Consider the following 409,117-nt stretch of genomic DNA (forward strand, 5'->3'; position numbering starts at 1 on the left):
CGAATCGTCTGCACGGAGATCTGCGGCCATCAAACATCTCATTCGACAAGCGTCGGAGACTTTGGGCTCTCATGGACTGGGGTAGCAGCGTCCCAGCTGAATGGGTGAGGGCAGACGAGCGTGAACTAGTCGTGACTGATGAAGATCCGAGTTTCGCGGCGGACGTTTATGCCTTTGGAAAGCTTGCTCAGCGAATGCTCGGGACTTATCGGTGGGACAACCGCGATTTGCCCGCGAAGTACCCGAGGCTTCGCAGTGAACAGTTTGAGTGGATTCTCGACTTTTGCACGACGGTCAAACCTCACGACCGGCCAAGTGTGGACGTCCTCGTCGACGTTCTGTTTGGAGACGCACACGCCACGGCGCTAGAGGCCGCTCGGCGAGCGAGCCAGGCGGCTGACTGGACGATTGGATTTCTAGCTCAACACACAGGCTTGCCTCGTCGGGCGGCTGCAGTAGTGGTCGAATCGGCAAGCACGAGACTGAATCAACTAACTGAGCGGTTCCCAGAAACGCAGATTGCATTGCTGCCCGAGTTTCGCGCGGAGAGGCTGCTGTTCCATCTTTGTCTTGACATTCTGGACGAGGATGATCATAATACGCAACACAAATCAAAACTAAACAGGCCTGATGTTGTCAAAGTGGATAAGGAGCTGTTGCTTAGGAAGAAGATTGATGCGGTTTGGCGAGATCGCCTACACCGGCTTCATTTTTCGAAGGCGCTTGATCCGCTGCACGAGGAGCGGATGGCTCAATTAGAGGCCCAAGGGGACCCGCTTCCTGGGCGCGCTTCATATCTTGCGCATATAGAAGCTTCCAATATCGCGCGTCGCGGTCTAATCACGGCGAACTCGTTTTTGTACACCGCTGAAGTGGCAGAATTGCTGAGCACGGACACCAGGCCGGTTTCTGAAGCGGATGTCACGGTGCTTAGGCGCTGGGGTCAGATCCTGGCCGTTCCGGATCACGGACGATGGTTACATCCAACCTTCCAGTTCGATCTCGAGCGGCACCGTCCAAGCCCTCTGATTCTTGAGGTGAGCGATTACTTTAACGACGCTGACGACAAGTGGGGTGAACTCGCGTGGTGGGGCGTTGGACGCACTTATCTTGGCGGTCGAGCCCTCTCCGCTGTTCTTATGACCAAAAGCGCGAGCCGTGCAGTGGTGCGCGCGCTTGACGTTCTGAACGATTGACGCACCAAGGCTCGAATCAAACTAAATCTATGCCTCTCATTACACCTGACTTTCACAACGGCCCTGCCGATGCTCGCTGGTCTGACGTCAAGGTTGGTTCCCGTTTGGTTAGAATCGGGAAATCGATTTTTCCGGGTAACGGATATAATCCAAAACCGGTCGTGCCGAATTCCGCTACGAGCCGCGGACGCTTCAGTAGTACAGCACGAGATACCTTCGGAGCTCTCTATGTGGCAGAGCATGTCGCCGACGAGAGAGTGGCTATTCTCGAAATGCTTGAGCATAGGACTCTTGATCACAATCCGAACGGCGGTCTATTTTACTGCAAGCCTGAGCTGGTCGAAGATCTTTCCTTCTTTTATCTGAAGGTCAAGCTGCATATGCGCCTCGTCACCCTGACGGCCGCGCCGGATGCGCTGGGCCTGGGTGCGAATGAGGAAACCATCTACTCCGACAACTATCGTGTCACGAGGGAGTGGGCACGCTACATCAGGAAGAAAGTGCCCGACGCGAAAGGCATAGAGTACAGCCCGAAGCGATACAGAGACACGCGAGCCGGCGTTGCCATGGCTCTGTTTGAGGATCGGCTCCCGAAGGACTCCCTCGAGCTGGTCGGTGCACCGATCCCGCTTGTTTCGGATGCAGGACGAGAGATCTTTCTCGCGTGTCGTCCGTTCACCCGAGTGCTACCTGCTTGGTAGATCCACCGTGCTGAATGGGTGATTCAGCTTGATGATAATCCTGATCGTCGGGGTGCCCGCGAGGGCTGGGCGCCGGATGTTCGGAACGGGCGCGCTTGACGACCAGCGATGGCGTCTTGAGCCGCTTCTCGTCGAAGCGCAGGTCTGTGGACAACCGTGCCACACCTGTGTGCCGTTCAGTACGCTCCACGGCCATGGACGATCTCCTCGCAGCCGCGGGCCAGCCGTGGTGCCCGGAGTGCAGCACGGTGCTGCGGGCGCGGGCGTATGGGTTCCACTGCGGTGGCGCGACGTCGACGTACTCGATGTGGGCACGGGGGAGTCGATTACGCTCTCCGCTCTCGCCGCTGAACTGGGGCATAACGAGCACCGACTCGGGATGAGGATCTACCACTACGTTCGCCAGCGGTATCCGGAGCACCGCCCCGGCGACCCGTGGCTCCTGACCCCCGAACAGGCGGACGACGTCCGTCGCAACGTCCGTTGACACCCTGTGGATAATCCAGCGAGCGTGTCCATGCGCAGTCGTAGCCTCGAATCATGATCGTTCGGGCCGACTTCGATGCGCTGGTTGCTGAGACAGCGCGGCTCGACTCGGGCGTGGGAGACCTTGACGGACGCATCTCTTCGGTGCGGTCACGTGTCGCCGATCTGCTGGAACAGGGGTGGACGGGGGAGGCCGCCACTCAGTTCCGGCCGCTCTTCGAGGCATGGCAGGGCGCTGCCACATCCAGCGTGCAGCGCCTCGATGCGCTCATCGAGGGGCTCCGCGCGGCGACTCGTGATCTGGTCGCAGTAGAGCGATCGCACGAAGACGCCGCACGCGCACTGGAAGGGGCGACGCCGAGCATCGAGATGCAGCAGCTTATGGGGGGAAACCATGGCGTACAGGGCACATATCGCGCAGCTCACTGACGTTGTCGAGGAACTCGAACGGATCGCGAACGAGATCGCCGAGGTCCATGCCAACGCGGACGCCGCCTCACGACGACTCCATTCGACCTGGGAAGGCGAAGCGTCGCAGGCTCACACCACGGCGCACTCTGCCTGGAGCGCTGACGCCCGCGAGATGAATCAAGCGCTCGTGGCCATGCGGCAATTGCTGGCGGGTGCGCAGGCGAACTATGCCGCCGCAGTCGAAGCCAACACGCGGATGTGGGGCTGAGCGATGCTTATCGCCGTCGACCCCAATGCCTATTACGAGGCAGCAACCTGCTTCGGCAACGGTGTCGCCTCCGTTGTGGCGGACGCTGAGCGCGCGCTCGGGTCCGCGCTGGCAGGCTCGGAGCGTATCGCCGGAAGCGACGCGGCCGGCGGCGAATGGGCAGCTCAGTACGACCAGGTCGCGCAGCTCACTGCGCAGACGATCAATGACCTCGAGGCGGCGGCCCTGACGGTTGCTGAGCTGCTGAAGCAGTCGGGCGTGAACCACGCGGCCGCCGATGCCGATTCGAACCCACTGGGTGCGATCCTCCAATCGCCCGCGGCGAGTTGGTCATCGGAAGTCGGCGTATGCGTGAGCGTCCCGAGCGTGGCGGGTGGTTCCATCCCCACTCCCGATGGCTGGGAACAGCTCATCAGCCTGGTCGCGATTACGTGGCCAGACGGCGATGCCGGCAAGCTACGTGCCGTGGCGTCCGCGTGGCGCACCGTCGCCTCAACACTTGAGTCCGCATGGCCCGCCGTGACGGACGCACTTACCTCCCTTGATCAGATCCAGTCGCCTGAGATCGACGCTGCGCGCGGCGTCTGCATCACTGTGGGTGATGCGATTACGGACACCGCAACCCAAGCTCGAACACTCGCGGACGCAGCGGATGAGTATGCCGGCCACGTCGACGAAGTGCAGGCGGCGATGCGCGAGCAGATCAGCATCCTGCTCGCCGAGACTGTTCTCATCGAGGCGGTCGCCGTGGCCGCGGGTGCCGCAACCTACGGTGCTGGCTTCGTCGCTGGAACAGGACTCGCGGCGCTCAACGCCACGAAGTACGGCACCCGCCTGACCGCGATCGCGCTGCGCTTCATGGAAGGCTCGCGGGCGGTCCTTGCGAGCATGGCCTGGCACAGTCTCGACGCAACCAGCGCTTCACTCCGAGTCGTCATCGCCAAGACACCAGCGACTGCCGCGACCGCGAGCGTCACAGGAGCCGCAGCGTCGCTCACTGCGCTCGCGGACAAGCTCGCGAAGTCCCCGTGGATACTCGGACCATCGCCGCGCGGGTTCACGATCGAAGCGCGCCTTGGCGGCAACCTGCCATACGGGTTCCGCACGATCGACCGCTGGGACCAAGCAGCAGGGGTCGCGACGAGCATCAAGAGCGTCAACCTCGCGTCCAAGACGTATCAAAGTCCCGCACGCCTTCAGAGGCTCCTCACCGGGTACATCGACAAGATGGCTGCATACCGCGGCGGCACGCTGAGCAACGTCACGGTCGACGAATTCGATATCGTGACTCGACAGCTCCAACTCGCCATTCCCACGAAGGGCTCGAGCGAGCAACAAGCTGTCATCGCGGCGATGGCCGAGTATGCCCAGCAGCGAGGAGTGCAACTGATTGTCGAGGTGATCCGATGACGAGAGCGATCGTGGACGTCCACCTGCAACCCGATGGACGTGTGTTCGTCTTCACCTACTCCCGAGACACAGGCGGGTTCTGGGTCAGCGATGGCCTTCCTGCCGTACTCGAAGATGCGACCGATCTGGACGCGCTCGGGACCGCAGCACTGACAGCATTGGAGGCCAGCACCGAGGGCGTTGTGCCCGCGCGCGACCTTCGTGCTAATCCGCCTGACCAACAGCTGCTCGCGTGGGTGGGCGTCCAGACCTACGCCCAATATGCAAAGGGAGTGAGGTCGGCGAAGGTGCACGCGTTCTACGGTGACGACGGCACCCTGAACCGACTGCTCGTCACGCCTGAGACCAATCACGGACGCGAAGGCTTCACTCCTGACGTCGAACGACGTCAAGAGCTCGCGGCCTTCGGTGCAGAATCCATTGGAAGCGCACTCACGCAGGCCCTGCACATCGCCCGCGACTGACCGATGTGTACGTCCCTGTGGCGAACACTGAGGCCTTGCCCTGTCCCGAAGTTCAGGACTGGTGGAAACCAGCCTCCGGGGAACCGCGCCAGCGACGTGTGGCATGAACGTGCGGTGACCCCCGCGTGGCGTGCGCTCAGCCTCAGGAGACCTAAGGACAATTTCGTTCATTGGCGCATCGATAGCCGCAGCTAACAGGCCGGGATGCCAGCTCTGCAGGCTGCGGGGCAGACTGCAGAGCATGGGCGTCGGCGGCATCCCTGCACCAGAGGCGGTGGGGGACGATGAACTTAGGTCCTTCGAACGGCTAGTGTGGGCGACGGCTTCACGTGCCAAATGTCGCTCAGCGACGCAAGTAGCGAGGTCAACGCCGCGCACGCCGGGGCATCGGTTGGACGAGGCTAGATTCCGTACAGCTTGAGTGCCACGTGGTTCACTATTAGCCGACGTCCATGGTTATCGAGAGCGAAGTGGATCCGCCCAACCTCATTGGGCTTTACGCCGTCACGAACCTTTACATGCGGCACCTGTTCTCGACGTTCCCCTTCGAAAACGAAGTAGCGGAGCGACTTGTTCTTCTCGATCGTGTCATCAGCGGTCGAAACGTTCAGTCCGAAGTTCTGCTTGAACCAGTCATCGAGGTGTCCCGCTACTCCTGGATCGTCGCCGTACAGTTTCTGCGCCGCGCGCGCCAGAGTTGTGAGCGCTTGAGTCATATCCAGAGGGTCGGGATAGGAGATCTTCTTCCATGAGCGTCCCGCCGCTTCGGTGAAGACGATGCAGGAGCCGCTCGCGTCGGTGAGCGCGAGGAAGGTACCGGTGGGATCAGACGACTTCCTGAGCGGAGGAATCGTTTCCCACGGGTCAGTCGCGGCTTCCTCAACGGGCTCGAATTGACTGAGGTATAAGCCCCTCCAGTACTCCACCTGAGCGGTCAAGTCTTCGGCCGCGTCGGCGCGCGCCTTGAACGCCTCGACATCGTGAGCGTATGAGTCCGCCAGCGCCTGCGCTTCGGCGACCTCGCCATCGAGAATCGCTACCTGCGCGAGCAGCGCGTCACGCTCAGCACCGATGTCCGCAGCTTCTTGCGCGAGACGAACCCGCGCATCGGCATCGCTACGTGCCGCGCGCTGAACAGCATGACGAGCGCGCCGCCATCCCTCGTCGACGCCGCGTGTGAGTGCAGCCAGCGGAGCCAAGCGAGGCATCAGCCGGATACGGAGCACCTCACGGTCAGCAGCGGCTTCGACTTCCGCCGCCGTCACGTCTACGCCAGGTGCGTCGATGTTGGACCAGACCAGTCGAGCGCCACCGAACGGGATCTTCAGCCCTGGGATGGCTGCCTGGAGAGCTTCCCGCGTCGCATAGTTGAGCGTTACAACCCGCGCCAACCCAATAAGCTTGCTTGCTGCGACCCACGCGGCATCCCGAATCTCGGCCGACCGAGAGTGCACAAGCAGTATCGGAAGACGTGACGGAGACTTCAGCGCTTCCACCAGAGCGACGGTTTCATGCACGTCTCGTACCATCTGAAAACGTTCGTCAACGTGCTGCCCACCAATACGGAGCCGCATAGCTTCGTCCCGTGCGACTGCTCCCACAATGCCAGGCTGATACACGTCAGTGCTCCGTACCGGCGTGAGCGCTCCGCCGAGGTACTCCCGGCTGATGCCGACACGAAAGCTCACCCTCCCGGAGACCTCGCTAACGGTGACTCGAGTGGTTAGCTCAATCCCGGAGTCAAGAGTCTGCCGCACCGATACCCTCAGAGCGCGATCCATGCCAGCGGCGATTGACTCCCAAATGGCAACGCGGTCGGAAACAATCAGATCCCCCAGTTCGATCGGGGGCAGCGTCGCGTTCCCTGATTCAAGCAGCTCGGCCGAGCACACGATAACGTCGGATCCTCGGCTCAGCCATTGTGCGACATGCTCAAGCAATGACTCGAAGGCGGAGTCTCCCTCGCGCACGGACTCGACATCGAAATCGACCACGTAGAGAAGATGCACCAGCGCAACCTTTCGCCTGTCAGAGAGCGTCCCCCAGCCTTGGCACCCGGCGGTAGTCCGCTACTTCGTCTGACCCTATCGATTCCCTCATCGTGGGCCTACTGCTAAAGCCGATCGATCCAGGTGTCCTCTTCGCGGTCCGCCCATGCGTTGCCCGTGTTGACATGCCCAGACTGCGCCGCGCGAGCGCGAAGCATCTGGATCAGCACATTCGCCGGTCTGACCTCAAGCTCTGCCACGGAGACGATGCGGATGCCAGTCAGCTCAGCAACCACGTCAAACTGCGCGCGAGCACCAACGACGCCGATCTGAGCGAATAGCTCGCGAATCGTCTGCCGCTGCAGTGCGGTCATCGGAGTCGCCGCGTCACTCGCGGCGGGAAGCGTGTCATCAAGGTCGAATAGTGCACTCTCCATGGCGTCTATCCTGCCGGATGGATGAGATCGCCAAACCCGACCCTGGTTGCAACGGAAGCCCACCGGCGACCACAACTGGCGATAGTCGTGCGCAGGCGGCGAGTGCGGCCGGATAACGTTGAAAAATGCCCCTCGACGTTTCGCTCGCGGACCTCGGTGATCAGCCGCGACTATCAGAGGGCATACATGCACGCAGAGCCCGGTTTCACCAATCGTGGTATCGCGCTGCTCAGCTGGGCGTGAAGTCTTGGGGTAGCGCGCCGTCTGGCCGTCCATTCGGCAGCATCCTTCCTCCCGCAGCCGCCGAGGCCGGGCTGAACTTCGCCGCGTCAGAGTCGAGGCAGCTATTCCTGTCGCGACGACAGCAGGGCTGGGGGGCCGACCCGGTGCGAATGACTCGGCACATGACATCGAGCCAGACACTTCTGGTCAATCTGCTCGGCCCGCTCGGCTCAGACCCTACGTGGCTTCTTGAGGTACTCCGTTTGCTTCTTCAACGCTCCGACATCGCCGAGGTGATCCGCTGGGACATCGAGTTCGCGCCTCCGAGGCGGAGCCAGTACCTCGGCGACATGACGAGGCTCGACGCCTTCTTCCGTGTTCGTACTGATTTCGGCGTCGAAGGACTCGTGCTCGAGCTGAAGTACACTGATCGATTCAGCAGCCGCAGGATCGATGTCGCAGGCAGTCAAAGGTACGCAGAATTGGCGTCGAGCCGCGATCTGTGGCACGACCCCCAGGCGGCGTTCATCGATCCGACAATCGGACAGCTTCTGCGATGCCACGCGCTCGGCGAGCGGATCCTCCAAGTCGACGAACCAAGCGCCGGGGGCACGACGTTACTACTGGTAAGTCATCCGAACGATACGACAGCGCTCCTTGTGATGGACCGGTACCGCGCAGCTCTCACGAACAAATCGCGGGCCGTTGATCTGGCACTTGATCGGGTACTAGCTGTCGCACTGGCCACGGCTCCGAGCGCCAGCGCTGCCGCAGTCGTACGCGGCCTACAGCTCCGCTACCTCGACCATTGGGAGAGCGAACACCTATGGCAGGAGCACACAACGGATGTCGCACGACTGACTGGTCGCTCTCGCGGCCGCTTCACGATCCAATGATTCACGACGAGTTCGGCGACGTCGACTGGAGTGCGTCGTAAGTTCTCGCGAACAGCGTCTCGGCACCGATCACAAGGCGGTACACCTGCTGCCAACTTGTACGCGAGAGCACCTCACGGTGCGCTGCCGGAACTCGGTACGTCGAGTTGAGTCGATGCCAGCTTGATTCGAGGCTTGCCACGACGTCGAGATCGAGACCGAGTAGCTCCATCCTCGCCCGGATACTCTTCGATATCGTGCTGCCTTTGCCGCGCGCCGCGAGACCGACCGCATCGACAGCGGCGCCGAAGGTGCGCGTTTGTCGTGCCCAGTCTGTGTTTCCTGCCACGACGGATTGGATGAGCTGAGTGTAGATGAGGTGCTCGATAGCCGCGCACATCCCTATCACCGGCCCCGAGAAATCCGCTGTTGGGTCGAGCTGGTGGCCGACAAGGTCGGCGGTGGCCATCATGACCTGGACATCGCTCGCGAGCGCAGCCCATCGCTTCTCACCAACTAGCGCTTCTATGCGCTCACGACTCGGTCGAATCTCACCGAGGTGAGCGTTTCCCCACGAAGCGAGCAGCGTTCGTGTCGACTCGACCGTGTCCTCAGCTAGTTCCTGCGCGCTGCCCAGAGCGTCCGAGGCAGCCGTCGATGTCGGTGGAACGAGATCGATTTGTGACAGCAACGTAGTCACGACGTCGCGTAGAGCATCCTTTACGACATCCGGGGAAGCAGACGGGTTTAATGAGGCCGAGATCAGGGTCCCTCCAGCGTCATCATGAAACACATCGGCCGGTCTAGGCTCAGCTTCCGTCGTGTAGATCAGCACTCCGCCGACTGCGGGCTCGATGCCGAAGTTCTGGAGGTAGCCCAAGATTTTGTACAGCTCCTCGGCCGGGAGGCGGTCACGCTGACGAAGTTTAGGGTCAAGCACTGCGAGGCGTTCAGTCCCGCCCAGCGGTCGCGCCCGTACGACGATATCCGGGATCCCGCCTAGAGGACGCCCATCTTCCTTCACCCACCGCGCCGCGCTCAACTTCGTCACAGAAGGAATGCTCCGCTGGAAGTAGACGTCGATGCGCCCGGAGAAGTTCTCAAACGAATAAGCTGCGGCTTCGCGACGCCAAGCCCTGTTGATGATGGGCTCCGGCACATTCATTGCGTGGGCCAACTCGCGACCCAAGGTGCCCAGGCACCAGAGTTCAAAGAGCTTGTTGTCAAACTGATGACCGTACAGGGCGAGATCCACATCCCCGGGATCGACAGCAGGCAGACCGCTTAAGCAGGCCGACATCCACTCCACGAGCTCGCTGTACGGTCGCGCACTCGGAATCTCGCGCCGTTGCAGGCGCCGCTGCACCTGGGCCATCAGTCGATCAAGCGCCGGTCGCGTGCGGATTTCAGTTGCGCGTGGAGCGCTGCCCGCCAGAAGCGGCAGCTGGGCAAGCCTGCCCAGTCGCTCACGTTGCTGACGGACGGCACGGTACTCCACGGAACCGGAGGTTGCGATGCTCACAGCGAGGCTTCTCCGCAATTCTTCTCGGATCCAGGCCAATGCGTAGCTCGCTAGAACATTCTCAGGCGTCCGCGCGCCACGACGCACCTCAAGCACGGGATAGGTCAGTTCCTGGTCACCTCCGTGCGACCTGGTGACCCATCGATTGATGTCAAGCGCACCGCTCAGTGCGCCGACTTGCTCGGTACTGCGAAGCTCGTATCGGAATGTTGGTCGCGCGACCACGTCGCTCAAAATCTTGAGTAGGCGATTGCTGGCTGCAAGTGCCACACGCACACGCAAGCCCGCCAGAATTACGTCGAGCTCGTCAGGTTGCTCAGCCCGACTCCCGGATGCCCGATCGACCAGTTGCTGGTCGCCGGCAGCGAAGTAGACGCCGAGGAGCCCCAGGGAAGCCTCGATCGCCGCCTGACGTCCGCGGCTACTCAGGGCGCCACCGGGAGCGTGCTCAAGGAGGGCGGTATCAGCGCTGCTGGCTTCGCCCAGCCATTCGCCGTCGTGGTCAGTCATGCGCCATGGGGCTCAACAAGATGTTGTAGCGCAGCCCTCGATGCCGTGAGATTAGCCTGCTCGAACAGTTCCCGGGCGCGGTCCAACTGCGCGTCATCGATCTGGCCCATCTGCGGTACTAGGCGATCCGCGATGCCCCAGTCCAGGGCCTGCGCGGCCGGCAGGCCCCCGGCAAGCTGCAGCAGAACGATGCGAAGCACGTCCGCGACCTGGGCAGTGCCGACCGGCCAACCCGCTGCCAGATCCGACGATGTGCGCAGGCCGAGGATGAGTCTCTGCAGGGTCCCCAGTTCTGCCTCGATGGATGTCCGAATGACTTCGAGCGGCTGCACATCGATGACTCCACCGTAGGTCGCGGAGAGCCAGGCATAGGCCGCGTCTAGCGCATTTGCAGTTTCGGGGCTTAGGGCAGACGGGTCACCTTCGTATCCGGGTGCGTTGATGGTGATGAACTGGAATCGACGGGTCAGCCCCTGCGAGATCGGATTGACGAAGCTCGTGTCGAAGTCGTTCATTGCTGCGATGATTCGGAATCGCGCAGGCACCCAGAGCTGCTGACGGCCCTCCCCTTCGAACCACAGATCGATCGGACTTCGGAGCAGATGCTCCGGGTCGCTCGAAGACAACACCGTGTATAGCGATCCGATGGCCTTATCGATGTCGGCGCGGTTGAACTCGTCGATGAGGAGCCAGGTGCCCTGAATTCGCGGAAGTGCGTCGCTGCCCTCCGCTTCGACGTTGACCTCAGCGCGCACTTGAACGGCGCACTTGAGCGCGGCGTCCGCGACCTTGCCGTATGAGGGTTGGAGGCTGCCATCGGCAGCGGGGCGTAGCCCACCGACGACGTGGAACGGTGACCACTCACTTGTGGCTGTCGACTCGAGCAAGCGGACGCCGAAAGCGTCCGCGAGGATACGCGCCAGCGTGGTTTTGCCGGTGCCGGGCGGGCCCTGGAGCACGAGGTGCCCGACCAGAAGCGCGGTGACACAGCGACGCACCAACGCCTCGGCGTCCGGCAGAACCATCCGGGATGCCGCCAGCCTGTCGAGCACTGTCCGCGTCAGCCGCGCGACGTCAGCGTCACGCAGCGGATACCCCGAGAACTCGCGAGTCCACCGCAGGTCTTCCGGCTTGTCTAGGTGGCCGGATTCGATTTCAGCCTGGACCGCCTTCTGCGGGACGGTCGACGGCACCTCGAGCAGCACCTCGTCGTCAGATTGCGGACGCACGCGCTCCAAGATGTCCTCGCTCGAAGGCTCATCTGTCCACAATGCACCGTCCATTGGCTGGCGGGGTATCAGATAGTCCGGGACGTCACGGACATAGAAATCCTCGAGGTCGGTGCCGTCGAGTGGGAACTCGGCATCGAACCAATCGAGGAAGGCCTCTGGATTCTCGAGATCCTCATGCCGCCCCAGCCAGAGTGCCAGACTCATGCGCGAGACAGGTTTGATGCCACGTCGCTCAAGCGCCGCCCCCGCGGACGGTCGAAGCGCAGTTCCAAGCCGCTTCGTATGTTCTGGATTCCACTCGATCTCGAACAGCTCGCGCCCGAGTTCGTCCTGTGTGCGCTGGCGCTGCAACGTCGATCCCGGATAGTCCGAGTTGATGAACACTGGCGGCTCCTGCCACACCGCGAGATAGGGCTTGTTGCCGTCACGCAGCCGGAAAGATTCCAGCACTGGCTTCTCCTGGCGACTACCAAAGTTGGGGATCACTGGCAGGCGCGGGCCCGCAACTAACACGCTGCCATTCGGCTTGCTAGCCGCCAGCAACGCCGGAATCGTGACGATCGTCAGAGCATGACAATCTGCAAGATCAACTGCGGCGGCGGCGAGCGTCTCAGGCGAAGGGTAAGGCACGAGCCAAACGTATCGGCTCCGTCCGACACCGAACAGAACCTAGGCGACGCCGCTTGCCTGATCGTTCTCCAAGGCGCCTGCGATGTATGCACAGAACGTCGGGTTCAGCTCGATCCCGATCGCACTTCTGTTCATCTCCAGCGCGACCGACATCGTTGTGCCACCACCGACGAATGGGTCGAGCACTGTGCCGCCTTCAGGGCAGCCGATTGCGATGCATCGCCGGACGAGCTCACGTGGGTACGGTGCGTAGTGAGTGCCCCGCGCGAGCGAGTTACGTTCTGGCTCAATCAGCCAGACGTCCTCTTCTCCGTCGAGACCCTCGCGGTCGAAGTAGTAGCGCGGGGACTTCGTGAACATGAAGACGTGCTCAAACTTTCGCCACGGGCGATCCTTCGCGGTGGGCTCGGGAATGCTCGTGTTCCGCATCCAGATGATGTCGCTGCGCAATGTCCAACCTGCCTGCTGCATTGCGAGCGCAACACGCCAGGGAATGCCAATCAGTGACTTGCGCGGAAGGCCGAGGCCGGGACCATCGACCGCCCTGAGCCTGTCCATGCGGCGGCTCTTGTGCTTCGGGTCTTCGCCATGTGGCCGCCCCTTGGCGTTGTAGTAGGTGTCGCCCAGGTTTAGGAAGAGGGTTCCACTGGGTTTGAGGGCGTCCTTCAGCGCTCCCATCGACGCCACGATGTTGTCGACGAAGCCGTCGATGCTCGCTTCCATGCCGATCTGGCCATCCACGTTGTAGTCGCGCTGCCAGTAGTAGGGCGGGCTTGTCACCACACAATCGACGGAATCGGGCTCAATCCGGGCAGATTGCTCTCGGCAGTCCCCTTCCAGGAGCGTCCAGGCGCTCTCGCCCCGTGATCCCGTCGCAAAGACGTTGGGGGACCCATCCGCTGGGGTTGCCGAGCTCATTCTGGGTATGTCCTCTCGTGGTACTCAATGCACCATACCTCACTGTAAGAGTTCTCCGTCGGAACTGCCGCGCGGCGCGCCGCGAAGCATCGAGGCCACATGCCATCTACCGTGGCCTGGTGGACGACGCCCGATTCCTGGCAGGACCGAAGGAAGTCGGAGTCGTGCTCGGTGTTGAACCAAACACTGTAAACGTGTGGCAGCGTCGCCAGGAATCGACGACGCCGTTTCCGTCTCCGGTCGTCCGGCTCGCAGGCATGGCGGTGTGGGATATCCGCGAGGTGATCGCGTGGGCCGACGAGACGGGACGAACTGTTCGGCAGCGCGACTACTCGGCGCCTGGCTGGAACGCGATCGCCTCGATCGGATAGTGGACTGTCCATAGGGCAGGAGGCTACAGAGGGCCGCTGACAAAGTCCGGCCCTGGCCTGAAACGCCCGATTCGGTGGCGCCTACGTGGGCCGCCTCTCCGCCGAGGAGCGAACCAAGCGGGTTGCGCAAACTGCCGCGCGGGCGACGAACCGTTCCGCTCGCAAGTAGCGAGGTGGACTCGACCAACCATTCTCGGTCGTACGAGTACTACCGCGACGGGAAGGTCGCAGTGACGCGTATTGACGGCGAACCGATACGAGTCGAGCGGAGGTTGTGGGGTCAACGTCTCTGCTGGTGCGTCGTCGAACAGAACGCGCCTTGTGGATAGCTTTGTTCGGCCGAACGGTCAAGCAACACATAACCACCATTCAGTACTGCTCCGACTGGGCCGACCGCCTCACAAGTACCTCAGTAACCAACCCGCTCGGCGGAGCGAACAGCGTGAACGACGGGGTCAGTAGCGGTGCGCTTACTTATGGCCCGCGAGGAAACGTGATGAAGCTCGGCGACATGCTGTTCGAGTATGACGCGACGAACCTGCACTCAAGAACTACATACGGCGACGGCGTGATGGTGAAGGTCGAACGCGACGCGTTGGGTCGCATCGCGACTCAACAGGTCGTGGCGGCAGGAACGCCGACCCAGACGACGTCCTTCCGACCTCCGGATCGGTGGATCTAGAGGTCCTTCGCGGCCGCCGGGAAGCTGGCGTCTGCGCGCGCAAAGTAGGACTCGGCGACGGACGGTTGCACGTCGTAGGCGTACCGGATCAGGCCATAGAGGAAATTCCCGAACCCGAGGACATCGTCGAAGCCCGCGTGTCGGCTATGGGCGGCAAACCCAAAGCGCTCGATCCCTCGCAGGTGAAACTCAATTCGATCGCGCACTCGCCGCGGAAGGCGGCTCCGATCGCCGTCGACTCGAACCCCGAGTACTACCAACGGACGGCCGGGCGTCACGATTTTGGTTTTTCTTCGGTTAGGCGTGAGCAGATTGCGGTCGAGAATGGCCGTCGCCTCGTGAAGGATCTTCTCCGCGCGGTCGCGGTTGAACGGTTCGCTCGATGAGAGCGTGATGTCGTCCGCATAGCGCGTGTATGTCATTTCTCGCGACACGGCGAGCGCCGACAAATCGGCGTCGAGGTGTCGCGACAGAAGGTTAGATATCGCCCCGCTGGACGGAGAGCCTTGGGGAAGGTACCCAAGGCGGATTCCCTGCGGATGAGCGAGATACTCAGGGGTCTCGCCATCCGGGCTGAACAAGACAGACATCAGGTCTGTGTCGGGGACAGGGCGACGATGACTAACTGATGCGTACTTCTTGGGTAGCCAGGTCTGAGGTGTCGATACGTGGCGCGTTACGATCCTCGAGATCTCCAGACTCACCAGCGGCGTGTACTCCACGGATCGCAGGAGCGCGAAGACCTGTGCTTCGTCGAACTCGTGGAAAAAGTCCTTCACGTCGAGCTTGAGAAGCCAGCTCGCTCCCACGTGCTGCCGAGCACATTGGGGAGCGGAGCGGCCAGCGACGTACGCGAACGCGTGCGCGCTCACCGGAATGCGTCCGAAGACGTTGTCGAGCAACCAACGTTGAACTTGGCGAAGCTCTGCTGTTGGCGCAGCGATCATGCGTTTTGACACTCGATCTCTCTTGCGGATCTCGTGCAAGTGATACGGATCAGAAGCGCGGGCAGCGACGCGTTCGAGAAGGCCCAATGACACATCCGCCTGAACAGCCAGATGGTTCAGAGTAAGCACGGGAGCGACGCCAGCCGCTTCCTGCGCCTGGCTGAGTTGGATGGCCCGCTCGACCACTGCGCGGTCAAGGCCTGCAGGAGCGTTCTTTCGATAGAGGTGAGGAGACTTCACTGGCGACTACCTTGGGTCAGAGCCCCGGAGGGGCGGGCGACCCTCGCGTCCAAGTCTTGCCGCAGGGGCAAAGCGAGGGTCGTCCTCCTTTCGGAACCGTCAGATTGTTCTCACCCGTGCGAACTGCACGGATGCGCCGAGATCGGCGTTCTCTGGCTGCTTCATGAACATAGTCAGAAGTCTTGCAGAGACGGCCGCCGCGTAACACGGCGGCGCTTATCTAGTCCCGCGAAGCCCCCTCACCTCAACTGTTGAGGATAGTACGGGGCCGGCGGTTTTGCTGGCGAGGGAGGCGGGGATGTGGCGTCGACCGCGCGAATTGACAGGTGACCTGGCTCCTCGGCGGCAGGAACTGCAGGTCTGGGTTTGGGAGTTCGAACCCGCGCGCGTCGGCGAAGCACCTCTCTGCCGCGATCCGTGAGGCTTAGCTTCACCTCGTCGAGCGGTGAGGCTGACCTAGGATCGCCGCTATGAGAGTCGGAGTGGAACGCCGACGCGAAGTCGGCATACCCTTCTATGAGCTTGAGGTCATAGGACGCGCGTGCCACCGAGTGGAGGCGGGTCAACGACATTGCACCTGCCTTCATTAGGTCGACAGGACGGCGGTGTCCAGCGTCGATCGCGCTGAGTAGGGCGAGGATGCCAGGGCCGTATTTGCCGGCTAACGATCGATTACGAGCCTGCGCATCGACTCGCGCTGACCGGAGCACTCTGATGGGGTTGGTCCGGCCAAGCCTGCGAAGCGCCGCCAGCAGGCTGTGCGGCGCCCGATATCCCTGCAGCGCGGCCATCTCGGTGCTCTCCAGGGCATAATCGCGACCGTGGGGGAGCAGTGGCGACCATGTTGTGCCTTGTCGTCCGGTCGTCTGCCTCATGATCGCAGGCGTTCCGTTGCCGAACGTGTGACCAAACACTTGTAGCGACTCGGCATTCTTCCTGCCGAGCGTTTCGCGCTTTATCGAACCGTACTTCCTGCACAGCGCGCGGACCTCTTCAAGCTGTTGGTCGCTCCAGTCGGTTGTTTCGAACGTCCGGCTGAGTTGCTCGAAGTGAACCACTGCTTTGCGGCGAAGCGAAGCGAGTGCGGACTCAGTGATGGAGTGTGTAACAATCTCGAACCGTAGCCAGCCGAACGACTTCCAGCTTCGCAACCGCGGATTCGCTTGCATGAATGCCAGGAAGGTGCTGATTTCCTGCCCAGACGCGATGTTGTCTGTCACGAGAAGGACTCGATGAACGCGAGACGCATGCATCTGTTCGACGGTCGCATCGACCAACACATTCAGCGCGGTAGCGGATTTCAGGAGGATGTTCTGCACGATCAGCTCGCTGCCGGTATGCACAGTCGATGGGCATCGCAGCGAAGTTATCGGCGCATGCGGACCGGTGCAATCGAAGTAGTGCGGTGCGAAATTTTTCGGCAGATTGTGTACTGCGTAGGCGGCGACAGGCGGGGCCGACTGCTCTCCACAAGCGCGCTTGAGGAGGGTCTTCATTTCTCTTCGGAACTGGTCGTTGGAGACCATCTCTAAGCCGTCCAGGAGTCGACGCGCGGCGGGCTGGTCCTCATCCTGGAAATTCGAGAGCCACGCCCGACCCGATCTGGTAACTGTGAGACTGGGCATCGATTTCGTCCTCATCCGTGGCTAGTGCGTTCGTGATCAATCACTATCCCACTCGGGGCAGGCGTCATGGCTCCGAGCTGACTCGTCACAAGATAGTTGGTCGCGATCATCTCAGCTCAGCGGGCGGAAGCGCAGCCGCACCCGAACTCAGGCATCTTCGTACAGCGCGGCTATCTGATCGTTCTCACTGACGGTCAGGTGCGAGGGACCGGGAGCACTGAGTTCTCGCTTTCGGCATCTTCCGCCCGTTCGATGGAGTGTTCGGAGCGACGCCGCGGAGAACTGGGAACCGTCCAAGAAGCATCGCGCCGTGATCATGCCGCTCGTCAACCCAGACATCGACTACGACAAGCTTGCTCGCGCCCTACTGGACCAGGCCAGGCGTGAGACACGTGGGGAGTTCCGCGATGCTGCCTAACCCGCGCCACCGCGGCGTGGGGGAGTGAGCCCTGCGGCAACGAGGGTGGCCCGCACGGTCTTCGGATCTCGTCCCACACGTCGGCCGACTTCGTTCATCGAGAGTCCCTCCTCGAACAGCGCGACCATCTGCTTCCGCTCGCTCGAGAGCACTTCAGTGCGGAGCACGACACCTGCTGCAGCTAGACGAGCAGAGACGGTCGTGTCATGAAGACCAAACTGGCGACCGACCTGCTCGACCGTTGCCCCGGCTTGATAGGCGGCCACGAGTTGTGCCGCCTCGTCGGCCGTCACACGGCGAGCTCGTCCCGGTTCCCGTGTTTCCGGGCGAACGGCCCGCGTGAGCGTCCTCGCAACTTCGCCGCTCTGCCATGCCCGGAGCAGGGCGCTTACCGGGGGTGAATTAAGTGCAAGCACCTCAGTTAGGGGCACTGCCGTTAGCCCCACCCATGCCAGATTCATCAACCTCAGGCGTGGGTGGGGCAACGCTTCTCCGCCCTCCACCAGCAAGAGACCAGGTGACGGAGTTTCGCGGCGCCGCAGTCGCAGAGAGCATCGCTGAGGTCCGTGCATGGGCCGTCTTGCACCTACACGATCAAGTCGACAGCGATGGCCAGCTGTACCCGTCGCTGTTGGTCTGGCGCACCGGATTCGGCCACGTCGGCCAACATCTCCCGATCCTTATCAGTCGGTGGAGCGGCTACCAGAGCATGGCTGAACTCGTTGCCGTCAACACGTCGGCGTGTAGCGGCAAAGACGGACGTGACGTCATCACCGTCACCGCGGAGGGCGGGCGGGCGGCCGTGCTCGGCATACCACCGGCGGGATGACCTTCGGACGGCTGTGAGCGGCACGTACTTGCCATTGCAAATGGCGGCCGACTTGCTAGACCGTGGCGCCGGCTCGATACGCCAGTACTAGATGCGCCACCTCATCCGCCGTCGCGCGACGAGCTCGCCCTGGTTCCCGTGCCTCCGGGCGAACAGCCCGTGCGAGCGTGCTCGTAACCTCACCGCTTTGCCATGGGCACTGCTGAAGGTTTGGGTGACTCCTGATCTGTGGTGATTCGTCACCGCTGGAAGGATGTCCTCATGCCTAAGCCGTTCCCCAAGGAGTTCCGGGACGATGTCGTTGCGATCGCGTTGAAGCGGGAGTCCTCGTTCGCGCAGATCGTGAAGGACTTCGGGATCTCTGAGTCGTGCGTGCCGCGATGGGTGAGGATCGCCGAGGCCGACGGCGGTCGCCGGCCCGGTGTCAGCTCGAGCGATGTGGCCGAGAACCGTGAGTTACGTAAGCGGGTGAAGCTGCTTGAGCAGGAGGTGGAGATCCTGCGGCGGACGGCGGCGTATCTGTCGCAGGCGAACCTGTCCGGCCCAAAGGGCTCTACCCGCGCGTAAGTGAACTCGCCGTCGACGGGATCCCCGTCGGGGTGACGTGTCGGGTGTTGAAGTTCGCGAAACAGCCGTACTACCGGTGGTTGCAGGATCCTGTCTCGCGGCGCGACTGGGACGATGCGCACCTGATCAACGCGGCGATCGATGTGCATGCCGACGATCCCGCGTTCGGATACCGGTTCATCGCCGACGAGCGCGCCGAGGCTGGGTTCACCGCATCGTAGAGGCGGGTCTGGCGGGTGTGTTCGGAGAACGAGATCTTCAGTGCATTCGTCCGCAAACGCCGCGGCAAGGGGCGCCTTGTCGGTCCTCCGCTGCGAGATGATCTCGTCCGGCGCGAGTTCACCGCGGCTGGCCCTCACCGGCTCTGGCTCACCGAAATCTCCGAGCATCCGACCGGCGAGGGCAAGGTCTATCTCTGCGCGGTGAGGGACGTTTGGCGCTCCCAGCGACAACGCGGCCATGGAATCGTTCTTCGTGCTCCTCCAGAAGAACGTCCTCAACTGCCGCCGCTGGACCACCCGCGACGACCTCCGCCTCGCGATCGTGACCTGGATCGAACGGACCTCCCACCGCCGTCGCCGACAACGCGTCCTCGGCGAATTGACGCCCGTCGAGTTCGAAGCCATCATCACCACACATGCCGCATCAGCGGCCTAACAAGAAGAGTCACCAAGACCTTCAGCAGTCCCCGTTGCGCATCCGCAGGCGTGTGGCGGCCTGGCTTTCGCCGCCGCCGCCTGCTATCTCGTATCGCTCGGTTGGCGCTGATCCCGACCCGGGGTCGCAGTACCCTGTCAGCATGGACTACTCCCTCTCCGTCCCCTCCGCGACTGAGTTCAAAGCGCTCTATGACGAGACTGGTTGGGGAGACTGGACCCTGGAGCGGTTCGAGCAAGCCCTGTCCGGGAGCTGGATCGTCTGCACTGTCCGGGACGACGTGGGCCGCTTGGTCGGGATGGGCAGGCTCATCAGCGACGGGGCGCTCCACGCCTTCGTGACCGAGATGATCGTCACGGAACACGCTCGGGGCGCGGGTATCGGAGGGCAGATCCTCGCGCGTCTGGTAGATGAGGCACGTCGCCGTGGTGTCGACGACGTCCAGCTCTTTGCGGCCCGGGGACGAGTCGAGTTCTACGAACGCCACGGCTTCGAGCGCCGCCCCGAGAATGGTCCCGGCATGGACGTGGCCAGCCTTCGGTAAGGCATCCGCAGAAGAGACTATGAGCCGCCGGCTCGATCAGTCGGGGGAATGCGGCGTTCTACGTGTACGGCGGACCGGGTGGAGGGCACATAGACCGCTCCTGCTTTCGAGCTACGACGCGCTGAGCGGTTTACCGTTCCGGGGTGAATCGCGGCGATAGATGTCGCGCTTGTCGCATCGTTGAGTGTCCGATGAGCAGAGCTACTTGAGCATCCTTCGAAGAGCCCAGCAAGGGCGTTAGTTGGATACTGCGCAGCCATTAGCCGTCAGAGGGACGGGGCGTGCTCCGGGAAGATGATCGTCGCCATGGTGCCGTTGCCATCCGCGCGCCCGTCGAGTCGGACCGTCCCTCCGTTGGCTTCAATGAGCTTGCGTGCGAAGGTGAGTCCGAGCCCCACGCCCGGAATGGCGTGCTTCAGCGCGTAGGAGGCCCGGAAGAACAGATCGAACGCTTGATCGCGTTCCTGTTCTGTCATCGTGGCACCCCGATCGCTGACCTCGATCACGACATGTCCGTCGTCTCGCCGGACCGCAATCTCGACAGGGGAAGCGGGCGGCCCATAGATGACGGCGTTGGCAACGATGGCAGTCACTGCCTTGTCGAGATCGTCTGGATCGGCATGGATGCGAAGCTCTCCACCAGTGACGCGCGCGGGGATGATGCGCGCCGTCGGATATCGACTGGCGACCGACCGCAGTACCGACAGCACGTCGACGCGACGAGAGTGACGAGGGATGTGGGTGCGGTTCGCGCTCATGATCTGGTCGATGACGGCCAGCTGGCGCTCGCCAGCCTTCACGATGGTCATGACTGCGGCGAACAGATCCGGGGCCTGCTCCTCCAGGGCGTCGGCGAGCAGGTCGGCATATCCGAGCATGACCGTCAGCGGGGTCCTCAACTCGTGTCCGACGGTGTTGAGGAACTCGTCGCGTGCAGTGATTGCGCTGGTCAGCGCGGTCACATCATGGGCGATGATCAGGGCTCCGATCCGTTCCCCCTCGAGCGTGAAGATGTCTCGCGCCGAGAACTGAAGGGTCAGCTGTTCGGATGGTTCACCAACGTTGAGCGGGACTCCGTCCGCGTAGATCCCGGCATGAAGGGCATCGAGGAAGCTCCGATCGACGGGGAAGGGGCGCCCGTCGGTGAACCGTATCGCAGGCGCGGAACTCCGCGTCCAGCCTCGGACGCCGGCAAGCTGCATCAGTCGGTCGGCGCCGGCATTGCTGAGGGTGGCGACGTCGTCACGGTCGATGAGCATGATCGCATCGGAGGTCGCATCGGCGATTGCCTGAAGGATTGCACGACCGGCTACGTTTTCTCCGAAGAGCGTGTTGATGCGCGCCCGCGATTCGGCGAGGGCGGCTTCCTTCCGTCGTGTCCACGCCGCCGCGGTCGCACAAAAAGCGCATACCACGAGCGCCAGGACACAGAACGCCCCGACCTGCCAGTGAGCCTGGGCGGCACCCACATCGCCGGCGCGTCCGGCGAGCTGAGGGAGCAGTCCCATGAAGACAAACACGACGGCAACGGGCACGAACCACCAAAGCGGGAAGGCGAAGGCGATCCACATGAGCGGGAAGAAGACCGTGATGCCCGCAACAGGTAGGGAGGGAAGTAGGTCCATGCGCGCGTATCCCCAGAGCGCCAGATCCGCCAGAGGGAAGAAGACCCACCACTGACTGGTCGCCTTCAGCGCCTGGGTGAGTCGACAGGCGATAGCCGCCGCTGTTACGACGATGACCCCGACGACAGCGACACCCGCCCCGCCAGGCGTCACATAGTGGGGCGTGGCAGCGGCGACGACGGCAGTTAGCGCGAGCATCGTGCCGGCGAAGACGTATTGCGGGGTGAGGTTTCCTCGCACTCGGTCGACAATGCTGGATTTCATCGCAGAGGTCCGGCCGACGGGGTGATCATACGGGAATAGTAGGGCGGATGGGTTTCCGGATGGTGGATCGCGGATCTTGCGGAGGCTCGGGCCGAGTGGGGCTGGCTGCTTCGCGAGCTCGGCTTCGAGCGCGAGCGCGTGTGGCCCGAGGGGGAGTCGTGGGCCGCTGGTGGCGCGTATCTGACGCTCACGACCTCACCGAATCTGTCCGCGGTTGCGCACGATCGGAGGGCGCCAGGCGTGAACCACCTTGCATTCAGAGCGGGCGTGCCCGACCGGGTTGACGCGATCATGGCTCAGGCGGAGCAGCACGGGTGGCGGCCGTTGTATCAGGACCGGTATCCGCACGCGGGAGGCCCGGATCACTATGCCGGCTGGCTGCAGAACTCTGCCGGCTTCAAAGCGGAGGTCGTCGCCGACGAGTCGTGACGATCCTCACGTGGTGGCCCTGAGTCAGAGCGTGATCGCGCGGAGGACGACGACGTTGCGCCCCTTGTCGGCGTCGTGATCGTAGCCGATGGGGAGGCCGCCACGGGCACCGCGACGTACGCGGTGACTCTGCTCGTCGGCAGGCTCGCTCGTAGATTGTTCATCAGGGCGGGGAACATCGGGGAGTCGCCTGCTTATCCAGGACCGACCATGATCACCAGCGGCAGTCCGCGCCCGTCCACGAGCGGATAGATCTTCGTGCTCAACCCGCCCCGCGATCGACCTATGGCGGGATCAGCTGGCTCCTCACGCATTCGTCTCAGAACGAGCGACCCTGCCGACCAGCGGAAGAGGGCAACAATGGGCGGATCCGCTCCCACTGTTGCTGGCCACGAGATTGTTGACGCTGACTGATACGGCTCGCGAGCTTGCGAGGAACGATAGGAGGGTCGGCGGATACCCGCCGACCCTCCTATCGTGTCGGATCAGGGTTGGGCTCAGTGTTCGTCGTAGTGCTCACCGTGGGCGGCGTGCTTGTGTCCGTCGTGGACGTAGTCGATGTGGTCGTCGTGCACCACGGTCTCGTGGCCGCACTCGTTTCCGTGAGCATGCTCGGCGACGGTGTGCTCCGCGACGCTCTCGTGTTCGTCGTAGTGGTCGCCGTGGGCGGCGTGGTGGTGGGTTCCATGCACGTAATCGACGTGATCGTCGTGCGGAACGGCCTCGTGGCCGCAGCCGGCGTCGTGCTCGTGCTCGGCGATGGTGTGCTCGGCGTGGATCTCAGTCGTGCTCATCAATCTCTCCTTTGTCCAGGGTCTTCTCTTCGAGAACGTGGGTGACTGCGTCGTCGATGACGTGCGCGATGTGGTGGTCCGCGAGGTGGTACAGAGCCTCGCGTCCCGTCCGTACGACCGTCACGATGCCCGACTGTCGCAGCGTCCGAAGATGCTGTGACACAAGGGGCTGGGACATCTCGCTTCGCTCGACGAGCGCGCCGACCCCGCAGGGTTCGGATGCTAGTAAGTGCAGAAGAAGCAGGCGTGAGGATGACCCGAGGATCTTGAAGAGATCCGCTGCGGCATCCAATCCCTCTTCTCCTCGACTGGCAGAGGAACTCCGCGCGGAAGGAGTGACCATGGTGCGAGTGAGCAACAGTTGGGTCAACGCGGCCCTGCGAGCGTTGCGAGCGCAGCGGCCCCGACCGTACGCGGGACGAGATATATCGCTCCGGCGCTATCTCGAGAACGTGAATCAGCTCGGATTTCAAGAAGATATCGTTCGACGCAGCTCGGTTTGAAAGCTAATTCCGAGCCGCGGACTTCAAGCGGACCGGAGAGTTCTCGGCAATTGGATTGATATTTGTTCTTAGTACGTCAAGCTGAGCGGGCGGCCGATATAGGAGTTCATGGATCTGATCCACTTGGGCCCTCGCTCTTGCACCGAGTGGCGGCGATCTCGGCGTTATCGCTCGCTGACATCGACGGTGGTACTCGTCTGCGAGCCAGTACTGGTGTGATCCTCGCTCGCCTTCAGATTGGCGCTCACGAAGAAGCGCTTGAACTCGCCGAACGCATCGCGTGGATAATGCCTGCCTCGGCCGGCGCACTCCTCTCCTCAACAGAGTGCAGTGCTATGTGGGCCGCTGTCGCCGAGGCTTACGTGACACAGGGACATGCGCGGGAAGGCGCAACATTCGCGTACCGTGCAGTGCATGCCGCCGCGGCGGCAGAGAGCGAGGCGGCTCTTTTCCGCGCCCATTCGCTGATTTGCGTCTGCTCAGCGTTGTTCGGAGATTACGACGCGGCGATAAAGTCCGCCGGAGCGGCTAGATCGATCGCGCATCGATTCGGGTCGACCCCGGATCTGAGCGGCTTTCCTCTGATTCTGGGCGAGATTCTGATCTACTCCGCTGACCTTAATGTAGGAGCTCTCGGTGATCTAGCCAGTACCCTGCGGACGTTCTCGTCGAATCCGCGGTACTCCGTCACTGCCGCTGCTGTTGATGCAATGGTGGCACTTGCCAACGGTGACACCGGCGCGGCGGTGACTATCGCAACACGCATAGTAGCGAGCGCGACCGATGAGAGAGCGCTCCCCATGGTTCGCGGCTTCGCGACCGGCATATTGGCGGACGCCCTCTTGACTCGCGGCGAGCCGGACCGGGTGCTCATCCTGCTGGAGCACGTCCCGTCGACTCCCGGACACTCCCTCTGCTTCGACATGCAACGGGCATCGGCTCATCTCATGCGCGAAGACTACGCAGCAGTCCTTCGCGTCACCAGTGGGTGCGTGGCACTGGGAGCGGAACATAGCCTGCGAACTCTCGCGCCCATCCTGTTGCGCCGCGCGCTGGCACACCGCGCGCTTGGGGACTGCGGCATCGCGGACATCGAGGTGGAGGACGCGCTCAGAATGATGGGGGAGTCAGGATCGGCCACGCCTCTGCTGACACTCTCGACCCCCCCAGCTGCAGACGCTCCTCACGAAGTTCGCTGCAAGTAACGAGGCACTGGCGTCTCTTGTGAGCGTGCTGTCAGATCGCTTGAAGAAGCTTCCCAAGTTGTCGGGTTTACGCGTTCGAACTCTGCCGCTACTCACGCCGCGCGAGACGGAGCTGGCATGGCAACTGAGAGATCAACTGACGCTCGATCAGATCGCTCGCGACCGTTTCGTATCTAGGAACACAGTTAAGACGCACGTGCGATCGCTCTACATCAAGCTCGGAGTGTCCTCACGTCAAGAAGCGGTTCAACTCCTTGAGCGAGGTGGCTTCTATGAGCGTCGATCACCTCGTCCGACCTAACCTACGGCTGGGCCCCGACCCGCTCTGAAATGGAAGGCTGCGCGGCGCGGCGCATCGAGTTCTGGCGTATTGCGGTGAGGGGACTACGCTCTTACCTGCTGGGGAAACCCCGCGAAGGCTCACCCGGCAACTGCGGCCCCGCGCATTAAGTGCGGGGCCGCAGTTGCCAGACGCCTCCGCAAGCGAATGTGCCCCACCTCCGTCGTGGTCTTCGTGGCCGCGGATGGTGCGCTCGCGTTCCGTGTGGTCCGGGGCAGCGTCGATCATCCCGATGAGCTGGCGCTCGCCCATCGCGCGTTGTGATGTCAATCACCTGCCCAGTGAAGGCGATCGCTGCGCGACGCGCCTGGACGTAGTCATTAACCATGGCGTCAACATGCCTCTGTGCTCCGAAGCTCGTGGTGCACGTCTTACCCCGAACGCACGCAGGAGCTCACGTCCGAGTCCGCCCTCCACTCGCTCTTGCGCCCCGACGTCCGGAGCGACCCGGCACAAACCGTGCCGGGCTTGGCGCTGGCAGAATCGTAGTCATGCCTGAAGCTCCACTCCCCGAAGCCGCTTTCACTTTCCTCCGCCAGCCGAATCCTGCAGTGATGGCGACGGTCACGTCGAAGGGCAAACCAGTATCGGTGCCCACTTGGTACCTGATCGAGGACGACGGCCGCATCATGCTATGCATGAACTCCGACCGTGCACGGCTGAAGCATCTGCGGAGCAACGGGTACGTTTCCTTGACTGTGCTGGATCCAACGAACTGGGGCACTCATCTGTCCGTTCAAGGGCATGTGGTGTCAATCGAGCCCGACGAAGGATTCGTCAACATCGATCGGCTTTCGCAGCACTTCCATGGCAAGGAGTACCCCGCGAAGGACAGCCCGCTCGTGACTGTCCACCTGGAGATTGACCGCTGGTTGGGTTGGGCCGGGGGACGCGCATCCCAGTTCTGAATCGGTGCGGCCCTGCTGTGCCGGCAGGACGCCCCCTCCCAGCCGAAGCCAGGAGGGGTGTTTCATTGAATCGGCCTGACTTCCGTTCCGTTCTTCAAGCAAGGATGGAAGACGATGAACAGGAACTAATCACCGGAGATGCGTGAGCGGGCGCTCAGGATGCTCGCGGAGACGCGGCCGTCGCACCCGACGATGATGAGCGCTGCTCGGCATGTCGCGGAGCTGTGGGGAATACGTCTTAGCAGTCAGAGGGTCGGCGCTGTGCTTGCCCGCTGCTGTCGCTCCCAGACGGACCGGATCGGATGCGTGTCGTAGATGATGTGCAGGTGCCGGATCCGCCCATCAGGGTCGAGCTCAGCAACATCGACGACGGAGAACGGGGCAGGGGTGCCGTCCGCGAGCGTCCAATTGAAGTCAAACCAGAACGCGATGGTCGCTGTCGCTGTCGCTGTCGCTGTCGCTGTCGCTGTCGGTGTCGATGTACTGACCAGCGTTTGGCGAAGCGTTAGCGCGGACGCAGCTGTGTCAGCGAATAAAATCGGGTAAAAATCTCGCGCCGACCGCTGGCCATATAGCGGGGAACTCACGACGCCATCCGTCGCGAACAAGTTGAGCACCGCGTCCACGTCAGCTAAGGAGAGCGCGTCTAGGTACGCCTCGACGAGGTTCGAGTGAGACAAAGGGAGCATTATGGTGGCTCACTTTCTGATCGCGACTTGAGTAACCCAAACCAGGCCTCATCTTTGGATCTTGCCCCAACGTGAGGCGCCGCGGGTCTGATGTAGACTCGCGCTGTTTGATACCGACCAGCAGATCGCGGTCGTTGGGGACAGCATAGAAGTCGCTCTCGAACTCAGCGGGTGGGACGTCGCCGAGGTAACCGTGGAGGCGCTGGGTGTTGTGCCAGTGCCCCCCAGCCGAGCGTCGCGAGCTCGAGGTCCTCGATGCTCTTCCATGGCCCGGATCGAGCGGGTCGGCGGAGGAGTTCTGCCTTGTAGTGGTGATAGATGACCGCGGGCGACACCTCGAGGGCAGTCGCGAGATCGCGGATCGACCAGGTCAGCACGTGCGACGCGCGGGTGAGTGCGGCGGCCTCATCGATCACCCGGGCAGGGCTGAGGCCGACATGGAAAGCGCGTCCGGTGGTCGTGGGAGACATCGTCGCCTTTCGATACTGCGCGTGGATGGCACATGAGTTAGGTAACGCTTACTCGCTCTACTCTGGTCATAACGGACCGATTAGAACGCTGTTCACTTTACGCGATAATCGTTCTCGATAAGAGGCCGGCGCTCGGTCCATGCCACAAGGAGGCTCACGGATATGACTACCGATACGACGGTGGCGAGGACTCCCGCTGATCCCCCTGCGGCCGTGACCGTCGCAGTCAAGGGCGTCGACCCACGGATTGGGCTTCCGGGGGCGAGGCCACGGCTCCACCGCGGGGTCGTGGTCGGCTGATGCTCGTTTGAGGAACTCGTCGATGTTCCGCTGAACCTCAGCTTTGTCTCGTCCGGAGAGGCTCCCCTGATAGACGTTGATTGGCTGCTGAGGTCTCTTCCACTCCACCTTCGCCAGTTCGCCGTTCTGGAGGCGGAGCAGTTCGAGTAGTGGACGCGGCTCACGGACGATGGCCAAGCGTGGCTGGTCGAGCAGGGGCGGCTGCCGCCGCGGACCTCGCTGCACCGCGTCACTGAGCTCGCCACGTAGGTCACGTTGGAACCCCTGTCAGTTGCAAAGCTGATGGGGGTTCTTTCGTCGCTATCCCTGATGAATCGTGCTCGGGGTTGGTGCGAGCCCGCCGACCGACCTCCACGACCGCTGCCACGGCCGCCGGGAGGGCGGTTCCTGCCTGGCAGATGGCGAGGGAGGGTCAATACGCCCCAAGCTGATATCAGCCGGTCGTTCCCGTTCCGAAGGCGCTCACGTACGCCCTGCGGAGCTGGTCCGTCGCCGGCCCGGTCAGGCAGTCCGATGCGAAACCACCGGTCGAGGCGACGAGGTAGGCGTGGCCGACGGTGAACAGGTCGCCGCCCGTCGATGGGTCGGTCATCTGAGGGATCTCGGCGCTTGTGCCGGGGTCGCCCGCGTATGTCGTCGTCACCGTGAGGGTCACCACACCGTCGTTGACTCTCGTCACGGTGGCCTCGTAGGCGGTGTCGTTGGCGCGCAGGGCGGCGTCCGTGGGCGCGTCGCACGTGATGGCCCCGCCGGTGGGCTCGGGGGTCTGGACGGCCGGGTGTCGCGACGAGACCGGCGATGAGGACTGCGGCGGCAGCTGTCGCGCCTGTGCCGAGAGAGGCTCCGGCGACGAGGAAGCGTGAGCGTCGGCGTCGTGCACGTGTGGCGTCGTCGCGCTCGGCCGCGGCGACGACGCGTCGGATGTGTGCGTCATCGAGCGGGGGGGAAGCAGCGCTCGGATCAGCGCGGCGCATGAGCGCTTTCAGGTCATCATCTTCGGTCATCGTGCTCCTCCCTCCAGGGGCGCAGCGAGAACGGGCGGGCAGACCGCCTCCATCTGCTGCCGGAGCTTCTTCTTCGCGCGGTGCAGACGAATGGTGGCGGCGTTCACCGACGCCCCGATGATGATCGCGATTTCTTGGGGGCCGAGCTCTTCCCACGCCCACAGCCGGAGTACTTCAGCGTCTGTCTTCGAGAGGCGGGCGAGAGCAGCGCGGAGGCAGTTCTCGCGGGGGTCGGCGGTGGCGTCGGGGGCTGTTTCCGAGGGCGGATCCAGCGTGATGATCCGGGCGACAACGCGCTGCTGCCGTCGCGCAGAACGCTCTGCGTTCCGCAAGCAGTTGCGTGCGGTGACGTAGAGCCAGGGCAGTGCGTCTTCGGGTACCTCATCGAACCGGCGCCACACCACGAGCATCGTTTCGGAGAAGACGTCGTCCGCGGTCTGCGGGTCGGCGCGGCGGCGAAGAAATCGCAAGACGGCGTCGCCGTGCGCGCGGACGAAGGCCTCGTAGTCCCGAGACCGTTCGGCGGAGTAACGCTGCACATGACGATCATGTCCGATGGACCGCACTTCTTTCGTCCCAGCGGTCGAGAAGGAATCCACAGTTGTGGTGAAAGGAGGGGCTCGGTGCCGGCCATGAAACAAAAAGGTGCTGCGTTCACGGGCACCCGAGCCCGGAAGGATCTCCATGCGTCTACGCAGCATCACAGTCGTGGCCGGTGCCCTCATCGGCCTCGGTATCGCCGATGGGCGACGGTCACATCCGCCATCGCGCCGACGACGCGAGCGCACGCCACGTTCATCGTCAGCCCGTCGGGGATGCCGGTGACACGATAGCGTCCTCTCGCCCTCTTCAGCAGCCCGATCAGCGCACCTACCTGCCGCCGTCTCTCCTGAAAGTGATCCATGAAGAATCCCGTCACCCTGCCCGCGTTCGCCGCGTTCGCCCTGCTGAGTACCGTCCTTCTCTCGGGGTGCGCTGGACCGGCCGCGCCTGTCGATGTTTCCACCGCGTGCGCCTCGGTGTCGACCACGACGAGCCCGCCGACGTGCGAACGCTCGTACGACACGGGGGTAGCTGTTCGTCTTCCCGAGACGGCGACGGGGGTGGTCGGCGCCGTCGCGCGCGGGGGCGAGGAGTTCGTGACGAGCACGGGTGCCCGCCTCAAGATGAGCGACAGTGTGCGCGACCGCGTGCTCGAGGGCAACGCCTACGCGAGCAGCATCTACCAGGCGCAGGTCTCGGACGGCACGGTGACGTCGGTGACGCCGGTTCTGACCGTACCCTCCGGCGTCGCTCTGACACGCGTCCTCGGCGGAGCGGTGCTCGTGGGAGAGATCACCCCTTACGCGGGCGGTGATGTCTACGACACCGCAGGTTCCCTGCCGGTGGTCGTGACGCTGGATGCGGCAGCCACCGGTGACCTGTTGCACGGCACGATCGCCAATGCGACATCGGCTGTCGCGCTGAGCGATGGCACGTGCGTGCCCGCGCTGGCGGCCGCCGGATCCCGAAACCCTCTCCAAGGCACCTTCACGTCCTCGCTGCAGCTCTCCCGCGATCCCTCGATGCACACCGCTTTCGACGACGAACTCGTCCTGCACTGGGCCGACTCCTCCAGCGGGATGGGTGCGGGGTTCTTCCTGTCAGTGGCGACCATGATGGATGCCGACCCCCTGGCCTCCACGTGGGAGGTCGGCCAACACGGTAACCCCGTCTCCGGGCCGGGCCTTGTGCTTCAGAGATCATCGGCCATGGTGGACACGGGGCGAGCCTGCTCCTGAGCCCGTCGAATGTGCACCCCGCAGAGTGCACATTCCGGTGGTCGAGCACCGTTTCAGAGAAGGGTGCTTTCGATGCACGTTCCCGCCTGGGTCACCAGCGGTCAGTATGTCCGGTTGGCATCGATGATCCTTGCCGCCGTCATCCTGGGCGTGAGCATCGTGGGGATGCACCTCGATGAATTCCGAGGTGAGGGGATCTACGACCTCCGCGCGTTGGCGTTGACGCTGGTCCGCGTGGACGACCCGGCGCTGGTAGCCGTCGTGATCATCGCCGCTCTGCTGGTGTGCGGCTGGGCCGAAAGGGTGATGGGCAGTGTACGGATGCTGTTCGCCTTCGTAGGTGGCGGACTGATCACCTCGGTCATCGGTCTGCTGGTCGCGGAGCTCGAGAACACCTTCCTCATTGCATTGCCGCTCAACCTTGAACCGACCGGCGGGGCGAGCCCCATCGCGGCGCTGCTCGTCGTTGCCATGGCCGCCAGCTGCTTCACAGGCCCGCTGTGGCGTCGTCGGATCCGCCTGCTCGGGGTTCTGCTCGCCGTCACCTTGTTTCTCTACTCGGCCTCCTCGGGCGACCTCTACGCACTCGTCGCCCTCCCCGTGGGTATCGCCGTGGGCATGCTCACCGGAGGAGCGAGGAGCACATCGGGCGTGCAGCGAAGCTCGCACCACGAGACGCGAGTCCTGCTTGCAGCTGTCACGACAGTGGTCGCGGTGGGACCGGTGATCGCCACCGTTTGGGGCAGTGGTGCCGGATTGCTCTCCGCCTACGGATGGCTGTCGTATGACCCGCTGGTGCTCACCGACGGGACGGTGTGCGTCCCCGGTTCGATCGCCGTTCCCTGCCCGGACGGTGCCGCGTATGACGGGCTGCAACCGAACGCGGCGTGGGTTGCCGCCGTTCCGCTCGCGGTCCTGCTCGTCGCCGCCTGGGGCATCCTGCAGGGAAGGCGAAGCGGCCTGTGGATCGCCATCGGGATGAACATCCTCATGTCTGCCGGCCTGGCGTACGTCTTCATCGCCTCAGAACCCGACACGCTCGCCTTCTTGGCCCAGGCGCAAGGCATGGACTCCGCTTTCGTCTGGCAGACGCTCATCGGTCTCGTGGTGGGGGCCGTGGTTCCCCTCGGGGTTGCACTCACCCTCTTCGCGTGTCGCCGCGCGGTGACGGTGCCGTCATCCCGCAAGTCCGCACTCGTCTTCGTCTGCACGGTGGTCGTGGCTGCCGCAGCGGCCTCCCTCGCCGCGCTCGCGGGTACCCTCGCGCTCTCGGGAGGCTTCACGCCTCGACCCAGCGTCGGACAGATCGTTGCCGATCTTCCGCTGCGGTTGCTTCCCCCCTCACTGATACCCGCCGGCGCAGTCACATACGTCCCCACATCGGCAGCTGCGCAAGCCCTGTGGTACCTCCCGTCGTTGCTCTTTTGGGCAGCATGCGTGTGGGCCGCTTTCCGGTTGGTAGTGACGCCTCATGCTGTTCGCGGAGCCGAGGACAGAGCCCGCGCCTACGAGTTGGTGCGCCGAGGGTGCAGCTCTCTGGGATTCATGGCAACGTGGCCAAGCAACCTCTACTGGTTCGCCACAGACGCTGACGCGGGTATCGCGTATCGGGTACACGGGCGAGTTACCGTGACGCTCGGCGGGGCGTTCGGAGCCGACCGCAAACGTCCCGACGTCGGACGCGCCTTCATCGAGTTCTGCGGCCGGAACGGATGGACCCCCGTCTTTTACAGCGTCGACCAGAGTTTCGCTGAAGCTCTCACCCCTCTCCAATGGCAGCGCGTTCGCGTCGCCGACGAGGCGACCATAGACCCCCAAACCTGGACTCCGGCGGGCAAGAAACGTCAGGACGTGCGAACGGCGACCAACCGCGCCCAACGAGAGGGCATGCACGCGCAATGGATCACGTGGAACGAGCTGAGCCTCGTCGACCGGCTGCAGATCCGCGAGATCTCCGAAGCTTGGGTTGCCGACAAGACCATTCCGGAGATGGGGTTCACCCTCGGCAGCGTCGATGAGGCTGCCGACCCGGCGACCCGCTTCATGGTCGCGCGCGATGCGACGGGTCACATCATCGCCGTCACCACATGGATCCCCATCTTCGACGCCGAGGTGATATCCGGATATGCGCTCGACGTCATGAGACGGCGGCACGACGCGATGAACGGTGTGATGGAGTTTCTCATCGGCGCCGCCGTCGACATCACCCGTGAAGAGGGCTACACGATCCTGAGCTTGTCCGGCTCCCCCTGGCCCCACACCGCGATCAGCAGACCGCAGCTCCCTCGGCCCTGGATCGCCTCCTGGAGATGCTCAGCGGACTGCTCGAGCCCGCGTACGGGTTCCGGTCGCTCACAAACTTCAAGAAGAAGTTTCAGCCGGACTTCACCCCGCTGTGGATGGTCTATCCCGATGCCGTCTACCTCCCGGGCATCGGTCTGGCGCTCCTGCGCTGTTACGTCCCGGGGCTCAGACTGACGCAGGCAGCGCGCCTCGCTGCGCGAGCCCGCAGGTCGCAGGACTGACCCGTGCCCGTTCCCGGCGGCCGATGGGGGTGCCGCCGCTCTCAGGAGATCGAGAGGAAGAGTCGTCGACCTGACGAAATATCACTCGAGGTCGCGGTCATAAACCACACGTACGCCGCGATGCTCACTCGTTCATACGGAACGGGGCGCGGTACCGTGAAAGGTGCATTCCATGCGCAAGCGAATCTTCGCCACCGTGACCGCCTCGATCCTCACCGTCAGCCTGCTGACGGGCGGCGCAGCAGCCCTCGCCGCCACTCACGGCGACACCAGCGGCGGCGAGGATGCCCCCTTCATCCACGGCGTCCCCACCCCGCTCATCGTCACCCCGGCAGAGCTCGCGAGAGGACCCCTCAGCCTCGAGGTCGGACAGGCCCTGATCATCGTTCCGGATGCTGACCACGACGGTGTCTGGAGCGGCGGGGGCGGATCCGACGACGACACCGTCCTCCACTTCGAAGCCGCCGTCATTGGTGCAACAGATGACGACGCATCTTCCAACGCCGGTTTCTCCGCACAGAAGGCCGGCGCAACGAAGGGATGGATCGCCGGCGCCGACGGCCAGCGCACCACATTCGACGTCGCCATCACCGCGCACTGATAACGCGCCCCGGGGGTGACCGAACATTCCGTCGCCCCCGGGCGCTTATGCACCGTAAGCGACATCGACCACGAACGAGCCTGCCGCAAAGTCGCCAACCTGCGGGCCAGTCACCGCTGGGTCTGTGCCACAACCCTCGGCGGCGTTCTCACGGTCGAGACTCACGACCGTCGTCGTAGCGGAGTATCCGCCACAGCCTCCGCCAATACCTCTGCCCCTCCAAACCGGGTTTTCCCACCCGAACTGCAGGGGACACCAAGAACAACGAGACCACGGCGGCAAGACCGAAGACGGGACCCGAGCCCGGAGCATCCGGGCCCGAGTCGTGAAATGTTGCCTCGTGCGTCGTAGATGATGTCGGCTGCGGCGAGCCCGCAACTCTCGCGCTGTTCCACTCGCCGCCGCCGGAGGGTGTGGGGGAAGCGTCGGACGGAGAGCGAGTGTGAACGAGTCGATCTCGTGACGGGCCCGACAAAAAAGTAGGTGCCCCGGGTCGTTGCCTGCCACAAGGCGGCCGCGTCGAGCCGCGACGGTCTGATGCGGGCCGAGCGTCAAATGTGGAGCGTGATCCCGGCTCAGCCGTCGATCGTTTCTGTGGATGAGGCGGGCGCGGTTGGGTCTGGCTCATGAACCAGATAGAGACCTCGCGTTGAGTTCGCCATCGAAATCGGGGCTTCCAGCCAGAGGCGGTTGAGGGAGGGCGGTCGGCTACCGATGTAACAAACTCAAGATCAGCACCTGGGTGGACCCACACCGTCTGCCGTCCGCTGCCGACACTGGAGTCTTCCTTTCAAGTAAAACGAATGGCTCCCCGCGCCGGAGCTTGTTGCTGATCTACGGTGACTGAGAGGTTGCTCTCGCACTAGATCCTGGGGCCAATTCCGACAGGCTTCCGATCTGCGAGGTTCTGGGACTGAGCGTTGTACCGTCGCTGACATCGAGCAGGCTACCCGTGGTGCGCGCAGCGAGGTCCGAAACGAGAAAGCTCACAGCGTGCGCGACGTCGGCCGGCGAACCAACGTCACCGAGTGGGGCGGCGGAGGCCATGTATTTCAGGCTACTTGGATCGCTGAATGCCGCGTGGCCGTTGTTTGTATAGCCTGGAACGACTGCGTTCACGCGAATGCCGTGAATGGCGAGTGCTGCAGCGAAATTCTTCGTCATCGATTCGAGGGCTGCCTTACTCGTGGCGTAAGTAATGTTCGCGGGACTCGAAATGTGAGTGGACGCGGATGAGATGTTGACGATGCTTCCCCCGCGCGGCATCGACTGCGCCAGCTCCCGAATGAGGAAGAAGGGCGCGCGCGTGTTCACAGCCAGGAAACGGTCGTAATCCTCGATTGTGATTGATTCCCAGCTCGGACGCACCATTACGCCCGCGTTATTTACAATGGCTTTGAGCGCGGATGCGGGGTGGCGGTCTAGGAACCGACGCACCTCTTTTGTCAATGAGGCCAATCCGCTTGGCTGGCTCAGGTCGGCGTGGATCGAGCGGTGAACCCCACCACTCGCCTTCAGCTGCGTACTCAGTTGGGCTGCCCCGTTCGCGTCGCGGTTGTAGTGGACCAAGATCACGTAGCCTTCATCGATGAGGCGCATGGCGATCGCTCGCCCGACTGCGCAGCCCACGCGGAGCAAGAGTCGGACTTCGGAACGTCCGACCCCATCTCCTCCGCATGGAGGAGACTGGAGTCAACAACAACTGCGTAGCCCGCACCAAGCGGCGAAAAGAGCCCGGCCTTCACGCCGAAGAGCCATTCGCCCGCTGAAGGTGCGGGCTCTTTTCGTTCCTCGGTTCAGCTGCCACTGCGACGTGGGGGAGTGATCCCTGCAGCCACGAGTGTGGCCCGCACGGTCTTCGGATCTCGTCCCACGCGCCGGCCCACTTCGTTCATCGAGAGTCCCTCGCCGAAGAGTTCCAGCATCTGCTCCCGCTCGCTCGAGAGCACTTCAGTGCGAAGCACGACACCCACCTCGGCAAGGCGAGCGGAAACCGTCGTGTCGTGAAGACCAAACTGCTGGGCGACTTGCTCGACCGTTGCCCCGGCTCGATATGCAGCCACGAGCTGCGCCACCTCATCCGCCGTCGCACGGCGAGCTCGTCCCGGTTCCCGTGTTTCTGGGCGAACGGCCCGCGTGAGCGTCCTCGCAACCTCGCCGCTCTGCCACGCACGAAGGAGGGCGCTCACCGGGGGTGAATTAAGTGCAAGCACCTCGGTTAGGGGCACCATCGCGCTCTGCTTGTCGGTTCTCACCCCTTCTTCGGGGCGTAGTAGGCACTGAGCCAGAAATCGCTTGCGTCCGGCACGTCGATTCGTAGGGTTGTCGCCGCCGACGGGTCATCGAGCGGAACGGCCGCAATCGATGTGCCCACCGTTCCGCAGGCGGCACCCACCGTGTTCGGGTTGGTCTGTTCGACGGTCACCGAGTAGTCGCCATCGCCCGTGCAGGTGAGCAGGAGAACGACCTCGACCGGCGCGGCCAGCTGCGCTGCGGGCAGGGTGACCGTCTCGTCCTGGCTCCCCGAGAAGTCACCGGCCGGGGCTGCGCTCGGGTACCGGGCCAGGACCATGTCTCCCTGCGTAGCGAACCGCTCCTGGTCAGAAGGGGCGTCCGATGCACTGGCCGATGTCGTGGGAAGGGGTGTGTGCGATGGAGCCGGAGCCGCTGGTGCGCACGCCGTCAGCGTCGCCACCAGAACCGCGGCTCCTCCCGCGTTCAGTTCTCGCCTCTTCATATCGCTCCTCCGTCTCGTCTCGTAGTGCAGAAGCCTGTCAGAGCGGCGGCGTAACGGCGAGGGTCCTGACGCGTCTCCTCGGTGAGGAGTAAGGCGGTGTCGGAGACACGCCGCGTGTACTCGCCGGTGCACGGGATCGTCACGATCACCGAAAGGCCGAGGCGCCAGGCCGCTGCCAGTTCTGTCACCGCGCGTCTCTCCGGACTCTCCTTCAGCGGCACGGCGCCGGCGTCGCGGATGCCCGTGAACAATTCCCGCCGCCATCACGCACTTCCTCTCGCTTGCCTCACCGTGCGCCATTCAACCCGCATCCGTCATCGTGAGACTGCATCTTCGCGACGAGATCACGGGGTTTACCCGTGATCTCGTGCTCGAAATGCAGTCTCGCGGGACGAGACAGCGCCGTAGCGCCCGCGCCCTCGGCCGTCTACCGTGTGGGGATGGACCTGCGCATCCGCAAGGCCGTCGACATCGACCTCGTTCCGGTCGCTGAGCTGCGGTGGTCGTCGATCGTCGACGAGAAGAACGCGGTGCCGGCGACGGAGCGCGACGCCTTCGTCGAGGCTTTCGTCGAGTGGGCGCGCACCGCGCCGCACGAGTGCTACGTCGCCGAGATCGCGGGCAGCATCCGAGGCGCGGCATGGGTGGTGCTCACCGAGAGGGTGCCGAGCCCTCGGGCTCTGGCGCGCGTCACGGCCGACCTGCAGGGCGTCTACGTCGATCCGGACTGTCGCGGACAGGGGATCGGTCAGCGCTTGATCGCCCATGTCGTGGATGAGGCGACCGCTCGCGGAGCGGAGCGGGTCGTCGTGCACAGCTCGGACGGCGCGGTGCCGCTGTACGAACGCGTGGGCTTCACCTCCTCCCGCACGCTGCTGCACCTCTGACGCTCCGGTCAGTCGGACCTCGCCTCGCTAGGAGCGAGCTACGCGCACGGCGTCGGCAGCGGTGAGGCTGAGGTCGACGGGCGTCGCATCGATCTCGACGCGAACCACGCCGGCATCGCGATTCACGTGCCGCACCGTCAGGGTGCGGTTCACGCGGATGCCGACGTCCTCGAGATGGCGAAGCACCTCGGGGGAGCGGTCGCGCACGCGGCTCACCTGTACGCGGATGCCCGACGGCACATCGGGGAGCGCTTGGTCATCGATCGCCGGAACGGTTCCGTCGGCCTTCGGGATCGGGTCCCCGTGCGGATCGTGTTCCGGGTGACCCAGCGCGATATCCATGCGGTCGAGGACGAGTTCGGACACCGCGTGCTCCAGGCGGTCCGCCTCCTCATGGACCTCATCCCACCCGAGCCCCAACCGCTTCACGAGATAGGTCTCGATCAGGCGGTGACGCCGCACGATCGGCACGGCGAGCTCCGATCCGGCCGGCGTCAGACGTATCCGGCCATACGGCTGGTACTCGATCAGACCCTGTCTGCTGAGCTTCTTGAGATTGGCCGACACCGTGGATGCGGTCACGCCGAGTTGACGCGCCAAGTCGGTCGTGGAGGGCTCGGCGGATGGCCACTCCTGCGCTTTCCAGATCAGGGTGAGGTAGTCCTCGACGAGACGCGAGGGGTGCGGGTCGGACATCCCGCTCATCCTCGCAGGTCGTTCTCGAGGACTCGTTCTTCGGCGCTCGGGAGGGGGCGTTTCTCGCGTCGGAACGGCGCCGCGAGGGTCGGGGCGATATCGCGGCGGTGCACCCAGAGGAAGGGGACCGCGGCGAGCAGATGCACGGCGCTGAGCACGTATCGTCCTGTCGTGTCCGTCACGAAGAACTGCACGGCGAACAGCGCGGCCAGCGCGATGGCTGCGGATCGGTGGAAGCGCAGGCCGATGATGATCGCGACGCCGAGCACGGTCTGCGTCGCGGTCAGGGTGAACTCCTCGATCTGCCGAGCGTCCAGCGGCAACCCGCCGGTGCTGCCGCCGCCCAGCACATGGGCGACGGGCAGCGAGCCGACGAGCAGACTCCACTGATTGACCTTGGAGGCGATCAGCGTTCCGATCGCGAAGGCGCCCTTGCCGCGCAGTGCGAACATGACCGCGATGATGAACTCGGGCGCCTCGGAGGCGAGCGGGGCGAGCCACTGGACGAGGAAGAAGCTGTCGACGCCCAGTGAGGATCCCGCGCCCACGAGCGACTCGGCGAACGGTTCCGCCGACATCAGGATGATCGCGGCGGCGACGACGAAGAGCACGGCGACCGTCCACCGGCGGCCGGTACGCGGCAGCGCCGCGATCCTGCCGGCCATGCCCACGAGTTCCTCCTCCTCGTCGTCGTGCACTTGGCTCGCGCGCCAGAGGTAGAAGCCGAAAGCGGCGATGAGGACGGCGCCGTACCAGACGGGGATGGAGCCCATGACGGGAATGGCGAAGGCGATGATCGCTAGAACCGCGAGGAACCCGATGTCGAGGCGCATCGACGGGTCGAGGACGAGTGAGCGTGCCCTGTCGGCCGCGCCTCCCGCACCGCGCCGAGCCCGGCGCGCGACCCAGAGCGCGACGATGACCACGAGGGCCCAGCCGAAGCCGAGGAGCAAGCGGTTCGAGCCCGTCATGTTCGCTGCCGCGAACTGTTCGTAGGCGGGCTCGGAACCGGAGCGGAAGGCGTAGTAGAGATCGACGGCGTACTCCGGAAGCACGGCGATCAGGGCCAGGAGCGCGATCGCCAGCGCACCCGAGATGTCTTTCTGCGCGGCTTCGGCTCCCCACGCCAGGAGGAACGACGCCGCAACCACCGCAGCCCCGAAGACGAACATGTCGACCACCGGGTTGGGCATGAAGCCAGTGGCACGAAAGACGACGGCAGGCAGGGCGATCGCCAGGCAGAGGACGATCTTCAGCCACGCGGTGCGGGTCACGGGGTTCCTTCTCTCACGCGCGACCCGCGCCCGGGAGCGCTTCGGCCACGACGAATCAGCCGAAGGTCTCGTTCGCCTCGAACCGAGGTGCGTTGCCGGGCCGGTCTCCGTGACCGCCAGTGTGTCGACGTCGCTCGTCCGCATGACGGACGGAACTACTCCCCTTCGCTTCCTACCCTCGTCGTCGGCGGTGCGGTGTGTCTACGCACAACCCTGAGTGTGGGTCGTCACACATCGCACCGCGTCGCACTGTCAACCAGCGCCTAAGTTCGGCTCCTAACCTGGGCGGCGTGTATCGCCGTCTCGCCGTCCTGCCCCTGCTCGCCCTGCTGGCGCTGGCCGGATGCGCCTCCGCCTCCGCGCGCACCAGCGCAGAGGCCTGCCTCAACGTCATGAACTCGTGGCAGGAGTACGCGAGCTTCGCCGAGACTCCCGGGCGCGCGGACGGTGCCGTGGCCGAGGGGCGCGCGGCGGTGCGGGATGCGGTGAGCCGCGCCTCGGCCGGTGCGCCGGAATGGATGCTGGCGAAGATGAAGGACGCCGACAAGGCGCTCGATGCGGTGACCGCCGCGCCCTCGAATCCTGACGGCAAGGCGGCGTTCCAAGCCGCATCCGACGCGTTCGAGACGATCCGGGATCAGTGCAAGGCGGATCGGAACCTCTAGCGGCGATCTGTCCGCCCGCAGGACTAGCCTGTGCCGGGTGAGCGATGCACTCGACGACGGACCCTTCTTCCACGGCACCAGGGCGCACCTGTCGCCCGGCGACCTGCTGGTGGCGGGACACCGCTCGAACTATCGTCCCGAGGTCGTGATGAACCACATCTACTTCACGGCCCTGGCGGACGGCGCGGGGCTTGCGGCAGAGATCGCGGCGCGAGGCGACGATGAGATCCCTCACGTCTACGAGGTGCAGCCGACGGGTCCGTTCGAGAACGATCCGAACGTGACGGACAAGAAGTTCCCCGGCAATCCCACGCGCTCTTACCGCAGCGCTGCGCCGCTGCGGATCGTTCGGGAGGTGATCGACTGGACCCGCCTGACGCCCGAAGCGCTGCAGTCCTGGCGGGAACGCATCGATGCGCTGAATGAGAACCCGGACGCGCAGATCATCAACTGACCGGGCCAGCGATCACAGCAGGACGGACAAACGCCTCTTCTTGCGGTTCTCCGCGATAATCCACGCCACGTCGGCATCAGTCGCGTCGAGCGCCAGGAAGGCGGCCAGGCCCGATGCGGGATCGGCGGCGACCGCCACGCTCCAGCCGTACCCGAGAGCCTGCCGCAACGTCCGCACCTCCGCGTCTCGGCGCTCGGCGAGGGGCCGCTGTGCCAGCGACTCGGTCGCGCGGCGACAGACCCCGACGGCGACGGCGGCGGATGCGGGGGAGTGCAGCAGACGCGGCTCGCAGATCGCCGCCACCGCGGCGCGCTGCACGAGCGGGTCGTCCGACTCGGCCCACGCGGTCACGATCTCGGTGAGCCGCGCGAAGTCGCGATCGCCCAAGAGCTGCAGCCCGATCGCCACGCCTTCGCGTACGCGCCATCGCCCATCGGATGCGGCGTGCAGAGCGGCGGCGGCGTACTCCGCCTCGTCGGCGCGAGCGCCGTAGGCCGTTGCGACGCACATCGCGGTGAACTCGTCGTCGCGGGTGCCGAGCACGAGGAGAGCGGACTCGTCAGCGACCACGGCGAATGCCGCGGCCAGCGCGGTGTTCGCGCGGGGGCCGGGCAGGTCGGAGTTCGCGTCGAGCAGCATCGCCCACTCCTCGACGGGCAGCTGGCGCAACCGCGTCTGCCAATCGGTCATACCGCTGACCGTATCCCCGGGCGCGGTGACGGGGGACGTCAGGGGCCGGGATAATCCGCGGATGCGGCGTCGGCATCCATGCGTCGCAGCCAGTCGCGGATCAGCGCGGTCGTGATCTGCGGCTGCTCCAGGTGCACGTTGTGCCCCGCGAGGTCCAGGACCGCGTAGGTGCCGCGCGGATAGTGGTCGCGAAAGCGCCATCCGTCCTCGTAACCCACCACATCGTCCTGCCGTCCGAAAAGGTGCAGTGCTGGCAGGGTGAACGGCTCGGGGTGCGCCAGCTCGGGAACCGCGGGCAGCGTGTAGCTGGCCGCGATGCGGTCGATGACGGCCGGGTCGGAGCCGCGCAGGCCAGGAAGGACGTACTCGGTGAACGCGGCGAACGACGCCGTATCCTGCACGACGCTCACTTGCGCGAAGTCGCCGCGAGCATCACCCGCAGCGTCGAGTACTGCCTCGTCGACACGCAGCACCTGACGCGGCGGCACGATGCGCGCATCATGGCGGGGCTCGAAGACACCGGCGAGCGTGGCCAGCCCCAGCAGCTGTTCGCGCATCTCGTGCGCGACGTAGCGGGCGATCATCGCGCCGAAAGAGTTGCCGATGATCGCGAACGGCGCCTTACCGAGCGCCGAGCATACATCGTCGATGACCGATGAGGCGACGTCGAGAGCGCTCGCAGCATCAGACGGCGGTGCGCCCTCCGCCCATGGCAGATCGAGGTAGTTGCGTTGCCAGGGCAGGTCGCCGATCGCTTCCTCCAGGGGAAGCATGATGCGGTGATCGACGCCGAAGCCGTGGATGATGACGATCGGGCGGCCGGATCCGGAGGTGTGTGCGATCACTGCTCGAGCGTATGTCGTGTCCGCGACATCGTGGCCGTTCGGTTCAAGACGTGGCAGCCACGCACACCTAGCGTGGAACCCATGGCACTGAGACTCGGATTCATCGGCATCGTCACGCAGGACATGGCCGCTTCGCTCGCGTTCTACCGCTCGCTGGGCGTCGACATCCCGGAAGGACAGGACAATGCTCCGCATGTCGATGCGCGACTGGAAGACGGGGTCGCCCTCGCGTGGGACACAGTCGACACCATCCGCAGCTTCGACCCTGCGTACGAGCCCGCATCCGGAGGTCACCGGATCGCACTCGCGTTCGACCAGGGCGCGCCGGATCGGGTGGATGCGGTATTCGCCGGACTCGTGGACGCGGGCTACGCCGGACACGTCCCACCGTGGGATGCGCCGTGGGGTCAGCGGTACGCGACCCTCCTCGACCCCGACGGCAACTCGATCGATCTCTACGCGGCGCTCGACGCGAACTGAGCGGGGCTCGCGCCCACCAGTCGCCGGAACTCCCGCGTGAGGTGCGACTGGTCCGCGTAACCCGCCGCCGCGGCCACGTCGGCAAGCGTGCGGTCGCCCTGCAGGAGCTGCCGCGCGCGACGCGCTCGCTCGATGCGCACCAGGGTCGCGTACCCGTAGCCGAAGCGCTCACGCATCCGGCGCCGGAAGGTGCGCTCGGTCTCGTTCATCTCCGCGGCGACACGGGTCGCGGAGACCGCGCGCCGGGCGCCGAGCTGGACCGCTCGTGACCACGCGTTCTCGATGCCGGCGCGGGAGGCGAGCTCGATCAGACCCGCGATGGGATGCGGCCCGTCGCCGAAGCGGACCATCCGCTCGCGCAGGCGACGCGCCTCGTCTGCTGCCACGGTCTCGGTGAGGGGAACGAGCCGATCCGTCAGGTGGGGGAGAGCGGCGGCGAGGAGACCGTGCGCGCGGCCCGGCGACAGACGCAGCCCGAACGAGCCGTTCGCGGGGTCGGCGACGGCGGCGATCCACCGCGTCGATGGCCCGGCGACATAGACGTGATCGGCGAGCAGGATGAGATCGACGCATCCGTCGGCGGGTACTGCGCCGCCCGAGCCGCCGGTCGAGCGCCAGAGCGCCGATCCATCGGGCAGTGCGCGTTCGGTGTACACGCTGCCATTGTGCCTGCAGGCTGCGACAGGCGTGCGGTCAGACTCCCGCTGCCCGCACCAGAACGTCGTTGCGCTGCCGGATGAGCCGCCGCAGATACGGGACCAGCACGAGTCGTTCGGCCAGCCGACCGAAGAGGGGAGACGCGATCGTGAGGACGTCGGTCATGACCGTCTGCCCATCGCGCGTCTCGAATCGATGCTCGTGACGGAAGAGGCGAAACGGCCCCCGCACCTGCTCGTCGACGAAGCGGCGAGGACGATCGAGCGCGGTGATCTCGGACGTCATCCGGAAGCGCCAACCGAAGTGCCGCGCGCTCCATGTGACGCTCTCTCCCAGGCCGATGAGGCCGCTCGTGACTCCACCGACGGCGCGCTCACCGGAACGTGCCATCGACTCGAGGTGCGCGTCGATGCTCAGCGACTGATCGAACAGTCGCTCGACGGGCACCGGAGCGCGGGTGATGACCGTGAAACTCGAGACCATGCTGTGACTCCTCGTGTGCGATGGCGTATGGGTGGCTGATGGTCAGATCGCATCCTCGAGATGCGGCCGTTGAAAGGTGTACCCGGCGGCCTCGAGCACGCCCGGAACGACCCATCGGCTCTTGAGCACGAGTTCCGGTTCGGTGCGCAGCACCCACATCGCGGGCTCCAGCATCCATCGCCACGCGGGCAGTCCGATCGGCATGCCGGTCTTCTGGCGCAGCGCGCGCATGAGGGTGCGGTTGTCGGTCGGCTCCGGGCTCGCGAGGTTCACGGCGCCCGCGATCTCCTCGTGCTCGACGAGGAACTCGACGGCCCCGATCACGTCGTCGATGTGCACCCAGCTGAACTTCTGCCGCCCACGTGTCCGGTGCCAGCCGGAGCGGGGGGATCCGCTCGGACGCGGCCCGATGCCGCGGTAGCGGCGATGGGGGAACCACGGCGAATCGATCTGCGGTCCACCCAGTCCCCAACGGGCGAGCCGGCGCAGCATGTCGGGCGCAGGGCCATCGCCGAACACGATGGCCATTCGCAGCGCCACGCGGCGCGTGCGCGGCAGCTCGCCGGCGAAGAACTCGCGTTCCCACTCCCGCGCGACATCCACGGAGAACCCCTCGCCGAGAACGCCCGAGGCTTCGTCGTTGGCGCGCTGCTCCTCGTGCCGGTAGATCGTCGCCGTCGATGCGTTCACCCACAGCGGGGGCGGGTTGGGGGCCGCAGCCACGGCGTGGCGGAGAGCCCGCGTGGTCTCGACGCGTGAACGCAGGATCTCATTCCGGTTGACGTCGTTGTACCGGCAGTTCACCGACTTGCCGGCGAGATTGATGAGAAGGTCGGCGCCGTCGACCGCGTCGACGATCGCACGCGGATCGCCCCAGCCCACGTGCTCGGCGCGACCGATGCGTCGTATCCGGTATCCGTCGGCTCGCAACGCCTCGACGATCTCGCTCCCCACGAACCCGCTCGCTCCCGCGACGACCGCCTCCCGCTTGTCCGCCATGCACTCCACCCTCTGTCGGCAGCCCGTGCTCCGACCGTACCGTCGCCTCGCGGCTCGGCCCCACGGCGCCCGCGATAATGGAGCGGATGGAGCCGTGGGAACTGCGCGAGTGGCATGCCGAGTACCTCGACGCCTGCAACCGTCACGACCTGGATGCCGTGCGCGGCCTCGTCGCTCCGGACGTTCGTCGTGCGCATCTGCCCGGCGGGCGGGATGCGTGGATCGACGATCTCGCGGATCTGTTCCACGCCTTCCCGGATTGGCAGTGGCGACGCATCCAACTCGTGATCGAGGACGACCGGATCGCGGCGCACCTGCGCGGCAGCGGAACTCACGCCGGCGTCTACCGCGGGGTCGCGGCCACACGGCGACACGTCAACGTCGCGGAGTTCGCGATGTACCGGGTGGTCGGCGGCCGCATCGTCGAGTTCACGGGAACCGGAGACGCTGAGCTGCGGCAGCAGATCGGCGTGTGACGGGCGTCAGTGCGCGGCGTCGTATGCGTCGATGACGGATGCGGCGACGCGCCCGCGCTCCGACACCTGGTGACCGTTGGCCTTCGCCCACTCCCGGATCGCGGTGAGGTCGCGCGACGAAGATGCCGATCGAGCACGCGGCTTGATGCTCGCGCTCGAGCGCCCCGAGGAGATGCGGCGGGCCGCCGACACATACGGAGCCATCGCATCGCGCAGCGCTGCCGCGTTCGCATCCGAGAGGTCGATCTCGTAGGCGATGCCGTCGAGGGAGAAGAGCACGGTCTCGCCCTCGCCCACCTCCAGAACGGAGTCGTCGAGGTCGTCTACGAGCTGGTGGACGATTCTGCGCGCCATGACGTCACCATACAGATCCGCGGCTGCTCAGGGCAGCAGCCGGGCCCGGCGCGCCTTCGCCACGGCCGCGTGCCGCGTCGTGGCTTCCAGCTTCGACATCGCCGCCGCGAGGTACGACTTGACGGTCGTCTCCTTCAACGCCAGCTCCTGAGCGATCTGCGCATTGGTCGACCCGAGCGCGGCGCACGCGAGAACGTCCAGTTCCCGCGGGGAGAGCTGCACCGGCGCCGACGGTGCAGGTTGGTCGCCGGCGGCGACCTCGGCGAGGCGGCGTTCGACGGCGGCCAGACGCTCGCGCAGCGCGGCGTCGCTGACCGTCGCGGAGATCGCACGCAGTTCCGCGAAACTCTCCCGCACCTGCTCGCGCGCCGCCGCATCCCACGCGCTCTCCGGGGCCGCATCCTGGGCGCGCTCCACGCGACGGGCGACCTCGTCCCGGATGCGGAGCTCCGATGCGAGGGCGTCGGCGATCTTCAACGCCGGCGCCGCCGTCAGCTCATCCACGGCCGTCTGACCCCAGGAACCGCAGTACAGCACGCCGCGGGTCCGGCCGGCTGCGACGACGGGGACCGCGAAGAGCGTCGCGATGCCTTCGCCGAGGATCGGACCGTCGTAGTCGTGGGTGATCCCGCGTGCGCTCCGGTAGTCCAGGGCGAGGCGCGGGCGCTTCTCCGTGAGCGCCCTTCCTCCGAGCCCCCGCTGTTCGCGCACGACAAGGCCTTCGATGGTCCGCCCGCGCGCTCCGACGATGGAGCTCACGTGCACGGAGTGCTCGCGAACCAGCCCGCCGAAGGCGACGGGGAAGCGCGTGCGAGCGACCAGATCGTGGACGGCACGCGTCATCAACTGCAGATCGCTGGTGGTTCCGGGGGACATAGGTGCTACCTACTTCCGGGGGTGTCGGCCTCGTTGCCGATTTTCGTAGCGTCGACCCTACCATCGCCGCGAAGAGGCGACGACGGCTCGGATGGACACCCCGCATCCGCGGCATGAGGCAAGGAGGCCACATGACTGAATCGCACGACCGCGCCGCAGACGGCGCGGGAATCGACTACATCGAGGTGGAGGAATCACCCCCGTTCCAACGCCTGAAACGAGCGCAGCGCGCGTTCGTCTTCCCCCTCGCGATCGCGTTCCTGCTCTGGTATTTCGTCTACGTGCTGCTCTCATCGTTCGCGGCCGACTTCATGGCCACGCGCGTCTCGGGTGACATCACCGTGGGGCTGCTGCTCGGGCTCGGCCAGTTCGTCTCGACGTTCGTGATCACGATGGCCTACGTCGCCTACGCCAACCGGCGCCTCGACCCGCAGTCGCGCGCGATCCGGGAGGACCTGGAGCGGCGAGAGGCGGGTGCGCGATGAACGAGGTCTTCGGAGCCATCCACGCAGCTGTCCAGACGGTCGAGAACGATCCCGTCCTGAACATCTCGATCTTCGCCGCGTTCGTCGCGGTGACGCTGTTCATCGTCATCCGCGCGTCGCGCAACAACAAGACCGCCGCCGACTACTACGCGGCCGGTCGCTCGTTCACCGGGCCGCAGAACGGCTTCGCGATCGCCGGCGACTACCTCTCGGCGGCATCCTTCCTCGGCATCTGCGGAGCCATCGCGATCAACGGCTACGACGGGTTCCTCTACTCGATCGGGTTCCTGGTGGCGTGGCTGGTCGCGCTGCTGCTCGTGGCAGAGCTGATGCGCAACACCGGGCGCTTCACGATGGCCGATGTCCTGTCGTTCCGTCTCAAGGAGCGACCGGTGCGGATGGCGGCGGCCATCACGACGCTCGCGGTGTGCTTCTTCTACCTGCTCGCGCAGATGGCCGGCGCCGGCGGGCTGGTCTCGCTGCTGCTGGGCATCGGCGACCAGATCGGGCAGTCCATCGTCGTCGCGGTGGTCGGGGTACTGATGATCGTCTACGTGCTGATCGGCGGGATGAAGGGCACGACCTGGGTGCAGATCGTGAAGGCGTTCCTGCTCATCGGCGGCGCGCTGGTCATGACCGTGTGGGTGCTGGCGATCAACGGGTTCAACCTGAACACGTTGCTCGAGAGCGCCGTCGCCGCCTCGCCGAAGGGTGATGCCGTGCTCGCCCCCGGCCTCCAATACGGCAAGAACCCGTGGGACTTCATCTCGCTCGCGCTGGCGCTCGTGCTCGGCACCGCGGGTCTGCCGCACGTGCTGATGCGCTTCTACACGGTGCCCACTGCGAAGGAGGCGCGGCGTTCGGTCGTCTGGGCGATCTGGTTGATCGGTCTCTTCTATCTGCTCACCCTCGTGCTCGGCTACGGTGCGGGTGCGATGGTCGGTCCCGAGACGATCGCGGCCGCGCCCGGCGGCGTCAACTCCGCCGCCCCGCTTCTCGCCCTCTACCTGGGCGGTCCCGTGCTGCTCGGCTTCATCTCCGCGGTGGCGTTCGCGACGATCCTCGCGGTCGTCGCCGGCCTCACGATCACGGCGGCGGCCTCGTTCGCGCACGACATCTATGCGAGCGTCGTGAAGAAGGGCAACGTGCCCCCGGACGGCGAAGTCAAGGTCGCGCGACGTACCGTCATCGTGATCGGCGTGCTGGCCATCATCGGCGGCATCGGCGTGCAGGGACAGAACGTGGCGTTCCTGGTCGCGCTGGCCTTCGCCGTCGCCGCATCGGCGAACCTGCCCACCATCCTGTTCTCGCTGTTCTGGCGCAAGTTCACCACGCGCGGAGCGGTGTGGAGCATGTACGGCGGACTCGGAGCGGCGATCGTGCTGATCGTGCTGTCGCCGGTGTTCTGGGGCACGCCCACGAGCGTGTTCAAGGACGTCGGTGTCGCGATCTGGCCGCTCAACAACCCGGGCATCATCTCGATCCCCTTGGGCTTCTTCCTCGGATGGTTGGGGTCGGTGACCTCGCGCCGTGCCGAGGACCGGAAGAAGGCCGCAGAGATGGAGGTGCGCTCGCTCACCGGGTTCGGCGCTGAGAAGGCGGTCGACCACTAGCGACATCGTCCGGCGGGCGGCCTACACGCCCGCCGGACGATGCGCGGCCTCGAGATCGAGCAGGTAGCGCTTGTGCTCGGGGCGTCCGCCGTACTCGCCGATCGAACCGTCGGAACGGATGACGCGGTGCGCGGGGACCACGAGCGAGACCGGCGTGTGGGCGCAGGCCGATCCGACCGCGCGGTGCGCGCGCGGCGAGCCGGCCTCGATCGCGATCTCGCCGTAGCTGGCCGTCTGGCCGTACGGGATGCGGGAGATCGCCTCGAGCGCGTCGCGCGCGAACCCGCTGACCAGACGCAGGTCCAGCTCGACCTCGAACGTCGTGCGCGTCCCCTCGAAGTACTCGTCCACCTGCCCGAGCAGCGTGTCCGCATCGTCGTCGATCGGTACCGGCTCCCGGCCCAGACGCTGCGTCCACGCAGCGAGGGCGGAGCCGAGCGGCGCGGCGAGGAACTCGAAACCGATCAGGCCGGAATCGCTCGTCAGAAGGAGGGCGTCGCCGAGGGGCGTGGGATGGATGCGGAAGCCTGTCGGGGTCATGTGCTCATCCTTCTCGTGCGCTCATTCCCTCCGCGGGGAGCGCGTCCGCCCGGCGGACAACGCGCGGGCCGGGTGATCGTGGGGAGGAACGGCCGGTCCCTCCGGCGTGTCGCGAATCCGGCGAAACTCGGTCGTGGTTGAGCCCTGCTCGCCCATCTCACGCCTATGGTGACACGTGTGTGGCGTGGAGAAGGCACCATGATCTCTGGTGCAGACGAGGCGACGAATCCGGTGCGCCCGAGTGATCTCGGCGTTGCAGAGCCCGGTGTCGTCGTCGCGCACGTGGCCGACCCCGAGCGCGCGCGGCTGCGCGCACAGGCCGCCCTCCTCGGCGGCCGCTCGACACTCCTCTTCTATGAGGACTCGCCCGAGCGCGGTATCGACATCAACAAGGCGCACCCGGGGAGTCTGCCGCAGTTCCTGACCGGCCGGTCGACGCTGCTGTCCAACCTCTACCGCGACGAGGTCGCCCTGCGCACGGCGCGGATGGCGGCGGAGCGGATCACCGCCAAGAACGTCGAACTGCGCACCGCGCGTGGACTGGAGACCGTCTCTCTCGCCGTGGGCATGGCCTCGTGGCGCATCGGCGGGATCATGTGCACGGCCCCGGTGCTGCTGCGACCGCTCGCGATCCGGCGTCACCACACCGACTTCGAGCTCAAGCTCCACGGCTCCTTCGTCGTCAACCCGGAGCTCGTGCGCGCGCTGGGGACCCACTTCGGCATCCATCTGGACTCGGCGGCCCTCGCCGGCCTCGCGCACGACGGCGCGGTGTTCCGCCCGCAGCCCGTGATCGACCATCTGCGGGCGCTCACGACCCACATCCCCACCTTCACCGTCGTCCCGCGTCTGGTCGTCTCCAACTTCGTCGACGTCGGCTCGGGGATGGCTCGCGACACCGCCGACCTCGACCACCCGGTGCTGAACGCGCTCGCGGGGCATCCCGACGAGCGGGCGCGCCTCTCGGTGCGTCCCGCGCTTCCCCGCGTCACGAGCCCGGACGAGCGGACCCCCGCTGCCGACACACTCCTGCTGGATGCGGATGAAGAGCAGGAAGCCGTGCTCGCCCGCATCGCGGCCGGTCACTCGCTCGCGGTGCACACCCTGCCGGGCACCGGTGGCACGCAGACGGTCATCAACGCGATCGGCGCCCTCGTGCAGAGCGGTCGTCGCGTGCTCGTGGTCAGCGCTCGCCGCTCGACCCTCGACGGTGTCCGCCACCGCCTCGCCGGCATCGGCCTGGATGCGCTCGCCGTCACCCCCCGACACCTGCACCGGGATCTGATCCGCGCGATCGGGCGCAATGAGAAGGCCCAGCCGCCGAAGGTCGCGGAGATCGACGACGCTCTGCTGCGACTGCGCACGGTGCTGCGCGACTACCGGGGCGCGCTGACCGCCTCGCATCCCAGCCTCGGCACCTCGGCCCTGCAGGTCGTGCGGCGGCTGACCGAGCTGAGCGCGCTGTCGCCGGCTCCGTCGACCACCGCCCGTTTCGACATCGCCACCCTCGAAGCACTGCGCGACGCGCGACCGCAGGCGGCGGCGAAGCTCGTGGCCGCCGCGAAGCTGGGGGAGTTCCGTTTCGGTCCCGACGACTCGCCCTGGTACGGCGTGAGCTTCGACACCACCGAATCGGCACGCGCGGCGCACGCGCTCGCCGGAAAGCTGAGCGGCCACGAGGTGCCGAGCCTGCTCGAGCGCGGCTACGAGCTGATCGCGCAGACGCGGATGCGACCCTTCCGCACGATCGATGAGCTCGGCGACTATCTGCGTCTGCTGCAGGGCATCCGCGAGACTCTCGACAAGTTCAGCCCGAGCGTCTTCGAGCGTCCGCTCGTCGAGCTCATCCAGGCGCACGCGCCCAAGCGGGATTCCGCCGACATGTCGAGCGCCAACCGTCGTCGGCTCAAGCGCCTGTCGCGCGAGTACGTGCGCCCCGGCGTGCACGTCGGCGACATGTACGAGGCGCTCGTGCGCATCCAGCAGCAGCGCGCGGATTGGCAGCGCCTGGTCGACGCGGGCGTCGTGCCCGAGGTGCCGGTCGGACTCGCCGACGTGCACGTCGCCTGGCAGCGCGTGCACGCGCAGCTCGGCGAGCTCGACCAGATCCTGCGGCGTCGCGAGTCGAGCCGACTGGCCTCGCTCCCGGTGGCGCAGCTGATGCGTGTGCTGGCCGGCCTCGCCGCCGAGTCGGCGTACTTCGAGAACCTCGTCGAGCGCGCCACGCTGCGCACCGAACTCGATCGCATGGGACTCGCCCCGCTGCTCACCGAGCTGTCGGTTCGCCACGCGCCCGAGGACCAGGTCGCGGCCGAGCTCGAGTTCGCGTGGTGGCAGTCCGCCCTCGAGCATCTGCTGCGCACCGATCGCGCGCTCCTCGGAGCGAACACCGCGGTGCTGGACCGTCTCGAACGCGATTTCCGGCTCGTGGACGAAGCGCACGCCGCCGCATCCGGGCCCGTGCTCGCTGCGCAGCTCGCGACGCAGTGGAAGATCGGCCTGGTCGACCACGCCGACGAGGCCGCCGCTCTCAAGCAAGCGCTGAAGGGCGGCGTCTCCGCCCCTGATCAGCTCGTGCGCGCAGCCCCGACGCTCATGCGCACGCTCGCGCCGGTGTGGCTGGCCTCGCCGTACGAGGTGCCCGAGATCCCCGACCATCCGCCGTTCGACGTCGTGATCATCGCGGATGCGGCCGCTCTCTGCCTCGCCGAGGCGGCACCGGCGCTGCGCCGCGCCCGCCAGGTGGTGCTCTTCGGCGACCCCGTCACCCAGAAGCCGACCCCCTTCGCGGTCGGCGCGGGCGAGCGCGCGGTCGCGGACGAGTTCGACGAGCCGTTCGACGAGGTCTCGGTGTTCGAGCGGATGGCGGAGCTGCTCGACGTCGCCACCCTCACCCGCAGCTACCGCGCCGGCGGTGAGGACCTCGCGCAGCTCGTGAACGACGCGTTCTACGGCGGCGAGCTCGTCTCTCTGCCCTGGGCCGGTGCCTACCTCGGCCGGGGCAGCCTCAGCGTCGACTACGTCGAGGGCGGAACGGGAACGCCGGACCCGATCTCGGGTGCCGTCGAGAGCCCGGACGCCGAGGTCGCCCGCGTCGTCACGCTCGTGACCGAGCACGCGGTCAACCGTTCCGGCGAGAGCCTCATGGTCGTCACGGCCAGCAGACGGCATGCCGAGCGCATCCGTGCGGCCGTGGATGTGGCCTTCGCGGGCCGCGCCGACGTGGCCGACTTCGTTTCGCGCGAGACGGCCGAGCCGTTCGCTGTGCTGACCCTCGAGGAGTCGGTCGCCGAGAGCCGGGACCGGGTCGTCTTCTCGCTCGGATTCGGGCTGACGAAGCACGGGCGCGTGCTCAGCGACTTCGGCGACCTGTCCACGGCGGACGGCGAGCGACTGCTCACCGTCGGAATGACCCGTGCGCGTCGCTCGATGGTGATCGTCTCATCCATCCGTCCCAGCGCTTTCGAGGACGGCAGGCTCGAGCACGGGGCCGCGACGCTCATGAGCATCCTGGGCGGCGTGGCGGCGCGGGCACGCGAGACGCGCCTCGAGGACCTCGCCGACCCGCTGACCCGCGCTCTCGCCCGTGAGCTGCGCGCCAAGGGCATCAAGGTCGATCTCGACTATCGCGGGCTGCTGCCCCTGGTCGCAGGCCATGACGGCAAGGCCGTCGTCGTCGAGAGCGACCCGGAGACGCGCCCCGAGTCCCTGCGCGAGTCGCTGCGTCTGCGTCCGCAGATCCTGCGGCGGCTCGGGTGGCACTACCTGCGCGTGCACGCCTTCGACCTCTACAGCGACCCCGCGGCGGTCGCGGCGCGCGTGTCGACGCTGTTGGGCGTCGAGGCGGGTGCATCGCCGCAGGCGAGCACGCAGCCCATCGATGTCGCCGAGTGAGCGTCAGCGCGTCGTCCGCGTGACAGGAGCGCGGCGCGCTCGGCTCACGCCGGCGCCCGGCGCGGTCGATGAGCCCGAGAGCACACGCGACGACGCCGCATCCGCAGCATCCGAGGCCGGCCCGAACGACGAGCGGATGCGGCGAGAGGTGCCGCCGCACTACTGAGGCGTCAGGGCCGGGTCTTGTTCTGCTGCTCGAGCAGGTCGCGGATCTGCACCAGCAGCTCCTGCTCGGTGGGAGCCGGAGCCGCTTCGGGCTCGCGGACACCGGCGCGCGCCGCCTGGCGTGCCTTCCAGAGGTTCATCGGCATGACGAACGCGAAGTAGACGACGATCGCGACGGCGAGGAAGCTCACGATCGCGGTGATGAGCCCGCCGATGGGGAACGTGACCGTGCCGCCGTAGATGTCGGGCACGGGAATGCCGGGAACACCGTTCTCATCGGCCTTCCAGAAGATCTCGATGAGCGGCGTGATGATCGACGCGACGATCGCGTTGACCACAGCGGTGAACGCCGCACCGATGACGACTGCGACCGCGAGGTCGATCACATTGCCGCGGAGGATGAACTCCTTGAAACCCTTGATCATCGAATCTCTCCTCATGTCGTCGGCGCCCGGCCGGTCAGGATGCCGCGGGGGCGGCGGGAGCGGTGGCTCCCGTGCTCGATGATGCCCCGGACGAGCCGGAGTCTCCACCCGACGTGCCGGTCGCGCTCGAGCCTGACGTGCCGGCGCGCGAGTCCGTGCGGTAGAAGCCGGAGCCGTTGAAGGTCACGCCGATCGAGCCGTACTCCTTGCGCAGCACGCCGCCGCACGAGGGGCACTCGGTCAGCGCGGGGTCGGAGAAGGACTGGACGGTGTCGAAGCGGTGTCCGCAGGACTTGCAGGCATAGGCGTAGGTGGGCATGGTGCCTCCGGGGTCAGGCGCTCAGCGGGTGCGCAGCGTCAGGGTGCGGGTGGGGGTGACGACGCCGTCGACGGGCTGGTCGTGCACGTCCGTCGGGACGTCGTCGAGGATCTCGGAGTCGTAGACGACCGCGTACACCGGCGGGCACTTCTGCATCGATCCGATGGTCTTGTCGAAGTAGCCGCGCCCCCAGCCCAGCCGCATCCCACGGCGGTCGACGGCAGCGGCGGGCACGATCATCAGGTCGACGTCGTTGACGGCGATGGGGCCGAGCAGCTCTCCCACGGGTTCGGGCAGACCGAACAGGCCTTCCGCGATCTCGCCGTCCTCCGTGGCGACGGCCCAGTCGAGCAGGCCGTCCACCCGGGTGACGGGAAGGAGCACCCGGATGCCGCGACGCACGGCCTCGCGCACGAACTCCCGCGTGTCGGGCTCGGCGTTGGTGGACAGGAAGCAGGAGAGCGATCTCACCTGGTGCGCCGCGGTCAGGACGTCGAGCTGCTGGTGGACGCCCGCACCCGCGCTCTCCCGAGCGGCGGCCGACAGCGTCTGCCGCCGCTCCCGCAGGTCGGCGCGGAGTGCGCGCTTGACGTCGTCCACTGCATTGCGATCGTCACCGTCTGACATGCACATGATTCTAAGGACCGCAACCGGCTCGGGCGTGCCGATAGGATCGCGGCATGAGTCACAAGCCCTTCAAGGCCGTCATTCCCGCTGCGGGTCTGGGAACACGATTCCTGCCCGCCACGAAGGCGATGCCGAAGGAGATGCTGCCCGTCGTCGACAAGCCCGCCATTCAGTACGTGGTAGAAGAGGCGGTCGAAGCGGGCATCCAGGACGTGCTGATCATCATCGGTCGCAACAAGAACAACATCGCGAATCACTTCGACGCGATGCCCGAGCTCGAGCAGAAGCTGCGGGAGAAGGGCGACACCGGAAAGCTCGCGAAGGTGGAGCACTCCTCCGACCTCGCCGACGTGCACATGGTGCGTCAGGGGGAGCCGAAGGGGCTCGGGCACGCGGTGCTGCGCGCGCAGGCCCACGTCGGAGATCACCCGTTCGCCGTGCTGCTGGGAGACGACCTGATCGACGAGCGCGACCCGCTGCTGTCGAAGATGCTCTCCGAGTACGACAAGCGCGGTGCCGCGGTGATCGCCCTCATGGAGGTCGACCCGGAGAACATCCACCTCTACGGTGTGGCGGCGGTCGAGGAGACCGACGAGGACGGCGTCGTGAAGGTGACGGGCCTGGTCGAGAAGCCCAAGAAGGAGGATGCGCCCTCCAACCTCGCCATCATCGGCCGCTACGTGCTCGGTCCCGAGGTCTTCGAGGTGCTCGAGCACACCGAACCGGGCAAGGGTGGCGAGATCCAGCTCACCGACGCGCTGGAGGAGCTGGCCACGGATCCGGAGCGCGGCGTGTACGGCGTGGTCTTCCGCGGCCGGCGTTACGACACGGGTGACAAACTCGACTACATCAAGGCGATCGTCCAGCTCGCCAGCGATCGCGACGATCTCGGCCCGGACCTGCGGCCGTGGCTGAAGGACTTCGTCGCCGGACTCTGAACCGGGGAGGCTCGAGGTGGACCTTTCGGCACCGCGCGAGCACGGGCGGGTCGGCATCCGTCTGATCCGTGCGCGCGATGCGCGCGTGCTGCAGGATCATCTGATGTCGAACCGCACCTGGCTGCGACCGTGGGAGGCGACGAGCCCCGACGGCGCCGTTCTGCTCGACATGAAGATCGGCATCCGCCGGCTTCTCCAGCAATACCGCGACGGCGCGGGCGTCCCGCTGGTCATGGAGTACGACGGCCGGGTCGCGGGCCAGCTGAACGTATGGGGGATCGCGCGAGGGTCGCTCGCATCGGCGACGATCGGCTACTGGGTGGCTCGTGAGTTCGCCGGTCGCGACATCACGCCGACGTCGGTGGCTCTCGCGACCGATCTCTGCTTCACGGAGTTGCGTCTGCATCGGATGGAGATCTGCATCCGACCGGAGAACGATGCGAGCCTGCGGGTCGTGCAGAAGCTCGGTTTCCGCTACGAGGGTCTGCGCCGTCGGTACATCCACATCGACGGCGACTGGCGCGATCACTACGCGTTCGCCCTCACGCGCGAAGAGGTGCCCGAGGGGGTGCTGGCCCGATGGGTGGGCGGTCGCGCGCCCGCCGATGCGGCGACCGTGCCGGAGCGCGACCGCATCGCTCCCTCCGACTGACGCCGACACGCCGACGCTTGCCGTGCTCGCCGCGGTGCGTCGCCTACCGTTGACGGCATGGGTGGACAGGTGCTGGGCGGAGGAGTGATCTTCCTCGTCGCCGTGACGCTGTGGCTGCTCTACCTCCTTCCCTCCTGGCACAGCCGGCACCAGTACAACGCCGCCGAGCGCAACGCGGTCCGCCTCAATCAGGCACTCCGGGTTCTCGCCGAGACCAGCGAGACGCCCGAGGAGGTGCGGCTGGAGCTGACGGCGCGCACCGCATCCGCGCAGCAGAAGCTCGCACGTCAGACGCTCGCAGAGCGCGAGCGAGCGCAGCTCGAAGTCGCGCGCCAGGAGCTCGCGGACGCCAAGCAGGAGGCCCGCGCAGTGCGCGACCGTCCCGAGGCGCGCATGGCTCGGGCTCGCAGGCGCGCGCGGCTGACGGCCACCGTCCTGGCGCTCCTCTCGCTCGGAGGGGCGGGACTGGGCGTCTGGGTGCAGCTGACCTCAGCCAGCGCGACGCTGCTGTGGGCGTCGGGTGCGGTCTTCCTCGTCTCGGTGCTGATGCTGCAGCAGATGTCGCGTGTCGCGCGTCGAGCAGCTCGCCGGGTCGCTGCCGCGCCGCAGATCGTGGCCGAGGCCCGTCAGGCTCACGTGCAGGACGTCGCGCTGCCGACCCGCTCCGCTCCCGCCACGTGGGAGCCGCGCTCGCTTCCTCGTCCGTTGGCGGCCACCTCCGGGTCCCGGGCATCTCTCGTGCAGGATGCGGCGGATGCGCGCGCGGCGCTTCGCCGTGCCGCCGTCGAGGAGGCCAAGCGCGAGCGCGCCGAGCAGGCCGCGCCGCCGGCGATCGACACCGCACGGGTCGCGAAGGCCTCCGAGGAGTCGCCCTTCGCGCGGATGGGATACGTCGACGATGCGGAGATCGAGGACCACGTTCGGCGCCTGCTCTCGACGCGTCGAGCGGCGGGTTGACGCGGTTCGTCCGCCTCTTCGGGCCGTGATAGGCTCGTTGAGTTCCGGGCCTGTGGCGCAGTTGGTAGCGCGCTTCGTTCGCAATGAAGAGGTCAGGGGTTCGAATCCCCTCAGGTCCACCGGAAAGGCCCCCGCTCAGCGGGGGCCTTCGTCGTTTCCGGCGGCCTCGCTGCACCGAGACCGCATCCTCGGCACGAGATCACCGTCTTCCCCCGTGATCTCGTGCGCTGGATGCACTCTCACGGATGGGAAGCGGTCTCGCGGGGTGGGGACGGTCTCGCGGGTGGGGACAGAGTCCTCCTCGACTGAGTGGTGTCACGCCGCTCGCGGATGCGGTGAGCATCGCACCGGTTGCGAACCCGGGGAGCGGGTGTGCAGTCGAAGCGGAGCGAACCCGGAGCAGGGGCGGCCCTTCATTGTGTGAGGTGCCGTGCCGCCGACCGTGCCGGCATGATCCGGCACCGGAGTGACCTCCGCCCGTGGGCGGGAACGGACGAGCGCGCGCGTCCCCCGCGTGGAAGCCGGGCGCGGCGGCCGGTCAGGAGCGTGAGCGATCCGGCCGCCACGCTCGCGAGACTGCATCTCCCGCACGAGATCACCGTCATTACCCGTGATCTCGTGACGCGCATGCAGTCTCGCGGAGAGAGGGAGCGTCATCGGCCGGAAACATGCGCGACACGCCCGGGGGTTGCGCTCGAGTTGGCAGATGGCAGGAACCCACGTAACTTATTACTTGTTCGCCCCACAGGGAAGAACGGAGAGGCTGAAGCCCCGTTCCCCTCAAGCGGAGAACACACTCCCACACAAGCGAGAAGATCTCAGATCTGTTGTGCGTGTGGGGTGCCGATCGTTCCGTCGATCGCCGCCTCGGCGGTGATAATGATCCGCTCCGGCGGATTTGACACGGCGAGCGAAACGGCTAAGATGGAGAAGTTGCCCTGCGGGCGAGGCTGAGAGGCCGAGCGGCAGGAGCATCCGTTCCTTGAGAACTCAACAGCGTGCACTTGTCAAATGCCAAATAACCTCGTTCCAGCTTCGGCTGGGTGAGATTCCTTTGGATCAAGTCCAACCCTTTGGGGTTGGCGTTATGGATTGTCAGTAATGGCATCCTTTTGGTCAGTTCAAACTCGCTGCGCACTTCTTTTTCCGTTGTGTGTATGCATTTTTCTTTTACGGAGAGTTTGATCCTGGCTCAGGATGAACGCTGGCGGCGTGCTTAACACATGCAAGTCGAACGGTGAAGCAGAGCTTGCTCTGTGGATCAGTGGCGAACGGGTGAGTAACACGTGAGCAACCTGCCCTGGACTCTGGGATAAGCGCTGGAAACGGCGTCTAATACTGGATACGAGACGTGGCCGCATGGTCAACGTTTGGAAAGATTTTTTGGTTCAGGATGGGCTCGCGGCCTATCAGCTTGTTGGTGAGGTAATGGCTCACCAAGGCGTCGACGGGTAGCCGGCCTGAGAGGGTGACCGGCCACACTGGGACTGAGACACGGCCCAGACTCCTACGGGAGGCAGCAGTGGGGAATATTGCACAATGGGCGAAAGCCTGATGCAGCAACGCCGCGTGAGGGATGACGGCCTTCGGGTTGTAAACCTCTTTTAGCAAGGAAGAAGCGAAAGTGACGGTACTTGCAGAAAAAGCGCCGGCTAACTACGTGCCAGCAGCCGCGGTAATACGTAGGGCGCAAGCGTTATCCGGAATTATTGGGCGTAAAGAGCTCGTAGGCGGTTTGTCGCGTCTGCTGTGAAAACTGGAGGCTCAACCTCCAGCCTGCAGTGGGTACGGGCAGACTAGAGTGCGGTAGGGGAGATTGGAATTCCTGGTGTAGCGGTGGAATGCGCAGATATCAGGAGGAACACCGATGGCGAAGGCAGATCTCTGGGCCGTAACTGACGCTGAGGAGCGAAAGGGTGGGGAGCAAACAGGCTTAGATACCCTGGTAGTCCACCCCGTAAACGTTGGGAACTAGTTGTGGGGACCATTCCACGGTTTCCGTGACGCAGCTAACGCATTAAGTTCCCCGCCTGGGGAGTACGGCCGCAAGGCTAAAACTCAAAGGAATTGACGGGGACCCGCACAAGCGGCGGAGCATGCGGATTAATTCGATGCAACGCGAAGAACCTTACCAAGGCTTGACATATACGAGAACGCTGCAGAAATGTAGAACTCTTTGGACACTCGTATACAGGTGGTGCATGGTTGTCGTCAGCTCGTGTCGTGAGATGTTGGGTTAAGTCCCGCAACGAGCGCAACCCTCGTTCTATGTTGCCAGCACGTAATGGTGGGAACTCATGGGATACTGCCGGGGTCAACTCGGAGGAAGGTGGGGATGACGTCAAATCATCATGCCCCTTATGTCTTGGGCTTCACGCATGCTACAATGGCCGGTACAAAGGGCTGCAATACCGTGAGGTGGAGCGAATCCCAAAAAGCCGGTCCCAGTTCGGATTGAGGTCTGCAACTCGACCTCATGAAGTCGGAGTCGCTAGTAATCGCAGATCAGCAACGCTGCGGTGAATACGTTCCCGGGTCTTGTACACACCGCCCGTCAAGTCATGAAAGTCGGTAACACCTGAAGCCGGTGGCCTAACCCTTGTGGAGGGAGCCGTCGAAGGTGGGATCGGTAATTAGGACTAAGTCGTAACAAGGTAGCCGTACCGGAAGGTGCGGCTGGATCACCTCCTTTCTAAGGAGCATCTGAAGTCTTCGGACTTCCAGAACCCAGTTCGAAGGCATACGTTCTTCGCTGGGAGCTCATGGGTGGAACATTTGACGAGGCTCTCATGTGAGTGTCTGGTTTCTAGTACGACCTTCGGGTTTGGAACGGAGCTGGGTTCTTGGGTGAGGGCATGCACGCTGTTGGGTCCTGAGGGACCGGGTGTGACTCCTTTGGGGGTTGCGGCTGTACCTCTGGGCCTTCTTCTGCTGCTTGTGCAGTGGGGGTTGGTACCGCCCGTACTTTGAGAACTACACAGTGGACGCGAGCATCTTAGAGATGAATCTTCGGATTCATTTCACAGGTGATCTTTTTTAGATCATTTAGTCAATTTTCGAGTTGACGATTCAAACTCATGTGATTTCAAGTCTTTAAGAGCAAACGGTGGATGCCTTGGCATCTGGAGCCGAAGAAGGACGTAGCAATCTGCGATAAGCCTCGGGGAGTGGATAAGCACACTTTGATCCGAGGGTGTCCGAATGGGGAAACCCCGCTGGGCGGCGTGCCGACCTAGTGACTCCCGCCTGAATATATAGGGCGGGTAGAGGGAACGTGGGGAAGTGAAACATCTCAGTACCCACAGGAAGAGAAAACAACCGTGATTCCGTGAGTAGTGGCGAGCGAAATCGGAAGAGGCTAAACCTAGCGTGTGTGATAGCCGGCAGGCGTTGCACGTTGGGGGTTGTGGGACTTTCTTGATCATCCTGCCGGGTGATCGACGTGACAGAAGCGTATAGACGAATGGTCTTGAAAGGCCAGCCATAGTGGGTGCCAGCCCCGTAGTCGAAATGCGTGTTCTGGCGTGGAGAGTATCCCAAGTAGCACGGGGCCCGAGAAATCCCGTGTGAATCTGTCAGGACCACCTGATAAGCCTAAATACTCCCAGATGACCGATAGCGGACAAGTACCGTGAGGGAAAGGTGAAAAGTACCCCGGGAGGGGAGTGAAATAGTACCTGAAACCGTTTGCTTACAAACCGTTGGAGCCTCCTTAGTAGGGGTGACAGCGTGCCTTTTGAAGAATGAGCCTGCGAGTTAGCGATACGTGGCGAGGTTAACCCGTGTGGGGTAGCCGTAGCGAAAGCGAGTCTGAATAGGGCGATTCAGTCGCGTGTCCTAGACCCGAAGCGAAGTGATCTATCCATGGCCAGGTTGAAGCGACGGTAAGACGTCGTGGAGGACCGAACCCACTTAGGTTGAAAACTGAGGGGATGAGCTGTGGATAGGGGTGAAAGGCCAATCAAACTTCGTGATAGCTGGTTCTCTCCGAAATGCATTTAGGTGCAGCGTTGCGTGTTTCTTGCCGGAGGTAGAGCTACTGGATGGCCGATGGGCCCTACAAGGTTACTGACGTCAGCCAAACTCCGAATGCCGGTAAGTGAGAGCGCAGCAGTGAGACTGTGGGGGATAAGCTTCATAGTCGAGAGGGAAACAACCCAGACCACCAACTAAGGTCCCTAAGCGCGTGCTAAGTGGGAAAGGATGTGGAGTTGCTGTGACAACCAGGAGGTTGGCTTAGAAGCAGCCACCCTTGAAAGAGTGCGTAATAGCTCACTGGTCAAGTGATTCCGCGCCGACAATGTAACGGGGCTCAAGCACGCCACCGAAGTTGTGGCATTGACATTATTGGTAGGCCTTCGTGGTCCAGCCGTGTTGATGGGTAGGAGAGCGTCGTGTGGCCAGCGAAGCGGCGGTGTGAACCAGCCGTGGAGGCTACACGAGTGAGAATGCAGGCATGAGTAGCGAAAGACGTGTGAGAAACACGTCCTCCGAAAGACCAAGGGTTCCAGGGTCAAGCTAATCTTCCCTGGGTAAGTCGGGACCTAAGGCGAGGCCGACAGGCGTAGTCGATGGACAACGGGTTGATATTCCCGTACCGGCGAAGAACCGCCCAAGCTAATCCAGTGGTGCTAAGAGTCCTAGCCAGGAATGTGTGGATCCCTTCGGGGTGATGCCGTCTTGGTGAACGCTCGACCCCATGCTGGTGCGGTTAGCGTATTAACAGGTGTGACGCAGGAAGGTAGCCCAACCCGGGCGATGGTTGTCCCGGGGCAAGTGCGTAGGCTGAGTCGTAGGCAAATCCGCGACTCGTTCGGCTGAGACACGATGCGGATAAAAAGTGGGTGATCCTATGCTGCCGAGAAAAGCATCGACGCGAGGTTCTAGCTGCCCGTACCCCAAACCGACTCAGGTGGTCAGGTAGAGAATACCAAGGAGATCGAGAGAATCGTGGTTAAGGAACTCGGCAAAATGCCCCCGTAACTTCGGGAGAAGGGGGGCCATCCACTTATACGGACTTGCTCCGAAAAGGGTGTGGTGGCCGCAGAGACTAGTGGGTAGCGACTGTTTACTAAAAACACAGGTCCGTGCCAAGTCGCAAGACGATGTATACGGACTGACGCCTGCCCGGTGCTGGAAGGTTAAGAGGAGCGGTTAGCGTAAGCGAAGCTGCGAATTTAAGCCCCAGTAAACGGCGGTGGTAACTATAACCATCCTAAGGTAGCGAAATTCCTTGTCGGGTAAGTTCCGACCTGCACGAATGGCGTAACGACTTCCCAACTGTCTCAACCGCGAACTCGGCGAAATTGCATTACGAGTAAAGATGCTCGTTACGCGCAGCAGGACGGAAAGACCCCGTGACCTTTACTACAGCTTGGTATTGGTGTTCGGTGTGGCTTGTGTAGGATAGGTGGGAGACTGTGAAGCAGACACGCCAGTGTTTGTGGAGTCATTGTTGAAATACCACTCTGGTCACTCTGGATATCTAACTTCGAACCGTAATCCGGTTCAGGGACAGTGCCTGGTGGGTAGTTTAACTGGGGCGGTTGCCTCCCAAAAAGTAACGGAGGCGCCCAAAGGTTCCCTCAACCTGGTTGGCAATCAGGTGGCGAGTGTAAGTGCACAAGGGAGCTTGACTGTGAGACTGACAGGTCGAGCAGGGACGAAAGTCGGGACTAGTGATCCGGCAGTGGCTTGTGGAAGCGCTGTCGCTCAACGGATAAAAGGTACCTCGGGGATAACAGGCTGATCTTGCCCAAGAGTCCATATCGACGGCATGGTTTGGCACCTCGATGTCGGCTCGTCGCATCCTGGGGCTGGAGTAGGTCCCAAGGGTTGGGCTGTTCGCCCATTAAAGCGGTACGCGAGCTGGGTTTAGAACGTCGTGAGACAGTTCGGTCCCTATCCGCTGCGCGCGTAGGAAGTTTGAGAGGATCTGACCCTAGTACGAGAGGACCGGGTTGGACGAACCTCTGGTGTGTCAGTTGTTCCGCCAGGAGCACCGCTGATTAGCTACGTTCGGGATGGATAACCGCTGAAAGCATCTAAGCGGGAAGCCGGCCTCAAGATGAGACTTCCATACCTTCGGGTGAGAGGCTCCCAGCCAGACTACTGGGTTGATAGGCCAGATGTGGAAGCGCAGTAATGCGTGTAGCTGACTGGTACTAATAAGCCGATGACTTGATAACACTTCGTTTGAACTGAAGCTGTTCGCGTCCACTGAGTGGTTCTCGATGTACGGTCGAGAACCGCAGACAACATTCTTTTGTTGTGTGCATGACTTGAAACATCAATAGTGTTTCGGCGGCCATAGCGAGAGGGAAACGCCCGGTCCCATTCCGAACCCGGAAGCTAAGCCTCTCAGCGCCGATGGTACTGCAGGGGGGACCCTGTGGGAGAGTAGGACACCGCCGGACTCCTTTTAGAAAGGGCCACCCAACGCTGGGTGGCCCTTTCGCGTTTCTGCAGGCTTTCCTGCCAGGTCTCATACGCTTGTCGCTATGACGTCAGGTCTTCACCCTCGCAGTCGGCTCGTGCACGATGCTCTACGTTCGGCCGGCATCCAGGGTGAGATCGTGGTGCTGCCCGATGCGGCCTCGACGGCCGCACTTGCCGCATCCGCACTGGGGGTCGATGTCGGCGCGATCGCCAACAGCCTGGTGTTCTGGTCTGACGGAGAGCCTCTGCTGGTCATGACCAGCGGTGCTCATCGTGTCGACACGATCGCTCTCGCGGCGCGACTGGGTCGGTCGTCGATCGTCCGCGCCACGGTGGAGCAGGTCCGCTCTGCGACGGGGCAGGCGATCGGGGGAGTGGCGCCGACCGGCCACCCTGCACCGGTGGTCACCGTCGTCGACGAGGACCTCGCTCAGTACGACCGGATCTGGGCGGCCGGCGGTACGCCGCACACGGTGTTCCCGCTGACCTTCGCTGAGCTGGTGGCTCTCACTCGGGGGACCGTCGTGAAGGTCGACGCCGCCTAACGAGGCGCGTGCAGGCTCCATTCGTCGACGACGGGCGGTGTCGAAGGCCACTGATCGCCAGGGATGGGAAACGTGGCCACGGCGCATGTCGTCATGTCCACATCGCGCCCCGCCAGTTCGGACGCAAGCTCGCTCAGGCCGGGATCGTGGGCGACGATGAGCACGCTGCGTCCTCCTGTCGCGGCCGCCGCATCCCAGAGCTCCCGCACGCTCGCTCCGTACAGCTCGGACATGGTCTCGAGCGGGACGTCGAGAGCCGTTGCGAACGACTCCGCTGTCGTGCGGGCGCGCAGGGCCGTGCTGCTGAGCAGGCGATCAGGGCGGAAGCCCGTTCTCGCCAGGGCTGCGGCCATCAGGGGAGCATCGCGTTGACCGCGGTCGTTCAGCGGGCGTTCGTGGTCGCTGAGGCCGGCCGTGCCCCAGTCGGACTTGGCGTGGCGCACCAGGACGAGAGCGAGCATGTTTCCGCCTCCTATCCCACGTACGCCCAGGCATCGCGTCCGCTCTGGAGCACGACGGCCACCCGCGTGTACAACGAGACCTCGTACTCGTCGGCGGCGTCGAGCTCGTCGAGGGTCAGCGCCAGCACGCGTCCGGTGACCTTGTCGCTCGTGTTCCCGGTGCGGCGCAGGACAGGGTGCGTGGCGAGGCCAGAGAGCGCCACGACACGCGTGTCATCGATTTCTGTGTACTGCACGTGGTACCCGGCGAGCACGTCCTTCGTCGAATCGATCCGCCGGCCGAAGACGTCGAGCTGCACCTGGGGGAGAAGGAGCGTGCCGTACGAGAAGAGTCGCTCGGACGTCGCGGTGGTGCTCATCCTGCCCCCCTAGGCTCCGAAGACCGCGTGCGCGATCGCATAGATCGTCAGACCCGCGAGAGAGCCCACGATCGTGCCGTTGAGGCGAATGTACTGCAGATCACGGCCGACCATGAGCTCGATCTTCTCGGTGGTCTCTTCGGGATCCCAGCGCTCCACGGTGTCGGTGATGACGGAGGCGATGTCGTGCCGGTACCGCTCGATGACGAACACCGCCGCATCCGTCACCCAGCCGTCGACGCGGGCGCGCAGGGTCTCATCCCCCTCGAGACGACGACCGACGTCCGTCAGCGTTTCGACCAAGCGCCTGCGCAGTCCGCTCTCCGGGTCGCGGAGACCGCGCGTGAGGCCGTTCTTGGCCGTGCGCCACGCTTCACCGGCGAGTTCACGGACGCGCGGTGAGTCGAACACGGTCGTCTTGGCGTCTTCGAATCGTCCGATCGTCGCGGGATCGTGCTGCAGGTTGTCCGCGAGGCGCGCGAGGTATCCGTCCACCGCGTGCCGCGCGGGATGGTCCGGATCGGCGCGGACGGCGGCGACGAACTTGACCGCCTCGTGGTACGCGGCTTCGTCGATGAGCGTGTGCACCATCGACGGGACCCACGAGGGAAGACGACGGGAGATGAGGCCCGTGAAGGCCGCACGGTTGGCTCGCAGCCACGTGGCCATGCTGTCAGCCGCGAGATCCACCGCGCCGTGGTGCGCGCCCGAGTCGACCATGCGCTCGAGCCAGCCGCCGAGCGGCGGGCCCCACTCGGGCACGACCAGATGCTCGCGGGCGAGGTCGCCCAGCAACTGCTGGACGTCGTCGTCACTGAGCGCCTCGATGACGTTCGTGGCGATCGTCGCCCCCTCGGAGGCGACCCGCTCGGCATGTGCCGGCTGCGACAGCCAGGCGCCGAGACGGGCTGAGAGCGAGAAGGACTCGAGCTTGCCGCGGATGACGGGAGCGGCGAGGAAGTTCGTCTCGACGAATTCGCCGAGCGTGCGTCCGATCTCGTCCTTGCGGGTCGGGATGATCGCGGTGTGCGGGATGGGAAGCCCGAGCGGCCGCCGGAACAGCGCGGTCACCGCGAACCAGTCCGCGAGCGCTCCGACCATTCCGCCCTCCGCCGCCGCACGCACGTACGAGAGCCACGGATACCGGCTCTGCAGAGCGAAGGCGATCACGAAGACGACAGCGAGCACGATGAGGGCGCCGAGCGCGATCCCCTTCATCAACCGCAGCCCGCGCAACCGCTCTCGATCGGCGTCGCTCAGCAGTGCTGTCGGTGTGCGGGGCATTTCGTCATCCTTCCACGGCGTACTCTGTCAGCGTGATCGACGACATCAAGAAGCGCGCCCTGCACCGCACGAGCATCCTGGAAGGGCAGCTGCGCGGGGTGACCAAGATGATCGAGTCCGAGGAGTACTGCATGGACATCATCACGCAATCGCGGGCGATCCAGCGCTCATTGGAGTCGTTGAACCGTCTTCTGCTGGAGAACCACCTGCGCACCCACGTCGCCCACATGTTCGAGGAGGGCGGCGAGGACCGGGAGCGCGCCGTCGCGGAGTTGCTGCGCGCGTTCGACTTCGCCGGAAAGTGATCGGGTCGATCAGCTGGCCAGATCCCCGCGCTGACTCGTCCACTCGACATCGAAACTGCGATTGCCGCTGATCGCCGCCGCAAACGGCTCCACGGCCGACATGGTCTCCGCGTCGAGGATGAGCCCGGATGCGGGGAGCCACTCGTCCACGTGCCCCGCGAAGCGGGAGCCGGGGATGGGCGCTGCGGTCACTCCGAACTGCGCCGCACGCGTGAACAGCCAGCCGAGCGCGAGCTGCGCACCCGTCAGGCCCCGCCGGTGCGCGAGGGAGAGGTAATCGGCTCGGAGTCCCGCATTGGCGGCGAGGTTCTCGGACGAGAACCTCGGGAACCGCGGTCGGCCGTCACCGGATCCGATGGCGGCGGGGGAGAAGCCATCCGTCAACCAGGCGCGGCTGAGCGGCGAGTACGGCACGAAGCCGATCCCGAGTTCGGCCGCCGTCGGCACCACGGACTTCTCCACGTCGCGGCTGACGACACTCCACTCGGTCTGCACGGCGGCGACCGGATGCACGGCGTGAGCGCGGCGGATCTCGTCCGCGGTCGCCTCCGACAGCCCGATGTGGAGAACCTTGCCCGCGGTCACGAGCTCCGACATCGCGCCGACCGTCTCCTCGATGGGAACGTGCGGATCGACGCGGTGCTGGTAGTAGAGGTCGACGTGATCGGTGCCGAGCCGGGAGAGGCTCTGATCGATCTGCTCGCGCACATAGGCGGCGTCGCCACGGATGCCGCGCGAGCCGATCGCGCCGCCCGAGATGCCGAACTTGGTCGCCAGGGTGATCTCGTCGCGCCGCGTGGCGAGCAGCCGTGCGATCGTGCGCTCACTGCGGCCCGCGCCGTAGATGTTGGCGGTGTCGACGAACGTGAGTCCCGCATCCACCGCGTGCGTCAGCGTCGCGAGCGCTGTCGCGTCGTCGACCGGCCCGTACACGTCGCTGAGGCTCATCCCGCCGTAGCCGAGTGCACTGACCTCCAGGCCGTCGCCGAGAAGGACACGACCCACGGCGCTCATTCGGACTCTCCCTGCTGGAGCGGTCCGAGCCACGCGGCAGCGACGGTCGCGTGCGCGGACTCCGGGTCGGAAGGATGGAACTGACCGGCGAGGACGTCGCGGTACAGGCGGCCCAGCTCGCTGGAGGAGAAGTAGGACGAGCCGCCGGCGACGAGAATCGCCTCGTCGACGATCCGCTTCGCGCCCAGTGCTGCCCGGTGCTTGAGCCCGGACAGCAGCGAGAACCATCGGGGCCCGTGATCCACGCCGGTATCCACGTCGTGAGCGAGCGCGGCGATCTGGGGGACGAGTGCGTCGTACGTCAGCGCCATCTCCGCCACCCGCCACCGGATGTCGGGGTCCTGGCTGTACGCCAGCCCCGTCTTGCGCGAGCGCCGCCGCGCGGCCGTCTCGACGGCGACATCCAGCGCGCGTCGACCGATGCCGGTGTAGACGGAGGCGAGCAGGATCTCGAAGACGCTGAAGATGCCGAACACGATCGGATCGGGCTGGGGGCCGGGCGCCACGCGCCGCACGATGCGCTCGGCGGGGGCGACGGCGCCGTGGAGCTCCGTGGTGCGGGACTGTGTTCCCCGCATCCCCACCGTGTCCCAGTCGTCTCGGGTGCGCACCGCATCCGAGCGCGGCACGAAGCCGTAGACCAGCTTGGGCGCGTCGGGGGACGTGGTGTCCAGGCCGTGCACGCCGAGGTGCGTCCACACCGGGGCGAGCGAGGTGAAGATCTTCGTGCCGGTGAACGTGTACCCGCCGTCCGGGAGGGGGACCGCCTCGGTCGCGCTGTCGAAGAGCACGAGGTCGTTGCCCGCCTCGCTGATACCGAAGGCGAACACGTCGCCTGCCGCAGCGCCGGTCTGAACGAACGCGAGATCGTCGATTCCCCGCTCGCGCAGCACCTTGGCCACCCCTGTCCATACGAGGTGCATGTTGACGGCCAGAGCGGTCGCGGGCGCAGCCGTCGCCAGCCGCTGCTGCAGGATCGATGCCTCGGCAAGCGTCAGCCCCGCGCCCCCTCGATCGGCGGGCACGAGGATGCCGAGATAGCCGGCCGCTCGCAGCTCGGCGAGATCCTGCTCCGGGAAGACGTTCTCGCGATCGGTGTCCGCTGCGCGCCCGCGGATGCGTTCGATCAGGTCATCGGGAAGGTAGGCGTTCGGATCGAAGGTCATGCCAGCGCCTCCTGCAGCACAGCCACGGTGGCCTCCGGGCGATCGCGATGGGGCGAGTGGCCGGCCCCGGCCACGATCGAGCGCGTGATGCGGGCGTTTCCGGCGAGCACCGCGTCGGCGCGTGGTCCCGTGAACAGGCTGTAGACGGCGGGGTCGGACGCGATCACGTGGGTGGGCACCGTGAGGCGCGCGGCCGCATCCGTCACATCCCAGTCGGGGTTCTGCTCCAGCGTCTGCTCCACCGCCCAGGGGCTCGCGAGCTGGGCCGCCTGTGCCTTCAGCTCGACGTCCTGCGGATGCCAATGGGGGTGAGCTGCGCGCACCTCTTCGATCGTGGGCGAGTCGAATGCATCCTGCTGGCTGCGCTCGACGACCGCGCGGTCGGTCGGTAGGAGGTACAGCGCGGGATCGACGAGGACGAGCCGCTTCGTCCACTCGGGATGCTCCGCCGAAGCGAGGGTGGCGGACGCGCCGCCCAGCGAGTGACCGATGACGAGGTCCCAGGCGCCGCCGGATGCGGGAACGGTCCGGCTCACGTCGGCGGCGTAGGCGGCGATCGTGTAGTCGAGGGCTCGCGGTGCCAGGCCGTGACCGCGCAGGTCGACGGCGACGGCATGCCAGCCCGCCTCGGCCAGGGCTGTTCCGAAGCGCCACATCAGAGCGCCGGACGATCCCAGCCCGTGCACGAGGAGGGCGTGGTGAGCGGATGCGGGGGAGCCCCACGCGAGTGTGGGAAGCGCGACGGATGCGGGCATGTCTACGAGCGTAGAACGCCTTCCGCCCCGTTCGCCCGTCTGCGTCGTCCTATGGCGGTGCGCGGAGCCGAACGGCGCTCAGGTGATGATCGGCGTGGGTTCCGTATCGGGGATGGGGCTCGGGTCGCGGTGCCGCAGATCCGGGAAGGCGCCCACGCACACGATGGCGACGATCGCGCCGGCGGCGGCGAAGCCCGCGGCCGCGATGAAGGCGCCCGGGGCCTCGACCGCGTCGATGAGGAAGCCAGCGACGGCCGAGCCCGCCGCGGCGCCGATCAGCTGACCGGTGCCGATCCACCCGTAAGCCTCGGCGGTGTCGGAGAACTTGACGCTGACGGAGGTGATCGCGAACAGCACCGCGAGGGCGGGGGCGATGCCGATCCCGGCGAGGAACAGGGTGCCCGAGAGCCACCAGATGTCGAGCGAGAACATGGTCAGCACGAGGCCGACGGCGACGATTCCCATGCGTCGCGCCATCGCCCAGGGTCCCATGGGGACGTGTCCGAACGAGAGGCCGCCGGCGAGGCTGCCGATCGAGAACACGGCGAGCACGATGCCCGCCTCGAGTCCGCCGTGGTCGAAGGTCGCGACGACGCCCGCCTCGACGGCGGAACAGGCGCCGATGAGGAGGAACCCGATGACGGTGGCCAGCAGCACGGTGGGACGAGTGAGCACCTTGCCGAAGCGGCGCTTGCTGCGGGGGATGCGCACCCGGCCGACCTCGGGGGAGAGGATGAACCACGTTCCGCCGCCGACGAGGATGACGGCGATCAGCACGAGCGCCTCCCACGTGCCGATCTGCGTCGCGATGAAGGTGATGACCACCGGTGCGATGATCCAGATGATCTCCTGCAGCGACGCGTCCAGCGAGTAGAGCGGAGTGAGCTGACGGGAGTTGACCATCTTGGGATAGATGGTGCGCACGGCGGACTGCACCGGCGGGGTGGAGAGCCCCGCGATGAGCCCGAACGCCATGAAGCCGGCGACGGGGAGATCGAGCAGTCCGATGGCGAGGATCGCCAGCGCGCAGACGATCATCGTCAGACTCAGCACGCGCCGCATCCCCCAACGGCCCATCCATCGGCTGGTGACGGGGCCGGAGACCGCCTGCCCCACGGATGAGGCCGCGAGAACGAGGCCCGCGTAGCCGTAGGAACCCGTCACGTGCTCGACGTGCAGCAGGATCGCCAGGCTCGTCATCCCGTTCGGGAAGCGCGCCGTGAGCTGTGCGGCGATGATGCGCGCCACCCCCGGGGTGCGCAGCAATTCCTGGTATCCGGCCATCCCTTCAGGATATCCCGGCGGGCGCTTCGGCTGCCGGGCGGATGAGGGGCGCGACACGCCGCGACACGCCGCACGCGGTTATCCACCGCGGGGGATCCGGGTCGCGGGTCACCGGTGTGGATGGTTTCGCCGTTCATCCGGGATTCGCCCGCGATTCAGGGTTTTTTCAGGTCGCGCGACGCGCCGCGGCTGTGGATGAAACGGTGGACAACCTGTGTTGTATCTGGGGAGAGCGTCGCGAAAATCACACGGATGTAACTACTACCCCTTGTGGTGCTATCCGATGTCCGTACCCATATGTAGTATTGAGGTCCCGGCGACGAGAAGTGCTGGGAACAGGTCCGTCCGAGGGGAGAAAGAGGTCGAAATGGCGATCACCGTCTACACCAAGCCGGCGTGCGTGCAGTGCAATGCCACCTACCGTGCACTGGATTCGAAGGGCATCGAGTACGAGGTCCTCGACGTCTCGCAGGACCCTGCGGCTCTCGAGCAGGTCAAGGCCCTCGGCTACCTGCAGGCTCCCGTCGTGATCACCGACGAGGACCACTGGTCGGGCTTCCGTCCCGACAAGATCGACGAGCTGGCCGCGCGCCTGGCCTGACCGATGGCAACCGCTGTCGCAGACCAGGTCGGCGCGGTTGCCCACCCCCTCCGTGAGCCCGCCCCGTCGGCTCCGCTCCTCGTCTACTTCTCGAGCGTCTCGGGTAACACCGCGCGTTTCATCGAGAAGCTCGGGATGCGGGCCGTGCGGATCCCCTTGCGGCCCACGGATCCGACCCCTCTCATCGACGAACCCTTCGTCCTGATCACGCCCACCTACGGGGGCGGTCAGGGAAGGGGCGAGGAGCGGGGCGCGGTTCCCAAGCAGGTGATCCGGTTCCTCAACGACGAGGCCAACCGGTCCCTGCTTCGCGGCGTGATCGCCGCGGGCAACACCAACTTCGGCGAGCACTACGGGCTCGCCGGAGAGATCATCAGCCGAAAGTGTCGTGTGCCGCACTTGGATCGGTTCGAATTGTTCGGCACGCCAGAGGACGTCGAGCGCATCGGCGAAGGATTGGAACGATGGTGGAAGCAGCACTGAAGGACTTGAGCTTCAAGACCGAGGCGCGTTTCGAGGGACTGGACTATCACGCCCTGAACGCGATGCTCAATCTGTACGACGCGAACGGGCAGATCCAGTTCGACGCCGACAAGCGTGCCGCGCGGGAGTACTTCCTGCAGCACGTGAACCAGAACACGGTGTTCTTCCACTCGCTCAAGGAGCGTCTCGACTACCTGGTCGAGAAGGAGTACTACGAGCCCGGTGTGCTCGCGAAGTACCCCCACGAGTTCATCCAGGAGCTCAACGACCGTGCCTACGGCAAGAAGTTCCGCTTCGAGACCTTCCTCGGCGCCTTCAAGTACTACACGAGCTACACGCTCAAGACGTTCGACGGCAAGCGTTACCTCGAGCGCTTCGAGGACCGCGTCGTCATGACCGCCCTCGCGCTCGCCGACGGCGACCAGAAGCTCGCCGTGCAGCTTGTCGACGAGATCATCTCCGGTCGCTTCCAGCCGGCCACGCCCACCTTCCTCAACGCGGGCAAGGCGCAGCGCGGTGAGCTCGTCTCGTGCTTCCTGCTGCGCATCGAAGACAACATGGAGTCGATCGCCCGCGGCATCAACTCCGCGCTGCAGCTTTCCAAGCGCGGCGGCGGCGTGGCGCTGCTGCTGTCCAACATCCGCGAGTCGGGTGCACCGATCAAGCAGATCGAGAACCAGTCCAGCGGAATCATCCCCGTCATGAAGCTGCTCGAAGACAGCTTCAGCTACGCCAACCAGCTCGGTGCGCGTCAGGGTGCCGGTGCCGTCTACCTCTCGGCGCACCACCCCGACATCATGCGCTTCCTCGACACGAAGCGTGAGAACGCCGACGAGAAGATCCGCATCAAGACGCTCTCGCTCGGTGTCGTCGTTCCCGACATCACCTTCGAGCTCGCCAAGAACGGCGAGGACATGTACCTGTTCTCGCCGTACGACGTGGAGAAGGTCTACGGCGTGCCCTTCGGCGACATCTCGGTCACCGAGAAGTACCGCGAGATGGTCGACGACCCGCGCATCAAGAAGACGAAGATCAACGCGCGCGACTTCTTCCAGACGCTCGCAGAGATCCAGTTCGAGTCCGGCTACCCGTACATCATGTTCGAGGACACGGTGAACCGGGCGAACCCGATCAAGGGTCGCATCAACATGTCCAACCTCTGCAGCGAGATCCTGCAGGTGAACACGCCGACGACGTTCAACGAGGATCTCTCGTACGACCAGATCGGCAAGGACATCTCGTGCAACCTGGGCTCCATGAACATCGCCCTGGCGATGGACGGCGGGGACCTCGGTGAGACGGTCGAGGCAGCGATCCGTGCCCTGAGCGCGGTCAGCGACCAGAGCCACATCCGCTCGGTGCGCTCGATCGAGGACGGCAACGACCGGTCCCACGCGATCGGCCTGGGCCAGATGAACCTGCACGGGTACCTGGCGCGCGAGCACGTGCACTACGGCTCCGAAGAGGGCCTGGACTTCACGAACATCTACTTCTACACGGTGCTGTTCCACGCGCTGCGCGCCTCCAACGCGCTCGCGATCGAGCGCGGTCACGCGTTCGACGGCTTCGAGGACTCCACGTACGCATCGGGTGCGTTCTTCGACAAGTACCTCGAGCAGGAGTGGGTGCCGCAGACGGAGAAGGTCAAGGAGCTGTTCGCCGGACACCACATCCCCACCCAGGGCGACTGGGCGGAGCTGAAGGCGTCGATCCAGAAGCACGGCATCTACAACCAGAACCTGCAGGCGGTTCCGCCGACCGGCTCGATCTCGTACATCAACAACTCGACCTCGTCGATCCACCCGATCGCGTCGAAGATCGAGATCCGCAAGGAAGGCAAGCTCGGACGCGTCTACTACCCGGCGCCGTTCATGACGAACGACAACCTGGAGTACTACCAGGACGCGTACGAGATCGGCTACGAGAAGGTCATCGACACGTACGCCGCCGCGACCCAGCACGTCGACCAGGGCCTGTCGCTCACGCTGTTCTTCAAGGACACCGCCACCACACGCGACATCAACAAGGCGCAGATCTACGCCTGGCGCAAGGGCATCAAGACGATCTACTACATCCGCCTGCGGCAGATGGCGCTCGAGGGCACCGACATGTCCGAGTGCGTCAGCTGCATGCTCTGACGCGCACCGCGTCTCGACTCGCTCCGCTCGCTCAACGACCGATCTCTGCAAGGACACCGACATGACCCCCGAGAAGCTGAAGCTGATCGACCACGTCCAGGCGATCAACTGGAACCGCATCCAGGACGACAAGGACCTCGAGGTGTGGAACCGCCTCGTGAACAACTTCTGGCTGCCCGAGAAGGTGCCGCTGTCCAACGACATCCAGTCGTGGAACACGCTGACGCCCGACGAGCAGACGCTCACGATGCGCGTGTTCACCGGCCTCACCCTGCTCGACACGATCCAGGGCACGGTCGGTGCGGTCTCGCTCATCCCGGATGCGCTGACCCCGCACGAGGAGGCGGTGTACACCAACATCGCGTTCATGGAGTCGGTGCACGCCAAGAGCTACTCGTCGATCTTCTCGACCCTCGCGTCGACGCCCGAGATCGACGACGCGTTCCGGTGGTCGGTCGAGAACGAGAACCTTCAGAAGAAGGCGCACATCGTCATGGACTACTACCGTGGCGACGAGCCCCTCAAGCGCAAGGTCGCCTCGACCCTGCTCGAGTCGTTCCTTTTCTACTCGGGCTTCTACCTGCCGCTGCACTGGTCGGCCAAAGCGAAGCTCACGAACACGGCCGACATCATCCGCCTCATCATCCGCGACGAGGCGGTGCACGGCTACTACATCGGCTACAAGTTCCAGAAGGGCATGGAGCTGATCACGCAGGCCGAGCGCGACGAGATCAAGGACTACACGTTCTCGCTGCTCTACGAGCTCTATGACAACGAGGTGCAGTACACGCAGGATCTCTACGACGCCGTCGGCCTCACCGAGGACGTCAAGAAGTTCCTGCACTACAACGCGAACAAGGCACTCATGAACCTCGGGTTCGAGGCCATGTTCCCCTCGACGGTCACGAACGTGAACCCGGCGATCCTGTCGGCGCTCTCGCCCAACGCGGACGAGAACCACGACTTCTTCTCGGGGTCGGGCTCCTCCTACGTCATCGGCAAGGCGGAGGCCACCGAGGATGAGGACTGGGACTTCTGAGCCCCGTCTGATTCCGCGGCCGTGCCGCACCGAGAAGGCCCCCGCGGGGCGCTCCCACGAGCGCTCAGGCGGGGGTCCTCTCGTTGGTGCGACGATTCTCCGCCCTCACCCGTCTGCGCAAAAAAGTCCCGGCCAGCGTTAATTTGACTTCCCTCGGAAGCGGGCTATGGTCGAAGGTCATCCGCCAGCCATTCAGGGGAAGCGAGTCCACATGTCCAAGAAGACGCCGAACACGCGGGGTGCCAAGAAGGCCCCGCAGTTGTCGATCAAGGAGAAGCGAGCAGCGAAGCGCGAGAAGCGCGAGCCTGAGCTGTTCCTCAAGCCGCGCAAGGATGCCGGCCGCTGATCGACAGGCCTGGAAGGGGTGGACGCTCATCGTCCGCCCCTTCTGCGTTCCCGGTGTGTCGTGTGCGGCTCAGACGGAGTCCTCCGACGCGCGGATGGGGCGAAGCACCCGCGCGGGGTTGCCGGCGGCGAGGACGTTCGCGGGGATGTCGCGGGTGACGACGGAGCCCGCCCCGATGATGCTGTTGTCGCCGATCGTCACGCCGGGCGTGAGCGTCACCGATCCGCCCAGCCAGACGTTGGAGCCGATGCTCACAGGCTGGGGAAGCTCCCATCCGGCGAGCCGGCGTTCGATGTCCTCGGCGTGATTCGGGGTGTAGATGCTGCACCGCGGGCCGATGAGGCAGTCGGCCCCGATCGTGACCGCCCCGCCGCCGATCACCATGAAGTCCGCGTTGATGAACGTGCGATCGCCGATCGTCAGTCGGGCGCCGTAGTCGATCATGACCGGAGGGCGCACGTCGATGCCCGCGCCCGCGCCGGGCACGAGTTCGGCGAACAGCGCTCGAGCCTCGTCGGGTGCGGTGTCATAGAGCAGGTTGAAGCGCGCGCACGTCGCGTGCGCATCCCGCGTCAGTTTCTGCAGTGCCGGCGAGGTCCGGTACCGAAGCCAGTCGTGCGCCAGAAGCGCGCGCAGATCGGCGTCGTCCTCCGCGAGCCGGGCCAGGTCATCGAGAGCATCCTGCAGTGCCGGCGTCATGCCGTCTCCTCATATGTTGTGTATGACAACATATCCGTCGGGTTCCGCTCCGTCAACGTGCCCCGGTCGCGTGTGAGCGGACGATGTTTCCGCGAACACATCGAGCTAGCTTTGATTCCGATGGATGAATCGTCCCGGCCTGACCTCGCCCTGCGCACGACGCTGGGCGGATTCCTCCGAGCGCGACGGGAGGAGCGCCAGCCCGAGCAGGTGGGGCTGGAACGTCAGATCGGACGGCGTGTGCCGGGGCTGCGTCGCGATGAGGTCGCGGCCCTCGCGGGCGTCAGCAGCGAGTACTACCTGCGACTCGAGCAGGGCCGTGGGAGCGCTCCGTCGATGCAGGTGCTGGCCGGGCTCGCGCGGGCGTTGCGGCTCGGCGCCGCGGAGTCCGACTACCTGCACCGTCTCGCGGGACATGCCGCGCCGCGTCGGGTCGCCTCTTTCGAGCGCCCGCGCGCGGAGATCGAGGCGATCCTGCGGTGGTGGCCGGGTATCCCGGCTTACATCTCCGACGCGAACCTCGACGTCGTGGTCGCGAACGACCTCATGATCGCGATCACCGACGGCCGGTTCGGGCCCGGTGCGAACGTCCTCGAGGAGACCTTCAACGCATCGGGGAGGGAGCGGCTGGAGACCTGGGAATCGCAGGCCCGAGACGCCGTCGCGCTCTTCCGCTACTCCGGTGACGAGACGTCCGCACGCTATGGCGCCATCCTGCGCAGGTTGAGTGCGGATGCGGATTTCCTCCGCTTCTGGAATCTGCAGGAGGTCACCCTGCCGCGTCCCTCGGAGATCACCGCCGCGATCGAGGGGATCGGACAGCTCTCGATCTCGGTGCGGGATTTCTTCGTTCCCGAGCTTCAGGGGCACATGGTCACGGTCTTCGATGCCGCACCGGGCTCCACCGCGGATGTCTTCTTCCGCCGGGTCGCCGATGCCCTTCGTGCACCCGGCGATGCGCAGGACGGCCGAGCGCATGCATCCGAAGACGAGCTCACGGACCGGACGTGAGCGGGCAGGCGTTCACTCGTCCAGGATGATCGACTCCCAGTTCGCCGGTACGCGGCCGGAGGGTCCGGGAACGCTCTGCGACGCGGGATGGCTCGTCGGCTCAGGGAGCTGCTCGCCGTCGACTTCCCGCTCCTCGAGGTAGTCCCACCACCAGCTCTCGTGCGGCTCGAAGCTCTGCACGAATCGGTGTCCGGTGAGTTCGAAGTGACGCTCGGCATGATGGTTCGGCGACACCTCGCAGCATCCGATATGGCCGCAGGTGATGCAGCGGCGCAGATGTAGCCACCAGGATCCGGATGCGAGGCACTCCGCGCATCCGGTCCCGCTCGGGGGTGGCGCCAGACGCGCGGCGGTCTGCGGCGCGTCCGTCATGCCGAGCTCCGATCCGTGGGGGCTGATCCCTCGCCACGCTACGCCGTGTGCCATCCGCCGACTCGGACGCCTGACGAGGATCCGTTCGTCTGCCGTTCTGGACGGCCGGCTCGCGGTCTCACGGGGTTCGCCAGCAGCCGTCTCGACGAGTCCCGCATCCCCGCCCGGCATCGGGTGCTCGCGTCAAGCCCTGACCTCTCGCGTACTGCGCTTCGTACAGTGCCCGTATGGGAATGAGCGACGAAGAGAAGCGGCACGACCAGCTGACGAGCGCGCCGAACGCCACGGAAGAGGACGCGAAGCCCCGCATCGTTGTCTCGGAGCACGACGGCGTGACCCGCATCGACATCGCCGAGGATGCGCCGGTGCGACCGAGCGATCCTCGCGACTGACGGGGGACACGCGGGGGTGTCAACCCCGTCGGCCTGGCGAACCGACACGCGTGTACTGGGACGTATGAGCAACCACACGCAGAACCATCCCGGTCCGGACCACGAGGACGATCGAGCCGACGTCTCGCCCGTCGAGCAGGATGCGGGCGAAGACATCACGACCGACGACGACGGGGCGCCCGTCGACAACCCCTCCGGAGGCTGACGATGTCGAAACCTGATGGACGCCCCGGCGTCACCCCCGGTCCCGAGCCGGACACGACCACCGCGGCCGAGCCCGACGATCCACAGTCGGACGGTGCCGAGTCCGTCATCGACGGCAGCGGCCAAGACTCCTGAGGTCGGCTACTTCGCGAGTTCGGCCTTGGCGTAGGCGACGATCGCATTGGCGTGGCCGTGCCCCATCGCGTAGGCACTCTTGAGTTCCGACACGACGGCCATGTGGGTCTCGCCCGCTCCCAGTCGCGCCACGACGATGTCCAGCCACTCCTGCATCGGACGGCCGTAGGTCTTCTCGATGCTGGGGAAGTAGGACGCCGGGCCCTTCGGTGTGCTGCCCGGCACCAGCGGCGGGGCGACGACGCGCTTCGCAGTCATGCGCTCAGCGTAGGCCCGCTGGATCGCGTCACGAAGCGTCACCCGAATTTGCCGGTCACGAGGTGCGCGGGATGCTGGGATCTCCACCGACCCGGAAGACGTATGAGCACGCCCACTCCCGCATCCGCACACGACGACACCATCCGCAGCCTGCTCGAGGAGCGCCGCACCTTCGCGCCGCCGGTCGACTTCGCGGAGCGCGCGAACGTGACCGAGGAGTGGATCCGTCGCGAGTGGATCGAGCGCGCGGATCGGGATCCCGAGACCTTCTGGGCGCACCGGTCCGAGATCCTCGACTGGGCAGAGCCCTGGCAGACCGCTCACCGCTGGGAACCCACGGACGGCGAGAGCATCCCCACCGCGGAGTGGTTCGTCGGCGGCCGCCTGAACGCCTCGGTCAACGCGGTGGACCGGCACGTGGCCGCCGGGCACGGCGACCGGGTCGCCTTCCACTTCGAGGGCGAGCCCGGTGACCGGCGCACGATCACGTACGCCCGACTGCAGCGTGAGGTGGCGAAGGCGGCGAACGCGCTGACCGCGATGGGCGTCGGCAAGGGCGACCGGGTCGTGGTCTATCTCCCCGTGCTGGTGGAGACGGTGATCATCCAGCTCGCCGTGGCGCGCATCGGCGCCATCCACTCGCTCGTGTTCGGCGGCTTCTCCGCGGAAGCCGTGCGCTTCCGGATCGAAGACACCGGCGCGAAGCTGCTCGTCACGACCGACGGCCAGTTCCGCCGCGGAGCGGCCGTGCCCGTCAAGCACCAGGCGGATGCGGCGGTCGCCGGTGTCGCCTCGATCGAGCACGTGCTCGTCATCCGCCGCACGGGCGATGACGTCGCCTGGACCGAGGGACGCGACCTCTGGTGGCACGAGACGGTCGACATCGCTCCGGACACGCATGAGCCGGAGTACTTCGACGCCGAGACCCCGCTGTTCATCATCTACACGAGCGGAACCACCGGAAAGCCCAAGGGGCTCGTGCACACGACCGGCGGCTGGCTGACGCATGTGGCCTGGACGTACTGGGCGGTGTTCGATGCGAAGCCCGAGACCGACGTGTACTGGTGCACCGCAGACCTCGCCTGGGTGACGGCGCACAGCTACGAGACGTACGGACCCCTGCTCAACGGTGTCACGAGCGTCCTCTACGAGGGCACGCCCGACACCCCGGACTGGGAGAGGCACTTCCAGATCCTGGAACGTTATGCGGTGACGACGTACTACACGGCGCCCACCCTCATCCGATCGCTCATGAGCAGGTTCCCCGATGGTCCGCCGGCCCGCTACGAACTGTCCTCGCTGCGGCTGCTGGGCACCGTGGGTGAGGCGATCAACCCCGAGGCGTGGATCTGGTTCCACCGCCACCTCGGTCGCGGCGAGACGCCGATCGTCGATACGTGGTGGCAGTCCGAGACCGGCGGCGCGATCGCGGCTCCGCTGCCGGGCGTCTCCACCCTCAAGCCCGGGTCGGCGCTCACGGCACTCCCGGGGCTGCGCGTGCGGGTCGTCGATGCCGACGGCGCCGATGTGGGCCCCGGCGGTGGCGGATTGCTCGTCGTCGACGGCACCTGGCCGGGGATGTCGCGCACGGTCTGGGGCAACCCCGAGCGGTACCGGGACTCGTACTGGAAGCGCTTCGCCGCGCACGGCTACTTCCTCGCGGGCGACGGTGCGAAGCTCGACGCAGACGGCGACCTCTGGGTGCTGGGCCGCGTGGACGACGTGATCAACGTCTCGGGTCACCGGCTGTCGACGATCGAGATCGAGTCCGCACTCGTCGCGCATCCCGCGGTGGGGGAGGCCGCGGTCGTGGGCGTCGCCGATGACGTCACCGGGCAGGCCATCGCCGCGTTCGTCACGAATGCGGAGGATCCGGCGGCGCTCCGTCGGCACGTGCGAACCGCGATCGGCCCGGTGGCGCAGCCGACGTACGTCTTCACGGTGCCTGATCTCCCGAAGACGCGCAGCGGCAAGATCATGCGCCGCCTGCTCGTGGACCTCGTCGACGGACGGCCGCTGGGCGACACGACGTCGCTGCAGGACGAGACCGTGCCGCCGCGGATCGCGGAGATCGTCCGCGAGTCCCTTGGCCGCTGACCGGCTTCCGGTCGCGGTCCTCCGCACGGCGCCGCCTTCGGACCGTGATCTGAGCGCGCCCAGACCCGGTTCGCCTGTCACAGATCCACGCCGCGGGCTCGATCTGTGACAGGCGAGCCGGGGCGGCAGCCGTTCGCCTGCCGCAGATCGACGCCGGGGGCTCGATCTGTGACAGGGGAACGTGGGCCGGGGCCCCGGGAGGCGGACGTCAGGGGCGGGTGGAGACCGTGACGGTGAACTTCGCGTTGCGGGCGACCTGCCGCGTCGGGCCGACGAGACGCTCGAGGGCCGGGCGGTAGCGCAGGGCCGAGTTCCACACCGTCCACAGCTCGCCGCCCGGGCGCAGCGTCCGCGTCGCATCCTGGAACAGGCCGGCGGCGAGATCCGTCGTGACCGCGGCGCCGGAGTGGAACGGCGGGTTGAGGGCGATGAAGGGAACGCTGGCGTCCGGGAGAGCGCTGAGGCGGTCGTCCCGCACGACGCGGATGCGGTCGGCCACCCCGTTCGCCTCGGCCGTGGCCCGCGCCGATGCGACCGCCGCGGCGGAGCGATCGGAGGCGTAGACCGCGCGATCGGGATGCCGCAGCGCGAGGAATGCGGCGACGACGCCCGTCCCGCACGCGAGATCGACGAGGGGGCCGCCCTCGGGAAGGCGCACCGGAAGGTGCGTCAGCAGGAACCGGGTGCCGATGTCGATCGCCGTGCCCGCGAACGCGCCTCCGAACGCGCACACGGTGATGCCGTCGTGGACCGCGCGCCGCGGCTCGGGATCGTGTCCGTGCAGAGGATCCCGCGCGATCAGGACGCGCGACTTCTGCCGTGCGTGCGTGACATCGAGCGTCCCGAAGAAACGGCGGAGAACCTCGTTCATCGCCGTGGACATGTGCTTGATGCGTCCGCCGGCGAACACGACGACATCCGGTGCCGCGTGCGCGGCGATCAGGGCGGCGGCATCCGCCAACGCATCGAGCGAGCGGGGGAGCCGGAGAAGGACCAGCCGTGCGCCCGCCACGAGTGCCCCCGTCAGCTCCATCGGCCGGTAGCGGTCCGTGAGGCCCAGTCGTGCCGCGTTGGCGGCGAGGGCCTGCTCGCCGGTGAGTGCGTCCTGATGCACCCGCACGACGCCGGAGGATGCGGCCGCCGTGCCCAGTGCGAGCGCGCCGTACTCGTCGCCGATGACCGCGATGTCATCCGCGCTCATCGCGGTCCGCCAGGCGGAGGACTCGTCGAGCAGGAGCCGGTCGGCGGCATCGACCGCGACGAGATCGGGGGATTCGACGTCGGGCCAGCGTCGCAGCGCGTCGAACCGGAACTCCATCCCTTCACGGTACCGGCCGCGGTGGAGTGTCGACGGATACGATGGTCAGATGGCCGACAAGACGCACGGGGCGCCGCAGCCCACCGGGCAGCGCCCGCCGTTCAGTCCGGTCATCGCGCTCCTGACGGTGTCGGCCGTCTGGGATGCGCGTTTGAACACGGCACTGAAGGACCTCGGGCTCACGACCCGCAAGTACGGTCTTCTCGCCCACGTGCAGGCGACGCCCGGCATCTCGTTCTCCGAACTCGCCCGCCGCTCCCAGATCACGGTGCAGACGGCGCACACCGCGGTCAAGACGCTCGCCGGCGAAGGGTTGGTCGAGGACGCCACCGCGCACGCGGGCGCCGCATCCGATCTGCGTGTGACGACGAAGGGCGCGGCGGCTCTCGCCGAGGCGGACGCGCGACTCGCCGCACTCGACGAGGTGTTCGGTGCGGGTGTTCCCGCTCTCTCCTCCGCGCTGCAGGGACTGCACGAGCAGCCGTTCGGAGAGATCCTTCAGCAAGACTGAAGATTTTCGGTCTAGGCTGCGGAGAGCGCCGACCCGAGCGCGTCGATCAAATCCCGGAGTCTCCCGTGTTCCGCACGCCCTACGCCCTGTTCCGCACCCTTGCCATCGCCGAGATGATCTCGTGGACGCTGCTCATCGGAGGGCTGATCGTGCGGGCAGTGACGGGTTTCGCGCCCGCCGTGACCATCGGCGGCGGCATTCACGGGTTCGTCTTCCTGTCGTACGGGGCGACGGTGATCCTGGTCGCCAAGAACCAGCGGTGGCGCGGCGGGGTGACCGCGCTGGCGCTCGTCAGTGCGGTCGTGCCCTACGCGACGCTGCCCGTCGAGCTCTGGCTCTCGCGCACCGCTCGGCTGCGAGGCGAATGGCGTCTGCAAGCCGGGTCCGACCCGCGGGATGCGGCATGGCACGACCGTGTGCTGCGCTCCGTGCTGCGTCGGCCGGTTCTTTCGGCGATCGTGATCGCCGCCGCTGTCGCGGTGGCCTTCACCGTGCTGATCGTGATCGGCCCTCCCGGTGGACGGGCCTGAGCGGACTCACTTCGCGCGGGCCCGCACGTGGATGGGCAGCGCCATGGCGGCAGAGATGAGCAGGATGCCGGCGACGAAGATGACGGCCTGGAAGCCGGGCACCGAGAACGAGATGCCGAACGCGAACATCCCGAGCAGGAACAGCAGCAGGGACACGATGTACATGGCACTCCTTCGGAAGACTCCCTCCAGAGTACCGGGTCGCCTGCGTTCAGACCGACCGCATCCGCATCCCTGAGCGGGTCTACTCCTCGGTCGGCGACACGCTCGCCGCGAGGCGGGTCGCGCCCACCACGGCCGCGGGCATCGTGAACACCGCTCCGAGCGGGATGAGGAAGCACAGCTGCGTCATGATGCCGAAGCCGAGCGCCCGGCCGCGGGCCGCTCGCAGCAGGCGGCGCCGAGCGCGGCGATCGATTCCGCGCGCCGTCAGCGCCCGCCCCGAGAGCTCGTCCGCGAGGATCCACCCCGACAGCAGGACGCCGGTCACCGTGCCGACCACGCCGCCGATCAGCGGGATGAACCCGAGCACGAAAGCGAGCGCGGCCGCGAGCGCGCCGCGCACGATGAGGCCGGTCGCGTCGGCGAAGGCCGCCCGCCAGCCCGGATCCTGTTCGGGGACGACGCCCGAATCGGCGATCTCGACGCTGCGCCAGATCCGGTCGTAGAACGGTTCGCCGACGATCAGGGTCAGTGCGGTGAACGTGGTGGCCGCCAGCAGGAGTGCGCCGGCGAAGACCGCGACGCCGAGCGCGACGCGCAATGCGATGGTCCACACCGCAGGCCAATCGTCGGCGAACGGGGTGACGGCATCCGTGAGCGGGGCCAGGGCCGTTGCGAGTGCTACGAGCGCCACCGAGAGGCCGGCGCTCACGATGAGCGCGGGCAGGAGGCCGAGGAACATCAGGCCCGGGCGTCGCGTGAACCAGCCGAATCCGCTGAGCAGCAGACGTGCGCCGTGAAGCACCTCGTTCACTCCATCTCCTCACCGCCGCGCTGGGACGAGCGTAGTGGGAATAACGTCATCCTCCAGGTGTTGAACTTGATGTGTCGTCGCTCAACTCCGTTTTGCAGAGCGACACCCCGAACCCGATCAGGAGAACAGATGCCTGAAGATTTCACCCCCGACGAGGGCCGCGACGCCTTCGACGACTTCCTCTCCCGCTACCTCGCGGGTGAGCGCGGACGCGCGGCGCGGTCGATCGATCTGTCGCGCTATCTCAGCGCACGGACGCAGGAGACCCTGCAGGATGCCGGGCGGTTCGCCCTTGCGCGCGGTCAGCACGAGCTCGACGCGTTGCATGTGCTGCGCGAGATCGTGCGTGTCGACCAGGTGCGTGATGCGATCGCCCGACTGGGCGTCGACCCCGAGAGCATCGTGCGCGAGTCCGAGCAGCGTCTGCCGGCCAGCGCAGATGTCGCCGACGTCGACAGTGCGGTCGTCACGACGTCCGTGCAGCGCGCTCTCTTCCACGCGTTCCAGGTCGCGCGTTCCTCCGGCTCGACCTACATCGACCCCGAGCACCTCTTCTTCGCGCTCGTCCTCGCTCAGGACACGCCCGCGGGCCAGATCCTCGCGCGCGCCGGAGTGACGGCGGAGGCGCTGACGCAGAGCGTGCGCGAGACCGTCACAGGTGGTGAGCGCGCACCGGAGCAGGCGAGTGCATCCGAGCCCGCGACCATGCTGGAGCGCTACGGGCGCGACCTCACCTCCCTCGCCGAGGCGGGGGAGCTGGACCCGGTGATCGGCCGGGCGGACGAGATCGAGCAGACCATCGAGATCCTGAGCCGTCGTACCAAGAACAACCCCGTGCTCATCGGAGAGGCCGGCGTCGGAAAGACCGCGATCGTCGAGGGACTCGCCCAGGCGATCGTCTCGGGCGAGGTGCCCGAGCAGCTGCGCGGCAGCCGCGTCGTCTCGTTGGATCTTCCGGCGATGCTCGCGGGCGCCCGTTACCGCGGCGACTTCGAGGAGCGCCTGACGGCGACGATGGGTGAGATCGCCCAGCGCAAGGGCGAACTGATCGTCTTCATCGACGAGGTGCACACGGTGGTCGGCGCGGGGGCCGGCAGCGACGGCGCCATGGACGCCGGCAACATCCTCAAGCCCCGCCTCGCCCGAGGCGATCTGCACCTGGTGGGTGCGACCACCCTCGCCGAGTACCGCACCATCGAGAAGGATCCCGCGCTGGAGCGCCGGTTCCAGCCGGTGAAGGTCGGCGAGCCTTCCGTCGAGGATGCGGTGCGGATCCTGCACGGCCTCCGCCCCGCCTACGAACAGCACCACGCCATCACCTACACCGACGACGCGCTGCGTGCCGCCGTCGAGCTCAGCGACCGCTACCTGAGCGATCGCGTCCTGCCGGACAAGGCGATCGACCTCATCGACCAGGCCGGAGCGCGGCTCCGGCTGCGCCTGGGAGTCGCGGTCGACGTGTCCGAGCTGATGGCGCAGCTGGCCACCCTCGAGGCGGACAAGAACGCGGCGGTGGCAGCCGAGCGCTACGAGGACGCGATGCGCCTGCGTGACGAGATCGCCGATGTGCAGCGCCGCATCGACGAGGCGACCCGTCGCGACGCGGTGCGCGGGGAGCAGGTCGTGGACGCCGAGCACATCGCCGCCGTCATCAGCCGCAGCACGGGCATCCCGGTGTCGCGCCTGACGGAGAGCGAGCGCGGACGCCTGGCGGGGCTCGAGTCCGAGCTTCACGCCCGGGTGATCGGTCAGGATGCGGCGGTCACCGCGGTCGCGACGGCCGTCCGGCGCAACCGGACCGGTATGGGCGACAGTCGTCGGCCGGTGGGATCGTTCCTCTTCCTCGGACCCACGGGCGTGGGCAAGACGGAGCTGGCGAAGTCTCTCGCCGCCTCTCTCTTCGAGGACGAGAACGCCGTCATCCGCTTCGACATGAGCGAGTTCGGCGAGCGTCACACGGTCTCCCGTCTCGTAGGCGCCCCTCCCGGCTACGTGGGATACGACGAGGCCGGGCAGCTGACCGAGCGGGTGCGGCGCGCACCGTACTCGGTGGTGTTGTTCGACGAGATCGAGAAGGCGCACCCCGATGTGTTCAACCTGCTGCTCCAGGTGCTCGACGACGGCCGGCTGACCGACGGACAGGGACGCACGGTCGACTTCCGCAACACCGTCGTCATCATGACCTCGAACATCGGCAGCGAGTTTCTCGCATCGCGCTCCGGCGCGATCGGGTTCATCGCCGACGGTGGCGGGGCCACGGGCTTCGGTGATGAGGGGGAGCTGCGCGCCCGCGTCATGGGAAAGCTCCGCGAAGCGATGCGCCCCGAGTTCTTGAACCGCATCGACGAGATCGTGCTGTTCCGCAAGCTCGAGAAGGCGCAGCTTCGCAGCATCGTGTCCCTCCTGCTGGAGCAGAGCGCATCCCGGCTGGCGCGGCGCGAGATCTCGTTCGAGGCGACCGAGGCCGTCGTGGACTGGCTGGCCGAGCACGGCTACGAGCCCGAGTACGGAGCGCGCCCGCTGCGCCGCCTCATCCAGCGGGAGATCGACGACCGCATCGCCGACCTGCTCGTCTCCGGCGAACTGAGCGACCAGGGCGCCGTGCGCGTCGACGTCGTCGAGGGTCGGCCGGTCGCTGCGGCCGTGACCCGCAGCGCCGTCGCCGTCTGATCCGAACCGACCGCCACCCCGTGCCGCGCGCAAGGGGTGGCGGTCGTCGTATGCGCCGGGCAGTCTGGAGGGATGGTGCTTCGTGCTCGGCTCTCCCTCGGACTGGCGGGGGCCCTCGGTCCCGATCTCATCGCCGCGCTCGCCCCCGCCGCGGAGGAGGCCGGCTTCGCCACGCTCTGGGTGAACGACACTCCGACCGGCGACGCGGTGGCGGCGCTCGCCGCCGCGGCGAAGCGCACCCATCGGATCGGGCTGGCGACGGGGGTCGTGCCGCTGGACCGGCGCGAGCCGGACTCGCTCGTCTCCGCGCTGCAGGCGGCGGAGGTTCCGACCGACAGGCTCACCGTGGGCATCGGCTCGGGCTCCGCGCGTACGCATCAGCTGGCGCTCGTGGAACGGGGGATCGAGGCGCTGCGCGCGGGCGTACCCGGAGCACAGGTCGTGGTGGGCGCCCTCGGCCCGCGGATGCGGCGGCTCGCGACATCGGTCGCCGACGGCCAGCTGCTGAACTGGTTGACCCCCGACGCCGCGGCCGCGCAGCGCGAGCCGGACAGCCGCACCATCCTCTACGTGAGAACGGCATTCGATGCGGCGGCGCTGCCGCGACTGCTCGCCGAGGCGGACACGTATGCCGGATACCCCGCATACGCCGCGAACTTCGCCCGCCTCGGCTTCAGCGCTCGCGACACGGTGATCACCTCCCTCCACGACACGGCGCGCGTGAGCGCGTACCGCGCAGCCGTCGACGAGGTCGTTCTCCGAGTGATCGTCGAACGTGACGACCGGGGGCACTATCTCGATGTCATCCGGAGTGCGGCGACGCTGATCGACGCGGACGCATCATGAGCGCGGTGCGCCATCACGAAGCCGTGCCGACCGGCGGGGGCTCGACAGGCGCCTCGAAGCGAGGTGGAATCAGAGCATGAGGACTTTCGCTCGCTGGGCGCTGGGCGCCGCCATGGTGTTCGCCGGTATCAGCCACCTGTTCTGGGCGCGTAAGGAGTTCCGCGCGCAGGTGCCCGACTGGGTCGTGGAGGCCACGCCCCTCGACGAGGATGCGGTCGTGCTCGCATCGGGCGCCGTGGAGATCGCCCTCGGTACCGCGCTGGTGGCGCTGCCGTCACAGCGTCGGCGGACGGGCGCCCTGCTGGCGGCGTTCTTCGTCGCGGTGCTTCCGGGAAACTGGGCCCAGTTCACGCATCGCCGCGACGGGTTCGGTCTCGACACCGACGTCAAGCGACTGGCCCGGCTCTTCTTCCAGCCGGCGCTCGTCGCCTGGGCGCTGTGGAGCACGCGCTCCCCGCGCGACTGAGTGCGAGCCGGATGCGGCCGGTCAGCGCTTGGCTTCGACCAGCCGCATCCGCACGATGTTGTCGGTCTCGTCCATCTCGGCGATGTTGGGGTGAGCTGCGACGAACTCGGTGAAGCTACGGTGTCCCAGTGCCTTCTCGCTGAACGAGGAGTCGAGGCGGGTGATCAGGCTCTTCACGGCGGACGCGTGCTGCCACTGCGAGGGATCCTTGTCGTTCTCCAGGCGCAGCGCGCGCTCGAGCAGATCGGCCGCGGGATCCACGGATCGCTTGCGCGAGCGCGGCGCGTTCGCGGCAGCATCCTTCTTCGAGGGTTCGGGTACCTGCACACCCGGCAGCGAGTCGTAGGCGTCGAAGCGGTCGCACGCGGCCGCGAGCGACTTGGCGGTGGAGCCGGCCACGCCGACGCCCACGACGAAACGCCCGAGACGCTTGCACCGCTGCGCGAGGGGGACGTAGTCGGAGTCGCCCGCGACGATCACGACGTGCGTCAGATCCGGCAGCCGGAACATGTCCTCCACGGTGTCGACCGCCAGGCGGATGTCGGCGCCGTTCTTGGCATAGGCGGCGGCGGGGAAGAGCTGCACGAGATCGACCGCCCGTGCCACCAGCTGCGACCGGTACTCGGCGTTGACCGGCGACGACCAGTCGGCGTAGGCGCGCGTCAGCACGAGCGTGCCGAAGGATGCCGCGTAGTCGATGATCGCGCCCACGTCCACCGTCGCGCGCGCCAGCTTCTCGGTGATCTCCGGGTCGTGCGGCTGCTCGGCGATGCGTGACCGGTCGCGCGAATAGGCGTTGCGCCCGTGCACGCGGTCGTACCAGCTCATGACGATGTTGTCGAAGTCCAGGTAGACGGCCACGCGGCTCGTCGACAGATCCGCCATCTCAGCGCTCACTCGGGTAGCGCACGCCGATCTGCGCACGGATGTCGTCGAGCTGTCGCATGATCGCGACCGTCTCCGCGAGGGGGAGGCGATCGCTGTCCCTGCGGCCCTCCGCGATGATCCGCTCGGCCGCGAGCGCCTGATACTGCATGCCGCGACCGGCATCGGGGCACCGGAAGGTCTCGAGCACGTCGCGCGCGCCGTTCGTCAGGGTGAAACCGGTCGCGTTGTACCAGGTGGGATCGATCTCGATCCGCGCATCGCTGCCGATGATGGCCGCTCGGTTGGGTCCGACCCCGCGGGAGGAGGACACCGTCGTGGCCAGCGCACCGCTCGCGTACGTGGCGAGGGTCGCGACATCGATGTCGGCGCCCGTCTCGCCGAGCCGCCCGCTCGCGGTGAGCGAGACCGGTGCGCCCAGAACGTCCCAGGCGAACGACAGCGGGTAGATGCCGAGATCGAGCAGCGCGCCCCCGCCCAGCTCGAGCGCGTTGAGCCGATGCGACGGATCAGCCGACAACGACTGGACGTGATCCGCGGTCACGGCGCGCACCTCTCCCAGCGCGCCGTCGGCGAGGATCTCCTGGATGCGCAGCATATGCGGCAGGTATCGGGTCCACATCGCCTCCATGGCCAGAAGTCCCGCCTTCTCCGCGGCGAGTCGCACGCGCTCGGCCTCGTCGCCGGTGAGTGTGAACGGCTTCTCGACGAGCACGTGCTTGCCGGCGGCGAGGGCTTCGAGCGCGTTCTCGGCGTGGGCCGGATGCGGGGTCGCGATGTAGACGATGTCGACGTCGTCGTCGGCGAGCAGCGACGCGTAGTCGCCGTGCGCGCGCGGGATGTCGAACTGCGCCGCGAAGCGTTGCGCGTTCTCGAGCGAACGCGAACCGACTGCGCGCACGTCGAGGCCCGCGGTGCGCAGGTCGCTCGTGAAAGTGTGGGCGATGTTGCCCGTTGCAAGGATGCCCCAGCGCAGGCCAGAACTCGAGACAGTGGTCATGCGACCACCGTACCCAAGGGGTGCCGCACTAGGCTCGGGACGTGGCGACGGCACTGGACAGACTGCGCGAGCTCCTCAGGATCGCAACGGTCTCGTACGCGGACGAGTCGCGCGTGGATGCGGCGGCGTTCGATGAGTTCCACGCCGCACTCGAGCGCCTGTATCCCCTCGTGCACGCCCGGCTGGAGCGGGAGCTCGTCGTCGGTCACGCGCTCCTCTACCGATGGCCGGGACGCACGTCCGAGCGACCGCTCGTGCTCATGGCGCACCAGGATGTCGTCCCCGTGGTCGAGGAGGACTGGGATCGCGATCCGTTCGGCGCCGAGCTCATCGGGGAGGGCGCCGAGCAGGCCGTCTATGCGCGGGGAGCGATCGACGACAAGGGCGCGCTCGTTGCCATCCTGGAGGCCGTCGAAGAACTGCTGGCGCGCGACGTCGTGCCCGAGAACGACGTGTACCTCGCCTTCGGACACAACGAGGAGACGGCCGGCGACGGTGCGCGCGCGATCGCGGAGACGCTGCGCGCTCGCGGTGTGCGGCCTGCTCTCGTGGTCGATGAGGGCGGCGCCGTCGTCGACGGGGTGCTTCCGGGCATCGCGCGTCCGACGGCGATGATCGGCGTCGCCGAGCGCGGCACGATGACGGTGTGGCTCACGGCGCGCGAGCAGGGCGGCCACGCATCCACGCCGCCGGCGCGTCCGGCGACGGCGCGGCTGGCCCGTGCCGTCGACCGGTTGGCCCGCCATCCGTTCCCGGTGCGGCTCGTCCCGCCGGTGCGCGCGATGCTCCGCACGCTCGCACCGCACGCGCCGAAGCCGCTGGGTGCAGCCCTGCGTTCCCTCGCATTCACGGGGCCGCTGGTCGCGGGTGTGCTGGCCCGGTTGGGCCCCGAGACGAACGCGCTGGTGCGCACGACCGCCGTGGCGACCGAACTCGAGGGTGCACCGGGGGAGAACGTGCTGGCTGCGACAGCGCGGGCGGCGATCAACGTGCGCCTGCTCACCGGAGACACGACCGTCTCCGCCGTCGCGCGGATCCGCCGCGTCGTCGCCGACGAGACGATCAAGATCGAGGTGCGCGCGGCGAGCGATCCCTCGCCCATCTCACCGTGGCGCGGAGAGCCGTGGCGTCGCATCGCACGCGCGATCGGCTCGTCGCTGGGCGGCGAGATCGTGGCGACGCCCTACATCCAGCTCGGCGCGAGCGACAGCCGCTGGTTCACGGGCATCTGTGACAACGTCTACCGCTTCACGCCTTTCCATCTCACCCGCGCCGAGCGCGAGGCGCTGCACGCGCACAACGAACGCATCCGCGTCGAGGTGTGGCTGCGAGGGATCGGTTTCTACCGGGACCTCATCACCGGGAGCTGAGAGGGCGCGGCGCCGTGTCGTCCAGCGCCAGCACGAACCGCAGGATGGCGCGCCCGGTGTCCGTGATCACGGGGCCGCGCCCGAACTCCCACTCCTCGTCGCTCGCGCGCACGGTGTGGCCGCGCAGCGCGGCGCGTCGATCGAACGGGGCGGTCGTCGCGGCGTACAGCGCGACGGCACCCGACACCCCGGCATCGACACGCGGGGTGACGGCGAGCGCATCGCCGAGCACCAGAAGCGCCCGGACCACGCGTGTCAGCATGCGGATGCTGCGCTTGCGCCCCTGGCGGACGGCGGCCGCGAGAGCCCGGAGCTCGTCGGGGTTTCCCCCCGCCGCCCCTGTGCCCAGGCCGGCTTCCTCGAGGAACCGGCGCGCCCGGGCGCAGTGCTCCGCATCGTCGGACGCGGCTTCGGCGATCAGACGTGCCGCCTCATCCAGTGCATCGCCGATGGCCGCGCGTCGGTCGCCCGTCACGGCGGACTCGTCTCGGCGCTCCCTGTTGCTCAGGGGGAGACGTCCGAGGAAATCCGCCATGCATCCACAGTAGACCGTGCGCCTCGGCCCGCGCCGGTGAGTTGTCGGATGCGGCCGATGTGACTGTCACACGGCCGGAGGAAGGAGGTGGCGACGGGCGTGGCGTGCATAATGGCAACGGGCGTGTGACCGTGCGCACGGCCCGGGAGATCCAATGAGCGACGATGCGACGGGGCGACGGCCCAGTATCCGCGATGTGGCGCGCTTGGCGGAGGTCTCACATCAGACCGTCTCCCGGGTGATCAACAACCATCCGAGCATCCGGCCGGAGACGCGTGAGCGGGTGCTCGCCGTCATGGCGCAGGTGCAGTACCGTCCGAATCGCGCCGCGCGCGCACTGGTGACCAGCCGTTCGCAGACCATCGGGATCCTGTCGGCCTCCAGCACGCAGTACGGGCCTGCCTCCAGCATCGCGGCCATCGAATCCGCCGCCCGCGAGCGCGGCTACTGGGTGAGCACCGCGAACATCTCGCCCCATGACCCCGATTCGATCCCCGACGGCATCGCGCACCTGATGGCGCAGTCCGTCGAAGGGCTGGTCGTCATCGCGCCGCAGGTCCGCGTCTTCCGCGCGCTCGCCGAGCAGCAGCTCGACGTGCCGTACGTCACGCTGCAGTCCACCGAGCTCGACCCGCAGCATGCGCTGTCCGTCGACCAGATCGCGGGCGCCCGCCTCGCCACGCGCCATCTGATCCAGCTCGGCCATCGCTGGATCTATCATCTCGCCGGCCCGCAGGACTGGATCGAGGCGGAGGCGCGAATGCGGGGCTTCCTCGAGGAGATGAGCGCGAACGACGTGCCCACCACCGCCCCCATCCTGGGGGACTGGACGGCGGAGTTCGGCTACTACGCGGGCCGGGAGCTGCTGCGCGTGCGCGACTTCACCGCGGTGTTCGCCTCCAACGACCAGATGGCCCTGGGGCTGCTGCACGCGATCCGGGATGAGGGTCTCGACGTCCCGAGGGACATCAGCGTGGTGGGCTTCGACGACATCCCAGAATCCGCGCACTTCTGGCCGCCGCTGACCACCGTCCGCCAGGACTTCGCCGACCTCGGCCGGCGCTGCGTCGACATCCTGCTCGGCCCGGCGGACGGCTCGGATGCGGTCGTCGCCCCCATCGTTCCGGAGCTCATCGTCCGGGGGTCCTCGGGGCCGGTCAGCCCGATCTGACGGGCGTTATCAACCCGAGATCTCTCAGCGGGTTGACAGGAAGCCGATCCGTGGCGTTACACTTGCGCAGCAATGTGAACGGTCACATCGATCGTCACAACGGGGTTTCGAAAGACGAAGGAGTCGACGCGTGTCCGCAATCGATGCCGCTCGAGGCGAGGGTTACGCCACGGGGGTGAAGACCGAAGTCGTGATCGCTCGCGTGCGCGCCGAGGTCGCAGCCCTTCACGGCGAGCTCGTGCGCTACGGGTTGGTCGTGTGGACCGGCGGCAACATCTCGGAGCGCGTGCCGGGTGCGGATCTGTTCGTGATCAAGCCGTCGGGGGTCTCCTACGACGACCTGGCGCCCGAGAACATGATCCTCTGCGACCTCGACGGCAGGGTGGTCGAGGACACCCCCGGCAGCGACCGCCAGCCTTCCAGCGACACGGCGGCGCACGCATACGTCTATCGGAACATGCCCGCCGTCGGCGGCATCGTGCACACGCACTCCGACTATGCGACGGCCTGGGCCGCGCGCGGCGAAGAGATCCCCTGCGTCATCACCGCGATGGCCGACGAGTTCGGCGGCCCGATCCCGGTCGGGCCGTTCGCGATCATCGGCGACGACTCGATCGGTCGGGGCATCGTCGACACGCTCACCGATCACCGCTCGCCGGCGGTGCTGATGGCCGGGCACGGCCCGTTCACGATCGGCGCCACGGCGCGCGACGCGGTCAAGGCCGCAGTCATGCTCGAGGACGTCGCGCGCACTGTGCACATCGCCGCCCAGCGCGGTTCGCTCACGCCGCTGCCGGAACAGGTGATCGATCGCCTCTACGAGCGCTACCAGCACGTGTACGGACAGCACGGCGACCCGCATCCGACTCCTCGTTCGGCTGCCTGAAGACTTCCCCCTACGTACAACTGAACACAGCAGACAGAGACGTCTTACGAAAGGACACACTGTGAAGAGCACCAAGTTCCTGTTCGCCGCGGCAACCGTTGCCGCCGGCGCGCTCATGCTCTCGGGCTGCGGCAGCAGCGCGGGCGGCAGCGGCGGGGACAGCGGCGGAGACGGCGGACTCATCGGGGTCGCCATGCCCACCAAGAGCTCCGAGCGCTGGATTCAGGACGGCAACGCCGTCAAGAAGCAGCTCGAGGACCAGGGCTACACGGTCGACCTGCAGTACGCAGAGGACGACATCCCCACGCAGGTCTCGCAGATCGAGAACATGATCACCAAGGGCGCCAAGGCCCTGATCATCGCCTCGATCGACGGCACGACGCTCACCAGCGTCCTGCAGGAGGCCGCCGACGGCGACATCCCCGTCATCGCCTACGACCGCCTCATCCGCGACAGCGAGAACGTCAACTACTACGCGTCGTTCGACAACTACAAGGTCGGCGTGCAGCAGGCCAACTCGCTGCTCAACGGTCTGGGTCTCACCGACCTCGACGGCAAGGCCGCGGCGTCGGCTCCGGCGGGCCCGTTCAACATCGAGCTGTTCGCCGGTTCGCCCGACGACAACAACGCCACGTTCTTCTGGAACGGTGCGATCGACACGCTTCAGCCCTACATCGACAAGAAGGTCCTGGTCGTCAAGAGCGGTCAGACCGACTTCCAGCAGGCGGCGACGCTGCGCTGGGACGGCGAGACGGCGCAGAAGCGCATGGAGAACATCCTCACCTCGACGTACTCCGACGGCTCGAAGGTCAACGCGGTGCTGTCGCCCTACGACGGCATCTCGCGCGGCATCATCTCGGCTCTCACCGACGCCGGCTACTCGGTCGGTGCCGAGTGGCCGATCATCTCGGGTCAGGACGCCGAGATCGACTCCGTGAAGGCCATCGTCGCCGGTGAGCAGTACGCGACCATCTTCAAGGACACCCGCAAGCTCGCCGAGGTCGCCGTCAAGATGGCCTCCGCTCTGCTCAAGGGCGAGGAGCCCGAGGTGAACAACACCGAGGACTACGACAACGGCAAGAAGGTCGTCCCGTCCTACCTGCTCGAATCGCAGATCGTGGTCAAGGACAACATCAAGGAGGTCCTGGTCGACAGCGGCTACTGGACCGAAGACGAGATCAACGGCTGATAACCGAGGATCCGTGCCGGGCGGCCCCGTGCCGCCCGGCACACTCCCGTCGGCGACAGGAAAGAGGAGCAACGATGTCCCAGAACATCCTCGAGATGCGTGGGATCACCAAGACATTCCCGGGAGTCAAGGCGCTCTCGAACGTGAATCTCGCCGTCCAGCGCGGCGAGGTGCACGCCATCTGCGGTGAGAACGGCGCCGGTAAGTCGACGCTCATGAAGGTGCTGTCGGGTGTGTACCCCCACGGCACGTACGACGGACAGATCGTCTACAACGGCGAGGAGGTCGCGTTCCGCAACCTCCGCGACAGCGAGGCCAAGGGCATCGTGATCATCCACCAGGAGCTGGCGCTCAGCCCGTACCTGTCGATCGCCGAGAACATCTTCCTCAACAACGAGCAGCGCGGCCCGCTCGGTCTCATCGACTGGAACGCGACGAACTTCGAGGCGGGCAAGCTCCTCGCCCGGGTCGGCCTGCGGGAGAACCCGACGACGAAGATCAACCAGATCGGCGTCGGGAAGCAGCAGCTCGTCGAGATCGCCAAGGCGCTCTCGAAGGAGGTCAAGCTGCTGATTCTCGACGAGCCGACCGCCGCGCTCAACGACGAGGATTCGGCCCACCTCCTGGATCTGATCCTGCACCTGAAGGGTCAGGGGATCACCTCGATCATCATCAGCCACAAGCTCAACGAGATCAAGAAGGTCGCCGACACGGTCACCGTCATCCGCGACGGCAAGACGATCGAGACGATCGCCAAGAACGACGTCACCGAGGACCGCATCATCAAGGACATGGTGGGTCGCGACCTCGAACACCGTTACCCGGACCACGAGCCCCACATCGGCGAAGAGCTGCTGCGGGTCGAGAACTGGACGGCCCACCATCCCGTCGACACCTCGCGCGTCGTCGTCGACGACGTGTCGATCACGGTGCGGGCGGGGGAGATCGTCGGGATCGCCGGCCTCATGGGCGCCGGTCGCACCGAGTTCGCGATGAGCCTGTTCGGCCACAGCTATGGGACGAGGATCTCCGGCCGGGTGTTCATGCGCGGCAAGGAGATCAAGACGCGCACCGTCTCGGAGGCCATCGACAACGGACTCGCCTACGCGACCGAGGACCGCAAGACGTACGGGCTGAACCTCATCGAGGACATCAAGCGCAACGTCTCCATGGCTTCTCTCAAGAAGCTCGAGAAGGCGGGCCTGGTCAACGACAACGAGGAGTACCGCGTCGCGAACGAGTACCGCCGCGACATGAACATCAAGGCGCCCAGCGTGCTGGTCAAGACCGGGAAGCTCTCCGGCGGCAACCAGCAGAAGGTCGTGCTCTCGAAGTGGATCTACTCGGATCCCGACGTCCTGATCCTCGACGAGCCGACCCGCGGCATCGACGTGGGTGCGAAGTACGAGATCTACACGATCATCAACAAGCTCGCCGCATCCGGCAAGGGCATCATCGTCATCTCGTCCGAGCTGCCCGAACTGCTCGGCATCTCCGACCGCGTCTACGCGCTGTCCGAGGGTCGCATCACGGGAGAGCTGCCGATCGCAGAGGCGAGCCCCGAATCCGTTCTCAAGCTCATGACCATGGAGAAGCCCCGCTGACGGGGCTCGCAGGAGACAACGACATGTCGAACAACGACACCGCTGCCGGGGCGACGATCAACCCGGTCGACAACAAGGCCACCCGCTGGATCACGCACGTGCTCACCGACCTGGGCAAGAACGGCATCTTCATCGCGCTGCTCGCGGTCGTGGTGCTGTTCGCCGTCCTGACCGACGGCATCCTGCTGCGTCCGCAGAACATCTCGAACCTGGTCGTGCAGAACGGCTACATCCTCGTGCTCGCGATCGGCATGGTGATGGTCATCATCGCCGGACACATCGACCTGTCGGTCGGATCCGTGGCGGCCTTCATCGGCGCGGTCTCGGGCGTCTTCGCGGTGCAGTGGGGATTGCCCTGGTGGCTCGCGATCATCCTCTCGCTCGCCATCGGCGCGCTGGTGGGTGCGTGGCAGGGCTTCTGGGTGGCCTTCGTGGGCATCCCCGCCTTCATCGTGACCCTGGCGGGCATGCTCATCTTCCGCGGGCTCGCGCTCGTGGTTCTCGGCAACGCGAACATCGGCTCCTTCCCCGACGAGTACCGCGCGCTCGGCAACGGCTTCCTCGACGGCATCTTCGGCGGCGACCCGGATGTGTTCACGCTGCTGATCGGTGCGGTCGGCATCATCGCCCTCGTCGTGCAGCAGTGGCGCACCCGCGCCGGACGCCGCAAGTACGGGCAGGACGTCGAGCCGATCGTCTGGTTCGTCGCCAAGCTCGTGCTGATCGCCGCAGCGATCGCGTTCTTCACGTACTCGCTCGCGGCGTACAAGGGCATCCCGGTCACGCTCATCGTGCTGGCCGTTCTCGTGCTCGTCTACGGCGTCGTCATGAACCGCTCGGTCTTCGGTCGCCACATCTACGCGATCGGCGGCAACCGCCACGCGGCGGAGCTGTCGGGCATCAAGACGCGTCGGGTCGATTTCTGGCTGTTCGTCAACATGGGGCTGCTGGCGGCGCTGGCCGGCCTCATCTTCACCGCTCGCCTGAACCTGGCCGGCCCCAAGGCCGGTGACGGCTTCGAGCTCGAGGCCATCTCGGCGGCCTTCATCGGCGGCGCGGCGGTGCAGGGCGGCGTCGGAACCATCGGCGGTGCGATCATCGGTGGTCTGATCATCGGCGTGCTGAACAACGGCATGTCGATCATGGGCATCGGCATCGAGTGGCAGCAGGCGGTGAAGGGTCTCGTGCTCCTTCTCGCCGTCGCCTTCGACGTGTACAACAAGCGGCGCTCCGGCAACTGAGCGGCGCAGCCGACGAAGGGCCCCGCCGACCGGCGGGGCCCTTCGTCATGCGTTGTCAGAGGACGGCGAGCCGATCGGCGATGCGTGAGGGCAGCGTTCCGTCCGCCGCGCTCGCGCCGTCGGCGAAGGCTCCGCGGTAGCGCGCCGCCGGATGCGTGTCGGCGACCCGCGCGTGGCCGGCGCCGTAGAGCGACTCGCGCAGCGTCGAGCCCGCGTACTCGGTCTGCGCCCGTCCGCGGCGCTGGAGTTCGGGCACGATGAACTCCACCAGATCCTCGAAGGAGCCTGGCGTGATCGCGTAGGCGAAGTTGAAGCCGTCGATCTCGCCCTCATCGACCCATCGCTCCAGCTCGTCGGCGACGGTTTCGGGGCCGCCCACGATGACCGGCCCCATCCCGCCGATGGAGCGCTGCGCGACGATGTCGGCGGGGGTCCACCGGCGTTCGGGGTCGATCTTCGCGAGAGAGGAGAGCACGGAGCGCAGGCTGTCGTTCTCGACCTCTTCGAGCGGCTGGTCGGGATCCCACTGTCCGAAGTCGATACCGGTCCAGCCGCCGTAGAACGCGAGCATCCCCTCGCCAGAGGCGTAGGACAGATAGTCCTCGTACTTGGCGCGAGCCGCCGCATCCGACTCGGCAGTGATGACGGTGACCAGCGCGAACGTCTTCACGTCGTCGGGGTCGCGCCCCTCCGCCGCAGCGCGGGAGCGGATGTCGCGGACGATCTCGCGCGCCTGCGCGGGGTTCGCGGGGCTGATGAAGACACCTTCGCCGTGACGGGCGGCGAAGGCGCGTCCGCGTGGGGAGGCGCCGGCCTGGAAGATCACCGGGGTGCGCTGCGGAGACGGCTCGCTCAGGTGGATGCCCGGCACGGAGTAGTAGGTGCCCTGGTGACCGATCGGATGCACCTTCGTGGCGTCGGTGTACACGCCCCGTTCGCGGTCGGCGACGACCGCGTCCTCGTCCCACGAGCCCTCCCAGAGCTTGTAGGTGACGTCGACGAACTCCTCCGCGATCTCGTACCGGTCGTCGTGGGCGATCTGCTTGCTCAGGCCGAGGTTGATCGCGGCGCTGTTCAGGTAGCTCGTCACGACGTTCCAGGCGACGCGCCCCTTGGTCAGGTGGTCGAGCGTCGAGAACTTGCGCGCGAGCGCATACGGCTGCTCGTAGGTCAGCGCCGCTGTGACGCCGAACCCGAGGTGCTCGGTGACGAGCGCCATCGCCGGGACCTGCAGGAACGGATCGTTCACCGGTACCTGGTCGGCATCGCCGAGGGCCGTGGCCGCGGAGCCCCGGTACACGTCGTAGGTGCCCAGCACGTCCGCGATGAACAGCGAGTCGAAGCGGCCGCGTTCGAGCAGCTTCGCGAGCTCGGTCCAGTACTCGAGGTCCTTGTAGGTCGTGGCCCGGCTGTCGGGGTGGCGCCAGGTGCCGGCGGACTGGTGACTGACGCACGTCATGTCGAAGGCGTTCAGGATGATGCGCTTTGCCATGCGGCGAGTCTCACACCGGCGCACGCCAGAGGCCATCGCGCCGAAACGCGGCGTCATGGACGCGAGGACGTCAGGGCACCAGCGTGATCTTGCCGGGGGAGTGCGCCTCGATGAGCCGGTGCGCCTGCGGCGCGTCTGCGAGCGGAAGCTGCTCGCCGAGCTCGACCGAGAAGCGTCCCGTCGACAGCAGCGCCAGCACGACCGGAACCGCCTCGGCCCGCCACGCGAGCTGCTGGTCGGTGAGCGGTTCGGGGGAGCCGCCCGAGAACGCACGGATGCCGAATCCCGCCGCATCCGCCCCGCGCACGATCGTTGCGATGCGCGAACGATCCTCGACGAGGGCGAGTGAGGCGGCGATGGCCTCGTCCGTTCCGGCCGCGTCGAAGGCCGCGGTGTAGCCCTGCGGCGCCGCCTCGCGCAGGCGCTGCTCGAGTCCTTCGCCGTAGGCGACCGGGATCGCGCCGAGCTCGCGGAGCCGGTCGAAACGGGACGGGGACGAGGTGGCGACGACCGTCGCGCCCCAGAGCACGGCGAACTGCACGGCGGCCTGGCCGACGGCGCCGGAACCCGCGTGGACGACGAGGGTGTCGCCGTCGCGCACGTCGAGCGAGCGCAGCGACTGGTAGGCGGTGCCGACCGGGATGCCGAGGGCGGCGCCCGTCGCGGCGTCCACCTGAGGCGGTCGCGGCTGGATCGAGCCGACCTTGACGATCGCCCGTTCGGAGTAGAGGCCGCCGGCGGAGAAGATCACGACGGGGTCGCCGACGCGGAACCCCTCGACGCCGGCGCCGACGGCCGTCACCACGCCGGCGCCGTCACTGCCGATGCGGCGGGGATGCGTCATCGGGACGGGGCCGCGCAGGCCCGCTCGCAGCTTCGCGTCGATCGGATTGACGCCCGCCGCTTCGATGCGCACGGCCACCTGGCCCGCCTCCGGGGAGGGTATCTCGATGTCGGTGAGGGTGAGGACGTCGGGGCCGCCGTGCTCGGAGTAGACGATCGCGTGTGTCATGGTGTTCGCCACTCTGCCCTGTGTCGGGGCCCGATGCAATGCGCCCCGTGGCGGGCCGGCGATCGACTCGCCGGCCCGCCACGGGGCGTGATGGGAGAACTCAGCCGCAGGCGAGAGACGCGTACGGTGCGGTGAGGTTCGCGGTCGCACCCGCCTGGGTCACGGAGACCGTGGTTGTTCCCGCGGGCATCGCGCCGAGCCGCGTCGTGAAGGCGGTCGACGCGCTCTTGCCGGCCGCCACCGTGACGGTCTTCGCGCCGTACACCGTGGTGATGGTGGCCGCCGCGGAGCTGTCACCGGTGTTGCTGAGGACGACCGAGAGCACGGCCTTGCCCGCCAGGCACCGGGCGCTGGTCGTGGCCTGCACGGACACCGCGGGGGTGACGGTGACGGTGGCCTCCACCGGCATGCGCGAGTCGTCCTGTGCAACGCCGGCGACCGTGAACTCTCCCGCGGTGGCGTAGGCGGCGGGAGGGACGGCATCCCAGGTGACGTCGACGCTCTGTTGGGAGCCGTCCGCCTTCGTCAGGTGCGCCTGCGGCAGGGCCGGGGCGACGCCCACGCGCGTCGTCACCGCCATCTCGTCGACCGAGGCGACCGCGATGTCGGTCGCGTAGGCCTCGAGCACGCGCTGGTACTCGGAGCGCGTGATCGGGATGACCGTGCCGTGGCGCGGCTTGCCGCCGTCGGCGTTCTGCGGGAGCGACTGGCGCAGTTTCGCGCCGAGCGGCTGCCAGGCGTTCCCGTCCTCCAGGTTGGTCGTCCCGAACGGCACATAGTGGTTGGGCCCGCCGTGGTAGTTGGGCTGGTCGATGAACAGGAACCAGTCCAGGCCGTTCACATCGCCCGGGTTGGCGGGGAAGATGTTGGCGCCTTCGCCGCTGGTGAACGTTCCCCCGGGCTCGCCGTTGGGCAGACCGCTGGCGACCCGCTCCTTCACCAGCGTCCACTCGTCCGCCGGCCCGGTCGCACCCGGCAGGGTGCCCGTGATCGTCGCCAGCAGATCGGTCGACTTCTCGTGGCGGATCGTCATGCTCGCCTCGTCCTTGGTGAAGCGGTGGTAGACGCCGTCGACCTTCGCGACGGTGGAGTCGATGAGGCCGAGCCCCGCACCCCGACGCACGTCGCTCCAGATCTGCGGCTCGGAGAAGGTGACGAAGTCATCGGTCGTCGCGTACATCATCCGGTTATAGGTGACGGCGGTGCGATCGGCGGCGTTCGTGGTCGGGTAGAGGTTCGACGCCCAGAAGACGACGAACGTGTCCAGCTCCTCGTCCCAGTAGGCCTCGGGCGCCCAGGTGTTCCCGGCGTAGTCGCTCGACACCTTGACGTGACGCTGCTCCGACCAGTTCACCAGGTCGTCGGACTCCCAGACCTCGATGTAGCGAGAGCCGGAGATCTGCGCGGTCGTGAATCCGCCCGCGAGGCCGTCGATCTTCAGGTCCGTCGCGATCATGTAGAACTTGTCGCCTTCGGGAGCGCGGATGATGAAAGGATCGCGCAGCCCCTCGGTGCCGACCGTGGAGGTGAACACGGGCTGGCCGTCGTTGAGGGTGTTCCAGCTGAGCGCGTCGTTGCCCTTGGACGCGGCGATGCTCACACGCTCGGCGCCCTGACCCTCACCCGTGAAGAACGTCCAGAAGTACGCCTCGGTCTCCTCGTCGCCCGCCGGCAGCGGCCGGATGCGGGCGGAGAAGGTGCGGCTCGCGGTCGCCTGGCCGTGGGTGGCCACCGCGGTCAGCCCGACCACGATCTCGGGGGAGCCGGCAGCGGGCCGTGTCACCTCGACTGTGCGCGAGTCCTCGCGCACGCCCGCCCGCAGCGCAGCGGAGGCCGCGTGTGCCGCATCCACCGTCCACGTGATCGTGGATCCCTGTGCGCCGATGGCCGGCACGGAGAAGTTGGTGCGGATGTCCTCGAGGTTCGCGATCTGGATCGACGCCAGGTCGGCTGCCACGCGTTCGGCGTCGGAGAGCAGCTGCGGCACCCTCACGGGATAGGCCTGGATGCGGGTCGCTCCGCCGACGGTGAAGGTGGCGGTCAGAGTGACGTCGGCGTCGCCCGAGCCCGCGGCGGGGCGGGTGACGGTCGCGGTGCCTGCGTTGACCGCGATGGCCGGGTTGTCCGATCCCCAGCTCACGGCGACGCCCGCGGTCGAGGTGGGGACGGCGAAGTCCGCGTCCGCGGTCGCAGGGACCGAGACGGCCGCGACGGCGCGGTCGAGGGCCTCGGCGTTGTAGAGAGCCAGCACGTCGGCGTCGCTGAGCGCCTGTCCGTAGATCGCGAAGTCATCGACGAGGCCGCTCCAGCTCGCGTCGTTGTAGGTCGAACGGCCGAGCGCCGCGACGAGGTTCGAGCCGAAGGCGGCGACGTCGCGGGCGATCGCGTTCTGTGAGATGCGCGCGCCGTTCACGTAGACGCGCAACTGACCCGTCGTGCCGTCGATGACCGTCGTGTACAGGCTGAGGCCGGCGGGGGTGCGGATGCCAGAGGTCGCCGCATTGGTGGCCCCGGGGCCGACCTCGGTGGTCCACGGCGAGCCGGGGGAGACCGCGTTCGTGACGACCGACTTGACGTAGCCGTTCGGGTTGGCGGGGTTGAGCAGCCAGTAGCCCGACGAGAAGGAGTTGCCGGAAGCGACCGGGGCGCCGATGAAGGCGGCCGCGGTGTTGCCGGCACCCGTGCGCGGGGAGAGCCAGGTCGAGATCGTCAGGTCCTTCTTGCCGACGAGACCCGTGGTGGGGATGTCGAGGTAGGCGGCCGTGCCGCGGGATCCTCCGGGCAGCGACAGGCTCCCGTCGGCGACGGCGCCCCCGCTCTGCTGCAGGGTGGCGTCGAACCCGTTGCCGCTCGCGTCCGGGATCGTCGTACCCGCGGCGCTGTCGAAGGTGTAGTGCAGCAGCGGCGCGGGAGTCGCGGCCTGGGCGGCGGTCGGGACGACCGCGCCGGCGACGGCGAGCGCGAGGGCGGTCCAGACAGCTCCGCCCCTGGTCAGCATTCGGGATCTGTGGCGCGTACTCACGCGGAGGCTCCTCGCTCTCGTCGGAAGGCGGGACGCAGCGGAGCGTGCGCGGGGACGTCACGGTCCCCGCGGCGATCGGTTGAGCGTCGTCGCGCAATCGTGTGCCGCGGATGCGGCGGGCAGTGATTGTTACCGAGAACATTCTCGGCTGGGATCACCGTATTGGCTGCGCGGAGACGTTGTCAACGTCGTCCCGCCCGCCGGGAGCATCGCGCCGGCGGGAGAGCGCGCGACCCGAGATCAGCCGCGCAGGGTCTTGAGGATGCGCTGGGCGGAGACCGGTTCCGCCGTTCCCAGACGCTGCGCGAACAGACTCACCCGGTACTCCTCGAGCAGCCATCGGGCATGTACGAGGGATGCGGGCGCTGCGTCGGCGGGCGGGATCGTGCCGCCGGCATCCGCGTACGCGGCGGCGGAGCGCTCGTACTCGGTGAGGCGTTGCCGATCGCGCCCGGGCTGGTCGGCCAACTGTGCCAGTCGTTCGGCGACCGCCGCGAGGTAGCGCGGCAGGTGGGCCAGTCGCGCCGTCCCGGTCCGGGAGACGAAACCGGGGTGGATCAGGCCGTCCAGCTGGGCGCGGATGTCGCCGAGGGCGCCGAGCAGGGTCAGCGAGTTCTGCCGCTTCATGGCGCGCTCGATCTCGCGCAGGGAGAGCAGGATGCGGGCGACGAGGCTCGTCGCCGCGAACAGCTCGTCCGTGACCGCGGCGCTGAACGCGTCCCTGAGGGCCTCGAAGCCGGCGCGGTCGCGCACGATGCCGTCCGGCGCCGTGCGAGCGATGACCGCATCCGCGACCGCCACGCGCGCGTCCTCGACGAGGGCCTTCGCCGAGGGGTAGGGAGAGGCGGCGAGAGCGAGCTTCTCGTTGGCGGTGAGGTGGTCGAGCACGTAGGAGACGGGGGAGGGCACAGCCTGGAGCACGAGGCGGCGGATGCCCGCGCGCGTCGCCCGCGCTGCCGCCTCCGGTGTCGCCTCGATGCGCAGCGACACCCCCGTGCCGTCGTCGACGATCGCGGGGTAGCCGCGCACCACGCCGCCGGCCACGCGCGTGTCGACCTGCTCGGGGAGCGCGCCGAAGTCCCAGTCGGTCACTCCCGTGCGCTCGGCGAAGCCGTCGGTGTTCGCGGCGATGCGCGCACCGGGGGTGCCAGGTGCGGCGGCGGGGCCCGCGGCGGCCGGCCCCCGGCGCAGCGAGCGGGCGACAGAGGAACGGGCGCGATCGGCGAAACGTTCCTGCAGGGCGACCAGGTCGCGGCCGGAACCTGTCGCGCGGCCGCGCTCGTCGACCGCGCGGAACGAGATCAGCAGGTGATCGGGCACGCGTTCCATCTCGAAGTCGGACGCGCTCACGGGTTGGTTGGCGACGCGTTGGATGCGGGAGGCGAGCGCGTCGCGCAAGGACAGCGGCGGCAGACCCGAGTGATCCTCGGGGCCGGCGCCGATCAGCTCCTCGGCGAAGCGCGTCGCCCAGTCCGCCGCCGGCACGACATGGCGGCGGATCGTCTTGGGCAGCGCTCGCAGGAGCGCCGTGATGAGTTCGTCGCGCATGCCCGGCACCTGCCAGTCGAAGCCGCGCGGCGACAGCTGTGCCAGCAGCGCGAGCGGGACCACCGCGGTCACGCCGTCGTCGGCGGCCCCGGGCTCGAACCGGTACGCGAGCGAGAGCACCTGATCACCCTGTGTCCAACGGGTGGGGAAGGCGCGTTCGTCGGCGCGCTCCGATCCCTCCAGCAGGTCCGCCTCGCTCAGATCGAGCAGGCGCGGCGTGCGCCCGATGGCGTCCTTCCACCAGGACTCGAACGAGCGGGCATCGAACACGTCGGCCGGGATGCGGGCGTCGTAGAAGGCGTAGACCGCCTCGTCGCCGGCCAGGATGTCGCGGCGGCGCTCGCGCTCCTCCACCTTCTCCAGGCGTCGGCGCAGCTCGAGGTTGCGGCGGGCGAAGGCGGTCAGAGGCTTCCCCAGGCGGGAGGGATCCCACTCCTCGTCGACGAGCGCGTGACGGATGAACATCTCCCGCGCGAGCGGGCGGTCGAAGCGCGCGAGCTGCACGCGCCGACGCGGGATGATCTCGACGCCGAACAGGGTGACTTTCTCGTAGGCCGTCGCGGCGCCGGCATCCTTCGACCAGTGCGGCTCGCTGAGCTGACGCTTGGCGAGATCGCCCGCGAGGGGCTCGGCCCAGGCCGGATCGATCGCCGCGACCGTGCGGGCGAAGAGGCGGCTCGTCTCGACCAGCTCCGCGGCCATGACGGCGCTCGGCCGCTTCTTGCGCAGACCGGAACCGGGAAACAGCGAGAAGCGCGTGCCGCGTGCCCCGCGATACTCCGCGCGCGTCCCCTTGCCCTCTCGGCCCTTCTCACGCTCGTCGAGGATGCCGATGTGCGAGAGCAGCCCGGACAGGAGAGCCCGATGCACCGCGGCGGGGTCCGCCGCGCCGTTCCTGCGCTCGGCGTCGCGACGCAGACCCAACAGCTGCGAGAGCTGCCGGTGCACGTCGAACCACTCCCGTACGCGCACGTAGTTGAGCATCTCCGCCCGGCAGAGGCGCCGGAACGCGCTCGAACCGAGCTCGTCCTGCTGCTCGCGCAGGTGGTTCCAGAGGTTCAGGAGGGTCAGGAAGTCGCTCGTGGGGTCGACGAAGCGCGCGTGCAGTCGGTCTGCTTCCTCGCGCCGCTCCTCGGGACGCTCGCGCACGTCCTGGATCGACATGCCGGCCACGATCGCGAGCACGTCGGGCAGCACGTCGGTGCGTCGCGCCTCGACGAGCATGCGCGCGAAGCGCGGGTCGATCGGCAGCCGGGAGATCTCCCGCCCGAGCTGCGTGAGCGAGGACCCCTGCCGATTCTGACGCACGGCCTGCAGCTCGACGAGCAGGTCGAACGCCGACTGGACGCCCCGCGAATCGGGAGGGGTGAGGAACGGGAAGGCGGAGATGTCGCCGAATCCGAGCGCGAGCATCTGCAGGATGACGGCCGCGAGGGAGGTTCGGAGGATCTCCGGCTCGGTGAAGACGGGTCGCCGCTCGAAGTCGCCCTCCCCGTACAGGCGGATCGCGATGCCCGGCGCTGTTCGCCCGGCACGACCGGACCGCTGCTGCGCGGAGGCCTGCGAGATGGCCTCGATCGGCAGCCGTTGCACCTTGGAGCGGTTGCTGTAGCGGGAGATGCGGGCGGTTCCGGTGTCGATCACGTAGCGGATGCCGGGAACCGTCAGGCTCGTCTCTGCGACGTTGGTCGCGAGGATCACCCGGCGCCGCACTCCCGCGACGCGGGAGGGCTCGAACACCCGATGCTGCTCGGCCGCGGAGAGTCGGCCGTAGAGGGGGAGCACCTCGGTGGGCGCCGCGGTCGAGGAGTAGGCGGCGCGCACCGCATCCGTCGCATCGCGGATCTCCGCCTCGCCGGGAAGGAAGACGAGGACGTCGCCCGGTGCCTCGGCGTCGAGTTCGCGCAGCGCCTGGACGATGGCGCTCACCTCGTCCTCGGTCTCGGGGGTGGCAACGGCAGGCCCGTCGGTGTCGTCGTCGGTCTCCGGTACGAGCGGCCGGTAGCGGATCTCGACGGGATAGGTGCGCCCCGACACCTCGATCACCGGAGCGGGGATGCCGTCGGCGTCGGCGAAGTGGCGCGCGAAGCTCTCGGGATCGATCGTGGCGGAGGTCACGATGACCTTCAGATCCGGGCGCTCGGGCAGGATGCGGCGGAGGTACCCCAGCAGGAAGTCGATGTTCAGGGAGCGTTCGTGGGCTTCGTCGATGATGATCGTGTCGTAGCGGCGCAGGAGTCGGTCACGATGGATCTCATTGAGCAGGATGCCGTCGGTGACCAGGGCGACGCGCGTGTCGGCGGAGACCTTGTCGGTGAATCGCACCTTGTAGCCGACCGTGGAGCCGAGCGGGACCTGCAGCTCTTCTGCGATGCGCTCGGCGATCGTCCGCGCGGCGATGCGGCGCGGCTGCGTGTGCGCGATACGGGTGCGCCCCAGCTCCAGGCAGATCTTCGGCAGCTGCGTCGTCTTGCCGGATCCGGTCGCGCCGGCGACGATCACGACCTGGTGGTCTTCGATGGCGCGCGCGATCTCCTCCCGTGCCGCGCTGACGGGCAGCTCGGGCGGGAAGGAGAGGACGGGTTCCGGCGTTGACACAGCCTTCGATGCTAACCCGAGCCGGGACTCAGATGCTCAGCAGTGTCGCGAGGCCGACGATCGAGCCCACGAACACGACCGCCGAAACGCTCGCGAGCACCGTCAGACGGGTGCGGGTGGCGCGACGCCGGGCGATCCGGGCCGCGAGCCCGCCGTCGCCGATGTCGACGACCGGGGAAGCGGGGGCGGTCGAGGGTGCAGCCGTGATGGTGGGCGTACGGATCGCGTACCGTTCGCGCGCGGGCGTACGGTCGGTCTCGGCATCGGGCGCGAACGATGCGGTCTGCCTCGCGGCACCCCGGCGCACGCGCGTGAGACGCGGTGACGCATCCGCCTTCGTCCCGCGCGGCGAGAGGCTCGTCGCATCGTCGGACACCGCGTCGCGCGGACGCAGCACGGTGTCATCCGCATCCGCATCCGCATCCGCATCCGCCGGGCGGTCACGGCGGCGCAGCAGCGTCGCGTCCTGCGGCTCGTCGCGGGGGCGCAGCACCGTGTCGTCGGTGTCGATCGCATCGACGGCCGCAGGCGGGCGCGGGGTGAGGACGGTGTGTTCGTCGTCCTCGTCGTCCGCGGCGGGGACGGCCAGCGAACGGGAGACGACCACGGTCGTGTCCGCCGTCGGAGCAGGCCTGCGCACCAGCAGTGTGCCGTCCTCCGGTTCGTCGGACGGCGGCGCCTTCTCGGGCGCCGGAGCCTGCGCCTCGGCCGGACGCCGTACCAGCGCGGTGCGGTCGTCCACGTCCTCCGGCGCGACGGTCGGTGCGGCGGGCGTGCGGTCCACGATCACGGTCTCGTCGGCGTGCGGGGCCGGTCTCTCGCGGGACACGATGACCGTCGCGTCGCTCGCCTCTGCGGCCGCGGAGGCGTTGCGTCGGTCGCGCCGGCTCACGAGCTGGGTGCTGTCCTCGGCCTGCTCGGCCGGACCGGGCTCGCGACGCGAGAGGCGGGTGCTGTCATCCGGGTCGGTCATGCGTCCCCCACGAAGCGGATGCGGGCACCGCCGGCGAGCTCCGCGCTCGCACCCTCGCGCACCTCCACGGCGCGGTCCGGCACGAGCAACCGTGCGACCCCGTCCGCGTCGATGACGGCCGTCCCGCCCGGCGTCGCGAGGTCCTCGATCTGCACGCGGGTCCCGTCGGTCCAGATCTTCACGTGCGCGCGGGAGACGTCGCGGGAGACGTCGCCGAGCGCCACCAGGGTCGGCAGGTCGTCGCCTTCCACGCGTGAGCTGCGCGGTCCGCGCCCGACCAGCAGCGTGCCGTGGATCGGCACGATGTGCCCCCCGGGCAGTTCGATGGCGCGCGGGGCGCGCGGTGTACGCGGCGCGGGTTTCGGAGCGAGCGCGCTGGAACTGGTCACGACGGTCTCGTCGTCGGCCGGCTCGGATGCGGCGGGGCGCGGCCCAGGGGGCGCGGCGGCTGGAGGCGGGGCGGCGGGAGGAATGAGGGGTCGCGCGACGGCGGGACGTCCGCGCAGCATGATGCCGGCAGCCGTCGTCGGCCCGACGCGCACGGGGCGCTCCGGTGTCGGACCCAGGTCGAACAGCTTCGGCTCCGCATCGGGCGCGCCGGCCCAGGCGCGCACCACCGATGCCGCCTCCACCTCGCGCCACGTGTGGGCACCGACGCCGTCGACGCGCCACACCCGGCGGGAACGGTCTTCGAAGCGGAGCACGAACTCGCCGCGCACGAAGGCGGTGAGGCGGTCGTCGTCCAACGCGACCACGGCGAACGCCGGCACCGCGGCGATACCGTCGGCGAGCAGGGCGTCCAGGATCTCGGGCGTTCCGGGCATGGTGCCCGTCGACAGCACGCGTCGCGCCGCGGCCACCGCGGCATCGCCCCCGACGATCACGGCGAGCGTGTCGGTGGCGATCGCGGGCAGGGGCCCTTCGAACCAGGTGCGCTCAGCCACGGATGGGTCGCTCTCGTCGCGAGGTGATGGTGTCCACCTCGATGGGCTGCACCGCTGCCTGCTCGCTCGTCGCGAAGCCGCCCGTCACCTCGTCGGCGCGGGGAGCGAGCCCTCCGGAGCGCACATCCACCACGACGGCGCTGATGTTGTCGCGTCCGCCGCGGGCGAGCGCCTGATCCACCAGCGCGTACGCGGTCTGCTCGGCGGAGCCGCCGAGGCTGAGACCCGCCAGCACCGCCTCGTCGCTCAGATCGTTCGACAGACCGTCCGAGCACAGCAGCATGCGCTCGCCGGTCACGATGGGGGACAGCCAGTAGTCGGCGGGGCTCTGGCTGTCGCCGACGGCGCGGGTGATGACGTTGCGACCCGGATAGGTGGACATCTCGGAGCGGCTGATCTTTCCCGCATCCACGAGTTCCTGCACGACCGAGTGGTCGACCGTGAGCTGTTCGAGCGAGCTGCCGACGAGCCGGTACACGCGGGAGTCCCCGATGTTCACGACGAGCCACGCGTGCGACCCGTTCTGCACCACGGCGACCAGGGCGGCGAGGGTGGAGCCGGCGCCGCGTGCGTGACGCCCCGCGACCTGCGACACCGCGGCGTGGGCGGATTCGACGGCGGTCACCACTTCCTCCGGTTGCACGTCGTCGCGACCGACGAGGTGGCGGAAGGCGTCCACGACCGCGGCGCTGGCCAGATCACCCGCTTCGTGGCCCCCCATGCCGTCGGCGACGAGGAAGACGGGGTACTGCGCGAGCACCGCATCCTCGTTCAGCTTGCGGACGCGGCCGACGTCGGAGCGCGCTCCGGCCATGACGACGATCCCGGTCATGGTCGTCCCCTTCCATCTCGCGACGCAGCCTCGCGCAATCCGCGTGCGAATGAGCGTAGCGACAGCCGAGCCTTCCAGCGCGTCCACAAGCCGCCTGTGGACGCGAATCGCTGCCGTTCCTGGTCGATGAGCTCCCAGAACCGGGCGGATTCCTCTTCGGTGGTGGTTCCCGGGGCGAACACCGCTCGATCGGCGAGGGCCGCCAGCGTCGCGGGGTCCGCGGTCTCCGCGTCGGAGACGGCGGCCGCTGTCTCCGACCGGGTCGCGGCGGGCGGGATGCGGTGGCCGTGATCGACGGCGGTGTCGAGGTACTCCTCCCAGCCGCCGACGACCCTGTCGACCGGGTCCGCCGACGAACGCCGGGCTCGCCGGCGCATGATCTTCGCCACGAGCACCGCGATGGCGGGCATCAGCAGGATCAGCAGCGCGAAGATCGCGATGCCGGAGATGCGCAGCGTGGCCCACAGCCATGCGAGATCCACCGGATCCGTCGGCTCGTCGCTCTGCGGCGGCGACGCGTCGGCGGGATCCGCCTCCGGAGGCAGGACGGTGTCGGCCTGCTCCGGCTCGACCGGGGTCATGTTCTGGGGGTCGCGACGCTGCTGGACGTCGGGCGAGAGGGGGACGCGGTGCTGCGGGGTCGTGTCGATCGCCGTCCAGGAGCCGTCCGCGTCGCGCACCTCGATCCACGCCGCCAGGTCGCCGCTCGTGCACGTGCCGTCCTCGCACACCGGCAGATCCGCGTCGTCGCTGCTCAGGCGGGTGCCGAGCACGACCCGCGCGGGAAAGCCCAGATGATCCGCGATGAGAGCTGCCGCCACAGCGAACTGCTCGTCGTCTCCCGCCGCTGCGACGAGCAGGGAGTCATCGTCTCCGCCGGTCTCGTTCTGCTTCTTCAGCAACTCCGTGAACAGGTCCCCGATGCGGTCGGTGGAGTGACCGCTGCGGCTGGGCTCGAACGTGTAGTCGCCGAGCTTCTGCGCCCACACCGGGACGGCGTCGGGATCGAGCGTCAACGCGTGCGAGAGGAGTCCGCGCGCCCGGAGGCGCGAGATCAGCTCGACCAGGCCGGCGCCGCCCGAGGGCGCATCCTGTGCGCTCACCCACTCTTCGAGGGATTCGGGGACGAAGGCCGGGTCGAACGTGCCGGAACGGGACGGCGTCAACGTCCCGGGGTCGCGCGGGGCGTCGGTGATCACCCCGGTCTGGGTGTAGCTGACGCCGGCGGCGAGTCCCGGGTCCGACAGCTCGACGCCGGTGGCGGAGTCCGGGTTGTAGAAGAAGCCGTCCGACAGTGCGGCCCGCGTCGATCCCGAGAAGTCGATCGAGGTGAGATCTCCCACGGCGGGCACCCAGATGCCCGTGTAGTCGCCCACCGTGAACGTGGCTGAGGCGTGGTTGCCCGTGTCGGCGGGCAGGGACGCGGGAACCCGCCGGAACTCCGTGCTGTCGGAGCGGTTGCCCGTCTGCGGGTCGGTGGCCCGCATGACCCGGCCGTCGTAGTAGCTGAGGGTCGCCAGACGCACGCGATCCACTCCGGGGTCGGCGGCGACCGTGAACAGGACATCGTCGAACCGCTCGTCCGAGAAGCCGGCGCGGTAGTCGGCGAGCGGGCTCAGCGTCTGACGCACCTTGAGCACCGGATCGATCGCGGTGCGCAGCACATCGCGGGAGGAGCCCGACACTGCCCAGGGTGCGAGCGCGAGGCCCAGGGTGAGGGCGATCACGAGCATTCCGGCGGCGAGGGCGATGCGGCTGCCGAGGGTGCGCGCGACGCGCACGGACGAGCGCACGCCGCTTGCCGAGCGCGCGACGCGCAGGGCGACCCGACGCGTGTGGACGTTGCGCCACACGTACCACGCGAAGCCCGTCAGCAGCGCGCCGAGTCCGACCGTCGCCTCCCATACCCCGTCGAGTTCCCAGAGTCCGATGCGCCAGGAGCCGTCCACCGCGCTCGAACCGAACACGACGCCGAACGCCGTGATCACCAGTGCGAGCGGCGCCGCGAGCACCCAGAGCCTGACCGCGCGCAGCGCCAGCAGGAGAGCCACTGTGCCGAGCGCGAGCATCAGGAAGAAGGGGAGTGCGAGGGTCGCTTGGTACACGCCGAGCGGCAGCTCGAGCGTCAGCAGGTTCTTCCACCCCGTGACGGGCGCGCTCACGACGCCCCAGACGCCCGGCAGGATCGTCGCGGGGTCGGTGATCATCGTGGGCGCGGCGACCGGAACGCCCACGACGACATACGCGCCCGCGGTGATGAGCGCGAGCTGCCACCAGCGCAGCGGGCGCCAGACGGCGAGCAGGGCGATGCCGGTCGCGATGAGGATCGCCACCGCGGCGACGAGCACGAACCAGCCGCTGCGGTAGATCGTCCACACGGATGCGGCGCCGATCGCGAGCAGGGCGTCGATGAAGGCGATGTTGCCGACGAGGAACGCGATGTCGCGTTCGGTGCGTCGGGGCCGGCGCGCCCGGGCGCGTGCGTCGGGCGCGCTCATGACTGTGCGCTCCGAGCGAGGATGTGGCGGAGGTCCTCGAGCAGACCCATCGTCACGATCGAGGCGCCGCCGATGGTGCGGAAGCCGGGCTCGGCCGCAGGATCGCAGACGATGGCGGCGACGCCCGTGTCGGCGGGGAAGGCGAGGGCGGCGTGCTGCAGCATCCGCAGTGTGGGGGTGGACCCGCAGATGAGGAATCCGATGGACACGTCACGGTGCGCCTCCACCGCCAGGCTCGCGACGTCGCGGAGACCCGTGATGCGTTCGCCCTTCTCGACGCCGGCGAGCTCGTCGAGCAGGGTGCGCGCGGTGATGGTGACGAGGTCCCGGGAGGTGCGGACGGCCCGGCGGGCGAACTCGGGCACCTCGCCGCCGACGACCACGGAGACGTCGCGGCCGTCGCGGATGCCGCGCACCCCGAGGGACGCGGCGGCGCTGACGGCGAGCTCGAACTCCTCGTCGTCGGCGTAGTCCTCCTCGCCCGTGGCCAGCACGATCACCATCCGGGATCGGCGGGACTCCTCGTACTGGCGAACCATGAGGGTCCCGGTCTTCGCCGTGGACTTCCAGTGGATCTGGCGCTGCGAGTCGCCGGAAGCGTACTCGCGGATCGCGTGGAACGAGATGTCGGCGTCCACGACGAGGGAGGAGGGGTTGCCCTCGAGGTCTTTGATGAACCCCGTGGCAGTGCTCGGGATCGCGGTCGTCACGGGGTGCACGTAGAGCGTGTGGAGGTCCTCCCACACGACTTCACGGCGCAGGATGCCGAGCGGGTCGCCGCGGACGGCCCGGGCGGGTCCGATGTCGAGCACGCCGCGACGCAGTCCCGGGATCGTCAGCTCTTCGTCGTGCGCGGCCTCGTGGCGCAGCAGCGGGATCGCGACGTCGACGAGACCTTCGCCGACGGGCACGTCGACGCGGCCGGGGAGGGCGACGCCCTTGCCGACGTTGACGACGCGCAGCGACAGTGCGACCTCGCTGCCGGCGACGACACGGTCGTGGGCGAGGCCGAGGCTGACGCGGTAGGCGCGCGCACCGAAGAGGAACGGCGCCGCGCACAGGACGAGGACGGCGGCGACGGCGCCGGCCAGGACGAACTCGATCCACCCGAACACGATGCCCAGGCTCAGCCCGATCGCGGCCGCGCCGATGAGCAGCCATCCTCCCGCGGTGACCGTGTCGCCGACGGCGCGGGCGCCGCGGGCCACGGCTCGTCGCACCCGCCGCCAGAAACGGATGCCGCCCACGACGATGACCGTCGTGGAACGCGACGTGTCATAGCGCGTGCGGGTGCTCCCGGCGGTCGACGTCGAGGTGGACGTCGAGCCGATCCGGGTGACGCGGGAAGAGGAATCCGTCACGCGGACTCGCGCTGCGTCGGGGGAGCGACGTCGAGCATGACCTGGCCGATCACCGCGCCGGCGGTCACACCGTCGAACTCCGCCTCGGGATCGAGGATCAGGCGGTGGGCGAGCACGGGCTCGGCCAGCGCCTTGACGTCGTCGGGCGTCACGTACCCGCGGCCGTGCGCCAGAGCCCACGTGCGAGCGGCGCGGGTGAGCGCGAGCGCGCCGCGCACGCTGACGCCCAGGCGCACCTGGGCCGCCTGGCGAGTGGCCTCGACGACGCGCGCGATGTAGTCCAGCACGAGCGGGTTCAGGTAGGCGTCCTGCGCGATCTGGCTGAGCGTCTGCACGGCCTCGGGCGTGATGACCGCGCCCACCTCGCGCTTGCCTGCGGCGCTGCCCTCGAGGATCCGCACGGTGGCGGCGTGGTCGGGGTAGCCCAGCGACGTCTTCATCAGGAACCGGTCGAGCTGCGCCTCGGGGAGGCGGTACGTGCCGGCCTGTTCGACGGGGTTCTGGGTGGCGACCACGAGGAACGGGCTTCCCACGCGCCGCGAGACGCCGTCGACCGTGACCTGGCCCTCCTCCATGACCTCCAGCAGTGCCGACTGGGTCTTGGGGCTCGCGCGGTTGATCTCGTCCGCCAGGACGATGTTCGCGAAGATCGGGCCCGAGTGGAACTCGAACTCGCCGCGCTTCTGGTCGTACACCGTGATGCCGGTGACATCACCCGGGAGCAGGTCGGGCGTGAACTGGATGCGGGAGCTCGTGCCCTGCACGCTCTCGCCCATCGCGCGCGCGAGCGAGGTCTTTCCCGTCCCGGGGAAGTCCTCCAGCAGCAGGTGCCCCTGCGAGACGAGCGCGGTGAAGGCGAGCTCGATGACGTGACGCTTGCCGAGCACCACCTGCTCGACGTTCTCCACGAGGGCGGAGAACGTCTCCTGGAACCAGGCGGTCTGTTCTGGGGTGACGGTCATCGATTCAGCCTCCGTTGCTGGGGGGAGTGTTGGGGTCGGAGGGCGGGGGCGTCTGGGTGCCAGCGCAGCCTCCCCGACCCGTGTCGAGGTTGAGGGAGATGTCCCCGTAGCCGGCGGCCGGGTCGGTGAAGGTGAACGTCGCCTTCGCCGTCGCTCTCGTGGTGCCGTTCGGAACGATCATCCTGTCGTCTCCCGGCGGGATCTCCTGCGGGAACAGACCGCCGAACGCGCCGTCGCTGTAGTACTTCGGGGTCGTCGGGTCGATCACGAGCTTTCCGACCGAGCCCGGCTGCTGGTCGATCGTCGCCTTCAGCTCGCTGCCCACGACGCACTGGGTGATCCGGGCGTTGCCCACATCCACCTGCTTGGCGCGTGCCGGGTCCGCGGGCTTGATGGTCGCGGGCTGGCCGCAGCGCGACAGGTCGGAGCCCCGCACGCAGTACTTGACCTGCATCGAGCCCTCCTGGCCCATGGCGGGCTGCTGCCACTGCGTCGACTCGCCCTGGTGGCCGAGGTAGACGGTGTCGAAACCGTTCGCGTTGGCAACGTCCACGCTGCGCACGAGATACGTGCCATCGCCGTTGCCCCAGCCGTTGGGGATGCTGTAGGTCGGGTTCTGCGGAACCGGAGCGCCCGCCTGATCCCAGGCCCATCCGTCGGCGGTGGCGCTCTTCGCGGCTCCGAAGCCGTTGCTGACGCAGGCGCCGACGGTGTACTTCTGGTTCTCTTGGAGACCGTCGATCGTGGCGGAGGTGGAGGTCTGGCCGTTGACTCTGGCCTGCAGATTCTGGCCGTTGCTGTCCACGTCGCACGAGAAGTCGCCGAAGCCGGCCCGGTAGGCGACGTAGATGATCTCGCGGCCGCGGTTGCTCCCGTTCATGTCGACGTTCGGCCCGGTCACGACCAGTGCGTTCTTCCTCTCGGCGGCGATGGCCACTCCGTCGGTGCGCGGCAGACCGGCGACCTGGACGCCCACGTTCTTCGTCTGTCCGACCGACCCGCTGCCGTCCGGGGCCGAGTTCGCGCTGTTGGCGGTGACGGTGATGGTCGCCTGCCCCACCGGCAGCGTGATGGTCACCTCGGTCGTGTCGCCGCCCGAGCGCGGCACATCGCCGTTGGCCCCCGTGACGGAGTAGGTGCGGACTTCGGGATCGACGTTCTGGATGCGGATCTTCACCGCGCCCGCGTCGCCCGTCGTGCGCTGCCGGTCGTAGATCGGATCCGCGGTCACGTTGCCGACCGCCGGCTGCCGGTACGCCCAGGCCTGCACCGTGACACCCGTCCGCGACTCGCCGACCGTGTTGAACGCGCGGGCCTCGTACGTGCGGCGATCGCCGTTGCTGGCGACCTGGAAGGGCTCGCACACGCCGGCCGCGGAGCAGGTGGTGACCTGCTGGCCGCCCTGCAGGATGTGGAAGCCCTGCAGTGCGGGGTACGCGTTGCCCGCGGCCCCCGGCTCGACCCGCAGGGTGATCGTGCGGTCGCCGAAGCCGATCTGGGTGACGTTGTTGGGAGCCTTCGGGTACCCCTGGAGATCCAGCGTGACCTGGCCGTTGCGGTCGCCCGCCGACTGGCGCCCCTGGGCGTCCTCGACGGTGAAGCCGACCGTGCAGCGCGTGCCGTCGGCATCCGGCGACCAGTTCGCCTGGATCGCGGTGGAGCTGGCCACGCCGAAGGAGACGCCGGTGCAGCTGCCGCCGGAGGCGCCGCCGACGGCGACGAGCTTGAGGGGCGTGCCGGGGAGCGGGTTGATCTCGCCGCCCTGACCGATCACGTTGATCGTGCACCCGTTGCCCGACGACTGCGAGCACGACTGGGTGAGCGTCGCGCCCTTCGGCAGCGTCGAGGGGGCCGGACCCACCTGGAGCGCCAGGGTGGCGGGTCGCACATCGCGATGGCTGGGCAGGGTGACGGTGACCGGCTCCTGACGGCCCGGGCGTGCCGCATCCCGCGCGGTCACGGTCACCTGCGACCCGGTGGTCTGCACCGTGAACTGATCGCCCGCGTACGAGGTGGCGTACTGCAGGGCGCCCCAGTCCTCCGTGCCCGCCCACGAGGTCATGTCGCGCAGCTCGAACGTCGCGGAGGAGCCCGGGCTGACCGTGAGGGACGCCGCGCGCAGCTCGGGCTGCGGGTCTTCGGCGATGACGTCGACGCGGATCGTCAGGTAGGTGTAGGTGTCTTGGCCGACCAGCCGCACCGGAACCGTGCAGCTGTCGGTCCAGGGCGCCCCCGCCCCCGCGGAGTAGCGGACGGTCGTCCCGGAGGTCAGCGCGCAGGTGGCCTCTGCACGGCCACCGCCCGCGGCGACGCGCGAGGCGTCGATCTCGATGTCGGCGTTCGGGGGCAGCGCCACCGCGCGCGCGAGGTCCACATCCACCGTGCCGCGCTCATCGACCTGCACCGAGGCGGCCGATGCGCGCAGGGTCAGCTGCAGGTCGTTCGTCCCCGGCACCTTGAGGAAGCCGTAGGAGGTCACTTCGCTGCCGTCGAAGGCGGTGCCGGTCACCTGGAACGGGATGAGCTCGGTCTTGTCGGGCAGGCGCCCCGAGATCTTGCGGCCGTCGACGGAGATCCCGGCCGGTTCCCCCCACAGCGACAGCTTCAGCGACGAGACGTCGCCGGCGTTCCAGGAGACCTTGCCGGTGAGGACGTCGACGCCGTCCGGGAAGTCCTCCCGCGTCTCGACGGTGAGCGTGGTGTCGCGTACGGCGGGATAGTCGGGCACGGGGTCGCGCACGACCTTCAGGACGATGAGGCCGATCGCGGTGTCGCCCTGGGCGTTTCGCACCGTGTACGCGAACGAGTAGGTCCCCAGCTGCGTGCCGGCCTTGAGGCGCACCTCGTTGTCCTCGACGCCCTGCATCATGGCATCCATCGCGCGGTACTCCTCGGAGCCCACATCCGCGTTGGGTCGCACATCGATCACCTCGAGCGTCGTGCCGGAGGGGTCGAGGTCGTTGTCCGCGGGTCGGACGACGGCCTCGGAGTCTGCACCCGCCTGCACCTGGACGTAGTCGCTGTAGGTCACCGGTGCGGGGCTCGACTCGGCGTCCAGCACGCCGACGCGCACCTCGCCGACCCCGACCGCGCCCAGGGTGTCGCGCACCTGGTACGTGAAGGACACCTGGCCCTTGTCCCCGGGGGAGCTCGTGTAGATGATCGCGTCGCCCTCGGCGGAGATCGTCGCCGAGCCGCGGCCGGGCTGCGCCGTGATGCGATCCAGCGTCACGGCATCCCCGTCGGGATCGACGCCGAAGCGGTCGAACGGGATCGACACGGTGGCGCCGCTCAGGACGCGACCGACGAGCGTCCGGGGCACCGGAGCGGAGTTGGAGTCCTCGGGCAGGACGGTGACGGTCACCTTGGCGGTGTCGGTCATGTCCGGGAAGCCCATGCGGTAGATCGTGTAGCCGAGCGTGTAGGTGCCCGGTTCGCTGGGCGCGAGATAGCGCAAGAGACGGCCGGTGGCGAAGGCGAGTCCGGTGTTCGACTCGTTCGTGATGGTCGAGGGGTCGATCGCGAACTGCGCGCCGGCCGGGGCCGTGTCGTTGTCGAGCACGGGGATGTCGATCTGGGCGCCGGCGCGCACGGTGGCCGCGTCGTCCACGGCGATCGGCGGCTCCGCCGTCGGCGCGGGCAGCAGCACGACCGTGGTCTCACCGGTCGTGGTCGTGTAGCCGTTGCCGGTACCGTCCGACACCGTGTAGGTGACCACGCCGAGCGTTCCCGGCTGCGCGTTGTCGGTGGAGCCCGCGACACGCAGCATGCTCTGGCCGACGAGGTCCACGCTCAGCGACGCGCTCGGGTCGGGGGTGACGACGACGTCGCTGGCCAGGAGCACGAGACCCGCGGGGTTCGACACCGGCGAGATCACGTCGATGGTCGAGTCCTCACCGGGGCGCACGAAGGCCGTGAGGGGAGGCGTGGAGATCTGCGTGGCAGCGGGATCGACGATGGTCACCCTGACGGTCCCGGTCGCCTCGGCGAGCGAGTCGGCGACCGTGTACTGCACCAGATACGAGCCGGGGTTGGCGGCGGCGAAGACGAAGGTGCCGGCGACGCTGTTGACGGTGATCTGGGCCGCGGCGTCCGTGATCGAGTTGGCGCTGCGCATGGTGATGGCGCCGTTCACGCCTGTCACGTGCGGGCGCACATCGATCGTGGTGGGAGCTGCGATCGTGCCCACGGCGGCGAACGAGGCCGCCGTCAGCTGGGGGCTCGGGGTGATCGCGATCTCGAGAGGCTTCTCCGTCGACAGCCCCCTCGCGTCGGTGACCGTCACGAGGATCGTGACCGACTGGGCGTCGGCCTGGTTGGGGTTGGGGTGCTGGAAGGTGATCGTGCCCTGCGGGTCGAGGGCGACGGAACCGATGCCGCTCTGGTTCACCGCCGAAGAGATGTAGAGCGGATCGCCGTCCGGGTCGACCCAGCCCTCGAGCACGTTCACCGACACGGTGCCGCCGGGCACGACCTGCGGCGAAGGCCAGGTCGCGAGGCACGCCTCGACGCCGCACCACGCCGGCGCGCTGTTCGCCCCGGGCGGCGACACGGTCAGCGTCACGGTCGCCGGTTGCGAGGTGAGCCCGTCGGTCGTCGTGCCGTCCGTGATCCGGTACCGGAAGGTCGCCGATCCACTCGCCTCCGGGGACACGCGCACGACGAGCTCCTGCTGCTCGTTCGAGACCGAGACGGTTCCGAACGCGGGATCGAGGCCCTCGACGGATGCGGCCACGATACTCAGCACGTCCTCGTTCGGATCGTGGTCGTTGAGCAGGACGGGCAGGACGGCGCTGCGGCCGGCGCGCACCCCGAACGCATCGTCGACGGCGACGGGCGGCTTCGGATCGATCACGCGCTCGGCCTGGATGTCCTCCTGCTGCTGGGTGGGCACATCCTGGTCGGAATCCCACTGCTGCGAGGACGGCACGAGAGCGCCGTTCGGAAGCGTCCAGACCCAGCCGGAACGCGTCTCGTTCAGGATCATGCGCGAGCCGTTGCTCAGGAACTCCGGCGCGACCTCGTCGCCGAGCGAGCCCCCGGCGTAGTCCAGGTCGCTCTGTCCCGCATCCGAGGACCACAGCGTTCCCTGCGCCTGGCTGTTGGGCAGCCACGCCGCGTACATCACGCCCTTCGCCTCGGCCGGCGCCGCGGGGGTTCCCTGCGCGGCGTCGACGACGCGCTCGGGACCCGAGCCGTCGATGGGCACGGAGACGAGTCCTGTCGTGTCCGCGACATAGACCTGGTCGCGCGACGAGCCCGACTTCTGCAGCACCCCGCCGATCGTCCCGGTCTCCAGGGGCTGATCGCGCCCGCGCAGCCAGAGCAGGCCCGAGTCGGGCTCCAGGAGTGCCCAGGTGGTGCCCACCGCGCTGAGAGTCGCGGATGCGGGGGCGTCGGACACCGTGTCCGAGCCCTCGATCTTGCCCGTGCGGGCGTCGGCGCGCACCACGCGCTCCTCGGCGGAGGAGTAGGCGTAGACGATTCCGTCGACGCCGACCGCGATGCTGTCGGCAACGAAGACGGGGCGTTCCTCTCCTTCCGCGACCTCCGTCTGGGCGTACGGGTCGACGGGCACGGTGCTGCTCGGCGAGGCGAGCGAGCCCGCGAAGACGGCGCCGTTGTCCGTGCGGTAGGCGATCGTGTCGCCGGTGGAGACGACATCGACCGTGCCGGGCGGAGTGTTCTGGAACGCATCCTCCGCGTCGGCGTTCAGATCGGCGGGCATCGCCATGTCGACGTCCGCGAAGCGGGTGTCGCCCTCCGCGTACACCAGCAGTCGGTCTGCGTTCTGCACGAGCGCGCTGGGGTTCTCCACCTGCTTGACCGTGTCGATCTCACCGACGGTCGTGTTCACGCGGGCATAGCGCCGGCCCTCGCCGGACTGCATCGCCCAGATCGTGCCGTCGTCGGGCGGAGTCTGCTGGGCGTCGAAACCGGGCCACACCACGGCGAGCGTCGTGACGATGGCCAGCACGGCGGCGACGGAGCCGCCGATGATCCAGCCGCGGCGATCGGCGAGCGGGGTGCGGGGGGCCTCGGCCATCTCAGGCTCCTCCGAGGACGAGGACGGTCACGAGCACCGCTGCCGCCGCGACGACGACGGCGCCGCCCACGAGCAGGGCGATCATGCCGCCGGACAGGCGGCGTCCGCGCGGCGCCGCCCCGGCGAGGACCGTGCCCTCGTCGGGGCGGCGACCGCCGCGGTCGCGGGAGCGCACCGGCCGGCGCGATTCGTACTGGACGTTGGGGCGCACGGGGCCGCGAGCGCGATCATCGGCGAAGTTCACCGGGGTTCCGGCGGAGGCCCACTCGTCCACGGCGACTTCCATCGGAGTGTGCGGCAGGCCGAGCTCGTGCTGGATGAGCTGCAGCTCGTAGGCGAACTGGGCGGCCGAGGGGTGGCGGCCGGCGGGGTCGCGATTCATCGAGCGCGACAGCACGGCTTCGAGGCTCGCGGGGACGTCGGCCCGGCCGATGGGGGTGTAGGCGGCGCGGCGGATGCGGGCCTTGAGCTGGTCGCGGCCGTTCTGGCCGCTCCCGGGGCGCTCGAAGGGACTGCGTCCCGCCAGCAGGGAGTACACGGTGGCCCCCAGCGCCCAGACCTCGGCGGGGACGGAGCCCGCGATCCTCTCGTCGATGATCTCGGGCGCGCTCCACGGCACGGACATGGCGAACACTTCGTCGTCGCCGCGTCCGCCGACGGCGGTGGCGATGCCGAAATCGGCGAGGACGGGAGCGCCGAAGGCCGTCACCAGCAGGTTCGAGGGCTTGATGTCGCGGTGCAGCAGACCCGAGCGGTGCGCCGTCTCCAGTGCGGAGCCGATCCGGATGCCGGCCTGGAGCACCTCCGCCAGCGGGATCTCCTCGCGTCGATAGCGGGAGCCGAGAGATCCGGGGCAGTACTCCATGACGAGATAGGGGCGTCCGTCGGACGAGATGCTCGCCTGGTAGATGGTGAGGATCGACGGATGCGCGCTCAAGCGCGCCATCACATCGGCCTCCGCGTTGAACATGCGCAGCAGGCCGTCGTCGACGATGTCCTCGAGGAGCACTTTGACGGCGACCGGGCGGCGCGGCATGTCCTGCTCGAACAGGAAGACGTCGGCGAAACCACCGGTGCCGAGAGGGCGGACGTAGGTGAAGCCGGGAAGGACGGGCGGTGCCGCGGGCAGTCTCTGCGCCACCGGCGTCCCCCTTTCCGCGTACGACGTGCACACCCGACGTACGCGCGGGACTCTGCCGAACCTTCCTATCACAGCGTCGTGGCCGCATCCGATTCGGAAACCTACGCTTGACACATGTCCTCCGAACTGTCCCGAGCGGCGAGCCCGTACCTCCGTCAGCACGCGGAGCAGCCGGTGGCGTGGCACGCGTGGGGCGAGGCCGCTTTCGCCGAGGCGCGACGGCGCGACGTGCCGGTCATGGTGTCGATCGGCTACGCCACGTGCCACTGGTGCCACGTCATGGCGGCGGAGTCCTTCTCCGACCCCGGCATCGCGGCGCGCCTGAACCGGACCATGGTCTCGGTCAAGGTGGACCGTGAGGAGCATCCCGAGGTCGATGCGGTGTTCCTCGCCGCCGCCGCGGCGTTCACCCCGCATCTCGGCTGGCCGCTGACGGTCTTCACGACCCCCGAGGGCCAGCCCTTCTTCGCCGGGACCTACTGGCCTCCGACGGCGCGGGGCCGGCTTCCCGGGTTCGCCGACGTCATCGACGCCGTCGATCACGCGTGGCGCGAACGCCGGGAGGCGGTGGCCGAGACCTCCGGTGCGCTCCAGCGCGCGCTCGACGCGGCGGCGCGCGAGAGAGGTGACGAGGCGCTCGATCCCGCATGGCCCACCGCCGAGGTCCGCGGGCAGCTCGCTGCGCGCATCGCGGCGCGCGAGGATCCCGAGTTCGGCGGCTTCGCTCCAGCGGGAGCGGATGCGGCCACCCCCAAGTTCCCGGTGTGGCCGGTGCTGCGTTTCCTGCAGACCGAACCCGACGAGGCGTCGCGGTCGCTCGCGGAGCGCACCCTCGACCGCATGGCCCGCTCGCCGCTGCGCGACGCGGACGGCGGATTCTTCCGATACGCCACACGCCGCGACTGGAGCGTGCCCCACTACGAGCGCATGCTCACCGACAACGCCGGTCTCATCCAGGTCGCCCTCGCCGCTGGGCGCGCCGACATCGCCTCCGCCGCGGCGGGATTCCTCGTCGACACGCTCCAGCTCCCCTCCGGCGGATTCGCCGCCGCGCAGGACTCCGAATCCTTGATCGACGGCGAGCGCAGCGAGGGCGGGTTCTATCAGCGCGCTCTCGACGAACGGAGCGCGCTGGAGCCGCCGCGCATCGATGACAAGCTCGTCACCGGATGGAATGGCCTCGCCGTCGGGGCGCTCGCCGCGACGGGTGCACGCCTCGCACGCGCAGACCTCATGGACGCAGCCGTGCGCGCCGCCCTCGCCGTCGAGGAGTCGAACCTCGCCGACGACGGGACCCTGCGTCGGGCCTCCCTGGACGAGATCCTCTCCGGTGCGCCGGCGACGCTCGAGGACTACGGCGCTCTCGCCCAGGGTCTCGCCGTGCTCGCGATGGCCTCGGGATGTGTCGCCTATGCCGTCCAGGCGCGCCGGCTCGTCGACCTGTGCTGGCCGACCGAGGAGGCGGCGGTCGTACCCGGCGGGCGCGACAGTGTGCTGGCGGCTCTGGGGGCGCCCGAGGTCGACGACGCCGACACCGACCGTCCCTCGGGTGCGGCCTCGCTCGCCGAAGCCTCTCTCACCCTGTGGCGTCTGGGGGCGGGGGAGCGGTACCGGCGGCGAGCCCGCACGATCGTGGCGGCGCGCGCGACACGCGCCGTCGAGGACCCGTTCTCGCACGCCGCCGTGCTGCGCGTTGCGGCGTTGCTGGAGGGCTCCGGGCGCCAGATCGTGGTGGTGGCCGACAGCGACGACGATCCGCTCGCCCGAGCCGCCCACGCGACGGGAGCCGACGTCGTCGTGCGGGTGAGCGAGCCGGATGCGGTCGCGTGGACCGAGGCCGGGTTCTCGCTGTTCGCCGGCCGCACCGCAGCCGACGGACGGCCCACGGCGTACGACTGCCGGGAGTTCGTGTGCCGACTGCCCATCCACGACGCGGGCGGTTTCTCCGAGCCGGAGGCCTGAACTCGCCCTATCATCGAGAGCATGCCCGAGCTGGAGGCGCCGCACAGCGGCTACTGGTACGCCGATGATGAAGAGTCGCGCCGGCGCCGTGCCGTCGATCTGCTCCAGGCGTTCCGGGTGTATCGCGCGGCAGAGGTCGCGATGCGACGCCGCACGCGCGAGGCCATGTCGATGGGTGAGAACGATCTCCTCGTGCTGCGGTATCTGCTGCGCGCCCAGCAGCGCGACGAGCGCGTCTCGCCGGGTGAGCTCGCCCGCTACCTCGGTGTGTCCACCGCCTCGATGACGGCGATGGTGGACCGGCTGGAGAAGTCGGGGCACGTGCGGCGCGAGCGGCACGAGACCGATCGGCGCAGCATCTGGGTCGTTCCCACGGTCGACAGCGACGAAGAAGTGCGCCGTACCCTCGGCGACATGCACGAGCGGATGATGGATGCCGTCATCGACATGTCCCCGGAGGACACGCGCGTCGTCATGGAATGCCTGGTTCGTCTGCAGGCCGCCGTCGACCAGGTCGACGCCCACACCGCCGTCGGCTGAGCGACGGATATGGCTCGCCGCGGGTCTTGCTCGTCTGACTAGCTACCCGCGCCGACGGCCCGGAAGCGGTGACGCGGTGACACCATGGGCAGCATGACCCTTTCGCCCGACACCGTCGGTGAGCACGACGCGACCCACATGGTCGACGGTTGGCTGCTCACGTCGTACGCCGGTGTCGTCGCGCGCCTGCAGGCCCGCCATCCGCTGCTGCGTCTGTCGGAGATCGAGGCGATCGTCGCGAGGGAGTACGACGCGTTCACGGGAGGGCGGCCGATCGCGGTCCCCGTCGACGTGGAGTCCGGGGCCGAGGAGATCCTGCAGATGCACGCCGACGGACAGGGCGCCTGAACTAGACCCAGGTCGGCAGCCAGTTGTGCAGCCGCCAGAACTCGTAGGGCACCGGAATCGCGGTCCACACCGGGTACCAGAACGCGGACAGCACGAGACAGGCGACCAGGAACACGGTGACCACCCGCTGGCCCGCCATGCGCCGATCGGCGTCCGCGGAGCCCGCGATGCGCCGGGCCGCGAGGGCGATGGCGATCACGAGGAACGGCAGCATCACGACCGTGTAGAACTGGAAGATCGTGCGCTCGGGGTACAGCAGCCAGGGCACGTAGGTCGCGGCGAGCGCCACGAGCACGAAGGCCGACTGCGCATCGCGGGTGCGGATGAACCGGTACAGCAGATAGAGCGCTGCGGCGATCCCGGCCCACCAGATCAGCGGGTTCGGGATGCTCGAGACCGCCTGGACCGTGTCATCGCTCTGATGCCAGTACATCGACGTCGGACGCACCAGCAGCGGCCACTGCCAGGCGGGGCTCTGGTAACCGTGGGGCGTCGTGAGACCCACGTGGAACGCGTAGATGGCCTCGTGGTAGCGCCAGAGACTGGACAGCGCCCCGCCGAGACCCTCGGATGCGGCGGCCCGCCCGTACCCGCCCGTGCTGACCAGCCAGCCGGTCCACGACGCGACGTACACGATGGCCGAGACCGGCACCAGCAGCACGAACGCCGCAGCGCCCTGGCGCACCGCATCCACCGGCCACTGCACGACGCCGAGCCGGCGCCGGGCGAGGGCGTCGGTGACGACGATGTACAGGCCGAGAGCGGCGAGCACGTACAGCCCCGACCACTTCACGGCCGTCGCGGCGCCGACGGCCGCTCCGGCGGCGACGAGCCATGGCCGGCTCCAGAACACCGGGCCCCACACGGGCCGGTCCGCCTCCTCGTCGCGTGGGGCGAGTGCCCGGCGCAGACGTTCCAGGTGGGTGCGGCGATCGAGAAGGACGAACCAGAACCCGAGCGCAACGAACAGCGCGAGGATGCCGTCCAGGAGCGCGATGCGGCTGAGCACGATGGCGAGGCCGTCGATGGCCATCAAGCCGCCGGCGATGGCGGCCACGGCCGTCGAGCCGGTCAGGGTGCGGGCGATGAGATACACCACGAGGACGGTCAGGGTGCCGGCGGTGGCCACCGCCACCCGCCACCCCACCGAGTCGCCGGAGCCGAACAGCCACATCCCCAATCCGATGAGCCACTTGCCCAATGGCGGGTGCACGGAGAAGCTTCCCGTGATCAGCGGGGCGGGGACCTGGCCCTCGGCGAACAGGGCGTCGGCTCCGTCGGGCCAGTTGGCCGTGTAGCCCAGCAGCCACTGCGACCACGCGTCCTTCACGTAGTACGTCTCGTCGAAGACCAGCGACGACGGCGTACCGAGGTTCGCGAAGCGCAGGATTCCGGCGAACAGCGTCAGCAGGACGGGGGTCCACACCTGCAGGCGTCGGTCGAGGATGCGGGAGCCGCGGACGCGGTCGGAGAATGCGTCGAACGCCGAGCGGCGCAGCGGGGGCGCGGTCGGCGGGGCGCTCGAGGTCACGCCCTCCACCTTATGCTGGGGCCGTGATCATCCTTGCGGCGACTCCGATCGGAAACCTCGGGGATGCCACCCGCCGGCTCGTCGAGGCGCTGGAAGAAGCGACCGTGATCGCCGCGGAGGACACCCGCACGACGCAGCGGCTGCTCGCGGGGCTCGGTGTCTCGAACCGCCCGCAGCTGATCGCCCTGCACGACCACAACGAGAAGCAGCGCGCCGCCGAGCTGGCGCGCCGCGCGGCCACCGAGGACATCCTCGTGCTCAGCGATGCCGGCATGCCCACGGTCAGCGACCCGGGGTACGGCCTCGTGGCGGAGGCGGTCGCACAGGGCGTCGAGGTCATCGCGCTGCCCGGGCCTTCTGCCGTGCTGACGGCCCTCGCGGTTTCGGGTCTTCCCACCGACCGGTTCGCCTTCGAGGGCTTCGTGCCGCGCAAGCAGGGGGAGCGGAGGGCGATGTTCGCCCGGTTGGCGGCCGAGGAGCGCACCCTGGTGTTCTTCGAAGCGCCGACCCGTCTCGCGGACACCCTCGCGGACCTCGCGGACGCGTTCGGCGCGGATCGACCCGCATCCGTCTCGCGGGAGCTCACCAAGCTGTACGAGCAGACCGTGCGCGGCCCGCTCTCGGAGCTCGTGGCCTGGGCCGCCGAGGGCGTGCGCGGCGAGCTCGTCATCGTCGTCGGCGGGGCGGAGCGCGCCCGCGTCGCCTTTCCCGACGCCGTGACGCAGGTGCTGGAGATCGTGCGCACCGGAGTCCGTCTCAAGGATGCGGCCGGCGAGGTCGCCGAGGCGACCGGTCATTCCTCACGCGAGCTCTACCAGGCGGCGCTCGCCGTTCGCGGCTGACGCACCCGCCGGCCGGATGCCGGCTCCTCACCGAGGGTGGGAGCCGGCATCCGCCGTCACCGCCTCCGCGCGCGCCGGTGCGCTGTGAGCAGCGCGAGGCCGAACGCGAACGCCATCGTCGCCGCGACGAACAGCGCGACCGGTGCCTCGCGGCCGGTGCGGGCGAGCGCGGCGGGCGCGGATGCGGTGTCTCGCTGCGGCTCGGCGGTGACCGGACCGGCGGTGACCGGGTCGGCGGAGCCGGGGGAGGGATCGGTCCCCGGCGTCTCGAGCGGCGTCAGGGCGTCGAGCGCCTCGGAGAGCAGGGCCGCCGCGGCGTCCACGCGCTCCTGGGCGGGGGACTGCGCACCGCCGAGGAACCGTGCGATCTCCACCGCGTCGTCGACCGCGGCGAGGGACACCGGTGTGTACAGGGACCGCTCGATCGCCTCGGCGCGCGCGATCAGCGTCGCGAGCGGCGTGAGGTCCGCCGCCGCGTCGAGCACGCGCTCCAACTGGAGGTCGTCGATGGTTCCCCAGGACCCCGGAGCGAGGTCTCCGGCGACGTGCACGGTGATGCTCTCTCCGTCGGCGACCGTGATGGTGTCCGTGGAAGGAGTCGACCAGTTGCGCCACCCACCGAGGACGAAGTCCACCGATGCCTCCTGCGTCCCCGAGGACACCGCGAGACGCACCGTGTCGCTGAGCTGGCCGCCGCCCTGGAGGGCGCCGGTGGCGCGATAGGTCCCGGCGGGGACGGGTCCCACGGACTGCTCGAGGGTGAAGGAGAAGCGATTCGCCGAGTAGAAGTGCGCGGAACGCGATCCGGTCCGCGGGTCGTCCCACGCGCCCACCGTCAGGGCGGTGCCCGCCGCGCGCCACATCGACGTGTCGTCGTCCTCGAAGCCGGGGTTCACGAGCAGGTTCGCCGAGGTCACCGTGACCGTCGCCCGAGTCGACAGCCCGGCCGAGGTCGTGCCGCGGAACACGTAGGTGCCCGGGCCCGACACCCACTGGGCGCCGGGAGTCCAGGTGACCGACTGCTCCTCGGTCGTCACGTCGTTGTACGAGACCGTCACGGTGGCGGGCAGCGGGATCTCCGTGCCGTCGGGCACCGTGAGCTCGGGAGACGAGACGGCGGTGACCGCGCGAGGGGCGACGGCGCCGGTACGCGCGTAGGAGAACACGTTCAGCGACTCCAGCGGCGTCCCGTCGTGGGCGAAAAGGGCCTGGTTGTCCCAGGCGGAGCCGCCGAAGTGGACGCCTGCGTCGTTCGGGTCGTACTCGCCGGCGTAGCTCGCCGCCCAGCCGGAGCCGTCCCGTTCCCAGAGGGCGGCGTTCTGCGCCGCCGCCTCCGGCGGACCCACCGGCAGCCAAGCGGGCTCCCAGTAGTACACGCCGAGGCCCGCCGCGCCGACATCCGAGACGGCCTGGATGACATCGCGCACCGCGAGCGCCTGGCCCTGCACGCTCACGGGGTAGTTCGTCGCCTCGCCGGGAAGGTCGATCACGTTCGAGTGTCCGTCGCCGTCCTCCAGCGTGTACGCCCAGCTGGTCTCCGCGACGATCACGTCCTTGTCGTAGGTGTCCGCGACCTGCGTCAGCACACTCGTCAGGTTCTCCAGCGTGCCGTGCCAGAACGGGTAGTACGACGAGGCGAAGACGTCGTAGTCGACGGCGCGGTCGTCGAGCTGCTTCGCGATGTTCGCATAGCTGCCGGGCCGCTCCGGATTGGTGAAGTGCAGCGCGACCAAGGCGTCCGGAAGGACCTCGCGAACGGCGGCGGAGCCGGCGGAGAAGATCTGTGCCATGTCGTCCCAGCCGCTGACACCGGCGACCCCGCTCGTGGTCTCATTGCCGATCTGCACCATCCGCACATCCACCCCGGCCGCCTCGAAGGCCGTGAGCGCCTCGGCGGTGAACGCGCGGGTCGCCGCCGCCTTCTCGGCGACGCTCAACGCCGCCCATGCCTTCGGGGCCTTCTGCTTCGCGGGGTCCGCCCAGAAGTCGGAGTAGTGGAAGTCCACGAGAACCCGCAGCCCCGCATCCGTCGCGCGTTCACCGATCTCGATCGCCCGCGCGACGTCGACGGTGCCCCCGCCGTAGCCGTTGCCGGCGGCGTCGAACGGGTCGTTCCACACGCGCACCCGCACGTCGGTGACCCCGGCGTCGGCGAGCACTCCGAACAGGTCGGCGGGGTGACCCGCCGTGTCGCGGAACACGACACCCGAGTCCTCCAGGGCGATGACGGAGGACACGTCGACGCCGTTGATGAAGTCGGGTGCGAGGTCGTCGACTCTCGGCACCGTGATGCCGGCCGTGACCGGCTCGTCCACCGCGACGGCGGGCGCCGCGGCGAGCACGCCCGCCACGGCGACGCCGAGTGCGGTCGCCGCGGCGGCGGATCGGAGCAGGGAACGACGGATGCGGCGCTGCATGAGTGTCCTTTCTTTCGGGCGGGTCAGCCCTTGACGGAGCCCTGGGTCAGCCCGCCCACGATGAACCGCTGCAGGGACAGGAACAGGGCGAGCACGGGGACGGCGGCGATGACGGCGCCGGCGGCGAACAGGCCCCACCGGGAGGCCAGCTGGTTCGAGACCCACTGGTACATGCCGACGGCGAGCGTCCAGTTGTCTTCGCTGGTGAGCACGATCTTGGCGAGGATGTAGTCGCCGAACGCCGTGATGAACGCGAGGAGCGCGACGACAGCCAGGATCGGGGTGACCAGCGGGATGATGAGGCGCCAGAAGATCTGGGCGTGGGTTGCGCCGTCGATCTTCGCCGACTCGTCGATCTCGATGGGGATCGTGTTGAAGAAGCCGTACATGAGGAACGTGTTCGCGCCCAGTGCGCCGCCGAGGTAGACGCAGATGAGCGCGAGCTTCGAGTTCAGCCCGAGCGCGGGCACGATCTCGCCGATCGCGAGGAGCATCAGGAAGATCGCGACGAACGCGAGCGCCTGCGGGAACATCTGCACGATCAGCAGCGACGTGAGGCTCACGCGCCGGCCGCGGAAGCGGAACCGCGAGAACGCGTAAGCGGCCGATGCCCCCATGATCACGGCACCCACGGCCGACACTCCGCCCACGAGGAGCGTGTTGCCGACCCACGTCCAGTAGCTGGTCGCCCCCAGAGCCGCGAAGTTCGACAGGTCGAAGGCGCTGAACAGGTTGTTGGAGCCGGAGAGCGTGCCGCGCGGGTTCAGTGCCGCCGACAGCACATAGACCAGGGGGAAGACGGCGTAGAAGACGACGATCGCGGCGAAGAAGTACTTCCAGCCGACCTCGAGCCACCAGCGGCGGCGGCGGATGCGGGTGCGTGCCGTGGACATCACTGGAACTCCTCGAGCTTGCGGGTCTGGCGGAAGGCGATGGCCGAGATGATGCCGACGACGATGAACACGATGATCGAGAGGGCGCTGGCCAGGCCGTAGTCGGCGGCTCCGCCGGCGACGCCGGAGACGCGATAGATCGCCGAGATGAGGATGTCGGTCGATCCGAGCGTGTACGGCGCACCGGGTATCGCGGGTCCGCCCGCGTTGAACATGTAGATGACGGTGAAGTTGTTGAAGCTGAACGCGAAGGAGGAGATCGCGAGCGGCGCGGTCGACACGAGCAGCAGCGGCAGCACGATCGAGCGGAACTGGCGCCACCGGCCGGCGCCGTCGATCGAGGCGGCCTCCAGGGTGTCGGAGGGCAGCGCCTGGAGCGCGCCGGTGCACACGAGGAACCAGTACGGGAAGCTGAGCCACACGTTCACCCACAGCACGGCGGCTTTGGCCAGCCACGGATCTCCGAGCCAGTTGATCTGGCTGCCGAAGAAGAACAGGTCGTTGATGACGCCGAACTCGGCGTTGAACATGCCGCGGAACAACAGCGCGGACATGAAGGCGGGGAAGGCGTAGGGAAGGATGATGAGCGTGCGCAGGTACTTCCGGGCACGCACGCGCGGGTCGTTGAAGACGAGGGCGAAGACCAGCCCGAGGGCGAAGCTGATGACGACCGAGCCGGCCGCGAAGGCGAACGTCCACCCCGTCACCGAGAGCAGGGGGCCGGCGAGCGCGGGGTCGGTGAACACCCGCAGGAAGTTGTCGAAGCCCACGTTGACGTACCAGCCCGCGGGAAGTCGCGTGCCGTCGTCGGCGATGAAGCTCCCGATCGCGTCGTCGGCCGTGTAGACCGTGCCGTTCACCGTGTCGGTGATGGTGCCCGCCTCCGCGTCCCACACCATCGTGGGCGTGTACAGCACTCCGGTCGAGCCGTCGCGGGTGCGGATCGAGCCGTCGTTGGGATCGTCGGAGAAGGGGACGCGCAGCGCCTCGATCGCGCTCTGAAGCTCCTGGTCGGTGATCACCTGCGTACGGGGGATCACCGTCCACCCGTCGACGGATGCCGGTGCCTGGCCCGTGGGAGCCGTGCCGGCATCCGCCAGCGGGGACTCGGCGCTGCCGACACGGACGTCGCCGTCGTCGTTGATCGCGAGGCCGTACTCGCCGAAGCGCTCGACGACGGACAGCGGATAGGTCTCTGAACCCTCGATGCGCCGCTCGCCCTGGATCAGGGCGGCGTCCACGGCCTGCGCCTGGGACCCTGCGTGACCGGTGCCGTAGTTGGTGAAGGCGATGTAGGCCGTGTAGCCGAAGACGAACACCTGGAAGACGAGCAGGAAGACGAGTCCCGGCATGAGGTACTTCAGCGGCAGGGCGCGCTTGGTGAAGTACACGACATCGGCGGCGATCACGAGTGCCGCCGTGACGCCGAGCAGGATCCACGACTGAGCCGAGAAGGCCGAGAGGATCGCCATGATCCCGAGGGCGTTGATCAGGCCCATCACGATGAGCTTGACGATGAACCCCCACCCGATGCCTCGCCACGAGCGGGCATGGGACTCCCGCGGGGACCTCGAGGGCGGGGTGAGAACCTGCGGCTGCGCCATGTGTGTCGTCTCCTGTTCGACGGCCACGAGCGGGGCGGGCCACAGGGCCCGCCCCGTCGCGGTCAACCCGCGAGGGTGCCCTGAAGGTCGGTGATCATCTTGTTCCAGGTGCCGGACGGGTCGGCGCCGCTGATGATCTGCGACTCGGCTGCGTTCCAGAAGTCCCAGACGGAGCCCATCTCGGGGATCGAGGGCATCGGCACGCCGTTCTGCGACGAGGCGAGGAAGCCCGCGATGATCGGATCGCTCGCGACCTCTTCGGCCAGGCTGCTCCACGCCGGGATGCGGGGGTCGGCCTCGTACAGCGCGCGCTGCGCATCCTCGGTGCCGAGGTAGTTCACGAGGAACTCCTGGGCGAGCAGCGCGTTCTTGCTCTGCGAGCTCAGGTAGAAGCCCTGGACGCCCACGAACGGCGCGGCGGGCTGGCCGCCCGCGGAAGGGATCGGGTTCACGGCGACGTTGACGTCGGGGAAGGAGCTGATCGCCCACGGGCCCTGCACCGTGTACGGCGCCTTGCCGGAGGCGAACAGCTCGTTGTTGATGTCGTAGTCGATCGTGGTCGACAGGTAGCCGGTGCCGGCGGAGCCGTTGGCGTGCAGCCACTGGGCGAACGCCTCGCCGGCCGCTCCGCCCATGCCGACCTCGTTCGTGTACGAGCCGCTGGAGTCCTGCACGAACACGGGCGCGCCGAAGGAGGTCTGGAACCCGTACATCGTGTAGCCGTCGCCCGTCTCGCCCGCCGTGTTGATGACGAAGGGGCGCTCGGTGCCCGCGGCCAGGCCCTTTTGGATCATCTCGTCCCAGGTGGCGGGGGCATCGGCGCCGACGAGGTCCACGTTCTGCACGAGCGCGACCGTCTCGAGCGAGTAGGGCAGCGCGTAGAGCTGACCGTCGTAGGTCATCGCCTCGATCGCGACCGACTCGAACTCGGACGCCTTGTCGCCCAGGTCGATCGTGTCGACGACACCCGCCGCCACGAGGGCGCCGAGCCAGTCGTGCGAGCCGACGGTGATGTCGGGGCCCTCGCCGGTGGGCACCTGCGAGATGAAGTCGTTGCGGAGGTCCTCGAAGTTCTTCTGCACGAGGGTGACCTTCGCGCCCGTCTCCTCCTCGAACGCCTTCGCGGCCGCGGTGATGGCGGCCTCGCGCTCCTGGTCGGTCCAGATGACGAGCTCTGCGGACGAGTCGGCGGTCTGCTCGGCGCCGCCGCCGCCGGAGCAGCCGGCCAGCAGGAGCGCGGATGCGGCGGCAGCGACGCCAATTCCGATGATCTTGCGCATGTGACGTGTTCCTTTCAGAACGGTGGTCGAGGATGCGCGCCTTCGTCGACGTCGCATCGTCACGACCGGATGGGGAAGCGTCCGTCCGTTGACGGACGCCGAGGTTCGGGGGAGTCGCCGGTCAGCGACCACCCCCGCGGGTCGGAGGGGTGCGCACGACGGCGACGCCGCCGGCGGCGACGACCGTCTCGTCGTGCGAGGCGTGGCCGGTGAGCAGGTCCGTGCCGGCGACCGGGGCGGCGAGGGCGGTGTCGGAGTGATTGACGAGCACGACGTAGTCCGCGTCGTCGCCGTGACGGGTCACGGTCTCCAGGCCCGCCGGGAGCGCCGCGGGGGCGAGCCCGGCATCGGCGTACACGCGCGTGAGGATCGCGGCGAGGCCCGCCGCATCCGGCCTCGTGCTGACGTACCAGCCGACGCCCGCGCCGTGCGTGTTCCGCGTGACGGCGGGGGCGCCGTCGGCGGGCCCGCCGACATAGCGCGCTCGCACCTCGGCGCCGTCGACACGGAGGTCTTCGCTCCACTGATCGATCGTCAGGCGATCGCCGTCGAGCTCGATCTCTGCGGTGTCGCCCTCGCGCAGGGGAAGGAACTCCTCGACCCGCACGCCGAGCGCCTCGGCCAGCGGCGCGAGATATCCGCCCTCGTGGACCGCGTCGTTCTCGTCGACGACCGCGGAGAAGTAGGAGACGACGAGCGTCCCGCCGGCGGCGACGTACGCCGAGAGATTCGCCGCATCCGTCGTCGTGAGCAGATACTGCGCGGGCGCGAGGACGAGGGAGTACGCGGAGAGATCCTGTCCGGGCAGGGCGAAGTCCACGGTGATGCCGTCGCGCCAGAGCTGCGTGTAGTACGCGCGCACCCGCTCGTCGTGGTCGAGGAGATCCGACGGGCGCCATTCGAGGTCTTGCGCCCAGAACGACTCGAAGTCCCAGAGGATGGCGACGTCGGCATCCACGCGGGAGCCGCGCACCTCGGCGAGGGCGGCGAGGTCGGCGCCGAGGGCGGTGACCTCGCGGAACACCCGGGAGTCCACGCCGGCGTGCGGGAGCATCGCGGAGTGGAACTTCTCGGCGCCGGAGCGCGAGGCGCGCCACTGGAAGAAGAGGATCGCGTCGGCACCGCGTCCGAGGTGCGTGAGGGAGTTGCGGGCCATCTCGCCCGGGCGCTTCGCGACGTTCTGCGGCTGCCAGTTGACGGCGGACGTCGAGTGCTCCATGAGGATCCAGGGCTTGCCGCCGCCGACCGAGCGGCTGAGGTCCGCTGCGATCGCGAGTCCGATCTCGCCCTCGCGATCGGGCGCCCAGAGATAGTGGTCGTCCGACACGATGTCGACTTCGCGCCCCCACGCCCACAGGTCCGTCGTCTGGCTCTGGTTCGCCATGAAGTTCGTGGTGATCGGCTGGTCCGCGTATCGGCGGATGGCGTCGCGCTCGGCGATGAAGCAGGCGCGCAGCTGGTGGTCGGTGAAGCGCGCGAAGTCCAGGCGCTGGGCCGGGTTGACGACCGAGGGGGCTGCGGCGGGAGCCCCCACGTGCTCCCACTCGCCGTAGTGCTGACCCCAGAAGGCGGTACCCCATGCGGTGTTCAGCGCGTCGAGGCTGCCGTAGCGTTCGCGCAGCCACAGCCGCCAGGCGGCGATCGCGTGGTCCGAGTAGTCCTCGCCGACGGGCACGCCGTACTCGTTGTGGACGTGCCACAGGACGACGGCGGGATGCGAGGCGTACCGCCGGGCGAGCTCGGTCGCGATGCGCACCGAGGCCTCGCGGTAGGCCGGAGCGGAGTGCGAGGCCATCCCTCGGGAGCCGAAGCCCATCGTGGTGCCGTCACGGGTCACGACGCGCGCGTCCGGGTGGTTCGCGAAGAACCATGCGGGCGGGGAGGCGGTGGGAGTGCCGAGGTCGACGTGGATCCCGTTCGCGTGAAGGAGGTCGAGGAGCTCGTCCATCCAGGAGAAGTCGAAGACGCCCTCCGCGGTCTCGATCAGACCCCACGAGAAGATGCCGACGCTGACGAGATTGACCCCCGCCTCGCGCATGAGCGCGACGTCCTCGTGCCAGGTCTCGACGGGCCATTGCTCCGGGTTGTAATCGCCGCCGTACGCGATTCCGTCCAGCTGCGGCCAGGGTGAGCTCTGGGTCATGACGCTCCGTCGGGTCGAGGGTGATCGGTCTTCGTCAGATGCGACTGGGACCGGTCACAGTCTGCGCAGCGAGGATCGGAGCGATCAAGCTCGTGACTCGTTCGTTATCAAACTGTGACCGGTCACAGTTTGTCCGGCACGTCGCATCCCCGCCGTGCGGAGCAGGCGATAGAGTCCTCGCGTGGAAGACACGACCATCGCACGGCGCCGCCCCACCATCCGGGACGTCGCCGCCGCCGCCGGAGTCTCGCGCGGCACGGTCTCCCGCGTGATCAACGGCGGGCACTGGGTGTCGCCAGATGCCCGCACGGCGGTCGAGGAGGCGATCCGGCGCACCGGGTACACGGCCAACCACGCCGCTCGCTCGCTCGCGACCGGACGCGCCGGCTCCCTGGCGTTCCTGCTGACCGAGCCGCAGCATCTGCTGTTCGCCGACCCCAACTTCTCCCTGCTGCTGCGTGGCGCCGCGGAGGCCCTCTCGCAGCGGTCGATGACTCTCGTGCTGCTGGTCGCCGGCACCCCGGAGGAGCGCGCCAACGTGGCGCACTTCGTCAGCGCCGGGCACGTCGACGGCGTGCTGCTCATCTCGTCTCATGAGGCCGACCCGCTGCTCGACTCCCTCCTGGAAGCGGGGGTCCCGACCGTTTCCTGCGGGCTCCCGCTCGGCCACCAGGGCGACCTCGCCGCGGTGGCGGTCGACGAGGAGGGCTCAGCCCGCGTCATGACACGTCATCTCCTGGATCGAGGACACCGGCGCATCGCGATGATCGCCGGACCCGACGACACCCCGGGCGGACGCTACCGACTCGTGGGCTTCCGGGAGGAGCTGGGTGAGGCGTTCGACCCCGACCTCGTCGAGCACGGCGACTACAGCCGCGAATCGGGCGCGCTCGCGATGTCACGGCTGCTCGAGCGCACCCGTGACATCGACGCCGTGTTCGCCGCATCCGACATGATGGCCGCCGGCGCCGTCGTCGCCCTCGGTCGCGCCGGCCTCCGCGTGCCCGAGGACGTCGCGGTGGCGGGCTTCGACGACTCCGGACTCGCCGCCGCTCACGAGCCGCCGCTGACCACCATGCGCCAGCCCTGGGACCGCATCAGCGCCGAGATGGTGACGCTGCTGCTCGAGGTGATCGAGGGCGCGCCGCGGCGCAGCATCACCCTGCCGACAGAGCTGGTCGTGCGCGACAGCGCCTGAGCCGCCCCGTCACGGGGCCGCGGCCCCCTCAGGCGCCGCCTAGAATCTACGGGTGAGCAACGGCCGTTCCTTCTACATCACGACGCCGATCTACTACCCGAGCGATGTCCCGCACATCGGTCACGGGTACACGACGGTCGCCGTCGACACGCTCGCGCGCTGGCACCGCCAGTCGGGGGACGACACCTGGATGCTGACGGGCACCGACGAGCACGGTCAGAAGATGCTGCGCGCGGCCGCCGCGAACGGGGTCACGCCGCAGGAGTGGGTGGACAAGCTCGTCAGCGAGGCCTGGTTCCCGCTGCTGGAGAGCCTCGACGTCGCCAACGACGACTTCATCCGCACCACGCAGGAGCGCCACGAAGAGGGTGTCAAGCGGTTCGTGCAGGCCATCTATGACCGCGGTTACATCTACGCGGGCGAGTACGAGGCGCTGTACTGCGTGGGCTGCGAGGAGTTCAAGCCGGAGTCCGAGATCCTCGACGGCACGGGGGCGTTCGAGGGGCTCAAGGTCTGCGCGATCCACTCGAAGCCGCTCGAGCTGCTGCAGGAGAAGAACTACTTCTTCAAGCTGAGCGAGTTCGCCGAGCCCCTGCTGAAGCTGTACAAGGACGATCCCGACTTCATCCGGCCCGAGTCGGCGCGCAACGAGGTCGTCTCCTTCGTGCGCTCGGGCCTCAAGGACCTCTCGATCTCGCGGTCGGCGTTCGACTGGGGCATCCAGGTGCCGTGGGATCCGCAGCACGTGATCTACGTCTGGGTCGACGCGCTGCTCAACTACGCGACGGCGATCGGGTACGGCGTCGACGAGGAGAACTTCGAGCGCCGGTGGCCCGCGTACCACGTGGTCGGCAAGGACATCCTGCGCTTCCACGCCGTCATCTGGCCGGCCATGCTGATGGCTGCGGGGCTGGAGGTGCCGCGTGGTGTCTTCGCCCACGGCTGGCTGCTCGTCGGTGGCGAGAAGATGTCGAAGTCGAAGCTCACCGGCATCGCGCCCACGGAGATCACCGACGTGTTCGGCTCGGACGCCTACCGCTTCTACTTCCTCTCCGCGATCGCCTTCGGGCAGGACGGCTCGTTCTCGTGGGAGGACCTGTCGGCGCGCTACCAGGCCGAGCTCGCGAACGGCTTCGGCAACCTCGCCTCGCGCACGGTCGCGATGATCGAGCGGTACTTCGAGGCGATCGTTCCGCCGGCCGCGACCTACACCGACGCGGATCTGGCCATTCAGCAGACCGTGGCGGATGCGGCCGCATCCGCCGACGCGGCGATGGAGCGCTTCCGCATCGATGAGGCGATCGCATCCATCTGGACCATCGTCGACGCGCTCAACGGCTACATCACCGAGAACGAGCCGTGGGCGCTCGCGAAGGACCCGGAGCAGGCGGGGCGCCTCGGCACCGTGCTGTACACGGCGGCCGAAGGACTGCGCGCGCTCGCCGTGCTGCTGTCGCCGGTCATGCCCGTCGCGACCGAGAAGCTGTGGATCGCGCTCGGGGCGGCCGAGTCGCTCGGGCGACTGCAGGACCAGCCGCTGCGCGAGGCGGGCGTCTGGGGTGCACTGCGACCCGGCACGAGCGTCAACGGACTCTCGCCGCTGTTCCCGCGCGTCGAGCAGTGACCCGATGAGCGATCCCAGCCAGTACGTGCGCCAGCGCGAGAAGGGCGGCCGCGACGTCAGCTATCCGCCTTCGCCGGAGCCGCTGGGCGTCTGGCTCTACGACAACCACTGCCACCTGGAGATCCAGGACGGCGACGAGTCGATGTCGCTGGACGCGCAGCTCGAGCGCGCCGCATCCGTCGGCATCGTCGGGGTCGTGCAGGCCGGCGGCGACATCGAGTCGAGCCGCTGGTCGGCGTGGGCGGCGGCCTCGCACCCCCGCGTGCTCGCCGCCGTCGCGATCCACCCGAACGAGGCGCCCGCCTACGCGGCTGCGGGGCGGCTCGACGCGGCCATCGCCGCGATCGACGAGCTCGCGGCACAGCCGCGCGTGCGCGCGATCGGGGAGACGGGGCTGGACTTTTTCCGCACCGAGCCCGAGGGGCTGGGAGCGCAGCGCGAGAGCTTCGAGGCGCACATCGCGCTCGCGAAGAAGCACGACATCGCGATGCAGATCCACGACCGCGACGCGCACGAGGCGGTGCTCGAGACGCTCGAGCGGGTGGGTGCCCCCGCGCGCACGGTGTTCCATTGCTTCTCGGGCGACGCCGACATGGCGCGGATCGCCGCGGAGCGTGGCTACTACCTGTCCTTCGCAGGCAACATCACCTTCAAGAACGCGCAGAACCTGCGCGATGCGCTCGCCGTGACGCCGCGGGAGCGCATCCTCGTCGAGACCGACGCGCCGTTTCTCACCCCCACCCCCTACCGGGGTCGTCCGAACGCGCCCTATCTCGTGCCCGTGACGGTGCGGTTCATGGCCGCCGAGCTGGGCATGGACCCCGACGAGCTGGCTGCGCAGGTGGCCGCCAACACGCTCGCCGTCTACGGCTCGTTCGACTGACGCGCCCGCATCCCGCATCCCGCATCCCGCATCCCAACGTCGGAGATGACGACGAAGGTCGGAGGATCTGACGGCGATCCTCCGACCTTCGTGCGTTTCTCCGACGGGAGCGACGCGGACGCGGCTCAGCGGTCCTCGTCGTCGAGGCGCTTCTCCTCCTGCGCCTCGAGGCGGTCCTTCTCCTTCTGCGCCTTCTCCTGCTCTTCGCGGATCTCCTCGTGGGACTTGGAGTTGTTGGTCATGCCGGCTCCTCTCACTTGTTCTGACGGGGTTTCTTGACGAACAGCGTCTCGGTCTGTTCGAGCTCCATGCCCTTGGTCTCGGGGATCTTCCAGAGCACGAACACGAACGACAGAGCCGCGAAGATCGCGTACATGAGGTAGGTCAGCGGCAGCGACCACGACGAGAGCTCCGGGAAGGTCCACGACACGAGGAAGTTCGCGATCCACTGCGCACCGGCGGCCACGCCGAGGGCCTTGCCGCGGATGCGGCTGGGGAAGATCTCGCCGAGCAGCACCCACACGAGGGGGCCCCACGAGGCGCCGAAGCCGACGACGAACAGGTTCGCCGCGACGAGGGCCACCGGTCCCCAGGCACCCGGCAGAGAAATGTCGGTGCCCTCGCCGGTGGCGAACGAGAACGACAGTGCCATGGCGCCCAGCGACAGCGCCATCAGCACGGAACCCGTGAGCAGGATGGGCTTACGTCCCACCCGGTCGACGAGGAAGATCGCGATGAGGGTCACGAGCACGTTGGTGACGCTCGTGATGACGCTCACCAGCAGCGCATTGCTCTCGTCGAAACCGACCGCCTGCCAGAGCGTCGTCGAGTAGTAGAAGATCACGTTGATGCCGACGAACTGCTGGAACACCGACAGGATGATGCCGATCCAGACGATGGGATTCAGCCCGAGCGCGGGGCCGGCGAGGCTGGCTTTCGCATTCTTGCGGTCCGTCTCGATGGCGGTCGTCAGCTCGTTGACGGTCTTGTCGAGGTCGGCGGCGGGAACGAGCCGGGCGAAGATCTCCTTCGCCTCCTGGGTGCGGCCTCGCGCGAGCAGATAGCGGGGGGACTCGGGCATCGTGAACGAGAGGATGCCGTAGACGGCGGCGGGGATGACGCCGATGAGGAACATCCAGCGCCAGGCGTCGAGGCCCCACCACAGGGTGTTGTCGGCGCTGCCGCCGGCGGCCCCGGCCAGCACGGCGTTGCTCAGCAGCGCGGCGAAGATGCCGAGCGTGATCGCCAGCTGCTGCAGCGACGCGAGCGACCCGCGGATCTGCCGCGGGGCGACTTCGGCGATGTAGGCGGGCGCCACCACCGAGGCGATACCGATTCCGAGACCGCCCAGCACGCGCCACACGATCAGGTCGGGGACGCTGAAGGTCAACGCGGAGCCGACCGAGCTGACCAGGAAGAGCACCGAGCCCAGCAGCATGACGCGCAGGCGCCCGAAGCGGTCGGAGAGGGCGCCGGCGAGGATGGCGCCGACGGCGCAGCCGAGCAGGGCGACCGCCACGACGAAGCCCGTGAGGATCGGCTCCTTCGTGTAGTCGGCCTCGATGGACTTCACGGCGCCGTTGATGACGGAGGAGTCGAACCCGAAGAGGAACCCGCCCACGGCCGCGGCGACGGAGAGTCCGATCGCCCGGCGTCCGAACGGACTGCGCATCGAGAACGTCCCCGTGGGGAGTGCTTCGGTGGTCATTTCGTCACCCTAACCCTGTCAGCGTTCTCTCAGGGTCGGACTTGGCTCGACGGTTGTCTAGGGTTATACACATGACCGTGCACCTGCTCGGCGCGGCCGAGATCCGCGCGTTGGCCGCCGAGCTCGATGTCACTCCGACGAAGAAACTGGGGCAGAACTTCGTCGTCGACGCCAACACGGTGCGAAAGATCGTGCAGGTCGCCGGCGTCGCGGCCGGTGAGCACGTCGTGGAGGTCGGTCCGGGGCTCGGTTCCCTCACCCTCGCGATCCTCGAGACCGGCGCAAGTGTGGTGGCGGTGGAGATCGATCACCGGCTCGCCGCGCGCCTGCCGGCCACCGCGCGTGCCCACGGGGTGCGCGACGGGATGCTGCGGGTCGTGGATGCGGACGCGCTCACCATCCGTGACCTGCCGGGAGAGCCCACGGTGCTCGTGGCCAACCTGCCCTACAACGTCTCGGTCCCCGTGCTCCTGCACTTCCTCGAGCACTTCGGCCACCTCCAGCGCGGCGTCGTCATGGTGCAGGCCGAGGTCGGGGAGCGTCTCGCGGCCCCTCCCGGATCCAAGGTCTACGGCGCCCCGAGCGTCAAGGCCGCCTGGTACGGCGCCTGGCGACTGGCGGGGACCGTGTCGCGCCAGGTCTTCTGGCCGGTTCCGAACGTCGACAGCGTGCTGGTCGGGTTCCGCCGCGACGCCGAGGCGCGCGGCGACGAGGCCGAGCGCGTCGCGACGTTCCGCGTCGTGGACGCCGCCTTCCAGCAGCGCCGCAAGATGCTGCGCCAGGCGCTGTCGGGGCTGTTCGGCGGCTCGGCCGCCTCCGCGAGCGCCGTGCTCGAGCAGGCCGGTGTGGATCCGACCCTCCGCGGCGAGCAGCTGACGATCGACGACTTCCAGCGGATCGCCCGGGTCCGGACATGAGCGTGCCCGTCGTCCTCTTCGTGTGCGTGCACAACGCCGGCCGGTCGCAGATGGCCGCCGGTTTCGCCCGTGCGCTGGGCGGCGACGGGGTCGAGGTGCGCTCCGGCGGGTCGGAGCCCGCATCCGCGATCAACCCCGTCGCGGTCGAGGTCATGGCCGAACGCGGCATCGACATCACCCGCAACGTCCCGCAGCTGCTGGCGACCGAGGACGTCCGCCAGGCGGATGCGGTGATCACGATGGGATGCGGGGACGCCTGCCCGATCTTCCCGGGCAAGCGCTACGAGGACTGGGAGCTGCGCGACCCCGCGGGGCAGGGTCCGGATCTGGTCCGCGAGGTGCGCGACGACATCGAGGCGCGCGTGCGCCGACTCCTGGTCGAACTCGGCGTCCTCTCCGGCTGAGCGCTCCCGCCCCGGAACTTCACCGGCTCCAACTGAGGGATTCACCGTGTGTTCAGCCGCCGGTACGAAACATGCCGGTAACATTCGCGGGAACGACGGCCGCGCCCGAGCGGCCCGTGAAAGGGACGGACCCATGCGTGCTGGGGAGTATCCGGCGGCCGAACGCGTACTGCTGCACCTGAGCGACACCCACCTGCGAGCCCCGGGGCCGAAGCTGTTCGACCGCGTCGACGGGCTCCGCCTGCTCGAGCGGGCGCTCGAGCGTATCGAGGCGAGCGGCATCCGCCCGGACGGCATCGTCTTCACGGGCGACCTCGTCGACCTGGGCGAGGCGGATGCGTACACCGCACTGCGCGGCCTCGTCGAGCCCTTCGCCCGGCAGCTGGAGTCGCCGGTGTTCTGGGTGATGGGCAATCACGACGAGCGCGGTGCCTTCCGCACGCGCCTGTTGGACGCGGCCCCCGCCACGACCCCCTTCGACCGCGTCGACGAGATCGACGGACTCCGCCTGATCACGCTCGACACGAGCGTCCCCGGGGCGCACCACGGCGAGCTGCGCCCCGCCCAGCTCGCCTGGCTCCGGGAGCAGCTGGTTCAGCCCGCGCCGCTCGGCACGATCCTGGCCATGCACCATCCGCCCGTGCCGAGTGTGCTTCCGCTCGCCGCGAGCGTGGAGTTGCGCGATCAGCGTGCGCTCGCCGACGTGCTGCGCGGCAGCGACGTACGGGCGATCATCGCCGGCCACCTGCACTATTCGACCTTCGCGACCTTCGCCGGCATCCCGGTCTCGGTCGCATCCTCGACCTGCTATGCCCAGGACCTCACGGTCCCCGTCGGCGGCACGCGCCCGCAGGACGGCGCGCAGTCGTACAACCTCGTGCACGTGTTCGCCGAGACCGTCGTGCACTCCGTCGTCACGGTCGACGCGCCGCATCCGCTCGAGTACATCGACCCGGTCGAGGCGCAGCGACGCCTGCACTCGGCGGGCATCGCCCAGGACGTCAGCGCAGGGCGGACGCCTCCGACCGCTCCCATCCCGATCCTGCGCTGACCGCGGGAAGCTCCCACGGCGCGCGCACCGGGAACATGCGCTCCAGAAGCTCGGTGACCACACGCACCCTCACCTCTTCGGGAACCTCGGCCGAGCCGCCGTCGTTGAGGCAGAACATGTCGACATCGCGGCGCTCGGTCAGCCGGCTCATGCGCCGCAGCGACTCCGCCATGGTCGTCTGGTAGTAGCGGGTGCGCGGCGCGGTCGTGGCCACCGCGCGACCGGTGAAGGCGGCGTAGTAGTGGTACAGGCTGTTCGTCACCGAGATGTCGGTGGCCGAGCGGAACCGGGAAGCGGCCGTGCGTGCGAAGTCCTCGGCGAAGGCCTGCTCCAGCTCCGCCATCACGCTGCGCCGAAGCGGCGTGGCGCAGTGCTCGAGATCGTGCGTGATGGTGCGCCCGAAGCGCTCGCGCAGCAGCTCCCGGTTCACCCGCAGCGCGTTGTCGTGGCCGCTGCGGTGCGGGGCGTTCGGCCCCGTGCCGATCCGCACGTCGCACTCCACGAACTGAGAGATTCCGGCGGGGGAGAAGAACAGCTCCGGCGCGACGCTCCGGCCGAAGAACATGTCGTCGTTCGAGTAGAGGAAGTGCTCGGCGAGCCCGTCGATGCGGTGCAGTTGCGCCTCGACGGCATGCGAGTTGTGGATCGGCAGCACCGAGGTGTCGGCGAAGAACTCCTCGCTGCGCACCACCGTCACCCGCGGGTGGTCGGCGAGCCAGGCAGGCGTCGGCGAATCGGTGGCGATGAAGATGCGACGCACCCACGGCGCGTACATGTAGACGCTGCGCAGCGCGTAGCGCAGCTCGTCGACGTGCCGGTACCGGGCCGGGCCGTCGTCGCCCTCGCCCACCACGTAGCCGGCCATCTGGGCCGCGCGCTGACGCTGGAACTCGCTCGATGAGCCGTCGACCCACGAGAAGACCATGTCGATGTCGTCGATCATCTCGTTCGGATGCGGGTCGAACATGCCCCGCAGGCTCTGCCAGGTGCGGCCGTGACGCCGGATGCTGACGCGCTCGATGTCGGCGGCGGCGATGACGCGTCGGGTCAGCGTATTCGCGTGCGGGGCCTCGACCGTCTCCGCGCCGAAGCGCCAGAACTCCAGGCGCACGCCGTGCGATGCGCCGTATCGCAGCGATCCGGCCAGCCGCGGGCGGAAGACGCGCAGGGCGCTCGGTGCGCCGCGGCGCGGGGTGTGATCGGGGGCGGGCACCGCACTCAGGCCTTTGGGCTTGACGTACACGGGTTCGCCGATGCACAGCCGCGTCACGGCCTCCCAGGCACGGTCCTGATCGGCCACATCGACGACGATCGCCTCGTCGCGGAGCCCGTGGCGGATCAGGAGCGGCTCGATGCCGGCATCCGTCAGCGCATCCGCGATCATCGCGAGATCCGCGAGGTGCGCGTCGAGCGGGGAGAGATCGTCGTGACGGAGGTGGAGCATGCCCGATTCGAGCACGATGTCCTCACGCGTCAGAAGCGCCGCCCAGGGGTGGGGGTCGGCGGGAAGAGCAGACAGAGAGACCATCTCGTCAGCGTAGACCGCGCGCATTTCGGGCGAGTTTCGCAAGAGCCCGCGCTCGGAGGTCGCCGTGGATAGGCTGCAGGGGTGACTGCGCCGCGTTTCCGTCCGAACGTCCCCGAGATCCACCGTCCCTACACCGCCGCCGACGAGCGCTACGGTGCGATGGACTACCGCCAGGTCGGCCGATCGGGTCTGTACCTGCCGCCGATCTCGCTCGGACTGTGGTGGAACTTCGGTGACAACGTCGCGTTCGACAAGCAGCGCGAGATCCTCCGCCACTCCTTCGACAGCGGCATCACGCACTTCGATCTCGCCGACAACTACGGCCCGCCCTACGGCTCCGCGGAGACGAACTTCGGGCGCATGATGCGCGAGGACTTCGCTCGCTATCGTGATGAGCTCATCATCTCGTCCAAGGCGGGTTGGGACATGTGGCCCGGGCCGTACGGCGACTACGCCTCGCGCAAGCACATCCTCGCGGGCGCCGAGCAGTCCTTGAAGCGGATGAACCTCGACTACGTCGACATCTTCTACTCGCACCGGGTCGATCCCGTGACGCCGATCGAGGAGACCATCGGCGCCCTCGACACCCTCGTGCGCCAGGGCAAGGCGCTCTACGTCGGCATCTCGTCGTACAGCGCCGAACGCACCGCCGTCGCCTCGGCGGTGGCGCGCAGCCTCGGAACGCCGCTCGTGATCCACCAGCCCGCATACTCGATCCTCAACCGCTGGGTGGAGGACGGTCTGACCGGCGTGCTGCGCCAGGAGGAGATGTCGGCCATCGCCTTCACGCCGCTGGCGCAGGGCCTGCTGACCGGCAAGTATCTCGGGGACGGCCGCGGTCAACGCTCGCAGACCCGCAACTCGCTGCCCGACAAGCCGCTCTCGCACGCCACGATCGCGGCGCTGCGCGGACTCAACGTGGTAGCGAAGGAGCGGGGTCAGACCCTCGCCCAGATGGCGATCCAGTGGGTGCTGCGCGAGCCGACGGTCGCATCGGCGCTCATCGGCGCGTCGAGCGTCGAGCAGATCGACGAGAACATCGCGGCTCTCGCCGGGCCCGCGTTCGACACCGAGGAGCTGGAGCGCATCGACGCACTTGCGGAGGGCATCGACGTCGACCTGTGGGCGGTGTCCTCGAAGCTGTGAGCGTCTCGCGAGTGTCGTCGCGCGTCCATGTGCGTGCCCCGGGGAAGATCAACGTCTTCCTCGAGGTCGGTCAGGTGCAGGACGACGGCTACCACGACGTCGCGAGCGCGTACCAGGCCGTGTCGGCGTTCGAGGATGTCTGGGCCACGCCGGCCGACACGATCGGCGTCGAGGTGACCGGCTCCGTCGATGTGGCGGGGGTGCCGCTCGACGACCGCAATCTCGCCGTCCGCGCGGCACGGCTCCTCGCGGCCGAGACCGGCTACCGGGGCGGCGTGCATCTCGAGATCCACAAGGGCGTGCCTGTCGCGGGCGGCATGGGAGGCGGATCCGCGGATGCGGCGGCGACTCTTCTCGCCTGCGACGCCCTCTGGGACACCCGGCTCGGGACGCCGCATCTGCACGCGCTCGCCGCGCGGCTGGGAGCGGACGTGCCTTTCGCGCTCATGGGCGGTACCGCGGTCGGCGTGGGCCGCGGTGACGAACTGAGTCCCGCGCTCGCCCGCGGCCGGTTCGACTGGGTGATCGTCACGAGCCAGGACGGCCTGTCCACGCCCGAGGTGTACCGCGCGCTGGACGAGCATCGCGCCCGGCACGCGCTCGACATCTCGCCCGCCTCTCGTCGACCCCGCGTCGACAACGACGTCCTGCACGCGCTTCGCGCGGGGGATGCGGCCATGCTCGCCTCGTCGGCCCGCAACGATCTCCAGGTCGCGGCGCTGAGCCTTCGCCCGCGGCTCGGCGACGTCCTGGAGGCGGGGGAGCGTGAGGGTGCGTTGGTCGGCCTGGTCTCAGGATCCGGGCCCACGCTCGCGTTCCTCGCCGCCGATGCCGAAGCCGCGATCGAGCTCCAGATCGTGCTCAGCGCGAGCGGGCACGTCGCCCACCACGTGCACGGGCCCGTGCCCGGCGCCCGAATCATCGACTGAGCGCGCCGCTCGTCAGGAGGATACCCATGTCTGCCCACGACCTCATCGCCCGTCAGCACGAGGGTCCGGTCGACGCCGCATCCGCTGCGCGTCTGGCGAGCGACGGCCTGCGGCTCGTCCGTCTCGCCGACGACGACGATCGGGCGTTCGACGGCTGGCAGGCCGCGGTCACCCGTGGCTTCCTGGGCGACGAGCCCACCGATGCCCAGCGCGAGACCGGTCGCGGCTTCCGCGGCCATCGCCGGATGATCGCCGTGCTCGACGAGTCCGTTCCCCAGCCCGAGGTCCCCGTCGGGACCCTCGCCTCGTGGGTGGGGGAGCTCACTGTGCCCGGCGGCGTCGTCGACTCCTGCGCGATCAGCTCCGTCACCGTCGCGCCCACGCATCGCCGGCGCGGCATCTGGCGCGCGATGATGGAGGGCGAGCTGCGCACGGCCGCGGCGCTCGGACTGCCGGTCGCGAGCCTGACGGTGAGCGAGTCGACGCTGTACGGACGATTCGGTTTCGCGCAGGCGGTGGCGGCCGCGAGCGTCGAGATCGACGTCAAGCGCGCTGCGTGGGCGGGCCCCGTCCCGTCGGGTCGCGTGGACTTCATCGCCCGGGAGCGCTGGCGCGAGCTCGCCCCCGACCTGTTCGACCGCGTCCGCTCGGGCTCGCCCGGCGAGGTCGAGATGCCGCGCGGTCACTGGGACCGTTTCGCGGGTACGCGCGCCGACGCGGAGAAGCCCGGGCACACCCGCGCGGTGCAGTACACGGCCGCATCGGGCGAGATCACCGGCCTCGCCCTCTACTCGGTCGATGAGAACCACGACGACTTCACGCGATCGAGCGTCACGATCGCCTATCTCGCCGCCGCGGATGCGGACGCCTACGCGGGGCTGTGGCGCTTCTTCATCGAGATGGACCTGATCGGCACGGTGCGTGCGAGCGAGCTGGCCGTCGACGAGCCGCTGCTGTGGATGATCTCCGACCGGCGGGCCGCGACGCTCACCCTCCGCGACCACCACTACCTGCGCGTGCTCGATACCCCGGCGCTTCTGAGCGGTCGTCGGTACGAGGGTGCGGGGTCGGTCGTGCTCGACGTGGACGATCCGCTGGATCTCGCGGGCGGCCGATTCCGCCTCACGGTCGACGAGGAGGGTGCAGCCTCCGTGACCGAGACCGGCGATCCCGCCGACGCGCGCCTCGGCGTCGCGGACCTCGCCGCGATCTTCCTCGGTCAGGTCTCGCCGGTGACGCTGGCCGCGGCGGGTCGCATCGACACCGAGGATCCGGTCGCGCTCGCCCGCCTGTTCGGATGGCACCTGCCCGTGCGTCTGAGCTACTGGTACTGACGCGACGGCAGCACATGACGCCGCGTGACGCAACCGTCGGAGCCGGTGTCGTCGGGGGTCGGTAACGTGGATGCTCCTCCGCTGTCCTGCGGGGATCTGGCCCGGCTGGGAGGCGGCGATGAAGGCTCTTTTGGGTGACACGGTGCTCGCGGAGGCTCCGAAGGACGATCTGATCCGCATCGAGGGCAACTGGTACTTCCCGCCGGCGAGCATCGCCGAGGGCGTGCTCGTCGACAGCCCGACCCCCTACACCTGCCCGTGGAAGGGGGCGGCGCACTACTTCACGGTCACCGCGGACGGCCGCGAGCTCCCCGACCGCGCGTGGTCGTATCCCGAGCCCTACCCGGGTGCGATCGAGAAGGTCGGTGCGGACTTCTCGGGATACGTGGCCTTCTGGAAAGAAGTCGAGGTCACCGAGTGACCGCGGCGCGGGACCGGGCATGATCGAGTTCCGCGGCGTCGACAAGCAGTTCCCCGACGGCACGCGCGCGGTCACGGACTTCTCCCTGGTCATCCCGTCGCGCCAGACGACCGTGTTCGTCGGCTCCTCGGGATGCGGCAAGACGACGCTGCTGCGCATGATCAACCGCATGGTGGAGCCCACCGCCGGCGTCATCGAGATCGACGGCGAGGACGTCTCCACGGGGTCGCCCGTGGCGCTGCGCCGGCGGATCGGCTACGTCATGCAGAACTCCGGTCTGCTCCCGCATTTCACCGTCGCCGACAACATCGCCACCGTGCCGGTGCTGGGCGGCACCTCGCGCCGCGATTCGCGGCGCCGGGCGCTCGAGCTCATGGAGACCGTCGGTCTCGACGCGGCTCTCGCGGATCGCTATCCGAGTCAGCTCTCGGGCGGCCAGCAGCAGAGGGTGGGCGTGGCGCGCGGTCTCGCCGCCGACCCGAACATCCTCCTGATGGACGAGCCGTTCGGCGCCGTCGACCCGATCGTGCGCGCGGAACTCCAGCAGGAGCTGATCCGCCTGCAGCGCGACCTCGGCAAGACCGTCGTGTTCGTCACGCACGACATCGATGAGGCGTTCCTGCTGGGCGACCAGGTCGTCATCCTCGCGAAGGGGGCGCAGAAGCTCCAGGTCGGCAGCCCGAGCGAGATCATGCAGGCCCCCGCCGACGACTTCGTCGCCGCCTTCATCGGTGCCGACAAGGGCAAGCGCGCGCTCCGGCTGAAGGACGTGGGCGGGCGCACGGTCGTCGTCGACGCCGAGGGCCGAACGCAGGGCGCCCTCGTCGAGGACGGCGGGTGAGATGACCTGGGTCCTCGCGAACCTCGGGATGATCGCGGAGCTGGCTCTCGACCACCTGCGCCAGAGCCTCATCGCCATCGTCGTCGGGTTCGTCCTGTCGATCCCGCTGGGGTGGGTGGCGTGGCGGTACCGCTTGCTGCGCGGCTGGGTGATCACGGTCACCGGGCTGCTCTACACGATCCCGTCCCTCGCGCTGCTGATCCTGCTGCCGACGGCACTCGGCTACCGCATCCCCACCGAGTTCAACCTCATCGTCGGACTCACGATCTACGCGATCGCGATTCTCACGCGCGCCGTGACGGATGGCCTGGACTCCGTGGATGCGGGTATCCGCCAGGCGGCCACGGCCATGGGCTACGGCGGCTTCCGGCGGTTCTTCGCCGTCGATCTCCCGCTGGCGGGACCGGTGATCCTCGCGGGCCTGCGCGTCGCCGCGGTCTCGACCATCTCGCTGGCCACGGTCGGCATCCTCGTGGGCGTCACCAACCTCGGCTATCTCTTCACCAACGGCCTGCAGCGCCGCATCCTCGAGGAGGTGTTCGCGGGCGTCGTCGCCGTCGTGGTCCTGGCGCTGGTCGTCGACCTGCTGCTCGTGCTCCTCGGACGCCTGTCGATGCCCTGGAGCCGCAAGGCCCGCCCGGCCCGTCGGCGAGCGGCCGTGCAAACGGAGGCCGCGGCATGAACGTCTTCTGGGATGCGATCGTCTGGCTCTTCTCGCCCGAGCAGTACAGCGGTCCGAGCGCGCTGCCGGTGCTGCTGCTCCAGCAGCTCGGCTACACGGCGGTCGCCGTGGCGATCGCGGGTGTGATCGCGATTCCCGCGGGCCTGGCCATCGGTCACACCGGCCGCGGCCGTGAGATCGCGGTGGCCATCTCGGGCGCCGCCCGTGCCGTGCCCTCGTTCGGTCTGTTGGTGCTGCTGGTGCTGATCATGGGCGTGCTGCACAAGCCGGAGGCGGCGGTGGTGACCTTCGTCGTTCTCGCCATCCCCGCCCTGCTCGCCGGCGCCTACACCGGCCTCGAGGCGATCGACCGCCGCGTCATCGACGCCGCCCGAGCGATGGGCATGACCGAGTGGCAGATCCTGTGGCGCGTCGAGATCCCGCTGGGCCTGCCGCTTCTGGTCGGCGGCATCCGCTCGGCCGTCCTGCAGGTCGTCGCGACCGTGACGATCGCCGCCTACGTCGGACTCGGCGGACTGGGCTTGCCGATCATCCAGGGCATTCCCCTGCGGCGGATCGATCAGGTGCTCGGCGGGGCGATCGTCGTCGCCCTCCTCGCGCTGGTGCTCGACGCGCTGCTCGCCCTCGCCCAGCGCGCCGCCGTGCCCGCCGGCATCCGCGCACAGGCGCCCTCGCGCACACCGAGGCGGCTGCGCTCCCGACCCGTGCAGGCCGCCTGAGCCTGCCGTACACGTCCCGAATCCACCAGGAAGGAACACCATGTCCACAGCATTCCGCCGCCGCGTCGCCCTCGTCGGCGCCGTCGCACTCACCTCAGCACTGGCCCTCGCCGGCTGCGCGTCGTCGTCCGACCCGCTCTCCGACGGCGACCAGACCCAAGCTCCGTCCGACACGATCGTCGTCGGCTCTCAGGACTACTACTCGAACGAGATCATCGCGGAGATCTACGCCCAGGCGCTCGAGGGCGCCGGCTTCACCGTGCAGCGCGACTTCACGATCGGCCAGCGCGACGCGTACCTGCCCGAGCTCGAGAGCGGCGCCATCACGCTGTTCCCGGAGTACACCGGCAACCTGCTCCAGTTCTTCGAGCCGGACACCGAGGCGCGCTCGTCCGACGACGTCTACGCCGCGCTCAAGGAGGCACTGCCGGAGAACCTCACGGTGCTCGACCAGTCGACCGCGAGCGACCAGGACTCCTACACGGTCACCGAGGCATTCGCCGAGCAGTGGGGCCTCGAGACGATCGCCGACCTCTCGAAGGTCACCGAGCCGCTGACCCTGGGCGGCCCGCCCGAGCTCGCCGACCGTCCGTACGGACCCACCGGTCTCAAGAGCACGTACGGCATCGACGTGACCTTCCAGGCGACCGGCGCGACCACGGTGGAGGACCTCGTGGCCGGCACCGTGAACGTCGCCAACGTGTTCACGGCCGACCCGCAGATCCAGACCCAGAAGCTGAAGGTCCTGGAGGACCCGAAGTCGCTGTTCCTCGCGTCGAACGTCGTTCCGCTCGTGAACAAGGACGTCGCCGGCGACATCGCCGACGTCATCAACAAGGTGAGCGCCGCGCTGACGCCCGAGGGACTCGTCGCGCTGAACGTCGAGAGCACGGTCGACAAGTCGTCGTCCGCCGACATCGCCAAGAAGTGGCTGGCGGACAACGGCCTGAGCTGACCGCATCCGCCATCGAAGGGCCCTCGGCGTGCACCGCGCCGGGGGCCCTTCGCCGTCGTGGGACCTTCGCCCCTGCTGCGTCGAGACCTGCGCGCCTAGCGTCGAAGACACAGGGCGCCGAGGGGATCGGCGCGGAAGGGCTCATCATGCAACGCGCACTCGTCGTCGGCGGCACCGGCCTCCTCGGCTACCACACCACGCAGGAGCTCCTGCGTCGCGGCTATCGCGTCGCGACCCTCGCGCTTCCGGCGACCGACGCTCCGGAGCTTCCGGTCGAGGTCGACGCCCACTGGGGCGATCTGAACCTGATGACCGACGGCGAGCTCGCCGACCTGCTCGCGGGCACGGATGCGGTGTTCTTCGCGATGGGCGCCGATGAGCGCACGCTGCCGCCCGCGCCCGCATCCCGCTTCTACTACGAGGCGAACGTCGTTCCGACGCAGCGCCTCGCCCGCCTCGCGCGCGCGGCCGGCGTCGGGCGCTTCATCGTCTTCGGCTCCGACACCGCCGAGTGGGGGGAGCGCTGGCCCGAGCTGGGGTTCCGCACCCGCAACGCCTACCCGCGCTCCCGCTACGCGCAGGAAGAGGTCGCCGTGCTCGAGGGCGACGGCGCGATGGATGTCATGGTGCTGCGCCTGCCCTACATCTTCGGCGTCGTGGCAGGGCAGCGTCCGCGCTGGCAGGCGGTGCTGGATGCGGTCGCCGCCAGCGCCGGTCCGATCCCGGTGCTGGGCGGTTCCACATCCGCCGTCACGGTCCGCCAGGTCGCGCAGGCCGCCGTCGGAGCGATGGAACGGGGCACGCACGGCAGCCGGTACACCCTGAGCGCCTACGAGCTCAGCCACTCCCAGTTCCTCGAGCTGTGCTGCGAGGCGGTCGGGCGCGACCCGCACGACGTCGCCGTGGTGCCGCTCGGCGAGCTGCTTCCCACCTCCGAGGCTCGCGAAGCCGAGGTGCAGGCGGTCGGTCGTGAGTTCGGTCTGCACCCCGCGGACACGGCGCTGCTGGGTGAGAAGCGCGCCGTGGGCGATGTGGCGGACACGATCGCGCTCGACGTCGAACCCGACGACGTGCTGGGCGAGATCCGCGCCTGCCTCGCCTGGTGCGTCGAGCACCCGCGCGAGTCCGTACCCGCCTGACGAGCCTTCGGCGGGGCGCTCAGTCGTCGAGCGCCTCGCCGAGTTCCAGCCAGCGCTCCTCGAGGGTCGCGACCTCGGTGACATACGCGTCACGGGTGCGCTGCAGCTCGAGGAGCCGGTCGTAGTCGTCGTGGGCGTCGGCGAACCGCGCGTCCAGCGCGGCGATCTCGGTCTGCAGCTTCGCGAGGCGCCGGTCGATCGCCGACAGCTCCTTCTCGGCCGCGCGACGCTCCGCGCCCGCGAGGGCGGGGGATGCGGCCGCCGGCGTTTCGTCTCGTCGCTGCGCTCCTCGCTCAACGGCCGGAGCCGCGGCGCGCAGCTTGAGGTACTCCTCGACGCCGCCGGGCAGATGCCGGAAGCGCCCGTCGAGGATCGCATACTGCTGGTCGGTGACGCGCTCGAGGAAGTACCGGTCGTGCGAGACGACGACGAGGGTGCCCGGCCACGAGTCGAGCAGGTCCTCCATCGCGGCGAGCATGTCGGTGTCGAGGTCGTTGGTCGGCTCGTCGAGGATCAGCACGTTGGGCTGCGAGAGCAGGACGAGAAGCAGTTGGAGGCGCCGCTTCTGTCCTCCCGAGAGGTCCTTCACCGGCGTGGAGAGCTGGGCGCTGGAGAATCCGAGGCGTTCGAGCAGCTGACCGGGGGTGAGCTCCTGCGCCTTCGACCCGGCCCCGAAGGAGTACGTCGTGCGTAGGCCCGCGAGAACGACGCGAACGGGGGAGTCGAGGTGCTCGTCGAGCTCGTCCATGCGCTGGGAGAGCGTCGCGACCTGCACGGTCTTGCCGCGCTTCACGCGCCCGGTGGTCGGCACGATCTCGCCCGACACGAGTCCCAGCAGAGTGGACTTGCCGGCGCCGTTCACGCCGAGGATGCCGGTGCGCTCGCCCGGGGCGATGCGCCACTCGACCTCGTGCAGCACCTCGCGATCGTCGTACGAGACGGAGGCGTCGAGCAGATCCACCACGTCTTTGCCGAGTCGGGCGACGGCGAGGGAGCGCAGCGAGACGCTGTCCCGGATCTCGGGCACGTCGGCGATGAGTTCGTTCGCCGCATCGATGCGGAACTTCGGCTTCGACGTGCGGGCCGGTGCGCCGCGACGCAGCCACGCGAGCTCCTTGCGGGCCAGGTTCTGCCGCTTCGACTCGATCGCCGCCGCCTGCCGGTCGCGCTCGACGCGCTGCAGGATGTACGCGGCGTAGCCGCCTTCGAAGGGCTCGACGATGCGGTCGTGCACCTCCCAGGTTGCGGTGCACACCTCGTCGAGGAACCACCGATCGTGGGTCACGACGAGCAGTCCGCCGGCGGTCGCGGGCCACCGCTTCTTCAGATGTGCAGCCAGCCAGCTGATCGCCTCCACGTCGAGGTGGTTCGTGGGCTCGTCGAGGGCGATGACGTCCCAGTCGCCGGCGAGGAGAGCCGCGAGTGCCACGCGTCGCCGCTGTCCGCCGGAGAGGGTCGCGACATCCGCATCCCAGTCGAGGTCGCCCAGCAGCCCCGCGATGACGTCGCGGGCGCGCGCATCGCCCGCCCACTCGTGCTCGGGGCGGTCGCCGACGACGCTCTCGCCGATCGAGCGACCGTCGACGAGGGTGTCGGCCTGATCCAGCACGCCGATCCGCACGCCGCCGCGCACCGTCACTCGTCCGCTGTCGGGTTCGGTGCGTCCGGCGAGCATGCCGAGAAGGGTGGATTTGCCGTCGCCGTTTCGGCCGACGATGCCGATGCGGTCGCCCTCGTTGACGCCGAGCGAGATGGAGTCGAAGACGACCTTCGTCGGGTATTCGAGATGGAGGGCTTCGCCGCCGAGTAGATGAGCCATGTTGCTTCCAGGCTAGATGACCGCCCCGCGCGCCAGGCGCGGTTGGTATCCTCGCAGCATGCAATGCCGGTGACCCGCCTTCTTCTCCCGTCAACGCGCGCTCGCGCGCCTCGGAAAGGGTTCACCCATGTATGCAGAGCTTCCCCTGAGCGGCCGCGTCGCTCTCGTCACCGGCGTCTCCCGCCGTCGCGGCATCGGCTACGCCGTCGCCCGCGTACTCGCCGCCCGCGGCGCCCACCTCGTCATCCAGCACCACCGTCCGCACGATGCCGACCAGCCGTGGGGCGCCGATGATCTCGATGAGGTGCGCGCCGGCATCCGGACCGAGCTCACGCCCGGAGCGACGCTGACCGACATCGGCGCGGATCTCGCCGACGAGGCCGCGATCGGCCGGGTGATGGATGCGGCCGCCGCCGCGACCGGCGCCGTCGACATCCTCGTCTGCAATCACGCCAAGAGCGGCGACGACGGCAGCATCCTCGATATGACACCCGGGCGCCTGGACGCGTTCTGGCAGGTGAACGCGCGCTCGACCCTGCTGCTGACCGCGGAGTTCGCCCGTCGCAAGGCGCCGGTCCAGGGCGAGCAGCGGCGTCCGGGGGAGCGCGTGAGCGGGACGAAGCCGTTCGCCGAGCCGCAGGGCCACGTCATCTGGATGACCTCCGGGCAGATCCACGGGCCCATGCGGGGAGAGATCGCCTACGCCACGAGCAAAGCCGCGCTCGCCGGCATCACCGCATCCGTCGCGGCCGAGCTTCTGGAGCTCGGCATCGTGCTCAACACGGTGAACCCGGGCCCCGTGAACACCGGCTACCTGGACGCCACGACCGCGGACCGGCCCCTCGGCGAGATCGAGGAGTATCTGCGGGCGACCCCGTTCGGACGCTTCGGTCGGCCCGAGGACGCGGCCGAACTCATCGCCTGGCTGACCAGCACCGCGGGCAGCTGGGTGGTGGGTCAGGTGCTCACCGGCGACGGCGGGTTCTCTCTGGGATGAGCAGCGTCGGTCAGTGCAGGAGGAACTCCAGCAGCACGACCAGCAGGCCCAGCAGGGCCGTGCCGAGGGCGCCGAGCAGACGCACCCAGAGCTTCGCGCCGGTGCGGGCGTAGGCGGAGAAACCGAGGACGGCGAGCATCGCGAGCGCCGTCCAGATCGCCGCGTCCTGCACGTCGCCCGCATCCGTCGTGAAGAAGGCCGTGATGATCATGGCGATCGTGGACGGGGCGCACGCGTAGATCATGCCGAGCGAATGGATGAAGGCGAGTCGTGTCGCCGCGCCGAGACCGTGGCGGCCGTGGTCCGACAGCGTGTGCGCGAACACGTGAGCGAGGTAGAAGACCACGAGGCTGCTGATGGCGACCGCGAGCATCTCGCTGACGGGGCCCTCCTCGTCGGCGATCAGCACCACCGTCGTGTAGACGATGAGGCCGTAGATGGCGACCGGGGTGCGGAACCGATTGTCGAACCAGCGCTGCAGCTTGCTGTGCTCAGCGGCATCCGGTGTGCGCGTGATGGCGGTGTCGTCGCTCATGTGTCGAATCCCAGGGAGAGTTTGCGCAGCAGCGCAGCGAGGCGGTCCCGGTCGCTGCGCGAGAGCCGCTGCAGCAGCAGGGCCTCCGCGTCGACCAGGCGGGTGATGGCCGCGTCGACGCGGGTGCGTCCCTCGTCGGTGAGGATGACGTGGACGCTCCGGCCGTCGGCGGGATCCGCCTCGCGGCGCACGAGCCGACGTCCTACGAGGCGGTCGATGCGGTTGGTCATGGTGCCGCTGGAGACGAGCGTCTGCTGCAGCAGCTGCTTGGGGCTGAGCTGGTAAGGCTCGCCGGAGCGCCGCAGCGCCGAGAGCACATCCCACTCCCATGGCTCCAGATCGCTGCGGCGGAACGCTTCCCGCCGGGCGCGATCGAGATGACGCGAGAGGCGGTCGACGCGCGAGAGCACCTCGAGCGGCGAGAAATCGAGGTCCGGGCGCTGGGTCGTCCACGACCCGACGATGCGGTCGACCTCGTCGCTCTCTGTGGCCATGAGGCCATTATGGCGATCGGCGCTCGCTCGCGCGCACCCGCATCCGTCCGCCCCTTCCCGCCCACATCTCCCCCGCGAGACTGCATTTCGAGCACGAGATCACCGTCATTACCCGTGATCTCGTGCAGAAGATGCAGTCTCGCGGGAAGTGGGCTGTGCGGACGGCGGCGGATGCGGATGCGGTGGGATGCGGACGCGGTGAGGTCGGGAGCGGGAGCGGATGCGGGCGCGTCGGGCGGCAGGTGGCAGACTGGGGGAGCCCGCCCGAGAGCGGGCGGTCCGCCGTGGTGTAATGGCAGCACGACAGCCTTTGGAGCTGTGAGGTCTAGGTTCGAGTCCTGGCGGCGGAGCATGTCGGAATCGCCCACGGCACCGCTCGCCGTCATCGTCCTCGCCGCCGGTCAGGGAACGCGCATGCGCTCTCGCCTCCCCAAGGTGCTGCATCCGCTCGCCGGGCAACCGCTCGTCGGCCACGTGCTGCGCACGGCCCGCATCCTCGAACCCGTGCGCGTGGCGGTCGTGGTGCGCCACGAGCGCACCCTCGTCGCCGACGCGGTCGCCGCTCTCGCGCCCGACGCGGTCGTCGTCGACCAGGACGAGATCCCCGGCACCGGACGCGCCGTCGAGCTCGGGCTCGCCGGTCTCGACACCTTCGACGGCGACGTGCTCGTGCTCAGCGGCGACGTGCCGCTGCTCGAGGCAGAGACGCTGCGGGCGCTCGTCGAGACGCATCGGGCGCGCGAAGCGGCCGTGACGCTGCTCAGCGCGGTCCTGGCCGACCCCACCGGTTACGGCCGTGTGCTGCGCGATGCGTCCGGCGACGTGGAGCGCATCGTCGAGCAGAAGGATGCGACCGATCACGAGGCCGAGGTCGCCGAGATCAACGCGGGGGTCTACGTCTTCCGCGCCGAGGCGCTGCGCCGCCACCTCCCCGAGGTCGGCCAGGCGAATGCGCAGGGCGAGAAGTACCTCACGGACGTCGTGGCACTGGCCCGCCGCGCCGGCGAGCGTATCGCCGTCGGGCAGTCGCCCGACCCGGCCGCTGCCCTCGGCGTCAACGACCGTGTCCAGCTCGCCGAGGCCGCCCGCATCCTCAACGCCCGCACGGTGCGCCGCTGGCAGATGGCCGGCGCCAGCATCATGGATCCCGCGACGACCTGGATCGATGTCGACGCGACCCTCGCCGAAGACGTGACCGTGCTGCCGGGCACGTATCTGCTCGGCGCGACGACGGTCGCCGCCGGCGCGACGATCGGCCCCGACACGAGCCTCACCGACTGCGAGGTCGGGGAGGATGCGGTCGTGCGCCGCACGGATGCGACCCTGGCGGTCATCGGACCGCGCGCGAATGTCGGACCGTTCGCCTACCTCCGCCCCGGCACGACGCTTGCGGCCGACGGCAAGATCGGAACCTTCGTCGAGACGAAGAACTCGCAGATCGGCGAGGGCAGCAAGGTTCCGCACCTCTCCTACATCGGCGACACGACGATCGGCCGCGGCGTCAACCTCGGCGCCGGCGCGATCACCGCGAACTACGACGACATCGCCAAGCACCGCACCGAGATCGGCGACGAGGTGCACAGCGGCTCGCACAATGTGTTCGTGGCGCCCGTTAAGATCGGAGACGGCGCGAAAACCGGTGCCGGAGCTGTCATCCGCAAGGATGTTCCGGCCGGTGCCCTGGCTCTCAGCGTCGCCCCTCAGCGCAACGTCGAGGGATGGGTCGAGAACAACAGGCCGGGCACGTCCGCAGCGGATGCGGCGAAGCGCGCACGGACGGCACAGGAAGCTGGCGATGGCACGCAAAGATAAGACGGTCGATCTGGATCGCGAGCGCGGAATCGCTCCGGGACTGGTCGCCAAGACCAAGAAGCGTCTCGTCGTGGCGACCGGCCGCTCCCACCCGGAGCTTGCCGATCAGGTGGCCGCGCAGCTCGGCACCGAGCTCGTTCCCACGGAGTACCGCACCTTCGCGTCGGGCGAGATCCTGACCCGCTTCGAGGTGTCGATCCGCGGCTGCGACTTCTTCCTGCTGCAGAGCTTCGGCCCGCCGGTGAACGAGTGGCTCATGGAGACGCTCATCATGCTGGATGCGGCCAAGCGCGCCTCCGCCAAGCGCATCACGGTCGTGGCGCCGTACTTCCCGTACTCCCGCCAGGACAAGAAGGGCCGCGGTCGCGAGCCGATCAGCGCCCGCCTGGTCGCCGACCTGCTGAAGACCGCGGGCGCCGATCGCGTCATGAGCGTCGACCTGCACGCCGCCCAGATCCAGGGCTTCTTCGACGGCCCCGTGGACCACCTGTTCGCGAAGCCCGTGCTCCTGGAGTACTTCCAGCGCACGCTGACCCCCGAAGACCGAGCCAAGCTCACAGTCGTCTCGCCGGACACCGGCCGCGTGCGGGTGGCCGATACCTGGTCCGACAGCCTCGGCGCACCGCTGGCGATCATCCACAAGCGCCGCGACCCGAACGTCGCCAATCAGGTGACGGTCAACGAGATCGTCGGTTCGGTCGCGGGCCGGGTGTGCCTGCTGGTCGACGACATGATCGACACCGGCGGCACCATCGTGAAGGCGGCGCAGGCTCTGAAGGCCAGCGGCGCGGAGCGGGTCATCGTCGCGGCCACGCACGCCGTGTTCAGCGACCCCGCGGTCGAGCGCCTGCAGGACGCGGCGATCGACGAGGTCGTGGTGACCGACACCATCCCCCTGCCCGAAGAGAAGCGCTTCCCCGCGCTCACGGTGCTCCCGATCGCGCCGCTCCTGGGCCGCGCGATCCGCGAGGTCTTCGAGGACGGCTCGGTCACGAGCATGTTCGACGGCGCGGCCTGACGGATTCTTATCCACATTCCCCGGGATTCATAGCGGCCGCAAAAGTCGGCTGCGCAGGATGGTCTATGCCGCCGCATACAGCGGACGGCTACGACAGCGCGAGGGACGTGCACGGCGAACGCCGAGCTCGTCTGTCGAGGCACCGCATCCAGGAGGACCGTCAATGATCCGCACGAACGCCGTACCCCGCCCCGTCCGCACTGCCGCCGCCGTGATCGGCGTCGCTGGAGCTTTCGCCCTCGCCGGCTGCGCCTCGCAGACCGGGACCGCCGACGCCGGTACGAGCGATGCTCCCGCCACGTCGAGCAGCCCGCAGAGCACCGGATCCTCGGATTCGGGCACGAGCTCGAGCTCGGGTACCTACAAGGACGGCACCTACACCGCCGAGGGCTCGTACCAGACGCCCGAGACCGTCGAGAAGATCACGGTCGAGGTGACGCTCGCCGATGACACCATCACGGCCGTCGACGTGACCGGCGACCCGCAGGCGCGCGAGTCGCAGCAGTACCAGAGCCAGTTCATCGGCGGCATCTCGGACGAGGTCGTCGGTAAGAAGATCGACGACATCAAGGTCAGCCGTGTGGCCGGCTCGTCGCTCACGAGCGGCGGCTTCAACCAGGCCATCGAGGAGATCAAGACCGAAGCCAAGGGCTGATGTCCGAGCTGTGGCGGTTCGACGCGATCGGCACCCGCTGGGAGATCGAGACCGCTGAGCCGGTGCCGGATGCGGTCCGTACGCTCATCGCTGCCGTCATCGACGGCTTCGACGAGGAGTGGTCGCGGTTCCGTCCGGACTCGCTCGTGAGCCGCCTCGCCGTCCATGGTGGCGAGGCGGCCGCGCCGGCCGATGCGGCGGCGATGCTCGATGTGTACCGCGAGCTCGACGCGGCGACGGCGGGGGCCGTGAACCCGCTGGTGGGCGAGAGCCTCGCCCGTCGCGGATACGACGCCGCCTACTCGTTCGTCGACCGAGGAGCCGCTCCCGCGCCCGCGTGGCAACGAGTGCTCGAGTGGGATGCGCAGACGCTGCGCCTCGGCCGGCCGGCGCTGCTGGACGTGGGCGCGCTGGGCAAGGGTCGCCTCGTCGACCTCGTCGCCGAGATCCTCGCGGGCTCCGTCACCGGCGGCTTCGTCGTGGACGCGAGCGGAGACATGGCCGTACGCGGCGGGCCCGTCCGGGTCGGCCTCGAGCATCCCTTCGATCCGTCCCGCGCGATCGGCGTGTTCGAGGTCGAGGATGCGGCGCTGTGCGCCTCCGCGGTCAACCGCCGCGCGTGGGGCGAGGGCCTCCACCATGTGCTCGACGCCCGTACCGGGGTCCCGGTGCGCACGATCGCCGCGACGTGGGCGCTGGCATCCGATGCGATGCACGCCGACGCGGCGGCGACCGCACTCTTCTTCGACGGCGGCCCGGAGCTGGCCGCCGACTGGGGGGTGTCGTGGGTGAGAATGACCACCGACGGCACCGTCGAATGGTCAGCAGACCAGAAAGCCGAGTTGTTCCTGTGATCGCCTCCTTCACCGCCGGCGCGAACCGGGTCACCGCCCTGTTCGGGCGCCTGTCGATGTACCGGCTCGTCCAGCTCGCGCTGGGCCTTCTCGCCGCCATCGCGTTCGTCCTCTCGCTCTTCGGCCTCGTGGTGCCGACCCCGTGGGAGCTGCTGGCGACCGCTGTCGTGCTGGCGGTCGTCGGGGCCCTCGCCGACACGACCGCGCAGCGATTGCTCCGCCTGCCGCTGCGCACCGAGTCCACGCTCATCACGTCCGTGATCCTGTTGTTCGTGCTGCGTCCGACCGTCGAGCCGATGGGGCTCGTCGGCATCGCGATCGCGGCGCTGGCCGCATCCGTCTCCAAGTACCTGCTCGCGTGGCGCGGCCGCCACATCTTCAACCCCGCCGCCGTCGGAGCGACGGTCGTCACGATCGTGTCCGCGCTCCTGCCGCTGGATTCGGGCATCGGCGGTTCCGCCTGGTGGGTGGGAACGCCCGTGCTCTTCGGCCCCGTGCTGCTGCTCGGGCTCGTCGTTCTCTGGCGCACCGAGAAGATCCGCGTCGTCGGACTCTTCTTCGTGGTCGCCGTCGTCGTCAACCTCATCCGCGTCTTCGTGCAGTACCAGCAGTCCGGTCTCGCGATCGATGCGGGCACGGTGATCGCTCAGGTGCTGACCGCATCCCCGTTCCTGTTCCTCGGCGCCTTCATGCTCTCCGAGCCGCTCACCCTTCCGCCGCGGCGCTGGCAGCAATACACGGTGGCCGCGGCCGTCGGCGTGCTGGCCGGCTGGCCGATCCCCGTCGGATACATGACGCTGGGGCAGGAGCGGGCGCTGCTGATCGGAAACCTGATCGCGTTCCTGTTCTGCCTGCGCCAGGCCGTGCGTCTGACCCTCGTCGAGCGGCGTTCGCCCAGCGCGACGGTGCGCGAACTCGTGTTCCGGGCCGAGCGCGGTCTCGACTTCCGGGCGGGACAGTACCTCGAGCTCGATGTGCCGCATCGTCGCGCCGACGCGCGGGGGACCCGTCGCGAGTTCAGCATCGTCTCCGCGCCAGAGGACCTGCCCACCGTCCGCGTCGCGTACCGGGACGGCCTGGGGCCGCAGAGCTCGTACAAGAAGGCGCTCGGCGAGGTTCCGCCGGGCAAGAAGCTGTCCGTCACCGGCATCTGGGGCGACTTCGTTCTGCCGAAGGACACCTCACGTCCCGTTCTGCTGGTCGCCGCCGGTATCGGCGTGACGCCTTTCGTGTCGCAGTTGCGCCATCTCGCGGCGAGCGGAATGCGCCGTGACATCGTGCTCGTGTTCGTCGCGTCGGACGCGAGTCAGCTCGTGTTCCGCGACGACCTCGCCGCATCCGGGGTCCCGGTCGTCGTGTTCACGCCCGACGATCCGGGAGCACTGCCGGCGAACTGGACGTGGGCGGGTCCCGACCGGATCGATGCCGTACACCTCGCCCGCGTCGTGCCGGACATCGGCCAGCGCCACGCGTATGTGTCGGGTCCGCCGCGGCTGATCGCCGACCTCGCCCCCGCGCTCGAGAAGGCCCGCGGCATCACGACCGACGCCTTCAGCGGCTACTGACCCGCCGGCTGCTCCCGGCATCCCTGTACCCCCCCCCGAGTTGCGTCGCAGTTGCGCAACCGCCACAGTTCTGCGCACCCGCGCCAGATGATCGCTGGCGCGGGTGCGCATTTCTGTAGCTCCAGACGGCGGAGGGGCGGATGCGGGCGCGCGAGCGGCATCCGTCGGGCGCACCGAACGACTCGCCGCCGATGGCGCGTCGTCAGCGGACGCGCACGCGGATGCGGATGCGGACAGCGGATGCGGATGCGCCACACTTCTGCGCACCCGCGCCAGACGATCACTGGTGCACCTGCGCAAAAGTGGCGCATCTGCGCATATGCGACGCAACTCGGGCACAGGGGACGCGGGGACGACCGCGGGCGGCGGGGCGGCCCGAACAGCAACGCCGCGACGCCGCACCCGGAAGACGGATGCGGCGCCGCGGCGTGCCCGGAGTGTCAGTGCGTGCGGTGGGCGCGGTAGTAGTCCAGCAGCGAGCGGGTCGACGCATCCTGCGCCGCCGTGGCGTCCGCATCGCCTTCGATCGCGGGCGCGATCTGCAGGGCGAGCTGCTTGCCGAGCTCGACGCCCCACTGATCGAACGAGTTGATGCCCCAGATCGCGCCCTGCGTGAACGTGATGTGCTCGTACAGCGCGATGAGCTGGCCGAGCACCGCCGGGGTCAGGGCGGGCGCGAAGATCGACGTCGTCGGACGGTTGCCGGCGAACGTGCGCGCGGCGACGAGCGCGCCGGTGGTGCCCTCTGCCTCGACCTCCGCGGCGGTCTTGCCGAACGCGAGCGCCTTGGTCTGCGCGAGGAAGTTCGCCAGGAACAGCCCGTGCACGTCGCGGTCGCCGTCACGCAGCGGATAGGCGGGGTTCACGAACGCGATGAAGTCGGCGGGGATCAGGCGCGTGCCCTGGTGGATGAGCTGGTAGAAGGCGTGCTGGCCGTTCGTACCCGGCTCGCCCCAGAAGATCTCACCGGTGTCGGTCGTGACGGGGGTGCCGTCCCAGCGCACCGACTTGCCGTTGGATTCCATCGTCAGCTGCTGCAGGTACGCCGGAAAGCGGCTGAGCTGCTGTGCGTAGGGGAGGACGGCGTGTGACTGCGCACCGAGGAAGTTGTTGTACCAGACGTTCAGCAGTCCCATGAGCACGGGCACGTTGCGCTCCAGTGGCGTGGTGCGCACGTGTTCGTCGACCGCGTGGAAGCCGGCGAGCAGCTCGCGGAACACGTCGGGGCCGAGCGTGATCGCCAGCGACAGGCCGATCGCGGAGTCGACGGAGTAACGCCCGCCCACCCAGTCCCAGAAGCCGAACGCGTTGGTCGGGTCGATGCCGAAGGCGGCCACCTTGTCGAGCGCGGTCGACACCGCGACGAAGTGGTGCGCCACCGCATCCGTCCGTGCGTCGTCGGCGTCGGCGATGGCGCCGGATGCGGTGAGTCCCGCCCACAGCCAGTCGCGCGCGAGGCGGGCATTGGTCAGCGTCTCGAGCGTCGTGAAGGTCTTCGACGCGACGATGAACAGCGTCGTCTCGGGGTCGAGGTCCGCCGTCTTCTGGGCGAGGTCGGTCGGGTCGATGTTGGACACGAACCGTGCCTGGATGCCGGCGTCCGCATAGGGCTTGAGTGCCTCGTAGACCATGACGGGGCCGAGGTCGGATCCGCCGATGCCGATGTTGACGACGTGGGTGACCTTCCTGCCCGTGACACCCTGCCACTCGCCCGAGCGCACCCGGTCGGCGAACGCGGAGACGAGCTCGAGCACCGACTGCACGTCCTCGTCGACCTGCTGCCCGTCCACGACGAGGGCGGGCTCGGCGCCCGCGGGACGCCGCAGGGCCGTGTGCAGCACGGCGCGGTTCTCGCTCGTGTTGATGTGCACGCCGGCCAGCATCTCGGCGAAGCGCTCCTCGACGCCGGTCTGGCGCGCGAGCTCCACGAGGCGGGCGAGGATCTCGTCGGTGACGAGGTTCTTCGACAGGTCGACGTGCAGGTCGGCCAGCGGCAGGCTCAGGCGTGCGGCGCGGTCGGCGTCGGCGGCGAACCAGCCCCGCAGATCGGGGGAGAACCCGTCACGGAGAGCGGCGAGATCCGTCCAAGCGGAGGTGGCGGTGGGATCGATCGGAGTGGTCACCCCACCACGCTAGTGGCTCGGATCGGCCTCGGATGCGGCCGGTCCCGGATCAATGGGTTTGCCCGGCATACGCAGCGTGAAGGTCGTGTCGCCGGGGATCGAATCCACTGTCAGCTCGCCGCCGTGAGCGTCCGCGATGGCCCGCGCGATCGAGAGGCCGAGTCCCGTTCCACCGGTCTTGCGGGCGCGGGAGCTGTCGCCGCGGGCGAAGCGCTCGAACAGCTCGTCGCGCACCTGCGGGTCGACGCCCGGGCCGTCATCGTGCACCCGCAGCACCGCGTCCGAGCCGTCGCGCGTGACGCTGAGCGTCACGGTGGTGCCCGCCGGGGTGTGCGTGCGCGCGTTGGCGAGCAGATTCGCCACGACCTGGGTGAGCCGGCCCGTGTCGCCCGCGACGACGACGGGTTCCTCGTCGAGTTCCAGCTCCCAGTGGTGATCCTGGCCCGCTGCCTGCGCGTCGCCGAGGGACTCCACGGCCAACCGCGAGAGATCGACGGAGCCGTAGACGAGCTCGTGCCCCTCCTCCAGGCGGGCGAGCAGCAGGAGGTCCTCGACGAGCTCCGTCATCCGCAACGACTGTGCCTGGATGCGCTCGAGCGAGGACTCCGTGTTCTCGCTGAGTGTCCGATCGCGCAGCGACAGCTCGGAGTATCCGCGGATGGAGGCGAGAGGGGTGCGCAGCTCGTGGCTCGCGTCGGCGACGAAGCGCCGCATCCGCTCCTCGTTGCGCTGGCGTGCCTCGAGGGAGGTCTCGACGTGGTCGAGGAGGGTGTTGAGAGCTACGCCCACGCGACCGATCTCCGTCGCCTCATCGGCCTCGGATGCGGGAACGCGCTCGGTGATGCGCACGGCGCCCTCCGAGAGGGGCTGGGCCGCGACGCGCTCGGCGGTGCTCGCGACGGCGCTGAGCGGGCGGAGGCTGCGCCGGATGATGATGGCCAGCACGACGCCCAGCAGAAGGAGTCCGCCCACGGTGACGAGGGCGACCGTGGTGACGATCTGGCCGAGGGTCTCGGTGACCTCAGAGGTCGGCAACCCGACGAGCACGAAGGCGCCCGACGAGGAGCCGGTCATGATGGCGCGGTAGTCTCCGAGGCCGTCCACGGAGACGTCGACGCGGCCGCTGTCGTAGTCGGGGCGCCCGGTGAGGCTCTCGATCTGCGAGGAGGAGAGCTCGACGATGTTGTTGTCGGCGGCGACGTACGCGCCGGTGGTGGGGCCGTACTGTCCGCGCAGCACCAGAAGCGTGCCGACCTCCTGCCGACCGTTCTTGAGGATGTCCGCGGCGCTGTCGTCGGGGGAGCCGTAGAGCTGCGACGCCTCCTTGACCTGCGTGTCCAGGCTCTGCTGCATGATCGAGGTGAGGATCGTCCCGGTCGCCAGACCGACGGCGCCGAGGATGACGGCGACCATGCCGATGACGGCGACCATGAGCCGGGCTTGGAGCGTGAGCCGGCGCACCACCCTGCGGTGGATGCGTGTCACTGGGGCGCTTTGATCATGTAGCCCACACCGCGCACGGTGTGGATCAGCGGATCCCGCCCGGCATCGATCTTCTTGCGCAGGTAGGAGATGTACAGCTCGACGACGCTCGAGCGCCCGCCGAAGTCGTAGTTCCAGACGCGGTCGAGGATCTGCGCCTTCGACACCACGCGGCGCTGGTTGCGCATGAGGTAGCGCAGCAGTTCGAACTCGGTCGCGGTCAGCTCGATCTCGACGCCCTGGCGCTCGACTTCGTGGCTGTCCTCGTTGAGGCTGAGGTCGCCGACGCGGAGGATGGGCTCGGAGTCACCGGCCTGGGCGGTGCCCGCGCGGCGCATGAGTCCGCGGAGCCGGGCGACCACCTCTTCGAGGCTGAAGGGCTTCGTCACATAGTCGTCACCGCCGGCCGTGAGCCCCGCGACCCGGTCGGCGACGCCGTCCTTCGCGGTCAGGAACAGCACCGGCACATCGTTGCCCGACTGGCGCAGGCGCTGCAGCACCGCCATCCCGTCGAGGTCGGGCATCATGATGTCGAGCACCATGGCGTCGGGTTCGAAGTCGCGCGCGGCCTGCAGTGCCTGGAAGCCGCTGGCCGCAGCCCGCACGTCCCAGCCCTCCATGCGCAGGGCCATCGACAGCAGATCGGTGAGCATCTGCTCGTCGTCGACGACGAGGATGCGGGGAGCGGAGCCGTCGGCGCGCTGCAGAGCGGGGGAGGGTGCCATCGAAGTCATGCCTCGATTCTGAGGTTGTTTCTATGCCGTTCCTATGGAGCAGGTTATGAGCCCGCTGTGAGTCGCGCAGCCGGCCGGGCACCGGATGACAGACATGGTCGCATAGTCGCCTCATCAACGCGCCATGTGTCTTGCATCGTGACCATCTTTAGCGTCTCGACATGGCCCCGAAACCCGATGGGGCAGGAGGAGAACATGTACGCGACATATCTACGGCGAGAGCTGTCCGGCCGCAAGAAGCAGACCACCATCGTGGCGGCGGGGCTCGCCGTCGCCATCGCACTCGTCATCGTCGTGACAGCGCTGTCGACAGGTGTACGCGACGCGCAGGCCAACGCACTCGAGTCCGTCTACGGCGTGGGGACCGACCTGACGGTGACGGGGGCGCAGACGGAACCGGGTGCCGGGGGCGGACCGCGATTCGACTTCGGGCAGGACGGCGGCTCCACCGATGACGGTGGAACGACCACGCTCAATCAGTCACGGCTCACGGTCGAGAGGATGCGCGCCACGCTCGACGCATCGACGGTGAGCACGGTCGCGAACCTGCAAGGCGTGGCCGCCGCATCCGGGGCGCTCGCGCTGACGAACTCCACCTTCTCCGGGGAGCTTCCCCCGCGCCCCTCCCAGAGCGAGAGTGGCACCGCCGAGGGGCGCACCGCTCCGTCGGCGGGCGGCGAGGGCGAGGGGTTCGGTGGCGGATCCTTCGACCTGCAGAGCTTCTCCGTGCTCGGCGTCGGCGCCGACACCTCCGTCGGGCCGCTGTCAGCGGTGAGCGTCTCGGAGGGACGGATGCTGGACGGCGCGGATGCGGGCCAGAACGTCGCCGTCGTGGACGCCGCCTACGCCGCGTCGAACTCGCTGACCGTCGGCGGCACCGTCGAGGTGGGCGGCGCGCAGATGCAGATTGTCGGTCTCGTGGCGTCCACGACGGACGAAGCCGACACGGCCGCGAACGTCTACATTCCGCTGGACGTCGCGCAGACGCTGTCGGGGGCGGGCGATGTCGTCTCCACCGTGTACGTGCAGGCCGGCTCGTCCGATGCCATCGGGTCGGTCCAGACCGCGATCAGTGACGCATTCCCGGACGCCACGGTCAGCTCGCAGTCCGACCTCGCGTCGACGGTTTCGGGCTCGCTGGCCAGCGCGTCGGCGCTGATCACCAACCTCGGGACCTGGCTCTCGGTGATCGTGCTGGCCGTCGCGGTGCTGCTCGCGGTGCTCTTCACGATCTCGGGCGTGACCCGTCGCACCCGAGAGTTCGGCACCCTCAAGGCGATCGGGTGGTCCAACGGCCGCGTGGTCGGGCAGGTTGCGGGGGAATCGGTCGTCCAGAGCCTGATCGGCGGAGTCGTCGGCGTCGTGCTGGGACTGGTCGCCGTCGGCATCATCAACCTCATCTCCCCGACGATCTCGGCCAGCAGCGAACCAGCCGCCGGACGCGCCGGCTTCCCGGGTGCCGGTGCCGGGGGCGGGGGTCTCCGAGAGTTGGCGAGCACCGCGTCGGATGTCGTCCTGAACGCGCCGATCTCGGTGAGCATCATCGTCGTCGCCGTCGCCCTGTCGGTCGTTGCGGGACTTGTCGCGGGGGCCTTCGGCGGATGGCGCGCCGCCCGCCTGAGCCCGGCCGAGGCGCTGCGCGCCGTCGCCTGAGCGGCACCGAACGAAACGAAACGAGAGGACAGTCATGACCATGAACGACACCGTCGAAGCCGCCGCGGCGACCGGATTCGCCTATCGCGTGCGCGGCGTCGGCAAGACGTACCGGCAGAAGGGGAGGGTCGTCACGGCTCTCGCCGACGTCGACATCGACATCGAGCCGGGGGAGTTCGTCACCATCCAGGGGCCGACAGGAGGGGGCAAGTCCACGTTCCTTCAGCTGCTCGGAGCGTTGGAGCGGCCGACCGGCGGACAGGTCATGCTGGGCGGGACCGACATCGCCCGCGCGACCGGCCGTCAGCTCAGCGACGTGCGCGCCCACGAGATCGGCTTCGTGTTCCAGGGGTTCAACCTGATCCCCACGTTGACGGCCGCTGAGAACGTCGACATGGGGCTGGAACCGCTGCGGCTGGCTGCCTCCGAACGAGCCGAGCGGGTCCGCGAGGCGCTTGCGCGCGTCGGCCTCGAGGAACGCGCCGACCATCGACCGGGAGAGTTGTCGGGGGGTCAGCAGCAGCGAGTCGCGATCGCGAGGGCCATCGCGAAGAAGCCCCGCGTACTGCTGGCGGACGAGCCGACGGGCAATCTCGACGAACACATGCGCGACGAGATCCTCGAGGTGCTGGAGGCGCTCAACCGCGAGGGACTCACGCTGATCGTCGTGACGCACGATTCGGCCGTTGCCCGGCGGGCGACACGGCGCCTGCGGCTGGAGAAGGGCACCGTGCGCGACATCACCCGGTGACCCCCGCGCGCCGCATCCGTTGTTCAGCGACGGCGGATGCGGCGCGTCGCCGCGATCGCCAGCGCGCCGATGACGGTACCGGTCGTGTTCGAGACGAGATCGCGCACATCGGCGACGCGACCGGCGAGGAGTAGACCCTGCGTCGTCTCGATCACAGCGCTGATCGCGAGGCCGACCGGGACGGCGAGCCACCACCGGCGACCCAGCCACAGGGCCCCGAGAAGGCCGGCCGGCACGAACAGCGCGATGTTCGCGCCGAACTCCAGCAGGTCGAACGTGATCCACCGGGTCCACGGCGTCGCCCTGAACGCCTCGGCCCACGCCTTCAGGATGCCGCCGGTGCCGGCCGCGTCATCGGCCACGAGCGTGAGACGCGCCAGCACCACGAGATACGCCGCCGTCGCGACCGCCAGGAGCAGCATGCTCCGGCGGCCGCGCGCGGCGGCGTGCGTCATGACGGGGTCAGTGCGTGTCGACGGCCTCGACCTCGGAGCGGTCGCCCGACCACAGCGTGTGGAAGGTGCCCTCCTTGTCGATGCGCTTGTACGTGTGCGCGCCGAAGAAGTCGCGCTGCCCCTGGATGAGGGCGGCCGGCAGGCGGTCCGCGCGCAGACCGTCGTAGTAGGCGAGCGACGACGAGAACGCCGGGGTCGGCACACCCGTCTCGACGGCGCCGATGACGACGCGGCGCCACGCATCCTGAGCGGTCGCGACGGCGTCGCGGAAGTAGGGCGCGAGCACGAGAGCCTGCAGCGACGGGTTCTCCGCGTAGGCCTCGGTGATGCGGTTGAGGAACTGCGCACGGATGATGCAGCCGCCGCGCCAGATCTTGGCGATGTCGCCCTTCTTGATGTCCCAGCCGTACTGCTCGGCGCCGGCCACGATCGCGTCGAAGCCCTGCGAGTAGGCGATGATCTTCGATGCGTACAGCGCCTGGCGGACGTCCTCGATGAACGCCTCGGGATCGGCGACCGTTCCCGTCGAGGAGGGGCCGGGAAGCGACGTCGCCTCGGCGCGCTGGGCGGGCTTCGAGGAGAGCGAGCGCGCGAAGACGGCCTCGGCGATGCCGGAGACGGGGATGCCGAGATCCAGCGCGGTCTGCACGGTCCAGGCGCCCGTTCCCTTGGCGCCCGCCTGGTCGACGATCACGTCGACCAGCGGCTTGCCGGTGGCGGCGTCGACCTGCTTGAGCACCTCGGCGGTGATCTCGATGAGGTACGACTCCAGCTCGCCGCGGTTCCACTCGGCGAAGATCTCCGAGATCTCCGCCGGCGTCTTGCCGGTGCCGCGACGGATGAGGTCGTACGCCTCGCCGATGAGCTGCATGTCGACGTACTCGATGCCGTTGTGGATCATCTTGACGAAGTGACCCGCGCCGTCGTGACCGACGTGCGTGACGCAGGGCTCGCCCTCGGCGACGGCCGCGATGCTCTTGAGGATCGGCCCGAGGGTGATCCAGGACTCGTCCGAGCCGCCCGGCATGATCGACGGGCCGTTCAGCGCACCCTCCTCGCCGCCGGAGATGCCGGCGCCGACGAAGTTGATGCCGGTCTCGCGCACGGCCTTCTCGCGGCGGATCGTGTCGGTGAACAGCGCATTGCCGCCGTCGACGATGATGTCGCCCGGCTCGAAGACCTGCACGAGGTCGTTGATCACCGCATCCGTGGGGCCGCCGGCCTTGACCATGATGATCGCGGTGCGCGGCTTCTGCAGCGACGCGGCGAACTCGGCGTACGTCGAGGCGGGGACGAAGCCCGCCTCGGGGTGCTCCGTGACGAGGTGCTCGGTCTTGTCATAGCTGCGGTTGAACACGGCCACCGTGTTGCCCTCGCGCGAGGCGAGGTTGCGGGCCAGGTTCGACCCCATGACGGCGAGTCCGACGACTCCGATGTTGGCTGATGCCTCGGTCACGAAAAATACTCCTCGAACGAAGGGTGGGAACACGCCAATCGTAGTGTTCCCACGCACCGCGAGGATTCCGTGCGACGTTCGGCGTCGCCCAGGAGTCAGGACTTGCGGTAGTTCGCCCGGCCCATCGACCAGAAGGCGCCGACGACGCCGATGAGGGATCCGAGCGAGAGCAGGCCGATGAAGCCGAGCAGGAGGTCGGAGGCGAGCTGAGCGTCCACGGGGGAGTCCTTTCGATCGGGGCTCGCGCCGGCGGGGCGCATCTTTTCCATGCTACCGGGCGGCACTGGTAGAGTTGACCTGAACTTCGGCGAGGGATGCGGCATCCGCATCCGTAATCGACGAGGGTGTGCAGGCCTACGGCTTCCTCACGCGCTCGCGTTCGAGTCGAACCATCCCCGATCTGGGGCCCGTGGGCCCGCAAGGAGAATCATCATGTCGGAAGACAACAAGGTCACCGCTGAGGTGCGCACGCAGTTCGGCAAGGGCTTCGCCCGTCGCCTGCGCGCCGCCGGTCAGATCCCCGCCGTCCTGTACGGCCACGGCACCGAGCCCGTGCACCTCGCCCTGCCGGGTCACCAGGTCGCCCTGCTGATCCGCCGCGCGAACGCGCTGCTCGAGCTCACCGCCGACGGCAAGGACCACCTGGCCCTCGTCAAGGACGTCCAGAAGGACCCGGTGCGCCAGATCATCGAGCACATCGACCTGCTGGTCGTGAAGAAGGCGCGAGAAGGTCGCCGTCGACGTCCCCGTCGTCGTCGTGGGCGAGCCCTTCGCGGGCACCATCGCGAACCTGGATGCGACGACCGTGTCGCTCGAGGTGCTGGCCACCAACATCCCGCAGAACATCGAGGTCGACGTCGAGGGCCTCGAGGACGGCACGCACATCACGGCCGCCGACCTGAAGCTCCCCCAGGGCGCGACGCTGGTGACCGAGCCGGAGACGCTCGTCGTCGCCGTCTCGGTGCCCGCTGCGACCCTCGCCGCGGAGGACGAGATCGCCGAGGCCGACGCCGAGGTCGCTGCTGAGCAGTCCGAGGAGTCCGCGGAGTAATTCCGCCCCACTCGCACAGGAGAAATCCCGACGACAGGATCGATTCGCGAGAATCGTCCTGCGTTCGGGATTTCTCTTGTTTTACGTCCGTCTCAACGCCGCATTCGCGTCGCCTCCGGAAGGATTGACATGGCCGACACCTGGCTGATCGTGGGACTCGGGAACCCGGGACCCCCGCTACGAGGCGACACGTCACAACGTGGGCCAGATGGTCATCGACGAGCTCGCCGGCCGCCGCAACGAGGGCTTCAAGGTGCACAAGGCGGGTGCGCGCATCACCGAGGGCTGGCTGCGCCCCGGCGGGCCGAAGCTCGTGCTCGCGAAGCCCAACACGTTCATGAACGTCTCCGGGGGACCGGTCGCGAACCTCGCGAAGTTCTTCGACATCCCCGCCGACCGTGTCGTCGTCGTGCACGATGAGCTCGACATCCCTTTCGACACCCTCAAGCTCAAGACGGGCGGCGGTCACGGCGGCCACAACGGCGTCCGCGACGTCGCCAAGGCGCTCGGCACCCCCGATTTCCCCCGGGTGCGGGTCGGCATCGGCCGCCCTCCCGGTCGCCAGGACCCGGCCGACTGGGTGCTCGACGCCTTCGGTCAGGCCGAGCGCAAGACGCTCCCCATCCTCGTCTCGGATGCGGCGGATGCGGTCGAGCTCCTCGTCGACGAGGGCCTCGTCGCCGCCCAGCAGCGCTGGCACGCCCCCCGCGCCTGACCCATCGCCCGGGGTCACCCGCACCCGCATCCCGGGGTCGCCCGCACCTGACCCGCGAGACTGCATCTTTCGCACGAGATCACGGGTAAACACAGTGATCTCGTGACGGAAACGCAGTCTCGGCGAACTCCGACGTGGCCCGGTCGTGTTGGAGGGACGCGTGTTGCGGCCTCCGGCCCGGATCGGCCGCGTTTCGGGTCCCTCGAACGGGACCCGCCGCACTCGCCGCGCCCACACCGGCGACGCCCACACCGGCCACGCCCTCCCTGCCACACCGCCGCGCCACGCCACCACGCACCCGACCCCGCCGGGACCGCCGCCGAGGCGGGTGTCGGTGGGGCGCCGTAGACTCTTGTGGTGACAGTTCCCGGGATCGTCCGCGCCCTCGCGCGCTCAGAAACGTTCCGAGACGCAGCCGGGGCGGCCTCCGTCGACGGGGACTTCTCCCTCGTCGACGGCCTCGACGCCCCGCTGCTCGCGGCCCTGCTCGAGCGGCGCCGCGAGGCCGGAAAGCCCGCCGTTCTGCTGGCCGTCGCCCCCACCGGCCGCCGCGCTGAGGCGCTGGGCCCCGCACTCGAAGCGCTGCTTCCCGGCGCGGAGGTGCGCCACTTCCCGGCGTGGGAGACGCTGCCGCACGAGCGCCTCAGCCCGAGTGCCGAGACCGTCGGCCGCCGCCTCGCCGTGCTGCAGCGCATCGCCGAGTGGGAGGGCACCGCGCCGCTGGTCGTCACCGCATCCGTCCGCGGCGCGATCCAGCCGATCGTCCCCGGACTCGGGGATGCGGGCACGATCCGCCTCAGCGTCGGCGGCCGCGGTCATGACCTCGCCGCGATCGTCGTGCGCCTCGTCGAGTTCGCCTACCACCGCGTCGACATGGTCTCGCGTCGCGGCGAGTTCGCGGTGCGCGGCGGCATTCTCGACGTCTTCCCGCCCGCGGCCGACCACCCCTATCGCGTGGAGTTCTTCGGCGACGAGGTCGACCAGATCCGCGCGTTCTCCGTGGCCGACCAGCGCTCGCTGCCCGGCGACATCGACCGGATCGACCTGCTGCCCAGCCGTGAGCTGCTGCTCACCGACGAGGTGCGCGACCGCGCGCTCGGCCTCGCCGACGCGTTCCCGTCGCTCGCCGGCATGCTCACGAAGATGGCCGAGGGCATTCCCGTCGAGGGCATGGAATCGCTCATCCCCGCGCTCGTCGACGGCCTCGTGACGCTCGTCGACTACCTTCCGCGCGCCAGCGCCGTCGCCATCGTCGATCCGGTGCGCGCGGCGACCCGCGCGACGACCCTCGCCGAGACCAACCAGGAGTTCCTGGATGCGGCGTGGAGCGCCGCGGTCGCCGGTGCCGACACCCCGGTCGACCTCGGCTCGGGCGACTTCCTGTCGCTGCCCGAGCTGCACGAAGCCGCCCGTGCGCGCACCGACGTGTGGTGGGAGCTCTCCTCGTTCGACTCGGGAGCAGCGGATGCGGCCGCCGAGGGCCTCTCGGACGACGCGGGCGTCACGCGGATCGCCGCCGCATCCGTTCCGTCGTTCGCGGGCAGCGTCGAGGGCGCGATCGATCACGTCGCCCAGCTGCTCACCGAGCAGTGGGCGGTCGTCGTCACGGCCTCGGGCGCAGGTCTCGCCGACCGTGCGCGCGACGTGCTCGCGGAGCGGGGGATCGCCGCCCGCCGCGTCGACGCGCTGAGCGAGCCGCCCGAGCCGGGGCTGGCCACGGTCGTCGTGAGCACGCTGGAGCGCGGCTTCCAGGTCGCGGATGCGCGGCTCGCCGTGCTGACCGAGTCGGAGTTCTACGGCCGCACGATCGGCAGCGACACCCGCGCCGTCAAGAAGCTCGCCTCGCGCCGGCGCAACGTCGTCGACCCGCTGCAGCTCAAGCCGGGCGACTTCGTGGTGCACTCCACCCACGGCATCGGCAAGTTCGTCGAGCTCGTGCAGCGCGAGGTCTCCAGCGGGGGCCGCAACGCCGTCAAGAGCAAGCGCGAGTACCTCGTGCTCGAGTACGCCGCCTCCAAGCGCGGCCACCCGGGCGACAAGCTGTACGTGCCCACCGACCAGCTCGATCTGCTCTCGCGCTACGTCGGCGGCGAGGCGCCCGCCCTGTCGAAGATGGGCGGCAGCGACTGGGCCGCCGCCAAGAGCAAGGCGCGCCGCGCTGTGCGCGACATCGCGGTCGAGCTCGTGAAGCTCTACTCGGCGCGGATGGCGGCGAAGGGCCATGCCTTCGGGCCCGACACGCCCTGGCAGCGCGAGCTGGAGGAGGCGTTCCCGTTCGCCGAGACCCCTGACCAGCTGCAGACGATCGACGAGATCAAGGCCGACATGGAGCGCCCGATCCCGATGGACCGCCTGCTGTCGGGAGACGTGGGCTTCGGTAAGACCGAGGTCGCCGTGCGCGCCGCCTTCAAGGCGATCCAGGACGGCAAGCAGGTCGCCATGCTCGTGCCGACCACCCTGCTGGTCAAACAGCACCTCGAGACGTTCTCGGAGCGTTTCGCGGGCTTCCCGGTCAAGGTGCGCGCGCTCTCGCGGTTCCAGACCGACAAGGAGGCGAAGGATGTGGTCGCCGGCCTCGCCGACGGCACGGTCGACATGGTCATCGGCACGCACCGCATCCTCACGGAGAAGGTCGTCTTCAAGGATCTCGGCCTGATGATCATCGACGAGGAGCAGCGTTTCGGCGTCGAGCACAAGGACGCCCTCAAGAAGCTCAAGACCAACGTCGACATCCTCGCGATGAGCGCCACCCCCATTCCCCGCACGCTGGAGATGGCGGTCACCGGCATCCGCGAGATGTCGACGCTCGCCACCCCGCCCGAGGACCGGCATCCGATCCTCTCCTACGTGGGACCGCGCAACGACAAGCAGATCGCGGCGGCGATCCGGCGCGAGCTGCTGCGCGAGGGACAGGTGTTTTTCGTGCACAACAGGGTCTCGTCGATCCAGCGCGTCGCGGCGGATCTCGCCGAGCTGGTGCCGGAGGCGCGCGTCGCCGTCGCGCACGGACAGATGGGGGAGCACCAGCTGGAGCAGGTCGTCGACGACTTCTGGGAGCGCCGGGCCGACGTGCTCGTGTCGACCACGATCGTCGAGACGGGGCTCGACATCTCCAACGCGAACACGATCATCATCGACCGTGCCGACAAGTACGGTCTCAGCCAGCTGCACCAGCTGCGCGGCCGCGTCGGCCGCGGGCGCGAGCGCGCCTACGCGTACTTCCTGTACGACGAGACCAAGCCGTTGAGTGAGACCGCGGCCGACCGGCTCGAGACGATCTCGGTCAACAACGACCTCGGCTCGGGCATGCAGGTCGCGCTCAAAGACCTCGAGCTGCGCGGTGCGGGCAACCTGCTCGGTGCCGAGCAGGCGGGCCACATCGCCGGCGTCGGCTTCGACCTGTACCTGCGCATGATCGGCGAGGCCGTGGCCACGTTCCGCGGCGAGGAGACCGAGGGGCAGACCGAGCTGCGGCTCGAGCTGCCCGTGCAGGCCCGCATCCCCGAGGACTACATCGACAGCGAGCGTCTGCGCCTGGAGGCCTACCAGAAGCTGTCCGCGGCGGCATCCGCGACAGCGAAGGACGACGCGATCGACCTCGTGATCGAGGAGCTCACCGACCGGTACGGGCAGCCGCCGGCCGAGGTCGAGGGCCTTGTGGCCGTCGCCCGGCTCCGCCGTCGTGCGGCGCGTTCGTCGCTCGCCGACGTCGTCGCGATGGGCCCGAACCTGCGCGTCGCGCCCGCGCACCTGCCCGATTCGCTGCGCGTGCGGATGCAGCGGCTGTACCCGAAGGCCAAGCTCGTCGCCTCGGGCGAGGCTCTCGTCGTGCCGCTGCCCACCGCCGGTGGCGAGCCGCTGGGGGATGCGGAGCTCATCGCCTGGACGAGCCAGCTCCTCGACGCGCTGTTCCCCGTTCCCGAGCCGGCGCCCGCAGCCTGAGGTACCTGATGGACAACGACCTGTTCGTGCGCATCCTGCTCGCCGTCGTGATGGTGGGCGCAGGCTGCCTCATGGTCTGGATGGCGCGCGCCGCCGCATCCGGGCGCCTGAAGCGCAACGCCATCGCAGGCATCCGCACCTCGGTCACCATGGCGAGCGACGAGGCGTGGCTGGCCGCCCACATCCGCGCGAAGCAGGCGACGATCTGGGGCGGTGTCGCCGGCATCGTCAGTGGCCTGGGCGCGCTGCTGCCGGTGCCGTCCGCCGGGCTCGCGGCGATCGTGCTGGCCGGATGCGCCGCGATGCTGGGCTTCGTGCTCTACGGCGCGGCCGTCGGCACACGCGCGGCGGCGGCCGCCCAGACGCCCGAGGCCTGAGGCCCAGCCCGGGTCAGATGACGCCCTGCGCGGCCATGGCGTGCGCGACGCGCTCGAACCCCGCGCTGTTGGCGCCGACGACGTAGTCGCCGGGGCGTCCGTAGCGCTCGGCCGCGTCGAACGCGGCGTCGTGCACGTCGCGCATGATCTGGCGTAGCTTCGCCTCGCTGTCGGCGAACGTCCAGCGCTGGCGGGAGGCGTTCTGGCTCATCTCCAGCGCGGAGGTGGCGACGCCGCCCGCGTTGGCCGCCTTGCCGGGCGCGAACAGCACACCCGCGCTGCGGAAGGCGGCGATCGCGCCGGGAGTGGAGGGCATGTTCGCGCCCTCCACGACCGCGCGCACGCCGTGGGCGATGAGGGTGCGGGCATCCGTCTCGTCGAGCTCGTTCTGCGTCGCGCAGGGCAACGCCACATCCACGGGCACCTCCCACGGCCGGGCGTCCGGCACGAAGCGAGCGCCGGGGCGGCGGGCCGCGTACTCCGCGATCCGCGCCCGCTCGGTCTCTTTCACCTGCCGCAGCAGGCCCAGGTCGATGCCGGCGTCGTCGACGACGTACCCGCTGGAATCGGATGCGGTGACCGGCACCGCGCCGAGCTGCTGCGCCTTCGCGATGGCGTACACGGCGACGTTGCCCGAGCCCGACACGCTCACACGGCGTCCCTCCAGGCTCTCGCCCGCGACGCCGAGCATCGCCTCGGCGAAGAACACGGCGCCGTAGCCGGTGGCCTCGGTGCGCACCTCGGCGCCGCCCCACTGCACGCCCTTGCCGGTGAACATGCCCGACTCGTGGCGATTGGTGATGCGGCGGTACTGGCCGAAGAGGTAGCCGATCTCGCGCGCGCCCACGCCGATGTCGCCGGCGGGAACGTCGGTGTGCTCGCCGAGGTGCCGGTAGAGCTCGTTCATGAACGACTGGCAGAAGCGCATGATCTCGGCATCCGATCGCCCGTGCGGGTCGAAGTCGCTGCCGCCCTTGGCGCCGCCGATGCCCTGGCCCGTGAGCGCGTTCTTGAAGATCTGCTCGAACCCGAGGAACTTCACGATCGAGGCGTTCACGGTCGGGTGGAAGCGCAGTCCGCCCTTGTACGGCCCGAGCACGGAGGAGAACTGGATGCGAAAGCCCCGGTTCACCCGCACGGTGCCGGCGTCGTCGACCCACGGCACGCGGAACATGATCTGCCGCTCGGGCTCGACGATGCGCTCGAGGATGCCGAGCTCGGCGAACGCGGGGTGGCGTTCGATGACGGGAGCCACCGAGTCGAGCACTTCGTGCACGGCCTGCTGGAACTCGGGCTCGTGGGGGTTGCGGGCGAGGACGGTGGCGAAGGTGGAGCGCACGGCTTCGGGCAGCGCGGCGAAGGTCTCGGTCAACGTGGTTCTCTCTGGCCGGGTATCGCGCGCGGCGCGATGTCCCAAATGGATGCGGACGCTCCCACCCTAGCGGCGCCGGGCCTGTCGCCTGGACGCACGCTGCCCTAGGGTGACGGCATGCGCTACGAGCACCTCGGCGCCGCGCCGTCGGTCCACCCGTCGGCCAGCGTCGCACCCACGGCCGTGCTGAGCGGCGACGTCACGGTCGGGGCGGGATGCCGCATCCTGCACGGCGCGATCCTCACCTCGGAGGGCGGTCCGCTGACGCTCGGCGAGCACGTCATCGTCATGGAGAACGCCCTCGTGCGCGCGACGGCCGCCAACCCCGTGCACATCGGTGATCACACGCTGATCGGTCCGACGGCGAGCATCGCCGGCGCGACGATCGCGGAGGAGGTCTTCATCGCGACGGGGGCGCGCGTGTTCAACGGGGCACGCATCGACCGTCGCAGCGAGGTGCGCATCGGCGCGACGGTGCACCTGCGCACCCACCTCGGTGAGGGCTCGGTCGTACCGATCGGTTGGGTCGCCGTGGGGGATCCCGCGATCGTCGTGTCGCCCGACAAGCACGACGAGATCTGGGCGCGGCAGCAGGAGCTCGATTTTCCGGGCTACGTGTTCGGCCTCGACCGCGACACCCCCGACCTCATGGTGCAGCTCACAGAGCGCTACGGGCGCAGCCTCGCGCGCCACGACGACGACCGCCTCCTCGACTGAGGCGGCTCGGCCGCATCCGCCCGCCGCGACCCCTGCGCAGAGGTGGCGCCGCGCGGTGCCGGATGCGGCTCAGCCGGTGTTCTGCAGACCCGCGGCGACGCCGGAGACCGACAGCAGCAGCAGACGCTGGTTGGCGGTGTCGGCGGGAGCGTCGGCCGGCGCGTCGCGAAGGGCCCGCAGGGCCCGCAGCTGCAGCAGCGACAGGGCGTCGACGTAGGGGCTTCGCAGCTTCACGGCCCGCTGCAGCACGGCCTTGTTGGCAAGCGGCGCGTCGCCGCCGACGATGCGCACGACCCAGTCACGGGTCAGCGACATCTCCTCCATGACCAGCTGTGCGAGGTCGTCGCGGTCGCCGAGGCTGAGGTACTCGCGGGCGATGCGGTCGTCGGCCTTTGCGAGGCTCATGGCGACGTTGTCGATCATCGCGCGGAACAGCGGCCACTCGGCGTAGGCGGTGCGCAGCAGCTGCTCGTCACCCACGGTCTCCAGCGCCGTGCCGAGCCCGAACCAGCCGGCGAGGTTGATGCGCGCCTGCGACCACGCGAACACCCACGGGATGGCGCGGAGGTCTTCGAGCGACTCGACCGACAGCCCGCGGCGGGCGGGACGCGAGCCGAGGGCGAGGAGTCCCACCTCCTCCATCGGGGTGACGGTGGCGAACCAGGGCGCGAAGCCGGGCGCCTTCACGAGCGAGTAGAACCGCTCGCGAGACGAGTTCTCGAGCACCTGGGCGATCTCGGCGAACATCTCGGCGCCGCGGCGGTTGCGTGCCTCGTTCGACGGCGCAGACGCCATGAGGATGGCGGCAGCCACCTGATCGATGTGGCGCATGGCGATCTGCGGGTCGCCGTAGCGGGCGAAGATGACCTCGCCCTGCTCGGTGAGCTTGAAGCGGCCGTCGACCGAGTGCGGCGGCTGCGCGAGGATCGCGCTGTTGGCGGGCCCGCCGCCGCGGCCGAGGGCGCCGCCGCGACCGTGGAAGAGCGTGAGCTCGATGTTGCTGGCCTGTGCCCACGCTGCGATCTCGGCCTGTGCCTCGTAGAGGGCGAGGTTCGCCGCGACCGGTCCGACATCCTTCGACGAGTCGGAGTAGCCGAGCATGACCTCGAGGCGGCGACCGGTGGCTTCCAGTCGCGCGGCGAACTCGGGGTGCTCCGCGATCTCGGCCAGGATGCCGGGGGCAGCCTGCAGGTCGGCGAACGTCTCGAACAGGGGGATCACGTCGAGCACGGGAGCTGCGCCGTCCGTCCCCACGGCGTACCGCGCGAGGCGGTGCACGTTGGCGAGGTCTTCGGCGGACTGCGTGAACGAGACGATGTAGCGGCCCGCGGCGCGCGGTCCGAAGCGCTCCTGGATGTACGCGATCGCGCGGAAGACCTCGAGGACCTCCTCGGTCAGCTCGCTGCGCTCACCGCCGGCCTCGAGCTCCGCGAGGACCTTCTTGTGCACGGCGGAGTGCTGTCGCACCTCGAGCTCGGCCAGGTGGAAGCCGTAGGTCTCGACCTGCCACACGAGCTGCTGCAGCGCGCCGTAAGCCTGGCGGGCGGCGCCCGCATCCGCGAGCGACTGCTGCACGGTGCGGAGGTCGGCGAGCAGGTGCTCGGGGTCGCGGTAGGCGAGGTCGGCGTTGCGGGTGCGGGTCGCGGCGATGCGCCGGGCGACCATCAGCAGGATGCGGCGGTGCGGCTCGTTGGGGGAGCGCTTCGCGATCTCGGCCGCGGCTTCCTCGTCGGCGCTGCGGAGGCGATTCCAGAGGGCGACGAGTGCGTCGCTCGGGGGAGTGGATGTGGCGTCGAGGGTCAGCGTGCGCCCGATCCGCAGCGCCGTGCGCTCCAGGCCCAGCAGCACGTGCTCGCTCGCGATGCCGGCGGCCTTGCGCGTGACCTTCGCGGTGACGAAGGGGTTGCCGTCGCGGTCGCCGCCGACCCAGGTGCCCACGCGCACGAAGGGGCGCACGAGCGGGGGCCGGTTGCCGGCGCCCTCGCCGAGCGCGTCGTCGACGCGGCGGTAGACGCGGGGGACCGTCGTGAAGAGGGTGTCGTCGAAGACGGCCATGATCGCGCGCACCTCGTCGGTGGGCGACGGCTTCTCGGCGCGCAGCGGCGCGGTGCGCCAGAGCGTGTCGATCTCCTCCAGCATCCGCCGGCGTGCGCGGCGCTGGTCGACGCCGCCCTCGGTGAGCGAGTCGTACTCGTCGAGCAGCTCGGACAGTCGCCGGATGCCGGTCGAGATCGCGCGGCGGCGCGCCTCGGTCGGGTGAGCGGTGAACACGGGGTGGAACCGCAGCGACTGCAGGCGCTCGAGCGCCACGTCGTCGCCGACCTCGGACGCGAGCTGGCGCAGGGCCGAGCGGATCGAGTCGGTACGACCCTCGGGCTCCGGCTGGCCGTCGCGCTCGCGCAGCACCCGCACGCGCTGGTGCTCTTCGGCGAGGTTCACGAGGTGGAAGTAGACGGTGAAGGCCCGGGCGACCTCGTCGGCACGCTCGATCGTGAACGAGTCGGCGATCTCGGCGGCGCGCTCGAAGGCTTCGTCGCTCGGGTCGGTGTAGGCCTGGATGGTCGCCACGCGGAGGCGTTCGACGTCTTCGTACAGACCCGCCGAGCCGCTCTCCTGCAGCACCTGTCCGAGCAGCGAGCCGAGCACGCGCACGTCCGCGCGCATCTGATCGGGGATCTCCTGCCCTGCCTCGTGGCGTCCGACGACGCGAATGGCCTCGGTGGGGGTGGGTTCGAGCATGGGAACAACGGTACTGGGAGCCGGAGACCACTCATGACACGCGCGGCGCCTCGTTACGATGGACGTCGGAGTGGCGGGAAGTCTGGTCGCCTCGTCGCCGCGCGACGGTCTCGTTTCGTCATTCCCGGAGTCCCATGCATCTGCTTCGTTCCGAGCGTTTTCCCGCTGTCGTCCTGCTGATCGCGGCGGCGCTCGGGCTGTTCCTGGCCAACTCGCCGCTCGCACCCGGAGTGGTCGCGGTCAAGGAGGCCCACGTCGGCATCCCGGGCCTGCTCGATCTGTCGGTCTCGCACTGGATCCAGGACGGCCTGCTCGCCGTGTTCTTCTTCGTCGCGGCCATCGAGCTCTGGCACGAGCTCACCGAGGGTCAGCTGAGCTCGCTGCGCAAGGCCGTGCAGCCGGCGATCGCCGCCGCGGGCGGCGTGATCACCCCGATCATCGTGTTCGCCCTCATCGCGATGGGCACCTCGTCGGCGTCGGGGTGGCCGATCCCGACAGCGACCGACATCGCGTTCGCCCTCGGGGTACTCGCGGTCTTCGGCCGGGGCCTCCCGCCGGGCGTGCGGGCGTTCCTGCTGGCGCTCGCGATCCTCGACGACATCGTGGGCATCGTGTTCATCGCCGTGCTCTTCACCGACGGCGTCGACCTCTTCCTCCTGCTCGCCGCTCTCGTCGGCGTCATCCTGTTCTCGCTGCTGAGCCGTCGGCTCACCGATCGCAACCGGGTGCCCCTGGGCATCGTGCTGGTGCTGCTGGGCATCCTCGTGTGGGTGCTCGTCTACCTCTCCGGCGTGCACGCCACGATCGCGGGCGTCGCGCTCGGGCTCGCGATGGCGTCCAAGCCCGCCGCCCGCGTGCGGGCGGGGCTCGAGCCGTGGGTGAACGGCCTGGTGCTGCCGCTGTTCGCGCTGTCGGCCGCATCCGTCGCCATCCCCGCGGTCGGGCTGGACGAGCTGCAGCCGGTGTTCTGGGGCGTGCTCATCGCGCTTCCGGTCGGCAAGCTCCTGGGCATCACCGTGTTCGGCTGGCTCTCGCAGCGTCTGGAAGACCCGCAGGAACGCCTGCGGTTCGCCGATCTCCTCGCCGCGGGCGCGCTCGGCGGCATCGGGTTCACCGTGTCGCTGCTGCTGTCCGAGCTCGCGTTCGCCGACGACGCGATGCTGCGCGACGAGGCGACCCTCGGTGTGCTCGGCGGGTCGTTGGTCTCCCTCGTGGTCGCCGCAGTGCTCGTAGCATGGCGGGCACGGCACTACCGACGCGAGGAGCGCAGGGTATGAACGACGCGGATGCGGCCTCCGACGGTCTCCGGCGCGCGGCCGAGGTGATGCACGAGGTGCGCGAGAGATGCGTCTGGTCGCAGCAGATCGATCACGCCGCCCTCGTGCCCTACCTCGTGGAGGAGAGCGCAGAGGTGATCGACGCGGTCGAGAGCGGCGACCGCGCGGAACTGCGCGAGGAGCTGGGTGATCTGCTGTGGCAGGTGCTGTTCCACGCCGAGATCGCCTCGCGTGACGAGGACGACCCGTTCGACATCGACGACGTGGCCGGCGATCTCGCCGACAAGATGGTGCGCCGGCATCCGCACGTGTTCGCGGGTGAGACGGCCACGACGCCCGAAGAGGTGCTCGTGCACTGGAACGCGGCGAAGGCGGCGGAGAAGCGCGAGCGGCGCAGTGTGCTCGACGGGATCCCCGCCGCGATGCCGGCGCTCGCCCGCGCGCAGAAGGTCGTCGGTCGTGCTCCCGGCGCCGCCATCCCGGCGCGTCCGCTCGAGATCACCTCGGAGCAGCAGCTGGGCGACGCCCTGCTCGCCCTCGTGGCGCGGGCGAAGGCCGAGGGCTGGGATGCGGAGCGGGCGCTTCGTGCCCGCACGCGCGAGCTGGAGGAGGGTGTGCGTCGGGCCGAGGCCGGTTTGGGATGATGGTCTGGTGCCAGCAGTGAACCCCCCGCGCGGCATGCGCGACTTCCTCCCCGCCGACAAGGCCCGCCGCGAGCGCGTGCTCGCCGTCATCCGCGACCGCTATCGCGCGCACGGCTTCGACGAGATCGAGACGCCGGTCATGGAGGACTACGACCGGCTGCACGCCGGCATGGGCGGTGACAACGAGAAGCTCGCCTTCAACGTGCTCAAGCGCGCGCTCTCGCCCGAGGCGATCGCGGCGGCGGCCGACGACCCCGCAGCCCTCAGCGACCTGGGACTGCGGTTCGATCTCACCGTGCCGCTGGCGCGGTTCTACGCCTCGCACCGGGCAGAGCTTCCCGGCGTCTTCCGCTCCGTGCAGATCGCGCCCGTCTGGCGCGCGGAGCGCCCGCAGAAGGGGCGCTACCGCCAGTTCGTGCAGTGCGACATCGACATCATCGGCGACGCCGGAGCCCGCGCCGAGGCGGAGCTCATCGTCGCGACCCTCGACACGCTCGACGCGCTCGGCCTCGTCGGCGCGAGCGTGCGCATCAACGACCGTCGCGCGCTCGACGGGATGCTGGAGGTCTTCGGCTTCGAGCCGTCGGAGCGCGCGGGCGTGCTCATCACGATCGACAAGCTCGACAAGATCGGACCCGCGGGCGTCGAGGCCGAGCTGCGCGAGCGCGGGGCGACCGCATCCGCCGTCGACGCGTTCGCGGCTTTCCTCGCCCGTCCTACGGCGGAGGACACCGCGTTCGGCGAGGCGCACATCCGCGCGCAGCTGCCCGACGGCATCGCCGACGAGATCGTCGCTCACCTCGTGGGCATCGGCGAGGCGGTCAGCGCCGCGGTCGGCCTCGACGAGGTTCCGCTCGTGTTCGACCCGTTCCTCGTGCGCGGAATGGGCTACTACACGGGCACGATCTTCGAGCTCGCGCACCCCTCCGTGCCCTACTCGTTGGGCGGCGGCGGACGCTACGACGGCATGATCGGCCGCTTCCTCGGCCAGGACGTGCCCGCGGTCGGCTTCTCGATCGGCTTCGAGCGCATCGTCGACCTCGTCTCGGCGGGGGAGGATGCGGGACTCGACGCCGTCGTGCTCGTGCACGACCGCGACGTGCCGGTCGCCGAGCTCGTGGCGGTGAAGTCCGCGCTCGTGACGGCGGGTTCCCGCGTGCGGCTCGAGCAGCGCACGAAGAACCTGAAGGCGCTGCTGGAACGCGCGGCCGCCGACGGCTACACCGCGTTCGCGACGGTCGCCGCGGGCGACGATCCGTCCCAGCTCGAGCTCAAGCCGCTCGCGTAGCGCCGCGGCGGCCGAACGCGAGCCGCAGCACCACGCCGACGGCGAGCACGCCCGCCCCGGCGAGGGCCGCCTGCCACGGAAGCGTCACGGCGAGCACCGCGCATCCGGCGGCGCCGAGGGCGGCGAGGGCGCGCGGGAAGCGGCGCTGCGCCGCATCCTGTCGCAGGGCCGCGAGGTTCGCGACGAGGTAGTACACGAGCACGCCGAGGGATGAGAACCCGATCGCGCCGCGCAGGTCGACGAGGGCGACCGCGACCATGACGACCGCGCCGACGGCGATCTCGGCGCGGTAGGGCGTGTGACGTGACGGATGCACCGCGGCGAAGAGGCGGGGCAGGTCGCCGCCGCGCGACATCGCGAACGAGGTGCGCCCGATGCCGGCGATGAGGGCGAGGAGCGCGCCGAGGGATGCGGCGGCGGCACCCACGCGCACGACCGGCTGCGCCCACTCCCAGCCCGCGGCCGCGACGAGCTCGGCCAGCGGAGCGGATGCGGCCGCCAGCCGTTCGGGGCCGAGCACGAGCAGGCACAGCACGGCGAGGATCGCGTACACCGTGAGCGCGCCCGCGAAGGCACCGAGGATCGCGCGGGGGATCGTGCGGGCGGGGTCGCGCACCTCCTCGCCCATCGTGGCGATCCGGGCGTAGCCGGCGAAGGCGAAGAAGATGAGCCCCGCCGACTGCAGCACCCCGTACGGGTTGACGTCGCCGCCGGCCCAGCCGGCGCCGTCCGGCAGCGACACCGCACCGGCGGCCACGACGACGGCGAGGCACAGCAGCACGATCGCGACCAGGATGCGGGTGAGCCGGGCCGTGCGGGTGACGCCGAGCAGGTTCACGATCGTGAGCGCCGCGACCGCCGCGACGGCCACGGGCCGCTCGAACCCGGCAGGAGCCGCGTAGGCCGCGAACGTCATCGCCATGGCGGCGCAGCTCGCGAGCTTGCCGATCACGAATCCCCACCCCGCGACGAATCCCGCCCACGGGCCGAGCTCGGCGCGACCGTAGGCCCAGGCGCCGCCCGCGACCGGATGTGCAGCGGCCAGCTGCGCCGTGGAGGCGGCGTTCGCGAACGCGACGACCGCCGCGATCGCGAGGCCCCCGAGCAGGCCCGCGCCGGCGGCCTGCGCGGCGGGGGCGAAGACGGCGAACACCCCGGCGCCGATCATCGAGCCGAGGCCGATCGCCACGGCATCGCCGAGTCCGAGGCGTCGCTGGAGGGTCGGGCCGGTCACGTCGGGCACCCTACTGCAGCGGTGTGAACCGCCGGGGAGCCGATCGGTCACCCAGCCGTCACGACCCGTTCACCGCGAGGGGTTCGGATGGGTGCGTGGCCCGCATCCGATTCCCCGCGCGCACGGTCGCCGCGACCGCCGGAGTGATCGCGTTCGCGCTCGCCGCCGCCCGCGAGGTGCTGCGCCGCCAGGCCGCGCACGCCCGGCGGCAGATCGGCAAGCCGCTCGGCGAACAGGCGCCGTCGGCCGACCGCGTGTGGCGTCCCGGCTACGACGGCACGCCCATCGAGCTCCTCGTGCTGGGGGACTCGATCGCCGCGGGGCTCGGGGCCGAGCGGCGCAAGGACACGCTGGGCGCCCGCCTCGCCCGCGCGCTCGCCCGGCGGACGCAGCGCCCCGTGCGCCTGCGCACCGCGGCCGTGGTGGGCTCCGAGTCCGCCGCGCTCGCGGCCCAGCTCGACGCCCTGCCCGCCGACTATCGCGCGGACGTCGCGGTGATCGTGGTCGGCGGCAACGACGTGACGCACCGCATCCCGGTCTCCCGCGCGGTGGCGTCGCTGGAGGAGGCGATCGAGCGCCTGCGACACGAGGGCACCGAGGTCGTCGTCGGCACCTGCCCGGACCTCGGCGCACTGCGTCCGGTGCCGCAGCCGCTGCGCTCGCTCGGCTCGCGCCTGTCGCGGCAGCTCGCCCATGCGCAGGCGCGCGCGGCGACCGCCGCGGGAGCATGGGCCGTCTCGTTGCGGCACGTCGTGGGGCCGTTCTTCATCTCGAACCCCGACGAGATGTTCAGCCTCGACCGCTTCCACCCGAGCGCGGTCGGCTACCGCCGTACCGCCGATGCGCTGCTGCCGTCGGTTCTCGCTGCGCTGGGCGAAGGCGTGCGGCTGCCCTCCGGACACCAGGCTCCTGACATGCGGGACGAGCTCGCCGGCAGGGGTTGACCTGGTCGCGCGCGCCCCGATTGGCTGGCGGCATGAGCGACACGAACCCGGCACCGACGCCGGACGGCTGGCGCGCCGTCGACGCGTATCTGACCGACGCGCTGGTCGAGAACGATCGGGCCCTGGAGCAAGCCCGCGCTGCGCAGGATGCGGCGGGCCTGCCCGCCATCGAGGTCGTGCCGCTGACCGGCAAGCTGCTGCACCTGCTGGCGCGGATGATCGGCGCGCGCCGGGTGCTCGAGATCGGCACCCTCGGCGGCTACTCCACGATCTGGCTCGCGCGCGCGGTGGGGGAGCAGGGGCAGGTGACGACGATCGAGGCCGAACCGCGCAACGCCGCGGTGGCACGGCGGAGCATCGACCACGCGGGCGTGGGCGAGCGCGTCGAGATCCGGCAGGGGAGGGCGGCGGAGGTGCTGCCGCAGCTGGAGGGACCCTTCGATCTCGTCTTCATCGACGCCGACAAGGAGTCCAACACGATCTACCTCGACTGGGCCGCGCGTCTCGGTCGCGAGGGGACCGTCGTCGTGGTCGACAACGTCGTGCGCGCCGGTCGCATCGTCGATCCCGAGAACCACGAGAGCCAGGTCGAGGGCGTGCGACGTTCGCTAGCGATGCTCGCGGACGACGACCGGTTCGACGCGACGGCCGTGCAGACGCTCGATGCGAAGGGCTGGGACGGCTTCGCAGTGGCGATCATCACGCATCCGGGGCTTTCTTCCGGTGGGTCTCGCGCCGAGCGTCACTAGACTCGGAAGCGGACCGATGTCGCTCCGAGATCACACCCCCAAACTCAAGGAGTCCCCTGTGGCACTTATCGAGGCTGTAGGCGCGCGCGAAATCCTCGACTCGCGCGGTAACCCGACCGTCGAAGTGGAGGTGCTCCTCGATGACGGTGTCGTGCAGCGTGCGGCAGTGCCCTCCGGCGCATCCACCGGCGCGTTCGAGGCGTACGAGCTGCGCGACGGCGACAAGAGCCGTTACGGCGGCAAGGGCGTGCTGAAGGCCGTCAACGCCGTCATCGACGAGCTCGGCCCGGCGATCGAGGGCGTCGAGGCGAGCGAGCAGCGCGTCATCGACCAGATCCTCATCGAGACCGACGGCACCGAGAACAAGTCGCGCACCGGCGCGAACGCGATCCTCGGCGTGAGCCTGGCCGTCGCCAAGGCCGCCGCCGACTCGGCCGACCTTCCGCTGTTCCGCTACCTCGGCGGCCCGAACGCGCACCTGCTGCCCGTTCCGCTGTTCAACGTCATCAACGGTGGCGAGCACGCCGACAACGGCATCGACTTCCAGGAGTTCTTCCTCGCGCCCATCGGTGCCGAGACGTACGCCGAGTCGCTGCGCTGGGGCACCGAGGTCTACCACGTCCTCAAGGGCGAGCTGAAGGCCGCCGGCTACAACACGGGCCTGGGCGACGAGGGCGGGTTCGCCCCCGACCTCCCCAGCAACCGCGAGGGTCTCGACTTCCTGCTCAAGGCCATCGAGAAGGCGGGCTTCACGCCCGGCTCCGACATCGCTGTGGGCCTCGACGTCGCCGCGACCGAGTTCTACAAGGACGGCGTGTACACCGTCGAGGGTAAGCCGTGGAGCCCCGCGCAGCTCGTCGACTACTTCGCCGACCTGGTCGCCAACTACCCGATCGTCACGATCGAAGACGCCCTCGCCGAGGACGACTGGGACAACTGGAAGGCCCTCACCGACGCCATCGGCACCAAGGTGCAGCTCGTCGGCGACGACCTGTTCGTCACCAACCCGAAGCGCCTGCAGCAGGGCATCGACCTCGGTGTCGCCAACGCGCTGCTGGTGAAGTTCAACCAGATCGGCTCGCTCACCGAGACGCTGGATGCGGTGGCTCTGGCCACCAGCAACGGCTACCGCTCGATGTGGTCGCACCGCTCGGGTGAGACCGAGGACACCACGATCGCCGACCTCGCCGTCGCCACCAACGCGGGTCAGATCAAGACCGGTGCGCCCGCTCGCAGCGAGCGCGTCGCGAAGTACAATCAGCTTCTGCGCATCGAAGAGGAACTGGGCGAGGCGGCCGTGTTCGCCGGCCGTGCCGCGTTCCCGCGCTTCAAGGGCTGAGTGACGACCGAACGTCACTGAACGAGAGGAGGAGCCGTGGCAGCACGAACGGCTCCTCCTTCTCGTTCCCGGGCTTCTTCGGATGCGGCCCGGCGCCGCGTCGACGTGCGCGACTGGCTGGGCGGCATCCGGCTCTCCGGTTTCATGATCATCATGTTGGGCCTGGTCGTGCTGGGCGTGCTCGTGCTGGTGCCGACCGTGGGTACCTACCTCGACCAGCAGCAGCGGATCGCCGCGCTCAAGAACTCGGTGCAGCTCACCGAGTCGCAGATTGCCGACCTGCAGGCGCAGAGCGAGCGCTGGGACGACCCGGCGTACATCACGACGCAGGCGCGTGAGCGGCTGTACTACATGAACCCGGGCGAGATCGCCTACATCGTCGACAACGACCTGACGGCGGCGCAGCAGCCGCGCGAGCAGGATGCGGTCAGCGACGAGGTGCAGCAGACGCGCACCGACTGGATGGCCCAGCTCGTGGGCTCCGTCGTCACCGCCGGCGCCGCCAAGACCGCGGTCGCCGACCCCTCCGCTCCCGCGGACGGCGGGACGCCCGCCACTCCCGCACCCTGAACCCGGCCTCCCAGACGGGTCACGGTAACCTGGGAGGGTGAGTTCCGCGCCTTTCCCCCCGGTCACCGACGCCGAGCTCGCGGTGCTCCGCTCCCAGCTGGGGCGCCCGGCGCGCGATGTCGTCGGGATCGCCGCGCGCTGTGTGTGCGGCAATCCGACCGTGGTCGCCACCGCGCCGCGACTGGCCGACGGCACGCCGTTTCCCACCTTCTACTACCTCACGCATCCCGCCGCCACCGCGGCGATGTCGACGCTCGAGGCCGAGCACGTCATGCCCGAGTTCGCCGCGATGCTGGAGGACGAAGACACCGCCGCCGCGTATCAGGCGGCGCACGAGGCGTACCTGGCCGACCGCGAGAGCTTCGGCGAGGTGCCCGAGATCGCCGGTATCTCGGCCGGGGGCATGCCCACCCGGGTGAAGTGCCTGCACGCCCTCGCCGGCCACGCCCTGGCGGCCGGCCCCGGCGTCAACCCGATCGGCGATGCCGCGCTGGAGCGCAGCACCTGGTCGCCGACTCGCTGCGTGTGCGCCGACCCCGGCGCGGCGCTCGCCGAGGGCACCCCGGGGTGAGAGCGCTCGCCCTGCGGGTCGCTGCCGCGCTGGTTCTCGTCGCGCTGACGGCGGGTGTCGCGCCCGCAGCCTATGCGCAGACGACGCCGGCGCCGGTGCCGCAGGAGAGCCCGGGCGTCGACCCGATGCGCGCGCAGGAGTACTGGCTCGACGCGTACGGCATCCGCAAGGCGTGGGACACCACGCGCGGCAAGGGCGTGAAGATCGCGATCATCGACACGGGCATCGGCAAGGCGCCCGAGTTCGACGGCGCGGTCGTCGGCGGAACGGATGTATCGGGTCTCGGCACGGCCGACGGTCGCACACCGGTGGGCGCGGTCGACGCGAACCACGGCAGCTGGGTGGCGTCGCTGGCCGCATCCCGCGGGCTGCCGAACGAGACGGGCATGATCGGGGTCGCGCCGGAGGCGTCGCTGCTGTCGGTGTCGGTCGGGTTCGGCACGAGCTCTCCGGTGCCGTTCTCCGAGCAGATCGCCAACGCGATGCGGTGGTCGGTCGACAACGGCGCGAAGGTCATCAACCTGTCGTTCACGACGAACACCCTCGACTGGGATCCGAGCTGGGACGACGCGTTCCAGTACGCCTTCGAGCACGACGTGGTCGTGATCGTGGCGGCGGGCAACCGCGGTTCGGGCACGGCGCGCGTGGGTGCGCCGGCGACCATTCCCGGCGTGCTGCCGGTCGCGGGCGTGGACCCGCAGGGCAAGGCGAGTGTGGAGGCGTCGACGCAGGGCATCACGCTGGGCGTCTCGGCTCCCAGCGAGCAACTGCTCGGTGTCTCGGCCGACGGCCAGGTGGTCGTGTGGAAGGGCACGAGCGGTGCGGCGCCGATCGTGGCGGGCATCGCCGCGCTGGTTCGGGCGGCGCATCCGGAGCTGGATGCGGCGAACGTGATCGAGCGGCTGATCGCGACGGCGAAGGCGCCCGCCGGGGTGGGCTCGCTGCCGGACGACCAGTACGGGTATGGCCTGGTGGATGCGGCTGCGGCGGTGTCCGCATCCGTTCCGCAGGTGTCGGCGAACCCGATGGGCGACCTGTCGGAGTGGATCCGCGTGCACCGCCGGGCGGAGGAGTCTCCGGCGCCGTTGCCGACGGTGGGGGAGGTGTCGGTGCCGCCGCTGCCGCCCGCCGAGGCGGGTTCGCGTCCGGCGTCTCCGCTGCTGCCCAGCATGGATACGCTTTTGTACGGATCGATACCGTTATTGGTGTTCTCGGTGGCCGCTATACTGATAGCGCTCGGCGTCAGTGCTGCTGTCCGTCGCATCCGATTGGCGCGTGTCGAACGCGCGCGCAGCCGTTGAATCGTCTAGGAGTTCGTTCCACCGTGACCAGCACCGTGCCCAGGATCCTCATTGTCGGCGGCGGCTACGCCGGCTTCTACACCGCCTGGAAGCTTGAGAAGCATCTGCGCAAGGGCGAAGCCGAGGTCACCATGGTCGACCCGCTTCCCTACATGACGTACCAGCCGTTCCTGCCCGAGGTCGCCGCGGGCGAGATCGAGCCGCGGCACGCGGTGGTGGGTCACCGTCGTCACCTGAAGCGCACGCGTGTCGTGGCCGCGAAGGTGACCGGCATCGACCACGCGAACAAGGTCGCCACGATCACGCCCGAGCTGGGTGAGCCGTGGCAGGAGGAGTACGACCAGATCGTCGTGACCGCCGGTGCCGTCTCGCGCACGTTCCCGATCCCGGGCATCGCCGAGAACGCGATCGGTCTGAAGACGATCGAGGAGGCCGTCGCGATCCGCGACCGCCTGATCAAGAACTTCGAGCTGGCGTCGAACCTGCCGGCCGGCCCCGAGCGCGACCGCCTGCTGAGCGTGGTCGTCGTCGGTGGCGGTTTCGCGGGTATCGAGGTGTTCGCCGAGCTGCGCGCCCTGGCGTCGTCGCTCGTGAAGGACTACCCGACGCTGACGTTCGACGACACGCACTTCCACCTCATCGAGGCGATGGGGCGCATCATGCCCGAGGTGTCGCAGAAGACGAGCGAGTGGGTGCTGAAGAGCCTCGCCGAGCGCGGTGCGTTCGTGCACCTCGACACGCAGGTCAAGGGCGCCGTCGACGGCAACGTCGAGCTCTCGACCGGTGAGGTCATCCCCACCGACCTGATCGTGTGGACCGCCGGTGTCATGGCCAACCCGACCGTCGTGCGCGGGGGAGACCTGCCCGTCGAAGAGCGCGGCCGCATCCGTGCGCGCGCCGACCTCCGCGTGGGTACGCCGGAGGAGATCGTCGAGGGCGCGTGGGCTGCCGGTGACGTCGCGGCTGTTCCCGACCTGTCGGGTGGCGGCGTGGGCGGCTACTGCGTGCCGAACGCGCAGCACGCCGTGCGTCAGGCCAAGCTCATGGCCAAGAACATCACCGCCGTGATCCGTGGCGAGTTGCCGCGCGAGTACGTGCACAAGAACCTCGGCGCCGTCGCGGGCCTGGGTCTGTACAACGGTGTGTTCCAGTCGGGCAAGTTCGCGATGAAGGGCTTCTTCGCCTGGCTCGCGCACCGCGGTTACCACGGTCTGGCGATGCCGTCGTGGGAGCGCAAGTGGCGCGTGATCGGCGACTGGCTGCACAACTTCTTCCTGGGTCGCGACAACGTCACGCTCATCACGGTGCAGAACCCGCGCGAGACGTTCGAGGCCTTCGCCGCGCGTCCGCGTCCGGCCGCTGCCGAGGCTCCGGCCGAGAAGCCCGCCACCCCCGCGATCGATCCGAAGAGCGTCGCGAAGGATGAGGGTGCTGCCGCCGTGGCTCCCGCCGAGAAGGACAAGAAGGTCGCCGCGAAGGGCTGACCCTCTCTGCTTGGACGCTGCCCCCGTCGCTTCGGTGACGGGGGCAGCGTCATGCATGGCCAGTGCCCGGCGGCGCGCTAGCGTGGAGGCGGGCCCCCATAGCCCAACGGCAGAGGCAGGCGACTTAAAATCGCTTCAGTCTGGGTTCGAGTCCCAGTGGGGGCACTGGGACACGTCTCTCCGAACTCGCAGCAAGTATCACGCTGACGATCGACTTTGGCTGCGACACCTAAGGTGGAAACGGACACTCACTCCGTGCAATCTCTTAGGTGCGCCAGGCTAGCGAGCACCCAGCACCGTTAGCGTTCGGAGTGGAGCATTTCGACGGCTCAAACGACGACAAGAGCAGCACCCATGGCGATGCCTGCGACCGCCACGATGGAACCGGCAATGATTGAACGAACATCGCCGGTTGTTGCGGCGTCTCTCCTGGCTCGCGCCACGACTGTCTTGGTCGTGGTGGCGATGATTCGGCCGTTCTCGTCTACTCGACGAGCAACGTCCGCCACGTAAAGCCCTGCCCCGAAGGCGACGAGCAACACCCAGGACTCGACCTCAGCAGGATCAGTCGCGACACGAGAGCCAACGACACCTATTGCAATCGAACACGCGACAAGCAGGTATCGGTGCATGGAGGCCACTGCTGCGGCGATCCTTCTCACGACGTTTCCGTGGATTCGGGCCCTGCCTCAACGAGGGCCTCAACGTCCGCGATGTCCGCTGCAGACGACCGTGGGCCCAATGCATCTATTCTTCGGGACATTTCAGCGCCCCAATCATCATTCGCCCTATACCAGGCATCAAACTGAGAGACATAGCGATCGCCTGCGCCTTCATCCATCCCGGCGATGATGGTCGCGGCCTGCGAGTATCGCGCGTCTAGGTCAACACGACGTAACTCAACACGCCGCTCCATGTTGCGACGGAGGGCGGTCACGCGCGCCTCCCGAGCCTCTTCCATCGATCTCGGCGCCGTCGCGCGGTAGTCAAGAACGACCTCGAAAACGCCGTCCTCAGTGAGTCGAAGCACGCCGGCTCCAGCATCCCGGCAGGAATCGATGAAGGTCCCCGATGCCTCGGTGACCACGATGTACAGATCGCCTGCCGCGATAGCGTGGGACGCTCGGGCCAGGTTGGCGATCCATTTCGGAATCGCCAGGTCGGGGGTCGAACGCAGGTAATAGAAGGTTCGGCGGCCATTTGCATCTAGACTCTGGAGATCGCCCAGTATCGAGCCAACCATCTTCAGACCTGCAGGAACGGCGACTCGCACGGGCTCGGGGACGAGTGTGAATCCAGCCTGGTCGATCGCAATTTCTGCCGCGACCCGCATGTCCGTCTTCGTCGGATCTTCATAGGCTGTGTTCATGACCGGCTCCCCAGCAAGTCAGTCAGGACAGAATGCAGAACTCTCAGCTTGTCGAATAGTGCGGGTGAAACGGGCCCGGAATCGCCAACGTTCGACAGATCGTCCGCCAGAACCTCGGCCTTCTTTATGAGAGTCTGCTGGCGGTATCCTTCGGCAGCGAAGTTGTCGAAGACTTCCTGCGGGGTGACCGATACGTCTGAGACGAGTTCATCAAGCGCGTACTCGATCATGTCGGAGTCGATTGAGTCAGACTCGATCGCTTTGGACAGTCGGGCGAGCAATCGGAAATCTGTGACGGCCCGAAGAGTGCGCGCTTCCGCCTTCGCTGCGAACGCGCGTATGACTTCCGCTCGTGTGTGCTTAGCGGCGAAGGAGGGGACAGCCGCTCGCAACACTGATTCAGCGGCTTCAATCTCCAGATAGAGATCCTCGCGATGTACCTGGAGTGACCGGTCGAGATGGGCTTCCCTGCGGATCAGGTCGATCTCGTTCTCGGGAAGAGACAATAGACGTCTTGCTCGGCGCACTGACGATCTCGTCACGCCAGTCATTTCGGCGAGTCTCTTCTCGCCTGTCTCGCCGGAGATCTTCATCACCTCACGAAGCGAGAGCGCGACGCTGATCAACGGCCAGTCTTCGCGCACGTTGTGAATGTTGAACATCCGCAACAAGTTGTCCAGTGGATCCGGGGTAGGGATGACATTCGTGGGCACCTTTGTGAGCCCAATATCCATGGAGCATCGCCAGCGACGCTCTCCGTCCATCAGGACGAAGCCGCCAGGAGTCTCCGGGTCCTGGTAGACGATCAGAGGAACGAGAATCCCAACTTCCTGGATGGAAGTCCGGAGTAGATCGAGCCGTTCTTCGTTAAAGTAGCGGCGCGGGTTGTCAGGATTGGCGCGAATCAGAATTGGGTCGACTTCAGCCTGGTAGCTGGACGCGAGGAGATCCGGTGGCTGTGTCATGACACTAGGGCACTCTCTGCTACGGGGCGCCGGCGAGTCTTGTCCGAGGAGAGTAGACTTCGTCGAACGAGTGGATGCTCGCGAAAGTTGGGATAAAGATCCCGTATATCGGTGTTGAATGCATTTGTCACCACCACATGTGCCCCGGCGCGGCGCAGTTCCTCCGCTCGCGCAGCCAGACGCACCTGGTCATCCCATGTGAAGAGCTTTTCGTTGTAGTCGACAAATGATTCGCGGCGTTTGCTCGACGCGTAAGGGGGGTCGAGGAAGACAAAGTCTCCCTCTCCAGCGCTCCCCAGCGCTTGCTCGAAATCACCGTGTTGCATCAGTACGTTTGATCCCGCCAGCAATTGTGATGCGGCTCGCAGGTTATTTGGATCAAGGTGGTTTCCAGACCGCGGCTTTCCATAGGGTACGTTGAACTCGCCCTTGGCGTTTACTCGGTAGAGTCCATTCCAGGCCGCCCTATTGAGGTACAAAAACCTCGCCGCGCGTTGCACTGCCCCGGTCGGACTCGTGCGGCGCACTTCGTAGTAAAGTTCCTTGTCGAGAACATCCATCGGAGCGAGAGCGGCATAAACCTCGCTCGAATAATCGCGCACCGTCTTGTACATTTCGATGAGTGGAACGCAGGAGTCATTGATTACTGCATGGTTCGGCCTCAAAAGAAAGAAGAGTGAGCCCGCACCAAAAAACGGCTCGAAGTACGTTCTGTACCTGGTTGGGAAATGAGGAGTGAGCTGAGAGAGCAGGCGCTGTTTCGATCCGGCCCACCTGACGAACGGGCGAGGCGTCGCGCTAAGGATAGCCGCAGCTCTCTCTTCGACGTCCATTCGATCGATGTGCGACCAGTGGATCGACTCGCGAGTGGTCGTGTGCACTAGGTTCGAGTCGGTCATCGTTCCCTGCATATGTCCCCCCTGACTTCCGTGAGCATATCGTCAGGAACATGACGAAGGCCAATTGTGCCAGCATGTCTCGTCGGTCGAGGGAGCGGGGTGAGCAACGGCGCCCGGCTGTTGTGGGGCAACTTCCGAACGATGCGTTGTCTTGTGCAACTCCCGCTGAGCAGCGCCAATGCGGAAACTGACGATGGCCTCCGGTATGAGCTGCGTGAGCAGCATTCTCATCACACATCAGCCACAATCGACTCATGATCGCAACCACCCGGGCGGGACTGCGCCGGATGCGGGCGCTCGATCCGCGTTCGCCGCACCGGGTGGCGAGTCCGCTCGAGTTGCTGTTCGACCTCGTCTTCGTGGTCGCGGTCTCGCAGGCATCCAGCACGCTGCATCACCTCATCAGCGAGGGGGAGGCCGCCCACGGGCTCCTCTCCTACGCGATGGTGTTCTTCGCGGTGTGGTGGGCGTGGATGAACTTCACCTGGTTCGCCTCCGCGTTCGACACCGACGACTGGCTGTACCGCGTCATGACCATCGCGCAGATGGGCGGCGTGCTCGTGCTCGCCGCGGGCGTGCAGCAGGCGATGGTGCACGACGACTTCCTCATCGTCACCATCGGCTACGTCATCATGCGCCTCTCGATGGTCGCGCAGTGGCTGCGCGCCGCGATCTCGGATGCGGCATCCCGCCCCACTGCGCTCCGCTTCGCCGTCGGGGTCGCCGGCGTGCAGGTGCTCTGGGTCGCCCGCCTCGCCCTGCCCGAGGGCGCGCCCCAACTCGTCGGATTCTGGGTGCTCGTGGTCCTCGAGCTCGCCGTGCCGGTATGGGCGGAGCATCGGCGTCGCACCCAGTGGCACCCGCACCACATCGCCGAACGCTACGGCCTGTTCACCCTCATCCTGCTGGGTGAGAGCCTGCTCGCGAGCGCCAACGCGATGATCGACGCGCTCAGCACGGGGGAGCACACCGCCCAACTCATCGGTCTCGCCGCAGCCGGCGTTGTCATCACCGCATCCATCTGGTGGATCTACTTCGCCCGCGAACAGGCCGCCCGCCTGCGCAGCACCTCCGACGGCTTCGTCTTCGGCTACCTGCACTACTTCCTCTTCGCCGCCGTCGGCGCCGTCTCCTCCGGCGTCGAGGTCGAGATCGACCACGTCACCGGCGCCACCGAGATCACCGGCGCCGCGGCGGGCCTCGCGCTCACCCTGCCGCTCGCGCTCTTCCTCCTCGCCACCTGGGCCGTGCTGCTGCGCGGCACCGTGCGGCGGACCATCTGGTGGGCGATCCTCGTCGGCATCGCCCTCGTCGCCGCATCCGGACTCCTGCCGGTCGGCGAGTTCATCGCCGCCGCGGCCGTGATGGTCGGGGTCGTCGCTCTGCTCGAGGTCGACGCCTCCCGAAAGCCCGTCACCCAGCCGAGCTGATGCCGGGGGTGGGCATGGGCTGAGAGTCCGAGGCCCGCCCGTCATCAGCGCGGGCTGCGGCAGTAGGATTGCCCGGAGAGAACGGAGCGCTCGTCATATGTGGGAATGGCTGATCCCTGTCGCGGTCGTCGTACTGATCGTCCTGGTCGTCGGAATCTATCTGTGGGCGACGTACAACTCGCTCGTTCAACTCAACGTCCGCGTCGACGAGGCATGGAGCGACATCACGGTGCAACTCAAGCGCCGCGCCGACCTGCTCCCGGGCCTCATCGAGACCGTCAAGGGATACGCCGCCCACGAGAAGGCGGTCTTCGAGAACGTCACCCAGGCGCGAGCCGAGACCATCAACGCGCAGGGCCCCGCCGAAGCGGGCATCGCCGAAGGCCACCTGCAGCAGGCGCTCAAGTCGCTGTTCGCCGTCGCCGAGGCCTACCCGCAGCTCCAGGCCAGCCAGAACTTCCTGCACCTGCAGCAGTCGATCGTCGACACCGAAGACAAGATCCAGGCCTCGCGCCGGTTCTACAACGGCGGAGTGCGCGAGCTGAACACCAAGATCAAGGTGTTCCCGAACAACCTCTTCGCCCGCAACCTCGGCTTCCACGAGCGCGAGTTCTTCGAGGTCGTCGACGGCGCCGCGATCGCCGAGCCGCCCCGCATCCAGTTCTGAGACTCAGCCCGGCTCGTCGCCCTCCAAGGCGACGGGCTCGGGCCGTGAGTCGTGACGCTCGGCGCCCAGCACCCACGCGATCTCGTCCGTCGCATCGCCCCAGCGCGAGACGCTGATCGTCTCCAGCTGCTGCCACGCCGCCGCATCCCGCAGCAGATCGGCGACCCGCTCCACATCGCCCGGCAGGCGCGAGGGCTCCCACCACGCAGACTGCACCCGCAGCACGGATGCGGCACGATCCGCCTTCAGATCGATCCGCGCCGCCACCCGGTCGCCGATCACCACCGGCAGCGAATAGTAGCCGAACCGCCGCTGCGGCGCGGGCGTGTAGATCTCGATCCGGTACGAGAAGTCGAACAGCCGCTCCGCGCGATCGCGGAACCACACCACCGGATCGAACGGCGTGAGCAGCGCCGCCGCATCAATCGTGCGGGGGAGCGTCGCATCGCGATGCACCCACGCCGGCGCCGGACGCCCCGCCCGCGTCCACCCCTCGACCTGCACCGGCTGCAGCTCACCCGCATCCACCAGCTCGTCGATCGCCCGCAGCGTCGCGCGCTGATCGCCCAGCCGCCAGTAGTCGTCGAGATCGCGCGCCGTCGCCACGCCGTACGCGCGCGCCGCACGGCGCACCAGCTCGCGCACCGCGTCGTGTTTCGGCGTCTCGACCCCGGCGACGGATGCGGGCAGCACCTGCTCGGCCAGCCCGTACACCCGCTCGAACCCGCGGCGCCCGGCGATCGCCACCTCGCCGGTGAACCACAGCAGCTCGAGCGCGCTCTTCACGACGCTCCAGTCCCACCACGGCCCCCGCGGCGCACGCGACGCGTCGTCTTCGATCTGGGCCGGCCGCAGCGGCCCCCGCGCAGCCAGCTCGCCGCGCACCCACTCGAGCGTCGCGGCGTCGATGCCGCGCCAGCCCTTGGCCTCGTGCCGTGCGCGATAGTGCTGCATCCGGAATGCGAACAGAGGCCAGTCCGCCGCGTCGATGAAGGATGCCTGGTGCGCCCAGTACTCCACGAACGGCGCGCGACGCTGGAACAGCAGTCGGTCGAGCTTCGCCGGGTCGTACGGCCCGAGCCGCGAGAACAGCGGCATGTAGTGCGACCGCGCGAACACGTTGACCGAGTCGATCTGCAGCACCGACATCCGGCGGATTTCGCGCCGCAGATGCACACCCGTCACCTCGGCCGGGCGCGGCGCCCCCAGACCCTGCGCGCGCAGGGCGATACGACGGGCTTCGGACCGGCTCAATCTGGCACGCACCGCGTCAGCGTAGCGTCAGCCTCCGACAACTAGACTGGCGTGATGACCGAGCCCGACGAGAAGCCTCGCGGATCGTTCTTCGACGCCCTGCGTCAGCGCACCGTCAGCTCCGACACCACGCACAGCGTGCCGCGCGGCGTCCGCATCGCCGCCGCGTACTCGTGGCGTTTCCTGCTGATCGCGGCTGCCCTGGGCGTGGCGATCTGGATCATCATCCAGCTGAAGCTGCTGGTCATCCCGCTGCTGATCGCCATCCTCATCGCCGCCCTCGTGTGGCCGGCGTTCACGTGGATGCTGCGTCACCGCTGGCCGCGCTGGCTCGCGATCGTCGCCTCGGTGCTCGGCACCGCCGCCATCGTCGGTGGCCTGTTCTGGCTGGCGATCTGGCAGATCACCCGCGAATGGGGATCGGTGCGCGACCGCACCGTCGGTGCGATCGAAGACCTCCGCACCTACCTCATCGACGGTCCGCTGCACCTCACCGCCGACCAGATCGACGGGATGCTGCGCCAGGGACTCGGCATGCTCGAACAGCAGGCGTCGCTCCTGTGGTCGGGCGCGCTCGCCATCGGTTCGACCGTCGGCCACGTCGCCACGGGCCTCCTGCTGACGATCTTCATCCTGCTGTGCGTGCTCGCCGACGGCGGCGGCATCTGGAAGTGGGTCATCCGGCTTTTCCCGAAAGCCGCCCGCCCCGCTGTCGACGGCGCCGGCAAGTCGGGCTGGCTGACCGTCGTCACCTACGCCCGGACCCAGCTGCTCGTCGCCACGATCGACGCGATCGGCATCGGCCTCGGCGCCTTCCTGCTGGGAGTCCCCCTGGCGATCCCGGTCGGCGTGCTCGTCTTCCTCGGCGCGTTCATCCCCTTCGTCGGAGCCGTCGTCACCGGTGCCCTCGCGGTGTTCCTGGCCCTGGTCTACAACGGGCCGTGGATCGCGCTGTGGATGCTGGTGGTCGTGCTCGGCGTGCAGCAGATCGAAGGCCACATCCTGCAGCCCATCCTCATGGGTACCGCCGTCAAAGTGCACCCGCTCGCTGTCGTGCTCGTGGTCGCCGGCGGCGCCATGATCGCCGGCATCCCGGGCGCCCTGTTCGCCGTGCCGCTGGCCGCCTTCGTCAACGTCTTCGTCCTCTACCTCTCCCGCCGCGCGTGGGAGACCGGTAGGCCACCCGAACCGGACGAACTCATCTGGAGCACAGTGCCCCGCGAACGAAGGAGAATGACCCGGTGAGTCTTCCCACACTGGCCGACTTCGAGGATGCGGCCCGCACCCTCACCGGCCTGATCACCCGCACGCCCATGGACGAGTCGCAGGTGCTCAGCGAGATCGTGGGCGCCCCGGTGATCCTCAAGATGGAGAACCTCCAGCGCACCGGCTCGTTCAAGATCCGCGGCGCGATCTACCGGCTCTCCCGCCTCACCGGGGAGGAGCGCGCCCGCGGTGTCGTCGCCGCATCCGCCGGCAACCACGCCCAGGGCGTCGCGCTCGCGGCGCAGCGCCTCGGCATCCCCGCGACGATCTTCATGCCGCTGGGCGTCCCCGTGCCGAAGCTGCTGGCCACCCGCGGCTACGGCGCCGAGGTCATCCTCGAGGGCGACACGGTCGAGACACCGCTGCGCCTGGCGGCCGAGTTCGCCGAGCGCACCGGCGCTGTGCTCATCCACCCGTTCGACCACCGCGACGTGGTGGTGGGCCAGGGAACCCTCGGTCTCGAGATCTACGACGACCTCCCGACCGTCGACACCGTCGTGCTCGGCATCGGGGGAGGCGGCCTCACCGCCGGCGCCGCTGCGGCCATCAAGGCCCGCGCCGAGGTCGACGGGCGCACCGTGCGGATCATCGGCGTGCAGGCGGCCAACTCGGCCGCGTACCCGGCATCCCTCGCCGCGGGCGAGCCTCTGGAGGTCGCCACGACGCCCACGATCGCCGACGGCATCGCGGTCGCCCGCCCCGGCGACGTGCCCTTCGAGATCATCCGTCAGCTGGTCGACGAGGTCGTCACGGTCAGCGAAGACGACATCGCCCGCGCGATCCTCATGCTGCTGGAGCGCGCGAAGCTCGTCGTGGAGCCCGCGGGAGCCGTGGGCGTCGCCGCCCTCATGACCGGCAAGATCTCGGCGTCCGGTCCGACCGTCGCAGTGCTCTCGGGCGGCAACATCGACCCGCTCCTGCTGCAGCGCGTGATCTCCAACGGGCTGAGCGCCGCGGGCCGCTACATGACGATGCGCATCCCGCTGCCCGATCGCCCCGGCCAGCTCGTGCAGGTGTCCGAGGTCATCGCGCGCGTCGGTGCGAATGTCACCGAGGTGCTCCACACCCGCCACGGACAGGGGCTGCAGATCAGCCAGGTGATCCTGCAGGTCAGCGTCGAGACGCGGGGCGTCGAGCACCGCGCCGAAGTGATCGCAGCGCTGGAGGCAGCGGGGTTCGCGCCGGTCGTCGTCGCCGACTGACCGGCGCGTCCGCGCTCACTGGCCCGTGTAGGTCTCGACCTTCACGACCTCGACCGCGATCTCGCGGCCGTTGGGGGCGGTGTACGAGGTCTTCTCACCCTCGCGCAGGCCCAGGATGGCGGCGCCCAGCGGCGACGCCTCGCTGTAGACGTCGAGCTCGCTGCCCGCCGCGATCTCGCGGTTGCCCAGCAGGAACACCTCTTCGCCACCGGCGACGATCGCGGTCACCACGGTGCCGGACTCGACCACACCGGTCGACTCAGGAGCCTCGCCCACCTTGGCGTTCTTCAGCATCGCCTGCAGCGTGCGGATGCGCGCCTCCTGCTTGCCCTGCTCGTCCTTCGCGGCGTGGTAACCGCCATTCTCCTTGAGATCGCCCTCTTCACGAGCCGCCTCGATCCGCTTCGCGATCTCCTCGCGGCCGGTCGTGGACAGGTGCTCGAGCTCGGCGACCAGCCGGTCGTAGGCGTCCTGAGTGAGGAAGCTCACCGTTGCGTCGGAAGACACGGTCTCTCCTTCGTCGTGAGTCGCGGCGCAAGGCACCGCAACTAAGCCAAGACGCCCCGGCGGTTGCCAGGGCGTCGTCGATCAGTTGCCGTTAGCCTACGGCACCCAGCATCCGTTGACCAATCCCGTGGTCGCCTCCGCGGTGATCGGAATCTGCTCGACGAAGGCCCGCGTGTGCTCGGAGGACGGCGGGTATTCGACGACCCGCCAGCCCACGACGCCGTGCTCCTCGTCCTGCGCCTCGAGCACGCAGGCGACCGCCGAGTTCGGCGGCACGGTGACCTGGAACGAGACGCTCGTGGTGTGCTCGTCGACCAGCTGGTAGCCCGTCGTGACCGCATCCACCGACGACGAGCTCGCCGAGAACGCATACCAGCCGGCGACGATCACGGCGGCGGCGATGCCGATCGATGCGAACACGGCCCAGAAGCGGCCGGAACGGGTACCGCGGGTGCGGCCGTAACGCTCGTCGAGCAGCTGTTGCGTCGTCATGGACCCTCGGATCGGGAATTAGGCTTGTGTCCAGGCTAAGCGCTCGCGCGCGGAACGGAGACATCCATGCACCTGGCCGTGTGGCTCGCCGAGGTGACCCCGACCCCGACGCCGACCGATGTCGACCCGCTGCTCGTGACGCCCGGACCCTGGGGCTTCGCGGCCATCGCCCTCGTGGGGCTCGCGGTGATCGTGCTGGTCTGGGACATGCTGCGCCGCATCCGCCGTGGCCGCTACCGCTCGGAGATCCGCGAGCAGCTGGATGCCGAGGAGCTGGCCGCGAAGCAGGGGGATGCCGCCGAGCGCGACTCCGAGACCGACGACGAGGACATCGACCCGGCGCAGCGCTGACGCTCAGCCGTTGTAGGCGGGGGCGAGGCAGATGAGCAGGCACGCCGCCCAGTGGCAGAGGAACGCCAGCACGGTGCACACGTGGAAGATCTCGTGGAACCCGAACTTTCCGGGCCACGGGTTGGGACGCTTGAGCGCGTAGACGACGGCGCCGCCGGTGTAGAGCAGGCCGCCCACGATGACGAGCACCATCATCGCGACGTTCGCATTCAGCAGGTCGACGATGTACATGACCGCCGCCCAGCCGAGCAGGATGTACAGCGCCACGTACAGCCACCGCGGTGCGTGGATCCAGAACACCCGGAAGAGGATGCCGAGGATCGCGCCGCCCCACACGAGGCTCAGCAGCAGCACGGACTTCTCGGGTGGAAGCGCCAGCACCGCGAGCGGCGTGTAGGTGCCGGCGATCAGCAGCAGGATGTTGGCGTGGTCGATCCGCTTCAGGACCACCTTCGTGCGCGGCTTCCAGTCGAAGCGGTGATAGAGCGCCGAGTTGCCGAACAGCAGCAGGGAGGTGGTCATGAACACGGCCGCCGACCACTTGGCCGCGGGGCCGTGCGCAAGCACGATCAGGACGATGCCGGCGGCGATCGCGACCGGGAAGGTGCCCGCGTGGATCCAGCCGCGCCACGTCGGCCGGATCTCCGTGTTGGCGTCCTTCTCGGCGGCGTCGATCAGCGGCAGCGAGGGCACGTCGGGAACGCCGGAGCTCATGGGGACAAGGCTAATCGGGTTGATATGCCCGTGACCGCACGTAGCCATAGCGTTGGCTGAATGCGCGTGTCTCCTGCCGTGCTGGCGGTAGCGTAGGGGAGTGACCAGCGGTCGGGAGAGTGAGGGGCGGGGGCCCCTCTACCGTCTCTACAGCAACCGTCTGCGCCGGCAGATCCCGCCCGCATCCGTTCCCCGCCACGTCGCGATGATGATCGACGGCAACCGGCGCTGGGCGCGGCAGCTGGGCTACGACTCCGCGGCGCACGGTCACCGCGCGGGTGCCGCGAAGATGCGCGAGTTCCTCCGCTGGTGCGACGAGCTCGGCGTCAAGGTCGTCTCGCTCTACCTGCTGTCGATCGACAACCTCACCAAGCGGGACTCGAAGGAACTGGCCGATCTCATCGAGATCATCGCCGAACTCGCCGACGAGCTCTCGCACGAGCGCGACTGGCGCGTGCAGCACGTGGGCCGGGCCGCCCCTCTGCCGCAGGAGCTCGCTCGCGTGCTGGCAGATGTGCAGGCGCGCACGGCGGGCAACACCGGCATGCACGTCAACCTCGCCGTCGGCTACGGCGGCCGCGGCGAGATCGTGGATGCGGTGCGCAGCATCATCACGCAGTACGACCACACCGGCGGCTCGCTCGAGGAGCTCGCCGAGAGCCTCACACCCGAGCAGATCGGCGAGCACCTCTACACGGGCGGTCAGCCCGACCCGGACCTCGTCATCCGCACCTCGGGAGAGCAGCGCCTCAGCGACTTCCTGCTCTGGCAGTCCGCCCACAGCGAGTTCTACTTCGTGGAGGCGCTCGGGCCCGACCTTCGCGAGGTCGATCTGCTGCGCGCCATCCGCGACTACGCGCGCCGCGACCGCCGCTTCGGCAAGTGAGCGTCGCGAGCTCGTTCACGAACTCTTAACGCGACACGCGCAGATTTCGGCCCCACGGATCCCGCTGAGGTCGTACGGTCATCACAACGGGCACGGCGCCCGTTCGGGTCGGCCCCAGGAAGCGACTCGCTACCCACCGGTCGACTCGAGAGACCCCGGGCCATGGGCCCGGAAGGGGAGTGGGTTGTGACCACACGAGCACCACACCAGCAGCAGCGGGCGACCGTCCAGCAGAGCGCAGATCAGGAAACTGACCTGCGCTCTTATGTTTTGGACACCTCGGTGCTTCTGAGCGATCCCCGAGCGTACTTCCGCTTCGCGGAGCACTCGGTCGTGATCCCCGTCGTCGTCATCACCGAACTGGAGGCCAAGAGACATGATCCGGAGCTGGGCTACTTCGCGCGCCAGGCGCTGCGGCACCTCGACGAGCTTCGCGTCGAGCACGGTCGCCTCGACTTCCCCGTCCCCGTCGGCGCCGGCGGATCGCTCCGCGTCGAACTGACCAACACCGACCCGTCGGTGCTGCCGAGCGGGATGCGCCTGGGCGACAACGACACCCGCATCCTCGCCGTCGCCATGCACCTGCAGCAGGAGGGCCACGACGTCACGGTCGTCTCCAAGGACCTCCCGATGCGCGTCAAAGCCGCCTCCCTCGGCATCCTTGCGGAGGAGTACCTCGCCGAGCAGGCCGCGGACTCGGGCTGGACCGGGATCGCCGACATCAGCGTCTCGGGCGACGAGATGAGCGACCTCTATGAGAGCGACGTCGCCTCAAGCGACGACGTACGCGGTCTTCCCGTCAACACAGGCCTCATCGTGCACTCCGAGCGCGGTTCCGCCCTCGGGCGGGTGACCGGAGACGGCGAGTTCCGGCTCGTCCGAGGCGATCGCGACGTGTTCGGGCTGCACGGTCGCTCCGCGGAGCAGCGCATCGCGATCGACCTGCTGTCGGACCCGGATGTGGGCATCGTCTCGCTCGGCGGACGCGCCGGCACAGGCAAGTCGGCGCTCGCCCTCTGCGCGGCGCTCGAAGCGGTGCTGGAGCGTCAGCAGCAGCGCAAGATCATCGTGTTCCGCCCGCTGTTCGCCGTCGGCGGCCAGGAGCTCGGCTACCTGCCCGGTGACGCGCAGGAGAAGATGAACCCCTGGGGCCAGGCGGTCTTCGACACGCTCGGCTCGGTCGTGAGTTCGAACGTGCTGGAAGAGGTCGTCGCCCGCGGCATCCTCGAGGTGCTGCCGCTGACCCACATCCGGGGTCGCTCGCTGCACGACGCCTTCGTGATCGTGGATGAGGCGCAGTCGCTCGAGCGCAACGTGCTGCTGACGGTGCTGAGCCGCATCGGTCAGAACTCCCGCGTCGTTCTCACCCACGACGTCGCTCAGCGCGACAACCTGCGGGTGGGACGCCACGACGGCATCGCCTCGGTCATCGAGACGCTCAAGGGGCACGGGCTGTTCGGGCACGTCACCCTGACGCGCTCGGAACGCTCCGCGATCGCGGCCCTCGTGACCGATCTGCTGGAGGCCGGGGAGCTCTCGTGAGGGCGTATGAGAGCTTTCTCACCCAATCCTCCTTGTGCTCTCACGGCAGCAGCGGATGATGGACAACACGGATGACGCGACATTGTCATTCACCGCTGGAATGAGTTCCCCCAGACTCTGACGGCGAAGAAAAACTGGAGAAGCAATCCGCCACCGATTCCCCCCGGTGAGGTGGCGGGCATCACGGGTTCGGGTCCCGTGGTCTCTCTGTGGCCCCCGGCGTCCCCCAGCGCCGGGGGCCTTCTCCATGCCCGGGCGCGCGAGATCACCGGCCGTCGGGCCGGTGCGGATGCGGGGCGTTCACTCCCAGCGGTAGCCGGCGCCGCGCACGGTGACGATGCGCTCGTGGCCGAACTTGGCGCGCAGGTAGCGCACGTACACGTCGACGACATTGGAGCCCGGGTCGAAGTCGAGCCCCCAGACGCGGCTCAGCAGCTGCTCGCGGCTGAGCACCTGACCGGGGTGACGCAGGAACTGCTCGGCCAGGGCGAACTCCCGCGCCGACAGATCGATCTCGCGGCCCTCGACGCTCGCGCGCCGCGAGAGCACGTCGAGGATGACATCGCCGTGGACGATCGCGATGCTGCCGGTCGCGACGTTCTCACGCAGGCGCGAGCGCACGCGTGCGAGGAGCTCGTCGAACTTGAACGGCTTCGGCACGTAGTCGTTCGCGCCGGCGTTGAGACCGTCGACCGTGTCACGCGTGCTGCTGCGGGCGGTCAGCATGATGACCGGCAGGTGCGAGCCCTGGCCGCGCAGGTGGCGGAGCACTTCGAACCCGTCCATGCCGGGCAGCCCCACATCCAGCAGTAGGAGGTCGATCTCGCCCGAGAGCGCACGCTCGAGAGCGTCGTCACCGTCCTCGACCACCTCGGTGGCGAATCCCGCGGACTCCAGTCCCCGCTTCACGAAGGCGGAGATGCGGGGTTCATCCTCCGCGATCAGGATCAAGGTCATGTGGTTGCCTCTCGCTGCAGAACGACGTCGCCGGCGCGCACGGGCGTCGGGACCAGAGTGGACGGATGGCCGCTGGTCGGCACGCGCACCGTGAAGGTGGCGCCGCCGCCGGGAGTGTCGGTCACGTCGACGGAGCCGCCGTGGGCCTGCGCGATCGCCTCGACGATGGCAAGACCCAGGCCCGATCCCTCGACGGAGCGGTTCGCGTCGACGCGGGCGAACCGCTGGAAGATACGGCGCCTGGCCGCGGGCGGAATGCCCGCACCGTGATCGCGGACCCACAGCCGTGCCTCGCCGTCCACGACGTCGCTGCCGACCTCGATGGGGCTTCCGGCCGGCGTGTATTTCGCGGCGTTGTCGGCGAGCTGCAGCCAGGCCTGGGTGAGCCGGTCGGCATCCGCGACGACCACGCCGCGCGCGCTCCGGGCAAGGGAGAAGGGGTGGCCGGAGATAGCTGAGACGAGCTCGCCGACGCGCTCGGTCAGCGTTCCCAGATCGACGGGGCGCATCTCGAACTGATCGCCCTGCGCCGAGGAGAGCAGATCGATGTCGTCGACGAGACGCGTCATCCGGTCGAGCTCGGAGATCCCCATGTCGCGGATGCCGATGACATCCTCGCGATCGTCGACGTTCATCATCTCGAGGTGGCCGCGCACGATCGTGATGGGTGTCTTCAGCTCGTGCCGGATGTCGTCGAGCAACTGGCGTTGGCTGCTGACGGAGGCCTCGAGGCGGTCGAGCATGGAGTTCATGGTGCGGGAGAGGTCGGCGATCTCGTGGTCGCCCTCCTCGGGCACGCGCGTGCCCAGATCGTCGAGCGTGACCGCATCCGCCGCTTCGCGCAGCTGCCGGAGCGGGGAGAGAAGCCGGCCGGTGAAGAACCAGCTCGCGAAACCGAGCGCGGCCACCTGACGACCACCGCGGCGATGACGTAGGTCATGATCGACGCCTGGAACGGCGCCATCTCGGCCTCCATGTCGACGCCGCGCAGGTAGATGCCCGTCTCGCCGCCGATCTGCACCGGCAGCGCCACGTAGCGCACCTCGCCCTGCCCGGTCGCCACGGTGCCCAGCACGATGTCGTTGCCGGTGACCGCCTTCGTCGCCGCCGCGATGACGGCGGGGTCCTCGATCGCGTGGAAGAGGTTTCCCGCCGAAGGGGACACGACGATCTCACCGTCGACGACGCCGACGACGCCTTCGGTCTGCGAGGGCAGGAAGCCGGTCACAGTGCGCGTGAGGTAGATGCCGGGCGACGGCGCATCGCCCACGGGCCGCAGAGCCTGCACCTTCTCGATCAGACGGTCGTCCACGTCGTCGACGAGACGCGCCCGCTGGATCCAGAAGGAGACCCCGCCCGCGACGATCAGCCCGACGCACGCCACAAGGAGGATCGCCCCCAGAGTCTTCACGCGCGCCGAGAGCATTCTCGGCGTCTGCTTCACCTTCCGATTATGTCCCGTCGGGCGGTTTCGCGTGTAGCTCAGCCCGGGTGCGTCATGGAGAGCAGATCGAGCTTCTCGTCGAGCTGCGCCTCGGTGAGCTCGCCCCGCTCGACGTAGCCGAGGGCGATGACGGCCTCGCGGACCGTGATGCCTTCGGCGACCGCGTGCTTGGCGATCTTGGCTGCGGCCTCATAACCGATGAGCTTGTTCAGCGGGGTGACGATCGAGGGCGACATGCCGGCGTAGGCCGCTGCGCGCTCGCGATTGGCCTCGAGGCCGCGGATCGTCTTGTCGGCCAGCACGCGCACCGAGTTGGCGAGCAGGCGGATCGACTCCAGCAGGGCGGTGCCCATCACGGGGATCGCGACATTCAGTTCGAACGAGCCGGAGGCGCCGGCCCACGCGATCGTGGCGTCGTTGCCGATGACCCGCGCGCACACCATGAGCGTGGCCTCGGGGACGACCGGGTTGACCTTGCCGGGCATGATCGAGGAGCCGGGCTGCAGATCGGGGATGTGCAGCTCGCCGAGACCCGTGTTCGGGCCCGAGCCCATCCAGCGCAGGTCGTTGTTGATCTTGGTGAGCGAGACCGCGATGGTGCGGAGGGCTCCGGATGCCTCGACGAGTCCGTCGCGGTTCGCCTGCGCCTCGAAGTGGTCCTTGGCCTCGGTGATCGGCAGCTCGGTCTCGGCGACGATCAGCTCGATGACCTTCTGCGGGAAGCCGAGCGGGGTGTTGATGCCGGTGCCGACCGCGGTGCCGCCCAGCGGAACCTCGGCGACCCGGGGGATCGTCGCCTGCACGCGCTCGATGCCGAGGCGGATCTGGCGTGCGTAGCCGCCGAACTCCTGGCCGAGGGTGACCGGCGTCGCATCCATGAGGTGCGTGCGGCCCGACTTGACGACGTCGCTCCAGGCCTCCGCCTTCTCCTCCAGCGCAACCGCGAGGTGGTCGAGGGCGGGGATCAGCGCGTCGATGATCTCCTGCGTCACCGCGATGTGCACGGAGGTCGGGAACACGTCGTTCGAGGACTGCGAGGCGTTGACGTGGTCGTTGGGGTGCACCGTCGAGCCGAGGTCGCGCGTCGCCAGGGTCGCGAGCACCTCGTTCATGTTCATGTTCGACGAGGTGCCGCTGCCGGTCTGGTAGACGTCGATCGGGAACTGGTCGGCGTGCTGACCGGCGATGATCTGGTCGGCGGCGCGGGCGATCGCGTCGGCGATCTGCGCGTCGAGGGTGCCGAGCTCCTTGTTCGCGAGAGCAGCGGCCTTCTTGATCCGCGCGAGCGCCACGATCTGAGCCGGCGCCAGGGCGTCGCCCGAGATCGGGAAGTTCTCGACGGCGCGCTGGGTCTGCGCGCTGTAGAGAGCGGATGCGGGAACGCGGACCTCGCCCATCGTGTCGTGTTCGATGCGGTATTCGGTCTCAGCCACGGGTGTCTCCTCTGACGGTGTGCGGACGGTAAGTGATCAGGCGGCGGACTCGGTCGCCTCGCCGACGATGAAGTCGGGCTCGGCGACGCCCTTCGCAAGGCGGTAGTTCACGCCGACGATCGCGAGCGAGCCGTCGGCCACGGCGGCGCTGATGAGCTCCGACGAGTGCAGCAGCTCGGTGACGGTGTCGCGAAGGTGCTCACGGCCGACGTGCTCGGCGTCGACCGTGGCGGCGTTGGTGCCCTCGGCGACCTGCACGCGGCGCACGGCCGGCACGATGGGCGCGACCTGACGCCAGATGCGCGGCGGCAGGGCGGGTGCGTCGGGCGAGGTGCTGTCGATGGCGGCGCGGACGGCGCCGCACTCGTCGTGGCCGAGCACGACGATGAGGGGAGTGCCGAGAACCTGGACCGCATACTCGAGGCTGCCGACGACGGAGTCGGAGATGACCTGGCCGGCATTGCGCACGACGAACAGGTCGCCCAGACCCTCGTCGAAGATGATCTCGGCGGCCAGGCGCGAGTCGGAGCAGCCGAACAGAGCCGCGCGCGGGCGCTGACCGGCGGCCAGCTCGTGGCGGCGCTCCACATCCTGCCGGGGGTGGCGCGGCGTGCCCGCGACGAAGCGCGCATTGCCCTCGAGCATCTCGGCCCAGACCTGGGCGGGGGTGGGGTGGGTCTCGGTCACGGTGTCTCCTCACGCAGCTGAAGGATGGTGTCGGTGACGGTCGTGGCCAGCTGCGCCGCGGTGTCGGGCTTGGCCGTGCCGTACACGAGGATCTGGTCGGGCCCCGCGGGGGTCGCCAGGGCATAAGAGACGCCGCCGGCGGAGCGGGCGTCGGAGATCTCGTACCGCTGCCACTCGATGCCGTCGATCGTCTCGGTGCCGGTCGGTGCGGCGCCGTTGAGCGTGCGGGCCACCCACCCCGCATCCGCGTCGAACGCCTGCGCGATGTTGATGTAGCTCTCGGCGTCGGGCACGTAGACGATGGTGAAAGCCGGGACGCTGTTGCCCTCGAGCTGCGCCTGGTTCACGCGCCAGTTCTCCGGCACATCGGGGGAGATGACGGGGCGCCCGTAGGCGTCCGCGAAGCCGTCGGCGATCTCTGCGACGTTCACGGCGGGGGCGGGCGCCGGATTGCCGCGCGGCACCGCGAAGATGATCACGATCACGACGCCGAGGGTCGCGAGCAGCGCCGCGATGAGGTTTCGGAACGTCTGGCTCGAGCGGTAGATGCGCGAGGACTCCGCCTTGCGGGCGGCGGTCTCGTCGGCGGTCTCTGGGCGGCCGAGCTCGGCGACGACGCGGGGACCTCTGGCCATCAGAGTTCGCCCTCGGCGCCGGAGCGCGCCGCATCCAGCCGGCGCTTGGCACCCAGCAGCCACTCCTCGCACCGGGCCGCGAGCGCCTCGCCGCGTTCCCACAGCGAGAGCGACTGCTCGAGGGTGGGGGAGCCCTGCTCGAGTTCGGCGACGACACGCACGAGCTCGTCGCGCGCCTGCTCGAACGACAACGACGCGATCTCGGGAGCGGTCTCCTCGGGCGCGGACATGGCTTCCATCCTAGGCGTCCGCCGCCGTCCCAGACGTCTCGGGCACCTCGCCGCCGGAGGTGGCCGCGAAGGAGCCGCGTGCGACCGTGACGGTCAGCTCGGTGCCCTCGGGCGCCTGCGCCGCATCCCGCACGATCACGCCGCCGGCGACGTGGGCGATCGCGTAGCCGCGGGCGAGCGTGGCGCCGGGTGAGAGAGCGCGCAGCGACGCGCGCAGCTCGGCCGTCTGGCGCGCGGCATGGCTGTGCGAGCGCTCGATCGTGTCGCGCCCGCGTGCCGCGAGCAGCTCGATCTCGTGCGCGCGCCGCTCGAGAAGCGCGGCGGGGTCGCGGAGCACCGGGCGCGAGCGCAACTGCTCGAGCTGCGCGATGTCGTGCGACACGCGCATGCTGAGGCGCGAGCCCAGGCGTGCCCGCAGCTGCCGCACGAGCGTGCGCTGCTCGCCCACATCCGGCACGACGCGCTTGGCGGCGTCCGTCGGCGTCGAGGCGCGGAGGTCGGCGACATCGTCGAGCAGGGGGTGGTCGTTCTCGTGGCCGATCGCCGAGACGACCGGGGTCGAAGCCGCGGCGACCGCCCGCAGCAGTCGTTCGTCGCTGAAGCCCAGCAGGTGCTGCGGGTCGCCGCCGCCGCGGGCGATGATGATCACGTCGACGTCGGGGTCGGCATCCAGCTTCTGCAGCGCGGCGATCGTCTCGGGCACGCACCGGTCGCCCTGCACCGCGGCGTACTCGGTGCGGAAGCTCACCTGCGGCCAGCGCAGCTCGGCGTTGCGGTGGACGTCTTTCTCCGCGTCCGATCGCTCACCCGTGATGAGACCGACCAGGTGCGGAAGGAAGGGGAGCGGACGCTTGCGCTCGGCCGAGAAGAGCCCCTCGGCGCGGAGGGCGGCACGCAGCTGCTCGATCGCGGCGAGCTGGTCGCCGATGCCGGTGTGCCGCATCGCGGAGACCAGGACGCTGAAATCGCCGGTGCGCACGAAGTAGTCGGACTTGACGCTCGCGACGACGCGATCGCCCACCTTCAGGTCGTCGGGCAGGCGCTGCAGCGTCGACGACCAGATGCGGAACGACACGCTCGCGTCGCCGGTCAGGTCTTTCAACCTGCCGTAGACATTGCCGCCGCGCACGTTCCACGACGTGATCTCGCCCTCGACCCACACCGAGCCCCAGGAGGAGATGAAGGCGCGGATGGTCTCGTTGAACCGGGCGACGGATGTGGGCGCCTCGCGGGTGGCGTCGCGGGGATGGACGTCATCACCGTGCGGGGCCCGCGCCGCCGCATCCGGTGCGAACCTCGTCATGCATCCTCCGTCGCTCGGCCTCTGCCCAGCACGCGCCCGTAGAATCACGGGCGTGAGCTCACCCGCCGTGCACCTTCCCACCCCCCGGATGCCGGCGCGCAGCGGCCGGCTTCAGGATATCCCGGTCGTCGGACGCAAGAGAGTGCTGCTGGCAGCCCCCCGCGGATACTGCGCCGGCGTCGACCGCGCGGTCATCGCCGTCGAGAAGGCGCTCGAGCGCTACGGCGCGCCCGTCTATGTGCGCAAGCAGATCGTGCACAACGTGCACGTCGTGACCGAGCTCGAGGCCAAGGGCGCGATCTTCGTCGAGGAGGTCGACGAGGTCCCCGCCGGCGCGCACGTCGTCTTCAGCGCGCACGGCGTCTCGCCCGCCGTCGTCTCGGCCGCCGCCGATCGTGGCCTGCAGGCGATCGATGCGACCTGCCCCCTCGTGACGAAGGTGCACCGCGAGGCCGTGCGCTTCGCCCGCGACGACTTCGAGATCCTGCTCATCGGCCACCTCGGACACGAGGAGGTCGAGGGCACGGCCGGCGAAGCGCCCGAGCACGTGACGATCGTCAACTCGCCCGCAGACGCCGACACCGTCGAGGTGCGCGACCCCGACAAGGTCGTGTGGCTCTCGCAGACCACGCTCTCGGTCGACGAGACGATGGAGACCGTGCGGCGCCTGCGCGAGCGGTTCCCGAATCTGCAGGATCCGCCTTCCGACGACATCTGTTACGCCACGCAGAACCGCCAGGTCGCGATCAAGAAGGTCGCGCGCGACGCGGATCTGGTCATCGTGGTCGGCTCCGCCAACTCCTCCAACAGCGTGCGCCTCGTCGAGGTCGCGCTCGAGCACGGCGCCAAGGCCGCCTACCGCGTCGACTACGCGGAGGAGGTGCGCCAGGAGTGGCTGGACGGCGTCGCCACGGTCGGTGTGACCAGCGGCGCCTCGGTGCCCGAGGTGCTCGTGCAGGAGGTGCTCGACGTGCTCGCCGGTGCCGGTTACGCCGACGTCGCCGAGGTGCGCACCGCCGAGGAGGACCTCATCTTCTCGCTTCCGAAGGAGCTGCGTCGCGACGCATCCGGCGCCACCGATGCGCGCGCCCGCGGCGGACGGGGGCGCGCATGAGCGACGAACGTCCCCGCCCCCAGTACGGCGAGTACGCCACGCCCGAAGAGCAGCGCGCCCGCATCCGTCAGCCCGACGCGACCTTCGACCTCGACGCGGGCAAGGCTCCGGATGCGGCCCCGCCCGCACCCGCCCCGGCCCCCGCCGCGGGCCCCGCTGCGCGGAACCCGCGGGCGATGGACCGCGTCGCCACGATCGCGCTGCTCGCGCTCGGACTGTTCGAGGTGCTGCGCTCGATCCCCGGCTTCGTCGACCCCAACGAGCTGCTCACGCAGCTGCTGACCCAGTTCGGCGTCGACGGTGGACTGACGGATGCGGCCGGCGCCCGGGCCTGGGGAGCGGCTGCCGCCATCCTGCTCGCGGCCGGATGGTTCGCGACCGCGGCCGTCTCGGTGTGGAATCTGCGGGCCGGGCGACTGAGCTTCTGGATCCCGCTCGTGGGCGGCGTGGTGTTCACGCTCCTGGCGAGCATGCTCCTGGTGGTGCCGCTGATGTCGGACCCGGGCCTCATGCAGCAGTTGGGCGGCATCACGCCCCTGCCGACGCCGAGCGCGACATGACCGCGCGCGTCGTCGCCGTCTGTGCCGTGCACGCGCTGATCCCGGATGCGGGCACGATCGGCGTGACCGCGATCGACAAGCGCCCGCTCGACGGCGCTGTGCGCGTCGGCCCGTACGGGGTGCGCGGCGACGTGCAGGCCAACCGCAAGCACCACGGCGGGCTCGATCAGGCCGTCTACGCCTATGCGCAGGAGGACGCGGCGTTCTGGGAGAGCGAGCTGGGCCGCGAGCTGGCGCCCGGATGGTTCGGCGAGAACCTGCGCACCGAGGGCATCGACGTCAACGCCGTCGTGATCGGGGAGCGGTGGCGCATCGGCGACACGCTCGTTCTCGAGGTCACCCGGCACCGCAACCCCTGCCAGACCTTCGCCCGCCGTCTCGGCGGACCGGAAGCGCGCGGCTGGGTCAAGCGTTTCGCCGAGGAGCGGCGGCTCGGCCCTTACTTCCGCGTGGTGAAGTCGGGCGCGATCTCCGCGGGCGACGAGATCGTCGTGCTCTCGCGGCCCGAAGGCGCCCCGGGGCTGCTTGACGGCGTCTGAGTGCGCCGTACCGACCGCGCCATGGCGATCCGCCCGTGGGTGCGCAGCAGCAAGGGCATGACGAGGTAGCTGGCCAGCGGCACGACGATGAGCGTCAGCACCAGCGAGCGCAGCACGGGGTGCCAGCTCTCCGTGAACGGCGAGAGCGCCAGCATCCCGATCGTCAGTTCGCGGCGCACGGGCCCGCCGGGGCGCGGATCGACCGGATCGCGGAGGCGGCCGGAGTCAACAAGGAGCGGATCTACTCGTACTTCGGGAGCAAGGACGCGCTCTTCGAGGCGGTGATCGTGCACGAGCTGTCCGAGGTGTTCGAGGAGGTTCCGCTCGAGGGTGAGGGGCCGCGAGCGATCGGCGACTACGCCGCGGGTCTCTTCGAGCGCATCGTGAGAAAGCCCGAGTTCGGTCGGTTGATGGCCTGGGAGGGTCTCGTCCGCGGGGGAGACGTGCCGGATCGTGCCGTCCGCGAAGAGCACTGCAGATCCAAGGTGGCCACGTGCAGCGGGCGCTTCCCGGCGTCTCGAAAGCGGATGCGGGGCAGTTGCTGTTGACCGTGGTGACACTAACCGACGGATGGGCGGTCTTTCCGCAGCTGGCCGAGATGTTCACCGCGGACCGTTTCGGGGATCGACGCGACGCCGTGCGCAGGCTCGCCGCGGGTGAGGCGGCCGCCGCGATGGAGCGCGCCGCATCCTGAAACGCGGAATGCCCCGGCCGGAGCCGGGGCATTCGCTGCGGGTGCGTCGGTCAGGCGCCGAGCGACTTGCCGGCGGAGCCGAGCTGCTGCGTCGCCTCGACGACGCGGGCGGCCATGGCGGTCTCTGCGACCTTGCCCCAGGCGCGCGGGTCGTAGGCCTTCTTGTTGCCCACCTCGCCGTCGACCTTCAGGACGCCGTCGTAGTTCGAGAACATGAAGCCGGCGACCGAACGGGTGAACGCGTACTGGGTGTCGGTGTCGATGTTCATCTTCACGACGCCGTTCGCGACCGCGAGGGCGATCTCTTCGGGGGTCGAGCCGCTGCCGCCGTGGAACACGAGGTCGAGGGGCTTCGGGCCGGTACCGAACTGCGCGGCGATGCCCTCCTGGATCTCACCGAGCAGCTCCGGGCGCAGCTTCACGTTGCCGGGCTTGTAGACGCCGTGCACGTTGCCGAAGGTGAGGGCGGCGATCCAGCGGCCGGCGTCACCGAGGCCGAGGGCCTCGACGGCCTTGGCCACATCCGCGGTGGTCGTGTAGAGCGCCTCGTTCGAGCCCTCGTGCTTCACGCCGTCCTCTTCGCCGCCCACGACGCCGATCTCGACCTCGAGGATCGCGTTGATCGCCTTGATGCGGGGCAGGAGCTCCTTGGCGATCGCGATGTTCTCGTCGAGGGGAACGGCCGAGCCGTCCCACATGTGCGACTGGAAGAGCGGGTTGCGTCCGGCCTTGACCTCTTCTTCGGATGCGGCGATCAGCGGCAGCACGAAGTCCTCGAGGGCGGGCTTGGGGCAGTGGTCGGTGTGGAGGGCGACCGTGATCGGGTAGTTCTTGGCGACCTCGGTGGCGAACTTCGCGAAGGCGATCGCGCCGGTCGCGCGACCCTTGACGGTGTGGCCGGCGAAGTAGTCGGCGCCACCGGTGGTGACCTGGATGATGCCGTCGGAACCGGCTTCCGTGAGGCCCTGCAGGATCGCGTTGATCGACTGCGAGCTCGCCGCGTTGATGGCCGGGTACGCGAAGCCGCCCGCCTTCGCGCGGTCGAGCATCTCGGCATACTGATCGGGTGTTGCGACGGGCATGTCCGCTCCTTGCTGTGTGCAGTGGTTACCCGTCACTCTATCGAAGGGGATGCGGGCGGCCGGGTGCTCCGGGCGCCAGGAATATCGCCGCGGGGGCGGCGGATTTCCTCCTGCTGAAAGAACGTCGAATTCTTCGCGTCTTCAGAGGTGAAAGTCGCGTCCGCTGTGCGGGATCCTGCTTAGGCTGGGCCGCATGGTGAGCCTTACTGCCGACATGAGTCCGCTGCACCCCGACCGTAACCTCGCGCTCGAGCTCGTGCGCGCGACGGAGGCTGCGGCCATCCGCTCCGTTCCCTTCATCGGGCGCGGCCAGAAAGAAGTGGCCGACGGCGCGGCGGTCGACGCCATGCGGGCCTTCCTCACCACCGTGAACTTCGACGGCGTGATCGTCATCGGCGAGGGCGAGAAGGACAACGCGCCCATGCTCTTCAACGGCGAGCACGTCGGCACCGGGCGCGGCCCGAAGTGTGACATCGCGGTCGACCCGATCGACGGCACCTCGCTGACCGCCGCCGGACGCAACAACGCGCTGTCGGTCATCGCGGTCGCCGACCACGGCGCCATGCTCGACGCGTCCAGCGTCTTCTACATGGACAAGCTCGTGACCGGCCCCGCGGGCGTTGGCGTCGTCGACATCCGTCTTCCCATCGGCGAGAACATCCGTCTGCTCGCGAAGGCGCTCGGCAAGCCCGTCGACGAGATCGTCGTCTCGGTGCTGCACCGTCCGCGCCACGACCAGCTCATCGAGGAGATCCGCGAAGCTGGGGCAGGAACCCGCCTGATGAGCGACGGCGACGTCGCCGGCGGCATCAACGCGGCCCGCCACAACGCCCGCACCGACATGTGCGTCGGGATCGGCGGGAGCCCCGAAGGCATCGTCACCGCCTGCGCGATCAAGGCGCTCGGCGGCCACATCCAGGGTCGCCTCGCCCCGCGCAACGACGACGAGAAGCAGCGCGGCATCGACGCGGGCCTCAAAGTCGACGGCACCGTCTACGAGGCCGAGGATCTCGTCAAGGGCAAGAACACGATCTTCGTCGCCACGGGCGTGACCGACGGCCAGCTGGTCGCCGGCGTGCGTCGCGAGGGCGAGCACATCTACACCGAGAGCGTCGTGCTGCGCGGCGCCTCCGGCACCCTCCGCCGCATCTCGAGCGAGCACCTCACCTCGAAGTGGCTCTGATCTTCGTTGGCTGAGCCTCTGAGCTGAGCCTTTCGGGAGGTGAGCCCGGTCGGCATGTCCCACTTTCCGCAGCGCATGTCCCACTTGCCGCACGTTCAGGGTCTGATCTGTGCAGAAAGTGGGACACGCTTGCGGCCGACGGGATGATGGGTCGATGACCGTTCGGCGGATGACCCCTACGCTCCCGCTCCTCGGCGGGGAAGTGCCCGTGTTTCCGCGTGGGCGCAACCCGCGTCCGCTCGGCTGGGGTGTGATCGCGACCTCCGTCGTCGTCGGCCTCATCGCCGCGGTCAGCGACGAGCTGAGTCGGCGTGTCCTCTTCGGCGCCTTGGCCGTCATGCTGATGGTGATCGGTATCGCGTTGCTCATCACGTTCCAGGGCGTCGTCTCGCGCGCGCTGACCATCGACGATCGACCGGGTGCCCTGCGCTTCGTGCCTCTGCGGGTGGGATCCGTCCCGATGCTCTTCATCGCCGTGTCGCTGTTGCTTCCAGCCGGCGCGCAGCTCTTCATCGACCTGAACGGCCTGCCGGCGCCGTGGGGGCCGCGCCTGACACGCAGCGGGCCCTACATCCTCGGTGTGATCGGGATCGCCACGCTCGTGGTACGGATCGTGCGACGGCGTGTCCCCGCGGGACTGACGCTGAGCCCGCGTGGCGTGACGGGCATCCGCGGATGCGGCGCGCTGGACTGGCCATGGGACGAGCTGGCACAGGTGTCGGTCGTTGCAGCCCCCGCTGCACGGCTCTCGCTGCTGCGCGCGGGCGGCGCTCCGCTGATCACGGCGCCTTCGCTCAGCCTCGGTTCCGATCCGAATCTCGTGGCTGCGCTCGTGGAGTTCTACCGGCAGCATCCGGAGCACCGGGACGCCCTCGAGGTCGGCGGCGTCGAGGCGGTACGTCGCGCGGAGCAGGTCCTGCACTCCTGACGTCGCGGTGCCGCGGCGTGTTCCGCTCGTCGCGGTCCGTGTCCCGCTTGCGGCAGATCTGAGGCTCGAACGATGCGGCAACGGGGACATGCGCGCGGCAGCGGGCGTCACTGACGCAGTGAGATGCGGATGCGGGGATGGAGCGCAAGCCTCCGGTGCGCTCGCCGGAGCAGGTGGCAGAATGAACGACGTCGTATCAACGTCGATGTCGATCTCTGCACCGAGACGAAGGGACGAACGATGTCCGCAACCCAGGAGAATGCGCACCCGCACACGGGAGCGCTCGCCGTCGTCGCCGACGCCGTGGCTGTCAACAACCCCGACCCCGCGCGCCGTCCGGACGTCCTCTTCCGCGTCCGCCGCGAAGAGGGCCACCAGTCGAGCCCGTGGTGGGCGATCGGCGCGTTCGTCGGTGTCTCCGCCGTCGTGCTGCTGTTGCTGAGCTTCGTACCCGGCGGCGCCTGACCTATCTCAGCTGCGCGAGCAGCTCGCGTTCCTCTTCGTCGGTGAGCCCCGCTCCCGACACCACCGGCTCGCCGAGCACATCGGCGAGGATCGATTCCAGCGGTCGTCGTTCGAGCCCGGCTGCCGCCGCGCGCTCCGTCGACCGCGCGTTCATCCCGTACCAGGCTTCATCTCGCAGCCAGAGCGGCAGTGATCGTGGTCCGGACCACTCGCTGACGCCCTGCGCGGCAAGCCAGTCTTCGGCTGCGGTCACCGTTTCGCTGCGCTGGCCGGCTGCGGCCCTCGCCGCCTCGAGGTGCGCGGGGAGCGGATGCGGCTCGCCCTGCGCGTTGAAGGCACCCGATCCGGCGCCCTCTGCGAGTCGCACGAGCCACCCGGCGAGGTCGCGCACGTCGATCAGCGAGGTCGGCAGACGGGGAGCATCCGGTGCCAGCACGGCACCGTCGGGGTTCGACGGCGCGGCGAAGCGGCGCGGCCAGTAGGTGCTGCGTCCTGTCGGGTCGCCCGGACCGCCGATGAGGCCGGAGCGGACGATGGCCGAGCGGTCGATGCCGAACACCTCGCGCACCGCGTCCTCGCAGGCGACCTTGGCTCTCCCGTAGTCCTCGGGGGTCGGTCATGACGTCGGCGTCCAGAGGATCGAGCAGCGGCGCCGACTCGTCCGCGCCGATCTCCGCCTGGCTCGCGTACACGTTGCAGGTCGAGACGAAGACGTACCGGTCGGTGCGCAGCTGACGCGCAGCGCGGCGCACCTGGCCCGGCTGACGGGAGACGTCGATCACCGCATCCCACCGCGCCTCGATGAGAGGTGCGAGTCCGTCGGGGGCGTCTCGGTCGACGCGGACGTGCTGCGCAGCGTCCGGAACATCCGTGCCGCGCGCGGCGCAGGTGACGTCATGGCCGGCGGCGATCGCGGAGGCGGCCGTCGTGCGCCCGAGCCATGCGGTGCCGCCGAGAACGAGGAGCTTCATGAGCCCCATCGTCGTCGGGAACACGCCTGCCCGCAGGCGTATCCGCGACGGGCGAACACGCGTGTCAGGCGGGGGAGGCCGGCAGCTGTGTCTCGTCGGCGGATGCGGCCTCGTCCGCGTCGGCGGATGCGGCCCGTCGCACCTCGTCGAGAGCAGCGGTGAACTCCGGGGCGCTCAGCCGGCGCGGCGTGGACTCGAGCGCGGCGGGCGCGGCGACCGCATCCAGCTTCGTCTCATCGATGCCGGGGAAGCGTCGCGCGGTCACCAGGACGCGGCTCTCGAGCGACCCGACGAACCGGTTGTAGCCGTCGACCGTGCGCTCGATGCCGCGACGCAGGTCGTCGATGTGCTTGGTGAGCCCGCCGAGGCGCTCATAGAGCTGCGTTCCCAGCGTGAAGAGCTCGCGGGCATCGTCGGAGACGGCCTCCTGCGTCCACGTATAGGCGACCGTGCGGAGCACCGCCCAGAGGTTCACCGGGGAGGCGAGGGCCACACGCTGGCGGAACGCGTAGTCGAGGAGAGCGGGGTCTTCGTCGAGTGCGGTCGCGAGCAGCGCCTCGTTCGGCACGAAGCAGATCACGAACTCGGGGCTGGATTCGATCCCCGCCCAGTACTGCTTCTTCGCGAGCGCGTCGATGTGGGCGCGCAGGGCCTTCACATGCTTGTCGCGGAGCGCGCGGCGGCGCACCGCATCCTCACCCTGCGCGGTGTCGGCGATCGCCTGCGACTCGATGAACGCGTCGAGCGGCACCTTGGCATCGACGGCGATCGCCTTGCCGCCCGGGAGCCGCACGATCATGTCGGGGCGGCCCGATCCCGCATCCGAGCTGATCGATGATTGCACGTCGAAGTCGACGTGACGGGTGAGTCCTGCCGCCTCGACGACGCGACGCAGCTGCACCTCGCCCCAGACCCCGCGGGTGCTCGTCGAGCGCAGAGCGGAAGACAGCGACGCGGTCGTGTCGCGCAGCAGATCGTCGGTCTCCTGCGCGCGGCGCAGCTGCTCAGCCAGAGCCCCGTACTGGGCGTGGCGCTCCCGCTCGAGGTCGTCGACCTTGACCCGCACCTGGGCGAGGGTGTCGCGGACCGGGGCGAGGGCGGCCACAACGGCGTTCTCGCGCCGGTCGCGGTCGTCTCGTTCGCGCTGTTCGGCGCGTTGGCGCTCCACGAACTCCCGGTACAGCCCGCCCTGCCGCTCGAGTTCGGCACGGGCGGCCGCGGCAGCGGACTCGGCGGCCGCGGCGCGGGCCGAGAGCGCACCCTGTTGCCCGGAGGCGCGAGAGTGCGCGGCGAACCAGCCGAGGGCGATGCCGGCGGCGAGACACAGCGCGGCGACGAGGAGGATCACGGGGTCCATGAGCACAGCATGCCCCGGACTCCGGACATCGCCGGGTCAGGCCGCGGCGGCGACCGCCGTGTCGATCTCGCAGATCCGGATGCGGGAGGCCGCGGCGAGGGCGTCGATGTCGGGCGCGTTCCAGCGGCGCGCGGCATCGATCATGATGGCGGCGGAGGCGGCCGCATCCGCTGTCGCGTCGTGGTGGCGGAACTCCGCGAAGCCCGCCTCGGCCGCGACGATCGGCAGCCGGTAGCTGGGCAGGTCGTAGGTGCGGCGCGCGAGCTGGAGGGTGCAGGCGTAGCGGTACGGCGGGCAGATGTCGCCCGTCGCCGCGCACGCGCGCCGCAGCACGGCCATGTCGAACCCGGCGTTGTGCGCGACGAGCACATCCGCACCGGCGAAGGCGGCGATGTCGTCGAGCTGCTCGCTCCAGCCCTTCGCGTCCACGACGTGCTCCGGGCGGATGCCGTGGATGCCGATGTTCAGCTCGAAGAAGCGGTCGTGCCCCTCGGGCGGGCGGATCAGCCACCCCGCAGTCGCGACGATGCGCCCGCCGCGGACGCGGGCCAGACCCACCGCGCACGCCGAAGCGCTGGAGGAGTTCGCCGTCTCGAAGTCGATCGCGGTGAAATCCAATGACACGCCCTCACCCTCGCCCGGATGCGGGCGGTGCGCGGTGAGGCGCGCCGGGATGGGGGCATCCGAGGCGGGGCGGGTGCGTCTCCGGGTTGTGGCTGCCTCCGACGTGCGGGCGTCGGAGATTCGGCCTCCCGTCGGAGGTTTTGCGCCGCATCCTCCGACGTTGGCGTGATTCTCCGACCGGCGGATGCGGCGGCCACGGCGGACGCGGCTGCGAGTGGCGCCGGCCCCAGCCCCCAGCACAGGCCCGGCGGGCGCCGAGCCGTGGGGCGCCTAGACTTGGTGCCCGTGGCTCTTACCATCGGAATCGTCGGGCTGCCGAATGTCGGCAAGTCCACCCTGTTCAACGCCCTGACCAAGAATCAGGTGCTCGCGGCGAACTACCCGTTCGCGACGATCGAGCCGAACGTGGGTGTCGTCAATCTGCCCGATGCGCGCCTCGACAAGCTCGCCGAGATCTTCGGCAGCGAGCGCATCCTGCCGGCCGCCGTGTCGTTCGTCGACATCGCCGGCATCGTGCGCGGAGCGAGCGAGGGGGAGGGGCTCGGCAACAAGTTCCTCGCCAACATCCGCGAGGCCGACGCGATCGCGCAGGTCGTGCGCGGGTTCGCTGACTCCGACGTCGTGCACGTCGACGGGAACGTCGACCCGAAGAACGACATGGAGACCATCAACGCGGAGCTGCAGCTCGCCGACCTCGACACGCTCGAGCGCGCGATCACGCGGTACGAGAAGGAAGTGCGCGGCAAGAAGCTCGAGCCGATCGTTCTCGAGACGGCGCAGGCTGCGAAGGATGCGCTCGAGCGCGGGCAGCTGCTGTCGGCATCCGGCATCGACCTGGCTCCCATCAAGGAGCTCGGTCTGCTGACCGCGAAGCCGTTCATCTTCGTCTTCAACGTGGACGAGGACGTGCTCACGGATGCGGACCGCAAGGCCGAGCTCGCCGCGCTGGTCGCGCCCGCGCAAGCGGTGTTCCTCGACGCGAAGATCGAGTCCGAGCTGATCGACCTCGACCCCGAGGAGGCTGCTGAGCTTCTCGCCTCGACCGGTCAGGATGAGTCGGGTCTGGACCAGCTCGCGCGTATCGGGTTCGACACGTTGGGCCTGCAGACCTACCTCACCGCGGGGCCGAAGGAGGCGCGCGCCTGGACGATCGGCAAGGGCTGGAAGGCCCCGCAAGCCGCCGGCGTCATCCACACGGACTTCGAGAAGGGCTTCATCAAGGCCGAGGTCATCTCGTTCGACGACCTCGTCGCGACGGGCTCGGTCGTCGAGGCCCGCGCGAAGGGCAAGGCGCGCCTCGAAGGCAAGGACTACGTCATGCAGGACGGCGACGTCGTGGAGTTCCGCTTCAACAACTGAGCGGCTCGCCGGCGCGCTGGAGACGGGGATCGGGCATGCCTTCTGCGGAGCTCGTCACGGTCACCGTAGGCATGCGGGATCAGTTCGTCGCTCGCCTGCAGGCGTCGTTCGACGCAAGTGCGCAGTCCCACTCGTGACCCGATTCAGACGATTCGGAGGACTCGGGGGACTCGGGGGAGCTCGTCATCCCGGTCGGCGAGATCCTCGAGAGCATCGACAGGCCGGGAGCGGACTCCTGCGAGGTGCGCTCAGAAGGCGATCCGTGGGCGGAGCCGTCGTTTCGTCCACCGAAGGCGGGTGACGTCGATCTCTGGATCTTCTGTTCGTCGACGTCGAGACTCAGATCGGCGGCGCGATCCGGAGGGTGATCGAGAGCGGCTATCCCGATGCTGAGGTCTGGAAGAAGACGACTCCCTACGAGGACACGAGCAACATCCGCTCTTCCGTGACCAAGTGCGGGTTTCGAATCGTCGAGTTCTTCCCCCGTTGATGGACCCGAGCAGGTCGTGACCGCCGGCATGGCGTCGTTTCCTTTCGCCTTCGGCGCGCTCAACGTCCGACAGACACGCAACGGAACCGCATCCATCTGCCACCATGGCAGCATGCCCCGCACCGGCCGTATCGCGTCCACCGCCATCGCGCTCGTTCTCGGCGTCGCGGCGCTCGCCGGGTGCACAGCGACGGCGGAAGCTGCCGCGCCGGATGCCTCACCGAGAACAGCGAGTCCCGCGGCAGACGGCTCGGCGACGGACCCCGATGCGTGCACGAACCCCGCTCAGATCAACCTCACGGGCACGGGCGCAGGTGTCACCGGTCGCATGGAGGACCGGGGTGCGCGGGAGTTCGCCCAGGGCACCGTCGGCCTGGACGGCGAGGGGAACATCGTGTCCTATACGGTCGCGGCGGGTGATGCGACATATGCGATCGGCGACCGGCTCTGCATCGTCAACGGCCCCGCGCTCGCCGAACTGAACCATGTCCGCACGATTCACCCCGAGCAGGTGCTGCGACTCACCGCCGACCCCGATCTGCTGTTCGTCCCGTACTACAGCCCCCTCGACGCCCCCGCCGGATTCGCCCAGATTCCGTACCAGGAGGCCATCGAGGCGATGGGTATGGCCGCGGACACCGGTGACGTGGACGCCATGCGTGCCATCTGGACGAGCACGCTCTCCGGCATGTTCACGAACCCCGTCGACATCGACGGCATTCAGAGAGCCCTGGATGCCGGCGACCTCGGCGTCCTGACTCAGATGTTCTCCTGACGCGCCCCCAGACGTCCCGTGGACGTTCCGGCTCGCTCAACGGCCGGGGAGCCCACCCCCCCACAGACCCAGGAGACAGAATCGGTCCGGAACGATCGGGCGCGCGGGTTCGCTCCTGACGAGAGTGGATTGCGAAGGGAGCCGACATGATCGACGTGCTCAACCGCCTGGTCGACGAGATCGAACGCCGACTCGGCGACGATATCTACATCGAGGCGCTCGCCGCATCCACGGGAACGACGGGCTACCACGTGCGTCGGATGTTCTCGACGCTCGCGGGAATGCCCATATCGGAGTACGTGCGACGTCGACGGATGACGATGGCAGCGGCCGATGTGATCGAGGGCGACGATCTGCTCACGATCGCGGTGCGCTACGGCTACGGATCCGTCGAGGCCTTCGGCAGAGCGTTCCGGTCGGTGCACGGCGTGAGTCACGGTGACGTCCGTCGCGACGGTGGACCCCTTCGTCCGCAATCCATCCTCAGGTTCCGCCTGACCGTCGAAGGGAGCTCCGCCATGGACGCCCGACTCATCGAACGCCCCGCCTTCCGCCTCGCCGGACACGCCACGCGTGTGCCGCTGATCCACGAAGGCGTCAACCCGCACATCCAGGCGCACATCGCGTCGCTGCCCGTCGAAGAGCACGCACGCCTGAAGTCGCTCACCAGCGCCGAGCCCGCCGGTCTCCTACAGGTCAGCGCGGACGTCGACCCCGACTACACCGAGGGGAGCGAGCTGACGTATCTGCACGGCGTCGCGCTCGCCGCCGGTGCGCCTGTTCCCGCCGATCTCGACGTCATCGAGGCGGATGCGGGAACCTGGGTCGTGTTCCGGACGTCCGGCCCGCATCCGGACGCCCTGCAAGAGGCGTACGCCGCATCGGCGACAGAGTGGTTCCCGTCGAACCCGTGGCAACTGCGACCGGGCCCGTCGATCGTCGCGGTGCTCGATCGCAGCGAAGACTTCCGCACCGCGACCTGCGAGCTGTGGCTTCCGGTGGAACGGCTGACACCGGTCTCCTAGCTCAGGATGCGGCGTCGCGTGCCCACCGTTCGCGGAGTGGCACGTCTTCCCACCGTTCCCGCAACGGTGCGTCCGCATCGACGGGCCGGTAGATCGGCGCTCCCCGGATGCAGAGTCCCCAGAACCAGGTGCGACCGCACGCCAGGCACTCGAGGTAGCTGACGATCGTGAACTTCAGGTCGGATTCTGCCAGCGCGAGCATGTCCGCGAGCGGCACATCGCCGCGGATGAACCGCATCCGGCCGTCGTTCACGCGACGCTCGAGCTCGTCGCTCGTGCGCTGGATGGCGATGTTGTGCGGAGGCCGTCCGTCGTTGTGCACGAGCGCGGTCTCGCAGACAGCACAGCTCACATCCATGGCCTCAGAGTAATCGCGCATAGTCTGCACACGTGATCCGTCGTGTTGTCGCCGTCGTGGTGGCTGTGGCCGTTCTGGCGCTCAGCGGATGCGCGCAGTCCTACGACGGTGTCTTGTGGCGTCAGATGGATTCGGCCGAGGGCGGCTTCGTCGCGCGCATCACCACTCTGCGCGAGACCGGGGCAACTCGGGCGGATGCGGTGGCTGCCCTCAAGCGGGACACGTACTGGGACGGAGGGGCCGTACCCGCATCGCTCGGCCCTACCGCCGCGGCCGTTCTGACGCACGGCTACCGGTGGGAGCCGGGCGACGCTTCTTACGCGGAAGAGGTCGTGCTCGTCCTCGATGTCTTCGCCTCATCGGGGCTCCGCGACGAGGCCCCATTGCACGGGGACGTCGGTACGTCGGCCGTGATGGCCTACGACGGGCCGCCCGCCGTCTATACCTGTTTCTCCGTCCGCATCCACTTCCTCGATGACCGCCTGGCGAGCTGGTACCGCCCCTGGGACGATTCGGAACAGTCGTGCCCGAACGTGCTCGTGGACCGACTGGACGACGGTGCGCAGTACGTTCCGATTCACGAGTTCGACGGGTGACCGGTCGGAACGCATGATGCAGGGCACCCCGTGGAGCTGCCAGAGTGGGAGCATGACGTCCCGACGACGACTCGCCGCACCGCTCGCGTTCGCCGCGGCAGTGCTGGCGCTCGCCGGTTGCACGAGCTCGGGCGGGTACGCCGACCTGGAGCGCACCGAGACGCGTGCGCTGCCGGATACCGTGCCGGAGGGTACGCTGGCGAACTTCGATCTCGACTCGATGAGATGGGTTGCCGAGCACGAGGGCACCGAAGTGTGGCTGGCGCGGGGGAGCAGACCCGCGGAGGTCTGCATCCTCTTCTCCCCGGACGCCGACGCCTGGGCGACAGGATGCGCGGGAGCGGGCGGGCAGATGACCGTCTCGGGACCGGGTCCGCAGAGGTTCGTCGTCGTCCCCGACGGGCAACCCGGCCCGGAGGGGTTCACCGCGATCTCGCACAACGTCTATGCCACGTCGACCGAAGAGTAGGCCGCGGCATCCGGAGCCACGCCCACTCATCGTGCACCGGCTCGCCGGTGCGGTGACGTCGCGGACGACTCAGCTCTCGACGTGCCCCACGGACTTGGCCTCGAGGAACGCGCAGAGTTCGGCGGCGACCGAGAGCTCTGCGGCGAGATGCTGCAGCTCGAAGCTCGTGAGCACCGTCGTCTCCGTCTGCGGTTCCAACGTCACACGCCAACGTGCATCGCCGACCTCGACCGGCTCCATGTAGATCGAGATGCGCGCGGTGCGCAGCGGCACGAGCACGAGTCCGGTGTCACCGCCCTCGGATCCGTCTTGGACCGCGACCCGGATGAGGTCTCCCGCCTCGCGCGCGCGATGAAACTCTTCGAGCCAGGTCTCGAGCGTCGCTTTGCTTCTGAAGGGCACCGGGGATCCTCGCGTTCTGCATGGGCGCGGACCTGCAGAACCGCGCCTATGCCGCGATCGTAACCCGAGGAGCAGACAATTCGAGCAACGGTCGGTGATCCGTGGAAAGAGTGGGAGGGTTCGCCCATCACGCGCTCCGCATCAACGCGTTGAGCCTGCCGTAGTCCCTGCCGTCGGCGAGAACGTCGAAGCTGCCCACGGTCAGTGCCGCTGCCGCAGCACGACGCGCCAGCGCGTATGCGGCCTGGGCGACGCTCGAACCGACGCTGACCCGCGCCGCACCGAGTCTCCCCAGCGTCGCGATCTCTGTCTCCTCCGCGCCCTGCAACGACGACGCCGTCCGCGCCCGCTGCGACGTAGCATCGTCCGCGTCTGGATATCCGCCTTCATCATCCGCGCGCTCGCCGTATCCCACGCGTTGACGAGGACAAGCGGATGCGTCGCCCTCGCGACCTCCCGGTCAGTGGAAGGTCAGTACTTCGTCGCCCCACGCCGCTCGCAGTGACGCGTCCAGATCCGGCACGACCCGGTCCTGATGGTCGATCACCAGTGTGCTGCGCCCCTGATCGATCGAGTAGGGCTCCCAGGGGGCCGAGCCGTCCGCATCCGGCGACTCTCCGTGCGCGAAGGCGGTCCACCGCTGCTGCATGCGGGCCGAGATGCTCTCCGCCACCCGGCGGCCGCCGAGGCGGAACGTCGGGTCCTTGGGCCCGCTCGTCAGGTTGCCCCAGAGGTAGGGCAGCTCGGTGGCGTGTGTCGCACCGAGTCCGATCAGGCGCAGGAACGGCGCCGTGTGGTCGAAGCGGTACAACCAGACATCCGCCACCTGCGAATGCCCCTCCGCGATCCACACGCTCGGCATGCGGAACCCGATGTCGCGGGCGATTCCGAGCCCGATGGTGCGCTGCCGCGCGTGCTCGTACGCAGTGCGCACGTCATCGAACGTCGGCAGCTCGAGCGCGGGGTTGTCCGCGGCCATGTCACCGAACATGTCGCGCAGGCGTTCGTCGGTGATCGGGATGAGCGGCGACTTCATGAACTTGAACAGGGACGCCTCGTCCTTGTTCGTCCCGATGAGCAGCGGCACCGCAAGGCCCCGACCCTCGCGCAGCGCGACCGCGGGTGCCTCCGGCAGGAGGTCGCCGTCGACCACCGGCGCGAAGGCGAGCACGCCGGGATCGGCGTCGGGCACCTGTGCGTAGACCGCCATGCCCGCGTCGACGATCTGTTGCGGCGTAGCGGCGCGCAGGACGTCCGCCGCATCCGGGTGCGTCTCGTCGATGCGCAGTGCGGCGGTGAAACGCGCCGCGACCGCGCGGGCGCGCTCGGCGCCGTAGACGCTGGATGCGGGGGAGGACTCCGCGATGGCGCGGTGGAACAGGCCGCGAGCGGACGGTGTGGCCAGCAGCGTGGTCACGAGTCCGCCGCCGGCGGACTCGCCGAAGATCGTGACGCGCTCGGGGTCTCCGCCGAAGGCGCGGATGTTCTGCTGCACCCACTCGAGGGCGAGCAGCACGTCCTTCAGCGCGAGGTTGCGATCGAAGCCCTGTTCGGGCAGGAGGGAGGCGAGATCGAGGAAGCCGAACGCGCCGAGGCGATAGTTGACCGTGACCACCACGACGTCGCCGCGTGTCACGAGCGAGGCGGCGTCGAACAGGGGCTGGCTGGATGCCCCGAAGGTGTACGCGCCGCCGTGCACCCACACCATGACGGGACGCTCGCGGGCGCTTTCGGCCGCCGGTGTCCACACGTTCAGACGGAGGCAGTCCTCGTCCATGACGGCGTCTTCGCCGAGCGGGACGGCGGGGTTCAGGCTCTGCGGGCAGACAGGGCCGTAACGCGTCGCATCCGTCTCGTCCGCTGTGGGCCTCGCGGCAACCGGATCGCGCCATCGGGCGTCGCCGGTGGGCGGCTCGGCGAAGCGGATGCCGCGCCACGAGAGCACAGGGCCGAGCTCGAGTCCGCGGAACGAGCCGGCGGGCGCGTGGGCGAGCCGAGTGCCGGTGGACGAGGTGTCGATCGGGTGGGACATGTTCGTTCCTTTCCGGGTCAGGAGAACAGCTGGTGGACGAGGTGAGCGGCCTCGTTCGCGGCGAGCACCGCGAACAAGACCGTCATGATCACGGCGTTGTGCGCGATCATCTCGGTCTTCAGCCGCTCGAGACCCTTGGCGACGGTTGCGGATCCGCTCGTGGCGAGCAGCGTCGGGATGAGGAGGGCGAGCGAGCCGGCGACGGCGAAGGCGATACACAGGCCGACGGCCGCCAGGACCGGCAGGTGCGCGGCCCCGATGGTGGCCCCGGCCTTCAGCTCGAGCGGGATGTTCTTCGAGTTGGTCACGGCCATCAGCAGACCGAGACCGCCGGCGCGCGCGGGGGTGATCGAGTCGATCGCCGCGAGCCAGCCCGGCGTGCGCGGCGCGGCTCCGCCCCGCGGCCGCGACAGCCAGCTCGTGACGGCCAGGACAGTGAATCCGACGGTCAACAGGATCGTCAGCACGAGCACGACGATCTTCGACGCCGCCGACCCGCCCGACGACGACGCGCCGGCGGTCGTCGCGGCACCCAGTGTCGTGAACGCCAGGGTGACGGCCAGGAACGCGCCGGTGTAGGCGAGAGAGGCGACTCTCCCTCGGGCCGACAGCAGGATCGCGACGATCGCCACGATCGGGAGCGGCGAGATCATCAGGCCCACGGCGGCGGGGATCAGCGAGGGAAGGTCGTGCGTGTTCATCGGATGCTCCATCTGCGTGCCGCGGACCGGCGACTGCAGACGTTACGACGTGGACGTCTGCGCGTGAGGCGGATGTTCGGTGGACACGACAGAAGGTGCCGCGCCGGTATCGATCACCGCCTCCAGGAGCGCTCCCGACCCGTCGGCTCGTAACCGCGCGCCGCGTCCACGAGCGGCCGAGGACCTGCGCAGCGACGCTCCGCGTGGCAGGCGCCCGGGCGATCGCACCTGCACCCGCAGGCGGGGGCCCGCGCCCGTCGCGACGACGTCCAGATCGATGGTGGCCGCGGCGGGAACGCTGTGCTTGACGGCGTTCAGCAGCCCCTCCGCAACGATCTCGAACACGTCGTCGCGCGCAGCGGCCGATGCGTCGAGAGCCGTCCGCGCGTCGGAGCTCATCCGCATGCGGACGTCGACAGCAGGGCGCCACGTCTCGACGAGGTCGAACAGCGCCTGGATGGACGCTCCGTCGCGCGGCCGCTCGAAGACCTCGGGGAGACCGGCGAGCAGGGGATCGACGTCGTCGTGCACCGCGCGCAGAGTCGTCGGCGTCCAGCGATCCGTTGCGGCGAGCGTGCGAACGCACGCGCCCTGCGCGTCGCGGTGTAGTTCTCGCGCCGCGTCCTCCAGTGCGGCTCGTGCAGCCGACGTCCCCACGCGTCCGATCCGCTGCGAGACGCGCACGGTCGCGGTCAGCCGCCGCTCCTCGACCCTGAGCGCGGAGGCGGTGCCGGCGCACAGCGCGCAGGCCGCCGCGAGGGCGGGATAAGCCAGAACCGGAACGGCCGACAGGGGAAGCGGAATCCCCTGCGTCCACGCCAACGCGCCCAGACAGACCCCCACGACCGCTCCGATCGTGAGGAAGGCGGGGATGCGGCGTCGGCGGAGGGCGCGCAGTCGCGGCACGCCGTCGGCGAGGACCGCCCCTGCGCCGAGTAATGCCACTCCTGTCATCACCTGCAGCGCAGGAACGGTACGCAGTGCGTACGGCAGCACGCAGAGGGCGTAGACGAGGGCCACGACGCCGGGGGGAGGCAGTCGCAGCGCGGGCCGCATCCGAACGTGATCGATCGGCGCGACGATGACGGGCTCCGCAGGCGTTGCGGCGAGATCCGTCAGGCGACGGCTCCACCGTCGCACGCTGTCATCGCTGAACGCGCGCAGCGATTCCGGGCCGCGCTGATCGGCGGCAAGCCCACGGAGTTCACCTCTCAGCTCCTCGCTCGCCGCCCGCACGAGTTCATGGGCCGCGCTCTCGAAGGCGTCGGCATCCTCTCTGGAGTGCGAGAGGGCGTGCTGCACCGACAGGAGGCGAGCGTTCGTCAGACGCAGCCGGGCGACATGCGTGGTGAGGATCGCGATACCCGTCAGCGAGGCCGTCCAGACCGTCGCGTTCGTCAGCAGGCGGAAGGGCAGCTGCCACGCGGGCGGCGCAGAGGCGCCGAGCGCGTCGGCCACGGCGTCGTACGCGAGGGGTCGGAGTATCGCGGAGGCCAGAACGCCGGTCATCACGATCCAGGGCCGCCAGCGGCGCGACACTCGGCGCTCGCCGATCGCGGTGGCGAGGAGACCGGCGAGCAACACGGAGGTCGAGGCCGACGCGGCACCGATCGCTCCGACGCCGATGCTCGTCGGAGCCGGGCTCATCACGGTGACCGACAGCATCCCCGCGACGAGGAACGTCCAGCGCGACACGAAGCGTCCGGAGCGGAGCGCATCCCGCGCGGCGCGGGCGAGGCGATTCACCGCACGGGCCCGAACGCGGCCACGTACAGTGCGGCGGCGGCAACCCGGGGGCTCAGCGCCGGGTCGCCGGTCAGACCGAGACGCTCGAAGATGCGGCTGATCGATCGCTCGACCGCGCGCACAGACGTCTGAGACCGCGCTGCGATCTGGTCGTTGGACCAGCCGCGCGCCACCATCGAGAGCGTCTCGAGCTGATGCCGGGTCAGCCGGCTCAGCGCGTCCTCGCGCTCTCGGGTCGCGGGATCCGTGGGCGACTGCGTCGACATGACCGCCTCGACAGCGTCGACGAGCTCGGCGGTGGAGGCCAAGGCGAGCTTGGAGACGAACATCGCACCCGACACGCCCATCGCCGTCGCGCCCGCTGCGGCGCGCGGATAGCTGCTGAGGAAGACGACTCCGAGGTGGGGCGCGAGCGCCACGAGCCCTGCTGCCAGCTCGGCGCCGGACGGACGGGAACCGAGATCGATGTCGGCGAGGAGCACGTCGGGATCGAACTCGGCGAACAGGCGCGTCGCCTCCGCCGCGCTCTCGGCTCCGCGGGTCTCGAACCCGTGCTGGTTCAGCGTCTCGCAAACGAGAAGCCGCATGGCTGCCTGGTCCTCGACGACGAGCACGCGTCGCACCCATCTGCCGGTCACATCCACAAGATATGTGATCCCGGTCCGCGCGGCGCGCCCACGTTTCACCCAACCTGTGAGGCGCACATGTGGCAGGCGTAACGTCCGGCTATGGAGACACAGACACGAACGGGCGGCGCAGACGCCACCACGCTGGGCTTGGGATCGGTGCTCGTGGGTTCGCTGCCTGCGGCTCTGATGACCGATGACGCCCCGGAGCGCTACACCGTGGAGACGGTGTTCACGCGGCGCCCCCAGAAAGACGAGGTGGCGGCGATCCTCGACGGGGAGACCCGGGACTTCCTCACGAGGGCCGGCTACCCGACGGTGGAGGTCACGGTCTCGGATCGGCGGCTCGAAATCGCCAACACGAACCTCCAGGAACTGCGTGACGGGCTCGCCGCCGTCCTGATGGACCGGTTGGTCGAGATCAGCGAGCGTGTGCGTGCCGTGCGCGACGCGGCGGAAGTGCAGGTGAAGAACGCGGCCGACCACGAGCACACGCGAGCAGCCGCCGTGGTGGCTCTCGCCGAGTCGGTGCACTTCCAACCCTCCGGTCAGGCGGACGCGGATGCGGCACAGCTGTCCGAGTGGGACGGCGAGGGAGGTCACGAGCGCATGCCGCGCTCGTGACGAGGGGGAGCGGCGAGGGCGATGAACGAGTTCCGCGCGACGACGCCCCGAACCGCTCGCGCTGCTCGCGGCGCGAGCGAGTTCACCGCCCTCGCGCAGATGGTGCGTGAACGCGGACTGCTCAGGCGACGATACGGGTACTACTGGACGAAGCTGATCGGGCTGCCCTTGTCGCTGGCCGCCAGCCTTCTGCTGTTCGTGTGGATCGGTGACACCTGGTGGCAACTGTTCACGGCGGCGTTCCTGGCGATACTGTTCACGCAGATCGCCTTCCTCGGTCATGACTCGGCGCATCGACAGATCTTCGACTCGGGCAAATGGAACGACTGGGTGAGTCTCGTGCTCGGCGATCTTCTGGTCGGCATGAGCTACGGCTGGTGGCAGCACAAACACACCCGCCACCATGCGAACCCGAACAAGCTCGGGGCGGACCCCGACATCGAGCTGCCCGTGATCGTGGTCGCGCCGGAGAAGCGCGCTCCTCGAGGTGTCGTCCTGACCTGGCTCCGCGCGCACCAGGGCATGTTCTTCTTCCCGATCCTGCTCCTCGAAGGAGTGTCGCTGCATGCATCCGGCGTCGCGCGCGTTGCTCAGCGAGGGCGACTGCACCGGCGATGGGTGGAGATCGGCTTTCTCGCGGTACGCCTACTCGGGTTTCCCCTGCTCGTGTTTCTCGTGCTCTCGCCCGGTGTCGCGTTCGTCTTCCTCGCGGTGCAGCTCGGGCTCTTCGGGTTCTACATGGGCATCTCCTTCGCCCCGAACCACAAGGGGATGCCGATCGTCGCGCGTGACGCAACGATCGACTTCCTGCGCCGCCAAGCGATGATGAGTCGCAACATCCGCGGGAACCGCGTCCTCGATACAGCAATGGGTGGGCTGAACTATCAGATCGAGCACCATCTGTTCCCGTCGATGCCGCGTCCGCACCTGCGCAAAGCCGCGCCGCTGATCGCCGAGTACTGCCGTGCGCACGGCGTGCCGTACGTGCAGACGGGACTGTTCGCGTCCTACGCGATCGTCGTGCGCTACATCAACCGCGTCGGGCTGGGCGAACGCGACGTCTTCAGCTGCCCGCTCATCGAGCAGCGCAGCCAGATCGCTCCGTCGGCCTGACGAGACGGGTCAGACGCGGTTACGACGCGAGCGTTGACGGATGATGCCGAAGATGAGCGTGCCGACGAAGAGCACGACTCCGATGACGCCGAGCCAGAGCAGCCCCTCGAATGCGAAACCCACGATCGACAGCACCACCCACACGACCAGCAAGATGAGAAGAACTGTCCACATGTCGCCCACCGTACGCGCCTTCTGGGCTCAGCGGGTCGATTCGGATACATCGGCAGAGAATCGTGCTTCCGGTCGACGCGCGATCTTGTCTGTCAGGGTGGTCCGGCGGTCAGGGCGTACCCAGCGGGACGTGACACAGTAGGGGAGTGCTCCGCCTCGGTGACGGCATGTCGAACCGAGGAGAGATCACATGCCCGCATGGTGGGAACAGCTGCTCCACGTCACTACAGGACGCGTAAGAGCGCACGGTGACCTGCCCGACCTGCGCCGACTGCCCTCCCGGCCGGTGGCTCTGGAGCGGACGCACTACATCGTGAACGACCGTGAGCGTCACGGCGACGAGCGACGCACCTATGTCCTGCGCCGCGCGCAGCAATCCCGCCGCGACCGTGGCGGAGTCTCGGTCGCCTCCAACGGCCGGGGTGTGGGCTACCTCCCGGACGCGGTGGCGCGCGATGCGGGGCCGCTGATCGATCGTCTCGGTGGCGCCGCCGTGGTCAACGGCGCCGGCACCAAGGACGGGGGAATCCGGCTCTGGGTCGACCTGCCCGAACTCGATGAGCTCCGCGAGTTCGTCGAGTTCTTCGAACGCAGCGAATCCGAGGCGTCCGCCCCCTCCTGAGGGAGCCGAGCCGCATCCTGTCTCACGACCGGCCAAGCTCCGCCCGGGCGCGCTCCTTGATCGCCTCGATGACGGCGGTCTTCGCGTCCGCATAGGCGTTCATGTCGTCCCAGCTGCGCTGCATCAACTCGCGCTTGGTCCCCTCGTACAGCGCACGATCCGCCGCATCCGTTCGCAGCCGGTCGCGCAGCAGGAGGTACTCGTCTACGGCGCGGGCGTCGTGCTCGTAGACGTGCACGTGGACATCCCGCTCGGGCGTGCGGACCAGGCGGTGACCGGGCTCGCGCACACGTAGCTCGTACCCGGCAGCGAGGAGCGGGTCGAGGTAGTCCTCTTCCGCAGTGATGTCGTCGACGGCGACGAGGACGTCGATGATGGGCTTCGCGGCGAGACCCGGCACGGATGTCGAGCCGATGTGCGCGATCTCGACGTGCTGGTCTGCGAGCGCGAGACGGATGCGGGCGCGGTGCTCCGCGAACGCTGCGGGCCAACTCGGGTCGTAGTCGTGGATACCGACGGTCACGGGTTCCGGCCCGCCGACCAGTTCGAGCGCTGTGACGTCGGGATGGCGGCGTGCGGGCATGGACCCCATCATCGCGCGCCGACGGTCTCGCCCACGAGGGGGTCTGGGCACCTGAACTGCCGCACGCCGGTAGGGTCGCCGCATGAGCACGGCACCGCGAGAGCGCGAAGAACTGCGCCGATCCATCGAGGAGTTCTCTGCGGGCGGATACGCCGTCGACACCGTCGTGTTCTCCGTCTGCACTTGCGGGAACGAGACGTTCGCCGTCGTGCTGGAGGACGAGATCGGAGTCGCGGCGACGATCTGCGCCGTCTGCGAAGAGGAGGCCGCGCTCGCCGACTCGGATGACCACTTCGACGACGTCGAGGAGGTGCGACAGGCTGAATGCTCCTGCGGCAACGGCGAGTTCCGCGTGGCCGTCGGCTTCGCTCTCGACTCCGACCGCGAGGTGAGGTGGGTGTCCGTCGGTCTGCGCTGCACCGCCGACGGCGTTGCCGGCGTCTACGTCGACTGGAAGATCGACTACCGGCCCACCGCGCACCTGCTCGCTCCAGGCTGATCTCGGGCTCGCTCGCAGCCCATTTCAACGGCGCGCCGGACCGGCGTCGGCACTCTCCCTCGCGCCATGATCGGCGATGAAGGTCGATGACGACGGGGGAGCGCATGGCAGATACCCAGGCTGGATGGTACGACGACGACGGCACGGGCACGAAGCGGTGGTGGGACGGGTCGGCGTGGACCGACACGGTGCAGCCGCCACCGCCGCCCGCGCCGGGAGTCGCCGGCATGATCGACCGCATCCAGGCCGACGCCGTCTCCGGGGGCCAGCCTCGCCCGGCGCCCACCGGCATGAATTACGTGGTCCTGGAGGTCATCCTGAAGGAGAAGCTGTGGGGCACGGGCTCCGGAAACCTCACAGAACTCGAGAAGGCGATCAACAAGCAAGCGGCGCTGGGCTATCGCCTGCATACGATCACCACCGCGTCTTCGGGCAGCAAGGGAATCGGCGGCGGCGATCGCATCCAGGCGACCATGGTGTTCGAACGCCTCACCTGACCCTGGCCTCGGAGCCTCGCATCCGAGACACTGAGCGCATGCGCACCCTCCGCACCCAGATCTGCATCGGCGGGGGAGGTCCGGCCGGCATCATGCTCGGGCTGCTCCTCGCCCACGCCGGGGTCGAGGTCGTCGTGCTCGAGAAGCACGCGGACTTCTTCCGCGACTTCCGCGGCGACACGGTGCATCCGTCGACCCTCGACATCATCGATGCGCTCGGCCTGCGTCAGGGCTTCGATGCCATCGAGCACCGTCCGCTCGACGCCCTCGACGCGGTGGTGAACGGCGTGCGGGTGCACGCGATCGACTTCCGCACCCTCCGCGGTGCCAACCGCATCCTGACGCTCATGCCGCAGTGGGATCTGCTCGACCTTCTCGCCGATGCCGCCCGCCGCGAACCGAGCTTCACGCTGTTGATGGATGCGGACGTGACGGATGTCGTGCGCACGGGCTCGCGCGTGACCGGCGTTCACGCCACGACAGATGACGGGCCCCTCCGCGTCGACGCCGCGCTCGTCGTCGCCGCCGACGGCCGTGGCTCGACGCTGCGCGATGCGGTCGGCGTGGTCCCGGTGGCGACGGGCGTCGGCATCGACGTGTTGTGGTTCCGCGTGCCCGAACCCGCGACATCCGTGCCCGACACGCTCGCGTGGCTCTCGGGCAGCGGCATGCTCGTCACGATCCCGCGGCCGGGGTACTTCCAGTGCGGGCTCGTGGTGGGCAAGGGCTCGTTCGGGGCGATCCGCAAGGACGGCATCGATGCGTTCCGGATGCGGGTGGCGCGGGCCGCGCCGCCGATCGCGTCCGAGCTGGGTGCCGTCGCGTCCTTCGATGACGTCAAGCTGCTCTCGGTCGAGACCAACCACCTGCGGCGCTGGTGGCAGCCCGGTCTCCTCTTCATCGGCGATGCGGCACACGCCATGTCGCCGGCGTTCGGCGTCGGCATCAACTATGCGATCCAGGATGCTGTCGCCGCAGCCCGACTCCTCGTCCCCGCGCTCGGCGACGGCCCCGCCGCCATCGACCGGGCATGTGCCGCGCTGCAGCGCCGCAGATCCCTCCCCACTCGTGCGATGCAGCGGCTCCAGCAGGTCGTGCACCGTGTGATCGGACGCCCGCGGGACCACATCCTGCACAATCCGCCGACGCGCCCGGAGCGGATCGTGCTGCGGATCATGATCCCGATCGCGCGACGTCTGCTGCCGCGCCTGGTCGGCTACGGCTTCCGGCCAGAGCGCATCCGGCCCGGCGATGGCCCTACGCTGGCTGCGTGAGTGACGACTACCGTTCCCGGCTGCGTCCGCTGCTCTCGGCTGAATCCGAGCGCGCGGCGCACGTGCTGCAGCGCATGGCCGACGCGGCACAGGGCCGCCACGACATCGTGATCGAGGTGTTCCTCGAACAGGATGCGGAGGGTCCTTTCACGATCATGGCCCGCTTCGACGGGCCGGACGGCTTCGCCCTCGACCGACGCTTCGACGACGAGCGGGGCGTGTTCGACGTCGTCTGGGGTGAGACCGCCTGGGAACCCGATGTTCCCGAGCGGCCCGAGGAATGGACGTTCGACGAGCTCGAAGAGGTGCTCGTCGAACTGGCCGCCGAGTGGCTCGCCCCGCTCGTGCCCGCTGACCCCGCAGGCATCCGCTGGGAGGTCGCTTCGCCCGACGGCGCAACGGACAGCATCCCGCTGGAACCAGCCCGGCCGCGGAGCTGATCGATGAGCACAGACGCCCTCATCCCTCGCGTCCGCATCCCGCTCCCGGACGCCTACGAGATCGACACCGACCACGACCGCATCGACCTGAAGCGGGTGCACGAGTGGTTGTCGACCGACGCGTTCTGGGCGATCGGGCGCTCGTTCGACGTCGTCCAGCGCGCGGCCGCCGCATCGGTCAACTTCGGCGTGTACGACCCGACGGGTGCGCAGGTCGGCTACGCCCGTCTCATCACCGACGGTGTGACCTTCGGGTGGCTGTGCGACGTGTACGTCGCACCCGAGGCACGGGGTCGCGGACTCGGGAAGGCCCTGGCCTCCGCCGTGGTGGATGCGGTGCGCCCGCTCGGCCTGAAACGCCTCATGCTCTCGACCCTCGACGCGCACGAGCTCTACGCCCGCGTGGGTTTCGCGCCGTTCCCCGACCCCGACCGGCTCATGGTCATCGGTGCCTCATGACGGGGGAGAAGCTGAATCCGACCAGCCGGGAGACCGCCGCACACTACATCTGGGGCGAGGTGTCCGAGGGATGGCGCCTGGTCGACGGTCCCGGGCTCTCGGTGATCGAGGAACGGGTGCCCCCGGGCTCGGGGGAGCAGTGGCATGTCCACGACACCGCGCGGCAGTTCTTCTATGTCCTCGAAGGCCGCGCGCATCTGCACACAGCGGACGGGACCGTCGAGTTCTCGGCGGGTGAGGGCGTCGAGGTTCCGGCGGGTCTCCCGCATCGCTTCGCGAACCCCGGGCCCGCGGACGTCCGTTTCCTGGTCGTCAGCGCACCGTCGACGCGCGGTGATCGCCGGGCCGTCGACGCTCCCTGATCCACCAGCTTCACTCCACCTCGGCGACGGCTGTCCGCGGGAGGAGCGGCACCGCCAGCAGGCAGACCGCGACCACGCCCAGCAGCGCCAGGAGCGTCACCGAGACGGCGCCGATGTCCCCGGCGGGTAGGAGCGTGAGGAAGATGCTCGTGACGAGTGCCGATCCGATGCCGTTCGCGACCTGCTGCACGGCGCTCAGCGATCCGCTTGCCGATCCCGCATCCTGCGCGTCGACGTCGCCGAGCGCGGTGTTGAAGATCGAGCTGAAACAGATTCCCGCCCCGATGCCCATGAACAGCGTCGATACGGCGAGCTGCCACCACGCCACACCGGTGCCGGCGACCGTGACGAACAGGAGCATGAGGCCGACTCCGGCGAGCACGGCCACCAGGCCGAGGACGACGAGTTTCCGGGCGAGCGTGACGATGAGAGCCGCGGCGACGCCGGAGCCTCCCATGATGCCGATCGTGAGCGGGATGAGGCTGAGCGAGGTCTGGGTCGGGGTGTAGCCGAGGCTGAACTGGAAGAACAGCGAGATGACGTACATCAGTCCGCTGAAGGCGGCGAAGACGAGCAGACCGACGATCAGACCCGCGGTGAATCCGCGGTTCGCGAGCAGACTGCGAGCCAGCAGCGGCTCAGAGGTGGTGGCCTGCCGCCATACGAAGCCGGCGAAGACGACCGCGCCGGCGCCGATCGACACGAGCGCGAGCATGCTCCAACCCTCGCTGGACCCCTCGATGAGGCCGAACAGGATGGCGAACAGCGAGACCACGAGCAGGACGCTGCCCCATACGTCGATGCGGGTTGCCGGTCGCGCGGGAACGTGGGGCAGATACTTCACCGCCATGACCAGCGCGATCGCACCCAGGACGAGGTTGATGAGGAAGACCGGTCGCCACTGCAGGCCGAACAGATCCGCGTCGATGAGCAGGCCCCCGAGGATGGGGCCTGCCACCGCGAAGACGCCGAGCATGGGAGCGAAGACGCCGAACGCCTTCTGCAGCATCGGCTTGGGGAAGGTGGCCGTCATGATCGCCATGCCCTGAGGGATGAGGAACGCTCCGAACAGGCCCTGACCCACGCGTGCGGCGACGAGCATCTCCGGCGTAGGGGCGAGCCCGGCGACAGCAGATGCGGCGATGAACCCGCTCATTCCGATCAGGAAGGTGCCGCGTTGACCGAACTTGTCTCCCACCTTCCCTCCGAGCACGAGAAGGGAGCCGAGCGCCAGCGCGTACGCGGCCCCCAGCCACTTGATGAGGCTCTCGTCGGCGCCGAGGTCGGCGACGATCGAGGGCGCGGCGATGTTGGTGATGGTCGAATCGACGAGGTCCATCGCATCCGCGAGGAGGACGACGATAAGGGTCAACCACACGCCCTTCGTGGTCAGGGTGGGGGAAACGGGCGGCTGAGACATGCGAGCTCCAATCGAGACGAACGCGATCGTAACGAACATGTTCGTCACGATCAAGTGCGTATAGTCGGACCATGAGTCGACCCGAGCCCGTCAGTCGTCGTGCCCGACCTGCAAAGCCCCCGCTCTCCCGAGGGGCAATCCTCGACGCCGCGGTCGCTGTGGTGCAGAAGGAAGGTGCGGCCAAGCTGACGATGCGCAGGCTCGCGTCCGAGCTCGACACCGGTCCCGCCTCGCTCTACGTTTACGTGAAGAACACGACGGAGCTGAACGCCCTCTTGATCGATCGTCACCTCGGTGAGCTCGACCTCACGTGGGGGGAGAGCGAACCGTGGCGCGATCGCCTCGAGCGCGTGCTCGACGACTACGCGCGGTTGTTGGCGAGCCAGCCCGGACTCGCCGCAGCGGCGCTGGTGACATGGCCCGATGGTGCGCACTACCTCGACCTGCTCGAACTCCTCATGCGTCTGCTGCGATCGGCGGGGGTGACGGGGGAGCGAGCGGCGCGCGGCGTCGATCTGCTGCTGCAGTACGCCACCGCATCCGCCGCGGAATGGGCGGCGCGCGCAGGCGGCGAACAAGAGTTGTCGGATCTCGCAGAGATTCTGGATGCGGCCGACCCGCACCGCCATCCCGAGCTGCACGCGGCCGGCGCGGCGCTGTTCACCGCGGGCAGCCCCGAGGAACGCACCCGCTGGGCGACGCGCGCCATCGTGGACGGCATCCTGGCGAGCGCGCCGGGCGGGGCCTGATCCCGCGAATCCCACAGGCCGATCAGTGGGCGAGCGTGCACCCTGGCGCGGTGACCCTAGGATGGCGCGCGTGAGCGTCGACACCGCCCCCTTGACCGCGCGGATCGATCGTCGACGGCTCCGCGACTACCGCCGCTCGCTTCCGTCCACCGTTCGTCCGCGGTTGGCCGGCATCCTCGCGCGCGTCGTGCTTCTCATCGTCTTCCCGCTGGCGCTGCTCGTGATGTGGCTGGTGATCATCGACGGGTCGTTCTTCGCGGACGGCGACGGGGAGCTGATCGTCATCCTCTTCCCTCTCGCGATACCACCCGTGATCGGCGTCGTGGTGTTCGCGCGCGCGATCCGCCGCAGATCGGGCGTGCGTCAGTACCGACTGAACGGCTTCGCCGAGGCCAATGGATTCACCTACGAGCCGTACGCGTCGGCCCCGCCCCTGCCGGGGATGATCTTCACGCGCCCGGGGCAGTCGTCCGCGTTCGTCACTGACATCCTCCGGCGGCGTGCGGGGTACGCGCTGGAGATCGGCAATCACACGTGCACCACGGGCTCGGGCAGGAGCACGACGACCTATCGATGGGGGTACGCGGCGATCCGGCTTCCGATCGCATTGCCGCACATCGTGCTCGACGCCCACGGCAACAACGCGATCGGTCGGCCGAGGCTGCCGATCGCGTTCGCGAAGGACCAGCGGTTGTCGCTCGAGGGCGACTTCGACCGCTTCTTCACCCTCTACTGCCCGAAGGGATACGAGAGGGATGCGCTGTATCTCTTCTCACCCGACGTGATGGCGGTCTTCGTCGACGAGGCCGCACGTCTCGATGTCGAACTCGTCGATGACCACCTGTTCCTCTACTTCCCGGGCCGACTCGCAACCCTCGATCCGGCGCTGTGGGAGCGGCTGCTGACCACCGTGGAGGTCCTCTCGCAACGGTTGCTGCGGTGGGAACGCTGGCGGGATGATCGCCTGGAGAGCTCGACCGACGTCACGGACGAGATCCTCAACGGGTTCGGGAGCGGACGCGGCGTCGCGCGGCAGGGGCGCCGGCTGTCGGTGAAGGAGGACTGGTGGTGGGTTCTCGGCGCCGCAGTGGCCGTCTTCGGGTTCGTCAACCTCGTCCACGATGTGATCGCAGGGTGGTCGTCCTAGGTCGTGGGCGCAGGCGAGCCGCCGAATCACACGGCCGCGGCTCGCGCGCCGCATCCATCGGCCTGCGAGGATGCATACGACCGTCTCCGTCGAAAGGACCCGCATGAGCACGCGCTCCGACCTCTCCTCCGTCCGTCGCGCCGGCGGCTACGCCGTCGCCGCCGGTACGCTGTTCGCCGCCGTCGGCGCCGCGGCGTGGGCCACGGTCACGAGCCAGCTGCGTGCCGAGAAGGTCACCGTCCCGCCGAACGCGCCCGCGCTCGCCGGGGCGCCCGTACAGGGACCGGTCAGCGCCTACATCGAGGCGCAGGTCATCAAGGGCAACGCGGAGCGCGGTGCCGGTGGTCGCACCTATGCCGACATCAGCGCGGCGCTGCAGAAGGTCGAGAAGGGGAGCCAGGAGGAGGCGGACCTGCGCAAGCAGAGCGCCGCTCTGTCCACCGCATCCGCTCTGCGCACCTCGTTGTTCACCTCGGTGCTCGCCTACGGCGTCGCAGCCTTCGCTGCGGGCATGGGTGCCCTGCTCGTGGTGGTCGGCGGGCAGCTGCGCCGCGCCGGACGCTGAGGCGGCCGCATCCGCGGCTGGTAAATTCTCCGAGGCGATCACCGCTGCGGCACACGGTGCCCCGGTTCCCGATCGCCTTCTCGATCCCGCCTTCCGCGAGAGGACTCCCGCATGACGGACACCCAGATCTTCGAGCCCGACGGCCGCGCCATCCCGTTCGCGGTCGAGGGCGACGGCCCCGGCCTGGTGCTGCTGCCGGCGCAGGGCCTGAACATCGGCTACCTCGAGGCCCTCGGGCACTCGGTCGCGCAGGAGGACTTCCGCGTCGTGCGCATCGGTACGCGTCGTCCCTCGGATGCGGCCGTGTCGCTGCACGAGCTCGCCCAGGACGTCGTTGACGTGCTCGATCACCTCGGCATCGACCACGCCTGGGTCGGCGGACACGCTTTCGGCGGCACGGTCGCGCGCCTGGTCGCGATCGACCACCATGACCGGGTGAACGGTGTGCTGCTGCTCGGGGTCGAGGGGGCGGCCGGCTCCGACGAGCTCGACCTCTCCGACGCCCCGGAAGAGCTTCGCGATGCGGAGGTCGACGGCCTGCAGCGCGCCGCGCGTGAGGCGCTCGGCGAGCTCCCCGCGCCGGCGGCCGGCGTTCCGGTGCTCGTGGTGCAGGGCGCGGACGACCGCGTCACGCCCCCGTCGAACGGCGAGGACCTGCGCGCCTCGGCCCCCGAGCTGGTGAGTGTCGTGAACATCGACGGCGGCAAGCACCTGTTCCCGGCTACCCACACCGGGGCCGTGTCGTGGGCGATCGAGGACTACCTCGACTGGGACTGATCCCGCACACCTCGATGAGGGCCGGTGTGTCCGCGGACGCCCGGCCCTTCGTCGTTCCCGCCCTTCGCCGCCGAGAGCAGGGCTGTCCCACGCCCGAACTCCTGCAATCCGTGCGTGTGCGGCGCCGCGGTGGCAGCAGTATCCGGTTCTGCAGGAGTTCGGACGATTCGGCCCCGCGACTAATCGACAGATGTAGCGTAAGTATGTCGAAAGGAGTTCCACATGGGACGTGTCAGTGGAAAGGTCGCGCTGATCAGCGGAGGCGCTCGAGGCATGGGAGCCTCGCACGCACGGCTGCTCGTGCAGGAGGGCGCGCAGGTGGTCATCGGTGATCTGCTGGATGCGGAAGGCGAGTCTCTGGTCGCAGAACTCGGCGAGGCCGCACGCTACGTGCACCTGGACGTGACGAAGTACGAGGACTGGGATGCTGCCGTCGCCCTCGCCGAGAGCGCATTCGGTCGTCTCGACATCGTCGTCAACAATGCGGGTATCGCGACCTTCGGATCCATCGAGACCTACGAGCTCGCGCAGTGGGATCAGATCATCGCGATCAACCTCACCGGCGTGTTCTATGGCATCAAGGCGGCGATCGAGGCGCTCAAGCGCAGCGGCGCCGGGTCGATCATCAACGTGTCGTCGACGGCCGGCCTCCAGGGATACGAGGCGCTGCCCGGCTACAACGCGGCGAAGTTCGGCGTGCGCGGGCTCACGAAGAACGCGGCGCTCGACCTCGGGCGCTACAACATCCGGGTGAACTCCATCCATCCCGGTGTCATCCGCACGCCCATGACCGACGGCCTCGACACGGCGCAGAACCACGTTGCGCTGCACCGCGTCGGCGAGCCCATCGAGCTGTCGAACCTCGTGCTGTTCCTGGCGAGCGACGAGTCGAGCTTCTCGACCGGCGCCGAGTTCGTCGCCGACGGAGGAGAGACCGCGGGGCTGGCACACTACGAGGCGTGACGATCGATCCTCGGCAAGCCCGCACCAGCGCCGCCTTGCGCGCGGCGCTGGTGCGCTTGCTCGCACACCGGTCCCTCGACGCGATCTCGGTCTCCGAGCTCTGCCGTGAGGCCGGGGTGCACCGCACCACCTTCTACAAGCACGCCAAAGACGTCGACCGATTCGCCGTCGCCACCTTCAGCGCCGATCTGGATGCGCTCGCCGCCGTCAGCCCGGCGACGGACGATCCGGTCGAGACGGCGGGGGAGTACCTGGCGGCCATGCGCCGACTGCTGGAGATGCTGGCGGAGCAGCGTCCCGTCTACCGGGCCCTGTTCGCCTCCTCCGCCCGCGGTGCGTTCCGCGCGGCGATCGGCACGCGCCTCGTCTACCGGGTGCACCTCGCTCTGGAGCATTTCGCCGCATCCGGCGTCGTCGGAGCCCCGCGTACCGCGCGGGACCAGGACGAGGCCGCGGCTTTCATCGCCGGCGCTCTGGTGGGCGTCCTCGACGTCTGGACGCAGGAAGACGACACGGATGCGGACGCCGCCGCCTCCCGCGTGCTGCGTCTGATGCCCGGATGGTGGCCCGTCCGCGCGTGACCCCGGGGTGAGCCGTGCGGGCAACGGGCCGGTGCGCGGCGGACCCCGCGGCAGAATGGGCCCATGGTCGCCGCATCCGGGAGCTTCGTCGACGAGGTCGCCGTCGCGCTGTACCGGCTGCCGCCCGACGCGTTCACCGCCGCCCGTGACGAGCGGGCCGCGGCGGCGGATGCGGCCGATGCCGTGCACATCAAGGCCCTGCGCAAGCCGGTCGTCGCCGCGTGGGCCGTGAATCTCCTCGTCGCCGACGGGCAGCTGGCCGAGGCGGTCGAACTGGCTGCCGCGCTCCGCGAGGCGCAGGACGATCTGGATGCGGCCGAGCTCCGCCGGCTCGGCGCGCAGCGGCAGCAGCTCGTCGCCTCTCTGGCGAACCGCGCAGCGGCCCTCGCCGCGGAGGCGGGGCACCCGCTCGCCGACTCCGCTCGCGAGGCCGTCGCTCAGACGATCAATGCGGCCGTCATGGATGCGCGCGCCGCTGCCGCCGTCCTCACGGGTCGCCTCCGCAGGCCGCTGGGTCTCGGAGCGCTCGACGAGTTCGACGCGGCGGACGTCGTCGCGGGCTCTCCGCCCGGCGAGACGCACGAGCGCTCCGCGTCCGATCCGGACGAGCTCGCCGTGCGTCGTGCGCGCAAGGCCGCGGAGCGCGCGGCGAGGGATGCGGAGCGCACCGCGACGGCCGCCGAGCGGGAGAGGGTTGCCGCCGAGGCCGCCGAGCGGAAGGCGCGAGAGCACGCCGACCTGGTTCACGAGCGGACCGCCGAGGTGCGCGCGCAGCTCGAGCGGCTCCAGTCGGACGCGGATGCGGCGGATGCGGAGCTCGCCCGTCTCGAAGAACGGCTGCGGGAGGCCGCATCCGCCGCGAAGGCCGCCGCGAACAAGGCGGAGCGCGCCCGCGACGCGGTGCCGGACTGACGCACGTCCGCCTGCGAGAATCGAGGGATGACCGCAACCCTCGTCGCCCATCAGCTCGCCGGCGGCTACGGCCACCGCACGCTCTTCGAGGGCGTCGAGCTGACGGTCGCCCCCGGTGACGTGATCGGCGTGGTCGGCGCCAACGGCGCCGGCAAGTCCACGCTGCTGCGTCTGCTGGCGGGCGTCGACCAGCCGCAGGGCGGCAGCGTCTCGCTCGCGCCCGCTGACGCCTTCGTGGGCTGGCTGCCGCAGGAGCACGAGCGCGTGGCCGGCGAGACCGTGTCGGCGTACATCGCGCGTCGCACCGGCTGCGCCCAGGCGAGCGTGCAGATGGATGCGGCCGCCGCCGCTCTCGCCGACCCGGACGCCGTAGGAGCCGACGACGCCTACGCCACGGCTCTCGAGCGCTGGCTCGCGAGCGGCGCGGCCGACCTCGAGGAGCGCGTGCCGGCGGTGCTGGCCGACCTCGGGCTCCAGCTCGACGCCGACGCGCTCATGACCTCGCTCTCGGGTGGGCAGGCGGCGCGCGTGGGCCTTGCAGCCCTTCTGCTCAGCCGCTTCGACATCGTGCTGCTGGACGAGCCGACCAACGATCTCGACCTGGACGGCCTCGAACGGCTCGAGACGTTCGTGCGGGGTCTGCGTGGCGGCGTGGTGCTCGTCAGTCACGACCGGGAGTTCCTCGCGCGGTGCGTCACGCGGGTGCTCGAGCTCGATCTCGCGCAGAACGCCAACCGGCTCTACGGCGGCGGCTATGACGCGTACCTCGAGGAGCGGGCGACGGTGCGTCGGCACGCGCGCGAGAAGTACGACGAGTTCGCCGACAAGAAGGCGGACCTCGTCGCCCGTGCCCGCACGCAGCGGGAGTGGTCCAGCCAGGGCGTGCGCAACGCCATGAAGAAGTCGCCCGACAACGACAAGATCAAGCGCAAGGCGTCGATGGAGTCGAGCGAGAAGCAGGCGCAGAAGGTGCGTCAGATGGAGAGCCGCATCGCGCGCCTGGAGGAGGTCGAGGAGCCGCGCAAGGAGTGGCAGCTCGAGTTCACGATCGGCTCGGCGCCGCGCTCCAGCACGGTTGTCGCGACGCTGTCGGAGGCAGAGTTCCACCAGGGCGACTTCGTTCTTGGCCCGATCTCGCTCCAGGTCAACGCGGGTGAGCGCATCGGCATCACCGGACCCAACGGTGCCGGCAAGTCGACGCTCCTGCGAGGGCTGCTCGGTCGTCAGGCGCCGGATGCGGGGCGCGCCTCGCTCGGCGCCAACGTGCAGATCGGTGAGATCGATCAGGCCCGGGCGCTCCTGTCCGGTACCCGGCCGCTCGCCGAGGCTTTCGGTGACCTCGTGCCGGAGATGGCCGCCGCCGAGGTGCGCACGCTGCTCGCGAAGTTCGGATTGAAGGCCGACCACGTCACGCGCGCCGTCGACGAACTCTCGCCGGGGGAGCGCACGCGAGCCGGAATGGCGCTGCTGCAGGCGCGGGGCGTGAACCTTCTGGTGCTCGACGAGCCGACGAACCATCTCGATCTGCCCGCGATCGAGCAGCTCGAGCAGGCACTCGAGTCCTACGAGGGGACGCTCCTGCTCGTGACGCATGATCGCCGCATGCTCGCCGCCGTCGACACCGACCGCAATTGGCGCGTCGAAGCCGGTCGGCTCACCGAGCTGTAGTACGGGGGACGTAGCGAGAGGCCACCGCACCCGAGCCGTACTCGATCCGCTCGGTGAGCCGCAGATCCAGCGGCGCAGTCAGCCCGTCGAACAGCCTCGGGCCGTGACCGGCGACACGCGGATGCACGACGAACTCGTACTCGTCGATGAGGCCGGCCGCGGCGAGGGCGGTGGGGAGCATCACGCCGCCCGTCGCGATGTCCGCATCCCGCTTGAGCTCCTTCACGGCGGTGACCAGGTCGCCGCGCACGAGCTCGGCGTTCCAGTCCACCTCCTCCAAGGTGCGCGACACGACGTACTTGCGGGCGGCGTCGATTGTGCGGCCGAACGGCTTCATCCAGTCGGGGAGGGCCTCGGATGCGGGCGGTCGCCACGCATCCTGCATCATCTCGTACGTGACGCGACCGAACAGCAGGACGTCCGCTCGTGCGATGTACTCCGCCGCACGCCGGTGGAGCTCCTCGTCCGGCGTCGCGGAGCGATGATCGACGCACCCGTCGAGCGTGACGTTGATCGAGTAGCGCAGCACTCCCATGGGGTCAGAGTAGGACCGTCGGCCGCTCGCGGCTAGCGCCCCTGACGCTTCTTGTAGGGCTTCGGCTGCCCCTTCACGATGGGGGCGCGGCCCTTGCCTTTCGAGGCCTTGGCCTTCCCGCCTCCCGGGGTGTTCGGTCGCGCCGCTGCTGCGGGCGCGTCGGCGATGCGAGCCCGCGCCTCGTCGAGCAACAGCATGCCGGCGGGGGTGAGGCGGGTCGGGGCCTCCCGGATGACGAGGGGATGGCCGACCTCTTCCTCGAGCTTGTCGAGGGTGCTGTAGAGCGCGGGCAGCGGTACCCCCAGCGCCTGCGCGGCGCGCGGGAAGTGCAGATGCTCGGCGAGAGCGACGAACCGCACCAGGTGTTCGAGCTTCATAGGGGCCTTCCGATCGCCGACGATCCATTGTCGCAGCAGGTCCTCGTGTGCCGTGTCGGTGGATGCTGCCAGGATCGACGCATGCCGATCTTCGATCACCTGGGAATCACCGTCGAGGACGTGCCGAGCGCGACGGGGCAGTTCGATCCGATCATGGCCGCGCTCGGGTACACGCGGGCCGATGCCGAGACGTCTGTCTCGTGGTGGCGCGATGGTGAGACCGAACTCATCCTCATGCCTGCGCGCGAGAGCGGTTCCGGGCCCCACATCCATGGCCGCGTCGGTTGGCAGCACCTGGCTTTCGCGGTCGATTCGCGCGACGAGGTCGAGCGTCTGCACGAGATCGCCGTCGCGGCGGGCTGGATGCCGGTGCGGGCTCCGAAGGAGTACCCGCGGTTCACCCAGCGCTACTACGCGTCGTTTCTCGAGGACGCGAACGGGATCCGCATCGAGTTCATGCACAACCCGCCCGGCGACGCCGACTAGTCGGTCGGGAACACCACTCCCGTGAGCTCCTGCGACACCGTCCACACGCGTCGGGCGGCCTCGTCGTCGCGCAGCGGACGGTAGAGGCGCTGCTCGGCGGGAGCGCCGCCGACGCGGCCCGGACCCGACGGGCCGTACAGATGGCCTCCGACCGCGTCCGCAGCGGTTGCCGCCAGCAGGGCGGGGAGCGCCGCCGAGTCCGGGGTCCCGACGAAGAGCCCGCGTGCGGACATCCACCGGATCAGGCGCACGCCACGAGTGTCCGTGGCGCGTTCCAGCTCGGGACGGGCCGCCAGCAGACTCGTCGGCGCGACGCCGGGGTGTGACAGGACACTCACGACGCCCCACCCGCGCGCGACGCTCTGTCGCTGCAGTTCGCGGGCGAAAAGCCCCAGCGCGATCTTCGACTGTCGATACGAGGTCATCGCGTCGTAGCTGTGCTCGGCGTTCAGATCGTCCCAGCGGATGCGGCCGCTAGACGCCGCCACGCTGATCTGAGACACGACGCGCGCGTGACCCTCGCGCAGGAGCGGGAGCAGCGCCGCGACCAGGGCGACATGTCCGAGGTGGTTGGTGCCCCACTGCGCTTCGAAACCGTCCGCGGTGAGCTGCCGCGAAGGTGGCGACATGAGGCCGGCGTTGTTGATCAGCAGATTCAGCGGAGTGCCGTCTCCTCGAAGCTCCTCGCCGAGCGCGGCCACCGATGCGAGCGACGCCAGATCCAGATCGTGCAGGATCACGCGGGCGCGCGGCGCGTCGGCGCGGATGCGGTCGACGGCCGCATCCCCCTTGGTCCGATTGCGCACGGGCAGGACGATCTCGGCGCCGGCGCGAGCCAGCCGTGCGGCGATGCGCAGGCCGATGCCGTCACTGCCACCCGTCACGAGGGCGCGTCGGCCCGCGAGGTCGGGGAGTTGGAGATCAGGTGCGGTGCGGGTCATGGGGTCTCCTCGGTCGGGGTGATCCGAGCATCGCGCCCACCGTGCCGGTCAACCAGGACCCGTCGATCCACGTCTCACGTACGCCGGGGGTGGATCGACGGTCCGTGGCTGCGAGTCGCGCGGCACGGTAGGAAGGGCGCATGGAGATCGATCGCGAGGCGCTCGCCGTCTTCCTCAGGCGGCGGCGCGAGGCCTTGCAGCCCGACGACGTGGGCCTCGTTGGCGGGAGCCGCAGACGTACCACCGGGCTCCGCCGGGAAGAGGTCGCGGCACTGTGCCACATGTCCACCGACTACTACGCACGTCTCGAACGGGCGACGGGTCCGCATCCGTCGGCGCAGATGGTGGCGGCCATCGCGCAAGGGCTGCACCTCACGCTCGCGGAGCGCGATCATCTCTTCCTTCTGGCAGGCCACCACCCTCCCGTCGCCGGAGTCTCGGGCGAACACGTCAGCCCCGGCATGCTGCGGATCCTCGATCGCCTCACCGACACACCGGCCGAGATCGTCACGGAGCTCGGCGAGACCCTCCGCCAGACGCCGCTCGGCGTTGCCCTCACCGGAGACACGGCGTCGCTGACGGGCTCGGCGCGCAGCCTGGGCTACCGATGGTTCACCGATCCGGCCAGCCGCGAGCTCTACGATCCGGACGACCACGAGTTCCTCTCGCGATTGTGGGTCTCCGGACTGCGCGAGATCGCGACCCGCCGCGGCCAGGATTCCCGCGCATCGCAGATGGTGGCGGAACTCGCTGCGCGGAGCCCTGAGTTCCGCGACGTCTGGTCGCGGGGCGAGGTCGGGGTGCGCCCGCGGCCGACCAAGCGCTTCATGCATCGCGAGTTGGGTGCGTTGGAGCTGGAATGCCAGACGCTGCTCGACCCTTCGCAGTCGCACGCCCTCCTCGTGTACATCGCCGTGCCAGGGTCGGAGAGCGCCGAGAAGCTGCGGCTTCTGACGGTCATCGGTGCGGGGATCTGAATCGCGGCGCGATGTCGGAGGTCCGGCCTAGCGTGAGGGTATGGACGAGGATGACGCCATCGACGACGACCGCCGCATCGCGCGGTCGTGGGAGGCGCCGCCGTCCGGGGCCGATGAGCCCGATCTGATCGACCAGGTCGTGGGTATGGCTTCGCTCGTCTCGTCGTTCGCTGCCCAGCGGGCGGTCGCGATCGCCGAGGCGCGTACCGCGGCACTCGTCGAGTCGGCCTCGCGCGGGGGAGACCGCGGCATCGCCGAGCGCTCATTCCGGCTCGAGCTCTCGCAGGCTCTGCGCGTCACCGAGTCGACGGCCGAGCGTCTGGTGTCGCAGGCGGTCGCGCTCACCGAGCGCTACGATCCCGTGCTCGATGCGTTGGGGCGCGGCGCGATCACGGAACAGCACGCCCGCATCCTGGTCGAGACGGTGGATACGGCAGAGGCACCGCTGCGTGGCGAGCTCGCGACCTTCGCGCTCGAACTCGCCGAGCGGATGCCGGTCGGTCATTTCCGTTCCGCGGTCCGCGCGCTCGTCGAACGGGCCAGGGCGGTCTCGCTCGAGCAGCGCCACGACGACGCGGTGCGGATGCGGCGCGTCTCGGTCGAGGCGGACAGCGACGGCATGGCCTGGCTGTCCGCGTACCTGCCGGCGGTCGAGGCTCGGGCGATCTTCCACCGGCTCACCGCGATGGGTAGTGCCCTCCTGGCGGACGAGCGGGAGCACGCCGCCGGCGCTGACCTCGCCGAGACCAGCGTCGGCGACGAGGTCGACGGGACGCTCGCGACGCGAACGCTCGATCAGGTGCGCGCCGATCTGCTCGGCGATCTGCTGGTCGACGCACAGGTGAGCGATCATCCCGAGGCGGTGCGGGGCGTGCGTGCCACCATCGCTGTCACCGTGCCGGTGCTGTCGTTGCTCGACGATGACGCCGCGGCGAGCGCGCCGGCCGAACTCGACGGCGTCGGGCCCATCCCGATCCGCACCGCGCGCACCCTCTGCGGAACCGCGGACGGATGGATGCGAGTGCTCACCCACCCCGAGACGGGCGTCGTGCTCTCCGTGGGGCGCACGCGGTACCGCCCGCCGGCCGATCTGCGGCGCCTGGTGCGCTGGCGGTCGGCACGCTGCACCGCACCCGGGTGCCGGATGGATGCCAATCGCTGCGAGATCGATCACACCGTGGCGTGGGAGCACGGAGGTGAGACTCGCGCCGACAACCTCACCCCGCTGTGCAAGGGGCACCACACCATCAAGCACCACGGTGGATGGCAGACCCGTCAACACCCCGACGACGTGATCGTCTGGACGTCACCCGCGGGTCGCCGCTACCGCGTCGAACCGGAGCGACGAGCACCCCGCTTCATCCCCGGATCCGCGGGGAGGGCATCTCGCGCGCCCGATGGCGAGGCGCCGCCCTTCTGAGCGGTCGTCCCCGCGCGGGTCAGAGATCCGAGAAGTCGTCGGCGGGAGCCTGCAGCTCGCGCACCGTGTCGCCGTCGAGGCCGAGCCTCACGAACTGGATGCCGACCGAGCCGGGGTTCGTGAGCGACTGGGTGCCGGAGATCTCCACGGAACCGAGATCGAGCCAGTCCGCGACACCGTCGCCGTTCTCGTCGAAGCCGTCGCGGGCTCCCGCATCCATCGCTTCCGTCCGCGTCGAGCCGACCGTCACCCCCTCCTGCGTGGCGACGGGCACACCGTGGAAGTTCGCGGTCGTCACCGCGACGTGTGCGGGGCCGTCGGGACCCGAGACGACGACGATCCCGTCGTAGTCGAAGCGTTGCATCTGGAAGCTGTATCCGGGCAGGTCGTCGATCGGGGTCTGGACGGGATCTTGCTCGCTGATCGAGCGCAGGAGGATCTGGAGGTCTACGAGTTCGGTGTACGAGACGACCTGAGTCTGTCCGTCGTGCTCATACCCGATCGCCTGGATGCCGATGACGAGTCGAGCCGGTTCGGGCTCGGGCGTGGGGGTCGCATCTGTCGCGGTACCCGCGACGCCGGTCGGCACGGTCGGCACGGGCGCCGCCGGCGTCGCGGCGCAGCCGGAGAGCGCGACGAGCGCCAGGGTGACGGTGGAGAACAGGAGTGTCCGCTTCATGACTGCGACGCTACGACACGGATCGATCGACACGCGCGCATAGGCGAGTCACAGACTCGTATCGGTTCGGCGAGCCGTGAGCCGCCCGCTGAGAGTCTTCTGAAGACAGCACCAACCTCCACATGAACGATATATCGTGAAGTATCGTTCACGATCTGAGGAGGTCACGATGAGCAATCCATTCGCGGGTGCAGGATTCGGTGGCGGGCTGCCGGGAAGTCTCTGGGACGCCATGGAGCAGATGCGGTCGTCGGTCGACAAGCGGGTCGGCTTCCGTGTCGGTCGCGGCGATGTCCGCGCCGCGGTCCTGCTCCTTCTCGCCGAGCAGCCGATGCACGGCTACCAGATCATCAGTGAGATCGCCGAGCGCAGCGGCGGGGCGTGGAAGCCCAGTGCCGGCTCCGTGTATCCGACGCTGCAGTTGCTGGCCGACGAGGGCCTGATCGTCGCCGAAGAGGCGGGCGGGCGCAAGACGTACTCGCTCACCGAGGCCGGTGCCGCCGAGGCCGAGGAGGCCGCCGAGTCCGACGCTCCCTGGGAGGCGCCGGGGATGCGCGACAGCGGACGTATGACGGCGCTGCCGAAGGCAGGCATGGAGCTCGCCCAGGTCGTCGCCCAGGTTGCCCGCACCGGTTCGCCGGAGCAGGTGCAGGCGGCGGTCGACGCTCTCGGTGAGACGCGCCGGCGCCTGTACGCGATCCTCGCCGAGGACTGAACCCGGTGCCGCCGGCAAGTGACGGCGGAGTGGATGCGGTCGTGACCGATGCCCGGGCACGGTACAACCGGATCATCCGCTTCGCCGCGCGCGCCCTCGTCCAGGTGTGGTGGTTCGAGCTCGTCCTGCCACGCCTGGGCCTGACGCGTCTCGCGATGCGACGTCAGCCGCAGCGGATGACGCGGCTGGCCCGTCGGTTCCATGCGCTCGCGCTCGAACTCGGCGGGCTCATGATCAAGGTCGGGCAGTTCCTCTCCTCCCGTCTCGATGTGCTGCCGCCCGAGATCACGAAAGAGCTCGAGGGCCTGCAGGACGAGGTGCCCCCGCTCCCGTTCGCGGCCATCCGCGCCGCCGCGGAGGCGGAGCTGGGGATGCCGCTGGAACGCGCATATGCGCGTTTCGATCCGACCCCGGTCGCGGCAGCATCCCTCGGGCAGGCGCACCGCGCCCGTCTGCATGACACCCTCGCGCAGGACGTCGGGTTCGCCGAGGTCGTCGTGAAGGTGCAGCGCCCCGGCATCGATGAGATCGTCGCGGTCGACCTCGCCGCCCTTCGCCGCGTGGGCGGCTGGCTGCGCCGCATCCGCATCGTGCGTGAGCGTGTCGATGCGCCGGCGCTGGTCGAGGAGTTCGCCGCCACCAGCCTCGCCGAGACCGACTACCTCCACGAGGCGGCCTGGGCGGAGCGATTCGCGGCCGACGTCGCCGACGAGCCGCGCGTGGACGCCCCCGTCGTGGTGTGGGAGCGCGTGACGCGCCGCGTCCTCACCCTGGCGGATGTCACCGCCATCAAGATCTCGGATGCGGACGCCCTCCGTGCGGCGGGCATCGATCCGGCGGCCGTGGCCGCACTCTTCGCCCGCGTCATGTTCGACCAGCTGTTCCGCCGCGGGTTCTTCCACGCCGACCCCCACCCGGGCAACGTCTTCGTCACGCCGGATGCCGGCGTGGACGGCGGATTCCGGCTGACGTTCATCGACTTCGGGATGATGGGGGAGGTGCCCGACACGCTGCGCGACGGACTCCGCGGCCTCCTGATCGCCGTCGCCGCACGCGACAGCAAGCGTCTGGTCGAGGGGATCGGTCGGGTGGGTGTGCTGCTGCCCGACGCAGACACCGCTGAGCTCGAACGCGCCATGACCACGCTGTTCGCGCGATTCGGCGGCATGGGGTTCGCGGAGCTTCGCGATGTCGATCCGCGGGAGTTCCGGGAGTTCGCCGAGCAGTTCGGCGATGTCACCCGCGAGATGCCGTTCCAGCTGCCCGAGAACTTTCTGCTCATCATCCGCTCGATGTCGATCACCTCCGGCGTGTGCAGCACGCTCGACCCGGCGTTCAACGTGTGGGATGCGGTCGAACCCTACGCATCCGAGCTCCTGCGTGCCGAGGGCGGCAACCTGATGCGCGACATGCTCGGCGAGATGGCATCGGTCGCCGCGATCACGGCGCGACTGCCGCGGCGCGCGGACGCTCTCATCACGCGTCTCGAAGAGGGACGCCTGACGGTCGACTTCTCCCGTCTCGAGCGACGCTTCGCGCGCACCGAGAAGCTGGCGACGCGCGCCGTGAGCGGTGTGATCTTCTCGGGGACCCTGATCGCGGGCGTTCTCCTGCGTCCCTCCGACGAGGTGCTCGGATCGGTCCTCATGCTGCTCTCGCTCCTTCCGCTCGGGCACGTCGTGCTGGCGGGCTGGTTCGGCAGGCGCTGAACCGACCACAGCGACACGCACGATACGGTGGGGGCCATGCCCCGCGCCCGATCTTTCGACGAAGAGCTCTTCCTCGACGCGGTCACCGAACGGTTCTGGGTCCACGGATACCGGGGCTCCGCGCTGACGGATCTGTCGGCCGCCACCGGCGTGGCCAACGGCAGTCTTTACCAGGCGTACGGCAGCAAGTGGGCACTGTTCCTGGTGATCTTCCGGCGTTACTGCGCCGGTCGTCTCGACTTCGTCGAGGCGGCCCTCGCGCCCGGGAAGGATGTGGCCGACACCGTCCGCGCCTACCTCGCCGCCGTGCGCGCCGACTGTGCGGCGCACCCCGACCGACGCGGCTGCCTCATGCTGAACACGATCGCCGAGTTCGGGTCCGACGAAGAGATCGCGCGAATCGTGGCCGGCACGATGACGAAGATGGAGCAGCGCATGGCCGAGGCCCTGGCCGAGGCGGCCGGTCGCGACCGATCCGATGAGGACGTCGTCGCCGCCGCGGCCAACGTCGTCGCGCTGTCGCAGTCGCTCATCCAGCTGTGGCGCATCGGCCGTGACGAGCGAGAGCTCGCCCGCATGAGCGAACAGGTGGCGCTCGCCGCGTCGGGAGTGCTCGCCGCCTGATCCGATCAGCGGATCGCGATCGCGGCCTCGGATGTCGCGACGCGGAAGGTCAGGCTCTCGATCAGGTACAGCTCGACCGCGTCGCGGCTGTGCGCCGCGTATCCGAGCGAGACGTCCTGGCCGGACTCCAGGATGAAGTCGCCGCCGCGCATGCTCACCACGACCGCACCCGTGATGCCGGGCGTCCACGCCACCGGTCCGCCGAGGATGCGTTCCAGGTGACGCTGCAGCACGGCGCCTCCCGCGTCGCTCCCACCGGAGATCTCGGTCCACGTGGCCGTGTCGACGGCGAGGCCGTACGGTCCTCCGACCCCGGCGCCGGACAACGTGGCGATCGCCTCGGCGACCAGGGGAGCGAGTCGGCCCGGCTCTCCGGCGCCGCTGAGCGGCGCGTGCGGTGATGACGGGATGATGCCGACGAACCCCGCGGCATCCCATCCGTGGAAGACGGCGACGTTCTCGGCACTCGCGAGCGCGACAGCCGCCTCGTCCAGGCCAGTCAGGTCCGTGTCGACCGCACCCCGGGCGTCATCGTCGAGCTCGCTGCGTGACAGGGAGAAGTCCGCCCGCAGTTCCGCGAGCGGGAGCACCTGGCGCGAACGCCCGGTGACGCCTGCGAACGGCGTCGAGAAGCTCGTGCCCACGCGTCCCAGCGTCGTCGCCGAGTGCTGCCAGCCGAGCGGGCCGACGAAGTCGACCAGGCGCCGGGCGCCGAGGGCGGGCTGCAGTCGCGTGCGCGCCTCGTCGTCCAGGGTGTCCCAGGTCGCATCGGTGATGGGTGCGAGGTCGCGATAGAGGTGATCCATGAGAGTCCTTCCGATCGTCAGGAACGGCCGCCGATGCCGAGCGAGGAGTCCGCGACGGGCGGGGGAGGCGCGGTTGCGGCAGGGGCGTTCTGCGGCTGGTCGTCGAGCCCGTCCAGCACGTCGGGGCGCGGCGCGAAGAACACGCTGCCCGTCACCGCGGACGAGAAGTCGAGCAGCCGGTCGTGCAGCCCGGGCGGGTCGCCGATGAACATCCGCTCGAGCATCCGCTGGATCACCCAGAGGTCCCGGCAGCACCCGATGAAGTACGTCCCGAACTCGGCGGCACCCGGGCGGCCGAACGGCATGTTGTCGCGGAGGATGTCGTGCTCGACCCCTTCGTCGTCCACGATGGTGGCCAGCGTCTTGTGCGCCTTCTGACCGCTCGTCGCATCATCGAGCTCGATGTTGTCGGCCTTCGATCTGCCCATGATCGCCTCCTGCGCCTCGGTCGGCAGTGCGCGCCAGGCGGAGAGCGGATGCAGGTACTTCTGTGTCACGACGTAGGTGCCGCCGGCGTGGGCGGGCTCCTCGTCACCGACGAGCACGGTGTCGGCGATGTCCTCGCCGACCGGGTTGGCCGTGCCGTCGACGAACCCGAGCACATCCCGTCGGTCGAAGTAGCGGAAGCAGGCCGTCTCGTCCTCGGTCGTGACCGCGTCGCCGAGCGCGTCCATGAGCTGCCGCTCGAACTCGAAGCAGATGTCGGCACGGTCGGCGCGGATGTGGAAGAGCAGGTCGCCTGCTGTCGCCGGTGCGGTGTGCGCCTCGCCGACGATCGGGACGAACGGGCGGAGCTGGGAAGGACGGGGTGTGCCCACGAGTCGCGGCCAGATCTCGCTCCCGATGCCGACGGTGCAGGTGAGCGTCGCCGAGGGATCGCGGAAGGCGACCGCCTTGATCGTGCCCGAGAGGTCCGCGAGGACTCCGCGCACGCGGTCGAGCGCCTCCGCCCCGGCGGCCACGCGCAGCACCAGGAAGACAGCGTGCGTCGACAAGGGGGAGCCGAACTGCTGCACGGCTCCCGGAACGAATGCGGAGGGATCCGCGCGGCGCGCGTTCTCGGCCATCGGGTTCCCTTCCGACGGCCGCGGGAGCACCGTCATCGTCAGTATGGCGCTCGGCGGCGTGGGAGCGCTCCGACACCGGACGAATGCGCGCCCGACACCCGGCGGGATCTCCGTGGGCACCGCAGGACGTCGGATACCCTCCCGAGGATGTGGAGCGCCCGCTCCATCACGTACATTCTTCTCTGCGGGGAGGAAGAGCCATGGAACGAGAACGCGCACTGGGCGACTATCTGCGTGCCCGACGCAATGTCCGCCAACCCGAAGAGGTGGGACTGGAGCGCGCCCCGGGTCGGCGCGTGCCGGGTCTTCGTCGCGACGAGGTCGCGCAGCTGGCCGGCATCAGCGCGGAGTACTACCTCCGTCTCGAGCAGGGTCGGGGTGCCCGTCCGTCCGACCAGGTGCTGCGCGCGCTCGCGGGCGTTCTCGGCCTGGATGCGGAGTCCCGCGCCTACCTCGGACGCCTCGCCGCGGGCACGCCCCCCTTGCGGGCCCCGGAGGACGCGGCGGTCGCGGACCAGATCGCGCGCGTGCTGGCGCAGTGGACGCATACGCCCGCGTACATGTCGGATCGGCACCGCGACGTCGTCGTGGCCAATCCGCTCGCCGCGGCGTTCGGCTTCGGCGGATTGGCGGCCGGGCAGAACGTCGTGATCAACCTCTTCAACGACAGGATGAAGCGCACGCTCGATCAGTGGGAGTCGATGACCAGGGCGGCCGTCGCGACCCTCCGACGCGACGCGGATCCGGACTCACCCCGCTTGAAGGAGATCATCCAGGAGCTCTCGCACGACGAGGACTTCGTGCGCATCTGGGAACGTCACGATGTGTCGGGGCCGGAGGACGCGCAGATCTCGATCATCGTCGAAGGGCTCGGCACGCTCGATGTCGAGATCCAGAACTTCGGCGTGCGCTCTCTCCCGGGGTACATCATGACCGTCATGGCGGCGCCGCCGCAGTCGCTGGCAGCCACCGTTTTCTCACGCCTCGTCGAGCGGTTGGCGGCGACGGAAAGTGGTACTACCCGGGCCTCCCAGCCCCTTCCACCCCCTCGGTAGCCTTCCGGGTGTCGATCCTCACGAAGGAGCACCCATGACGTATCCCCCCGCGTCTTCCCCTGTCCGAGCGGGTTCTCCGCGATGAACCTCCAAGACGTCGTCGACGAGCTGGCGGAGACGATCGGTCGTTCCGTCGTCATCAACGACCTCGCCTATCGTCCGGTGGCGGCCTCCGCGCAGGGCGACGAGATCGACGAGGTCAGGGCTCGAGCCCTTCTTCGCCGTCAGACCGCCCCGAACGAGCGTGCCTATCTGGAGAGCCTGCGGCTGCTGCAGTCGCGACGCCCCCTCACGATCGATCTGACGCGCTTCAACGCCCGTGAGCGGCTCGCCATCCCGATCTGGACCGATGATGAACCGGTGGGAGTCCTGTGGCTCATCACGGGCGGGATGCCTGCCCTCACCGAGCACGACTACCGCGCGATCGACGCCGCCGTCGCGGTCTCGCGCGACCTGCTGGTCACCCACTCGCGCACGGCGACGGTCTCGGTGCGCACCGCCGTCATGCGGGATCTGCTGGCCGCCGACGTGCTCGCCCGCCGCGAGGCCCTCACCGCCGCGGTGCGGTCGTACGGCGTCGAGCGGGGACCGGGCAGCGTCGTGCGCGCGGTCGCCGTCGGCTACGACACCGGCGTGGTGCAGCGCGCCGCGCTCGGGCGGGCACTGGAGAGCCTTCCCGGGGTGCGCCTCACGTTCCTGGGGGAGGACGGCGCCTCGCTGCTGTTTCTGGGACACGCGTCGGACACCGATGCGACGGATGCCGCGATCGCCGCCGAGACGGCCGCGGAGGACGTACTTCTGCGTGCCATCGGCTCCGCCAGCCTCACGCGCGAGGACAACGACCTGCGCGAGGTCGCCGATCGGGCCATCGCCGCCGCGGCGGTCGCCGAAGTCCTCCCGTCGCTGGGCGGGCGGGCGGCCGCGGAGGAGATCGGACCGTGGTTGCTGATCTCCGACGTCATCGCCGATCCGAGCCGGCTCGCCCGGTTCTCACCGGCGGCGCATGTACTGCTGAACGACGCCGATCCACTGCGCCGGCAGACGATCGAAGCGTTCCTCGACGGCGCGGGTCGCGTCCGCGAGGTCTGCGACGTGCTGCACATCCACCGCACCACGCTCTACTACCGGCTCGAGAACATGCCCGAACCGGTGCGCGACGCGCTCGATGACGGCCTGTCGCGCAGCACGCTGCATCTCGCACTGAAACTCGCCGCCTACTGGGAGCACTCGGGAAGGATCTGACGGCGTCGTCGCTGTGCCGAAGCGTTCGGCTGTCTCGTCCGACGCTACGACAGGCGTCGAGACAAGAGGGGACACCCGGTCGCAGCCCTCGCGACCCGTGCGCGTCTAGCGTCGAAGCCATCACATGCGAGACGAGGTGATCGTGATGGCAGAGATGCCGACGATCGTGCTGGTGCACGGTGCATTCGCGGACGGAGCGAGCTGGTCGCCCGTCGCGCTGCGACTCCAGGGAGCGGGATTCGAGGTGCGGGTGCCCGCCATCTCGAACCGCAGCCTCGCCGATGATGCCGACTACGTCAGCGCGTTCGTCTCCCGCATCCCCGGTCCCGTCGTGCTGGTGGGCCATTCCTACGGTGCCACGGTGGTCGGTGTCGCCGGTCGCAGTGAGAACGTCGCCGCCGTGGTCTTCGTGAGCGGGTATGTCCTGGATGAGGGCGAGAGCGCGGCGGAGATCCATGCCCGCTTCCCTGCGGCACCGGCGGTGGAGTTCTTCCGCGAGGTCGCCTATCCGGAGCTCGGGGACGGTACGCGCCGGGACGTCTGGGTGGATGAGAGGGAGTTCGCCTTCCTCGCCGCAGCGGGTCTTCCCGACGACGAGGCCGGGGTGCTCGCTGTGACGCAGCGTCCGCTCGATTCGGCCGTGCTCGGTGAACCCGCTCAGGCCGCGGCGTGGCGCACCACACCGTCGTGGGGTGTGATCGGCCTCGACGACCGGGTCGTCAACCCGGAGGCGCTGCGCTGGGCCTATCGACGCGCGGGAGCCCGCCAGATCCTCGAACTGGACGGCCCGCACCTGCTGATGCACACGCATCCCGCCGAGGTGGCAGCGCTCATCGTCCGCGTGGCGGCGACGCTCTCCTGAGCACGGCCTGGTGCGCGCGGTGTCGGCCGGTCACTCCCGCAGCAGCGTCTGCCAGTCAGCGGGCACCCGGTCGGCGGGGCCGGGCGCCGGCTGTGACACGGGGTGGGAGTGGGCGGGCGCGAGCTCGGGACCGGTCGCCATCGTCTCGGATTCGTAGTCCCAGAACCAGTCCTCGCCGGGCTCGAAGCTCTGCATGATGCGATGCCCGGTGGCACGCCAATGCGCCGTCGCGTGCTTGCCGAGGGAATCGTCGCAGCACCCCACGTGGCCGCAGGCGGCGCACCGGCGCAGATGCAGCCACCAGCTTCCCGTCTGCTCGCACTCGACGCACCCTGTGCCGCTGGGCGGCACATCCGTTCTGATCTGGGTCGAATCGCTCATACCTGTGCCTTTCTCGCTCGCATCATCGTGGCAGCGATCACCGTGGCGACGAACACCAGCGCTGCGAAGATCAGGAGGACCACCGTCTGGTCGACGAAGGTCAGGAAGACGCCGACCGCGAGAACCGGCAGGGCCAGCCCGCAATAGGCGATCAGGAAGATCAGGGCGAGAGTCTCGCCGCGGCGGGCGGGGTCCGCCAGAGCCGATGCGGTCGCGATCGACGCCTTGAACAGCAGCCCCACGCCGACACCCGACACCACCCCGCCGACCAGGAAGAGCGCCAGGCTCGGCAGGACGGCGCCCACCGCGACCAGGACGAGTCCTATAGCGCACGCGAGACGGGCGATCCCCAGCTGCACGCGCACGGGCACGCGAGCGAGCAGGACCTGCGCCGCGGCTGCCGCACCGAACACCGAGAACGTCGTCGCGCCGGCGACGAGGTGGTCGTGCTGGTCGAACGTTCCGGCGAGGAAGGTCGGGGCGAGAGAGGTGAACAGGCCGAACAGGGCGAACCCGGCGAAGGCGCCGAAGCCGGCGGCGATGAAGATCCGGCGGGATGCGGGCGGCGCCGCCAGGCGCTGCGGACGGTACGAGGGGCGCGGATCCGGCGTCGCAACGGTCTCGGGGACGGCGAGCAGCGCGACCGCTGCGAGCAGCAGCAGCACCAGGAAGACCGCGTGGGGGAGGACGAGCGGATCGGGGAGGAACTCGGCGAACAGGCCTCCGATGAGCGGCCCCAGGGCCAGGCCCCCGATGTTCGCGGCTCCGGCGACGGATGCCGCGACGATCGCGTTCTCGTCGGGGCGCGCCGCCTGGCGCAGCTCGCCGAGGTGCGCTGTCGCCGTCGCGGTCAGGATCCCGACGCTGACGCCGTTGACCAGTCGGGCGGCGATCAGACCCGGCACGCTCATCACGGCGAGGAACATGACCGCCGAGACCGCGGACACGAGCACGGCGATCACCAGCATCCGTCGTCGCCCGGTCCAGTCGCTGATGTGCCCGAGGAAGAAGAGACTGAAGACGACACCGACGGCGTAGGCGGCGAAGATCACCGTGACGATGGACACGGGGAAGTGATCGAGCTCCTGGTACAGCGGATACAGCGGGGTCGGTACGGTCGAGTACGCCATCACCAGGAGGAAGGCGATCGCCACGATCCAGAACCCGGCCCCGTGGGACACCTTGCGCCCGCTGCTGCGTATCTGCGACATGCTCCGCCTCCCCGGCCGTCCGCGTGCACGGCCGCATCCCTCACAGGCTAGGGGCGGGTGGATGCGCGGGGTGCGACCCGTGTCGAGCATCGCCTCGACACGGGTGCCGTGCGGCCTCGGCGCAACGCGGCAGACTTCGATGGGAGCAGAGGGTTCTGCGCCGCGGGCGGCGGCGTTAGCCTGAGCCAACGACGAGACGGAGACGGTCATGGCGGAGTTCACACGCGGATTCGGCGGGCGACGGCGGGAGTCCGACCCGAGACTCCCACCGGGTCAGTACCTCACGGCGGACTTCCCCGTCCTTTCGGCCGGGCCCACCCCGCGTATCGCCGAGAGCGAGTGGTCGTTCTCGATCCGTACCGAATCGGGTGCGGTCACCTCCTGGAGCTGGTCAGAGTTCCTCGCGCTGCCGGCCGAGGACGTCCACACCGACATCCACTGCGTGACGCGGTGGTCCAAGCTCGACACGACCTGGCGCGGCGTCTCGATCGACACGCTGTTCGCCGGCATCGACACGTCGTACGAGTTCGCCATGGCGCACTCGTACGGCGGCTACACGACCAACGTGCCCATGGCCGACCTGCGCGGCGGGAAGGCGTGGGTCGCCTATGCGTTCGACGGAAAGCCCCTCGATCCCGAGCACGGCGGCCCCGCGCGTCTGCTCGTACCGCACCTGTACTTCTGGAAGAGCGCCAAGTGGGTGCGCGGGCTCAGCATGCAGAAGCACGACGACCCGGGTTTCTGGGAGCAGAACGGCTACAACCTGCACGGCGATCCGTGGACAGAGGAACGCTACTGGTGAGAACCAGCGACTGGCTCGCCGCGCGGGTCGCCGACGCCGTCCCCGACACCGCGCACGGCCGCAGACTGACGCTGGCCGTCCCCGGCTGGCCGGGCAACGCCCCCGGACAGCATCTCGACATCCGCCTCACCGCGCCCGACGGCTACCAGGCCGAGCGCTCGTACTCGATCGCCTCCTCCGGTCCGGGGGAGAGCGTCGAGATCGCGGTCGACGAGATCCCCGAGGGAGAGGTGTCGCCCTACCTCGTCCGCGTCGCCGAGCCGGGCGACGCACTCGAGGTCAAGGGGCCGCTCGGTGCCTACTTCGTGTGGGATCCCGCCGACCCGTCGCCCGTGCAGCTCATCGCGGGCGGTTCCGGCATCGTGCCGCTGCTCGCGATGGCGCGTGCGCGGGCGGCGATGAGCGCTGGCGCGCCGTTCCGGCTGCTGTACTCGGTGCGCACGGCGGCCGACGCGCTGTACCGGGACGAGGTCGAACGGCTGGGTGCCGCCGGCCTCGACGTGACCTGGGCCTACACCCGTCAGGCGCCCACCGGATGGCCGGGACGCGTCGGTCGCCTCGATGCGGAGCGCATCGCGCAGGCCACGTGGATGCCGGCGCAGCATCCGCTGACGTTCATCTGCGGTCCGACGAGCTTCGTCGAGGCGGCCGCCGATGCGATGGTCGCGGCGGGACACGATGCCGCGCGCGTGAAGACCGAGAGGTTCGGAGGATCCTGATGGACAGCACGCCGCACGTCCGCCCCGACCCGCGTCGCGTGGCCCAGCGCCTCGACGGCAACGCGCTCGCCGGCATGCTGGATGCCTTCGCCGGGCTCGACCCCGCTCTGCTCCTGCTGACGTGCGGTCATTGCGGCCGCAGCGCCGCCCTCGCCGAATGGTCCGTGGAGATGGATGCGGCGGCCGCGATCGTGCGCTGCCGGGGCTGCACACGCACCTTCGCGACGATCCTCCGCCGAGACGGCGGCATCGAGGTGCGCGCAGCCGGAGGCTCGATCTCCACCCCGTCCGCCGTCTGAGCGGCCCTCGACTCCTGTCGGGAGACGGGCGCCGGATACGGCGGGTAGCGTCGCCCGCATCCGACGCCGCGCGACGGCCGAGACGAGGGAGAAAGCATGCGACTCGAACGAACCGGAATGGTGTCCATCGACCTGACGGGAAAGACGGCGCTCGTGACCGCGTCCTCGGCGGGGATCGGCTTCGCGATCGCGCTGCGCCTGGCTGAGGCGGGAGCCGAGGTCATCGTGAACGGGCGCAGCGAGGAATCCGTCGCGCGCGCCGTGGCGGAGATCAACGCGCAGGTCGAAGATGCGGCGCGCGGCATCGTGGCCGACGCGGCCGATGAGGCGGGCGCGGCGGCCCTGGTGGCGCAGGCCGGACGCGTCGACGTCCTCGTGAACAACCTGGGGATCTTCGAGGCCGCCGAGGCGCTCGAGATCGACGATGCCGCATGGCGGCGCTTCTTCGAGACCAACGTGCTGTCGGGTGTGCGCCTGACGCGCGAGCTGCTGCCACAGATGATCCAGCGAGGCTGGGGACGCGTGCTGAACATCGCGAGCGACTCGGCGGTCGTGATCCCGGCAGAGATGATCCACTACGGAACCTCGAAGACCGCCGTGCTCGGTGCCTCGCGCGGATTCGCGAAGGCCGCCTCAGGGACCGGCGTCACGGTGAACGCCGTCATCGCCGGGCCCACGCACACTCCCGGCGTGGAGGAGTTCGTGGCGCAGGTCGTCGGACGTGAGCTGCCGTGGGACGAGGCGCAGCGCGAGTTCATGCGTACGGCGCGGCCGCAGTCCCTGCTGGGGCGGCTCATCGAGCCGAACGAGATCGCCAACATGGTCGTCTACCTCGCCTCGCCCCTCGCGTCGGCGACGACCGGCGCCGCAGTGCGCGTCGACGGCGGCTACGTGGACTCGATCGTCCCCTGATCGGGCAGGGCCGCGACGATCCGCGCGACGACATCCGGGACGCTCTCCCGCGTCGAGACCGTCACACCCCACTCGTCCGTCTCGAGAGGCTCGAGCGTGTCGAGCTGCGACGCGAGCAGGGCGACCGGCATGAAGTGATCGGTGCGTGCCGCGATGCGCTTCGCGAGGGTGTCCTCGTCGAGCTCGAGCGCGGCGAAGAAGATGGGCTCCGTGGCCTCGGCGCGGATCAGATCACGGTACCGGCGTCGCAGCGCCGAGCAGGCGATGACGACCGGCCCTGCTTCGCTCGCCGTGCCGAAGGCGAGACCGACGCGTCCGAGCCACGGCGCACGATCCTCGTCGGTCAACGGCACGCCGGCGGCCATCTTGGCCCGAGCCGCCTCGTCGTGCAGATCGTCGGCGTCGAGGTAGACACCGCCGAGGCGCGCCGCCAGGGCGAGGGCGACCGTCGACTTGCCGGCGCCCGAGACGCCCATCACGACGATCCGCATCCGTCCGGTGTGCCTCATACGCTCGAGCCTACGGGTCGCGCCGAGAGAGGCGTCACCAGCCGTGAGCGTTGAACCACGCGCCGCGACGGTCGGCTTCTGCCGCATCAGCGGCGCCGCGGAAGGCGTCGTGCGACGCGAGGGCGCCGTCCTCCAGGATGACGAAGCCCCAACAGATCTCGCAGAGTGCCGCACCGTGCGGGAACCCGTCAGCCAGGCGTGGTGCGGCGTCAGCGGGCACGCCGGAGCCGGGGCAGAACGGCGCGTCCGCCTCCCGGTCCGACCACATCCGCGAGGTCCCGGATCGATTGTGCAGACCGCTGTGACCGCGGGCTCTCGTGCAGACGGCTCCGCGGGAACGGCTGAGACACCACGGCGCGCTCATCGCCTCACCATGGCGACAGGCGCACCGAGCGGACGTAGCATGGTCGTCATGTCCACGAAGCCCTCGCCCATCCAGCTGCTGAACGTCCGTCCCACCGAGGACGAGAACGGCCAGCCGAGCCCGGAGGAGTCCTTCGGCTGCTGCGGCGGCGGCTCCTGCAGCATCGACTGACCCCTTCCGGGCTCCGCCGGCGTCAGTGTCCTGCGGGCGGAGCGTCGATCGAATCGGCGGGCTTGCGGATGAGCAGTGCGCCGATGATCGTCGGGATCGCCACGATCGCGGCGAACATGAAGGCGCTGCGCGCACCCGCCGCCCACGCGGCAGCGTCGCCGGATGCCTCGTTGGCGACGAAGCCCGCGTTCATGATCGTGATCATGACGGCGATACCGGCAGCACCCGCCACCTGCTGAACCGTGCTCACGATGGCGCTGCCGTACGAGTAGAAACGCGGCGCGAGCGAACCGAGCGACGCCGTGAACAGGGGCGTGAACGACATGGCGAGACCCACCGAGAGCAGAGTCTGGGTGACCACCAGCTCCCAGATCGGGGTGGTCTCCGACAGCGTCGTGAACACCCAGAGCAGCGAGACCGTGAGGATCGATCCGGGCAGCAGCAGCACACGGGTGCCCCAGCGGTCGTAAATGCGGCCGATGAGCGGGCCCGCGAGTCCCATCGCGAGCGAGCCGGGCAGCACGATCAAACCCGTGACGAGCGGGCTGAGGTTCATCCCGTTCTGCGCGAACAGCGGGAGCACGGTGATGGTGCCGAAGAAGGCGAGGGAGAGCACCGCGAAGTGCGCGACCGAGATCGTGAAGTTCGTGAAGCGGAACACGCGCAGATCGAGCAGCGCGCGGTTCTCGCGCTGCAGGACGAACTGCCGCCACACGAACGCGGCGAGCGCCAGCACCCCGACGACCAGCGAGATGACGAGGGTCAACGACGAGGCGGTGGCCGCCGCATCCGCCGAACCGCCGTGCGAGCCGCCGCCGATCTGGCTGAGACCGAACACGACGCCGCCGAAGCCGAATGCCGAGAGCACGACCGAGAGCACGTCGATGCGCGCGTGCGTCTGGGTGCCGACGTTCGAGATCCACCGCGCGCCGATGGCGAGCGAGGCGAGGGCGATGGGAAGCACGATCGCGAAGATCCAGCGCCAGCCGAGGTTCTCCAGCACGAAGCCGGACATGGTCGGACCGATCGCCGGTGCGAGTGCCATCACGATGCTGACGCGGCCCATCATCCGACCGCGTGCGGCGGGGGCGACGATCGTCATCAGAGTGGTCATCAGCAACGGCATCATGATCGCGGTGCCGGACGCCTGCACGACGCGCGCGACGAGGAGCACTTCGAAGCCCGGTGCGAGCACGGCGATCAGCGTGCCGAACGAGAACAGCGACATCGCCGTCATGAACACGGCGCGGGTCGTCAGTCGCTGCAGCAGGAAGCCGGTGATCGGGATCACGACCGCCATCGTGAGCATGAAGGCGGTGGTCAACCACTGGGCGAGCACGGCGGTGATGCCGAGATCGGTGATGAGGTGGGGGATCGCCACGCCCATGGTCGTCTCGTTGAGGATCGCGACGAAGGCCGCCACGAGCAGCAGCCAGATGATGCGGTTCTCACCGGGGCGGACCGCGGGGGCGGAGTCGGTCGTGGTGGCCACGGAACCGGTCTGGACGGATTCGGCGTGCATGGTCGTCTCCTCGGAATCGAAAAGGGATGGGGACGGCCGCCGGAAGTGGCGAGCGAATCTGACAACGCGGCGAGCGGGTGACGCATTCCCGAGACGGAGAAACCCGGTCGGGCGTGTCCCTCGCCCGCGACCGGCACCGATGCGCGTCGGACAAGACTACCGGTTCGGATCCGGGCACGCGGGGGCGATCTAGGCTGAGCGCATGAGTATGGCCGGCCCGTCGCATCCGCCGGGGTTTCGCGGAGTGGATGCGGCAGCCCAGCGTCTGCGCAACGCCGAGGCTCCCCGCATCCCTCACCTCGGCCGCCGCATCGCCGCGCTGTTCCGGCCCTATCGCGCGCGCCTGATCGTCACGGCGCTTCTCGTGGTCGCCGGTGCCGCGGTCGCCGTCGTGCCGGCCCTCATCGTCGAGCGGGTGTTCGACGACGCGCTCTTCCCGGCCGACGGGTCGGGGGTGGACATGGGGCTGCTGGTGCGCCTGGTCGCGATCATGGTGGTGCTCTTCCTCGCCTCCGGCGGACTGCAGGTCGCGCAGACCTGGTTCACCTCGACGGTCGGCAACAACGTCACGGGTGATCTGCGCGTGCGCCTGTTCGATCACCTCCAGTCGATGGAGCTCGGCTTCTTCACGCGCACGAAGACCGGCGTGATCCAGTCGCGGCTGCAGAACGACGTGGGAGCCGTGTCGGGCGTTCTGACCAACACCGTCACCAGCGTGCTCGGCAACACGGTCACCGTGGTCGCGTCCCTCGTCGCCATGGTGCTGATCGATGTGCGACTCACCCTCATCGCCGTCTTCCTGATGCCGATCCTGGCGCTGATCCAGCGACGTGTCGGACAGGTGCGCGCGCGCATCGCGGGACAGACGCAGGAATCGCTCTCGGAGCTCTCCGCGATCACGCAGGAGAGCCTGAGCGTCTCCGGGATCCTGCTGGCGAAGTCGTTCAACCGGCAGCAGAGCGAGTCGGCGCGCTACGGAGCGCAGAACCGTATCCAGATCCGGCTGCAAGTGCGCCAGGCGATGAGCGGTCAAGGGTTCTTCGCGCTCGTCGGCGTCATCATGGCGAGCGTTCCCGCCGTGATCTACCTGGTGGCGGGCCTGTTCATGTCGGGCGGTGCGGATGCGGGCATCTCGGCCGGCACGATCGTGGCCTTCACCACCGTGCAGGCGCGCCTCCTCCAGCCGCTCATGGGCCTGATGCGCGTCGCCCTCGACGTGCAGACCTCCGCCGCCGTGTTCGCGCGCATCTTCGAGTACCTCGACCTGCGCCCCGCCGTCCGCGACGCTGCCGATGCGATCGACGTCTCCGAGGCGCCGGGCCCGGTGGGGCGCGTCGAGCTGCGCGACGTCACCTTCCGCTACCCGGAGTCGGCCGCCTCCTCGCGCCCGCTGCTGGATGCGGTGTCCTTCGTCGCGGATCCCGGGCAGCACGTGGCGCTGGTCGGCCCCAGCGGTGCCGGGAAGTCCACTGTGCTCTCGCTCATCCCGCGCTTCTACGACGTGGACGGCGGTGCGGTGCTGTTCGCGGGCGCCGACGTGCGCGGGCTCACCGCGGCATCCATCATCGAGCGCATCGGCATCGTCTCGCAGGAGACGTACCTGTTCCACGCGACGATCGCCGACAACCTGCGGTACGCCAAGCCCGATGCGACGGATGAGGAGCTCGCCACCGCCTGCGAGGCCGCCAACGTGCACCACGTCATCACCGGCTTCGAGAAGGGCTACGACACCGTCGTGGGCGAGCGCGGTTACCGGCTCTCCGGTGGCGAGAAGCAGCGCATCGCGATCGCGCGCGTGCTGCTGAAGGACCCGCCCGTGCTGCTGCTGGACGAGGCCACCTCGGCGCTGGACACCCGCAGCGAGCGCGTCGTGCAACAGGCGCTGGACACGGCGGCCCGCGGCCGTACCACGATCACCGTCGCGCACCGGCTGTCGACCGTGGTCGCCGCCGACGTGATCCTCGTCGTCGACGACGGCCGCATCGTCGAGCGCGGCACGCACGCCGAGCTCGTCGCGTCGCAGGGGCTCTACGCCACGCTCGCGGCCGAGCAGCTCACCGTCTGAGCGCCGTTCACCAGAGCAGGGCTGCCGAGATCAGCGGCTGCGCGTCGCCGGGGACGGCGATGGCCGCCGCATCCTGCCGCTCGGCGACCGCCCGGGCGAACGCGCCGACCAGCCGGCGGTACTCGTCGTCCGGATGTGCGGCCGCCACACGCGCGAGTCGCGGGATGTCCATGCGCAGCAGCTGCCCCGCGCGGGCCCGCGCCGCGGCCGTGTGGCCAGTTCCGTCCAGCACCCGCATCCCCTCGCTCATCGCGTCGAGACAGTCGCGCAGTACGTCGAGCCGTTCCTCGTGCTGGGTGATGGAGGAGCCGTCGGCGCGCTCCCGCCAGTGCACGACGACGTCCGACAGCACGTCGAATCGGCGTGCCCTCGCGTACATCTGCTGGGCGACGACCTGGTCCTCGTACAGGCGCCCCTCGGGAAAGCGCAGACCGGTGCGCTGCCAGAACTCGGTGCGGCTCAGTTTCGACCACGCGACCACGTTGGCCGTCACCTCGGGGTGCTCCTCGAGGGTCGTCCCCGTCCGCGCGGGCACCGTCGCGCGGCTGACCCACGGCTGCACGTCGCCGGCGGCGTAACCGCCCGACCCGTCCGGACGCAGACGTACATACGCGCCCACCGCGAAATCGCTGCCGCTGCCGTCGAGGGTTGCGACGAAGCGCTCGAGAGTCGTCGGGAGCATCACGTCGTCGGCGTCCAGGAAGGCGAGGTAAGGCGAGTCGACCAGGTCGAGGGCCGTGTTGCGGGCAGCGCCGAGTCCGACGCGTCGTGCGAGCCGCACCACGCGGAAGCGCGGATCGGCCGCGGCAGCCGCCTCGAACAGGTCGCCGGTGCGATCCGAGGACGCGTCGTCGACGAGCACCGCCGTCCAGTCCGAAAGCGTCTGCGCGCGCAGCGAATCGAGGGCGGCCTGCGCCCATGGCTCGACCTGGTAGCCGGGCACGACGACCGTGACGAGGGGACGCTGGCTCACGTCGCCGATCGTACCGCCGCAACCGATGCGGCCACCGCCTCGGCGACCGGGGCGAGATCGACCGCGAGGTCGTGGGGGAAGGTGAAGCGCACGGCGGTCTGCGCCACCTCCGGTGAGATGCCCATCGCCACGAGCACGTGCGAGGGCTCGTCGCTGCCGGCGGCGCACGCGGAGCCGCTGGAGGAGACGATGCCGCGCCGTTCGAGCTCGAGCAGCACGGCCTCGCCGCTGGTGCCCGCGAACGTGAAGCTCGCGGTCGCGGGCAGCCGCTCGGTGGGGTGGCCGGTCAGGGTAGCGGACGGCACCGTCGCGAGCACCTCGGCCACGAACGCGTCGCGCGCCGCGCCGACGCGGGCGGCGGATGCGGCGCGCTCCGCCTCTGCGAGCTCGAGAGCGGTGGCCAGACCCACCGCGCCGGCGACGTCCTCGGTGCCGCTGCGGCGCCCGCGTTCCTGTCCGCCGCCGTGGAGGATCGGCTCGACCGGGATGCGGCCGCGGATCGCCGCAGCCCCGATCCCCTTCGGGGCGCCGAGTTTGTGGCCGGCGATGGTGATCGCGTCGGCTCCCGTGCCGGACAGCGGCAGCCAGCCCGCCGCCTGCACCGCGTCGAGGTGCAGGGGGACCCGCGCCGAGGCCGTGACGGCGGCGATGGCCCGCACATCCTGCACGGTGCCGGTCTCGTTGTTCGCGTAGCCGACGGTGACGAGCGCGGTGTCCTCGCGGACGGCGGCGGCGACCGCATCCGGCGACACCCGGCCCGTGTCGTCGACGTCGAGGATCGTCGCCTCGAAGCCGTGGAGGCGTTCGAGGGCGGACACCGACTCGAGGATCGACTCGTGCTCGATCGCCGTCGTGACGACGTGGCGACGGCCGCGGGCGAGCATCGCGCCGAGAGCCACCCCTTTGACGGCGAGGTTGTTCCCCTCTGTGCCGCCGGAGGTGAAGATCACGTCGCCCGTGCGCACACCCAGCACGGCCGCCACCCGGGCCCGGGCATCGGCCAGGGCCGATGCCGCCTGCTCACCCACCTCGTGGTGACTGGACGGGTTGCCGAACGTGCCCCGCCAGTACGGCATCATCGCCTCGAGCACCTCGCGGCGCACGGGCGTCGTCGCGGCGTTGTCGAGGTACATCGGGCCGCTCACACCGGGTCGGCCAGGCGTAGGTCGATGTCGAGGCCGAGGTCGAGACCCCGGGCCGCGTGCGTCAGCGCGCCGACGGAGATCACGTCGACACCCGTCTCCGCGATCTGGCGCACGGTCTCGAGCGTGACGCCGCCGGAGGCATCCACGATGGCGCGACCGGCGATCTGCTCGACGCCCCGGCGAAGGTCGTCGATCGAGAAGTTGTCGAGCATGATCGTGCCCACACCCGCGGCGAGGACGTCGTCGATCTGGTCGAGGCGGTCGACCTCGACCTCGACGTGGGTCGTGTGCGGCAGGCGTGCCAAAGCCTCCTGCAGGGCTTGCGTGACGGGGATGCCGGACGCGGTCAGCACGGCGAGGTGGTTGTCCTTGGCCATCACCGCGTCCGACAGGCTGAAGCGGTGATTGTGTCCACCGCCGCTGACCACCGCGTGGCGCTCGAAGGCGCGGAGCCCCGGCGTGGTCTTGCGGGTGTCGGCGATGCGCGCGCCGGTGTGCGCCACCTCCGCGACGTAGGCCGCCGTGAGAGTCGCGATGCCCGACATCCGCTGGACGAAGTTGAGCCCCACCCGCTCGGCCGTGAGCACGGCGCGCGCCGGGCCGGTGACGGTCGCCAGGGCCGTGCCGGGCTCGAACCCGTCGCCGTCGGCGAAGAGGAGCTCGACGCGCGTCCGAGGCTCCACCAGGCGGAAGGCGGCGGCGAACACGGCCCCGCCCGAGAACACGCCGCCTTCGCGGGCGACGAGGGATGCGGTGGCGACCGCATCCGCGGGGATGAGCGTCTCGCTCGTCACGTCGCCCCAGGGGGCGTCCTCGTCGAGTGCGGCCGCGACGACGCGGTCGATGGTGGCGGGTGTCAGCATGCCTCGGCCTCCTGGGCGATGGCGGCGGCGACCGGTGCGCCGTCGCGACGGAAGTGTGCGCCGACCGAGACGGTGCGCCGGCGTGCGGCGGCGACGAGGTGCTCGGCGACGAGCAACAGGTTGGCGTCCTCCTGTGCGGACACGCTCTGCGCGGTGGGCGCCGCGCGCCGCCACGCGGCGATGACGGATGCAGCGTGCGCCAGACCCGCCTCGTCGCGCTCCAGTCCCGCGTGATCCCAGAGCAGCTGCTGCAGGCGCGCCCGGCTGAACTCGGGCGCGTCGCCGGCGGGTTCGGCAGGCGTCGCCGGCTCGCCGACGGGGAACGCGGCCGCTCGCGCGGGATCGGCGAGCAGGGCCGCCGCGGCGCGTGCGCCGAACACGGCGCCCTCCAGCAGCGAGTTGGACGCCAGGCGGTTCGCCCCGTGCACACCGGTGCGCGCCGTCTCGCCGACGGCGAAGAGTCCGGCAACGCTCGTGCGCCCGTCGAGATCGGTCAGCACGCCGCCCATCAGGTAGTGGGCCGCCGGGGTGACGGGCACGGGGGTCGTCGACCAGTCGATCCCGCGTGCGCGCAGCGCACGGTCGATCGTGGGGAAGCGGGCGGCGAGAGCTTCGGCCCCGCCGAGTCCGGTCGCATCCAGGACGACGGGGACCCCGGGCTGGGCGGCGGACTGCCGCGCGATCGCGCGAGCGACCACGTCGCGGGGGGCGAGCTCGCCGTCGGGATGTGCGTCGAACGCGAAGCGTCGGCCGGCCGCATCCCGCAGGACGGCGCCCTCGCCCCGAACGGCCTCCGAGACCAGGAACGGGTCCTGGCCGTCGAAGGCGGTGGGGTGGAACTGCACGAATTCGAGGTCGGCCACGGCGGCGGCCGCACGGATCGCGGCAGCGATGCCGTCGCCGGTGGACACCGAGGGGTTGGTGGTGTGGGCGTAGAGCTGGCCCGCGCCGCCCGTGGCCAGCACGACGGCGTCCGCATCGATCCGCTCGTGTCGACCGGACGGGCCGACCACATCGACGCCCGACACCCTTCCCGCCCGGAGGACGAGATCGGCCAGGAACGTGTGCTCGCGCACGATCACGTCGCTGTCTGCGAGCCGGGCGAGGAGGGCGGCTTCGATCGCCGCACCCGTCGCATCGCCGCCCGCGTGAAGCACACGGGGCGCCGAGTGCGCGGCCTCAAGGCCCCGTCGCAGCTCGCCGGCGCCGTCTCGGTCGAACGGCACGCCCGCCGCCAGCAACGCGCGGATCGTCTCTCCGCCGGCTTCGACGAGCACCCGCACCGCGGTCGGGTCGTTCAGACCCGCGCCCGCGGTCAGCGTGTCATCGAAGTGGGCGTCGGGGGAGTCGCTCGCCGCGGTGACGGCGGCGATCCCGCCCTGCGCGTGCGCGGTACTGCCCGCATCCGCCGCGGCCTTCGTGATGAGGACGACCTCGGCACCGTTCTCGGCCGCCGTGAGCGCCGCCGTGAGCCCGGCGATGCCGCTGCCGACGACGACCGCTCTCATGCCGCGCTGCCGGAGGGCTTGGCGGCCAGCATCCGCTCCAGGGCGACACGAGCCGGGTCGGCGACGGAGGCGGGCACGGTGATGCGGTTCAGGGTCTCGCCGGCGACGAGACCCTCGAGCACCCACGCGAGGTAGCCGGGGTGGATGCGGTACATGGTCGAGCACGGGCAGACGACCGGGTCGAGGCAGAAGATCTCGTGCTGCGGATATTGCGCGGCGAGGCGCTGCACCAGGTTGATCTCGGTGCCGATCGCGAAGGTCGTGGGCTCGGTGGCCGCGGCGATCGCCTTGCGGATGTAATCGGTGGAGCCCGCCTCGTCGGCGGCGTCCACGACGGCCATCGGGCACTCCGGGTGCACGATCACCCGGACGCCGGGGTGCTCGGCGCGCGCCTTGTCGATCTGGTCGACCGTGAAACGGCGGTGCACCGAGCAGAAGCCGTGCCAGAGGATGACGCGGGCGTCGGTGAGGGTCTGCTCGTCGCTGCCGCCGAGCGGCTTCGTCGGGTTCCACATCGGCATCTGCTCGAGCGGCACGCCCATGGCCTTCGCGGTGTTGCGTCCGAGGTGCTGGTCGGGGAAGAACAGCACCCGACGGCCCCGGGCGAAGGCCCATTCGAGCACCGTGCGCGCGTTGGACGAGGTGCAGACGATGCCGCCGTGGCGTCCGACGAAGCCCTTGATCGCCGCGGAGGAGTTCATGTAGGTCACCGGCACCACCGGCACGAGGCCGTCGGCGTCGGGGGCGTCCATGTCGCCGTAGAGCTCCTCCAGCTGTTCCCAGCACTCCTCGACCTGGTCGATGTCGGCCATATCGGCCATGGAGCATCCGGCGGCCAGGTTGGGGAGGATGACGGCCTGCTCGGGCCGAGAGAGGAGGTCGGCGGTCTCGGCCATGAAGTGCACGCCGCAGAAGACGATCGCCTCCGCATCCGGATGCTCGAGCGCGGCGTTGGCGAGCTGGAACGAATCGCCCACGTAGTCGGCGTGACGCACGACCTCTTCGCGCTGGTAGAAGTGCCCGAGCACGACCACGCGGTCGCCCAGGGTCTCCTTCGCGCGGCGGATGCGGGCATCGAGCTCGTCGTCGCTCGCATCGCGATAGGCCGCCGGCAGCATGCCCTGACGCGGGGATCCGGTGGGGATCACATCGCCCATCGAGGCGCCGGGCCCGTATCCGGGGCGCGTGTCGAAGTCCCACGGGCCCGCCGCGAGGTCGGTGTTGCAGGTGGACCCCGACCCGGCGCCCGAGACGATCGCCTGGATCTCGTGATCGACGGACGGATCGATGGGACGCGGCTGGATGGTCAGCGTCGTGCTCATGTCGTGCTCGATTCGTGACTTCGCGGGCGGCCGAGCGGGCCACGATCGGCCAGCTCGACGTCCTGGTTGTAGCGGTACAGCCGTGCCGGCCGGTGGCTCCCGGTGCGGAACGACTCGGTGGGGATCAGGGTGTTGCTGTTCTCGACCTGCCGGCGGAAGTTGGCGGGGTCGAGCTTGCGGTCCAGGATCGCCTCGTTGACCTCGCGCAGATCCGCGAGGGTGAAGGCGTCCGGGAGCAGGCCGTGCGCGATGCGGCTGTAGCCGACCTTGTTGCGCAGTCGCCACAGGGCGTAGTCGATGATCGCGTTGTGGTCGAAGGCGAGGGCCGGAAGATCGGTCGCCGTGAACCAGTCGACGTTCTCGGGGGCATCTCCCGCCGCCGCGTGCGCCGCGCTCTGCGCATCGACCTCGTCGGAGCGCAGCAGTGCCCAGTACACGATCGAGACGACGCGACCGGGGGAGCGGCCGATATCCCCGAACGCGTAGAGCTGCTCGAGGTAGCTCGCACTGAGACCGGTCGTCTCGGCGAGCGTGCGCGAGGCCGCCACCTCGAGGTTCTCCGAGGCGTCCAGCCAACCGCCCGGCAGGGCCCACAGCCCCTCGTGCGGATCGCGGGTGCGCTTGACGAGGGGGAGGACGAGCCGCGGATCCTCGTCTCCGTCGCGCCGCAGGCTGAAGATCACGGTGGAGACCGCCACGCGCGTCTCGGTGGACTCGGCGTCGGCGGTGTCGGGAGAGGGGTTAGTTCGTGTCATGGTGACCTTAACTCGCGACGATCTTAATGTCATCGCGACCAGAAGTAAAATCCAGCGCCGGTTCCGGCGGCTCGGGGCGCCCTGTCAGATCGGCCGCCTACGCTGACCGCATGCCGCCGATCGTGATCGACATCCTGCTCGTCGTGGTGCTGGTGGTCGTGCTGATCCAGGGATGGCGGCGGGGGCTCCTGGCGAGCGTCGGGACGATCGCCGGGCTCGTCCTCGGAGCGGCCGCCGCGTGGTGGCTCGTGCCCGTCGTGTCCCGTTGGGTCCCCGACGCGGCCTGGCGCGGCTGGGCGGCGCTGGGTGTGGCCGTGGGGCTGCTCGTGCTCGGGGCGTCGCTCGGTGGCGCGTTCGGCCGGGCGCTGCGCCGGGGAGCCGCCCGCATCCGCCTGCGTGGTATCGATCGGGTACTGGGAGCCGGGGCGATGACGGTCGTCGCAGCCCTCGTGCTCTCGCTCGTCGGACAGAGCGTCGCAGCCCTCGGCATCCCGTTCGTGTCCTCGGCGCTCGCGTCGTCGGCTGTGCTGCGAACGATCGACACGGTCACGCCGCGCCCCGTCGACGAGGCGTTGGCGCAGGTGCGCTCGAGCGTCCTCGACGACGGGCTTCCGCAGCTGGGTGCGCTGTTCGGAGAGCTGACCGCCCCCACCGAGGTGGCGCCGCCGGTCGACCTCGACGACCCGGCCCTCAGCACCGCGGCCCAGTCGGTGGCGCGCATCGCCGGAACGGCGTACTCGTGCGGCCGCAATCTCACCGGCAGCGGCTTCGTCGTCGCGCCCGACCGGGTGGTGACCAACGCCCACGTGATCGCCGGCGTCGAACGTCCGATGGTGGAGCTGCCGGGGCGCGCGGCGCGCGAGGGACGTGTCGTGTACGTCGATGCCACGGCGGACCTCGCCCTGATCGCGGTGGACGATCTGGACGCAGCCGCGTTGCCGATCGGCGCCGATCTCGGCCCCGGCGCCGCCGCCGTTGTGCAGGGCTACCCCTACGGCGGACCGTTCACGATGGGAACCGCCACGGTGCAGACCGTCGGAGTGGTCTCGGTGCCCGACATCTACGAACAGGGACGCGATCAGCGCGAGGTCTACGCCCTCGCGGCGACGGTGCGCCCGGGCAACTCCGGTGGTCCGCTGCTCAATGCCGCGGGCGAAGTCGTGGGCATCGTGTTCGCGCGTGCCGACGACGGTTCCGAGGTCGGCTACGCGTCGACCGCGAACGAGCTCGCCCCGCTCGTGCAGGCCGCGCCCACCCTGACGGATGCCGTCGGCTCCGGCGCCTGCGTGCCCTGATCGCCCGCGCGGGCGCGGCGGGCTATGCTGGCCCGACAACGTGAATATCGGCCCCACGACCGGTGCGGGAGAGCCTCGGAGATCTTGTCCGAGCACCGAAGGAGCAAGCCTCCCCGCCAATCTCTCAGGTACGCGTACCGCCCCGGTCGGGCGACTCTGAAAAGCGATCCTCGCGGATCCGCCGACGGTGAAAGATCGCGCTCCGCGTGTTCGAAACTCTCAGGCCCATGACAGAGGGGGAGTTCTCAGGCCCTCGCCTACCCGCATCCACCCGGGAGAACTCATGACCGATCCACGCTCCACCCCGCTCCGAGACCGCCACGAGGCGGCCGGAGCCGCCTTCACGGACTTCGGCGGATGGCTCATGCCCGTGCGGTACGGGTCCGATCTCGCGGAGCACCGCGCCGTGCGCGAGGCGGCGGGGCTGTTCGACATCTCGCACATGGCGGAGTTCCTCGTGACGGGCGCGCACGCGGGAGCCTTCCTCGACTACGCGCTCGCCGCACGGCACTCGGGAATGCGGCTCGGCAAGGCGAAGTACTCGCTCGTGCTCGCCGCAGACGGCGGCATCGTCGACGACGTCATCGTCTACCGCCTGGCCGACGACTGGTTCATCGTGATCGCGAACGCCGGCAACCACGCTGCGGTCACCGAGGCGCTCGCCGACGCCCGCGCCTCCTTCACACCGCCCGCGCCCGCCGTGGCCGCCGACGGGTCGTTCGGATTCATCCCCGGCGCGCACGTCACCGTCGAGGATGCGTCGGACGATTCCGCGCTGCTGGCCCTGCAGGGCCCGGCGGCGATCGCGGTGCTCGAGGCGCTGCCGGACCTGGAGCTCGCCGAACCCGCGCGGCGTCAGGGCGATGCGCCGACGCCATGGAGCTTCGACGAGCTCGGCTACTACAGCGTGCGCGCGGCGGTCTTCGCCGGGCAGCCGGTGCTGATCCTGCGCACCGGCTACACGGGCGAGGACGGCGTCGAGCTCCTCCTGGGCGCGAGCGCGGCGGGAGAGCTGTGGGACGCCCTCCTGGCAGCGGGGGAGCCTTTCGGTCTCGTTCCCGCGGGCCTGGCCGCGCGCGACACCCTGCGCCTCGAAGCGGGGATGCCGCTGTACGGGCACGAGCTGAGCCGCGACGTGCGGCCCGCGCAGGCGGGCCTCGGACATGTCGTGGCCGCCGACAAGGACGCCTTCGTCGGCAAGGGGGCGACCGAGCCCGCATCCGGCGCGCGTGTTCTGGTCGCCCTCGTCTCCGAGGGCAAGCGCGCGGGGCGCGCGGGCTATCCGGTCCTCGATGCCGAAGGCGCCGTGATCGGCGAGATCACGAGCGGTGCGCTCAGCCCCACCCTCGGGCACCCGATCGCGTTCGCCTACGTCGACGGCGATCGGAGCCTCGTCGGCACAGAACTGTTCATCGATGTACGCGGCACGCGAATCCCCGCGACCGTGACCGAACCGCCCTTCTACCGGAGGAAGAAATGACCGTCGATCCCACCACGCTGTCCTACACCGCAGAGCACGAGTGGGTGCTGATCGAAGGCGGCGTCGCCACCTTCGGCATCACCGATTACGCCGCCGAACAGCTCGGCGACGTCGTCTTCGTCGACCTTCCCGCGATCGACGCGCCCGTCGTCGCCGGGCAGGTCTGCGGCGAGATCGAGTCGACCAAGTCGGTGGGCGAGCTGTACGCGCCCCTCAGCGGACGTGTCATCCAGGTCAACGGCGAGGTCGACTCCGATCCCTCGCTCGTCAACGCCGACCCCTACGGCGCGTGGCTCGTGCGCATCGAGCTCGACGGCGAGAGCGCACCCCTGCTCGACCGCGCCGGGTACGAGGCGCTCATCGAGGGCGCCGCGTGAGCGTTCCCTTCACGGCACGCCACATCGGCACGGATGCGACCGCCCAGCGGCACATGCTCGATGCGCTGGGATACGCGAGCGTCGATGCGCTGGTGCGGACGGCGGTTCCCGCATCCGTCCACGGGGCCCCGCGCGCCACGAGCAGCATCCCGGACGCGGCCACCGAGGCCCAGGCTCTGGCCGAGCTCCGCGCGCTCGCCGATGCGAACCGCCCGGCACGCGCGATGATCGGCCTCGGTTACTACGATACGTTCACGCCCGCGGTCATCGCCCGCAACGTCTTCGAGAACCCGTCCTGGTACACCGCCTACACGCCCTACCAGCCCGAGATCTCGCAGGGCCGGCTCGAGGCGCTCATCAACTTCCAGACGATGGTGACCGACCTCACGGGCCTCGCCACGGCGGGCGCGTCCATGCTGGACGAGGCGACGGCCGTCGTCGAGGGGATGCTGGTGGCGCGCCGCGCCTCGAAGTCCTCGTCCGACGTCTTCCTGGTCGACGCCGACGCGCTTCCGCAGACCAAGGCGCTGCTGCACCACCGCGCCGGCGCCGTCGGCATCGAGATCCGCGAGATCGACACCCGCACCTGGGAGCCGGGCGCCGCATCCGACGCCGTCTTCGGCGCCTTCGTGCAGTATCCCGGAGCCAGCGGCCGCGTGTGGGATCCCACGGAGCTCGTCGCCGACGTTCAGGCGCAGGGCGGTCTCGTGGTGGTCGCGGCCGACCTGCTCGCGCTCACCCTCCTGCGCTCGCCGGGATCGTTCGGCGCCGACATCGTCGCGGGCACCACGCAGCGCTTCGGCGTTCCGCTCGGCTTCGGCGGACCCCACGCCGGCTACCTCGCCGTGCGCGCGGGGCTGGAGCGTCAGCTTCCCGGCCGCCTCGTCGGGGTCTCGCAGGATGCGGCGGGCCACCCCGCCTACCGGCTCGCGCTGCAGACGCGAGAGCAGCACATCCGCCGCGAGAAAGCCACATCCAACATCTGCACCGCGCAGGTGCTGCTGGCCGTCATGGCGGCGATGTACGCGGTCTACCACGGTCCCGAGGGCCTGCGCGCGATCGCGACCGACGTGGCCCGCAAGGCGCAGGCGCTCGCCGACACGCTGCGCGCCGGCGGCCTCGAGGTCGTGCACGACGCGCTCTTCGACACGCTGCGCGTCGTCGTCCCCGGCACCGCGGAACGCGTCATCGAGCGCGCCCGCCGCCGCGGCTACCAGCTTTTCTTCGCAGACGAGGCGACGGTGGGGATCTCGGTCGACGAGACGACCACGGTCGCCGACCTCACCGCCGTGGCGGGCGCGTTCGGGCTGCCCGACGAGAGCGTGATCGACGTCGAAGCGGCGGTGCCCCTGGCCGGGGTCGCACCCGATCTCCATCGCCGTGACGAGTTCCTCACGCATCCGGTCTTCCACTCGCACCGCTCGGAGACCGCGATGATGCGGTACCTGAAGACTCTCGCCGACCGCGACTACGCGCTCGATCGCGGGATGATCCCGCTCGGCTCGTGCACCATGAAGCTGAACGCCGCCACCGAGATGGCCGCGGTGTCGTGGCCCGAGTTCTCCCGCGTGCATCCCTTCGCGCCCGAGGCGGACGTGCGGGGGACTCTCGCCCTGATCGAGCAGCTGGAGACCTGGCTCGCCGAGGTCACCGGCTACGACGCGGTCTCGCTGCAGCCCAACGCCGGCTCGCAGGGGGAGCTGGCGGGGCTACTCGCGATCCGCGGCTACCACCTCGCGAACGACGAGGCGCAGCGCACCGTGTGCCTCATCCCGTCGTCGGCTCACGGCACGAACGCCGCATCCGCCGTGCTCGCGGGGATGCGGGTTGTCGTGGTCGCCTGCGATGAGGCGGGCAACGTCGACCTCGACGACCTGCACGCCAAGATCGCGCAGCACGCCGACGAGCTGGGCGCGCTCATGATCACGTATCCGTCCACGCACGGCGTGTACGAGCACGAGGTGCTCGCCATCACGCAGGCCGTGCACGACGCGGGCGGCCAGGTGTACATCGACGGCGCGAACCTCAACGCGCTCCTCGGCTTCGCGCGGTTCGGCGATCTCGGGGGCGACGTCTCGCACCTGAACCTGCACAAGACCTTCGCGATCCCGCACGGGGGTGGCGGACCGGGTGTCGGCCCCGTCGCCGCGAAGGCGCACCTCGCGCCGTACCTCCCCTCACACCCGCTCGCACAGCGCGCCGACCACGCGGGCGGCTTCGTCTTCGAGGGCGGTCCGGTGTCGGCTGCGCCCTACGGCTCGGCATCGATCCTGCCGATCTCCTGGGCCTACGTGCGGATGATGGGCGCAGCGGGTCTGGGCGAGGCGACCGGTGCCGCCGTGCTGTCGGCGAACTACATCGCCCATCGGCTGAAGGCGCACTTCCCCGTGCTGTACGCCGGCGAGGCGGGGCTGGTGGCGCACGAGTGCATCCTGGATCTGCGCCCCCTCCGCGAGCGCACGGGGATCACGGTCGACGACGTCGCCAAGCGGCTCATCGACTACGGATTCCACGCACCGACGATGTCGTTCCCCGTCGCGGGCACGCTCATGGTCGAGCCCACCGAGTCCGAGGACCTCGCCGAGATCGAGCGCTTCATCGAGGCGATGATCCAGATCGCCGCCGAGGCGGAGCAGGTCGGCGCCGGTCGCTGGCCGGCAGCCGACAATCCGCTCGTGGGCGCCCCGCACACGGCGCAGTCGGTCATCAGCGGCGAGTGGACGCATCCGTACTCGCGCGAGGAGGCGGTCTATCCCGTTCCGTCGCTCGTGCGCTCGAAGTACTGGCCCCCGGTGCGTCGTATCGACAACGCCTACGGTGACCGCAATCTCGTGTGCGCCTGCCCGCCCCCGGAGGCTTTCGCCTGATCCGCCGTCCCACTTCCCGCGAGACAGCATTTCGAGCACGAGATCACGGGGTTTACCCGTGATCTCGTGATGAAGATGCAGTCTCGCGGGGACGGAAGTCGCCCGTGCAGGGGGCACGGGCACCGCCGTCAGCGCAGGGCGCGGGCGAGGGCATGGAGCGCGAGCGCGTCGGGCGTGCGCTCGCGCCGGACGCCGGCCGCATCCAGGATCGCGCCCAGGCGTTCCGGCTCGCGGACGTCTGCCCATCCCCACCGCGCGAAGCCGTGGACGCGACGACGGATGCGGTCCTCCCGCCGCTTCTCGTCCTGCAGCGCGCGCACCGGGTCGCCGAAGCGGCCGTCGTACTTCAGCAGGCCGTCGGCCTCTCCCACGGCGCCGACCTCCGGCCACGCGAAGTCGGCGCGGTCAGCGGCGACACCGCCGCCGTGCACGAGCCACTGCAGTTCGGGCGTCGCGAAGCCCAGCCACTCGATGGCGGCCCGGCTGAGCGATTCGAGCGTCGTCTCGGCGCGCGGATCCGCGCGATGCAGTGCCCAACGCGCGAGCCGACGGCCACGGCTCGAGGGTGCGAGCTCGTTGTGCGCCACGAGGATCTCCGTCGTCAGGTCCGGATGCGCGCGCAGGGTGGCGTCGGCGACGTTGAGCGCGAGGGCGGGGTTGCGTGCCCGCGCCAGTGCGACAGCGGTCTCGATAGGCCCGGTCGTGAGGATGCCGCCTTCATCCGTGACCTCGACGCCGCCCCGGCACGTGTGGACGCGCACCCCTTCGGCCTGCCGTGACGTGCCGTGCGCCGGCCTGAGGATGTGCACCTCCGCGGCTTCGCCCACGAGCGGGATGCCGCGCAGCGCCGCCGCCGACTCGAGTGCGAACACCGCATCCGGGATCAGAAGCGCCACGGCGTGCACGCGCGCGAGGTAGCGATCCCAGGGTGCGAGGGTGTTCCACGCCAGCGCCGGGGCGTACACGCCGCGGTGCACGCGCACGATGTCACCGCGGCGCAGCGCGAGGTCGGGGCGGTGCATGTCGTGCGCGCGCAGCAACGGCGCGGGAGAGGGGAGCAGCTGCGCGCCGGTGCGCAAGGGAATGGGCTGGGTCATCGTCCCACGCTGCGCGCAGCGGTTGGTCCCGCGCGGGGCTGATCCCGCATCCGTGCGCGACACCCCGACGCGGGCCGGCTGTGCAGGGCCGGTCCCGATGCACCCGCCCGCTCCCGCAGTGGCGGCCGCACCGCGCGTTGATCCCGCGAGACTGCATTCTCAGCACGAGATCACTGTCATTACCCGTGATCTCGTGCTCGAAATGCAGTCCCGCGGGAAGGGGGCCGCGGGAAGGGGGTCGCGCGAAGCGAGAGGAGGGATGCGGCGGCTAGAAGATCCCGGGCCAGAGGGACGCCACGAGGGGGTAGCCCACGAAGGCGAACACATCGATCAGGGTGTGCGCGATGACGAGGGGCATCACTCGGCCCCAGCGCCGGTAGCACCAGCCGAACACGACGCCCATCGCGAAGTTGCCGACCACCGAACCCACGCCCTGGTAGGCGTGGTAGGCGCCGCGCAACGCCGCTGTCGCGAGGATGATGGACCACCAGCCCCATCCGAGACGGCGCAGGCGATCGAAGAGGTAGCCGAGGAAGATGACCTCTTCGGTGAGGCCCGCTCGCGCGGCCGAGAGCAGCAGCAGCGGCACGGTGTACCAGGCCGCATCCAGGGGTGAGGCGACGACGCCCACGGTGATGCCCGCGAGGCGCCCGGCGACGTAGAGGGCGATCCCCGGGATGCCGATGATCGCGATCAGTGCGACGCCGAGCCCGAGATCGCCGCCGAAGCGGCGGAAGTCGAGGCCGATCCGTCGCAGCGCATTGGTCCCGGGTTCCCAGAGCAGGTACACCACGAGCGCGACGAGCGCGAGCGAGAAGAAGATGTCGAGCAGCTGGTAGAGGGCGTCCCAGAGCGCCTCGGCGTCGCGCGCCGGATTGAGCTGGGTCTGCTGCGCGGAGATCGCCTGGTTCTCCCGCAGCGAGCGCTGCAGGGTGCGGATGAAGGAGAGCACCGAGTACAGCGCGGACTTGCCGACCGTCACCGCCAGCACGAGCCAGATCTCCCACCGCACGCGGGAACGGGCGGACCCTGTCGCACGCGGCGGATCGAAAGCCCTCACGGTGCGCCAGAACGGTTCGCGCGCGGGCAGGGTCGTCATCCGCTCAGCTTGGCATAGCGGATGCGGGCCGAGCCCGCTTTCGAGAGCGCTCAGATTGCGCGCATAGGGTGTGTGCGGCTTACGCACACGACCGCGTGCGGCATCACGCCCGCCGCGCAGAAGGAGGACGGATGCGGCGTCGCGCGCTCGTGACCACCCTGGCTCTGATCGGCCTGCTGGCGGGCGTGGTGGTCGGTTGCTCGGCCGACGAGGACCGCGTCGTGCCTGGCTCGTCTCTGACCGTGGCCACGGCCGCGCCCGTGACCTCGCTCAACCCGCTCGTTCTGGGGCAGGACAGCGCCGCCGACCGTGATCTCGCGGCGCTGACGTCGGGCAGTTTCTGGCAGCGCGAGGCCGACGGAACCCGCTCGGCGAACGAACGGTTCGGCACCGTCCGCGTTCTCTCGCGCGACCCGTTCACCGTCCGCTACACGCTCGATGCCTCGGCGACCTGGTCCGACGGCGCAGCGGTCGACGCCGCCGACCTGCTGCTCACGTGGGTCGCGCGCACGACGCACCGCACGGATGCCGCCGGCGAGACGCACTGGGATGCGGGCGCCGGCGCAGGCCAGGCCCTCGACCTCGTCTCGCAGGTCCCCGAGATCGGCGACGACGGACGCAGCGTGACCCTGGTCTACGACACGCCGTACGCGGACTGGCAGCTCGCCTTCGACGCGCCGCCGGTGGCCGCTCACGTCCTGGTCGATCTCGCCTACCCGGGGCGCTACGCGGATGCCGCGGCGGCCAAGACAGCCTTCACGGATGCGGTCCGGGCCGGCGATCTGGACTGGCTCGCGCCCGTGTCGCGCGCCTTCCGCGAGGACTTCCGTCTCGACGGCGACCTCCCGGCCGCGGCGCGGGTCACGGCCGGCGCGTACGACATCGCGCGTATCGCCGACGAGGGCCGGTCGATCGATCTGACCGCCGCGGATCGTGCGAGCGCCGCGCGCGTCGAGCGGGTGCAGGTGCGGGCGATGCAGGACCCGGCCGAACGCGTCGCGGCCGTCGCCGGTGGTGGGGCGGATCTGGCCGCGGCGGCGGCGGACGAGGGTCTCGTCGACGCGGCGACCGCTGCTGGCCGCTCCCGCGTGTCAGCGGGGGACGCCTTCGACCATCTCGATCTGCAGACCGCGGGCGGGGGAGTGTTCGATCCGGCATCGTACGGCGGGGATGCGGATCGCGCGCACCGCGCCCGTGCCGCGTTCTTGTCGACGGTTCCGCGGCAGCAGATGCTGGACGACCTCGTGCGTCCGCTGCTCGCCGCCGAGCCCCTGAGGCAGGGCATGATCGAGGCCGGAGGGCAGGCGGTCGCCGCGTCGCCCTCGTCGACGCCCGACAGCGCGGCCCCGCCGGCGACGGATGCGGCCGGGCTGACCGTTCGCGTGCTGTACCCGGCGGGCGATGAGCGCCGAGCCGCGGAGTTCGCCCTCATGTCCGAGTCCGCGTCCCGTGCGGGCGTCACCCTCGTCGATGTCTCCTCGCCGGACTGGGGCGATGTGCTGCGCGGCCAGCCGGGTGCGTACGACGCCGCCCTGTTCGCCTGGAGTCCCGACCCCGCGGCGACCGTGGCGCAGGCGACGGTGTTCCACACCGCGGCGGTGCAGAACGTGTACGGCTGGAGTGACGAGGAGGTCGACGCGCTGGTCGTCGATGCGTCGTCCGCCCTGGACCGCACGCAGCGCGATCAGCTTCTGTCCCGGTTGGACGAGGCCGTCTCCGACAGGGCGTGGGCGCTGCCCCTGTTCGCCGTGCCGCAGCTCACGGTGTGGTCCGACGCGCTCGCGGGGCCTCCGGCCGAGGTGTCGGGCGATCGCATCCTCGCAACGTTCGCGTCGTGGCGCCCCTCGTCCGACCGAGCGGGACCGACCGGGGAATAGTTCCGGCCCCCGCGGCTGCGTGTCGTCGGCAGGCTTTAGCAATGTGCTCGGTTCGCGCGGGGGTTCGTTAAGGGTGTGTAACTATTCGCGCGGTCGTTTTGACCAAGCAGTGGGTCGTGCTTAGTGTTTCGGTATCCGCGGCACGATGCTCTCACAGCTCGTCGTGCCTGCATCATCCCTTTTCCAGGAGGAATAGTGAAGCGCAGCAAGATCGCTCTCGCGAGCGTGGCGCTGGCCGGTATCGGGGCTCTCGCCCTCGCCGGCTGCGCGAGTGGCGGCTCGGACGAGCCGACCCCTGCCGGTGGCGACGCCGGTGCCATCATCAAGGTCAACGGTTCGGAGCCGGAGAACCCGCTCTTCCCGGCCAACACGAACGAGACCGGCGGCGGCAAGATCGTCGACTCGATCTACGCGGGCCTGGCGTACTACGACGGCGAAGGCAACATCGTCAACGATGCGGCCGACTCGATCACCGTCGACGACGCCAACACCATCACGGTGAAGCTCAAGGAGGGCCAGAAGTTCAGCAACGACGAGGCCGTCACCGCCGACAGCTTCATCAAGGCCTGGAACTACGGCGCGCTGAAGTCGAACGCTCAGAAGAACGCTTCCTGGTTCTCCGACATCGAGGGCTACAGCGAGGAGACCGACTCCGAGCTCACCGGTCTGACGAAGGTCGACGACACGACCTTCACGATCAAGCTCTCCAACCCCGTCGCCGCCGACTTCGTGCAGCGTCTCGGTTACTCGGCCTACTACCCGCTTCCCGAGGTCGCCTTCGAGGACCCCGCCGCGTTCGGCGAGAACCCCATCGGCAACGGCCCCTACAAGCTGGCCGGCGAGGGCGCGTGGCAGCACGACGTCGAGATCAACCTCGTGAAGAACGACGCCTACACCGGTGGCCGCGAGGCCAAGAACGGTGGCCTGGACATCGTCTTCTACGCCAACCTGGACGGCGCCTACGCCGACCTCCAGTCGGGCAACCTCGACGTCCTCGACGCGATCCCCACCAGCGCACAGGCGACCTTCGAGTCCGACCTGGGCGAGCGCGCGGTCAACCAGCCCGCCGCCATCTTCCAGTCGTTCACGATCCCGGAGAGCCTCGCGCACTTCTCGGGCGAAGAGGGTCAGCTGCGTCGCGAGGCGCTCTCGCTCGCGATCGACCGCGACGCGATCACGAAGACCATCTTCAACGGCACGCGTACGCCGGCCAGCGACTTCTCGTCGCCGGTCATCGGCGGATGGTCCGACTCGCTCGAGGGCGCTGATGTCCTGAAGTACAACCAGGACAAGGCGAAGGAGCTGTGGGCCGAGGCCGACAAGATCTCGCCGTGGAGCGGCACGTTCCAGATCGCGTACAACTCCGACGGCGGCCACCAGGCCTGGGTCGACGCGACCACGAACTCGATCAAGAACACGCTCGGCATCGACGCGTCCGGCGCTCCGTTCGTCGACTTCGCTTCGCTGCGCACCGAGGTGACCAACCGCACGATCACCACGGCGTTCCGCACCGGTTGGCAGGCCGACTACCCCGGTCTGTACAACTTCCTCGCCCCGCTCTACGGCACGGGCGCATCCTCGAACGACGGCGACTACTCGAACCCCGAGTTCGACAAGCTCCTCGCCTCGGGCGCGGCTGCTGACAGTGTCGACGCGGCCACGGCCGACTACGAGAAGGCTCAGGAGATCCTGCTGAAGGACCTCCCCGCCATCCCGCTGTGGTACTCGAACGTCAACGGCGGGTACGCTGACACGGTTCAGAACGTCGTGTTCGGCTGGAACTCGGTTCCGCTGTACTACCAGATCACGAAGGGCTGATAGCTCTTCTGATCGCGACCGCGAGGCGGTGACGATCCCGTCACCGCCTCGCGGCCTGTCCAGAGACCTGCGTCCGCGTCACCCCGCGGGCGCCGGTCTCTCGTCGGGCGGGGGGTTCTTGCACCGATCGTGCGAGGATACTCCTCGGCCACTTTCTCGGAGGGAGAGAGGATGCTCGCTTACATCCTCAGACGCATCCTGCAGGTGATCCCGGTCTTCCTGGGATCCACACTGCTCATCTATTTCCTCGTCTTCGCGATGCCGGGAAACCCGATCCTGGCTCTGTTCGGCGACAAGACGCCGAGCCAGTCGGTCATCGACGCACTCGAGGCGCAGTACCACCTGAACGAACCGTTCATCGTGCAGTACTTCTACTACATCACCGGCATCTTCCAGGGAGACCTGGGCAACACGTTCTCGGGCCAATCGGTCAATGACGTCCTCGCCCGAACGCTGCCGGTGACCGGTCGGCTCGCGGTGATGGCCATCGCCATCGAGTTCTCGCTCGCCATCATCATCGGCACCATCTCGGCCCTGCGTAAGGGCAAGATCTTCGACAACGTCGCGCTTGTCATCTCGCTGCTGTTCGTCGCGATGCCGATCTTCGTCCTGGCCTTCCTCGCGCAGTACTTCCTCGCTCTTCAGTTCGGCTGGTTCAAGCCGACCGTCGGCGGGAACAACAACTGGGGCGACCTGTGGCTGCCGGCATTGGTGCTGGGATTCAGCCTCTACGCCACGAGCATGCGACTGATGCGCGGCTCGGTCATCGACACCCTCAACCAGGACTGGGTGCGCACCGCGTACAGCAAGGGCCTGCCGCGCCGACGCGTCATCCCCGTGCACGTGCTGCGCAACTCGCTCATCCCGGTCATCACCAACTCGGCCACCAACTTCGGTGTCCTGCTGGTGGGCGCCACCGTCACCGAGGCGATCTTCAACGTCCCCGGCGTCGGCAACACCCTCTTCCAGGCGACGCTGCGTCACGAGGGTCCGACGATCGTGTCGTTCGTCACCGTCTTCGTGATCATCTACGTTCTCGTCAACCTGGTGATCGACCTGCTCTACGGTCTGCTCGACCCGAGGATCCGCTATGTCAAGTAACTCCGAACTGCCGACGCATTACGTCGCCGAGGTCAAGGACGCGTCGCTGACGGTCGATGCCGTCCGTATTGCCGACGAGAAGCCCTCCAGCCTCTGGCGGGATGCGTGGCGCGACCTGCGCAAGCGCCCCACCTTCTGGATCTCGCTCGCCGTCGTCGCCTTCATCCTGTTGATGGCCGTGTGGCCGACGCTGTTCACCCAGACGCCGCCCAACGACAACTGCCAGCTGTCCAACAGCAACGGCGGCCCGGCCGCCGGCCACCCGCTGGGATTCACGTTCCAGGGGTGCGACATCTACGCGCGCATCGTGTGGGGATCCCGCACGTCGCTCTCGGTCGGTCTGCTCTCGACCCTCATCGGCTCCTCGATCGGTCTGATCATGGGCGCGCTGGCCGGCTTCTACGGCGGATGGCTCGACTCGCTGCTCTCGCGCATCGGTGACATCTTCTTCTCGATCCCCTACATCCTGGCCGCGGTCGTCGTGATGAGCGTTTTCGCGGACTTCCGCAACGTCTTCACCCTCGCGTTCGCGATCGGCGGGTTCGCGTGGGCCTCGACCGCCCGCGTCGTGCGCGCTGAGGTGCTGCGGGTGCGGCAGGCGGACTTCGTGACCGCATCCCGGGCACTCGGGCAGTCGCGTTTCCGCACGATGGTCTCGCACGTCGTGCCCAACGCGATCGCGCCGCTGCTGGTCATCTCGACCCTGAGCCTGGCGGCGGCGATCGTCGCAGAGGCGACGCTGGCGTTCCTGGGTGTCGGCCTCGGCCCCGACGTCATGTCGTGGGGTCGTGATATCTCCGAGGCGCAGCAGTCGTTGCGCATCGCTCCCATGGCGCTCATCTACCCGTCGATCGCGCTGACGCTCACCGTCCTCGCGTTCATCCTCCTGGGCGAGCTGATCCGCGACGCCCTCGACCCGAGAGCGAGGGCCCGCCGATGAGCGAGAGCGCCGCAACCCCGTTGCTCAGCATCCGCAACCTCCGCGTCGCCTTCGACACCCAGTCGGGCAGCCGAGAGGTGCTCCACGGTGTGAACCTCGACGTGTTCCCCGGTGAGACGGTCGCGATCGTGGGCGAGTCCGGCTCGGGCAAGTCCACCACCGCCTCGGCGGTCGTGAACCTGCTGCCGGGCACCGGCCACGTCACGCAGGGAAGCATCACGCTCGACGGACGCGAGCTGACCGGCCTCAGCCGCACGCAGATGGAACGCCTGCGCGGCCGGGAGATCGGCTACGTACCGCAGGACCCGATGTCGAACCTCAACCCGGTGTGGTCGATCGGCTTCCAGGTGAAGGAGGCGATCCGTGCGAACGGCATCGCCACCGGTCGCAAAGAGGTCACCCAGCGGGCGATCGAGGTGCTGCAGCAAGCCGGACTCGCGGATGCGGCCAAGCGACTGCACCAGTACCCGCACCAGTTCTCGGGCGGCATGCGTCAGCGTGCGCTGATCGGCATCGGCCTCGCTGCCGACCCGAAGCTGCTGATCGCGGACGAGCCGACCTCGGCGCTGGACGTCACGGTGCAGCGCGTCATCCTCGACCACATGGCCAAGCTCACGCGGGAGAAGGGCACCTCGGTGCTCCTGATCACGCACGACCTGGGACTCGCGGCCGAACGCGCCGAGAAGATCATCGTCATGCAGAACGGCGAGATCGTCGAGTCCGGCCCGAGCCGCGAGATCCTCCAGAACCCGCTGCACCCCTACACGCAGCGCCTCGTGGCGGCGGCTCCGTCGCTCGCGTCGCAGCGCATCCAGGCGCGCGCGGAGAGCCGGGGTATCGAGACGACCGACGACATCGAGGGTCTCGCTCCTGCGATCCGTGTGACGGATCTGACCAAGGAGTACAAGATCCGCCAGGGCGGCTTCCGCAGCGAAGCCTTCCGTGCCGTCGACGGGGTCTCGTTCGAGATTCCGCGCGGCAAGACGCTCGCCCTCGTGGGTGAGTCCGGATCGGGCAAGTCCACCGTCGCGAAGATGGTGCTGAAGCTCGAGGACCCGACGGCGGGATCCATCGAGATCGACGGCACCAACATCGCGAGCCTCTCCAACCGGCAGGCCTTCGCGCTGCGTCGTCGGATGCAGCCGGTGTTCCAGGATCCGTACGGCTCCCTCGACCCGCTGCGCAACATCGGTAACACGATCTCCGAGCCGATGGAGATCCACAAGGTCGGCGACGGCGCCTCGCGTCGCGAGCGCGTGCGTGAGCTGCTCGACCAGGTCTCGCTCCCGCAGGAGCTGGCGACGCGCTACCCGAACGAGCTCTCCGGCGGTCAGCGCCAGCGCGTGGCGATCGCCCGCGCGCTCGCGCTCAAGCCCGACATCGTCGTGCTCGATGAGGCGGTCTCCGCCCTCGACGTGCTGGTGCAGGACCAGATCCTGCAGCTGCTCGCCGAGCTGCAGTCCGAGCTCGAGCTGACCTACCTCTTCATCACCCACGACCTCGCCGTCGTGCGTGTGGCCGCTGACATGGTCGCGGTGATGGAGAAGGGGCGCATCGTGGAGCAGGGCACGGTCGACGAGATCTTCGCCAACCCGGCCGAGGAGTACACCCGCCGCCTGCTGGATGCCATCCCCGGCGCGACCATTCCCCTCGGAGGCGGCAACTGAACCGCACCGTCTACCGGTCGACGTCGGCGACCGTCGGGATCATCATCTCGGCGGTCGCCGCCGCCTTCCTGCTCGGCGACGCACTGATCCGCGCCGGAATCGTGAGCGCGCTCCTGCTCGCTCCGTGGATCCTGCTCGCGCTGTGGGGGATCTACGTCGGCGTCTTCGCGTCCAGCGTCACCAGCTCCGCCGACGGTCTGCGCGTGCAGAACTTCCTGCGCATCACCCGCATCCCCTTCTCCGCGATCGCCGACATCCGCATGCGCTACCAGCTCGTGATCGAGACGACCGAGGGACGCACGCTCACCTGCTACGGGGGACCGGTCTCGGCCCGCAGCGGCGCGCGCCGTTCTCCGAGCAGCGACCGCCCCGCGGCCGGCTCGCAAGATGCCGAGCGCATCATCGACGACTGGCAGTCGGCCCTCGAACCCACCGCAGTTCCCGCCCCCGTCCGGCGGATGTGGGATGTTCCGGCGCTCGGCGCGCTCATCGCCCTGGTCGTCTGGGCGGGGATCGCCGTGGCGGTCGTCGGGGTAGGCTGACCGGCTCACAGCCGCCTGCGGTAGACTGAGGCGCCCGGAGTCCCGGGTCACCCTCCCTCACTGCAAGGAAACCTGTATGGCGCGCGCCCTCCGCTCCGATCTGCGTAACGTCGCGATCGTCGCCCACGTCGACCACGGCAAGACGACTCTCGTCGATGCCATGCTCCGTCAGACGGGCTCGTTCGGTGAACACGCGCACGTCGAAGAGCGCGCGATGGACTCCAACGACCTGGAGCGTGAGAAGGGGATCACGATCCTCGCCAAGAACACGGCGATCACGTACAACGGCATCCACACCGACACCCCCATCACGATCAACGTGATCGACACCCCGGGTCACGCCGACTTCGGCGGCGAGGTCGAGCGTGGTCTGTCGATGGTCGACGGCGTCGTGCTGCTCGTCGACGCCTCCGAGGGGCCGCTTCCGCAGACCCGCTTCGTGCTGCGCAAGGCGCTCGAGGCGAAGCTGCCGGTCATCCTGCTCGTGAACAAGACCGACCGCCCCGACGCGCGCATCGCCGAGGTCGAGGAGGAGGCTCACGACCTCCTGCTGGGTCTGGCATCCGACCTGCAGGACGACGTGCCCGACCTCGACGTCGACGCGCTGCTGGACGTCCCCGTGGTCTACGCATCCGGCCGCGCCGGTGCCGCGTCGCGCACGCGCCCCGAGAACGGGTCGCTGCCCGACAACGAAGACCTCGAGCCGCTGTTCGAGGCGATCCTCGAGCACGTGCCGGCGCCGTCCTATGACGACGAGGCACCGCTGCAGGCATGGGTGACCAACCTCGACTCCAGCCCGTTCCTCGGTCGCCTGGCACTCCTGCGCGTCTTCAACGGCACCCTCAAGAAGGGCCAGACCGTCGCGTGGGTCCGCCACGACGGCTCGCACTCCAACGCGCGCGTGACGGAGCTGCTCAAGACGAAGGCGCTCGAGCGCTTCCCGGCCGAGTCCGCCGGCCCCGGTGACATCGTCGCCATCGCCGGATTCGAGGACATCACGATCGGTGAGACGATCGCCGACCCCGAGGATGTCCGCCCGCTGCCCGCCATCACCGTCGACGACCCGGCGATCTCCATGACGATCGGCACGAACACCTCGCCGCTCATGGGCAAGGTCAAGGGGCACAAGCTCACGGCGCGCATGGTCAAGGACCGCCTCGACCGCGAGCTCATCGGAAACGTCTCGCTCAAGGTCGTCGACATCGGCCGCCCCGACGCCTGGGAGGTCCAGGGCCGCGGTGAGCTGGCGCTGGCGATCCTCGTCGAGAACATGCGCCGCGAGGGCTTCGAGCTCACCGTCGGCAAGCCGCAGGTCGTCACCAAGCGCGGCGAGGACGGCAAGCTCAAGGAGCCGTTCGAGCACCTGACGATCGACGCCCCCGAGGAGCACCTCGGAGCGATCACGCAGCTCATGGCCGCGCGCAAGGGCCGCATGGACAACATGACGAACCACGGCACGGGCTGGGTGCGCATGGAGTTCGTCGTCCCCTCTCGCGGTCTCATCGGTTTCCGCAGCGAGTTCCTCACCATCACGCGGGGCACGGGTATCGCGAACGCGATCTCCCATGGCTACGACGACTGGGCCGGCTCCATCACGACGCGTCAGAACGGCTCGATCGTCGCCGACCGTCAGGGTGTCGTCACCCCCTTCGCCATGATCGCGCTGCAGGAGCGGATGAGCTTCTTCGTGCAGCCGACCGAGGAGGTCTACGAGGGCATGGTCATCGGCGAGAACTCGCGCGCCGACGACATGGACGTCAACATCACCAAGGAGAAGAAGCTGACGAACATGCGTTCGTCGACCTCCGACTCCTTCGAGTCGATGACGCCGCCGCGTGTGCTGACGCTCGAGGAGTCCCTCGAGTTCGCCCGCGACGACGAATGCGTCGAGGTCACCCCCGAGAAGGTGCGCATCCGCAAGGTCGTGCTCGACGCGACCGAGCGCGGCCGCGCCGCATCCCGTCTGAAGCGCCAGGACGCCAACGCCTGAGTCGAACTCAGCGGACCTCGGAGACGAGGACCGCGCTGGTATCGCGGGTGAGCGCCTCGAAGAGGTGAGGCGCGTCCCCGCGATACCGGAGGTAGTCGCCCGCAGCGAGCTCGACGGGGGAGTCCGCCGGTCCCACGGCGGCGCGTCCCGTGATCAGCACGACGTGCTCGACGGTTCCGGAGGTATGCGGCAGCGAGCGTCGGGGCTCGCCCGGCTCCGCCCGCAGCAGGTAGAGATCGCTGCGAGAGTGCGGCGAGCCCGCCGCGAGCAGCAGGGCGCTGTAGGGGGAGTCGGCCGCGCGGACGCCCTCGTCCGAGCCCGCGCGGATGAGGCGCATCCCGTCGTCGGGCTCTTCGACGAACACGGCGAACGGCACGCCCAGAGCGGTCGCGATCGCCCAGAGCGTCTCCACGCTGGGGTTGCCGGTACCCGACTCGAGTTGTGAGATCGTCGCCTTCCCCACACCGGCCCGGCGCGCCAGCTCGGAGATGCTCACTCCCGCGCGTTCCCGCTCGCGGCGCAGCGACCGGGCGATGCGTGGGCCTATGGTCTCCATTCGTTCAGTATGGCGCACGAGCGTTCGGTTTGACGAACGTCCGACCGGAAGACATCATGTGGTGATGGATGCGGACAGTCTGCCCGACCCCGGCCGCCGCGCGGTGCGGCAGGGCCTCGCGGTCGCTCTGGCGACGAGCGCGTACGGCATCTCCTTCGGCGCCCTCTCGGTCGCTGCGGGCCTCGATGTCTGGCAGACCTGCGTGCTGAGCCTGCTCATGTTCACCGGCGGGTCGCAGTTCGCCTTCGTCGGCGTCATCGCCGCCGGCGGGATCGCCGCCGCGCCCGCAGCGATCGCGTCCGCGGCGCTTCTCGGGGTGCGCAACGTCGCGTACGGCATGCGGCTTTCGCCGCAGTTCGACGGGATGTGGCGCAAGATGGCCGCCGCCGGATTCACGATCGACGAGTCGACCGCCGTCTCGCTCGCGCAGACGGACACGCGTGCGCGAGCTCTCGGGTTCTGGGTCACCGGCGTCGGCATCTACGTCGGCTGGAACATCTCCACGCTGGCGGGTGCGTTGCTGGGCGACGTCCTGGGCGACCCGCGTGCGTACGGACTGGATGCGGCCGCCGCAGCCGCTTTCCTCGCGCTGCTGTGGCCGCGGCTGGCGGGCAGGCAGGCGATCGCCGTCGGCATCGCTGCAGCCGTGGTCGCGACCGTGCTCACGCCCGCGCTCATGCCGGGCGTTCCCGTCCTGATCGCCGCGCTCGTGGCGGTCGTCGTCGGGTGGGCCGATCGCCCAGGCACGAAGGCGGCATCGTGACCCTGTGGAACGCGGTCCTTCTCGCCGCGGTGATCTGCCTCGCTCTCAAAGCCGTGGGATACGCCATCCCGACGCGCTTCGTCGAGGCGCCGCGGCCGGCGCGCATCGCCGATCTGCTGACCGTGGCGCTGCTGGGTGCGCTGGTGGCCGTGCAGGCGCTGGGAGCGGGGCAGGCGATCGTGGTCGACGCGCGCCTGCCTGCTCTCCTGGTCGCTGCGGGGCTCCTTGCCCTGCGCGCCCCCTTTCTCGTCGTGGTCGTCGCGGCGGCCGCGGTCGCGGCACTGCTGCGTCTGGCGGGCTGGGCGGCCTGAGCCGACTCCCACCCGTGGCGACTAGGATCCCGGGGTGGGCTCGCTTACCTCTCGAATCGCCGCCTGGGCGATCGCTCTCGTCGTGGGGGTCGTCTACGGCGCCGCCGGTTCCTTCGCGCATGCGGCGTTCATCGGACCGGTGCCGATCGGACTTCTGCTCGGGGTGACCGGTGCGGGTGCGTTGCTGATCGCCGTGCGCCTGCTGACGGGGGACAGATGGACGACCCTCGCGGCGGCGCTGGGCGTCATGGTCATCACGTACGTGTTCGCACAGCCGTCGACGGGCGGGTCGGTGTTGTTCACGGTGGAGCACGAGACGCTCGCGCTGGTCTGGATGGGTGCCGTCCCGCTGATCGCCGCCGTCGTGGTGGCGTGGCCGCGCGCGCCCCGACGGGCTGCCGAGGCGAACTAGACTGAAGTCGTGACGTATGTGATCGCCCTTCCGTGCGTCGATGTCAAGGATCGTGCCTGCATCGACGAATGCCCCGTCGACTGCATCTATGAGGGCGATCGTTCGCTCTACATCCACCCCGATGAGTGCGTGGACTGCGGGGCATGCGAGCCTGCCTGCCCCGTCGAAGCGATCTACTACGAAGACGATCTGCCCGAAGAGTGGCAGGACTACTACAAGGCCAACGTCGAGTTCTTCGACGACATCGGCTCGCCCGGCGGCGCCGCCAAGGTCGGCGTGATCCACAAGGACCACCCCGTCATCGCCGAGTTGCCGCCGCAGGGCGAGTGAACGCCTAGATGAGCGTCGCCGACCTCGCCGACTACCCCTGGGACGCCGTCGCACCGTACGCCGAGACCGCGCGACGCCATCCCGACGGCATCGTCGATCTCTCGATCGGCTCTCCTGTCGATCGCACCCCGGCGGTGGTCGAAGCCGCCCTGGCGGCCGCGACCGACGCGCACGCCTATCCGCAGACGGTGGGCACGCCGCCGCTGCGCGAGGCGATCGTCGACTGGTATGCACGCCGACGCGGCGTCGCGGGTCTGACCCCCTCGCAGGTGCTGCCGACCGTCGGGTCGAAGGAACTGGTCGCCCTGCTTCCGTTGCTGCTCGGGCTCGGCCCGGACGACACCGTCGTGCATCCGGTCGCGGCGTATCCGACCTACGAGGTCGGCGCACGCCTGGTCGGTGCGACCGCGGTCGCCGAGGATGATCCGGCCGCGTGGCCGGCAGGGGCCAAGCTCATCTGGATCAACTCTCCCGGCAACCCGGACGGACGGGTGTGGAGCGTTCCCGAGCTGCGTCGGGCGCGCGAGCGGGCCGGGGAGCTCGGCGCCGTGCTGGTGTCGGACGAGTGCTACGCCGAGCTGGGATGGGAGGCGCCGTGGGCTGATGCCCCCGTGCCGTCGGTCCTGGATCCCGCCGTGGTCGCAGCCGATCCGTCCGGCGTGCTGTCGGTGTACTCGCTGAGCAAGCAGTCCAACCTCGCCGGGTACCGTGCCGCCTTCCTCGCGGGGGACCCCGCACTGGTCGCGCGGCTGCTGACGGCGCGGAAGCACCTCGGGCTCATGCTGCCGGCTCCCGTGCAGGCCGCGATGGTGGCCGCGCTGGGCGACGATGCGCACGTGGCCGTCCAGAAGGAGCGTTACGGCGCCCGACGGGCGGTGCTGAAGCCCGCCGTCGAGGCTGCGGGCTTCCGCATCGACCGCAGCGAAGCCGGGCTCTATCTCTGGGCGACGCGCGGCGAGGATGCGTGGGACAGCATGGCCGCCCTCGCCGAGCTCGGCATCCTGGCCGGGCCCGGGCACTTCTACGGACCGCACCATCCGCAGCACGTCCGGCTGTCACTCACGGCGTCGGATGAACGGATCGCCGCGGCTGCGGCGCGCCTCAGCGCCGCGAGCTCGTAGCTTTCCTCCTACGGATCTCTCTTTCCTTTGGCGCCAGTCACCGTAGGCTCCTGCCGCGGCTAGGCTGTAATCGCAGGGGCGCGCCGACACGTAGCGTGCCCGGGCAGGTCGCCACCGGGCGACCGAGGATCCCCACCTTTCGCCGACGATCCATCGCAAGGAGGCGCCGTGACCGAAGCCGGCTCGCAGCAGAAGACCGCACGTCTGACCGTCGCAGAGCACACCGCGGAGCTGCCTGTGCTGACGGGTACCGACGGTGCACCCAGCATCGATGTGTCGTCGCTGACGCGTCAGACCGGGCACACGACCCTCGACTACGGGTTCGTGAACACCGCGGCGACGAAGTCCGCGGTCACCTTCATCGACGGCGATGAGGGCATCCTCCGCTACCGCGGATACCCGATCGAACAGCTCGCGAAGAACTCGACCTACCTCGAGGTCGCCTGGCTGCTCATCTACGGCGAGCTGCCCAGCGCGAGCGAGCTCGAGGACTTCGACAACCGCATCCGGCGTCACACGCTGCTGCACGAGGATCTGAAGCGCTTCTTCTCGGCTCTGCCGCACACCGCGCATCCGATGTCCGTGCTGTCTGCTGCCACGGCGGCGCTCTCGACCTATTACGAGAACCAGTCGGATCCTCACAACCCCGAGTTCGTCGAGCTCAACACGATCCGGATGCTCGCGAAGCTTCCTGTGATCGCGGCCTACGCGCACAAGAAGAGCGTCGGCCAGGCTTTCCTGTATCCCGACAACTCCCTGAGCTTCGTCGACAACTTCCTGAAGCTCAACTTCGGTGTGCTCAGCGAGCAGTACGAGATCAGCCCCGTGATGTCCCGCGCGCTCGAGCGCCTGCTGATCCTGCACGAGGACCACGAGCAGAACGCCTCGACGTCGACGGTGCGTCTGGTGGGCTCGACCGGGGCGAACATCTTCTCCTCGGTCTCGGCGGGCATCAACGCCCTCTCCGGACCGCTTCACGGTGGTGCGAACGAGGCCGTGCTCGACATGCTGGGCCGCATCCGCGACTCCGGCGAGAGCGTGCAGCGTTTCGTCGAGCGGGTCAAGAACAAGGAAGACGGCGTGAAGCTCATGGGCTTCGGGCACCGCGTCTACAAGAACTACGACCCGCGCGCGAAGCTCGTCAAGGAGTCCGCCGACGAGGTGCTCGCCGAGCTCGGCGTCAGCGACCCGCTGCTGGATCTCGCGAAGGAGCTGGAGGAGATCGCCCTGCGCGACGACTACTTCATCTCGCGCCGGCTGTACCCGAACGTCGACTTCTACACCGGCGTCATCTACAAGGCCATGGGCTTCCCGACCCGCATGTTCACCGTGCTGTTCGCGATCGGCCGCCTGCCGGGGTGGCTCGCGCACTGGCGGGAGATGAACCAGGACCCGCAGACCAAGATCGGTCGCCCCCAGCAGCTGTACGTCGGCGCTCCCGAGCGCAACTACCCGGGCCTGGGCTGACGATGCCGCGGCTTCTCGTGCGGCCGCCGTCCTCGCGACTGGCCGAGGGGGAGCTCACGCACCTCGAACGGGTGCCGGTGGACCCCGCGCTCGCCCGCCGGCAGTGGGAGGCGTACGTCGACGTGTTCCGCGCCCGAGGATGGGAGATCGTCCAGGTCGACGAAGCGGACGAGCAGGCGGACGGGGTGTTCGTCGAGGATGCCGTGGTCGTCTTCGGCGAGCTGGCCGTCCTCTGCCGCGCCGGAGCCGACTCGCGCCGAGGCGAGCGGCCCACGATCGAAGCCGCGACCGAGCGGACCGGGCTCGCGAGGGCGGAGATCGTCGCCCCGGCGACCCTCGACGGCGGCGACGTGCTGAAGATCGGCCGTACCGTCTACGTGGGCCTGTCGGCACGCACGACCGAGGACGCCGTGGTCCAGCTGCGCGCACTGCTCGAACCGCGCGGGTGGGACGTCCGCGGTGTCCCCGTGACACGGGTGCTGCATCTGAAGTCGGCGGTGACCGCGCTTCCGGACGGCACCGTCATCGGTTACCCGCCGCTGGTGGACGATCCCGAGACGTTCCCCGCGTTCCTGCCGGTCCCCGAGGAGCACGGCACGGCCGTCGTGGTGCTCGACGAGAACACGGTGCTCATGTCGGCGGACGCGCCGGCATCCGCAGCTCTCTTCCGGGAGAGGGGCCTCGAGGTGATCACGACCCCGGTGACCGAGTTCGAGAAGCTCGAGGGCTGCGTCACCTGTCTGTCGGTGCGGCTGCGCGACTGACGCCGTCAGCGCTCCAGCGTGGCGGCATAGTCGGGGACCATCCCCTCCAGGCTCCGCGGCGGACGCTCGTACCCTCGTGAGGCGGGTCGTTCCGGGATCTCCACGGTCTCGTGGGGGAGAGGCTGCCAGGGGATCCGCTCGAGCAGGTGGTGGATCATGTTGATCCGCCCGCGGCGCTTGTCCTCGTTGTCGACCTCGTACCAGGGCGCCTCGGGAATGTCGGTGTGCACGAGCATCGCGTCCTTCGCCCGGGAGTAGTCCTCCCACTTGGTGATGGACAGCACGTCGTTCGGGCTCAGCTTCCAGCGCCTCATCGGGTCGGCCGCCCGCGAGCGGAAACGCGCCTCCTGCTCGACGTCGGACACGCTGAACCAGTACTTGAGCAGCAGGATGCCGTCTTCGACCAGCATCCGCTCGAACAGCGGCGCCTGGCGCAGGAACCTCTGGTACTCCGCATCGGTGCAGTACCCCATGACCCGTTCGACGCCGGCCCGGTTGTACCAGGATCGGTCCATCAGCACGATCTCGCCTGCCGCAGGCAGATGCGGGACGTAGCGCTGGAAGTACCACTGCGACTTCTCGCGATCCGTCGGCGTCGGCAGCGCCACGATGCGGCTGACGCGGGGATTCAGATACTCCGAGACCCGCTTGATCGTCGAACCCTTGCCCGCAGCGTCGCGGCCCTCGAAGATCACCACGACGCGCGCGCCGGTCGCCTGCACCCATGCCTGCATGTCGACGAGCTGGGCCTGCAGACGCGCGAGCTCGCGCTCGTAGAGCTTCTTCGGCAGCCGCGCGGTGCTCATGCGTGCAGCGCCTCGTTGAGGGTGACTCCCACGCCCGCGCGTCGGACGGCTTCGATCGCTCCCGTCAGCGAGTTCCTGCGGAAGAGGATGCCATCGCGTCCTGAGAGCTCCGCCCCCTTCACGACCGGGCGGGAGCCGTCGGCGCTCGGCTGCTCATCGGCGAGCACGATCTTGGAGCCGGCGGTGACGTACAGGCCGGCTTCCACGACGCAGTCGTCGCCGAGCGAGATGCCGATGCCCGCGTTCGCGCCCAGGAGCGTGCGCGATCCGATCGAGACCCGGTGGGTGCCGCCGCCCGAGAGGGTTCCCATGATCGAGGCGCCGCCGCCGATGTCGCTGCCGTCACCGACCACGACGCCCTGGGAGATGCGCCCTTCGACCATCGAGGCGCCCAGGGTGCCGGCGTTGAAGTTGACGAATCCTTCGTGCATCACCGTGGTGCCGGGGGAGAGGTAGGCGCCCAGGCGCACGCGCGACGCGTCGGCGATGCGCACCCCGGGCGGGGTCACGTAGTCGAGCAGCCGCGGGAACTTGTCGAGGCTGTGCACCTGGATGCCGGCGCGGGTCAGCGCCGGACGCAGGCGCTCCGCATCGGCGGGGTGCATCGGTCCCGCGGTCGTCCACGCGACGATCGGCAGGTGGCCGAAGACGCCCTCCAGGTTGATCTCGTTCGGAGCGACGACCCGGTGGGACAGGGCGTGCAGACGCAGGTAGGCGTCGACCGTGGATGCGGGAGGCGCATCCACGTCGATCGTCAGCTCGACGGGAGCGAGGGTGACGCGGCGGCGGGCGTCTGCGCCGGCGAACTCCGCGAGGTCGGCGCTCGAGCCGGACGGCGCCTGGGCCGCGACCGTCGGGAACCACGCGTCGAGGACGGTGCCGTCCTCGCTCGTCGTCGACAGACCCGTGCCCCATACCGCGCGCTTCATGCTCATCCCCTCAGGTTATCGGCCCGGGGCGCCTCGATAGACTGACACCATGCCCGTGCTGGATCTGTCCGCGTCCGCCGTCGAGCTCACGCAGGCGATCTGCGACATCCCGAGCGTCTCCGGCGATGAGGCGACGCTGGCGGATGCCATCGCCGCCGCCCTCGCGCCCCTGTCGCACCTCGACGTCTTCCGTGACGGCGACACCATCATCGCCCGCACCCGCCTCGGCCGGCCGCAGCGCGTCGCGATCGCCGGGCACATCGATACGGTTCCCCTCAACGACAACCTCCCGACCCGCCTGATCGACGACGAGGGGGAACCGAGCTTGTGGGGACGAGGCACGGTCGACATGAAGGCGGGTGTCGCGGTGCAGCTGAAGCTCGCCGCGGAGCTCACCGACCCCCGCGTCGACATCACCTGGATGTGGTACGACCACGAGGAGGTGGAGGCATCCCTCAACGGGCTCGGCCGCGTGGCCCGCCTTCGCCCCGACCTCTTCGAGGCGGACTTCGCGATTCTCGGCGAGCCCTCTGACGGCCAGGTCGAGGGGGGCTGCAACGGGACGCTGCGCGTCGTGGCGCGCACGCACGGTGTCCGAGCCCACAGCGCACGCGCCTGGGTGGGGGAGAACGCGATCCACGCCGCGGCTCCGATCCTCGCCCGCCTCGCCGCGTACGAGCCGGCGACGATCGACGTCGAGGGACTCGCCTACCGCGAGGGCCTCAACGCCGTGCGCGTGACCGGTGGCGTGGCAGGCAACGTCATCCCCGATCTCTGCGAGGTCGAGATCAACTACCGCTTCGCGCCGAGCAGGTCGGTGGCCGAGGCGGAGGCGCATGTGCGTGAAGTGCTGGCGGGCTTCGAGGTCGAGCTGACGGACGCGTCCGCGGGTGCCCGTCCGGGTCTGGACGCTCCGCTCGCTCAGGAGTTCGTGCGCGCGGTCGGCGCCCGGCCGCATCCGAAGTACGGCTGGACGGATGTGGCACGATTCTCGGCACTGGGAGTCCCCGCGGTGAACTACGGCCCGGGGAACCCGAGCCTGGCCCACCACGACCAGGAGCGTGTGCCGATCTCGCAGATCGAGGATGTCGAGCGCGGACTGCGCACGTGGCTGAGCACCTGACTCGCGTCGGCCGCTGGCCCGTCGCCGCTCGGATCGGGCTGATCTACGTCGCCGCCCGTCTGGTGACGCTCGGCTTCTTCGCCCTCGCATCGGCGCTGTCGACCCCGGCATCGCGATTCGGCGCGGATCCCGGCATCGGCAAGCTGCTGATGGGCTGGGACGCGCAGTGGTACTGGGTGGTCGCCGCCAACGGGTACCCCTCGCCCCTGCCGGTGACCGAGGCGGGACAGGTGGCTGAGAACGCCTGGGCCTTCCTTCCGCTGTATCCGTGGTTGTCGCAGGGAGTGGGACTCTTCGTGGGCGGGTGGACCGTGGCGGGTCCTCTCGTCGCGCTGATCGCCGGGTACTTCGCCGCGCTCGCGTTCTATCGCCTGATGCGTCAGCGCCTGGACCGCTCGACGTCGACCTGGGCGGTCGTCTTCTTCGTGGCAGGTCCGCTGGCGGCGCTCTTCCAGATCGCGTACGCGGAATCGCTGTTCCTGCTCTGGCTGATGCTGGCGCTGGACGCTCTGCTCCGGCGCCGCTACGTGTGGTTGTACCTGCTCATCCCGCTCATGGGCTTCACGCGCCCCGGTATCCTCGCCTTCGCTCTCACGCTCGGGCTCGTGGGCGTCTGGCGGTGGCTGCGCAGGCGCGTGGATCCTCTGCCGGCGCGGGAGATCGTGCACCTGGTCGCCCTCGCCGCCCTGGCGACGGTGGTCGGCTTCTCGTGGCAGGTGATCGCGGCCGTCGCAACGGGCGATCCCGGCGCCTATCTGATGACGGAGCTCGCCTGGCGGCGCAACTGGATCCCGGATGCGGCCGCGCACTTCTTCCCGTTCGACGGGTTCTTCGCCGGCACCGCCTTCTGGGCGCGGCTGTGGGGCTGGCCGCTGTGGCTCGGGTTCGCGCTGCTGGCCGCGGTCGTGCTGGTGCTGGCCGCCGTCCTGCTGTTCGCGCCGGGGGTGCGCCGGCTCGGGATGGAGGTGCGGTTGTGGTCGGCGAGCTACCTGCTCTACCTGCTCGCCGTCTTCTTCCCGCAGTCGAGCACGTTCCGTCTGCTCGTCCCGCTCTCGCCCCTCTGGGGCGCCGTCGCGGTCGGACGTCATCCGATCTGGCGCATCGGCGTCCTGGTCGCAGGTCTGGCAGGACAGTGGTGGTGGGTCTACAACATGTACGCGCTCGGGAACACGCTCTGGCAGATCCCCTGAGGACAAGCGTCGGGCGCGCTCTCACGCACGATAAACTGGGAACTCACCATTGACGAAGAGGAGCCACGATGGCAGCCATGAAGCCGAGAACCGGAGACGGGCCGATGGAGGCTGTGAAGGAGGGGCGCCTGATCATCGTTCGTGTTCCGCTCGAGGGCGGCGGGCGTCTTGTGGTGTCGGTCAACGACGCCGAGGCCAAGGAATTGCACGACGTGCTCGCGGGGGTCGTCGGCGCCTGAGCTGTTCACTTCCTGCTTCACTGCGGCCGGTCCTTCGGGACCGGCCGCAGTGGCGTGTCAGTGGTTCTCGTCGATCGTCGTGAGCTGGAGGAGACCTTCGCCGACGATCGACAGCGCGCCGATGACCGCGGGGGAGGACTGCGTCTCCTGGATGAGTGACCGGTAGGCGGTCGTCACGGGATCGCGGCGCACCGGATCGGCGACGGCGCCGCCGGCGAGGATGCGGGGCACGAGCACGAGCCCGCCCGGACGCACCAGCCGCAGGCCGTGCTCCACGTACTCGATCACGCCGTCGGCATCCGCGTCGACGAGCACGATGTCGTAGGAGGCCTCGTTCATGCGCGGCAGGACGTCGGAGGCACGACCGGTGATGAATCTGGCGCGAGCCGGTGCGATACGCGCGTCCGCGAATGCACGACGGGCGGCCTGGAGGTGCTCGGGCTCCTTGTCGATGGTCGTGAGGATCGCCCGCGGCGCCCCGTGCATGAGCCACAGCCCCGACACGCCCGCACCCGTTCCGATCTCGACGATGTTCAGGGCGCGCGAGACCTGGGCGAGCAGCGCGAGCTGCGCACCGATGGGCGGGCTCACCGGATCTGCGCCCAGTTCGAGGGCGTGCGTGCGTGCGCGGGCGATCGCGTCGGGTTCGACGGTCGCCTCGCGAGCGAAGCGGTCGCTCGCGTCGTGTCCGGCCATGGTGTTCCTCCTCCGCAAGCCTACGGTCGTCGATGGGCGGCGGCGGTCAGGCGCGGCGGTAATCTGAAGGCATGGTGTTCGGGCTCACGATCGAGAAGCTGCTGGTGATCGCCGTGATCGCCGCCTTCCTCATCGGCCCGGAACGACTGCCGCGCTACGCGGAGGCCCTCGCGCGGTTCACGAACCGCTCCCGTGAGTTCCTGCGCGGTGCGCGCAGCCGCGTGAAGGACGAGATGGGTCCGGAGTTCGACGAGGTGGACTGGCGCAAGCTCGACCCGCGTCAGTACGACCCGCGGCGCATCATCCGCGAGGCGCTGCTCGACGACCCGCCCACGGCGACCGTGCGTGCCGCCGGCGCTGCGGCGGCCATGACCGTGTCGACGACCCGCGCGGCAGAGAGCTTCGATCTGGAGTCCGGAGAGCGGCCTCCGTTCGACGACGAGGCGACCTGACACCTCCCGCGATCAGCGCGGGGTGATGGGCAGCGCTCTGCCGGAGAGCGGTCTGCCGGATCGCAGGATGCGGTCTGCGACCTGCTCGATCGCGAGCGATGCCGCGTCCGCCGGAGCGCTGCTCACGACCGGCTCGCCCGTGTCACCCCCCTGGCGCAGGGCCTGGCTCAGCGGCACGCGCGCGATGACCTCGACCGTCTCGGCGTCAGTGCTCAGCTCCCGTGCGATGTGATCCCCGCCGCCTGATCCGAACAGATCGAACGTCGTGCCGTCGGGCAGTGTCATGGCGGTCATGTTCTCGACGACTCCCAGGACGCTCTGACCCGTCTGTCTCGCCACGAGCGCGCTGCGTGCCGCCACGTCGGAGGCTGCCGCCTGCGGAGTCGTGACGACGAGGACGTCGGCGTGCGGCAGAAGCTGTCCTATCGAGATGGCGATGTCGCCCGTTCCGGGGGGCATATCGATGAGCAGCACGTCCAGGTCGCCGAAGTACACCTCGGTGAGGAACTGCTGGATCGTGCGGTGAAGCATGGGGCCGCGCCACGCGACGGCGCTGCGGGCCGCTCCCTCGGGCAGGAACATCCCGATCGAGACGACCTTCACGTCGAAAGCGACCGGCGGGACGATGAGCTCGTCGATCCGGGTCGGTCGCACGCTCGCGCCGTCGGCATCGACGAGTCCGAGCAGCGCCGGGATCGAGAAGCCGTGCACGTCGGCATCCACGATGCCCACACGCCTCCCGTGCTGCGCCAGCGCGACGGCGAGGTTGGCGGTGAGCGTGGACTTGCCGACGCCGCCCTTGCCGCTCGTGACGGCGACCACCCGCGTCAGCGATTCGGGAGTGAAGGGATTGCTGCGCCGGCGGCCGCCGCGCAGGCGCGTCGTCAGCGCCTCCCGCTCCTCGGGGCTCATGACGCCCAGGACGACCTCGACCGGTGCTTGTCCGACCACTCGTTCGGCGGCAGCGCGCACGTCGCGTTCGATGCGATCGGACGCGGGACAGCCGACGATCGTGAGCGCCACCGCGACGCGCACAGCCCCGTCGGCGAGCTCCGTCACCTCGCGCAGCATGTCGAGGTCGGCGAGGCTGCGTCTCAGCTCGGGATCGGTGACGGCGCCGACCGCCTCCCGCACCCGGGCGATGCGGTCGGTCTCAGAGCTCACGGGCTTCGCGCTCCGCCTTCTCGCGGCGTTCGGCCCGACGGCGCTTCTCCTCGCGCTCGGCCCGCACCTGCTCCGGCTCCTCGCCGGCGTCGTGCGCCTGCAGATCCTCCAGCAGCGCCCGCAGCTCATCGCGCAGCACCTCGCGCGTGACCGACTCGCTCGAGACGTCCGTCAGCGCCATCCGCAGCGCGACGATCTCGCGGGCGAGGTACTCGGTGTCGGCGAGGTTGCGCTCCGCCCGCTGCCGGTCCTGCTCGATCTGCACCCGGTCGCGGTCGTCCTGCCGGTTCTGCGCGAGCAGGATCAGCGGGGCGGCGTAGGACGCCTGCAGCGACAGCACGAGCGTCAGGGCCGTGAAACCGTTGTCCGAGGAGTCGAAACGCAGCTCCGGCGGCAGGATGGTGTTCCAGGCGAGCCAGGCGGCGCAGAACGCACTCAGTCCCACCAGGAACCACGGCGTTCCCATGCCGCGGGCGATCACCTCGGTGAAGCGGCCGAAGCGATCGCGCGAGGGCTGCGGGGACCGCGACAGCATGCCGCCCCGGCCGCGGGGTGCGTCCAGCGCCCCTTTGCGGGGGGAGCGCGCCATCACTGCGGCCGCCCTTCCGAGTCGCCCGTGCGCCAGTCCTCAGGAAGCAGGTAGTCGAGCACGTCGTCGACGCTGACGGCGCCGACGAGTCGTTGCGCGGAGTCGACCACCGGCACCGAGACGAGGTTGTAGGTGGCCAGCAGACGAGCGACGACGGCCGCGGAGGCGGTGGCGGGCACCGGCTCGAGCGAATCATCGAGCAGTGCGCCGAGTCGCTCGTGCGGGGGATAGCGCAGCATCCGTTGGAAGTGCACCGTGCCGAGCAGACGGCCCGTCGGGGTCTCGTAGGGAGGCAGCGTCACGAACACGGCGGCTGCGAGGGCCGGATGGGTCTCGTGGCGGCGGATGAGCGCGAGCGCCTCGGCGATCGTGTTGTCTGCCGAGAGAACGATGGGCTCCGGCGTCATGAGCCCGCCGGCGGTGTCGGGGCCGTACTGCAGGAGGGCGCGCACATCCTCCGCCTCATCGGGCTCCATCAGCTCGAGCAGCTCCTCGCGCTGCTCGGCCGGCAGCTGGGCGAGCACGTCGGCGGCGTCGTCGGGCTCCATCGCGTCGAGGATGTCGGCGGCGCGCTCATCGCCCAGGGCTTCGAGGATATGCACCTGCTCCTCTTCCGGCATCTCTTCCAGAGCGTCGGCGAGACGGTCGTCGGGAAGCTCCTCCGCGACCTCGAGGAGACGGTCCTCGGGAAGATCCAGCAGAGTGTTGGCCAGATCGGCGGCCTTGAGCTCCGCGTAACTGGCGACCAACCGCGCGGCGGACTGCGCTTCGCCGCGTGTCTGACCGTCGTTGACGTCGTGCCACGAGGCGAAGGTCGTGGCGCCCTTCGCGAAGGGCGAGGGGCTCGTCTTGGGCTTGCGCAGGAAGAGCTGCGACACGTCCCATTCGCCGAGGCGGTTCCGCTCGATCGCGACGTCCTCGATGACGGCCTGGCCGGAGCCGTCACGCAGCGACACCTTGCGTCCCACGAGCTCGGCCAGAACCCGAACCTCGCCGCCGCGCTGCTGGAAACGGCGCACGTTGATGAGACCGGTCGTGATCACCTGCCCGGTGTCGATCGAGGTGACCCGCCCGATCGAGACGAACACATGGCGCCGGCCGGGGATCTCGATGACCAGGCCGATGACACGGGGAGCATCGTCGGGGCGGTAGATCACGACGACGTCGCGCACGCGACCGAGGCGGTCGCCGGCGGGATCGAAGACCGCGCATCCGGCTAGACGCGCGACGAATACCCGCTGTGTGCTCACCCGACCAGCCTAGCCCCGGCCTCGATGAGCAGGCCGGGAGCGCTGCGGCACGGCGTGGGAAGATGGGGCGATGAGCAACCAGGGTGCACCGTTCTCACAAGGCTCCGCCGAGACCGGCGAGACCGTCGCCTCGTTCACGCAGTACGAGGGGGCGCAGAAGGCCGTCTCCGCGCTCATCGCGGCCGACGTTCCGGCCAAGGAGATCGCGATCGTGGGCGCAGGCCTGCGCTCCATCGAGCGCATCACCGGCCGGCTGGGCTACGCCACCGCCGCCAGATCGGGCGCGATCAACGGTCTCATGCTGGGTGTGCTCTTCTCGTTCATCTTCGTGCTCGGCTCGCCCGCCGCCCCGATTCAGGCCTTCGTCGGCGTGCTGCTGGTCGGCATCGCGCTCGGGATGCTGCTGAACATCCTGATGTTCTCGATCGTGCGCCGTCGGCGCGACTACGCCTCCGTCATGCAGGTCGTCGCTGACCACTACGAGGTGAAGGTCGCGCCCGCCAGCGTGCACAAGGCGCGCACGGCGCTCGGCACAGCGCCGACCGCGACGCGGCCTGCGGCGGCGCCGCGGCGCCTCGACACCCCGCCTCGTTACGGCGAGCGCATCACGCCGGGCGCCCAGCCGCCCCAGGCGCCGCCCGCGGAGCGGCCCGCGGCGCAAGAACCGCAGCCCGGACAGGACGACGACCGCGCCTGAGCGCGCCGCATCCGGCCCGGGCTGCGCTCCTCAGCCCGAAAGGCGGGCGATCCACGCCTCGATCTCATCCGCGGTACGGGGGATGCCCGCGGACAGGTTGACGGGGCCCTCGGCCGTCATGAGGATGTCGTCCTCGATGCGCACGCCGATGCCGCGCAGCTCCTCGGGGACGGTGAGATCGTCGGCCTGGAAGTACAGGCCCGGCTCGATCGTGAACACCATGCCGGGAGCCAGCTTGCCCTCGTAGTACATGTCGCGCCGCGCCTGCGCACAGTCGTGCACATCGAGGCCCAGATGGTGGCTTGTGCCGTGCACCATGTATCGCCGGTGCTGGCCGCCGCGATCGGCGTCCAGCGCCTCCTGCGCCGTGACCGGGATGAGGCCCCACTCTGCGACGCGGGCGGCGATGACCGACATGGCCGCCTCGTGGACCTCACGGAACTTCACACCCGGGCGAGCAGCGGCGAAGGCGACGTCGGCCGCCTCGCGCACCGTCTCGTACACACGGCGCTGGACCTCGGTGAATCGCCCGTTGACCGGGAGCGTGCGAGTGATGTCGGCGGTGTAGAGGCTGTCCACCTCGACACCGGCATCGATCAGGATGAGATCGCCCGGCAGGACCCTGCCGTCATTACGGGTCCAGTGCAGGTAGCAGGCGTGGGCACCGGAAGCCGCGATCGTGTCGTAGCCCTCCCCGTTGCCGTCGCTGCGAGCCCGCTGGTGGAAGACGCCCTCCACGACGCGTTCCCCACGAGGGTGAGTGACGATGCGGGGGAGCTCCCGGACGATGTCGTCGAAGCCCGCACCGGTGACGTCCACCGCCAGCTGCAACTGGGCGATCTCGTGCTCGTCCTTGATGAGGCGCAGCTCCGACACGATGCGGCTGAGCTCCGCATCCTCGTCGACCACGCGATCCGCGTCGCTCGCCGTGAACGCATCGAGATGAGCCGTCGCGATGGCGAGATCCGCCGCGACCTGCGCCAGCGACGGCCGCGGACCGATCCAGAACTCGCCCACACTCGCATCGGCGTAGAACTCGCTCGTGGTGCGGTCGGCGCGCTCGCGGAAGTAGAGCATGACGTCGTGGCCCTCGTCGCCTCGCGGCTCGAAGACGAGGACGGAGCCCGGTTCGCTGTCCGCGCCCCATCCGGTCAGATGGGCGAAGGCGGAGTGCGCACGGAACGGGTAGTCGGTGTCGTTGCTGCGCTGCTTCAGCTCGCCGGCGGGGATCACGAGGCGCGAGCCCGGGAACAGCGCGGAGAGAGCGACGCGGCGTGCGGCGGCGTAAGCCGCTTCGATGCGCGGGGGAGCGATCGTCTCCGCGCGCTCGGCCCATCCGGTCGAGATCGTCGACAGGAACCCCTGGGGAAAGGGCTGCTTGCGGTTCGAGACGACCGGCTCGTCAGCGGTCGCGGGTGAGGTGTCCGTGGATTCCGACATGCCTCCAGTCTCCCACCCTCCTCGGCGGCTCGCTCAGCCGGTGCGCTCGTACTGCACGACCAGCGGCCGGTGGTCGCTGCCGGCGTCGTCCATCCCGCTCAGCACGACAGAGCCCGTGGGAGTCCACTGCGGCGTGGCGAGTACGTGGTCGATCGGCGCGCCCGCGAGGGCGGGGAGGTCGGTGGGCCAGGTGCCGACCGAGCCGTTGCCCGTCTGCGATGCCGCATCCCTGCAGGCGCCGAGCGTACCGCCGTCGGTGCCCAGCCCGGCCATGTGATCGAGGGTGGCGTTGAAGTCGCCCGCCATGATGACGTCTCCTCCCGCGCACTGGTCGGCCAGCCACTGCAGGTCGTGGCGCCACTGCTCCATGTGATCCTCGCGGGGAGCGACCGCGTGGGCGGCGACGACCGTGGGGCCGTTGCCGTCGGTCGGCATCGCGACGGCGCTGGGCACCGTGCTCGTGCCCTCCTGGGAGGAGGCGATGACGGAGTAGGTGCCGAGTGACGGGCTGATGAGCAGCGTCGTCGAATCCGCCGCCCACCCGTCGGTGCCGTACTCGGTGTGGTGCGCCCACATGGGACTGCCGAGATCCCGCATCGCGACGGCGACTTCGGCGCCGGTCTCGATCGTGGTCTCGGGAAGGCTCACGATGTCCGCACCCATGGCGATGGCCGTCTGAGCGATCGTCTGCGGCGAGGTGGCATCGCCTGCGGTGTTCCAGGTCATGACCCGGATGCTGTTCTCGCTCTTCGCGGGCAGCGCCGTCGTGCCCGTGCCGCGCGAGACGATGATGGTCGCGTTGGCGCCGACGGCGAGCACGGCGACCAGAGCGATGGGAAGCGCGACGCGACGCACGGGACGTGCGACCGACAGCAGAAGCGCGACGACGGCGAGAGCCGCGAACGCCAGAGCGACGAGAGAGCGGAACGACACGATCTGGGTCAGCGGAAAGGTCCGCGAGAGGCGGAAGAAGTCCGGCCAGGTGAGCACGGCCGCCGCGATCGCGCAGAGCAGGCTCAGCAGGATTCCCAGCAGACGTGACACGCTCCGAGCCTAGGCAGCAGACCTGAGCGTCGGCCGCACGCAGCAGGGTCCTTCCGGGTGCGCGGTACGCTCGGGGGATGAGTGCAGACGGCCGCGTATCGACGCCCGCCGACCTGCATCTGCACTCCACGCGCTCGGACGGCACCGAGTCTCCCGCCGAGGTCATGCGTCAGGCGCGTGCGGCAGGACTGGCCACGGTGTCGCTCACCGACCACGACACGACCGCGGGGTGGGAGGAGGCGGCGGGCGAAGCCGTGCGGCTGGGCATGACGTTCTTGCCGGGGATGGAGATGAGCGCGCGTCAGGGCTGGCGCAGTGTCCACGTCCTCGCGTACCTGTTCGATCCCACGGACACGGCCCTGACGGCGGAGCTCGGCCGCATCCGGGACGACCGCATCGGCCGGGCTGAGCGCATCGTCGCCAGCTTGGCGCGCGACTACGACCTCACCTGGGCGGACGTGCTCGCACAGACCGGGGCCGATGCGACAGTGGGGCGTCCGCACATCGCGGATGCGCTGGTCGCGCGCGGCATCGTCGCCGACCGGGGCGCGGCGTTCGACGGCGTCCTGCATCCGCGGGCGGGCTACTACGAGCCGCACTACGCGCCTGACCCGCTCACCGCGGTCGAGCTCGTGGTGGCCGCGCGGGAGGGGTGCCGATCATCGCGCACCCGACGCCTCACGGTCGCGACCGGATGCTCCCGATGCCCGTGATCGACGAGCTCATCGCGCACGGACTGGGCGGCTTCGAGATCGAGCACCGCGAGAACACGGCGGACGGCAAGGCGGTCCTGCGCCGGGTGGCCGCGGAGAACGGCCTCATCGTCACCGGTTCGAGCGACTATCACGGCGCGGGCAAGCCCAATCGGCCCGGCGAGAACACCACCTCGGCCGAGATGCTCGCACGGATCATCGCCCGCGCAAGCGGCAGCGCGCCGGTCCACCCCTGAGGGGGACCGGCGCGCCGCGAGGTCTCAGGCCGAGGGAGCCGATGCGTCGGGGCGCGGACCGCGCCGACGCCGGCGACGCCGCGCCGCGGGCTTTCCATCGTGGTGCTCGGCACCGCCGCCGTCGTGGGTGCCGCCGCCGTCGGTGCGCGGAGCCTCTGACCCGGATGCGGCGGGGGCGCTGGGCGCGTCCGAGCTCGCGCCCGTGCGCCGGCGCCGGCGATTGCGGGGCGCTGCGTCTGCGGCGGGCGCGTCACCGGACACCGTGGTGACGGTCGCCGTGGCGGGGGCCTTGCGCAGGCGCCCCTTGGTGCCCTCGGGGATGTCGAGGTCGGCGAACAGATGCGGGCTCGACGAGTAGGTCTCGACGGGCTCGGGCTGTCCGAACTCGAGTGCGCGATTGATGAGGGCCCACTTGTGCAGGTCCTCCCAGTCGACGAAGGTCACCGCGATGCCGGTGCGGCCGGCGCGACCGGTGCGGCCGACGCGGTGCAGGTAGGTCTTCTCGTCGTCCGGGATGGTGTGGTTGATGACGTGGGTGACGTCATCGACGTCGATGCCGCGTGCGGCCACATCCGTCGCGATGAGTACATCTTTCTTGCCCGCTTTGAACGCCGCCATGGACCGCTCGCGCGACTCCTGGCTCATGTCTCCGTGGACGGCGCCGGCGTTGAAGCCGCGGTCGTTGAGCTCGTCGACGAGACGCTGCGCCGCGCGCTTGGTGCGCGTGAACACGACGGTCTTGCCGCGGCCTTCGGCCTGCAGGATGCGGGCGATGATCTCGTCCTTGTCCAGGCTGTGGGCGCGGTACACCAGGTGGCGGATGTTCGCCTGCGTCAGACCCTCATCGGGGTCGTTTGCCCGGATGTGGATGGGGTTGGACATGAAGCGTCGCGCGAGCGCGACGATCGGCCCCGGCATGGTCGCCGAGAACAACTGCGTGTGCCGCACAGCGGGGACCTTGGAGAAGATCTTGTCGATGTCGGGCAGGAAGCCGAGATCGAGCATCTTGTCGGCCTCGTCCAGGACGACCTCGGTCGCGTGCGAGAGGTCGAGCAGACGCTGGTTCGCGAGGTCGATGAGCCGGCCCGGCGTGCCGACGACGATCTGCGCACCGGCCTTCAGCTGGTCGATCTGACCCTCGTAGGCCTTGCCGCCGTAGATGGCGACGACGCTCGTGCTGCGGCCGGAGGTCAGCAGGTCCATGTCTTCGTAGACCTGCACCGCGAGTTCGCGGGTGGGAACCACGATGAGGGCCTTCACGCCGGGCTCCGGCGAGACGCCGAGACGCTGCACGACGGGGATGCCGAAGCCGAAGGTCTTGCCGGTACCGGTCTTGGCCTGGCCGATGATGTCCTGCCCGGGCAGGGAGAGCGGAATGGTCTGCTCCTGGATGGGGAACGCGTCGGCGATGCCGCGAGCGGCGAGAACGTCGACGATGTCCTGGTCGACGCCGAGCTCGGCGAAGGTCGTCACAATATGCACCTGTCTGGTTGTGGGCGCGGGGAGCGCCGCCGGATGTCCGCGCCCTTGTCAGCCCCAGGCGCGCAGGTCCCGATCCGATGCCGGGACCCCACCAGGATACCGGAGCACGCCCTCGCCGCCGCCTGGCGCTCCGGCGCGCGGGCGAGGAACCTTCTAGGCTGGTCGTGTGTGGGATTGGTTCCGACGTCGTTCGAGGCCTGCGGGTCGTACGTTGCGCCTGCGCTCACGGGGGGAGTACGACGGCATCACGCGCGTCGACTTCGCCGAGCTCGCCCCCGACATCGACACCTTCCTCGGTCAGGCCGCCTATCTGCAGCTCGGCTTCTTCGAGACGCTCACGGAGCTCATCGCGCTGACGCCCGAGCTCGCCCGCAAAGAGGCGATCTCACGCGCGGCGGGCGCCGCGCTGCGAAAGCACGAGGAGCTCGTCGCCGTCATCCGTGATCGCGACGAAGATCCCACCGCGCTCATGCTGCCCTTCCGAGAACCGCTTGACGCGTTCCGGGCCGAGGTGCACGGCGTGCGGTGGCCGGAGACGATGCTCTCGGTGCATCTGACCGCGGGCATGCTCGACGACTTCTACCTGGCGCTTTCGGCGAGCTACGGCGAGACGGGACTGCGGGTGGCCCGCGCGCTGGAGGCGGACGACGCGCGCAGCGCGCTCGTCGACATCCTGCTGGAGACCCTCGCCGAGAGCGAGGAGTGGCCGTCGCGTGCTCGCGCTGTGGGGACGCCGCCTCGTGGGCGACACCCTGCTGATCGCGCGCGCGGCGCTGACGGGCACCGAGAATCCGACGGCGATGCAGGAGACCGTCGAGCCGGTGTTCACCGAGCTCATGGCGGCGCACGCGCGCCGGATGGAGTCGCTGGGCCTGTCGTCCTGAGCGGCGACGCGGCCGGTCTCAGTCCGCGACGGCGGCGACCGCCTCGATCTCGACGAGCTGGTCGTCGTAGCCGAGCACCGTCACTCCCATCAGGGTGCTGGGCGCATCGTGATCCCCGAACGCGTCACGCACGACCTCCCACGCCGCGACGAGGTCGCTCTGGCGCGCCGAGGCGACCAGCACCCGGGTGCTGATGACGTCGTGCAGTCCGGCGCCGGCGGCCGCGAGGGCCTCGGTGAGCGTCGCGATGCATCGAGACGCCTGCCCGGCATAGTCGCCGACAGCGACGGTGGAACCGTCGTCGGCGAGCGGGCATGCTCCCGCCAGGAAGATGAAGCGGGTGCCTGCGGGCGCGGTGGCGGCGTAGGCGTACTCGGCCACGTCGCTCAGCTGTCGGGCGCGGATGAGTCGGACGGCGGATGCGCCCATCGGCTCAGCCGATGTGCAGCCGCTGACGCTCCCGCGCGTCGTGCGCCGAGCGGATGCGGTTCACGACCACGAGAACGGGTACCACCACGACCGGGGCGGCCACGAGCGCGGCCAGCCACAGCCACGGCTCGGCCGTGGTCGTGCCGGCCCATGTGAGCGCGAGCCAGGCGGCCCCGCTGACGAAGGCCCCGATCATCGGCGCGAGCGCGACGCCGCGCAGCTCACGACCACGGAGGGCGAAATGTGCCGCGGTGCCCACGGCCGCGCCGTAGATCAGCGCGAGCAGGATCTCCATCGCTCAGGCGAAGAAGCCGACCCGACGGGCCTCTTCGGTGCCGAGCTCGACGTAGGCAAGGCTCGCGGCGGGGACGATGTAGGAGTTTCCCTTGGTGTCGGAGAACGACACGAACGCAGCGCCCGAGCCGAGCGCGTCGGCGAGCGACTTCTTCACGTCGTCGGCGGCCTGGTCGGTCTCGAAGTTGAGCTCGCGGCCGGTGTTCGCGATGCCGATGCGGATCTCCACGGATGTCGCCTCTCTCGTCTGTCTTCGGGGACGTTCCGACTCTACGGCACCGCAGAATGCCGATGCCCGGCGGGGCGGACGACGGTGCACGCTGTGGGCGAACGCGTCGCTTCGGGCTCGTGTCGCCGGGGCGCGTTAGCGTTTTGCCGATGCCTCTTCTCTCCGCCTCCGCGAGCGCCGCCGCCGACGCCGAGCCGGTCTTCGAGGCGCCCGAGTGGGATGCCTCGCAGCGTGCGGTGCTGGAGGCGGCCCCTGATCGGTCGCTGGTGGTGGTCGGCGCGCCGGGGTCGGGCAAGACCGCGCTGCTGATCGCGCGCGTGGCTGGGCTCACGGCCGGGGGATTCGATCCCGACGAGGTCCTGGTTCTCACTTCTACGCGCCAGAGCGCGACCGCACTGCGCGACCGCCTCTCGCTGGCGATGACGGGTGCCCGATCGGGCGCCCCCGCGCGGTCCGTCGCGTCTCTCGCGTTCGAGATCGTGCGCGCGAACGAGGTGCGCCGCGGCCGCCCCGCGCCGCGGCTTCTCACGGGCGCGGACGACGACCAGATCGTCCACGATCTGCTGCGCGGCGATGAGCTCGACGAACAGGACGGGGCCGCATCCCGCTGGCCGGAGGGTTTCGGCGCGGCGGTGCGCTCCTCGCGCGCCTTCCGCAGCGAATTGCGGGCGTTCCTCGCCGAATGCACCACGTGGGGCATCGACGCTGCGCAGCTCGCCGCGCTGGCCGCATCCGAGGGCGTGCCGGTGTGGGAGGCGCTGAGTTCGTTCCTCGTCGAGTACGACGATGCCCGCGGTCATCTGCGCTCCTCCCACCGCGACGCGGCGGGGCTCGTCACCGAGGCCGTGTCGTTGCTCGGCCGGCTCGAGGCGGCCGACCCGGCCCTCGCCGTCGTGCGGCGCCTGCGCGCCGTGCTGGTCGACGACGCGCAGGAGCTCACCCCTGGCGCCGTCGCACTGCTGGAGGCGCTGCACGCGCGCGGGATCGCGGTCACCGCCTTCGGCGACCCCGACATCGGCTCCGGCGCCTTCCGCGGTGCGCGTCCTGAGCACTTCGCGCGTCTGGCCGCCTCCCTCGGACGCACGGCGGTGCTCGAGCGAGCCCATCGAGGAACCGCTCTGCAGACGGATGCCGTACGGCGCGTCACGAGCAGGATCGGCGCGGCGGGCGTCGTGGCCCATCGGCGGGCTCCGCAGGGGGCACCCGTGGACGAGAGCCTGCGGGTGTACCTCGCACGTTCCGCACCCGAGGAGCACGACCTCATCGCGCGCGTGCTGCGCGAGCGGCATCTGCGCGACGGAGTGGCATGGGCCGACTGTGCCGTGATCGCCCACGACTCCCGGCAGGTCGCCGCCCTGGAGGCAGAGCTCGGTGCGCGGGAGGTGCCTGCCCGCGCACCGGGTCTCGTCGAACCCCTGGGGAGCCGGGGGAGCGTGAGGCGTCTGCTCACGGTCGTCCGCGCCGCGGCGGAGGAGGTCGATCCGGCCGAGACGCTGCTGTCCGCGGGTTTCGACCCGGTCGACCTCCGCAGACTCCGAGCGGCGTTGCGTCGTGCCGAGGTACTCGTGGCGGGCACGAGACCCGCCGCGGAACTGCTCGTCGAAGCGCTGCACGAGCCTGCGCGCCTGGAGGCGCTCGGCACACGCGAGGGATCGCGTGCCGCGACGATCGCCGCGACGCTCGCCCAGCTGCGGGACGACCTGGAGCGCGGTGCCACCGCGCACGAGCTGTTGTGGACCGCGTGGTCGCGCAGCGGGCTCGAGTCCGCGTGGTCGACGCTCGCCCGGGGATCGGGTCCGCTCGCCGAGCAGGCCGACCGTGACCTGGATGCGGTCGTGGCACTCTTCCAAGCCGCCAAACGCTTCGGAGAGCGTGCCGAGGAGGGCGGTCCCCGCGATCCGATGGTGTTCGTGCGGGGTGTCCTCGACAGCGACGTGGCCGAGGACCTCTTCGCCCCGCCGAGCCGGCGGGAGCGGGTGCAGGTGCTCACGCCTGCGGCGGCGCTGGGTGCCGAGTTCGACACGGTCGTGATCGCCGGCGTGCAGGAGGGCGTCTGGCCCAACACGCGTCTGCGCGGCACCCTGCTGCAGGCATGGCGGCTCGCGGAGGCTCGCATCGGTGCGGACGCCCCGAGCACTCGTGATCGGCGACGAGAGGTGCTGCACGATGAGCTGCGGCTGTTCGCCCGGGCGCTGTCCCGTGCACGCAGCCGTGTGGTGGTGACCGCGGTCTCGGACGACGCATCGGTTCCGAGCCCGCTCCTGGAGCTGCTGCCGGACGCCCAGCCCGCGCCCAACCGGCATCCGCTCTCACTACGAGGACTCGTGGCCGCCCACCGGCGTACCCTGACCTCCGCGAGCGCTCCCGCGGCGCGCTCGCACGCGGCCAGGCAGCTCGTTCATCTGGCCGATGCCCGTGTCGCCGGCGCCGCACCCGCGCAGTGGTACGGCATGGTTCCCGCCACATCCCACGCGCCGCTGCACGACGCCGCCGAGACGTCCGTGCGGCTCTCGCCCTCGCGACTCGAAGCGCTGGAGACCTGTCAGCTCGACTGGGTCATCGCGGATCTCGGCGGTGCGCGCACCGAGACGACGGCCGGTCTCGGGACGCTCCTGCACCATGCGATGGAGACCGCGGGGCCGGACGAGGAGTCGCTCTGGCGAGCGGTCCAGGAGCGCTGGGACGAACTGGAGTTCGATGCGCCGTGGCGCGAGCGCGTCGAGCGAGACCGCGCGCGCGACCTGGTCCGGCGGCTCTCGGCCTACCTCCGGGACTTCGAGGCACGCGGCGGGACGCTGCTGGGAGCCGAATCGAAGTTCGAGGTGCCGCTGCCGCATCCGGCCGGAGACGAGGCTCAGCCCATGGTGCTGTCGGGAACCATCGATCGTGTCGAGCTCCTGCCCGACGGCCGGGTGGAGATCGTCGATCTCAAGACCGGGCGCTCGGTGGCGAGTACGGACGCGAAGGTGGCCGACAACGCACAGCTCGCGGCCTATCAGGTCGCGGTGGACGCCGGCATGGTGCCGGACGCGCAGGGGCGTGACAGCGCGGGCGCCAAGCTGCTGGTCCTGCAGCCCACGTCATCCCGGTCGATCTTCGCGACGCCCACGCAGCCTCCGCTGGACGACGCGGCGCGTGCCGCCTTCCTCGGCCGGCTGAACGCTGCGGCGGCGGTGATGAGCGCGCGCTCCTTCGAGGCGCACTACGAGACGCACTGCCGCGACGACTTCTCACACGGCGTCTGCCGCATCCATACCGTCGCGCCGGTGAGCGCGCCGTGACCGGGTTGATCAGCGCGGCGGCGATCGCCGCCGCGCTCGGGCAGTTCCCGCCCACGGCCGAGCAGGCGGCTGTGATCGAGTCCGATCTGGAACCGGCGCTCGTGGTCGCGGGAGCCGGCAGCGGCAAGACCGAGACGATGGCGGGTCGCGTCGTGTGGCTCGTGGCGAACGGTCTCGTCCGCCGCGACCAGATCCTGGGACTCACCTTCACGCGTAAGGCGGCAGGAGAGCTGGCCGAGCGCATCCAGCGTCGCCTGGCGCGTCTCGCGGAGTTCGAGCGGCGCGGCCTCCTCGGCAGCCTGGAGGATCTCCACCATCGCGGCGAGCTGGCGGGCTTCGGCGAGATCGAGCGGTCCGGCGGATCCGACGACGATCGACGCAGACTGCTGGATCGCCTCGCCGAGGAGCACGCCGTCGACGCTGCGCCCGCCGGCGACGCCGACGATCTGCTCGACCGGCCCACGGTCTCGACGTACAACAGTTTCGCCGACGGCATCGTGCGCGAACACGCGGCCCGTATCGGGCGCGACGCGGAAGCCGTCGTCTTGTCGGAGTCGGCCGCCTGGCTGCTGATGCGCCGCACCGTGCTCGCCTCGGATGACTCAGAGCTGGAGACGACGGAGGAGTCGCTGCGGACTCTGGTTGATCGTGCGCTGCGCATCGCGCGCGACGCCGTCGACAACCTCGTCGATCTCGACGAGCTCGAGCGCTTCCCCGAGAGGTTCGCGCGCGTCGTCGACATCCCTTCGGAGAACGCGCGCACCACGGTCTACAAGGACGTGCTGGACGATGTCGCCGCGGTCGGCAAGCTCCCGCTCTACGCGCGCCTCGCCCGCGAGTACGACCGGAACAAGCGCCGGACCGGGGTGATCGACTTCGCCGATCAGGTCGCGGGCGCCTTCGAGATCGTGCGGGGCGATCGGAGACTGGTCGAGGAGTTGCGTGAGCAGTACCGCGTCGTGCTGCTGGATGAGTATCAGGACACCTCCGTGGTGCAGAGCCTGCTGCTCTCGACCCTGTTCGCCGATTCGGCGGTCATGGCGGTGGGAGACCCTCACCAGGCGATCTACGGGTGGCGCGGTGCGAGCGCCGGCAGCCTGGCCGGTTTCGCCGCGGCATTCTCGAGCCACGGCACATGTGCCCGCTTCGACCTGCTCACGAGCTGGCGAAACGCTCCGGCGGTGCTGCGCGCGGCCACCGCAGTGCTGGCCCCGCTCGCCGAACGCAGCGCGGTCGCGGTGGGCACGCTCCGCGCCAGGCCCGGCGCCGACGACGGGCGGGTCGAGATCGTGACGGAGCCCGACCTGGAGAGCGAGGCGGATGCGGTCGCGCGCTGGTTCGCCGACGTCATCCGTGTGCGCGGCGCCGAGGGGCGCTCGACCACGGGCGCCGTCCTCTTTCGGGCGAAGAAGCACATGCCGCGATTCGCCGAGGCGCTGGCCCGTCACGGTATCCCGCATCGTGTTCTCGGCCTGGGCGGACTGCTGAGCACGCCCGAGATCGTCGACATCGTCAGCGCCTTGCGCGTCGTCAGCGATCCGACGCAGGGCTCCGCCCTCATCCGGCTGCTGAGCGGCCCGCGATGGGCGATCGGGCTGGCTGACCTGTCAGCGTTGCACGATCTCGCCCGGCGCCAGGTGCGCGCCCAGGCCTCGGGCGAGAGCGAGCCGGACCTGCTGGCGCGGCTGCGTCGGAGCGCGCGTACCGAGACCGGATCGCTCATCGACGCCCTCGATCTGTTCACGAGGCTCCGCCCGGAACACGCCTGGTTCCAGACGTTCACCCCCGAGGCACGGGACCGGCTGCGGGAGGCGGCGGCGGTGTTCGCCGGTCTCCGGCAGGTCGCGGCGACACTGCCCCTGACCGAGCTCGTGCGCGCGATCGAGGTGGAGCTCCGGCTGGACATCGAGCTCGCCGCGAACGAGAGCCGCGGGCCGGCGCGCACGGCGGCGGCGCAGGTGCGCGCCTTCGTCGACGAGGTCAACGCGTTCCTCGCGGCCGACGAACACGGATCTCTGGCGAGCCTGCTGGCCTGGCTCGAGCACGCCGAGCGCAGCGACGACCTGGCCCCGAGGACCGATCCTCCGGAGTCGGACGTGGTGCAGCTGCTGACCATCCACGGCTCGAAGGGGCTGGAGTGGGATGCGGTCGCGGTCGTCCGGCTCGTCGAGGGCGAGCTTCCCTCGACGCCGAAGGAGACACGGGGCTGGCTCGGCGCAGGGGTCCTGCCCTATGCCTTCCGAGGGGACTCCGCGTGGCTGCCGCTGTACCCGTGGCAGGGCGCGGAGAGCCAGCAGCAGCTGCGCGACCGCCGCTCCGCGTTCGTCGACGCCCACCGGGACCGCGCGCTCGAGGAGGATCGGCGTCTCGCGTACGTGGCGGTCACGCGAGCACGCGACCATCTGCTGCTGAGCGGATCACCGTGGGCGGGAACGACGAGGCCGCGCGAACTGAGCCGCTTCACGATCGAGATCGCCCAGGCGCTCGAGCAGGCCGATCCCCGCATCGATCCGGGTGAGAATCCGCTGGCGGATGCGGCGCGCACCCTGCACTGGCCGCTCGACGCCCTGGGGTCGCGCAGGACGCGGGTGACGGATGCCGCCGCGGCCGTGGAGACCGCGCGTGCGGATCCGGGCGAGGCGGACGACGAGCTCGCCCTGCTGCTGGCCGAGCGCACCGAACGCCTTCGGCCCGCGCGCTCGGGTGCGCCGGTGCGCATCCCCGCATCCGCGTACAAGGACTTCGTGACCGACTACGACGCCGCCGTCGCGGCGCTCGAGCGCCCCATGCCGGAGCGGCCGTATCGGCAGACCTCGCTCGGCACGCGGTTCCACGCATGGGTGGAACGCCGTTCCGGAGTGAGCGCCTCAGCCTCGCTCGATGGTCCGCTCTGGTCGAGCGATGCCGAGCAGAGCGGGGACGACGCGGATTTCGAGCGTCTCGTCGAGATCTTCGAGGCGAGCGAGTGGGCGGCGCTGCAGCCGATCGAGGTCGAGACGGAGATCAACTTCCGCTACATCGGCCTCGACGAACGGCCCCATGTCGTGGTGTGCAAGCTGGACGCCGTCTACCGCCGGGGCGAGCGCATCGAGATCGTCGACTGGAAGACAGGCCGCGCTCCTCGCTCGGAGTCCGAGCGACGCGAGCGTCTCGTGCAGCTCGAGCTGTACCGTCAGGCCTATCACGCCAGGCACGGCGTGCCGATCGAGCAGATCGACGTGGCGCTCTACTACGTCGCCGACGATCTCGTCATCCGCGACTGAGCCGGGGTACGAGCGCGCTCAGCCCTCGGTCCATCGGCGCAGCGCCTCGCGGGACGCGCGCGCGGTCTCCTCGCGGCTCTCCTCATCGTCCTCCGCCGTGTCGGCGGTGTCGTCGTGCGCCGGCTGCGGCCTGGCCGTCCACTCGGAGAGGTCGACCGGCAGCGTGGGCATGCCCTCCGCGGACGCAGAGCCCGCCCGATCCTCCTCCTCCGAGAGGTACGCGCCCAGCTCCGCCGGATCGTAGGCGTCGGTCTGCATCGACGTCTGCCCACCGGCGGGCTCGGTCTCCGGCACCCGCCCGAGAAGGGCGATCGCGTCGTCGACATCGGCGGAACCGGTCCGAACGAGCTCGGTTCCCACGGTCGCGTCGGCGAGGGATGCCAGAAGCTTCGTGGCGTCCTCGACGACGAACTCGTCGCCCTGATCGACGCCGTGCACCAGCCACTTGGCGAACTCGAGCTCGGCGAACAGTCTCGCCCGGGCGATCAGGGCCGGGTCGGGCGAGTGATGGGAGGCCGCCGTGTATCCCTCGTGGACGCCCTCGACCGATTCCGGCGCGGATCCCAGCCACCGCAGATCCACGGCGGGATCCCCGATCGACAGGCCCTGCCAATCGAGAAGGGCGACCACCTCGGGCATCTCATCGACGTCGTCGAAGACGAAGGAGGACACATCGAGCCCGTCGAGGACGACCGTGGGCTCGTAGCGCCATGCGGCGTCGTCGTCGAGAAGGCTCAGCCAGCGCTCGCGGAGCTCGGGCAGGAGGCGACCTGTGTCGTCCGCGCGCTCGACGAGGCGCCGTGCCTCGGTGCGCACCTGCTGCGCGGAGCGCACCGGGTACCCCTCGGCGCGGATCACGGTGACGGGAAGGTCGTGCACCGCGGCGATCGCGCGGCCGACGAGTCCGGTGAATCCCGGACCGGGCGGCAGATCGGCTGCGTCGACGCGGTAGCCGGCCAGGTAGTCGGTGACGATGACCTGGTCGGATCCCATCGAGGTCTCGCCCAGCACCGTGGGCGCCTGAAAGGGGAGCAGACTGCGCACACCGGCGCTCAGCGAGGACAGCACGCGGGCGTCGGCGCGCGCCGTGCGACCCGCTTCGTCGTCTGCTGCCACGCGCACCACGACGCGCCGGCCGTCGGCGAGATCCACCAGCGCCGCGGCGGTGCCGGCCTCATCCGTGCTGCCCAGTCGCCCCGCGCTCACGACGACGGCCTCCGGAAGAGCCGCCGTCACCGACGCGGCTAGAGTGAGAGGTGAGCGTGGCATGCACTCAGGGTAGGCGTCCACCCCCGGCCCGAGCCGGTCGCCACGCCCGTCGAGGAGGTATCGGTGAGCGTTTCCGACACCGGTGCACAGTCTCTGTTCCCGCTCCGGCGTGCCGCGGACGAGCGGCAGGATCCGGCGCTGGTCGACAGGCTGCGCGCCGACGAGACCACTCTCGCCCTGGCCGTGGCGGGCGACCTCGTGTCGATATCCGGCAGCGCCGAGAATCCTCGCCTGCGCCTGGTGCCCGCAGCCGAAGTCACCGCATCCGAGTGGGCCTTCCTCGGCCGCACGATCGACGGTCGGGGCGTCCTCGCGGCGGTGACCGAGACCGTGCGTGAGCCGTTCGCCCGGCTGCGGGAGATCGGCGGCCTGCTTCCGCAGACGGAATCGGATGCGGCGACGACCGCCGTGGCACTGGGCAGCTGGCTGCGCGAGCAGGCGTACTGCCCGTTCTGCGGCACGCGCACCGAACTGCGTCAGGCGGGCTGGGCACGCCACTGCCCGCACTGCGGCCGCGAGCACTTCCCGCGCACGGACCCCGCGATCATCGTCGCGGTGCACGACGCCGACGACCCGGATCGGTTGCTTCTGGGCAGCAACGCCGCCTGGCCCGCGGGAAGGTACTCCTGCTTCGCCGGCTTCGCGGAGGCGGGCGAGTCCCTGGAGGACGCGGTCGCCCGCGAGGTCGCGGAGGAGGCGGGGGTGGAGCTGGTCGGTGTGCGCTATCGCGGCTCCCAGTCCTGGCCGTACCCGCGTTCGCTGATGCTCGGCTTCCACGCGGCCGCACGGGTCGCCGAGGCGGCTCGCCCCGACGGCGAGGAGATCGTCGAGGTGCGCTGGTTCACGCGCGAGGAGATCGGGGAGGCGCTCGAGGGCAGGGGAGAGATCGTGCTGCCCGGCTCCGCATCCATCTCCTGGCGTCTGATCCGCGACTGGTACGAGGAGCGCAAGTGAGCGTCGACATCCTGGCCGGGCTCGACGAGCAGCAGCACGCCGCGGTGATGGCGGTGCGGGGTCCGGTGCGGGTCCTGGCCGGAGCGGGCACGGGCAAGACCCGCGTGATCACGCGACGCATCGCCTACGGCGTCGACAGCGGCACGTACTCACCCGGGCGCGTGATGGCGCTGACCTTCACGGCGAAGGCGGCCGGCGAGATGCGCGGGCGTCTGCGCGCGCTCGGCATCGTGGGCGTCGCGGCGCGCACGTTCCACGCGGCCGCGCTCTCCCAGCTGAACTATTTCTGGCCGCAGGTGGCGGGCTCACCCGCCCCGCGCATCGTCGACAACAAAGTGCGCCTGCTCGCACAGGCGGCGGAGCAGCAGCGCCTGCACCTCGACACCGCGACCCTGCGCGACGTCGCCTCCCACATCGAGCAGCGCAAGGTCGCGATGCGGCGGATCGACGAGATCGGCAGCACACGCCCCGTCACCATCGGCACGCTCGACACCGGACAGATCCGCGATCTGCACGCCGCCTACGAGAAGCTGAAGGACGAACGTCACCAGCTGGACTTCGAAGACGTCCTGCTGGCCTGCGCGGGCATGATCGAGGCGGAGCCGCGCGTCGCCCAGTCGGTGCGCGAGCAGTACCGGCACTTCACCGTGGACGAGTTCCAGGACGTGTCGCCGCTGCAGAACAGACTGCTCGAGCTGTGGCTCGGCGAGCGACGCGACCTGTGCGTCGTGGGCGACGCGAGCCAGACCATCTACTCCTTCGCCGGCGCGCGCGCCGACTATCTCCTGGACTTCCCCCGGCACCACCCCGACGCGCGCAGCTTCACCCTCGAGCACAACTACCGCAGCGACCAGCCCGTGCTCCGGGTGGCCAACGCGCTCATGCGCGGCCGTCCCGGCGCGCTGCAGCTGGTCACCGATCGCGGCGCGGACTCTCCCGTGCCCACGGTGACCCGCTTCGACGACGACGCCCACGAGGCCGCGGGTGTGGCCGCCCGCATCCGCGCGCAGCTCGACGACGGGGTGGATCCGCGCCAGATCGCCGTGTTGTACCGGGCCCACGCGCAGTCGGCGGAGCTCGTGACGGCACTCGCGGATGCGGGCGTTCCCACCAGCGTCATGGGCGGCAAGCGCTTCTTCGACCTGCCCGAGGTGCGTCAGGCCGTCATGGCGCTGCGCGCCGCGACGGTGGCCCCCATGCAGGGAGGATTCCGCGACACGGTTCGCGACGTGCTCCGCGGATGCGGGTACACCGACGAGCCGCCGGCCGTCGGCGGGGCCCTGCGCGATGCGTGGGAAGCACGCGCTGCGCTGCTCGCGCTCGCCGAGGAGCAACCCGAGGACACCACGCTGCGCGCGTTCACCGACGATCTGATGGCCAGGGCGAGAGATCAGCACGAGCCCTCGTTGGCGACGGTGACGCTTGCGACGCTGCACGCGGCGAAGGGCCTCGAGTGGGACCACGTGCACCTCGTCGGGTTGTCGGAGGGGCTGCTGCCCATCTCCTACGCGCAAGGATTCGAGCAGATCGACGAGGAGCGGCGGCTGGCATACGTCGGCATCACGCGGGCCGCGCGTACGCTGTCGCTCTCGTGGGCATCGCAGTCGGCGCGTCAGGCGCGGCAGCCGTCGAGATTTCTGCAAGAGATCGGCACGCGCACGCTGGATGAACGACCGGCCAGGCCGACCGCCGGTGGGGTGAGGAGGCCGCGAACGTCATCCGGCACCGGGCGGCCGACGGCGGCAGCTGACCGGTGAGCAGGCGAGCGGCATAGGCGACGGCCTCGCCGAGGAGCGCCGCCGTCACCGGGGGTGCGGGCTGGGACATGAGCTGCGCCGCGATGCCCGGCCATGCCGCATCCTCGTCACGACGATGCGCGGCGTCGCACGCGAGGCAGGGGCCGTCGCCGGGCGTGACCAGCGGCCCCACGTGTACCCGGTCACCCGCGAGGATGACCGGCAGATGCGGCCGCTCGTCCCGCAGATGTCCGCGATAGCGACCGGGGTCGGCGACGAACGACTCCAGCATGATCACCGTGCAGCGCTCGTCGGGATCGGTCACGAGCTCGACCGAGGTGTCGAGCAGCCGGATCACGGCGACGGCGACGGCGCCGTCGACGGCGTCGGAGACCTCGAAGCCCACGCGCGTGCGGGGAGCGTCCGAGCACAGGACGGGCGCGAGCTGCTCCAGCATGTCTGCCACGGCCGCTCGGTCCGCCCCGAGCGAGGCGGCCAGGGTCATCGCGTCGTTGGCGCTCACACCGGTGCGCAGCGCATGCACGAGCCATTCGTGCCACGGCTCCGCCTCGGCGATCACGGCGCGCGCCTGGTCTCCGAACTGCAGCGTGCGCTCGTCGCGCCAGACCGGTGGATAGGCGGGATCGAGTCGGAGCATGCCCCGATTCTGTTCCCGTCGGCACCGACGCCGCGGTTGTCCACACCGCCGCAACCGGCCGCTGGCCGGCTGGGGAGGAGAGATCAGACGGGACGGGGGCCCTCGGGCCCCTCACCGCCCTCCTCTTCGGCGAGCAACTGCTCGAGGGCCTCGTCCATCGCGTCCCGCTCCGGAGCCTCGCCCCGCGCACGTGCGGAGAGTCGCTCGATCAGCGCGGTCGGGTCGTCGATGTCGGCCGCGCCGGGGAGCAGGTCCGGATAGTCCCAGAGGGCGTCGCGACCTGCGACACCGACCGCGTCGGTGACCTGTCGCCACATCGCCGCGGCTTCCCGCATCCGCCGTGGACGCAACTCGAGGCCGACCAGCGAGCCCAGCGCCTTCTCGGCGGGACCGCCGACGGCGCGCCGTCGGCGGACGACCTCCGCGATGCGGTCGGCGCTGGGCAGCCGATGGGTCGCGTCTGCCGTCACGATGTCGACCCAGCCCTCGATGAGCGCGAGGAGGGTTTCGAGGCGTGTGAGGGCGAGATCCTGCTGCTCGGTGCGCTCGGGAAGCAGCGCACCGCTCTCGAGAGCCTGGCGCAGCTCCTCGGGCTGGCTGGGATCGAACCGCTCCGCGAGCTCTTCGAGCCGGCTCGTGTCGACATGGATGCCGCGGGCGAACTCGGTCACCTGGGCGATGACGTCCAGTCGCAGCCAGCGGGCATGGCGGAAGAGGCGGGCGTGGGCGAGCTCCCGCGTCGCCACGTACAGCGCGAGCTGGTCTTCGGGGATCTCCAGACCCTGGCCGAAGTCGGCGAAGTTCTGCGGCAGGATCGCCGCGGCGCCGGCGGGCATGACGGGAAGCCCCACGTCGCCGCCGCTGACGACCTCCATGGACAGTCGCCCGACGACCTGGCCCAGCTGTGTCGCGAACAGCGAGCCGCCGATCGAGCGCATCATGCGCCCCGCGCCCTGGAGCATGGCCTGCATCTCCTCGGGAGCCTGCTCGGACAGCGTCGCCGTGAGGGCGTCGGCGATGCTCGTGGCGACGGGCTCGGCGAGCTCGCGCCAGACCGGCATCGTCGCCTCCACCCAGGCGCCGCGGGTGAGGGCGCGCGGCGCCTCGGAGAGCTCGGAGATGGTGGTGGCCTCACCCAGCCACAGGGTGGCGAGCGAGAACGCCTGGTCGAGGTCGCTGCGGGATACTGCGGCCACGCCGAGATCGCTCTGGTTCGCGATGTGCAGAGCCTGACGCTCGGCCGCATCCCACGCGATCGAGCCGTCCGAGCTCGTGAAGGCGCGCTGCATCTGGCCCATCATCTGCTGCATCATCGCCGGGTCGACGCCCATCTGCTGGAGCTGTCGCAGCTGCTCCGGGTCGAGACCGTCGGCTCCGAACAGCTGGCGCAGCAGCTCCTGGAACTGGTCTTCGGGGCTCCGGTCGTCCTCGTCTGCCACGTCAGGCGCCTTTCAGCCGGGGGATAACGTCCCGTTCTACGCTAGTCGCAGGGATACATCGCACAGCCGGGCGAACACGACTTCGCCGTACGCCGGCCGCGAACGGCCGACGAAAGAGGCACAGTGACATTGTTCGAGACCCCGGGCGCGCTCGCGCCCGAGCCGCCGCGGCGACGCATGCCGCGGGGCGTGGTGGCCGGTATCTGGGCGCTGATCGTGGCGCTGCTGGCGCTGCTGGCGATGTCGTTCCTGCCCAGCCCGTACGTGATCGAGCGCCCCGGGCCCGTCTACAACACCCTCGGCGAGGTCACCGACGCCGACGGCAAGGACGTGCCGTTGATCGCCATCGACGGCGCCGAGACATACCCCACCGACGGATCGTTGGACCTGTTGACCGTGCAGGTCATCGGCTCTCCGGAGCAGCGGCTGTCTTGGCTGGATGCGGCCGTCGCCTGGTTCGATCCCACGAAGGCCGTCGTCCCCATGGAGCAGATCTTCCCGACGGGACAGACGAGCGAGCAGCGGTCGGAGCAGAACACCGCGATGATGGTGGACTCGCAGGCGGATGCCACCGCGGCCGCCCTCACGCATCTCCGCTACGACGTGAACCCGCAGCTGCAGGTCACCGCCGTCGCTGACGGGTCACCCGCGAACGGTCAGCTCCAGGCGGGGGACCGCGTCCTTCAGGCGAACGGCACGGCTGTCACGACCGCCGAGGGCCTGCGCCGCATCATCAACGACGGTGCGGGCGCCCCCATCCAGATCCTCGTCGACCGCGGCGGTGCGCAGCAGAGCGTCACGGTCACCCCGCAGGAGGGGACGGGCGACGCCGCGGGCGTGTGGCAGATCGGCATCACCCTCACCGTCTCCTACACCTTCCCCTTCGACGTCCAGGTGCAGCTCAACAACGTCGGGGGACCGTCGGCCGGCATGATGTTCGCGCTCGGGATGATCGATCAGCTCACCCCGGGCGAGCTCAACGGAGGCGCGCAGGTCGCCGGCACCGGCACCATCAGCGCCGACGGCGACGTGGGACCCATCGGCGGCATCCGGCAGAAGCTCTGGGGCGCGCACGACGCGGGTGCCCAGTACTTCCTCGCGCCCGGAAGCAACTGCGACGAGGTCGTCGGCCATGTTCCCGACGGGCTCCGGGTCTTCTCGGTGTCGACGCTCGACGACGCCGTGGACGTGCTGGGCGCGATCTCGTCCGGCGCCGATCTGGATGCGCTTCCCACCTGCAGCTGACCGATCGCCGTGCATAGGGGGCTCACGGCGACCGTCGGCGTACGCCCCTCGTAGGATGAAGGGGTGACTTCGACCGCAGCGCCGACGCCCGTCCCTGTCAATAGATCCCGGCGGGTGATCGCGATCTCGCTTGCCGTCATCGCGGCACTCGCGGTGGCGTTCTTCCTCTTCGCGAGCCTCTACGCCGACTGGCTCTGGTACGACCAGCTCGGCTACTCGTCGGTTCTGGCGACGCAGTGGCTCTGGCGTGCGGCGATGTTCGTCGTCGGCTTCCTCGGGATGGCCATCCCGATCTGGATCACGATCCAGCTCGCCTACCGCCTCCGCCCGGTCTACGTGCGTCTGAGCTCCCAGCTCGACCGCTACCAGGAGGTCGTCGAGCCGCTGCGTCGTCTCGCGATGTGGGGGATCCCGGTCTTCTTCGGCTTCTTCGCGGGCTTCGCGACCTCGGCGCAGTGGGAGACCGCGGCGCTCTGGCTGGGCGGCGTGCACACGGACACTGCCGACCCGCAGTTCGGCATGGACACCGGCTTCTACCTGTTCGCGCTGCCCTTCTACCAGGGGGCTGTCGGTTTCGCCTCGGCCGTCGTGCTGGTGGCGCTGCTGGTCACCGCGCTCGTGTCCTACCTCTACGGCTCGGTGCGCATCGGCCAGCGTGAACTGCGCATCTCCAAGCCCGCCCGCATCCAGCTCGCGATCATCGCCGGTCTCTACCTGCTGCTGCAGGGCGTGAGTCTGTTCCTCGACCGCTTCGGCACCCTGACGCAGGCCGGCGACCGCATCACCGGCGCGAGCTACACGACCGTGAACGCGACGATCCCGGGCCTCACGATCCTCTCGATCGTCGCCGCCTTCGTCGCCGTGCTCTTCTTCGTCACGGCCGTCATCGGACGCTGGCGCTACCCGTTGATCGCGACCGCGCTGCTGGTGGTCACCTCCCTGGTGGTGGGTGTGGCCTACCCGTGGATCCTCAACACGGTCCAGGTGCGCCCCAACCAGCGCACCCTCGAGATGCCGTATTTCGAGCGCAACCTCGACGCGACCAAGACCGCGTTCAACATCGAGGGACTCGAGACGACGTCGTACGACGCGAAGACCGACGCCGAGCCCGGGCAGCTGCGCTCGGACGCCGACACGACCGCATCCATCCGCATCATGGACCCCGCCATCATCCAGCCGACGGTGCGCCAGCTGCAGCAGTACCGCCCGTACTACCGCTTCGAGGACCCGCTGGATGTCGACCGGTACAAGATCGACGGTCAGACGCAGGACACCGTGGTCTCGGTCCGCGAGGTGAACACCGCGGGCCTCGGCGACGCCGGCTCGTGGCAGAACTCCACGCTCGTCTACACCCACGGCTACGGGCTCGTCGTCGCCAAGGGCAACGAGCGCACGACCGACGGTGACCCCGTCTTCATCGAGGGCAGCATCCCCGCATCCGGGTTCCTGACCGACGAGAAGTACGAGCCGCGCATCTACTTCGGCGAGAACTCGCCCGCGTACTCCATCGTGGGCGCGCCCGACGGCACGACGCCGATCGAGTTGGACTACCCGTCGGCGAGCGACGGCGGCAACGACACCCGCACGACCTTCGACGGCGACGGCGGCCCGTCCATCGGCAACATGTTCAACCGCCTCATCTACGCGCTGAAGTTCCAGTCGGAGCAGATCGTCTTCTCCGACTCGATCAACGAGAAGTCGCAGATCCTGTACGACCGTGACCCCGCCGTGCGCGTGCAGAAGGCGGCGCCGTACCTGACGCTCGACTCGGACCCGTATCCGAGCGTGGTGGACGGTCGCGTGGTGTGGATCGTCGACGGGTACACGACGAGCGATCAGTACCCCTACTCGACGGCGACGAGCATGTCGCAAGCGATCGAGGACGCGAACAACCCGACGCCGCGCGTCGCGCTCGACAACGTCAACTACATCCGCAACTCGGTGAAGGCGACCGTGGACGCCTACGACGGCAAGGTCACCCTCTACGCCTGGGACGACACCGATCCGCTGCTGCAGGCATGGCAGAACGTCTTCCCGACCACGATCAAGCCGGTCTCGGACATGTCCGCCGACCTCATGAGCCACGTGCGCTACCCGACGGACCTGTTCAAGGTGCAGCGCGCGATGCTCGGCGAGTACCACGTCGACACGGCGCAGTCGCTCTACGAGCGCGACAACGCCTGGTCGACGCCGGCCGACCCGCAGAACGCCGACGTCAACCAGCCGCCGTACTACCTGAGCATGAAGATGCCGGGTCAGGATGAGCCGAGCTACTCGATGTTCACGAGCTTCATCCCACAGTCGACGGGCACGGAGTCGCGCAACGTCCTCATGGGATATCTCTCGGTCGACTCGGATGCCGGCAGCCAAGCGGGCGTGAAGAGCGCCGACTACGGCAAGCTGAGGCTTCTGGAGATCACCGCGGGAGCCACCATCCCCGGTCCCGGCCAGGTGCAGAACACCTTCAACTCGGACCCCGGGATCTCGGCGCAGATCAACATCCTGAAGCAGGGCCAGTCGAACGTCATCAACGGCAACCTGCTGACCCTGCCCGTCGGCGGCGGACTGCTGTACGTGCAGCCGGTGTTCGTGCAGGCCTCCAGCGGTACGCAGCTGCCGCAGCTGCAGAAGGTGCTCGTCGCATTCGGTACCGAGGTCGCGTTCGAGGACACCCTGAACGAGGCACTCAACGCGCTGTTCGGCGGCGACTCCGGCGCCAACGCCGGCGATCAGGACGTGGCACCCGACCCGGGTGCGACTCCCTCGCCCGAGCAGACCGGCGGAAGCGACGGCTCGTCCGGCGGCGGGACCGGAAGCCCCGACTACCAGGCCGCGCTGCAGGACGCCCGCCAGGCGCTGCTCGACCGCGACGCCGCCCTCAAGGCCGGCGACTGGACCAAGTACGGCGAGGCGGACAGCCGCCTCACCGCCGCGGTCGACAAGCTGATCCAGCTCGGCGGCTGAGCCGCATCCGCATCCCCTCGCGCCGGCCCCGCATTCCGCGGGGCTGGCGCGCTCGCTTCACCACCCCGCGAGACTGCATCTTCGCGACGAGATCACGGTATTTACCCGTGATCTCGTGCGCGGGATGCAGTCTCGCGGGTCAGGGGAGGGGTGAGGGGGCCCGCGTCAGGCGGTGAGGAGGGCGTACCAGATGAGCAACAGGGTCGTCCCGAAACCGCCCAGCTGATTGAGCCACAGGAACCGCCCCCACCCGACCGTGGCGCGCTCGCACGTCTCATCGGTGATCGAGCGGTAGGGCCACAGCGCGAGCAGGTACGGGATGACGAGCAGGCCGCCGAGCGGTCCCGGCCACGCCGACGCGAGCATCACAAGGCCCGCCGCGACGTAGCACCCGAGCGCGAACCACACGGTCCACCGTGCGCCGCGCACGGTCGCGATCGAGGAGATGCCGGCCTCGCGGTCCGCGGTGACGTCCTGTACGGCACCGAACGCGTGGGAGGCGACGCCCCACAGCGCGAAGGCGACGAGAACGGCGATCAGCCCCGGAGTGAACGTCGCGCCCGCGAGCACGAGCCCGTACACCGCGGGCGAGAAGAAGTGGATGCTGCTCGTCATCGAATCGGCGAACGGCACCTCTTTGAGGCGCAGCGGCGGGGCCGAGTAGAACACCACGAAGAACAGGCTGACCGCGAGCACGACCCAGGATGCGGGCGAGCCGACGGCGACGAGGTAGACGACGAACGGCAGGCACGACAGGGCCGCCGCCCACAGCGTGATCCGGTGCATCCGCCGGTCGAGGACAGCTCCGTGCGCGCCGCCCTTGCGCGGATTGCGCAGGTCGGACTCGTAGTCGAAGACGTCGTTCACGCCGTACATCGCGAGGTTGTACGGAACGAGGAAGAACAGCGTGCCGACGATGAGCGTCAGATCCACCGTGCGCGTGGTCATCACCACGGTCGCCGCGAACGGGAACGCCGTGTTGATCCAGCTCACGGGGCGCGACGAGACGAACAGCGTGCGGAGCACGCCGGCGGAGCGGAGGTCTGTCATTCGGTCTTCCGAGTCGAAAGCAGCGACAGCACGGCGGGAACGCCGAACGCTGCGCACAGCGGATAGGAGAAGTCCTCGATCGGGGCGAGTCCGATCCGGATGCCGCTGAGATGCTCCGCGGGGTAGGTGAACAGATCGAGGGCGATCATCACGTTATCGAAGACCGCTGTCAACGCGAACAGCACGACGGCGGCGACGATGCTGGCCCGCATCCGTCGAGCGAAACCGGGGCGGCGGGCACTGATCGCGGTCACCACGGCGGTGACCAGGACGAAGGGCGCGACGATCAGCGGGTAGGTCATGCCGCGTCCTGCCGGCGCCCGGTGACCCGCAGGATTGCGGCGTGCACGACGAGCGCGAGGTAGCACAGGAACGCGAGGAACACCGGCTCCTCGAGCGGGAGGTGCGGCGCGAGGTCGATCCCGACCAGCAGCGGGCTGCCACCTTTGACGAACACGCCCGTGACGATGCCGACGGCGTCCCAGAGCAGGAAGAAGGCGGTGCCGATGGCGACGGCTGCCGCGGTCAGCCCCGGACGTGCCCACAGCGCCAGCCGGAACCGAGCGTCGAGGGCGCCCACCCCGGCGATGCTGATGAGCAGCGCCAGCAGGTAGAGACCCGGCATCACACCGCCTCGGCCGCCGGCTCGGGGATGGGGCCCGCCGAGCGGTCGCCGCGCATCCGCTTCACCACGAGTTCGGCCGAGATGAGACACATCGGAAGCCCGATGCCCGGCAGCACGGACGCGCCGGAGTAGTACAGCCCGTCCACCTTGGCGGAGGCGTTGCGGGGGCGGAACAGCGCACTCTGCAGGAGCGGATGTGCGAGACCGAGCGCGTTGCCGCGCCAGGCGTGCAGGTCGGCCTCGAAGTCGCCGGGTGCGATCGTGCGGCGCACGACGATGCGATCACGCAGGTCGGGCACGTCGCACCATGCGGCGATCTGATCGATGGCCGCATCCGCCGCGCGTTCGATCACGACATCACCGGCCCCGTCGACGCCGCCGTGGCCGAGACCGGGGTCCGCCGGGATCGGCACCAGGACGAACAGGTTCTCGTGGCCCTCCGGCGCGACGGAGGGGTCGGTCGCGCTGGGCCGGCAGACGTACAGCGAAGCCGGATCCGGGATGCGGGTGGTCTCGCCGAAGATCGCGGCGAAGTTCGTGCGCCAGTCCTCGGTGAACAGCAGCGTGTGGTGCGTGAGCTCGGGAAGCTCACCCTTCACGCCGAGCAGCACGAGCAGCGCGCCGTAGCTCGGCGTCTTCGAACGCCACCAGGACTCCGGGTAGGTGCGGTAGCGCTCCGGGACGAGGCGGGTCTCGGTGTGGTGCAGATCGGCACTGGAGACCACGGCGTCGGCGTCGAAGCGGCGACCGTCGGCGGTCACCACGCCGCGCGCGACACCGTCGGAGACGAGGATGCGCTCGACGCTCGCACCGGTCTCGATCACGACGCCGCGCTCAGTGGCGAGGCGTGCGATGGCGTCGATCAAGGCGGTGAAGCCGCCCTGCGGGTAGCGCCACCCGATCGTCGAGATCCAGGTGGCTCATGAGGTGGTACAGGCTCGGCAGCTGGTAGGGCGAACCGCCCAGGAAGACACCGGCATAGCCCAGGATCTGGCGGAGCCGCGTATCGGTGAACCGCTTGTCGATCTTCGACTGCAGCGGCTGGGTGAGCAGCCGTGTCAGGTGTCCCAGCCGGCGCAGGATCGCGGGGTCGGTCAGGTTGCCGAGCGACTCGTACGTGTCGTAGAGGAAGCGGTCGACCGCGAGGTCGTACGCCTCGCCGGCCGAGTCCAGGTACGCGGCCAGGCGCGCGCCGGCTCCAGGCTCGATCGATTCGAACAGCGCGGTCGCCTCCTCGCGACCCGAAACGACGTCGACGGGAGCCTCGTCCAGGTGCGATTCGGCGTAGACGCGGTAGGCGGGGACGAGGTCGACGAGATCGAGCTGCTCCGCCGTCGTCGTGCCGAGCAGGCGGAAGAAGTGGTCGAACACCTCCGGCATGAGATACCAGCTGGGGCCGGTGTCGAAGCGGAAACCGTCGCTCTCCCACGAGCCTGCCCGACCGCCCACTGCGTCGCGCCCCTCGAGCAGGGTGACCTCATGCCCGTCCGTGGCGAGCAGCGCGGCCGTGGCGAGCCCGGCGATCCCGCCTCCGATGACGACGGTACGACTCATGAGCGTTCCTTCAGAGGTGCGGCGCCCAACCAGGCGCGGGCGGCGAGAACAGCCTTCTGCGATGTGGGCACGCGCACGCGGCCCTCGGCACTCGTGCCGCGCAGGCGCGCGGAGAGTGCGGCGAACAGATCGTGGGCGGCGGTGACGGCTCTGCGGCAGTCCGGGGGCAGGAGGGGGATGGTGGCGGCCGCCGTGGCGAGGTCGGCGTCGATCCGGTCGAGCACGTCGTCCCTCGTGCGCTCGACGCCGTCGACGGCGAGGTAATCGCGTCCGAGAGCGCCCGCATCGTGCTCCAGGTCGCGAAGGAAGTTGACGTCCTGGAAGGCGCGTCCGAGAGCGCGCGCCCCGGCGACGAGGTCGGCCGGGGGAGAGGAGGGGGAACGGCGTCCGGCGTTCTCGAAGACGGCGAGGCACATCAACCCCACCACCTCCGCCGATCCGTAGACGTAGGTGTCGTGCGAGACGTCGTCGTGCTCGCGCACGCCCAGATCCGTGCGCATCGACGCGAAGAACGGGGCCGTCAGATCCTCGCCGATCCCGCACTCGCGGGCCGTCAGGGCGAACGCGTGCACGACGAGGTTTGCGCTGAAGCCCCGCTCGACGGCCGCGCGGGTCTCCTGCTCGAACGCGTCGAGGACCTGTTCCTGCTGCGCCCGGTCCAGCCCGGCTTCTCCGGCCGGCCCGTCCACGATCTCGTCGGCGACGCGAACGAGCGCGTAGACGTTGCGGATGTGGGGGCGGGTGCGCGGGCTGAGAAGCCCGGTCGCGAGGGCGAACGAGGTGGAGTACGCGCGGATGACGGATGCGGCGGCGGCCACTGCCGTCCGGTCGTAGAGGGACAGCCCGCTCGGCTGGTCGCGTGCGCTCACGGCATCCTCTCCGCGATGCGGGTCGCGAGCTCGTCGACGAGCCCGGACGCGGCGGGCGAGAGAGTGGCTGCGTCGGTTCGAGCGGAGCGGAGCGTCTCGTCGATGAGGACGGCGAGACGCTCGCGGGCGCCGGTCGCCTTCAGCGCCCGCTGTGCGGCCAGCACCGCCACCGGACCCGTGTGCGCGACTGCGAGGGCCTCCGCGACCGCGTCACGGCCCGCTCCCTGCTGTGCGAGGACGACGAGGGGGGTGCGTTTGGCCTCACGAAGGTCGCTGCCCGCATCCCGGCCCGCCTGGTCGGCCGTGCCGAAGGCGCCGATCAGATCGTCGACGAGCTGGAAGGCGAGTCCCAGCGCGCCGCCGGCCCGGCGGAGCGCCTCGAGCTCGGGCTCGCTCGCGCCGGCGAGCAGCGCACCGGCACGCAGCGGCGCGTCGAAGGAGTAGACCGCGGTCTTGTCGTGTGCCGTGGTGAGCACGGCGGCCGCCTCCGCAGCGTGCAGTCCGAGCGAGTTCTCGACGTCGGCGAGCTCGCCCGCGGCCGAGACCGACACGGCGTCGTCGAAGAGTGCCACGAGTGCGGTCCGCGTCGCCGCGGGGACATCGACGAGCGCGAGGATGCGGGTGGCTTCGTACAGCAGCAGGTCGCCGCCGAGGATCGCCGCTGCGTCGCCGAGATCGTCGGCGCCGGAGGCGGACGCACCGGCGGCGGTGGCTCGCGTGCGGAACTCGCCGGAGATGTTCAGGACGCCGCGGCGCTGGACGTCGTGGTCGATCACGTCATCGTGCACGACGAAGGCCGCGTGCAGCAGCTCGAAGGCCGCAGCGACCTCGTAGACGGCAGGCAGCGCCTCGTCCGCTCCGTCGAATGCCAGGTACGCGCCCACGACGTTGGCCGGGCGGAATCGCTTGCCGCCGGTGGCCGCGCGCGTCACGGCGGCGGTCAGCGCGGCGTAGGCCTCCGCGCCGTCGGTGGCGCGGCGACGGATGCGGGCGAGAGCCGCATCGACCGCCGCGTCGATCCCCGCGCGGTTGTCCGCGCTCAACCAGGAGATCATCGGGCCCTCGCCTGTATCCGCCGCTGGGCGACGAACAGATCGAGCTGACGGGCCTGCAGCACGAGCCAGGGGCTGAACGCCCACTCCGCGGCATCCAGAGCCCCCACCAGGTCGGCGGGGTGCACCCACTGCGTCTCGAGCACTTCGAGAGGGTTCGGCTGCGGCAGATTCTCGGCGCGTGCGATGTACACGGGGCAGATCTCGTTCTCGACGATCCCGCTCGCGTCGGTGGCGCGGTATCGGAAGAGGGGGAGGGCGAGTTCGATGTCGCTCAGACGCAGCCCGAGTTCGGAGTCCGCGTGTCGTTTGACGGCGTTCAGGACGGGCTCGGCCGGTCGAGGATGTCCGCAGAACGAGTTGGTCCACACCCCGGGCCAGGTGCGCTTGTGCAGGGCACGGCGGGTGACGAGCACGCGGCCTTCGTCATCCAGAACGTGACAGGAGAACGCGAGATGCAGCGCAGTGTCTGTACCGTGGACACTGCTCTTGGGCGCCGTCCCGATCTGGTTGCCCTCATCATCCACAAGAATGACCTGTTCGATCTCGTCCATGCGCCCTTCCATTTTGCTAGCTTTACTAGCTAACTGAGTTCGATCGAGCATACATACGGCCTGAGGGGGTGTCCACATGGCGAATCCCGCTGACTCCGACGATATGTCGCGTGATAAGGATCGCGCAGTATGGCGCGTCCTGTCGGCCGTGCGCGCCTTCAGTGACGCCATGGATCGCATGTACAGCGGAATGAAGGGCGACATGGACATGAACGCCACCGATCTCGCCGCCCTGCGCATGCTGATCATCCGCGAGCAGCGGGGGCAGGATGTCAGTCCGCACGACATCGCCCGCCATCTGCGGATCTCCACCGCCTCCACGACCAAGCTCGTCGACCGTTTGGCGGAGTCCGGTCACGTCGTGCGTAAGCCGCATCCGGTCGATCGTCGGGCGCGGCTGATCTCGTTGACGGACAAGTCCCGCACCGACTTCACGCACCACTTCCGCGACAGCATCGACGCGATGCGGGACGTCGCGTTCGACTACTCGCCGACGGATCTGGCGGTGATCGCCGACTTCCTCGAGCGGATGTCGGTCGGCATCGACCCGGACGCGTGAGGCAGCACAAGCGGGTCTGATCGGGACTTTCCCGGCAAAGCAGAAGGCCCGGATCCGAGGATCCGGGCCTTCTTTTTGTTGCGGGGACAGGATTTGAACCTGCGACCTCTGGGTTATGAGCCCAGCGAGCTACCGAACTGCTCCACCCCGCGGCACAAGAGATAACACTAGCACGCGTTCGGGCGATGCGCGAATCGAGGCGGTTGCCGTCGCCCGTCGGCGCCGCGAGGATGGGGGAGTGTCCGCCGTTCTCTCCCTCGCCGTCGCGCAGTTCGCGCCGATCGCCGACCGTGTCGCCAACCTGGATCGGATCCGCCTCCTCGCCGCGCAGGCCGCCTCACGCGGAGCCCGCGTGCTCGTGCTCCCGGAGTACAGCAGCTTCTTCGTCGACCCGTTCGACGCGTCTCTGCGGCTGAACGCAGAGCCCGGGCTCGAGGGACCCTTCGTGCAGGCTCTGCGCGACATCGCCCAGCGGGAAGACCTGACTCTCGTGGCGGGCCTGGTCGAGGCGGCGGATGCGGACCGCGTGCACAACACGGTCGTCGCGGTCGATGCCTCGGGTGTCGTCGCGAGCTACCGCAAGCAGCACCTCTACGACGCCTTCGGGCAGCGGGAGTCGGACTGGGTCGCGCCGGGGGACATCGACGACCCGCAGACCTTCACCGTCGACGGCGTCGTCTTCGGCATCATGACCTGCTACGACCTGCGCTTCCCGGAGGCCGCACGCCGCATCGTCGATGCCGGCGCACACGTCATCCTGGTGCCGGCCGAATGGGTGCGCGGTCCGCTGAAGGAGCAGCAGTGGCAGACCCTGCTGGCGGCGCGGGCGATCGAGAGCACGGCGTTCGTCGCGGCGGCGGACCACCCCGCGCCCGTGGGCGTCGGGCACTCCGTCATCCTCGACCCGCAGGGCGTCGTGCTCGCCGGGCTCGCCGCAGGAGACGGGCTCGCGGTCGCGCCGATCGACCTCGACGAGCTCGACCGCATCCGTGCGGTGAATCCGGCGCTGCAGCTGCGACGCTACCGCGTGGTGCCTCGCTGACTCAGGCCAGCGCCGTCAGGCGGTGCATGGCCTCGGCGATGACCTCGGGCCGCTTGCAGGCCGCGAAGCGCACGAGGCTCGCGTACTCGTGCCGCCGCTCCTTGGCGGCGAACGCGGTCAGCGGGATCGCGACGACCCCGGCCGTGTGCGGAAGCCGACGGCAGAACTCATGCGCATCGCTCACGCCGAGCGGCGCCGCATCCGCCACCGTGAAGTAGGAACCCCCGGCGCGGAACGGCGCGAACGCGGCAGCGCTGAGCCCCTCGCGCAGTGCGTCGCGCTTGCGCTGCAGTGCGGACCCGACGCCCTCGAAGAAGGCGTCGTCGAGGCGGAGCCCCGCAGCGACGGCAGGCTGGAACGGTGCACCGTTGACATAGGTGAGGAACTGTTTGACCGTGAGCACGGCGTCGATGAGGGATGCGGGCCCCGTCGCCCATCCGATCTTCCATCCCGTGACCGAGAACGTCTTTCCCGCGGAGGAGATGGAGATCGTGCGCTCAGCGGCTCCCGGCAGCGTCGCGATGGGGACGTGGTGGCGGCCGTCGAACACCAGGTGCTCGTACACCTCGTCGGTCACGATGATCACGTTGTGGCGGTGGGCGAGCCGTACGATCTCGGAACGCACGTCGTCGGCGAACACGACTCCGGTGGGGTTGTGCGGATCGTTCAACAGGATGACGCGGGTGCGGTCGGTGACCGCGTCGGCGAGCCGGTCGAGGTCGGGCTGGAAGTCGGGCCAGTGCAGGGGCACGGTCACGAGCGTGGCGCCTGCCAGCGCCACATCCGCCGCGTACGCGTCGTAGTGGGGCTCGAAGACGACGACCTCGTCGCCGGGGCCCACGAGCGCGAGGAGCGTCGCCGCGAGCGCTTCGGTCGCCCCCGCGGTGACGAGCACCTCGCGATCGGGATCGACACGCAACCCGTAGAACCGCGCCTGGTGCTCGGCGATCGCGTGGCGGAGATCCGCTGTGCCGCGACCGGGCGGATACTGGTTGCTCCCCGTCGCGATCGCGTCGCGCGCAACCCCGAGAAGCTCGGCGGGGCCGTCTTCGTCGGGGAAGCCCTGGCCCAGGTTGATGGCGCCCGTCTCGGCCGCCAGCGCGCTCATCTCTGCGAAGATCGTAGGGGCGGGGGTGCCGTCCGAGCCCAGGAGCCCGGCGCCCGCGGCCACCCGTTGCCAGGGCGCGTTCTGGTTTCGCATTCAGCACACGTTAGTCCCATAGGGCTGTCCCACGGCTGGCATAGGAAAACCACAGAGACGACGGTCACAGTGAAGATCGCCTGTCAGAAGGAGCAACCATGAGTGACAACCAGGGCTCCCGCCCCGAATCCGAAGACTCTGTTTCCGAACCCGTAGCGCCCGCCGCATCGCCGCAGCCGGCCCCCGCGTCCGACGTGCCGACGACCCCGCCGGCCGCGACCGCCCCCGCGATGCCTCCGCGTCCGCCCTACCCCGCCTCGTACCCGAAGGCGCCCACGGGATACGGCGCCGCCGCGGGCGGCGCCTCCGCGACGGGCCAGGCCTTCGGCCCCGGCGCCCAGACCGCGCCGACGCTGCCGCTGGGCGCCCCCGCGCCGTCCGCCCCCGCGCGCAAGAAGTCGACCGCCGGACGCACGGTCGGCCTGCTCGTCGCCGCAGCCCTCGTCGGGGGCGCCGCGGGCGTCGGCGGAACGTACGCCGGCATCAGCATGTGGGGCCAGACCCAGACGACGGCGGCCAGCAGCCCCACCGTCGTGACCGTCAACGACACCCAGAAGGTCAACAACGTCACCGCCGTGGCCGCCAAGGTCCTGCCCAGTGTCGTCACGATCTCGGCCACCGCGAGCAACGGCGGCGGCACCGGCAGCGGTGTCGTCCTCTCCGCGGACGGGTACGTGCTCACCAACACGCACGTCGTGACGCTCGACGGCGCCACCGCCGACCCCACGCTGTCGGTCACGACCTCCGACGGCAAGGTCTACAAGGCCACGCTCGTCGGCACCGACCCGACGTATGACCTCGCCGTCATCAAGCTGACGGACGCCTCCGGGCTGACCCCGATCGAGTTCGCCGACTCGAGCAAGCTCAACGTCGGAGACCAGGCGATCGCGCTCGGCGCCCCGCTGGGCCTGGACAACACGGTCACCACGGGCATCGTCAGCGCCCTGAACCGCTCCATCGAGATCGCCTCCTCGGCGGCTCCCGACGACTCCTCCACCAAGGACGACGGCGGTCAGGGCCAGCAGGAGAGCCCGTTCCAGTTCGACTTCGGTCAGGGCCAGCAGCAACAGCAGCAGTCCGCGAACGCCACGATCAAGATCGCGGTCATCCAGACGGACGCGGCGATCAACCCGGGCAACTCGGGCGGCGCGCTGGTGGACTCCGACGGCAAGCTGATCGGTATCAACGTGGCCATCGCGTCCTCCGGCGGCAGCTCGTCGGGCGGTCAGTCCGGCAACATCGGTGTCGGTTTCTCGATCCCCGCCAACATCGCCCAGCGCGTGGCGGACGAGATCATCAAGGACGGCAGCGCCACGCACGGCCTGCTCGGCGCGACGGTCGCCGATGCGGCCTCGCAGAAGAACGCCACGATCCAGGGCGCCTACATCCAGGACGTCTCCTCGGGTGGTGCGGCCGCCGCTGCGGGGCTGCGCTCCGGCGACATCGTCACCGAGTTCAACGGCGTTCCCGTCACCAACGCGATCGACCTCACCGCGCAGGTGCGTGCGGCGGCGGGCGGCTCCGGCGCGACGTTGAGCTACGTCCGCGACGGCAAGACCGAGACCGCCAAGCTCACGCTGGGCACGCTGCAGTAACCACACCGCTCCGACGGTTCGGACGCCACCTCGCGATAGGCTCGCGGGGTGGCGTCCTTCTCGTTCGGCGACGGCAACGCGAAGAAGCTCCTCGCCATCCCGTTCTATGCGGCAGGGCGGGTTCTCACGTTGCTCGTGCCGCGGGCGCGCGGCAGGTGGGTCTTCGGGTCGGCCGCGGGCATCGCCGACGGCGCGCTCGCGCTGTGGCACGAGACGACCGTGCACGGTCACCGTGCCGTCTGGCTGATCCGCACCGACGCGCAGGCGCGGGATGCGGCGTCGCGCGGGATCCCGCACGCTCGGGTCGATTCGCTGCGCGGACTCTGGCTCACGGCACGCGCCGAGGTCGTCGTCGTCACGCACGGCTTCGGCGACGTCAACCGCTATGCCGTCGCGGGGTCGTACCTCGTGCAGCTCTGGCACGGCATCCCGCTCAAGCGCATCGGCATCGACTCGCCCGAGACCCTGCGCAGTTCCCTCCTGCCGTCCTCTCGTCTCGTGCGGCGTCTGCTGGCGCTCATGTACCGCAGCGCCACGCGCCGGATACGCCTTCTGCCGGCCGCATCCCACCTCGTGCGCGGCCGCCTCGAGTCGGCGTTCTCGCTCGACGATTCGCGCGTGCCGGTGGTGGGGGAGCCGCGCGTCGACGTGCTGTCGCGGGGGAGTGCGACCGAACGACGGGAGAGCGCTCGTCAGCGGCTCGAAGCGGAGCTGGGCCCGCTCGGCGACGACCGTCTGGTGCTGTACGCCCCGACCTGGCGCGACGGCGACGACGATCCGGCGATCCCGACCGCCGGCGACTGGGCGCGCATCACCGCCCTGCTGGACGAGCACGGCGCGCGGCTGATCGTGCGCCCGCATCCGTTGGGGGCCGGGGAGTACGCCCCGCCCGAGGGGACCGGGCGTGTCCACCTGCTCGGCAGCGACCGTCTGGCCGACGTCACGCCGGTACTCCCCGGCATGGATCTGCTCGTCACCGACTACTCTTCGCTGGCCTACGACTCCTCGCTGGTCCCGCTGCCGGTCGTGTACTTCGCGCCGGACGTCGAGGCCTACGCGCGACGTCGGGGCTTCTACGGCACCTACGCCGACGTCGCGGGCACGGATGTCGCCGTGGACTGGGAGGGTGCGCTCGCGCAGATCGCGGCCGTGCTCTCGGACGACGACGCGCGCGAGGTGCGGCTGGAACGGGCCAGGCGCCTGGACGCGCTCGTGCACGCGCACCGTGACGGCCGTAACGCGGAACGGGTCTATCGAGCCATCACGGCCGCCATCGGCGGCGACGACCCTCGGGAGGAGACCGCATGACCACGGCGGAGTGGACCACCGGGAGCGCCCCGGCGCTCGTCCTGCGGGGGACGGGGGCGCGCCCCGAACGCGTCGAACTGGTCGGTGCCCGTGCGCGCGTCGCGGCGACGCTGACCGGTCGGGGCAAGACGTGGACCGCGACACTGACGCTCTCCGCCTCGCGCTGGGGCGGGCCGGTTCTCCCGCTGCCGAGCGGACGTTACCGGGTGCACGTCGAGCCCGCCGGCTCCGCGGAGAACCCTGAGGCCCCCGAGCCCCTCGCGCTCTCGCAGCTCGGGCCGCTGCGCGCGGCGCTGAACGGCTGGGAGCTCGAGATCGGACCTCCCGTCGATCCGGCGTACGACGCCGGAGAGGCGCGGGGGGCCCTCGAGCGGCGCTATGCGACCGGGCGGGAGCCGCTGGAGGAAGCCGTCTTCTTCGAGAGCTTCTACGGGCGCAACGCCAGCTGCAATCCGCTCGCGATCGACCGCGTGCTGCGCGAACGGATCCCCGGCCTCGTGCGGTACTGGAGCGTCGTCGACCTCTCCGTCGACGTTCCCGAGGGCGCGATCCCCGTCGTCGAGGGCAGTCCGGACTGGTGGCGGGCCCGCGCGGTCTCGCGCCTGCTGGTGGTCAACGACTGGATGCGTCGGCGCTACGTGCGCCGGCCGGGACAGCGCGTGGTCCAGACCTGGCACGGCACGCCCCTCAAGCGGCTGGCTCTTCATCGGCCGGGCTTCGATCCGCGGCGGGCCGTCGCCGTGGTGCGCGAATCGCGCCGGTGGGACGTGCTGCTGGCCCAGAACCCGTACGCGGCGTCCATCCTGCGTCGCGCCTATGCGTTCGGTCGCCGACCGATCTGGGTCGAGGGATACCCGCGCAACGACGTGCTGCGCACCGGGGATGCGGCGGGTGTCCGCGCGCGCCTCGGCATCGGCGAGGACGAACGCGTCATCCTCTACGCGCCGACCTGGCGCGACGATCGCGAGCAGATCGTCGACTTCCTGGATGCGGAGAGGCTCGCCGCGGATACCGGCGCGGTGGTGCTGGTGCGAGGTCACTCGCGCACGCTGTTGCCCGGCAGGGACGCCGAGGGGGCGCGGGTGGTCGATGTGACGGGCTTCCCCGACACCGCACAACTGCTTCTGGCCGCCGACGCGCTCGTGACGGACTACTCGTCGGTGATGTTCGACTTCACGGTCACCGGCAAGCCGGTCTACTTCTTCGTGCCCGACCTCGAGGACTACCGAGGACGCCTGCGCGGGTTCTACTTCGATCTCGCGCAGCGTGCCCCCGGACCGCTCGTGCGCACACAGGAGGAGCTGACACGGGCTCTGGCGCAGGACACCGCGGCCTACGCCGACCGGTACGCGGCTTGGCAGCGCGCCTTCAACGCGCGCGAGGACGGCCACGCGGCCGAGCGCGTCGTCGCCCGCATCCTCGATCAGGGTCTGATCGGCGGCTGACTCACGGCAGCGGTGTGTTGCGCGATCCGAGCCGCGAGGTGTCGACGGTGTCGCGGGCGCCGCGTACGAGTCCCTGGATGAAGCCGGCACCCCACGCGAGGTGCATCGAGGGGAGGACTCCCGCCGTCCACAGCTTGTCGCGCCATCCGCTCCCGCCGCCGGGGCCCAGGGCGACGCCGGCAACGAGGACCGCGTACGCGACCAAGGGGAGGTAGATCCCGCTCGCGACGAGGGCTGCGGCGCCCGAGAGGACTCCGGTGAGCTGCAGCGCCGCGGCCACGAGGGCGAGCGCCACGCAGGCCACGAGCACGGGCGGCGCGAAGAAGCGCAGGGAGTTGCGACGGCCGTAGCGGCGCACCAGCTCGCCGCGCCACGCACCGGTGGCACGGAACTGCCGCACGAGTCGCTGCCAGCTCTCGCGCGGCCAGTACGTCACGCGCAGCGCCGGATCGAACCAGACGCGGTAGCCGGCCCGGCGGATGCGGAGGTTCAGCTCCCAGTCCTCGCCGCGGCGCAGGGACTCGTCGAATCCGCCGACCTCGTCGACGACGACGCGGCGCATGACGCCGAGGTAGGCGGACTCGGCGGCGCTCTCGCGCCGGCCGCCGTGATAGGCCCCGCCGCCGAGGCCGAACGGGGAGTTGTACGCGCGGGCGACTGCGCGCTGGAAGGGCGTGCGGCCGTCGGCCTGCATCACCCCGCCGACGTTCGCGGCGCGCACGCGTGCGAGCGTCTCGAGGGCCCTCAGCGTGTAGCCGGCAGCGAGCTCCGAATGGGCGTCGACCCGCACGATGGTCGGCAGCGTGCTGCGCGCGATCGCCAGGTTCAAGCCCGTCGGGATATCGGCGTCGGGGTTGCGGACGAGCAGGATGCGCTCGTCGTCGGCGGCGAGACGCTCGGCGATCGCGTCGGTGCCGTCGGAGGAGGGGCCCAGCGCCAGCACGAGTTCCATGGGGCCGGGGGTCTGCTGGGCGAGCACGCTCTGCACGGCGCGCTCCAGATATCCCGCCTCGTTGAGCACCGGCATGACGAACGAAACCCCTGCCTCGGCGCTGGGAACCGGGGCGTCACGATGGCCCCCCGCGTCGACGTGCATCCGACGATCATCCCATGCGTGCGCTGGTTAGGCTGGAAGGATGGGCCTGGCATCAGACATCCGCAAGGCGCGGGGACTTCTCCGGAAAGTCCTCGACAACCGTTCCGCCGTCCGCCAGGTGCGCACCATGCGCACCCCGCTGCCGGTCGGTCGCTTCCGGGTCGGCGTCTACTTCGCCGACGGTGCCGTGAACCTCTACCAGATGCGTCAGTGGTACAAGCCGCTCCAGAAGCTCGCCGAGACCTGGCCCGTCCTGGTGCTGAGCCGCAACGCCACATCGGCGGCGGCGATCATGACCGAGAGCGAGCTGCCCGTCGCCTTCGTGCCGACCGTGCGCGACCTGGAGAGGGTCGTGGCCGCGCAGGGGCTGCGCATCGTGCTGTACGTCAACCAGAACACGCGGAACTTCCAGATGTTCCGGTACGGGCACCGCTGGCACGTGTTCATCAACCACGGCGAGTCCGACAAGATGTACATGACGACGAACCAGTTCAAGGCCTATGACTACGCCCTGATCGCGGGGGACGCCGCGCGCGAGCGTCTGGGGCGCGTGCTTTGGAACTACGACCTCGATGCGCGCACGATCGCGATCGGTCGGCCGCAGGCGGACCATTACTCGGGGGTGCTTCCCTACACGCCGGACGATCGCACGGTCGTGCTCTACGCGCCGACGTGGGAGGGTGATCGGCCCTCGGCGTTCTACGGATCCATCGCCAGTCACGGGGAGGCACTGGCCTCAGCCGTCCTCGGCTCCGCACGCCATCGCCTCATCTACCGTCCGCATCCGCGCAGCGGCGTGGTCGATCGCGAGTACCTCGCCGCGCATCGACGCATCGTCGCCGCGATCGCCGCGGCGAACGCCGCCGACCCCACCGCGCAGCACGTCTACGACGACGGACCGGAACTCGGCTGGCAGCTAGCGGCAGCCGACGTCGCGGTGGTGGACATCTCCGCCATGGTCTACGACCGCCTCGCCGCCGACAGGCCTTTGCTCATCACGCGGCCCGTCGATGAGCGCGCCGCGGTCGACACGAGCGGTTATCTCTCGGCATGCGAGTGGCTGGATGCTGCCGACGCGCCTCGCATCCTGGACGAGGTCGATCGCCTGGTCGGCGATCCCGAGGCCGTCGCACGCTTGGCGTACTGGGTCGATCACTACTTCGGTGACACGTCCCCGGGGGCCCCGACGGCACGCTTCCACGCGGCGATCGGGCGCCTCATGGACGAGTGGGACGAGTGGCACGCGAGAGCGGGCGGTGACGCGGACGACGCCGCGGCGCAGGCGGAGCTCGACTCGAACGCCGGCCGCGAAGAAGCCTCCTGAGCCGATCGCCCGCTCAGCGCCCCGGTTCTTCGGTGGTCGAGGGATCAGCGGACGTGTCGGAAGTTCGCTGCTTGCGGCGAGCGGAGCCCAGCGCTTTCGTGGCGTCGCGCGTGCGCCGCGTGGCGGATCCCGCCGCCTGCGCGACGAGCCCACCGGCGCGGGCGAGACCCCGCCCTGCGAGCCGTTCGATCGGCGCGGCTCCCGGCCGGGGCTCGAGCTCCGCAGGCAGATCGCTGGGGGGCATCCCGAACGCGCGCCGGGACGTGGTGATCACGCGTCGGCCCAACAGGTGGTTGCCGGCGCCGCCGACGGCGGCGCCCACGCCGAAGGGCAGCGCCTTTCCGACGAACGAGGCTCCGCCGCGCGCGGCGAAGCGGTGCACGAACGAGGTCTTCAGCCGGTCGACGAGCGGGCCGAGGGCCGCCCGGGGGAGAGTCGTGGTGATCAACTCGCCCCAGTACGTGCTGCGTGACGGACCCTTGCCGCCGGCCTGCCGTGCGAGCTGGGTGACGAGGTCGATCCCCTCCTGGCCGAGGAGCAGCGTCAGCACGAGCGCGCGGGCGCGGTCGGGGTTCTCGACCGGGAGCCCGTGCACCTCGGCGACCGACTGCGCGAACAGTGTCGTCGTCTCGAGGAAGCCGAGAGTCTCCACGCCGCTCAGCGCCAACGTGACGCCGGTGCCGATGCCGGGGACCACGGCGGTCGCACCGACGGCTGCTCCGCCGGTGGTCACCGCCGCGAGGTATCGGCGCTCCAGCATCCGCACGATCTCGAGGGTCGTGGCGCGCGGGTGACGTACCCGGATGCTGCGAAGATGCGCGAGCACGACGGGGCGTTGCACGGCGAGCACACGATCGAGGGCGCGCACCGTGAACGGGTGCTCAGCAGACCCGACGGGTGGGATCCCTCCCTGCCACGGCGACTCGTCCGGCAGGCTGTGGATGCGGTGGACCTTCTCCGGCATCCTGCGATGCTAAGCGGCTCGGCTGAACGGTGCCGGGGGGTTGCGGATCAGACGAACTGGTTCGCGCGCTCGAGATCCTCGGCGAAGTCGACCTCGACCGCGTACAGGTCGGAGATGTCCATCGGCTCGAGAAGGAGGCCGTCGTGCTGGATGGCGAGTTCGAGTCCGCGCTCGAAGTAGTCCTGATCGTCCACGCGCGCGAGGTGGTGCATGAACGAACGCTTGTCGGCGCGCGAGATGTAGTTGATTCCCACGGCCTCGCCGATTCCACCGCGGACCGTCTTGGACAGCTCCTTGATGAAGCCCTCGCTCGTGACGGTGTACTTGACCTCTTCGTCGCTCACCTTGGCGGTGTTGACGGTGACGAAGGACTGCTCGCGCTCGATGAGAGCCACGGCACGGCCCAGCACCCGGGGGTCGAAGACGACGTCTCCGTTCATCCACAGCACACCGGCCTTGCCGGTTGCGGACAGCGCGCGCAGCAGGCTCTTCGACGTGTTGGTCTGGTCGTACCGCTCGTTGTAGACGTAGTCGGCGTCCGGGAAGGCCTCGACGATGGTCTCCGCGCGGTAGCCGACGACCGTCGTGAGCTTGGCGTCGGTGCCGAAAGCCGCGCGGATGTTGTCGTGCTGCTGGCGCATGATGCTGCGCCCGTCGTTCAGCTGGGTCAGGGGCTTCGGCAGGCTGCGGCCGAGGCGCGAGCCCATGCCGGCGGCAAGGATCACAGTCTGAAGTCTCATAAGATTCATCGCTCCTGGAGTCGAAGTTCACGGTCGGTTCACCGACGAAACACTCCTTTGTGCCGTGCCCATGGTATCCGGGCCACCTGGAAGCCCGCAGATCACCCCGCTCCCGTTGTGGATTCGTGACAATCGGTGACAGGGCCGCATCCCACCGACGGGATCGTCAGGGGCGATTGATACGTTGGGGAAGTGACCTCCACTCCTTCCGGTTCCGACGCGCCCACGCCCGACGACGGCTCCGCCGAGGAGGTCTCCGCGGCACCGAAGAAGCCGGCATCCGCGCGCCCTTCGACGCCGCGCACTCCGCGCTCCACGACCACCCGTCCGGCAGCGGCTCGCAAGCCCGTCGCGAAGAAGCCGGCGACGTCGTCGGCGGCAGCGCCCGCGCCCGCCGAGAAGGAGGCTGCGGCGCCCGCAGCTCCGAAGAAGCCTGCGGCGAAGCGGCCGACGGCAGCCAAGCGTCCCGCGGGTTCGCCCGCGGAGGATGCGGCGGCGCCGGCCGCTGCGGCGAAGAAGCCGGCTGCCGCGAAGAAGCCGGCCGCACCCCGCAAGCCTGCCGCCCGGACGACGACGGCCCGTACCGGCGAGACCGCGCCCAAGCCGCGGACCGCATCGCCGCGCACGAAGTCGGCGCAGGCGGGAGCGAAGGCGCCGCGCACGACAGCCGCCAAGACGCCGCCCGTGGCGCCGATCGACGCGCCGGTTCCGGTGGACTTCGTCATTCCGCCCAAGCCGCCCCTGCCGTCGCGCCCCGCGCCGGCGGATGCGGAACAGCCCGCCGCTGTCGACGAGGTCATCGTCCCGGACGAGGCGCCGGTCGAGGCCGCATCGCCGGAGGTGCTCGACGAGGTGCCGGTCGTCTCGGCGACCGATGCGGACACCGAGCAGGAGAGCAGACCTGAGCCCGCCGATGCGTCGTCGCCCGAGCCGGTGGAGACGCTGGACGATGTCGTGGTCGAAGAGATCGTCGACGAGGTGCCCGAGCCTCCCGCCGTCGTCGATGCCGGCGACGAGACCCCCGACGTGCCGACACCGGCGGAGGCAGAGGTCGTCGTCGTGACCGAACGTGCGGAGGATGAGGCGTCCGAACGGTTGTTCGCCGATGTCGCCGAGCCGGCGGCTGCAGCGGACGAGCCCCCTCTGGCGCTCGAGGTGAACGGACTGTCCAAGTCCTACGGCTCGACCGTCGCGGTCGCGGGTATCGATCTCGCCGTCCCCGCCGGCACCTTCTATGGCCTCGTCGGGCCGAACGGTGCGGGCAAGACCACCACGCTCTCGATGATCGCCGGGCTCCTGAAACCGGATGCGGGCACCATCCGCGTGGCGGGCGTCGATGCGCGCACCCGGTCACGAGAGGCCAAGAGGCTGATCGGGGTGCTACCGGACCGCCTGCGCACCTTCGATCGCCTGACCGGGCGCCAGCTCCTCTCCTACGCGGGGCTGTTGCGGGGCCTCGATGCGAACACCGTCGAGCGCCGCGCCTCCGACCTGGGGCGAGCCTTCGACCTGACAGCGGCGCTGGGCCGATCCGTTTCGGACTACTCGGCGGGCATGACGAAGAAGGTCATGCTGGCCGCAGCCCTCATCCATTCGCCCCGGCTGCTCGTGCTCGACGAGCCCTTCGAGGCCGTCGACCCGGTTTCGAGCTCGGTCATCCTCGACATCCTGGGCACCTACGTGTCGCACGGAGGAACGGTTCTGCTCTCCAGCCACGGGATGGACCTGGTCGAGCGCGTGTGCGACCGTGTGGCGGTGATCGTCTCCGGTCAGGTGCTGGTCGACGGCACGGTGGCCGAGGTTCGCGGCGAGCAGACGCTCGAGGCGCGGTTCCTCGAGCTCGTCGGCGGCTCGAACGAGGTGGAGGGCCTCGAATGGCTGCACACGTTCTCCGACTGAGGGCCGCTCTCCTGATCGGAGCGCTGCGCGGCGACGCCGCGGAGCGCTGGCGCGCGATCATCGCGAGCGTCCTGGTGGTGGGCGGTGTCGTCGCCGCCTGCGTCGCGCAGATCGCGCTGCAGGCGGTCACCGCGCAATCCGCTTTCGTGGTGACGGTCCTCGGCGGCAGCGCCGTCGCGGTCGGTTACGCGCTCGCGCCGCCCATCTCCGGCAGCCCCGACCAACTGGACCCGCGCCGGTTCCAGACCTTCGGTCTGGAACCCAAGCCGCTGGCCGGCGCGATTCTGCTCGCGAGCGTCGTCAGCGTTCCCGTCCTGGCGCTGGCTGCGGTCGCTGTGGCGACGGCCGTGATGTGGTTCTCGCAGGACGCCGGAGCGCTCGCTGCGATCGGCCCCCTGCTCGGCCTGGTGACAGCGGTGCTGCTGACCCGCGTCGCCGCGGGCCTCGCCTCGATGTGGACGCTCCCGCGTCGATCACGTGAGCTGACCGGGCTGTTCATCCTCGCTTTGCTGGTCGTCTTCGTGCCGGTCGGGGTGTTCTTCGCCTCGCTCGACTGGGGGGACGCGGTTCCGAGCCAGCTCGACGCGGCGGCGCACGTGCTCGCGTTCACGCCGATCGGCGCGGCGTGGGCGCTGCCGGGCCTCGCTGCGATCGGCGATGTCGGCGGGCTCTGGCTCGCCGCGATCGTCTCGGTGGTCACGATCGCCCTGCTCGGGTGGGCGTGGTATGCGATCGTGCGCCGCGCGCTCACGACGATCGAGCGTCCCCTCGCCGCGCGTGAGCGCGGCGGCATGGGATGGTTCTCGGTGCTGCCCGGCACGGCCGGAGGCGCCATCGCCGCCCGCAGCCTCACCTATTGGTTGCGCGATCGTCGCTACGGCGTGAACGTGCTCGTGGTCCCGGTCGCGGCGCTGCTGACGACCATCCCGCTCCTGGTCGCGGGCGTGCCCGCCGAGTACGTGGCGCTGGTGCCCGTGCCGATCATCGCGCTCTTCTTCGGCTGGTTGCCCCACAACGATGTCGCCTACGACTCCACGGCGGTGTGGATGCACGTCGCATCCGGCGTGCGCGGCATCTCCGATCGGGTCGGACGCCTCGTGCCGATCCTGCTCATCGCGGTGCCGACGTTCGCCGTCGCAGTGCCGGTCGCCGTGGCGATCCACGGGCGTTGGGCGCACCTGCCGGCTCTCGCGGGTGTGACCATCAGTCTGTTCCTGTCGGGTCTGGGACTCTCCTCCATCGCCTCGGCGGCGGCGCCCTATGCGGTGTCGCGTCCGGGCGACAGCCCCTTCCAGCAGCCTCAGCGCACCGGTTCGGCCGGCATCCTCTCGCAGGCGCTCGTGATGCTGGGGGCGCTCGCGGTGAGCGTGCCGACGCTCTGGTGGGCGTGGCAGGCTGTCTCGGACGATCAGTCGTTCGGACTCGCCGCGCTCGTCGGCGGAGCGGTGACGGGCGTCGTCGTGCTCGGGGCGGGGCTCGCGATCGGCGCGCAGGTGTTCGAGCGGCGTGAGAGCGAGCTCATGGAGTTCGCCGCCACGACTTCCTGACCCGAGCCGCGCACACCCCTCGCGGCTACACTTGCTGACCATGAGCACCCCTGCCGACAGCCCCGACCAGGGCGGCCTCGCCACCCTCGACCGCGAGCTCGAAGAGCTCATCCGCGAAGAGACCATCGAGCCCGGCGATCACGAGCGCTTCTCGCACTACGTGAAGAAGGAGAAGATCCTCGAGTCGGCCATCACGGGCAAGCCCGTGCGCGCGCTGTGCGGCAAGAAGTGGACGCCGGGACGAGACCCGGAGAAGTTCCCGGTCTGCCCGTCGTGCAAGGAGATCTACGAGTCGCTGCAGCAGTGACGCGCAGCGCTCACAGGTAGCGGGTGGGAATGGCCGGATCCGACCGGCTGAGACCGTGCGCGGCGAGAGGGAGTTCGTCGCGGACGGTCAGATGGTGAGCCCGTGCGGCGCGCACACCCTCGGGCCCTTCGTGAGCGGCGTCGATCTCGCTGTGCTCGACGAGCCGCACCTGCAATGCCCGGGCATCCGTGAGCGCGGCCGGTGAGTCGGCCGCGTCGATGCGGATGAGCTCCGCCTCGGCGGTTCCGCCTCGCAGGCCCCGGAAGGCCGTCTTTCGCCCGCCCGTGGAGGTCTTCTCGGCGGACGCCTTGGCGACGCTCACCCAGGTACCGTCCGGTTCCTGACGTGCGACCAGCTTGTAGACCATCCCCGCGGTGGGCGTACCCGAACCCGTGACGACGGAGGTGCCGACGCCGTAGGCATCGACGGGCGAGGCGGCCAGTGCTGCCAGCGCGTACTCGTCCAGGTCGCTCGTGACGGTGATGCGTGTGTCGGTGGCGCCGAGCGCGTCGAGCTGCGCCCGCACGCGCGCCGCGACCACGGGCAGATCGCCCGAGTCGATGCGCACGCCGCCGAGCCCCGTTCCCGCCACGCGAATCGCGGTCTCGACGCCCCGCTGGATGTCGTAGGTGTCGACCAGCAGTGTCGTGCCGAGTCCCTGGGCGGCGATCTGCGCGCGGAACGCATCCTCTTCGCGCTCGTGCAGCAGTGTCCAGGCGTGGGCGGCGGTGCCCATCGTGGGGATGCCCCAGGTGCGTCCCGCCTCCAGGTTGCTCGTGGCGCCGAAGCCCGCGATGTAGGCGGCTCGCGCGGCGGCGACGGCCGAGCGCTCTCCGGCCCCGCCGCGAGCCCATCTCGGCCAGCGGCCGGTCGCCGGCGGCCAGCGACATCCGCGCGGCCGCCGTGGCGACGGCGGAGTCGTGGTTGAGCACGCTGAGGGCCAGGGTCTCGAGGATCACGGCCTCGAGGAAGCTGCCCTCGACGGTCAGCACCGGAGAGCCGGGGAAGTACAGCTCGCCCTCGCGGTAGCCGGTGATCGACCCGGTGAAGCGGAAATCCGCGAGGGTCGCGAGCGTGACCGCATCCACCACGCGGTTGTCGCGCAGGTACCGCAGCTCATCGTCGCCGAAGCGGAACTCGCGCAGCAGGGACAGCAGGCGACCGGTTCCCGCGACCACGCCGAAGCGTCGCCCTCCCGCCAGACGCCGGGCGAACAGCTCGAAGACCGTGGGCCTGGAGGCGGTGCCGTCGCGCAGCGCCGCCTCGATCATGGTCAGTTCGTAGCGGTCGGTGAGCAGCGAGGTCGTCTCGGGCATGGCGGTCACTCTATCGAGCGCGGGTAGGGTGGGTGATCGTGGTGGACGACGCGCCGATCGGGATCTTCGACTCCGGAGTGGGTGGTCTGACCGTCGCTCGCGCGATCTCGCAGCTGCTGCCGCGCGAATCGCTGCTCTACATCGGCGACACCGCACGCTCGCCCTACGGTCCGAAGCCGATCGCGGATGTGCGCCGCTACTCGCTGGAGATCCTCGACACACTGGTCGAGCAGGGCGTGAAGATGCTCGTCATCGCCTGCAACACGGCGTCGGCCGCGGTGCTCCGGGATGCGCGCGAGCGCTATGACGTACCCGTGGTCGAAGTCATCGGCCCCGCCGTGCGCACGGCACTCGCCACGACGCGCAACAGCCGCATCGGTGTCATCGGCACGACCGGGACGATCGGCTCCGGCGCCTACCAAGACATGCTCGAGGTGAACCCGAACGTCACCGTGTTCGCGCAGGCGTGCCCGCGCTTCGTCGACTTCGTCGAGGCCGGCGTCACCGGCTCGCCCGAGGTGCTCCACATCGCTGAGGAGTACCTGGCGCCCCTGCGCCACGCCGGTGTCGACACGCTCGTTCTCGGCTGCACGCACTATCCCTTCCTCGAGGGCGCTATCAGCTACGTCATGGGTGAGGGCGTGAGTCTCGTCTCGAGCGACACCGAGACGGCGAAGGACGTCTACCGTCAGCTCGTCTCCCGCGATCTGCTGGCAGGCCCCGACGCCGTGGCCCAGCACGTGTACGAGGCGACGGGCTCGTCGGCAGACGACTTCATCCAGCTCGCGCACCGCCTCATGGGACGCGAGGTGCGTCAGGTGCAGCTCGTGCAGACCGGCACGATCGATCTGCCCCGCACCACCGCGTCCTGACGCCGCATCCCCGACTTCCCGCATCCGCCCTACCCGAGGAGAACGATGACCGACATCACCCGCGCCGATGGGCGCACCGTCTCGCAGCTGCGTCCCGTGACGATCGAGCGCGGCTGGTCGAGCCAGGCCGAGGGCTCCGCGCTCATCTCGTTCGGCAACACCAAGGTGCTGTGCACGGCGTCGTTCACCAACGGCGTACCGCGCTGGCTCACCGGCAAGGGCAAGGGGTGGATCACCGCGGAGTACGCGATGCTGCCGCGGGCCACGAACGACCGCAACGACCGCGAGAGCGTCAAGGGCAAGATCGGCGGTCGCACGCACGAGATCTCGCGCCTCATCGGCCGGGCGCTGCGAGCGGTCGTCGACACGAAGGCGCTCGGCGAGAACACGATCGTCATCGACTGCGACGTACTGCAGGCCGACGGTGGCACGCGCACCGCGGCGATCACCGGCGCCTACGTCGCCCTCGCCGACGCGATCGAGTGGGGCCGTCGCAAGAAGTTCATCGGGCAGAAGGCTCAGGTGCTCTTCGACTCCGTCTCAGCCGTCTCGGTCGGCATCATCGACGGTGAGCCCATGCTCGACCTCGCGTACGTCGAAGACGTGCGCGCCGAGACCGACATGAACGTCGTCGTGACCGGTCGCGGTCTGTTCGTCGAGGTTCAGGGCACCGCCGAGGGGGCGCCGTTCGACAAGCGAGAGCTCGACGCCCTGCTGGAGCTGGCGGTCGCCGGATGCGGCGAGCTGGGTCAGGCGCAGGCGGCGGCGCTCGCGGCGGGAGACGAGGCGTGACCGACCGCGTGGTGCTCGCCACGCACAACCCGCACAAGGTCGAGGAGTTCCGCCACATCGTGCAGGCGACCCGTCCCGACCTCACCGTCATCGGCTACGACGGGCCGGAACCGGTCGAGGACGGCGTGACCTTCGCGGCCAACGCGCTGATCAAGGCCCGCGCGGCAGCCGCCTACACCGGGCTCCCCGCGCTGGCGGACGACTCGGGCATCTGCGTCGACGTGCTCGGGGGAGCGCCGGGCGTGTTCTCGGCCTACTGGGCCGGGCACCGCAAGGATGCCGCAGCCAACCTCGAGCTGCTGCTCGATCAGCTCTCCGACATCGCCGACCCCCACCGCACCGCGCAGTTCGTCTCCACGATCGCCCTCGTCATGCCCGGCGGTGCCGAGCACGTCGTCGAGGGCGTCTGGCCGGGCCGGCTCGCGCTCGCCGCCGGCGGTGCCGGTGGATTCGGTTACGACCCGATCTTCATCCCCGACGGGCAGTCCGGCGCGGAGCGCACGGTCGGTCAGTTCTCGGCCGCCGAGAAGAACGCCGCGTCGCACCGCGCCCGCGCCTTCGCCGAGCTCGGACCGCTGCTCAGCGAGCTCTGAACCGGGGAGCGAGAATCACTCTCGTTCCCGATTGCGATTCGACACCGTCGATTCTCCTAGACAATGGAGCGGCGTGCTCAGGGTTGAGCGTCGTTCGTGCCCACGACTTTGGGCGCGATCTGGGCACGCCGCGTGACTAGTCAAGACGACCATGAGGAGGCCGAGGCGCACGCCACTGACGCGAGCTCGTCCTACTCAATCAGCTCTACGGGAGTGGTCCCGAGTATCGTGTCAGTGCTGGCGCACAGACCTCGTGCGGGTCCGGCGCACGCTACGACGGATGGGAGTCTCGGATGAGCCATGCTGCCCTCGCAGATCCGGTCGCGCAGTTCCGCTACGAATCCGAGATGATCCCGGCGCTGCGCGCTGCGCTTCCCGACGTAGCCTTCGGACACCGGTACCGGCCTTCCGTTGAGGTGTTCACGGAGGTCCCGGCAGTGCATGGGCGCCCCGATGTGGTCGGCGTCCGATTCGATGCCGCGGCCGTGCAGAGCCGTCGAGCGGCGGGGGTATCCCCGCTCTCCGGCGACACCGAAGTGCGCGCTATCCATGCCATTGGTGCTAGCGGCGCCGAGTACGGGGAGATCGCCGCATCTATAGGCATGTCACGAGACTACGTGCGTCGTGCCGTTGTCCCACTGCTCAGCGATCTTGGATGGGTAACGCGCGACGGCGAACGTGTCACCAGGCGAACTGAAGCTCTCTGGGTGGGACAGCGCGTCGTCACGGTGGAGGCGAAGCTGAGGGACTGGCGTCGCGCTCTCGCGCAGGCACGCCGCCAGAAGCACTCCGCGGACGCGGCGTACATCGCGCTTGACGTGCGGGCGGCGGCGCGTGTAGCCCCCTACGCCGATCAGATCGCGCACGAGGGTGTCGGTGTGCTGTCAGTTCACGCTGAGACGGGGCGCGTACGTGTTCTGGCGCGGCCCGTGGCTTCCCCTCGACGATCCACGGCGGTGGGGCGCGCGCTAGTTGCAGAACGCGCGCTGGACATGATGACCCGCGGCACGCGCGAGGGGCAGATTAGCCCCGTGTTCGGATGGACGCTGCCGCTACCTGAGTAGCTTCATCCAGGGAGTGAGGTGCAGCGGCTTGCTGATGCCGTTGAGCTGATCGACTGGCGAGAGACCATCGATGAAGTTCTGGCCCCGGCGCACTCGGCGGTGCGCTAGGAAGTGCGGGCGAGTGCCCTTGAGGCCCGCTGTCAGCTCGCCAACGGCGAGCAAGTAGTGAAGGCCTGCCCGCTCGGCTGTATGCACGTCAGCGTCTATCTCGGCGGAGTACGGAGTCGAGTACTCGCGGTGCTTCGGCATGCCGCGCAAGCGCGAGTATTCGTTGAAGTCCATTGTGTGCAGGACGGTGGAGTCGAACATCCTGGGTATCCTCGGCGGCCTCTTGGCGCCCTTCTGCGAGCCCATCGGGCGCGTCGCCGCGAACGCCTGCTCGCCCCAGGCTTGGCCGGTAGAGAATCCTGCGGCACCTAGCGCTGTTGCAACCCACCCCGTGAGGCCGCTGTTTGCGAGATAGACGCGCTTCCCTTCGAGCGCAGTGGCCGTCGCAAGCTCGCGATAACCCCTCAGGAGAGCATCGTCCAAGAGCTGCCCGTACCGCGGCTTGACCTCCGGCCACCAGAATCGCAGGTACCAGGACCGCTCTGGGCTCTCCACAATCTCATCTATGAGGGCGTTGCGGAGGGTTGTGTCGCTCAGCCACTTGGAGTCCATCGTGAGATTAACCAACATCGGATCGCTGCCCACCTGACGGCGGCTTTCAGCGACCCACTCCATCGCTGTGGCGAGGGACTTCGACGCATTCGCTTCGCTCAACCATCCGGTGGCGCTGAGTAGAACAGAAGCCCCGGAGCCTCTCTGGGCGTCCAGCACGCTCTTGGTCCAAGGCGCCGACACCTTGGCGGGAGTGGCCGTCAGATACGCCCACTTCGATTCGTTCGTGTTCAACGGCTTGGCTGATGGCCAACCCGAGTTCGGGACCCGCCACAGCTCCGGATCAGCGATCCTCACCGGGACGTGTTGCACATTCGACATGAAGGCGGTTGCGCCCGCGGAGCTCATGCCAGGAAGACGAATCTGCGCCGCCACCCCCAGATCCTTGCCGTGCTCGGCTGCCATATGACCAAACACCTCGTGGAGACGCTGCGCGTTCTGGTGGCTCCGGTTCACAATCAGTAGTGGCACCTTGCCGCTCAGCGAGCGTTTGAGTGTTGCGCCTTGCCACGGGGCGGCTGCGGTCGGCTGGTCGGACAATCTACTTCCCCTTCAGATCGGCAATGGCACGCTGAGCAGTCCCGCGCGCATAGAGAGGTTCAGCGGTCAGGAACCGGCCTACGAGAACGGCGAGAGAACCGGGGGCGCCGTCCGGTAGAGCCTTGGGTGGAACCGTGAAGAGGTCGTACAACTCGTCCTCATCCAGGCCCGATAGGTCCGCCATATTCACGAACGGATGATCCCCAGTAAGCACCTGTTGCAGGACGATTCCGCATGCCCAGATGTCGGACGCCTTGCGTGCGCGTTCCGCCGACAGCTGTTCGGGTGACATCCACAGGAGGCTGCCCACCTTCGCCGGATACCTAGTGAAGGTCTTGTCCGAAAGTGACCTGGCCAGGCCGAAGTCGATGAGCACGGGCTGTGCCCAGTCGCCGTCGCGAAGCATGATGTTGGCCGGTTTGATATCGCGGTGGATGGTTTCCTCGCGGTGCAGCTCGGCCACGGCCTCCAGGAGGCCTCGCGCGAACTTCTTCGCGTCCTTCTTGGATGGCAATGTGCCCTGGGTCAGCGCGTCCTGCACCGAGCCACCCTGGATGTACTCACAGACGAGCGCCGTTCGCGGCTCACCGTCTATCGCGACAGTCCGAACCTCGATGAGTCGCACAATGCCCCGATGGTCGAAGCGTTGTAGTCCTTGGATCTCACGCTGCACCCGGGCAGGGTTGAAGAACTCTGGTTTGAGGAGCTTTACCGCATAGTCGTCGGTCTGGCCATCGATGCCCCGGACGCACCACGTTTCTCCGTAGGTCCCCGTGCCCAGGAAATGCGCGGAGGTGGCCGAAAAGGCCCCAGCAACGGCGGTTCCAACCATGCACCGGAGTATGCCGCAGTCGATCCTGCGCACGTGCCATTTGAGTAATCCTCGGCGTGCCGCCGTTGATGCGGATGCAAGCTCAGGCACGCGCAACAGCTTCACAGTTGCGGCACCTGGGATAGGAGTCCTGGAGCGACGCGTACGGTCCTAACGGATCGCGCGTGGATCAGTGGTCACACAGTGACGGCTCCAATGCATCCATGGCGAGGAGCGTGCGCGGAAATCTGGATGCGATGCAAACCTCTCCGCAACGGACCGCCGCGATAGCTCAGTCGCGTTCGTGGCGCTTCTGTTCGTCGCGCACCAGCTGCTCACCGTTGTCCATCTCGGTTTGCAGCTCCTGTGCCAGGCTCTTGACGAACCCGCGTAGACGCCTCTCGTGTGCGAGGTGATAGACCCGCCCTCGCCCTCGGACCTTGTCCACCTGGAGCAGTCGGTACACCTGACGTGCGTAGTAATCGCGCCAGGCGTCACACTCCGCCTGAGCGGCGGCGAGATCTTCAGCGTTAGTTGCCTGGTTGACTGCCTGAACGACTACCTCACGCTGTTTGTCGAATGCCCAGAAGGCATCTCCCAGGTTGCCAGCGGTATAGAAGTGCGCCTCCGCGAGCACGCCGCGCCATCTGTCGGTCGCCGTCTGTTCGCGGCTCACTAGAGCTGGGTCTAGAGTCAGCGTGATCCGAGCTGGCCCATTCGCTTGAGCGGCGGCAGCGGCCCCGCGAAGCCGCAAGTCTTCGATAACGTGGTGAGTAGTGATTCCCAGGTCTGAAATTGCTGCCACGGCACGGGCACCGAACTCGCGCTCTCGGTCTGCTTCCTCGACATTTATGTCGATCAGTCGGCTACGTAGCGCCGAACGCGCCGAGATCCACGCTCCGAGCGCGATGCCGCCGATGCCTAGGAGCGCCAGAATAAGCGGCACGATGTATACGCCCACTAGGTCAGGCGCCGCAGCAGCATTCAGGGCACGTTGAGCGAGCACGTCCGCATCTTCTCATGCCATAGGAGGTGCGCCAGGTTCTTACCGCGCTCGCCGCCTATGGAGCCAACTTTGCTGCGATCTCTGCGAGCGTCATGCCGGTGCTTGACTGGAAGGCTGCGGCTGCTGCTTTCTCTCCGCGCGGGTCGCTGCCCTTGCCCCAGAAATCGACATTCACAAGCGCGTAAAGCGCCTCGCTTCCCGCCTCCCGAGAAGGCACGATCACCTGGTTTCGTAGCCAGGCTGCCTTGCGCAGCTGAAAGAGGGCGGGGATCGCATCCGCGTCGGTTGCGCCGTCTGGCTCAGGTTGCGTCTCGGCATTCAAAGGTTGCATGCGGCAACCATCGCAGACGCGCACATACTTAGTCGAGGCATATCGCCCTTAGTCGGGGCATATCGCCGCGGCACTCGCTTCGGGCTCGACGGTGCCTGAACCGACGATCGCCGCCTCGGAGCGGTACTGTCGTGCGGAGGGCCGTGCGTGGCCCTGGTGTGAACCCGTGCGCGTCGGGATCGTAGGGGGGCACCCCAGGCGGTTGGTGACAATGATGCGTTGGGCGTTCGCCGACGACATACCGGTTAGGTTGGCGATCTCGTGCATGCCGTTGCCTCGGTAGTGCAGCACGCGGCGCACATTTCTCGGCGGTCAGCGGACAGCTCCGCGACCTGATGTCGCCTGTAGTAGCTCGTCGATGCAAAGCTGCTGTCTCGCCGAGGCGACGGCTTTACACGTCCTATTCGCAGTACTTCGAGAACAAGGTCTTCGTCGCGTCCAGTTTCTGATTGGCGGCATCCTTCGCTTCCAGCTCGGTGTACTTGCTTGCCTGAGCTTTCGCGGTTTCTCGCTCGGAGCGGTTGGTACCTCCCCCGTTGCGGCGATCGCCGTCCCGGCCGTTCAGGCGGGTCTGCCGACTGCCGCTCGCAAGCTGGGGGACTCCCATGCGCGTTTCCTCAGGTGGAATGCGCCTGGGGAGCCGTCCGACCATCATCCGATTCTGTGGAACTCTGGGCACGCATGCTCACGATGTCCCTGCTTCCCCATTCCGGACTGAGGACTCTGAGAATCACTCTCGTTCCCGATTGCGCGCAAACCGTCTGAGGGCGTGACGCGGCGCCTAGCCTGGTGCCATGCACGATCACGCGCCCGCATCCGGAGTCCGCGGCGGCAGCAACCGCCGTCTGCTCGCGATCTCGCTCGGGATCACCTCGACGGTCTTCGTCGTACAGGTGGTCGGTGCGATCCTCTCCGGGTCGCTGGCGCTGCTCGCGGACGCCGCGCACATGCTGACGGATGCGGCCGCCCTGGTCATCGCACTGATCGCCAGCGCCGTGGCGGCGCGCCCCGCCAACGACCGCCGCACCTTCGGCTATCAGCGTGCCGAGGTGTTCGGTGCGCTCGCCAACGGCGTGATCCTGCTGGGGCTCTCGCTGTGGGTCGGTGTCGAAGCCGTGACGCGGCTCATCAATCCGGCGGAGGCGGAGGTCGCCGGCGGGCTGATGCTCGGCGTCGCCGCGGTCGGTCTCATTGCGAACGCCGTCGCGATGTGGCTGCTGGGTGCGGCGCAGCGCACGAGCATCAACGTGCGCGGCGCGTATCTCGAGGTGCTCGGCGACCTGCTCGGCTCGGTCGCGGTGATCGTCGCCGCCGTCGTCATCCTGCTGACGGGTTGGCTGCCGGCCGACGCGATCGCGTCGCTGCTCATCGCCGCGATGATCGTGCCGCGCGCCATCGGCCTGCTGCGCGAGGTGGTCTCGGTGCTGAGCGAGGCGACCCCGAAGGGCGTGGAGGTCGACACGATCCGCGCCCACATCCTCGGCACGCCCGGCGTCGTCGCCGTGCACGACCTGCACGTGTGGCAGCTCACCCGCGGCGCGCCCGTGTTCACGGCCCACGTCGTGGTCGACGAGGATGCGTACGCCACAGGCCGCACGGCCCGCATCCTGAGCGATCTGCAGGGCTGCCTCGCGAAGCACTTCGACGTGGAGCATTCGACCTTCCAGCTCGAGCCCGCCGATCACGTCGAGCACGAGGCGCACGCCTGATCACATCTCGTCGCGCACCTCGTCGGGGCTCTTGTCCGGCCGGAGTCCGCGCCAGCGCGCCTGCCGCAGCCTGCCGTCGGGGGTGACCTCGGCATAGCCGACCTCCGCCACGAGCTCCGGGCGCACCCACAGTGCATCCGAGGCATCCGCGCGCGGCACGTCGAGGAACGGGGACGTATCGGTCCGCAGCGGCTGCAGCGCCTCGTCGAGCCGGCGCAGCTCCCGCTCGCTGAAGCCGGTTCCGACCCGGCCGACGTAGCGCAGACCCTCGGATGACGGCACGCCCATCAGCAGTGATCCGATGCCGCCGCGGCCGTTGCGACCGGGCCTGATCGCACCGATCACGACCTCCTGTGCGGCGACGTGCTTGATCTTCAGCCACTGATCGCTGCGCCGGCCCGGCCGGTACGCGGACGCCGGATTCTTCACCATGACGCCTTCGAGCGAGAATGCCGTGCTGGCCGCCAGTGCCGCATCCAGGTCGTCGAACACGGGTGGTACGACCCAGGGGGAGTTCAGGTCACGGGCCAGGCCCTCGAGGTGCGCGCGGCGCTCGCGCAGCGGGAGGGCGGTGAGGTCCGCGCCGTCGAGAGCCAGGACATCGAACGCGTGCAGGTGCACGGGAACCCGTTCCGCCTCGCACCGGATCTCCGCCGCCTTCGTGAGGTGCATGCGCGACTGGAGCAGCGGAAAGCTCGGCTGTCCGCGCTCGTCCAGGGCGACGATCTCGCCGTCGAGGATGCAGGCTGCGCGCCCGAGCCCCGGGTCGGCGGTGAGCTCGGGATACCTGTCGGTGATGTCGGTCCCGCTGCGGGCGCGCAGCCGCATCCGCTCGCCGTCCCAGAACGCCAGGGCGCGCACGCCGTCCCACTTCATCTCCGCCCAGGGCTCGCCCCATCGTCGGGCGGCCGCCGCTGCCAAGCCGGGCGTGGAGTTCTCGGCGAGCATCGGACGCAGCCGCGCCGGCGAGAGCTCGTCCGGCCACGGCGCACCGGACGCGTCGGCCGGTGCCTGGTCGTCCTTCATCCGGTGCAGGAGCCAGGTCGACTTCTCACCTTCGCCGTCGGTGCGGATGAGAGCGAGCCGGACCGTGCCCAGTGGCCCGCCCTCGTGCCCGGTGACGGTGAAGATGACCTCGTCGGGGCGCCACTTCTCCGCCTCGTAGGTGCCGGCGTCCCAGATCGTCACGTCGCCCGCACCGTACTCGCCCGCCGGGATCGTTCCCTCGAAGGTGCCGTACGAGAGCGGGTGATCTTCGGTCATGACGGCGAGGTGATTGCGCTTCGTCGTCTCCGGCACGCCCTTGGGCACGGCCCAACTCACGTACACGCCGTCGCGCTCCAGCCGCAGGTCGTAGTGCAGGCGACGGGCGTGATGTTCCTGGATGACGAAGCGGAGCGCGCCCGCGGATGCCGGATCGGCGGCGGGGTCGGAGGGAACCGGCTCGGGCGTGCGGTCCGCGGACCGCTTGGAGATGTAGGTGCGCAGCGGCTCCGCGGCGCCGCGCCGGGGGCGCAGCGGCGCGAGGAGGTCGCCGTCCGTCTCGGCACGCGCGAGCACCTGCGTCAGGTCGAGCTGCGCGAGGCCTGGGTCGTCCAGCTCCGCCCAGGTGCGCGGCGCCGCCACCGTCGGCCTCGCGCGTCCGCGCAACGAGTACGGAGCGATGGTCGTCTTCTTGCCGTTGTTCTGCGACCAGTCGACGAAGACCTTGCCGGGACGCAGGGCCCGCGACATGCTGCTGACGACGAGGTCGGGGTGATCCGCTTCGAGCGACCGCGCGAGCTCCTTCGCGAGCGCGGACGCCGCCTCGCTCGTCTGGCCCGCGGGGAGTGCGCAGTACAGGTGGATGCCCTTGCTGCCGCTCGTGACCGGGAAGGGGGTGAGGCCCGCATCCGTGAGGATCGCGCGCGCCCATCTCGCCACCTCGGCCACCGTGGCAAGGTCTATGTCGTCGCCCGGGTCGAGGTCGAGGACGAGCCGGTCCGGATCCGAGGGGCGACCGTCGGCGGCGAAGCGCCACTGGGGCGTGTGCAGCTCGAGGCTTGCGGTCTGCGCGAGCCAGACGAGAGTCGGAACGTCATCGACGAGCACGTAGTCCTTCGTGCCGGTGGAGTGCTCGATGCTCTGACGGCGCAGCCACTCGGGCGCGCCACGCTCGAGGTTCTTCGCGAAGAAGGGTTCGGAGTCGATGCCGTCGGGCCAGCGTTTGCGGGTCACGGGTCGTCCGTCGAGGTGGGGGAGCAGCACGGGGGCGATGCGCGCGTAGTAGTCGATGACCTCGGCCTTGGTGGTGCCGGTTGCGGGGTAGAGCACCTTCTCGAGGTGGCTGACGCGGATGCGGCGGCCCTCCACCTCGACGGTCTGCTCGCGTGCGGACATGCGCCCATCCTGCCGCCCGGTGCGCCCGACGCGCACCCGTTGCGCCCTCGCACGTCGGATGCAACGGGCCCGCAACCCCTAGCCGCGGCACGCGCCTCGGATGTCTACTAGGCCTATGAGGTCGATATGGAAGGGCGCGGTCGCGTTCGGGCTCGTGAACGTGCCGGTGAAGGTGTATTCGGCGACCGAGGACCACGACGTGTCGCTGCACCAGGTGCACGCGGCCGACGGCGGCCGCATCCGGTATCAGCGAGTGTGCGAACTCGACGGTGAGGTCGTGCCGTACGCCGACATCGACCGGGCGTACGACGACGGCGACCGCACGGTCGTGCTCACGAAGGAAGACCTGGAGTCGCTGCCGGCGGAGAAGTCGCGGGAGATCTCGGTGGTCGAGTTCGTGCCGAGCGACCAGGTCGATCTGCTCACGCTCGACAAGGCCTACTACCTCGAGCCGGATTCGTCGTCGCCCAAGGCGTATGTGCTGCTGCGGCGCACGCTGGAGCAGACCGACCGCACCGCGATCGTGCAGTTCTCGTTGCGCCAGAAGACGCGGCTGGCCGCGCTGCGCGTACGCGGTGACGTCCTGGTGCTGCAGACGCTGCTGTGGGCGGACGAGGTGCGGGAGGCATCCTTCCCGTCGCTCGACGAGGACGTGAAGATCTCCGCCAAGGAGCTCGAACTCTCGGCGGCGCTGGTCGACAGCTTCTCGTCCGACTTCGATCCCACCGAGTTCCGCGATGAGTATCAGGAGCAGCTGCGCACCCTGATCGAGGCCAAGCTCGAGAAGGGCGAGAGCGTCGACACCTCGGCCACCTTCGGCGAGGAGGGCGACGAGGGGAAGGACGGCGGCGAGGTCATCGACCTCATGGCGGCGCTGCGAGCCAGCGTCGAGCGCAGCCGGGCGTCCAAGAAGGACGCGTCATCCCAGAGCGAAGACAAGCCCGCCGCGAAGCGGAAGAAGAGCTCGAAGGCGTCGTGACCGGATGCGGCGGGCTTACTCGCCCGATGCGGCCTCGTCGCGCTGCTCCTTCTTGACCTTCGCGCGCTCGCGGAAGTAGTGCCACAGCGTGACGGCGGCCGTGAGTGCCACGACACCGATGAGGATGACGTCGATGTACTCGGTCACGATGTGCGCGACCCAGGGGATGTAGCCGACGACGTAGCCGATCATCGTGAGGCCGAAGCCCCAGAGGATCGCGCCGATCAGGTTGTAGAGGCTGTACTTGCGCCACGGCATGTGACCGACACCGGCAGCGACCGGCGCGAAGGTGCGCACGATCGGCACGAACCGGGCGACGATGACGGTCAGCCCGCCGAAGCGCTCGAAGAACGCATTGGTGCGCTCCACGTTCTTCTTGCTGAACAGACCCGACTCTTTGCGCTCGAAGATCGCGGGCCCGCCCTTGTGGCCGATGAGGTAGCCCACCTCGCCGCCGACGAACGCCGCGAGGCCGATCAGCAGGGCCACGACCCAGACGTTGATGCCGAAGACGCCGTTGGGTGCCACATCCGAGGAGTGCGAGAGCAGTCCCGAGATGATGAGCAGCGTGTCGCCGGGCAGCAGGAAGCCGATGAGCAGCCCCGTCTCGGCGAACACGATGAAGCAGACCACGGCGAGAGCCCACGGGCCGGCCGCCGCGATGATCGTCTCGGGGGAGAGCCAGGGGATGAGGGCGATGGAGTGCACGGGCGTCCCGTCGATCGGATGTCAGGATGCGGGGCGCGGGTAGCACGCCCCCGTCCCCGTGCGGAAGGTGGGACTTGAACCCACACGCTCGAAAGCACAGGAACCTAAATCCTGCGTGTCTGCCAATTTCACCACTCCCGCGGGTGGGGACAGTCTATCCAGCGCGCTTCGGATCACCTGTGCGTCGCCGCGGATGACGGCGACGCACAGGTCGCGTCAGGACGCGGTGACTTCGCTGACCGCCGTCTCGATGAGATCCGCCACCTCGGTGGGGTGGCTCTGCATCGCGAGGTGGGGTGCGGGAAGCTCCACGATGCCGCGAAGCCCGGCACGCGTGTAGCCGAAGCGCTCGACCTCGGGATTGATCGTGTGGTCCTCGCTGGAGACGATGCCCCACGCAGGCTTCGTCTTCCATGCGGCGAAGGTCGCGGGCTCGGAGAACGCCGCCGCCGACAGCGGTCGCTGCGACACGGCGAGCACCTGAGTGCGCGCGAGGTCCACACCGGCGGCGAAGACCTCGGGGAACGCGTCGATCGCCACGGAGACGTCGGTGCCGGGCTCGTCGCTGCCGGGCACCGGGTACGGCGTGTAGACCAGGTTCGCGGCGAGTTCGGAGTCGGGGAATCCGCCCTGCAGCTGCCCGAGGCTCTCGCCGACCTCGAGCACGTAGCCCGAGACGTAGACGAGTGCGACGACGTTCGAAGCCTCGCCCGCGACGGTGATGACCGCTCCGCCGTACGAGTGCCCGGCGAGCACGACGTCGCCGTCGATGGTCTCGACGAACGCCTTGATGGATGCGGCGTCTTCGCCGAGGCTGCGGTTGTAGACGGGGGGAACGCGCACGTCGTAGCCGCGGTCGAGCAGCTCACGGGTGACGGGCGCCCAGCTGGCGGCGTCGGCGAACGCGCCGTGCACCAGGACGATGGTGGGGGTGGCCACGGGACGACTCCTTGCTTCTGGGGTGGATGGTGCGGCCGACGCTACGGCGCCGCGACCGCCGCATCGTGCTCGCCCGCGAGCAATGCCGTTCGACAAACTCGGCACACGCCGGCGCTCGGCGGGAGCGCTCCCGGAAATCGAAGCTGACATCTGCCGGGAGTGAGCGCTAACATTTGGAGAGCCGACGTCGCCGTCGGTCACAGCGAAGACGCTCCCCGAAAGGACCGTAGCCCGTGCCCACGTTGCACCGGGCGGCCCCCCTGCGCCGCCGAACATCCCGGACGCTCGCCGTCCCCGTCCTCGCGGCACTGGTCGCCGCACCACTCGTCAGCCCGTTGATCGCTCACGCCGACACCCCCACCGGTCTCATCGCGCACTACGCGCTGAACGAGACGAGCGGCACGGTGGCGGTGGACTCGTCGGGCAACGCGCGCAACGCCGCCTACGTGGGCTCGCCCACGCTGACGGGCGCGGATGGTGTGCGCCTGGACGGCTCCGACGACTACGTGAAGCTGCCCAACGACCTGCTGCGAGGGCTGTCCTCGGTGACGGTCAGCGCCCAGGTGCTCGTGCGCTCGGAGATGAGCGGCAACCACTTCCTGTGGAACTTCGGCAACACGACGAACGGGATCGGCGACGGCTACCTGTTCGCCACCTCGACGCCGTACCGTGCCGCCGTCGGCATCGGCAACTGGAGCACGGAGCAGGGTCCGAACAGCGGCAGCAATGTGCCCCGCGACGTGTGGAAGACCCTCACCTACACGCTGGACGACGCCACCGACACGTCGCGCATCTACCTCGACGGCGTGCAGGTCGCCGTCAACACGCAGACGACAACGAAGCCGGGTGACATCGGTCAGGGAACGACGACGGCCAACTACATCGGCCGCTCGGCGTACAACGCCGACCGCCTGCTCGCCGGCAGCGTCCGCGACTTCCGGCTCTACGACCGCGCGCTGAGCGCGAACGAGGTGGGCGACCTGGTCTACGTCCCGCCCGTGCCGGGAGAGTCGGAGGCCGTGGATGCGGCGCTCGCCGCCCTCTCCGTGCCCAACGCCGACGACATCCGCGGCAACATCACGCTCCCTGGCTCCTCGAAGGGCCTCGACGTCTCGTGGTCGTCATCGAACCCGGGCGTCGTCGGAACGGACGGCGTCGTCACCCGCGGCTCGAGCGATCAGGCGGTGACCGTCACCGCCAGCGTCACCAAGGGCAACACCACCCGCACGCGCGACATCGCGCTGACGGTGCGCGCCGCGGTCGAGCTGGCGCCGTTCGAGGGATACACGTTCGCCTACTTCACCGGCAACTCGGTGCAGGGCGAGAACATCTACTTCGCGGCCAGCAACGGCAACAACGCGTTGTCGTGGACCGAGCTCAGCAACGGCAACTACACGCTCACCTCGAACTACGGCGAGAAGGGTCTGCGGGATCCGTTCCTCATCCGCTCTCCCGAGGGCGACACGTTCTACCTGATCGCGACCGACCTCTCGATCGGCCGCGACGGCAACTGGGACCGCTCGCAGCGCACCGGCTCGAAGTACATCGAGGTGTGGGAGTCGCACGACCTCATCACCTGGAGCGAGCAGCGCCACGTGAAGGTCTCGCCCGACACCGCCGGCAACACCTGGGCGCCCGAGGCGTACTACGACGAGTCGATCGGCGAGTACGTCGTGTTCTGGGCCTCCAAGCTCTACGCGGAGGACGACGTCAACCACACCGGCAACACCTACAACCGGATGCTGTACGCCACCACGCGCGACTTCGTCACCTTCAGTGACACCAAGATCTGGCAGGACGACGGCCTCTCGCGCATCGACTCCACCGTCATCAAGGCCGATGGTGTCTACCACCGCTTCACGAAGGATGAGGGCGCCGGCGGCACGGGCTGCAGCGACATCATCCAGGAGCGTTCGACCGACCTGCGCGCGCCGCTGTCGGGGTGGACGATGGAGGACTCGTGCATCGGCCGCGACGCCGGAACCGGTGCGGTCGAAGGCCCGTCGGTGTTCAAGGCGAACCCGGGAGATGTGAACGGCGAGAAGTACTACCTCTTCGTCGACGAGTACGGCGGCCGCGGGTACATCCCGCTCGCCACCGACGACATCGCCAACCCGGACTGGAAGGTGCCGGCGAACTACCGTCTGCCCGCCAGCCCTCGCCACGGCACGGTGGTGCCGGTGACGGCGGCGGAGCTCACGGCCCTGCGCGCCAACCTGCCGCAGCCGATCACGGCCAACGAGGACGGCGAGGTCGTGCGTTATGACTTCACCGACGGCTCGGGCACCACGCTGCACGACCGCTCGGGTGCCGGGCGCGACGCCACCATCCAGGGCGGAGCGACGTTCTCGAACGGCGCCCTGACCTTCGACGGCTCGAACGATTACGTCGATCTGCCCGACAACCTGCTGGCTGGGCTCACGGACATCACCGTCGAGACCCGCGTCAAGATCGATGCGGCGCAGCGCAACCCTTACTTCCTGTACGCCTTCGGCAACACGGGCGGCGACGGCAAGGGCAATGGCTATCTGTTCTCGACCGGCAACGACACGTATCGTGCCGCCCTGACGACCGGCAACTGGACGGGCGAGCGCAACGCCACATCCGCATCCGCCCTGCCTCGTGGTGAATGGGCGCACCTCGTGTACACGCTGAGCGGCAACACCGCGCGGCTGTACCTCAACGGTGTGCAGGTCGCCCAAAACGACGACGTGACGGTGGACCCCGGCGACATCGGGGGAGGCCGCACGCTCGCCAACTACATCGGCAAGTCGGTCTACAACGAGGACAACCTTTTCCGCGGACAGGTGAGCGACTTCGTGCTCTACAACCGGGCGCTGTCGCCGGGTGAGGTCGTGGAGCGCTCGGGCAACACCGAGGTGCTCGGCGGCGTGAGCCTCGCCGACCCGTCGGTGCTCAAGATGGCGCCGATCGTGGATGTGGCCAACCGCACGGTGACCTTCGCGGTCAACCGCGGCACGGACCTCACCAAGCTCCGCCCCGTCTACGCGACGGCGGAGGGTGTGACCACCTCGCCCGCATCCGGGTCGGTGCGCAACCTCACCGCACCGGTGACCGTGACGCTGTCGCGGGAGGGTGCGGACAACGTCGTGTGGACGCTCAAGGCGGTCGAGGTGAAGACCCCCGTGCTGCCCGGCCTGTACGCCGATCCGAACATCGCGGTGTTCGGCGACACGTACTACATCTACGCGACGAGCGACGGGGTTCCCGGATGGGGCGGCAACACGTTCTACGTCTGGAAGTCCAAGAACCTCGTGGACTGGACGCGGGCAGCCGAGCCCTTCCTGACGCTCGACGGCGCGAACGGCAACGTGCCATGGGCGACGGGCAACGCGTGGGCGCCGACGATCATCGAGAAGGGCGGCAAGTACTACTTCTACTTCAGTGGTCACGAGCCGAACGCCAACCGCAAGATGATCGGCGTCGCGGTCGCCGACAGCCCCGAGGGCCCGTTCACGGCCCAGGAGCTGCCGATGATCCGCAACGACGAGAGCGTCACGAGCGGGCAGGCCATCGACCCCGCAGCGTTCCACGACCCGGTCTCGGGCAAGTACTACCTGTTCTGGGGCAACGGCAGCCCGCTGTACGGCGAACTGTCGGACGACATGACCAGCATCGTGCCCGGCACGATCAAGCGGATCTCGGGCCTGCCGGAGTTCCGCGAGGGCCTGTTCATGAACTACCGCGACGGGCTGTACCACCTGACGTACTCGATCGATGACACGGGTTCGCCGAACTATCGCGTCGGCTACGCCACGTCGACGAGTGTCGACGGACCGTGGACCTACCGCGGCATCCTGCTGCAGAAGGACACCACACAGGGCATCCTCGGCCCGGGGCACAGCTCGATCATCAACGTGCCGGGCACGGACGAGTGGTACATCGCGTACCACCGGTTCGCAATCCCGGGTGGTGACGGCACGCACCGTGAGACGACGATCGACCGCATCCAGATCGGTTCCGATGGGCTGTTCCAGCCGGTCGTTCCGACGCTCACCGGCGTGGAGCCGCGCACGGTGCTCGGCACCGGGCCCGACCCGGAGCCGAGCGAGTCGCCGTCGCCGGAGCCGAGCGGCTCGGCCTCGCCCGACCCCAGCGGTTCGCCGTCGCCGGAGCCGAGCGGGTCTACGTCGCCGCAGCCCAGCGCGTCACCCTCGGAGCAGCCGAGCGCTCCCGGTGTCTCGGTCTCGACGTCGACCGTTGAGCGCGGCGGCATCGTGAAGGTCACCGTGACGGGGCTGGCTCCCGGCGAGCAGGTCACGGCGGAGCTGCGCAGCGATCCCATCCGGATCGCGGGCATCCCGGCGGCCGACACGACCGGCACGGTGGTGTTCGACGTGCAGATCCCCGCGGATCTGCCCGCCGGCATCCACACGATCGTGGTGTTCGGTGCCGACGGGGCGGAGATCGCTCGTCAGTTGATCACCGTCGTCCCGGCGGGGCAGCTCGCGGCGACGGGAGCGCAGGGACCCCTGGGTGTCGCGCTCCTGGGATCGCTGCTGATCGTGGCAGGCGGCATGGCGTGGTTCCTGCGCCGTCCGCGTCGTCGGGCGGTCTGATCGCTCGCTGAACAATCGGGGCCGGCACGGTATGCCTTTCGAGGCATATCGTGCCGGCCTCCGGCTGCTTCAAATCCGTAGGGAGCGGTGCCGATCTCCCTCGGGTCGCGGGGATGAGTGTTTATGGTCAGTTCTCGCGATTGAGAATTCTGACCAGGTCGTCTCGTATCCTCCCCGCTACAACGAGACCGACCTCAAGAGTGCTGAGCAAATCCGACCATGTCTCGCCTGGCGTGGTTTCGATGGCCAGGACTGGACGTACGGGGGTGTGCTGCAGCCGCAATCTGTGTGCATACATGAGTACCTGCCCTAAGCCCAGCCTCATCTGCAGCTCTAGATTCTCAGACGTTGCCGACTTTACCTCGACAACGTAAACGGTCCCGTCCGGCCCTCGCAGAGCCAGATCGAATGCTGCCGACCCAGCCCCAGGGCTCAGTACATCGAGGCCCAGTGCCTGCCCGGCAGCAGCTGCCTCGTTCTGAATTCGCGCGTGGCTGCGTACGGCTCGCTCCAGGGCGTTGTACTCCCCGACTTCGTAGCCATCGGGCAGTGATACAAGTGTGCCTTCATCGGCCTGCCTGTAGTCAAGGAACTGTCCGTCTCGCAGGCGGTCGTCGTCCTCTGATGCATCGGGAACAACGACGTCTTCGTCGTCCTGATCGAGAAGGATTCCGTACACAACTTGCCATGCCCTGACCTGGACGGCAGGCCACGAACCAAGGAGTTTCCTCGCGGTCGCGGCGCTAGGTCGGCCATCTCGCCCGACTTGCCATCGGTCGTATTCTGCGACTGATGGCGCGTGCCCGATGTCTCGCCAGCAATCCACGACTGCCCTGTTTGCGGACGCAGCGTCGAACTCCTTCGATGGCCCACTGTGCCCGTTCGAGCTCAGCCCAGCGGCCGAAACTGCTCCGATCCACGAGCTGAATCGAAGGATATACGCTTGCACGCCGGGGCGTCTTCTCCCGTCGGTGAAGAAGGGCTCGGCGCTGAGATAGTTCCGATAGGCATTCGTCGTTAAAGCTGTCTTAGAGTCGGATGCTGCGTCTCTCAGGCTCTGCAGCATCTCTGGCTTTGTGAAGCGTTTACTCGCTGACCGCGGAAGCCTCGTGAGAACTTTCCACTCGGGAAGCTCTCGCTCGAGATAGCGCTGAACGGCACCCTCCGTGAGGCCGACCGTGAGGGAAGTCTCGGCCAGGCTCCGAGTTCGCAAGAACGCTGCCCGAATGTCTGCGCCGAGCATGTTTACCTGACGCAGTTCGCGGAGGCGAGTTGTCTCCGACAGTGAACGAGGCTGAATCCCGCGGGCTTTGAGACGTTGACGAACACCCTCTCTGGTGATGCCGGCTATGGCAGCAACTTGCTCTAGCGTCAAGTACTCCTGCTGGTACTTTCGGAGCCAGTCATCATCAGTCGCATCATTGGGATCGCTGAGCATTCCGTCTCCCACGTCCGTGAACTGATTGGTCTGCGTTGACACTTCATCCGTCACGACTGTGAGAGTAGCGGCTGGCGATGGGGGCAGCATGCATCCGGCGCACTGCATAATCGTGGTCTTGTTATGCGGTCGCGGGAGTTATGCCCGGATGGCAGACACCGACGTAGGTCGCGACGTGCTTCACCTCGCCGTTCTCGCCCGTCGCGCCTAGGACGAGGTCAGGCGGAGTCGTCTCTGTGCGGCGGCTGTGGATAACTCCAGCGCGGGGGCATGCCTCCCGTTCAGGATGCTGCGCATGTCACCGTCATCCGGTCTTCGCGATGCGATGCCCGCCGAGGCAACGCTCGCCGAGCGGGTGCGGGCGCGTCTGCGTGCCGACGGCGTCGACCCCACGAGGGATCCCGAGGCGGGGGAGCGGTTGGCTCGCGCCGAGGTGCGCCGACACAACGATGCGGCGCTCGCGAGGGGCGCGGCAACTCTCGACGACGAAGACGCATCCGTCCGTGGTGTGATCGCGACCGTCGCCGGCTACGGACCTCTCCAGCCCTTCCTCTACGACCCGGAGGTCGAGGAGGTCTGGATCAACGCACCCGATCGGGTGTTCGTGGCTCGCGAGGGTCGCTCTGAGCGCACCAGCGTCGTGCTCACCGAGGCCCAGGTGAGGGAGCTCGTCGAGCGCATGCTGCACGCGACGGGACGACGTGTCGATCTGAGTCAGCCGTTCGTCGACGCGTCGCTTCCTGACGGCAGCCGGCTGCACGTGGTTGTGCGCTAACCGCCAGCAGGCGATCTCGCCTAGGAAGCCTTCCGCCGCCAGGGTGCTTCGCTGGCTGGCTTGACGGACGCCTCTCGCTCCTTCAGCACGTCGTCTGCGGTGACCGCGCCGACGAGACCTCTCATCAACCAGATCAGCCTGATCGAACCGTGAACCAGCAAGAGGATGGCCAGCTCGAAGAACCACGGCGCTAGGGCCGAGACGTCAGCGATGGTGAGGAGCGCCGAGACGAGCGAGAGCCCGGCAGCCGTGAACCCAGAGGCGATCGTCGAGGTCCAGTTCTGCGCGAGAGCGCGGCCACCGACGAGACGGAACTGCCGGAACTTCGGAGATGAGCCGGACAGGCCGAAGACGACGACCACTCCGGCAAATCCCGCGACGATCGATGCAGCGCCCACGAAGCCGAGGTAGATCGACGTTGAGAGTGCCGGGTCCGCGTTGATCATGCCGGTCCAGATGTTTGGGATCCATCCGAACGCCGAAGGGACGGCCTGGATCAAGACCACGACCAGCAGGGCGAGGTTCACAGACCAAGGGTGGTCCTGCGGACTCATGCTGGAACTCATGTCACCCCCGTGGCTCGATGTATTCCCTGAATCTACGGATGGCCTGCGACATCGCTCCCAGGATGGCGTACGCCGTGGGTTCCTCGTCTTCGGACCCGCCGACTTCTTCGGACAGACTAATCCGGTCGAGCGTGAAATCCACGTGATCCTTCACATAACCATCGTCCTGTGGCTGCATCAGCGTTGCGCTCGCATGCGATCCCGGCACGGTCCGGACAAACTCAGCCACGGCGTCCGCAAGGTGCTGTGCGCCGACCCCGTCGGGCCGGGCGTTCCCGTAGCTGACGATCATCTCTACCGAGACTCCGCCTGCTCCCGTGTCCTGCACGGCTTGCATGGCCCGGACAACATCGCTCGTAGGATCCGCGTCGTCCAAGACATCGGCGCCGACCTTCAGATGCAGCTTGGTCGCGCCGATCGCGGAGTTCAGGCGCGCCAATTGATCGCGCCGCGCGTAGGGGCGAAGTTCCAGGCGGGTCTCTTCGAACTCAAGTCCGGCGACCGCAGTGAGCCAGCTCGATATGGCCGTGAAACTCGGGCCGCCTGGTGTGCGGAGAATTGCGACGAAAGGCGTCCCCGTTATCCGGACCACGTATGCGGGTTCAATGAGTGCGCCAACCACACCGGTGGACGCGAGCGACGTGTGTTCGCCGTCGAGATCGCGAATATCCGGCCAGTCCATCCCTGGCCGCAGCTTGCCCAGGTAGAGGTAACGGACCTGGCGGGTGGGCTCGTCTCGAACCTCACCCTCGTACTTCCGCTGGCGGATCTCGTGTCGGAGCTCCTCGACTTCCATGCCAGCGATCATGTCGAAGAGGTCGTCCCACGCCTCCGCGGTGTACTCCTGGACTGACTCGTCCTGCGCAACCTCGATCAGCTCGAAGAAGTGGACGGTGCGTGTCTTGCCTGCCATGACTGCTGTTCCCCCCGGATTTACTACCGGATTATTGCAGCGAAGCGCCCTCAACCCGTCGCTCGACACATCACGTCGTGATCGGCGGAATCACGCGCAAGCACTGGGCCGTCAACATCCGCGAGTTCTTGCCGCGCTATCGTCGGCTCGCCCAACTAGTCGCCACCGGCACGCTGCCGCCCCAGGTCGCCGAACGGCTGAGTCGGGCGATGCGCCACGGCGACAGCATCCTGGTGTCGGGTGCGACGCACGCGGGTAAGACGACGATCCTGGCGGCGCTCATCGCCGAGTGCGCACCGAGTCAGCGGATCGTCACGGTCGAGGAGACGTTCGAGCTCGCCGTCGACGCCCACGACCTCGTCGCCCTCCAAGGGCGGCAGCCGAGTCTCGAGGGCACGGGCGAGGTCACGCTACGACGACTCGTGAAGGAAGCGCTCCGGATGCGGCCCGACCGCCTCATCGTCGGGGAGGTGCGTGACGCGGAGGCGCTCGATCTGCTCCTCGCGCTCAACACCGGAGTGCCTGATTATCAAATTCCCCTATCTGGACACCGCTGTTGACGTCCGCGCCTTCTGCGACACGCCGCGACACGCCGAACACGGTTATCCCCAGGTCAGAATCTAAATATGGGCGCTTGGGAGACGGGGCTGTTCGAATGCAACTTCGAAACCCGCGGAAATCAGGGGTTTCTTAGAGTCCCGGGCGTGTCGTGCCTGTGGATGAAGCGGTGGACAACCTGTGTTGTATCTGGGGAGAGCGTCGCAAAAATGACACGGATGTAACTACTACCCCTTGTGGTGCTATCCCATGTCTGTACCCATATGTAGTATTGAGCCGAGGACAACAGCAAGGAGCCCCGAAACCGCGGGGTAAGCCGGGCGGGGTTCGGGGCTCTACACCTATCTTGGCCGATGGGGTGTGTAGAGACTCTAACACTGCAGGGGTCACCAGGCGCCAGTGCCACGGTGGCCCACCGGCTGTACCGACGCAGTCCGGATTGGAAAGAAGAGATGGCGCGTAAGCCCACTCTGTCCCCTGGTGATTCCACTCCCCGTTCGGGGCAGTACGAGATCGTTGGTCCCCGCGGTGGGCACACGGGTAAGGAGCGCACCTCCACCCGTGGAAACCCGCTCCCGCCCACGCCTGGGGCTGGTCAGGGATACCGCCTCGTCGACCCGACGAAGCACTGATCATGGCACGCGGTTACACGGTCAACTGTCCGTACTGCCACCGCAAGCTCGGCCCGTTCCCGGGCTACCATCCCGGACTGATTCGGTGCGGCGCATGCGGCAAGGCGTTCAACCTGCGCTGATCACAGCAACGCGGAAGACTCATCGCTGCGGCGGTGGGCCTTCCGTGTGCGCACTAGCTGGGAGCTAGCTGTGAGTCTGAAGGCGGCGAGGTCTGCGAAGTCGAGTTCGATCAGGTTTGATCGGGCTTGATAGGGATGCACCGGGATGTATGGGGCTGCAGCGGGGCCAATAGGCGAATAGCCCATCTGGCTCGCCCATAAGTGGGCGCCCTCTCGGAAGCGTCGCCAGGCGCGGTAAGATGGGTAAAGCGACAAAAGCTCCGGCTTTGGAACCGGAGCTTGTCGTGATCTAGAGAGATCAGTTCCCAGTCCTGATCTGACTGGGTGGCAGGGCGGTATGGGCCGTCCGGAGGTGCAACTCCGGGCGGCTCCCGCCTTATCACCTGACAGGTGACACCTCTAACTATAAGCGCAATTCGTTCTGTAAAGAACCGTGCGCTAGTTTTCTCGCTTGTTGTCAAGCTTCGTCGGGCGTGTCGTTCCGCTCACAGTTCGCGCGATAGTTCGTGCGAGTAGTTCGTGGAACCGTCGTCTGCGCGTTCGTCTCGTTCCTGGACGTGGTCCTAGATCGGTTCGTGGAACGTGAGAATGGCGAAACCGTCCGTGTCGTAGCTGAGCGTGACGGGCGTGTCGATGACTACCACGCCAGTCTTGCCGTTCACGCTCGTGACGGGCGGAATGACGCCCAGGGTGGGCGTTCCGACCGCGCCGGTGGAGATCATGTCGAAGTCCACTTCGTTCTGGCCCAGCACGGGGGAGAAGTACTTGACCCGGTTCTGAGCCACGCCCTGCACGGCTTCGATGATCTTGTACGTCCAGCCTGTGTAGGCGTTCTGAGCGTCGTCCACCCATCCGGGCTGGTCAACGAGCGGGGGCTCAACCGTGCCCAATGACGCCCTCCGCGGCGCTCAGTGTGAGCGTCACGGGGATCAGGCAGGTGCCGGGTGCTGCCCAGGTTGCGGTTTTGGTGCCGGTGAAGGCCGGCGTGATGGTGAGGGTGGTCGCCAGTTCCGTGCCTTCTGGGCGGACGCTGCGTCCGTAGGTGAGTGTGACTGTCTCCAGGCCTGCGGGGTAGCTCATGGTGTTCTCCTTGATCAGAACTGCTGGAGCTGGAGGGTGACATCCAGCGGGTGGGTCGCATGTCATGCGCGATGCTGACGATCTGCACGTCGTAGCTGACGCCGCGGTAGCGCACGGCCAGGGATGCCGCCAGCGCCAGGCTCTCCTGGGCGTTCCCGTGGAGGCTAGAGGCTTGCGGTTCGAGCGTCTTGTGCTCCGCCAAGACCATGCTCCCGAGTGACGCGAAGTCGTCGGACCGGGCCGTGCTTGCGCTGGGCCACCGGGCGTTTCTGTGCGGCGGCTGTGGATAACTCCAGCGCGGGGGCATGCCTCCCGTTCAGGATGCTGCGCATGTCACCGTCATCCGCTCTCCGCGATGCGATGCCCGCTGAGGCCACGCTTGCTGAACGGGTGCGTGCGCGTTTGCGGGCCGACGGGATCGACCCCACGCGGGACCCCGAGGCGGGGGAGCGGTTGGCCCGCGCGGAGGTGCGCCGACACAACGACGCGGCGCTCGCTCGCGGCGCAGCGACCCTCGACGATGAGGACGCGTCCGTCCGCGGTGTGCTCGCGACCGTCGCCGGCTACGGACCTCTCCAGCCCCTGCTCGACGACCCGGAGATAGAAGAGGTTTGGATCAACGCCCCCGATCGCGTGTTCGTCGCGCGCGAAGGTCGCTCTGAGCGGACCGGTGTGGTGCTCACCGAGGCGCAGGTTCGGGAACTTGTCGAGCGCATGCTGCACGCGACCGGGCGACGCGTCGACCTGAGTCAGCCGTTCGTCGATGCGTCGCTTCCCGATGGGAGCCGGTTGCACGTCGTGATCGGCGGGATCACCCGCAAGCACTGGGCCGTCAACATCCGCAAGTTCCTGCCGCGCTACCGCAGGCTGGCCCAGCTCGTCGCCACAGGCACGCTGCCGCCGCACGTGGCCGAACGGCTGAGCCGCGCGATGCGTCACGGCGACAGCATCCTCGTGTCGGGCGCGACACACGCAGGCAAGACGACGATGCTCGCGGCGCTGATCGCCGAATGCGCTCCCCAGCAGCGCATCATCACGGTCGAGGAGACGTTCGAGCTCGCGGTCGACGCGCACGACATCGTGGCGCTCCAGGGCCGCCAGCCGAGTCTCGAGGGAACGGGCGAGGTCACGCTGCGCCGGCTCGTGAAGGAAGCGCTCCGGATGCGGCCGGATCGCCTCATCATCGGGGAGGTGCGCGACGCGGAGGCGCTCGATCTGCTTCTCGCGCTCAACACGGGTGTGCCGGGTGCGGCGACCATCCACGCGAACTCGGCGCGCGACGCGCTCGTCAAGCTCGCCTCCTTGCCACTGCTGGCGGGACGCAACATCGATCGGGACTTCGTCGTGCCAGCCATCGCGTCCAGCATCGACCTCATCGTGCACTGCGCCCAGGATGTTCGGGGTGCGCGGCACGTCGTGGAGGTGATGCAGACGACCGGCGAGGTCATCGATGGTGTGGTCGAAGTCGTCCCCGTCTACGAGGTGGCCCGATGACGATCTTGCTCGGGGCACTTCTCGGCGCCGGAATCCTGCTCATGCTCGCACCGCGGTTGTGGCCCGTACGCGCCGCGGCCGATCGCCCGGTGTCGCGGCGATCTCGAAGTGCGGTGCTTCTGGCGCAAGCGGGCTTCGCGCACCTGCCCGTCAGCGTGCTGATTCTCGCCTCCGCCGCCGGCGCGGTTCTCGCCGCCGCCCTCGCCTGGCTGCTGACACAGGTGCCGGCGTTCGCTCTGCTCGCCGCGCTCGCGGGGGCGGCGGCGCCCGTGTTGTGGCTCCGCGGCCGTGCGCGCCGGCTCCTCAAGGTCCGGCGGGGACTCTGGCCCGACATCTGCGACCTGCTCATCGCATCGGTGCGGGCCGGTTTCGCGCTGCCGGATGCTCTCGCCTCGTTGCAGAGTTCGGCGCCGACGCCCCTGCGCCCCGCCTTCGCGGGTTTCGCGCGCGACCTCGCCGCATCCGGTCACTTCGAGACCAGCCTCGATCGCTTGAAGGTGGCGCTGTCCGATCCGGTGGCGGACCGCATCCTGGAGACCTTGCGGATGGCGCGCCAGGTGGGTGGAACCGAGCTGGTGCCCGTCCTGCGGTCATTGTCGAGCGCGGTACGGGCGGATGCGGCGGTGCGCGCCGAAGTGGACGCGCGGCAGTCGTGGGTGCGGGGCGCGGCGGTACTGGGGCTGGTCGCACCGTGGGTGATCCTCGTGCTGCTCGCGCTCCGCCCGGAAGGATCCGCCGCGTACTCGAGCCCCGAGGGCGTCGTGCTGATCGTCGTCGGCGCGCTTGTCTCTGTCACCGCGTTCCGGATGATGCTGGCGGTCGGGCGACTGCCTGAGCCGCGGAGGTGGTTCGGATGACCCCTGCCGGCCTCACGCAGCTCGCGCTCGCGGTGCTTCTCGGCGGAGCGCTGGGTGCCGGAATCTCCCTGATCCTCTGGGCGACGCCGCGGTGGCGCGCGGTCTCGCTCGGGCGCCGCATCGCACCGTACCTGCGCGACGTCGCCGATCCGCGCGGATTGACGCCGCTCCACGCGCCCGTGCGCGACGCAGGGGAGAAGCTGGTGCGCCGGCTGGGAGCTCGCGTGGGTGGCGCGGCCGATCTCGAGGTACGGCTCCGCCGCGCGGGTTGGGGGATGGATGCGGCTGCCTTCCGCGCGCGCCAGCTCACTTGGGCGATCGTCGGGCTCGTCGTCGGCGCAGTCCTCGTCGTGGTGCTCGTCGTCGCGGGTTCCTTCGCCCCCGCGGTCGGGGTCCTCCCGCTGCTGGGAGCCGCCGCCGGAGCGATCGGCTACGACCTGCGTCTCGGCGCGGCCGTCCGGGCGCGTGCGGCGCGGGCAGCGGAGGAGCTGCCCACCATCCTGGAGTTCCTCGCCCTGTGTCTGGCCGCCGGAGAGAGCGCGTTCGACGCGATCCGACGCGTCTCAGCGGTCGGCTCCGGCGAGATCGTGACGGAGTTGCGCCGCGCGGTGCTGGATGTCGGCACGGGGTCCTCGCTGAGCGACGCACTCGCCTCCGTCGGGCGCGCGATCGACACACCTGCCGTCGCCCGCAGCATCGACCAGATCGTCGCGGCCATCGACCGCGGGGCGCCGCTCGCGCAGGTTCTGCAGGCTCAGGCGGCCGACGCGCGCGAGGACGCCAAGCGCGTGCTCATCGAGAAGGCCGGCCGCAAAGAGATCTACATGCTGTTGCCGCTCGTGTTCCTCATCCTGCCGCTCAGCGTGCTCATCGCTGTGTTCCCCGGCATCGTCCTGCTGAGGCTGGGGTTGTCATGACCCCGTCCGGCCCCTCGTGCTCATGAAGGAGGGCACCATGTTCGACCGATCACCCATACGTCGCCTGAGGACCGCGTGGGGAAACCTCCTCGCCGACGAACGCGGTGACGTGCCCGGCTGGGTTCTGATCACGTTGATGACCGCGGGCTTGGTCGTCGTGATCTGGGCGCTGGCCGGTCCGGCGCTCGCGGATCTGTTCACCCAGGCGATCGACCGCGTCAGCGGGTTCTGAGCGATGGCCGACCGGCATCCGCTGCTCGACGACGAAGGCTCCGCCCCCGTCGAGTTCGTGCTGGTCGGCGCCGTTCTGACCTTCCTCACCCTCGCCGTGTTGCAGCTGGGCTTCGCCGTCTACATCCGCAATGTCGTGCACGATGCCGCGGTCGAGGGGGCGTATCACGCCGCACTCGCCGATACGAGCCTCGCGGATGGGGTCGCGCGCACCGAAGACGTCGTCTCTCGGGTCGTGGGGGATGCCTATCCCGTCGACGTCCAGGCGGCGCAAACCGAGCGCTTCGGCTACCCCGCGACGGAGATCACGGTGCGGGCCACGTTGCCGGTCGCGGGTCTGTGGGGCGTGCCCGAGGCATTGGAGGTGACCGCTCATGCCCCGAGCGAGACTCTCGATTGAACCTGTGTCGGCGGTCGCTGACGACGAGGGGAACGCTTCGCTCGAGTTCATCGTGGCCGGCCTCATCCTGCTCGCACCGCTCGTCTACCTGATGGTCGCGCTCGGAGCGATCCAGTCGCAGGCGCTGGGTGTGGAGGCGGCGGCCCGTCACGTCGCTCGCGCGGTTTCCACCGCGGCGAACGCGGAGGATGCGGCCGCCCGCGCCGACCTGGTTCTGGCGGCGGTCGCGGAGGAGTACGGCATCGATCCGGATGCGGTCGTGTTGCGCTGGGAATGCGCGCCCGCCGGCGTCGAATGCCCGTCCGCGGGCGCGACCCTGCTCCTGAACGTCAGCACGGATGTCGCCCTTCCCCTGGTCCCGCCGGTGCTCGGCCTCGACCAGGTCGCATCCGTTCCGGTCGAGGCGAGCGCTGCGCAGAAAGTGTCGCGGCTCTGGGGGACGAGCCAGTGACGCGCCTGAGAAGCGACGACGAGGGCAGCATCCTGCCCCTCGTGATCGGTTACGCCGTGCTCGCGCTCGCCGCGATCTTTGTGTGCGTCTCGGCGACGAGCCTGTACCTCGCGCAGAAACGGCTGGACGGTGTGGCGGATGCGGCAGCCCTCGCCGGTGCGGACGGCTTCACGCTGTCGGTCGTCGAGGGTGCTCCGCGCGCCGAGCTGAGTGTGGACGGCGTGCGGGAGCAGGCGGAGGCGCTGGTGGCGTTCTCGGGTGACGCGACGCTCGTGTCGGCGACGACGCCCGACGGCGTCTCGGCGCAGGTGACGGTCGCGGGAGTGTGGCACCCGCCGCTCGTGTCGATGTTCGTTCCGGAGGGCGTCGCGCTCGAGGCGACCGCCACCAGTAGGACGGCGCTGCGGTAGGGCTCGCGTCAGCCTTCTCCGCCCCAGTGCTGCGGGGTCAACGAGCTCTTCTCGCTCAGTGACAGGAGCACGGTGTTGGCGGTGGTGAGGGCGCTGATCCTGGATGCGCTCCGGCGTTGGATGATCTTGCTCGTCGCGGCTGCCGCCGGGCCCGCGGCCAGTGCGGCCGGAGCGAAGACGACTGCTGCCCCGCGCAGCACTGCCCGCGCCACCCCCGCTCCCGACCAGGTCAGGATGCGGGACTTCCACCTTTGCTTCGTCAGCGCGCTCTGCAGTTCTTTCGCCGAATCCGCCAGTGTCGTCGACGCCGCGTCTCTGAAGGCGGCGAGAAAGCTCAGGTAGTCCATCTCGACGGACTCGATCGCGCGAACGTCCGACGACAGCGTTGTCAGCGCATCACGGACCGTCGTCCAGATCTCGTCGTGCTGTCGAAGCTCGACGAGGTCCGGGAAAGAAACGCGGGCGAGCTCCGGCATCGGCAAGACGAAGCCCTGCGTCAGTTCCGCGGGCGCGGCATCCGCTGCGCGCACGGAGGCCGCGCCCAGGAGGGCGGCCGTCGCGAGCTCGAAGTGCCGCGCGGTCGTGCGCGCGGTCGTGATCGGTTGCGCGTCGAGCGCGCCGCAGAAGCGATAGAAGTGAATGGCGTCGCCCAGTTCACGCATGGAGAGTGAGCCGTAACGCGAGAGCACTTCCGTCGCGAGCTGAGGAGTCACGCCGAGATCGAGATCCCGCTCGACGGATGTGAGGAGTTCCCCGTCGGTGTACGAATCCTGCAACTGGAAATCGGACGCGCCGAGTTCGTTCTGAAGGATCGCCCGTGTCGCGGGATCAGCGGCCATGAAACCGAACGAGCCGTCTCGAATGTCGCGCGACACGATCTGGTTCTCGAGATAATGACTGTCCGCTGTCGGGACGGGTTCCAGCAGACCGAGACGTATCGCCGCAGCCAACGGACGAATGTGCGAGATCGCCGCCTCGAGCTCGGATCGCCCGCGTGCCGCCGAGGCGGAAGGGTTTCTGAAACCCATCGCCTTCTCGAAAGCGAGACGAGCCCCCCAGTCGAGCAACAGGTCGGGAACGTAGGAGCGATCGCACAGCAGGACCTGTTGCTTCACCTCGGCGATGGTCGCGGTAGACGCCCTGCGCCCGCCGTTCAGGATGACGGTATCGGCGGCGAACGGTCGGCTGCCTGCCGTCGAATCACCGCGGCGGTTCTCGAGCGCGCGGGCGGCTTCCTCGAGCGACTCGGCCAGCACCGTCAGCTGCGACAGCGGGATGTGGGCGGGAAGCTCGAAGGACGGCGACTCCAGATGAATGCCGCCGAAGAAGTCCTCGACGATCTGGATCGAGTTCGTGGGTCGCATCTCAGCCCGCGTCGGGGGAGGTGAGCGCGGCGATCGTGCCGGGCTCGAGCCATGACGGGCGTTGGTCGTCCGGGATCATCGGCGCCACGAACCTCACACGATCCGGTGCCCACCCCGGTGTCACGACGCTGCCGATCAGCGCGTAGCCCTGTGGATCGATGAGCCGGAGCGCCTTCGTGGTGCCGGCGGGGCACACCACCATCGGCTGTTCGCCCGCATCCACATCCGTGCCGAGCACCTGCCGCTCGATGAATCCCGCGTCCGTCGCCAGGAGATACTCGACCGGTCCGCCTTCGATCAGCACATGGATGTCGTCGGATGCGAGCCGGTGCCAGTAGTTGACCGGGCGCTCGGCGTCGAGCAGGTAGTAGATCGAGTTGTGCGCGGCCAGCGTGTCCTCACCCTCGGTGACCGGCAGGTCGGAGCGGGAGCGCGGTGCCCACCATCCGGACTCCACGGGCAGCGGCTCGAGCTGTAGCGCGCGTCGCCAGTACTCGGCGCGGGAAGGGGCGTCGGGCGTCATCCCTCGAGGATGGCAGATGCCCGCGCGGCACGGGTCGCCGCTGTCAGCGACACGACGATCGTCGCGACGAACACGACCACCACGATGACGGCGAACACGACGGCTGTCACACCGCTGAGCAGGAGCGCGCCCGCGCTCGCCGCAGCGCTCGCCGCGAGACCCACCCAAGCCCAGCGCGCCGCGGCGCGGTGCCCCGCAGTCCAGGCGGCGGACGAGCGCAGCGTGGATCGGGTGCGGATGCCGGCGAGGCGGTTCTTGCCCAATATGCCACGGGCGGCGAGCTGGGTGAGCACGGCCGAGACGAGGAGGAGGGCGGGGAACACGATCACGCCGGTCATGCCCTCAGCCTAGCGAATTGTTCTACTAACATTGCGAACATGTTGTTCCGCGTCGATCACGCCTCCTCGGTGTCGCTCTCCGACCAGATCGCCCTGCAAGTGCGGGCCGGCATCGTCTCGGGCGAGCTGACACCGGGGGAGCGCCTGCCCGCGGCACGTGACCTGGCGACCGCCCTGCACGTGAACATGCACACGGTGCTCCGTGCGTACGGGCGCCTCCGCGAGGAGGGGATCATCGAGATGCGTCAGGGCCGCGGTGCGTGGGTGCGCCCGGAGGCGAACCAGGCACTCGTGCGGATCACCGAGCTCGCCGGGCAGCTCGCCGCAGAGGCGCGCAAGATCGGTCTGAGCCCGCAGGAGATCCTCCGGCTCATGGAGTCGTCATGACGGCGCGGCTTCGCTGGACGGTCGCGCTCACCGCGATGTGGATCCCCGCGGTGGCGATCGCCGCCACGGGTCTCCTGTGGCGCGACGTGCTGCCCGAGCGCGTCGCCTCGCACTGGTCCGACCTGGGTGCGGCCGACGGCGACGCGCCCACTGTCGTCGTGCTCGTCGTCGCACTCATCGTTGCGGCCGGCGCCGCGATCGCCGCCACCGTGATCGTGACCATCGGACGGCGGACCGCGCGCACCACGCACATGAGCATGTTCTGGCTCGGCGTGCCCGCCGCGCTCGCGGCCGCGTGCTGGCTCGTGCCCGCCTGGCTGACCCTGCGCGCGGGATCGGCCGAGGGTGCCGCGCTCGGCATCTGGATCGTCCCGCTGCTGCTCTGCATCCTGTACGGCGTCGTTCCCTATGCGCTGGCGCCGCGACCAGGGGCGACCGAGGCGCCGGCCGCGCAGACGATGCCTCTCGCACCGAGCGAGGTCGGCGCGTGGAGCCGCACCCTCACGGCGAACATCTTCGTCTACGCCACGATCGTGGTCGCGGCCATCACCGTCGTCGTCATGGTCCCGCTGGTGTCCTCAGGGTCGCTCGGCTCGGCCTGGTTCGCACCGGTCATCCTGCTCGGCGCCACCGTGATGCTCGCCTCCTTCATCCGCATCCGCGTGAGCGCGGATTGGCGCGGGCTGCGCGTCGTGTCGCTTCTGCTGCGCATTCCGCTGAAGCGCATCCCGCTGGACCGCATCCGCCGCGCTGAAGCCGCACACCTGACGCCCGGCGAGTGGGGAGGGTGGGGCTATCGCATCATGGCGGGTCGCTCCGCGCTGGTGCTGCGCAGCGGTCCGGGGCTCGTCGTCACGAGCACGGACGGCACGCAGTTCGCGATCAGTCTCGCGGATGCCGAGAGCCCCGCACGACTGCTCAACACGCTGCGCGGGCAGGAGGCCGGAGTGGATTCATCGGCGTAGTCCGGTCGCCGCACCGTTCATGGCTTGACCCCGCCGCAACGTCATAGTCGTGACTGGGTGCATGACCGTCATACCCGTGGCCTACCTGGCCTCCACTTTCCTCTCCCTGCTCGGAAACTCGATCGCCGCCGTCGCTCTGCCGCTCATCGTGCTGCAGGTCACCGGCAGCGTCCTCGGTGCGGGTGCCGTCGCCGCAGCCACCGCGGTTCCCGCCATCCTCGCCGGACTGTTCGCGGGCGTGATCATCGACCGCGTCAACCGGCGCACCGCCTCGATCGCCTCCGACGTCATCTCCGCGCTCGCCGTCGCAGCCCTCCCCGTGGTGGACCTCGTCTGGGGGCTGAACCTCGGATGGTTCGTGATCCTCGGGATCGTCGGTGCCCTCGGCGACGTGCCCGGCATGACGGCACGCGAGACGCTCCTGCCCGCGATCGTGCGCCACGGCCGGTGGAGCGCCGAACGTCTCATCGGGGTGCGGGAAGCGCTCGGAGCGATCGCGATCCTCCTCGGCCCCGCCCTCGCCGGCGTGCTGCTGGTGATGCTCGACGGTGCCGGCGTGCTGTGGGTGACGGCGGCCACTTCCTTCGCCGCCGCGCTCATCACCCTGTTGTTGCCGCGGCGAATCGGTGCGCTCGCCGACAGCGCGGTGTCGCACACGAACGGGTGGTCGCAGCTGCGGGAAGGATGGCGCGTGCTCGCGGGCAGTCGGTTCCTCGTCGTGACGACCTCGCTCAGCCTGCTCTCGGTGCTCGTGCTCGCCTCGATGCAGGCCCTGATTCTCCCGGTTTACTTCACCCTCGAGGGAGAACCCGGTCTCCTCGGCCTCGTGCTCTCCGCGCTCGCTGCCGGGATGCTGGTCGGCGGGGCCCTCTACGCCGTCGCGGGCACGCGCGGGTCGCGCCGGGGGTGGTTCCTCACCGGACTCCTCGGGAGCACGGCGGGGTTCGCGCTGATCGGCGCCCTGCCGTCGGTGTGGGTCGTGCTCGCGGGCGCCGCGGTCGTGGGCCTCGCCGCGGGCGTGTTCAACAGCCTCATCGGCGTGCTCATGATCGAGCGCATCCCGGAGGCGCTGCGCGGCCGCATCCTCGGCACGCAGAATGCGGTGCTGACAGCGGCGCCGCCCGTGGGGATCGTGCTCGCCGCCGTGCTCACCGAGTACGCGGGCGTCGACACGGCTGCCGTGCTGCTTGCGAGCGTGTGGCTGATCGCGCTCGTCGTCGGGATCGCCGCGAGGTCACTGCGTAGCCTGGAACCCGTGACCGACACGGATGCGGGGTGAGCCGCCATGCGCAGCGGTGAACTCGCGCGCCTCGCCGGCGTCACGGTGCGCGCCCTGCGGCATTACCACCAGGAAGGCGTCCTTCCCGAGCCCGAGCGCGGGAGCAACGGCTACCGCGAGTATCGCGTGAGCGATCTGGTGCGGGTGCTGCGCATCCGTCGTCTGTCGGCGGTCGGCGTCCCGCTCGACGAGATGACCGCGCTGCTCGACGGGGAGACGGCGGATGCGGGTGCCCTCCTCGACTCTCTCGACGCGGAGCTCGCGGCGCAGATCGATCGGCTGGCGGCACAGCGTTCGCTGATCGCGCGGCTGCGCGCGACCGACGCGGCGCCCGACGTTCCCCCCGAGCTCGCCCCTCATCTCGCGGTGCTCGCCGCGGCCGGTGGCCCCGCCGACCTGGCGAACATGGATCGCGATCAGTCCGTGCTCCTCGCCCACCTGGCGGGAGAGGAAGGGATGCCGCGACTCACGCGCCTCTATGAGATCCTCAGCACCCCCGCCCTCAGCCCGCTCATCGCCGAGATCTCGGCACGCTTCGCCGAGATCGACACCGACACCGCATCCGCCGAGATCGACGGGTTCATCGAGACCGTGGTGACAGCTTTCGGTCCGATCGTCGCCGAGGTGACGGATGCCGGCGGCGCCGTCGATCTGGGGCCGGGGGCCGGATTGATCGACGACCTCGTCCGCATCCAGTTCACGCCCGCGCAGCGTCGCGTGCTGCGCGAGATCGAACGCCGCCTGTCCTGACCCTGCCGGCGGCGCCTCGTCCACGCCCGCGGCCGCTCATTCAACCCACCGTCCTGGCCGCGAGACTGCATTTCGAGCACGAGATCACTGTGTTTACCCGTGATCTCGTGACGAAAATGCAGTCTCGCGGGGAAGGGGGATGTGAGGCGCGGGGAAGGGGGAGGTGAGGTGCGGGGAAGGGGGGTGAGGCGCGGGGAGGGGAAGGGGGGAGCCTCGGGGCGCTACACCAACCGCCGGAGGAGGAGAACGCCGTCGTCGATCGTGGACGCGGTGCCGTCGGGGGTTGTGACGGGGCGCGGGCGGGTCTCAGCGACGACGGTCTCCCACGCCGACGCATCCAGGGCCAGCGCGGCGAGCTCTTCGTGCAGGTCGGGGAAGTCGGCGTGCTGCGCATCGGCGTGCGACCACGGCGGGACGGACGCGTGCGACACCACGAGCAGGTGACCGCCCGACGCGACGCGGGATGCGGCGGCGCGCAGGATGTCGATGCGGTCCAGCGTTACGGGGGAGTGCAGGAACGACGCGGTCACGAGATCGAAGGAGCCCTCCGGAATCCCGTCCGGAAGCTCCGCCCGCACGAAGCGTGCGCGCTCGCCGAGGTCGGCGCTCGCCGCCGCCGCGGTGGCCCGAGCGATGGCCGTCGCGCTGATGTCCACTCCAGTGACCTTCCAGCCCTGCTCCGCGAGCCACAGGGCGTCGCCTCCCTCGCCGCAGCCCAGATCGAGCGCCGTGCCCGGCGACAGGGATGCCGCCACATCGGCGACTGTGTGATTGACGCGGCCCGACCACATCCGCTCGCCTCCCGCGTACCGGCCTTCCCAGTACACGGCGGGTGCCGCCAGGCGGTCAAGATCCTCCTCGACGAGCGCGGCATTCACCCCCGCGCCCACGAAGGATGCGGTGCCCATCGACAGCGGCACGTTCGCGCTCGGGTCGACGACGTTGCCGGCGGCCCAGATGCGCGGGTGACTCGTGCGCCCGAGACGGTCGACCTGGATCATCGCGCCCATCGGGCCCTCCGTGCGCACGAGGCCGAGACCGTCGAGGAAGCCGTCCTGCGGAACAGGGCGACCCGCGGTGAAGATCGCCGACACGGCGACCTCGCGCCCGTCGGCGGTGCGCACCGCGTCGATCCGGTCACCCTCACCGCGCACCTCGATCACCGGAGAGCTCACCAGCCGCACTCCGCGGGCGAGCAGACGGTGGCGGAGCCCGGGATCGAGCTCGCCGAGGCCCGCGGTGAAGACCACGACGTCGTCGCTCCACTGCGTCAGCAGCTGCGCCTGGTGTGCGCCGAGCGGCGAGGTCGTCAGCACACCGATGGTCTCACCGCGCACCTCCCAGCCGTGGCAGTAGGGGCAGTGGAGCACCGTCCGGCCCCACCGTTCGGCGAGACCAGGGATGTCGGGAAGCTCGTCGCTCAGTCCCGTGGCCACGATGAGCGCGCGTGCGCGGTGCGTGACGCCGTCGGTGAGCGTGACGGTGACGCCGTCGTCGTCGGCGTCGAGGTGCGACACGGTTCCGTCGACGAACCGGCCTCCGTACCCCTCCACCTCGGCGCGGCCGCGCGCGCGCAGCTCGCCCGGCGCCAGCCCTTCGTGGCCGAGCACCCCGTGCATGTGCTCGGCGAAGCGGTTGCGGCCCGACCCGGCGTCGACGACCGTGACGGTGCGGCGGGCGCGCACGAGCATGAGGGCTGCGGAGAGGCCGGCGGGGCCGGCGCCGACGACGAGGACGTCCGTGGAGTTCTGCATGAGCCCATCACACGGCTACTCTGCAACTATGGCAAGTGAACTTGCAGAAACAGCAAGCCCCTCCGTCCGAGCCGAACTCGAGGACCTCGGGATGCGGTTGCGCACCGTCCGCCGCGCGAAGGGCTGGACGCTCGACGACCTCGCTGCGCGCGCGGGACTCTCCTCGAGCACGCTCTCACGGCTCGAGTCGGGCAAGCGCCAGGCGAGTCTCGAGTTGCTGCTGCCGCTCGTGCGTGAGCTCGGCATCCGCATCGACGACCTGCTGCAGCCGCGCGACCAGGACCCCCGCGTGCGGCGCACCCTCATCCATCGCGAAGGCCACCTCGTCCTCCCGCTCGCACCGGAGGGGTCGCCGACGAACGCGTACAAGATCACGTACCTCCCGGGTCCTGAACCCGAGCAGCGGGTGCACGACGGGTTCGCTTGGTTCTACGTGCTCTCGGGGCGCCTGCGCCTGCGTCTCGGGGAGCAGGACCTCGTGCTCGTGCGCGGTGAAGCGGCCGAGTTCGATACCCGCACGCCGCACGCGATGTCCGCCGCGGGCGGCAAGCCCGTGCAGCTGATCAGCATCTTCCACGGCGACGGCGACCGCATCCACACACACTCCGAGTCCGTATGACCCGGCCGCGCATTCAGTGCTCGCTGAGCGCGGACTCCTGAGGCACGGCGGCTTCGGCGAGCCGTGGCGATCCGCCGATGAACCAGTACACCAGACCCACGAGCACGGCGCCGCCGAACAGGTTACCGAGTCCGACCCACAGCAGGTTCGTGCCGAAGTGTCCCCAGGTGGCGTCCGGTACGCCGGTGGCGAGACCGATCGTGTAGGTCGTCATGTTCGCGACGACGTGCTCGAACCCCGAGGTGATGAAGGCGAGGATGGCGCAGAAGATCACGGCGAGCTTCGCGCCGTCGGAGCTGAGCCGGGCGCACATCCAGATCGCCAGGCAGACGAGCAGATTACAGAGCGCCCCGCGGACGAAGAGCTCCACCGGGCCCTCGTGCGCCTTCGCCGCCAGCATGTCCGCGAGCATCGTGCCGGCCGCCGCGTTGCTGTGCAGCACACCCGAGGTCGCCACGAGTACACCGAAGACGACCGAGCCGGCCAGGTTGGCGCCGAAGGTGGCGAACAGCGCACCGATCGCCGGGCCGGGACGTATGGCACGCAGGTAGGTGCCCTGCGCGAGCGTCATCATCGAGGAGGTCACGAGCTCGCCGCCCGCGAACACGACCAGCGTCAGCGCCACGCCGAACACGAGCCCGCTGACGAACTTGCCCCAACCGCTTCCGGCGGCCGTCAGCGGCCCCGCGGCGCTGACCATCAGCACGACTCCGACGCCGATGTAGGCACCGGCCATCATCCCCGACGCGAGAAAGCGCCCGGGATGCCGCAGGCCGTGCACCTTGTGCTCCGCCGCCGGTGCCTGCACGTCGACGAGCGCGCGTTCGATAGTCAGCATGTCCGATCGGACGCGAGTGGTGGGCGCGTCCGCCTCCTGCGTCGATCGTCCTCCGGATGCGGGCGCGAGCCGCGCCCGGTCAGCCGTGCATAAACCGGATCAGAGCCCGAGCGCGGCGAGGAACGCGTTGCGGAAGGTCCCGCCCGGATCCAGCCGCTCCCGCAGCGCGACCGCGTCGTCGAAACGCGGGTATCGCGCGCGGATGTCGGCGGCCGCCATCGTGAACACCTTGCCCCAGTGGGGGCGGGCGGCGTACGGGGCCAGAGCGTCTTCGACGCGGGGGAGCAGGGCGCGCACAGCGTCTTCATCACGCCGCCAGGTGAAATGCAGTCCGACCGAGTCGCGACCGTACGCGCCGCTGAGCCACAGGTCGTCGGCGGCGATGGTGCGCACTTCGTTGACGAGGAGCAGCGGGACGAACTGCGGCGACAGCCCCCGCAGCGCCCTGATGGCGGCGGGGGCGTCACGGCGGTCGACGAAGTACTCGCTCTGCAGCTCGTCGCCCTGCGACGGCGTGAAGCCGAGACGGAAGTGCGGCAGGCGCTCGAGCCACGGGCCCGCCACTGCGCCCTGCGCGGTGCAGTTCTCGGCGGAGACGCCCGGCAGCGGATGACGGGCTTCGGATGCGGGCGCGGCCCCCAGCACGGACGCCGGGGCAGGAGCATCGCCCACGCGTGCCTTGAGCCAAAGCTGATCGGCGACGTCGGGGTCCGACCAGGTGCTGAACAGGCTCACGCTGTGGCCGAGCGAGGTCACCGCCGCAAGATCGGCCACCGCCGCATCCCACGGCACGCGCTCATAGACGGTCTGGGCGATGTCGTAGGTCGGCTCGATGTCGAGCTCGACGTCCAGCACCACACCGAGCGCCCCCAGCGACACCACGGCGCCCGGGAACTCGGGGTCGCCGCGCCGGAACCACCTGATGGTGCCGTCGGCGAGCAGCAGTTCCACGCCGGCGACGGAGCCGGCGAGCGACCGGTTGCGGTCGCCCGACCCGTGCGTTCCGGTCGCGATCGCCCCGGCGACCGAGATGTGCGGCAGGGACGCGAGGTTTCCGAGCGCCCAGCCCTCGGCCTGCAGACGTTCGGCGACGTCTCCGTAGCGCAGTCCGGCGGACACCCGCGCGACACGGGTCGCCGGATCGATCTCGACCCGTGCCGGCAGTGCCGCCGTGGACAGCAGGATGCCGGGGGTGTCGGCGATCGCCGAGAACGAGTGCCGGGTGCCCAGCGCGCGCACCGCATCCGCATCCCGTACCGTGCGGGACGCCTCCTCGCGGGTCGTCGGCGCAACGAGCGTGCCCTGGTAGGTCAGATTTCCGGCCCAGTTCTGCAGCGCCATCAGCTCTCCTCGCGTCGTCGCGGCACGAAGCGGGGCACCCACCGGATGAACGCCGCCGCGCCCAGCAATCCCACCACGCCCATCGCGCCGGTCGCGACCGACAGCGACGCGAGGGCCGTGAGGGCGGTGAGCAGAAGCGGAGCGACGGCGCCGCCCGCATCCGTGAGGGTGCGCCAGGAGCCGAGGAACGCGGCGGGCTCGTTCTTCGGCGCCACGTCCGCGCCGAGGGTGAGCAGGATGCCGCTGGAGAGTCCGTTTCCGACGCCGAGCACGGCGGCGAACATCGCGAACCACATGGTCGCCGAACTCAGGTCGTGCGTGAGTGACAGCGCGAGGAAGCCGGTGCCCATGAGGATCATGGCGGGAAGAGCAGCCCAGAGCCGGCCGAAGCGATCCATCACCTGGCCGCTCGCATAGAAGAGCGCGAAGTCGATCGCTCCCGAGACGCCCACGACGAGGGCGATGGTGGGGGCGTCGAGACCCAGGGAGAGACCCCACAGCGGCAGTACGACCTGACGCGCGGACCGCACGGCCGACAGGGATGCCGCGGCGACGCCGAGACGGGAGAGCACCCGCCGGTGCTGCCACATCGTGCGGAACACTCCCGCCCGCTCATCGACGGGGATCGATCCGGTCACCGGCTCCCCGCTGTCGTCCTCGGATGCGGGCGCCCGGTCGGGGGCTTCCGCGGTCTTCTCGGGGTCGGGTCCCAGCAGCACCAGCAGCACGGTCGCAACCAGGCAGGCGATGAAGAACCAGACGGCCGACAGCTCGTCGCCGACGGCGATCAGGAGGCCCGCTGCGACGAAGGGTCCGACGAACGTGCCGAAGCGGAACGAGCCGCCGAGCAGCGACAGCGCGCGCGCTCGGAACGCGAGGGGAACCCGCGTCGTCATGAACGAATGGCGGGCCAGACCGAACGCGGCCGCGCAGAAGCCGATCACGAACACGGAGACGGCCAGGACGGCCGTGTTCGGTGAGAGCAGCATCGCCACGGAACCGGCGATCGCGAGGATGCCCCCGATCGCCATCGTGAGGCGCTCTCCGAGCCGCGCCACCGACCAGCCCGCCGGGATGTTGCCGCACAACTGCCCCACGACGAGGAACGAAGCGATGAACGCGGCCTCCGCGACGTCCGCTCCGCGCTCCGCCGCGAGGATGGGGATGAGGGGGATCATCGCCCCTTCGCCGAGGGCGAAGAGGATCGTGGGGCCGTAGATCATCGGCGCGAACCGCCAGAGCAGAGAGCTGACGCGGTCGGACACGTGCATCCACGATACTCTGGGGTGCCATGCTCGAATTCGATCCGTCAGCCGACATCCAGGCCCTCCGCTCCACCTTCAGCGACATCAAAGCCGTCGTCGACGTCGACGCCCTCCGGGCAGAGATCGATCGGCTCTCCGAGGAGGCCGGCGCCCCCGACCTCTGGGACGACGTCGAGAAGGCGCAGAAGGTCACCAGCGCCCTGAGCCACCGCCAGGCCGAACTCAAGCGCGTCACCGAGGTCGAGCAGCGTCTCGACGACCTCGACGTGCTCGTCGAGCTCGCCAACGAGATGGACGACGAGGACTCCGCCGAGGAGGCGCGTCGCGAGATCGCCGAGCTCGAGGACGTCGTCGGTCAGCTCGAGGTGCAGACCCTCCTCGACGGCGAGTACGACTCCCGGTCGGCCGTGGTCACCATCCGCTCCGGCGCGGGCGGCGACGACGCCACCGACTTCGCCGAGATGCTCATGCGCATGTATCTGCGCTGGGCCGAGCGGCACAAGTACCCCGTGAAGGTCATGGACACCTCCTACGCCGAGGGCGCGGGCATCAAGTCCGCGACCTTCGAGGTCGACGCCCCGTACGCCTACGGAACCCTCTCCGTCGAGGCCGGCACCCACCGTCTGGCCCGTATCAGCCCGTTCGGCTCCGCCGACAAGCGGCAGACGAGCTTCGCCGCCGTCGAGGTCATCCCCGTCATGGAGGAGGCGCAGGAGGTCGAGGTCCCCGAGAACGACATCCGCGTCGACGTCTTCCGCTCCTCGGGCCCGGGGGGCCAGTCGGTCAACACGACCGACTCGGCGGTGCGCATCACGCACATCCCCACCGGCATCGTCGTCTCGATGCAGAACGAGAAGTCCCAGATCCAGAACCGCGCCGCCGCCATGCGCGTGCTGCAGACGCGCCTCATGCTGCTGCAGCGCGAAGAGGAGGCTGCGAAGAAGAAGGAGCTCGCCGGCACCATCACCGCGAGCTGGGGCGATCAGATGCGCTCCTACTTCCTCTACGGCCAGCAGCTGGTGAAGGATCTGCGCACGGGGCACGAGGTGGGCAACCCCGCCACCGTGTTCGACGGCGACCTCGACGGCTTCATCGCGGCCGGCATCCGCTGGCGCAAGCGCAAAGACGAGGACTGATCCGGCGCGCCGGGTGTCGCGCCCGACATCCGTAGAAAGCGCGCTTAGGCTGTCACAGCCATGATCCGGTTCGAGAACGTCACCAAGCGGTATCGCGGCACCTCCCGACCTGCGCTGCAGAGCGTGGACTTCGAGGTGCAACGCGGAGAGTTCGTCTTTCTTGTGGGGGCATCCGGCTCCGGCAAGTCGTCCTGTCTGCGCCTCATCCTGCGCGAGGACTCGCCCAGCGAGGGCCGTGTCATCGTGCTCGGTCGCGACCTGCGCTCGGTGCCCAACCGCAAGGTCCCCTACTTCCGCCGTCAGATCGGCGCCGTCTTCCAGGACTTCCGGCTCCTGCCGACCAAGACGGTCTTCCAGAACGTCGCCTTCACGCTGCAGGTGATCGGATCCTCCCGTGGGTTCATCCAGCAGGCGGTGCCCGAGGCGCTCGCACTCGTCGGTCTCGACGGCAAGGAGAAGCGCCTGCCGCACGAGCTGTCCGGTGGTGAGCAGCAGCGCGTCGCGATCGCGCGCGCGCTCGTCAACCGTCCGCAGATCCTCCTCGCCGACGAGCCCACCGGAAACCTCGACCCCGCGACGTCGGTCGACATCATGCAGCTGCTCGCGCGCATCAACGCCGGAGGGACCACGGTCGTCATGGCGACGCACGAGGCGGGCTTCGTCGATCAGATGCAGCGCCGCGTCATCGAACTGAGGGGCGGGGAGATCGTGCGCGACGAGCGCCACGGCGGGTACGGCGACACCTCCGCCATCCCGCGCCTCGCGCCCGAGGTCGAGAAGGGGGCGGCAGCTGTCGCCGCTCTCACGGCCGTGCTCGACGTGCACCGCGAGATCTCCGAGACCGGTCAGATCGCGCCCGTGACATTGGATGCGGCCGTGGCCGCCACCGAGCAGGCCGCGCGCGCCGAACCGGCGCACGCGGCTGCGGTGGCCGAGGCGAAAGCGGCGGAAGCACTGGCGGCTCGCCTGGCCGAGGAAGAGCGTGTGAAGCGCCCCGATGCCGACCTGCCCGCAGAACTGGGACTCGCCGACCGACTCGGTCTGGGTACGTCCGACGACGAGGTGGGACCCACACGATGAGATTCGGACTGATCATGGGGGAGGCCCTCAGTGGCCTCCGTCGGAACGCATCGATGGTGATCTCCGTCGTGCTCGTGACCTTCGTGTCGCTGACCTTCGTGGGCGCCGCCGTGCTCATGCAGATGCAGATCGGCAAGATGAAGGATTTCTGGGTGGATCGCGCCCAGGTCGCCGTCTACATGTGCACCAGCGTCTCCACGGCCGGCACCTGCTCGGACGGCGTCGCCACCCAGGACGAGATCGACCAGGTCACCGCGGAGCTCAACGGGCCCGCCCTGTCGCCGCTCATCAAGGAGTTCACCTTCGAGACCAACGAGCAGGTCTACGAGAAGGCGATCCAGCAGCTGGGCTCCGAGTACGAGAACATCGTCACGCCCGACCAGTTCAACGCGACGTTCTCGATCAACCTCGTCGACCAATCGCAGTCGGATGTGATCGCCGAGGCGTTCGGAGGCAGCAAGGGCGTCGAAGAGGTCAAGGACCAGATGCAGTACCTGGAGCCGCTGTTCTCGGCCCTGACGATCGCGACGTACATCGCGGTCGGGATCGCCGGCCTCATGCTGGTGGCCGCCGTGCTGCTGATCGCGACCACCATCCGGTTGTCGGCGTTCGCGAGACGCAAAGAGCTCGGGATCATGCGTCTCGTGGGCGCCTCGAACAGGTTCATCCAGACACCCTTCATCCTCGAGGGCGTGTTCGCCGCTCTGATCGGTTCGGCGCTCGCAAGCGTCGGGGTGTGGGCGACGGTGGAGTTCGGGATCAACGGATACCTGCGCGAACGCGTCGGATTCGTCACCACCTGGGTGGGCTACTCCGATCTCGCCCTCGTGATCCCGGTCATCGTCGTGATCGGCGTTCTGCTGGCAGCGCTGTCGGCCGGGTTCGCCATACGCCGGTGGTTGCGCGCCTGATACGGAAGGCGCCGGGCTTGCTAGACTGATGGGCTGCCGCGCGCCGTGCGGTCGCACGAAGGAGAGAGCATGCCCAGGGAACGCGGAGAGAAGGTCGTCGCGACCAACCGCCGCGCGCGCCACGACTACACCGTCGAGAAGACGTACGAGGCCGGCCTCGTGCTCACCGGCACTGAGGTGAAGTCACTGCGCCAGGGGCGCGCCAACCTCACCGACGGCTACGCCTACATCCAGGGCGGAGAGGCGTTCCTCGACGCCGTCCACATCCCCGAGTACTCGCAGGGGCACTGGACCAACCACGCCGCCAAGCGCACGCGCAAGCTTCTCCTGCACAAGGAGGAGATCGTGAAGCTCTCGCACGCCGTCTCGGCGGGCGGCTACACACTCGTACCGCTGCGCCTGTACTTCTCCGACGGGCGCGCGAAGATCGAGCTCGGTGTCGCGAAGGGCAAGCGGGAGTACGACAAGCGTCAGACTCTGCGAGAACGACAGGACACCCGCGAGGCGGAGCGCGCGATGCGCTTGCGCAACCGCGTCGGGGAGTGATCGCACGATGGGTCCGCGCCGCGCGCAGTTAGGCGGCGTCGCCCGATGACCCGTCCGAACCTGCTCTTCCAGATCACCGCGCTTCCTCCGTGGCGTCGCAGCACCGTGGTGGCAGCGATTCTGCTGCTGGGCTTCGTTCTCGCCTCGGCGTTCGCGCTCGGTCAGGCGGGGGAGCAGCCGACGTCCTGGTGGTGGCCGGCGGCGGGCGCCGGTGCCGCCGCGGCGCTCAGCGCCGCGCCCCGCTACGTCCCGCTCGTCATCCTCGTCGCATCACTGCTCACGGCGACCGCATCCGCCCTCGCCGGACGCCCGCCACTCGTCGTCATGGCTATCACGGTGGGAACGGCGGCTGAGATCGGCGTCATGGTCGCGGGCCTCACGCCGAAGGGCGCGGCCCCGCGTCTGTCATCGACACGGGACGTCGGCCGCTTCATCCTGACGTCGGTCGCTGCCGCGGCTTCGCTGGCGCTGATCGTGGCGGGCGCAGCTGCGGCGGCCGGCGGCGACTTCGTGGCACGGTTCGTGGGGACCGGAGCATCCCACCTCTCCGCGCTCCTGCTCATCGTGCCCCTCGTGCTCATCGACCGTTCGAGCCAGCGTGTCGGGCCGTGGTGGCACGCCGTCACGCTCACCGCGGCGATCGCCTTCCTCGTGGCTGTCGCGTTCGGTCCCTTCGCCTCGGCGCCCCTGTCGTTCCTGCCGGTGCCGCTGCTGGCGTGGGCAGCGTTCTCGCAGACCATGTTCGTGGCGGTCGGGCAGGTGCTCGTGGCGGTATCGCTGGCGAGCGGCCTGACACTCGCCGGGTTCGGGCCGTTCGCCAACACGGAGGGGCTCCTGCCGACCAGCACTCTGCTGCAGGTCTACGCGGTGGCCATCGCCATCACGTGCCTGGTCATCGCGACGCAGCGCGCGGAACGCAGAGAGCTCGAGGATCGGCAGGATGCTCTGCTCCGGCTGCTGCGAGATGCGTTCGCGCGCTCGCGCACCGGCTTCCTCGTCGCACAGGTGCGGGAGTCGCGCAGGCTCCGTGTGCTCGAGGCGAACGATGTGGCCGCGGAGCTGTTCAATGGACAGCTTGTGCACGCCGACGGCGCCTGGCGTGTGCTCGACGACACTCCGCTTCGCCGCATCCTGGGTGATGCCGGCGACCAGGAGCGCTCGCACGAGAACGACGAACTGGGCGAGGATGCGGTACCGGCGCGATTCTGGGTCGATCCGATCATGCGGCCCGAACTCGGTCGAATCCTGCTCGTGACCATCGAGGACCTGCGCCCCGTGCGTGCGGTGGAGTCGGCCATGACGACGCAACTGGACCGCGAGCGGCACGTCAGCGAGGCGCTGCGCGAACTCAACCACAAACAGGACGCGTTCGTCGCGAGCGTATCCCACGAGCTGCGCACGCCGATCACGGCGATCGTCGGGTATGCGGAGGAGCTCGAGGACAGCGTCACGGACCCGGATCAGAAGGCCTACGTCGAGGTCATCAGCCGCAATGCCGATCGGCTGGCGACCCTGGTGTCCAACTCCCTGCGTGCGGCGACGATCACCCAGCCGTCGGTCGGCGTGCACGGCACGCGCATCGTGGACCTGGCGCGGATCGTCACGGACTCCCTGGAAGACCTGCGCTACCGGATCGATGAGCGCTGCCTCCTCGTCGACAGCGACATCCAAGACCCTGTTCCCGTGCGCGCCAACGAGGCCGAGCTCGGACAGATCGTCACGAACCTGCTCACCAACGCGATCAAGTTCTCGCCCGAGCAGGGGTCGATCCGCGTGACAGCGGGTCCGGTCGGTCACGCGGCGCTCGTCGAGATCGAAGACCAGGGTCCGGGCATCAGCGAACAGGACAGGGCCCGCGTCTTCGAGCGGTTCTACCGCAGTGCGCGGGCTGTGAGCGACGGCGTACCGGGTTCGGGGATCGGCCTCTCGGTCGCGCAGGCTCTGGCGGGCGCGATGGGCGGCGCCATCCTCCTGTCCGAGGCAGAGAGCGGCGGAACCCTCGCCACATTGCGGCTTCCTCTGTCGGAAGAGCCTCTCAGCGAGCGCTGAACCGGGCCTCGACCCCGACCGCGACGACGACCTCGTCCGGGCGCATCACGATCCCGTTGTCCGCAGCCGCGGACTTCATCATCATCGGCCCCGCCGGTGCGGAGTCGGATGACAGGAGCCCTGCGTCGGCGACCTCGATCGCGGTCACGTGGTGCAGGCCGAGCGACGCGGCGTAGGAGCGGGCGCGGGCGACCGCATCCTCCACCGCGGCACGCGCGACCCGATCGCGCGCTTCCAGACCGGTCGCTTCCGTCAGACGCCAGTCGATGCCGTCCAGCTGGACCGCGGGATCGGTGATGGCGGCGTCGATGCACGCCGACAGCGCGTCCGCGTCGTCGAACACGGCCCGGAACTCGAGCGAGGCGTGGTGGACGGGGTCCAGGCGGCTGCCATCGGGCCCCCACGGGCGATCCGTGAAGACCTGGGCGCGGGAGCTGGTCCAGGACACGAGCCCACCGGAGTCTGCTTGCGCGTCGAGCCGTTCCCGCAGCCGTTGACCGGATGCCGCGAGCCGGGCCATCGCGTCGCCGCGGTCGGAATGATCGACGCGCACCTCGATCCGGGCGACCCCCTCTTCGGCGGGGATGCGTTCCTCATGGGACCCGCGGACCGTGATCGTGACGTCCTCGCTCATGCCGGACAGCCTACGGAGGTTCAGTCGGGAAAGATCTGGCCGACGGGGAGTCGCTTCTCTGCCTGGAAGGTGTCTTCGCTGCGACCGGCCGCCCAATAGGCCGACAGGGAGAGGTCGGCGCGCGCGACGCCCCTCTCCGCGAACACGGCTCGCAGCTGTTTCATCGCCCCCCGTTCACCGTGCGCGAACACCTGCACGCGACCGGCCGGCCACGCAGCGCCGCCCACGGCCTCGACCAGGCGCGAGCCGGGAGCGCCATGGTCTTCGTCGACCCAGGTGATGTCTGCGGATGCGGGCAGGGGGATGCGGTGGGCCGCGGAACGCGCTTCGGCGATGACGGTGGCGCGCACCCCGTCGGGCAGGGACTCGAGCGCCGCAGCGATCGCGGGGAGCGCGGACTCGTCGCCGATGAGGAGTCGATGGTCGGCGGTGACATCGGGCCGGTAGCCGCCGCCGGGGCCCGCGAAGGTGAGCAGATCGCCGGGCCGTGCCGCGGCCGCCCAGCGTCCTGCGACGCCGGTGTCGCCGTGGGTGACCACATCGATGTCGAGCGTGCGTGCGGCATGGTCGACCCGGCGCAGGGTGTAGGTGCGCACGCTCGGCAGCTGGTCGAAGGGGAGGCGCTCACGCAGTTCCGCCATGTCGAACGGCGGGGTGAGGTCGCTGCCTGCCGGGGGGATGTGGAGCTTGACGTACTTGTCGGTTTCGTCGCGGTCGGTGAACGCGTCGAATCCGCGGCCGCCGAGGGTCACACGCACCATCCCGGGAGTCAGCGACACGGTCCGGATGACCTCGAGCGTCACCTGCGGACGGGGAGCGCGGCGGGGAGCGGTCATCCTCCGATCGTATCCGCGGACGCGGCGGCGACGGCTGGCGGGAATGGCGGCCGGGCCGCATCCGTTGTAGTCTGTGATGCTCGCGGGTCAACCCCGCGAGGTGACAACTCCACAGAGCGACAATGGCTCCTTCCACCGAAGGATTCACGGGGATGATCGGTTTCGACATCGCTCGCGAATCGCCGAGAAGCGGGCCGAGGATGCAGGGTTATCTCGTAAACGCTCCCTGTAAACCAATAAGTGCCGAATCCAAGCGCACTGACTTCGCCCTCGCTGCCTAAGCGAGCCCGATAGTCCGTCAGACCGTGTGTGATCCCGCCACGGACCCTGGCGTCATCTAGGGATCTTGCTACGTACCGGCGTCTGGACGGTGCGTGGGACTCTTCCCAGGCTGGGCTCGTCGACTTATGTGTCTGTGCTAAAAGTCGGAGCCGAGCAGAACGTCTCCACAGACTGCGCCCGGAGAAGCCGCCGTATCACAGCGATGGACGGGGGTTCGATTCCCCCCATCTCCACCAACCGTTGTCGCTCATGCGAGTGCGAGAGGCCGTCCTTCGGGGCGGCCTCTCTGTGTCCGTACCGGCGCACAGGAAGCGGCTCAGAGCCTCCGGGAGCTCGGAATGCTCGGCTGAGCGGTGGCCTAGGCTAGAGGGGACCGCGCCGCTGGGGTGATGGCGGTCTGACTGGAGAGATTCATGCCGTCAGCAACGAAGAACGTCGGGATCATGCTTCCTCGCGACCTGCCTGTCGCGGAGGTTCTGGACTTCGCGCGGAAGGCCGAGGAGTCGGGTTTCGACGAGATCTGGGTCGTGGAGGATCTCGGCTACCGCGGCGGGATCGCGCAGGCGGCGTCGGTGCTCGCGGTGACCTCCCGGGTAACGGTCGGCGTCGGAATCCTGCCCGCCGCCGTGCGGAACGTCGCCTTCGCGGCGATGGAGATCGCAACGCTCGCCCAGCTGCACCCCGGGCGCATCGTCGTGGGCATCGGCCATGGCATGCCGGGCTGGCTGTCCTCGGTCGGAGCCTGGCCGCAGAAGCCGCTGACCTTCCTCCGTGAGTACGTCGTCGCCCTCCGTGCTCTCCTGGAGGGCGCTCAGGGGCCGGAACGCGGCACCTACGTGGATGTCGAGGGACTGCGTCTGAGCGAGACCCCGGACATCGTTCCTCCGATCGTGCTCGGCGTGCGCGGACCGAAGTCGCTCGCGGCCGTCGGCGAGGTCGCCGACGGCGTGGTGCTCGCCGAACCGGCCGCGCCCGAGTACATCGCCCACGCCCTGGAACGTATCGGCGAGGTCGAGACCCGCGTTATCACGTACGATCTGGCGGTCGTTGCCGATACGACGGATGCGGCGCAGGCGATCGTCCGCCCAGCCCTGGCCGTTCTGGCCGAGAGCGACTGGCGGCCCCACGTTCTGCCGCTGCCGTACGCGGAAGAACTCTTGCAGCTCGCTTCGGATCTCCCCGTCGACGCTTTCACCCGGACGCTGCCCACGGAGTGGGTGACCGAGCTCACGCTGTCGGGCACGGTCGAGGAGGTTCGTGCCGGCATCCAGCGGCGTCACGACGCCGGCGCTACCACGGTCGTCTTCATCCCGGTGGGGGCGAACCCGAGTACGACGATTCGCGACCTCGCCGAAGCGATCCCCGGACGTCGCTGACGGAGAGCGGCCTCGGCTCGTCGGAGGTCAGGCCCGCCGGTACTGGGCCGTCACCGGGCAGTCGAACGGGTCGCTGGCGGCGAGTCCGACGCGATTGAGGTGCTCGATGACGATCGCGTACGAACGCACGAGCGAGGTCTCGGTGTAGGGCACATCGTTGGCATCACAGAAGTCCCGGACGATCTCACGCGTCTTCGCCAGGTGGGGGCGCGCCATGCTCGGGAAGAGGTGGTGTTCGACCTGGTAGTTGAGCCCGCCCATGAGGGCGGTGGCCCACCATCCGCCGCGGATGTTACGCGACGTACGCACCTGCTTCGAGAAGAAGTCGAGCTTCGCGTCCGGGTCGATCACCGGCATGCCCTTGTGGTTCGGAGCGAACGATGCACCCATGTAGACCCCGAAGACGGCGAACATGACGCCCAGGAAGGCGAACGCCATTCCGAGCGGCAGCACCAGGAAGACGGCGGCGAAGATCACAGCGAAGCGTGCGCCGATGATGGCGAGTTCGGTGCCACGCCCCTTGATCGGTCCGCGCGAGAGCAGGTGCTTCACGCTCAGGAAATGCAGGTTGAGACCCTCGAATGTCAGCAGCGGGAAGAAGAACCATCCCTGCTTGCGGGTGATGAGCCGGCGCAGACCTCGCGCGGCGGCCGCATCCTCGTCGAGGAACGAGATCGTGTCGACCTCGATGTCGGGGTCCTTTCCGACGCGATTCGGGTTCGCGTGGTGACGGCTGTGCTTCGAATCCCACCACGAGTAGCTGGTGCCGACGATGCCGATGAGGACCCGGGCGAGCCTGTCGTTGGCGGGACCCGTCGCCAGGATCTGACGGTGTGCTGCTTCGTGGCCGAGGAAGGCCACCTGAGTGAAGATCACACCGAGCGATGCCGCGATCAGCAGCTGGAACCAGCTGTCGCCGAGAAGGATGAAGCCGGTGACGGCGCCACCGAAAGCGAGAGCGAGGGCGACGCCGACCAGCGCGTAGAACCAGGGGGCGCGCCGCAGCAGTCCCGTCTCGCGTACGACTTCCGACACCTGGCTGTAGGCACGGGCGATCGGGGGGAAGTCTTCTTTTCGGGCGTAGGTCTGGCGGATCGGTCCGAGTGTTGCGTGGGGGGATGCAAGCGTGGCGGAGATGAGAGATGCCCGTCCTGTGTGCCGGCCGTTCCCGACCGTCGGTGCGAGTCTCCGACGAATGCCGAAGCCTATGGGCCACGCTAACCGCGCCCACATGCCGCCAGCTGTATGTAGCCGGTGCATCGGCTGCCGAAGCGAGGAGCAGAGAACGGTGTTACAGTGGCGAGACCCCGCAACCGGGGTGGCAGGTGAGTAGCAGATGTCGCTCATGGAAGAGCGACGTTCTTCTCCACCGAAGCAATCGCACCCCGAGTGCCCCTGATCCCTCTCGCGTGTAGCATCCGCGAGTTTCGAAAGTTCTTGTGTTTATCCCCATTCCCACCGGTCCTGAGACCGGTACGGCGCCCGTCTGGCGCCAAGCTGACGAAGGAATCTTCGTCGCCACGATCGCGGGCGAGTATGCCGGTTTCGTCGAATCGATCGATGACGTTCACGTCGCGCATAGCGCGCTCGGTGAGGGCGTCGGTATCTTCGCCGAGCAGGAGGACGCATTCGTCGCCGTGGTAGCGGCACGGACGTTTTCCGCATACGCTCGCGAACACGCGGACAAGTTCCGCGTCCCACATCGTCCGTTCCGTAGACATAGGAACGGCGCACTCGGTCGCCCCGGCGGCCAAAACAACAGAAGGAAAGACACGATGGCCACTGGCACCGTGAAATGGTTCAACTCCGAGAAGGGCTACGGCTTCATCGCTCCCGATGACGGCTCCGCCGATCTCTTCGCACACTTCAGCGCGATCGCTGGCAACGGCTTCAAGGAGCTCCGCGAAGACCAGAAGGTCGAGTTCGACGCCGAGCAGGGCCCCAAGGGCATGCAGGCCGCGAACATCCGCGCGCTCTGACGATTCGTCGTCCCAGAAGGCCCCCGCAGCACTGTTGCGGGGGCCTTCGTCGTGCACGAGTCCCGCTCGGATCCGTGAGAGCATATGCTTCGGGGGCCGCCCGATTGACGCACGATGTGCATGAGAATGCGCGGGAGGAATGCCATGCCGTTTCGAAGCCTCGAGATGCTCGAGTCCTGGATATCCGAGTTCCGCGAGCTCGGATATCCGATCGCCGGCACGGTGAAGGTCATCCCGCAAGACAGCGAGTTCGGCAGTGACACCGGCCTGGTGGGCGTGCGCCTGATGAACGCCCAGACCGTGACCTACATCCAGCCCGCCGAGGCCGGTTCGACGACGTGGGTCGTGACGTTCGAAGCGCGTGACACCGACCTCCAGCTGGATGCCGCCGGCGCCTTCCGCCTTTCCATGGAACTGGCCATGGTCTCGGCCCTGTGCACCTTCCTGCAGACGAAGTCGAAGGCCTACATGGCGAACATCGCCGTCTGACTCAGGCGCTCCTGGCGACACTCTCCTCGGTGAGGCGGATCAGCAGGGCTGCGAGTTCGTCCGAGTGCGCGCCCAGGTTCGTCTCCACCGCACGTTCGAATCGACGGTCGAACTCGGTCAGGGCCGACCAGGGCTCGGTCGTCAGATCCACTGTCGCGGTGATGTGGTTGCCGCGTCGATCCTCGGCATCCGACTCACGACGTGCAAGTCCGCGTTCGACGAGGCGGTCGACAAGGGACGTCACCCCGGCCGATGTGATGCCGAGATAGTCCCGCAGGGCGGATGGGCGAACGCCGGGGTTGTCGACGACGAACAGGAGTGCGCGCGCGTCGACTTCACTGATCCGCAGCTCCTTGCGCGCGGCGACGAGCGCGTCGTTCCGGGCAGCCGAATAGGCGGTCAGGGCGCGCGAGAGTTTCGAGGTCGAAGCGGCTTCGCTGGGCATCCGCATAGTCCTCCGTCGGTCGGGTAGTGCCGCTGGACAGCTTAGCCAGGCTTCGAGGTTTATTTAGCCATGTAACTAATATGAGGGATATCTCATCTACGTAGCTAAAATCGCGAACTACCTGTAGCGTCGGGACAACAACGACAGGGACGCTGGGGGAACGGGCGAAAGCCCGGATCGTCGCAGGTA

387 protein-coding genes, 5 tRNA genes, 3 rRNA genes, 1 other RNA gene, 11 pseudogenes and 1 riboswitch (1 of these 408 running past the window's edge) are annotated in these 409,117 nt (G+C 69.0%); of the genes and pseudogenes, 226 read left to right on the top strand and 181 right to left on the bottom strand.

The window, feature by feature from the left end; translation table 11 throughout:
• From QE374_RS14070 to QE374_RS14100, 7 genes are all read left to right on the top strand, one after another.
• Positions 1–1,196 carry the 3' portion of a hypothetical protein gene (locus QE374_RS14070; RefSeq protein ID WP_309735860.1) on the top strand. 463 nt of this gene lie to the left of the window's left edge, so only the last 1,196 of its 1,659 coding nucleotides appear in the window; its start codon lies beyond the left edge, outside the window; it ends in the stop codon at positions 1,194–1,196.
• Positions 1,197–1,225: 29 nt separating this feature from the next.
• A complete protein-coding gene (locus tag QE374_RS14075; protein WP_309735861.1) occupies positions 1,226–1,897 on the top strand; it encodes an RES domain-containing protein in 672 nt (223 codons plus the stop codon).
• A 238-nt stretch (positions 1,898–2,135) separates the two neighbouring features.
• Entirely contained in the window at positions 2,136–2,384 is a 249-nt protein-coding gene (locus QE374_RS14080; RefSeq protein ID WP_309735863.1) for a hypothetical protein, read from the top strand.
• 53 nt (positions 2,385–2,437) lie between these two features.
• The gene (locus QE374_RS14085) at positions 2,438–2,812 is read left to right on the top strand and encodes a WXG100 family type VII secretion target (protein ID WP_309735865.1); all 375 of its coding nucleotides are present in this window, start codon (positions 2,438–2,440) and stop codon (positions 2,810–2,812) included.
• The gene (locus QE374_RS14090) at positions 2,778–3,062 is read left to right on the top strand and encodes a WXG100 family type VII secretion target (protein ID WP_309735867.1); all 285 of its coding nucleotides are present in this window, start codon (positions 2,778–2,780) and stop codon (positions 3,060–3,062) included. The genes QE374_RS14085 and QE374_RS14090 overlap by 35 nt, the downstream gene beginning before the upstream one ends.
• Positions 3,063–3,065: 3 nt before the next feature.
• Entirely contained in the window at positions 3,066–4,472 is a 1,407-nt protein-coding gene (locus tag QE374_RS14095) for a hypothetical protein (RefSeq protein WP_309735869.1), read from the top strand.
• On the top strand, positions 4,469–4,936 hold the full coding sequence (locus QE374_RS14100; RefSeq protein WP_309735871.1) for a hypothetical protein: 468 nt from the start codon (positions 4,469–4,471) through the stop codon (positions 4,934–4,936). The genes QE374_RS14095 and QE374_RS14100 overlap by 4 nt, the downstream gene beginning before the upstream one ends.
• Positions 4,937–5,337: 401 nt before the next feature.
• Here QE374_RS14100 and QE374_RS14105 read toward each other — a convergent pair whose 3' ends face one another.
• Both QE374_RS14105 and QE374_RS14110 read right to left on the bottom strand, forming a co-directional pair.
• Positions 5,338–6,945 carry a hypothetical protein gene (locus tag QE374_RS14105; protein WP_309735873.1) on the bottom strand — a complete coding sequence of 536 codons (1,608 nt, stop codon included), beginning with the start codon at positions 6,943–6,945 and terminating at the stop codon, positions 5,338–5,340.
• Between the two features lie 104 nt (positions 6,946–7,049).
• A complete protein-coding gene (locus tag QE374_RS14110) occupies positions 7,050–7,361 on the bottom strand; it encodes a hypothetical protein (RefSeq protein ID WP_309735875.1) in 312 nt (103 codons plus the stop codon).
• Positions 7,362–7,486: 125 nt separating this feature from the next.
• Here QE374_RS14110 and QE374_RS14115 point away from each other — a divergent pair, with 125 nt between their 5' ends.
• Positions 7,487–8,479 (top strand): PGN_0703 family putative restriction endonuclease, encoded by a 993-nt coding sequence (locus tag QE374_RS14115; RefSeq protein WP_396653336.1) that lies wholly within the window; start codon positions 7,487–7,489, stop codon positions 8,477–8,479.
• A gap of 1 nt (position 8,480) precedes the next feature.
• Here QE374_RS14115 and QE374_RS14120 read toward each other — a convergent pair whose 3' ends face one another.
• The 3 genes from QE374_RS14120 to QE374_RS14130 are packed head-to-tail and all read right to left on the bottom strand — an operon-like array spanning position 8,481 to position 13,132.
• Positions 8,481–10,490 carry a hypothetical protein gene (locus QE374_RS14120; protein ID WP_309735879.1) on the bottom strand — a complete coding sequence of 670 codons (2,010 nt, stop codon included), beginning with the start codon at positions 10,488–10,490 and terminating at the stop codon, positions 8,481–8,483.
• A complete protein-coding gene (locus QE374_RS14125; RefSeq protein WP_309735881.1) occupies positions 10,487–12,352 on the bottom strand; it encodes an AAA family ATPase in 1,866 nt (621 codons plus the stop codon). Before QE374_RS14125 ends, QE374_RS14120 begins: the two co-directional genes overlap by 4 nt.
• A gap of 39 nt (positions 12,353–12,391) precedes the next feature.
• Positions 12,392–13,132 (bottom strand): site-specific DNA-methyltransferase, encoded by a 741-nt coding sequence (locus tag QE374_RS14130; protein ID WP_309735883.1) that lies wholly within the window; start codon positions 13,130–13,132, stop codon positions 12,392–12,394.
• A gap of 257 nt (positions 13,133–13,389) precedes the next feature.
• Between QE374_RS14130 and QE374_RS14135 the strand changes: the two genes are divergently transcribed.
• Both QE374_RS14135 and QE374_RS14140 read left to right on the top strand, forming a co-directional pair.
• Positions 13,390–13,641 carry a hypothetical protein gene (locus QE374_RS14135; RefSeq protein WP_309735885.1) on the top strand — a complete coding sequence of 84 codons (252 nt, stop codon included), beginning with the start codon at positions 13,390–13,392 and terminating at the stop codon, positions 13,639–13,641.
• A gap of 496 nt (positions 13,642–14,137) precedes the next feature.
• Positions 14,138–14,323: a hypothetical protein gene (locus QE374_RS14140; protein ID WP_309735887.1), complete on the top strand. Its 186-nt coding sequence runs from the start codon at positions 14,138–14,140 to the stop codon at positions 14,321–14,323.
• Here the strand turns inward: QE374_RS14140 and QE374_RS14145 are convergent.
• From QE374_RS14145 to QE374_RS14155, 3 genes are all read right to left on the bottom strand, one after another.
• Positions 14,320–15,510: a reverse transcriptase domain-containing protein gene (locus tag QE374_RS14145; protein ID WP_309735889.1), complete on the bottom strand. Its 1,191-nt coding sequence runs from the start codon at positions 15,508–15,510 to the stop codon at positions 14,320–14,322. The genes QE374_RS14140 and QE374_RS14145 overlap by 4 nt on opposite strands.
• A gap of 239 nt (positions 15,511–15,749) precedes the next feature.
• The gene (locus QE374_RS14150; RefSeq protein WP_309735891.1) at positions 15,750–17,036 is read right to left on the bottom strand and encodes a hypothetical protein; all 1,287 of its coding nucleotides are present in this window, start codon (positions 17,034–17,036) and stop codon (positions 15,750–15,752) included.
• 513 nt (positions 17,037–17,549) lie between these two features.
• Entirely contained in the window at positions 17,550–17,846 is a 297-nt protein-coding gene (locus QE374_RS14155; protein ID WP_309735894.1) for a helix-turn-helix domain-containing protein, read from the bottom strand.
• A 224-nt stretch (positions 17,847–18,070) separates the two neighbouring features.
• Here QE374_RS14155 and QE374_RS14160 point away from each other — a divergent pair, with 224 nt between their 5' ends.
• The 3 genes and pseudogenes from QE374_RS14160 (at position 18,071) to QE374_RS14170 (ending at position 20,150) form a co-directional block, all read left to right on the top strand.
• Complete coding sequence (locus QE374_RS14160) at positions 18,071–18,382, top strand: hypothetical protein (RefSeq protein WP_309735895.1); 312 nt, start codon at positions 18,071–18,073, stop codon at positions 18,380–18,382.
• Between the two features lie 261 nt (positions 18,383–18,643).
• Positions 18,644–19,606: pseudogene (locus tag QE374_RS14165) on the top strand (IS3 family transposase).
• Between the two features lie 142 nt (positions 19,607–19,748).
• Positions 19,749–20,150, top strand: coding sequence for a GNAT family N-acetyltransferase (locus QE374_RS14170; protein ID WP_309735897.1), 402 nt, complete (start codon positions 19,749–19,751; stop codon positions 20,148–20,150).
• A 266-nt stretch (positions 20,151–20,416) separates the two neighbouring features.
• Here the strand turns inward: QE374_RS14170 and QE374_RS14175 are convergent, their stop codons facing one another.
• Positions 20,417–22,039, bottom strand: coding sequence for a HAMP domain-containing sensor histidine kinase (locus QE374_RS14175; RefSeq protein ID WP_309735899.1), 1,623 nt, complete (start codon positions 22,037–22,039; stop codon positions 20,417–20,419).
• A gap of 66 nt (positions 22,040–22,105) precedes the next feature.
• Here QE374_RS14175 and QE374_RS14180 point away from each other — a divergent pair, with 66 nt between their 5' ends.
• Entirely contained in the window at positions 22,106–22,468 is a 363-nt protein-coding gene (locus tag QE374_RS14180) for a VOC family protein (protein ID WP_309736715.1), read from the top strand.
• 48 nt (positions 22,469–22,516) lie between these two features.
• Here QE374_RS14180 and QE374_RS16120 read toward each other — a convergent pair.
• The 3 genes and pseudogenes from QE374_RS16120 to QE374_RS14195 form a co-directional block, all read right to left on the bottom strand.
• Positions 22,517–22,779, bottom strand: a pseudogene (locus QE374_RS16120) (IS5/IS1182 family transposase); the annotation flags it as partial.
• Positions 22,780–22,965: 186 nt separating this feature from the next.
• Positions 22,966–23,262, bottom strand: a complete 297-nt coding sequence (locus QE374_RS14190; RefSeq protein ID WP_309735901.1) for a hypothetical protein — start codon at positions 23,260–23,262, stop codon at positions 22,966–22,968.
• Positions 23,249–23,554, bottom strand: a complete 306-nt coding sequence (locus tag QE374_RS14195; protein ID WP_309735903.1) for a metalloregulator ArsR/SmtB family transcription factor — start codon at positions 23,552–23,554, stop codon at positions 23,249–23,251. Before QE374_RS14195 ends, QE374_RS14190 begins: the two co-directional genes overlap by 14 nt.
• A 426-nt stretch (positions 23,555–23,980) precedes the next feature.
• Here QE374_RS14195 and QE374_RS14200 point away from each other — a divergent pair, with 426 nt between their 5' ends.
• From QE374_RS14200 to QE374_RS14210, 3 genes are all read left to right on the top strand, one after another.
• Positions 23,981–24,970, top strand: a complete 990-nt coding sequence (locus tag QE374_RS14200; protein ID WP_309735905.1) for a hypothetical protein — start codon at positions 23,981–23,983, stop codon at positions 24,968–24,970.
• A 25-nt stretch (positions 24,971–24,995) separates the two neighbouring features.
• The gene (locus QE374_RS14205) at positions 24,996–25,271 is read left to right on the top strand and encodes a helix-turn-helix transcriptional regulator (RefSeq protein ID WP_309735907.1); all 276 of its coding nucleotides are present in this window, start codon (positions 24,996–24,998) and stop codon (positions 25,269–25,271) included.
• 530 nt (positions 25,272–25,801) lie between these two features.
• On the top strand, positions 25,802–26,218 hold the full coding sequence (locus QE374_RS14210) for a pyridoxamine 5'-phosphate oxidase family protein (RefSeq protein WP_309735909.1): 417 nt from the start codon (positions 25,802–25,804) through the stop codon (positions 26,216–26,218).
• Between the two features lie 245 nt (positions 26,219–26,463).
• Here QE374_RS14210 and QE374_RS16125 read toward each other — a convergent pair whose 3' ends face one another.
• The 4 genes and pseudogenes from QE374_RS16125 to QE374_RS14225 all read right to left on the bottom strand — a co-directional run bounded on the left by QE374_RS16125 (position 26,464) and on the right by QE374_RS14225 (position 29,367).
• Entirely contained in the window at positions 26,464–26,907 is a 444-nt protein-coding gene (locus tag QE374_RS16125) for a nuclear transport factor 2 family protein (protein WP_396653337.1), read from the bottom strand.
• A 106-nt stretch (positions 26,908–27,013) separates the two neighbouring features.
• A pseudogene (locus tag QE374_RS14215) lies at positions 27,014–27,218 on the bottom strand (IS3 family transposase); the annotation flags it as partial.
• Positions 27,219–28,110: 892 nt separating this feature from the next.
• Positions 28,111–28,611, bottom strand: a complete 501-nt coding sequence (locus QE374_RS14220; protein WP_309735911.1) for a hypothetical protein — start codon at positions 28,609–28,611, stop codon at positions 28,111–28,113.
• A 66-nt stretch (positions 28,612–28,677) separates the two neighbouring features.
• Positions 28,678–29,367 (bottom strand): sigma-70 family RNA polymerase sigma factor, encoded by a 690-nt coding sequence (locus QE374_RS14225; RefSeq protein ID WP_309735914.1) that lies wholly within the window; start codon positions 29,365–29,367, stop codon positions 28,678–28,680.
• 216 nt (positions 29,368–29,583) lie between these two features.
• Between QE374_RS14225 and QE374_RS14230 the strand changes: the two genes are divergently transcribed.
• The 3 genes and pseudogenes from QE374_RS14230 to QE374_RS14240 all read left to right on the top strand — a co-directional run bounded on the left by QE374_RS14230 (position 29,584) and on the right by QE374_RS14240 (position 33,588).
• Positions 29,584–30,462, top strand: coding sequence for a hypothetical protein (locus tag QE374_RS14230; RefSeq protein ID WP_309735915.1), 879 nt, complete (start codon positions 29,584–29,586; stop codon positions 30,460–30,462).
• Between the two features lie 1,545 nt (positions 30,463–32,007).
• Positions 32,008–32,987: pseudogene (locus QE374_RS16130) on the top strand (bifunctional lysylphosphatidylglycerol flippase/synthetase MprF).
• A gap of 172 nt (positions 32,988–33,159) precedes the next feature.
• Entirely contained in the window at positions 33,160–33,588 is a 429-nt protein-coding gene (locus QE374_RS14240) for a hypothetical protein (RefSeq protein WP_309735918.1), read from the top strand.
• Positions 33,589–34,422: 834 nt separating this feature from the next.
• Here the strand turns inward: QE374_RS14240 and QE374_RS14245 are convergent.
• From QE374_RS14245 to QE374_RS14255, 3 genes are all read right to left on the bottom strand, one after another.
• The gene (locus QE374_RS14245; protein ID WP_309735920.1) at positions 34,423–35,217 is read right to left on the bottom strand and encodes an SDR family oxidoreductase; all 795 of its coding nucleotides are present in this window, start codon (positions 35,215–35,217) and stop codon (positions 34,423–34,425) included.
• Between the two features lie 167 nt (positions 35,218–35,384).
• Positions 35,385–35,663 (bottom strand): helix-turn-helix domain-containing protein, encoded by a 279-nt coding sequence (locus tag QE374_RS14250; protein ID WP_309735923.1) that lies wholly within the window; start codon positions 35,661–35,663, stop codon positions 35,385–35,387.
• A 176-nt stretch (positions 35,664–35,839) separates the two neighbouring features.
• Positions 35,840–36,160 (bottom strand): hypothetical protein, encoded by a 321-nt coding sequence (locus tag QE374_RS14255; RefSeq protein ID WP_309735925.1) that lies wholly within the window; start codon positions 36,158–36,160, stop codon positions 35,840–35,842.
• Between the two features lie 605 nt (positions 36,161–36,765).
• Here QE374_RS14255 and QE374_RS14260 point away from each other — a divergent pair.
• Positions 36,766–37,212, top strand: coding sequence for a GNAT family N-acetyltransferase (locus tag QE374_RS14260; RefSeq protein WP_309735927.1), 447 nt, complete (start codon positions 36,766–36,768; stop codon positions 37,210–37,212).
• 27 nt (positions 37,213–37,239) lie between these two features.
• Here the strand turns inward: QE374_RS14260 and QE374_RS14265 are convergent, their stop codons facing one another.
• Together QE374_RS14265 and QE374_RS14270 are read right to left on the bottom strand one after the other, a co-directional pair.
• Entirely contained in the window at positions 37,240–37,908 is a 669-nt protein-coding gene (locus tag QE374_RS14265) for a metal-dependent transcriptional regulator (protein WP_309735928.1), read from the bottom strand.
• Between the two features lie 5 nt (positions 37,909–37,913).
• On the bottom strand, positions 37,914–39,182 hold the full coding sequence (locus tag QE374_RS14270) for a sodium:proton exchanger (RefSeq protein WP_309735930.1): 1,269 nt from the start codon (positions 39,180–39,182) through the stop codon (positions 37,914–37,916).
• A gap of 290 nt (positions 39,183–39,472) precedes the next feature.
• On the opposite strand from QE374_RS14270, the gene QE374_RS14275 reads away from it, so the two are divergent.
• A complete protein-coding gene (locus QE374_RS14275; protein ID WP_309735932.1) occupies positions 39,473–39,847 on the top strand; it encodes a hypothetical protein in 375 nt (124 codons plus the stop codon).
• Between the two features lie 37 nt (positions 39,848–39,884).
• Positions 39,885–40,301 carry an NAD(+)--rifampin ADP-ribosyltransferase gene (gene arr, locus QE374_RS14280; protein WP_309735934.1) on the top strand — a complete coding sequence of 139 codons (417 nt, stop codon included), beginning with the start codon at positions 39,885–39,887 and terminating at the stop codon, positions 40,299–40,301.
• A gap of 12 nt (positions 40,302–40,313) precedes the next feature.
• Here arr and QE374_RS14285 read toward each other — a convergent pair whose 3' ends face one another.
• Both QE374_RS14285 and QE374_RS14290 read right to left on the bottom strand, forming a co-directional pair.
• On the bottom strand, positions 40,314–40,991 hold the full coding sequence (locus QE374_RS14285) for a HEAT repeat domain-containing protein (protein WP_309735935.1): 678 nt from the start codon (positions 40,989–40,991) through the stop codon (positions 40,314–40,316).
• A gap of 38 nt (positions 40,992–41,029) precedes the next feature.
• Positions 41,030–41,836 (bottom strand): alpha/beta hydrolase, encoded by an 807-nt coding sequence (locus QE374_RS14290; protein WP_309735937.1) that lies wholly within the window; start codon positions 41,834–41,836, stop codon positions 41,030–41,032.
• Positions 41,837–41,917: 81 nt separating this feature from the next.
• On the opposite strand from QE374_RS14290, the gene QE374_RS14295 reads away from it, so the two are divergent.
• Entirely contained in the window at positions 41,918–42,316 is a 399-nt protein-coding gene (locus QE374_RS14295; protein WP_309735940.1) for a VOC family protein, read from the top strand.
• Here QE374_RS14295 and QE374_RS14300 read toward each other — a convergent pair.
• Genes QE374_RS14300 through QE374_RS14310 form a run of 3 tightly spaced genes read right to left on the bottom strand, consistent with a single transcriptional unit; the run spans position 42,292 to position 44,455 of the window.
• Positions 42,292–42,972, bottom strand: a complete 681-nt coding sequence (locus tag QE374_RS14300; protein ID WP_309735942.1) for a helix-turn-helix domain-containing protein — start codon at positions 42,970–42,972, stop codon at positions 42,292–42,294. The genes QE374_RS14295 and QE374_RS14300 overlap by 25 nt on opposite strands.
• 37 nt (positions 42,973–43,009) lie before the next feature.
• Positions 43,010–43,456 (bottom strand): SRPBCC family protein, encoded by a 447-nt coding sequence (locus QE374_RS14305; RefSeq protein ID WP_309735945.1) that lies wholly within the window; start codon positions 43,454–43,456, stop codon positions 43,010–43,012.
• A gap of 42 nt (positions 43,457–43,498) precedes the next feature.
• Positions 43,499–44,455, bottom strand: a complete 957-nt coding sequence (locus tag QE374_RS14310; protein ID WP_309735947.1) for a DUF1731 domain-containing protein — start codon at positions 44,453–44,455, stop codon at positions 43,499–43,501.
• An 86-nt stretch (positions 44,456–44,541) separates the two neighbouring features.
• Between QE374_RS14310 and QE374_RS14315 the strand changes: the two genes are divergently transcribed.
• Positions 44,542–44,931, top strand: a complete 390-nt coding sequence (locus QE374_RS14315) for an ester cyclase (protein ID WP_309735948.1) — start codon at positions 44,542–44,544, stop codon at positions 44,929–44,931.
• A gap of 6 nt (positions 44,932–44,937) precedes the next feature.
• Here the strand turns inward: QE374_RS14315 and QE374_RS14320 are convergent, their stop codons facing one another.
• Positions 44,938–45,285: an Lsr2 family protein gene (locus tag QE374_RS14320; RefSeq protein ID WP_309735951.1), complete on the bottom strand. Its 348-nt coding sequence runs from the start codon at positions 45,283–45,285 to the stop codon at positions 44,938–44,940.
• 27 nt (positions 45,286–45,312) lie between these two features.
• Complete coding sequence (locus tag QE374_RS14325) at positions 45,313–46,161, bottom strand: LuxR C-terminal-related transcriptional regulator (protein WP_309735952.1); 849 nt, start codon at positions 46,159–46,161, stop codon at positions 45,313–45,315.
• 131 nt (positions 46,162–46,292) lie between these two features.
• Here QE374_RS14325 and QE374_RS14330 point away from each other — a divergent pair, with 131 nt between their 5' ends.
• Positions 46,293–46,646 carry a DUF485 domain-containing protein gene (locus tag QE374_RS14330; RefSeq protein ID WP_309735955.1) on the top strand — a complete coding sequence of 118 codons (354 nt, stop codon included), beginning with the start codon at positions 46,293–46,295 and terminating at the stop codon, positions 46,644–46,646.
• Positions 46,643–48,259 carry a sodium:solute symporter family transporter gene (locus QE374_RS14335; protein ID WP_309735956.1) on the top strand — a complete coding sequence of 539 codons (1,617 nt, stop codon included), beginning with the start codon at positions 46,643–46,645 and terminating at the stop codon, positions 48,257–48,259. The genes QE374_RS14330 and QE374_RS14335 overlap by 4 nt, the downstream gene beginning before the upstream one ends.
• Before the next feature lie 21 nt (positions 48,260–48,280).
• Here the strand turns inward: QE374_RS14335 and QE374_RS14340 are convergent, their stop codons facing one another.
• Positions 48,281–48,799, bottom strand: coding sequence for a methylated-DNA--[protein]-cysteine S-methyltransferase (locus QE374_RS14340; RefSeq protein ID WP_309735957.1), 519 nt, complete (start codon positions 48,797–48,799; stop codon positions 48,281–48,283).
• A gap of 198 nt (positions 48,800–48,997) precedes the next feature.
• Between QE374_RS14340 and QE374_RS14345 the strand changes: the two genes are divergently transcribed.
• Complete coding sequence (locus QE374_RS14345; RefSeq protein WP_309735961.1) at positions 48,998–52,693, top strand: AAA family ATPase; 3,696 nt, start codon at positions 48,998–49,000, stop codon at positions 52,691–52,693.
• On the top strand, positions 52,680–52,859 hold the full coding sequence (locus QE374_RS14350; RefSeq protein ID WP_309735962.1) for a hypothetical protein: 180 nt from the start codon (positions 52,680–52,682) through the stop codon (positions 52,857–52,859). Before QE374_RS14345 ends, QE374_RS14350 begins: the two co-directional genes overlap by 14 nt.
• Positions 52,860–52,863: 4 nt before the next feature.
• On the opposite strand, the gene mscL is transcribed toward QE374_RS14350, so the two are convergent.
• Genes mscL through QE374_RS14365 form a run of 3 tightly spaced genes read right to left on the bottom strand, consistent with a single transcriptional unit; the run spans position 52,864 to position 54,229 of the window.
• On the bottom strand, positions 52,864–53,283 hold the full coding sequence (gene mscL / locus QE374_RS14355; protein ID WP_309735964.1) for a large conductance mechanosensitive channel protein MscL: 420 nt from the start codon (positions 53,281–53,283) through the stop codon (positions 52,864–52,866).
• A 34-nt stretch (positions 53,284–53,317) separates the two neighbouring features.
• Complete coding sequence (locus QE374_RS14360; RefSeq protein WP_309735966.1) at positions 53,318–53,602, bottom strand: FmdB family zinc ribbon protein; 285 nt, start codon at positions 53,600–53,602, stop codon at positions 53,318–53,320.
• Between the two features lie 21 nt (positions 53,603–53,623).
• Positions 53,624–54,229, bottom strand: coding sequence for a 5-formyltetrahydrofolate cyclo-ligase (locus tag QE374_RS14365; protein ID WP_309735968.1), 606 nt, complete (start codon positions 54,227–54,229; stop codon positions 53,624–53,626).
• Positions 54,230–54,282: 53 nt separating this feature from the next.
• On the opposite strand from QE374_RS14365, the gene galU reads away from it, so the two are divergent.
• From galU to QE374_RS14405, 8 genes are all read left to right on the top strand, one after another.
• Positions 54,283–55,167 carry a UTP--glucose-1-phosphate uridylyltransferase GalU gene (gene galU, locus QE374_RS14370; protein ID WP_309735969.1) on the top strand — a complete coding sequence of 295 codons (885 nt, stop codon included), beginning with the start codon at positions 54,283–54,285 and terminating at the stop codon, positions 55,165–55,167.
• 16 nt (positions 55,168–55,183) lie between these two features.
• Complete coding sequence (locus QE374_RS14375; RefSeq protein WP_309735972.1) at positions 55,184–55,819, top strand: GNAT family protein; 636 nt, start codon at positions 55,184–55,186, stop codon at positions 55,817–55,819.
• Positions 55,820–55,876: 57 nt separating this feature from the next.
• Positions 55,877–56,776: a large exoprotein gene (locus QE374_RS14380; RefSeq protein WP_309735974.1), complete on the top strand. Its 900-nt coding sequence runs from the start codon at positions 55,877–55,879 to the stop codon at positions 56,774–56,776.
• Between the two features lie 46 nt (positions 56,777–56,822).
• Positions 56,823–56,895, top strand: a tRNA-Ala gene (locus QE374_RS14385).
• A 1,050-nt stretch (positions 56,896–57,945) separates the two neighbouring features.
• Positions 57,946–59,468 (top strand): 16S ribosomal RNA (locus tag QE374_RS14390).
• Positions 59,469–59,859: 391 nt separating this feature from the next.
• Positions 59,860–62,964, top strand: a 23S ribosomal RNA gene (locus tag QE374_RS14395).
• A gap of 111 nt (positions 62,965–63,075) precedes the next feature.
• Positions 63,076–63,192, top strand: a 5S ribosomal RNA gene (rrf, locus tag QE374_RS14400).
• The 16S, 23S and 5S rRNA genes sit together here, the layout of an rRNA operon.
• A gap of 84 nt (positions 63,193–63,276) precedes the next feature.
• Positions 63,277–63,759: a YbaK/EbsC family protein gene (locus tag QE374_RS14405; RefSeq protein WP_309735975.1), complete on the top strand. Its 483-nt coding sequence runs from the start codon at positions 63,277–63,279 to the stop codon at positions 63,757–63,759.
• Here QE374_RS14405 and QE374_RS14410 read toward each other — a convergent pair.
• The 3 genes from QE374_RS14410 to QE374_RS14420 are packed head-to-tail and all read right to left on the bottom strand — an operon-like array spanning position 63,756 to position 65,863.
• Positions 63,756–64,220 carry a histidine phosphatase family protein gene (locus QE374_RS14410; protein ID WP_309735977.1) on the bottom strand — a complete coding sequence of 155 codons (465 nt, stop codon included), beginning with the start codon at positions 64,218–64,220 and terminating at the stop codon, positions 63,756–63,758. The two genes, QE374_RS14405 and QE374_RS14410, sit on opposite strands and share 4 nt — an antisense overlap.
• Positions 64,221–64,231: 11 nt before the next feature.
• Positions 64,232–64,579, bottom strand: coding sequence for a gamma-glutamylcyclotransferase family protein (locus QE374_RS14415; RefSeq protein WP_309735978.1), 348 nt, complete (start codon positions 64,577–64,579; stop codon positions 64,232–64,234).
• A gap of 9 nt (positions 64,580–64,588) precedes the next feature.
• A complete protein-coding gene (locus QE374_RS14420) occupies positions 64,589–65,863 on the bottom strand; it encodes a DUF445 family protein (protein WP_309735980.1) in 1,275 nt (424 codons plus the stop codon).
• A gap of 32 nt (positions 65,864–65,895) precedes the next feature.
• On the opposite strand from QE374_RS14420, the gene QE374_RS14425 reads away from it, so the two are divergent.
• On the top strand, positions 65,896–66,168 hold the full coding sequence (locus QE374_RS14425) for a metal-sensitive transcriptional regulator (protein WP_309735981.1): 273 nt from the start codon (positions 65,896–65,898) through the stop codon (positions 66,166–66,168).
• A 9-nt stretch (positions 66,169–66,177) separates the two neighbouring features.
• On the opposite strand, the gene QE374_RS14430 is transcribed toward QE374_RS14425, so the two are convergent.
• The 4 genes from QE374_RS14430 to QE374_RS14445 all read right to left on the bottom strand — a co-directional run bounded on the left by QE374_RS14430 (position 66,178) and on the right by QE374_RS14445 (position 70,387).
• Positions 66,178–67,182, bottom strand: coding sequence for an aldo/keto reductase (locus QE374_RS14430; protein WP_309735982.1), 1,005 nt, complete (start codon positions 67,180–67,182; stop codon positions 66,178–66,180).
• Positions 67,179–68,348, bottom strand: coding sequence for an acyl-CoA dehydrogenase family protein (locus tag QE374_RS14435; RefSeq protein ID WP_309735984.1), 1,170 nt, complete (start codon positions 68,346–68,348; stop codon positions 67,179–67,181). The genes QE374_RS14430 and QE374_RS14435 overlap by 4 nt, the downstream gene beginning before the upstream one ends.
• Positions 68,345–69,103, bottom strand: a complete 759-nt coding sequence (locus tag QE374_RS14440) for an alpha/beta hydrolase (RefSeq protein ID WP_309735985.1) — start codon at positions 69,101–69,103, stop codon at positions 68,345–68,347. Before QE374_RS14440 ends, QE374_RS14435 begins: the two co-directional genes overlap by 4 nt.
• 78 nt (positions 69,104–69,181) lie before the next feature.
• Complete coding sequence (locus QE374_RS14445) at positions 69,182–70,387, bottom strand: MFS transporter (protein WP_309735987.1); 1,206 nt, start codon at positions 70,385–70,387, stop codon at positions 69,182–69,184.
• A gap of 367 nt (positions 70,388–70,754) precedes the next feature.
• Here QE374_RS14445 and nrdH point away from each other — a divergent pair, with 367 nt between their 5' ends.
• From nrdH to QE374_RS14470, 5 genes are all read left to right on the top strand, one after another.
• On the top strand, positions 70,755–70,988 hold the full coding sequence (nrdH, locus tag QE374_RS14450; RefSeq protein WP_309735988.1) for a glutaredoxin-like protein NrdH: 234 nt from the start codon (positions 70,755–70,757) through the stop codon (positions 70,986–70,988).
• Between the two features lie 3 nt (positions 70,989–70,991).
• The gene (gene nrdI / locus QE374_RS14455; protein WP_309735989.1) at positions 70,992–71,471 is read left to right on the top strand and encodes a class Ib ribonucleoside-diphosphate reductase assembly flavoprotein NrdI; all 480 of its coding nucleotides are present in this window, start codon (positions 70,992–70,994) and stop codon (positions 71,469–71,471) included.
• The gene (gene nrdE / locus QE374_RS14460; RefSeq protein ID WP_137417588.1) at positions 71,453–73,609 is read left to right on the top strand and encodes a class 1b ribonucleoside-diphosphate reductase subunit alpha; all 2,157 of its coding nucleotides are present in this window, start codon (positions 71,453–71,455) and stop codon (positions 73,607–73,609) included. The genes nrdI and nrdE overlap by 19 nt, the downstream gene beginning before the upstream one ends.
• Before the next feature lie 61 nt (positions 73,610–73,670).
• Entirely contained in the window at positions 73,671–74,648 is a 978-nt protein-coding gene (gene nrdF / locus QE374_RS14465) for a class 1b ribonucleoside-diphosphate reductase subunit beta (protein WP_137417587.1), read from the top strand.
• A 211-nt stretch (positions 74,649–74,859) separates the two neighbouring features.
• On the top strand, positions 74,860–74,994 hold the full coding sequence (locus QE374_RS14470; RefSeq protein WP_274285860.1) for a hypothetical protein: 135 nt from the start codon (positions 74,860–74,862) through the stop codon (positions 74,992–74,994).
• A 69-nt stretch (positions 74,995–75,063) separates the two neighbouring features.
• Here the strand turns inward: QE374_RS14470 and QE374_RS14475 are convergent, their stop codons facing one another.
• Positions 75,064–75,693, bottom strand: a complete 630-nt coding sequence (locus QE374_RS14475) for a sugar O-acetyltransferase (RefSeq protein WP_309735992.1) — start codon at positions 75,691–75,693, stop codon at positions 75,064–75,066.
• Positions 75,694–75,813: 120 nt separating this feature from the next.
• Between QE374_RS14475 and QE374_RS14480 the strand changes: the two genes are divergently transcribed.
• A complete protein-coding gene (locus QE374_RS14480; protein ID WP_309735994.1) occupies positions 75,814–76,704 on the top strand; it encodes a helix-turn-helix domain-containing protein in 891 nt (296 codons plus the stop codon).
• Positions 76,705–76,716: 12 nt separating this feature from the next.
• Here the strand turns inward: QE374_RS14480 and QE374_RS14485 are convergent, their stop codons facing one another.
• Positions 76,717–77,076, bottom strand: a complete 360-nt coding sequence (locus QE374_RS14485; RefSeq protein WP_309735995.1) for a UBP-type zinc finger domain-containing protein — start codon at positions 77,074–77,076, stop codon at positions 76,717–76,719.
• A 227-nt stretch (positions 77,077–77,303) separates the two neighbouring features.
• On the opposite strand from QE374_RS14485, the gene QE374_RS14490 reads away from it, so the two are divergent.
• From QE374_RS14490 to QE374_RS14500, 3 genes are all read left to right on the top strand, one after another.
• The gene (locus tag QE374_RS14490; RefSeq protein ID WP_309735997.1) at positions 77,304–77,468 is read left to right on the top strand and encodes a hypothetical protein; all 165 of its coding nucleotides are present in this window, start codon (positions 77,304–77,306) and stop codon (positions 77,466–77,468) included.
• Positions 77,469–77,532: 64 nt separating this feature from the next.
• Positions 77,533–77,673: a hypothetical protein gene (locus tag QE374_RS14495; protein WP_309735998.1), complete on the top strand. Its 141-nt coding sequence runs from the start codon at positions 77,533–77,535 to the stop codon at positions 77,671–77,673.
• Between the two features lie 2 nt (positions 77,674–77,675).
• The gene (locus QE374_RS14500) at positions 77,676–77,807 is read left to right on the top strand and encodes a hypothetical protein (protein ID WP_309735999.1); all 132 of its coding nucleotides are present in this window, start codon (positions 77,676–77,678) and stop codon (positions 77,805–77,807) included.
• Positions 77,808–77,813: 6 nt separating this feature from the next.
• Here the strand turns inward: QE374_RS14500 and QE374_RS14505 are convergent, their stop codons facing one another.
• Positions 77,814–78,065 (bottom strand): DUF4287 domain-containing protein, encoded by a 252-nt coding sequence (locus QE374_RS14505; protein ID WP_309736000.1) that lies wholly within the window; start codon positions 78,063–78,065, stop codon positions 77,814–77,816.
• 102 nt (positions 78,066–78,167) lie between these two features.
• Between QE374_RS14505 and acs the strand changes: the two genes are divergently transcribed.
• Positions 78,168–80,162: an acetate--CoA ligase gene (gene acs / locus QE374_RS14510; protein WP_309736002.1), complete on the top strand. Its 1,995-nt coding sequence runs from the start codon at positions 78,168–78,170 to the stop codon at positions 80,160–80,162.
• Between the two features lie 208 nt (positions 80,163–80,370).
• Here the strand turns inward: acs and QE374_RS14515 are convergent, their stop codons facing one another.
• The gene (locus QE374_RS14515) at positions 80,371–81,480 is read right to left on the bottom strand and encodes a methyltransferase (protein WP_309736004.1); all 1,110 of its coding nucleotides are present in this window, start codon (positions 81,478–81,480) and stop codon (positions 80,371–80,373) included.
• 49 nt (positions 81,481–81,529) lie between these two features.
• On the opposite strand from QE374_RS14515, the gene QE374_RS14520 reads away from it, so the two are divergent.
• Entirely contained in the window at positions 81,530–81,991 is a 462-nt protein-coding gene (locus QE374_RS14520; RefSeq protein ID WP_309736005.1) for a helix-turn-helix domain-containing protein, read from the top strand.
• A gap of 65 nt (positions 81,992–82,056) precedes the next feature.
• Entirely contained in the window at positions 82,057–82,521 is a 465-nt protein-coding gene (locus QE374_RS14525) for a DUF3817 domain-containing protein (protein WP_309736008.1), read from the top strand.
• 6 nt (positions 82,522–82,527) lie between these two features.
• Here the strand turns inward: QE374_RS14525 and QE374_RS14530 are convergent, their stop codons facing one another.
• Positions 82,528–82,686, bottom strand: coding sequence for a hypothetical protein (locus QE374_RS14530; protein WP_161594070.1), 159 nt, complete (start codon positions 82,684–82,686; stop codon positions 82,528–82,530).
• Between the two features lie 79 nt (positions 82,687–82,765).
• Positions 82,766–83,497 carry an EI24 domain-containing protein gene (locus tag QE374_RS14535; protein ID WP_309736011.1) on the bottom strand — a complete coding sequence of 244 codons (732 nt, stop codon included), beginning with the start codon at positions 83,495–83,497 and terminating at the stop codon, positions 82,766–82,768.
• Between the two features lie 129 nt (positions 83,498–83,626).
• On the opposite strand from QE374_RS14535, the gene QE374_RS14540 reads away from it, so the two are divergent.
• The 3 genes from QE374_RS14540 to QE374_RS14550 all read left to right on the top strand — a co-directional run bounded on the left by QE374_RS14540 (position 83,627) and on the right by QE374_RS14550 (position 87,479).
• A complete protein-coding gene (locus QE374_RS14540) occupies positions 83,627–86,167 on the top strand; it encodes an ATP-dependent Clp protease ATP-binding subunit (protein ID WP_309736013.1) in 2,541 nt (846 codons plus the stop codon).
• 72 nt (positions 86,168–86,239) lie between these two features.
• The gene (locus tag QE374_RS14545) at positions 86,240–87,013 is read left to right on the top strand and encodes an LLM class flavin-dependent oxidoreductase (protein WP_309736015.1); all 774 of its coding nucleotides are present in this window, start codon (positions 86,240–86,242) and stop codon (positions 87,011–87,013) included.
• Between the two features lie 76 nt (positions 87,014–87,089).
• A complete protein-coding gene (locus QE374_RS14550; protein WP_309736018.1) occupies positions 87,090–87,479 on the top strand; it encodes a hypothetical protein in 390 nt (129 codons plus the stop codon).
• A gap of 21 nt (positions 87,480–87,500) precedes the next feature.
• On the opposite strand, the gene QE374_RS14555 is transcribed toward QE374_RS14550, so the two are convergent.
• Positions 87,501–88,364: an NYN domain-containing protein gene (locus QE374_RS14555; RefSeq protein WP_309736020.1), complete on the bottom strand. Its 864-nt coding sequence runs from the start codon at positions 88,362–88,364 to the stop codon at positions 87,501–87,503.
• 1 nt (position 88,365) lies between these two features.
• Positions 88,366–89,364, bottom strand: coding sequence for a Gfo/Idh/MocA family oxidoreductase (locus QE374_RS14560; protein WP_309736022.1), 999 nt, complete (start codon positions 89,362–89,364; stop codon positions 88,366–88,368).
• A gap of 41 nt (positions 89,365–89,405) precedes the next feature.
• On the opposite strand from QE374_RS14560, the gene QE374_RS14565 reads away from it, so the two are divergent.
• Positions 89,406–90,734, top strand: a complete 1,329-nt coding sequence (locus QE374_RS14565; RefSeq protein ID WP_309736024.1) for a M20/M25/M40 family metallo-hydrolase — start codon at positions 89,406–89,408, stop codon at positions 90,732–90,734.
• Here QE374_RS14565 and QE374_RS14570 read toward each other — a convergent pair.
• Positions 90,721–91,269, bottom strand: coding sequence for a hypothetical protein (locus tag QE374_RS14570; RefSeq protein WP_309736026.1), 549 nt, complete (start codon positions 91,267–91,269; stop codon positions 90,721–90,723). The two genes, QE374_RS14565 and QE374_RS14570, sit on opposite strands and share 14 nt — an antisense overlap.
• 154 nt (positions 91,270–91,423) lie before the next feature.
• Between QE374_RS14570 and QE374_RS14575 the strand changes: the two genes are divergently transcribed.
• The 5 genes from QE374_RS14575 to mmsB all read left to right on the top strand — a co-directional run bounded on the left by QE374_RS14575 (position 91,424) and on the right by mmsB (position 97,360).
• Positions 91,424–92,440, top strand: a complete 1,017-nt coding sequence (locus QE374_RS14575) for a LacI family DNA-binding transcriptional regulator (RefSeq protein WP_309736028.1) — start codon at positions 91,424–91,426, stop codon at positions 92,438–92,440.
• 139 nt (positions 92,441–92,579) lie between these two features.
• The gene (locus tag QE374_RS14580) at positions 92,580–93,326 is read left to right on the top strand and encodes an L-ribulose-5-phosphate 4-epimerase (RefSeq protein WP_396653355.1); all 747 of its coding nucleotides are present in this window, start codon (positions 92,580–92,582) and stop codon (positions 93,324–93,326) included.
• A gap of 61 nt (positions 93,327–93,387) precedes the next feature.
• Positions 93,388–94,515: a multiple monosaccharide ABC transporter substrate-binding protein gene (gene chvE, locus QE374_RS14585; RefSeq protein WP_396653338.1), complete on the top strand. Its 1,128-nt coding sequence runs from the start codon at positions 93,388–93,390 to the stop codon at positions 94,513–94,515.
• A 74-nt stretch (positions 94,516–94,589) separates the two neighbouring features.
• Positions 94,590–96,119 carry a multiple monosaccharide ABC transporter ATP-binding protein gene (gene mmsA, locus QE374_RS14590; protein WP_137417569.1) on the top strand — a complete coding sequence of 510 codons (1,530 nt, stop codon included), beginning with the start codon at positions 94,590–94,592 and terminating at the stop codon, positions 96,117–96,119.
• A gap of 23 nt (positions 96,120–96,142) precedes the next feature.
• Positions 96,143–97,360 (top strand): multiple monosaccharide ABC transporter permease, encoded by a 1,218-nt coding sequence (mmsB, locus tag QE374_RS14595; RefSeq protein WP_234074956.1) that lies wholly within the window; start codon positions 96,143–96,145, stop codon positions 97,358–97,360.
• Between the two features lie 55 nt (positions 97,361–97,415).
• On the opposite strand, the gene QE374_RS14600 is transcribed toward mmsB, so the two are convergent.
• The 12 genes from QE374_RS14600 to QE374_RS14655 all read right to left on the bottom strand — a co-directional run bounded on the left by QE374_RS14600 (position 97,416) and on the right by QE374_RS14655 (position 121,789).
• Complete coding sequence (locus QE374_RS14600; protein ID WP_309736032.1) at positions 97,416–98,852, bottom strand: LLM class flavin-dependent oxidoreductase; 1,437 nt, start codon at positions 98,850–98,852, stop codon at positions 97,416–97,418.
• Positions 98,853–98,922: 70 nt separating this feature from the next.
• Entirely contained in the window at positions 98,923–99,864 is a 942-nt protein-coding gene (locus QE374_RS14605; protein ID WP_309736034.1) for an NADP-dependent oxidoreductase, read from the bottom strand.
• 100 nt (positions 99,865–99,964) lie between these two features.
• Entirely contained in the window at positions 99,965–102,862 is a 2,898-nt protein-coding gene (locus tag QE374_RS14610; RefSeq protein ID WP_309736035.1) for an immunoglobulin-like domain-containing protein, read from the bottom strand.
• 264 nt (positions 102,863–103,126) lie between these two features.
• A complete protein-coding gene (gene hrpA, locus QE374_RS14615) occupies positions 103,127–107,032 on the bottom strand; it encodes an ATP-dependent RNA helicase HrpA (RefSeq protein ID WP_309736037.1) in 3,906 nt (1,301 codons plus the stop codon).
• A 28-nt stretch (positions 107,033–107,060) separates the two neighbouring features.
• The gene (locus tag QE374_RS14620) at positions 107,061–108,005 is read right to left on the bottom strand and encodes a hypothetical protein (protein WP_309736039.1); all 945 of its coding nucleotides are present in this window, start codon (positions 108,003–108,005) and stop codon (positions 107,061–107,063) included.
• Complete coding sequence (locus QE374_RS14625) at positions 108,002–108,949, bottom strand: hypothetical protein (RefSeq protein ID WP_309736041.1); 948 nt, start codon at positions 108,947–108,949, stop codon at positions 108,002–108,004. The genes QE374_RS14620 and QE374_RS14625 overlap by 4 nt, the downstream gene beginning before the upstream one ends.
• The gene (locus QE374_RS14630; protein WP_307324170.1) at positions 108,942–109,781 is read right to left on the bottom strand and encodes a PP2C family serine/threonine-protein phosphatase; all 840 of its coding nucleotides are present in this window, start codon (positions 109,779–109,781) and stop codon (positions 108,942–108,944) included. The genes QE374_RS14625 and QE374_RS14630 overlap by 8 nt, the downstream gene beginning before the upstream one ends.
• Entirely contained in the window at positions 109,778–112,279 is a 2,502-nt protein-coding gene (locus tag QE374_RS14635; protein WP_309736044.1) for a transglutaminase-like domain-containing protein, read from the bottom strand. The genes QE374_RS14630 and QE374_RS14635 overlap by 4 nt, the downstream gene beginning before the upstream one ends.
• On the bottom strand, positions 112,276–113,640 hold the full coding sequence (locus tag QE374_RS14640) for a DUF58 domain-containing protein (protein WP_309736046.1): 1,365 nt from the start codon (positions 113,638–113,640) through the stop codon (positions 112,276–112,278). Before QE374_RS14640 ends, QE374_RS14635 begins: the two co-directional genes overlap by 4 nt.
• The gene (locus QE374_RS14645) at positions 113,637–114,602 is read right to left on the bottom strand and encodes a MoxR family ATPase (RefSeq protein WP_234074966.1); all 966 of its coding nucleotides are present in this window, start codon (positions 114,600–114,602) and stop codon (positions 113,637–113,639) included. The genes QE374_RS14640 and QE374_RS14645 overlap by 4 nt, the downstream gene beginning before the upstream one ends.
• A 4-nt stretch (positions 114,603–114,606) precedes the next feature.
• Complete coding sequence (locus tag QE374_RS14650) at positions 114,607–120,648, bottom strand: Ig-like domain-containing protein (RefSeq protein WP_309736048.1); 6,042 nt, start codon at positions 120,646–120,648, stop codon at positions 114,607–114,609.
• A 1-nt stretch (position 120,649) separates the two neighbouring features.
• Positions 120,650–121,789, bottom strand: coding sequence for a serine/threonine-protein kinase (locus QE374_RS14655; RefSeq protein ID WP_309736050.1), 1,140 nt, complete (start codon positions 121,787–121,789; stop codon positions 120,650–120,652).
• 114 nt (positions 121,790–121,903) lie between these two features.
• On the opposite strand from QE374_RS14655, the gene QE374_RS14660 reads away from it, so the two are divergent.
• The 3 genes from QE374_RS14660 to QE374_RS14670 all read left to right on the top strand — a co-directional run bounded on the left by QE374_RS14660 (position 121,904) and on the right by QE374_RS14670 (position 124,639).
• Positions 121,904–123,751 (top strand): DUF255 domain-containing protein, encoded by a 1,848-nt coding sequence (locus QE374_RS14660; RefSeq protein WP_309736052.1) that lies wholly within the window; start codon positions 121,904–121,906, stop codon positions 123,749–123,751.
• A gap of 21 nt (positions 123,752–123,772) precedes the next feature.
• On the top strand, positions 123,773–124,291 hold the full coding sequence (locus QE374_RS14665) for a MarR family transcriptional regulator (protein ID WP_309736054.1): 519 nt from the start codon (positions 123,773–123,775) through the stop codon (positions 124,289–124,291).
• A 93-nt stretch (positions 124,292–124,384) separates the two neighbouring features.
• Complete coding sequence (locus tag QE374_RS14670; RefSeq protein WP_309736055.1) at positions 124,385–124,639, top strand: three-helix bundle dimerization domain-containing protein; 255 nt, start codon at positions 124,385–124,387, stop codon at positions 124,637–124,639.
• Between the two features lies 1 nt (position 124,640).
• Here the strand turns inward: QE374_RS14670 and QE374_RS14675 are convergent, their stop codons facing one another.
• Complete coding sequence (locus QE374_RS14675) at positions 124,641–126,170, bottom strand: phospholipid carrier-dependent glycosyltransferase (RefSeq protein WP_309736056.1); 1,530 nt, start codon at positions 126,168–126,170, stop codon at positions 124,641–124,643.
• Positions 126,171–126,193: 23 nt separating this feature from the next.
• Between QE374_RS14675 and rsmI the strand changes: the two genes are divergently transcribed.
• Positions 126,194–127,012 carry a 16S rRNA (cytidine(1402)-2'-O)-methyltransferase gene (gene rsmI / locus QE374_RS14680; protein ID WP_309736058.1) on the top strand — a complete coding sequence of 273 codons (819 nt, stop codon included), beginning with the start codon at positions 126,194–126,196 and terminating at the stop codon, positions 127,010–127,012.
• 56 nt (positions 127,013–127,068) lie between these two features.
• Here rsmI and QE374_RS14685 read toward each other — a convergent pair whose 3' ends face one another.
• From QE374_RS14685 to QE374_RS14705, 5 genes are all read right to left on the bottom strand, one after another.
• Positions 127,069–129,429 carry a glycosyl hydrolase 53 family protein gene (locus tag QE374_RS14685; protein ID WP_309736060.1) on the bottom strand — a complete coding sequence of 787 codons (2,361 nt, stop codon included), beginning with the start codon at positions 129,427–129,429 and terminating at the stop codon, positions 127,069–127,071.
• Between the two features lie 23 nt (positions 129,430–129,452).
• The gene (locus QE374_RS14690; RefSeq protein ID WP_243227351.1) at positions 129,453–130,322 is read right to left on the bottom strand and encodes a sugar ABC transporter permease; all 870 of its coding nucleotides are present in this window, start codon (positions 130,320–130,322) and stop codon (positions 129,453–129,455) included.
• The gene (locus QE374_RS14695) at positions 130,322–131,926 is read right to left on the bottom strand and encodes an ABC transporter permease subunit (RefSeq protein WP_309736719.1); all 1,605 of its coding nucleotides are present in this window, start codon (positions 131,924–131,926) and stop codon (positions 130,322–130,324) included. Before QE374_RS14695 ends, QE374_RS14690 begins: the two co-directional genes overlap by 1 nt.
• 62 nt (positions 131,927–131,988) lie before the next feature.
• Positions 131,989–133,206: a maltose ABC transporter substrate-binding protein gene (locus QE374_RS14700; RefSeq protein WP_309736064.1), complete on the bottom strand. Its 1,218-nt coding sequence runs from the start codon at positions 133,204–133,206 to the stop codon at positions 131,989–131,991.
• 121 nt (positions 133,207–133,327) lie between these two features.
• Positions 133,328–135,349 (bottom strand): beta-galactosidase, encoded by a 2,022-nt coding sequence (locus tag QE374_RS14705; RefSeq protein ID WP_309736065.1) that lies wholly within the window; start codon positions 135,347–135,349, stop codon positions 133,328–133,330.
• Between the two features lie 181 nt (positions 135,350–135,530).
• Here QE374_RS14705 and QE374_RS14710 point away from each other — a divergent pair, with 181 nt between their 5' ends.
• The 3 genes from QE374_RS14710 to QE374_RS14720 are packed head-to-tail and all read left to right on the top strand — an operon-like array spanning position 135,531 to position 139,054.
• On the top strand, positions 135,531–136,547 hold the full coding sequence (locus QE374_RS14710) for a LacI family DNA-binding transcriptional regulator (RefSeq protein ID WP_309736068.1): 1,017 nt from the start codon (positions 135,531–135,533) through the stop codon (positions 136,545–136,547).
• 52 nt (positions 136,548–136,599) lie between these two features.
• Entirely contained in the window at positions 136,600–138,171 is a 1,572-nt protein-coding gene (gene metG / locus QE374_RS14715; protein ID WP_309736069.1) for a methionine--tRNA ligase, read from the top strand.
• A gap of 4 nt (positions 138,172–138,175) precedes the next feature.
• Positions 138,176–139,054, top strand: a complete 879-nt coding sequence (locus tag QE374_RS14720) for a TatD family hydrolase (protein WP_309736072.1) — start codon at positions 138,176–138,178, stop codon at positions 139,052–139,054.
• A 253-nt stretch (positions 139,055–139,307) separates the two neighbouring features.
• Here QE374_RS14720 and QE374_RS14725 read toward each other — a convergent pair whose 3' ends face one another.
• Positions 139,308–140,762, bottom strand: a complete 1,455-nt coding sequence (locus QE374_RS14725; RefSeq protein WP_309736073.1) for a sugar porter family MFS transporter — start codon at positions 140,760–140,762, stop codon at positions 139,308–139,310.
• A gap of 71 nt (positions 140,763–140,833) precedes the next feature.
• Here QE374_RS14725 and rsmA point away from each other — a divergent pair, with 71 nt between their 5' ends.
• The 3 genes from rsmA (at position 140,834) to QE374_RS14740 (ending at position 143,134) form a co-directional block, all read left to right on the top strand.
• Positions 140,834–141,679, top strand: a complete 846-nt coding sequence (rsmA, locus tag QE374_RS14730) for a 16S rRNA (adenine(1518)-N(6)/adenine(1519)-N(6))-dimethyltransferase RsmA (RefSeq protein ID WP_309736075.1) — start codon at positions 140,834–140,836, stop codon at positions 141,677–141,679.
• Positions 141,676–142,083, top strand: a complete 408-nt coding sequence (locus QE374_RS14735; protein ID WP_309736077.1) for an arsenate reductase ArsC — start codon at positions 141,676–141,678, stop codon at positions 142,081–142,083. The genes rsmA and QE374_RS14735 overlap by 4 nt, the downstream gene beginning before the upstream one ends.
• 133 nt (positions 142,084–142,216) lie before the next feature.
• Entirely contained in the window at positions 142,217–143,134 is a 918-nt protein-coding gene (locus tag QE374_RS14740; RefSeq protein WP_309736078.1) for a phosphodiesterase, read from the top strand.
• Here QE374_RS14740 and QE374_RS14745 read toward each other — a convergent pair.
• On the bottom strand, positions 143,085–144,662 hold the full coding sequence (locus QE374_RS14745; RefSeq protein WP_309736080.1) for a stealth conserved region 3 domain-containing protein: 1,578 nt from the start codon (positions 144,660–144,662) through the stop codon (positions 143,085–143,087). The genes QE374_RS14740 and QE374_RS14745 overlap by 50 nt on opposite strands.
• Positions 144,663–144,821: 159 nt before the next feature.
• Here QE374_RS14745 and QE374_RS14750 point away from each other — a divergent pair, with 159 nt between their 5' ends.
• The 9 genes from QE374_RS14750 (at position 144,822) to QE374_RS14790 (ending at position 152,828) form a co-directional block, all read left to right on the top strand.
• Positions 144,822–145,808, top strand: a complete 987-nt coding sequence (locus tag QE374_RS14750; RefSeq protein ID WP_309736722.1) for an aldo/keto reductase — start codon at positions 144,822–144,824, stop codon at positions 145,806–145,808.
• Positions 145,805–146,737: a 4-(cytidine 5'-diphospho)-2-C-methyl-D-erythritol kinase gene (locus QE374_RS14755; protein WP_309736082.1), complete on the top strand. Its 933-nt coding sequence runs from the start codon at positions 145,805–145,807 to the stop codon at positions 146,735–146,737. Before QE374_RS14750 ends, QE374_RS14755 begins: the two co-directional genes overlap by 4 nt.
• Before the next feature lie 26 nt (positions 146,738–146,763).
• Positions 146,764–148,071, top strand: coding sequence for a GNAT family N-acetyltransferase (locus QE374_RS14760; RefSeq protein WP_309736083.1), 1,308 nt, complete (start codon positions 146,764–146,766; stop codon positions 148,069–148,071).
• A 118-nt stretch (positions 148,072–148,189) separates the two neighbouring features.
• The gene (locus tag QE374_RS14765) at positions 148,190–148,492 is read left to right on the top strand and encodes a DUF427 domain-containing protein (RefSeq protein WP_309736085.1); all 303 of its coding nucleotides are present in this window, start codon (positions 148,190–148,192) and stop codon (positions 148,490–148,492) included.
• A 19-nt stretch (positions 148,493–148,511) separates the two neighbouring features.
• Positions 148,512–149,333, top strand: a complete 822-nt coding sequence (locus QE374_RS14770; protein WP_309736087.1) for an ATP-binding cassette domain-containing protein — start codon at positions 148,512–148,514, stop codon at positions 149,331–149,333.
• A 1-nt stretch (position 149,334) separates the two neighbouring features.
• Positions 149,335–150,015: an ABC transporter permease subunit gene (locus QE374_RS14775; protein WP_309736089.1), complete on the top strand. Its 681-nt coding sequence runs from the start codon at positions 149,335–149,337 to the stop codon at positions 150,013–150,015.
• Entirely contained in the window at positions 150,012–150,734 is a 723-nt protein-coding gene (locus QE374_RS14780; protein WP_309736091.1) for an ABC transporter permease, read from the top strand. The genes QE374_RS14775 and QE374_RS14780 overlap by 4 nt, the downstream gene beginning before the upstream one ends.
• 40 nt (positions 150,735–150,774) lie before the next feature.
• On the top strand, positions 150,775–151,689 hold the full coding sequence (locus tag QE374_RS14785) for an ABC transporter substrate-binding protein (protein WP_309736093.1): 915 nt from the start codon (positions 150,775–150,777) through the stop codon (positions 151,687–151,689).
• A 146-nt stretch (positions 151,690–151,835) separates the two neighbouring features.
• Entirely contained in the window at positions 151,836–152,828 is a 993-nt protein-coding gene (locus tag QE374_RS14790; RefSeq protein WP_309736094.1) for an NAD-dependent epimerase/dehydratase family protein, read from the top strand.
• Between the two features lie 19 nt (positions 152,829–152,847).
• On the opposite strand, the gene QE374_RS14795 is transcribed toward QE374_RS14790, so the two are convergent.
• A complete protein-coding gene (locus tag QE374_RS14795) occupies positions 152,848–154,647 on the bottom strand; it encodes an ABC-F family ATP-binding cassette domain-containing protein (protein ID WP_309736095.1) in 1,800 nt (599 codons plus the stop codon).
• 127 nt (positions 154,648–154,774) lie between these two features.
• On the opposite strand from QE374_RS14795, the gene QE374_RS14800 reads away from it, so the two are divergent.
• Positions 154,775–155,644 carry an SDR family oxidoreductase gene (locus tag QE374_RS14800; RefSeq protein ID WP_309736097.1) on the top strand — a complete coding sequence of 290 codons (870 nt, stop codon included), beginning with the start codon at positions 154,775–154,777 and terminating at the stop codon, positions 155,642–155,644.
• Between the two features lie 10 nt (positions 155,645–155,654).
• Here the strand turns inward: QE374_RS14800 and QE374_RS14805 are convergent, their stop codons facing one another.
• On the bottom strand, positions 155,655–156,179 hold the full coding sequence (locus QE374_RS14805) for a hypothetical protein (RefSeq protein ID WP_309736099.1): 525 nt from the start codon (positions 156,177–156,179) through the stop codon (positions 155,655–155,657).
• Positions 156,176–156,673 carry a MarR family winged helix-turn-helix transcriptional regulator gene (locus tag QE374_RS14810; protein ID WP_274285797.1) on the bottom strand — a complete coding sequence of 166 codons (498 nt, stop codon included), beginning with the start codon at positions 156,671–156,673 and terminating at the stop codon, positions 156,176–156,178. The genes QE374_RS14805 and QE374_RS14810 overlap by 4 nt, the downstream gene beginning before the upstream one ends.
• Positions 156,674–156,951: 278 nt before the next feature.
• On the opposite strand from QE374_RS14810, the gene QE374_RS14815 reads away from it, so the two are divergent.
• The 6 genes from QE374_RS14815 (at position 156,952) to QE374_RS14840 (ending at position 162,577) form a co-directional block, all read left to right on the top strand.
• Positions 156,952–157,023: transfer RNA gene (locus QE374_RS14815), tRNA-Gln, on the top strand.
• 1 nt (position 157,024) lies between these two features.
• Entirely contained in the window at positions 157,025–158,485 is a 1,461-nt protein-coding gene (gene glmU, locus QE374_RS14820; RefSeq protein ID WP_309736102.1) for a bifunctional UDP-N-acetylglucosamine diphosphorylase/glucosamine-1-phosphate N-acetyltransferase GlmU, read from the top strand.
• A complete protein-coding gene (locus QE374_RS14825) occupies positions 158,469–159,503 on the top strand; it encodes a ribose-phosphate diphosphokinase (protein WP_309736103.1) in 1,035 nt (344 codons plus the stop codon). Before glmU ends, QE374_RS14825 begins: the two co-directional genes overlap by 17 nt.
• 163 nt (positions 159,504–159,666) lie before the next feature.
• Complete coding sequence (locus tag QE374_RS14830) at positions 159,667–160,158, top strand: FMN-binding protein (RefSeq protein ID WP_309736106.1); 492 nt, start codon at positions 159,667–159,669, stop codon at positions 160,156–160,158.
• Positions 160,158–161,012 carry an FAD:protein FMN transferase gene (locus QE374_RS14835; protein WP_309736108.1) on the top strand — a complete coding sequence of 285 codons (855 nt, stop codon included), beginning with the start codon at positions 160,158–160,160 and terminating at the stop codon, positions 161,010–161,012. The genes QE374_RS14830 and QE374_RS14835 overlap by 1 nt, the downstream gene beginning before the upstream one ends.
• A complete protein-coding gene (locus tag QE374_RS14840) occupies positions 161,009–162,577 on the top strand; it encodes a flavodoxin reductase (RefSeq protein WP_309736110.1) in 1,569 nt (522 codons plus the stop codon). The genes QE374_RS14835 and QE374_RS14840 overlap by 4 nt, the downstream gene beginning before the upstream one ends.
• A gap of 440 nt (positions 162,578–163,017) precedes the next feature.
• Here the strand turns inward: QE374_RS14840 and pgi are convergent, their stop codons facing one another.
• From pgi to QE374_RS14855, 3 genes are read right to left on the bottom strand one after another with little or no spacing between them, the layout of a single operon-like run.
• Positions 163,018–164,700 (bottom strand): glucose-6-phosphate isomerase, encoded by a 1,683-nt coding sequence (gene pgi / locus QE374_RS14845; RefSeq protein WP_309736113.1) that lies wholly within the window; start codon positions 164,698–164,700, stop codon positions 163,018–163,020.
• 9 nt (positions 164,701–164,709) lie between these two features.
• Entirely contained in the window at positions 164,710–166,185 is a 1,476-nt protein-coding gene (locus tag QE374_RS14850; RefSeq protein WP_309736115.1) for an ATP-binding protein, read from the bottom strand.
• Complete coding sequence (locus QE374_RS14855; protein WP_309736117.1) at positions 166,182–166,916, bottom strand: response regulator transcription factor; 735 nt, start codon at positions 166,914–166,916, stop codon at positions 166,182–166,184. Before QE374_RS14855 ends, QE374_RS14850 begins: the two co-directional genes overlap by 4 nt.
• Positions 166,917–167,111: 195 nt before the next feature.
• Here QE374_RS14855 and QE374_RS14860 point away from each other — a divergent pair, with 195 nt between their 5' ends.
• Together QE374_RS14860 and QE374_RS14865 are read left to right on the top strand one after the other, a co-directional pair.
• Complete coding sequence (locus QE374_RS14860) at positions 167,112–168,569, top strand: ABC transporter permease (protein ID WP_309736724.1); 1,458 nt, start codon at positions 167,112–167,114, stop codon at positions 168,567–168,569.
• Positions 168,570–168,603: 34 nt separating this feature from the next.
• Positions 168,604–169,320: an ABC transporter ATP-binding protein gene (locus QE374_RS14865; RefSeq protein WP_396653339.1), complete on the top strand. Its 717-nt coding sequence runs from the start codon at positions 168,604–168,606 to the stop codon at positions 169,318–169,320.
• 23 nt (positions 169,321–169,343) lie between these two features.
• Here QE374_RS14865 and QE374_RS14870 read toward each other — a convergent pair whose 3' ends face one another.
• The 3 genes from QE374_RS14870 to QE374_RS14880 all read right to left on the bottom strand — a co-directional run bounded on the left by QE374_RS14870 (position 169,344) and on the right by QE374_RS14880 (position 171,449).
• Positions 169,344–169,775, bottom strand: coding sequence for a VanZ family protein (locus QE374_RS14870; RefSeq protein WP_309736121.1), 432 nt, complete (start codon positions 169,773–169,775; stop codon positions 169,344–169,346).
• Positions 169,776–169,782: 7 nt separating this feature from the next.
• Positions 169,783–171,231 carry an NADP-dependent phosphogluconate dehydrogenase gene (gndA, locus tag QE374_RS14875; protein WP_309736123.1) on the bottom strand — a complete coding sequence of 483 codons (1,449 nt, stop codon included), beginning with the start codon at positions 171,229–171,231 and terminating at the stop codon, positions 169,783–169,785.
• Between the two features lie 95 nt (positions 171,232–171,326).
• Positions 171,327–171,449 carry a hypothetical protein gene (locus QE374_RS14880; protein WP_309736125.1) on the bottom strand — a complete coding sequence of 41 codons (123 nt, stop codon included), beginning with the start codon at positions 171,447–171,449 and terminating at the stop codon, positions 171,327–171,329.
• A 214-nt stretch (positions 171,450–171,663) separates the two neighbouring features.
• Here QE374_RS14880 and QE374_RS14885 point away from each other — a divergent pair.
• The 4 genes and pseudogenes from QE374_RS14885 (at position 171,664) to QE374_RS14900 (ending at position 177,316) form a co-directional block, all read left to right on the top strand.
• Positions 171,664–172,282 (top strand): annotated as a pseudogene (locus QE374_RS14885) (50S ribosomal protein L25/general stress protein Ctc).
• 129 nt (positions 172,283–172,411) lie between these two features.
• Positions 172,412–172,997 (top strand): annotated as a pseudogene (pth, locus tag QE374_RS14890) (aminoacyl-tRNA hydrolase).
• Positions 172,998–173,354: 357 nt separating this feature from the next.
• On the top strand, positions 173,355–176,939 hold the full coding sequence (gene mfd, locus QE374_RS14895; RefSeq protein WP_309736127.1) for a transcription-repair coupling factor: 3,585 nt from the start codon (positions 173,355–173,357) through the stop codon (positions 176,937–176,939).
• Positions 176,940–176,947: 8 nt separating this feature from the next.
• Positions 176,948–177,316 (top strand): SdpI family protein, encoded by a 369-nt coding sequence (locus QE374_RS14900; RefSeq protein ID WP_309736130.1) that lies wholly within the window; start codon positions 176,948–176,950, stop codon positions 177,314–177,316.
• Positions 177,317–177,329: 13 nt separating this feature from the next.
• Here QE374_RS14900 and gdhA read toward each other — a convergent pair whose 3' ends face one another.
• Entirely contained in the window at positions 177,330–178,688 is a 1,359-nt protein-coding gene (gene gdhA / locus QE374_RS14905) for an NADP-specific glutamate dehydrogenase (protein WP_309736132.1), read from the bottom strand.
• Positions 178,689–178,805: 117 nt separating this feature from the next.
• On the opposite strand from gdhA, the gene QE374_RS14910 reads away from it, so the two are divergent.
• Positions 178,806–179,405: a gamma carbonic anhydrase family protein gene (locus QE374_RS14910; RefSeq protein WP_309736134.1), complete on the top strand. Its 600-nt coding sequence runs from the start codon at positions 178,806–178,808 to the stop codon at positions 179,403–179,405.
• A 69-nt stretch (positions 179,406–179,474) separates the two neighbouring features.
• On the opposite strand, the gene QE374_RS14915 is transcribed toward QE374_RS14910, so the two are convergent.
• Positions 179,475–182,144, bottom strand: a complete 2,670-nt coding sequence (locus tag QE374_RS14915) for a phosphoenolpyruvate carboxylase (protein WP_309736137.1) — start codon at positions 182,142–182,144, stop codon at positions 179,475–179,477.
• A 134-nt stretch (positions 182,145–182,278) separates the two neighbouring features.
• Here QE374_RS14915 and QE374_RS14920 point away from each other — a divergent pair, with 134 nt between their 5' ends.
• The 3 genes from QE374_RS14920 to hisS are packed head-to-tail and all read left to right on the top strand — an operon-like array spanning position 182,279 to position 185,353.
• Positions 182,279–183,421, top strand: coding sequence for a Na+/H+ antiporter NhaA (locus QE374_RS14920; protein WP_309736140.1), 1,143 nt, complete (start codon positions 182,279–182,281; stop codon positions 183,419–183,421).
• On the top strand, positions 183,418–184,065 hold the full coding sequence (locus QE374_RS14925) for a MazG family protein (protein WP_309736142.1): 648 nt from the start codon (positions 183,418–183,420) through the stop codon (positions 184,063–184,065). The genes QE374_RS14920 and QE374_RS14925 overlap by 4 nt, the downstream gene beginning before the upstream one ends.
• A gap of 34 nt (positions 184,066–184,099) precedes the next feature.
• Positions 184,100–185,353: a histidine--tRNA ligase gene (gene hisS / locus QE374_RS14930; protein ID WP_309736726.1), complete on the top strand. Its 1,254-nt coding sequence runs from the start codon at positions 184,100–184,102 to the stop codon at positions 185,351–185,353.
• Here hisS and QE374_RS14935 read toward each other — a convergent pair.
• Positions 185,337–186,587, bottom strand: a complete 1,251-nt coding sequence (locus QE374_RS14935) for an amino acid permease (RefSeq protein WP_309736144.1) — start codon at positions 186,585–186,587, stop codon at positions 185,337–185,339. The two genes, hisS and QE374_RS14935, sit on opposite strands and share 17 nt — an antisense overlap.
• A gap of 95 nt (positions 186,588–186,682) precedes the next feature.
• On the opposite strand from QE374_RS14935, the gene QE374_RS14940 reads away from it, so the two are divergent.
• From QE374_RS14940 to QE374_RS14975, 8 genes are all read left to right on the top strand, one after another.
• Complete coding sequence (locus tag QE374_RS14940; RefSeq protein ID WP_309736146.1) at positions 186,683–187,531, top strand: SGNH/GDSL hydrolase family protein; 849 nt, start codon at positions 186,683–186,685, stop codon at positions 187,529–187,531.
• 32 nt (positions 187,532–187,563) lie between these two features.
• A complete protein-coding gene (locus QE374_RS14945; protein ID WP_309736148.1) occupies positions 187,564–188,280 on the top strand; it encodes an O-methyltransferase in 717 nt (238 codons plus the stop codon).
• 58 nt (positions 188,281–188,338) lie between these two features.
• Positions 188,339–189,619, top strand: a complete 1,281-nt coding sequence (gene eno, locus QE374_RS14950) for a phosphopyruvate hydratase (protein ID WP_137417506.1) — start codon at positions 188,339–188,341, stop codon at positions 189,617–189,619.
• A gap of 36 nt (positions 189,620–189,655) precedes the next feature.
• Entirely contained in the window at positions 189,656–190,189 is a 534-nt protein-coding gene (locus tag QE374_RS14955; protein ID WP_309736151.1) for a septum formation initiator family protein, read from the top strand.
• Positions 190,190–190,226: 37 nt separating this feature from the next.
• Complete coding sequence (locus QE374_RS14960; protein WP_309736153.1) at positions 190,227–190,760, top strand: DUF501 domain-containing protein; 534 nt, start codon at positions 190,227–190,229, stop codon at positions 190,758–190,760.
• Positions 190,757–192,061: a S8 family serine peptidase gene (locus tag QE374_RS14965; protein ID WP_309736154.1), complete on the top strand. Its 1,305-nt coding sequence runs from the start codon at positions 190,757–190,759 to the stop codon at positions 192,059–192,061. The genes QE374_RS14960 and QE374_RS14965 overlap by 4 nt, the downstream gene beginning before the upstream one ends.
• Before the next feature lie 35 nt (positions 192,062–192,096).
• Positions 192,097–193,545 carry an FAD-dependent oxidoreductase gene (locus QE374_RS14970; RefSeq protein WP_309736728.1) on the top strand — a complete coding sequence of 483 codons (1,449 nt, stop codon included), beginning with the start codon at positions 192,097–192,099 and terminating at the stop codon, positions 193,543–193,545.
• 92 nt (positions 193,546–193,637) lie between these two features.
• Positions 193,638–193,710 (top strand) — tRNA-Leu (locus QE374_RS14975).
• A 164-nt stretch (positions 193,711–193,874) separates the two neighbouring features.
• Here QE374_RS14975 and QE374_RS14980 read toward each other — a convergent pair.
• From QE374_RS14980 to QE374_RS14995, 4 genes are read right to left on the bottom strand one after another with little or no spacing between them, the layout of a single operon-like run.
• Positions 193,875–194,207: a hypothetical protein gene (locus tag QE374_RS14980; protein ID WP_309736156.1), complete on the bottom strand. Its 333-nt coding sequence runs from the start codon at positions 194,205–194,207 to the stop codon at positions 193,875–193,877.
• Positions 194,204–194,914 carry a hypothetical protein gene (locus QE374_RS14985; RefSeq protein ID WP_309736158.1) on the bottom strand — a complete coding sequence of 237 codons (711 nt, stop codon included), beginning with the start codon at positions 194,912–194,914 and terminating at the stop codon, positions 194,204–194,206. Before QE374_RS14985 ends, QE374_RS14980 begins: the two co-directional genes overlap by 4 nt.
• Positions 194,911–195,879: a ParB/RepB/Spo0J family partition protein gene (locus tag QE374_RS14990; protein WP_309736161.1), complete on the bottom strand. Its 969-nt coding sequence runs from the start codon at positions 195,877–195,879 to the stop codon at positions 194,911–194,913. The genes QE374_RS14985 and QE374_RS14990 overlap by 4 nt, the downstream gene beginning before the upstream one ends.
• Positions 195,876–196,778: a Dam family site-specific DNA-(adenine-N6)-methyltransferase gene (locus QE374_RS14995; RefSeq protein ID WP_309736163.1), complete on the bottom strand. Its 903-nt coding sequence runs from the start codon at positions 196,776–196,778 to the stop codon at positions 195,876–195,878. The genes QE374_RS14990 and QE374_RS14995 overlap by 4 nt, the downstream gene beginning before the upstream one ends.
• Positions 196,779–197,032: 254 nt before the next feature.
• Here QE374_RS14995 and QE374_RS15000 point away from each other — a divergent pair, with 254 nt between their 5' ends.
• A complete protein-coding gene (locus tag QE374_RS15000; RefSeq protein ID WP_309736164.1) occupies positions 197,033–198,208 on the top strand; it encodes a low temperature requirement protein A in 1,176 nt (391 codons plus the stop codon).
• 97 nt (positions 198,209–198,305) lie between these two features.
• Positions 198,306–198,875: a LemA family protein gene (locus tag QE374_RS15005; RefSeq protein WP_309736166.1), complete on the top strand. Its 570-nt coding sequence runs from the start codon at positions 198,306–198,308 to the stop codon at positions 198,873–198,875.
• A gap of 3 nt (positions 198,876–198,878) precedes the next feature.
• Here QE374_RS15005 and QE374_RS15010 read toward each other — a convergent pair whose 3' ends face one another.
• Positions 198,879–200,141: a DNA glycosylase AlkZ-like family protein gene (locus QE374_RS15010; RefSeq protein ID WP_309736168.1), complete on the bottom strand. Its 1,263-nt coding sequence runs from the start codon at positions 200,139–200,141 to the stop codon at positions 198,879–198,881.
• Between the two features lie 42 nt (positions 200,142–200,183).
• Here QE374_RS15010 and QE374_RS15015 point away from each other — a divergent pair, with 42 nt between their 5' ends.
• Positions 200,184–201,374, top strand: coding sequence for an AI-2E family transporter (locus QE374_RS15015; RefSeq protein ID WP_309736170.1), 1,191 nt, complete (start codon positions 200,184–200,186; stop codon positions 201,372–201,374).
• Positions 201,371–202,597, top strand: a complete 1,227-nt coding sequence (gene ilvA, locus QE374_RS15020) for a threonine ammonia-lyase (RefSeq protein WP_309736172.1) — start codon at positions 201,371–201,373, stop codon at positions 202,595–202,597. The genes QE374_RS15015 and ilvA overlap by 4 nt, the downstream gene beginning before the upstream one ends.
• Before the next feature lie 15 nt (positions 202,598–202,612).
• Here the strand turns inward: ilvA and greA are convergent, their stop codons facing one another.
• Together greA and QE374_RS15030 are read right to left on the bottom strand one after the other, a co-directional pair.
• The gene (greA, locus tag QE374_RS15025; protein WP_137417496.1) at positions 202,613–203,104 is read right to left on the bottom strand and encodes a transcription elongation factor GreA; all 492 of its coding nucleotides are present in this window, start codon (positions 203,102–203,104) and stop codon (positions 202,613–202,615) included.
• A gap of 96 nt (positions 203,105–203,200) precedes the next feature.
• Positions 203,201–203,596, bottom strand: coding sequence for a DUF4307 domain-containing protein (locus tag QE374_RS15030; protein ID WP_309736176.1), 396 nt, complete (start codon positions 203,594–203,596; stop codon positions 203,201–203,203).
• A gap of 66 nt (positions 203,597–203,662) precedes the next feature.
• On the opposite strand from QE374_RS15030, the gene QE374_RS15035 reads away from it, so the two are divergent.
• On the top strand, positions 203,663–203,947 hold the full coding sequence (locus tag QE374_RS15035; protein WP_309736177.1) for a hypothetical protein: 285 nt from the start codon (positions 203,663–203,665) through the stop codon (positions 203,945–203,947).
• Between the two features lie 3 nt (positions 203,948–203,950).
• On the opposite strand, the gene QE374_RS15040 is transcribed toward QE374_RS15035, so the two are convergent.
• On the bottom strand, positions 203,951–204,661 hold the full coding sequence (locus tag QE374_RS15040) for a hemolysin III family protein (protein WP_309736179.1): 711 nt from the start codon (positions 204,659–204,661) through the stop codon (positions 203,951–203,953).
• A gap of 100 nt (positions 204,662–204,761) precedes the next feature.
• Here QE374_RS15040 and QE374_RS15045 point away from each other — a divergent pair, with 100 nt between their 5' ends.
• Both QE374_RS15045 and QE374_RS15050 read left to right on the top strand, forming a co-directional pair.
• A complete protein-coding gene (locus tag QE374_RS15045; protein WP_309736182.1) occupies positions 204,762–205,547 on the top strand; it encodes an isoprenyl transferase in 786 nt (261 codons plus the stop codon).
• A 186-nt stretch (positions 205,548–205,733) separates the two neighbouring features.
• Positions 205,734–207,089, top strand: a complete 1,356-nt coding sequence (locus QE374_RS15050) for a PhoH family protein (RefSeq protein ID WP_309736184.1) — start codon at positions 205,734–205,736, stop codon at positions 207,087–207,089.
• 300 nt (positions 207,090–207,389) lie between these two features.
• Here the strand turns inward: QE374_RS15050 and QE374_RS15055 are convergent, their stop codons facing one another.
• From QE374_RS15055 to xseA, 7 genes are all read right to left on the bottom strand, one after another.
• On the bottom strand, positions 207,390–208,046 hold the full coding sequence (locus QE374_RS15055) for a response regulator transcription factor (protein WP_137417490.1): 657 nt from the start codon (positions 208,044–208,046) through the stop codon (positions 207,390–207,392).
• Positions 208,043–208,954: a HAMP domain-containing sensor histidine kinase gene (locus QE374_RS15060; protein ID WP_309736187.1), complete on the bottom strand. Its 912-nt coding sequence runs from the start codon at positions 208,952–208,954 to the stop codon at positions 208,043–208,045. Before QE374_RS15060 ends, QE374_RS15055 begins: the two co-directional genes overlap by 4 nt.
• A 574-nt stretch (positions 208,955–209,528) precedes the next feature.
• On the bottom strand, positions 209,529–210,923 hold the full coding sequence (locus tag QE374_RS15065) for a class II fumarate hydratase (protein WP_309736188.1): 1,395 nt from the start codon (positions 210,921–210,923) through the stop codon (positions 209,529–209,531).
• A 36-nt stretch (positions 210,924–210,959) separates the two neighbouring features.
• A complete protein-coding gene (locus tag QE374_RS15070; RefSeq protein WP_309736730.1) occupies positions 210,960–211,568 on the bottom strand; it encodes a carbonic anhydrase in 609 nt (202 codons plus the stop codon).
• A gap of 38 nt (positions 211,569–211,606) precedes the next feature.
• Positions 211,607–212,245 (bottom strand): DUF4245 domain-containing protein, encoded by a 639-nt coding sequence (locus tag QE374_RS15075; RefSeq protein WP_309736190.1) that lies wholly within the window; start codon positions 212,243–212,245, stop codon positions 211,607–211,609.
• The gene (locus tag QE374_RS15080) at positions 212,245–212,475 is read right to left on the bottom strand and encodes an exodeoxyribonuclease VII small subunit (RefSeq protein WP_373459535.1); all 231 of its coding nucleotides are present in this window, start codon (positions 212,473–212,475) and stop codon (positions 212,245–212,247) included. The genes QE374_RS15075 and QE374_RS15080 overlap by 1 nt, the downstream gene beginning before the upstream one ends.
• 10 nt (positions 212,476–212,485) lie before the next feature.
• Entirely contained in the window at positions 212,486–213,778 is a 1,293-nt protein-coding gene (gene xseA / locus QE374_RS15085) for an exodeoxyribonuclease VII large subunit (protein ID WP_309736193.1), read from the bottom strand.
• A gap of 88 nt (positions 213,779–213,866) precedes the next feature.
• On the opposite strand from xseA, the gene QE374_RS15090 reads away from it, so the two are divergent.
• The 5 genes from QE374_RS15090 to QE374_RS15110 all read left to right on the top strand — a co-directional run bounded on the left by QE374_RS15090 (position 213,867) and on the right by QE374_RS15110 (position 216,685).
• Positions 213,867–214,892 (top strand): 4-hydroxy-3-methylbut-2-enyl diphosphate reductase, encoded by a 1,026-nt coding sequence (locus tag QE374_RS15090; protein ID WP_249223651.1) that lies wholly within the window; start codon positions 213,867–213,869, stop codon positions 214,890–214,892.
• Complete coding sequence (locus QE374_RS15095) at positions 214,889–215,452, top strand: DUF6264 family protein (RefSeq protein WP_309736195.1); 564 nt, start codon at positions 214,889–214,891, stop codon at positions 215,450–215,452. The genes QE374_RS15090 and QE374_RS15095 overlap by 4 nt, the downstream gene beginning before the upstream one ends.
• A complete protein-coding gene (locus tag QE374_RS15100; protein ID WP_309736197.1) occupies positions 215,449–215,991 on the top strand; it encodes an MOSC domain-containing protein in 543 nt (180 codons plus the stop codon). Before QE374_RS15095 ends, QE374_RS15100 begins: the two co-directional genes overlap by 4 nt.
• A gap of 119 nt (positions 215,992–216,110) precedes the next feature.
• A complete protein-coding gene (locus QE374_RS15105) occupies positions 216,111–216,539 on the top strand; it encodes a TetR family transcriptional regulator (protein ID WP_309736200.1) in 429 nt (142 codons plus the stop codon).
• Positions 216,540–216,541: 2 nt separating this feature from the next.
• Positions 216,542–216,685, top strand: a complete 144-nt coding sequence (locus QE374_RS15110; RefSeq protein WP_309736202.1) for a hypothetical protein — start codon at positions 216,542–216,544, stop codon at positions 216,683–216,685.
• A 50-nt stretch (positions 216,686–216,735) separates the two neighbouring features.
• Here the strand turns inward: QE374_RS15110 and fbaA are convergent, their stop codons facing one another.
• Positions 216,736–217,767: a class II fructose-bisphosphate aldolase gene (gene fbaA, locus QE374_RS15115; RefSeq protein ID WP_243227418.1), complete on the bottom strand. Its 1,032-nt coding sequence runs from the start codon at positions 217,765–217,767 to the stop codon at positions 216,736–216,738.
• 193 nt (positions 217,768–217,960) lie between these two features.
• Here fbaA and glpX point away from each other — a divergent pair, with 193 nt between their 5' ends.
• The 3 genes from glpX (at position 217,961) to QE374_RS15130 (ending at position 220,343) form a co-directional block, all read left to right on the top strand.
• Entirely contained in the window at positions 217,961–218,950 is a 990-nt protein-coding gene (gene glpX, locus QE374_RS15120) for a class II fructose-bisphosphatase (RefSeq protein ID WP_309736205.1), read from the top strand.
• A 169-nt stretch (positions 218,951–219,119) separates the two neighbouring features.
• Entirely contained in the window at positions 219,120–219,878 is a 759-nt protein-coding gene (locus QE374_RS15125) for a hypothetical protein (RefSeq protein ID WP_309736207.1), read from the top strand.
• Positions 219,879–220,118: 240 nt separating this feature from the next.
• Positions 220,119–220,343 (top strand): UDP-N-acetylmuramyl pentapeptide phosphotransferase, encoded by a 225-nt coding sequence (locus QE374_RS15130; RefSeq protein WP_309736209.1) that lies wholly within the window; start codon positions 220,119–220,121, stop codon positions 220,341–220,343.
• A gap of 1 nt (position 220,344) precedes the next feature.
• Here the strand turns inward: QE374_RS15130 and QE374_RS15135 are convergent, their stop codons facing one another.
• The 3 genes from QE374_RS15135 to QE374_RS15145 all read right to left on the bottom strand — a co-directional run bounded on the left by QE374_RS15135 (position 220,345) and on the right by QE374_RS15145 (position 223,295).
• Positions 220,345–220,911: a hypothetical protein gene (locus tag QE374_RS15135; protein WP_309736211.1), complete on the bottom strand. Its 567-nt coding sequence runs from the start codon at positions 220,909–220,911 to the stop codon at positions 220,345–220,347.
• 467 nt (positions 220,912–221,378) lie between these two features.
• On the bottom strand, positions 221,379–222,671 hold the full coding sequence (locus QE374_RS15140) for a DNA recombination protein RmuC (RefSeq protein WP_309736213.1): 1,293 nt from the start codon (positions 222,669–222,671) through the stop codon (positions 221,379–221,381).
• Positions 222,672–222,707: 36 nt separating this feature from the next.
• Entirely contained in the window at positions 222,708–223,295 is a 588-nt protein-coding gene (locus tag QE374_RS15145; protein WP_309736215.1) for an exonuclease domain-containing protein, read from the bottom strand.
• A gap of 285 nt (positions 223,296–223,580) precedes the next feature.
• On the opposite strand from QE374_RS15145, the gene ychF reads away from it, so the two are divergent.
• The 3 genes from ychF (at position 223,581) to QE374_RS15160 (ending at position 226,944) form a co-directional block, all read left to right on the top strand.
• Entirely contained in the window at positions 223,581–224,654 is a 1,074-nt protein-coding gene (ychF, locus tag QE374_RS15150) for a redox-regulated ATPase YchF (protein ID WP_234075039.1), read from the top strand.
• 602 nt (positions 224,655–225,256) lie between these two features.
• A complete protein-coding gene (locus tag QE374_RS15155; RefSeq protein WP_309736217.1) occupies positions 225,257–225,919 on the top strand; it encodes a hypothetical protein in 663 nt (220 codons plus the stop codon).
• A 146-nt stretch (positions 225,920–226,065) separates the two neighbouring features.
• Positions 226,066–226,944, top strand: coding sequence for an AraC family transcriptional regulator (locus QE374_RS15160; protein ID WP_309736219.1), 879 nt, complete (start codon positions 226,066–226,068; stop codon positions 226,942–226,944).
• A 1-nt stretch (position 226,945) separates the two neighbouring features.
• Here the strand turns inward: QE374_RS15160 and QE374_RS15165 are convergent, their stop codons facing one another.
• Positions 226,946–227,302 (bottom strand): hypothetical protein, encoded by a 357-nt coding sequence (locus QE374_RS15165; RefSeq protein ID WP_309736221.1) that lies wholly within the window; start codon positions 227,300–227,302, stop codon positions 226,946–226,948.
• Positions 227,303–227,334: 32 nt separating this feature from the next.
• Between QE374_RS15165 and QE374_RS15170 the strand changes: the two genes are divergently transcribed.
• Together QE374_RS15170 and QE374_RS15175 are read left to right on the top strand one after the other, a co-directional pair.
• Positions 227,335–227,898: a hypothetical protein gene (locus QE374_RS15170; RefSeq protein ID WP_309736223.1), complete on the top strand. Its 564-nt coding sequence runs from the start codon at positions 227,335–227,337 to the stop codon at positions 227,896–227,898.
• Between the two features lie 52 nt (positions 227,899–227,950).
• On the top strand, positions 227,951–228,367 hold the full coding sequence (locus QE374_RS15175) for a hypothetical protein (protein WP_309736225.1): 417 nt from the start codon (positions 227,951–227,953) through the stop codon (positions 228,365–228,367).
• Positions 228,368–228,436: 69 nt separating this feature from the next.
• Here QE374_RS15175 and QE374_RS15180 read toward each other — a convergent pair whose 3' ends face one another.
• From QE374_RS15180 to QE374_RS15205, 6 genes are all read right to left on the bottom strand, one after another.
• Complete coding sequence (locus tag QE374_RS15180; protein ID WP_309736227.1) at positions 228,437–228,769, bottom strand: hypothetical protein; 333 nt, start codon at positions 228,767–228,769, stop codon at positions 228,437–228,439.
• 127 nt (positions 228,770–228,896) lie between these two features.
• Positions 228,897–229,097 carry a hypothetical protein gene (locus QE374_RS15185; protein WP_309736230.1) on the bottom strand — a complete coding sequence of 67 codons (201 nt, stop codon included), beginning with the start codon at positions 229,095–229,097 and terminating at the stop codon, positions 228,897–228,899.
• 132 nt (positions 229,098–229,229) lie between these two features.
• Complete coding sequence (locus QE374_RS15190) at positions 229,230–230,801, bottom strand: carboxylesterase/lipase family protein (RefSeq protein ID WP_309736232.1); 1,572 nt, start codon at positions 230,799–230,801, stop codon at positions 229,230–229,232.
• Between the two features lie 17 nt (positions 230,802–230,818).
• Positions 230,819–231,502: a GAP family protein gene (locus QE374_RS15195; RefSeq protein WP_309736235.1), complete on the bottom strand. Its 684-nt coding sequence runs from the start codon at positions 231,500–231,502 to the stop codon at positions 230,819–230,821.
• A 42-nt stretch (positions 231,503–231,544) separates the two neighbouring features.
• Positions 231,545–233,248 carry a hypothetical protein gene (locus QE374_RS15200; RefSeq protein WP_309736237.1) on the bottom strand — a complete coding sequence of 568 codons (1,704 nt, stop codon included), beginning with the start codon at positions 233,246–233,248 and terminating at the stop codon, positions 231,545–231,547.
• Positions 233,245–233,886, bottom strand: coding sequence for a response regulator transcription factor (locus QE374_RS15205; RefSeq protein WP_309736239.1), 642 nt, complete (start codon positions 233,884–233,886; stop codon positions 233,245–233,247). The genes QE374_RS15200 and QE374_RS15205 overlap by 4 nt, the downstream gene beginning before the upstream one ends.
• A 90-nt stretch (positions 233,887–233,976) precedes the next feature.
• Between QE374_RS15205 and QE374_RS15210 the strand changes: the two genes are divergently transcribed.
• Both QE374_RS15210 and QE374_RS15215 read left to right on the top strand, forming a co-directional pair.
• The gene (locus tag QE374_RS15210; protein WP_309736241.1) at positions 233,977–234,498 is read left to right on the top strand and encodes a hypothetical protein; all 522 of its coding nucleotides are present in this window, start codon (positions 233,977–233,979) and stop codon (positions 234,496–234,498) included.
• Between the two features lie 21 nt (positions 234,499–234,519).
• Positions 234,520–235,611, top strand: coding sequence for an acyl-CoA desaturase (locus tag QE374_RS15215; RefSeq protein WP_309736243.1), 1,092 nt, complete (start codon positions 234,520–234,522; stop codon positions 235,609–235,611).
• Positions 235,612–235,620: 9 nt separating this feature from the next.
• Here the strand turns inward: QE374_RS15215 and QE374_RS15220 are convergent, their stop codons facing one another.
• Positions 235,621–235,785, bottom strand: coding sequence for a hypothetical protein (locus tag QE374_RS15220; protein WP_309736244.1), 165 nt, complete (start codon positions 235,783–235,785; stop codon positions 235,621–235,623).
• A gap of 190 nt (positions 235,786–235,975) precedes the next feature.
• Between QE374_RS15220 and QE374_RS15225 the strand changes: the two genes are divergently transcribed.
• Positions 235,976–236,407: a hypothetical protein gene (locus QE374_RS15225; protein WP_309736246.1), complete on the top strand. Its 432-nt coding sequence runs from the start codon at positions 235,976–235,978 to the stop codon at positions 236,405–236,407.
• Between the two features lie 22 nt (positions 236,408–236,429).
• Here QE374_RS15225 and QE374_RS15230 read toward each other — a convergent pair whose 3' ends face one another.
• On the bottom strand, positions 236,430–236,990 hold the full coding sequence (locus QE374_RS15230; protein ID WP_396653340.1) for a GrpB family protein: 561 nt from the start codon (positions 236,988–236,990) through the stop codon (positions 236,430–236,432).
• Positions 236,991–237,072: 82 nt separating this feature from the next.
• Here QE374_RS15230 and QE374_RS15235 point away from each other — a divergent pair, with 82 nt between their 5' ends.
• From QE374_RS15235 to QE374_RS15260, 6 genes are all read left to right on the top strand, one after another.
• The gene (locus QE374_RS15235) at positions 237,073–237,489 is read left to right on the top strand and encodes a hypothetical protein (protein WP_309736248.1); all 417 of its coding nucleotides are present in this window, start codon (positions 237,073–237,075) and stop codon (positions 237,487–237,489) included.
• A 104-nt stretch (positions 237,490–237,593) separates the two neighbouring features.
• The gene (locus QE374_RS15240; RefSeq protein ID WP_309736250.1) at positions 237,594–237,986 is read left to right on the top strand and encodes a DUF2510 domain-containing protein; all 393 of its coding nucleotides are present in this window, start codon (positions 237,594–237,596) and stop codon (positions 237,984–237,986) included.
• Between the two features lie 38 nt (positions 237,987–238,024).
• A complete protein-coding gene (locus QE374_RS15245) occupies positions 238,025–239,260 on the top strand; it encodes an FAD-dependent oxidoreductase (protein ID WP_309736252.1) in 1,236 nt (411 codons plus the stop codon).
• Positions 239,257–239,700: a DUF6389 family protein gene (locus QE374_RS15250; RefSeq protein WP_309736254.1), complete on the top strand. Its 444-nt coding sequence runs from the start codon at positions 239,257–239,259 to the stop codon at positions 239,698–239,700. Before QE374_RS15245 ends, QE374_RS15250 begins: the two co-directional genes overlap by 4 nt.
• A gap of 3 nt (positions 239,701–239,703) precedes the next feature.
• A complete protein-coding gene (locus tag QE374_RS15255) occupies positions 239,704–240,159 on the top strand; it encodes a GNAT family N-acetyltransferase (protein ID WP_309736255.1) in 456 nt (151 codons plus the stop codon).
• Positions 240,156–240,521 (top strand): cupin domain-containing protein, encoded by a 366-nt coding sequence (locus QE374_RS15260; RefSeq protein WP_309736256.1) that lies wholly within the window; start codon positions 240,156–240,158, stop codon positions 240,519–240,521. The genes QE374_RS15255 and QE374_RS15260 overlap by 4 nt, the downstream gene beginning before the upstream one ends.
• 10 nt (positions 240,522–240,531) lie before the next feature.
• Here the strand turns inward: QE374_RS15260 and QE374_RS15265 are convergent, their stop codons facing one another.
• Entirely contained in the window at positions 240,532–241,941 is a 1,410-nt protein-coding gene (locus QE374_RS15265; protein WP_309736257.1) for an MFS transporter, read from the bottom strand.
• 71 nt (positions 241,942–242,012) lie between these two features.
• Here QE374_RS15265 and QE374_RS15270 point away from each other — a divergent pair, with 71 nt between their 5' ends.
• The 8 genes from QE374_RS15270 to abc-f all read left to right on the top strand — a co-directional run bounded on the left by QE374_RS15270 (position 242,013) and on the right by abc-f (position 249,303).
• Complete coding sequence (locus QE374_RS15270) at positions 242,013–242,690, top strand: TetR/AcrR family transcriptional regulator (RefSeq protein WP_309736258.1); 678 nt, start codon at positions 242,013–242,015, stop codon at positions 242,688–242,690.
• Positions 242,691–242,760: 70 nt separating this feature from the next.
• A complete protein-coding gene (locus tag QE374_RS15275) occupies positions 242,761–243,837 on the top strand; it encodes a hypothetical protein (RefSeq protein ID WP_309736259.1) in 1,077 nt (358 codons plus the stop codon).
• A gap of 103 nt (positions 243,838–243,940) precedes the next feature.
• Positions 243,941–244,402: an aromatic ring-opening dioxygenase LigA gene (locus QE374_RS15280; protein ID WP_309736261.1), complete on the top strand. Its 462-nt coding sequence runs from the start codon at positions 243,941–243,943 to the stop codon at positions 244,400–244,402.
• A 111-nt stretch (positions 244,403–244,513) separates the two neighbouring features.
• On the top strand, positions 244,514–245,179 hold the full coding sequence (locus QE374_RS15285; RefSeq protein ID WP_309736263.1) for an alpha/beta hydrolase: 666 nt from the start codon (positions 244,514–244,516) through the stop codon (positions 245,177–245,179).
• A gap of 222 nt (positions 245,180–245,401) precedes the next feature.
• A complete protein-coding gene (locus tag QE374_RS15290; RefSeq protein WP_309736265.1) occupies positions 245,402–246,142 on the top strand; it encodes an SDR family oxidoreductase in 741 nt (246 codons plus the stop codon).
• Complete coding sequence (locus tag QE374_RS15295) at positions 246,139–246,723, top strand: TetR/AcrR family transcriptional regulator (protein WP_309736266.1); 585 nt, start codon at positions 246,139–246,141, stop codon at positions 246,721–246,723. The genes QE374_RS15290 and QE374_RS15295 overlap by 4 nt, the downstream gene beginning before the upstream one ends.
• 63 nt (positions 246,724–246,786) lie before the next feature.
• Positions 246,787–247,635 (top strand): transposase, encoded by an 849-nt coding sequence (locus QE374_RS15300; protein WP_309736267.1) that lies wholly within the window; start codon positions 246,787–246,789, stop codon positions 247,633–247,635.
• Positions 247,636–247,662: 27 nt separating this feature from the next.
• A complete protein-coding gene (abc-f, locus tag QE374_RS15305; RefSeq protein WP_309736269.1) occupies positions 247,663–249,303 on the top strand; it encodes a ribosomal protection-like ABC-F family protein in 1,641 nt (546 codons plus the stop codon).
• On the opposite strand, the gene QE374_RS15310 is transcribed toward abc-f, so the two are convergent.
• Complete coding sequence (locus QE374_RS15310) at positions 249,290–249,838, bottom strand: dihydrofolate reductase family protein (RefSeq protein WP_309736271.1); 549 nt, start codon at positions 249,836–249,838, stop codon at positions 249,290–249,292. The two genes, abc-f and QE374_RS15310, sit on opposite strands and share 14 nt — an antisense overlap.
• A 32-nt stretch (positions 249,839–249,870) precedes the next feature.
• Positions 249,871–250,215 carry a LysR family transcriptional regulator gene (locus QE374_RS15315; protein ID WP_309736273.1) on the bottom strand — a complete coding sequence of 115 codons (345 nt, stop codon included), beginning with the start codon at positions 250,213–250,215 and terminating at the stop codon, positions 249,871–249,873.
• A gap of 81 nt (positions 250,216–250,296) precedes the next feature.
• Between QE374_RS15315 and QE374_RS15320 the strand changes: the two genes are divergently transcribed.
• Positions 250,297–250,701 carry a VOC family protein gene (locus tag QE374_RS15320; RefSeq protein WP_309736275.1) on the top strand — a complete coding sequence of 135 codons (405 nt, stop codon included), beginning with the start codon at positions 250,297–250,299 and terminating at the stop codon, positions 250,699–250,701.
• Here QE374_RS15320 and QE374_RS15325 read toward each other — a convergent pair.
• Positions 250,698–251,642, bottom strand: a complete 945-nt coding sequence (locus tag QE374_RS15325; protein ID WP_309736277.1) for an SDR family oxidoreductase — start codon at positions 251,640–251,642, stop codon at positions 250,698–250,700. The genes QE374_RS15320 and QE374_RS15325 overlap by 4 nt on opposite strands.
• Positions 251,643–251,782: 140 nt before the next feature.
• Between QE374_RS15325 and QE374_RS15330 the strand changes: the two genes are divergently transcribed.
• Together QE374_RS15330 and QE374_RS15335 are read left to right on the top strand one after the other, a co-directional pair.
• Positions 251,783–252,619 carry a helix-turn-helix transcriptional regulator gene (locus tag QE374_RS15330; protein WP_309736279.1) on the top strand — a complete coding sequence of 279 codons (837 nt, stop codon included), beginning with the start codon at positions 251,783–251,785 and terminating at the stop codon, positions 252,617–252,619.
• Between the two features lie 40 nt (positions 252,620–252,659).
• The gene (locus QE374_RS15335) at positions 252,660–254,039 is read left to right on the top strand and encodes a DUF222 domain-containing protein (RefSeq protein WP_309736282.1); all 1,380 of its coding nucleotides are present in this window, start codon (positions 252,660–252,662) and stop codon (positions 254,037–254,039) included.
• Positions 254,040–254,058: 19 nt separating this feature from the next.
• Here QE374_RS15335 and QE374_RS15340 read toward each other — a convergent pair whose 3' ends face one another.
• Positions 254,059–254,718: a hypothetical protein gene (locus tag QE374_RS15340; protein WP_309736284.1), complete on the bottom strand. Its 660-nt coding sequence runs from the start codon at positions 254,716–254,718 to the stop codon at positions 254,059–254,061.
• Positions 254,719–254,887: 169 nt separating this feature from the next.
• Between QE374_RS15340 and QE374_RS15345 the strand changes: the two genes are divergently transcribed.
• From QE374_RS15345 to QE374_RS15355, 3 genes are read left to right on the top strand one after another with little or no spacing between them, the layout of a single operon-like run.
• Positions 254,888–255,433 (top strand): PadR family transcriptional regulator, encoded by a 546-nt coding sequence (locus QE374_RS15345; RefSeq protein WP_137417445.1) that lies wholly within the window; start codon positions 254,888–254,890, stop codon positions 255,431–255,433.
• Positions 255,434–255,474: 41 nt separating this feature from the next.
• Positions 255,475–257,142, top strand: a complete 1,668-nt coding sequence (locus QE374_RS15350; RefSeq protein ID WP_309736287.1) for an AarF/UbiB family protein — start codon at positions 255,475–255,477, stop codon at positions 257,140–257,142.
• A gap of 36 nt (positions 257,143–257,178) precedes the next feature.
• Entirely contained in the window at positions 257,179–257,766 is a 588-nt protein-coding gene (locus tag QE374_RS15355; RefSeq protein ID WP_309736289.1) for a TetR/AcrR family transcriptional regulator, read from the top strand.
• 5 nt (positions 257,767–257,771) lie between these two features.
• Here the strand turns inward: QE374_RS15355 and QE374_RS15360 are convergent, their stop codons facing one another.
• Both QE374_RS15360 and QE374_RS15365 read right to left on the bottom strand, forming a co-directional pair.
• On the bottom strand, positions 257,772–258,572 hold the full coding sequence (locus QE374_RS15360) for a family 1 encapsulin nanocompartment shell protein (protein WP_309736291.1): 801 nt from the start codon (positions 258,570–258,572) through the stop codon (positions 257,772–257,774).
• Positions 258,573–258,589: 17 nt separating this feature from the next.
• The gene (locus tag QE374_RS15365) at positions 258,590–259,639 is read right to left on the bottom strand and encodes a Dyp-type peroxidase (protein WP_309736293.1); all 1,050 of its coding nucleotides are present in this window, start codon (positions 259,637–259,639) and stop codon (positions 258,590–258,592) included.
• Positions 259,640–259,839: 200 nt separating this feature from the next.
• On the opposite strand from QE374_RS15365, the gene QE374_RS15370 reads away from it, so the two are divergent.
• The 3 genes from QE374_RS15370 to QE374_RS15380 all read left to right on the top strand — a co-directional run bounded on the left by QE374_RS15370 (position 259,840) and on the right by QE374_RS15380 (position 262,798).
• Positions 259,840–260,694 carry a helix-turn-helix transcriptional regulator gene (locus QE374_RS15370; RefSeq protein ID WP_309736295.1) on the top strand — a complete coding sequence of 285 codons (855 nt, stop codon included), beginning with the start codon at positions 259,840–259,842 and terminating at the stop codon, positions 260,692–260,694.
• Positions 260,695–260,775: 81 nt separating this feature from the next.
• A complete protein-coding gene (locus QE374_RS15375; RefSeq protein ID WP_309736297.1) occupies positions 260,776–261,936 on the top strand; it encodes a helix-turn-helix domain-containing protein in 1,161 nt (386 codons plus the stop codon).
• Positions 261,937–262,081: 145 nt separating this feature from the next.
• Positions 262,082–262,798: an alpha/beta hydrolase gene (locus QE374_RS15380; RefSeq protein ID WP_309736299.1), complete on the top strand. Its 717-nt coding sequence runs from the start codon at positions 262,082–262,084 to the stop codon at positions 262,796–262,798.
• Positions 262,799–262,828: 30 nt separating this feature from the next.
• Here QE374_RS15380 and QE374_RS15385 read toward each other — a convergent pair whose 3' ends face one another.
• Positions 262,829–263,179, bottom strand: a complete 351-nt coding sequence (locus QE374_RS15385; RefSeq protein WP_309736300.1) for a UBP-type zinc finger domain-containing protein — start codon at positions 263,177–263,179, stop codon at positions 262,829–262,831.
• Positions 263,176–264,390 carry an MFS transporter gene (locus QE374_RS15390; protein WP_309736301.1) on the bottom strand — a complete coding sequence of 405 codons (1,215 nt, stop codon included), beginning with the start codon at positions 264,388–264,390 and terminating at the stop codon, positions 263,176–263,178. The genes QE374_RS15385 and QE374_RS15390 overlap by 4 nt, the downstream gene beginning before the upstream one ends.
• A gap of 208 nt (positions 264,391–264,598) precedes the next feature.
• On the opposite strand from QE374_RS15390, the gene QE374_RS15395 reads away from it, so the two are divergent.
• From QE374_RS15395 to QE374_RS15410, 4 genes are all read left to right on the top strand, one after another.
• Positions 264,599–265,192 carry a sulfite oxidase-like oxidoreductase gene (locus tag QE374_RS15395; RefSeq protein WP_309736303.1) on the top strand — a complete coding sequence of 198 codons (594 nt, stop codon included), beginning with the start codon at positions 264,599–264,601 and terminating at the stop codon, positions 265,190–265,192.
• Positions 265,189–265,911 (top strand): FAD-binding oxidoreductase, encoded by a 723-nt coding sequence (locus tag QE374_RS15400; protein ID WP_309736304.1) that lies wholly within the window; start codon positions 265,189–265,191, stop codon positions 265,909–265,911. Before QE374_RS15395 ends, QE374_RS15400 begins: the two co-directional genes overlap by 4 nt.
• Positions 265,911–266,210: a DUF6510 family protein gene (locus QE374_RS15405; RefSeq protein ID WP_309736305.1), complete on the top strand. Its 300-nt coding sequence runs from the start codon at positions 265,911–265,913 to the stop codon at positions 266,208–266,210. Before QE374_RS15400 ends, QE374_RS15405 begins: the two co-directional genes overlap by 1 nt.
• A gap of 120 nt (positions 266,211–266,330) precedes the next feature.
• Positions 266,331–267,122 carry an SDR family oxidoreductase gene (locus tag QE374_RS15410; RefSeq protein ID WP_309736734.1) on the top strand — a complete coding sequence of 264 codons (792 nt, stop codon included), beginning with the start codon at positions 266,331–266,333 and terminating at the stop codon, positions 267,120–267,122.
• Here the strand turns inward: QE374_RS15410 and QE374_RS15415 are convergent.
• Together QE374_RS15415 and QE374_RS15420 are read right to left on the bottom strand one after the other, a co-directional pair.
• The gene (locus QE374_RS15415) at positions 267,098–267,631 is read right to left on the bottom strand and encodes a gluconokinase (RefSeq protein ID WP_309736307.1); all 534 of its coding nucleotides are present in this window, start codon (positions 267,629–267,631) and stop codon (positions 267,098–267,100) included. The two genes, QE374_RS15410 and QE374_RS15415, sit on opposite strands and share 25 nt — an antisense overlap.
• A 34-nt stretch (positions 267,632–267,665) precedes the next feature.
• Complete coding sequence (locus QE374_RS15420; protein ID WP_309736309.1) at positions 267,666–267,899, bottom strand: hypothetical protein; 234 nt, start codon at positions 267,897–267,899, stop codon at positions 267,666–267,668.
• 144 nt (positions 267,900–268,043) lie between these two features.
• Here QE374_RS15420 and QE374_RS15425 point away from each other — a divergent pair, with 144 nt between their 5' ends.
• Positions 268,044–268,166 carry a hypothetical protein gene (locus QE374_RS15425; RefSeq protein WP_309736310.1) on the top strand — a complete coding sequence of 41 codons (123 nt, stop codon included), beginning with the start codon at positions 268,044–268,046 and terminating at the stop codon, positions 268,164–268,166.
• 22 nt (positions 268,167–268,188) lie between these two features.
• Here QE374_RS15425 and QE374_RS15430 read toward each other — a convergent pair whose 3' ends face one another.
• Positions 268,189–269,688, bottom strand: a complete 1,500-nt coding sequence (locus QE374_RS15430; RefSeq protein ID WP_309736312.1) for a DHA2 family efflux MFS transporter permease subunit — start codon at positions 269,686–269,688, stop codon at positions 268,189–268,191.
• Positions 269,689–269,890: 202 nt separating this feature from the next.
• Between QE374_RS15430 and QE374_RS15435 the strand changes: the two genes are divergently transcribed.
• Entirely contained in the window at positions 269,891–271,753 is a 1,863-nt protein-coding gene (locus QE374_RS15435; protein ID WP_309736313.1) for an ABC transporter ATP-binding protein, read from the top strand.
• Positions 271,754–271,760: 7 nt separating this feature from the next.
• On the opposite strand, the gene QE374_RS15440 is transcribed toward QE374_RS15435, so the two are convergent.
• The 6 genes from QE374_RS15440 to QE374_RS15465 are packed head-to-tail and all read right to left on the bottom strand — an operon-like array spanning position 271,761 to position 278,319.
• The gene (locus tag QE374_RS15440; protein WP_309736315.1) at positions 271,761–272,726 is read right to left on the bottom strand and encodes a glycosyltransferase family 2 protein; all 966 of its coding nucleotides are present in this window, start codon (positions 272,724–272,726) and stop codon (positions 271,761–271,763) included.
• Positions 272,723–273,859: a cysteine desulfurase family protein gene (locus QE374_RS15445; protein WP_309736736.1), complete on the bottom strand. Its 1,137-nt coding sequence runs from the start codon at positions 273,857–273,859 to the stop codon at positions 272,723–272,725. Before QE374_RS15445 ends, QE374_RS15440 begins: the two co-directional genes overlap by 4 nt.
• A gap of 8 nt (positions 273,860–273,867) precedes the next feature.
• The gene (gene nadC, locus QE374_RS15450; protein ID WP_309736317.1) at positions 273,868–274,734 is read right to left on the bottom strand and encodes a carboxylating nicotinate-nucleotide diphosphorylase; all 867 of its coding nucleotides are present in this window, start codon (positions 274,732–274,734) and stop codon (positions 273,868–273,870) included.
• On the bottom strand, positions 274,728–276,242 hold the full coding sequence (gene nadB, locus QE374_RS15455) for an L-aspartate oxidase (RefSeq protein ID WP_309736319.1): 1,515 nt from the start codon (positions 276,240–276,242) through the stop codon (positions 274,728–274,730). Before nadB ends, nadC begins: the two co-directional genes overlap by 7 nt.
• On the bottom strand, positions 276,239–277,564 hold the full coding sequence (gene nadA, locus QE374_RS15460; RefSeq protein ID WP_309736320.1) for a quinolinate synthase NadA: 1,326 nt from the start codon (positions 277,562–277,564) through the stop codon (positions 276,239–276,241). The genes nadB and nadA overlap by 4 nt, the downstream gene beginning before the upstream one ends.
• Positions 277,561–278,319: an NrtR DNA-binding winged helix domain-containing protein gene (locus QE374_RS15465; RefSeq protein WP_309736322.1), complete on the bottom strand. Its 759-nt coding sequence runs from the start codon at positions 278,317–278,319 to the stop codon at positions 277,561–277,563. Before QE374_RS15465 ends, nadA begins: the two co-directional genes overlap by 4 nt.
• Positions 278,320–278,429: 110 nt before the next feature.
• On the opposite strand from QE374_RS15465, the gene QE374_RS15470 reads away from it, so the two are divergent.
• From QE374_RS15470 to gcvP, 4 genes are all read left to right on the top strand, one after another.
• Entirely contained in the window at positions 278,430–279,614 is a 1,185-nt protein-coding gene (locus QE374_RS15470; protein ID WP_309736324.1) for a MarP family serine protease, read from the top strand.
• 55 nt (positions 279,615–279,669) lie between these two features.
• Positions 279,670–279,764: riboswitch (glycine riboswitch) on the top strand.
• 133 nt (positions 279,765–279,897) lie between these two features.
• On the top strand, positions 279,898–281,094 hold the full coding sequence (locus QE374_RS15475) for a glycine cleavage system aminomethyltransferase GcvT (protein ID WP_309736326.1): 1,197 nt from the start codon (positions 279,898–279,900) through the stop codon (positions 281,092–281,094).
• Positions 281,091–281,471: a glycine cleavage system protein GcvH gene (gene gcvH / locus QE374_RS15480; RefSeq protein WP_137417423.1), complete on the top strand. Its 381-nt coding sequence runs from the start codon at positions 281,091–281,093 to the stop codon at positions 281,469–281,471. Before QE374_RS15475 ends, gcvH begins: the two co-directional genes overlap by 4 nt.
• Before the next feature lie 53 nt (positions 281,472–281,524).
• A complete protein-coding gene (gene gcvP, locus QE374_RS15485) occupies positions 281,525–284,338 on the top strand; it encodes an aminomethyl-transferring glycine dehydrogenase (RefSeq protein WP_396653356.1) in 2,814 nt (937 codons plus the stop codon).
• Between the two features lie 128 nt (positions 284,339–284,466).
• On the opposite strand, the gene QE374_RS15490 is transcribed toward gcvP, so the two are convergent.
• Entirely contained in the window at positions 284,467–285,435 is a 969-nt protein-coding gene (locus QE374_RS15490) for a hypothetical protein (protein ID WP_309736332.1), read from the bottom strand.
• Between the two features lie 268 nt (positions 285,436–285,703).
• Positions 285,704–286,534, bottom strand: coding sequence for a CPBP family intramembrane glutamic endopeptidase (locus QE374_RS15495; RefSeq protein ID WP_309736333.1), 831 nt, complete (start codon positions 286,532–286,534; stop codon positions 285,704–285,706).
• A gap of 131 nt (positions 286,535–286,665) precedes the next feature.
• Here QE374_RS15495 and QE374_RS15500 point away from each other — a divergent pair, with 131 nt between their 5' ends.
• The 7 genes from QE374_RS15500 (at position 286,666) to typA (ending at position 296,469) form a co-directional block, all read left to right on the top strand.
• Positions 286,666–288,411 carry an ABC transporter substrate-binding protein gene (locus QE374_RS15500; protein ID WP_309736337.1) on the top strand — a complete coding sequence of 582 codons (1,746 nt, stop codon included), beginning with the start codon at positions 286,666–286,668 and terminating at the stop codon, positions 288,409–288,411.
• 195 nt (positions 288,412–288,606) lie between these two features.
• Positions 288,607–290,229: an ABC transporter substrate-binding protein gene (locus QE374_RS15505; protein ID WP_309736339.1), complete on the top strand. Its 1,623-nt coding sequence runs from the start codon at positions 288,607–288,609 to the stop codon at positions 290,227–290,229.
• Positions 290,230–290,400: 171 nt separating this feature from the next.
• Complete coding sequence (locus tag QE374_RS15510; RefSeq protein WP_307324540.1) at positions 290,401–291,330, top strand: ABC transporter permease; 930 nt, start codon at positions 290,401–290,403, stop codon at positions 291,328–291,330.
• The gene (locus QE374_RS15515) at positions 291,320–292,270 is read left to right on the top strand and encodes an ABC transporter permease (RefSeq protein ID WP_234075102.1); all 951 of its coding nucleotides are present in this window, start codon (positions 291,320–291,322) and stop codon (positions 292,268–292,270) included. Before QE374_RS15510 ends, QE374_RS15515 begins: the two co-directional genes overlap by 11 nt.
• Positions 292,267–293,937, top strand: a complete 1,671-nt coding sequence (locus tag QE374_RS15520) for an ABC transporter ATP-binding protein (RefSeq protein ID WP_309736344.1) — start codon at positions 292,267–292,269, stop codon at positions 293,935–293,937. The genes QE374_RS15515 and QE374_RS15520 overlap by 4 nt, the downstream gene beginning before the upstream one ends.
• A gap of 101 nt (positions 293,938–294,038) precedes the next feature.
• Positions 294,039–294,479, top strand: a complete 441-nt coding sequence (locus tag QE374_RS15525; RefSeq protein WP_309736346.1) for a PH domain-containing protein — start codon at positions 294,039–294,041, stop codon at positions 294,477–294,479.
• Positions 294,480–294,555: 76 nt separating this feature from the next.
• Positions 294,556–296,469, top strand: coding sequence for a translational GTPase TypA (typA, locus tag QE374_RS15530; protein WP_243227493.1), 1,914 nt, complete (start codon positions 294,556–294,558; stop codon positions 296,467–296,469).
• A gap of 7 nt (positions 296,470–296,476) precedes the next feature.
• Here the strand turns inward: typA and QE374_RS15535 are convergent, their stop codons facing one another.
• The gene (locus QE374_RS15535; protein ID WP_309736348.1) at positions 296,477–297,025 is read right to left on the bottom strand and encodes an XRE family transcriptional regulator; all 549 of its coding nucleotides are present in this window, start codon (positions 297,023–297,025) and stop codon (positions 296,477–296,479) included.
• Positions 297,026–297,089: 64 nt separating this feature from the next.
• Between QE374_RS15535 and QE374_RS15540 the strand changes: the two genes are divergently transcribed.
• From QE374_RS15540 to ddaH, 7 genes are all read left to right on the top strand, one after another.
• Positions 297,090–297,788 (top strand): AzlC family ABC transporter permease, encoded by a 699-nt coding sequence (locus tag QE374_RS15540; RefSeq protein ID WP_309736351.1) that lies wholly within the window; start codon positions 297,090–297,092, stop codon positions 297,786–297,788.
• Positions 297,785–298,099, top strand: a complete 315-nt coding sequence (locus QE374_RS15545; RefSeq protein WP_309736354.1) for an AzlD domain-containing protein — start codon at positions 297,785–297,787, stop codon at positions 298,097–298,099. Before QE374_RS15540 ends, QE374_RS15545 begins: the two co-directional genes overlap by 4 nt.
• 34 nt (positions 298,100–298,133) lie before the next feature.
• The gene (locus tag QE374_RS15550; RefSeq protein ID WP_309736355.1) at positions 298,134–298,511 is read left to right on the top strand and encodes a DUF6113 family protein; all 378 of its coding nucleotides are present in this window, start codon (positions 298,134–298,136) and stop codon (positions 298,509–298,511) included.
• 9 nt (positions 298,512–298,520) lie between these two features.
• Positions 298,521–298,841 (top strand): ferredoxin, encoded by a 321-nt coding sequence (gene fdxA / locus QE374_RS15555; RefSeq protein WP_137417408.1) that lies wholly within the window; start codon positions 298,521–298,523, stop codon positions 298,839–298,841.
• An 8-nt stretch (positions 298,842–298,849) separates the two neighbouring features.
• On the top strand, positions 298,850–299,962 hold the full coding sequence (dapC, locus tag QE374_RS15560; RefSeq protein WP_309736357.1) for a succinyldiaminopimelate transaminase: 1,113 nt from the start codon (positions 298,850–298,852) through the stop codon (positions 299,960–299,962).
• 168 nt (positions 299,963–300,130) lie between these two features.
• A complete protein-coding gene (locus tag QE374_RS15565; RefSeq protein ID WP_309736359.1) occupies positions 300,131–301,429 on the top strand; it encodes a citrate synthase in 1,299 nt (432 codons plus the stop codon).
• A gap of 2 nt (positions 301,430–301,431) precedes the next feature.
• Positions 301,432–302,193 carry a dimethylargininase gene (gene ddaH / locus QE374_RS15570; protein ID WP_309736361.1) on the top strand — a complete coding sequence of 254 codons (762 nt, stop codon included), beginning with the start codon at positions 301,432–301,434 and terminating at the stop codon, positions 302,191–302,193.
• Positions 302,194–302,198: 5 nt separating this feature from the next.
• Here the strand turns inward: ddaH and ppk2 are convergent, their stop codons facing one another.
• The gene (gene ppk2, locus QE374_RS15575) at positions 302,199–302,999 is read right to left on the bottom strand and encodes a polyphosphate kinase 2 (protein WP_309736362.1); all 801 of its coding nucleotides are present in this window, start codon (positions 302,997–302,999) and stop codon (positions 302,199–302,201) included.
• On the bottom strand, positions 302,996–303,934 hold the full coding sequence (dapD, locus tag QE374_RS15580; protein ID WP_309736364.1) for a 2,3,4,5-tetrahydropyridine-2,6-dicarboxylate N-succinyltransferase: 939 nt from the start codon (positions 303,932–303,934) through the stop codon (positions 302,996–302,998). The genes ppk2 and dapD overlap by 4 nt, the downstream gene beginning before the upstream one ends.
• A 43-nt stretch (positions 303,935–303,977) precedes the next feature.
• Here dapD and dapE point away from each other — a divergent pair, with 43 nt between their 5' ends.
• The 3 genes from dapE to QE374_RS15595 all read left to right on the top strand — a co-directional run bounded on the left by dapE (position 303,978) and on the right by QE374_RS15595 (position 306,480).
• Positions 303,978–305,051, top strand: a complete 1,074-nt coding sequence (dapE, locus tag QE374_RS15585; RefSeq protein ID WP_309736366.1) for a succinyl-diaminopimelate desuccinylase — start codon at positions 303,978–303,980, stop codon at positions 305,049–305,051.
• Entirely contained in the window at positions 305,036–306,241 is a 1,206-nt protein-coding gene (locus QE374_RS15590) for a hypothetical protein (RefSeq protein WP_309736369.1), read from the top strand. The genes dapE and QE374_RS15590 overlap by 16 nt, the downstream gene beginning before the upstream one ends.
• 68 nt (positions 306,242–306,309) lie before the next feature.
• Positions 306,310–306,480 carry a DUF3117 domain-containing protein gene (locus tag QE374_RS15595; protein WP_137417400.1) on the top strand — a complete coding sequence of 57 codons (171 nt, stop codon included), beginning with the start codon at positions 306,310–306,312 and terminating at the stop codon, positions 306,478–306,480.
• A 57-nt stretch (positions 306,481–306,537) separates the two neighbouring features.
• Here QE374_RS15595 and QE374_RS15600 read toward each other — a convergent pair whose 3' ends face one another.
• Positions 306,538–307,176, bottom strand: a complete 639-nt coding sequence (locus QE374_RS15600) for a class I SAM-dependent methyltransferase (RefSeq protein WP_309736371.1) — start codon at positions 307,174–307,176, stop codon at positions 306,538–306,540.
• Positions 307,177–307,247: 71 nt separating this feature from the next.
• Here QE374_RS15600 and QE374_RS15605 point away from each other — a divergent pair, with 71 nt between their 5' ends.
• Positions 307,248–307,628 carry a Sec-independent protein translocase TatB gene (locus tag QE374_RS15605; protein ID WP_137417398.1) on the top strand — a complete coding sequence of 127 codons (381 nt, stop codon included), beginning with the start codon at positions 307,248–307,250 and terminating at the stop codon, positions 307,626–307,628.
• 12 nt (positions 307,629–307,640) lie between these two features.
• Here the strand turns inward: QE374_RS15605 and QE374_RS15610 are convergent, their stop codons facing one another.
• The 3 genes from QE374_RS15610 to QE374_RS15620 are packed head-to-tail and all read right to left on the bottom strand — an operon-like array spanning position 307,641 to position 310,631.
• A complete protein-coding gene (locus QE374_RS15610) occupies positions 307,641–308,792 on the bottom strand; it encodes a P-loop NTPase (RefSeq protein ID WP_309736372.1) in 1,152 nt (383 codons plus the stop codon).
• Positions 308,782–309,381 (bottom strand): DUF1003 domain-containing protein, encoded by a 600-nt coding sequence (locus QE374_RS15615; RefSeq protein WP_309736373.1) that lies wholly within the window; start codon positions 309,379–309,381, stop codon positions 308,782–308,784. Before QE374_RS15615 ends, QE374_RS15610 begins: the two co-directional genes overlap by 11 nt.
• Positions 309,381–310,631 carry a magnesium transporter MgtE N-terminal domain-containing protein gene (locus QE374_RS15620; protein ID WP_309736375.1) on the bottom strand — a complete coding sequence of 417 codons (1,251 nt, stop codon included), beginning with the start codon at positions 310,629–310,631 and terminating at the stop codon, positions 309,381–309,383. The genes QE374_RS15615 and QE374_RS15620 overlap by 1 nt, the downstream gene beginning before the upstream one ends.
• Positions 310,632–310,701: 70 nt before the next feature.
• Between QE374_RS15620 and QE374_RS15625 the strand changes: the two genes are divergently transcribed.
• A complete protein-coding gene (locus QE374_RS15625; RefSeq protein WP_309736377.1) occupies positions 310,702–311,328 on the top strand; it encodes a general stress protein in 627 nt (208 codons plus the stop codon).
• 30 nt (positions 311,329–311,358) lie between these two features.
• On the opposite strand, the gene QE374_RS15630 is transcribed toward QE374_RS15625, so the two are convergent.
• Together QE374_RS15630 and QE374_RS15635 are read right to left on the bottom strand one after the other, a co-directional pair.
• The gene (locus QE374_RS15630; protein ID WP_309736380.1) at positions 311,359–312,768 is read right to left on the bottom strand and encodes an aminopeptidase P family protein; all 1,410 of its coding nucleotides are present in this window, start codon (positions 312,766–312,768) and stop codon (positions 311,359–311,361) included.
• 33 nt (positions 312,769–312,801) lie between these two features.
• On the bottom strand, positions 312,802–313,812 hold the full coding sequence (locus QE374_RS15635; protein WP_309736382.1) for an endonuclease/exonuclease/phosphatase family protein: 1,011 nt from the start codon (positions 313,810–313,812) through the stop codon (positions 312,802–312,804).
• A 77-nt stretch (positions 313,813–313,889) separates the two neighbouring features.
• On the opposite strand from QE374_RS15635, the pseudogene QE374_RS15640 reads away from it, so the two are divergent.
• A pseudogene (locus tag QE374_RS15640) lies at positions 313,890–314,761 on the top strand (PHP domain-containing protein).
• A 24-nt stretch (positions 314,762–314,785) separates the two neighbouring features.
• On the opposite strand, the gene QE374_RS15645 reads toward QE374_RS15640, so the two are convergent.
• The gene (locus QE374_RS15645; protein ID WP_309736384.1) at positions 314,786–316,234 is read right to left on the bottom strand and encodes a DEAD/DEAH box helicase; all 1,449 of its coding nucleotides are present in this window, start codon (positions 316,232–316,234) and stop codon (positions 314,786–314,788) included.
• Between the two features lie 175 nt (positions 316,235–316,409).
• Between QE374_RS15645 and QE374_RS15650 the strand changes: the two are divergent.
• Positions 316,410–316,850, top strand: a pseudogene (locus tag QE374_RS15650) (ferritin-like fold-containing protein); the annotation flags it as partial.
• 106 nt (positions 316,851–316,956) lie between these two features.
• A complete protein-coding gene (locus tag QE374_RS15655) occupies positions 316,957–317,127 on the top strand; it encodes a hypothetical protein (RefSeq protein ID WP_309736743.1) in 171 nt (56 codons plus the stop codon).
• Between the two features lie 18 nt (positions 317,128–317,145).
• Here QE374_RS15655 and QE374_RS15660 read toward each other — a convergent pair whose 3' ends face one another.
• The 3 genes from QE374_RS15660 to QE374_RS15670 are packed head-to-tail and all read right to left on the bottom strand — an operon-like array spanning position 317,146 to position 318,079.
• Positions 317,146–317,556, bottom strand: a complete 411-nt coding sequence (locus QE374_RS15660) for a Rid family hydrolase (protein ID WP_309736386.1) — start codon at positions 317,554–317,556, stop codon at positions 317,146–317,148.
• Between the two features lie 4 nt (positions 317,557–317,560).
• Positions 317,561–317,851 (bottom strand): hypothetical protein, encoded by a 291-nt coding sequence (locus QE374_RS15665; RefSeq protein ID WP_309736388.1) that lies wholly within the window; start codon positions 317,849–317,851, stop codon positions 317,561–317,563.
• Positions 317,852–317,854: 3 nt separating this feature from the next.
• The gene (locus QE374_RS15670; protein ID WP_309736391.1) at positions 317,855–318,079 is read right to left on the bottom strand and encodes a DUF3107 domain-containing protein; all 225 of its coding nucleotides are present in this window, start codon (positions 318,077–318,079) and stop codon (positions 317,855–317,857) included.
• 149 nt (positions 318,080–318,228) lie between these two features.
• Here QE374_RS15670 and QE374_RS15675 point away from each other — a divergent pair, with 149 nt between their 5' ends.
• Together QE374_RS15675 and QE374_RS15680 are read left to right on the top strand one after the other, a co-directional pair.
• Positions 318,229–321,360, top strand: a complete 3,132-nt coding sequence (locus QE374_RS15675; protein ID WP_309736393.1) for an ATP-dependent DNA helicase — start codon at positions 318,229–318,231, stop codon at positions 321,358–321,360.
• Positions 321,357–324,623 (top strand): ATP-dependent DNA helicase, encoded by a 3,267-nt coding sequence (locus QE374_RS15680; RefSeq protein ID WP_309736395.1) that lies wholly within the window; start codon positions 321,357–321,359, stop codon positions 324,621–324,623. The genes QE374_RS15675 and QE374_RS15680 overlap by 4 nt, the downstream gene beginning before the upstream one ends.
• Before the next feature lie 18 nt (positions 324,624–324,641).
• Here QE374_RS15680 and QE374_RS15685 read toward each other — a convergent pair whose 3' ends face one another.
• A complete protein-coding gene (locus QE374_RS15685) occupies positions 324,642–325,892 on the bottom strand; it encodes a phosphotransferase (RefSeq protein WP_309736396.1) in 1,251 nt (416 codons plus the stop codon).
• Between the two features lie 63 nt (positions 325,893–325,955).
• On the opposite strand from QE374_RS15685, the gene nudC reads away from it, so the two are divergent.
• Positions 325,956–326,846, top strand: a complete 891-nt coding sequence (gene nudC, locus QE374_RS15690) for an NAD(+) diphosphatase (protein WP_309736399.1) — start codon at positions 325,956–325,958, stop codon at positions 326,844–326,846.
• On the top strand, positions 326,843–328,603 hold the full coding sequence (locus QE374_RS15695; protein ID WP_309736402.1) for an ATP-dependent helicase: 1,761 nt from the start codon (positions 326,843–326,845) through the stop codon (positions 328,601–328,603). The genes nudC and QE374_RS15695 overlap by 4 nt, the downstream gene beginning before the upstream one ends.
• A gap of 720 nt (positions 328,604–329,323) precedes the next feature.
• Here QE374_RS15695 and QE374_RS15700 read toward each other — a convergent pair.
• Positions 329,324–330,679, bottom strand: a complete 1,356-nt coding sequence (locus tag QE374_RS15700; RefSeq protein ID WP_309736404.1) for a zinc-dependent metalloprotease — start codon at positions 330,677–330,679, stop codon at positions 329,324–329,326.
• Between the two features lie 123 nt (positions 330,680–330,802).
• Here QE374_RS15700 and QE374_RS15705 point away from each other — a divergent pair, with 123 nt between their 5' ends.
• Both QE374_RS15705 and QE374_RS15710 read left to right on the top strand, forming a co-directional pair.
• A complete protein-coding gene (locus QE374_RS15705) occupies positions 330,803–331,924 on the top strand; it encodes a S16 family serine protease (protein WP_309736407.1) in 1,122 nt (373 codons plus the stop codon).
• Positions 331,925–331,987: 63 nt separating this feature from the next.
• Entirely contained in the window at positions 331,988–334,888 is a 2,901-nt protein-coding gene (locus tag QE374_RS15710) for a UPF0182 family protein (RefSeq protein ID WP_309736409.1), read from the top strand.
• 165 nt (positions 334,889–335,053) lie between these two features.
• Here the strand turns inward: QE374_RS15710 and QE374_RS15715 are convergent, their stop codons facing one another.
• From QE374_RS15715 to idi, 7 genes and pseudogenes are all read right to left on the bottom strand, one after another.
• On the bottom strand, positions 335,054–335,938 hold the full coding sequence (locus QE374_RS15715; protein ID WP_309736411.1) for a prenyltransferase: 885 nt from the start codon (positions 335,936–335,938) through the stop codon (positions 335,054–335,056).
• On the bottom strand, positions 335,935–336,240 hold the full coding sequence (locus QE374_RS15720) for a lycopene cyclase domain-containing protein (protein ID WP_309736413.1): 306 nt from the start codon (positions 336,238–336,240) through the stop codon (positions 335,935–335,937). The genes QE374_RS15715 and QE374_RS15720 overlap by 4 nt, the downstream gene beginning before the upstream one ends.
• A complete protein-coding gene (locus QE374_RS15725; protein ID WP_309736415.1) occupies positions 336,237–336,563 on the bottom strand; it encodes a lycopene cyclase domain-containing protein in 327 nt (108 codons plus the stop codon). The genes QE374_RS15720 and QE374_RS15725 overlap by 4 nt, the downstream gene beginning before the upstream one ends.
• Positions 336,563–338,117: pseudogene (crtI, locus tag QE374_RS15730) on the bottom strand (phytoene desaturase family protein). The gene QE374_RS15725 and the pseudogene crtI overlap by 1 nt, the downstream one beginning before the upstream one ends.
• Positions 338,114–338,986 carry a squalene/phytoene synthase family protein gene (locus QE374_RS15735; protein ID WP_309736417.1) on the bottom strand — a complete coding sequence of 291 codons (873 nt, stop codon included), beginning with the start codon at positions 338,984–338,986 and terminating at the stop codon, positions 338,114–338,116. Before QE374_RS15735 ends, crtI begins: the two are co-directional and overlap by 4 nt.
• Entirely contained in the window at positions 338,983–340,041 is a 1,059-nt protein-coding gene (locus QE374_RS15740) for a polyprenyl synthetase family protein (protein ID WP_309736419.1), read from the bottom strand. Before QE374_RS15740 ends, QE374_RS15735 begins: the two co-directional genes overlap by 4 nt.
• Entirely contained in the window at positions 340,038–340,592 is a 555-nt protein-coding gene (gene idi, locus QE374_RS15745) for an isopentenyl-diphosphate Delta-isomerase (RefSeq protein ID WP_309736421.1), read from the bottom strand. Before idi ends, QE374_RS15740 begins: the two co-directional genes overlap by 4 nt.
• A 169-nt stretch (positions 340,593–340,761) precedes the next feature.
• On the opposite strand from idi, the gene QE374_RS15750 reads away from it, so the two are divergent.
• A complete protein-coding gene (locus QE374_RS15750; RefSeq protein WP_309736423.1) occupies positions 340,762–341,151 on the top strand; it encodes a MarR family transcriptional regulator in 390 nt (129 codons plus the stop codon).
• Between the two features lie 78 nt (positions 341,152–341,229).
• Here the strand turns inward: QE374_RS15750 and QE374_RS15755 are convergent.
• A tRNA-Met gene (locus QE374_RS15755) sits at positions 341,230–341,303 on the bottom strand.
• Positions 341,304–341,389: 86 nt separating this feature from the next.
• Between QE374_RS15755 and QE374_RS15760 the strand changes: the two genes are divergently transcribed.
• Positions 341,390–342,193 carry a carbon-nitrogen hydrolase family protein gene (locus QE374_RS15760; RefSeq protein WP_309736425.1) on the top strand — a complete coding sequence of 268 codons (804 nt, stop codon included), beginning with the start codon at positions 341,390–341,392 and terminating at the stop codon, positions 342,191–342,193.
• Between the two features lies 1 nt (position 342,194).
• Here the strand turns inward: QE374_RS15760 and QE374_RS15765 are convergent, their stop codons facing one another.
• Positions 342,195–343,394 carry an aminotransferase class I/II-fold pyridoxal phosphate-dependent enzyme gene (locus QE374_RS15765; protein ID WP_309736427.1) on the bottom strand — a complete coding sequence of 400 codons (1,200 nt, stop codon included), beginning with the start codon at positions 343,392–343,394 and terminating at the stop codon, positions 342,195–342,197.
• Positions 343,395–343,492: 98 nt separating this feature from the next.
• Between QE374_RS15765 and QE374_RS15770 the strand changes: the two genes are divergently transcribed.
• Genes QE374_RS15770 through QE374_RS15780 form a run of 3 tightly spaced genes read left to right on the top strand, consistent with a single transcriptional unit; the run spans position 343,493 to position 347,742 of the window.
• Positions 343,493–344,989 carry a trypsin-like peptidase domain-containing protein gene (locus tag QE374_RS15770; protein ID WP_309736429.1) on the top strand — a complete coding sequence of 499 codons (1,497 nt, stop codon included), beginning with the start codon at positions 343,493–343,495 and terminating at the stop codon, positions 344,987–344,989.
• A gap of 48 nt (positions 344,990–345,037) precedes the next feature.
• Complete coding sequence (locus QE374_RS15775) at positions 345,038–346,297, top strand: CDP-glycerol glycerophosphotransferase family protein (RefSeq protein WP_309736431.1); 1,260 nt, start codon at positions 345,038–345,040, stop codon at positions 346,295–346,297.
• The gene (locus tag QE374_RS15780; protein WP_309736433.1) at positions 346,294–347,742 is read left to right on the top strand and encodes a CDP-glycerol glycerophosphotransferase family protein; all 1,449 of its coding nucleotides are present in this window, start codon (positions 346,294–346,296) and stop codon (positions 347,740–347,742) included. Before QE374_RS15775 ends, QE374_RS15780 begins: the two co-directional genes overlap by 4 nt.
• A gap of 1 nt (position 347,743) precedes the next feature.
• Here the strand turns inward: QE374_RS15780 and QE374_RS15785 are convergent, their stop codons facing one another.
• Positions 347,744–348,838, bottom strand: a complete 1,095-nt coding sequence (locus tag QE374_RS15785; protein ID WP_309736435.1) for a glycosyltransferase family 2 protein — start codon at positions 348,836–348,838, stop codon at positions 347,744–347,746.
• Between the two features lie 40 nt (positions 348,839–348,878).
• Here QE374_RS15785 and QE374_RS15790 point away from each other — a divergent pair, with 40 nt between their 5' ends.
• On the top strand, positions 348,879–350,162 hold the full coding sequence (locus tag QE374_RS15790; protein ID WP_309736438.1) for a CDP-glycerol glycerophosphotransferase family protein: 1,284 nt from the start codon (positions 348,879–348,881) through the stop codon (positions 350,160–350,162).
• Positions 350,163–350,175: 13 nt separating this feature from the next.
• Here the strand turns inward: QE374_RS15790 and QE374_RS15795 are convergent, their stop codons facing one another.
• On the bottom strand, positions 350,176–351,126 hold the full coding sequence (locus QE374_RS15795; RefSeq protein WP_309736439.1) for a hypothetical protein: 951 nt from the start codon (positions 351,124–351,126) through the stop codon (positions 350,176–350,178).
• Between the two features lie 47 nt (positions 351,127–351,173).
• Positions 351,174–351,866, bottom strand: a complete 693-nt coding sequence (locus QE374_RS15800; RefSeq protein WP_309736441.1) for an NTP transferase domain-containing protein — start codon at positions 351,864–351,866, stop codon at positions 351,174–351,176.
• 192 nt (positions 351,867–352,058) lie between these two features.
• Here QE374_RS15800 and QE374_RS15805 point away from each other — a divergent pair, with 192 nt between their 5' ends.
• The 3 genes from QE374_RS15805 to QE374_RS15815 are packed head-to-tail and all read left to right on the top strand — an operon-like array spanning position 352,059 to position 355,619.
• The gene (locus tag QE374_RS15805) at positions 352,059–353,765 is read left to right on the top strand and encodes an ATP-binding cassette domain-containing protein (RefSeq protein WP_309736443.1); all 1,707 of its coding nucleotides are present in this window, start codon (positions 352,059–352,061) and stop codon (positions 353,763–353,765) included.
• A complete protein-coding gene (locus QE374_RS15810; protein WP_309736445.1) occupies positions 353,741–355,312 on the top strand; it encodes a hypothetical protein in 1,572 nt (523 codons plus the stop codon). The genes QE374_RS15805 and QE374_RS15810 overlap by 25 nt, the downstream gene beginning before the upstream one ends.
• 40 nt (positions 355,313–355,352) lie before the next feature.
• On the top strand, positions 355,353–355,619 hold the full coding sequence (locus tag QE374_RS15815) for a DUF3039 domain-containing protein (RefSeq protein ID WP_137417359.1): 267 nt from the start codon (positions 355,353–355,355) through the stop codon (positions 355,617–355,619).
• A gap of 10 nt (positions 355,620–355,629) precedes the next feature.
• On the opposite strand, the pseudogene QE374_RS15820 reads toward QE374_RS15815, so the two are convergent.
• Positions 355,630–356,935 (bottom strand): annotated as a pseudogene (locus QE374_RS15820) (nicotinate phosphoribosyltransferase).
• Between the two features lie 41 nt (positions 356,936–356,976).
• On the opposite strand from QE374_RS15820, the gene murI reads away from it, so the two are divergent.
• The 4 genes from murI to QE374_RS15840 all read left to right on the top strand — a co-directional run bounded on the left by murI (position 356,977) and on the right by QE374_RS15840 (position 360,256).
• Positions 356,977–357,807 carry a glutamate racemase gene (gene murI / locus QE374_RS15825; RefSeq protein WP_309736739.1) on the top strand — a complete coding sequence of 277 codons (831 nt, stop codon included), beginning with the start codon at positions 356,977–356,979 and terminating at the stop codon, positions 357,805–357,807.
• Between the two features lie 45 nt (positions 357,808–357,852).
• Positions 357,853–358,599 (top strand): ribonuclease PH, encoded by a 747-nt coding sequence (gene rph, locus QE374_RS15830; protein ID WP_309736447.1) that lies wholly within the window; start codon positions 357,853–357,855, stop codon positions 358,597–358,599.
• A complete protein-coding gene (gene rdgB, locus QE374_RS15835) occupies positions 358,596–359,192 on the top strand; it encodes an RdgB/HAM1 family non-canonical purine NTP pyrophosphatase (RefSeq protein WP_309736449.1) in 597 nt (198 codons plus the stop codon). The genes rph and rdgB overlap by 4 nt, the downstream gene beginning before the upstream one ends.
• Before the next feature lie 293 nt (positions 359,193–359,485).
• Positions 359,486–360,256, top strand: a complete 771-nt coding sequence (locus tag QE374_RS15840; RefSeq protein WP_309736452.1) for a hypothetical protein — start codon at positions 359,486–359,488, stop codon at positions 360,254–360,256.
• On the opposite strand, the gene QE374_RS15845 is transcribed toward QE374_RS15840, so the two are convergent.
• The 5 genes from QE374_RS15845 to QE374_RS15865 all read right to left on the bottom strand — a co-directional run bounded on the left by QE374_RS15845 (position 360,245) and on the right by QE374_RS15865 (position 364,211).
• Positions 360,245–361,456, bottom strand: coding sequence for a hypothetical protein (locus QE374_RS15845; RefSeq protein WP_309736454.1), 1,212 nt, complete (start codon positions 361,454–361,456; stop codon positions 360,245–360,247). The two genes, QE374_RS15840 and QE374_RS15845, sit on opposite strands and share 12 nt — an antisense overlap.
• A gap of 1 nt (position 361,457) precedes the next feature.
• Positions 361,458–362,288: a serine/threonine-protein kinase gene (locus QE374_RS15850; protein ID WP_309736456.1), complete on the bottom strand. Its 831-nt coding sequence runs from the start codon at positions 362,286–362,288 to the stop codon at positions 361,458–361,460.
• Positions 362,289–362,559: 271 nt separating this feature from the next.
• Complete coding sequence (locus tag QE374_RS15855) at positions 362,560–363,273, bottom strand: hypothetical protein (RefSeq protein ID WP_309736457.1); 714 nt, start codon at positions 363,271–363,273, stop codon at positions 362,560–362,562.
• A 55-nt stretch (positions 363,274–363,328) separates the two neighbouring features.
• Positions 363,329–363,604 carry a hypothetical protein gene (locus QE374_RS15860; RefSeq protein ID WP_309736459.1) on the bottom strand — a complete coding sequence of 92 codons (276 nt, stop codon included), beginning with the start codon at positions 363,602–363,604 and terminating at the stop codon, positions 363,329–363,331.
• Between the two features lie 400 nt (positions 363,605–364,004).
• Complete coding sequence (locus QE374_RS15865; RefSeq protein ID WP_309736461.1) at positions 364,005–364,211, bottom strand: hypothetical protein; 207 nt, start codon at positions 364,209–364,211, stop codon at positions 364,005–364,007.
• A gap of 187 nt (positions 364,212–364,398) precedes the next feature.
• Here QE374_RS15865 and QE374_RS15870 point away from each other — a divergent pair, with 187 nt between their 5' ends.
• Positions 364,399–365,313 (top strand): cation diffusion facilitator family transporter, encoded by a 915-nt coding sequence (locus QE374_RS15870; RefSeq protein WP_309736463.1) that lies wholly within the window; start codon positions 364,399–364,401, stop codon positions 365,311–365,313.
• On the opposite strand, the gene QE374_RS15875 is transcribed toward QE374_RS15870, so the two are convergent.
• Complete coding sequence (locus QE374_RS15875) at positions 365,314–367,692, bottom strand: ATP-dependent DNA ligase (protein ID WP_309736464.1); 2,379 nt, start codon at positions 367,690–367,692, stop codon at positions 365,314–365,316.
• A gap of 115 nt (positions 367,693–367,807) precedes the next feature.
• Between QE374_RS15875 and QE374_RS15880 the strand changes: the two genes are divergently transcribed.
• Positions 367,808–368,671 carry a Ku protein gene (locus tag QE374_RS15880; protein ID WP_309736466.1) on the top strand — a complete coding sequence of 288 codons (864 nt, stop codon included), beginning with the start codon at positions 367,808–367,810 and terminating at the stop codon, positions 368,669–368,671.
• A 15-nt stretch (positions 368,672–368,686) separates the two neighbouring features.
• Here the strand turns inward: QE374_RS15880 and QE374_RS15885 are convergent, their stop codons facing one another.
• The 3 genes from QE374_RS15885 to QE374_RS15895 all read right to left on the bottom strand — a co-directional run bounded on the left by QE374_RS15885 (position 368,687) and on the right by QE374_RS15895 (position 370,318).
• Positions 368,687–369,379 carry a VTT domain-containing protein gene (locus tag QE374_RS15885; protein WP_309736468.1) on the bottom strand — a complete coding sequence of 231 codons (693 nt, stop codon included), beginning with the start codon at positions 369,377–369,379 and terminating at the stop codon, positions 368,687–368,689.
• 59 nt (positions 369,380–369,438) lie between these two features.
• Positions 369,439–369,520 (bottom strand) — tRNA-Leu (locus tag QE374_RS15890).
• Between the two features lie 75 nt (positions 369,521–369,595).
• A complete protein-coding gene (locus QE374_RS15895) occupies positions 369,596–370,318 on the bottom strand; it encodes an alpha/beta hydrolase (RefSeq protein WP_309736470.1) in 723 nt (240 codons plus the stop codon).
• 233 nt (positions 370,319–370,551) lie between these two features.
• On the opposite strand from QE374_RS15895, the gene QE374_RS15900 reads away from it, so the two are divergent.
• Positions 370,552–374,898, top strand: coding sequence for a family 43 glycosylhydrolase (locus tag QE374_RS15900; RefSeq protein WP_309736472.1), 4,347 nt, complete (start codon positions 370,552–370,554; stop codon positions 374,896–374,898).
• A gap of 127 nt (positions 374,899–375,025) precedes the next feature.
• On the opposite strand, the gene QE374_RS15905 is transcribed toward QE374_RS15900, so the two are convergent.
• On the bottom strand, positions 375,026–376,390 hold the full coding sequence (locus QE374_RS15905) for a hypothetical protein (protein ID WP_309736474.1): 1,365 nt from the start codon (positions 376,388–376,390) through the stop codon (positions 375,026–375,028).
• A gap of 241 nt (positions 376,391–376,631) precedes the next feature.
• Between QE374_RS15905 and QE374_RS15910 the strand changes: the two genes are divergently transcribed.
• Entirely contained in the window at positions 376,632–377,111 is a 480-nt protein-coding gene (locus QE374_RS15910; protein ID WP_309736476.1) for an ATPase, T2SS/T4P/T4SS family, read from the top strand.
• Between the two features lie 20 nt (positions 377,112–377,131).
• Here the strand turns inward: QE374_RS15910 and QE374_RS15915 are convergent, their stop codons facing one another.
• Complete coding sequence (locus tag QE374_RS15915; RefSeq protein ID WP_309736478.1) at positions 377,132–377,638, bottom strand: hypothetical protein; 507 nt, start codon at positions 377,636–377,638, stop codon at positions 377,132–377,134.
• Positions 377,639–377,678: 40 nt separating this feature from the next.
• A complete protein-coding gene (locus tag QE374_RS15920; protein WP_309736480.1) occupies positions 377,679–378,590 on the bottom strand; it encodes a hypothetical protein in 912 nt (303 codons plus the stop codon).
• A 71-nt stretch (positions 378,591–378,661) separates the two neighbouring features.
• Here QE374_RS15920 and QE374_RS15925 point away from each other — a divergent pair.
• Positions 378,662–379,114 (top strand): annotated as a pseudogene (locus QE374_RS15925) (ATPase, T2SS/T4P/T4SS family); the annotation flags it as partial.
• A gap of 1,351 nt (positions 379,115–380,465) precedes the next feature.
• Here the strand turns inward: QE374_RS15925 and QE374_RS15930 are convergent.
• Both QE374_RS15930 and QE374_RS15935 read right to left on the bottom strand, forming a co-directional pair.
• Positions 380,466–380,750 carry a hypothetical protein gene (locus tag QE374_RS15930; RefSeq protein WP_309736483.1) on the bottom strand — a complete coding sequence of 95 codons (285 nt, stop codon included), beginning with the start codon at positions 380,748–380,750 and terminating at the stop codon, positions 380,466–380,468.
• Between the two features lie 28 nt (positions 380,751–380,778).
• A complete protein-coding gene (locus tag QE374_RS15935) occupies positions 380,779–380,982 on the bottom strand; it encodes a hypothetical protein (protein ID WP_309736486.1) in 204 nt (67 codons plus the stop codon).
• 330 nt (positions 380,983–381,312) lie between these two features.
• Between QE374_RS15935 and QE374_RS15940 the strand changes: the two genes are divergently transcribed.
• Genes QE374_RS15940 through QE374_RS15970 form a run of 7 tightly spaced genes read left to right on the top strand, consistent with a single transcriptional unit; the run spans position 381,313 to position 385,742 of the window.
• A complete protein-coding gene (locus QE374_RS15940; protein WP_309736488.1) occupies positions 381,313–382,476 on the top strand; it encodes an ATPase, T2SS/T4P/T4SS family in 1,164 nt (387 codons plus the stop codon).
• Positions 382,473–383,333: a type II secretion system F family protein gene (locus tag QE374_RS15945; protein WP_309736490.1), complete on the top strand. Its 861-nt coding sequence runs from the start codon at positions 382,473–382,475 to the stop codon at positions 383,331–383,333. The genes QE374_RS15940 and QE374_RS15945 overlap by 4 nt, the downstream gene beginning before the upstream one ends.
• The gene (locus QE374_RS15950) at positions 383,330–384,250 is read left to right on the top strand and encodes a type II secretion system F family protein (RefSeq protein WP_309736492.1); all 921 of its coding nucleotides are present in this window, start codon (positions 383,330–383,332) and stop codon (positions 384,248–384,250) included. Before QE374_RS15945 ends, QE374_RS15950 begins: the two co-directional genes overlap by 4 nt.
• A 37-nt stretch (positions 384,251–384,287) precedes the next feature.
• A complete protein-coding gene (locus QE374_RS15955; protein ID WP_137417346.1) occupies positions 384,288–384,482 on the top strand; it encodes a hypothetical protein in 195 nt (64 codons plus the stop codon).
• 3 nt (positions 384,483–384,485) lie between these two features.
• The gene (locus QE374_RS15960) at positions 384,486–384,881 is read left to right on the top strand and encodes a pilus assembly protein (RefSeq protein ID WP_309736494.1); all 396 of its coding nucleotides are present in this window, start codon (positions 384,486–384,488) and stop codon (positions 384,879–384,881) included.
• A gap of 4 nt (positions 384,882–384,885) precedes the next feature.
• Positions 384,886–385,332: a TadE family protein gene (locus QE374_RS15965; RefSeq protein ID WP_309736496.1), complete on the top strand. Its 447-nt coding sequence runs from the start codon at positions 384,886–384,888 to the stop codon at positions 385,330–385,332.
• Entirely contained in the window at positions 385,329–385,742 is a 414-nt protein-coding gene (locus tag QE374_RS15970) for a pilus assembly protein TadG-related protein (protein WP_309736498.1), read from the top strand. The genes QE374_RS15965 and QE374_RS15970 overlap by 4 nt, the downstream gene beginning before the upstream one ends.
• Positions 385,743–385,750: 8 nt before the next feature.
• Here the strand turns inward: QE374_RS15970 and QE374_RS15975 are convergent, their stop codons facing one another.
• From QE374_RS15975 to QE374_RS15985, 3 genes are read right to left on the bottom strand one after another with little or no spacing between them, the layout of a single operon-like run.
• Positions 385,751–387,106, bottom strand: coding sequence for a hypothetical protein (locus QE374_RS15975; RefSeq protein WP_309736500.1), 1,356 nt, complete (start codon positions 387,104–387,106; stop codon positions 385,751–385,753).
• A 1-nt stretch (position 387,107) separates the two neighbouring features.
• A complete protein-coding gene (locus QE374_RS15980; protein WP_309736503.1) occupies positions 387,108–387,629 on the bottom strand; it encodes a cupin domain-containing protein in 522 nt (173 codons plus the stop codon).
• Positions 387,626–387,967 carry an SdpI family protein gene (locus tag QE374_RS15985; protein ID WP_309736505.1) on the bottom strand — a complete coding sequence of 114 codons (342 nt, stop codon included), beginning with the start codon at positions 387,965–387,967 and terminating at the stop codon, positions 387,626–387,628. The genes QE374_RS15980 and QE374_RS15985 overlap by 4 nt, the downstream gene beginning before the upstream one ends.
• 39 nt (positions 387,968–388,006) lie before the next feature.
• Between QE374_RS15985 and QE374_RS15990 the strand changes: the two genes are divergently transcribed.
• From QE374_RS15990 to QE374_RS16005, 4 genes are all read left to right on the top strand, one after another.
• Complete coding sequence (locus tag QE374_RS15990) at positions 388,007–388,354, top strand: GntR family transcriptional regulator (RefSeq protein WP_309736506.1); 348 nt, start codon at positions 388,007–388,009, stop codon at positions 388,352–388,354.
• Positions 388,351–389,319: a hypothetical protein gene (locus tag QE374_RS15995; protein WP_309736508.1), complete on the top strand. Its 969-nt coding sequence runs from the start codon at positions 388,351–388,353 to the stop codon at positions 389,317–389,319. The genes QE374_RS15990 and QE374_RS15995 overlap by 4 nt, the downstream gene beginning before the upstream one ends.
• Positions 389,320–389,380: 61 nt before the next feature.
• Positions 389,381–390,598, top strand: a complete 1,218-nt coding sequence (locus QE374_RS16000) for an MFS transporter (RefSeq protein ID WP_309736510.1) — start codon at positions 389,381–389,383, stop codon at positions 390,596–390,598.
• A 6-nt stretch (positions 390,599–390,604) separates the two neighbouring features.
• Positions 390,605–391,348 carry a MerR family transcriptional regulator gene (locus QE374_RS16005; RefSeq protein WP_309736512.1) on the top strand — a complete coding sequence of 248 codons (744 nt, stop codon included), beginning with the start codon at positions 390,605–390,607 and terminating at the stop codon, positions 391,346–391,348.
• Between the two features lie 221 nt (positions 391,349–391,569).
• Here QE374_RS16005 and QE374_RS16010 read toward each other — a convergent pair whose 3' ends face one another.
• Positions 391,570–393,102, bottom strand: a complete 1,533-nt coding sequence (locus QE374_RS16010) for an FAD-dependent oxidoreductase (RefSeq protein ID WP_309736514.1) — start codon at positions 393,100–393,102, stop codon at positions 391,570–391,572.
• 28 nt (positions 393,103–393,130) lie between these two features.
• Between QE374_RS16010 and QE374_RS16015 the strand changes: the two genes are divergently transcribed.
• A complete protein-coding gene (locus QE374_RS16015; RefSeq protein WP_309736516.1) occupies positions 393,131–393,721 on the top strand; it encodes a helix-turn-helix transcriptional regulator in 591 nt (196 codons plus the stop codon).
• 13 nt (positions 393,722–393,734) lie between these two features.
• On the opposite strand, the gene QE374_RS16020 is transcribed toward QE374_RS16015, so the two are convergent.
• From QE374_RS16020 to QE374_RS16030, 3 genes are all read right to left on the bottom strand, one after another.
• Positions 393,735–394,559 (bottom strand): formate/nitrite transporter family protein, encoded by an 825-nt coding sequence (locus tag QE374_RS16020; protein ID WP_309736518.1) that lies wholly within the window; start codon positions 394,557–394,559, stop codon positions 393,735–393,737.
• A 99-nt stretch (positions 394,560–394,658) separates the two neighbouring features.
• Entirely contained in the window at positions 394,659–395,900 is a 1,242-nt protein-coding gene (locus QE374_RS16025) for an FAD-binding protein (RefSeq protein ID WP_309736520.1), read from the bottom strand.
• On the bottom strand, positions 395,900–397,171 hold the full coding sequence (locus QE374_RS16030; RefSeq protein ID WP_309736522.1) for an MFS transporter: 1,272 nt from the start codon (positions 397,169–397,171) through the stop codon (positions 395,900–395,902). The genes QE374_RS16025 and QE374_RS16030 overlap by 1 nt, the downstream gene beginning before the upstream one ends.
• 20 nt (positions 397,172–397,191) lie before the next feature.
• On the opposite strand from QE374_RS16030, the gene prfB reads away from it, so the two are divergent.
• The 5 genes from prfB (at position 397,192) to QE374_RS16055 (ending at position 402,887) form a co-directional block, all read left to right on the top strand.
• On the top strand, positions 397,192–398,301 hold the full coding sequence (gene prfB / locus QE374_RS16035) for a peptide chain release factor 2 (RefSeq protein WP_234075202.1): 1,110 nt from the start codon (positions 397,192–397,194) through the stop codon (positions 398,299–398,301).
• Between the two features lie 60 nt (positions 398,302–398,361).
• Positions 398,362–399,381 (top strand): cell division ATP-binding protein FtsE, encoded by a 1,020-nt coding sequence (gene ftsE, locus QE374_RS16040; RefSeq protein WP_309736524.1) that lies wholly within the window; start codon positions 398,362–398,364, stop codon positions 399,379–399,381.
• Positions 399,378–400,292, top strand: coding sequence for a permease-like cell division protein FtsX (ftsX, locus tag QE374_RS16045; RefSeq protein ID WP_309736526.1), 915 nt, complete (start codon positions 399,378–399,380; stop codon positions 400,290–400,292). The genes ftsE and ftsX overlap by 4 nt, the downstream gene beginning before the upstream one ends.
• Positions 400,293–400,361: 69 nt before the next feature.
• Positions 400,362–400,838, top strand: coding sequence for an SsrA-binding protein SmpB (gene smpB / locus QE374_RS16050; protein ID WP_307324783.1), 477 nt, complete (start codon positions 400,362–400,364; stop codon positions 400,836–400,838).
• A 45-nt stretch (positions 400,839–400,883) separates the two neighbouring features.
• Positions 400,884–402,887, top strand: a complete 2,004-nt coding sequence (locus QE374_RS16055) for an ATP-binding protein (protein WP_309736530.1) — start codon at positions 400,884–400,886, stop codon at positions 402,885–402,887.
• Here the strand turns inward: QE374_RS16055 and QE374_RS16060 are convergent.
• Together QE374_RS16060 and QE374_RS16065 are read right to left on the bottom strand one after the other, a co-directional pair.
• Positions 402,874–403,521, bottom strand: a complete 648-nt coding sequence (locus QE374_RS16060; RefSeq protein WP_309736533.1) for an SIMPL domain-containing protein — start codon at positions 403,519–403,521, stop codon at positions 402,874–402,876. The two genes, QE374_RS16055 and QE374_RS16060, sit on opposite strands and share 14 nt — an antisense overlap.
• A gap of 20 nt (positions 403,522–403,541) precedes the next feature.
• Positions 403,542–404,357 (bottom strand): siderophore-interacting protein, encoded by an 816-nt coding sequence (locus tag QE374_RS16065; protein WP_309736535.1) that lies wholly within the window; start codon positions 404,355–404,357, stop codon positions 403,542–403,544.
• Between the two features lie 148 nt (positions 404,358–404,505).
• Here QE374_RS16065 and ssrA point away from each other — a divergent pair.
• Positions 404,506–404,875: a transfer-messenger RNA gene (gene ssrA / locus QE374_RS16070) on the top strand.
• A 177-nt stretch (positions 404,876–405,052) separates the two neighbouring features.
• The gene (locus QE374_RS16075) at positions 405,053–406,015 is read left to right on the top strand and encodes an LLM class flavin-dependent oxidoreductase (RefSeq protein WP_309736537.1); all 963 of its coding nucleotides are present in this window, start codon (positions 405,053–405,055) and stop codon (positions 406,013–406,015) included.
• Between the two features lie 27 nt (positions 406,016–406,042).
• On the opposite strand, the gene QE374_RS16080 is transcribed toward QE374_RS16075, so the two are convergent.
• Positions 406,043–407,248, bottom strand: coding sequence for a fatty acid desaturase family protein (locus tag QE374_RS16080; protein WP_396653341.1), 1,206 nt, complete (start codon positions 407,246–407,248; stop codon positions 406,043–406,045).
• 542 nt (positions 407,249–407,790) lie between these two features.
• Between QE374_RS16080 and QE374_RS16085 the strand changes: the two genes are divergently transcribed.
• Together QE374_RS16085 and QE374_RS16090 are read left to right on the top strand one after the other, a co-directional pair.
• Positions 407,791–407,994, top strand: a complete 204-nt coding sequence (locus QE374_RS16085; RefSeq protein ID WP_137417306.1) for a cold-shock protein — start codon at positions 407,791–407,793, stop codon at positions 407,992–407,994.
• A 144-nt stretch (positions 407,995–408,138) separates the two neighbouring features.
• A complete protein-coding gene (locus QE374_RS16090) occupies positions 408,139–408,483 on the top strand; it encodes a hypothetical protein (RefSeq protein ID WP_309736539.1) in 345 nt (114 codons plus the stop codon).
• Between the two features lies 1 nt (position 408,484).
• Here QE374_RS16090 and QE374_RS16095 read toward each other — a convergent pair whose 3' ends face one another.
• Complete coding sequence (locus QE374_RS16095; protein ID WP_309736541.1) at positions 408,485–408,928, bottom strand: helix-turn-helix domain-containing protein; 444 nt, start codon at positions 408,926–408,928, stop codon at positions 408,485–408,487.
• Between the last annotated feature and the right edge of the window lie 189 nt (positions 408,929–409,117).

The sequence above is a fragment of the Microbacterium sp. SORGH_AS_0428 genome (assembly GCF_031453615.1).
Lineage (GTDB): Bacteria > Actinomycetota > Actinomycetes > Actinomycetales > Microbacteriaceae > Microbacterium.

Bases quoted from the DNA above. Each gene is read 5' to 3' on its own strand.
- QE374_RS14075 (WP_309735861.1), top strand. From the start codon at position 1,226: ATGCCTCTCATTACACCTGACTTTCACAACGGCCCTGCCGATGCTCGC.
- QE374_RS14085 (WP_309735865.1), top strand. From the start codon at position 2,438: ATGATCGTTCGGGCCGACTTCGATGCGCTGGTTGCTGAGACAGCGCGG.
- QE374_RS14090 (WP_309735867.1), top strand. From the start codon at position 2,778: ATGGCGTACAGGGCACATATCGCGCAGCTCACTGACGTTGTCGAGGAA.
- QE374_RS14095 (WP_309735869.1), top strand. From the start codon at position 3,066: ATGCTTATCGCCGTCGACCCCAATGCCTATTACGAGGCAGCAACCTGC.
- QE374_RS14100 (WP_309735871.1), top strand. From the start codon at position 4,469: ATGACGAGAGCGATCGTGGACGTCCACCTGCAACCCGATGGACGTGTG.
- QE374_RS14110 (WP_309735875.1), bottom strand. From the start codon at position 7,361: ATGGAGAGTGCACTATTCGACCTTGATGACACGCTTCCCGCCGCGAGT.
- QE374_RS14115 (WP_396653336.1), top strand. From the start codon at position 7,487: ATGCCCCTCGACGTTTCGCTCGCGGACCTCGGTGATCAGCCGCGACTA.
- QE374_RS14120 (WP_309735879.1), bottom strand. From the start codon at position 10,490: ATGACTGACCACGACGGCGAATGGCTGGGCGAAGCCAGCAGCGCTGAT.
- QE374_RS14140 (WP_309735887.1), top strand. From the start codon at position 14,138: ATGAAGCTCGGCGACATGCTGTTCGAGTATGACGCGACGAACCTGCAC.
- QE374_RS14150 (WP_309735891.1), bottom strand. From the start codon at position 17,036: ATGGTCTCCAACGACCAGTTCCGAAGAGAAATGAAGACCCTCCTCAAG.
- QE374_RS14170 (WP_309735897.1), top strand. From the start codon at position 19,749: ATGGACTACTCCCTCTCCGTCCCCTCCGCGACTGAGTTCAAAGCGCTC.
- QE374_RS14175 (WP_309735899.1), bottom strand. From the start codon at position 22,039: ATGAAATCCAGCATTGTCGACCGAGTGCGAGGAAACCTCACCCCGCAA.
- QE374_RS14190 (WP_309735901.1), bottom strand. From the start codon at position 23,262: ATGAGCACGACTGAGATCCACGCCGAGCACACCATCGCCGAGCACGAG.
- QE374_RS14210 (WP_309735909.1), top strand. From the start codon at position 25,802: ATGCCTGAAGCTCCACTCCCCGAAGCCGCTTTCACTTTCCTCCGCCAG.
- QE374_RS16125 (WP_396653337.1), bottom strand. From the start codon at position 26,907: ATGCTCCCTTTGTCTCACTCGAACCTCGTCGAGGCGTACCTAGACGCG.
- QE374_RS14220 (WP_309735911.1), bottom strand. From the start codon at position 28,611: ATGACGCACACATCCGACGCGTCGTCGCCGCGGCCGAGCGCGACGACG.
- QE374_RS14225 (WP_309735914.1), bottom strand. From the start codon at position 29,367: ATGGAGATCCTTCCGGGCTCGGGTGCCCGTGAACGCAGCACCTTTTTG.
- QE374_RS14230 (WP_309735915.1), top strand. From the start codon at position 29,584: ATGAAGAATCCCGTCACCCTGCCCGCGTTCGCCGCGTTCGCCCTGCTG.
- QE374_RS14240 (WP_309735918.1), top strand. From the start codon at position 33,160: ATGCGCAAGCGAATCTTCGCCACCGTGACCGCCTCGATCCTCACCGTC.
- QE374_RS14255 (WP_309735925.1), bottom strand. From the start codon at position 36,160: ATGGTCCTGGCCCGGTACCCGAGCGCAGCCCCGGCCGGTGACTTCTCG.
- QE374_RS14260 (WP_309735927.1), top strand. From the start codon at position 36,766: ATGGACCTGCGCATCCGCAAGGCCGTCGACATCGACCTCGTTCCGGTC.
- QE374_RS14265 (WP_309735928.1), bottom strand. From the start codon at position 37,908: ATGTCCGACCCGCACCCCTCGCGTCTCGTCGAGGACTACCTCACCCTG.
- QE374_RS14285 (WP_309735935.1), bottom strand. From the start codon at position 40,991: ATGACCGATTGGCAGACGCGGTTGCGCCAGCTGCCCGTCGAGGAGTGG.
- QE374_RS14295 (WP_309735940.1), top strand. From the start codon at position 41,918: ATGGCACTGAGACTCGGATTCATCGGCATCGTCACGCAGGACATGGCC.
- QE374_RS14305 (WP_309735945.1), bottom strand. From the start codon at position 43,456: ATGGTCTCGAGTTTCACGGTCATCACCCGCGCTCCGGTGCCCGTCGAG.
- QE374_RS14310 (WP_309735947.1), bottom strand. From the start codon at position 44,455: ATGGCGGACAAGCGGGAGGCGGTCGTCGCGGGAGCGAGCGGGTTCGTG.
- QE374_RS14315 (WP_309735948.1), top strand. From the start codon at position 44,542: ATGGAGCCGTGGGAACTGCGCGAGTGGCATGCCGAGTACCTCGACGCC.
- QE374_RS14320 (WP_309735951.1), bottom strand. From the start codon at position 45,285: ATGGCGCGCAGAATCGTCCACCAGCTCGTAGACGACCTCGACGACTCC.
- QE374_RS14325 (WP_309735952.1), bottom strand. From the start codon at position 46,161: ATGTCCCCCGGAACCACCAGCGATCTGCAGTTGATGACGCGTGCCGTC.
- QE374_RS14330 (WP_309735955.1), top strand. From the start codon at position 46,293: ATGACTGAATCGCACGACCGCGCCGCAGACGGCGCGGGAATCGACTAC.
- QE374_RS14335 (WP_309735956.1), top strand. From the start codon at position 46,643: ATGAACGAGGTCTTCGGAGCCATCCACGCAGCTGTCCAGACGGTCGAG.
- QE374_RS14340 (WP_309735957.1), bottom strand. From the start codon at position 48,799: ATGACCCCGACAGGCTTCCGCATCCATCCCACGCCCCTCGGCGACGCC.
- QE374_RS14345 (WP_309735961.1), top strand. From the start codon at position 48,998: ATGATCTCTGGTGCAGACGAGGCGACGAATCCGGTGCGCCCGAGTGAT.
- QE374_RS14350 (WP_309735962.1), top strand. From the start codon at position 52,680: ATGTCGCCGAGTGAGCGTCAGCGCGTCGTCCGCGTGACAGGAGCGCGG.
- mscL (WP_309735964.1), bottom strand. From the start codon at position 53,283: ATGATCAAGGGTTTCAAGGAGTTCATCCTCCGCGGCAATGTGATCGAC.
- QE374_RS14360 (WP_309735966.1), bottom strand. From the start codon at position 53,602: ATGCCCACCTACGCCTATGCCTGCAAGTCCTGCGGACACCGCTTCGAC.
- QE374_RS14365 (WP_309735968.1), bottom strand. From the start codon at position 54,229: ATGTCAGACGGTGACGATCGCAATGCAGTGGACGACGTCAAGCGCGCA.
- galU (WP_309735969.1), top strand. From the start codon at position 54,283: ATGAGTCACAAGCCCTTCAAGGCCGTCATTCCCGCTGCGGGTCTGGGA.
- QE374_RS14380 (WP_309735974.1), top strand. From the start codon at position 55,877: ATGGGTGGACAGGTGCTGGGCGGAGGAGTGATCTTCCTCGTCGCCGTG.
- QE374_RS14405 (WP_309735975.1), top strand. From the start codon at position 63,277: ATGACGTCAGGTCTTCACCCTCGCAGTCGGCTCGTGCACGATGCTCTA.
- QE374_RS14410 (WP_309735977.1), bottom strand. From the start codon at position 64,220: ATGCTCGCTCTCGTCCTGGTGCGCCACGCCAAGTCCGACTGGGGCACG.
- QE374_RS14415 (WP_309735978.1), bottom strand. From the start codon at position 64,579: ATGAGCACCACCGCGACGTCCGAGCGACTCTTCTCGTACGGCACGCTC.
- QE374_RS14420 (WP_309735980.1), bottom strand. From the start codon at position 65,863: ATGCCCCGCACACCGACAGCACTGCTGAGCGACGCCGATCGAGAGCGG.
- QE374_RS14430 (WP_309735982.1), bottom strand. From the start codon at position 67,182: ATGAGCGCCGTGGGTCGTGTCCTTCTCGGCGACGGCCTGGAGGTCAGT.
- QE374_RS14435 (WP_309735984.1), bottom strand. From the start codon at position 68,348: ATGACCTTCGATCCGAACGCCTACCTTCCCGATGACCTGATCGAACGC.
- QE374_RS14440 (WP_309735985.1), bottom strand. From the start codon at position 69,103: ATGCCCGCATCCGTCGCGCTTCCCACACTCGCGTGGGGCTCCCCCGCA.
- QE374_RS14445 (WP_309735987.1), bottom strand. From the start codon at position 70,387: ATGGCCGGATACCAGGAATTGCTGCGCACCCCGGGGGTGGCGCGCATC.
- nrdH (WP_309735988.1), top strand. From the start codon at position 70,755: ATGGCGATCACCGTCTACACCAAGCCGGCGTGCGTGCAGTGCAATGCC.
- nrdI (WP_309735989.1), top strand. From the start codon at position 70,992: ATGGCAACCGCTGTCGCAGACCAGGTCGGCGCGGTTGCCCACCCCCTC.
- nrdE (WP_137417588.1), top strand. From the start codon at position 71,453: ATGGTGGAAGCAGCACTGAAGGACTTGAGCTTCAAGACCGAGGCGCGT.
- nrdF (WP_137417587.1), top strand. From the start codon at position 73,671: ATGACCCCCGAGAAGCTGAAGCTGATCGACCACGTCCAGGCGATCAAC.
- QE374_RS14470 (WP_274285860.1), top strand. From the start codon at position 74,860: ATGTCCAAGAAGACGCCGAACACGCGGGGTGCCAAGAAGGCCCCGCAG.
- QE374_RS14475 (WP_309735992.1), bottom strand. From the start codon at position 75,693: ATGACGCCGGCACTGCAGGATGCTCTCGATGACCTGGCCCGGCTCGCG.
- QE374_RS14480 (WP_309735994.1), top strand. From the start codon at position 75,814: ATGGATGAATCGTCCCGGCCTGACCTCGCCCTGCGCACGACGCTGGGC.
- QE374_RS14485 (WP_309735995.1), bottom strand. From the start codon at position 77,076: ATGACGGACGCGCCGCAGACCGCCGCGCGTCTGGCGCCACCCCCGAGC.
- QE374_RS14490 (WP_309735997.1), top strand. From the start codon at position 77,304: ATGGGAATGAGCGACGAAGAGAAGCGGCACGACCAGCTGACGAGCGCG.
- QE374_RS14495 (WP_309735998.1), top strand. From the start codon at position 77,533: ATGAGCAACCACACGCAGAACCATCCCGGTCCGGACCACGAGGACGAT.
- QE374_RS14500 (WP_309735999.1), top strand. From the start codon at position 77,676: ATGTCGAAACCTGATGGACGCCCCGGCGTCACCCCCGGTCCCGAGCCG.
- QE374_RS14505 (WP_309736000.1), bottom strand. From the start codon at position 78,065: ATGACTGCGAAGCGCGTCGTCGCCCCGCCGCTGGTGCCGGGCAGCACA.
- acs (WP_309736002.1), top strand. From the start codon at position 78,168: ATGAGCACGCCCACTCCCGCATCCGCACACGACGACACCATCCGCAGC.
- QE374_RS14515 (WP_309736004.1), bottom strand. From the start codon at position 81,480: ATGGAGTTCCGGTTCGACGCGCTGCGACGCTGGCCCGACGTCGAATCC.
- QE374_RS14520 (WP_309736005.1), top strand. From the start codon at position 81,530: ATGGCCGACAAGACGCACGGGGCGCCGCAGCCCACCGGGCAGCGCCCG.
- QE374_RS14530 (WP_161594070.1), bottom strand. From the start codon at position 82,686: ATGTACATCGTGTCCCTGCTGCTGTTCCTGCTCGGGATGTTCGCGTTC.
- QE374_RS14540 (WP_309736013.1), top strand. From the start codon at position 83,627: ATGCCTGAAGATTTCACCCCCGACGAGGGCCGCGACGCCTTCGACGAC.
- QE374_RS14545 (WP_309736015.1), top strand. From the start codon at position 86,240: ATGGTGCTTCGTGCTCGGCTCTCCCTCGGACTGGCGGGGGCCCTCGGT.
- QE374_RS14550 (WP_309736018.1), top strand. From the start codon at position 87,090: ATGAGGACTTTCGCTCGCTGGGCGCTGGGCGCCGCCATGGTGTTCGCC.
- QE374_RS14555 (WP_309736020.1), bottom strand. From the start codon at position 88,364: ATGGCGGATCTGTCGACGAGCCGCGTGGCCGTCTACCTGGACTTCGAC.
- QE374_RS14560 (WP_309736022.1), bottom strand. From the start codon at position 89,364: ATGACCACTGTCTCGAGTTCTGGCCTGCGCTGGGGCATCCTTGCAACG.
- QE374_RS14570 (WP_309736026.1), bottom strand. From the start codon at position 91,269: ATGGCGGATTTCCTCGGACGTCTCCCCCTGAGCAACAGGGAGCGCCGA.
- QE374_RS14575 (WP_309736028.1), top strand. From the start codon at position 91,424: ATGAGCGACGATGCGACGGGGCGACGGCCCAGTATCCGCGATGTGGCG.
- mmsA (WP_137417569.1), top strand. From the start codon at position 94,590: ATGTCCCAGAACATCCTCGAGATGCGTGGGATCACCAAGACATTCCCG.
- mmsB (WP_234074956.1), top strand. From the start codon at position 96,143: ATGTCGAACAACGACACCGCTGCCGGGGCGACGATCAACCCGGTCGAC.
- QE374_RS14600 (WP_309736032.1), bottom strand. From the start codon at position 98,852: ATGGCAAAGCGCATCATCCTGAACGCCTTCGACATGACGTGCGTCAGT.
- QE374_RS14605 (WP_309736034.1), bottom strand. From the start codon at position 99,864: ATGACACACGCGATCGTCTACTCCGAGCACGGCGGCCCCGACGTCCTC.
- QE374_RS14610 (WP_309736035.1), bottom strand. From the start codon at position 102,862: ATGCTGACCAGGGGCGGAGCTGTCTGGACCGCCCTCGCGCTCGCCGTC.
- QE374_RS14620 (WP_309736039.1), bottom strand. From the start codon at position 108,005: ATGACCGACCCGGATGACAGCACCCGCCTCTCGCGTCGCGAGCCCGGT.
- QE374_RS14630 (WP_307324170.1), bottom strand. From the start codon at position 109,781: ATGACCGGGATCGTCGTCATGGCCGGAGCGCGCTCCGACGTCGGCCGC.
- QE374_RS14635 (WP_309736044.1), bottom strand. From the start codon at position 112,279: ATGAGCGCGCCCGACGCACGCGCCCGGGCGCGCCGGCCCCGACGCACC.
- QE374_RS14645 (WP_234074966.1), bottom strand. From the start codon at position 114,602: ATGACCGTCACCCCAGAACAGACCGCCTGGTTCCAGGAGACGTTCTCC.
- QE374_RS14650 (WP_309736048.1), bottom strand. From the start codon at position 120,648: ATGGCCGAGGCCCCCCGCACCCCGCTCGCCGATCGCCGCGGCTGGATC.
- QE374_RS14660 (WP_309736052.1), top strand. From the start codon at position 121,904: ATGTCCTCCGAACTGTCCCGAGCGGCGAGCCCGTACCTCCGTCAGCAC.
- QE374_RS14665 (WP_309736054.1), top strand. From the start codon at position 123,773: ATGCCCGAGCTGGAGGCGCCGCACAGCGGCTACTGGTACGCCGATGAT.
- QE374_RS14670 (WP_309736055.1), top strand. From the start codon at position 124,385: ATGACCCTTTCGCCCGACACCGTCGGTGAGCACGACGCGACCCACATG.
- QE374_RS14685 (WP_309736060.1), bottom strand. From the start codon at position 129,429: ATGCAGCGCCGCATCCGTCGTTCCCTGCTCCGATCCGCCGCCGCGGCG.
- QE374_RS14690 (WP_243227351.1), bottom strand. From the start codon at position 130,322: ATGTCCACGGCACGCACCCGCATCCGCCGCCGCCGCTGGTGGCTCGAG.
- QE374_RS14695 (WP_309736719.1), bottom strand. From the start codon at position 131,926: ATGGCGCAGCCGCAGGTTCTCACCCCGCCCTCGAGGTCCCCGCGGGAG.
- QE374_RS14700 (WP_309736064.1), bottom strand. From the start codon at position 133,206: ATGCGCAAGATCATCGGAATTGGCGTCGCTGCCGCCGCATCCGCGCTC.
- QE374_RS14705 (WP_309736065.1), bottom strand. From the start codon at position 135,349: ATGACCCAGAGCTCACCCTGGCCGCAGCTGGACGGAATCGCGTACGGC.
- QE374_RS14720 (WP_309736072.1), top strand. From the start codon at position 138,176: ATGAGCGATCCCAGCCAGTACGTGCGCCAGCGCGAGAAGGGCGGCCGC.
- QE374_RS14725 (WP_309736073.1), bottom strand. From the start codon at position 140,762: ATGACCACCGAAGCACTCCCCACGGGGACGTTCTCGATGCGCAGTCCG.
- rsmA (WP_309736075.1), top strand. From the start codon at position 140,834: ATGACCGTGCACCTGCTCGGCGCGGCCGAGATCCGCGCGTTGGCCGCC.
- QE374_RS14735 (WP_309736077.1), top strand. From the start codon at position 141,676: ATGAGCGTGCCCGTCGTCCTCTTCGTGTGCGTGCACAACGCCGGCCGG.
- QE374_RS14740 (WP_309736078.1), top strand. From the start codon at position 142,217: ATGCGTGCTGGGGAGTATCCGGCGGCCGAACGCGTACTGCTGCACCTG.
- QE374_RS14745 (WP_309736080.1), bottom strand. From the start codon at position 144,662: ATGGTCTCTCTGTCTGCTCTTCCCGCCGACCCCCACCCCTGGGCGGCG.
- QE374_RS14750 (WP_309736722.1), top strand. From the start codon at position 144,822: ATGGACTACCGCCAGGTCGGCCGATCGGGTCTGTACCTGCCGCCGATC.
- QE374_RS14760 (WP_309736083.1), top strand. From the start codon at position 146,764: ATGTCTGCCCACGACCTCATCGCCCGTCAGCACGAGGGTCCGGTCGAC.
- QE374_RS14765 (WP_309736085.1), top strand. From the start codon at position 148,190: ATGAAGGCTCTTTTGGGTGACACGGTGCTCGCGGAGGCTCCGAAGGAC.
- QE374_RS14770 (WP_309736087.1), top strand. From the start codon at position 148,512: ATGATCGAGTTCCGCGGCGTCGACAAGCAGTTCCCCGACGGCACGCGC.
- QE374_RS14775 (WP_309736089.1), top strand. From the start codon at position 149,335: ATGACCTGGGTCCTCGCGAACCTCGGGATGATCGCGGAGCTGGCTCTC.
- QE374_RS14780 (WP_309736091.1), top strand. From the start codon at position 150,012: ATGAACGTCTTCTGGGATGCGATCGTCTGGCTCTTCTCGCCCGAGCAG.
- QE374_RS14785 (WP_309736093.1), top strand. From the start codon at position 150,775: ATGTCCACAGCATTCCGCCGCCGCGTCGCCCTCGTCGGCGCCGTCGCA.
- QE374_RS14790 (WP_309736094.1), top strand. From the start codon at position 151,836: ATGCAACGCGCACTCGTCGTCGGCGGCACCGGCCTCCTCGGCTACCAC.
- QE374_RS14795 (WP_309736095.1), bottom strand. From the start codon at position 154,647: ATGGCTCATCTACTCGGCGGCGAAGCCCTCCATCTCGAATACCCGACG.
- QE374_RS14800 (WP_309736097.1), top strand. From the start codon at position 154,775: ATGTATGCAGAGCTTCCCCTGAGCGGCCGCGTCGCTCTCGTCACCGGC.
- QE374_RS14805 (WP_309736099.1), bottom strand. From the start codon at position 156,179: ATGAGCGACGACACCGCCATCACGCGCACACCGGATGCCGCTGAGCAC.
- QE374_RS14810 (WP_274285797.1), bottom strand. From the start codon at position 156,673: ATGGCCACAGAGAGCGACGAGGTCGACCGCATCGTCGGGTCGTGGACG.
- glmU (WP_309736102.1), top strand. From the start codon at position 157,025: ATGTCGGAATCGCCCACGGCACCGCTCGCCGTCATCGTCCTCGCCGCC.
- QE374_RS14825 (WP_309736103.1), top strand. From the start codon at position 158,469: ATGGCACGCAAAGATAAGACGGTCGATCTGGATCGCGAGCGCGGAATC.
- QE374_RS14830 (WP_309736106.1), top strand. From the start codon at position 159,667: ATGATCCGCACGAACGCCGTACCCCGCCCCGTCCGCACTGCCGCCGCC.
- QE374_RS14835 (WP_309736108.1), top strand. From the start codon at position 160,158: ATGTCCGAGCTGTGGCGGTTCGACGCGATCGGCACCCGCTGGGAGATC.
- QE374_RS14855 (WP_309736117.1), bottom strand. From the start codon at position 166,916: ATGACTTCGATGGCACCCTCCCCCGCTCTGCAGCGCGCCGACGGCTCC.
- QE374_RS14860 (WP_309736724.1), top strand. From the start codon at position 167,112: ATGTACGCGACATATCTACGGCGAGAGCTGTCCGGCCGCAAGAAGCAG.
- QE374_RS14865 (WP_396653339.1), top strand. From the start codon at position 168,604: ATGACCATGAACGACACCGTCGAAGCCGCCGCGGCGACCGGATTCGCC.
- QE374_RS14870 (WP_309736121.1), bottom strand. From the start codon at position 169,775: ATGACGCACGCCGCCGCGCGCGGCCGCCGGAGCATGCTGCTCCTGGCG.
- QE374_RS14900 (WP_309736130.1), top strand. From the start codon at position 176,948: ATGGACAACGACCTGTTCGTGCGCATCCTGCTCGCCGTCGTGATGGTG.
- QE374_RS14910 (WP_309736134.1), top strand. From the start codon at position 178,806: ATGCGCTACGAGCACCTCGGCGCCGCGCCGTCGGTCCACCCGTCGGCC.
- QE374_RS14915 (WP_309736137.1), bottom strand. From the start codon at position 182,144: ATGCTCGAACCCACCCCCACCGAGGCCATTCGCGTCGTCGGACGCCAC.
- QE374_RS14920 (WP_309736140.1), top strand. From the start codon at position 182,279: ATGCATCTGCTTCGTTCCGAGCGTTTTCCCGCTGTCGTCCTGCTGATC.
- QE374_RS14925 (WP_309736142.1), top strand. From the start codon at position 183,418: ATGAACGACGCGGATGCGGCCTCCGACGGTCTCCGGCGCGCGGCCGAG.
- hisS (WP_309736726.1), top strand. From the start codon at position 184,100: ATGCGCGACTTCCTCCCCGCCGACAAGGCCCGCCGCGAGCGCGTGCTC.
- QE374_RS14945 (WP_309736148.1), top strand. From the start codon at position 187,564: ATGAGCGACACGAACCCGGCACCGACGCCGGACGGCTGGCGCGCCGTC.
- QE374_RS14985 (WP_309736158.1), bottom strand. From the start codon at position 194,914: ATGAACACAGCCTATGAAGATCCGACGAAGACGGACATGCGGGTCGCG.
- QE374_RS14990 (WP_309736161.1), bottom strand. From the start codon at position 195,879: ATGACACAGCCACCGGATCTCCTCGCGTCCAGCTACCAGGCTGAAGTC.
- QE374_RS14995 (WP_309736163.1), bottom strand. From the start codon at position 196,778: ATGACCGACTCGAACCTAGTGCACACGACCACTCGCGAGTCGATCCAC.
- QE374_RS15000 (WP_309736164.1), top strand. From the start codon at position 197,033: ATGATCGCAACCACCCGGGCGGGACTGCGCCGGATGCGGGCGCTCGAT.
- QE374_RS15005 (WP_309736166.1), top strand. From the start codon at position 198,306: ATGTGGGAATGGCTGATCCCTGTCGCGGTCGTCGTACTGATCGTCCTG.
- QE374_RS15015 (WP_309736170.1), top strand. From the start codon at position 200,184: ATGACCGAGCCCGACGAGAAGCCTCGCGGATCGTTCTTCGACGCCCTG.
- QE374_RS15030 (WP_309736176.1), bottom strand. From the start codon at position 203,596: ATGACGACGCAACAGCTGCTCGACGAGCGTTACGGCCGCACCCGCGGT.
- QE374_RS15035 (WP_309736177.1), top strand. From the start codon at position 203,663: ATGCACCTGGCCGTGTGGCTCGCCGAGGTGACCCCGACCCCGACGCCG.
- QE374_RS15040 (WP_309736179.1), bottom strand. From the start codon at position 204,661: ATGAGCTCCGGCGTTCCCGACGTGCCCTCGCTGCCGCTGATCGACGCC.
- QE374_RS15055 (WP_137417490.1), bottom strand. From the start codon at position 208,046: ATGACCTTGATCCTGATCGCGGAGGATGAACCCCGCATCTCCGCCTTC.
- QE374_RS15070 (WP_309736730.1), bottom strand. From the start codon at position 211,568: ATGCTCGAGGGCAATGCGCGCTTCGTCGCGGGCACGCCGCGCCACCCC.
- QE374_RS15075 (WP_309736190.1), bottom strand. From the start codon at position 212,245: ATGGCCAGAGGTCCCCGCGTCGTCGCCGAGCTCGGCCGCCCAGAGACC.
- QE374_RS15080 (WP_373459535.1), bottom strand. From the start codon at position 212,475: ATGTCCGCGCCCGAGGAGACCGCTCCCGAGATCGCGTCGTTGTCGTTC.
- xseA (WP_309736193.1), bottom strand. From the start codon at position 213,778: ATGACGAGGTTCGCACCGGATGCGGCGGCGCGGGCCCCGCACGGTGAT.
- QE374_RS15090 (WP_249223651.1), top strand. From the start codon at position 213,867: ATGCCGGCGCGCAGCGGCCGGCTTCAGGATATCCCGGTCGTCGGACGC.
- QE374_RS15095 (WP_309736195.1), top strand. From the start codon at position 214,889: ATGAGCGACGAACGTCCCCGCCCCCAGTACGGCGAGTACGCCACGCCC.
- QE374_RS15100 (WP_309736197.1), top strand. From the start codon at position 215,449: ATGACCGCGCGCGTCGTCGCCGTCTGTGCCGTGCACGCGCTGATCCCG.
- fbaA (WP_243227418.1), bottom strand. From the start codon at position 217,767: ATGCCCGTCGCAACACCCGATCAGTATGCCGAGATGCTCGACCGCGCG.
- glpX (WP_309736205.1), top strand. From the start codon at position 217,961: ATGGTGAGCCTTACTGCCGACATGAGTCCGCTGCACCCCGACCGTAAC.
- QE374_RS15125 (WP_309736207.1), top strand. From the start codon at position 219,120: ATGACCCCTACGCTCCCGCTCCTCGGCGGGGAAGTGCCCGTGTTTCCG.
- QE374_RS15130 (WP_309736209.1), top strand. From the start codon at position 220,119: ATGTCCGCAACCCAGGAGAATGCGCACCCGCACACGGGAGCGCTCGCC.
- QE374_RS15140 (WP_309736213.1), bottom strand. From the start codon at position 222,671: ATGGACCCCGTGATCCTCCTCGTCGCCGCGCTGTGTCTCGCCGCCGGC.
- QE374_RS15155 (WP_309736217.1), top strand. From the start codon at position 225,257: ATGCCCCGCACCGGCCGTATCGCGTCCACCGCCATCGCGCTCGTTCTC.
- QE374_RS15160 (WP_309736219.1), top strand. From the start codon at position 226,066: ATGATCGACGTGCTCAACCGCCTGGTCGACGAGATCGAACGCCGACTC.
- QE374_RS15165 (WP_309736221.1), bottom strand. From the start codon at position 227,302: ATGGATGTGAGCTGTGCTGTCTGCGAGACCGCGCTCGTGCACAACGAC.
- QE374_RS15175 (WP_309736225.1), top strand. From the start codon at position 227,951: ATGACGTCCCGACGACGACTCGCCGCACCGCTCGCGTTCGCCGCGGCA.
- QE374_RS15190 (WP_309736232.1), bottom strand. From the start codon at position 230,801: ATGTCCCACCCGATCGACACCTCGTCCACCGGCACTCGGCTCGCCCAC.
- QE374_RS15195 (WP_309736235.1), bottom strand. From the start codon at position 231,502: ATGAACACGCACGACCTTCCCTCGCTGATCCCCGCCGCCGTGGGCCTG.
- QE374_RS15210 (WP_309736241.1), top strand. From the start codon at position 233,977: ATGGAGACACAGACACGAACGGGCGGCGCAGACGCCACCACGCTGGGC.
- QE374_RS15215 (WP_309736243.1), top strand. From the start codon at position 234,520: ATGAACGAGTTCCGCGCGACGACGCCCCGAACCGCTCGCGCTGCTCGC.
- QE374_RS15220 (WP_309736244.1), bottom strand. From the start codon at position 235,785: ATGTGGACAGTTCTTCTCATCTTGCTGGTCGTGTGGGTGGTGCTGTCG.
- QE374_RS15225 (WP_309736246.1), top strand. From the start codon at position 235,976: ATGCCCGCATGGTGGGAACAGCTGCTCCACGTCACTACAGGACGCGTA.
- QE374_RS15230 (WP_396653340.1), bottom strand. From the start codon at position 236,990: ATGCCCGCACGCCGCCATCCCGACGTCACAGCGCTCGAACTGGTCGGC.
- QE374_RS15235 (WP_309736248.1), top strand. From the start codon at position 237,073: ATGAGCACGGCACCGCGAGAGCGCGAAGAACTGCGCCGATCCATCGAG.
- QE374_RS15240 (WP_309736250.1), top strand. From the start codon at position 237,594: ATGGCAGATACCCAGGCTGGATGGTACGACGACGACGGCACGGGCACG.
- QE374_RS15245 (WP_309736252.1), top strand. From the start codon at position 238,025: ATGCGCACCCTCCGCACCCAGATCTGCATCGGCGGGGGAGGTCCGGCC.
- QE374_RS15255 (WP_309736255.1), top strand. From the start codon at position 239,704: ATGAGCACAGACGCCCTCATCCCTCGCGTCCGCATCCCGCTCCCGGAC.
- QE374_RS15260 (WP_309736256.1), top strand. From the start codon at position 240,156: ATGACGGGGGAGAAGCTGAATCCGACCAGCCGGGAGACCGCCGCACAC.
- QE374_RS15265 (WP_309736257.1), bottom strand. From the start codon at position 241,941: ATGTCTCAGCCGCCCGTTTCCCCCACCCTGACCACGAAGGGCGTGTGG.
- QE374_RS15270 (WP_309736258.1), top strand. From the start codon at position 242,013: ATGAGTCGACCCGAGCCCGTCAGTCGTCGTGCCCGACCTGCAAAGCCC.
- QE374_RS15280 (WP_309736261.1), top strand. From the start codon at position 243,941: ATGAGCACGCGCTCCGACCTCTCCTCCGTCCGTCGCGCCGGCGGCTAC.
- QE374_RS15285 (WP_309736263.1), top strand. From the start codon at position 244,514: ATGACGGACACCCAGATCTTCGAGCCCGACGGCCGCGCCATCCCGTTC.
- QE374_RS15290 (WP_309736265.1), top strand. From the start codon at position 245,402: ATGGGACGTGTCAGTGGAAAGGTCGCGCTGATCAGCGGAGGCGCTCGA.
- QE374_RS15300 (WP_309736267.1), top strand. From the start codon at position 246,787: ATGGTCGCCGCATCCGGGAGCTTCGTCGACGAGGTCGCCGTCGCGCTG.
- abc-f (WP_309736269.1), top strand. From the start codon at position 247,663: ATGACCGCAACCCTCGTCGCCCATCAGCTCGCCGGCGGCTACGGCCAC.
- QE374_RS15310 (WP_309736271.1), bottom strand. From the start codon at position 249,838: ATGGGAGTGCTGCGCTACTCGATCAACGTCACGCTCGACGGGTGCGTC.
- QE374_RS15315 (WP_309736273.1), bottom strand. From the start codon at position 250,215: ATGAAGCTCGAACACCTGGTGCGGTTCGTCGCTCTCGCCGAGCATCTG.
- QE374_RS15320 (WP_309736275.1), top strand. From the start codon at position 250,297: ATGCCGATCTTCGATCACCTGGGAATCACCGTCGAGGACGTGCCGAGC.
- QE374_RS15325 (WP_309736277.1), bottom strand. From the start codon at position 251,642: ATGACCCGCACCGCACCTGATCTCCAACTCCCCGACCTCGCGGGCCGA.
- QE374_RS15330 (WP_309736279.1), top strand. From the start codon at position 251,783: ATGGAGATCGATCGCGAGGCGCTCGCCGTCTTCCTCAGGCGGCGGCGC.
- QE374_RS15335 (WP_309736282.1), top strand. From the start codon at position 252,660: ATGGACGAGGATGACGCCATCGACGACGACCGCCGCATCGCGCGGTCG.
- QE374_RS15340 (WP_309736284.1), bottom strand. From the start codon at position 254,718: ATGAAGCGGACACTCCTGTTCTCCACCGTCACCCTGGCGCTCGTCGCG.
- QE374_RS15345 (WP_137417445.1), top strand. From the start codon at position 254,888: ATGAGCAATCCATTCGCGGGTGCAGGATTCGGTGGCGGGCTGCCGGGA.
- QE374_RS15355 (WP_309736289.1), top strand. From the start codon at position 257,179: ATGCCCCGCGCCCGATCTTTCGACGAAGAGCTCTTCCTCGACGCGGTC.
- QE374_RS15360 (WP_309736291.1), bottom strand. From the start codon at position 258,572: ATGGATCACCTCTATCGCGACCTCGCACCCATCACCGATGCGACCTGG.
- QE374_RS15365 (WP_309736293.1), bottom strand. From the start codon at position 259,639: ATGGCCGAGAACGCGCGCCGCGCGGATCCCTCCGCATTCGTTCCGGGA.
- QE374_RS15370 (WP_309736295.1), top strand. From the start codon at position 259,840: ATGGAACGAGAACGCGCACTGGGCGACTATCTGCGTGCCCGACGCAAT.
- QE374_RS15375 (WP_309736297.1), top strand. From the start codon at position 260,776: ATGAACCTCCAAGACGTCGTCGACGAGCTGGCGGAGACGATCGGTCGT.
- QE374_RS15380 (WP_309736299.1), top strand. From the start codon at position 262,082: ATGGCAGAGATGCCGACGATCGTGCTGGTGCACGGTGCATTCGCGGAC.
- QE374_RS15385 (WP_309736300.1), bottom strand. From the start codon at position 263,179: ATGAGCGATTCGACCCAGATCAGAACGGATGTGCCGCCCAGCGGCACA.
- QE374_RS15390 (WP_309736301.1), bottom strand. From the start codon at position 264,390: ATGTCGCAGATACGCAGCAGCGGGCGCAAGGTGTCCCACGGGGCCGGG.
- QE374_RS15395 (WP_309736303.1), top strand. From the start codon at position 264,599: ATGGCGGAGTTCACACGCGGATTCGGCGGGCGACGGCGGGAGTCCGAC.
- QE374_RS15405 (WP_309736305.1), top strand. From the start codon at position 265,911: ATGGACAGCACGCCGCACGTCCGCCCCGACCCGCGTCGCGTGGCCCAG.
- QE374_RS15415 (WP_309736307.1), bottom strand. From the start codon at position 267,631: ATGAGGCACACCGGACGGATGCGGATCGTCGTGATGGGCGTCTCGGGC.
- QE374_RS15420 (WP_309736309.1), bottom strand. From the start codon at position 267,899: ATGTGGTCGGACCGGGAGGCGGACGCGCCGTTCTGCCCCGGCTCCGGC.
- QE374_RS15425 (WP_309736310.1), top strand. From the start codon at position 268,044: ATGTCCACGAAGCCCTCGCCCATCCAGCTGCTGAACGTCCGTCCCACC.
- QE374_RS15430 (WP_309736312.1), bottom strand. From the start codon at position 269,688: ATGCACGCCGAATCCGTCCAGACCGGTTCCGTGGCCACCACGACCGAC.
- QE374_RS15435 (WP_309736313.1), top strand. From the start codon at position 269,891: ATGAGTATGGCCGGCCCGTCGCATCCGCCGGGGTTTCGCGGAGTGGAT.
- QE374_RS15445 (WP_309736736.1), bottom strand. From the start codon at position 273,859: ATGTACCTCGACAACGCCGCGACGACGCCCGTGCGCCGCGAGGTGCTC.
- nadC (WP_309736317.1), bottom strand. From the start codon at position 274,734: ATGCTGACACCCGCCACCATCGACCGCGTCGTCGCGGCCGCACTCGAC.
- nadB (WP_309736319.1), bottom strand. From the start codon at position 276,242: ATGAGAGCGGTCGTCGTCGGCAGCGGCATCGCCGGGCTCACGGCGGCG.
- nadA (WP_309736320.1), bottom strand. From the start codon at position 277,564: ATGAGCACGACGCTGACCATCCAGCCGCGTCCCATCGATCCGTCCGTC.
- QE374_RS15465 (WP_309736322.1), bottom strand. From the start codon at position 278,319: ATGACACGAACTAACCCCTCTCCCGACACCGCCGACGCCGAGTCCACC.
- QE374_RS15470 (WP_309736324.1), top strand. From the start codon at position 278,430: ATGCCGCCGATCGTGATCGACATCCTGCTCGTCGTGGTGCTGGTGGTC.
- QE374_RS15475 (WP_309736326.1), top strand. From the start codon at position 279,898: ATGACCGATCCACGCTCCACCCCGCTCCGAGACCGCCACGAGGCGGCC.
- gcvH (WP_137417423.1), top strand. From the start codon at position 281,091: ATGACCGTCGATCCCACCACGCTGTCCTACACCGCAGAGCACGAGTGG.
- gcvP (WP_396653356.1), top strand. From the start codon at position 281,525: ATGCTCGATGCGCTGGGATACGCGAGCGTCGATGCGCTGGTGCGGACG.
- QE374_RS15490 (WP_309736332.1), bottom strand. From the start codon at position 285,435: ATGACCCAGCCCATTCCCTTGCGCACCGGCGCGCAGCTGCTCCCCTCT.
- QE374_RS15495 (WP_309736333.1), bottom strand. From the start codon at position 286,534: ATGACGACCCTGCCCGCGCGCGAACCGTTCTGGCGCACCGTGAGGGCT.
- QE374_RS15500 (WP_309736337.1), top strand. From the start codon at position 286,666: ATGCGGCGTCGCGCGCTCGTGACCACCCTGGCTCTGATCGGCCTGCTG.
- QE374_RS15510 (WP_307324540.1), top strand. From the start codon at position 290,401: ATGCTCGCTTACATCCTCAGACGCATCCTGCAGGTGATCCCGGTCTTC.
- QE374_RS15515 (WP_234075102.1), top strand. From the start codon at position 291,320: ATGTCAAGTAACTCCGAACTGCCGACGCATTACGTCGCCGAGGTCAAG.
- QE374_RS15520 (WP_309736344.1), top strand. From the start codon at position 292,267: ATGAGCGAGAGCGCCGCAACCCCGTTGCTCAGCATCCGCAACCTCCGC.
- typA (WP_243227493.1), top strand. From the start codon at position 294,556: ATGGCGCGCGCCCTCCGCTCCGATCTGCGTAACGTCGCGATCGTCGCC.
- QE374_RS15535 (WP_309736348.1), bottom strand. From the start codon at position 297,025: ATGGAGACCATAGGCCCACGCATCGCCCGGTCGCTGCGCCGCGAGCGG.
- QE374_RS15540 (WP_309736351.1), top strand. From the start codon at position 297,090: ATGGATGCGGACAGTCTGCCCGACCCCGGCCGCCGCGCGGTGCGGCAG.
- dapC (WP_309736357.1), top strand. From the start codon at position 298,850: ATGAGCGTCGCCGACCTCGCCGACTACCCCTGGGACGCCGTCGCACCG.
- ddaH (WP_309736361.1), top strand. From the start codon at position 301,432: ATGCCGCGGCTTCTCGTGCGGCCGCCGTCCTCGCGACTGGCCGAGGGG.
- ppk2 (WP_309736362.1), bottom strand. From the start codon at position 302,999: ATGAGCACCGCGCGGCTGCCGAAGAAGCTCTACGAGCGCGAGCTCGCG.
- dapD (WP_309736364.1), bottom strand. From the start codon at position 303,934: ATGAGCATGAAGCGCGCGGTATGGGGCACGGGTCTGTCGACGACGAGC.
- dapE (WP_309736366.1), top strand. From the start codon at position 303,978: ATGCCCGTGCTGGATCTGTCCGCGTCCGCCGTCGAGCTCACGCAGGCG.
- QE374_RS15595 (WP_137417400.1), top strand. From the start codon at position 306,310: ATGGCAGCCATGAAGCCGAGAACCGGAGACGGGCCGATGGAGGCTGTG.
- QE374_RS15600 (WP_309736371.1), bottom strand. From the start codon at position 307,176: ATGGCCGGACACGACGCGAGCGACCGCTTCGCTCGCGAGGCGACCGTC.
- QE374_RS15605 (WP_137417398.1), top strand. From the start codon at position 307,248: ATGGTGTTCGGGCTCACGATCGAGAAGCTGCTGGTGATCGCCGTGATC.
- QE374_RS15615 (WP_309736373.1), bottom strand. From the start codon at position 309,381: ATGGCGCGCTCCCCCCGCAAAGGGGCGCTGGACGCACCCCGCGGCCGG.
- QE374_RS15625 (WP_309736377.1), top strand. From the start codon at position 310,702: ATGAGCAACCAGGGTGCACCGTTCTCACAAGGCTCCGCCGAGACCGGC.
- QE374_RS15630 (WP_309736380.1), bottom strand. From the start codon at position 312,768: ATGTCGGAATCCACGGACACCTCACCCGCGACCGCTGACGAGCCGGTC.
- QE374_RS15660 (WP_309736386.1), bottom strand. From the start codon at position 317,556: ATGGGCGCATCCGCCGTCCGACTCATCCGCGCCCGACAGCTGAGCGAC.
- QE374_RS15665 (WP_309736388.1), bottom strand. From the start codon at position 317,851: ATGGAGATCCTGCTCGCGCTGATCTACGGCGCGGCCGTGGGCACCGCG.
- QE374_RS15675 (WP_309736393.1), top strand. From the start codon at position 318,229: ATGCCTCTTCTCTCCGCCTCCGCGAGCGCCGCCGCCGACGCCGAGCCG.
- QE374_RS15685 (WP_309736396.1), bottom strand. From the start codon at position 325,892: ATGCCACGCTCACCTCTCACTCTAGCCGCGTCGGTGACGGCGGCTCTT.
- QE374_RS15715 (WP_309736411.1), bottom strand. From the start codon at position 335,938: ATGACAGACCTCCGCTCCGCCGGCGTGCTCCGCACGCTGTTCGTCTCG.
- QE374_RS15720 (WP_309736413.1), bottom strand. From the start codon at position 336,240: ATGACCTACCCGCTGATCGTCGCGCCCTTCGTCCTGGTCACCGCCGTG.
- QE374_RS15725 (WP_309736415.1), bottom strand. From the start codon at position 336,563: ATGCCGGGTCTCTACCTGCTGGCGCTGCTCATCAGCATCGCCGGGGTG.
- QE374_RS15740 (WP_309736419.1), bottom strand. From the start codon at position 340,041: ATGATCTCCTGGTTGAGCGCGGACAACCGCGCGGGGATCGACGCGGCG.
- idi (WP_309736421.1), bottom strand. From the start codon at position 340,592: ATGGACGAGATCGAACAGGTCATTCTTGTGGATGATGAGGGCAACCAG.
- QE374_RS15750 (WP_309736423.1), top strand. From the start codon at position 340,762: ATGGATCGCATGTACAGCGGAATGAAGGGCGACATGGACATGAACGCC.
- QE374_RS15765 (WP_309736427.1), bottom strand. From the start codon at position 343,394: ATGCGAAACCAGAACGCGCCCTGGCAACGGGTGGCCGCGGGCGCCGGG.
- QE374_RS15770 (WP_309736429.1), top strand. From the start codon at position 343,493: ATGAGTGACAACCAGGGCTCCCGCCCCGAATCCGAAGACTCTGTTTCC.
- QE374_RS15780 (WP_309736433.1), top strand. From the start codon at position 346,294: ATGACCACGGCGGAGTGGACCACCGGGAGCGCCCCGGCGCTCGTCCTG.
- QE374_RS15785 (WP_309736435.1), bottom strand. From the start codon at position 348,838: ATGCACGTCGACGCGGGGGGCCATCGTGACGCCCCGGTTCCCAGCGCC.
- QE374_RS15790 (WP_309736438.1), top strand. From the start codon at position 348,879: ATGGGCCTGGCATCAGACATCCGCAAGGCGCGGGGACTTCTCCGGAAA.
- QE374_RS15795 (WP_309736439.1), bottom strand. From the start codon at position 351,126: ATGCCGGAGAAGGTCCACCGCATCCACAGCCTGCCGGACGAGTCGCCG.
- QE374_RS15800 (WP_309736441.1), bottom strand. From the start codon at position 351,866: ATGAGACTTCAGACTGTGATCCTTGCCGCCGGCATGGGCTCGCGCCTC.
- QE374_RS15810 (WP_309736445.1), top strand. From the start codon at position 353,741: ATGGCTGCACACGTTCTCCGACTGAGGGCCGCTCTCCTGATCGGAGCG.
- QE374_RS15815 (WP_137417359.1), top strand. From the start codon at position 355,353: ATGAGCACCCCTGCCGACAGCCCCGACCAGGGCGGCCTCGCCACCCTC.
- rph (WP_309736447.1), top strand. From the start codon at position 357,853: ATGACCGACATCACCCGCGCCGATGGGCGCACCGTCTCGCAGCTGCGT.
- QE374_RS15840 (WP_309736452.1), top strand. From the start codon at position 359,486: ATGAGCCATGCTGCCCTCGCAGATCCGGTCGCGCAGTTCCGCTACGAA.
- QE374_RS15850 (WP_309736456.1), bottom strand. From the start codon at position 362,288: ATGGTTGGAACCGCCGTTGCTGGGGCCTTTTCGGCCACCTCCGCGCAT.
- QE374_RS15860 (WP_309736459.1), bottom strand. From the start codon at position 363,604: ATGCAACCTTTGAATGCCGAGACGCAACCTGAGCCAGACGGCGCAACC.
- QE374_RS15865 (WP_309736461.1), bottom strand. From the start codon at position 364,211: ATGGGAGTCCCCCAGCTTGCGAGCGGCAGTCGGCAGACCCGCCTGAAC.
- QE374_RS15870 (WP_309736463.1), top strand. From the start codon at position 364,399: ATGCACGATCACGCGCCCGCATCCGGAGTCCGCGGCGGCAGCAACCGC.
- QE374_RS15875 (WP_309736464.1), bottom strand. From the start codon at position 367,692: ATGTCCGCACGCGAGCAGACCGTCGAGGTGGAGGGCCGCCGCATCCGC.
- QE374_RS15880 (WP_309736466.1), top strand. From the start codon at position 367,808: ATGAGGTCGATATGGAAGGGCGCGGTCGCGTTCGGGCTCGTGAACGTG.
- QE374_RS15910 (WP_309736476.1), top strand. From the start codon at position 376,632: ATGTCACCGTCATCCGGTCTTCGCGATGCGATGCCCGCCGAGGCAACG.
- QE374_RS15920 (WP_309736480.1), bottom strand. From the start codon at position 378,590: ATGGCAGGCAAGACACGCACCGTCCACTTCTTCGAGCTGATCGAGGTT.
- QE374_RS15935 (WP_309736486.1), bottom strand. From the start codon at position 380,982: ATGAGCTACCCCGCAGGCCTGGAGACAGTCACACTCACCTACGGACGC.
- QE374_RS15940 (WP_309736488.1), top strand. From the start codon at position 381,313: ATGTCACCGTCATCCGCTCTCCGCGATGCGATGCCCGCTGAGGCCACG.
- QE374_RS15945 (WP_309736490.1), top strand. From the start codon at position 382,473: ATGACGATCTTGCTCGGGGCACTTCTCGGCGCCGGAATCCTGCTCATG.
- QE374_RS15950 (WP_309736492.1), top strand. From the start codon at position 383,330: ATGACCCCTGCCGGCCTCACGCAGCTCGCGCTCGCGGTGCTTCTCGGC.
- QE374_RS15955 (WP_137417346.1), top strand. From the start codon at position 384,288: ATGTTCGACCGATCACCCATACGTCGCCTGAGGACCGCGTGGGGAAAC.
- QE374_RS15960 (WP_309736494.1), top strand. From the start codon at position 384,486: ATGGCCGACCGGCATCCGCTGCTCGACGACGAAGGCTCCGCCCCCGTC.
- QE374_RS15975 (WP_309736500.1), bottom strand. From the start codon at position 387,106: ATGCGACCCACGAACTCGATCCAGATCGTCGAGGACTTCTTCGGCGGC.
- QE374_RS15980 (WP_309736503.1), bottom strand. From the start codon at position 387,629: ATGACGCCCGACGCCCCTTCCCGCGCCGAGTACTGGCGACGCGCGCTA.
- QE374_RS15985 (WP_309736505.1), bottom strand. From the start codon at position 387,967: ATGACCGGCGTGATCGTGTTCCCCGCCCTCCTCCTCGTCTCGGCCGTG.
- QE374_RS15990 (WP_309736506.1), top strand. From the start codon at position 388,007: ATGTTGTTCCGCGTCGATCACGCCTCCTCGGTGTCGCTCTCCGACCAG.
- QE374_RS15995 (WP_309736508.1), top strand. From the start codon at position 388,351: ATGACGGCGCGGCTTCGCTGGACGGTCGCGCTCACCGCGATGTGGATC.
- QE374_RS16000 (WP_309736510.1), top strand. From the start codon at position 389,381: ATGACCGTCATACCCGTGGCCTACCTGGCCTCCACTTTCCTCTCCCTG.
- QE374_RS16005 (WP_309736512.1), top strand. From the start codon at position 390,605: ATGCGCAGCGGTGAACTCGCGCGCCTCGCCGGCGTCACGGTGCGCGCC.
- QE374_RS16010 (WP_309736514.1), bottom strand. From the start codon at position 393,102: ATGCAGAACTCCACGGACGTCCTCGTCGTCGGCGCCGGCCCCGCCGGC.
- QE374_RS16015 (WP_309736516.1), top strand. From the start codon at position 393,131: ATGGCAAGTGAACTTGCAGAAACAGCAAGCCCCTCCGTCCGAGCCGAA.
- QE374_RS16020 (WP_309736518.1), bottom strand. From the start codon at position 394,559: ATGCTGACTATCGAACGCGCGCTCGTCGACGTGCAGGCACCGGCGGCG.
- QE374_RS16025 (WP_309736520.1), bottom strand. From the start codon at position 395,900: ATGGCGCTGCAGAACTGGGCCGGAAATCTGACCTACCAGGGCACGCTC.
- QE374_RS16030 (WP_309736522.1), bottom strand. From the start codon at position 397,171: ATGCACGTGTCCGACCGCGTCAGCTCTCTGCTCTGGCGGTTCGCGCCG.
- prfB (WP_234075202.1), top strand. From the start codon at position 397,192: ATGCTCGAATTCGATCCGTCAGCCGACATCCAGGCCCTCCGCTCCACC.
- ftsE (WP_309736524.1), top strand. From the start codon at position 398,362: ATGATCCGGTTCGAGAACGTCACCAAGCGGTATCGCGGCACCTCCCGA.
- ftsX (WP_309736526.1), top strand. From the start codon at position 399,378: ATGAGATTCGGACTGATCATGGGGGAGGCCCTCAGTGGCCTCCGTCGG.
- smpB (WP_307324783.1), top strand. From the start codon at position 400,362: ATGCCCAGGGAACGCGGAGAGAAGGTCGTCGCGACCAACCGCCGCGCG.
- QE374_RS16055 (WP_309736530.1), top strand. From the start codon at position 400,884: ATGACCCGTCCGAACCTGCTCTTCCAGATCACCGCGCTTCCTCCGTGG.
- QE374_RS16060 (WP_309736533.1), bottom strand. From the start codon at position 403,521: ATGAGCGAGGACGTCACGATCACGGTCCGCGGGTCCCATGAGGAACGC.
- QE374_RS16065 (WP_309736535.1), bottom strand. From the start codon at position 404,357: ATGACCGCTCCCCGCCGCGCTCCCCGTCCGCAGGTGACGCTCGAGGTC.
- QE374_RS16075 (WP_309736537.1), top strand. From the start codon at position 405,053: ATGCCGTCAGCAACGAAGAACGTCGGGATCATGCTTCCTCGCGACCTG.
- QE374_RS16080 (WP_396653341.1), bottom strand. From the start codon at position 407,248: ATGTGGGCGCGGTTAGCGTGGCCCATAGGCTTCGGCATTCGTCGGAGA.
- QE374_RS16085 (WP_137417306.1), top strand. From the start codon at position 407,791: ATGGCCACTGGCACCGTGAAATGGTTCAACTCCGAGAAGGGCTACGGC.
- QE374_RS16090 (WP_309736539.1), top strand. From the start codon at position 408,139: ATGCCGTTTCGAAGCCTCGAGATGCTCGAGTCCTGGATATCCGAGTTC.
- QE374_RS16095 (WP_309736541.1), bottom strand. From the start codon at position 408,928: ATGCCCAGCGAAGCCGCTTCGACCTCGAAACTCTCGCGCGCCCTGACC.